Origin of the sequence: Mycobacterium tuberculosis complex sp. N0072, from assembly GCF_030323725.1 — a bacterium.
In the GTDB taxonomy this organism is placed as follows: Bacteria; Actinomycetota; Actinomycetes; order Mycobacteriales; family Mycobacteriaceae; genus Mycobacterium; species Mycobacterium tuberculosis.
Genome location: NZ_CP040689.1, coordinates 288358 through 749730, shown reverse-complemented (window position 1 = coordinate 749730; position 461373 = coordinate 288358). Strand labels below are relative to the sequence as shown.

Genomic DNA, 461373 nt, shown 5'->3' with positions numbered 1-461373 from the left:
CCGCAAGTCCGCGCCGGGCAGCCAGGCCCGCGCCAACGGGTTCGCGGCCGGCACCCACACCCTGGCCGTGCCGGTCTTCGCCAGCTGCCGCTGCAGTTCGGCGGTGTAGGCCGGGGCGGCCTCGGCCAGCACGGCCTTGGTGAACGTGTTGCGGTCCGGCCCACCGAGCGCGATCCTGGCGTCCGGCAGATTGGAATCGACATCGAGGTGGCCGTAGCGCGGCTTGTCGGCGCCGCTGCAGGTCGCGGTGACGCCCGCGCGGACCAGCGCGACCATCAGGTCGCGCGCCATCGGGCCGGACACCGTCTCCGTCGGCGACACCACCTCGGCCACCGACACCGCGCGCACCCCATCGCCGGCGCGTACCCGCACCGCCGAGGACAACCCGAACCAGCCGTAGGCCGGGTTGTCCAGGGTCCACGGATGCTGGGCGGTGTCCACCGATTCGGGCCCCTCGTGCAGCAACGCGAAACCCCGCCCGACGACGGCGTCCCCCACTTCGCTGATCGGCATGGCGCCGGGTACCGGACACGGCCAGCGCAGCCGCAGCAAGCGGTCTTCCCCGGTGAACTCGTCGATGCTGGTGCGGCAGTCCACCCGGTCGACGCCGTCCCACAAGGTGAGTGTCTGCGTGTAGCGCAGCAGGGTGCCGATCCGCCCCCGCACGACCAACCGCTGACCGAGCGGGCCGCGGTATGCCTGCACCTGCGCCGGGCATGCCGAGGAGCACACCACCGGCCCCGTGGGCAGTAGATGCCACGGACCCTCCCCCTGAGTCGGGTGCGACGGGTATTCCTCGTAGAGGGCCAGCTCGTTGGCTACCCGGCCGGCGGCGATCAGCTGGCGGCCGTCCTGCACCAGCGACGACAACGCCCCGCCACGCTCGGGGTCGACGGCCAGCCGATAGTGCTCGTTGGCGATGTCGGTGCCGGGTACCAATTCCCAGCCTGGCGCCTCGTCGGCGGGCACCAACCGGTAAACCCGCCAGCCCAGCGAGGGCACGTCGCACGCCAGCCAGGTGACCGACCGTCCGTCGTGCTCGACGAGCGCGGCCACCTCAGCCCCGTCGGGATCGAACACCCGCACGCCGGCCTGCAGCGGCGGGTCGACCCTGGCAGTGACGATGTCGGTGCGCCGCTGGGTCAGCGGGTTCCACACGACGACGCGATCGTGCGACGCGGCGACCGCGCCGGACAGCAACCGCAGCGAGTTGTCCCGGGCCGCGCGGCCCAGCTCCCACGCGTCACGCCACCCGGTCAGCAGGTCGAGGTAGACCTGGTCGGACTCCGAGCCGGTGATGGCGTCGTGGTGCGCACCGTAGGCCAGTTGCACCCACGCCTTGGCCAACGCCGCCTGCGGATACTCGGCGCCGGTCAGCAGCGCGGCGAACACCGCGAACCGCTCGGCTTCCAGGACGGCGTTCTCGGCGGCCCGGTTGGCTTGTTTGGTGTCGATGTAGGAGACGTCCTTGCCGGTGTAGATCGGGTTCATGTCGCGGGTCTGCGGCGACGGCACCCAACCACGCTTGGCCAGTTCGGCGCGCACCGCGGCGAAGAACTCCTTGGGCAGCGCGCACACGAAGCGCGGCCAGGTGTAGCGCGCACCCCAGTCGCGGTGGATGGCGGTGACCCACTTGTTCGGCGGGGTGTAGTCGGTGCCCACCGGCAGGAGCACGTTGCGGGTCAGCGCGACCTTTTTGAGCTGGTCGAACAGCGCGTAGGTGGCGGCCTCAGCGTCGGCCAGCGAGGTGGACGAGTCCATCGACCAGCCCGCCGAATAATGCGCCGGCATGTAATGGGTCAACAGGCCGCGACCCGACGGCGCGATCCACTCGAACTCGCTGCAAAACTGCATGCGGTCTACCCCGCCTTGGGCCGGACCCCACTGGTGGTGTGGCCCGCGGGCCCAGGAACTCGACGTCAGCCCGGCATCGGCGGCCAGCCCAGGAAATTGCGGGTCATGGCCGAACACGTCGAGCTGCCACGCGGTGGCCGGCTCGGCGCCCAGCACGTCACGCTGAAAACCGATGCCGTGCACCAGGTTTCGGATGGTGGTCTCCGGGCTGGTGAGGTTGGTGTTGGGTTCGTTGTAGGTTCCGCCCATCACTTCGATACGGCCATCGGCGAGGAACCGGCGCAGGTCGGCGCGGTCCTGCGGGTGGGTATCCCAGTACGGCTTGAGGTAGTCCACCTCGGCTAGCACGAACTTGTACTCGGGCTCGCGGCGCGCCATCTCCAGATGCGCGCGCACCAGCTCGAAGCCGTTGGCCTGGCGGGCTCGCCCGGGCGGGTCTTCGCGCCACTGGCTGGTATAGGCGCCCTGGGTGTTCCACCAGACCGGGTCGTAGTGGAAGTGGCTGATCATGAACATCGTCCAGCCGGGCTCGGCCACGGTGAACTCGAACGCCAGGCTCGGACCATCGGGGGTGTGTACCCGCGCGGTCCGCCGCTCACCGACGACCGGGGACTCAACCGCGACCGCAACCTCGATGACGTCGTCGCCGGGGCGGGCGGCCGCCTCGCCGGCCAAGCCGTCACCATGGATGCGGATCGGCGCCGGTTCGGTGCACCCGGTGACCGCGACGCGGACCAGCTGCAGCGGCGCATCCGACGGGCCGACGAAAAGCTCGGTCGATTCCGCCGAAACCACCCGCATGACCGCACCTTACGGCGACCAATCGTTGCGATAAAGGAACGCCTCCGGCCCAGCAGCGGGCCAACCGAGCGTCGCCGAATGTGTAATGAGGGCGGAAATCGGGCCGGATTTCCGCCCTCATTACACATTCGGCGACGCTTACCCAGCAAGTGAACGGGCTCACGTCAATTGGGAGCTGTCTGCCCCGGTTTGGCACACTGCTCAGATGGGTTCCACCACACACCGCGAGGTGGCCAAGCTTGACCGGGTACCGCTGCCGGTCGAAGCTGCCCGGGTGGCGGCCACCGGTTGGCAGGTCACCCGCACCGCCGTCCGGTTCATCGGCAGGCTCCCCCGAAAAGGGCCCTGGCAACAGAAGGTGATCAAGGAGCTCCCGCAGACCTTCGCCGATCTGGGACCGACATACGTGAAGTTCGGCCAGATCATCGCGTCCAGCCCGGGAGCATTCGGTGAGTCGCTGTCGCGGGAATTCCGCGGCCTGCTCGACCGGGTGCCGCCCGCAAAAACCGACGAGGTGCACAAGCTCTTCGTCGAGGAACTCGGCGACGAGCCGGCCCGGCTGTTCGCCTCCTTCGAGGAAGAGCCGTTCGCGTCGGCGTCCATCGCCCAGGTGCACTACGCGACCCTGCGCAGCGGCGAGGAGGTGGTGGTCAAGATCCAGCGGCCGGGCATCCGCCGCCGCGTTGCCGCCGACCTGCAGATCCTCAAGCGCTTCGCGCAGACCGTCGAACTGGCCAAGCTGGGCCGGCGGCTCTCGGCACAAGACGTGGTCGCCGACTTCGCCGACAACCTGGCCGAGGAGCTGGACTTTCGCCTCGAGGCGCAGTCCATGGAGGCCTGGGTCTCCCACCTACACGCCTCGCCGCTGGGCAAAAACATCCGGGTGCCGCAGGTGCACTGGGACTTCACCACCGAGCGGGTGTTGACGATGGAACGGGTGCACGGCATCCGCATCGACAACGCCGCCGCGATCCGCAAGGCCGGGTTCGACGGTGTCGAGCTGGTCAAGGCACTGCTGTTTTCGGTGTTCGAGGGCGGCCTGCGGCACGGGCTGTTCCACGGCGACCTGCACGCGGGCAACCTCTACGTCGACGAGGCGGGCCGCATCGTGTTCTTCGACTTCGGGATCATGGGCCGCATCGATCCACGCACCCGCTGGCTACTCCGCGAGCTGGTGTATGCGCTGCTGGTGAAGAAGGACCACGCAGCCGCCGGCAAGATCGTCGTGCTCATGGGCGCCGTCGGCACCATGAAGCCCGAGACCCAGGCCGCCAAAGACCTGGAGCGCTTCGCCACCCCGCTGACCATGCAATCGCTGGGCGACATGTCATATGCCGACATCGGCCGCCAGCTCTCGGCGCTGGCCGACGCCTACGACGTCAAGCTGCCCCGCGAGCTGGTGCTGATCGGCAAGCAGTTCCTGTACGTGGAGCGCTACATGAAGCTGCTGGCGCCGAGGTGGCAGATGATGTCGGACCCGCAGCTGACCGGATATTTCGCCAACTTCATGGTCGAGGTCAGCCGCGAACATCAATCCGACATCGAGGTTTAGGCGAGGTCTCGGTGGACATCCGTAGCGGCACCGCGGTCTCCGGTGATGTGAAGCTGTACTACGAGGACATGGGTGACCTCGACCACCCGCCGGTGTTGCTGATCATGGGCCTGGGCGCCCAGATGCTGCTGTGGCGGACCGACTTCTGCGCGCGGCTCGTCGCGAAGGGCCTGCGCGTCATCCGCTACGACAACCGCGATGTCGGCCTGTCCACCAAGACCGAGCGCCACCGCCCGGGACAGCCACTGGCCACGCGGTTGGTCCGGTCCTGGCTCGGTCTGCCCAGCCAGGCTGCCTACACGTTGGAAGACATGGCCGCCGACGCCGCGGCGTTGCTCGATCACCTCGACGTCAAGCACGCGCACGTCGTCGGGGCGTCGATGGGCGGCATGATCGCCCAGATTTTCGCCGCGCGATTCGCGCAGCGGACGAAAACCCTGGCGGTCATCTTCTCCAGCAACAATCACCGGTTTCTGCCACCGCCGGCGCCACGCGCGCTGCTGGCGCTGCTCACGGGTCCGCCGCCGGATTCGCCACGCGACGTCATTGTCGACAACGCCGTCCGGGTCAGCAAGATCATCGGCAGCCCGGCCTACCCGATTCCCGAAGACCAGGTACGAGCCGAGGCCGCCGAAAGCTACGACCGCAACTTCCATCCCTGGGGAATCGCCCAGCAGTTCAGCGCGATACTGGGCAGCGGCAGCCTGCTGCGCTACGACCGGCGCATCGTCGCACCGACCGTCGTCATCCACGGGCGCGCGGACAAGCTGATGCGGCCGTTCGGCGGCCGCGCGGTCGCGCGAGCAATCAACGGCGCGCGCCTGGTGCTCATCGACGGCATGGGCCATGACCTGCCCAGACAGCTGTGGGATCGGGTGATCGGCGAGTTGACGCGCAACTTCTCTGAGGCCGGCTGAGCCGGTCGGCGAGGCGTTGTACGGTTGGCGCGGGAGGTTGTCGCCTATGGCCAAGCTGAGACCATATTACGAAGAGTCACAGTCGGCTTACGACATTTCGGATGACTTCTTCGCGTTGTTCCTCGATCCCACCTGGGTCTACACCTGCGCCTATTTCGAGCGTGACGATATGACGCTGGAAGAGGCGCAACTGGCCAAGGTGGATCTGGCGTTGGACAAGCTGAACCTCGAACCGGGGATGACGCTACTCGACGTGGGTTGCGGGTGGGGCGGGGCGCTCGTTCGGGCCGTGGAGAAGTACGACGTCAATGTCATCGGCCTCACGCTCAGCCGGAATCACTATGAACGCAGCAAAGACCGCCTGGCCGCAATCGGAACGCAACGGCGCGCCGAGGCCCGGCTGCAGGGCTGGGAAGAGTTTGAAGAGAACGTCGACCGGATCGTCAGCTTTGAGGCATTCGACGCGTTCAAAAAGGAGCGGTATCTGACGTTCTTCGAACGCTCCTACGACATCCTGCCCGATGACGGGCGGATGCTACTGCACAGCCTGTTCACCTACGACCGCAGGTGGCTGCACGAACAGGGCATTGCGCTGACGATGAGCGACCTTCGATTCCTCAAATTCCTGCGGGAGTCGATCTTCCCGGGCGGCGAGCTGCCATCGGAGCCCGACATTGTCGACAATGCGCAGGCCGCGGGCTTCACCATCGAGCATGTCCAGCTGCTGCAGCAGCACTACGCACGGACTCTCGATGCATGGGCCGCCAACCTACAGGCTGCCCGCGAACGCGCCATCGCCGTACAGTCCGAAGAGGTCTACAACAACTTCATGCACTATCTGACCGGATGCGCGGAGCGCTTCCGCAGAGGCCTAATCAACGTCGCCCAGTTCACCATGACCAAGTAGCTCGTCCGCTCATATCCGTTCCCTGACCTGGGCAAATTCGATCGCGGTTTAGTGCGGCGGCCCTGTATCGGATAGCATGCCTCGAGCATGCGGGGAGGGGGAAGCATCGGTGCGTTCCGTGCAAGCACCGAAAGGCCACCTAGGGTCCGGAAAGGCATTACACCTCATGGTCAACGACCTAACGCCGCACTTCGAGGACGTGCAGGCACACTACGACCTGTCCGACGACTTCTTCCGGCTGTTCCTGGATCCGACCCAGACCTACAGCTGCGCGCATTTCGAACGCGAGGACATGACGCTGGAAGAGGCCCAGATCGCCAAGATCGACCTGGCGCTGGGCAAGCTAGGTCTGCAGCCCGGCATGACGCTGCTCGATATCGGTTGCGGCTGGGGCGCCACCATGCGGCGCGCGATCGCGCAGTATGACGTCAACGTCGTCGGCCTGACATTGTCGAAGAACCAGGCCGCCCATGTGCAGAAGTCGTTCGACGAGATGGACACCCCGCGCGACAGGCGAGTGTTGCTGGCGGGATGGGAGCAGTTCAACGAGCCCGTCGACCGCATCGTGTCGATCGGCGCGTTCGAGCACTTCGGCCACGATCGTCACGCCGACTTCTTCGCCCGGGCCCACAAAATCCTGCCGCCCGATGGCGTGTTGCTGCTGCACACGATCACCGGCCTGACCAGGCAGCAGATGGTCGACCACGGCTTGCCGCTCACGTTGTGGCTGGCCCGCTTTCTCAAGTTCATCGCGACCGAAATCTTCCCGGGGGGCCAACCTCCGACGATTGAAATGGTTGAGGAACAGTCGGCGAAGACGGGTTTCACGCTGACTCGCCGCCAGTCGCTGCAGCCGCATTACGCCAGGACCCTCGACCTGTGGGCCGAGGCGCTGCAGGAACACAAAAGCGAGGCCATCGCGATCCAGTCCGAAGAGGTCTACGAGCGGTACATGAAATACCTGACCGGCTGCGCCAAGCTGTTCCGGGTCGGCTACATCGACGTCAACCAGTTCACGCTGGCGAAGTAGTGATTGCGCCGGCCAGGGTGATATCTGGCAAATCCCGATCGAGAAAGACCGGCGCATGCGAGCGCGAATGCGGGCGATGTGCCATGCACCGTGTAGGGTGCCGGGGATGGCCACCTGCTGAAGGTGCCCCTCACAGTGGGAGGACACATGTCTGATAACTCAACGGGCACCACAAAGTCTCGGTCCAATGTCGACGACGTCCAAGCCCATTACGACCTTTCAGATGCGTTCTTCGCGCTGTTCCAGGATCCGACTCGGACCTACAGCTGCGCCTACTTCGAGCGCGACGACATGACCTTGCACGAAGCACAGGTCGCCAAGCTGGACCTAACCCTGGGCAAGCTGGGGCTAGAACCGGGAATGACACTGCTCGACGTGGGCTGCGGCTGGGGTTCGGTCATGAAGCGTGCCGTCGAGCGCTACGACGTCAACGTCGTCGGCTTGACCCTGTCGAAAAATCAGCACGCCTACTGCCAGCAAGTGCTCGACAAGGTCGACACCAACCGCTCGCACCGGGTACTGCTGAGCGACTGGGCCAACTTCAGCGAGCCGGTGGACCGCATCGTAACCATCGAAGCGATAGAGCACTTCGGTTTCGAGCGCTACGATGACTTCTTCAAGTTCGCCTACAACGCGATGCCCGCGGACGGCGTGATGCTGCTGCACTCGATCACCGGCTTGCACGTAAAGCAGGTCATCGAGCGCGGCATACCGTTGACCATGGAGATGGCCAAATTCATCCGGTTCATCGTGACCGACATCTTCCCGGGCGGCCGGTTGCCGACGATCGAGACGATCGAGGAGCATGTGACGAAGGCCGGTTTCACCATTACCGATATCCAGTCCCTGCAACCGCACTTCGCCAGGACTCTTGACCTGTGGGCCGAGGCGCTTCAAGCGCACAAGGACGAGGCCATCGAGATCCAGTCCGCAGAGGTATACGAGCGGTACATGAAATACCTGACCGGCTGCGCCAAGGCGTTCCGAATGGGCTACATCGACTGCAACCAGTTCACGCTGGCCAAGTAGACTTTCGTGCCACCGACGGGCTATGGGTGCACAGCCACCGGTAACTGACACCATCCAGGAGAACATGACGAGAATGGCCGAGAAACCGATTAGCCCAACCAAGACACGGACACGCTTCGAAGACATCCAAGCGCACTACGACGTCTCCGATGATTTCTTCGCCCTGTTCCAGGACCCGACCCGAACTTACAGCTGTGCCTACTTCGAGCCACCGGAGCTCACGCTCGAAGAAGCCCAATACGCCAAGGTCGACCTCAACCTGGACAAGCTGGACCTCAAGCCGGGCATGACGCTGCTGGACATTGGGTGCGGTTGGGGCACCACCATGAGGCGCGCCGTCGAGCGGTTCGACGTTAACGTCATCGGCCTGACGTTGTCCAAGAACCAGCACGCCCGCTGCGAGCAAGTGCTGGCTTCGATCGACACCAACCGCTCACGTCAAGTGCTGCTGCAAGGCTGGGAGGATTTCGCCGAACCCGTCGACCGGATTGTGTCGATCGAAGCCTTCGAGCACTTCGGGCACGAGAACTACGACGACTTCTTCAAGCGGTGTTTCAACATCATGCCCGCCGACGGCCGGATGACCGTCCAGAGCAGCGTCAGCTACCACCCCTACGAGATGGCGGCCCGCGGTAAGAAGCTGAGCTTCGAGACGGCGCGTTTCATCAAGTTCATCGTCACCGAGATATTTCCCGGCGGCCGCCTGCCGTCCACCGAGATGATGGTCGAACACGGCGAGAAGGCCGGTTTCACCGTCCCGGAGCCGCTCTCGTTGCGCCCGCATTACATCAAGACGCTGCGGATCTGGGGGGACACGCTGCAGTCCAATAAGGACAAGGCCATCGAGGTCACCTCCGAAGAGGTCTACAACCGCTACATGAAGTATTTGCGTGGCTGCGAGCACTACTTCACCGACGAGATGCTCGACTGCAGCCTGGTGACCTACCTCAAGCCGGGTGCCGCGGCCTAAGCCCGGCGAGCAGACGCATAAGCCCCCGACACGCCGTGCGTGCGGGGGCTTATGCGTCTGCTCGCCGGGGAAACTACTCCCCCGCGAAGTTGCGGGTGATGGATGGGTCGACCGGAATGCCCGGGCCCGTCGTCGTCGACACGGTGATCTTCTTCAGGTAGCGGCCCTTCGACGAGGACGGCTTGAGCCGCAGCACCTCGTCGATCGCCGCGCCGTAGTTCTCCGCCAACAACTTCTCGTCGAACGACGCTTTCCCGATGACGAAGTGCAGGTTGGCCTGCTTGTCAACCCGGAAGTTGATCTTGCCGCCCTTGATGTCCGCGACGGCCTTGGCGACGTCGGCGGTGACGGTGCCGGTTTTCGGGTTGGGCATCAGGCCGCGCGGACCCAGCACCCGAGCGATGCGACCGACTTTGGCCATCTGATCCGGTGTCGCGATCGCGGCATCGAATTCCAGCCAGCCGCCCTGAATCCTCTCGATCAGATCGTCACTCCCGACAACATCCGCCCCCGCGGCAACGGCAGCATCGGCCTTTTCACCAACCGCGAATACCGCGACGCGGGCAGTCTTACCAGTGCCGTGTGGCAGGTTGACCGTGCCGCGAACCATCTGGTCTGCCTTACGCGGGTCGACGCCAAGCCGGATCGCCACCTCGACGGTCGCGTCCTGCTTGTTCGACGAGGTCTCTTTGGCAAGCTTGGCCGCCTGCAGCGGGGTGTAGAGGTTGGTGCGGTCCACCTTCGCGGCGGCGGCGCGATATGCCTTGCTGGTCTTGCTCATTTGATATCCAATCTATGGGTCGTGGTTACTCAGCGGGCCGAAGCTGGCCCTCCCACGGGTAGGGCCCTATTCGACGGTGATGCCCATCGACCGAGCGGTACCGGCGATGATCTTGGCCGCAGCGTCGACGTCGTTGGCGTTGAGGTCCGTCTTCTTGGTCTCGGCGATTTCGCGGACTTGATCCCAGGTGACTTTGGCGACCTTGGTCTTGTGCGGCTCCGCCGAACCCTTCGCCACACCAGCGGCCTTAAGCAGCAGCTTGGCGGCGGGCGGCGTCTTCAGCGTGAAAGTGAAGCTACGGTCTTCATAAACGGTGATCTCCACCGGGATGACGTTGCCGCGCTGGTTCTCCGTCGCGGCGTTGTACGCCTTGCAGAACTCCATGATGTTGACGCCGTGCTGACCGAGCGCGGGGCCCACTGGCGGGGCAGGGTTGGCCTGGCCCGCCACGATCTGCAGCTTGATCAACCCGGCGACCTTCTTCTTCGGGGCCATGACGTGTCGATGTCCTTCCTTGTTTCAGCCTGTGTGGCCTGCCCTGCTGGGCTAGATCTTGGAGACTTGGCCAAAGGTCAGCTCCACCGGTGTTTCGCGGCCGAAGATGGAGACCAGCACCTTGAGTTTCTGCTGTTCGGCGTTGACCTCGCTGATCGTGGCCGGCAATGTGGCAAACGGCCCGTCCATGACGGTTACCGATTCGCCCACCTCGTAGTCGACCTCGACGACCGGACGCTCTAGCCCGCCCGCCTCGGCGGCGGCAGCCGTGCTGGCCGCACCCTTGGCAGCCTTCCTCGTCGACCCCCGCGGAAGCAGAAACTTCACCACGTCGTCGAGGGCGAGCGCTGACGGGCGAGATGTTGCCCCAACGAACCCCGTGACCCCCGGCGTGTTACGCACCGCGGCCCAGGAGTCGTCGGTCAAGTCCATCCGCACCAGAATGTAGCCGGGCAGCACCTTACGGTTGACCTGCTTGCGTTGGCCGTTTTTGATCTCGGTGACCTCTTCGGTGGGCACCTCCACCTGGAAGATGTAGTCGCCGACATCAAGGTTCTGCACCCGGGTTTCCAGGTTGGCCTTGACCTTGTTCTCGTACCCTGCGTAGGAGTGAACGACGTACCAGTCGCCGGGCTTGCTGCGCAGCTCCGCTTTGAGCGCGGCGGCCGGATCGACCTCTTCAGCCGGGGCCGCTGCATCCTGGAAGGCGTTGGCCTCTGTTAGATCGACCGCCTCACCCGCGGACGTGTCACCGTCGAAGGTAGTCACGGTTTTCAGTCCTCTCTGTCACTCTCGAGCCTCAGCCGAACACCAACATCACCAGCTTGGTCAGGCCCAAGTCAGCACCGGCGACCAGCGCCACCATGAAGGCCAGAAACGCCAGCACCACCGACGTGTAGGTAAGCGTTTGTTTGCGGTTCGGCCAGATTACCTTCCGCATCTCGGCAACGACCTGCTTGAGGTAGTTGTAGACGAATGCGATCGGGTTAACCGACCGGGCCTTCGGTTTACTGGCCTTTTTTGCCCTGGCAGCCTTCGACACGGCCTTGGTGGTCGAATCGTCCTTGGCGACCCCGGTAGCTTCCGAAGCCGCGGTCGACGGCTCTTCGACGTCGACGTCTGCGTCGGCTCCTGCCGCACGCGACCGCGACCGCTTGCCGGTGGGACGTTGCGGCCGCACCACCGGCTTTGTCACCAGGGCCGTCCGGCCACCGCTCCCGCGGCTGTCCGCATTCTCGGCGCCGTCGGCTACGGCCTCGTCGGCAACGTCGCCTTCGTCGCTCACCGCATGCTCCTTCGTTTACTAGCTACCCCGCGAGCCTTTCCGCTCTGGTGGGGCACCTTCCAGTGTCCACCATGGCACATACCTATGGTCCGTCTCCTCTTCAGGCCGTGCCTGCATCGTCGTCGAACGTTCGCCTTCAGCAGGGGCGACAGGACTTGAACCTGCAACCTGCGGTTTTGGAGACCGCTGCTCTGCCAGTTGAGCTACGCCCCTTCGCGGTTGGCAGGCAAGACCAGACCAGGCCCTGGCCAACCCACTACGCCGGGGCTCACATGACACGCGCGCCCTCCGTTCGGTGATCGCGAACCGAAAGTGGAGACGACACTCCGCTCGTTGAACTCACGGAAAGCGCGCCGATGTTGGGAAAACCCCGAGGTCCGAGTGTACATGGCCGCAGCGGCCAGTTGCTAATTACGCGGTCCTGATGACCTGCCCGGATTCCTTGTCCCATTTGAGTCTGGCGGAACCATCACCCTGCTGGCCCATCAGCGTGGTGTAGGCCTCCATGACCAGCTCACCGTCGTCGTTGGTGCAGAGGTTTCTGGTAACGACGATGTCTGCGCCGAACCGCTCGTCCACCGAATGGATGTCCATCCGAGCCCACAACTTGTCCCCGGCGAGCACGGGTTTGTGGAACACGAACCGCTGGTCGACCTGAACGATCTGCATCGTCTCCATGCCCACGTCGACGTGGCGGAAGAAGTCCAGTTGCACATATTTGGCGAGGATCGTCACGAAGGTCAGCGGAGCAACCAGCGCGTCGTAACCGAGGTCGGCGGCCGCTTCCTCGCTGAAAAAGGCCGGGTGGTCGCACTTGACAGCTCGGGCAAACTCGCGGCATTGCTCACGGCCCACGATGAAGTAGTCCGGGTACCGCCAAATCATCCCGCGGATATCGGTCTTGAGCGCCATAAACTACGCTAACTTCGCCGAGGCGATGGCCCGCCCGAAAATCTTCTTGCCGCCGGTAGTAGCGGTGAGTGCGATGGTCACCGACTTGCTCTCAGGATCAACCGATTTCACCCGACCGTTGAACACCAGCTCGGCGCCCTTGCCGTCATTGGGCACCGGAACCACCGCAGTGAACCGCACGTTGTACTCGGTGACCGCGCCCGGGTCGCCAACCCAGGATGTGACGTAGCCACCGCCGATCCCCATCGTCAACATGCCGTGAGCGATCGCGGTGTCCAGCCCGACGACCTTGGCGATCTCGTCGTCCCAGTGAATCGGGTTCAAGTCACCCGAAACTCCGGCGTAGTTCACCAGATCCTGGCGGGTCAGCGGGTAGGTCTTCTCCGGAAGCTGGTCTCCGACCTTCACCGAGCTGAACTCACGCAGCGCCATCAGAAAATCCCTCTCCATCCTCGCCGGCACGGCCCGCCAGGGTCGTATAGGTCTCCTGCACGAGGTCACCTTCCTCGTTGGTGACGATGTTCTTGGTCACGATGATCTGGGTGCCGTGCGCCTCACGCACCGAATCCACATAGACGTCGCAGTACAGCTTGTCGCCCGCCACGATCGGTTTCTCGAATTTCAGCACTTGGTCTACCTGGACGATCTGCGCCTCCGCGGTCGCGATGTTCGCATGCTTGAAGAACGCCGCCTGGGCCTTGTAGCCGAACACACAGATAAACGTCAACGGAGCCAGCAAGCCCTTATACCCGAGTTCGGCGGCGCCGTCCTCCTCGAAATACCACGCGTCGTCGTTTTGAACGGCGACGGCGTACTCGCGAATCTTCTCCCGCTCCACCTCGTAGTGGTCGGGATACCGGTAATGCATCCCAACGATGTCTGCGCTCAACGCCACGGCTGTAGAACCTACCTAGTCAGTCTCAGCAACTGCTCGCGGGTCGGCGGTTACCGCGTCTCGCGGTGCGCCTGGTGTTTGCCGCAATTCGGGCAGAACTTCTTCAGCTCCAGCCGGTCCGGGTCGTTGCGGCGGTTCTTTTTGGTGATGTAGTTACGGTGCTTGCACACCTCGCATGCCAAAGTGATCTTCGGCCGCACGTCGGTACTGGAAGCCATATCCGTTCTCTCTAACGAGTCTTGCTGTTGTGTTGTAGCGATGGCCGGACTCGAACCGGCGACCTAACGATTATGAGTCGTTCGCTCTAACCGACTGAGCTACATCGCCTCTGGTACGCACCGCCAGCCTGCCCGGCGTCCGCCGAGCCCCCTAACGGAATCGAACCGTTGACCTTTTCCTTACCATGGAAACGCTCTGCCGACTGAGCTAAGGGGGCCGCTCACCCGTAGCGACCAGTCGGGTCGTGCCGCGGGCCTAAAAGAGGGTACAGCCTGGCGCGCAACGCCACCAAACCACCGGTGCCACCCATGCAGCTACGGACCAAGTCGTCCAAGATTGGACGGGATCACCCTGTGTCGCGGCTCCGCCGCGGAACCCAGGCATTGGGATCGCTGAACTCGTCGTACTCGTCATCGTGCCCATGCTCCGCGGTATCCGCCTCGCCGAGCAACGTTCGCAGCGCAAGGTTGACAGCCTCGCGCGCACCCTTCACACGGTACCGCCGGATGACCTTTTGGATAAGGTCGTCATCAACCTCTATCTCGACCCTCTTCAGCATGGACCAAAGATACCCACCGCACCCACAGTCAGACCCCAAGACTCCGCATTAACGTGTCCCGGGCTGCAAACGCCAAGACGCGGTCTGGGCGGCGATGGACAAGACATAGGCTGGTTGCGTGTCCAAGGACCGGCTGTACTTCCGTCAACTGCTCTCCGGTCGCGATTTCGCCGTCGGCGACATGTTCGCGACGCAAATGCGCAACTTTGCCTACCTGATCGGAGATCGCACAACCGGGGACTGCGTGGTGGTCGACCCGGCCTACGCTGCCGGGGATCTGCTCGACGCGCTCGAATCCGACGATATGCAGCTATCGGGTGTGCTGGTGACCCACCATCATCCAGACCATGTGGGCGGCTCGATGATGGGTTTTCAGCTGCCGGGACTGGCTGAGCTGCTGGAGCGGGCATCTGTACCCGTGCACGTGAACACCCATGAAGCGCTGTGGGTTTCGCGAGTCACTGGGATTCCTGTCGGCGACCTGATCACCCATGAGCATGGGGACAAGGTCAGCGTCGGCGACATCGACATCGAGCTGCTGCACACACCCGGGCATACCCCAGGCAGTCAGTGCTTTCTACTCGACGGCCGGCTGGTCGCCGGTGACACGCTATTCCTGGAAGGCTGTGGACGCACAGACTTTCCCGGCGGTGATTCCGACGAGATGTACCGCAGCCTGCGACAGCTCGCCGAGCTTCCGGGTGACCCAACCGTCTTTCCCGGGCACTGGTATTCGGCCGAGCCAAGTGCGTCGCTGTCGGAGGTCAAGCGTTCCAATTACGTTTATCGCCCCGCAAGTCTCGATCAATGGCGAATGTTGATGGGCGGCTGAAGGACTGGGCAAGCCTCTCCCGTTCCGGCCCGGGTCCAGCGACGTGTCCAGCGGCGCTTCCGCCAACGATTCGGCAGCCAGCGACCAGTGCCCAGGCGCCTCTGGGATCCTGTCAGCTAACTTCTCGGTCCGATGTCACTGTGGTATAAGCGGATGGTGGATTCCATGGGGTGGGTCCTGAGCAGCTGGCATGAGGTCACCGGCGTCGACTCCGGCACCTGGTTGGCGTGGGTCGCGTGGGCGGCGCTTGGGCTCGGTGTGGTCGCCCTGGTGGTGACCAAGCGGCAAATCCAACGCAATCGTCGACTGGCTGCGGAGCAGACTCGGCCCTACGTGGCCATGTTTATGGAGCCCCACGTCGCGGACTGGCACGTGATCGAGCTGGTAGTCCGCAACTTCGGTCGCACAGCCGCCTACGACGTCCGGTTCTCGTTCCCCAACCCACCAACCGTGGCCCAATACGAGAATGCCGCCAACGGCTACGCCGATGTCGTGGAACTTCGGCTGCCCCAAGAGTTGCCGATGCTGGCTCCCGGTCAGGAGTGGCGGATGGTGTGGGATTCAGCGCTCGATCGCGCCGAGATCGGGCGGGGCATCGAGTCTCGCTTCCCGGGCACGGTGACCTACTACGACCGACCCGAGCAGCCGCGCCGATGGCGGTTCTGGCGGCGCGGACGGCGTCCGTTGGAGACCAAAGTGGTGCTGGACTGGGATGCCCTGCCGCCCGTTGCGCGCATCGAGCTGATGACCACCCACGACCTGGCGAAGCGGGAAAAGCAGAAGCTGGAGCTGTTACGTAGTCTGTTGACGTATTTTCACTACGCGAGCAAGGAGACGCGTCCCGACGTGTTCCGCAGCGAGATCGACCGGATCAACCGCGCCGCGGCCGAAACCCAGGACAGGTGGCGCGCTCGGCAGGTCGAGGTGCCCACCGAGGTCAGCCAGCGCTCGGAGGGGCAAGGGCCACAGCCCACGCGGATACCGGCAGGCTAACTGCGGGCGCACAAGATCCCCCAATGCTGATCTGATTCAATCGAGAGCATGAGCGACCCGGTCAGCTATACCCGCAAGGATTCCATCGCCGTCATCAGTATGGACGACGGCAAGGTCAACGCACTGGGCCCGGCGATGCAACAAGCCCTCAATGCAGCGATCGACAACGCGGACCGTGATGATGTTGGGGCGCTGGTGATCACCGGTAATGGCCGGGTATTCAGCGGAGGCTTCGACCTGAAGATCCTCACCTCCGGTGAAGTGCAGCCCGCGATCGACATGCTCAGGGGCGGCTTCGAGCTGGCGTATCGCCTCTTGTCCTACCCCAAACCGGTGGTGATGGCGTGCACCGGTCACGCCATCGCCATGGGCGCGTTTCTGTTGTCCTGCGGCGATCATCGGGTGGCGGCCCACGCATACAACATCCAGGCCAATGAGGTCGCGATCGGCATGACCATTCCGTACGCGGCGTTAGAGATCATGAAGCTGCGACTGACCCGGTCGGCATACCAGCAGGCAACCGGGCTGGCCAAGACGTTCTTCGGGGAAACCGCGCTGGCCGCCGGGTTTATCGACGAGATCGCCCTGCCGGAGGTGGTGGTCAGCCGCGCCGAGGAAGCCGCACGAGAGTTCGCCGGTCTCAACCAACACGCCCATGCCGCGACCAAGTTGCGCTCCCGCGCCGACGCGCTCACTGCGATTCGGGCCGGGATCGACGGGATAGCAGCCGAGTTCGGGCTGTAAGTGGTGGGTGACGCGGTTGCTTTGGGCAACCGCCTCACACCTACACCGCCTCCTCCATCTCGAAGTGTGTCACGTCCGAGGCGGCTCGTCATGCCGACATCGCGGCACGCCCCAGCGCGTTGATGAAATCCCGGAACGGTTCGATATCTGACCCAGTTCCAGGTCGACAAGAAGGCCCGTACCGACTGGTAGCCCTTGTCGTTCGGTGATCTCGCGTCTGTTTATGCACGCCAGCATGCATGTCGGCGGCCGGCCGCTCGACTAGGGTGACGCCCGATGGCGCTTCACCTGCACCGTGCCGAGCGCACCGATCTGCTTGCCGACGGGCTCGGCGCGCTGCTGGCCGATCCCCAGCCCGACCCTTTCGCGCAGGAACTGGTGCTGGTCGCTGCCCGCGGCGTGGAACGCTGGCTGAGCCAACGGCTTTCGCTCGTGTTGGGCTGCGGGCCGGGCCGCGCCGACGGGGTGTGCGCCGGCATCGCGTTCCGCAATCCGCAGTCCCTGATCGCCGAGATCACCGGCACCCTCGACGACGACCCGTGGTCGCCGGAAGCCCTGGCGTGGCCGCTGCTGGCGGTGATCGACGCCAGCCTCGACGAACCGTGGTGCCGCACGCTGGCATCCCACTTGGGGCACTTCGCGACGACCGATGCCGAGGCGGAGCTGCGCCGCGGCCGGCGCTATTCGGTGGCGCGCCGGCTAGCCGGGCTGTTCGCGTCCTATGCACGCCAGCGTCCCGGGTTGCTGGCCGCTTGGCTGGACGGCGACCTCGGCGAGCTGCCCGGCGACTTGGCCTGGCAACCGCCACTGTGGCGCGCCCTGGTGACCACGGTCGGGGCCGATCCCCCGCATGTCCGCCACGACAAGACCATCGCCCGGCTGCGCGACGGCCCCGCCGACCTGCCGGCTCGGCTTTCGCTGTTCGGCCACACCCGCCTGGCCTGCACCGACGTGCAGCTGCTGGATGCGCTGGCCGTCCACCACGACCTGCACCTGTGGCTGCCGCACCCCAGCGACGAGTTGTGGCGGGCGCTGGCCGGCTTCCAGGGCGCTGATGGCCTGCTGCCGCGGCGGCAGGACACCAGCCGGCGGGCCGCCCAGCACCCGCTGCTGGAAACGCTGGGCCGCGACGTGCGCGAACTGCAGCGCGCGCTGCCCGCCGCCCGGGCCACCGACGAATTCCTTGGTGCCACAACCAAACCCGACACGTTGCTGGGATGGCTGCAAGCCGACATCGCCGGCAACGCGCCGCGACCCGCCGGGCGTAGCTTGTCGGATGCCGACCGATCGGTGCAGGTCCATGCCTGTCACGGCCCGGCGCGGCAAATCGATGTGCTGCGCGAGGTGCTGCTCGGCCTCCTCGAGGACGACCCGACGCTGCAACCGCGCGACATCGTGGTGATGTGCCCCGACATCGACACCTACGCACCGTTGATCGTCGCCGGCTTCGGCCTCGGTGAGGTGGCCGGCGACTGCCACCCCGCACACCGGCTGCGGGTGCGTCTGGCCGACCGCGCCCTGACCCAGACCAATCCGCTGCTCTCGGTGGCCGCCGAACTGCTCACCATCGCCGAAACCCGGGCCACCGCCAGCCAACTGCTCAACCTCGCGCAGGCCGCTCCGGTGCGCGCCAAATTCGGGTTCGCCGACGACGACCTGGACACCATCACCACGTGGGTGCGCGAATCGAACATCCGCTGGGGCTTCGACCCGACGCACCGGCGACGCTATGGCCTCGACACCGTCGTGCACAACACGTGGCGGTTCGGACTCGACCGCATCCTCACCGGGGTGGCCATGTCCGAGGATTCCCAAGCGTGGCTGGATACCGCGCTGCCCCTTGATGACGTCGGCAGCAATCGGGTCGAGCTGGCCGGGAGGCTGGCCGAGTTCGTCGAACGGTTGCATCATGTCGTCGGCGGACTCAGCGGTGCACGGCCGTTGGTCGCATGGCTGGATGCGCTGGCCACGGGGATCGATCTGCTGACCGCCTGTAACGACGGCTGGCAACGCGCGCAGGTGCAGCGGGAGTTCGCCGACGTGCTGGCGCGCGCCGGTTCGCGCGCGGCGCCGCTGTTGCGGCTTCCCGACGTGCGAGCGCTTTTGGACGCGCAGCTGGCCGGGCGCCCGACCCGGGCCAACTTTCGCACCGGCACGCTGACCGTCTGCACGATGGTCCCGATGCGCTCGGTGCCGCACCGGGTGGTGTGCCTGGTGGGTCTGGACGACGGCGTGTTTCCGCGGCTGAGCCATCCCGACGGGGACGACGTGCTGGCCCGAGAACCGATGACGGGTGAACGTGACATCCGTTCGGAGGACCGGCAATTGCTGCTGGACGCGATAGGTGCGGCCACCCAGACCCTGGTGATCACTTACACCGGCGCCGACGAGCGCACCGGGCAACCGCGCCCACCCGCGGTGCCGCTGGCCGAGTTGCTCGACGCGCTCGACCAGACGACGTCAGCGCCGGTGCGTGAGCGGATCCTGGTCACACACCCACTGCAGCCGTTCGACCGGAAGAACGTCACCCCCGGCGCACTGCTGGGCGCCAAGCCGTTCACGTTCGACCCCGCCGCGCTCGCCGCCGCCCAGGCCGCCGCCGGGAAGCGCTGTCCACCAACGGCTTTCATCTCCGGTCGGCTGCCCGCACCACCCGCGGCCGACGTGACGCTGGCGGACCTGCTCGACTTCTTCAAGGATCCGGTCAAGGGGTTCTTCCGGGCGCTGGACTACACGCTGCCCTGGGACGTCGACACCGTCGAGGACTCGATACCGGTCCAGGTCGACGCCTTGGCCGAGTGGACGGTGGGCGAGCGGATGTTGCGCGACATGCTCCGCGGCCTGCACCCCGACGACGCCGCTCACTCCGAATGGCGTCGCGGCACGTTGCCGCCCGGGCGCCTCGGCGTGCGACGGGCGAAGGAAATCCGGAACCGCGCGCGCGATCTGGCGGCCGCCGCGCTGGCGCACCGCGACGGCCACGGCCAGGCGCACGACGTCGACGTCGACCTCGGCGACGGGCGGCGACTGAGCGGCACGGTGACACCCGTGTTCGGCGGGCGCACGGTGTCGGTGACCTACTCAAAGCTGGCGCCCAAGCATGTGTTGCCGGCGTGGATCGGCCTGGTTACGCTGGCCGCCCAAGAGCCTGGCCGCGAGTGGTCGGCGCTGTGCATCGGCCGCAGCAAGACCAGGAACCACATCGCCAGAAGGCTTTTCGTGCCGCCGCCGGACCCGGTGGCGGTATTGCGGGAGCTGGTGTTGCTGTACGACGCCGGCCGGCGCGAACCACTGCCGCTGCCGCTGAAGACGTCCTGCGCGTGGGCCCAGGCACGCCGAGACGGCCAAGACCCCTACCCGCCCGCCCGCGAATGCTGGCAGACCAACAGGTTCCGGCCGGGCGACGACGACGCGCCCGCCCACGTGCGAGCCTGGGGCCCGCGCGCACCCTTCGAGGTGTTGCTCGGCAAGCCCCGCGCGGGCGAAGAGGTCGCCGGGGAAGAGACCCGGCTAGGGGCGCTGGCCGCCCGGCTATGGCTGCCGCTGTTGGCCGCCGAAGGGTCGGTCTGATGGACCGCTTCGAGCTGCTGGGCCCGTTGCCGAGGGAGGGCACCACCACCGTGCTGGAAGCCAGCGCCGGCACCGGTAAGACGTTCGCGCTGGCCGGTCTGGTCACCCGCTATCTGGCCGAAACCGCCGCGACGCTCGACGAGATGTTGTTGATCACGTTCAACCGTGCGGCCAGCCGGGAGTTACGCGAGCGAGTGCGCGGGCAGATCGTCGAGGCCGTGGGCGCGCTACAAGGCGACGCGCCGCCGAGCGGCGAGCTCGTCGAGCACCTGCTGCGCGGCAGCGACGCCGAGCGCGCCCAGAAGCGGTCGCGGCTGCGTGACGCGCTGGCCAACTTCGACGCGGCAACCATCGCCACCACCCACGAGTTCTGCGGCTCGGTGTTGAAATCCCTCGGTGTGGCCGGTGACAACGCCGCCGACGTGGAGCTCAAGGAGAGCCTTACCGACCTGGTCACTGAGATCGTGGACGATCGCTATCTGGCGAACTTCGGTCGTCAGGAGACCGATCCGGAGCTGACCTACGCCGAGGCGCTGGCCCTGGCCCTTGCCGTCGTCGACGACCCGTGCGCCCAACTGCGCCCGCCTGATCCCGAGCCCGGCAGCAAGGCAGCGGTGCGGCTGCGCTTTGCCGCCGAGGTGCTCGAGGAACTCGAGCGCCGCAAGGGCCGGCTGCGTGCGCAAGGATTCAACGATCTGCTGATCCGTTTGGCGACAGCCCTCGAGGCGGCCGACTCGCCAGCTCGCGATCGGATGCGGGAACGCTGGCGGATCGTGCTGGTGGACGAGTTTCAAGATACCGACCCCATGCAGTGGCGGGTGCTCGAGCGCGCGTTTAGCCGGCATTCGGCGCTGATCCTGATCGGCGATCCCAAGCAGGCGATCTACGGCTTTCGCGGCGGCGACATCCACACCTACCTCAAGGCGGCCGGCACCGCCGATGCCCGCTACACGTTGGGCGTCAACTGGCGCAGCGACCGGGCGCTGGTCGAGAGCCTGCAGACGGTGCTGCGCGATGCGACCCTGGGTCACGCCGACATCGTCGTCCGCGGCACCGACGCCCACCACGCCGGGCACCGCCTGGCCTCGGCGCCGCGCCCGGCGCCGTTTCGGTTGCGCGTGGTCAAACGGCACACGCTCGGGTATGACGGGACCGCCCACGTCCCGATCGAGGCGCTGCGCCGGCACATCCCCGACGACCTGGCCGCCGACGTCGCGGCGCTACTGGCCAGCGGGGCCACCTTCGCCGGGCGGCCCGTGGTGGCCGCAGACATCGCGGTGATCGTCGAGCATCACAAAGACGCGCGGGCGTGCCGGAATGCGTTGGCGGAGGCGGGCATCCCGGCGATCTACACCGGTGACACCGACGTGTTCGCCTCGCAGGCCGCCAAGGACTGGCTGTGCCTGCTGGAGGCGTTCGACGCGCCGCAGCGCAGCGGGCTGGTCCGCGCCGCCGCGTGCACGATGTTCTTCGGTGAGACCGCGGAATCGCTTGCCGCCGAGGGCGATGCGCTGACCGATCGGGTGGCCGGCACGTTGCGCGAGTGGGCCGACCACGCACGCCATCGCGGTGTGGCCGCGGTGTTTCAGGCCGCTCAGCTGGCCGGGATGGGCCGGCGCGTGCTGAGCCAGCGCGGCGGCGAACGGGACCTGACAGACCTGGCGCACATTGCGCAGCTGCTGCACGAGGCCGCTCATCGCGAGCGGCTCGGCCTGCCCGGGCTGCGCGATTGGCTGCGCCGCCAGGCCAAGGCGGGTGCCGGCCCGCCGGAACACAATCGCCGGTTGGACAGCGACGCCGCGGCGGTGCAGATCATGACCGTCTTCGTGGCCAAGGGACTGCAGTTTCCCATCGTGTATCTGCCGTTCGCCTTCAACCGCAACGTCCGCAGCGACGACATCCTGCTGTATCACGACGACGGCACCCGCTGCCTGTACATCGGCGGCAAGGACGGCGGTGCTCAGCGGCGCACCGTTGAGGGGCTGAACCGCGTCGAGGCGGCCCACGACAACCTCCGGCTCACCTATGTCGCGCTTACCCGCGCGCAATCGCAGGTCGTCGCGTGGTGGGCACCGACGTTCGACGAGGTCAACGGCGGGTTGTCGCGGTTGCTGCGCGGGCGCCGGCCCGGCCAGTCGCAGGTACCGGACCGGTGTACACTACGCGTCACCGACGAGCAGGCCTGGGCGGTGTTCGCGCAGTGGGAGGCCGCGGGCGGGCCGTCGGTCGAGGAATCGGTCATCGGTGCTCGCAGTTCCCTCGAAAAGCCGGTGCCCGTACCCGGTTTCGAGGTTCGGCACTTTCACCGCCGGATCGACACCACGTGGCGGCGGACCTCGTACTCGGATCTGGTGCGGGGCTCGGAAGCCGTCACCGTCACCAGCGAGCCGGCGGCCGGCGGCCGTGCGGACGAGGTGGAGATCGCCGTCGTCGCCGCGCCCGGTTCCGGCGCCGATCTGACATCACCGCTGGCCGCGCTGCCGTCGGGGGCGTCGTTCGGCTCGCTGGTGCACGCGGTGCTCGAGACCGCGGACCCAGCCGCTCCCGATCTGGCTGCCGAACTGGAAGCCCAGGTGCGCCGGCACGCGCCGTGGTGGACCGTGGACGTCGACCACGCGCAGCTGGCTCCCGAACTGGCCCGAGCGTTGCTGCCGATGCACGACACGCCGCTGGGACCCGCCGCCGCCGCACTGACATTGCGGCAGATCGGTGTGCGTGATCGTCTGCGGGAGTTGGACTTCGAGATGCCGCTGGCCGGGGGCGATCTGCGCGGCCGGTCCCCGGACGTGTCGCTGGCCGACGTGGGTGAGCTGCTGGCGTCGCACCTGCCCGGCGACGACCCGTTGTCGCCCTACGCCGATCGGCTTGGTTCGGCCGGGTTGGGTGATCAACCGCTGCGTGGCTACCTGGCGGGGTCGATCGACGTGGTGCTGCGGCTACCCGGGCAGCGATATCTGGTGGTCGATTACAAGACCAATCACCTTGGTGACACCGCCGCCGATTACGGCTTCGAGCGGTTGACCGAGGCCATGCTGCATTCGGACTACCCACTGCAGGCGCTGCTGTATGTTGTTGTGCTGCACCGCTTTCTGCGGTGGCGGCAGCGGGATTACGCTCCGGCGCGCCATCTCGGCGGGGTGCTGTACCTGTTTGTGCGGGGCATGTGCGGTGCGGCGACGCCGGTGACGGCCGGGCATCCGGCCGGTGTGTTCACCTGGAACCCGCCCACGGCGTTGGTGGTGGCGCTCTCGGATCTGCTCGACCGGGGAAGGCTGCAGTCGTGAAGCTCACCGACGTCGATTTTGCCGTCGAGGCCTCCGGGATGGTGCGGGCCTTCAACCAGGCCGGTGTGCTGGACGTGTCGGATGTGCATGTGGCGCAACGTCTCTGTGCACTGGCCGGGGAGAGCGACGAGCGGGTGGCGTTGGCGGTAGCGGTGGCGGTCCGCGCGCTACGGGCCGGTTCGGTGTGTGTGGATCTGTTGTCGATCGCGCGGGTTGCTGGACACGACGACCTGCCGTGGCCGGATCCGGCGGACTGGTTGGCGGCGGTGCGGGCCAGTCCGTTGCTCGCCGATCCACCCGTGCTGCACCTGTATGACGATCGGCTGCTCTATCTGGACCGCTACTGGCGCGAAGAAGAGCAGGTGTGCGCGGACCTGCTCGCGTTGCTGACATCCAGGCGACCGGCCGGGGTACCCGACTTGCGGCGACTGTTCCCGACCGGCTTTGACGAGCAGCGGCGCGCGGCGGAAATCGCGCTCTCGCAAGGTGTTACGGTGTTGACTGGCGGGCCTGGCACCGGGAAGACGACGACGGTCGCGCGGCTGCTGGCGTTGGTTGCCGAGCAGGCGGAGCTGGCCGGTGAGCCGCGGCCGCGGATCGCGCTGGCCGCACCCACCGGCAAGGCGGCGGCCCGGCTGGCCGAGGCGGTACGGCGCGAGATGGCCAAGCTCGACGCCACCGACCGGGCACGGCTCGGCGACCTGCACGCGGTCACGCTGCATCGTCTGCTGGGTGCCAAACCGGGAGCGCGGTTTCGCCAGGATCGCCAGAACCGGTTCAACGTGATCGTGGTCGACGAGACCTCGATGGTGTCGCTGACGCTGATGGCCCGGCTGGCCGAGGCGGGGCGCCCGGGCGCACGGTTGATCCTCGTCGGCGATGCCGACCAGTTGGCGTCGGTGGAAGCCGGAGCGGTGCTGGCGGATTTGGTCGATGGCTTCTCGGTACGCGACGACGCGCTGGTGGCGCAGCTGCGAACGTCGCATCGGTTCGGCAAGGTGATCGGTACCTTGGCCGAAGCGATCCGGGCCGGCGATGGCGATGCCGTACTGGGCCTGCTGCGCTCGGGTGAGGAGCGGATCGAGTTCGTCGACGACGAGGATCCGGCGCCGCGGTTGCGCGCGGTGCTGGTGCCACACGCGTTGCGGCTGCGCGAGGCGGCGCTGTTGGGTGCCTCCGACGTCGCGTTGGCCACCCTGGACGAGCACCGGCTGCTGTGTGCGCATCGGGACGGGCCCACCGGCGTGCTGCACTGGAACCGCCGGGTTCAAGCCTGGCTCGCCGAGGAGACCGGCCAGCCGCCCTGGACGCCGTGGTACGCCGGGCGTCCGCTGCTGGTGACGGCCAACGACTACGGCCTTCGCGTCTACAACGGCGACACCGGTGTCGTGCTGGCCGGCCCCACCGGTCTGCGGGCCGTCATTTCTGGTGCATCCGGGCCACTTGACGTTGCCACCGGCCGCCTCGGCGACGTCGAGACCATGCACGCGATGACCATCCACAAGAGTCAGGGCAGCCAGGTCGACGAGGTGACGGTGCTGATGCCGCAAGAGGATTCGCGGTTGCTGACCCGGGAGTTGCTGTACACCGCGGTGACCCGGGCCAAACGCAAGGTCCGGGTGGTCGGGTCCGAAGCTTCGGTGCGGGCCGCGATCGCACGCCGGGCGGTGCGGGCCAGCGGGTTGCGGATGCGGTTACAGTCGACGGGGTGTGGCTGACTCGTCGGGGATGTGCTCGGCTCGTCGGGTAACCGCGCCCGGACTTTGACATCGCATACACGAACAGCACGGCGACGGCGCATCATGGATGTGTGCGGATCGGAGTCGGGGTTTCCACCGCGCCGGACGTGCGCCGGGCCGCGGCGGCGGCTGCCGCGCACGCGCGCGAGGAGCTCGCGGGTGGGACGCCGGCGCTGGCCGTGCTCCTCGGATCGCGGTCACACACCGACCAGGCCGTGGACCTGCTGGCTGCGGTGCAGGCGTCGGTCGAGCCGGCCGCGCTGATCGGTTGCGTGGCCCAAGGCATCGTCGCCGGTCGCCACGAGCTGGAGAACGAGCCCGCGGTGGCGGTGTGGCTGGCGTCCGGCCCACCCGCGGAGACATTCCACCTGGACTTCGTTCGCACCGGCTCGGGCGCTCTGATCACCGGTTACCGCTTCGACCGGACCGCGCACGACTTGCACCTGCTGCTGCCGGACCCGTACTCGTTCCCGTCGAATCTGCTCATCGAGCACCTCAACACCGACCTGCCGGGAACGACCGTCGTCGGCGGGGTGGTGAGCGGTGGGCGTCGGCGGGGCGACACCCGGCTGTTTCGTGACCGCGACGTGCTCACCTCCGGGCTGGTCGGCGTGCGCCTGCCCGGCGCGCACAGCGTTTCCGTGGTGTCGCAGGGCTGCCGGCCGATCGGGGAACCGTACATTGTCACCGGCGCGGACGGTGCCGTGATCACCGAGCTGGGCGGCCGACCGCCGCTGCACCGCCTGCGGGAGATCGTCTTGGGGATGGCGCCCGACGAGCAGGAACTGGTCAGCCGCGGCCTGCAGATCGGAATCGTCGTCGACGAGCACCTGGCGGTGCCGGGTCAGGGCGACTTTTTGATCCGCGGGCTGCTCGGCGCCGACCCAACGACGGGGGCGATCGGGATCGGCGAGGTTGTCGAGGTCGGCGCGACCGTGCAATTCCAGGTCCGGGACGCGGCGGCGGCCGACAAGGACCTGCGCCTGGCCGTCGAGCGGGCGGCGGCGGAGCTGCCCGGGCCCCCGGTCGGTGGGCTGCTGTTCACCTGCAACGGGCGCGGACGACGAATGTTCGGGGTCACCGACCACGACGCGTCGACGATCGAGGACCTGCTGGGCGGGATTCCGCTGGCCGGTTTCTTCGCCGCCGGGGAGATCGGCCCGGTCGCGGGCCACAACGCGTTGCACGGGTTTACCGCGTCGATGGCGCTGTTCGTCGACTGAGGCCGCCGCGTTGACCCACCGGGACGCCCTGCGGGTGCGGACAACAGCGCGAGAGACGCGTGGCCACCGAGTCAGACCCGAATGATCTCCACACTGGCCGCACCGTCGAGGGCGGCGAAGTCGTCGTCCTGGGTGATGACCGGCAGCGCTCGCGATGCCGCGACGGCCGCGATCCACAGGTCGTTGATCCGCACCCGGCGACCGGACTCGGCAAGATGGATCCGCAATCGGGCCCACATTCGGGCGGCATCGTCGTCGACGGGCAACGTTTCCATATCGGCAACGGATTCCAGGGTCGCCAGGCGTTGAGCCCGGATGTCGGTCGTCGCCGCGGCCAGCACGCCGACGCGCAGTTCGGCGAGGGTGACGACGGTGGTGGCGACCCGGTCGGGGATCAGCGCCTCGTCGAGTTGCCGGCCGCTTTCGGTCGCGATGAACACCGACGTGTCGAGCACTCCGGCGGCCGGCGTCGTGCTCACCGGATCGGCCCGAGATCCTCGGTCGTGTCGCCGGCAAGGACCGCGAGGTCGTTACGGAGCCCGGGATCGGCTTGAGCGCCGCGCAACCGCGACAGGAACTCCGTTTTGCTCAGCCAACGCCGGCGCCGCGGACGAACCGGGGTAAGCACCGCGACCGGACGGCCGCTGACGGTGATGGTGACGTCCTCCCCTGCCCGCACGCGGCGCAGCACGCCGGCCGTATCGTTACGCAGCTCACGCGAGGCCACCTCAGACATGCCTACGATCGTAGCTCAATCGTAGGACAAACGGGTTGCTCGCCGGACGGCGCCCGCGCAGCCGAGGTTCCCCAGCCAACGCCGGGGACGACGGGCGCGGCCAGCGTCGGTGCGGAACAATCACGGTCAGCATGAGCACTCACAACGATTCCGCACCGACATCCCGGCGACGCCACATCGTGCGGCTTGTCGTGTTCGCCGGCTTCCTTGTAGGAATGTTCTACCTGGTAGCCGCCACGGACGTCATCGATGTGGCCGCGGTGCGGGGCGCGGTCTCGGCGACCGGGCCGGCGGCGCCGCTGACCTATGTCGTAGTGTCGGCCGTGCTCGGCGCGTTGTTCGTCCCGGGCCCGATCCTGGCCGCAAGCAGCGGGCTGCTGTTCGGTCCGCTAGTGGGGGTCTTCGTGACGCTGGGTGCCACGGTGGGCACCGCCGTCGTCGCGAGCCTGGTCGGCCGTCGAGCCGGCCGGGCCAGCGCGCGAGCCCTGCTGGGCGGGGAACGTGCCGATCGCACCGACGCGCTGATCGAACGATGCGGCCTGTGGGCCGTCGTCGGCCAACGCTTTGTCCCCGGCATATCGGATGCGTTCGCCTCCTATGCGTTCGGGACGTTCGGAGTTCCGTTGTGGCAGATGGCCGTCGGTGCATTCATCGGTTCCGCGCCGCGGGCATTCGCCTACACCGCATTGGGTGCGGCGATCGGCGATCGCTCACCGCTGCTGGCGTCCTGCGCGATCGCGGTGTGGTGCGTCACCGCCATCATCGGTGCGTTCGCGGCGCGACACGGGTACCGCCAGTGGCGTGCACACGCCCGTGGCGACGGCGCGGACGGCGGCGTCGAGGATCCGGATCGCGAAGTCGGAGCACGCTGAGCGGTCGACATGCCTTGTGAACCTTCTGCCGCACTTAACAACACCGTTGACGCTGCCGAAAGCCGGTGCGGCGAACACCTGGCTGACTAAGAATTAGGGCAGCGCGACCGTGGCGATGTCGGTGTGTTGGAAATCTTCGCCCTTGAACAGGAGTGGCTGGCCGCTGATCTTGGCGAGGCCGTATGAGAAGCAGTCGCCGTAGTTGAGCCCCGCACGATGCCTTCCCTTGCCGTACGTGCGGTAGGCGGCGCGCGCGGCATCCGCTTGGTCGGCATGCACGGCAACAAGGTCGACCGCGGCGCGATGAAGCCACAGATCCAGCTCACGTCCGCCCGGTTCACCGAAGCGGGCTTCTATCACGAGTGCCGTTTCCAGGTAAGACGCCGTCGACATCAGCCGGATGTGGTCGGCTTCGACGGCGGCCTCGAACCGCTCTGCGTCTGGCTCGTCGCTGAGCATCGCAACGAGCGCGGACGTGTCGATCACCATCAGGCCGGCAATCCGCGCTCGTCATAGCCGAGAATCGCCTCAGCGGACCGGTTGTCGACCACCGGCAACGCTGCGCACCGGTGCCGAATCGCGGCAAGCTCGTCGCGCAACGGGACAACACGGGCACGCCCAGTCTCACGAGCGAGCCGCTCGCGCAACGCGGTAACCACTGCCTCGGTCAACGTCTCGCCGGTGCGCGCCGCAAGCGCTCGCGCGAGCCGGTCGGCTTCCGGGTGCTTGATACTCAGCGCCATGTCTCGATTCTATACTAGTAGCTAGATTCTAGATCACACGGTCAGCGCTAGCTGGTTGCGCAGCGGTGCGCCGTGCCGAATACCGCGGTGACTCAGCCCAAGACGAGCGATAGCCCATTGGCCTTCAGATCGGCGAACGAGTAACTCATTTCGCCTCGACGACTGACCGACACGACGTAGCGGTCTTCGCCCTCGGTGATTTCAAACGAGAAAGGGAAGGTGCACAAGAATCGGCCGCCCTGACCCGCCTGCAGGAAGGCCGTGGCCAGGATGTCCCCCTGACCGTTTTTCACCGTCACCTGCGTTCCCCGGTCGATGTCGGCGTAGCCGGCTGACCCTGAGCACCCGGAGCCCGACACGGTGATCGCCGGTGCGTACACGTTTGGCGATTCATCCTTGAGGGTGAAACTTCCAGTGACAGTTATGGTTTCCAGGATATGGAAGCCATCGCTGAACTGCGGGCAGTAGTATTGCACGGCGACCTGATCGACCGGCATCCCCTGCTGTTCGCCACCGTCTTGCAACTGGCGGCACACCTGCTTGCCGCGGGCGATGGCGTTCGCGTCGGAGTTGAACTCACCGGTGAGTCCGGACCGCCTCAAGGCGGCGAGGTACTTGTCGTCGATGGACTCCCGGTCTCGATTCAGGAACAGCGTCCCGACGACACCGGCTCCCACCAGCCCGAGAAACGCCACCACGCCCGCAAGCGCCCACCACAGTCGACGGTGCCCAGAACGCACCCACCCCGACACCGCTGACGGCGAAACACCAACGGCACCTGACTGATCCAGCTGCTGCTGACCAAGTGGGTCAACGGCTTCGGCGTCGCCCTCGCGAACGAGGTCGGTCGGCTGCCCGGCGACGAAGTAGCGTCCCTCGTGGCGACCGGTGGGATCGGGTCGCCATCCCGTTGCCGTCGTCGCGGCGCCGACCGTCGGCGTCGTGGTCCGATGCCAGGTTGAACCAATCTTGTATGCGCCGCACGCCCCGCACCTGGTCGGGTCGGCAAGCTCGGCACCGCAATACACGCAGAAACTCATGGCAGCGTCGTCACTTCCGGTACACCGTCGTGCCCTTCGCGCCAACGAGGGTGCTGATGAACTTCGCGAAACAGTCATCGGCGCCGAACCCGTTCGAGTCGCACCAGCGATTGGCCTCAGCTGCGGTGGGCTGCGCCGGCCCAACCACCGTCACCCAGAAATCGGGTCCGCTGAAGGTGGTCCAGTGCCCCGACCACACCAGGCGGGCGCCCCCGAACCGCTGCCGCAGGGCCAGGTGATCGCGAAGAATATCGGCGCTCGTCCACGTTTTCCCCGCGGCGACCAGGCCGACGCGCTTCGAACTCACCTGCGGCACCCAGCGATTGGCGATACCGACTCGCACGTAGGGGAAGTCCGAGTCACGTAGCTCCACCAGCACCGCCCCGGCAACGGCGTTGATGCTGCCGTAAGCCGGTGCCGCGGACGCGGCCGCGACCATGGTCGTCCGTGCCGATCCGCCTCGTGCGGCCGAACGATCGGACCTGCCCTTCCGTGTGGCCGCCAATGCCGGTGCGCCGGACAACATGTCGGGCGTTCGCCAATACATTCCGGGCGGAAAGACCAGGGTTCGACGGGCGGGCACGCCGGGCTCGATCCTCAGCGGATCTGCCGAGAAGTCGAAGCTTCCGGCCGCCACGTCGCGCCGTCCGTCGGCGACGGTGACCTCGAGCGCCGAGTTCGACTCGACATCGCCGCCGGCGCATGCCGACATGAACGCGGCACTCACCGCAAGCCCGTCGGACGTCAGGTCGATCGACTCCGCTTCAAGCACCGGATCGTCCGGGCAACTCGCGGCCTCGGCCTGTGCGAACGGCACACCCGTCGTGGCGGCGCCCCGCGCGGAACTGGGCTCCTCACGGTCGTTGCGAGCCGGTCGCGTCACCGCGTAGCCGACGGCCGTCACGACGACGGCGACCACGAGCAGCGTCGCCGCGAGGACGACGAGGGGGACGAAGGATCGCGCGGGCGCCGTCTGGCGTGTGCCTGATTCCTCCGACGGCCAGGGCACCACGCCGATCGGCGAGCCGCACCGCTCACAGAACCTGTAGTCCCATGCGTTCACGTGACCCTGGGGACATAGCACCGTCGGCGACGCATGCTGTGCATGGTCATCCGCACCCGGAGTCACATTCGCCGGACCGGGGTCAGCGCCTCGATCGCCTGCCATCGGCTGCACCTCGAGGCAAAGGCTACGCCCGCGGTCGGACAAACCCAAGAGCGATCGAGTTGGGGCGGCATCGGGAGTCGAGCGAAGCCAAGATCGAAGGCTGCGTCTTCATGGCCCCGGGATACCGCGGCGACAACCAATACTCGCGCGCAGGACCAGTCGGCGATCCTCGTCACCCGCCTGCTCGAACGATTGGGAGCCCTGGCACCTGGCAGGATGCGCCAGACCGACCACGCGCTCGCACTGGTTCTGGGTATCAGCGAAGCGGGCTAAGCCCCAGACACCAGATCCACCGCGGCAGCGGTCTCGTAGCCGGTGTTCGGCTTCGAGGTCAAGGGCAGTGGCGGACCCGCACCGATCTGCTCACTGTGGACATGACGCTTCGCCAACCCGCTCAACGGCACTCGGCCGCGCCGGGCGCGGCATAGGTCCGGCTCACCGCCGGCTCGTCGTAGCCGGCGGTGACCGCCGCCCGTCGCACCGTGTCGGCCACGTCGCGCGCCCTATCGGCAGGCACCAGTGCGATCACGGCGCCCCCGAAGCCGCCCCCGGTCATCCGGGCGCCCAGCGCACCGGCCCGTACGGCGCTCTCGGCGATCAGATCGATCCGCTCGGTGGTGATGGCGAAGTCCTCGCGCATGGACTCATGCGACGCGGTCAGCAGCTGCCCGGCGGCGGTGAAATCCGAATCAGCCAGTGCGGCCGCGAAATCCAGCACCCGCTGATTCTCGGTCAGCACGTGCCGGGCGCGGCGCGCGTCGATCGGATCGGCGATCGCGCCCAGCGCCGCCAGCCCGCGATCCTGCACAGCGCGCAACGAGGACACCCCCAGATCGGCGGCCGCCCGTTCACACGACGCCCGGCGCAGCGCATACTCCCCGCCGGCGTGACGGTGTCGGGCTCGAGAATCCATCAACAGCAGCACCACATCGCAGGCGTCCGGGTCGAAGGCCACCGGGCGCACGGTGATGTCGCGAAAGTCGATCAGCAGCGCGGTCTTCGGCGCTCCGAACAGCGCGGCCAGGTGGTCGAGCAAACCCGTTGGGGCACCGACGTAGTCGTTCTCGGCTCGCTGTGCGAGCCGGGCCCGCTCGAGACGGTCGATGCGGGTGCCGGTGGCGGCGCCGACCGCGCCCAGCACCGCGCCGATCAGCGCCGCCGACGACGAAAGCCCCGACCCGATCTCGACGTCGCTGGTGATCGACATCGCCCCGCCGGGCACCGGGTGGCCGGCGCCCCGCAGCGCCCAGATCGCCCCGGCCGCATAGGCTGCCCAGCCGGTCACCTGCCCCGGCGTGGTGTCGAGCGGGATCCGCGCCGAGCCGTCGGCGCGGTCGCTGCGCGCGGTGATCGCGCCGGTGTGCTCGGGGGTGAACGTGACAACGGTGCGCCGCGGCAACGCAATCGGCAGCGCGAAACCCAGGTTGTAATCGGTGTGTTCGCCGATCAGGTTGACCCGCCCGGGTGCGCCGTAGCTGACCGTCATGGGCCCAGCTCGCGCAGCCGGGCGGCCACGCTCTCCGGGATAACGTCGGCGATGAACGCGTCCATCGCCGACTCGGCGGCCGCCAGATATTTCAGTTTGGTGGCGCTGCGCCGGATCGACATGAGCTCGACGTGAAAGTAGCCATCGCGCTGGACCTCGCTGAACTGGTGCAGCGCCGACATGTACGGCAGCGGTGAAGAATACATCCGATCAAACCTCTGCAGCACGTCCAGATAGATCCGGGCGAACTCATCCAACTCCCCGTCATTGAGCTCGGTGAGGTTGCGCACCAACCGGTTTGGGTAAATGTGCACCTCCACCGGCCAGCGTGCGGCGAACGGTACGAATGCGGTGAACAGCTCGCCGCGTACCACGATGCGGCTGCCGTCGGCGACCTCGCGTGCCAGCAGGCTGGCAAACAGGTTGTCACCGTGACGCTTTCGGTGCCGACGAGCCTGGCGCAGCATCGCCGCGGTGCGCGGCGTCAGATACGGATAGGCGTAAATCTGACCGTGCGGGTGGGTCAGGGTCACCCCGATCTCCTCACCACGGTTCTCGAAGCAGAACACCTGCGCTACCCCGGGCAGCGCCGTCAATTCGGCGGTGCGGTGCCGCCACGCGTGCACGACCAGCCGGGCATGCGCCGGGTCCAGGCCCGCGAACGAACCGGTGTGATCGGCCGAAAAGCAGATCACCTCGCAGCGTCCGTGCCCCGGAGCGGATACGAACCCGTCACCGTCGGGCGCGCCGATTGGGGCGATGCCGGCCCCGGCCAGGCTGGGAAACCGGTTCTCGAAGACGACAACGTCGTAGTCGGGGGCGGGCACCTCGCTACTCAGACCGGTCGGCCCCGGACACAGCGGGCAGCGCGCGGCCGGCGGCTTGTAGGTGCGATCCTGGCGCTGTGCGGCGACGATCACCCACTGGCCGGTGGCCCGGTCGAACCGCAGCCGCGAGGGAGCCGGGTCACGTTCGGGCAGCGGCCGACGATCCGACACCGGCGCCGGGACGTGTCCGGGCAGCGAAAAGAACAGCAGGTCACGGCCATCGGCCAGGGTCCACCGCGTCGGCGCCGTCACAACGCAGAACCCTACTGGGAGCGCCTCGTCGAGTTGCCGACCGCGTTCGTTCGCGATGAACACCGACGCGTCGAGTCCTCCGGGCGGTGGCGTGGCGCTCATCGGATCGGCCCGAGATCCTCTGTGGTGTCGCCGGTGAGGGCCGCGACGCCACCTCAGCTATGCCTACGCATCGTGGCCCAATCGTTGGTTTTGGGGCGGCTCGCCGCGCCGCCGGGAGACGATGCACATCAGGTGGTCGTTGGAATGAGTACCGCGACGTCGCCGTGCAGGTGTGCTAAGCCGCTGTCGAGCGTCGCCAACTGCCCGTCGTGGCTTCGCGCGAGCTGGGCAAGGTAGGCATCGGTCACCTGCCGGTGCCCAACCACACCAGCGACCTCGACACCGGCGAAAGAGAGTGCATCGGGCCAGAATTCGTGGCGGCTCGTGCACTGGACCGCACTGACGACATCCCGAGCCGCCGCCGCGGACTGTCCCGAGCGTACCAGGAATCGAACCAGGCTTCCTTGTGTCATCGGGCAGGTCGCAAATCCGGTGTCGGACGCCATGAGCCAGTCCGCTGCGGCATCATGATGCACATGCTCGGCGACCACCAATGCGATCAGCACGTTGGCGTCGAGCAGCACCGTCACTGCTCGTCCTCTAATGAACGCACGTCCTCGGAGGTCACGACGGTCCCGACGCTCACCAAAGGCAATCCCGTTCTGGGGTCTGAGGACAACGCGGTAGGGCGGTTGGCGGCCAGGCCTCGTCGCATGAGGTCGGCGACCGTTTCACTCAACGTGCGGTGCGTATCCCGGGCAATCGCCAGTGCCTGCTTGTGCAGGTCTTGCGGCAGGTCGATGGTAGTGCGCACCGCCTCATCCTAACATCGCTGCATCGTGATGCGCGCGCCGACGCTCACCGGTATTCCAACGGGACTGATCATGCTGGCCGTGCGGCAGACGAGCCGGCCGAGACAGCGCACGAGCCGTGTTGGGTGGCGGCCCGAGGGCTGGCCTCACAGGCTAGCCGCGCGATGAGTGCGACCTACAGGCCCTCTTCGTTCATCTAACCTCGGCTGCGTTCAGCTCTGCGGTGGTTGACCACCACCAACGGACCGCCCAGCGCCACAAGGAAGGCCACCGAGATGGCCATCAATGTTTGCCCGGTCACCACCAGCAGCCCGATCAGTGCCAGCTCTACGGCACCGGCCACGAGGTAGGACGCCGCCCGGTAGTGCGGGCGCCAGGCGCCCCACGCCGCCAGCGTGAGCGCGCCAGCCGCGATCCCAGCAGCCAATACGTCCATCACTTGCTCCCCACCAGGCATTGTAGAAGACTCACGCCCGCCGTGGCCGCGCCGACACCACCGGCCGCGGCAGCCACGACCCCCGCCCCGGTCTCTGCGGTCAACACGCCGATGCTGAAGACTATGGCGCCCGAGGCGAACTGGGCGGTCCGGTCGATCCAGTCGTTGGTGCTGCAATGGGTGCGGGCGTACTCAATATCGGCGACGTGCGCCTGCAGATCCGCAACCTGACCGCGCAACCACGCTGTGTTGGGGTCGTTTGCGGGCAGCGACTGTACGAACCGTTGCACGTTGTCCGCAAGACCCTGGCCGGTCAGATTAGCTGGATCACCGCCGAGGATCATCTGCTGCAGCGTAGGGCTTAGGCCAGTGCCCGGCGGCGGTGTTCCATCAGGGGTGTCCCACGGCGCAAATGGGGGCGGGGGACTAGTGCCGCCATCTTGTTTGACGTCGACCAACCGGACCCCAGTGTCGCGGTTGTCGTTGCCGATGATGGTGTCGTCGATGCTGGGTGTTTCCGGGAAGGTGGTGGTGGCGATTCCGGCGGTAGCGGCGGTGATTTTGCTTGCCACTTCTTGTTCGGACACGACCAGCTGTATGGCGCGCTGGCGGATATCGCCGGCGAACGTTTGCGCTTGAGCGTGGCGAGCCACCCGTTCTGCGGCGGTGCCGCTGGTGCGGGGCCCGGGCAGCGAAAAGAACAGCAGCTCACGTCCGTCGGCCAGGGTCCACCGCGTCGGCGCCGTCACAACGCCGAACCCTAGGCGAGGCCAGCCCCATCGGCTGGTGCCCGACGTCAAGCCTCGGCTGGCCGCGGCATAAGGTGGCCACCGTGGCCGAAGCGTTCGATGCGACCCAAGCCGTGGCGAGAATCCTGGCCGAACATGGCCCATTGAGCGAGGACGACATCGCACGACGCCTGCTGGACAGCGGCGTGGCCGACCCGGACGCCGTCCTGCGCGCGCTTCGCCTTGAAACGGAATGGCCGGCAAGGCAGTTGGTCGACGATCGGTGGGTGTGGCTGCCGACGCTGCTAGCCGGGCGGGTATTCACCCATCGGCTCGGCGCGGACGAGGCGGTCCACGACATGCTCGGCGTGACCCCGGACCTGGACCCGATCACCACGCTCTGCGAGCACGAGGAGTATGGCCGGCTGGCCGACGGTTCGGCGGCGCGGATCGTGCTGGCCGGATACGACGAGGAGCTGCTCGAACGACGGGGCATCCCGGACGAGGCCATCGACCCCGGCGGGGCACTGCTGCTGGAGCCGGGCACGCTGGCGACGTTGGGGGCCGCCGCGGGGGATCTGTTCGGTGTGCGGCTGACCGCCGCAGGGCTGGTGCTCGAGCGGATCGGCACAGCCGGTGCGGACACCTCCGTCGGCGCCCGGCTGGCCGAGCTGGTCGACCCCGACGAGCCCGCGTTCTTCCCCGCGGCGGTCTGGACGGCGTGCGTCGACGACCCGGCGGCATTTACCGAGCCAGTGGCACCGCTGCGCGAGATCCTCGACCAGCACGGCCTCACGCACGAAGACGACTGGCTAGCACCTGGCGGATTCAATTTCGACGCTTGGCGTTTCGAGAACCGATGCGAACTGCTGGCCTTTCGCCACGACCTCGACCCCAACGACGCGGTCGCGCTGTACACGCTGATCAAACTGCACGAGACGATGTCGCTGCTGCTCGAAGCAACCGACCCGGACGAGTTGCCGCGGGATGTGCTCGCCACAGCCGCCGAGACCGCGACGGAAACCGGCTCCGACTCGTTGGTCGATCTGCTCGGCGACATTGGGGCGGCGCTGGCCGACCCGCTGCTGGCCGAGCTGCTGGTGGCAGAGACGGTGGGCACCGACTCCGGCGGGGCGGCCGCGCTGGGCCTGCTCACCGAGATGCTGGAGCCCAAGGTGCCGCGCGCGGCGCGGGTGGCGGTGCGCTGGCTGCGCGCGGTCGCGCTGGACCGGATCGGTGATGTCGAGGCGGCCGAACGTGAGCTGCTGGCGGCCGAGTCGATGGACACCGAGTGGCCGCTGCCGTTGCTCGACCTGGCCCGCATCGCCTCCGATCGCGGCGACGCCGAGCGCGGGTTGGCACTGCTGCGCCGCGCCGGCACCGAACCCGACCACCCGCTGGTGCGGCTCCTGGAGCGGCACCGAGCCCAGCCGCGCCGCGACCTGGGCCGCAACGAGGCGTGCTGGTGCGGGTCGGGCCGCAAGTACAAGAAATGCCATCTCGGCCGTGAGGCGCTGCCGCTGGCCGAGCGGGTGGACTGGCTGTATGCCAAGGCATCCCAGCACGCACTGTCGGGCGACTGGACCGGCCTGCTGGCCGAAGTCAGCTATGAGCGCTTCCGGTATGCCGACTCTGACGATGAGGACGCGCTGGCCGCGGCGCTGGCCGATCCGCTGGTGCTGGACGCGGTGTTGTTCGAGGGCGGCGCGTTCGCGGAGTTCCTCGAAGTGCGCGGTTCGCTGCTACCCGACGACGAGCGGCTGCTTGCCGAGCAATGGCTGCTCGTGGAGCGGTCGGTGTTCGAGGTCGAGCACGTGCAACCTGGCGAGGGCGTGATCGTGCGCGACGTACGCACCGGCGACACCCATGAGGTGCATGAGCGGGCGGCCAGCCGCCAGCTGCGAGCCGGGCAGCTGATCTGCGCGCGCCCGGTGCCCGCCGGGGACACCATGGTGTTCTTCGGCGGGATCGAGCCGGTCGCGCTGCACGAGCGTGCCGTGCTGATCGAGCTGCTCGATGACGAGCCCGACCCGGTGACACTGGTGGCCCAGCTGAGCCGCCGGTTCGCGCCGCCGACACTGGTCAACACCGAGGGCGACTCGCTGGCAATCTGCGAGGCCAGCGTGCGAGTCGACGATCCGGCCGGGATCCAGGGCGCGCTCGACGGGGTCTACGACCGGGTTGACGGCGAGGAGCCGCCGCGGTGGATCGAACACGTCACCAACGACGGCATGCTGCGGGTCCGGGCCACGCTGGTCCTCGACGGTGACACGCTGCGGGTGGAAACCAACAGCGAACCGCGGATGGATCGCGTGCTGGCCACGCTGACCCGCCTCGACCCGGCGATGACGGTGCTCGACGACGACCGCCGTCCGCTGCGCAACACCCGCGAGGCCGCCGCGCTGGCCGAGCAGATGCCAGTTACCGGCGCGGGCGCGCCCGACCCCGACAGCCCCGAGCTGGCCGCCGCGCTCGAGGAATTCATCCGCGACTACGAGACCAGCTGGCTCGATCAACCCATCCCCGCGCTGGACGGGCACACGCCGCGGCAGGCCGCCGACGACCCCACCCGCCGCGCCGACCTGATCAAGCTCCTGGACACGTTTCCCGCCGGCGCGGGCGCCCGTGGCGGGATGGACGCCGACCGGCTGCGCACCGCTTTGGGCTTGTAGTAGCCGGGCGGGCGGTACTCACGGCGGGATCGCCGCACCGATCTCGGCGGCGAACTCACGGAAGTGTGGGTGGCCCGCCGCCGCCACATCGGACACGACGAAACCCGCCGCTGCCACCGGATCGTCGGAGCGGAAGTAGTCGTACCCGTCGGCCTCGCGCGCCAGGTCGATCAGTTGCTCCAGTGCGGATGCCGCGGGCTCGGCGTCCTCGGCTCGCAGGGCGTCCTGGGCTTCCGCGGCGAGCCGCTTGAAGGTGAAACGCCAGCGCGATCGTTCCCGCGGCGACACCCGCCGGTCCCCGCCCAGGTAGGCACCCGACCGCGCCAGTGACACGAACTCGTCGACCTCCCAACCCACGATGTCCGGATCGGCCGGCGGCTTTATTTTGCGCGCCGGGCGAGCGCGCCCGGCGCTGGCCAGCTCGGCCTCGATGCGCTCCCGCATGTTTGCGGTGCCGCGCCAGTAGAGGTTCCACAGCGCCTTCCGTAGGCGATCCTCATCGAGCCCCGACGCCGCGCGGAAGAACTGTTCGCGGTTCATTCGTTTCGCCGCCACGCCGGCGATCATCCCCGGCAGCCGCCCTGGCCGCACCGTCAGGCGCGGTTGCCGGATCGGCCCCAACACCCTACGGCGTCACGGCAATCGTCGATGGTGTCGTGGAATCACGGTGCGGCCGGATGGTTGCATTGCGTACAGTGTGGATCAGCGACGAACCCGACGGCGTGCCTCGATTGGTTACCGCCTATCCACGCTAGGAGCGGACCGATGTACGCAGAACACGATGTTGTGGTGCTAACACGGGATGTTCCCGACAAATCCCTCATCGCCGGAGACGTCGGTGCCGTCGTCGGGCGCTACGCCGCGGGTGGCTACGAAGTCGACTTTACCGCCGCGAACGGCTGCACGGTAGCGGTCGTCACGTTGGCCGGCGACGATATCCGACCACGACGGCGGCGGGAGATTCCGCATGTCCGCGAGGTGGCGTAGTCGTCCGCTTTGTTCTGTGGCGGATGCTGCAACCCGACCGGGTGATGGCCGATGGACGACGAGCTACGGGGCTTACTGGCCCGATATGCGCGCGGAGAACTCTCCGCCGACGACGCGCGGCGCGCGATACTGCGCTACCCGAAGTGGCGGGTCGCCGAGATAGACGGCGAACTCGAGACCGTGGCGCTCGATGACGGCACACCGATGCTCATCGCCGAGAGTTCGGCGTCGGACGGCCGCGAATATTCCGGCCTGGAACTGGTTCGCGACATCGCTCCGCTCGTCGGTGGCCTGTCATTCGATCCCGACGAACCGTGGGGTTCGGCGTTCCGGCCGGGTGCGCTGCCCGAGCTGCAGAGCTGGGCGCGCACGGTCGAGCTCGAGGATGCCATTGCCAAACCGGGCCCCGGCCAGCGGGATTTGCTGTACGAAGGGCCGTGGTGGGTTGCCGTCTCCCCGGGCACCGGCCGGCCCGCCGTTCACCGCGCCGACGGGTTGGACGTCATCACGATCATGACCGCGCCGGACGCGGCGGCGACATTCCGGCGAACCGAGCGACACCGCGGACTCGACGTCGTGCGGTTGGGTCCCGCACTCTGGGGCGACCTCGCCAAACGCAGCGACTTCGACGGCGTTCGGCTCAATCCGCTGCGTCCACTCGCCCAGCTGTGGCCGCCGCACGTCCCCGCGATGCTGGTCGCCGGATGCGATCCGCGCCCGAACGCCGAGCCACTGCCCGCCCGCACGGTTGCCGAAATCCATCTGTGGCTGGATCAGCATGGGGCGCGTCAAGAAAAGCGCGAACTGTCCAACCGTGCGACCCCGGTCGGCGAGGTCACCGTCGCGCGCGCCTGGTGGAACTACGACCGCCGGGAGATCGCGTTCACCCGCGTCGCTCCGGCGTCCGACACCGAAGGTCTGGGCTCGGTTCCGTCCCGGATCCTCTGCGCCGGCAAACTCCGCTAAAGCATCCAGAGCAAACTCGCCGGCTTGCCCCGGCTGACGTGGCGCGCTGACGCCTGGCACCGGCAGCGTGCCGCCCTGGCCGTAGGCTGGGCACTCGAGCTGGAGAAGCTCGTGTGTGGTGAGCGGGTTCCTTTCGCGGCGTTGCGCACACCTGAAGGCGCGCACCTGTGGCATCTGGAGCCGCAAGCGTTTACCGCACGGGCGATCCGAAAGCTTCGTGATCGCGCGGCGTCGTTCAGGTGAAACTAGCGGCGGCGCCGTGGATTTCCTGGGCATCAAGCGCTGGGCGTAGCCTGGCCAGCCGCAGAGAAGGGGAGGCGTCGTGACCGACGAGAAGTGCGTGAGATGCGGGGGCGACCAGCTCGTCGAAGGGGCCGTCGTCTGGAACGCGCCGCTGCGTTTCAAGCGCGAAGGTGCCGGCCACTTCAATCGCGGCACCCAGGTCAACGCCGTTGCCTGCGAGACTTGTGGGCATATCGACCTCTATCTCGAAAGCCGTGCCCGCGGCTCGACGAAGTGAGATTGCCACCGAGGAAACCGCGGCGGTGAGGAATAGCGGGCGTCGACGCACTGCATTTCGCGCCCTCGAAACACCGTCGCCTGCTGCAAGCTGCCGACCTTGTGTCCTACCTCCACTTTCGGAGGCGTCGGTCAGACGTCAAAGACGCCCGGTCGGTGAAGACCACCAACGATTATGGGACATCGTCGCAAACAAGATGAAGGTCTGCCAGATCTGGCCCCCTTGGACGCACGTCAGCCCCACCCGTGGGTGGGGCTGCGGCCTACAGGATCCTTCTCAGGAGTCCCGATGCCCAATGTACAACACGCCGACGACACGCCGCATTGAGGTAACCGCGCGGAGCGTCGAAGATCGATTTGACCTGCGCCACAGATCCGTCGCCGTATCGGGTCCAGCCGGGTCTGTACTCCCGCCAAATCAACTGTGGCGCAGCGGTTTCGGCAAACGCCCGGAACCCGTGGCGTTCCCAGGTCCACGCCCACAACTCCACACAGCGGACACCACAAAGCCCGCCGCTGCCACCGGATCGTCGGAACGAAAATAGTCGTACCCGTGAGCCTCGCACCGCCGCGCCAGGCTGACGTCGATCACCGCCGATCCAGTGCCCTTTGGACGCCGGTGTGCCCAAAGTCGTTGCCCTTCCACAGCAGCGGCTCACGTCGATCGATCGCCAGTGCATAGGACAGGCAGTCGCCGAAATTCAAGCCCGCGGGGTGGCCGCTGCCTCTGCCGAAATCCGCGTAGGCCGCTCGGGCCAGGCGGGCCTGGCGCTCGGTTACCGGCTCGACGACGAACTCGGCTTCTTCGATAAGTTCATCCAGTGCTCTGCTGATGACCGGATCACGCTGGGAGTCAAGGACTATCCCGCATTCCAGGTAGCTGGCCGCAGACAGTCTGCGGACATCGGCGTTGGCGAGCGCGTCGGCGTAGGCCGCGGCGTCGTCCTCGTCGCGCAGAATCGCGATGATCGCCGACGTGTCGACGATCACGCCGGCAGCCCTCGCTCGTCATACAGCAGAGCATCGTGGTCGAGGCGCTTTGCTTCCGGGCTCATCCTGCTCGCGGTCTTGTGGCCGATAGCCAAGAGCCGGGCGGCGAGATCGTCGCTGCGCAGTCTGGCCAGACGCTCGTTCACCGCGGTCGCCACCGCCCGAGCCTGAGATTCGCCGGTGATTTTCGCGATCTGCTTGACCGCCTGGTGAACCGACGGATCTTTGATGTTCAACGCCATGTTAGTACCCTTCTACCAAAGTGATGGTACCACTATCCCCGAAGTCAGGCCGATTCGGCGTGAGCCCCACGCACCAGATCGCACGCCGCAACGAAACGCGCCCACTCTTCGTTGTTTGGGCGAGCCCCGCCATTCGTCACGGCATCGTCGCTGACGACCAGACCGGGTCCGACATCGGCCAGCAGCTCGGAGAGTTTCAGAATTTGGCCTGCCGGGCTGTCCGAGAAGCGCTGAAATATCCTGTCACGGAGCCACTCCCGGGCGCTGTCCATGCCCGCGGCCAAATCCAGCTCGGGAAGCCGCAGCGCCCCGTTGCATCGAATCAGCTGCTCTTCGAAGCGGTCTTCCCAGCATTCGGTCCGCCACCCGCCCCAGACGTCGGGAAGGGCCTGGAAGATGCCCATGGTGTCGGCTGTTTGCCAGGCGCCCACGGTCTTTCGGGGCACGTCGATATGGGCGCCGCCCTCGGGGATAATGCCCAGCGTTAGCCGTCTGGCACCAGGACCGGGCAGCATGCGCCGTCCGCGGTGGCGACCGTGGCCAGACGACGAACACCCACGTCGACACCGATTCGCGACTCAGGCAGTTCCACGTTGGGTTGCTGGGGGCGCTGCACCAGTACCCGCACACTCGCATCCAGCCGGGTGCCGTTGCGGCGCACCGTGATCGCCAGCACCCGCGCCCGGTCTTTGGCGATGAGGCGCTCGATGCGGCGGGTGTTCTCATGCGTACGCACGCAGCCGATCACCGGCAAAGTGAGGTGTCTACGGTCGGGCTCAACGCGCATCGCACCCGTGGTGAACGACACGCGATCGGCGTCGCGGCCCTTCTTCTTGAATCGAGGGAAGCCCATTCTCTTGCCGTCGCGCTTGCCAGCACGCCTCTGCTGCCAGTTCCAGTACGCGTCGACCGCGCCCGCGATCCCGTCGGCGTAGGCCTCTTTCGAGCATTCCGGCCACCACACGGTGCCAGTCTCGGCGTTGACACACACCTCGTCTTTCACCGTGTTCCAGCGTTTCCGCAGTACCCGAAGCGACGGCTTCGCCGTCTGGGCGCCGGTCGCGCGCCACGCTTGGATATCGGCTTTCAGCTGCGCGACGGTCCAGTTGTAGGCCTTGCGGCGGGCGCCGAAATGCCGCGCCAACGCGTGTGCCTGCTCGGCGGTCGGATCGAGTGTGAACCGGAACGCTTGCACACACCAGCCGTTGGGGATCTCCAAACGCGGCATCTCAGGCCGCCTCATGATCATCGACAGCGGCAGCCGCGACGGCCCGCTTGGCCCGGTTCTGAGCAGCACGTTTGCCATACAACCTTGCGCACATCGAGGTCAGAATCTCGGTCATATCCCATACCAGGTCATCGTCAACCTCGGCCGAGTCCACCACGACCAACTCCCGACCCTGAGCGGCCAGCGCAGCGTGGACATACTCCGAACCGAACCGGCAGAACCGATCCCGATGCTCAACCACAATCCGCGTGACCGACAGATCGCGCAGCACCGCAGGGAACTTACGTCGGTGCCCGTTGAGCACCGACCCGACCTCGGTGACAACCTTGTCGACCGGGATCTGTTCGGCTGTGGCCCACGAAGTCACCCGCGCCACCTGCCGATCCAAATCAGACTTCTGATCAGCCGACGACACCCGCGCGTACACCGCAGTCTTTGGCTGCGCGCCAGCCTCGCTAGCCAGCTCGTCGACCAGAATGAGTCGACCAACCTTCCGGGCCGGGACCGGCAAGAGCCCAGCGTGGAACCAGCGATACGCGGTCACCCGCGCGACGCCATTGCGCTCGGCCCACGCCGCGAGATTCATACCTCTGTTCCTACAGCACGCCACCGACAACTACCGACCACTCACCGCGCAACAGTTGGCAGCCCCGGCTCGACGCGGCATAGGGTGGCCACCGTGGCCGAAGCGTTCCATGCGACCGTGCCGTGGCGAGGATCCCGGCCGAACATGGCCCATTGAACGAGGACGTCATCGCACGACGCCTGCATGACCACGTCCGCCACCGGTGGTTCGCGGCGGGTCGGTATGCGCCGGGGCGCGGGGTCACCGGGCCGCGGTGGCGTCCACCGCGGCGCGTAGCGTGCGGGCGAGTGCGACGGCGTCGTTCTCGGCCCAGAAGTGCATGTAGAACAGGCGTGGTTGTTCGTCGAACCCGTGGTTGTGTATGGCGACGATGTCGATTCCGCCGCCGCGCAGTGCTTGGACGACGTCTTGGACCTCGGCGGCGGTCATGACGAAATCGCCGTTGATCGCCGCGCGGCCGTTGCCGGTGGGCTGGAAGTTGAGGGCGGTAGCCAGACCCATGGACGGGGGGATGAGCATGCCGGACATGGTGACCGGATCGCGGCGGGCGATGAAGAATTTGTACACCCCGCCCGCGATGGTGCCGGAGCGGCCCAGCGCCTCATCGATGGCCGCGGTGTCCAGGTCCAAGCTGGTCTGGCCGGAAGTTGCCGGGGCGGGCGGTGGTGTGTCGGTGGCATCCAGCGCCGACCGGACCGCACGGGCCAGGTCGGCGGCGTCGCCGTGGCCGGCGATGTGGGTCCACCAGATCGGCGGCGACTGCTCGAGCAGGTGCTTGTGCAGCGCGGTCTGCTGCAGGCCGCCGGCCTGCACGGCGTCGGTCACCGAGGCCAGCTCGTCTTCGGTGACCACCAGATCTCCCATCAGCATGGTCTGCCCGTCGGGGGTGCGGGCGAACGCGACCCACGACCCGAGTGACAGCGCGGGGGCGACGGTCACCCCCTTGGTCTGCACGCTCAGATCCGAGCGCGCAAACCCGATTTTGTAGACGCTGCCATCGTTCAGCTTGCCGGTTCGGCCGAGAATGTCGGCCACCGGCTTCCAGTCCGCATCGCTGGTGGTGGCCAAGGATGCGCCCCGGTCCCCGCCGTCGTCGGGTTCGCCCTTGTCGTCGCTGCCCGCGCATGCGGTCAGTGCCAGCGCGGCCGCCGCCAGCAGCGCGGCCATACGGGCGCCTCGTCGCCTGATCATGGTCTCCTCGCTAGATCTCATCGGTGCGCACCCGGAGGCTATCGGTGGCCCGGTGCGGGCATGCGCCGATGCTAACCGCCGTCCCCGTCGGCCGGTTCGGTGTCCAGAACCCGGAAATCCCGGTCCAGGTGGACCTCGACACGGGTGCCGTCGGGCCGGGTGACCAGCACGCCGTAGGCGGCGGCGCCTTCGCCGGTCTCGGTCTCGACTTCTCCGGCGGTGCCGCCCGGGACCGCCTGCACCGCGGCGGCGCGCGCGCGGTCGGCGTCGGGGCCGGTCACCTCGTCCTCGCCGTCGAACGCCGCCGCGATCCCCGACCCGGCTCCGATGCCGATCGCCGCCGCGGCCACGGCGGAAACTCCGAACTGCACGATGCGATTCATCGCTTTCTCCTGATCTGTCTACCTCGCTGTGACGGTGTGCGGCTCCGACGGTAGGGGTGGCAGATGAAACGACGATGAGAGCTGGTCGCGGCCCGGGCCGGGCATGCGGCAGGGTGTCGGGTGTGCGCATCCTGGTGGTCGAGGACGAGCCCAAGATGACGGTGCTGCTGGCGCGGGCGCTGACCGAGGAGGGCCACACGGTCGACACCGTTGCCGACGGCCGCCATGCGGTGGCGGCCGTCGACGGCGGTGACTACGACGCGGTGGTGCTGGATGTGATGCTGCCCGGTATCGACGGGTTCGAGGTATGCGCGCGGCTGCGACGGCAGCGGGTGTGGACACCGGTGCTGATGCTTACCGCCCGCGGCGCGGTCACCGACCGCATCGCGGGCCTAGACGGCGGCGCCGACGATTACCTCACCAAACCGTTCAACCTCGACGAACTGTTCGCCCGGTTGCGCGCGCTGTCACGGCGCGGGCCCATCCCACGCCCACCGACGCTGGAGGCCGGCGATCTACGCCTGGACCCGAGCGAACACCGAGTCTGGCGTGCCGACACCGAAATCCGGCTCAGTCACAAGGAATTCACCCTGCTGGAAGCCCTGATCCGCCGTCCCGGCATCGTCCACACCCGCGCCCAGCTGCTGGAACGCTGCTGGGACGCCGCCTACGAGGCCCGCTCCAACATCGTCGACGTCTACATCCGCTACCTGCGCGACAAGATCGACCGGCCCTTCGGCGTCACCTCGCTGGAAACCATTCGCGGTGCCGGATACCGGCTGCGCAAGGACGGAGGACGGCATGCGCTCCCCCGCTGAGTGGCCCATCCGATGGCGACTCACCCTCGTCTTCAGCGCCGCCATGGCGCTCGTTCTGGCAGCAGCCGGTGCCGTCACCGTCGTCCAGTTCCGCGACGCCGCTCACGAAGCCGACCCCGATGGCGCGCTGCGCGGGCTCACCGACGACATCACCGCCGATCTGGTCCGGGAATTGGTGACCATCCTGCCGATCGTGCTCGTCATCGCCGCGGTGGCCGCCTACCTGCTCAGCCGCGCCGCGCTGCGGCCCGTCGACCGGATCCGCGCGGCGGCGCAAACACTGACCACCACGCCGCACCCCGACACCGACGCGCCGCTGCCGGTACCTCCCACCGACGACGAGATCGCTTGGCTAGCAACGACTCTCAACACCATGCTCACCCGACTGCAACGGGCCCTCGCCCACGAACAACAGTTCGTCGCCGACGCCAGCCACGAATTACGCACCCCGTTGGCACTGCTGACCACCGAACTCGAACTGCGCTGCGCCGGCCCAGACCCGCCGACCAGCTGAGCGCCGCCCTGCGCTCCGCGCTCGAAGAAACCCGCCGGCTCAGCGGACTGGCCGACCAACTGCTCACCCTGGCCCGCGCCGACCGCCCCGAATCCCACCCCTCCGCCAAAGCGGTGCCGATCACTCCCCTGCTGCACGAGAGCGTGGCCCGCTTCGCCGCTACTGGAGCGGACATCACCACACGCGCGGAACCGGACCTGTTCGTCTCGATCGATCCGGACCACCTGCGCCGAATCCTCACCGCCGTGCTCGACAACGCCATCACCCACGGGGACGGTGAAATCGCTGTCACCGCGCACGCCCGCGACGGTGCAGTCGACATCGGCGTCCGCGACCACGGCCCCGGATTCGCCGACCACTTTCTTCCCGTCGCCTTCGACCGATTCACCCGCGCCGACACCGCCCGCGGCGGTCGCGGCAGCGGCCTCGGCCTGGCCATCGTCGCCGCCCTCACCACCACCCACGGCGGACATGCCAACGCCACCAACCACCCCGACGGCGGGGCCGAACTCCGCATCACCCTCCCCACACCGCGGCCGCCCTTCCACGAGGAGCTTCCGCGGATCACGTCATCAGATACAAAGGACCCGAATCGGGAGCACGACACTAGCGACCAATAGTCGCCACGCCGCGCCGCAGCTGACGGTGTGGTCGTCGGGGTCGTGGTAACGGCGGTGAGTCGACTTCCGCACCTGAGTGGGAAGCCATTGGTATCGTATTCCCATGAAGGCTGTTGTGGATGCGGCTGGCCGCATCGTCGTACCCAAACCGCTGCGCGAAGCCTTGGGGCTGCAACCGGGGTCCACCGTGGAAATATCCCGCTATGGCGCTGGTCTCCACCTGATTCCCACCGGACGAACAGCGCGTCTCGAAGAGGAGAATGGCGTACTGGTGGCCACCGGTGAGACCACGATCGACGATGAGGTCGTGTTCGGCCTTATCGATAGCGGCCGGAAGTGAAACCGCCGCTGGCAGTGGACACCAGCGTCGCGATTCCGTTGCTGGTACGGACCCATACCGCGCATGCGGCGGTTGTCGCCTGGTGGGCACATCGGGAGGCCGCGCTGTGCGGGCACGCCCTGGCCGAAACCTACTCCGTGCTGACCCGCCTGCCGCGTGACCTACGACTGGCACCGATGGACGCCGCGCGGCTTCTTACCGAACGCTTTGCGGCACCGCTGTTGTTGAGTTCCCGCACCACTGAACATCTCCCACGCGTGCTGGCCCAATTCGAGATCACTGGTGGCGCGGTCTATGACGCTCTCGTGGCCCTTGCCGCCGCCGAGCACCGGGCTGAACTCGCCACACGCGATGCTCGAGCCAAGGACACTTACGAAAAGATCGGCGTCCACGTCGTTGTCGCCGCGTGAATCTTCAGCTGACTCAACAACTCCGACCGCTGTCCGCTCCAGGTCACCACCAACATGTCCCCCGCCCGGCTACTGGCCACGTAGTGCAGCGAGCGCTCCCGCAGCAGCGCCTCCGAGCGTTCTTCGTCGGCCACGTGGCTCAGGGCCGCCGTCGGACGGATCCGCAGCGATGATGTGGACTAATCCGCACCGCTAATGGGGACGAATCGGCAGCCAATAGGTAGACAAATCGGCAGCGTATTCTGTCCGCATGGGAGTCGTCGAACGCGCGATCGCGCCCTCGGTGCTGGCCGCGCTCGCCGACACCCCGGTCGTCGTTGTCAACGGCGCGCGTCAGGTCGGCAAAACAACACTGGTCGCGCGACTTGACTATCCGGGATCCAGCGAAGTCGTCTCGCTTGACGACGTCGCCAACCGCGACGCCGCCCGCGACGATCCCCGCGCATTCGTATCCCGGCCGGTGGACACGCTCGTCATCGACGAAGCCCAGCTCGAGCCGGGGCTGTTTCGGGCGATCAAGGCAGAGGTCGACCGGGATCGCAGGCCGGGCAGGTTCCTGCTCACGGGTTCAGCGAGGCTGCTCTCGGCTCCTGACATGGCCGACGCGCTCGTCGGGCGGGTCGAAATCATCGAACTCTGGCCGTTCTCGCAAGGTGAGCGGGCCGGAATCGCGGACGGTTTCGTCGATGCGCTGTTCACCGCACCACGCGAGCTGATCCACGGCTCCGATATGCGCCGCGCCGATCTGGTCGACAGGATCGCCACCGGAGGCTTCCCGGACATCGTCGCCCGATCGCCGTCGAGGCGTCGCGCGTGGTTCGACAACTATCTCACGACGGCGACGCAGTCGGTGATCCGCGAGATTTCGCCGATCGAGCGGCTTGCCGAAATGCCGCGTGTGCTTCGGCTCTGCGCCGCGCGTACCGGCGCCGAGCTCAACGTGAGCGCACTGGCGAACGACCTGTCGATCCCGGCTCGCACCACCGCTGGCTATCTGGCCCTGCTGGAAGCGGCGTTCCTTATCCACCGGGTGCCGGCCTGGTCGACCAACCTGAGCCGCAAGGTGATTCGCCGACCGAAACTGGTGGTCTCGGACAGTGGCCTGGCGTGTCACCTGCTCGGCGTTACCGGTGCGACGCTGGATCGCCCCGGCCGTCCACTCGGCCCGCTACTGGAGACTTTCGTGGCGAACGAGATTCGCAAACAGCTCACCTGGTCGACCGAACGGCCGAGTCTGTGGCATTTTCGCGACCGCGGCGGCGCCGAGGTCGATCTGGTGCTCGAACATCCCGATGGTCGGGTCTGCGGCATCGAGGTCAAGGCGACCAGCACGCCGCGAGCCGAGGACCTGCGTGGCCTACGTTATCTGGCCGAGCGGCTCGATGATCGATTTCAGTTCGGCGTGCTGCTCACCGCCGCGCCGGAAGCCACCCCGTTCGGCCCAACGCTCGCGGCGTTACCCGTTAGCACGCTCTGGGCCGGCTAACTCTTCGAACAAATCACGGCACTTCGGCATCGGCGGCCTCCGTCCGGGCGCGCTCGCAATCTACCCCGACGGGCCCACCATCGCGGGCGACTGCGGGCACAGCAGCGGCCGTAACCTGCGGAGATCGTGACCGCAGACATCGAGACGAGGCGGCGCGACAGCAGCTCCGCTACACTCGTAGCATGTCTGCTACGATACCCGCTCGCGATCTTCGCAACCACACCGCCGAGGTACTGCGGCGAGTTGCCGCCGGCGAGGAAATCGAGGTGCTCAAGGACAATCGCCCCGTAGCGCGCATCGTTCCGCTCAAGCGGCGCCGCCAATGGTTGCCAGCTGCCGAGGTGATCGGCGAACTGGTGCGCTTGGGCCCCGATACCACCAATCTGGGCGAGGAGCTGCGAGAGACGCTGACGCAAACCACGGACGATGTGCGGTGGTGAACGTACGGCGCGCCCTCGCCGACACATCCGTTTTCATTGGCATCGAGGCGACACGATTCGACCCGGACCGGTTTGCGGGATACGAATGGGGCGTCTCGGTAGTCACACTCGGCGAGCTGCGGCTCGGGGTGTTGCAAGCCTCCGGCCCCGAGGCCGCCGCACGTCGGCTCTCCACCTACCAGCTTGCGCAACGGTTCGAACCACTAGGCATCGACGAGGCGGTCTCCGAAGCATGGGCATTACTGGTGTCCAAGCTGCGCGCCGCCAAACTGCGCGTGCCGATCAACGACAGCTGGATTGCGGCCACAGCCGTGGCGCACGGCATTGCGATCCTGACCCAAGACAACGACTACGCCGCCATGCCCGACGTCGAGGTCATAACGATCTGACGGTTGCCTTTCTTGACCAGCGCGAATCCGCCGGTACCTGATCGCGCCGGCTCAGCCGGTTGGTGCCAGCATCACCTTCCATCCGTCGGCTCCGGCATGAGTCGAAGCCTCAACGGAATACACCACACCGTCGGGTGCTACGACTTTGCCGCTCTGCACGTCGTAAATGGTTGTAGGAAATGTGCTCGGGGTGTAGACGCACGGGTTGGGTTGTTGCCCATTGCACTGGACGGTGCCTGACCCAGGTCGCTGCAAAGGATCGTTGACCGGTGGAGGTGTGCCTGGCAGCTGATCGGCGGGCAGCGGGTTGATGCCATTGTTAACTGACGGCGCCGGGATCACCTGGCCTGGCTTCACCGGCTGGTCACAACGCGCGGCCGGCGCGGGACAGCTGAGCATCTGGTTGGGGTCCCCATACCAGGGATTGGTGCCCCCGGGCACATAAGCTTCATTGCTGCGGCATTCCCGCGGGGTCGCCGCCCGCTTGCCGGGCACGTCTACACACGGGTTGTTGCGTGCTCCACGAACCACATTGCTCGCGTCCATCGGAATCCTGCAGTAGGTGCCCTTGGGTAGCGGTGCGGTGCTGGTGTCAGCAGGTGACCGCCACTCCGACGCCGGCAGGAAGCCGGTCAGGCACGGCGGTGGTTGGTTGAGCGCCAGGCCGCCGACACCCAGTCCGGCCTGGCCGGGGAACTCTGTAGTAACCGACTGGGCGATCGCGCCGGACTGCGGCAAGAACACCAACGCCTGCTCGACGCCGTTGTGGTAGCGCTTGAGCATATCGATTACGACCTCGAGATTGGCCAGCGTCTGCGGCAACGACTCCCGCACGTCGCTGAACGTGGCGTTGACCTGATCGGCAGTCGGTGCCGCGTTGGCCAGAATGCTTCGCACCGCCGGATCGGTCTGCGCGGTCTGAGCGGCCAGCGTGTTGAGGTTGGCGGCCCAGCGGGCGATCTCGTTGCCGGAATTGACCTGGCTATCGATGATAGGCGCCGAACGCTCGATGATGTCGTCGATGTCCTCGAGGCTGCCCCTGACATCGTGGGCGATTGCCTGGGTGGCTTCGATGAGGCGATTCAGTGAGGATCCCAGCCCGCCCACGGCCTCCGACGCCTCGTGCAGCACCGACGCGACCCGGTCTTTGGGCAGCACTGCCAATCCACGGTTGGCGGCGTCCAGCGCCGGGCCAATCTGGCTGGGGACCGTAGTCGTGGTGATCGTCTGCCCATGCCGCAGATACGGACCGCTGGTGCGGGTCGACACCAGGTCAACGAACTGCTCGCCGACCGCCGACACTGAGTGCACATTGGCCGAGGCGTCGGTGGGGATCTGGTAGCCATTGTCGATGCTCATGGTTGCTCGCGCGCCCCGCTCGGTTGGTTCGACGCCGGTGACCTTCCCTATGGTGATGCCCCGATATGTGACGTTGGCTGTTCGGTATAGACCCCCGGACCGAGGCAATTCGGCATAAAGCGTGTATCGACCGATGCCGACCAGGCTGGGTATCCGCAGGAAATACCAACCAAGGACCACCACCGCGATGACCGCCAACACCGTCAACAACACCAGCTGGGTCTTGATAGCGCGAGTCAGCATCTCCTCACTCAGCCCTTTCCACCAGCGGTCCGCCCGGCGCGTCATTCGGGTTCGGCGTGTAGCGGACATCCGGGATCATGGTGTCCGGATCCCGTCCCCACGCCTGCTCGAGCGCACGCAACATTCCCGAGATGCCCGTTCCGCTCAGCAGTGCGTTGTCGAGTGCAGAAAGCGTCACGTCGAACGTCGCGGACACGTTGACGTAGTCGCCGCGGATAACGTTTGGCACCTCGTCGATGTTGAACGGAGCGGTGAGGCCTAGCTTCAACGCGCCGACCACATACGGCGAAGCCCGTTCCAATTGCCTTAACGGCCGCTGCAACGACTGCAGCGTCTGGTGAAGGTTAGGCCGGGTAGCCGCCAGCGCCCGGTTGGCGACTTCGCTGAACCGCCCCAAGGATTCGGTGGCGTCAGCGAACAGCTGACCGGTGTCGGCGAAATGCTCGATCAGCGGTGGGACGTCAGTGAGCACCCGATCCAGCGTGTCGTTGCGGTTGGCGATGATGGTCAGGAGTTGGTTGGTTGAGTCGATTGCGCGAGTCAGATCGCCGCGTTGGTTGTTCAGCTCGGCGGTGAAAGTGGCTAGCCGCTCGAGGAATTCGCGAATCTGACCGGCATGGCCGTCAAGGATGTTGAGGATCTCGGTTTGAATCACGTCGAGGTTGACGATGCCGCCGCCGGTGAGGATCAACGCGACGCTGGCCAAGGTCCGTTCGACGGTAGGGTAGGCCGAGGAGTTCTTCAGGCCGATGGTGTCGCCGCTTTTCAGCGGCTGCGGTGACGGGATTGGCGGTGCGGCCAGCTCGACATGTTGTGTGCCTAACAGGCTGGTCTGGCCGATCTTCGCGGTCGCATTTGCCGGTAGCCGCACGGTCGGCTCGAGCTCCAGCGTCAGGGTCGCGATCCAGTTCCTCAGGCTGATGTCACGCACCGTACCGACCCAGACGTCGGCAACCCTGACCCGGCTGTTAGTGTTCAGCGCCAGCGTGTCAGGCATCTGCACGTAGATCGTCATGCGATCCGGACCCATACCCCGGCCGACCGGCAGCGGCACATTGGCGATGCCACGCCAGGTACACGAAGTCAAAACCACCGGGGCCAGCAAGACCGCCAGCAAGAACACCGATCCACGGTGACCCGCGCTCACGCCGCACCTCAGGGTCCAACGGTTCGGCTTGCCGTTCGCGCTACCCGCGCTCACGCCGCACCTCACTGGCCCGGGCCTGGCTGTCCTGTGGCGCCCGCAGCCGGGAGGGACGCGGGCTGCGGGTACCACGGCGGCGGCAACGGATTGGACTCGTCATACGCATTCGGCGGTCCGGGCAAGTTGGTTCCCGGCGGCGGGGGGGCAATATCCGGACCACCCAGCAGCTCTGCCAGCGATTCCGGGGTGAGCATGTTCGCGGTAAACGGCTGAACCTGCATACCCTGCATCCCGGGCGCAACGACCCAGCCCGGTTCATGGTTGCCGTGTGAAAACGGTGTGTCCCGCGAGAAGATCCCTGGGACAGTGGTGTCCTTGTACCCGGGCGGCGGGCGGAGCCGCTCCTCGGAGTAAGCCACCTCCTTGGGCAAAGTGGCCGCCGAACTGAACGGGTTTGAGCCGAACGGCAAGTAATTGAACTTGAGAGCGTCCAGAACCGGTGCCAAGTACTGCGCGCACAGCTCGGCGGATTCCTGATAGCCGAGTCGGCTGCCGGCCTGAATAGCGCTGCAAATGAGCTGAATTGGGTTCGCGAAGTTGGGGAACACGAACTGGCCCACCAGAGAGCTGTGCAGTGGATAGTAAAGGTTGTTGAAGTTGCTGGCGTAGGTCGGCAACACGTGCAACGCGGTTTCCAGACCGTCCCGCGGCTCGGGTTGCACTAGTGTAGTGGTCGCGTCGGCGAGGTTGTTGACATCGGCAGCCAGCACGGATCTGTTGTCGCTCACGAACTTTCGGACGGTGCCGAGAACGTCGTCGATCCGTTCCACCGTGTCGGCCAAGTCATGGTCGGATTTGGTGAACCAGTCGGTGAACTCGGCAAGGTTTTCGTTGAGCGCAACGAACTGTTGATCATTCTGGTAGAGCGCGCTGACAAATAGCGCCAGGCTTCGCGTGATCGCAACGAAGTCTCCCCGGCCCTCGTTCAGCGCGGTCAACGCCTGCGACAAACTGTTCAGCGTTTCGTTGAGCTGCCTGCCCTTGCCGGCCAGGTTGTCCGCGGCCGATTCGATGAGGTCGCCGAACGGCCCCTTCGGCTGCCGCTCCGTCGGGCCGAGCTGGCGGAGGATCCCATTGATGGAATCGCGCAACTGATCCCACTCGACGGGCACCTGGGTGCGCTCGATTGGGATCACCGCGCCGTCTTGCAAGACCGGGCCGCCGGTGTACGGCGGTGACAGCTGGATGGTGCGCGAGGCCACCAGGCTGGGGTTGAGGATCGACGCGGTAGCCGTGGCCGGCACCTGGTATTTGTTGCTGTAGTGCAACGTGACTCGCATCTTGTCGCCGGCCGGCTCGATCTTGTCGATAGAACCGACCCGCACACCCATGATCTGGACTTTGTCTCCTGGGTACAGCGCGAGCGCCTCAGAGAAATACGCGACCACGGTAGTGGTAGTCAGTTTCCGGTAGAGCCGCGCGCCGGCCGCAGCGGCCACGACCGCCAAGACCACCACCAACCCGCCGACGACCACTACCTTTGCAGACAGTTTCGGCAGTCGCAGGCTGCGGATGTCGAAGATGGTGCTCATTGGTTGCTACCTCCCGTCCCGTCAGGAAACGGCTCCAGCGGTTGGGTGCGGGCACCCGGCGGCGCGTTCGGCGGCAGCGGCATCGGTATGCCCGGAACAGCCGGAGCCGGCTCGCCCGGCCGCCCAGCACTTAGGATGCCCGGCGTCGGCGGCGGCCCATCGGGATTAGGCGGCGACGGCTGGACATCGAGCGGTGCCGGGAAGTCGGGTCCACCGAACGGGCCAACGGTGGCGCCCGCGCAGGGTAGTGGGTTGTCGGGCCGTGGCAACGCGCCCGCCGCCGGTGTGTAGGAGCACGGCGTTCCCGGCGGGACGGCCGGTCCCGGATGCTTGGGTGTACCCTCCCGCACCGGTGGCGCCGCCGGCGGCGCGCCGTTGGGGAACCGGGTGCCGTTGGGGTCGGGCCAGCGGAATTCCGGCAGACCCGCACTGCGCCAGAAGTTCTCCGGGTCGATGCCCCGCTTTTTGAACGCCGCGTCAACCCAGGGCTGAAGAATCTGGTAGGGCAGCAGATTGACCACCATCGCCTTGAAGAACGGTCCGGAACCGACGGCCTCTGTCAGGGCCGCGGTGTATCTGCCGAGCAAGACGGCTACATCGGCCAATTCGTTCTTGCGCTTCACCAGCTCCTCGCTGACCGTGCGCAACTGGGCCAGCACATGGTTGAGGTTGGGGTTGTCTGTGATCAGGCCAGATACCTGGGCTGATGCCTCCGACACGTTGGTTAGCAGAATGCGCAGTGCCTGGCTGCGTTGCTTGAACGCGGCCAGCAGCGTCTTGGCATTCACCAGCAGCCCGTTGACCTGCTCGCTGCGGTCGCCGAGCACGCGCGCGATCCTGTTGGCGTTCGCCAGCAGTTGCTCGATCTGCTCGCCGCGCCGGCCGACGGTGTCGGAGAATGCCTTGACACCCTCGAGGGCGGCACTTAGATGCGGGGCGGTCTGATCGAATGTCTCCGACAACACGTTTAGCGAGCGTTTGACGGCATCGATGTCCCAGCCCGTCGCCGCCTTCGTGACATCGACGAACGCGTCATAGATTTGGTATGGCGTAGTGGTCTGCGCCAACGGCAGGAAACCGTTGGGTTTCAACGGCTCCGAACCGCGGGGTTCGATCTCCAGGTTCTTACGGCCAAGAATGGTGTCGGTGCGAATTGCTGCCCGGCTTTGCATCCCGATTGTCTTGCCGGGCAACGAGAATCCGATCAACACGCGGTTGCCGCGGATTGCCAGCGAGCGCACCAGCCCGACGTTCACCCCAGCGATTTCCACCTTATCGCCCGTGTTGATGCCACCCGTGTCGGCGAATTGCGCATAGTAGGTAGGTGTGGCGAACAGCATCGGCACGCTGGTGAAGCTTTGCGCAACACCAACGACGAGCACCGTGACCACCGCACCCATCATCCCGACACGGCCGCGGTTGAACTCGGTCAGCGTTCTCATTGCGGTGTGCACCTGCCGGTCGGCTGGCCGAACAACTTGACGGTGCGTACCGGACCTCCAGGCTGTAATCCGTTGACTTTCAGTGAGATGTCACACAGATAGAAGTTGAAGAAGTCACCGTATATGCCGCCGGCGCGGCCGATGATCCGGTAGGCGTCCGGCAGCTTGCCCAACACGTGGTCGAGTTCTGCCAGCTCGTCTATGAGCGGCTGCTGGATGCCCTCGAGGTGCCCGAAGCTGCTGTGCAGCAATGGACGATCCGCCCCCAGCAGGTCGGCTAGGGTTCCCGCGGCGCTGCTGATGTGTGCCGCCGCCGCGGCCAGCGGGTCCGCCCTGTTCTTCAGTCCAGTGATCAGCACCTCTAGCTTGTCGACCGTGCGGTCGAATTCCGTTTGATGCTTGACGGTGGTGGCCAGCACGGTGTTCAAGTTGTTGACGACCTCACCTATCGCATGGTCCCGGTCGGCCAGCGTTGCCGTCAGCGAGGCGGTCTGGTCGAGGATGTCGTTGATGGTGGCGCCTTGCCCTTGGAACACGGTGATGATCGAGGAGGCGATGCTGTTGACCTTGTCTGGGTCCAACGTTTGGAAGAGTGGGCGAAACCCGCCGAGCAGAGCGTCGAGATCCAAGGCCGGATGGGTGTGCTCGAGCGGGATCGTGGCACCCGGCGCCAGCCGCTGACCGCTGTGACCGCGGCCGAGCTCAAGGTACCGGTCGCCGATCAGGTTGAGGTAGCGGATCGAGGCGGTCGTCGCCTGATCCAGTGACAGCGAGCGATCCACGGTGAAGTCCACCAATACTTGCTTGTCCCCGTCGATCAGCGTTACCTTGGCGACCTTGCCGACCTCTACGCCCGCAGCGCGGACAAATTGCCCGGCCCGCAGCCCGCTGACATGGGTGAACACCGCGGAGTACCCGGTGGTGTGATGGAACCGCACCTGCCCGAACACCACGATGATCATCACGGTGAACACCGACAGCACCAACCAGACGATGCCGAGTTTGATAGTTGTGCCTGTGGTTTTCATGGGTTGATCGTGTTCTCTCCGTATTGGCGTCCCCATACGTATTCAGTGAACATCGGTTGGCCGAGCTCGACGTGGTTGTACGGTGCGAGGCTGGCACCGGTGTCCATCACCAGATAGGGTGCCGGCCACAGCTCCCGGGTGATCGTCTGCCAGCAGCCCGGTCGGCCCCCGGGTCCACCGTGGGCATTCACCCGCGGCAGATTGTCCGGATAGACATAGGGATTGGGTGCTCCCAAAATCGTTCCGGCGGCCGCTAGCGAATAGCCGTTGCCGCCCACCGCGTCCGCGACTTTGGGCGCAGCGTCGTGAAAGTTGCGGATCATGCAGAACAGTTCGGGACTGTAGGTGTCCAGCAGCGTAGCGGTGGGCACCAGATCGGCGGCTGCGCGCGCAAGATACGGCCCGCCTCGAGCAAAAACGTCTTCACCGGTGTTGCCCGCACCCGTAGCCGCCAACAACGCGGCATCCAGATCGCGCTGTTGGCTGGTCAATGTGCGCGCAGTGGTCAGTGCGTTCTGCAGAAAGGACCACAGATCCGGCGAAGCATCGACATAGACCTCACCGAGATCCGCCAACCGCCGAACATCATAGCCGAGCTGCGGCAGCCGCGGATTTAATTGCGCCAGAATCTGATTGCCATTAACGATCGACTCACCGAACTTGCCGCCCAGCCCATCCAGCGCCTGTGCTACCGCGGACAGCGTCGCGTTCAGCTCGATCGGATCCACCTTCTCGGCGATCGAGGTGATCGTCTCGAACAACGTGTTGAATTCGGTGGTCACCGACCCCACATCAATCACGTCATGTGAGGAAATCCGCTGCTGTTGAGGAATTTTCGGCGCGGACAGCGCAACATACTTGTTGCCGAACAGGGTGGCCGCCTCGATATCGGCCACCACATTGACCGGAATCAGGCTGATGTAGCGAGGATTCACGTCCAAAACCAGCTTCGCCGCCGGCCGGCCGTCACGCTCAATCTCCGAAATGCTGCCCACCCGGCCGATCTCCACCCCGTTGTAGGTGACTTTGGATCCAGCTTCCATAACCAGCCCAGCCCGGGAGGCGACCATAGTCAGCTCGGTCTTCGGCGTGAATTCCCCACGAAACTGCTTGTACACCAATACGAGCACCAACGCGCCCACCAACAGCAGGACAACACCCTCCACATACAGCCACGCACGTCGGTTCTTCCTCGTCACCAGCGTTGGCACCGCGGCTACACCGTGAGATTGAAGTTCGGGTCGACGCCGTAGAGCGCCAACTCGGCCAGCAGGACAACGACCACCACCGAGACCAGCGAGAAACGCATCGATCGACCAACCGCCTGGCCGACCCCAACCGGGCCACCGCTGGCGGTGTACCCGTAGTAGCAATGGGTGATCATCACCACCACCGCGATGATCACCACCTCCACGACCGACCAACCCACATCCTCTGGGCGCAGGAAGGTGCGGAAGTAGTGCTCATAGGTGCCGTTGGACTGGCCGTAGAACACGGTTGTGACCACCTGACCAGAGGTGAAAGCCATGTCGAGAGCGAGCGCGTACAGCGGCATGATCACCACCAGCCCTCCTAGAATCCGAGTGGAGACCAGAAACGAAATCGACTTGATGCCCATCACTTCCAGCGCGTCGATCTCCTCACTGATCCGCATGGCACCTAACTGTGCGGTGGCGCCGGCGCCCACCGTCGCGGCCAGCGCGACACCGGAGACAATGGGCGCAGCGACGCGTGTGTTGGCCAGTGCGGCAAAGAATCCGGTAAACGCCTCGACACCGATGTTGCCCAGCGACGCGAAGCCCTGGATGGCGATCAGCGAGCCGCCGGACAGCGTCACAAAACCGATGATCGCGACCGTGCCGCCGACGACGGCCATCGCGCCGGTGCCCATCCCGATCTCGGCGACCAGGCGCAGCGTCTCCCGGCGATAGCGACGCAGTGCCCAGCCGATCTGCACGACGCTGATCCGGGTGAATCTCGCGAAAGTCCCTGTCCGCTCAAGTCTTCGGGCCGTGCCGCCGCCGTAGCGGTCAAGGCTGGCGGCTGTGCGTGGGTAGCGGGCCCGCAATACGGCTGTCGCTGATGCCGTTGAAGACTCCACCATGCTAGTGTCCCGTCCCGAACCGCACGCCGATCGTGGTCAACACCACATTGGTCGCGAACAGCGCGATCACGCACAGCACCAGGGTTTCGTTGACGGCGGTTCCAACTCCCTTGGGGCCGCCTTTCGTGGTCAGCCCGCGGTAACAGCCGACTAGGCCAGCGATCAGGCCGAACGTCGCCGACTTGACCACCGAGATGATCACCTCGGGTAGACCGGTGACCAAGGTGAGCGTGCCCACGTAGGCGCCGGCCGAGACGTGTTGGATGAAGACACTGAAGACGAAACCACCAACCAGGCCAATGGTTATCACCGCGCCGTTGAGCAGTGCGGCGACGATGGTCGCGGCAACGACCCGAGGCACCACCAGCCGGTGGATGGGGTCGATGCCCAGCACCTCCATCGCATCGATCTCTTCCCGGATGGTGCGGGCACCCAGGTCGGCGCAGATCGCTGTGGCTCCAGCGCCCGCAATCACCAACACGGTGGTCAGCGGGCCCAGCTGGGTGACCGCGCCTAGCGCCGCGCCGGCGCCGGAGATGTCGGCGGCGCCGAACTCGGCCAGCAGGATATTGAGCGTGAAGATGATCAACACGGTCAACGGAATCGACACCGCCAGGGTTGGCAGCAACGAGACGCTGGTAATGAACCAGCCCTGCTCGATCGCCTCACGCCAATGGAAGGGCCGCCGAACCAGCGCCTTGCCAGTCAGTACGCATGTCCGGTAGAACCCGCCGATCGCATCGACGGCGGGCTGCGTCTGGTCGCGGAGATAGGCGATGATCACGGCGTGGGTGGTCATTGCCGACTCGCCTGGCTAACGAGTACGGCCATCAACGATGTGTTCGCAAGTTCGAGTAGGTCTTGGGCGGCTTTCTTCGCTCCGGTGGGATCACCTGAGCAGATCGCATCCGCGAGTTTCCGGTAGTCCGACGGACGCTTAGCCGCAGCGGTCATCGTGGTGGTCAGAGCAGCTAGCGTCGGCTCGTAAGCAGCACGAAATGCGTTGTACATCAATCGATCTACGATCGAACCGGCGCTGTCGACCACATGATCCCAAAAGTCGAGCGTGTGGCGTTGCCACACGATCGGATCTTCCTCAGTGTCCAGCGCACGCAGCGAATCCTGCAGCAATTCCGCCAACTCGGGCTCGTTCCGTTCGGCCGCTAGTTCCGCGACCTTCGGAAAATTGCGCAGCCGGGCCTCGAGGATGCTGCGGACGACGGAGATATCCAGCTCACCGTTGCGAAACAACAATCGGGGCAACAGATCCAGGCCGGCGTGCCGCCGGAAGTCACGCACGGTGGTGACGTCGCCCTGACGCACCTCGACCAGACCTGCGGCCGACAGCCGTTTGAGCGCCTCGCGGACCGCGGGTCGCGACACTCCGAGCAACTCAGCCAACCGACGCTCGCTGGGCAACGCCTCGCCGGGCGGCATCTCGCCGGTGAGCACATCGGTAGCGATCTGCTCGAAGACCTCTTCGGGCACCGATCGGCGAGTCACCGGCTGCAGCGCCATGCGCCCAGTGTGAATGAAGATTGGTAAGACGTCAAGTGGTCAGACCGACACCCCACGCAGTTATCGGGCTAAGTTGTCCGCGGAGCCGCGAAACGGCACCAGACACCGCGGGCCCTGATCCGGAAGATCGTTAGAACATGCGAGTTGACGGACGCGACATCGGCGTTTCCGGTAACTTGCTGCAACCACTGACCCGGCGCACCAACGACATCATCCGGGCGGTGCTGGCGGCGATCTACCTCGTGGCGGTGATCACGAGTTCGCTGATCACCCGCCCGCAGTGGGTGGCGCTGGAGAAATCCATCTCGGAGATCGTCGGGGTGCTGTCCCCGTCGCAATCCGATCTGGTGTACCTGGGGTACGGCCTGGCGATTTTGGCGTTGCCGTTCGTGATCCTGATTGGCCTGATCGTTTCCCGGCAGTGGAAGCTGCTGGGCGCGTATGCGGCCGCCGGACTTATGGCCGTTCTCCCGTTGTCGATCAGCAGTAGCCGCATCGCAGCACCCCGATGGCACTTTGACCTTTCCGACCGGCTCGCCACATTGCTGGCCCAGTTTCTCGATGACCCGCGATGGATCGCGATGCTCGCGGCGGTGCTCACCGTGTCGGGTCCCTGGCTGCCCGCGCGCTGGCGGCACTGGTGGTGGGCGCTGCTGTTGGCATTCGTGCCGATCCATCTGGTTGTCAGCGCGATTGTGCCGGCCCGCTCATTGTTGGGGCTGGCGGTGGGGTGGTTGGTCGGCGCGTTGGTGGTCCTGGTCGTCGGCACACCAGCGCTTGAAGTGCCACTGGATGGTGCCATTCGCGCGTTGGCAAAACGCGGATTCGCGGTGTCCGGGCTCGCGGTTGTGCGGCCGGCCGGGCCCGGGCCACTGGTACTGTCGGCCGCTTGCGAGCAGCCCAACGCCGGGGCGTGCAGCGAGGCATTGATCGAGTTGTACGGCCCGCACCAAAGTGGCTGCGGCGCGCTGCGCCAACTCTGGCTGAAGCTGACGTTGCGCGGCACCGAGACCGCACCCCTGCAAGCCTCCATGCGCCGTGCGGTCGAGCATCGCGCGCTGATGGCCATTGCCTTCGGCGATCTAGGCATGGCCAACACGACGGTGATCGCGGTGTCCCCGCTCGACCGGGGATGGACGTTGTATGCACACCGGCCCGCTCGCGGAATCGGCATCAGCGAATGCACCAAAACCACGCCGACTGCCCATGTCTGGGAGGCGCTACGGACCCTGCACGACCAGCAGATCTCCCACGGGGACCTGTGTAGTGCCGAGATCACCGTCGACAACGGCGCGGTGCTGTTCGGCGGGTTCGGTGAGGCCGAGTACGGCGCCACCGACGCCCAACTCCAATCCGACCTGGCCCAACTCTTGGTGACGACGTCGGCGCTGTATGACGCCGAGGCCGCCGTGACCGCAGCCATTGACACGTTCGGCAAGCAAGCCATCCTGGCGGCATCGCGAAGACTTACCAAATCCGCTGTGCCAAAACGAATCCGAGAGTCGATAACCGACCCAAATGCGGTCATCGCCAGCACACGCGCCGAGGTGATGCGGCAAACGGGCGCGGATCAGATCAAAGCCGAAACGATCACCCGGTTCAGCCGCGGCCAGCTCATTCAACTGGTGTTAATCGGTGCTCTGGTCTATGTCGCTTACCCTTTCATCAGTACCGTGCCCACGTTCTTTTCCCAGCTGCGAACCGCGAACTGGTGGTGGGCGCTACTGGGCCTAGCGGTGTCGGCGCTGACGTATGTCGGTGCGGCAGCGGCGTTGTGGGCCTGCGCTGATGGGCTGGTGGGCTTCTGGAAGCTGTCAATCATGCAGGTAGCCAACACTTTTGCTGCAACGACTACCCCGGCCGGCGTCGGCGGGCTAGCGTTGAGTACCCGGTTCTTGCAGAAGGGAGGGCTGACCGCAGTGCGGGCCACCGCGGCGGTGGCACTGCAGCAGTCGGTACAGGTGATCGTCCACCTCGTGCTGCTGATCCTGTTCAGCGCCCTGGCCGGCACCTCGACCGACCTATCTCATTTCGTCCCGAATGCCACGGTGCTCTACCTCATTGCCGGTGTGGCCCTAGGCATTGTCGGGACATTCCTCTTCGTGCCGAAGCTGCGACGCTGGCTAGCGACGGCGGTGCGGCCGAAGCTCAGGGAGGTAACGAATGACCTCATTGCGTTGGCCCGGGAGCCGAAGCGACTGGCGTTGATCGTACTCGGTTGTGCCGGAACGACGCTCGGAGCTGCGTTGGCACTGTGGGCCAGTATCGAAGCCTTTGGCGGCGGAACGACGTTCGTCACGGTGACCGTGGTGACGATGGTCGGCGGCACCCTCGCCTCGGCCGCCCCCACCCCGGGCGGGGTTGGCGCGGTGGAGGCGGCGCTGATCGGTGGGCTCGCCGCCTTCGGTGTACCTGCAGCATTGGGTGTGCCGTCGGTGCTGCTGTATCGACTATTGACCTGTTGGCTACCGGTATTCGCCGGCTGGCAGGTGATGCACTGGCTGACCAGACACGAAATGATCTAACTCCTCTGCGCTTGCGCAATGATCATTCCACCGCCTCGGCGACCACGACCAGCACGATCAATGTCCGGGCACTATCCCCGGCGCTGGTGGTGACATAGATCGGGTAATACCCCGACGGCACCGATCGAGCTACGGTGATCGCGACCGACGCGCTCACGGCTCCGTCATCGTCGAATTGCCCGGATAACGGTTCCGCCGCAATCCCAACAACGTAGGACGTTGGGGTGACAGTGTAGTCGTCGACGCCGTCGATCATCCGTTGCGCGTCGACGGTCACGGTCCCGGTCGCTCCCGGCACGATCCCGATGATGGGCCGGGCGATATTTACCGTCACCGCCGAGCTGCCCGCACCGAATGACGGCGGCGCGGCAGACGCCGCGGTTCCCCAGACCTTGTTGGGTGTGCCGGCGAGCGAGAAGGTCAGGTCGCCTCCGGTGCGCACGATCGACTCCGGAAGAAACGTCTGGTTGCTCGGTTGGCGGTCGATGGTCAGGCCGTCGATGTACTTCAGGCGGTTCCGCCCGGATGCGCCCGGCGCGGTGATCTGAATGGACTTTCCGGTGGGGAGCGCGATCACGGCGCGATCGAAAAGCGGTGTGTTCACGGTCAGGATGGTGGTTCCCGGGGTGCTCGGATACAGGCCAAGGGCAGCCCAGACATACCAGCTGGACAGGGCGCCGAGGTCGTCGTTGCCCGGCGCACCGCCAGGTGTCGGGCCGAACAGCCCGCGGACCCGGTCGACCGTCCGCTGGGTTTTCCACGGTTGGCCGATGTAGTTGTACAGCCAGGGCACCCCGAAACCGGGCTCGTTACCGGCCCACAGATAGGGTTCGTTGGGGCCGACGTTGAGCTTTTTGGTAAAGCGGTCGAGCCGCTTGACGACGGCCGTGCGGCCACCAAGCGCGGTCACCAAACCGGCTACGTTATGCGGCACCCACCACAGGTATTGTTCGGCGTTGCCCTCGTCGTATCCGTCCTGCCCAAAGCCCGAGGGGTATGCCACGAACCCGGGACCGTCGGGGAAGAAACCGGCCGCGCTCCGGGGCGAGATATAGCCGGTGGTGGGATTGAACAGGTTCTGCCAATACTGCGACCGGTTCTGGAAGACGGCGGCAGTTGCGGTATCGCCCAACGAATCAGCGAATCGGGAGATGGCAAAGTCATCGACCGACCACTCCAGCGTGACCGAGGCGCCGGCGATACGACCGTTGGCGCGGAATTCCGCCGTTTGTGGTCCATAGCCGAGCCTCAGATAGGCGGCGATTCCCGGCCGCTCCAGGAAACCGTCAAGTCCGACACCGCCCTGGGTCGCTGCATTCACCATGTAGTGCAGCGCGGATTTGAGGTCGAAATCCCTGGCGCCGAAGGCGTAGAGGTTTACGATGAGCGGTACCACACTGTCTCCGCTCATCATGCCGGTTGCGGAATTCGCCAGCGCCCAACGCGGATACGCACCACTCTGCTCCGCGTCGGTCACCAACGACTGGATCATGTCGCTGGCCCGTTGCGGGAACAACAGTCCCTGCAGTGGGGCGAGGCTGCGGTAGGTGTCCCAGTCGGAGAAATTGGCGTAGTGGGTGTGCCCACTGGCAACGCTGTGGATGACACCGTCGAATCCGATGTAACGTCCGTCCACGTCGTTAAAGGTGTTGGGGTGCAACAGTGACCGGTAAAGACAAGTGTAGAAGGTGTCCACGTCGCCAGGCCCCCTGCCGGCCACCGCGATTCGCGATAGCGCGGCGTTCCATTCGCTCGATGTCGCCGCACGGATGTCGTCGAAGCTTGCTCCGCCTTCGGCGTCCAGGTTGGCTCGCGCCCCGTCCACGCTCACATAGGACAGGGCGGTCCGCACCTCGAGCACCGAGCCGGCCGGAAACCCGACATACCCCCCGCTGTAACTCGAATTCATGCTGTGTGAACCGGGATAGACCGCGTAGCCGTCCCAGGTGCCATACGAGCTGAACGGCTGGCTGAACTTCATGGCGAAGTACACCGTGTACAGGTTCTTCTTGCCGCAGAACCCGCCGCTGGTCGCCGAGCCGGTGATTGTGGTGTTGTCCTCGATCTGCAGTGTCGCGGCGTAGTTGCCCGCCAACGATGCGCCGGAGCGCACGTGAAACAGCGCCGGCCACCCATTGCGGGGGTAGCGAAACCGGCCGACGCCCGTGCGGGTGGTGGCGGTGAGCTCGGCGATCACCCCGGTACCGGGGAACCGTACGGTGTAGTAGCCGGGCACGCCGACCTCGGTGTCGTCGTGGGCGATCTCCTCCCAGGCGCTCCACGGCTGCGAGCCGAGCGGGGTGGTCGTGGGCAACATCGAGATGTCGCCGAACGCCGGGCAGCCCACCGACGCGTGCGTCATGCTGAATCCGGTGGAATGCGGGTTGTCGTAGTCGTAGCCGGCGTAGTTGTCGACGGTGTCCGGCGAGTACTGCACCATGCCGAACGGCACCGAGGCGCCGGGAAAGTTGTTGATCTCCCCCACTATCGCGGCTCCCGTGCCGGTGCCGATGAGCGTATTGACATGCTCGACCGGAATGGCGACGAACACCGGCTCACCGTCGTAGGCCGTGGGCACGCCAACAATGAACGGAACAAACAGACCCGCCACCGCCAAGAGCGCGGCCAGGGCTCTGCGCAACCTGCGTGCCCGCATAGCTGTCTCTTACTGCATAGACGCCTGTTCCCGCGGTGTTTTGCGGTCAATCGAGATGGGATTGCAGTGATAGGGTCGCGCGCACACCAGTTGGACTAGTCTCAATCCGACCTCACCGGCCGGAAGTGCCGGTCCAATCTTCGGGAGCGCGCAATGAAGCACTTCACGGCGGCCGTCGCGACGGTGGCGCTGAGCCTGGCACTGGCTGGCTGCAGTTTCAACATCAAGACCGACAGCGCGCCAACCACGTCGCCAACCACGACGTCCCCGACGACGTCGACAACGACTACGTCGGCAACCACCTCGGCTCAGGCAGCGGGGCCCAACTACACCATCGCCGACTATATCCGGGACAACCACATCCAGGAGACCCCAGTGCACCACGGCGACCCCGGCTCCCCGACCATCGACCTGCCGGTGCCCGACGATTGGCGGCTGCTTCCGGAAAGCTCCCGCGCACCCTATGGCGGCATCGTCTACACCCAGCCCGCCGATCCCAACGATCCCCCCACCATCGTTGCGATCCTCTCCAAACTCACCGGTGACATCGACCCCGCGAAGGTCCTCCAATTCGCACCCGGCGAGTTGAAAAACCTGCCCGGCTTCCAAGGCAGCGGCGACGGAAGTGCAGCCACGCTCGGCGGCTTTTCAGCATGGCAGCTCGGTGGTTCATACAGCAAGAACGGCAAGTTGCGGACCGTCGCGCAGAAGACGGTGGTGATTCCCAGCCAAGGTGCGGTGTTCGTGCTTCAACTCAACGCCGACGCGCTCGACGACGAGACGATGACATTGATGGACGCCGCCAACGTCATCGACGAGCAGACGACCATCACGCCCTAAGGGACGGATCGCACGCGGAAGACGAACACGCCGCGGTGCAGCACCGAATCGGTTGCGGTTTACGGAATGACGGTGAAGCGCCCACCGCCGATCGGCCGCAGCGCCGAGAAGTGCCGACGGTCCAGGGTGAGGATCGTGCGCGTGCGGTATCGGTCGGCCAGCACGACGTTGGCCGCATCCGCGATCCCGATCCGCTGATCCTGGTATTTCGTGACGATGCGGGCGGCCTGCTCGATTTCGGCGGCACCGCAGTTGGCGAGCTCCCAGGCCCCGCCGGCGAGTTCACGCAGGACGGCGAGCTCGGCATCGACACCTACCCGGGTGGCGACGAGATAGTCGAGTTCCGCTACCACATAAGGGGATACGACGAGCGCGTCTGCGGAGCTATCGATGCACTCAGACACTGCGGCGTGGTCTGGCTCGGCGGCGTCGAAATAGGCAAGCAGCGCACTCGTGTCGATGATCACCGCTCACCGAAGCCAGCCAGCAGCTCGTCGACTCGCCGCGCGATGGGCTCCGAACCCGCATATAGACCCCCGCGCGGCGGCGGCTTGGCGCCGCCGACCGCCGCCCGGATGGACTCCCGGATTACCTGCGCTTCGGAGACTCCGCGCTGCCGAGCGGCGCGCTTCACGGCCGCCTTGAGTTCATCCGGCAGGTAGACCGTCGTCTTGTCCACATACGTATGGTACTACCGGTGGCGCCATATATCTTGTTGCGTCACCAACTTGTCGGCGTAGCCGCGAACCCCGATCGGATCTACGGTGAAGGCATGACAGATCAGTCGTATGCGGTAGACATCGCACACCCACCGGCGGCCCTCCTTCGCCTCGTCAACCCGATCCTGCGCTCCCTGCTGCACACCCCGCTTGCCGGCCCGCTACGCACACAGCTGATGGTGGTGAGCTTCACCGGGCGAAAGACTGGGCGGCACTTCTCGATTCCCTTGAGCGCGCACGTCATCGACAACGACCTCTACGCGCTGACCGAGGCCGGATGGAAGCACAACTTCTCCGACGGTGCCGCCGCCCAAGTCGTCTACGACGGCAAGACGACCGCTATGCGTGGCGAGCTCATCCGGGACCGTGCGGTCGTTTCTGAACTTTTCCTGCGCGCCGCACAGGCCTATGGCGTCAAGCGTGGCCAACGCATGCTGGGGTTGAGCTTCCGCGACCGGCGCATACCCACGCTCGAGGAGTTCGCCGAGGCGGTGGACCGGCTCAAGCTGGTAGCCATTCGGTTGACTCCGGCCGACAATTCGTAGCTCCGCGCCGAGCGTGCGCCGGCCGCGCCGAACGTGCATTGGTGGCGGGGACACGCCGCTCGATGCCGCCGTGGTTGCACCTTCGGCGTGTCAGCTGGCGACGATCGACGCGCGCACCACCGTGCGGGTCAGGTCGAAGTAGTTAGCTGGTCCCGCAGTCGTTCGACGAGGCGAACCAACCGTGCGTGGTGTGATCCCGGCCAGTAGATCCGCCCGCAACCGAAGCAGCGGCTGAATGACTCGTAGTACCGGCGGGTCAACGGCTCCAGCTGGCCAATCACCTCGTCTTTGGAAACCGCGGCCAGCTCACCATTGCATCGCAGACACCGGGATAGCGGTGCCAGCCGCCCGTTGAGGTCTAGCCGCCGCAGCACCTCGAGCGCCTGCTCCTCCGGGTGCTGGGAGTGGACGAACAGACCATGGGTGATTGCCCGGCGCTTCAACAGGCCGCGGTCGCGGGTCAGCAGAATTCGCTGCTCGCCCAGGCTGATATCGGCCAGCGTCGGATCATCGGCGGCACTCGACCACCGTGTGTCGAAGCCCAACAGCCGAAGCAGCCGCGCCAGCTGGCCGAGGTTGACGTCGACGACGAAGCGCGGGTTACGCAACGGCGCTGGGCGCAACCTGGCGGTCGACCCGATGTCGAGGGCCTCGAACATAGGGTAGGCGGCAATGCGGTCGCCGGCGACCGGCCGGTAGGAAAAGTCCGCGGGATCGCCGTTCACCAGGATGAGATCCACCTCGGTATGCGGAATGCCCATCGCCTCCAGCACATCTTTGACCGTCTGATGGCTGCGGAACGGCCGGCGCACCGTCAGACCGCGCGCCTGCAGCTCCACGAACTCGTTGAGCTCGGCGTATGCCCGGACATCCACATAGCCGACCATTCCTTATCCTCTCCCGCAGGGTCGCGGGAGGGCAACGGAGTTCGCGCCCCGGGGCGCGACCGGCTCGAAGACCTGCAATATCGCCGCGGGGCTAGCACCGTCGAGGTCTGGCCGTTTGCACGTGTCGACGGAAATCGAGGGTGCACTGTGGATAGTTCGTTCGCGTAAAGTTTGGGGTTTTGCCCTTTTGACGATAGCGTCAACAAGGGATCGTTGGAGTTGGGATCCCGAAGATTCGCTCCACATGGTAGATCGCCGGGATAGCCACACAATTCCTTGCCACGCCGGGCAACACCGGGCTGACCTGACCTGGGGAGCGAGATGTCGTTCGTAATCGCGACGCCGGAGATGCTGACCACGGCGGCAACGGATTTGGCGAAAATTGGTTCGACGATCACTGCGGCCAACACCGCAGCGGCCGCGGTGGCGAAAGTGCTGCCCGCGTCAGCCGACGAGGTGTCGGTGGCCGTTGCGGCGTTGTTCGGCACGCACGCCCAGGAATATCAGACCGTCAGCGCCCAAGTGGCGACGTTTCATGACCGGTTCGTGCAGACCCTGTCCGCGGCCGCGAGCTCGTACGTGGCCGCCGAGGCGGTCAACGTTGAACAGAGTTTGCTAGCCGCGGTCAATGCGCCCACCCAGGCGCTGTTCGGACGCCCGCTGATCGGCAACGGCGCCGACGGCTCCCCCGGGACCGGGCAGGCCGGCGGGCCAGGCGGCATCTTGTACGGCAACGGCGGCAACGGCGGGTCTGGGGCGCCAGGACAACGAGGCGGGGCCGGCGGGGCGGCGGGCCTAATCGGTAACGGCGGCAACGGTGGAGCCGGCGGCGTGGGTACCACCGGCGGGGCCGGTGGTCACGGCGGCGCGGGCGGGTGGCTGTATGGCAACGGAGGCGCCGGGGGTTTTGGCGGGGCCGGGGCGGTCGGCGGCAACGGCGGGGCCGGCGGTACCGCCGGGTTGTTCGGTGTCGGCGGGGCCGGTGGGGCCGGAGGCAACGGCATCGCCGGTGTCACGGGTACGTCGGCCAGCACACCGGGTGGATCCGGCACCGCTGGCGGGGCCGGCGGGATCGGCGGCAACGGCGGGGCCGGCGGGGCCGGCGGGGTGCTGATGGGCAACGGCGGCAACGGCGGGGCCGGCGGCGAGGGCGGGCCCGGCGGCGCCGGCGGTGCGGGCGCCAGCGGCGCCCACGCCACCAACTTGGGCGCTGACGGTCAAGCCGGCGGAAACGGCGGGAATGGTGGGGCTGGCGGGACCGGCGGGGTCGGCGGGCCCGGCGGCGGCCACGGTCTGCTCGGCCTCGGCGGCAGCCACGGCGCCGGCGGGGCTGGCGGTAGCGGCGGTGACGGCGGAGCTCCCGGTGACGGCGGCAACGGCGCTACCGGGACGTGGGGTCACAACCTTGGTGCCGGCGGGACCGGTGGCAATGGCGGCAACCCGGGCGCCGGTGGGGCCGGTGGCGCCGGTGGCGCCAGCGTCGGCGGCAGCGCGCATGGCGCGAACGGCGCGCCCGGCACCACCTCCACCAGCGGTGGTAACGGCGGCGACGGCGGCAAAGGCGCCGACGCTATCAGCAGCGGACAGACCGGCGCGAACGGTGGCAGGGGTGGCGACGGCGGTCAGGTGGGTAATGGCGGTGCCGGTGGGGCCGGTGGCCGCGGCGGGGCCGGCGGTCTCGGATTTGGATCCGAAGCGCCCGGTCGCCCCGGCGGGGCCGGCGGCACCGGCGGGGCCGGCGGCAACGGCGGAACTCAGGCCGGTGACGGCGGCACCGGAGGTGCTGGCGGGGCCGGCGGCGATGGCGGATCCGGAGGTGCTGGCAGCATCGGCTTCAATGCGTCCGCTCCCGGGGCCGCAGGCTCACCCGGCGGGAATGGCGGTAACGGTGGGCCTGGCGGAGCCGGCGGCGAGGGCGGGGCCGGCGGTCTCGCGTTGGCCGCCTCGGGCCAGAACGGCAGCCAGGGCGCTGGCGGTGACGGCGGAGCCGGCGGGAACGGCGGGACTCCTGGCAACGGCGGTCACGGCGCCGCCGGCGCGCTCGGTGTCAACGGTGGTGTAGGTGGCGCCGGTGGCCACGGCGGTGATCCCGGTGTCGGCGGTGCCGGCGGCCAGGGCGGAAGCGGCTCCACCCCCGGTGCCAACGGCGCACCCGGCAACACCCCCACCAGCGGCGGCAACGGCGGCAACGGCGGCAGAGGCGCCGATGCCACCGGCTTTGGCCAGACCGGCGCGTCCGGCGGCAGGGGCGGTGATGGCGGTTTGGTCGGCAACGGCGGCGCCGGCGGCGCCGGCGGCAACGGCAGCAAAGGCCTGCCCGGTCTGGGCAGGCTCGGCAACCCCGGCCTGGATGGCGGCACCGGCGGAAACGGTGGGGCCGGTGGATCCGGCGGCGCCTGGGCGGGCAACGGTGGCACCGGCGGGGCCGGCGGCACCGGCGGCGTCGGCGGGGCCGGCGGCACCGGCGGCGTCGGCGGGACTGGAGGGTCCGGCAGCGACGGTGTCAACGGTTCCAGCGCGGGCGCGGACGGGCACCCCGGCGGCACCGGCGGAGTTGGCGGTACCGGCGGAAAAGGTGGGGACGGCGGGGACGGCGGGGCCGCACCCAACGGCGTCGCCGGCAGCCAAGGCCCCGGCGGTGCCGGCGGCGACGGTGGGACCGGCGGAGTTGGCGGTAACGGCGGCCGCGGCATTGACGGCGCCGACGGCGCCACCGCGGGTGCCCGCGGCCAGGATGGCGGCGCCGGCGGGGCCGGCGGAAAGGGCGGCCGAGGCGGGACCGGCGGGCCGGGCGGGGCCGGGCCGGCGGGCACAACCGGCAGCCAAGGCGCCGGCGGCAACGGCGGCAGCGGCGGCACCGGCGGGGACCCCGGTGACGGCGGCAACGGCGCTAACGGCAGCGTGTTCACCAACAACGGCAACGGCGGCAACGGCGGCAACGGCGGCAACGCCGGCCCCAGCGGGGCCGGCGGGAGTGGCGGCGCCGGCTCCACTTTCGGTGCGACCGGCTCAAGCAGCAGCATTCACGTCAACGGCGGCAACGGCGGCAACGGCGGCAACGGCGACCATGCCCTCAGCGGCAACGGCGCGGCCGGCGGCAACGGCGGCAACGGCGGCAACGGCAGCCTGCGCGGCAGCGGTGGGGCCGGCGGCCACGGCGGCAACGGCGGCAATGCCAGCAGGGGCATGGGCGGTGACCGCGGAACCGGTGGCGCCGGCGGAAACGCCGGGCAGATTGGCAACGGCGGAGCGGGCGGCAATGGCGGAGACGGCGGCACCGGTAGTGACGGCAATCCCGGAGCCATTACCGGCAGCGGCGGCCGCGGCGGCGACGGCGGCGTAGGCGGGCAAGGTGGGAGCGTCGCCGGCGACGGCGCTGACGGCGGCCGGGGCGGGGCCGGCGGCACGGGCGGGACGGGCCTGCGGGGCACCACCGGCGCCACCGGTGCGACCGGCACATTCGACGCTGGCGCGGACGGTCACGGCGGTAACGGTGGCACCGGCGGGGTTGGCGGGACCGGCGGCGCCGGCGGCGGCGGCGGCAACGGCGGGGCCGGCGGCAAAGCGCTGTCGCCAACGGGCAACAACGGCAGCCAAGGCGCCGGCGGAGATGGTGGGGCCGGTGGCGCCGGCGGCACCGGCGGCACCGGCGGCGACGGCGGCAGAGGTGCCCACGGCACTCTCTTCAGCAGCCTCGCTGGCACTGGCGGGACTGGCGGAAATGGCGGCACCGGCGGCACCGGCGGCACCGGTGGTGCCGGCGGTGCCGGCGGCACCGGTTCCACCCTGGGCGCGACCGGTGCGACAGGGGCGGCCGGCCGCGCCGGAAACGGTGGCGTCGGCGGCAGTGGCGGCCTTGGCTCCGCCTTTGGCCCCGGCGGCACCGGCGGCATGGGCGGCGCCGGCGGCACCAGCACCGTCAGCGCCGGCGGTGACGGCGGAAGGGGCGGCTTCGGCGGCGACGGCCTTGATGCCAGTTCCGGTGGGAATGGCGGGGACGGCGGGCACGGTGGCGACGGCTTCAGGACCGCTGGGGCGGGCGGGCGAGGTGGGGACGGCGGCAAAGGGGCCGACCCCGGCGGTTTATTCCCGATCCCTGGGGCTGGCGGTAAGGGTGGCACCGGTGGCACCGGCGGCACCGCACACCTCGGGCCCCTGGCCATCATCGGCCAATCCGGCCAGCCCGGCCAGTTCGGCAGCCCCGGCGCCGACGGCCGCGGCGGGGCCGGGGGCGCAGGCGGGGGCGGCGGCGCCGGCGGCAGCTTCTAGCATTCTCCGAATCTGCCGGCCGGCGGGCCTGCCCGGGATGCTCCCTATTGCTGCGGTGCGGGCTTCAACACACTGAAGATCGCGCCCTGCGGATCGGACAACACGGCGAACCGGCCCACCGACGGAATGTCAGCCGGTTCCGCAATGACCTGGCCGCCCGCTGCGGCGGCTTTGGCCGCCGTGGCGTCGGCGTCATCCACCGCAAAGTAGACGTGCCAATGATTCGGCACGCCGGGCATCGGCGGTTCCATACAGCCGCCGACTTCCGCGTCGCCGGCCTTGAGCACCCGATAGTTCTGGCCCGCAGCTATCTCCATGCTCGAGTGGGTGAGGCCAACCACAGCCTCGTAGAACGCTAGCGCCAAATCCGGCTTGTCCGTGAGCAGTTCGTTCCAGATGAGCGTGCCCGTCTCGTTGACCAACGTCGCTCCGATGTGCCGATTGGCCTGCCATAGGCCCACGGCAGCGCCGGTCGGATCGGTGATGAACGACATCCGGCCGGCATCGCCGATGTCGAAGGCCGGCATCATCACCTGCCCGCCCCCGGGCACCACCTTGTCCACCACCGCATCGACGTCGTCCACCGCGATATAGGTGTTCCAGATCGGCGGCATCCCCTCCGGTGCACCCGGGGGCATCGGTGCGATGGCGGCCACGGCTTCGCCGTTCAGCGTGGCCATGGAATAGACCCCACCGCCTCCGGGGACCGGGTTGTCGTCGTAACCCCAGCCGAACAACGATGTGTAGAACTTTTTGGCGGCGGACTGATCGGTGGTCTGAAGGTCGACCCAGTTCGGCGTGCCTTGCCTGTATTCGCTTCTCTTGGGCATGATCATCCTTTCGTTAGGTGGCGGACACGTGGCCTGCGGTCGGCTGGCGGCCGGTGAAGGCGATGAGGCGATCGAGGACTGGGGCAAAGGAACCGACCGCCGCCGGCGCGGCGAAGCCCGCGGAGTTACGGGTTGCCGGGGTGATGACCTTGCCGGCCACCGCCAGTACGTACTCCGACACCGGCTCGGACGCGATCACCTGAGAACCGGTGGCAATCGCGAAATCCCAAGCGTGGACCAGAAATTCTAGGCACAGGATGCCGACCGGCACCGTCGCAGGCACCTGGTTCGAGTTCAGCTCCACCGTGCCCGCCAAGCCACGCCGCCGCCAGGCTTCCATCACGGCCTGCGCCGCGTCGGCCACCTGGGTTTCCAGTGGCGCGTCCACATCGCGGGGCGCCAGCTGCGCGCCCGCCGCAGCGCCGATGATCGCCAGCGAGCGCAGCAAATGATCCGCCAGTTGCGAAACGTCATATTCCGTACACGGTGTCTGCCTGGTCAGGTCAGAGGCGCCTATCCCGCGCAGTACGTGCTGAAGAACGGCCAATGTTGCTTCGGCACAAGATAATTCGTCGAGCGGATCGGGCGCTGCGGCCCATTCGTCGGGACCGGCGTCACCGTGTTGGCCGGCGACGACCAGCCGGTCCAGGAAGTGGTTCCACCCTTTGGCGTGCCGGGCGGCCTGCTGCGCGGTCAGCCCGTCGTGGACCAGCCGGACCTCGGTGCCGCCGTCGACCGGGGTCAGCGTGATGGTCACCGTCGACCCGCCCGGCGGGGGGTCGCCGTGGTCCTCCCAACCCCAGGTGAAGACCACCCGCTTGCCGGGGTCGACGTCGATGACGGTGCCGGCCGCGCTATGCCCCGGAGTCACCGTCCAGCGATAAGCGCCACCGGTGCGCAGCTCGATACGCGCGGCGACGGCCATCCAGCGCCGAAGCCTGTCGGGCTGGGTGATGAGCGCGAAGGTGCTGGTCGGATCCAAGGGCACGACGACCGCTTTCTCGAACGGCATGGCACAGTCTCCTTGTGACGGCGGGTAGTGGGCGGCATCGGCGACAAGACGGTCCAGCTCGTCGCTCCAGAAGGACTCCATGAGCGCACGAAGCCGCAGCACCCCGCGCTCATCGAGCCGGTAGTACCGTTCCCGGCCCTGTTTGCGGACGGTAACCAATCCCGCTTCGGCGAGCATGCCGAGGTGCTGCGATATCGCCGAACGGGTGACCGTGAACTGCGACGCAAGCTGGGTAACGGTGCGTTCACCCGGTGCCAGGAGCTGTAGCAGCCGGCGCCGGGTTGGCTCTGCCGCGACTTCCAGCATGTCGGGCACACGCCAATACGTTAGCGCTCACTAACGTATTGATCAAGGGGCAACGAGCGACCGGTCTTGTTCTAAACTATTGCCGAAGAGCACAATTGCAGTGTGAAAGTAGCGATTAGCGGTGCCGGCGTGGCAGGAGCGGCGCTCGCCCACTGGCTGCAGCGCACCGGCCACACCCCGACAGTGATCGAGCGGGCGCCGAAGTTCCGCACCGGCGGCTACATGATCGACTTCTGGGGCGTCGGCTACCAGGTGGCCAAACGAATGGGCATCACGGACCAGATCGCAGCGGCGGGTTACCACATGGAACACGTCCGCTCCGTCGGTCCCACCGGCAAGGTCAAAGCCGACCTGGGCGTCGACGTCTTTCGCCGCATGGTCGGCGACGACTTCACCAGCTTGCCGCGCGGCGATCTCGCCGCCGCGATCTACACGACGATCGAAGACCAGGTGGAAACGATCTTCGACGACAGCATCGCCACCATCGACGAGCACCGCGACGGCGTCCGGCTCACCTTCGAAAGGACCGCCCCGCGCGATTTCGACCTGGTCATCGGTGCCGACGGACTGCACTCCAACGTGCGCCGGCTGGTCTTCGGGCCGGAGCGGGATTTCGAGCACTACCTGGGCTGCAAGGTCGCGGCCTGCGTGGTCGACGGCTACCGGCCCCGCGACGAGCGCAGCTATGTCCTCTACAACACCGTCGACCGACAGCTGGCGCGGTTCGCGCTGCGCGGCGACCGCACCATGTTCTTGTTCGTCTTCCGCGCCGAACACGACAACCCCGGCGTGGCACCCAAAGATGAGCTGCGCGACCAATTCGGCGACGTGGGCTGGGAAAGCCGGGACATTCTGGCCGCCCTCGACGACGTCGAGGACCTGTACTTCGACGTGGTCAGCCAAATCCGGATGGACCGCTGGTCACGCGGTCGGGTGCTGCTGATCGGCGACGCGGCCGGGTGCATCTCGCTGCTCGGCGGCGAGGGCACCGGCCTGGCGATCACCGAGGCCTACGTGCTGGCCGGGGAGCTCGCCCGCGCCGGGGGCGACCACCGTCGCGCCTTCGACGCCTACGAGAAGCGCCTGCGTCCCTTCATCGAGGGCAAGCAAGCCAGTGCGGCGAAGTTCATCTGGTTTTTCGCCACCCGAACCCGATTCGGCCTGTGGTTTCGCAACGTTGCGATGCGCACGATGAACTTCGGCCCGCTGGCGACGCTGTTCGCCGGCAGCGTGCGTGACGACTTCGAGCTGCCCGACTACACCTGGTGACCACCGCCGACGGGCACCTCTCCGCCAGGTAGGCACGGTTTGTCGCCGGCAATGTGACCTTTGGGCGCGGTCTTGAGGACCTTCGGCCCCACCCACGAGGCCGCCGCCGGCCGATCGTATGACGTGCAATGTACGCCATAGGGTGCGTGTTACGGCGATTACCTGAAGGCGGCGGTGGTCCGGAGTGGCTGGCAATCCTGATGTGGTGACGGTGCTGCTGGGCGGTGACGTCATGCTCGGCCGTGGCGTCGATCAGATCCTGCCTCATCCCGGCAAACCGCAATTGCGCGAACGGTATATGCGGGATGCGACCGGCTATGTTCGCCTGGCCGAGCGGGTGAACGGGCGCATTCCGCTCCCCGTGGATTGGCGCTGGCCCTGGGGCGAGGCGTTGGCGGTCCTTGAGAACACCGCGACCGACGTCTGTTTGATCAATCTGGAGACGACGATCACCGCCGACGGTGAATTCGCCGACCGCAAACCGGTCTGCTACCGGATGCACCCGGATAACGTGCCGGCGCTGACGGCATTGCGGCCGCACGTGTGCGCGCTGGCCAACAACCACATTCTCGATTTCGGCTACCAGGGGCTGACCGATACGGTCGCGGCTCTCGCCGGTGCGGGGATCCAGAGTGTCGGGGCGGGAGCCGATTTGCTCGCCGCTCGCCGCTCGGCGCTAGTCACGGTTGGCCATGAACGCCGGGTGATCGTCGGCTCGGTAGCGGCGGAATCCAGCGGCGTCCCCGAATCCTGGGCCGCCCGCCGCGACCGGCCCGGAGTGTGGTTGATCCGGGATCCGGCGCAACGCGACGTCGCCGACGATGTGGCGGCACAGGTGCTGGCGGACAAACGCCCCGGCGATATCGCCATAGTCTCGATGCATTGGGGATCCAATTGGGGCTATGCGACCGCACCCGGCGACGTCGCGTTCGCGCACCGACTGATCGACGCCGGCATCGACATGGTCCACGGACATTCCTCGCACCATCCGCGGCCAATCGAGATATATCGCGGTAAACCGATCCTGTACGGATGCGGTGACGTCGTTGACGACTACGAAGGCATCGGCGGGCACGAGTCGTTCCGCAGTGAACTGCGACTGCTGTATCTGACCGTCACCGATCCCGCCAGCGGGAACCTGATCTCGCTGCAGATGCTTCCACTGCGAGTGTCGCGGATGCGCCTACAGCGTGCCTCCCAGACCGACACCGAATGGCTCCGCAACACCATTGAGCGCATCAGCCGCCGGTTCGGGATTCGAGTCGTGACTCGACCCGACAACCTGCTGGAGGTCGTTCCCGCTGCCAACCTAACGAGCAAGGAGTAACCGGCAACCATGGCGATCCGCCAACACGTCGGCGCGCTGTTCACCGACCTGTACGAGGTGACGATGGCCCAGGCCTACTGGGCCGAAAGAATGTCGGGCACAGCGGTTTTCGAGATATTCTTCCGCAAGCTTCCGCCTGGCAGGTCCTACATCATGGCCGCCGGGCTGGCCGATGTGGTCGAGTTCCTCGAAGCGTTTCGATTCGACGAGCAGGATCTGCGTTACCTGCGTGGCCTGGGCCAGTTTTCCGACGAGTTCCTGAGGTGGCTGGCCGGAGTGCGTTTCACCGGAGATGTCTGGGCCGCGCCGGAAGGAACCGTGATTTTTCCGAACGAACCCGCGGTCCAGCTGATCGCGCCAATCATCGAGGCCCAGCTTGTCGAGACGTTTGTGCTGAACCAGATTCATCTGCAAAGCGTGCTCGCGAGCAAGGCCGCGCGGGTGGTCGCCGCCGCGCGCGGACGACCGGTGGTGGATTTCGGCGCGCGGCGCGCTCACGGCACCGACGCGGCCTGCAAGGTCGCGCGCACCAGTTATCTCGCGGGCGCTGCGGGCACGTCGAATCTGCTCGCGGCCCGCCAATATGGGATCCCGACGTTCGGCACCATGGCGCACAGCTTTGTTCAAGCCTTCGACAGTGAGGTGGCCGCGTTCGAGGCGTTCGCCCGGCTCTACCCAGCCACCATGCTGCTCGTGGACACCTACGACACGCTACGCGGCGTCGATCACGTCATCGAGTTGGCCAAGCGGCTGGGCAATCGCTTCGATGTGCGCGCGGTCCGGCTGGATTCCGGCGACCTCGATGAGCTGTCCAAGGCGACCCGTGCACGGCTCGACACCGCCGGTCTCGAGCAGGTCGAGATCTTCGCGTCGTCGGGCCTCGACGAAAACCGCATCGCCGCGCTTTTGGCTGCCCGCTGTCCGATCGACGGCTTCGGCGTGGGCACCCAGCTCGTCGTGGCTCAAGACGCGCCCGCGCTGGACATGGCCTACAAGCTGGTGGCATACGACGGCAGCGGGCGCACCAAGTTCTCCAGCGGCAAGGTGATCTACCCGGGACGCAAGCAGGTGTTCCGTAAGCTCGAGCACGGAGTCTTTTGCGGCGACACGCTCGGCGAGCACGGTGAAAACCTTCCCGGGGACCCGTTGCTGGTGCCCATCATGACCAACGGCCGACGCATCCGGCAGCATGCACCCACATTGGACGGCGCGCGGGACTGGGCCCGCCAGCAGATCGACGCGCTCCCGCCGGAGCTGCGCTCGCTCGAGGACACCGGCTACTCGTATCCGGTGGCGGTCAGCGACAGGATCGTGGGCGAACTCGCCCGGCTGCGGCACGCCGACACGGCCGAAGCCCACCCCGGGTCCAACGTCGTCGGGGCGAAGGCCAAACGACCCTAGAACAACAAGTTCGTCGTCTCTAGATTTCGGACTGCCGACGCATCGAAAGCTTGCCGTTACCCCGAGTTCCGGAGGGACACCATGAGCACCGCCAGCCGAGCACGAGGCCAAACTCCGCCGACGCAGGCCGGTTGGACTTGTCGTGCTGGACAAGGGGTTTAGCCGCCGAAGCAGTGACGTACATCGGCGAAGAGCAGTTCGCCTGTCGACCGACGGCGCAAACCGTGAGGCTAGGGAAGCGAGGAGCACATGGCCGCCGACCCGCAATGTACACGCTGCAAGCAAACCATCGAACCCGGATGGCTATACATCACCGCCCATCGCCGCGGTCAAGCCGGGATCGTCGATGACGGCGCAGTACTGATTCACGTGCCCGGTGAATGCCCGCACCCCGGGGAGCACGTTCCGCGAAGCTAGCCGGTTGGCATGCTAGGCAACGCAGCGTCAAGTGAGAGGGCAAAACCAAAATGGGTGAGCACGCCATCAAGCGGCACATGCGGCAACGGAAGCCTACGAAGCATCCCCTAGCCCAGAAACGGGGCGCGCGGATTCTGGTCCTCACCGACGATCCCCGCAGGAGCGTCCTCATAGTGCCCGGTTGCCACCTGGATTCCATGCGCCGAGAAAAGAACGCGTACTACTTCCAGGACGGCAATGCGTTGGTTGGGATGGTTGTCTCGGGCGGCACGGTTGAGTACGACGCCGACGACCGCACATATGTCGTGCAGCTCACCGACGGAAGGCACACCACTGAGTCATCTTTCGAACACTCATCGCCGAGTCGATCACCTCAATCCGATGACCTATGAAGCGCGCGGGCCCGGCCGCCATCGGCCCGTCGATCCGAGTGCGCACGGCCGAAGTGAGCCACCACCGTAGCGCCGCCGAGTTCGCTTCCGCGGACGCAAGCCCGGGATTTGCGGAGTAGCGTACAAGGCGGGATGCGCAATCCGGTCGCTGAGGGACTGTCGTCAGTCGGCCCAGGGACCTAATTCCATATTTGGAGCCATGAGATGGCGACACACTCGGCAGATGAAGCTCTTTGACGATCGTGGCGACGCTGGACGCCAGTTGGCGCAACGCCTGGCGCAGCTATCCGGCAAGGCCGTCGTCGTCCTTGGCTTGCCGCGCGGCGGGGTACCGGTGGCCTTTGAGGTCGCCAAGTCACTGCAAGCGCCACTCGACGTCCTGGTCGTGCGCAAGCTTGGCGTGCCGTTCCAACCCGAATTGGCTTTCGGCGCCATCGGTGAGGACGGCGTGCGGGTGCTCAACGACGACGTCGTCCGCGGGACACACCTCGATGCTGCCGCCATGGACGCGGTCGAACGCAAGCAGCTGATCGAGCTACAACGCCGCGCGGAACGCTTCCGCCGCGGGCGTGACCGCATCCCGTTGACCGGGCGGATCGCGGTGATCGTCGATGACGGCATCGCCACCGGAGCGACGGCCAAGGCGGCGTGCCAGGTCGCCCGGGCGCACGGTGCGGACAAGGTGGTGCTGGCGGTCCCGATCGGCCCAGACGACATCGTGGCGAGATTCGCCGGGTACGCCGATGAGGTGGTGTGTTTGGCGACGCCGGCGTTGTTCTTCGCCGTCGGGCAGGGTTACCGCAACTTCACCCAGACCTCCGACGACGAGGTGGTGGCGTTTCTGGATCGTGCTCACCGCGACTTCGCCGAGGCAGGTGCGATCGATGCCGCCGCTGACCCACCGCTTCGCGATGAGGAGGTCCAGGTCGTTGCCGGTCCAGTACCGGTGGCAGGGCACCTGACTGTCCCCGAAAAACCCAGGGGAATTGTGGTTTTCGCACATGGCAGTGGCAGCAGCCGGCACAGTATCCGCAATCGGTACGTTGCAGAGGTCTTGACCGGGGCCGGGTTTGCGACGCTGTTATTCGACTTGCTCACGCCCGAAGAAGAACGCAACCGCGCCAACGTCTTCGACATTGAGCTGCTCGCTTCCCGACTCATCGACGTGACCGGTTGGTTGGCCACCCAGCCCGACACCGCATCGCTGCCGGTCGGCTACTTCGGCGCCAGCACGGGAGCGGGTGCGGCGCTGGTCGCGGCCGCCGATCCGCGCGTGAACGTGCGGGCGGTGGTGTCCCGCGGCGGCCGGCCCGATCTCGCGGGTGATTCGCTGGGGAGCGTGGTGGCACCGACGCTGCTGATCGTGGGTGGACGCGACCAGGTGGTCCTCGAGCTGAACCAACGAGCGCAAGCGGTAATACCCGGGAAATGCCAACTCACCGTGGTCCCCGGCGCCACACACCTATTCGAAGAACCAGGCACGCTGGAACAGGTTGCCAAGCTGGCGTGCGATTGGTTCATCGACCACTTGTGCGGCCCAGGCCCAAGCGGCTAAACCGCTAGCCGGCCGGGGTGATCCCTGCGATCCCTGCGCGAGCAGACGCAGAATCGCATCAAAATCGCTGATTTTGTGCGATTCTGCGTCTGCTCGCGCCATGGGAGCCGCCGTCAGAACTCGCAGGAGCGGCCCGCACAGCCGCCGCTGAACTCCGTGTCAGCCTGCGCCAGTAGCGGTTTCGGCGCGGCGTAGGACAGTACCTGTCCTTCCCGGCTGCCGTAGCGATACACCGTGATGCCCTTGACCTTTGCCTTCCAGGCGGCCACATAGATGGCGCGGACGTCATCGACCGTCGCCGTGGCGGGCAAGTTGACCGTCTTGGACACGGCGGCCTCGACGTGGCGCTGCACCGCGGCCTGCATGCGCAGATGCCACTGCGGCGCGATCTCCGCCGCGGTCGGGAACGCGGCCCGCACCTCAGCAGGCAGCCGCGGATAGCCACGGACTCCGCCACGCTGAGCGATCTCGGCGATCAGCTCGTCACGATAAAAGCCCCGATCGCGGGCCAGTCGGTCGAAGCACGGATTGACCTCCAGCAGATGCCGGCCGACGATGGCGCGGGTGAACGCGATGGCGAACATCGGCTCGATGCCCGCGGTGGTTCCGGCGATCAGTGAGATGGTGCCCGTCGGAGCGACGGAGGTGACCTGTGCGTTGCGCCTCGGGCCCGACCGCGCGAACCGGCTATCGGTGAACGCCGGGAATGCGCCCCGCTCTTCGGCCAGCCTCCGCGATGCCGTGTGCGCCGCCTGCTGTATGCGACGCATGAGCCGGGTGGCTAACCGCACGGCTTCTTCACTGTCGTACGGAATACCCAGTGCGGCAAGCAGTTCCGCCAAACCCATGACTCCCAGCCCGATCTTGCGGGTGGCGCGGGCCGCCTCACCCAGTTCGGGGAAGGGGTAGCGGCTGACATCGATGACGTCATCAAGGAACCGCACCGCCACACCGGCGACCTCCTCGAGCCGGTCCCAGTCGACGCGACCGTCGGCGAGCATCCGGGCGAGGTTGATCGAGCCGAGATTACATGACTCGTAAGGCAGCAGTGGGACCTCCCCGCACGGGTTGGTCGCCTCGATGCGGCCTCTCCCCGGCACCGGGTTTGCCCTATTGATCGTGTCGAGAAACACCAGCCCGGGATCGCCACCGGCGTGCGCGGCTTTGCAGATGGCGTCGAACAGCTCGGCGGCGGGCATCCGCGCGACGATCTTGCCGGTTCGCGGATTGACCAGCCGGTGTAGGCCGTTGCGTTCGACGGCCCGCAGGAACGCGTCGGTCACACCAACCGATAGGTTGAAATGCGGGAGCTCGCTGGGGGATTCGGCCTTGGCGGTGACGAAATCACAGATATCCGGGTGCGACACATCAAGCACAGCCATACAGGCGCCACGCCGGCGACCGCCCATGGAGACCACACCCGCGGCACTGTCATACAGCCGTAGAAACGACACCGGTCCGCTGGCCGTGCCGCCCGTGGAGGCCACCCGATCCCCGGCGGGTCGCAGGTGGCTGAACGCATATCCGGTGCCGCCTCCAGCCCGCTGCAGCTCGGCGGCCTGTCCCAGCGTCGCAAAGATCGATTGCAGCGAATCCTCAATCGGCAGAACAAAACAGCCGGCGAGCAGTCCCAGGTCGGTGCCAGAGTTCATCAACGTGGGCGAATTCGGCAGGAATTCCAGGTTGCGTAATAGCGTGGCGAACCGCTCGGCCCACCGCCTCGACGAGCCCGGCTCATACTGGTCCTCGGCCGCCGCGACACAGCGCGCCGATCGGTCCATCAGCTCGCCGGTCGACTCGGCCGGCCGGCCCTGCTCGTCGTGCAGCAGATAGCGCTCGCGCAGTACCGTCACGGCCGCCAAGCTCAGCTTTAACTCGTCCCGCACGCCGAGCAAGGCCTTAGCCGTCCGCAGCTCGGCGCGCCGCTGCCGGTAGATGATGTAAACACGGGCCACGTCATCCAGACCGGCTTCCCCCAGCCGGGCCTCCACGCAGTCCTGAATGTCCTCAACGGGAGCGATACCGCGCCCGAGTGCGTCGGCGACGGCTTTCGCTACGGTGCCCGGCATATCGGGGTCGTCGCAAGCCACCTCGCGCGCTGCCCGCGTCACCGCTGCTTCGATCCGCGCGATGTCGAACGGCACCAGCGTTCCATCCCGGCGCCGGACTTTCGCCGGCCAGCTGACACCCACCGACTTCGTCGCTTGAGCGAATCGCCTACGTTCCCCTGGCATGGAGGATCGCCGACTGAACCGCGCCGAACCGATGCTGCGCCCGCTCGTCGGCCGCATTCTGCTCCTCCGCAGTGACCACGACCGCATCCGGACCCGGAATCACCGTCGCCACATGGTCGGTCTCGAGCCAGCGCACCACATACGGCGGCGAACCATCGGATGAGCGCACCTCAATAATCAACCCTCGGTGGTCCGGTTGATCTATCGTCGCGCCTTTGATCACCAGCCAGTCCCCGACCTTTGCCTTCATGAGCGTCCCTTCCTTGGGGACTTCAATCGTGCACGCACCCGGCGCAACGGCGGGAGGGCAGTAGGCCACCAGCGCCGGTGGCCAAAAGTCCCCTCGGGACCCGCTGGGCGACCCCATGCGGATACCCCAGCTGGTCACTGGCTGCCGACGGCTCTGGACGGCCCGCCACCGCGAGCGGCTGGGCATCCGGCACCCTGGGCTGTCGCTTGCGACGTGGCCGAAACGTCCCTGGTTGCCCGGACGCGGATGCGCGCGCCGCGGTGCGGCACCATGATGACGTGCTTTAGCTTCGGCCGTTCGCCGGAGGTCGTGGTGGTGCTCAACTCGACGCGGCGCAGGATCTCCCGAAGGACGACCCGCATCTCGACCATGGCAAAGGTGGCGCCGAGGCAGCGGCGGTTGCCGCCGCCGAACGGCAACCAGGTGGTCGGGCTCAAAGTGGCGCCAACCATCCGATCAGGGTCGAACCGTTCCGGATCCGGATACAGTTGCGCGCTCGCGTGCACCAGCCCGATCGCTGGGACCACCATGACCCCGGCCGGCAGCCGGTAACCGGCCACCTCCACCGCCTCGGTGAGGACCCGGCCCACGTCGTACACCACCGGGCGGATCCGCAGTGTCTCTTTGGCCACCGCGTCCAGGTACTCGTCGCCGGCTGGATCGCCGGCCGCGCTGGCGTCGGCCGCTTGCACGGCCTTGGCCAGGGTGACCGGGTGGCGGGTCAACCGCTCCAGTGCCCACGACAGTCCCGTCGCGGTGGTGTCGTGACCTGCGACCAGCAACGTTATCAGCTGGTCGCGCAGCTCGCGCTCGGTCATCGTCCGTCCGTCTTCGTCGGCGGCCCGAACCAGCATGGCCAGCGTGTCGGTGCGTGCGGCCAGATCGGGATCGGCTCGGCGGTCGGCGATCTCGGCGTACAGCAGGGCGTCGGCTTCTTCGATCCGCCGTCGCAGCCTGCTCCAGAGCCGATTGTTCAGCAGGCTCGGGTTGGCCAGTGCGAGCGTCGCCCACGGGCCCACGTTGAGCAGCCGCGGCATGACCTTGCGCAGCGCGGCGAGCCGGACCGGATCGCTGGCGCCTATGACGGTCCGCAGGATCACCTCAAGGGTGATCTCAGACATCTTGGGCGCCACCGCGAACGCCTTAGCCATCGGCCACCCGGCGATGTTGGCGGCGGCAATCTCGGCTATCGGCCCGGCCTGGCGCGCGACCGCGTCGCGATGGAACGGCGGCGACATCAGGCGACGCCGGTCGCGGTGCACGTCGTCGTCGATCAACAGCAGTGAGCTGTCGCCGAGCAGTCCGGCCAACATCGAGTTGGCTTCGCCGGCGTGAAAGACACTCGGGTTGCCGGCAAACACTGTCTTGATGGCGGCCGGATCGGACAGATACACCATGTGGCCGAACCCCGCGACATGCAGCGTGAAAACACTGCCGTAACGGCGTTGACAGGCCGTCAAAAAACGCAGCCCATGGCGCAACATCAACACGGCCTGCACCGAGCCGGAAAGTCGAGGTCCCGGCGGCAATCCCATCGACGATGTGCCGCTCATCGACACGATTCTATGTGTTCAATTTGTTGCTCAAAGCGCCGAGCGTGAACTGAGGCCGATTTGCCGTCCTCAGTTCACGTTGGTCGGCCACCCACCATGTCATTGCCCGCTATTTATAGGCCACCGCCGCGCTGGAGCCGCCGGCAAGCGGGATCACCTCGAACGAACGGAATCCCGCCTCGCCACACCACCCCCGGAAGTCGGCGGCGGAGTAGTCGAACGCGTCACCGAACTCGATAAGCATGTTCAGTGACATCATCAGGCCGGTTGTGTTTTCGCGTCGCGCGTCGTCGATCAATGTCTCGATCACAATGAAAGCCCCCTCCTTGGACAGGGCCTCGTAGGCCTTAGCGACCAACTGCTGTTTACGGTCGAGGTTCCAGTCGTGCAGAATCTGGCCCATCGTGATGACATCGGCCGCCGGCAGAGGGTCGGCCAAAAAGTCACCGGCGCACGCCTGCACCCGCTCACCCAAACCCTCGGCTGTCAGCTTGCGTCGAGCGATCTCGGTCACCGCGGGCAAGTCGAAGCTGACGCACTGCAAGTGCGGGTGAGCCGCCGCGACGATTCGTGACAACAGACCGTCCGCGCAGCCCACGTCACAGAGACGCCGGTAGCGCTCGAACGGAAAGCGTTTCGCGAGGAGCTCGATGTTGCGTCGCGACGCCGCGTCCATAGCCGCCATGAACGCCTCGAGCCGCCGAGGATCTGCATAGAGCGCCTCGAAGAAGGGCCGCCCGGTTTGCTTGACCTCGCTTTGTGCCTTCCCGGTCTTGAGCGCCTCGGTCAAATCCGCCCAGAAGCGGTAGTTGCGTTCGTTCCAGATCTTCAGCAGGCCGCCCGCGTAGGTGGGACGGGCCTCGTCCAGAAAGTGCGCTGTCTCCGGTGTATTGCGGTAGTGGGACCCGGGTCCGTCGCCGTCTCGCGCCAGCAAGTCCAGCGAGACCAAGGCGTCGAGGAAGTCAATCGCCGGTCGCTTTAGCAACCCGAGGCGGTCGGCAATGGCCTCGGCGGTCATGGCCTCATCGCCAAGTTCGGTGAACAGCCCAAGCCCGACCGCGGTAAGCAGTACCTTAGACGGGCCGTACCCGCCGCCGATCGCCATGATCCGATCCGGGCTCAACTCCACCACTTGACCTCCCGAAATTGTTGGAGTGCGGGTGTCGCGCCGCTGTCTACCGACCGTAGGCGACGTTGGGGCACCAACGCGCGGGCGTGGCCATGCCCGGCGCCCATGCCCGGATACCAGCTTGACCGTGGTGGCAGGTGCAGGATTCGAACCTGCGTAGCTTTCGCGACGGATTTACAGTCCGCTCCCATTGGCCGCTCGGGCAACCTGCCGCCTAGCAGGGTACAACGACCGGGTAGACAGAGCACACACGGCTATCTCGCGAAGGAGGGACGAACCGAATGGCGGACTCATCGTTCGACATCGTCAGCAAGGTCGACCGGCAGGAGGTCGACAACGCACTCAACCAGGCCGCCAAGGAGCTGGCCACGCGCTTCGACTTCCGCGGCACCGACACCAAGATCGCGTGGAAGGGCGACGAGGCCGTCGAGCTCACCTCGTCCACCGAGGAGCGTGTCAAGGCCGCCGTCGACGTCTTCAAGGAGAAGCTGATCCGCCGCGACATCTCGCTGAAGGCCTTCGAGGCCGGAGAACCGCAGGCCTCGGGTAAGACGTACAAAGTTACCGGCGCCCTCAAACAGGGCATTAGCAGCGAGAACGCCAAGAAGATCACCAAGCTCATCCGCGACGCAGGCCCCAAGAACGTCAAAACCCAGATCCAGGGCGACGAGGTCCGGGTCACCAGCAAGAAGCGCGACGACCTGCAGGCCGTCATCGCCATGCTGAAGAAGGCCGACCTGGACGTGGCATTGCAGTTTGTGAACTACCGCTAGTCGCGGCGATCTGGAGGGGCTGGCTGGATGTCCTGGCTACCCTGGTCGCTGATCCAGGATTTCAAGCGAGGTTCACGATGAGCGTGACTCCAAACGCCGGCTGTGTCGACGTCGTCATCGTCGGCGCCGGCATCTCCGGACTGGGCGCGGCCTACCGGATCATCGAACGCAACCCGCAGCTGACCTACACCATCCTGGAAAGGCGTGCGCGGATCGGCGGCACCTGGGATCTGTTCCGCTACCCCGGCGTGCGCTCCGACAGCAGCATCTTCACGCTGTCGTTTCCCTACGAGCCGTGGACCCGCGAAGAAGGCATCGCCGACGGCGCCCACATCCGCGAGTACCTCACCGACATGGCCCACAAGTACGGCATCGATCGCCACATCGAGTTCAACAGCTACGTTCGCGCAGCGGACTGGGACTCATCCACCGATACCTGGACCGTCACCTTCGAGCAGAACGGCGTGCACAAGCACTACCGCAGCCGGTTCGTGTTCTTCGGCAGCGGCTACTACAACTATGACGAGGGCTACACCCCCGACTTCGGAGGCATCGAGAAGTTTGGCGGCGCGGTAGTGCATCCCCAGCACTGGCCAGAGGATCTGGACTACACCGGCAAGAAGATCGTGGTGATCGGCAGCGGGGCCACCGCGGTCACACTGATCCCCTCGCTGACCGACCGGGCCGAAAAGGTAACCATGCTGCAGCGATCCCCGACCTACCTGATCTCGGCATCCAAATACAGCACGTTCGCCGCCGTTGTTCGTAAAGCGTTGCCTCCCAAAACTTCTCACTTGATTGTCCGAATGTACAACGCGTTATTGGAAGCGGTGTTCTGGTTCTTGTCCCGCAAGACACCGGTGTTCGTGAAATGGCTGCTGCGCCGTACCGCGATCAAAAATCTGCCCGAGGGCTACGACATCGAAACCCACTTCACGCCGCGGTACAACCCGTGGGATCAGCGACTGTGCCTGATCCCGGACGCCGACCTGTACAACGCCATCACCAGCGGCCGCGCCGAGGTGGTCACCGACCATATCGACCACTTCGACGCCACCGGTATTGCACTCAAATCCGGTGGGCACCTCGATGCGGACATTATCGTCACCGCCACCGGCCTGCAGTTGCAAGCGCTTGGCGGGGCCGCGATCAGCCTCGACGGCGTCGAGATCGACCCTCGGGATCGCTTTGTCTACAAGGCGCACATGCTCGAAGACGTGCCCAACCTGTTCTGGTGTGTGGGTTACACGAACGCGTCCTGGACGCTGCGCGCCGACATGACGGCCCGGGCGACGGCAAAACTACTGGCACACATGGCCGCCCATGGACACACGCGCGCCGCCCCGCACCTGGGCGACGAGCCGATGGACGAGAAACCGTCCTGGGACATTCAGGCCGGCTATGTGAAGCGGGCGCCGTACGCGCTGCCCAAGTCCGGCACCAAGCGGCCGTGGAATGTACGACAGAACTACTTGGCCGACGCCATCGACTACCGATTCGACCGCATCGAGGAGGCAATGGTGTTCGGCGCGGCATGATTGCTCCTGCGGTTCGTCGACGGCTATCAAATGTCCGGTTGCCGCAATACGCTGAACGCCATGGCAGCCAACAAGCGCGAACCCAAAGTCGTTGTCCTCGGCGGCGGTTCCTGGGGCACCACCGTCGCCTCCATCTGTGCGCGCCGCGGACCAACCTTGCAGTGGGTGCGCTCGGCGGTCACCGCGCAGGACATCAACGACAACCACCGCAATAGCCGATACCTCGGCAACGACGTGGTGCTCAGCGACACCCTGCGCGCCACCACAGACTTCACCGAGGCCGCCAACTGCGCCGACGTCGTTGTCATGGGGGTGCCCTCGCACGGTTTCCGCGGAGTGCTTGTCGAGCTGAGCAAAGAGCTGCGACCCTGGGTGCCAGTGGTGTCCCTGGTCAAGGGGCTCGAACAGGGCACCAATATGCGGATGTCGCAGATCATCGAGGAGGTACTGCCCGGTCATCCGGCAGGCATCCTGGCCGGCCCGAACATCGCCCGCGAGGTGGCCGAGGGCTACGCGGCCGCGGCGGTGCTGGCCATGCCCGACCAGCACCTGGCGACCCGGCTATCAGCAATGTTTCGCACCCGGCGCTTCCGCGTGTACACAACTGACGACGTCGTCGGTGTCGAGACGGCGGGCGCCCTCAAGAACGTCTTCGCCATCGCGGTCGGGATGGGCTATTCGCTGGGTATCGGCGAAAACACCCGCGCCCTGGTGATCGCCCGCGCGCTGCGCGAGATGACGAAGCTGGGTGTGGCAATGGGTGGGAAAAGCGAAACGTTCCCCGGACTGGCCGGTCTCGGCGACCTGATCGTCACCTGCACCAGCCAACGCAGCCGCAACCGGCATGTGGGCGAACAACTCGGCGCAGGCAAGCCGATCGACGAAATCATCGCATCGATGAGCCAGGTCGCCGAGGGCGTCAAAGCTGCCGGTGTGGTGATGGAGTTCGCCAACGAGTTCGGGCTGAACATGCCGATCGCCCGCGAGGTCGACGCCGTCATCAACCATGGTTCGACGGTGGAGCAGGCGTATAGAGGCTTGATCGCCGAGGTCCCCGGACACGAGGTGCACGGCTCGGGGTTTTAGGCTTGCCACCGCTGCCGGCACGCATGCCGGTGATGTCCGCACAACGATAGTTCGGCTGTTGCGTTCGGTCAGTGGGACGGGCGCGTCCTCGCCGCACGCCGGCATGCCAGCCACGAACTGATCGACCGCCTCCTCGATAGCGGCGCCTGACTCATCACCGATGGCATCTCGATACCCACAGTTATCAGCCGCGCGCCATCGCCTCCAGCCGGCGAATGCGGTCCTCGATCGGTGGGTGAGTCGAAAACAGCGATCCGATCCGCTCACCCGCCCGGAACGGGTTGGCGATCATCAGGTGCGCCTGGCTGGCCAGCTGCGGCTCCGGCGGCAGCGGCGCCGCCTGGACGCCGCCGGAGATCTTGCGCAATGCCGACGCCAACGCCAGCGGGTCCCCGGTCAGGACGGCACCCGACTCGTCGGCCTGGTACTCCCGCGATCGCGACACGGCCATCCGTATCACGGTTGCCGCGATCGGGCCCAGCAGCGCAACCAGAAGCAGTGCAAAGGGATTGGCGTTGTCTCGGTTGCCGCCGAACATGCCGGCCCACATGGCCATGTTGGCCAGCGCGGTAATCACCGCTGCCAGCGCACCTGCCACACAAGAGATCAGGATGTCGCGGTTGTAGACGTGAGACAGCTCGTGGCCCAGCACGGCACGCAGCTCACGCTCATTGAGGATACGCAGGATGCCAGTCGTGCAACACACCGCGGCATTGCGCGGGTTGCGGCCGGTGGCGAACGCGTTGGGTGCGGCGGTGTCGCTGATGTACAGCCGGGGCATCGGCTGGTGAGCGCTGGTCGCCAGCTCTCGAACGATCCGGTACATCGCCGGCGCCTGCAGTTCGGAAACCGGTTGCGCATGCATCGCCCGCAGCGCCAGCTTGTCGCTATTGAAGTAGACGTAGACGTTCATTCCGACGGCGAACAGCGCCGCCAGCATCAGCGCCGTCCTGCCAAACAACGCGCCGACGGCCACGATCAACGCGGACATACCGACCAACAGCAGGAACGTCTTCAGCCGGTTGGCATGCGGATGCCAAGTCATCAGTGCGTGTCCTCCTAGAACACCTCAACTTGGGAGATTACTGCTGGTTCAACGCCTGAGGGGTATCCGCTGGTTCCGCAATCGAGCCTGGCCGGGCAACCTAGCCGTGCCGGCTCACGGTGTAGTCGACCAGCGCCGCCAGGGCACGCCGTCCCGGGACGTCGGGCAGTAAGGCCAGCTCGTGACGTGCCTGAGCCGCGTACTGCGCCAGGACGTCTTTGGCCCGGGCCATGCCCGGCGACGCCCGCAACAATGTCAGCGCCTCGCGCACCTCGGCGTCGTCGTCGACCGGTCCGTTCAGCAGTGCGCGCAACCGAGCGCAATCGGGCCCTGATTCCCGTAACGCGTAGAGCATCGGCAGGGTGTGTACTCCTTCGCGCACATCGGTACCGGGCAGCTTGCCCGACTCGTCAGACTCGCTGTCGATGTCGATAATGTCGTCGGCGATCTGAAACGCGGTGCCCACCACGCCGCCGAGGCGGCTCAGCCGTTCGACCTGTTCGTCGGTGGCACCGGAGAACATCCCACCCAGCCGGCCGGCCGCCCCGATTAGACTGCCGGTCTTCTCCTGGACCACCTTCAGGTACTGCTTGATGGAGTCCACGTTCTCCGACGTGCCGCGCGTCTCACGCATCTGCCCGGTCACCAACTGGGCGAAGGTGTCGGCGATGATCCGCACCGCCTCCGGTCCCAACCTCGCCACCAGCCGCGATGCGGTGGCCAGTAGGTAGTCGCCAGCCAGGATCGCGACGTTGTTACCCCATTGCGCGTTGGCGCTGGGCGCGCCGCGGCGGACCTGGGCCTCGTCCATCACGTCATCGTGGTAGAGGGTCGCCAGGTGGATCATCTCGATCACCGCCCCGGCGACTGTCACCGCTGCGGCATCCGGCTGCGGCCCGATCTGCGCCGACAGCACGGTGAACAGTGGACGGAACCGCTTGCCGCCGGCATTGAACAAGTGCAGCAGCGAATCGCTCATCACCTCGTCGGCCTGGCGCAGCTCGGTGTCCATGAGTTGCTCGACTCGCGCGACACCAGCACGCACGGCCGCGGCAAAGACAGCGTCGCCCAGGTCAACGCCTGCCACCACCGTCGCCGGAGTCCTCACTCGACCAACATACTGGTGAGCGTGGATGACAGTGCCGACGTGGTGGTCGTGGGCGCCGGACCGGCCGGGTCAGCTGCGGCCGCCTGGGCTGCCCGCGCGGGCCGCGACGTCCTCGTCATCGACACCGCCACCTTCCCCCGCGACAAGCCTTGCGGCGACGGGCTGACACCACGCGCGGTCGCCGAACTGCACCAGCTGGGACTAGGTAAGTGGCTGGCGGACCACATCCGGCATCGTGGGTTGCGGATGAGCGGCTTCGGAGGCGAGGTGGAAGTGGACTGGCCCGGTCCGAGCTTCCCGTCGTACGGCAGCGCGGTGGCCCGTCTCGAGCTGGACGACCGGATCCGAAAGGTCGCCGAGGACACCGGTGCGCGCATGCTACTTGGCGCTAAAGCCGTTGCTGTTCACCATGATTCATCGAGGCGGGTGGTATCGCTGACCCTGGCCGACGGCACTGAGGTGGGCTGCCGCCAGCTGATCGTTGCCGACGGGGCCCGATCCCCGCTGGGACGCAAGCTGGGCCGGCGATGGCATCGGGAGACGGTCTATGGCGTCGCGGTCCGGGGGTACCTGAGCACGGCGTACAGCGATGACCCGTGGCTGACGTCGCATCTGGAACTGCGCTCCCCCGACGGCGCCGTGCTACCCGGCTACGGCTGGATCTTTCCGCTGGGCAACGGCGAAGTGAACATCGGCGTGGGAGCGTTGTAGACCTCAAGACGGCCAGCCGATCTGGCCCTGCGCCCGCTGATCTCCTACTACACCGACCTGCGCCGTGACGAGTGGGGCTTCACCGGCCAGCCGCGCGCGGTGTCGTCGGCGCTGTTGCCGATGGGCGGCGCGGTTTCTGGAGTGGCCGGGTCCAACTGGATGCTCATCGGCGACGCCGCGGCCTGCGTCAACCCGCTCAATGGCGAGGGCATCGACTACGGGCTGGAAACCGGGCGGCTGGCCGCCGAACTGCTGGATTCGCGTGACCTGGCACGGCTGTGGCCGTCGCTGCTGGCCGACCGCTACGGTCGCGGCTTCTCGGTTGCGCGCCGGCTAGCGTTGTTACTGACCTTCCCACGGTTCCTACCCACGACTGGGCCCATCACGATGCGCTCCACCGCATTGATGAACATCGCCGTGCGGGTGATGTCCAATCTGGTCACCGACGACGACCGCGACTGGGTGGCGCGGGTGTGGCGCGGTGGCGGTCAATTGTCCCGGCTCGTCGATCGACGACCGCCGTTCAGCTGACGGCCGGCAACCAAGGGTGCGCGAATGTCAACTGTGTTGACATATATCAGGGCCGTTGATATATATGAACACATGACTGAATCGCTGGATCTTGAGTTCGAATCCGCCTACCGCGGTGAATCCGTCGCCTTCGGGGAGGGAGTCCGACCGCCATGGAGCATCGGCGAACCCCAGCCCGAGCTGGCCGCCCTGATCGTGCAGGGCAAGTTCCGCGGCGACGTCCTCGACGTGGGCTGCGGGGAGGCCGCGATTTCGCTGGCACTGGCCGAACGGGGACACACCACGGTCGGACTGGACCTCTCCCCCGCCGCCGTAGAACTGGCTCGGCATGAAGCAGCGAAGCGCGGCCTGGCCAATGCCAGCTTCGAGGTGGCCGACGCCAGTTCGTTTACCGGCTATGACGGCAGGTTCGACACCATCGTCGACAGCACGCTGTTCCACTCCATGCCGGTCGAGTCCCGGGAGGGCTATCTGCAATCGATCGTGCGTGCGGCGGCACCGGGCGCCTCCTACTTCGTGTTGGTATTCGACCGGGCGGCGATACCCGAGGGGCCGATCAATGCGGTCACCGAGGACGAGCTGCGCGCGGCGGTGTCGAAGTACTGGATCATCGATGAGATCAAGCCCGCGCGGCTGTACGCGAGGTTCCCGGCCGGCTTCGCCGGCATGCCCGCACTCCTGGACATCCGCGAAGAGCCCAACGGGCTGCAGTCGATCGGTGGCTGGCTGCTCTCGGCCCACCTGGGCTGACGGCGCACCCAAACGACGCGTATAGTCCGGCTAATGAAGGGAACAAAGCTGGCTGTTGTCGTCGGCATGACGGTGGCTGCCGTTAGTTTGGCAGCGCCGGCGCAGGCCGACGACTACGACGCCCCCTTCAACAACACGATCCATCGCTTCGGGATCTACGGCCCGCAGGACTACAACGCTTGGCTTGCCAAGATCAGCTGCGAACGGCTGAGCAGAGGCGTTGACGGCGATGCGTACAAGTCGGCCACTTTCCTGCAACGCAACCTGCCGCGCGGAACCACCCAGGGCCAAGCGTTTCAGTTCCTGGGCGCCGCGATCGATCACTACTGCCCTGAGCATGTGGGCGTCCTGCAACGGGCTGGCACCCGCTAAGTCTTCCTACCGGTCACTGCGGGGTTTGTTTGCCGGGTTTGTATCCGGCATGCAGAGCTACGATGCCGCCGGTCAGGTTGCGCCACCGCACCCCCGACCACCCGGCCCGCGAAATCTGGTGCGCCAGCACCGCCTGGTCGGGCCAGGCCCTGATCGACTCCGCGAGGTACTCGTAGGCCTCGGGGTTGCTAGACACCGCCCGCGCCACCCGGGGCAGCGCCCGCATCAAGTATTCCTTGTAGGCGGTGGCGAACAACGCATTGGTGGGCGTGGAGAATTCGCACACTAGTAGCCGCCCGCCCGGCCGGGTGACACGAGCCATTTCCCGCAGCGCCGCTTGCTGGTTTGCGACGTTACGCAGCCCGAAACTGATGGTGACCGCATCGAACACGTCGTCACCAAACGGCAGCCGGGTGGCGTCACCGGCGACCTTGGGAACCTTGCGCGCAGCGCCCGCCGCAAGCATGCCGACCGAAAAATCGGCAGCCACACACCACGCGCCCGATTTGGTGAGCTCTACGGTGGACACGGCGGTGCCCGCGGCCAGGTCCAGGACCTTTTGGCCGGGCCCGATCCGCAGCGCCGACCGAGTGGCTCGCCGCCAATACCGGTCCTGGCCCAGGGACAACACGGTATTGGTCAGGTCATACTTGCGGGCGACGCCATCGAACATCGACGCCACGTCGCGGGGATCCTTGTCCAAGGCGGCGCGACTCATAGCCTCGACGCTACCGTTACGCGGCCTGGGTCGTGCGCCGACCTCGCACCGCCTCGTAGTGGCCGAGCAGCTCATCGCAGACCACCGGCCAACTGCGGCCCAGCACACTGCGCCGGGCGGCCAGCGCGTAGCGCTGGCGTTCGTGCACCAGGTGGGCGACGGCGTCAGGAAGCCGGTGCTCGAACTCGCCGACCGGCAACAGCAGCCCGGTGCGGTGCGGGGTTATCAGATCACGCGGTCCGCCGGCGTCCGGAGCGATCACCGGTAGCCCCGACGCCAGCGCTTCCTGCACGACTTGGCAGAACGTCTCGTGCTCACCGGAATGTACGAAGACGTCCATGCTAGCATACGCCTCGGCGAGCTCTTTGCCATACCGTGCTCCGGTGAAAACCGCTGTGGGCATTGCTGATTGCAATCTTGCCCGGTCGATGCCGTCGCCGACGATCACCAGCCGCACGGCGCCGGAGGCCGCCAGACCCGTGAGCCGGTCGACATGCTTCTCCGGAGCAAGCCGACCCACAAAGCCGACGATGGGTTTGCCGTCCGGTGACCACCGTCGCCTCAACACCTCGTTTCGCGCCGACGGCGCGAAACGTTGCACGTCCACCCCGCGTGCCCACCGGTGTACTCGCGGAATGCCCTGGGCAATAAGGGATTCCATTGTCGCTGTGGACGGCGCCAGAGTGCGGTCAGCCAGGCGATGCAAGTGGCGGAACCATGCCCACGCCGCCCGTGCTGTCATCGGAATGCCGTAGCTGGACGCGAAACCCGGAACATCGGTTTGGTAGACCGCGACCGTGGGCACCCCTAGCCGCCGAGCGGCATGGAGTCCGCCGTAGCCAAGCAGCGCCGGCGACGCCAGATGCACGACATCCGGATCGAATCCGCGCAGCGCTCTCAGCATTCGGAAGGTGGGCACGCCGAGCGGCAACGTGGTCACCTTTGGGAACATCCGCGACGGCACCCGGTGCACCCGGACACCGTCGTGAAGTCGCTCGGCGCGGTCTTCACCTGGCGGCGTGTCGGGCGCGATCACCAGGGCTTCATGACCGGTTCGACGCAGATGTTCGAGTACCTTGACCACCGAGTTGCTGACGCCGTTCACCTGCGGGAGGAACGACTCGGCGACGATCGCAACGCGCACGCCACACACACTGTCAGCGCCGGCTGTCGAAATGGTTGCGTAGCGGCATACGGCGTGCGAACTCTGCTGCTCAGCCCGTTGCAGACGCCGAATTTTCACGACGTTCCAACCGCTTGTCCAGCACCGCTAGCACGACCAGCGCGGCGGCGGCGATCAGCCAGGCCACCACCGCGATGGACCCGGCCGGGATGATCGCCAGTCCGGCGTTACGGTGCTGCACTCTGACCAGGTTGGGATCCCTCTTGTTGTACTCAACGTAAATTCGCATGCCCGTGGATAATTCGGACGGATACAGCACACCGAGTTGCGGCCGATAGGTGATCCGATCCGGTGTGACAAACTCGATCGTCGAACGCCGCGGCCCGGCGCTGAGCACCTCAGCCTGCGCGACCCCCATATTACGTTGGATCGCAATGTCATTGCGCCACGCACCAGCCACCAGAAGCACCGACTGCAGCGTGACCAAACCGGTCACTATCAGGACGGCGATTCGTAACCAGCGCAGCACGATCCTGCCTCGAGTATCGGGCAGTTCATCACTGCGCCCATGAATCAGGATGTGCAGCAGGGGTTTCGGTGATATCACAGAGCCGCCTTGATGGCGGCGTGCAATTGTCGCAACGACGACCGGTCGGCCTTGACCTCGAGCACGCGCATGCCGGCACCGGGTTGATCGAGGGTCGGTCCGAGTTCGTCGACCTCGATCTGGCGAGATTCCACGTGGTAGGCGCGGCACAATGCGCCCACATCGACGTCGTGTGGGGTGCCGAAGATTCGCGATGACACGTCGGAGAACCTGGGATCACCCTGCTCGAGCAATTCGAAGATGCCGCCGCCGTTGTCATTAGACACCACGATGGTCAATGACCGCGGTATCGGTTCGGTCGGCCCGATCAACAGCCCGGAGCTGTCGTGCACGAACGTCAGGTCGCCGATCAGTGCGATGGTGCGGGGCGGGGAGTCCGGGCTGCCGGTGCGCTCGTGAGCCCCCTCATAAGCTAGGGCCGCCCCGATCGCGGTGGACACGGTGCCGTCGATGCCGGCGACCCCACGGTTGGACCGTACCCGGATGCCGCGGGTGTCCAAACCGGCCAACGCCACATCCCGCACCGGATTGGATGCCCCGAGCACCAGCTGGTCACCGGGCCGCAGCGCATGCGACACCGCCGCCGCGACATGCAGCCCGGTGGTCAACGGGTGCGCCGCGAGCTGTTCCCGAACCGCCGCGATCGCGTGCCGGTTCATCGCCGCACACCGGTCCAGCCACGCGGGCCGCGGCGCGCCGGTGGTGACCGCCCGCGTGCCGGTGGCCTGCGAGTTACCCGAGACATCCGGCCAGCGTGGACCGGTTGTCAATGCGAATACCGGCACTTCTGCGTCGGCCAGCAGCACCGATACCGGACGATGCAGTGTCGGCCGGCCCAGCATGATCACCTGTTGAGGGCGCAGCAGCGGCAGCGCCAGCGGGTGCAACGGGTTGTCCCCGGACCGCGGCGCCGTCGGTTCTGCGACGGTCGGCAACGCCGCGAGGTTGGGGTGCACGCCAGCGCCATGCCCGGAGATGACCACGGTGTCGACCGACAGGTCGATGTCCAGTGGCTGGTCGAAGGTGACCGGCGGCGTGTAGGTCCACGGCTTGCCAGCAGGCCGGCCCGGCGGGGTGACCGCGCCGAGGGGCTCGGGATCGGGCACCAGCGGTTCGCGCAGCGGGATGTCGAAGTGCACGGGGCCCGCGTTGGCGGTGCGAGCACCCGTGGCGGCCGCCAACACTCGGCACGTAGCCGATCGCCAGGTCGCGTTGAGCGCCGAGGTCCGCTCGGGTGCGTCCTCGGCCAGCCCCAGGCTGATGCTGGCGCGCACCTGGGTGCCGAAATAGCCCAGCTGTTCCATGGTCTGGTTGGCGCCGGTGCCCAGCAGCTCGTAGGGCCGATTGGCTGACAGCACGATCAGCGGCACCCGAGCGTAGTTTGCCTCCACCACCGCCGGACCGAGGTTGGCCACGGCGGTGCCGGAAGTCATCGCGACACACACCGGCGCGCCCGCCCCGATTGCCAGCCCGATGGCCAGGTAGCCGGCGGTGCGTTCATCGATGCGAACGTGCAACCGGATCCGGCCGGACCGGTCGGCGTCCTGCAGCGCGAAGGCCAGCGGCGCATTGCGCGAGCCCGGACACAGCACCACGTCGCGAACGCCGCCGCGGATCAGTTCGTCGACGACGACGCGCGCCTGTGTCGTCGAGGGGTTCACCAGTACAGAGTGTCACAGCCGGACCGTATGGCCGGGCCGCGCTCAGGCCTTGACACTGGCGAAGAACTTCAGCATCGCGGTGTTGACGGCTTCCGGCCGCTCGAAGAACCCGAGATGACCGGCGTCAGGTATCTGCAGGTAACGGCCGTTCGGCAGGGCGTCGGCGACCTCCCGACCCAGGTAGGGCGGCGTCACCACGTCGTCGGCGAAACCAATCACCAGCACCGGCGCGGCGATGTTGCGGTAGGCGGGCAGCCGGTTGGTCTGCGGAGCGCAATCTAGCTGACAGCGCAGTCCGGGGGTGGACTTAATCGGCCACATGGAAAACATCGCGATCCAGTCGCCAACGGCCACGTCATCGTTGAGCGTCTTTCGGGAGAAGTTCTCCAGTAAGCGAGCCCTCGCGTCGTATGTGGGTGGCAGCTGGACACCCGAGTCATAGAGTTCGGCCTCGGCTTTGTTAAAGAACTGGCGGGCGCGGTCCAGGCGGCCGCGAGTGGCCATCAGCACCGCCGAGCTGACCAGCTCGGGTGCGACCACCATGAGTTCCTGCGCGATGAATGCCCCCATCGACACCCCGACAACGCGCGCCGGGGCGATGTCTAGGGTTTCGATCAGCGCCGCGGTGTCGGCGACCATGGTTTGCGTGGTGAAGCCTTCGGCGTTTTCGGTGGCGCCGATGCCCCGATTGTCGAACGTGATGCACCGATATCCAGCCGCCAGAAAGGCCGGGACTTGATGTGGGTGCCAGGTGCGTCCGGCGCCGCCGCGGCCGGCGATAAAGACCACCGGGTCACCGGTCCCGTTGTCGTCGTAGGCCAGGTTGATCACCCGAAAGACGGTACAAGCAACGAGTAGCAGGCCTTGACCCGGTCGATCCACCACTGTCGCCGCTGCGGCGGTGCACCCAGGGCTTGCAACCGCGCCGGGTCGGGCGTTGTCCGCGCAACTGCCAGAAAGCCGTCGACGGGTGCTGCGGGCTCGGCCACGTCCTCTTCAAACAGCCCGCCGGTGCCCAGCCCGCACGCGTGGTCGAGCTCCGGCAGGGCCGCGGCGGCGGTCAGGCCGGCGGCGATTCCGACGGCGGAATCGAGCGCGCTGGAGACCACCACCGGAACGGCGATCCGCGCCGCGATATCAAGCAGCGCCGAAATACCGCCCAGCGGGGCGACCTTCAGCACCGCGATATCGGCGGCCTGAGCGCGGACAACGGCCAACGGATCCTCGGCCTTGCGGATGCTTTCGTCGGCGGCGATCGGCACATCCACCCGCCGGCGCAACTCGGCGAGTTCGGCGACGGTGGCACAGGGTTGTTCAAGGTATTCCAGCGGGCCGTCGGCGGTCAGGGCGGCCGCCGCGGCCACCGCCTCGGCGACACCCCAGCCACCGTTGGCGTCCACCCGCACCATGGGAACCAGCTCCCGAACCGCGTTGACACGCTCGATGTCGTCGGCCAAGCTCTGCCCAGGCTCGGCGACCTTCACCTTGGCCGTCCGGGCCCCAGGAAACCGGGCCAGCACCTCGCCCACCTGGGCGGCGGCAACGGCCGGCACAGTGGCGTTAATCGGAACGCGGTCACGTCGCACCGGCGGCGGCGCACAGTAGGCGGTCTCGATCGCCGACGCCAACCACGCGCACGCCTGCGCGGACTGGTACTCCACGAACGCACCGAATTCGCCCCAACCGGCCGGACCCTCGATCAAGGCCACTTCACGGGTGGTGATGCCGCGGAAACGCACTCGCATCGGCAGGGCCACCACATACAGGCGGTCCAGCAGGGCTTCTAGGGGGGGCAGCACGGGTATCACCGCCGATAAACCTGGCGACCGGCCAGAAACGTCGCCCGCACCGCCAGGTCGGCGATCTGCTCTGGCGGCACCGTCCGGGGATCCGCCGACAGCACCACCATATCCGCGTACTTGCCGACCTGAAGCGAGCCGATCGCGTCCTCAGCGAACAGTTGCCAGGCGGCATCGATGGTCTGCGCGCGAATCGCCTGCTCGACCGTCAGGCGCTCCTCCGGTGCCAGCACCCGGCCACTGGGCGCCACCCGGGTTGCGGCCACGCTGATGTTGCGCAGTGGCTCCTCCGGTGTGACGGGCGGGTCGTTGTGCAGCGAGATACGCATGCCGGCGGCCACCGCGGATCCAGCCGGCATCCACCGGGACCCGCGCTGTGCCCCGAACAGGTCATCGACGATCACATCGCCCCAGTAATGGATCTGGTCGACGAAGATGCTGCAGGTGACACCGAGTTCGGCGGCGCGCCGCAGTTGGTCGGGCCGGATGGCCCCGACGTGTTCGAGCCGCAGCCGGTGATCGTCTCGAGGATTGCGGCGCAGTGCCTCTTCGTAGACGTCGAGGATGGTGTCCACACCGCCGTCGCCGTGCACGTGACAGGCGATCTGCCAGCCCCGCGGAAAGTAGGCCCCGACGATTTCGGCCAACTGTTCACGGGTGTAATTGGCGCACCCGCGGGAACCGGGCGGTACACCGATGGCACGGGTGGCGGGGGTGTCCAGGTAGGGAAAGGTCAGATCGATATTGCCGACCCACGGCGAGCCGTCCACCCAGATCTTGATGCCCACCTGGCGCAGCATGTCGTCACCTTGCCCAGGCGTCGCATCGGTGCACATCCGCGCATTGGAGATCTCGTAGGTGCACAGCCGGACCGTCAGTTCGGCGCGCACCGCCTCGACCATCGGCCGATACCCTGGGTCAAAAGCCATCTCCGAGCATGTGGTCAGGCCGGCACGGTTGAGCCGAGCACACTCGGCGCGCAGCATGGCACCGAAGTTGCTGGGGTCGGCTACACTGGCCAAAAGCGGAAGAATCGCGCCGATTTCCTCGGCGGTGCCGTCGAGTTCGCCATTGCCGTCGCGGCCATACTTCGCGCCCTTGGGATCCGCGGTGTCTCGGGTGAGCCCATTGAGCCAGGCGGCGTGCGAGTTGAAGTAAGCCTTGTGTCCGGAGTTGTGGATGATCACCAGCGGCCCGTTCGGCGCGAGGCTGTCGAGCCAGGTCAGCGTCGGCTCGCCAAGACCGGACTGCAGCAGCGGATCCCAGCCGACCAGATAGGCGCCGGCCGGGCCGCGCCGTGCAACCTCGCCGCGGATCGCGGCAACGACGTCGTCCGCGTCCCGCATCGTCACCGGACGGATATCGACGAACCGGTCCGACAGCACGACCGCCTCCAGTAGCGGATGGCCGTGTGCCTCAACAAATCCTGGCATGACGCACCCGGCACCCAGATCGATGACCCGGGTGTTGGCGCCAACCAGGCCGGCAACCTCGGACCGGTCACCGACGGCAATGACCCGGCCGTCGGCGACCGCGATCGCCTCGGCCGTTGGCCGCGCATCGTCGACGGTGAGCACGGTTCCGGTCATGACGAGGTCTGCATCGGCCATGGGCTCCAAGCGTAGTGATCCTTCGAGATTACGAGGGCACGGCAGATCCAAATTGCAACACGTTCTAGTCTTGCCAGATGAGCACCGCCGGCGACGATGCAGTGGGGGTACCACCCGCTTGCGGGGGACGAAGCGATGCGGTGGGGGTACCCCAGCTAGCGAGGGAGAGCGGCGCCATGCGTGACCAGGATTGTTCGGGCGAGCTGTTGCGCAGCCCGACCCACAACGGCCATCTGCTAGTGGGAGCGCTCAAGCGCCACCAGAACAAGCCGGTGCTGTTCCTCGGCGACACCAGGCTGACCGGTGGCCAGCTGGCGGACCGTATCAGCCAGTACATCCAGGCATTCGAGGCGCTAGGTGCCGGCACCGGGGTGGCGGTCGGTCTGCTGTCGCTCAACCGTCCTGAAGTTTTGATGATCATCGGCGCCGGGCAGGCCCGCGGTTATCGGCGCACCGCGCTGCACCCGTTGGGCTCGCTGGCCGATCACGCCTACGTGCTGAACGACGCCGGCATCAGCTCACTGATCATCGACCCCAACCCGATGTTCGTCGAGCGCGCACTGGCTCTGCTGGAGCAGGTGGACTCGCTGCAGCAAATCCTCACCATTGGGCCGGTGCCCGATGCGCTCAAGCATGTGGCAGTCGACCTATCCGCCGAGGCCGCCAAATACCAGCCGCAGCCGCTGGTCGCCGCCGACCTGCCACCCGACCAAGTTATCGGCCTGACTTACACCGGCGGCACCACCGGCAAGCCTAAGGGCGTGATAGGCACCGCGCAGTCGATCGCCACCATGACCTCGATCCAGCTCGCCGAATGGGAGTGGCCGGCCAACCCGCGGTTCTTAATGTGCACCCCGCTGTCGCACGCCGGCGCGGCGTTTTTCACGCCGACGGTGATCAAGGGCGGCGAGATGATAGTGCTGGCGAAGTTCGACCCGGCCGAGGTACTCAGAATCATTGAGGAGCAACGCATTACAGCGACCATGTTGGTGCCATCGATGCTGTACGCGCTGCTGGACCACCCGGATTCGCACACCCGGGACCTGTCGTCGCTGGAAACCGTCTACTACGGCGCCTCGGCGATCAACCCGGTGCGACTAGCCGAGGCGATCCGGCGGTTCGGCCCAATCTTCGCCCAGTACTACGGGCAATCCGAGGCGCCCATGGTGATCACCTATCTGGCCAAGGGCGATCACGACGAGAAGCGGCTGACCTCATGTGGGCGGCCGACGCTGTTCGCCCGCGTCGCGCTGTTAGACGAGCATGGCAAGCCGGTGAAGCAGGGCGAAGTCGGCGAAATCTGTGTCAGCGGACCGCTGTTGGCGGGCGGTTACTGGAATCTGCCAGACGAGACGTCGCGGACTTTTAAAGACGGCTGGCTGCACACCGGCGACCTGGCCCGCGAGGACTCCGATGGCTTCTACTACATCGTCGACCGCGTCAAGGACATGATCGTCACCGGCGGCTTCAACGTGTTCCCCCGGGAGGTCGAGGACGTGGTGGCCGAGCATCCGGCGGTTGCTCAGGTGTGCGTGGTTGGCGCGCCGGATGAGAAGTGGGGCGAGGCCGTCACCGCGGTGGTGGTGTTGCGCTCCAACGCGGCCCGCGATGAGCCCGCGATCGAGGCCATGACCGCCGAGATCCAGGCAGCGGTCAAACAACGCAAGGGATCGGTGCAGGCACCCAAGCGGGTGGTGGTCGTCGACTCTTTGCCGTTGACCGGTCTAGGAAAGCCGGACAAGAAGGCCGTGCGCGCACGGTTCTGGGAAGGCGCTGGGCGCGCGGTCGGCTAGGGCTTGGCCGTTGCATGAAGTCTGGTCCCTCGCATCTGATCTGGATTAGTCTTCACCCCGGCCTTCGGCCTGGCGATGCCGGCGCACTTGACGCCGCCGATGCCGTGCAGATATGCCGGCGATGCTCGGGATAACCCACCTTCACAGCGGGTTTCGCGGTCTGCGGCGGGCGAAAGAACCCGCCGAAGGCCTTGTTGAGCCGGCGCACGAAAACGATCGTTGTGTGTACATTGGTGTGTATGGCTCGGTTGAACGTGTATGTGCCCGACGAATTGGCGGAGCGCGCCAGGGCGCGGGGCTTGAACGTCTCGGCGCTGACTCAGGCCGCGATCAGTGCCGAGTTGGAGAACTCCGCAACCGATGCGTGGCTTGAGGGGTTGGAACCCAGAAGCACCGGCGCTCGGCATGATGACGTGCTGGGTGCGATCGATGCCGCTCGCGATGAGTTCGAAGCGTGAGAGCATCGCCCACTTCGCCGCCGGAGCAGGTGGTCGTCGACGCGAGTGCCATGGTGGATCTACTGGCTCGCACTAGCGATCGGTGCTCTGCGGTGCGCGCGCGGCTGGCTCGGACCGCGATGCACGCGCCGGCGCACTTCGATGCAGAGGTGTTGTCGGCGCTGGGGCGCATGCAGCGCGCCGGCGCACTCACCGTTGCCTATGTCGATGCGGCACTGGAGGAGTTGCGACAGGTGCCGGTGACTCGACACGGTCTTTCGTCGCTGCTTGCTGGAGCGTGGTCGCGCCGCGACACCCTCCGCCTGACCGATGCCCTCTACGTCGAGCTGGCCGAAACGGCAGGTCTGGTGTTGTTGACCACCGACGAAAGATTGGCACGCGCCTGGCCCTCGGCTCACGCCATCGGCTGAGTCCAGCGGGGCTTGGAGAAAGGTGGGCGCGCCGCCCTGTTGAGCGCTTAACATGCCCCACGAGTAGACCGCATTGCCGAGCGACACTGTGCCGGTTCGGTGATGAACTGCGAGCAGCGCCATGATCGAGTACGCGGTGACCCTCCACAGAAAGCCGCCCGGGCGCCAACTCACGACCACATGTGACCAAGGCCCCGGGCACCATACCGTCCGGCTGACGCCCAGCGGCCATGATTACTGTGGCAGGCATGGGTGAACGGATCAGATCGCCGTGGTGGCTCCAGCCGGCGAACAAGGACGGAGTTCAACAGCCTTGAGTGACAACCCTTTTGATGCCAAGGCGTGGCGGCTCGTGGACGGGTTCGACGATCTGACCGACATCACCTACCACCGCCACGTCGACGATGCCACGGTGCGGGTGGCGTTCAACCGCCCTGAAGTGCGCAACGCATTTCGCCCGCACACCGTCGACGAGCTGTACCGGGTGCTCGACCATGCACGAATGTCGCCCGACGTCGGAGTGGTGCTGCTGACCGGCAACGGGCCGTCCCCGAAGGACGGCGGCTGGGCGTTCTGCTCCGGCGGCGACCAACGAATTCGTGGGCGCAGCGGTTACCAGTACGCCAGCGGAGACACCGCGGACACGGTTGATGTCGCCCGCGCCGGCCGGTTGCACATCCTGGAGGTGCAGCGGCTGATCCGGTTCATGCCCAAGGTGGTCATTTGTCTGGTCAATGGCTGGGCGGCCGGCGGGGGACACAGCCTGCACGTGGTCTGCGATCTCACCCTGGCCAGCCGCGAGTACGCCCGCTTCAAGCAGACCGACGCCGACGTCGGCAGCTTCGATGGCGGTTACGGCAGCGCATATCTGGCCCGTCAGGTCGGCCAGAAGTTTGCCCGCGAGATCTTCTTCCTAGGCCGCACCTACACCGCCGAGCAGATGCACCAGATGGGCGCGGTCAACGCGGTGGCCGAACACGCCGAGCTGGAGACAGTGGGGCTGCAGTGGGCGGCCGAGATCAACGCGAAATCGCCTCAGGCGCAACGGATGCTGAAGTTCGCGTTCAACCTGCTCGACGACGGGCTGGTGGGTCAGCAACTGTTTGCCGGTGAGGCCACCCGCCTGGCCTACATGACCGACGAGGCCGTCGAAGGCCGCGACGCCTTCCTACAGAAGCGTCCCCCCGACTGGAGCCCGTTTCCGCGCTATTTCTAACGCGGCCGTTCGCCGAGGCTGTAGTTGCCGAGCAGAAGCCCGACGAGTGGGACACCACAGTAACTACAGGCTCGGCAAAACTAGACTCCCCAGCTGTGAGCAAAAGACCGCTGCGCTGGTTGACTGAACAAATCACATTGGCCGGCATGCGGCCACCAATTTCGCCGCAACTGCTGATCAACCGGCCCGCGATGCAACCCGTCGACCTCACCGGCAAGCGCATCCTGCTCACCGGCGCGTCGTCAGGCATCGGTGCGGCCGCGACCAAACAGTTCGGACTGCACCGCGCCGTCGTGGTTGCCGTCGCGCGCCGTAAGGATCTGCTGGATGCGGTGGCGGACCGGATCACCGGCGACGGCGGCACGGCGATGTCGCTCCCCTGCGACCTCTCGGACATGGAAGCGATCGACGCGCTGGTCGAAGACGTCGAAAAGCGCATCGGCGGGATCGACATCCTGATCAACAATGCCGGCCGGTCGATCCGGCGGCCGCTGGCCGAGTCGCTGGAACGCTGGCACGACGTCGAGCGCACCATGGTGCTCAACTACTATGCCCCGCTGCGGCTTATCCGCGGGCTTGCACCCGGGATGCTCGAGCGTGGCGACGGCCATATCATCAATGTCGCCACCTGGGGCGTGTTGTCGGAGGCTTCGCCGCTGTTCTCGGTGTACAACGCATCGAAGGCCGCACTGTCGGCGGTGAGCCGGATCATCGAAACCGAGTGGGGTAGTCAGGGCGTGCATTCGACGACGCTGTACTACCCGCTGGTGGCAACTCCGATGATTGCGCCGACGAAGGCCTACGACGGGCTGCCGGCGCTGACCGCCGCGGAAGCCGCCGAGTGGATGGTCACCGCCGCCCGCACCCGACCGGTGCGGATCGCGCCTCGGGTTGCCGTCGCCGTCAACGCGCTGGACAGCATCGGTCCCCGCTGGGTCAATGCACTCATGCAGCGCCGCAACGAACAGCTCAACCCTTGAACCGGGTCCCGGCCTGCCGACCCTCGGCCGCCGGCGTGCCGCTACGTGATAGACACAGGGCCATGGAAATCCTGGCCAGCCGGATGCTACTTCGGCCGGCGGACTATCAGCGGTCGCTGAGCTTCTACCGTGACCAGATCGGGCTGGCGATTGCCCGTGAATACGGGGCCGGCACAGTGTTTTTCGCCGGTCAGTCACTGCTCGAACTGGCCGGTTACGGCGAGCCGGACCATTCGCGGGGACCTTTTCCCGGCGCGCTGTGGCTGCAGGTGCGCGACCTCGAGGCTACCCAGACCGAGCTGGTCAGCCGAGGCGTGTCGATCGCTCGCGAGCCCCGCCGCGAACCGTGGGGCCTGCACGAGATGCATGTGACCGACCCAGACGGGATCACACTGATATTCGTCGAGGTTCCCGAGGGTCACCCGCTGCGTACAGACACCCGGGCGTGAACTCCGCAAAACGCTGGGTTACGTGATTGGTAACATCTGACGACGAGTCGAGATACACCCGCATTTCGCGTACTCGTTTGATCGACAACGCAATATCCCGACCAGCAGAATCAGGCCCTGTGAACCTTCAGTTGTTCCTTTTGCTCATTGTCGTCGTGACGGCATTGGCGTTCGACTTCACCAACGGGTTCCACGACACCGGAAACGCCATGGCGACCTCGATTGCCAGCGGCGCCCTGGCACCGCGGGTAGCGATAGCACTTTCTGCCGTGCTGAACCTGATCGGTGCGTTTTTGTCCACCGCCGTGGCGGCCACAATCGCCAAGGGTCTGATCGACGCGAATCTGGTGACGCTGGAGTTGGTGTTCGCCGGCCTGGTCGGCGGGATCGTCTGGAACCTGTTGACCTGGTTGCTGGGCATTCCGTCGAGTTCCTCACATGCGCTGATCGGCGGCATCGTCGGCGCCACAATTGCCGCCGTCGGCCTGCGTGGGGTGATCTGGAGCGGAGTGGTGTCCAAGGTGATCGTGCCGGCCGTGGTAGCCGCGCTGCTGGCCACGCTGGTCGGAGCAGTCGGCACCTGGCTGGTCTACCGGACGACGCGCGGGGTTGCCGAAAAGCGTACGGAACGCGGTTTCCGGCGCGGCCAGATCGGCTCGGCGTCGCTGGTCTCGCTGGCGCACGGCACCAACGACGCGCAGAAGACGATGGGCGTGATCTTCCTGGCGTTGATGTCCTACGGCGCGGTCAGCACGACGGCATCGGTGCCGCCGCTGTGGGTGATCGTGAGTTGCGCCGTGGCCATGGCCGCCGGTACCTACCTGGGTGGCTGGCGCATCATCCGCACCCTAGGCAAAGGGCTGGTCGAGATCAAACCACCGCAGGGTATGGCCGCCGAGTCGTCATCGGCCGCCGTCATTCTGTTGTCCGCGCACTTCGGCTATGCGCTGTCCACAACGCAGGTCGCGACCGGGTCCGTGCTGGGCAGCGGCGTCGGCAAGCCCGGCGCCGAGGTGCGCTGGGGGGTAGCCGGCCGCATGGTGGTCGCGTGGCTGGTGACGCTCCCGTTGGCCGGGCTGGTCGGGGCCTTCACCTACGGGCTGGTGCATTTCATCGGTGGCTACCCCGGTGCGATCCTCGGTTTCGCACTGTTGTGGCTGACCGCCACCGCCATCTGGCTGCGGTCGCGCAGGGCGCCGATCGACCACACCAACGTCAACGCCGACTGGGAAGGCAACCTGACGGCCGGCCTGGAAGCGGGTGCGCAGCCGCTTGCGGATCAGAGGCCGCCGGTGCCTGCACCGCCGGCTCCGACTCCCCCACCGAACCACCGAGCACCACAGTTCGGCGTCACCACGAGGAACGCCCCGTGAGTGCCTGGTTCAACTACACGGCCACCCTGAAGATCCTGATCTTCAGTCTGCTAGCCGGCGCGCTGCTACCGGGCCTGTTCGCGGTGGGCGTGCGGCTGCAGGCCGCCGGCGACGGTGCCGACGCCACCGCGCGCCGGCGCCCGCTGCTGGTTGCCGTCAGTTGGGCGATCTTCGCGCTGGTGCTTGCGGTAGTCATCATTGGAGTGCTGTATATCGCCCGTGACTTCATCGCGCATCACACCGGCTGGGCCTTCCTGGGCGCCACACCCAAGTAGAGTCGCAGATGGCCGCGACATAGGGTTTGGCGACGGCCCCGACGGGAAGATATAACAGCGTGAACCGGTTTCTCACCTCGATCGTCGCGTGGTTGCGCGCGGGATATCCCGAGGGCATTCCGCCGACCGACTCCTTTGCGGTGCTCGCCCTGCTTTGCCGCCGGCTGAGCCACGATGAGGTCAAGGCGGTGGCTAACGAACTGATGCGACTCGGTGACTTCGACCAGATCGACATCGGCGTGGTGATCACCCATTTCACCGACGAGTTGCCGTCACCGGAGGATGTTGAGCGCGTCCGGGCGCGGTTGGCCGCCCAGGGATGGCCACTCGATGACGTCCGCGACCGCGAGGAGCACGCATAGCCATCCTGCGTGCGCTGCACGTCCCGGCCGGTTCTGCTACCGCGCTGCTGCTGCCTGCCCTGCAACGAGTGCTGGGTGGCAGCGACCCGGCATTGGTCGCGGTGCCCACCCAGCATGAGTCCTTGCTGGGCGCTTTGCGAGTGGGCGAGCAGATTGACGACGACGTCGCCCTGGTAGTGACGACGTCAGGAACCACGGGACCGCCCAAGGGCGCCATGTTGACCGCGGCGGCCTTGACCGCCAGCGCCTCGGCCGCCCACGACCGGCTCGGCGGACCGGGCAGCTGGCTGTTGGCTGTGCCGCCGTATCACATCGCCGGGCTGGCGGTGCTGGTGCGCAGCGTGATCGCCGGATCAGTTCCTGTCGAACTGAACGTCTCCGCGGGATTCGATGTCACCGAATTACCCAACGCGATAAAGAGATTGGGTTCTGGCCGGCGATACACGTCGCTGGTCGCCGCACAGTTGGCCAAGGCACTTACCGACCCGGCGGCCACGGCCGCGCTGGCCGAATTGGACGCGGTGCTGATCGGCGGCGGGCCGGCCCCCCGGCCCATCCTGGACGCCGCGGCCGCCGCCGGCATCACGGTGGTGCGCACCTACGGCATGAGCGAGACCTCGGGCGGCTGTGTCTACGACGGCGTTCCGCTCGACGGGGTCCGGCTGAGGGTGCTGGCCGGCGGCCGCATAGCTATCGGCGGTGCGACCCTGGCCAAGGGCTATCGCAACCCGGTCTCGCCCGATCCGTTCGCCGAGCCAGGCTGGTTTCACACCGACGACCTTGGCGCCCTTGAATCGGGTGATTCGGGTGTGCTGACCGTGCTGGGCCGAGCCGACGAAGCGATCAGCACGGGCGGATTCACCGTGCTGCCGCAGCCAGTGGAGGCCGCACTGGGCACCCACCCTGCGGTGCGTGACTGCGCGGTTTTTGGACTTGCCGACGACCGACTCGGTCAGCGAGTGGTCGCCGCGATTGTGGTCGGCGACGGATGCCCACCACCAACGCTAGAAGCGCTGCGGGCGCATGTCGCGCGCACCCTGGACGTCACCGCCGCGCCCCGAGAGCTACATGTCGTGAACGTGCTACCGCGACGCGGCATCGGCAAGGTGGACCGGGCAGCGTTGGTGCGCCGGTTCGCCGGTGAAGCCGATCAATAGGCTGATCGGTCGTGAGGATCGGTCGCCGCGAGGGATTGGCCGTCGCGATCGGGTTTGTCCTGGTCGGCGCCGCGTTCGTACTGCCGCGGTTGAACCTGGGAATCAAACCGCGATCCGATATCGGCTTGGAGCGGTTTGCCACGCGCGCCGGCGCCGCGCCGATCTTCGGCTACTGGGACGCCCATGTTGGCTGGGGCACGGCCCCGGCGGTTCTTACCGCAGTGGCCGTTGTGGCGTGGGGGCCGGTAGTGGCGCACCGGCTCCCCTGGCGGGTGCTGACGCTGAGCACCTGGGCCACCGCCGCCGCCTGGGCGTTCTCACTGGCGATGATCGACGGCTGGCAGCGCGGCTTTGCCGGCCGATTGACCACCCGTGACGAGTACCTGTGGCAGGTGCCCGGCATTGCCGACATCCCGGCGACGTTGCGGACGTTCACCAGCCGGATTCTCGACTTCCAGCCCAATTCCTGGGTGACTCACGTCTCCGGGCACCCGCCGGGTGCGCTGCTGACGTTTGTCTGGCTGGATCGGATCGGGCTGCGCGGTGGCGGTTGGGCGGGGCTGGTGTGCCTGCTGGTGGGATCCAGCGCGGCGGCGGCGGTGCTGATCGCCGTGCGGGTGCTGGCCAGTGAGCAGATGGCGCGGCGGACGGCACCATTCGTCGCGGTGGCGCCGACGGCGATCTGGATCGCGGTTTCGGCCGACGGGTATTTCGCCGGTGTGGCGGCGTGGGGTATCGCCCTGTTGGCGGTGGCGGTGCATGGTGCCACTCGCTTCCCGGCGCTGGTGGCGGCCGGAGCGGGGCTACTGCTCGGCTGGGGTGTCTTTCTCAACTACGGGCTCGTGCTGATCGTGCTGCCGGGGATGGCGGTGTTGGCCGCCGCAGATTGGCGGCCCGTCCTGCGGGCACTGGGGCCGGCCGTGCTGGCGGCGCTGGTGGTCGCGGTGAGCTTCGCGGTTGCCGGATTCTCCTGGTTCGACGGTTATACCCTTGTCCAGCAACGCTATTGGCAGGGGATCGCCAAAGATCGGCCGTTCGGCTATTGGTCCTGGGCAAACTTGGCGTGCGTGGTCTGCGCTATCGGGTTAGGCAGCGTCGCAGGTCTCAGCCGGGTATTCGACCGGGCCGCGATCAGTCGTCGATCCGGCTGCCATCTGCTGCTGCTGGCGGTGCTGGCCGCCATCGCCTTGGCCGACCTGAGCATGCTGAGCAAAGCCGAGACCGAACGAATCTGGCTGCCCTTCACCATTTGGCTGACCGCGGCGCCCGCACTGCTGCCGCCCCGCTCGCACCGACTCTGGCTGGCGGTCAACGCCGCCGGGGCCCTACTGCTGAACAGCATCATCTTCACCAACTGGTAAGCAAATGCGCCGGCGCGGCCTCAGAGTCCAGCCGCGCGGGTAGCCTGCGCGAACCGACTCCCCGGAGCGCAGCAATCGCGTACCAGCGCGATGTCGTCCACGATGTCGAAGTCGCCCAGACGCTGCACTAGCGTCACATCAATGCCGTTGTCGCGCAACGCCTTCAAGGTGAGCTCGCCGGTGTCTGGCTGTGACATCGGGACGGCGCGCAGGCACTCGGCCGCAGTAGGCGTGCGTATCCCCAGCACCCACCAACCGCCGTCGAACGCCAGGCCGAGCACCGCGGGGATTTGAAGCAGCAGGCGTGCACAATCGGCCAACAGCTCGGCGGTCACCTGGGGCGTGTCCATCCCGATCTGCAGCACCGGATAGCCGTCGGCCGCGTCGACGTGTGCGTTGGCGAGCCGGTCGGCGAAGGCGTCACCGCGCTGCCGAAATACCGTGAAGGACTTAAGCCGTCGGCGGATCTCCGCGGAATCGGCCGCGGAGTCCAGGTCGCCGGTAAGCGCCACCGCCCGGGCGGTGACCGGCGCAGCGGCCACCGCATCCAGGGTGTCCAGCAGTGCGGCCGCGGCGATGTCGGCGGCGACCTTATCGCCAATCGCCGCGGCCAGCCGGGTCTTGACCCGGCCCGGCTCCGGCGCTTTAGCGACCACCAGCACGCTGACCGGCAGGCAGCTCACGAGATCACCTTCCAGAAGTCCAGGATCGCGATGATGCTGCCCCGCAGCGAACCGCTGACCTTGGATTTGCCGCCGGTCCGGGGACCGTAACTGACGTCGAGTTCGACGACACGCCAGCCCGCCGCAGCGGCCCGGACCAGCAGCTCCAGCGGGTAACCCGAGCGTCGATCGACAACGCCCAGATCCAGCAGGGCCTCTCGCCGGGCGACCCGCATGGGCGCGATGTCGTGCACCGGCAGGCGGTGGCGGGTGCGCAGCCGCCAGCTCATCACCACGGTGCCCACCCGGGCGACCCATGGCCAGTGCAGGCCCGCCACCGGCCGCCGCCGACCGGTCACCAGGTCGGCGCCCTTGTCGAGTTCGGCGACCAGCTTGGGCAAGTCGCCGGCATCCATCGAGCCGTCGGCGTCGATGACCGCTACGATGGGGGTGGTCGCGGCGAGCACACCGGCATGCACCGCCGAGCCGTATCCGGGCCGCGGCTCGACAACCACCTGGGCACCGTGGCGGGCGGCCACCGTCGCGGTGTCATCGGTGCTGTTGTTGTCCACCACTAGCGCCCGATAGCCGGCCGGGATCGCGGCCAGCACCGCCGGGAGTGACTCCTCCTCGTTGAGACAGGGCAGCACCACCGTCACCGCATCACCGGCCATGTCCTCCGACCGTAGTGAAGCCGCGACCGTGATCAGAACCCGCCGAATAAGTCGCCCCCGCCGCTGCCGTTGCGGCCACCGGACGGCGGCTGCGGAGCCGGCGCCACCGTCTGCGGGGCCACGGTCTGCTGCTGGGTTGGCATCTGTTGGGTTGGTTGTTGCGTGGGCTGCTGCGTCGGCTGCGGAGCGACGGTCGTCGGCGTGGCGGTGGCTGGAGCGACCGTGGTCGGGGCGACGGTGGTCGGAGCGACCGTCGTCGGGGCGACGGTCGTCGGGGCGACGGTCGTTGGTGGCGTGGTCACCGGCGTGGTCGGCGGCGTCGTTGGCGGCGTGGTCACCGGCGTGGTCGGCGGCGTCGTTGGCGGCGTGGTCACCGGCGTGGTCGGCGGCGTGGTCGGCGGCGTCGTCGCCGACGTGGTCACCGGCGTCGTCGGCGGTGCGGTGGGGATGGTCGGCATTCCAGGCTGCCAACCCGGGAACGGGGGAATGATGATCGGGACCGGGATTGGCACCGGGGCAGGCACAACACCGGGCACGGCCGGCGCTTCCGGCGCAGGCGAAGCCGGCGTCCCACCCACCCCGGGTGAGGTACCCGGCCGCGGCACCACGTTCTGTACAGCCGGAATGGTGCCGCCCTGGAATCCAGCGGTGGGATCATCGGGCGGAGGCGGCGGGACCGGCGCCTGCTGTTGCGTCGGCAACAACGGCATGAACTTCCCTGGCTGGGCGTTTTGGTGTCCCTCTACCGGTTTTGAGGCCGCGGTCGGTCGGATGGTGACCGCCACCGCCACCGCCAGCGAGGCGAAACCGATCACCGCAAAGGCCACGACAGCGTTGCCGATCAGCAGCGACCGTCGGCTCAACGGCGCCGAGCGATCCGCGGCTGCCCCGTATTCGTCGTGTTCCTCATATTCGTCGACCGGAAGCAGCTCGTAATCGCTGGCCTGCGAGTACGCCAGCTGCTCGCCTTCAGAACCCGATTGCCCCGCCTCGGCCGGGGGGAGCGAAGTGGTCGCATCCGCGACCAGGGCCGGGTGCGCCATCGTAGCGGCGCCGGCCGCCATCGCCGCGCCACGGGCCAGCGCGAACGTGGGGTCGTCGGGAGTCTGCACGCGCATCGTCGACGCCGCGCGCAGCTGGTCGGCAAGAACCGTGGTGTGCTCGGCGGACCTACCCACCAGGAAGACATCCCCCGGGGCGAGGGCCTGGTCGCCGAGCCGGGCCATCAGGGTATCGACGGTCGATGTGGCGTCGGCGCCCGCCACCGGCGCGACGGCCACCATCGTCGGCGGCGCGTCCGGGTCACCAACCACCGATAAGGTTGCCGTCTCATCACCCACCAACAGCACGGCAGAGCCGGCATGTGCCGCCCCGACCAGCGCCGTGGCGGCCTGCGCCTCGGATATCACGGCAACGTCGTGGACCCCGGAGTCCTGCAGTGCGTGCTGCAGCTCGTCAGCTTTGGCCTGATCCGGCCAACACAGCCGGGTAGCGACCAGCCGGTGGTTTTCGCCGGCCAATGACCGATCCGTGCCCACCACGGTCTCGGTTAACACCTCGACCGGGTGCTCGGCCACATCGAGCACGAACTGGTCGATCACGGTGCCGGGCGCAGCCGAGTCGACCAGCGCCAGACGCGCGACCCGATCCGTGACCGCAACCCCCAAAGCGACGTCCATCGCGGCTCTCCTTCGGCTGGCTACCCCACAACCAGCAATGTCCCGGCATCGTTACACTGCGATACCGTCGGCAGTATCGGTAATTCGGCGACAGCGTTCGCCTATGACCGCAGCGTAACCGGGTTCGCAAACAGCGGGACGGTCACCGGGCAAACGAGATCCGCCCAACCGCGTGTTCTGCGCCACTGCCGCGTCGTCGGAACGGAGACTATGTTCGCAAGCGAGCAACGCAGTCGGCCCGGCCGGGTGCACCCACGCCACCACAGGACCGACTCGGCGCCAACCGTTCTTGATTCCCGGGGGGCATCGTGGGCCTGAGCAGCGACGACACCCGACGACGCGAGGTCGTCCGCGACTTGGCCGCTGGTGCCCTGCTCATCGGTGCGCTGTTTTTCCCATGGAACCTGTATTTCGGTTTCCGAATCCCGGACAGCAGCAAGACCGTGTTCGGGTTGCTGCTGGCGGTGACATCGCTCTCTTTGGCATCGCTTGCCGTGACCTTCGCCGGGAGGCGCTCACAGCTTCGCCTGGGCCTCAACGTCCCCTATCTGCTGCTGGTGCTGGCCTTCGTGGTGTTCGACGCGATCCAGACGATTCGACTCGGCGGCACCGTCCACGTGCCCGGTGGTGTCGGGCCGGGGGGATGGCTGGGGATCACCGGCGCGCTGTTGAGCGCGCAACCGGCGCTAACCGGCGCTACCACCGATGAGGGCAGCCACAGCAGGTGGCTGCGGGCCACCCAGTTCCTCGGCTACGCGTCTATGTTGGGTGCGGCCCTCAGCACCGGTTTCAACCTGAGCTGGCGGGTCAGGTACGCGTTGGAGCCCGCGGCCGGCGCGTCCGGTTTTGGCAAACAGAACCTCGCGGTCATCGACACGGCGGTGGTGTACGGCGTGGTAGCCCTGGCCGCCGTGCTGGTCGCGTCCCGGTGGCTGCTTCGGCCTACAGCGGCCGAAGCGCTCTCAACCGTGGCGCTGGGTGGCTCCACCCTGATCGCCGGGTCCATCGTGTGGAGCCTTCCCATCGGCCGCGAGATCGACGCGTTCCACGGCATTGCCCAAAACACGTCGACGGCCGGCGTGGGATACGAGGGTTATCTGGTGTGGGCCGCGGCCGCGGCAATGTGTGCGCCGCTGACCCTGTTCAGGTCCCCGAACGCGCCACCGATCGACAAAACCGTGTGGCGGGCAGCGTCCCGAAACGGCTTGCTGCTCATCGCCGTGTGGTGCCTGGGCTCGGTAGCGATGCGGTTGACCGACCTCGTCGTCGCGGTGCTGTTGAATTATCCGTTCTCGCGCTACGACAGCATGGCGCTGGCTGCGTTCGATCTGGCCACCGCGGTCCTAGCGATCTGGCTTCGCTTCAACATGGCGACCGAGGCCCTGCCCGCGAGGCTGATCTCGTCGCTGTGCGGATTGCTATGCACATTCACCGTTTCGCGCGTCATCGTCGGCGTCGTCCTGGCTCCGCGATTCCAGGCATCTTCGGGCGGGTCGGCTCACCCCGTCTACGGAAACGATCTTGCCCAGCAGATCACCAGCACCTTCGATGTGGTGCTGTGCGGCCTGGCGCTCAGCATCCTCGCGGCGGCCATCGTCATCGGCAGGCTGCGCCAGCTGCCGCAACCCCCGCACACCCCGGCGCTGTCCCGGCCTGCTGGATCCCCCCGGATTTTCAGGTCAGCTGGGTCGACGCACCCAGTGCGGCCGAAGATCTACCGGCCGCCGGACCACTCGTCGTAGCTCGAGCGGTCAGCGAAGCGGCGCGAACGCGAACTCACGCAGTCCTTCGCCTGGATCGACGGCCGCGCGGAACCCGAGCACGCGGGCGGCCCGCGCGGGATCGGCGACAATGTGGCGCACGTCGCCGCTGCGGTAGTGCCCGGTGATGGCCGGGGACATCGAGCCACCGCGGGCGTCGCATATCGCGGTTGCCACCTGAAGGATCGAGATGGGGCGCCCGGAACAGACGTTGACCGCGGTAAACCCGTCGCGGTCCGCTTCACCCAGATGCACCGCGGCGAGGTTCGCCGCGGCCACGTCGTCCACGTGCACGAAGTCCCGCATCTGGCCGCCGTCTTCGAAAACCTTTGGTGGCTTGCCTTTTTCAACCGCCGAGCGGAAGATCGCGGCCACTCCGGAGTAGGGGGTGTCGCGCGGCATGCCGGGGCCGTAGACGTTGTGGTAGCGCAACGCCACCACCGAACCGCCACTCGCTTCCGACCACGCCAGCGCGTAGTGCTCCTGCGCGGTCTTGCTGGCCGCGTACAGGCTGCGCGGGCGCAACGGGGCATCCTCGTCGACCAATTGCCAGATGACTGGCTCGCCGCACCCCGGGCAACGGTGCTCGAAGACCCCATTGTCCAGGTCGGCTCGCCGCCGCGGCAGCGGGTCGACCGGTCCATGCTGGGGACAGTCATAGCGCCCCTGCCCGTAAACCACCATCGACGACGCCAGCACCAAACGGCGGACCCCGGCGGCGAACATCTGCGCCAGCAGCACCGTGGTGGCGAAATCGTTGTGGCCGCCATAGGCGGGTGCGTCGGCGGCGTTGACGCCGGCACCCACCATGGCGGCCTGGTGACACACCAGATCGACACCGGCCAACAACGGGGCCAGCGCGCTGGCGTCGCGCACGTCGACCCGCTGGCAGCCCGGTGGCAGCACCGGGTTTGGCCCGTGCGCGGCGGCCAGCAGCGCGTCGACGCCCACCACGTCGTGACCCGCAGCCCGTAACGCCGCATCCACGCGCGACCCGATGAAGCCGGCCGCGCCGGTCAGCAGCACCCTCATGGCAGCTCGAACGGCAACGGAACACCGGCGTGGTGTTGACAGTGCGTGCACGTGCGCTCGTCGGCGACCCGATCGATGGCGGCCCGCACCAGCCTTTTGAGCAGTTCGATGTTCTCCCCGAATGCGGCGAACACGTCGGCGGCTTTCACGCCATCGCCAGCAGCGACGCCGGCATCCACATCTGTCACCAAAGCGATTGCTGCGTAGCATAATTCGAGTTCGCGAGCCAGCACCGCCTCGGGATAGCCGGTCATGTTGACCAGATTGCACCCGGCAGCGGCGAACCACTGGCTTTCCGCGCGGGTGGAAAACCGCGGACCCTGGATCACCACCATGGTGCCGCCGTCGACAACACCGGGCAGGCCGGTCACCGCGGCCCGCAGCGTGGGGCAGTACGGATCGGCGAAGGCGGCATGGACACCGCCGAAGTCGAAATAGGTGTCGGCGCGGCCGCTGGTGCGGTCGACCAGCTGATCGGGCACCACGACCGCGCCGGGCTCGAGTTCAGGGTCCAGGCTGCCGACCGCACACGGCCCGAAGACCCGCCGCACACCAAGCGCGCGCAGCGCCCACATGTTGGCCCGATACGGCACGGCGTGCGCCGAGTACTGGTGATGGGCGCCGTGGCGGGGCAAGAACGCGACGTCGTGCACCCCGATGGTGCCGATCGTGATCGGGGCGCTGGGTTGACCGTAGGGGGTGTCCGAATTGACTGTGCGGGTGTCCGACCCAAAGAAGGTGTAGAAGCCGCTGCCGCCGATCACTCCGAGCATGCGCCCATTGTTGTGCATAGGGCAGGATGCCCTGGTGGCCAGTTTCGCACAGTGGGTCTCCGGCGCGCGGCCCCGAACGCTGCCGAACGCGATCGCGCCAGTGGTTGCCGGCACCGGCGCCGCGGCCTGGCTGCACGCGGCCGTGTGGTGGAAAGCGCTGTTGGCACTGGCTGTTGCGGTGGCGCTGGTCATTGGGGTCAATTACGCCAATGACTACTCCGACGGCATCCGCGGCACCGATGACGACAGGGTGGGTCCGGTGCGGTTGGTGGGCTCGCGGCTGGCGACCCCGCGCTCGGTGCTGACCGCTGCCATGACGAGCCTGGCGCTCGGTGCGCTGGCCGGGCTGGTTTTGGCGCTGCTCAGCGCGCCGTGGCTGATTGCGGTGGGTGCGATCTGCATCGCCGGGGCCTGGCTCTACACCGGCGGGTCAAAACCCTACGGCTATGCGGGCTTCGGCGAACTGGCGGTGTTTGTGTTCTTCGGGCCGGTCGCCGTGCTCGGTACCCAGTACACGCAGGCATTGCGGGTGGACTGGGTGGGGCTGGCACAGGCGGTAGCAACGGGTGCGTTGTCGTGCTCGGTGCTGGTGGCCAACAACCTGCGCGACATCCCCACCGACGCGCGGGCCGACAAGATCACGCTGGCGGTGCGGCTGGGAGACGCCCGGACCCGGATGCTTTACCAGGGCCTGCTGGCGGTCGCCGGGGTGCTGACGTTCGTGCTAATGCTGGCCACGCCGTGGTGTGTGGTGGGCTTGGTGGCCGCGCCTTTGGCGCTGCGCGCTGCCGGACCGGTGCGATCCGGGCGCGGCGGGCGCGAGCTGATCCCGGTACTGCGTGACACTGGGCTGGCCATGCTGGTGTGGGCGTTGGCGGTGGCGGGGGCATTGGCGTTTGGTCAGTTGAGCTAACTTCGAACGTGCACTCAGGGCGGGCTCCGTCGGCGTGTCGTCGCCGTAGGTGCACACTCGACGAGAACAGATAGGACGGGTATGACGGAGATCGCCACGACCAGCGGCGCCAGGAGCGTCGGGCTGCTCAGTGTCGGGGCGTACCGGCCCGAACGCGTGGTCACCAACGACGAGATATGCCAGCACATCGACTCGTCCGACGAGTGGATCTACACCCGAACCGGCATCAAGACCCGCCGATTCGCCGCCGACGACGAGTCGGCGGCTTCCATGGCGACTGAGGCCTGTCGACGGGCACTGTCGAACGCCGGCCTGTCGGCGGCCGACATCGATGGCGTGATCGTCACCACCAACACCCATTTCCTGCAAACCCCGCCGGCCGCCCCAATGGTCGCGGCGTCGCTGGGCGCCAAGGGCATACTCGGGTTCGATCTTTCGGCGGGGTGCGCCGGATTCGGATATGCGCTTGGCGCAGCGGCCGACATGATCCGGGGCGGAGGTGCGGCCACGATGCTGGTGGTCGGCACGGAAAAACTGTCCCCCACGATAGACATGTACGACCGCGGCAACTGCTTCATCTTCGCCGACGGCGCGGCCGCAGTGGTGGTGGGCGAGACACCGTTTCAAGGCATTGGACCAACCGTGGCGGGTAGCGACGGCGAACAGGCCGATGCCATACGGCAGGACATCGACTGGATCACTTTCGCCCAGAATCCCAGCGGCCCACGCCCGTTTGTGCGGCTCGAAGGTCCCGCGGTCTTCCGTTGGGCAGCGTTCAAAATGGGCGACGTCGGTCGGCGCGCGATGGACGCCGCCGGGGTGCGACCCGACCAGATAGACGTGTTCGTCCCTCATCAGGCCAATAGCCGCATCAACGAGCTGCTGGTCAAGAACCTGCAGTTGCGGCCCGACGCGGTGGTCGCCAACGATATCGAGCACACCGGAAACACCTCGGCGGCCTCCATTCCGCTCGCGATGGCCGAATTACTGACGACCGGCGCGGCCAAGCCCGGCGATCTGGCCCTGTTGATCGGCTACGGCGCCGGTCTGAGCTATGCCGCCCAGGTGGTGCGAATGCCGAAGGGTTGAGCGCGCGAAGATCGGCGCTAGCCAGGGATCAGCCGTGCGGGCCGGTCGTGCCGGGGCTGCCGAACAGCGAACCGCCGGCACCGCCGCCCCCGCCGGCCGCGCCGGCCCCGGGGGAAGCGCCAAACCCGGCGGGCCCGCCGGCCCCGCCGGCCCCGCCGTCACCGCCGTTGCCAAGCAGCTGGGCATCACCGCCGCGGCCGCCGTCCCCGCCGTCGCCACCATCGTTGCCGGTGCCGCCGCGGCCACCACCGCCGCCGGCACCGCCGGCGCCGCCGTCGCCGTACAACCACCCACCCGCACCACCGGCCCCACCGGCACCCCCGTCGCCACCGATGGCGGTGGTGCCGCGGCCACCGCCGCCGCCGACGCCGCCGGCGCCACCGTTGCCGAACCACGCGCCCGCACCACCGGCCCCACCGACAGCCCCATCACCACCGGCACCGCTGCCGCTGCCGAAGCGGCCACCGCCGCCGCCACCGGCGCCGCCGTCGCCGCCGTTACCGAACAACCACCCACCACCGCCACCGGCCCCGCCGGCCCCGCCGTCACCGGAGGAAAGGCTGAAGACAGCACCGCCGACACCGCCGACGCCGCCGGCGCCGCCATCGCCGTACAACCACCCGCCCGCACCGCCGGCCCCAGCGGCACCCCCAGCCGCACCGAATCGAGCATCCACTCCGCGTCCGCCCCAGCCGCCGTCCCCACCAAACCCGAACAGCCCGGCATCGCCACCATCACCACCCAGCCCACCAGTGGCAACCTTGATTGAGGCGGCCCCGCCGGCCCCGCCGGCCCCCCCATTACCAAGCAACCACCCACCAGCACCACCGGCCCCACCCGCACCCCCATCACCACCGGAATCCTGGGTGCTGCTGCCGTCGCCGCCGTCGCCGCCGACGCCGCCGTCGCCGCCGTTACCGAACAACAACCCACCAGCACCACCGGCCCCACCCACACCCCCAACGCCACTGACGCCGGTGCCGGACTCGTTACCGCCGTTGCCGCCTGCGCCGCCGTCGCCGCCGTCGCCGTACAACCACCCACCGGCCCCACCGGCCCCGCCGGCCCCGCCGGCCGCCCCGCTCTGGCCGAACCCACCCGCGCCACCGGCCCCGCCAAACCCGTACAGGCCGGCGTCACCGCCGTGACCGCCCGGCCCGCCGGTGGTGCTGACCCCGGTGACGGCCCCGCCGGTCCCGCCGGCCCCGCCGTTGCCGAACAGCCACCCGCCGGTCCCGCCGGCCCCGCCGGCCGCACCGGTACCCCCGACCCCGCCGGTCCCGCCGTGGCCGATCAGCCCGGCGGCGCCGCCGGCCCCGCCGGCCTGCCCGGCCGCACCCGACCCGCCGTTACCGCCGTTGCCGTACAACAGCCCGCCTGCCCCGCCGGCCTGACCGGTCCCGGCCGCCCCGTCGGCGCCGTTGCCGATCAGCGGCCGCCCCAACAACGCGAGGGTGGGCGCATTGATCGCGTTCAGCAACTGCTGCTCCACGTTGGCGGCCTCGGCGCCCGCATACGCACCCGCACCCGCGGCCAACGCCCGCACGAACTGGTCGTGAAACGCCGCCGCCGCAGCGCTCAGCGCCTGATATTGCTGGGCGTAGGAGGAAAACACGGCCGCCACCGCCGCCGACACCTCATCGGCACCGGCGGCCAACAGCGCCATCGTCGGGGCCCCGGCCGCCGCATTGGCCGCACCGATAGCCGACCCAATACCCGCCAAATCCGCCGCCGCAGCCGCCACCAGCTCCGGGGTTACCAGCAAATTAGACATCGCACACCTTCCCGCAACCCACACCCGGTGCAGCCAACGTTAGGAGCCGCCAATCGCGGCCGAGGCGAATCGCCACGATCAGCGCAAACACTGTGCTGAATGCCCAACCCACTTGTGCACAATGCCGACTACCAGGCGCCCCGCGCTCACTGTTCTTCGGGTAGCGACTCGCCACGCAGCCGGGCCCGCAGCCGTTCCCGCTCGGCGCGCCGACGCTCACCGGCCACCGCGAGCGCGGCCGTGGCGCGCCGCCGCAGCGGGCTGAACACCCAAATGCCCAACGGCATCGCGATGATCAGCCCGAACAGCGTGGCCACGACAACGGGGAATTCGGTCAACCCGATCAGTCGCGCGACCCCGAAAATCGCTGCGCTGACCGCCACCACCAGCAGCAGCCGCGCCGTCGCATAGACCAGTATGTCGACAACACCCCGAGTGGTCTTGTCGTTAGGCGCTTCTGACACAGCCTGAGCCTACGGCGCGGGTATATTCGGTCCAAGGAGGTGTCGAGTGCTCTACCTGCTCCTCGTGCTGATTTTGGCGACGCTGATCTACCTTGGCTGGCGCGCTGCACGGGCACAGATGAACCGGCCCAAGACTCGCGTCATCGGGCCCGACGACGATCCAGAGTTCCTGCGGCGGTTGGGGCACGGGGACAATAACCGTTCCTAGGTGAAGCTCGGTTTGCAGCGCCGCGGGTCGCCGGGGAATCCAGCGGCCACCACCGCTGCCAGTTCGGTGAGCGCTTCGCGGGTCTCCCGCCGCAACCGATCCAGCGCGATTTCGGCGCCTTCTTCGAGGTGTGGGTCGAACGGCACCACGCGCACCGCACGGCAACGCCTGGAGAAGTGCTCGACGACCTTGCCCACGTCGACCTTGCCCGCGCGCGGCCGCACCGCGTTGACGACGGCGATCGAGTTGCGCACCTGGTCGTCGTGGCCGTGGGCCTGCAGCCAGTCCAGCGTCGCCGCGGCGCTGCGGGCGCCGTCGATGGACCCCGAGCTGACCACGACCAGTACGTCGGACCTAGGCAGAACCGCCGACATCGCCGAGTGCAGCAACCCGGTACCGCAGTCGGTGAGCACCAGGCCGTAGAACCGCTCCAGAATGTCCAGGGTGCGGGTGTAGTCGTCGGCGCTGAATGCGTCCGAGGAGGCCGGATCACTGTCCGATGCCAGCACTTCCAGCCCGCTGGGTCCCTTCGATGTGTAGCCGCGAACGTCGCTGTAGCGCTCGATGCCGTCGGCGTCGCGCAGCAGGTGCCGCACCGTGGCCGGCGTCTCGAGCGGGACCTTTTGGCTCAGTGTGCCGCGGTCGGGATTGGCGTCGACCGCGACAACCCGGTCACCGCGCAGGTCGGCAAAGGTGGCCCCCAGGGTCGCGGTGATCGTGGTCTTGCCGATACCCCCTTTCAACGACAACACCGCGATCCGGTAGCAGCCGCGCAGCGGGCGGTTGACCTGAGCGACCAGGTCGTTGAGGTGCGCGGCCCGAGGGCCTTCCCCGGCGTTGATCAGCCGACCCGACAGCAGATAGAGCAACCGACGCCAGCCTTCCGACGGTGGCGGCTTGACCGGCCTCAGCAGCGTGGTGGTGGCCAGTTCCGGATACGGCGTATGGGGCACCGGCTCGAGACGATACGGCGGCCTTTCAGCCGGGCTGGCCGGGCCCTCATCGGGGCCGCTGTAGTAGGCGCCGTAGGCCGTCGGGTCGAGCCGCTGGGTGCGGAATCCCGCAACTGACCTAGTCGGTGTTTCACCACCGGCCGCAGCCGGTGGTGCCCCCACGGATGGCACGGGCGGCAACTGCACGGTCGGATGATCCGTGCCGCCGTTGCCGCTATCGGGGGCTCCCACGCCCGTCCTCGGATGCTCGGTCACCAGCACTCCCCCTTGCTGCGGTCCTCGGGTCGGTTGCAGACGAACGGTCAGCCCACGCCCGCATACGAGTGCAGGCCGACGGTCACCAGGTTAACGAAGAACAGATTGAAGACCATGGCCACGAAGCCGGCGACATTGATCCAGGCGGCCTTGCGGTCCCGCCAACCCGCCGTTGACCGCGCGTGCAGGTACGCCGCGTACACCACCCACGCGACGAAGGACACCGTCTCCTTGGGGTCCCAGCCCCAGTAGCGGCCCCAGGCTTCCTCGGCCCAGATGGCACCGAATATCACCCCGAAGCCGAAAACGGGGAAGGCGAAGATCGTGGTCCGGTAGGCGATTCCGTCCAGGGTTTGGGCATCGGGGAGCCGCCGCACCATACCCGCCAGCGCGCCTTCACCGGTTGGCTCACCCAGCCGCGATGTGCGCACAAGGAACAGGATGCTGGCGACACCGGCGACCAGGAATACCCCAGAACCGAGGCTGACCACCGACACATGAATGGGCAGCCAGTAGGACTGCAGTGCCGGCATCACCGGGGCGGCATTGGCGTAGAGCCAGCGTCCGGACACGGTGAGCAGGATCAGCACCGGGACCAGCAGGAAGACCCACAGCGGCCGGTATCGCGCACGGCGCAGCACGACCGCGCCGGCGATGAGCCCGGACAAGCAGGTCAGGTTGATGAACTCGTACATGTTGCCCCACGGCACCCGCTGGGTGGCCAGGCCGCGCAGCACGACGCACGCCAGCAGTAGCCCGATGCCCAGATAGGCGACGGCCAGCCCGCCCCGCCCGACGCGTTCGTCGAACGGCCGGTGCCGTTGGTCCGCCACGATCCCAGGGGTAGCGCTATCGGTGGCCACCGATCCGGCCGGCACGGCCAGCGGCGCGAGTCCGCGACCGCGAACCTGGGCGAACTCGAACGCCAGCAGCAGCAGCGCGACCACCAGCGCCACCACGGCCGAGGTGAACGCCCAGTCGGAGTAGCGGGCCAGGCCGACGTTGACGTGCAGCGTGTTCAATCGACGTCCCTTCCGGTCCCTGCGGCCGCTTCGGCCATGTCCGGGGACCGCGCCTCAAAACCCGCCAGCAACCGCCCGGTCAGCCGCTCGAACTCGGCGCCCCACCCGGAGTTGTCGGTGCGCGTCAGGCCGCCCAGCTCGACGTTTACCGTACCCGCGGTCGTCGGCGTGATCCGCGCCCACACCCGGCGCCTGCGCACCAGCAGCGACACCAGCAGTCCCGCCATCATCGTGATTGCGAAGACCAGCACCCAGGACTGGCCGGGGTCGTGGGAGACCTGCAGGTTGACGAACGGCACCGCGCCGTCGAACCGGACCACCGTGCCGGCCGCCGGGCCTTGGTCGATGCGGACTTGCTGACCGGCGCGCAGGTTGACCCGCTTTTCCTTGACCAGCCGGCCCTGCTCGATCAGCCGGTGGTCCAGGGTGAACAACGACTGGGGCCGCCCGCTGTCCAGGCCGGTGTCGCCGCGGTAGATGTCGATGGCCACCGCCGGGGCATTGAGCGCGGGGAAACGCGACGACAGCAGGGTGCCGTCGAGCTGCTCGGTGGGAGCCAGCAGGCCCTGGATGGCGATCTGGTGTTTGCGACGCTCGTCGGGGTTGGGGTAGCTGCCGGCCGGCGGGTCGATGCGCACGACGCCCGCCGACAGCAGGGTCTGCGGGTTGTCGGGTCGCCACTGCACGGTCGACGTGCGGGTCTGCCCGTCCGGGAACGTCACGGTGAAGGTGGGCGCATAGCCGTGGCCCTGCAGGTACACCCGGTCGCCGCCGACCCGCAGCGGGTGATTGACCTGCAGCCGGTAGGGCCGCCAGCTGTTGGCGATCAGGTCAGCAGTGGCCGGGTCGGCCTGATAGTCGATGTCGGCGGCGAACGAGGTGGCCTGCCCGGACGGCAGGTAGTGCGCTTGGAAGTTGTTGACCCGCACACAGATCGGGTGCAACGACGTGCCGTCGACGGTGTTGCCGGCGCGAAACGAGTCGAACGCGGCCGGCGACGCCGAACAAAAACCGGGTCCGCCGTCGGCTATCACGATCACGTTGCCCTCGTAGCCGAACAGCTTGCCGACGGCCACCGCCACCAGCAGACCCAGCAGCGCGAAGTGGAACACCAGGTTGCCGAACTCGCGCAGGTAGCCCTTCTCGGCGGAGACTTCCACGCTGTCGCCTTGTTGCCGGGTGATGCTGCGCCAGCCGCGCAGCCGGCCCGTGATGGTGGCGGCCAGGGCGGCGGGCTCGCCGGCCAGCCGGGCGTGGGCGTGCTTGGGCAGCCGGGCCAGGTTGCGCGGGGCGGCGACCGGTGTAGCCCGCAGGCTGCGGGCGTGCTCGATCGTCCGCGGGGCCAGACAGCCGACGAGGGACACGAACAGCAGCACGTAGATGGCGGTGAACCAGAAGCTGGAGAACACGTCGAAGGCCTGCAGCTCGTCCAGCCACGGACCGATGAGTGGGTGCGCGGCCAGGTAGTCGTCCACCTTGGCGGCGTTGAGGCCACGCTGCGGCAGCAGGGCCCCGGGTATGGCAGCCAGCGCGAGCAAAAACAGCAGCACCAGCGCGGTGCCCATCGACGTCAACGACCGCCACATGTTGCGCGCCTTTTGCGCGGCACCCTGCCCACTCAAATCGGCAACCTCACGTCGGAAACGAAGGCGTCGCGCAGCCACGACACGACGTCGTTCCACACCCCGGTGACCAGCGCGGCACCGACCGCGATCAGCAGCGCCCCGCCGAAGATCTGGATGGCCCTGGTGTGCCGGCGCAGCCAGCCCAGGCCCGCCACCGCCCACGCCGAACCGAACGCCAAAAGCACGAACGGAATCCCCAGCCCCAGGCAATAGGCAATCACCAGCACGATCCCACGCGCCACGCTGGCACCCTCGGTGGCCGAGGCAACGGTGATCACCCCGGTCAGCGTCGGCCCCAGGCACGGTGTCCAGCCGAGCGCGAACACCGCGCCAAGCACCGGCGCCCCCGCTACGCTCGTCAACTGGCGCGGCGTGAACCTCGCCTGGCGCTGCAGGGCTCCGATGAACCCCACGAACACCAGGCCCATGACGACGATCAGCACGCCTCCGACCCGCTGCAGCAGCAGCTGATTCGTGATCAGCGTGGTGGTCATGCCCAAGACGGCGACGGTGCCCAGCACGAACACCGTCGTGAACCCCGCCACGAACAGCGCCGCCGATCCGGCGACCCGCCAGCGGGCAGCCACCGGGGGTTTGACGACGCCGGCCGGCAGCTGCTCGTCCACCCCAACGACGGCCGCCAGATACGACAGGTAGCCGGGCACCAGCGGCACCACACATGGTGAGGCGAACGACACCAGACCAGCCAGCAGACATACCCCCACCGCCACCAGCAGTGGCCCCACCGCGGCAATCTCGGTGAACCCGGTCATTGCGCCCCCACCGGAGCCCGACCCGACGGCTCCTCCTCGGCCACCCGCTCGACCACCGGCTGCAGGTCCGCAGCCAGCAATTCGCGCAGAAACACCGCCGCGACCCGGTGCTGACGGTCCAGCACCAGCGTGGACGGAATGACGCTGGTGGGGTATTTGCCACCGAATGCGATCAAGGTGCGCATCGCCGGGTCATAGATCGACGGGTACGTCACATGCCGGTCGTTGATGAAGTCCTGGGGCGCCTGGCGGTTGTTGTCGCGCACGTCGATCCCGAGGAACGACACACCCGCACCTCGGGTGGCGTCATACACCCGCTGTAGTTGGCTGACCTCGGCCCGGCACGGCCCACACCATTGCCCCCACACGTTGACGACGACGACCTGCCCAGGGAAGTCGTCCAGCGACACACTGCGCGCCGGATCCGCCAGCTCCGGCCCAGACAGTGGGCCCGGGCGGCCGCGGCTGGCAGGCGGATCGTAGAAGATGTCGGTCTTTCCGCCGGGCGAGACGAATTCGAACGTGCCGCCTTGGGCGACGGCGTCGCGCCCGGAACAGCCGGTGAGCAGCAATGCCGATACCGCTGCGGCGATCACCAGCCGGCGCATGGTCAAAGCGCCGCTCCTTCTGGTCGCTCTGCTCTGCATCGTCGCCGGCGCGGTCAAAGCGCCGCCGGCTGCGAATACACCACGTCAACCAGGCGGTCGCCGTCGTAGATCAACGACGTCACCGAGGCCAGTGCGCAGTCCCGACGGCGCGGATCGTGCCAGAGGCGCTTACCGGTCAGATACAGCCGCAGCGTCCACACCGGCAGCTGATGGCTGACGCACACCACCTCATGGCCGGCGCCGCGGACACGTGCCTTGTCCACCGCGGTCGTCATTCGGGCAGCGATATCCACGTAAGGCTCACCCCACGACGGGGTGAACGGGTTACGCAGCTGCCACCACACCCGCGGGTCGCGCCATGCCCCGTCACCGGGGCCGACGCGGCGGCCCTCGAAGAAGTTGGCCGATTCGATCAGATCCGGGTCTGTCTCCACCGCAAGGTCATGCCGGGCGGCGATGGGCGCGGCGGTCTCCTGGGCACGCTGCAAGGGCGATGCGATTACCGCGACGATGTCGCGGTCGGCCAGCGCGTCGGCGACGGCGGCGGCCTGCGCCGCGCCGGTTGCGGACAGGTGGAATCCGGGCAGCCGCCCGTACAGGATGCCGGTAGGGTTGTGCACCTCACCGTGGCGCACCACGTGGACTTGGGTTTCCTCGGGCATCAGGCGGGCCTTTCCTGGGCCGCCGCTCGGGCCGCGGCGGGCAGCGCGTTGGCGATCCGGCCGAACGCCGCGTCGTCCAAAGCGGCCGAGACGAACCATGCCTCGAAGGCACTGCACGGCGGGTAGACACCGGCGTCCAGCATGGCATGAAAGAACGCTGGATAACGCCAGGTCTGGCTGGCCCGCGCGGACGCGAAGTCGGTCACCGGTGTTTCGCCGAAGAACACACTGAGCATATTGCCTGCCCGCGAAATCTGGTGTGGCACAACGGCATCCGTCAGTGCTTCGGAGAGCAGGCCGGCCAGGCGGTCAGCGTTGGCGTCCAATGCGGTGTAGACCGCGTCGTCGGCGGCCCGCAGCGTTGCCAGCCCGGCGGCAACCGCCACCGGGTTACCCGACAACGTGCCGGCCTGATACACCGGCCCCAGCGGCGCCAGCCGCTGCATCACCTCGGCGCGCCCGCCGAACGCGGCGGCGGGCATCCCGCCGCTCATCACCTTGCCGAAGGCGAACAGGTCAGCGGGCACCGGATCGATTCCGTACCAACCACTTCGGCTGACCCGGAACCCGGTCATCACCTCGTCGAGGATGAGCAGGGCGCCGTGCTCGGCGGTGATCGCGCGCAGCGCCGCGTTGAAGCCGGGCCCGGGCGGGACGACTCCCATGTTGCCGGGGCTGGCCTCGGTGATTACGGCGGCGATCTGCTCGCCGAACCGGGCGAAGGTCTGCTGTACGGCATCGATGTCGTTGTAGGGCAACACGATCGTGTCGGCTGCCGCGGCGCCAGTGACCCCGGGGGAGGACGGCAGGCCCCGTGACGATTGCGAGCGCGGCGAAGCCGGGCGCTGGGGGTCGTCACATAAGCCCAGGGTGGCCACTCCCGAACCCGCGTCGGCGAGCAATGCGTCGACGTGTCCGTGGTAGCAGCCGGAGAACTTGACGATCTTGGCCCGGCCGGTGAATCCGCGGGCCAGCCGCACGGCGCTCATAGTGGCCTCGGTGCCGGAGTTCACCAGCCGTATCCGCTCGACGGGAGCTACCCGGCCGATGATCTCGCCGGCTAGTTGGGTTTCGGCGGGAGTCGGGGCCCCGAAGGACAGGCCGCGGGCTGCGGCCTTGGCCACTGCCTCGACGACGGCCGGATGCGCGTGACCGAGGATCATCGGGCCCCATGAGCAGACCAGGTCTACGTAGCGGTTGCCGTCGGCGTCAATCAACCAGCAGCCGTGGGCTTCGGTAATGAAGCGCGGGGTGCCGCCCACCGCCGTGAACGCCCGCACCGGGGAGTTCACTCCGCCGGGTATGACGCTGCATGCGGCCTCGAACAGCTGCGCCGATGTGCGCGCGGCTCCCCTTACCCGCGAGGTGGCCTGTTCCGTGCTGCCCATGACGACTAGTGTTCCAGCCTGCCCAGGTCGCTCAACTACAGGGTGTAAGAGTTTGCCGCAGCCACCAGAGGTTTGCTTGATGCCGCGGCCGGTCCACGAGTTGGATGGTGGGCATGCAACTACCGCAGTGGCTGGCTCGGTTCAATCGATATGTCACCAACCCCATTCAGCGGCTATGGGCCGGCTGGCTCCCGGCGTTCGCGATTCTTGAGCACGTGGGCCGCCGCTCGGGCAAGCCGTACCGTACCCCGTTGAACGTGTTCAGCGCGGACGTCGACGGCCGGGCGGGCGTGGCGATTTTGCTCACCTACGGTCCGAACCGCGACTGGCTGAAGAACATCACCGCGGCCGGCGGTGGCCGGATGCGCCGCTACGGCAAAACCTTTGGTGTCGCCAACCCGCGGCGGCTCACCAAGGCCGAGGCGGCGCCGTATGTCAGCAGCCGATGGCGGCCGGTCTTTGCCAGACTGCCGTTCGACGAGGCCGTACTGCTCACCAAGGCCGATTAAGGGGACGTCGCACCAATGTGGTGACCAAATAACACCCAACGACCACTGCCCAGGACAGCAGGCTGAGCCAGAGCTGGCTGCGCGCGGCGTAGTCGAACGCCATCCGCGCCAGCACGGCGACAATTCCGGTCACCGTGACGATCGACAGCCCCGGGAAAAGCCACATCCGTACCCCCAGATTTTGGCCAGATGTCTGGCGACGCAACACGATCTGCGACAGCGCGATAAGCAGGTAGACGAACAAAATCACAGCGCCCGACGAGTTGAGCAGGAAAACGAATACCGTTGCGGGTGAGACCCATGCCATGATCACGCACAGGAATCCCACCACGGACGATCCCATGATCGCGAAGGTGGGGACTCCACGCCGGTTGACTTTGACCAGCTGGGCCGGCGCCTCCTGCCGGGCGGCGAGCACGAACAGCATCCGCGACGCGGTATACAGGCCCGAGTTCAAGCAGGACAGCACCGCGGTAAGCACGACGGCATTCATGATCTGATCAGCACCCCCAATACCCATGTGCCGCAGCGCGGCAACGTACGGGGAGGCGCCAAGCTCCAACGAGTTCCACGGCAGGATCACCGTGAGCAGGAAGACCGAGCCGACGAAGAAGATCACGATGCGTGCCACCACCGTGCTCATCGCGCGTTGGACCGCTCGTTGAGGGTCCGGCGCTTCAGCCGCGGCGATGGTGACTACTTCCGTGCCAGTCATGGAGAAGATCGCGACCACGATGGCAGCGAAGACGGCACCTACCCCGTCGGGAAAGAAGCCACCGTGCGCGCTGAGGTTGCTGAAATCCATGCCATGGCCCGGCAGCAGCCCGAAGGCGAAAGCGGTGCCAAGGACCAGGAAGCCGACGATGGTGGCAACCTTGACTCCGGCGAACCAGAACTCGAACTCACCGAAGGATGACACCGAGACCAAGTTCGTCGCGGTCATCATCATCATCAGACACAGCGACGCCAACCACAGCGGCGCATCGATCCAGTAGGTTAGAACCTTCCCGCCGGCAACCGCCTCGAACCCCACGACGATTACCCAGAAGTACCAGTACAGCCAGCCAACCGAGAATCCCGCCCAGCCGCCCAGGGCTTTTGCCGCGTAGTCGGCGAACGCTCCAGTCGACGGATTGGCGGCGGCCATCTCGCCCAGCATGCGCATCACCAGAACGATCAGTGCGCCGCACAGCGCATAGGTCAGGAATGCCGCCGGACCGGTCGCACGGATAACCACACCAGACCCGACGAACAAGCCAGCACCGATGACGCCGCCGATAGCGATCATGTTGAGCTGACGCTGCGACAGTCCTGGGCGCAGTCCTGAAGTGGTAGCTATGGCACCTGCCTTCCGGTCCGTCGGGGGCAGTACTGGCGCCGCCGGGCAACTCCGTGCCCCCGGCTGTCACGCAGTCCGTGGGGTCAACGATACCGGCGACGACCAGCCGTCGAGTCGATCGCGGCCGTGGGCAGCTGGCATATCGGAGTCAGGCGGGTTCTCGGAAATGTTGGATGCCCCACGCGAGAGTGACCGTTGTCGGCGGCCTCGACCCAGTTCTTCAGGCCTACCCGCATCTTGTCGAGGTACTCCTGGGAGGACTTCCCCTCGAGTTCGAGACGCCGGGCTTCGAGTTCCTCGAACACTCGGCTGTAGTGCGTCCGCAGATTGCGAACCAGGTCTCTTTGGTCGAGCACCTCGAAACCGAGTGCCTGTGCGGCTTCACGCATAGAAGCGCATCGAGCCAAGGTCACGCAGGTTGAGCCGGTCGTAGACCGGCTGCAGCACACCGTCGGGAACATCGTCGGCCTGCATCGGATCGGTGAAGATCAGTTCGCCGCCGGGCCGCAACACCCGGAATGCCTCCTCGAGCACCTTTCGGCGGTCGGGCGCGTGCAGGATCGCATCTTGTGACCAGACGACGTCATAGCCGCTGTCCGGCTCGGGAATGTCGTCGAAGCTGCCATGAATCACCCGGATACTGCGGTCGAGTCCGGCCTGACGGTTCTTCTTACGGTTGGTCTCGTTCGGCACTTCGGAGATGTTGAGGCAGGTGATCGAACACCCTCCCATACACCAGGGACGACCGGGCTACCGCTCGGTCATCATTGACACGCAGCTGCCGCGCAAAGAATACCGACTTCCGGTACCAGCCGTTTCCAGTTTTGCGAAAGTTCTTCATGCCGTCACTGCTGCGCAGCCGGGCCCCCACTACGGCGACTCGCCAGCCGTTACCGGTGTCACGATTGGCCGGTGCTACGGCGTGGCTGTGCGGGCAACACCGATCGGCGCGGCATCATGACGCCCATGGCAGACCTGACCCGCCGTGCCCTGCTCCGTTGGGGTGCCGGCGCCGGCGCGGGAGCCGCCGGCGTGTGGGCCTTCGGCGCCCTGGTGGACCCACTTGAGCCGCAGGCGGCCCCGGCGCCGTTCGAGCCCCCGACGGCGGGCAGCAGCTTGCCGACCAGGATCTCCGGCTCGTTCATCTCGGCGGCTCGCGGAGGCATCAAGACCAACTGGGTGATCTCCATGCCGCCCGGCCAGAGCGGGCAGCTGCGGCCAGTGATCGCACTGCATGGCAAGGACGGCAACGCCGGCATGATGCTGGATCTCGGCGTCGAGCAGGGGTTGGCCCGCCTGGTCAAGGAGGGCAAGCCAGCGTTCGCGGTGGTCGGCGTCGACGGCGGCAACACCTACTGGCACCGTCGCTCTTCCGGCGGGGACTCGGGTGCGATGGTGCTCGACGAGCTGCTGCCGATGCTGACCTCGATGGGTATGGACACCTCCCGGGTGGGATTCCTGGGGTGGTCGATGGGGGGATACGGCGCGCTGCTCCTGGGTGCCCGGTTGGGTCCGGCCAGAACCGCGGGGATCTGTGCCATCAGCCCGGCATTGTTCACGTCGTTCACCGGCAGCACACCCGGGGCGTTCGACAGCTACGACGACTATGTGCAACACAGCGTGTTGGGCCTGCCCGCGCTGAACTCAATCCCGCTACGGGTGGATTGCGGCACCAGCGACCGCTTCTACTTCGCCACTCGCCAATTCGTCAACCAACTGCACCAACCGCCTGCCGGCAGCTTCTCGCCCGGAGGACACGACGCGTCGTACTGGCGCGAACAGTTGCCCGGCGAACTGGCTTGGATGGCGTCCTAGCTGACGTGGCGCAGCGTGGCGGTGGCTGAGGACAGCTGAATTCGGACGGACATGTTTCGCGAAAGAACCACCCCTCGACGACGAACGTGGTACGAATGAAATGGTTTTGGAGGTTCTGAGATGAGTCCGATGCTGCTGGCCTTCCTCACCGCCGCGGCGCCACTCGCCGGACTTGGTCTCCTGCAGTTGCAGGCGCGCCTTGAGCGTTGGGATTACGAACGGCACGCAGAGGACTAGCACGTCGACCGTCGTCACGCTAAACCCTTTGCGTGGCTCGTGACTCCCAACTCATCCAACCAACTCCATGCTGATCAGCGGCGCGATCTTGTCCGCCAGATACTCATGTCCCGCATCGTTGGGATGCACGCCATCCGCGCCGATCAGCTCGGGCCTGTCGACAAACCAGTGGTCGGCGATCGGGTCGACAAACACTGCTCCTGCGGCCCGCGCCTGAGCGCCCAGCACGTCGCGAATCCGCAGCATTGGGCCAGGTACGTCGGCGGTAGGCCACGGCGGTGCGATCACCAGCAAGCTCGCGGATGGTGCGCGGTGGCGCGCTAGATCGAAAGTGTCGCGGACCTTTTCGGCCAGCATCTCGGGATCCTCAGGATCCATGCCTTGGTCGTTGCGGGAGCCAAAGAACACCACCAGTGCATCGTCGGGCTGGACGGCCCTGGCGGTCAGATCCTCAAACACGTTGCCGTGGTCGCCGGGCACCCCGTAGCCGGCCCGGCCCTCGGCGGCCACGTCGGCTGCGATCCGCACGCCACGTGCAGCGAGCATCTGCCAGGTGCGAGCGGTCCATGATTTCGAGCCCAGACCGCCCTCATCGGTGCCGGTGGTATAGGAGTCGCCAATCACCGCGACCGGGTTAAGCCGGTAATCCAGGGTCAGTGGGCGGTAGGACCGCGGGCACCCTGGATTGCCGACGACCAGGCCGACCAGGAGAGTGAGACCAATGACGTATGTACCCGGGCGACTCACACTGACTCCACTGATGGCTCCACTGGACTCGGCTCAAAGTTGAACGGGTCGTGCGCCGCGTCCAAATCAAGGGAATCGTACGAGGAAACCGATGTGAACTCGCGTCGACCCGCTGCAGCCCCACTCAACCGTCACACCGCGCGGGCCGAAACCCCTTCCAGCGCATCGTCGATTTGATAACGCGTGCTGCCTACCGGCTCCCCGGGCTCGCTTCTCGCACTCGCGGCTTTGACGTCGACCATCCGGCGCATCCATCGGCGGCCCGGTTCTTCGACGAAGTGATACAGCAAGATCGCAGCCCCCAGGGCGATCGCGAGCAGACCGACGACGTTCCATTTCCACGGCTGATCCTGCAGCGCAAGCTCGTATTGTTGCACGGCCCATCCCCAGGCGGTATGCACCAGCTCGTGCACCATGTAGAGGCAAAACGAGATCTGCCCGCCAAAAACCATCAACCGCGTCGACAGCAACGCCGGCAGGCTGCCGACGCCAATCGCCAGGCTGATCACCAGCGGAACGAACAGCACGTCGACCACCCCGCCGCTGTCCTCGACCCCGGCGAGCGGATGCGCGTGCAACAGGTAGAGGATGCCGACAATCGCGACGCCGACCAGCACGGAAAGGTACCCGGCGATGCGGCGAGCGCGATCGGTCGGCCGCAACCTGCGGACGGCGGCACACGCCAGCGCTCCCGCGGCGAATTGCGTCACGATTCGGGGCAGCCAGCTCCATGGCGTATAGAACTGGCCGCTGGCCAACAGCAGCACCACGGGCGGCAACGACGCCGCGAAGGCCAGCCACATCAGGCCCCGCGCCCTGGTGGCGTGCTTCATCCGGAAGATGACCAGAATGAGCAGACCGAACAGCAAGTAGGCCAACCATTCCGCACTGATCGACCAGGCCGGTCCATCCCAACTGGATCCATCGAAATACGGCTGAAACCACAGCTGCACCAGCAGGATCTGGCGCACATAGCTGATCGCGGTCAGCTGGCCTGCCTCCGGAGACGGCACGTGACCGACGTGCAGCGTAAAGATGACCCACACGGCGGCCAGGTGCAAGGTGACCAGGTACACCGGCCACACCCTGGCCAGCCGCAGCCACAAGAAGTGCAGGTTGGCACGGACCGACCACGACCGGCCCATGCGGTCGAGGTAGTTCCAGGTCAGCACGAACCCACTGAGGATGAAGAAGAGGTCTACACCCTGCGCGCCGCAGTCGAGCACCGGCGCGAGGGCGTCGCGGAAGCCCGGTGACGCATCACCCAACATCGGTCGGAAGTGAAACAGCACTACCCACACCGCCGCGACGATGCGCAATCCTGTCAGGGCCCTAATTTCTCCGGTGATCTCTGCAGCGCGCACGCCGTTCTTTCCGTCTGAACTCTGCTGTCTGGTCCGCCTTCTAGGCTGACCGGGCGGCTGATCCATACCACCGGCCATATCATCAGCCCCCGACTAGCAACCGGCAGCCATCGCAGCCTAACAGCGCCATGGCCGCGACGGCGTGGGTCGCCGGGAGCACCCCGAAAATCGCTTCTTAGCAAAGAGTTAGAGGCGGCTTTCGCTCCCCTTAGATTTTGCGGGTTTGGTTAAAGGCAGCTTTAGCCGGCGATCGGTCGGCCCGCAACGCGACGGAGAACGAGGCTATTGATGACTACCACGATCCCGACGTCAAAATCGGCTTGCAGCGTCACGACGCGGCCCGGAAATGCCGCCGTTGACTACGGTGGCGCTCAGATTCGGGCCTACCTGCATCACCTGGCGACAGTGGTGACCATCCGAGGCGAGATCGACGCCGCCAATGTCGAGCAGATCAGCGAGCACGTCCGGCGTTTCAGCCTCGGAACAAATCCGATGGTGCTCGACCTGAGCGAGTTGAGTCACTTCAGTGGGGCCGGCATCTCGCTCTTGTGCATCCTCGATGAGGACTGCCGAGCCGCCGGCGTCCAGTGGGCATTAGTCGCGAGCCCCGCAGTAGTCGAACAGCTAGGTGGCCGCTGTGACCAGGGCGAGCATGAATCCATGTTCCCGATGGCGCGCTCGGTGCATAAAGCGCTCCACGACCTGGCTGACGCCATCGACCGCCGCCGTCAGCTGGTGCTACCGCTAATCAGCAGGTCAGCCTAAAACGGCGGTGGGTCGTCGTTGGGATCCGGTGGTGGGCCGTGGGTGTCGGTGGCCGCGGCGGTCTGGGTGAGCACCTGGGCGCGCTGGCGGGCGGCGTGGTTTTGTCGACGTTCGGTGGCGATGCGATAGGCCCGGTCTTGGGCGCGGGTGCGCCGGCGTTTGGGCATCATCGCTGTGCGCTGGTCGCAATGGTCGTAGGGTGGGTCGGCTTCCGGTGCCGGGATGCCGCCGCTGAAGTGGCACAAGCTGGGGAACAGCAGCGCACTGCCCGGGGTGCTGACATAGGTATGCCCGGACGGGGAGGTCAAAATCAGGGTGCCGTCGGGTAGCTGTTGATCACGCCATCCCCAAAACGTTTTCACCAGGTGATGGGTACGGCAGTAACATTTCAGGTTCGACGCATGGGTGGGCCCACCAGCGGCATACGGGATCGTATGATCCAGGTCGCAATTGGTGGCGGGCTCATCACAGCCGGGCCAGCGACACGTCAGATCCCGGCAGCGAACGAAATCGGCGAGCGCTTTCGACGGCGCATACCCCGGCTCGGGCGGCGCATCGCCGGGATGAACCAGCGGCACCAGCGTGGCCGTCTTGGCCAGCTCGGCCACCAGTTCGGCGGTGATCAGCCCGTCGGCGTTCATCTGCGATGCCGGCGCCGAGCCCGTGCCATTGATCGTGGCCGCCTCGGCGATCAGGTGAATCACCACCGGCGGGGCCGCAGGCCGCTTCCCGGCCGCACAATCAGCGCGCCCACAGCCACAGCCCAGCCGATCGGCCCCGCCCGCCAACGCCCCCAACGCGTCCGCGCGGCGCTGCTCACGGCTGCGCGGATCGTGCTCACACACGGTGCCCGCCAACGCGCTCAACCGCGCATCGAGGGCGTGTGCGTCGACGGCCAACAGGCTGCCACCGATCTGGCACACACCGTCTTGGCTTTCCCCGACCCAGAACTGGCGCTGGGCCCGATACTCCTTGCGCCGCCGCACCGCATCGGCATCGGCACGCGCCACGATCTTATCGACCTGCCCAGCCAGGCGGGCCTTGGTCATCGAGGGCCAACGCGCCACATTGGCGGCCAACTGCGCATCCACCGCCGCCAAAACATCAGGGTCAACGATCAAGTCGGTGCGATACACAATCGTGGCAAACATCAGATAGCCGATGTCGCCGGCGCTAAACACCTCAGCCGTCTTAGGCAGCCGCTCACGCATCGCCCGCGCATACCGCAACCGGCTGGCCGCCAGACCCTGACTGATCCGCAACGCCGCCGCCACCTCGGCGGCCACCGCCGCCATGGTGTCCATCACCCACTCCTCGCGGCCCCCGCAACGCGACCACCGATAGGCGAACAACTCCCCCAACGCCACCAACTGCGCCGCAGCGGCCCGGTTTTCGGCCCGAGTCGCCGAGCAGATCCGATCGATGAACGCCGCCGACACCCTCGTGGTCCGCGGAGCATGGCATTCAAACCGCTCATCAAAATGAGCGATCGCCTCCGGTGAAGGCATGCGCCCCCGCACCTGATCGAACATACTTTCGATACTACCAGCCGCTGCCGACACAGACCAGGGCCCGATCAAGCAGCAGCGGAAGTGATCCACGCAAACGGCTCAATGACACCAACCGCCGGGCGGACGCTGGTTCAAGCCGTCCGGATGTGCGTTCAAGCCAGCTCGCGCGCGCCGCAACCTGGCCGTCCCCACCACCGACAACACGCCGGCGATCGTCGCCAGCAGCAGGGTCAGCACCAACGGTTGCGGGTGATAGACCACCGACAGGGTGACCGGCTGGCCGTCGATGACGGGCGCGACGGCCACGGTGGAGCGGGTCCGCGACCAGCTCGCCGCAGATCCGGCAAGCGCGGCACAAGCCAGGAACAGTTCGGCCCCGGCCCGGTAGCGGGCGATCACCGCGCTGGCCCGGCGTCGTCACCGTTGACGTCGGCGACATCAGAATCCACGGGCCCGAGCCGCTCCTGAACCAGCGGAGTCAGCGCCGCCCGCAGCTGTTGATGACGACGCGCCCAGGCCTGGGCGGTGCGGCCTCCGGTCAGCTTCAGCCCGATTCCCACCCGGCCGCGCGGTACGCCGACGAGCTCGCCCAGGGTCCGCGCCGACTGCCACTTTGCCGGCTCTTCCCCGGACGTCTCGCGGCCGTCTGCCTCCGGATAGATTTTGACGATTTCGGCCAGCCTGATGGTCTCGGTGCCTTGGCGCAAGGCATCATGCGTCAGCTCGACCGACGTGTGAATCCGCGCCGCCTTCACCTGCAATGCCACGAACGCCGACACCATCACCAGAAAGATCGCCGGCGTTATCAACCCAACCCCGGCGCCGCTGGATATCTCGAGGAGGAGCACCGACACCGCCGCAAGCGGACCAGTCAGCACCCAGTACCAGCTCGCGCCGGGTTCGTAGAACAACAACTTGGGCTTGGTATCCCCGGTTGGTGTCATGTCAGGCCTCCGTCACGTAAGCCAGCCCGCCGCGTCTACCGCCCAGTAGGTGAGCACGATGTCGGCGCCGGCACGCCGGATACCGGTCAGCGACTCTAGCACCGCGGCACGCTCATCGATCCAATTATTGGCCGCCGCCGCACGAATCATCGCGTACTCTCCCGAGACCTGATAGGCGGCCACCGGGACCGGCGAGACGTCCGCCGCGGCCGCCACCACATCGAGGTAGCCCATCGCGGGTTTGACCATCACAATGTCGGCGCCTTCGTCGAGATCGAGCTCGATCTCACGCAGCGCCTCGGCGGCGTTGCCCGGCTCCTGCTGGTAGGTGCGCCGATCCCCGGACAGGCTAGAGCTCACCGCCTCGCGGAACGGGCCGTAGAACGCCGAAGCAAACTTCGCGGCGTAGGCCAAGATCACCACATCGATGTAGCCGGCGGCGTCCAAACCGTCCCGGATCGCGGCTACCTGGCCATCCATCATCCCACTGGGTCCGACCACGTGGGCGCCCGATTCCGCTTGCGCCACAGCCAGTTCCACATAGCGGGCCACGGTGGCGTCGTTATCGACCCGGCCCCGGTCATCGAGCACACCGCAGTGCCCGTGGTCGGTGAACTCGTCCAGACAGGTGTCGGCCATCAACACCGTGGCCTCACCCAGGTCCTTGGCCAGATCGCGAAGGGCGACGTTGAGGATCCCGTCGGGGTCGATGCCCGCCGAACCGACACCGTCCTTGTCCTGGTCGCGCGGCACGCCGAAAAGCATCAGCCCACCCACGCCGGCGGCCACCGCGGCTGCCGCGGCCCTACGTAGCGAATCCCGGGTGTGCTGTACCACGCCCGGCATGGAGGTAATCGGCCGCGGCTCGTCAATGCCGTCGGCAACGAACATCGGCAGCACCAAATGCCTTGGCTCCAACGAGGTTTGCGCAACCAGACGGCGCATCGCGACGGTGGAGCGGAGCCGGCGCGGTCGCTGCCGCGGATAGGAACTCATGCTCATTCGTAGCCGCGAGCGTACGCAAAATGCCAGCTCGGTCGGCGTGTCGGTGTACAGACACGCACGCTCACCTGACGAGGGTGGGCCACTAGCGCCTGCGGCTCTTCTTGCGCGGCGGGGGCAGCGCACCCTCAGCGCGCAACCGGGCGGCATGCTCGGCCAGCGCATCGACCAGCGGGCCGATGGCGGCGGTGTCCGGCTGGACATCGACCCGCAAGCCGAACTCGGCTGCGGTCTCGGCGGTCTTTGGCCCTATGCAGGCGATGATCGTCCGCGCGTGCGGCTTGCCGGCGATGCCGACCAGGTTTCGCACCGTCGAGCTGGAGGTGAAACATACCGCGTCAAACCCGCCCGTCTTGATCATTTCCCGGGTAGTGGCCGGCGGCGGCGCGGCCCGCACGGTCCGGTAGGCGGTGACGTCCTCGATCTCCCAGCCACGCTCTCGCAGTCCCTCGGCCAGCGTTTCGGTGGCGATGTCGGCGCGCGGCAGCAAAACCCGGTTCACCGGGTCGAAAACGCTGTCGTAGGGCGGGAAGTCGTCTAGCAAGCCAAGCGAGGACTGCTCCCCGGAGGGCACCAGCTCGGGACTGATTCCGAAGGCGCGCACCCGGTCGGCCGTCGACTCGCCGACACAGGCGATCTTCACCCCGGAGAACGCGCGGGCATCCAGACCGAACTCGCCGAACTTCTCCCACACCGCACGCACCGCGTTGGTGGAGGTGAACACGATCCACTGGAATCGGCCATCGACCAGGCCCTTGACGGCGCGCTCCATCTGCGCGGGGCTGCGCGGCGGCTCGACGGCGATGGTCGGCACCTCCACCGGCAGCGCGCCGTACGACGTGAGCCGCTCGCTCATCTCGCCGGCCTGGTCCTTGGTGCGCGGCACCAACACCGTCCAGCCGTAGAGGGCGCGGCTCTCCCACCAGTTCAGCTTTGCCCGACTGGTCACCGTCTTGCCGATGGTCACTATCAGCGGTCCGGCCTGGGAGTCCCTCCCGTTTGCGGAGCACGCGGGGTCGGTAGCGCCCAGGACGGCCGGGTCGGTCAATCCCTGAAGTGTGGTCTCGACCGAACGCTGCTGACAGGTGGTGCCGTGTGCGGTCACCACGCACGGAGTGGACTCGGCCAGCTGGTGATCGATCAGGCTGCGGGCCGATTCGGCTAGATGCGATGCGGTGGCCTGCAGGATCAGCGGCCCGGGTGCGGCAGCCAGCGCGTCCCAGTCGGTGTTTTCGGGGTCGATACGCACGTCGGCGACGGTGTGCGACGAACCCAGCGGCAACCCGGCATAGGTCGGGACCGCGCTGCTGGCGGCCAGGCCGGGCACGATTTCGATGTGCAGGTGGGTGCGTGCGACGGCGTTCACCTCGCTGATTACCGCATCCACCGTGAGCGGATCGCCCGCCACCAGCCGCACCACGTCGACACCCGAACGGGCCTCGGCGGTCAGCGTCTTGGCCACATCGGCGGGATCGCCCAGCGCCGGGCGGATGTCAGGACCACCGGAGACTACCGCGGACGCGGCCCGGCCGTGTTCCTGCGCACTTCCTCCGCCGGCCGCATCGCCGTTCCCGGCAACCGGCTCGGCGGGCGCCGGGCCGGACACGGGGGGCAGATCCGTGCCGATCAGCGCCACCACCGGCTCCGGTACGTCGGGATCGGTGAACACCAGCGCGGCGTTGGCCAGCACCGCGGCAGCCCGTGTCGTAAGCAAGCCGGGGTCGCCCGGACCGGAGCCCACGAAAACGATGCGGCCCGGTCTCGGCTTACGCCCTCGCGTCATGATTGTCACTCCCAGTCACTTCTTCATGCGGGCTAATGCCGCACTCCCCACATCAGCTCCCGGGCGCCCAGCTCGAACAGCTCCGCGGCGACCGAGAGCCCCAGCTCCCGTGCCCGACCGCAACTGCCGATGCCGGACGCGCGGATCACGTCGGATCCGTCCAGCGCCGCCACGCACCCGCGCAGCGACAGCTCCTCGAAGACACGGCCGTCCTCATCGATGGACTCGACCACTTCTGCGATCGCTCCCACCGGTGCGGAGCAACCTGCCTCCAGGTCGGCAAGCAGGGCTCGCTCGGCGGTGACCGCCGCACGCGTGTCGGCGTCATCCAACTCCGCCAGCACTGCCACCAACCGGCTGTCGCCGGCGCGGCATTCGACCGCGAGCGCGCCCTGAGCCGGCGCGGGCAACATCTGCACCGGCTCTAACGTCTCGGTCACGTCATCGAGGCGGCCCAGCCGCGCCAGACCAGCCCGGGCCACCACGATGGCGTCAAGATCGCCGCTACTTACCTTGTTCAACCTGGTATCTAGGTTGCCTCGTAGGGGGCGGATTTCCAAACCGAGACCCAATGCTCTAAGCTGTGCGGCCCGCCGCGGCGAGGATGTGCCCACCAACGATCCGACCGGCAATTCCCCCAGCGTCAGCCCGTCACGGGCTACCACCGCGTCGCGGGGGTCATTGCGCGGCGGTATCGCCGCAACCGTGAACCTTGGATCGGCGGCAGTCGGCAAATCCTTGTACGAATGCACCGCCGCATCGACGAGGCCTGCCTCCATCGCCTCGCGCAACGCCGTGGTGAAGACGCCAACCCCGAGACTGGCGATCGGCGCCATGGATCGGTCACCCTCGGTGCTGATGGTCACCAACTCCGCGGAGTGGCCACCAGCGATGAGGGCGTCTCTGACAGTGGCGGCCTGAGTGGTGGCCAGCAAGCTGCCCCGGGTACCTATCCGGATCACGTGCGCCAATCAGTTACTCGGCGATCGCTTCGGGCTGCTTTGCATGTCGCCTCCACCGCGGCGACTTTCAGCGTCGAATCCGCTTGGCACCACCGGTAATTCACCTGCAGTGGCGACGGCATCGACGGCGGTCTGGTCAAGCTCGAAGAGTTCGCGCAGCGCCTCGGCGTAGCTGTCACCGCCGGGCGCACTGGCGAGCTGCTTGATCCGCACGGTAGGCGCGTGCAACAGCTTGTCCACGACTCGCCGTACGGTGCGGGCCACCTCCTCGCGCTGGACACTCTGCAGGCCGGGCAGCCGGTTGTCCAGGCGCAGCAATTCCGCTTCGACCACTTCGGCGGCTCGCTGGCGCAACGCCGTCACGGTTGGGGTGACCTCGGCCATCCGCTGCCCCACCAGATAGCTGGCAACTTCGGCGGCGACGATGTGGCGGGCGGCCTCAACGTCGGCAGCCGCGGCATGTGCCGAGGGTTCATGTTGCACGCTATCCACGTCCACGACCCACACACACGGTAATCTGGCCACCGCAGGATCGACGTCACGCGGCATGCCCAAGTCGCATATCACCAACGGACGGGTGGCCTCGTCACGGCGGGCGGCGGCCAGCGCATGATGCACATCGGCCAGCGACACCACCGGACGCACCGCCCCAGTACAGCTGACCACCACGTCGGCATCGGCCAGGACATTAGCCAGGCGGTCGAGCGCTAGCGCCTCGGCCGGCACGCCAGATTCGCGGATCCTTCGGGCCAACCGCTGCGCCCGGGACAACGACCGGTTGAGCACCTGAATGTGCCCGACGCCGGCACGGGTCAGATGTACCGCCGACAGCGCGCCCATCGCCCCGGCGCCGATCACCACCGCGGTCGTGCCCGCCAACGAGCCCAATTTGCGCTCGGCCATTCCCAGGGCGACCGACACCACGGAGGCACCGGCAGCGTCAATGGCGGTTTCGGAGTGCACTCGCTTGCCCACCGACAGCGCCCGCTGGGCCAATTCGTGCAGCACGCGGCCGACCGTGCGGTTGGATTCGGCGACGGCATAGGCGCGGCGCACCTGACCAAGCACCTGCTGCTCGCCGATCACCGCCGAGTCCAGGCCGCTGGCAACCGCGAACAGGTGCTCAACTGCTGCCTCGCTGTAGCGGACATATGCGTACTTGGTCAGCTCCCCCATCGACATACCGGAGTGTTCGGCAAGCACCTGCCCGATCACCGACAGGCCGCCATGGAACGCGTCCACTACGGCGTAGACCTCGACGCGGTTGCAAGTCGACAGCACCATCGCCTCGGTCACCAGCGGCGAAGCCAGCACTCGGTCGATGATCTTGACTTGATCGGATTCGTCGATACTGAGTTGTTCAAGGACGACGACCGGCGCGCTACGATGCGACACCCCGAAGAGCAGCACGCTCACGGCAGCACCACCTGGCCAGCTCCCTCGACTACCCCAGTAAAACTGGTGTCTACGGTAGACGTTTATCAGGTGGGCTACCAAATGTGCTGCGGGCTATATCCGCACGCAGCCGGTGCTCGTCGACCTCCCAGTAGCTGTGCTCGCGGCCGTCCAGCAGGACCACCGGCAACCGATCGCCAAACTCAGCTCGCAGCCCTGGATTGCCCGTCGACGCCGCGACATCGACGTCGATCGTCATCATGTCGAAGCCCAGTTCGCTGGACAGTTCGGCCAGCTGCTCCGCTACCCGCACGCAGATCGCGCACCCGGCGCGAGTCAAAAGCTCCACCTGGGGCCTACTCATGGGCGCCAGTCGCTGACGGGTGCTGGCCGGACGGCAGCAACAAGGCGCGAACCAATCGGCGCGGCGCGAACGGCCGAAGCATCTGACTGGCCGGGCGCGGGCGCACCCGTAGCGGCCACCAGAACCAGCGTCCCAGCAGCGCAGCAATGGACGGTGTCATGAACGAGCGCACGACGAGGGTGTCGAACAGCAAGCCCAGGCCGATGGTGGTACCGATCTGACCAATAATCCGCAAATCGCTGAACACAAACAACGACATGGTAACGGCGAACACCATGCCGGCAGCCGTCACCACTCCCCCGGTACCAGCCATGGCACGGATAATTCCGGTGTTCAATCCGGCCCCAATTTCCTCTTTCAACCGGGAAATCAGCAGCAGATTGTAGTCGGATCCCACCGCCAGGAGCAGGATCACCGACATCGCCAACACCATCCAGTACAACTCGATACCCAGAATGTCCTGCCAGACCAATACGGAAAGCCCGAAAGAGGCGCCCATGGAAAGCACGACGGTACCCACGATAACCACTGCGGCTACCACACTTCGGGTGATGATCATCATGATGATCAAAATCAAGCTTATCGCCGCCACTCCGGCGATCAACAGATCGTATCTGGCGCCCTCTCGAATATCCTTGAACGTCGCCGCGGTGCCACCCAGATAGATCGCAGCGCCCTGCAATGGAGTTCCCTTTATGGCCTCTCTAGCCTCCCGCTTGATCGGCTCGACCCGAGAGATGCCCTCGGGCGTTGCGGGATCTCCCTCCAGAGCAATGACAAAGCGGGCTGCCTTGCCGTCCGGAGACAAAAACATCTTCAGCCCCCGCTTGAAATCCGGATTCTCAAAAGCCGACTGCGGCAGATAGAACGAATCATCGATCTGGGCGGCGTCAAAAACCCGGCCCATCGCGCCGGGGTCCTTGTTATTCCTCTCCTGTTGCTTATAGAACGCGCCAAGCGTGCCATGCCAGATAAGCATCATGTCCCGCATCGTCGTCATCGCAGATATCATCGGCGGCATCTGCGCGCGCATCTGCGGCAACAGTGTAATCAGAATATCCATATCCTTGACCAGGTACTCGAGCTTTTCGCTCAGCTGGTCCACACTGTCAAACATATCGAATATCGATCTTATCGACCAGCAGAGCGGAACGTCGAAACAATGTTTTTCCCAGTAGAAGTAGCTGCGAATAGGCCGGAAAAAATCCTCGAAATCCGCGAGATGATCTCTTAGCGTAGCCGTTATGTCCGACATATCATGCGTGAGATGATCCATGTCGACGGTGTTGTCAATGACCTCGCCCATGAGTGCATACATGCGATGCATCGTCTCGATGGAGGTATTCATCGCGGCCACCTGCACCAGTATGTCATCAATTCGGTCCTTCATGAATTCCATTTGCTCGCTACTATTCACGCCCTGCATGCTGATGATGAACGGTATCGAAGTGTGCTTGATGGTTGTTCCCAAGGGCCGGGTTATCGCTTTCACTTGTTCAATACCGGGACTGTGGTAGATATTTTTGGCTACCTTGTCCAACACCAGCATGTCCACCGGATTACGCATATCGTGGTCAGTCTCGATCAACAGCACCTCAGGGTTCAGCCGAGCCCGTGAAAAGTGTCGACCAGCCGCCGCATCCCCCACATTGGACGGCATGCTGGCGGGCATGAACTTGCGCAGATCATACGTTGTCCGGTAACTGGGCAAGGCCAGCAAGCCAATGGAGGCGACCAAGCATGTCGCCGCGAGCACCGGCCCCGGCCAACGCACAATTGCCGTTCCCACCCGGCGCCACCGCCGAGTGTTCATCCGCCGCTTGGGATCGAACAGCTTGAAGAAGCTGCCCACGGTCAGTACGGCCGGGCCGAGCGTGAGCGCCGCCAAGACCGCGACCAGCATGCCGATAGCAATGGGCGCGCCGAGCGTTTCAAAATACGGAAGCCGGGCAAAGCTGAGGCAATACATGGCGCCGGCAATGGTCAAACCCGAACCCAAGATCACGTGGGCGGTCCCGTGAAACATCGTGTAGAAGGCCGTTTCCCGATCCTCGCCGGCGTAGCGCGATTCGTGGTAACGGCCGAGCATGAATATCGCGTAGTCCGTGCTCGCCGCAATCGCCATGAGAACGAGCAGGTTGGTCGCAAATGTTGAAAGGCTGAAAATGTTGTGGTCGGCGAGCAAGGCGATGAATCCGCGGATTGCGCCGAGGTCGATGCCGACCATGATCAAGACGAGAACCGCGGTAATTACGGAGCGATAGATCACTAGCAACATTGCCGCGATCACCATGCTCGTGATCGCGGTGACCTTAGCGATACTTTTGTCTCCGGCCTCGGCCTGGTCGGCATTGAGTGCTGCCGGACCGGTGACATAGGCCTTCACCCCGTGCGGTGGCGGTGTGGTGTCCACCATGTGCCGCACCGCGTGGACCGAGTCATACGCTTCGGTTTCGTTGTTACCGACGAGGTACACCACGACGTAGGCGGCCCGATCATCCGCACTTTGGGATCCCGCCGCTGTCAGCGGATCCCCCCAGAAGTCCTGGATGTGCGCGACATGGCGGGTATCGGCGGAAAGCTTCCGCATCAGATCGCTATAGAACCGGTGCGCGTCCCCACCGAGTGGCTGGTCGCCTTCCAGCACGATCGTTACCGCGTTATCGGAATCAAACTCACCGAACACCTGACCAACGCGCTTGATCGCCTGAATCGATGCGGCGTCGCTGGGGCTCATCGATACCGAGTGTGCTTTTCCGACCACTTCCAGTTGCGGTACGGCGAGATTGACAAAGGCGGTGAAGCCCAGCCAGAGCAGGACGATCACCACCGCAAACCGGCGGATCAGCCGCGGCAGAATGGGCGGCAGTGACGTCAGTGCGGCGTGTCTTTCGCTCATCCGGATGACACCTGGCAGGAGGTTAGCGCTCGCGGCGAGGTCTCAGACCTTTCGTCCTTAACGGCGCCGTTGACGATGATCCGGCAGCTGATCACGTCGGCGTTACTCTGCGCCATGAGGTTGACGCTGACCGCGGGCAGCGTCGTCTCGACCGTGACGGACCACGGCAGGGACACGCTATCGAGTCGATGCACCCGGGCATCAGGGTCCAGGTAGGCGATCTTTGCGGTCTTGGCGGGGCCAAAGACTTCGTAGGTCACCCGCTTGGGGTTGAACAGCGGGACGTCGAAATCAGGCTTGACCATGACAGTGGGTTGCTCGTGAACACCGAAGATGCTGTGCAGCCGATAGATACCAAGCCCCCCGACAACGGCCACCACGACGATGGCCAGCAGCAACCACATGCGTTTCACGGCGCCGCTAACCGAAATCATCCTCACCCTCGTGTTCCGCCCATCGCGCGGACCTAGTGACCCTTAGGCCTCCCGATACCTCCTGAAATGTCCTAACGTGCGTAGTAATCGGATGTCTCGTTGCGTTAGCTAGCGTAGACGCTACCGTTGACAGGCTGAAGAATTCAGGATTTCACGTACCCAGCTTTGCGCGTACCGGTATGGGGCTGACATGTTGGCCCCGAACCGCTGCGGGTCGTGTTCACGACGAAAGTCGCTGCGGCCTCGCGAATTTCGATACCGCGCTGGGCTTGCAGATCAATCCGCGCCAGCCAAGAGCTCCGCCGCGCATTTGCCGGATAGGGTTGATAACGGCCGCAGCATCGGCCACCGGGCAGGCACCGCGATTAGGAGTAATGATGGTTTCCTCCCACCTGGGTAGCCCAGACCAGGCCGGTCACGTCGACCTGGCTTCGCCGGCCGACCCGCCGCCACCCGATGCCAGCGCCAGCCACTCGCCGGTGGACATGCCGGCCCCCGTCGCCGCCGCCGGCAGCGATCGGCAGCCGCCGATCGACCTGACCGCAGCCGCCTTCTTCGACGTGGACAACACCTTGGTTCAGGGCTCGTCGGCGGTGCACTTCGGCCGCGGGCTAGCCGCTCGCCACTACTTCACCTACCGCGACGTCCTCGGATTTCTTTACGCTCAGGCCAAGTTCCAGCTACTTGGCAAGGAGAACAGCAACGACGTCGCCGCTGGCCGGCGCAAGGCGCTCGCGTTCATCGAGGGCCGATCCGTCGCGGAGTTGGTGGCCTTGGGAGAGGAGATTTACGACGAGATCATCGCCGACAAGATCTGGGACGGCACCCGCGAACTCACCCAGATGCACCTGGACGCCGGCCAGCAGGTATGGCTGATCACCGCTACCCCATACGAACTCGCGGCCACCATCGCCCGCCGGCTCGGCCTAACCGGCGCCCTGGGCACCGTCGCCGAGTCGGTCGACGGGATATTCACCGGCAGACTGGTCGGCGAGATCCTGCACGGCACCGGCAAGGCACACACGGTGCGGTCGCTGGCCATCCGGGAGGGACTCAATCTCAAACGCTGCACCGCCTACTCCGACAGCTACAACGACGTCCCGATGCTGTCGCTGGTGGGCACCGCGGTCGCCATCAACCCCGACGCCCGCCTGCGCAGCCTGGCCCGGGAACGGGGGTGGGAGATCCGTGATTTCCGAATCGCCCGCAAGGCCGCTCGGATCGGGGTTCCGTCGGCCCTGGCGCTGGGTGCGGCCGGCGGCGTGTTGGCGGCTCTAGCCTCTAGACGCCAATCACGCTGATAAGCTGCGCCGTTAGCCTGGCGACGATGCGGCCCGCGCAGCGGGGCGAGGAGGAGCCGGGCAATAGGGCCCAGCCTGGCGACGATGCGGCCCGCGCAGCGGGGCGAGGAGGAGCCGGGCAATAGGGCCCAGCCTGGCGACGATGCGGCCCGCGCAGCGGGGCGAGGAGGAGCCGGGCAATAGGGCCCAGCCTGGCGACGATGCGACCCGCGCAGCGGGGCGAGGAGGAGCCGGGCAATAGGGCCCAGCCTGGCGACGATGCGACCCGCGCAGCGGGGCGAGGAGGAGCCGGGCAATAGGGCCCAGCCTGGCGACGATGCGACCCGCGCAGCGGGGCGAGGAGGAGCCGGGCAATAGGGCCCAGCCTGGCGACGATGCGGCCCGCGCAGCGGGGCGAGGAGGAGCCGGGCAATAGGGCCCAGCCTGGCGACGATGCGACCCGCGCAGCGGGGCGAGGAGGAGCCGGGCAATAGGGCCCAGCCTGGCGACGATGCGACCCGCGCAGCGGGGCGAGGAGGAGCCGGGCAATAGGGCCCAGCCTGGCGACGATGCGACCCGCGCAGCGGGGCGAGGAGGAGCCGGGCAATAGGGCTTAGCAACTATTCGAGCGGAGGGCGGCAGCGGCATGACAGTTCCCGAAGAAGCCCAGACACTGATCGGCAAGCATTATCGGGCGCCGGACCACTTTCTGGTGGGGCGCGAGAAGATCCGCGAGTTCGCGGTCGCGGTCAAAGACGACCACCCGACCCACTACAGCGAGCCGGATGCCGCAGCGGCCGGTTACCCCGCGCTGGTAGCCCCGCTGACCTTCCTGGCGATCGCCGGCCGGCGCGTGCAGCTGGAGATCTTCACCAAGTTCAATATCCCGATCAACATCGCCCGGGTCTTTCATCGCGACCAGAAGTTCCGCTTCCACCGGCCGATCCTGGCCAACGACAAGCTGTACTTCGACACCTATCTTGACTCCGTCATCGAATCCCACGGCACGGTGCTCGCCGAGATCCGAAGCGAAGTTACCGACGCCGAAGGAAAGCCTGTGGTCACCAGTGTCGTCACCATGTTGGGAGAAGCGGCCCACCACGAAGCCGATGCCGATGCAACGGTGGCGGCGATTGCATCGATCTAGTGGGGAAAGTAGGGTCCGTTCAATGACGTCACAGGGCGACACGACAAGCGGCACGCAGCTCAAGCCGCCGGTCGAAGCAGTTCGATCCCACTACGACAAATCGAACGAGTTCTTCAAGCTCTGGCTTGACCCATCGATGACGTACAGCTGCGCCTACTTCGAACGTCCCGATATGACGCTGGAAGAGGCGCAGTACGCGAAGCGCAAGCTGGCACTGGACAAGCTGAACCTTGAGCCCGGCATGACGCTGCTCGACATCGGCTGCGGCTGGGGTTCCACCATGCGACACGCGGTCGCCGAGTACGACGTCAACGTCATCGGCTTGACCCTGAGCGAAAACCAGTACGCCCACGACAAGGCGATGTTCGATGAGGTCGACAGCCCCCGCCGAAAAGAGGTGCGAATCCAGGGCTGGGAGGAGTTCGACGAGCCGGTCGACCGCATCGTGTCACTCGGTGCGTTTGAGCATTTCGCCGACGGTGCCGGGGACGCCGGGTTCGAGCGCTACGACACCTTCTTCAAGAAGTTCTACAATTTGACGCCCGACGACGGCCGGATGCTGCTGCACACCATCACTATCCCGGACAAAGAGGAAGCCCAGGAGCTGGGCTTGACGTCTCCGATGAGCCTGCTGCGCTTCATCAAGTTCATCCTGACCGAGATCTTCCCGGGCGGGCGGCTGCCCAGGATCTCGCAGGTGGACTATTACTCCTCCAACGCCGGATGGAAGGTCGAGCGCTACCACCGGATCGGGGCCAACTACGTGCCGACCCTGAACGCCTGGGCGGATGCGCTACAGGCGCACAAAGATGAGGCGATCGCCCTCAAGGGCCAGGAGACGTACGACATCTACATGCACTACCTACGTGGCTGCTCAGACCTGTTCCGCGACAAGTACACGGACGTCTGCCAGTTCACTCTGGTCAAATAAGGGTCAGCCGAAAAAGATGTTGCGACGGCCGGCAAGCAGTCGGTATAGCGTCTGCTGGATCGTCTCGCGCACCTGATCGGTCAACTCGAACGTCACCATCGGGTCGTCGGCGTCGGTGGAGGCGTAGTCGGCGGTGCAGATCGGCTCACCGAACGCGATGCGCCATTTCGAGGGCAACGGCACTAGCCCGACCGGTCCAGCCAACGGGAACAACGGCGTAATCGGGAAGTACGGCAGGCCGAACAGCCGAGCCAGCAGCTTGACATCGGTCAGCATGGGGTAGATCTCTTCGGAGCCGATGATCGAACACGGCACAATCGGCGCCTTGGTCCGTAGCGCGGCCGATACGAAGCCGCCGCGACCAAACCGCTGTAACCGGTAACGGTCCTCGAAACGCTTACCCAGCCCCTTGTATCCCTCGGGGAACACCGCGGTGAGTTCGCCGGAGGCAAGCAACCGGTGCGCATCCGTCGTACACGCCATGGTATGACCCGCCTTGCGGGCGGCTTCGCCGATCACGGGGAGGTCGAACACCATGTCGGCGGCAAGCAGCCGCAGATCCCGATGCGCCGGGTGCTCGTCGTGGACGGCCACCGACAACATCAACCCGTCAAACGGCAACACACCTGCGTGATTGGCCACCACCAGCGCCGCACCATCGCGCGGGATGTTCTCGACACCACTGACTTCGACCCGAAACCATGACTTGAAGAAGAATCGCAGCAAGGGTCGTACGATGGCGCTGTTGAAGTGCGGGTCGAACCCGAATTCGTCGACGCTGTAGTCACCGGTCAGGCGCTGTCGGAGAAATCCAGCAACCGCGGCGACGAGTTGCGCAAGGTCGTTGGGCGTGGCCTCGGTGGACGAGGTCGTGGCACCCGCAGCGCGCCGGTGTTCGTCGATTTCCCGGACAACGGCGGCGATCTGCTCGGCCGACGCCCGGTCATTTGGATCGGACAGCAACGACGGATGCTGCCGGGACTCTGCCCGTTGACCGGCACGCCTGCGCGCCGCTACCCGGCTCCGATTTGTGTGCAGTGGAATGACATTCGCTCTGGTTTCGCCCGCCACGTTACCCATCCAAACCTATCTGAGTCCGCTCCATGGAATTGGATTTCGGCTACCCCAGCGCTGCGCTAAACCTACGGCGCGACCCTCCCAGGAGCGTACCCGATGTGGGTCAATAATGGGAGTCAGGCCGCGGCCGCGAAAATAGTCATCGAACGCCTCGACGGTCGTCCACTTCGGCTGGTAACCCAGTTCGACGCGCATTCTGGTGGTGTCCATAACCCGGCCATAACTCAGGTAAGCGAATTGCTCACGATTCAGCTCGGTGTAGTGATTCGCTCGCCTCAGCGAATCCAGAGCCCATACCCCAAACCCTGGCACCGGCACCGGAATTCGCCCGGCCCGCCGGATCGCCTGCGACAGCATGAGGATGCCGTCGGCTCCGATGTTGAACGTTCCGGCCTTGCCGGCCATCGCCGCGCGCTCCAACGCACCCAGCGCATCCTGCTCGTGCAGCAACTGCAGTCGCGCATCACGGCCGAAGATCGTCGGGACCAGCGGCCCGGCCAGATATCGTGAAAGCGTGGTGTCCATCGCCGGGCCGATCATGTTGGCCAGCCGCAGGATAGTCACTGCAATATCGGGGCGGCGTCGGCCCAGCGCGCGCACGTAGCCCTCGATATCGAGACTGTCCTTAGGGAAACCTTGGCTGAAAGGACGTCGACTGCTGCTGTCCTCGGTGAACATCACCGGATCGTGTGGGCTCGATCCGTAAACCTCAGAGGTCGACTTCAGCACGACCCGGCGGACCGAGGGCGCCTTTTGGCAGGCGGCGAACAGTTGCATCGCGCCCATCACGTTAAGTTCCTTCAATGCCGCACTGCCGCCGGACCGCGGTGCATACGAGGCCGCCGCGGCGTGCACCACCGTGTCCACCTCGCCATTGCGAATCACCTTGGCGATGAATGGGTTTCGGATATCAGCGCGAACAAATTCGGCTCGGCCCATCCGGCGCAGCATGTCCTTGCTCGGCGCGATCGCGTCCACCGCGATGACCCGGTTGATCAGCGGGTTCTGGGCAAGCCGTGCGGTCAGGTAGCCGCCTAGGAAACGGCAAGCACCGGTCACCAGCACAACTTTGGGGTACTGCGGGTGCTCACTGCTGCCGCCGACTCCTCCGGCGCCACCGCGCCCGTTCGACGAACTCACTCCGACAGCCTAACGGCCAGGCGAAACGGCGGCGTTACAAGCGCGTGACGGTCGAGCTGGCGGGGTCTGCTCGCAACCTATTTGCCCAGTTTCCTGCGCTGCACCCGGGTGCGACGCAGCAGCTTGCGATGCTTTTTCTTGGACATGCGCTTGCGCCGCTTCTTGATTACTGAACCCATGACCCCGCCATCTATACGGCTATCTGACCCGGACACTCTACCCGGGCGGTCGCACGGAACACCAAACCGGCAGCGCCCGAGCATTGCCAGATCGGTCAGGCGGACTCCGGCCGCGTGCGGCCGGCAACTAGCCCGCGTCGAAGTACGAAGTCTCCAACATGTCGTGGACGGCCTTGGCATGCACCCGGAATGACCGCCCGACCCGAACCGCGGGCAGTTCGCCATTGTGCACCAGCCGGTACACCGTCATCTTGGACACCCGCATCAGGGCCGCCACTTCGGCCACGGTGAGAAGTTGTGTCTTGGCCTGCTGGCCCTCAACAAAACCGGTATCCCGCGCCGATGGCCCGTTCGTAGACGTCATCGCAACCCAATCGTGTCAGGCACGCGCAGTCCCAGCGGCTTCCCCTCCGCTGGCACCCACACGCGCTTACAAAGAGGAGAATAGCGGGACTAGTGGGGTTACTGGTACTGGTGAGGGATAATCAGTTCAAAATTCGTGAATCATTCCGGTGTAATTCTGAGCTGCTCAGAGCGGCTTTTGGCGGCTTGAACCGCCGCGTCGACAGCCATCCGAAACCCGCCGCGTTCGAGTTCCCGCAGCGCAGCGGCGGTCGTACCGCCCGGCGAGGTAACCGCGGCGCGCAGCCGTGATGCGGTAAGGTCCACGCGCAGCCCCATCAGCTCGCCATTGGCGCCACCCTGGTCTTGGTCCATCCGCTCCAGCAGCATCGCCGCTGAGCCAGCCATTGTCTGCGCGGCGAGATCGGTGGCCACCTGACGGCTCAAGCCCACCCCGACTCCGGCATCCACCAGGGCCTCGACCAGCAGAAAGAAATAGGCCGGACCCGAGCCGGACACCGCGGTCACCGCGTCCAACTGCGATTCCGGAACGGTCAGCACGCCGCCGACCGCGTCGAACAAGGCCGAGACCTCCTCAAGCTGTTGCGGGGTGACAAAGCGGCCTTTGGCCAGCGCTGTAACCCCCGCTCCCACCAATGCCGCCGCGTTCGGCATCGCACGCACCACTGGCGTCCCGGCCGGTAGCTTGGATTCGAAATACGCGATCGTGATGCCCGCTACCACGGTGACGAACACCTGCTCAGCACTGTCGTTTTCGGCCGCCGCAGTCGCGTTCGCCAGATCCGCGATCACCGGCTCGACGTCGGCTGGTTTGACCGCGACGACGACGAACGTCGCGTTCTCCACCGCGTCGGCCGCCGACGTCACCAACACCGAATAGGTCTGCGCCAGGTAGTTGGCGCGATCGGGCATCCGCTCGGCCACTACCAGGTCTTTGACCTGCCGGCCCGCCCGCAGCAGACCCGACAGCAATGCCTCACCGATGCTGCCGCCGCCGATAATCGCGATCCTTGCCATGCCGAAAAGCATCGCAGACAGCTCGGCCGATCCGTGCTACTGGGCAGGCACCATCGCCAGTTGGCGCGTCTGCACCACGATGCGGCCCAACCGGTCGACGACGATGTGGTCCTCGTCAAACCAGTCCTGCCCGATTTCGACGCAGGTGCAGAGCACTCGCAGCCAGCCGTCGGCGGGCAGGGCCCGAAGATAGGCGGTGAGCGCAACTGTAGGCGCCCAGCCGGTGCGGTCCACCGCGAAGGTCACCGGGGCCGACAAGTCCCCGCACAACAGAGCGAACAGCGCGTCCGGAGCAACGCCGCGTGGACGCGCCCACAGCTGAATCACCGGTGGCCGCCCATCGGTCGCGGACCGCAACGTCGACAACACCGGCCGGACATCGCAGCCTTCGCCTAAGTGCACCAGCCCGGCCAGCTGATGGCCGGGACCGATCGGCACGACTCCCTCGGGCGGTTCCGGTGCCATCAGCTCCACCACCGGATTCGCCGACAGCAGCGGCGCGGTTCCACTGGCCCCGCCGCTCCCATCAACGCCGGGGAGAAAATGCTCCGGCTCACCCAGGGTGACCACGGCGTGCACCGCTGTGCGGCCACCCTGGGTGAGCTCGACATCGGCCACGCTAATCCGGCGACCACGCTTGCGGATCGACGTCACCAACCGCATCGTCCCCGGATCCGGCGCCCACAGAAAGCTCGCCGACACTGCGACCGGTTGCCGCATGGGCTGCTGTCCGGCCGCGCCGTAAGCGGTGCGGGCGGCATTGGCACACAGCGCCACCATCGCACCGCCGTGCACCTTGGGCCCGATGGTCCAGTGCTCGTTCAGCTCGCCTTCAAAAACCCGGCACGCCGGATTGCCGGGATCGGAGTCAAGCGGGCGCAGCGCCATCGCCGTGGTGAACAACGCGTTCATAGTGTTCCCGGCATATCAACGCAGCAGGTGAGTGCGGGCGAACTGCAACGACTCGGCCAGCATGGATTCGCGTTCATTGGCCGAACGCGCGCTTGAGGTGGACACCTCCAACACGACGTGGCCGACGAAGCCGCTGCCGGCCAGCATCTGGCACACCTCGGCGGTCGGCTGGGTACCGCGGCCGGGCACCAGGTGCTCGTCGGCGGGCAGGCCGCTGCCGTCACACAGGTGCAGGTGCACCAGCCCTGGGCCCATCCGCCGCGCCATATCCAGCGAGTCGGTGCCCGCAGTCGCGGTGTGCGAGAGGTCCAGCGTGTAATGCGCGTGGTTGCCGTCCAGCGGGTCGTAGGACGGCGCGAACGCCGAGATCGCCGGACCTGGGCCACCACCCCGCTTACGCATCCGTTCCCGGGACTGGCCGGCCCCGAAAAACCGGTCCGCTCGGAAGGGAAACATGTTTTCAACGGCCACCATCACGGTGCTGGCCGCTTCTAGGGCGGCAACCTGATCGCTGAACCCTTCGGCGTAGCGTCGTTGCCAGCGGAAAGGCGGATGCACGACGACCGTTTGCGCGCCCAGTTGTTCGGCGGCCCGCACACTGCGGTCCAACTTGAGGATCGGATTGGCGCCCCACACCCGCTGCGAGATGAGTAGGCACGGAGCGTGCACCGACAACACCGGCACGCGGTAGCGGCGCGACAGCTTCCGGACGGCATCGATGTCCTGACTGACCGATTCACCCCAGACCATCAGCTCGACCCCGTCGTAGCCAAGCCTGTCGGCGTACTCGAACGCGGCCTCGGCCCGCAACGGGTACACCGAGGCCGTCGACAAGCCGACTTTGATTGCTGGGCGCACTGTGTGTGGTGGCGGCTAGCCCGATTGCAACAAGGCCAGCGGTCCCAGGGTAATCAGCGCCCCCACCGCAACCGCGATCAACGTACTGGCGATGTCTTCGGTCTTGCGGACTGCCCGCACCGAGACCACTAGGCCAAGGATGACCATCACCGATAGCACTAGCGCCACTATGCTGTTCCAGCGCCACAACTGGTCGAAGGCGATGAACAACCCGGCACCGAAGGCAACGGCCAGGATCGACTGCAGCACGACCAACGCGCCGCGCCACAGCGTCGGGACCACGTCCAGGGCACGACGGGCAACCCGCGCCTCGGCCGCACCATCACCCTCGACGTCGGTGCCGGCCGCCGCCGCTGCGGCGTGGCGCTCGCCGCGCCCAGGTTGCGCTTCGCGCACCTCGGTCTCGGCTTCCGCTTCGCCCACCTCGGTGTCCAGGACATCCACCCAGAGATCGGGGTAGTGCTCGACCGGATCCGGACTCATGTGTTCGGCACCGGACGGCGGCCCCGCGGGTGCTCTGTCGCTATGCGTGTGGCGCAGTGGCCGCGGGTACTCGCTAAGCTCGGGCCCGGACTCGCGCCGGTCCTGCGGGGGGGACTTGGGCCAGCGCGGCTCGGGTTGCGACCAGTACACGGTTCTCGTTGGCTCTTCGGCAACCTGCTCGGCGACTGGTTCCGCCGGCGACTGTGGGGCAGCTTCGCCAACCTGGACTCGCCCGTTAGCCGCCGGAGACTGGCTCGCGTGCGCGTCCGGGCCGGCGTGGTGATGGTCGTCACGAATGATCGGAATCTCACCGGTCAGCTCGGCGACCGTGATGGCGTCACTATCGCCGCGTCGCCGCCGGCGCCGTCGGGCCGGGGCGCCGGTGACCCCTTGCCTGGCCAGCAACTCGGCCACCGAGATCTGCCGGTTACCGGAGCTCTCTGTTTCGGGGTGTGGTCCCGTCATGGTTTGCTGCCTCTCGATCGGTTGGCCGCGTTCCGATCAGCTGGCTGACCTCCGACGGCACGCACCGAAGTGTGCACAGACGAAGACTCGATGAGGGCGGTTCCGTCGGCTTCGCTGTCGAGTTTGCGCAAGATGAGACCTTCCCGCAGCGCCCACGGGCAGATTTCCACCGCTTCTATCGACAGTGCTCGCATGCTCGCCTCTGCCACCAGGGCGCCGGCCACAATCTGCGGCGCTCGGTCGGCGCTTACCCCTTCCAGTTCTGCACGGTCAACCGCCGTCATCCTAGAGATAAACGCGATGAGTTGCCGCAGACCATTTGCCGTTAGGGTCCTCTTCACCCGCGGCCCGGCCATGGATGGGGCCGCACCGGTTAGTCGCGCCAACGAGCGAAACGTCTTCGACGTTGCGACCGCCAGGTCGGGGCTGCCGGCTTCCAGGACGGTCACACTGGGCTCGGCCAGCTCGGCATCCAGCCAGTCTCGCAGCATCGCCACCCGGCGCCGGCCCGGCGGATCGTCGGGCAGCCACTCTCGGGTCAACCGTCCGGCGCCCAGGGGCAGCGATAACGCAATCTCGGGCTCCTCGTCCACGCCACTGGACACTTCCAGCGAGCCGCCGCCGATGTCGAGGTTGAGGATGCGCCCAGCGCTCCACCCGTACCATCGTCGCACGGCCAGGAAGGTCAGCCGTGACTCGTCCTCCCCACGCAGCGCCTGCAACTCGACACCGGTCTCTTTGCGCACCCGGGACAGGACGTCCTCGGAATTCTCGGCGTCGCGGACCGCCGACGTGGCGAAGGCCATCAGCTCGGCACAGCCCGAGCTGATGGCAATCTTGGCGAATTCGTCGATGGTGGAAATCAGCTTGTCGGCTCCGCGCTTGGTGATCTTGCCCGAGCTGTCGGTGGCCTCGGCCAGCCGCAGCGTGGCCTTCGTCGAGCTCATCGGGGTCGGGTGGCCGCCGCGGTGGGCATCGACCACCAGCAGATGGACCGTGTTGCTACCCACGTCCAGCACGCCCAATCGCACGAAAACAAACTAGCCGGGCGAAGATACGGGCGTGTGGCGACCCGCGCAAGGCGCCCGGTGGCATGTGCCGGCCGTGCTGGGCTATGGCGGAATCCCGCGGCGGGCTTCGTGGTCTAACGTTGAATCCGTGGCAAATTCGCGACGGAGACCGGTGCACCCGGGGCAAGAAGTCGAGTTGGACTTCGCCCGTGAGTGGGTGGAGTTCTACGACCCGGACAATCCCGAGCACCTGATCGCGGCCGACCTTACCTGGTTGCTGTCGCGCTGGGCGTGTGTATTCGGCACACCCGCCTGCCAGGGCACCGTCGCGGGCCGGCCAAACGACGGCTGTTGTTCGCACGGTGCGTTCCTGTCCGACGACGACGACCGCACCCGGTTGGCCGACGCGGTGCACAAGCTGACCGACGACGACTGGCAGTTCCGGGCAAAGGGCCTGCGCCGCAAGGGCTACCTGGAACTCGACGAGCACGACGGCCAACCCCAGCACCGCACCCGCAAACACAAGGGCGCGTGTATCTTCTTGAACCGGCCCGGGTTCGCCGGTGGCGCCGGCTGCGCGCTGCACAGCAAAGCCCTCAAGCTGGGCGTGCCGCCGTTGACGATGAAACCCGATGTCTGCTGGCAGTTGCCGATCCGGCGCAGCCAGGAATGGGTGACCCGCCCCGACGGCACCGAAATCCTCAAGACCACCCTCACCGAATATGACCGCCGCGGTTGGGGCTCGGGTGGTGCTGACCTGCACTGGTATTGCACCGGCGATCCGGCCGCCCATGTCGGAACCAAGCAGGTGTGGCAGAGCCTTGCCGACGAACTCACCGAATTACTCGGGGAGAAGGCCTATGGGGAACTCGCAGCAATGTGCAAGCGCCGCAGTCAATTAGGGCTCATCGCCGTACATCCGGCGACGCGTGCGGCCCAGTAGCTAAGCGCGGTCGCGGTAGGACTTGACCATGCGCAGCGCACTGGCGTTCAGATACGCCTCGACGGTCGCGGCAGCGGCCGCCGGGTCACCGGCCAGCACCGCCCCGTTGATCGCCCGCAGGTCGGTCAACACTGGGTCCGCGTCGTCGTAGGCCCCGGTGAGCGCATGCTCGCGGCCGCCGAAGGCGTGCTCCACCCAGCGGTAGAGCAACCCCAATGCGCGGTTGCGAGTGCTGTGGATGAGCACCCGGAAGTAGGCAAGATCGGCTGCCTGCCGCGCCGCGGCCGTGTCCGCCTGTTGCACCACTTCCAGCGCCGCACACAACGCCTCGGCATCCTCGGGCGTGCTCCGGGCGGCCGCCAGGCGGCCAATCAACGGGCCTAACGCCGCGCGGATCTCCAGCAACTCGACGAGGAAGTCGGGGCCCAGTTTGCGCACCAGCGCCTCGACCACCGCGGGATGGGTGAGCCCCTCGGGGTCACGGACCACACTGCCGCTGCCGTGCCGCACCTCGATCAGGCCCATCTGTTGCAGTCGCGCCAGACCCTGGCGTAGCGAGGTGCGGTTGACACCGAGCCGCTCTGCCAGGTCTCGCTCGGGCGGCAGGGTCGAGCCCGGCGGGAAGACGCCGTCGAGGATGGCGTCGGCGATCGTCGTCGCGATCCGCTCATCCACCCGCTGCCGATCCGGCGGCTGAAAGACACTTGACTGGTTCATTGGCTCAACCAATATAGTGGGCGAATCGACAACTCAGCCAGCAGGAGGTGCCGCAGTGGACGATGAAACGCGGTCGGCGGCCTTGCCGCGGTGGCGCGGTGCAGCCGGGCGCCTGGAAGTCTGGTATGCGACTCTGTCGGATCCACTGACGCGTACCGGCCTATGGGTGCACTGTGAGACGGTGGCCCCGACGACAGGCGGGCCCTACGCGCACGGCTGGGTGACCTGGTTTCCACCGGATGCCCCGCCGGGCACCGAGCGCTTCGGCCCCCAGCCCGCCCAACCCGCGGCCGGCCCCGCCTGGTTCGACATCGCCGGTGTACGAATGGCGCCAGCGGAGCTGACCGGACGTACCCGATCACTCGCATGGGAGCTGTCCTGGAAGGACACCGCGGCGCCACTGTGGACGTTTCCTCGCGTGGCCTGGGAGCGCGAGTTGCTGCCCGGCGCCCAAGTGGTGATCGCACCCACCGCCGTCTTCGCTGGCTCCTTGGCCGTCGGCGAAACCACCCACCGCGTCGACAGCTGGCGCGGCGGTGTGGCCCACATCTACGGACATGGCAATGCCAAGCGGTGGGGATGGATCCATGCCGATCTCGGCGACGGCGACGTCCTAGAGGTGGTGACCGCGGTATCACACAAGCCGGGCCTACGCAGGCTCGCGCCGCTAGCGTTCGTTCGCTTCCGCATCGACGGAAAGGATTGGCCCGCAAGTCCTTTACCGTCGCTGCGAATGCGGACAACGCTCGGCGTGCGGCACTGGCAACTGGAAGGACGCATCGGCGGCCGGGAGGCGCTAATCCGGGTAGACCAGCCGCCGGAGCGGTGCGTAAGCCTGGGATACACCGATCCCGACGGGGCCAAGGCGGTGTGCACCAACACCGAGCAGGCCGACATCCACATCGAGCTCGGCGGCCGGCACTGGTCGGTGCTGGGCACCGGACACGCCGAAGTCGGCCTGCGGGGAACCGCGGCACCGGCTATCAAGGAAGGGACGCCAGCATGAGTTTCCTGCTCGACCCGCCGCTGCTGTTTGTCTGCGGAGTGCTCATCGAGCGACGCCTGCCCGTGGACCGCCGCGATGCCGCCGAGGCCGCCGCCCTGGGCGTCTTCTTCGGCGCTTCGTTCGGGCTGTACCACAACGTACCCGGGCTCGGGATGCTGTGGCGGCCATTTCGCGCACAGAACGGCCGCGATTTCATGTGGAACAGCGGGGTTTTCAGCGTGGATGTGGCCCGCGCGGAGTGGCCGCTGCACGCGATGGCCGCTGCCATCTTCGCAACGTATCCGTTCTTCATAAAGCTCGGCCGCCGGCTCGGGCGCCGGATATGAGCCGGCTCGCCGATCGGGCTAAGTCCTATCCGTTGGCCTCGTTCGGCGCCGCGCTGCTGCCGCCGGAGCTCGGCGGCCCGTTGCCGGCTCAATTCGTGCAGCGCGTTGACCGCTACGTCACACGACTGCCGGCGACCTCACGATTCGCGGTGCGCGCCGGGCTGGCTTCACTGGCGGCGGCCAGCTACCTCACCACCGGCCGGTCGCTACCGCGACTGCACCCGGACGAGCGGGCACGGGTGCTGCACCGGATCGCCGCACTGAGCCCGGAAGTCGCTGCGGCCGTGGAGGGGTTGAAGGCGATCGTGCTGTTGGCCAACGGCGCCGACACCTACGCGCACGAATTGCTCGCCCGCGCCCAGGAACATGACGCGGCGCGCCCCGACGCGGAGTTGACCGTCATCTTGTCGGCGGACAGCCCATCCGTCACCAGGGCCGATGCGGTGGTCGTCGGCTCCGGGGCGGGCGGCGCGATGGTCGCGCGCACGCTGGCCCGGGCCGGCCTTGACGTGGTCGTGCTCGAAGAGGGACGGCGCTGGACGGTCGAGGAGTTCCGTAGCACCCACCCGGTCGACCGTTATGCCGGGTTGTACCGTGGCGCCGGGGCCACCGTCGCGCTCGGGCGACCGGCGGTGGTGCTGCCGATGGGCCGGGCGGTGGGCGGCACCACCGTCGTCAACTCCGGCACCTGCTTTCGGCCTTCACTTGCCGTGCAGCGGCGCTGGCGTGACGAGTTCGGTCTCGGCCTGGCCGACCCCGACCAGCTGGGACGTCGTCTTGACGATGCGGAGCAAACACTGCGGGTTGCGCCGGTGCCGCTGGAGATCATGGGCCGCAACGGGCGCCTGTTGCTGCAGGCCGCCAAGTCGCTGGGCTGGCGGGCGGCGCCCATCCCGCGCAATGCGCCGGGGTGCCGTGGCTGTTGCCAGTGCGCGATCGGCTGCCCCAGCAACGCCAAGTTCGGCGTGCACCTCAACGCCCTGCCGCAAGCCTGCGCGGCCGGCGCGCGGATCATCTCCTGGGCGCGGGTCGAACGGATCCTGCACCGCGCCGGGCGGGCCTATGGCGTGCGAGCCCGCCGGCCCGACGGCACCACACTCGACGTGCTGGCCGACGCGGTCGTCGTCGCCGCCGGTGCGACGGAGACGCCAGGACTGTTGCGGCGCAGCGGTCTTGGTGGGCACCCGCGACTGGGCCACAACCTTGCGCTGCACCCGGCAACTATGCTGGCCGGGCTCTTCGACGACGACGTCTTCGCGTGGCGCGGGGTGCTGCAGAGCGCGGCGGTTCACGAGTTTCACGAATCCGACGGCGTGCTGATCGAGGCCACCTCCACACCGCCGGGCATGGGGTCGATGGTCTTCCCCGGCTACGGGGCCGAGCTGCTCCGCTGGCTCGACCGGGCGCCGCAGATCGCAACATTCGGGGCGATGGTGGCCGATCGGGGCGTCGGCACGGTGCGGTCGGTGCGCGGCGAGACGGTGGTGCGCTATGACATAGCTCCAGGTGAGATCGCCAAGCTACGGGTCGCGCTGCAGGCCATTGGCCGGCTGCTCTTTGCCGCCGGCGCGGTGGAGGTGCTGACCGGTATCCCCGGCGCCCCACCGATGCGGTCCCTGCCCGAGCTGCAGGATGTGCTGCGCCGAGCCAACCCCAGAAGCCTGCACCTGGCCGCCTTCCATCCGACGGGCACCGCGGCCGCCGGCGCCGACGAGCAGCTTTGTCCGGTCGACGCGACGGGCCGGCTGCGCGGCGTCGAGGGCGTGTGGGTTGCCGACGCCTCGATCCTGCCCAGCTGCCCGGAAGTGAACCCGCAGCTGTCCATCATGGCGATGGCACTGGCCGTAGCCGACCAGACAGTCGCCAAGGTTGTCGGCGTCCGCTAGCCCTCGAGTTTGTAGCCCAGCCCGCGCACCGTCACCAAGTGAACCGGGTTAGCCGGGTCGGCTTCGATCTTGGAGCGCAGCCGCTTGACATGGACGTCGAGCGTCTTGGTGTCGCCCACGTAGTCCGCACCCCAGACCCGGTCGATCAGTTGTCCGCGAGTCAACACCCGCCCGCTGTTGCGCATCAGGTATTCCAGCAGGTCGAACTCCTTGAGCGGCAGCGTGATGGTGTCACCGTTCACCGAGACGACATGGCGCTCCACATCCATGCGAACCGGCCCGGACTCCAGCACGCCATCGCTCATCTCCGAGTCGTCGTCGCCGCCACGGCGCAGCACCGCGCGGATGCGTGCGATCAACTCGCGTGCCGAATAGGGCTTGGTCACGTAGTCGTCAGCGCCCAGCTCCAGGCCGACCACCTTGTCGATCTCGCTATCCCGGGCGGTCACCATGATCACCGGAACGCTGGACCGAGCGCGCAACTGCTTGCATACATCGGTACCCGACATCCCAGGCAGCATCAGATCGAGCAGGACGATGTCGGCGCCGGCCCGGTCGAACTCGGCGAGAGCTGCCGGACCATCGGTCACCACCGTGGCCTCAAAGCCCTCCTTGCGCAGCAGAAACGCCAGCGGATCGGCCAGCGACTCCTCGTCCTCCACAATCAACACACTGGTCATCAGCGCCACTCCTCCTCATCGCTACGCTCTGCATCGTCGTCGGCGCAGGTCATCAGCGCCACTCTCCCCCGCAAGCGGGTGGTGCCCCCACCTCATCGCTACGCTCTGCATCGTCGTCGGCGCAGGTCATCAGCGCCACTCTCCCCCGCAAGCGGGTGGTGCCCCCACCTCATCGCTACGCTCTGCATCGTCGTCGGCGCAGGTCATCAGCGCCACTCTCCCCCGCAAGCGGGTGGTGCCCCCACCTCATCGCTACGCTCTGCATCGTCGTCGGCGCAGGTCATCAGCGCCACTCTCCCCCGCAAGCGGGTGGTGCCCCCACCTCATCGCTACGCTCTGCATCGTCGTCGGCGCAGGTCATCAGCGCCACTCTCCCCCGCAAGCGGGTGGTGCCCCCACCTCATCGCTACGCTCTGCATCGTCGTCGGCGCAGGTCATCGGCTCAGCTCTTCCTCTCGTTGTGACCTGTTTGACCGCAGTTCGGGCTCTCGCGCCTGCTCGGGTCGCTCGTCGTCGTGATAGGCCTCGATCAACGCCGGAAGAGCCAAGGTGAACGTTGACCCGGTTCCCGGTTTGCTCCACACGCGGATGGTGCCGTCGTGATTAGCCGCGACGTGTTTGACGATGGCCAACCCGAGTCCGCTGCCTCCGGTGGCACGCGAGCGCGCCTTGTCCCCCCTGAAGAACCGTTCGAAGACCCGCTCCTGGTCTTCCGGCGCGATGCCGATGCCCCGGTCGGTGACGGCGATCTCGATGTTGGCACCGCGACAGCGACGGCTGATCGACACCAGCGACCCGCGCGGCGAATAGGCAATCGCATTGGAAACCAGGTTTGCCAGTGCGGTAACCAGCAGAGTTTGGTCGCCCAGCACCCGCAGATTGCTGGGCGCGTCGGTGCGGACTTCGATGTCGGCGTTGTCGGCCGCCACCTTATGGCGTGAAATCGCTTCCGACACAATCGTATCGACGTCGACGTCGGTCATATTGGGTAGCCGCTCGGCGCCCTGTAGCCGGGATAGCTCGATCAACTCGGCGACCATGTCACCGAGCCGGTTGGCCTCAATGAGCACCTTCTCGGCGAACCGCCGAACGGTTTCGGAGTCGTCGGCCGACGCCAGCAGCGCCTCGGCGAGTAGAGCCATGGCACCGACGGGCGTCTTGAGCTCGTGACTGACGTTGGCCACGAAGTCACGCCTAGCCGCCTCCATCCGCGCATAATCCGACTGGTCGTGCACGAACACCACGGCGAACCGGCGGTCTTCCTCGCTCAGCAACCGGGCATGCCCATGCACTGATAGCCCGGATCGACCCGTGGCCGACCGCTTGCGCGGCGACAGGTCGAACTCGACGTCTTCACCACCCAGCGCCTGCCGGGCGGCCCGCCAGGCCTGATCATCGAGCTGGCGGTCGCGCACCAGACCTAGCTCTTTGGCCCGTTCGTTGAGGTAGACAACGTCGCGATGGGTGTCCACCACCGCGGCGCCCAGCGGCATCAGCGTGACAATGCATTGCAACATCTGCGAAACCGTGATTCCCGACCACTCCGTGGCCACCCGTTGGCGCTGTTCGACGACCCGCGACGTCAGCCGCATTCCAACAGCACCACCGACGGCCAGTGCCAGCGCGGACAAAACCCCGGCCAGCAACAGCGCCGAGAACACAGTCACAAGGAAAATCCTACAAATCCGGTGAACGTCGCCCTAGCGCGGCAAGGCCAAAATCGGACAAGTCACACACTACGCCACAGCTGTTCGGTTACCGTTCACATGCTGTTTGGCAAACAGCGCACCAAAGCACACCATCAGCCGCCGAAACCGCCGGCAGGTGGGATCTCAAACAATTACCCGCGGCCCTGGCCGGCCACCGCGGCGGCGCCGGCGGCTGCCGCCTCCGGGTCCAGATACGTACCACCGCGCACCAGCGGCCTCATCGCGGAATCCAGGTCGTAGCGCAGCGGAATTCCGGTCGGGATGTTCAGTCCGACGATTTCGTCGTCAGACATCTGGTCCAGGTGCTTGACCAGCGCGCGCAACGAGTTGCCGTGGGCAACGATCAGCACCGTCTTGCCGACCCGCAAGTCGCCAACGATGACGTCGGTGAAATATGGCAAAAACCGGGCGACCACGTCAGCCAGACATTCGGTGAGCGGGCCACCGCCGATGTCGGCGTAACGAGGGTCGGCGTCCTGGCTGAACTGACTGCCCCGCTCGATCGGCGGCGGCGGCGTGTCATAGCTGCGCCGCCAGGCCATGAACTGCTCTTCGCCATAGCGGGCCTTGGTCTCGGCCTTGTCCAAACCCTGCAGCGCGCCGTAGTGGCGTTCGTTGAGCCGCCAGCTACGCCGCACGGGAATCCAGAGCCGATCGGCGCTGTCCAACGCCAGATGCGCGGTGGTGATCGCGCGCCGCAGCAACGAGGTGTAGAGCACGTCGGGCAATAGGTCGTGTTCCGCGATCAGCTCGCCGCTTCGAACCGCCTCTGCCTGGCCCTTGTCCGTCAGGCCGACATCGACCCAGCCGGTGAACAGGTTGAGGGCATTCCAGTCGCTCTCGCCGTGGCGCAGCAACACCAGGCTGCCAGTGTTTGCCATACCGGCAAGTCTCTCACGCACTCCCGCACTCCTCATCGTGGACCAAAATGCCCGAATTCTCCTCGGTCCGCTGCGCAGCGCGTTCATACCGCCGAGGTGGTCGGCACCGTAACGGCCGGTTCACCAAGGCCGATACATGGGCGGCCTACGAGGTGGTCAAATGATCAGTGCGACATTGGCCGTCGGCACACTTGGTGACGTGACGAGCACAACGACGGCGACCCCAATCATCGTCACGGCAACCAGCGCATCAAGAATGCGCCAAGCAGCTGGAGTTGCGAAGAATGGCTGTAGCCGGCCCGCGCTAAATCCCAACACGGCGAACCATACGACGCTGGCGGCCCAGGCACCGGCTCCGAAAAACCACCGCAGATCTGATTCCTCATTGGCGAGGGCACCGATCAACACCACAGTGTCCAGATAGACGTGTGGGTTGAGAAAGGTCACCACCAGGCACATTTGCACCACGCCGATCAGCGCAGCCGGCCCCGATTCCGACGGCACCAGCCCGCTCGGGCGCCACGCGTTCCGCGCGGCCAATAGCGCGTAGCCAATCAAGAACGCTGCGCCGCCAAATCGGGCAACCAAAGTCATATTGGGATGAGCGTGAATCAGCGCAGCGAAGCCGCCAACGCCCGCGGCAATCAGTGCCCCATCAGCGATCCCGCACAGCGCCACAATGACCAGCACGTATTCTCGCCTAATTCCTTGGCGCAGGACAAATGCGTTTTGCGGGCCGATCGCGACCTTGAGCGTCATCATGGCAACGAAGCCGACAAACACCTGAAGAGGCACAGCGGAACGCTAAACCATCACATGCATGCCAATGACTTGAACGCGCAAATTGTGATCGCGAATTTCTGAGTCCGGAACGGGGTGAGCGCCACCAGCCCATCACCGGCGGGCGTCTTGACCTCCACGAGTGCTATTTCTCATCGCGCTGCGCGCTCTGCATCGTCGTCGGGCTCGACCTAACCGCCCAACTCCTTCTCATCGCGCTGCGCGCTCTGCATCGTCGTCGGGCTCGACCTAACCGCCCAACTCCTTCTCATCGCGCTGCGCGCTCTGCATCGTCGTCGGGCTCGACCTAACCGCCCAACTCCTTCTCATCGCGCTGCGCGCTCTGCATCGTCGTCGGGCGTAAGTGAGCGAAGGCCTGCAGGTTCTGCAGCGACTCACCGCGAGATAACCGCCACTGCCACTCTCGTTGAATCGACGACCGAAATCCCAACTCCAACAACGCATTGAAGTCCGAATCCACCACCTCTAACACCTGCCCCAACACCCGGTCAACCTCGTCGGCGTCCACTGCGGACAGCGCCATCTGGCCCACCAGGTAGATGTCGCCGACATTGTCCAGCGTGTACGCGACCCCATACAGGCGGCGGTTGCGCCGCAGCAGGAACCGGTATACGTCTTCGCGGTTCTCGTCAGGCTTGCGACACACGAACGCCTCGACACGCACCGAATGCTCGCCGACGCTCAGGATGGTGTTGATCTTGAGCTTGCGTTCGCCCGGCAGCTCGACGATCAGCGCGGGCGGCGCCCCGCCCGGGCGGGGGTGTTGGGAGTACTTCAGCTGGCTGACCTCGAGCGCATTCTGGATCACACGTTGCACGGTCGGCAAGGAGGAAGTCACGCGCCCACCCCGCGACGCGGCGTCCAGTGGCGGGGCTTGCCCACCGCTACCAGGTCCGATATCACCTCGCCGCCCCGGCGCTGGCGCTCGGCGTTGTACTCGCCGATCGCACGCCGATAACTGGCCAACAGCGCGTCGGTGGTGTTCTCCCACGAGAACGTGGCGGCGTGCCGTGCCGCCGCCCGGCTCATCACCCGTCCCCGTGGCCCGGCACACAACCGCAGCAGGTGATCGATGGCGTCGGCCCACTGACCGACCTCGTGCCCGGACACCAGGGTGCCGGTGATCCCGTCGCGCACCGCGACGGGCAGCCCGCCCACCGCCGCGGCCACCACCGGTGTGCCGCACGCTTGGGCCTCCACAGCAACCAGGCCGAACGACTCGGAGTAGCTCGGCACCGCAACCAGGTCCGCCGCCCGAAACAAGGTGGCCAGATCCGTGTGGGACTGCGGCGGCAGAAACGTCACCCGTGCAGAGATGCCCAGTTCGTCGGCGAGCCGGACCAGTCCGTCCGGTGAAGCCAGACCGCTGCCCGACGGTCCGCCGGCCACGATGATGCGCACCCCGGGCAACTTGGCGGCCGCACGCAGCACAATGTCGGGTGCCTTCAGCGGCTGGATGCGTCCGACGAAGGCCACCACGCGCTCGTCAACTGGTAGTCCTAGCGCGGCCCGGGCCGCGCGCCGATCACCCGGGCGGAACACGTCCAGATCGACACCGGGATGGACCACGTCGATTCGTGCCGGATCGGCACCATGAAGCGAAATCACTTGCCTGGCTTCATCGGCGGTGTTGACGATCAACCGATCCGCCTCGTCGACGACCTGCTGCTCCCCGACCGTACGCAGCGGCGGCTCGGGTCCGTCGCCGTCGGCCAGTGCCGCGTTCTTCACGGCGGCCAGCGTGTGTGCGGTGTGCACCAACGGCACCGCCCAGCGGTCGCGCGCCAGCCAGCCGACCTGACCCGACAGCCAGTAGTGCGAGTGCACGATGTCGTAGTAACCCGGTTCGTGGACCGCCTCGGCGCGCAGCACCCCGGCGGCGAACGCACAAAGCTGGGTGGGCAGGTCGTACTTGTCCAAACCCTCGAAGGGCCCCGCCACCACGTTGCGCACCAGCACCCCGGGTGCCACCCGCACCACCGGTGGATCTGCCGATGCGGTGGCCCGGGTGAAGATCTCCACCTCGATGCCCCGACGGGCCAGGTGCAGCGCACTTTGCAGCATGTAGACGTTCATGCCGCCGGCGTCACCGGTGCCCGGCTGTGCCAGCGGTGAGGTGTGCACCGCCAGCAGCGCAACCCGGCGCGGGTCGTCTGCTGCCGAAACATTCCGATTGGATGGCCCGGATGGGCCGCGCGAGCGGGTGGCACCCTCGCCGCGGACCGGACGGCGCTGGGCGATCAACCCTGAACCGTCATCGTGCCGCACACCTGCCATCCTTGCAGGAACCGAAGTGACACGCGCGGACGCGGCTCGTCAGCCGATCACGCGAGCGCCTCCGGGGCGGTGTCCTGCAGCCGGGCATCCAGCGCGCCCGATCGCCGCAAGGCACCCAATGGATCGGCATAGAGCCCGCTTAGGGACACGATGCCTGCCCCGGCCTCCTGCACCCGGTTGCCGAAAACGGTCACGCGGATGTCACGCGGCGCCAGCACCGACCCTGCCGTAAACGCCGCCTCCACCTGCTCCATCGCCTCGGGATATTCGGTAAACGCCTGGCCACCCACCACCACTTCGTCGGGATTGAGTAAGTCACGCAGCAGCGCGACCGCCCCACCGAGCACGCGGGCCCGCTCCGCCAGCAGCTCCTTGGCTTGCTGATTACCGGCTCGTGCCACTCGCAGCAAGTCGGTGATGGCGGTAGCGGACCCACCGGTCCGGGTCCTCGAAGCGATGCCGGGGATGATCCGCAGCCGGCGGGCAGCAGCCAAAACCGCCTCGTCGCTGACAGTGGACTCCAGCTGCCCGGTACCGCCGAGCATTTCAGAGTGGACGGGCAGGGGCGCGATGGTGCCGGGACCACTGGCCGGGCAGTGCACCCGCCCACCGATCATCAGCGCATAGCCTACGGTTTCGCGGGCGTAGACGTAGAGGCTCGTCGACGAGCTCGGTGCGAACCGCCGCATGCCGAGCATCAGCTCGGCCCCGGCCATGGCGTCGACGTGGGACGCCACCGACACGGGCAGGCCTAGGGCATCCGCCAGCACGGGTCCGACCGGAGCCTGACGCCAACCGAGCCGCGGATGGTCGACATGACCGGTGGCACTGTCGACTGCACCACCAAGCGTCACCCCGACCCACAGCGCACGGCGCCGGCGCCAGCGCTGCAAGTATCGGTCAGCGCTGTCGGCCAGTGAGGTCAGCGCGGCCCCGGCAGCGTTACGCGGGGTCGGGGTCTCCACCGTGTCGAGCGTGCGGCCGAACAGGTCGGTGGCCACGATGCTGGTGGTCCGGGCACCGATGTGGATGCCCAGGGTGACAAAAGGCTCGTGGTTTACTTCGACAGGCACGCGTGGGCGCCCGATAGCCCCGGAAACCGCCAGGTCCGCCCGCTCACGCAGGAGGCCCGCTTCCAGCAGTGCGATGACCTGGCGGTTCACCGTCGCGATGCTCAGCGACGTAGATCCAGCAATTACGTCCCGACCGACCGGACCACGCAAACGCACGGCCCGGAAGACGGACGCAGCCGCGGAATCGGACAGGTGCAGCGACGGCGGCATGACGTAACGGTGCGATCGCAGCTGGTGCTTGCGGCCGGGCTTGCGGCTGAGTGACTGTGAGGTGCGGTTAGTCGAGTACACGGGCGTTCTTCTCCGAGTTCCAATGGCCGGGTCCTGTTGGCCACACCTGCTGACGTGTATCGGTCAGGCGCGGCAAAGGGGGCGGCAACAACACGCGCCCGCGAAAAGACACGCGGTCGTCGTGCGGAACAAGGCGCTGTGGTACACACCGAGAATTTAGCACGTTTATTAGAGTTGTCCCGATGACGACAATCGGCACCCGCAAGCGAGTCGCCGTGGTCACCGGCGCCAGTTCCGGTATCGGCGAGGCAACCGCGAGAACCCTTGCGGCCCAGGGGTTTCACGTGGTCGCGGTGGCGCGTCGGGCGGACCGGATCACCGCGCTGGCCAACCAGATCGGCGGAACCGCAATTGTGGCCGATGTCACTGACGACGCCGCCGTCGAAGCGTTGGCCCGCGCGCTGAGCCGGGTGGACGTGCTGGTCAACAACGCCGGTGGCGCCAAGGGGCTTCAGTTCGTCGCCGATGCCGATTTGGAGCACTGGCGATGGATGTGGGACACCAACGTACTGGGCACGCTGCGGGTAACCCGCGCGCTGCTGCCCAAGCTGATCGACTCCGGCGACGGCCTGATCGTCACCGTCACCTCGATCGCCGCGCTCGAGGTGTACGACGGCGGCGCCGGCTACACCGCTGCCAAGCACGCGCAGGGCGCGCTGCATCGCACGCTGCGCGGCGAACTGCTGGGGAAGCCGGTCCGGCTCACCGAGATCGCTCCAGGCGCGGTCGAGACCGAATTTTCGCTGGTCCGCTTCGACGGCGACCAGCAACGCGCGGACGCGGTTTATGCCGGCATGACACCGCTAGTAGCCGCCGACGTCGCCGAGGTGATCGGATTCGTGGCCACCCGGCCCTCACACGTCAACCTTGACCAGATCGTCATCCGGCCCCGCGACCAGGCATCAGCTAGCCGTCGCGCTACCCACCCGGTCCGTTAGTAGTCGTGGGTGTGCCGGACGGGGTGGGGGCATCCGACGGCGTGACCGGGGCGGTGACCGGGATTTGCGTCGCCGCCGGTTTGGCCGCCGGTGGCGGTAGCGCCGACATCGACACCCAGGTGTCCCAGTCCACCGCCCAGTCCCAGATGTCACCGTCGGCGTAGGACAGCTGGATCGAACTGCCGGTCACCTCAACCGGGTCACCGTAGACCGCGCTGCGGTAGTACTGTTCGGCGTTCTCCGTCGACAGGTTGATACAGCCGTTGGTGACATTGCTGTTGCCCTGGGCACCGGCGCTCATAGGGTTGGCATGGATGAACTCGCCGTTGTTGGAAATCCGCACCGCCCAACGTTCGTGGATATGGCTGTAACCGGCGGCCGGGTTGGACATGTAGAAGTCCGAGTATTTCTCGGTGACGACGTGGATGCCGTTGCGGGTGACGTTGCGCGCCAAGTCGGCCTCGCCGTAGCTGCACGGGAAGTCCATGATGACGCCGGCATCGGTGACGACTTGGATGCGGTGCGACGAGACTTCGGCCTTGACCACCTGACGACGACCGATCTGGAAGTGCAACGACATATCCTGCGCGCCGTACGCGCCGTCGCCGAACGGCAGCCCATACAGCTTGGCGTCGACGTCGACGGTGGTACCCGCCGGGTAGTACTCCCGAGGACGCCAGTGCACGCGAGCGCCCTGCGCCTCGTCGGGCAGCCAGGCCCAGCCGCCCTCGACAGGCGGGTCGGTGGTCACGGTTAGTGCCCGCTCGACGGCGGCCTTGTCGCTGATCGGTGAATCGAACTGAATAATCACCGGCGCCGCGATCCCGACGGTCTGGCCGTCGGCGAGCTGGAATCCCGCGTTGATCGTCTTGACGGGTGCCACGGTGGTGAACTTGCCCGCCACCGGAACCGCCTTGCCGTCATGGCCGACGGCCGAACCGCTCCAGGTGTAGGTCGTGTCGTAGCCCAGCGGCTCGGTGATCGTGTAGATGGTGCGATCCCGGCTGTATGCCCCGGCGACGACCTTGCCTGCCGAATTGGTCAGCGCGACCCGCTGAAACCAGCCGTCACCGACCTCGACGCTGATCGGCGCGATCGGCACCACGTCGGCGGCAGAGTCGGCAGGCCGGAAAGTCAGACGAGGCGCCGGTGGCGGCCTCTTCTCGGCCAGCTTGGTCACTTTGCCGGCGCACGCGACCAGAACGTTCGGTGCCAACACCCCAAACCCAAGGGCCGTCAACGCCAGACGCCGACTGATCGGCCCCTGACTCTGGGGGGTGCTGGAGTTATTCACGGGTATCAAAGATACCGGGCGAAACAGCACACGAATGACCACAGAACGCCTGGCAACCAGCCCTAAGCAATGCGCGCCACGCCGCCCCGCCGCGAAAACGCAGCTACAACATGCAGCCGATCAGCACGGGTTCGGGTTTTAGTGTGATACCAAACACATCATGGACCCCATCGCGCACGGCGCGCGCCAGCGTCACCACATCTTCGGCGGTGGCCCCGCCACGATTTGTCAGCGCCAGCGCATGTTTGGTGGAAAGCCGGCATGGGGCGGCGCCGGCATCCGGATAGCCCTTGCCGAAGCCGGCCCGTTCCACCAGCCAGCCGGCGGCCAGCTTGACGCCGTCGGGCGCGGGATAGTGCGGGACCGGACCGTCCTTTCTGGTGGCCGCGTCACCGGCCAGCCGTTCGTAAACATCCTGGGTGACCACCGGGTTTGTGAAGAACGATCCCACGCTCCAGGTGTCATGGTCGGTCGGGTCCAGCACCATGCCCTTGCGTGCCCGCAGGGCCAGCACCGCTTCGCGGACCGCTTGCGGGTCGGCGCGCTCGCCGCTGGTCGCATTCAGCGCGGCGATCAGCTCGCCGTAGCGCAGCGGTGCGCTGCGGCCCGACGGATCCAGCGCAAACTCCACCTCCAAGACCACGGTGGGCACCGCAAGCCCATCAGCGTGTTTGAGCACGCTCGTGCGATAGCCGAAGCGCAGGTCGCGCGCGGATACCCAACGCACCTCACCCGTGCACCGATCCAAAAGCCGAACCCGAGTGATGGTGTCAGACACCTCCGCGCCATACGCCCCCACGTTCTGCACGGGTGTCGCCCCGGCCGATCCTGGGATGCCAGACAGGCATTCCAGTCCGCCCAGACCCTGTTCGATGGCCCTAACCACCACGTCATCGAAGACCGCACCGGCCTCGGCCCGCACCAAGTTACCGTCGATGGTGATGCCGCTATTGGCCAACCGCACCACGGTCAGGTCGGTCAGGTTCTCGGCGATCACCAAATTGGAGCCACCAGCAAACACCAGCGGGCGGTCAGCTCCGGTCTTGGCCGCCGAATCCAGGTGCCGCAGCGCAGCCACCACCTGTTCGGCGCTGGTGCAAGTGATGACACGTCGGGCGATCGGGCCCACACGCAAAGTGGTCAGCGGCGCCAACGGGACCGCCTCGGCAATATACGCACCGGCAAAGAGCGAACCGACACCGCTCCGTTTCATGGCCCGTAAGGGTAGCCTGACCTGCTATGCCGCGTTCATTCGACATGTCGGCCGACTACGAGGGCAGCGTCGAGGAGGTTCATCGGGCTTTCTACGAGGCGGACTACTGGAAAGCCAGACTGGCCGAAACGCCGGTCGACGTCGCGACCCTTGAGTCGATACGCGTAGGTGGCGACTCCGGAGACGACGGCACCATCGAAGTCGTCACCCTGCAGATGGTGCGCAGTCACAATCTGCCCGGCCTGGTCACACAGTTGCACCGGGGCGATCTTTCGGTACGGCGCGAGGAGACCTGGGGCCCGGTCAAGGAAGGCATCGCGACCGCGTCCATTGCGGGATCGATCGTGGACGCTCCGGTGAACTTGTGGGGCACCGCCGTGCTCTCGCCCATACCGGAGTCGGGTGGCTCCCGAATGACGCTGCAGGTCACCATCCAGGTGCGTATCCCGTTCATTGGCGGGAAGCTGGAGAGGCTTATCGGCACCCAATTAAGCCAGCTAGTGACCATCGAACAGCGCTTCACCACGCTGTGGATCACGAACAACGTCTGAGGTGCCAGCTTGCCCGGCTCCTGCGCGCGCCGGTACGGCGCGCTCGTCGCCGGGCGCAAGCTGGATTGCCCGGCTCCTGCGCGCGCCGGTGCGGCGCGCTCGTCGCCGGGCGCAAGCTGGATTGCCCGGCTCCTGCGCGCGCCGGTGCGGCGCGCTCGTCGCCGGGCGCAAGCTGGATTGCCCGGCTCCTGCGCGCGCCGGTGCGGCGCGCTCGTCGCCGGGCGCAAGCTGGATTGCCCGGCTCCTGCGCGCGCCGGTGCGGCGCGCTCGTCGCCGGGCCTAGGCTGGCGCGCATGCGAATCGCGTTGGCGCAAATCCGCAGCGGTACCGACCCCGCCGCCAATCTGCAACTGGTCGGCAAGTACGCCGGCGAAGCCGCCACCGCGGGCGCACAGCTGGTGGTGTTTCCTGAGGCGACCATGTGCCGGCTCGGTGTCCCGCTGCGGCAGGTCGCCGAGCCCGTCGACGGACCCTGGGCAAACGGAGTCCGACGGATCGCGACCGAGGCGGGCATCACCGTGATCGCCGGCATGTTCACCCCGACCGGCGACGGGCGGGTAACAAACACGCTGATCGCAGCCGGCCCGGGCACGCCCAATCAGCCGGACGCGCACTACCACAAGATCCACCTCTATGACGCGTTCGGCTTCACCGAGTCACGTACCGTCGCACCCGGGCGCGAACCGGTGGTAGTCGTGGTCGACGGCGTGCGGGTGGGTTTGACCGTTTGCTACGACATTCGCTTTCCCGCCCTTTATACCGAGCTGGCGCGGCGCGGGGCCCAACTGATCGCGGTCTGTGCATCCTGGGGTTCCGGTCCGGGCAAACTCGAACAGTGGACGTTGCTGGCCCGCGCCCGGGCGCTAGACTCCATGAGTTACGTCGCCGCGGCCGGCCAAGCAGACCCAGGTGATGCCCGCACCGGCGTGGGGGCGAGCTCGGCTGCACCGACCGGGGTAGGCGGCAGCCTGGTGGCCTCGCCGCTAGGCGAGGTGGTGGTGTCAGCTGGCACCCAGCCGCAACTGCTGGTCGCCGACATCGATGTCGACAATGTAGCCGCGGCTCGCGACCGCATTGCGGTGCTACGCAACCAGACAGACTTCGTTCAGATCGATAAGGCACAATCGCGTGGGTGACCAACCCGCAAGGTCCACCGAACGACCCGTCGCCCTGGGCGCGCCCTGGGGATCAAGGTCCGCTCGCCCGACCCCCGGCATCGTCCGAAGCATCCACCGGTCGACTGCGCCCCGGCGAGCCCGCGGGTCATATCCAAGAACCGGTGAGTCCGCCCACCCAACCGGAGCAGCAGCCGCAAACTGAGCATCTGGCTGCGTCGCATGCCCACACACGGCGATCCGGCCGCCAAGCTGCGCACCAGGCGTGGGACCCAACGGGCCTGCTGGCTGAGCAAGAGGAAGAGCCAGCGGCGGTGAAGACCAAACGACGTGCCCGCCGCGACCCGCTAACCGTCTTTCTTGTCCTGATCATCGTGTTTTCGCTCGTCCTCGCCGGGCTGATCGGAGGCGAGCTATACGCTCGCCATGTTGCCAATAGCAAGGTCGCCCAAGCGGTCGCATGCGTGGTCAAAGACCAAGCCACCGCATCCTTCGGTGTGGCGCCGCTGCTGCTGTGGCAGGTCGCTACGCGGCACTTCACCAATATCTCGGTGGAAACCGCGGGCAATCAGATCCGCGATGCCAAGGGCATGCAGATAAAGCTCACGATCCAGAACGTCCGGCTCAAGAACACCCCCAACTCTAGGGGCACGATCGGCGCCCTGGACGCCACCATTACCTGGTCGTCGGAAGGCATCAAGGAATCGGTGCAAAACGCGATTCCGATCCTGGGCGCTTTCGTCACCAGCAGCGTGGTCACTCACCCCGCAGACGGCACCGTCGAACTGAAGGGCCTGCTGAACAACATCACAGCCAAGCCGATAGTGGCTGGCAAAGGATTGGAGCTGCAGATCATCAATTTCAACACGCTCGGGTTCTCGCTGCCGAAAGAAACCGTTCAGTCGACGCTGAACGAGTTCACCTCCAGCCTGACCAAGAACTACCCGTTGGGGATTCACGCGGACAGCGTGCAAGTCACCTCGACCGGCGTGGTGAGCCGGTTCTCAACTCGCGACGCGGCTATCCCCACCGGCATCCAGAATCCCTGCTTCTCGCACATTTGACGCCGCCACCCGCGCGCTCAGCTGTCAGCTGAGCCCATCGAGCACCGCCCGGGTGCCGGACAGGCCCAACCTGGTGGCACCGGCGTTGAGCATCGCGACCGCGTCGGCGGCGGTGCGGATCCCACCGCTGGCTTTGACCCCTAGCCGAGGGCCGACCGTCTCGGCCATCAGCTCGACGGCACGCACCGTGGCCCCGCCGGCCGGATGACACCCAGTCGAGGTTTTGACGAAGTCGGCACCGGCATCCTCGGCGGCACGACACGCATCCACCAACGTGTGCGCGTTTGACTGTCCCAACAGCACCGCCGACTCCACGATCACCTTGAGCACAGCCCCGGCCGCAGCGGCACGCACCGCCTCGATGTCGGAGCGCACTGCGTCGATGTCACCGCACAGCGCAGCCCCGATGTCGATGACCATGTCGATCTCACTGGCGCCGGATGCCAGGGCCGCAGCCGCCTCATGCGCCTTGACTGAGGACACGTGCTTGCCCGACGGGAAGCCCGTCACCGCCGCAACCCGCACACCACCGGCTTGGACCGCAACTGGCACCATCGACGGCGACACGCAGACCGCGTAGACGCCGAGTTCGGCGGCTTCGGCGACCAGCGCGGCCACATCGGCACGGGTGGTCTCAGGCTTGAGCAGGGTGTGGTCTACCAGCGCGGCCAACTGCGCCCGAGTCGGTTGGCCGAGCACTAAAACGACTCTTCAGGGCTGCCCGGATTGCAGCCGGAAGCCAACATCTCCGAGTCGTCGACGACCGGCCGCCACGGCTCGAGGTTCCAGCTGGGTTTGCCGGGTTGTCTGATTTCGGCGTACTGCCAGTGGCAGATGAACTGCGCGCGCATGCCGGCAGTGTCGGCCTCCGGTGACAGCGCGAGAACCTCGGCCCAGGCCGCGTCGGCAGCGGCCATCCCGAGGCGGCGGGAGGCTGTACGCCCAACTTGGGACGGGTAGACCCGGAGGCTGGGCAGACTTCCCCACTGCGCCCATTCGGTGTGATCGACAAGACGTGGGGAACTTGGGGGGCCACCATAGTTGGCCTCACCTGCGCCGGGATCCGCCTCGGGATCAGCTTGGGCGGAAGATACACCGAGCAGTGCGACGACGGCCACCGCCGACACGGCCACCAGGGCTTTCATTCCGTTAGCGCGACTTGCCCTGAATCTCGAGAAGCTTGGGCCGCACGTCGACCAGATACACGCCGGACGCACAGGCGGACATCGCCATCCCGAGCACACCCAAAACGGGATACAGGATGGAGGCCAACGCCACGGCCGCGCCCAGGATCACCAACCACACCGGCTTGGTCAGCTTGTCGGCGGCGGTATAGGCATCGGGCCGCTGCAACGCAGCATGCACAAACGCGTACACCGCTGTCACCAAGACGGCGACCAGCAATACCAGCATGACGGTACCCACGAGGTGGCTCACGCATTCAGACTATGCGGTTTGCATCCAACACGTCGACTCCGAGTCGCCCCGTGGGCGACTCGGAGTCGATGGTGATTCGGAGCCCGACTACTTCTGGGTGACCTTCTTGGCCGCCGCCTTCTTCGCGGGCGCCTTCTTGGCCGCCGCCTTCTTGGCCGGAGCGGCCTTCTTGGCCGGAGCGGCCTTCTTGGCCGGAGCAGCCTTCTTAGGCAGCTCGATGCCGACCAGCTTGGCGGCACGCTCACCGACCGCGCGGGTCTGCGATGCGACCGTACCCAACGCCTCCTGGGTCAACTCCACCGCCTGGTCCACGTAGCCTTCGGCGCGCGCCGACACTTCCTCGAAGCTCTGCTGGCTGCGCAGCCGCTCTAGAGCGGCCTCACCGCGCTCGACCAGCTCGTTGTACCGGCTAGTCGCGGCCTCGAGGTAGCCCTCGGCGGCCTTACGCAGCTCCTCGGCGGTGAACTTCTCACGCAGCTCGGTGAGCTGCTCGGGCAGATCTTCCTGCAGCTTGGTCAGGCGAGCACGGCTCTCCTCGACCCGGCTGCGGGTGTCCGTACGAGTCTCCTCCGCACGCTCACGCAGGTTCGTGATCAACTCGTTGACAGTGGCCAAGGCCAGGTCGGCCGCTCCAAGCGCGGCAAGCAACGGAGCCTTGATGTCATCAATGTTCGAGTTTTCAGCCATGGGTATTCCTTTCATTAACTATTTTCTGATATCGGCGTTCTTACATCTTTGGTCTGGACGTTGGGGCAAGCGTCGGCTCCTCCAGGGAGGACTAGTCAAGACCCGCGGATTGACATGGCACGCGACTTGCCGGGGAAACCTCCTGATCGTCGGGTCGGTTGTCGGTCGAGTTCGTAGATGTCAGGCCCAGCTGATCCGGTCACTACATGTCTCCTTTGCTGCACGTCATCGACGGAGTCGCTGTTGGCCAGCGCGGCCGATCGGCTGGATCAGCCTGCGGTCGACCTCACCCAGATGACTGTCCTTCAGGTTTGATTACCCGCCAGCCGGTGCGCAAAACAGCCGGCCAACGGCTAGTCATCGGTCGGTGTCGGATCGCTCAGACACTCCTCACGGGTGGCTTCGTTCTGGTGGGTAAATGACGCGTAGATATCGAGCAGAATCTGCTTCTGACGCTCGGTGATCGCCGTATCGGTGATGATGGCGTCACGCACCTGACTGGTCTCGCTGGGCTCGAGAATCCCGGCGCGCACATAAAGGACTTCGGCCGAGACCCGCAGCGCCTTTGCGATCTGGCTCAACACGTCGGCGGACGGCTTACGCAATCCGCGCTCAACCTGGCTCAGGTACGGATTGCTGACGCCGGACCGCTCGGCGAGCTGCCGCATCGAGACGTGCGCCGTCTCACGTTGCGACCTGATGAAGCTGCCGATGTCGGAAGCCACATCGGAGGCCTTGGTGGACACCTTGGCGGCCAGCTTCTCCTCCGACGACATTGGCTACTCCTAGCTCGGGGTGATCGGTGCAACGGCCACCAGAGTACGTCCAAGTGCTTGCTATTGCAAGCGTTTGTTAGCACCCGTCAGAACAACAGTTGCGCGATCGCATAGATCGCCAACCCTGCCATCGCCCCGACCACTGTTCCGTTGATCCGAATGAACTGCAGGTCTCGGCCGACGTGCAGTTCGATTCGCCGGCTGGCTTCCTCGGCGTCCCAGCGCTCGATCGTCTCGGTGATGATCGCGGTGATCTCCACCCCGTACTCCGAGACCAGATGTTGGGCCGCCCGCACCATCCAACTGTCTACCTTGTCACGCAGGTCGGCATCGTCACGAAGCGATTCGCCGATCCGGATGACCGCATCGGTGATGCGGGTGCGCAACGCACTGGACGGGTCGTCAACACCCTCGAGCACCAACCGCTTCAGTGTCTTCCACGCCGCCGCGGCCGCAGTGGCGATCTCATCGCGCGCCATTAGCTCCTCTTTGATCGCGTCGGCGCGCGCGACAGTGGCCGGATCGTGTTGCAGGTCGTCAGCGAAATCGAACAAGAAGCGGGTAGCCGAACGGCGCAACTCGTGATCGGGGTTGCGGCGCACCTTGTCGGTAAATTCCATCAACTCACGGTGGATACGGTCGCCAACCAGGTGGTCGATGAATCGGGGCGACCAACTCGGCGAGTCACGCTCCACCACCCGCTGGATCACCACCCCGGCGTTGAGCGACCACTGGAACGCCCGATCGGCCAACAATTGGATAAAGGCTTCCTGCCGATTCTCGGCCAGCAACGTCGCCAGCACCCGGCCCGCCGGCGGACCCCACTGCGGTTCGGCGATACGACGCACAATCATCCGGTCGATCACCTGCTGGATGTCCTCGTCACGCAGCAGCTCCACCAGCACCCGCAGCACCGTTGCGGTCTCGGCCGCCACCCGCTGGGCATGCGTGGCCTCTGACAACCACTTGCCAAGCCGACTCGGTATCTGCGCATCACGCAGCTTGGTCTCCACGACCGGCGGCGACAGGAAATTCTCCCGCACGAAGGTGCCCAGGCCCTCGCCCAGCTGATCCTTCTTGCGCTTGATGATCGCCGTATGCGGGATCGGAATGCCTAGCGGATGCTTGAACAGCGCGGTCACCGCGAACCAGTCCGCCAAGGCGCCGACCATACCGGCTTCCGCCGCAGCGCCCAGATAACCCAGCCACGCGTGGTCAGCGCCATCGGCCTGTGCCCAGCGACAAGCGAGGAACACGCCGGTGGCGCCTACCAAAAACCCCACTGCCACCACTTTCATCCGACGCAGCGCCATCCGCCGGGCGGCATCCGCCTCCGGATCGGCTGCGGCGAAGGATTCCGCGAAGGAGGCGCGGACACGCCGCGCCACCGTCGGCTGGGTGCTCAAATTCAGCCGTGGCGGCGGCGAGCCCGACACCTCGGCTCTATGTGCCACCACACCATCATCCGCTATCACCGGCACCAGTTAATGTGACGACACTGTCCTGCGCACCCCGCGCGCGCGTCCAATGTGCCAGCAGGACCCCCAATTGGCCGTAGTATCGGGAGCGTCTAGTGAATGGGAATTGGCAACAGTGGCAGAGCGTATCCCGGCCGTGACCGTGAAGACGGATGGTCGCAAGCGACGCTGGCACCAGCACAAGGTGGAGCGCCGCAATGAGCTGGTGGACGGCACGATTGAGGCGATTCGCCGGCATGGCCGCTTCCTCAGCATGGACGAGATAGCGGCCGAGATCGGGGTCTCCAAGACCGTGCTCTACCGCTACTTCGTCGACAAAAACGACCTGACGACCGCCGTGATGATGCGGTTCACGCAGACCACCTTGATCCCCAACATGATCGCTGCGCTGTCGGCCGATATGGATGGTTTCGAACTGACCCGCGAAATCATCCGGGTCTATGTCGAGACCGTGGCGGCCCAACCGGAGCCGTATCGGTTCGTGATGGCGAATAGCTCGGCCAGCAAAAGCAAAGTGATTGCCGACTCGGAGCGAATCATTGCCCGCATGCTCGCGGTGATGCTGCGCCGCCGCATGCAAGAAGCCGGGATGGACACCGGCGGAGTCGAGCCGTGGGCATATCTGATCGTGGGCGGCGTGCAGCTGGCCACCCACTCCTGGATGTCAGACCCGCGCATGAGCAGTGACGAACTGATCGACTACCTGACGATGCTGAGCTGGAGCGCACTGTGCGGCATCGTCGAGGCCGGCGGATCGTTGGAGAAGTTTCGCGAGCAGCCGCATCCTTCGCCGATCGTGCCTGCCTGGGGGCAGGTCTAGGCTTTAGGGATGCCCGACGCGGGCGCGGGCTCCCGGCTCAGATCGTGGGCCTACGCACTTCGCACCACCAACCCGCCAGCTGACGGGCCGACCGACACGGTCACCCGGTGGCTCGTCGTCACCCGGGCCGCAGTGCTGCCGATGACCCTGGTCTCCGGCCTGGTCGCGGGGCTGTTGGCGATCGGCGAGCCTGGCTTGGATTGGCGCTGGCTCGTCCTGTGGTGGGAATCACATGCGCCGCACATCGCCAACAACCTTATGAACGATCTCTACGACACCGATGTCGGTACTGACAGCGCCACCTACGCGCGCGCCCGCTATGCCCAGCACCCGGCCGCTACCGGGGCCAACCGTGCCGCATATACCACGCCTCGACGAACCACCAGCTGCGGCTCACCCGAGCGTGCGCTGGAACCTACTACGCCGCGGTGGGCGCGGGCGGTTGGGAGGTCGTGCTGGCGTCGCTCCCCTACGGGCTGTTGTGCACCACGGTGCTGATGGGTAAGCACATCGACAAGATCGGTTACGACGAACCGCTGGGTATCCGAACGCTGCCGGTGCTACTCGGCGAAACGTGCGCGCGCACCGTGACACTGGCCATGATGGTCGGCTTCTACCTACTTATCGCCGTAAACGTCATGCTGGCTGCCATGCCCTGGCCGCGTTGCTGGTCGCCGGGGCGCTGCCCCGGCTGGCGAAAGTGTGGCCCTATTTCCTGCGACGGCGGCCCCAGCAGCCGCCACCGGCGTTTCCGGTGTGGCCGCTGTGGTATGCCGCGTTGGCCTGGCTGCACGTGCGTCAGGCCGGTGCGCTGCTGGTTGTGGGCCTGGCGATCGGTGCCTGGCGGCGCGCCTGGTGATTTTCGCTGACGGCTGCGACAGCTGGTCATGGCGCCGATTGCGACTGGGCCGCCTTTCAGCAGCTAGCATGCAAGGGATGCATCGGGGATAGATCAGGGGTGCGTCGAGGCAAGCGGATGCGGGCCTCGGAACACAGAAAGGCTCAATCGGTATGTCCGTGCAGCTCACGCCGCATTTTGGAAACGTGCAAGCTCATTACGACCTCTCCGACGACTTTTTCCGGCTGTTCTTGGACCCCACCCAGACCTACAGCTGTGCCTACTTCGAACGCGACGACATGACGCTGCAGGAGGCCCAGATCGCCAAGATCGACCTGGCCCTGGGCAAGCTGAACCTCGAACCCGGGATGACGTTGCTGGACATCGGCTGCGGCTGGGGCGCGACCATGCGGCGCGCCATCGAGAAATACGACGTCAATGTCGTGGGCCTGACGTTGTCGGAGAACCAGGCCGGTCATGTCCAGAAAATGTTCGACCAAATGGACACCCCCCGCTCCAGACGAGTGTTGCTGGAGGGATGGGAGAAATTTGACGAGCCCGTCGACCGCATCGTCTCGATCGGCGCGTTCGAGCACTTCGGCCACCAGCGCTACCACCATTTCTTCGAGGTGACCCACCGCACGTTGCCGGCCGACGGCAAGATGTTGCTGCACACCATCGTGCGCCCCACCTTCAAAGAAGGCAGGGAAAAGGGCCTGACGTTGACCCACGAACTGGTTCACTTCACCAAATTCATCCTGGCCGAGATCTTCCCCGGTGGCTGGCTGCCGTCCATCCCGACGGTGCACGAGTACGCCGAGAAGGTCGGCTTCCGGGTCACCGCGGTCCAGTCATTGCAGCTGCACTACGCCAGGACGCTGGACATGTGGGCCACAGCGCTCGAGGCCAACAAAGATCAGGCCATCGCGATCCAGTCGCAGACTGTCTACGACCGCTACATGAAGTACCTGACCGGCTGCGCGAAGCTGTTCCGCCAGGGTTACACCGACGTCGACCAGTTCACACTGGAAAAGTAACCGGACAAAGCGCGCTGGCTACCCACCGGCCGGTGCCCGGGCGTCAAGCCACACCCGGCGTGAGCTCCGCAACCCCTGGGGTGCTCGGGCGGCGATGGGCTACTTGGTCAGTGTGAACTGTCCCACGTTGCTGATGCCCTTGCGGAAGAAGTGCTCACATCCGGTCAGATAGTGCATGTATCTATTGTAAATCTCCTCGGACTGAAGAGCAATGGCGCGGTCCTTGTTAGCCTCCAGATTCGCCGCCCAGATGTTTAGCGTCCGAGCATAATGCTGCTGCAGCAATTGCACCTTCTCCACCGAAAAGTCCGCCGCCTGCGCAAATTTGAAGATGTCTTCCTGCGCCGGTAACTGTCCGCCCGGAAAAATTTCTTCGCCGATGAATTTCATAAACCGCACATCGCTCATCGTCACCTTGACGCCCATCTCATGCATCTGCTTCTGCGTATAGGTCAGAATTGTGTGCAGCAGCATCCGGCCGTCATCTGGAAGTATGTCGTAGGAACGCTCAAAGAATGCCGCATAACGCTCCATTTTGAATGCTTCGAAGGCACCGATGCTGACAATACGGTCGACCTTGTCCGTGAACTCATCCCAGCCCTGCAGCCGCACCTGGACGCTGCGTTCGGTGGGAATTTTCGCCAATTTCGCTTTGCTGTACTCGAACTGATTGCGACTGAGCGTGATACCGATGACGTTCACATCGTAGTTCTCGATCGCTCGTTGCAGCCCACCACCCCAGCCGCAGCCAATATCGAGCAGCGTCATCCCGGGCTCAAGATGCAACTTGTCCAGCGCCAAATCGAACTTCGCGTTTTGCGCTTCTTCGAGAGTCATGTCCTCACGCTCGAAGTACGCGCAGGTGTAAGCCATCGTGGGGTCTAGAAACAGTGAGAAAAACTCGTCGGAAACGTCGTAAATCGATTGCGACTCTTCGTAAAAGGGCCTTAACTCAGTCATGCCGGCCGAACCTCTCATCTGTTGATCGCGGAAATACTACCCGATGTACGCAACGGCTGTCACACGATCGTAACCACACCGTCTCGGTCTGTGATCTCGCCTTGCGTCAAGCCTGGGGGCCGTTCATACACTTCAGTACGTGTAGAAACCTCGACCCGATTTCTTTCCCAACTGGCCCGCCTCAACCATACGCAGCAACAGCGGAGGGGGCCCGTAGTGCGGTTCTTTGAATTCTTCGAACATCTTGTCCGCGATCAGCTTGAGGGTGTCTAGGCCGACAAGATCGGAAAGCCGCAGCGGACCCATCGGGTGCGATAACCCCGCAACAACGGCCTTGTCGACATCTTCGACGGTGGCAAACCCGGCCTCGACCATCCGAATCGCCGACAGCAAATACGGCACCAGGAGCGCATTGACCACGAATCCGGAGCGGTCGGAGCAACGCACGACCTGTTTGCCCAGCACAGTACTGGCAAACTCCTCCGTGCGCGCGGCGGCGGCTTCGTCGGTGACCAGCGTGCGCACCAACTCGACCAGTGGCAGCACCGGGACCGGATTGAAGAAATGCAGGCCAAGAACCCGTTGCGGCTGCTTGGTGGCCGCGGCGACCTTCATGATCGGGATGCTGGAGGTATTCGACGCCAGCACCGCGTCCGGATCGGTGACGACCCGGTCGAGCTCGGCGAAGATCTCGGACTTGACGGCCTCGTCCTCGACAACGGCCTCGATCACCAGTTGCCTATCGGATAGGTCGTTGAGGTCGGTGGTGAAGGTCAACAGGCCGAGGGCGCGGTCACGCTCGCGCTCGGTTACCTTGCCGGCGCTGACGGCCCGCTCCAGCGACTTCACGATGCGGTTGCGTCCCGCGGTGATCAACGCCTCGGCCGGCTCGAACACCGTCACTTCGACGCCGGCGCGAGCCGAGACCTCGGCGATGCCGGACCCCATCTGCCCGGCCCCGACAACCCCTACCCGCTGGATCGCATCGCTCACTGTTCCTCCTCAAATGCGCGAGCAGACGCAAAAGCGCCACTTTTGCGCCGCAAAAGGGTGCTTTTGCGTCTGCTCGGCAGACTAGTGGAACTGGCCCTCTTCGGTGGAACCGGTCAACGCGGTGGTCGACGAATTCGGGTCCACGGTGGTGGCAATCCGGTCGAAGTAGCCGGCGCCGACCTCGCGCTGGTGCTTGGTCGCGGTGTAGCCCCGTTCTTCGGCGGCGAACTCGCGTTCCTGCAGTTCGACATACGCGCTCATCTGGTTCTGGGCGTAGCCGTAGGCCAGATCGAACATCGAGTAGTTCAGCGCATGGAAGCCGGCCAGCGTGATGAACTGGAACTTGAAGCCCATGGCTGCCAGCTCCTTCTGGAACTTGGCGATGGTGGCGTCGTCGAGGTGCTTTTTCCAGTTGAACGATGGCGAGCAGTTGTAGGCCAGCATCTGGTCCGGGTACTCCGCCTTGACCGCCTCGGAGAACTGCCGGGCGGCCTCGAGGTCCGGGGTACCGGTCTCCATCCAGATCAAGTCGGCGAACGGGGCGTAGGCCTTCGCCCGAGCGATGCAAGGCTCGATGCCGTTCTTGGTGCGGTAGAAGCCTTCCCGGGTGCGCTCGCCGGTGATGAACGGCTGGTCGCGCTCGTCGACGTCGGAGGTGATCAGCGTGGCCGCCTCGGCGTCGGTACGGGCGATCACCACCGTGGGAACATCAGCCACATCGGCCGCGAGCCGAGCAGACGTCAAAGTGCGGATGTGCTGCTGGGTCGGGATCAACACCTTGCCGCCCAGGTGGCCGCACTTCTTCTCAGAGGCCAACTGGTCCTCCCAGTGCGAACCCGCAACGCCCGCGGCGATCAGGGCTTTCTGCAGCTCGTAGACGTTGAGCGCGCCGCCAAAGCCGGCCTCGCCGTCGGCGACAATCGGCGCCAGCCAGTTCTCCACCGAAGTATCGCCCTCGATCTTGGCGATCTGGTCGGCGCGCTGCAGTGCGTTGTTGATCCGGCGGACCACCTGCGGCACCGAGTTGGCGGGATACAGGCTCTGGTCGGGGTAGGTGTGCCCGGACAGGTTGGCATCGCCGGCGACCTGCCAGCCCGACAGGTAGATGGCCTTCAGGCCGGCGCGCACCTGCTGGACGGCCATGTTGCCGGTCAGCGCGCCCAGCGCGTTGACCCACTCGAGGTCGTGCAGCTGCTCCCACAGCACCTCCGCACCGCGGCGGGCCAGCGTGTGCTCCTCGACCACGCTGCCCTGGAGGGCGACGACGTCCTCGGCGGAGTAGGTGCGGGTGACGTCCTTCCAGCGCGGGTTCGTGTCCCATTCCTGCTGGATCTGCTCCGCGCTCTTCGGGGTGCCGACGACAGACATAGACAACTCCTTAACGGTCTTTCATTGCCGAAAACGCTGACGCCCTACCGTCGTCCAGGCGGTGTCAACGGCGCAGCTTCACTGGTGTGCTAACTCGACCATGGCACAGCGTGTCAACGCTGGTCCACCCATTTCACTTGCGAATTTCGGCAACGGCCTGCGGACTTTTTGCAAATTTTGCGAAGTCGCCCAAAAACTGAACCGTTTCAGAAGCTACCCGCCAGTAACGACAAATCCGCAGGTAAACCCACGGATCGACGTCCTGCGGATCCGGTCACAGATTGAACAGCGAGGCGACTGCCTTGGGCTCGTCGCCAACCACATATGTGAGCGTTGTAACAGCGCGGTCGACCAACCCCGGGCCGAATATCTCGGTCGAACCAGCCGGGTGAACGTGGGAGATGATCTCCAGCTTGTCGCCGAGCGCAACCGGCGCCTCATGCTCGATGGTCACCCGCAAAGGGCCCCGCAGCAGCTCTGCATGCGACGCCAGGTAGTCCTCGATCACACTCCAATAGACAGCGTTGTTCATGTGGTCGAACAAGTCGATATCGGTGACCCGGACCGGGAACTCGTGGATCTCCGACGCATCATCCCGGCTGCCCGGCTTCAGATAGCCCTTCCAGCGCAGCCGATCAACAGACGTGGTCCGGTGCAGACCCGCGAGGAAGTCGTCGGCAATGCGGGCCGGCATCTCGGTTTCCCGGTTGACGTGGATCCAGAACGCCTCGGATTCGATCAGGCCGCCCTTGCGGCCATCGACACGAACTCGCATCTCACACCACCGGTTGGAGGTGCCCGAGCACCAGCGCCGACACCGCAGCATGTCGCCGAACTCGATCGGCCGGATAAGGTCCACCATGGTCCTGCGGACGATCCACAGCGGGTGGGTCTCCTCGAAGCCCATCTCGCGCAGTTGGTCCTGACCGATGTCCTGGATGTGCCGACAAGCCGCGTCCAGCCGCAGCCGGCCCGCGCGGTCGATGTCGCCGACGCGCAGCGGCCATTCTCGGTCGAACACGTCGGGGTGACCGTCGGGCACGGGCATCAATTTTTTGTCGAGGCTCACGGCGTTCTCCCCATTTCCTCCTCGCGTGTACCTCAGGCTCACCCTTGAGTCCCGGTGCGAATCATGCCAACGCCGTGGCGGAAACACCAATCGCAGCACGCTTGCTAACTCTGCGAATGGCGTCTTCACAACACCCGGTACGCTCGGTTGGGTGTCCAAGACCTACGTCGGCTCGCGGGTCCGCCAACTGCGTAACGAGCGCGGGTTCAGCCAGGCCGCGCTGGCCCAGATGCTGGAGATCTCGCCGAGCTATCTGAACCAGATCGAACACGACGTCCGGCCGCTGACCGTGGCCGTGCTGCTGCGCATCACCGAAGTGTTCGGGGTGGACGCGACGTTCTTTGCCTCCCAGGACGACACCCGGCTGGTTGCCGAACTCAGGGAGGTGACCCTGGACCGCGATCTAGACATCGCCATCGACCAGCATGAAGTGGCCGAAATGGTCAGCGCTCATCCCGGGCTGGCCCGCGCGGTGGTCAACCTGCATCGGCGCTACCGGATCACCACCGCGCGGCTGGCCGCCGCGACCGAGGAGCGGTTCTCCGACGGCAGTGGCCGAGGGTCGATCACCATGCCGCACGAAGAGGTGCGCGACTACTTCTACCAACGCCAGAACTATCTACATGCGCTGGACACCGCGGCCGAAGACCTCACGGCCCAGATGCGGATGCACCACGGCGACCTGGCCCGCGAATTGACCCGCCGGCTCACCGAGGTGCACGGAGTACGCATCAACAAGCGCATCGACCTCGGTGACACCGTGCTGCACCGCTACGACCCCGCGACCAACACGCTGGAGATCAGCAGTCACCTCTCCCCGGGCCAGCAGGTGTTCAAGATGGCCGCCGAGTTGGCCTATCTCGAGTTCGGCGACCTCATCGACGCCATGGTCACCGACGGCAAGTTCACCAGCGCCGAGTCGCGGACGTTGGCCCGGCTGGGCCTGGCTAATTACTTCGCCGCGGCCACCGTGCTGCCCTACCGCCAGTTCCACGACGTCGCCGAGAATTTCCGCTACGACGTCGAGCGGCTGTCGGCGTTCTACTCGGTGAGCTACGAGACCATCGCCCACCGGCTGTCGACACTACAACGGCCTTCGATGCGCGGGGTCCCGTTCACCTTCGTCCGGGTGGACCGAGCGGGAAACATGTCAAAACGTCAGTCGGCCACCGGCTTTCACTTCTCCTCCAGCGGCGGCACCTGCCCGCTGTGGAACGTCTACGAAACGTTTGCCAACCCGGGGAAGATCTTGGTGCAAATCGCCCAGATGCCCGACGGCCGCAACTACCTGTGGGTGGCCCGCACCGTTGAGCTCCGGGCCGCCCGGTATGGTCAGCCCGGTAAGACCTTCGCGATCGGGCTGGGCTGCGAACTTCGCCACGCGCACCGGCTCGTCTACTCGGAAGGACTCGACTTGTCGGGTGACCCGAATACTGCGGCCACACCTATCGGCGCCGGTTGCCGCGTCTGCGAACGCGACAACTGTCCGCAACGCGCCTTCCCCGCCTTGGGGCGGGCACTGGATCTCGACGAACACCGCAGCACGGTGTCCCCGTATCTGGTGAAACAACTATGACCGGTCAGAACGGCCAAGTCGCGCGTATCTCCCCGGGGAAGTTCCGCCAGCTGGGGCCGGTCAACTGGCTGGTGGCCAAGCTGGCCGCACGTGCGGTTGGGGCACCGCAGATGCACCTGTTCACCACGCTGGGCTACCGCCAGTACTTGTTCTGGACCTTTGCCATCTACACCGGCCGACTACTGCACGGGCGGCTGCCCGGCGTCGATACCGAGTTGGTGATCCTTCGGGTCGCACACCTACGATCTTGCGAATACGAACTTCAGCATCATCGCCGAATGGCGCGCCGTCGGGGCCTAGACGCCAACACCCAGGCCACGATATTCGCCTGGCCCGACGTTCCAGATGGAGACGGACCGCGAAAAGTGCTCAGCGCCCGCCAACAGGCGCTGCTACAGGCTACCGATGAATTGATCAAGGATCGCACGATCACCGCGGGCACCTGGGAGCGGCTGGCAACTCACCTCGATCCGCGCCTGTTGATCGAATTCTGTTTACTCGCAACCCAATACGACGCGATCGCCGCAACGATCACCGCCCTGGCCATCCCGCCGGACAACCCACAGTAGCCGTCAAAGGTAGATGTCGGCCAGCACCGCCACGGTCAGCACCACGGGAGGAATCGGCAAACTGAAAGCAAACGCCGACCACGCGAGCTTGCCGCGGCTGCGCAGCCGCAAGCCGCCCGCCGCGCCGCACACCGCCACCAGGACCGACAGCAATAACACCACGCGACTCCATTGACTCACCGTCGTCAGACCATCGCCGACGGAGATCGCCGCCAGCCAGAGGATGTAGCCGGTAACCACACCACCGATGGCACCCATGATGATCTGGGGGGTGTCAGTGCTCGCGCGCCTCGTCATGAGCCGCTCAGAAATTGATCATGTGGCCAACCAGGCCGTGGAAGCACTCCTGCAGCGCCTCAGACATCGTTGGGTGGGTGTGGACGTTGCGAGCCAGCTCGCTGGCGGTCAGGTCCCACCTCTGCGCCAGCGTGAGCTCCGGCAGCAGCTCGGCCACGTCGTGGCCGACCAGGTGCCCACCCAGTAGCTCGCCGTGCTTGGCGTCGGCCACCAGCTTGACGAACCCACTGGGGTCACCCACGCCGTGCGCCTTGGCGTTGGCCGTGAACGGGAACTTGGCCACCACCACGTCGTAACCTTCGTTGCGGGCTTGCTGCTCGGTGAGCCCGAAGCTGGCAACGTTTGGCTGACAGAACGTCGCGCGCGGCAACATCCGATGGTCGCCCAGCGTCAAAGTCTCTGCACCGGCAATGGTTTCGGCGGCTACCACGCCTTGTGCCTCGGCGACGTGCGCCAGCTGCAGTAATCCATTGACATCGCCGATAGCGTAGATGTGGCCCACGTTGGTACGCATGTAGTCGTCGACACCGATAGCCTTGCGGTCGGTCAGCGCGACGCCTGCCTTGTCCAGCCCGTACCCTTCGACGTTGGGCGCAAATCCGATGGCCTGCAACACCTTTTCCGCCTTAAGCTCTTGCGCCACGCCGTCCTTGGTGACGGTCACGGTGACCTGCGACCCGCCATCGGCGATGGACTCGACCTTCGTGGCGGTCAGGATCGTGACACCCAGCTTTTTGAACTGCTTCTCGATCTCCTTGGACACATCGGCGTCCTCGTTGGGCAGCGCCCGCGGAAGGAATTCCACGATGGTCACGTCAACGCCGTAGTTCTTCAGCACGTAGCCGAACTCCATGCCAATGGCACCAGCTCCGGCAATAATGATCGATTTCGGCAGCTCTCGGGACAGGATCTGTTCCTCGTAGGTGACTACGTTGGCCGACAGTGAGGTGCCGGGAACCAGCCGGGTGCTACTGCCGGTCGCGATGATGGCGTTGTCGAACGTGACCGATTCTGTACCGCCGTCGTTGAGATCAACCAACAACGTGTTGGCGTCGGCAAATGTGCCGTACCCGTGGATCTCGGTGATCTTGTTCTTCTTCATCAGGAAGTGCACACCGGCCACCCTGCCCTCGGCTACCTTTCGGCTGCGGTCATAGGCGATGCCGTAGTCGAAGGTCACCTCGCCGCTGATGCCAAATGCTTTGGCGTCCTTGGTGAAGATGTGGACCAGTTCGGCGTTGCGCAACAGCGCCTTGGATGGGATACAGCCGACATTGAGGCATACTCCGCCCCAGTACTTGGGTTCGACGATTGCAGTGCTCAGGCCGAGCTGTGCGGCGCGAATCGCCGCGACATACCCGCCGGGACCGGCTCCGAGAACGACGACGTCATAGTGGGTCACGGCCCCTACCCTAATGGTCGAGTGCTCGTCGGCCTGACCCAGTAGGTCAAGTCCGACAACCGACTAGTACGGAATGACGCCGACCAGGCAATGACTCATCCGCTCGCAGTAGTAGTAGCCGTAGAGCGGCGCCGCGGCGGCGACCGAGGCAAACGGCCCCGACATCACTCCGAGGGACAACGCCGTGATCAGTGGCCTGCCCGGCACCAGCGCCAGGATCAAGCCACCGACGGTGCACGCGACGACGTAGACCAGGACGACGAACACGGCGGCCGTCTTGTCGAGTGTGTGATACCACCAGTAGAACAAGCTCAGGCCGACCTCGCCAGCACCGATCCATACGCCGAGGACCACTAGAACGAACTTCCACCACTTCAGGTAGGTATATCGACCGGGTACTGTAACCGAGTGCGCTAGCGTGGCGGCCGGCTCGGACCCCAGCACCTCGACGCTGGCCGAAGGCGCGACACCCACGGGGTCCTCCTGCGGCTTCGGCGTCGAGCCTGGCCAGGATTTCCCCGCCCTGTCCTGCTGGCCGGCCAACGAGAGGAACCGCTGCGAGTGTGCGCCGGTGTCGAAATCGGGCACAAACGGCTCGGTTCCGGGTGCCGACCGGTAATCGTTGTCAGCCACTGGACGCCACCTGGATCGCAACCAGCACACCAAACCAACCCGGCGCCAACGCCAGGATGAACGCGCCCAGCATCGTCACCCATCGACGTCCGGAGAACAGGATGACCAGCAGCCCGATCGCGCTGGGAATCCCGACTACCATTGCGATGACGATGTCCGGACGGATCCGGGCATGCACCAGCACGCTGCACGCCACCCCCGCTAGCAGTCCGATCGCATTACCAACCAGCATCGCGCTGGTCAGCTGCCATGACCGCGGAAGGGGGATCACGGTCTACGACCTTACTGCGGCTACCGCCGACTGGCGCGGCACACTCCCGGCGTGGCATCTGGATCGTCGAGATCGACGACAAGACCCCGCACTAACGGTCGTTCGCCGCACTCGTAGGCTGCGCCGGTGATCACCGGCGCAGCCTCCCGCATCGCCTTTTCGGCGTCGCTGAACACCCGACCTCGGCTGAGAAAGCGCACGCCCTCGGGCGCTTCCAGACTGAACCCGCCACCGCGGCCCGGCACCACGTCGATGATCAGCTGGGTGTGCTTCCAGGCCTGGTACTGCGGGCCCGAAATCCACACCGGCACGCCGTCTTCCCCGACGTCCAACACACCCAGCAAGATGTCGCGGTCACCGACCAGGAAGTCCGCCCGCGGGTAGCACATCGGCGCGGACCCGTCGCAGCAGCCGCCGGATTGGTGGAACATCACCGGACCGTGCCGGTCCTGTAACCCAGCCAGCAGCGCGGCGGCCTCGGCGGTGATGAGCACCCCCGCGGGAGCGTTCATCAGAAGAACCCCAGCGCCTTATCCGAGTAGGACACCAGCAGGTTCTTGGTGTGCTGGTAGTGCTGCAGCATCATCTGGTGGCCCTCCCGGCCGATGCCGGACTGCTTGTAGCCGCCGAACGCCGCGTGCGCGGGGTAGAGGTGGTAGCAGTTGACCCACACCCGGCCGGCCTGGATGTCCCGCCCGGCCCGATAGGCAGTGTTGCCGTCGCGGCTCCACACACCGGCACCCAAGCCGTAGAGGGTGTCGTTGGCGATGCCGATCGCGTCGTCGTAATCGGTGAACGACGTCACCGCGACCACCGGCCCGAAGATCTCCTCCTTGAAAATCCGCATGTTGTTGGTGCCGGTGAAGATCGTCGGCTGCATGTAATAACCGCCGGACAGGTCGCCGCCTAGTTCGGCGCGCTCGCCTCCGGCGATAATCACCGCACCCTCTTGCTTGCCGATTTCGATGTAGGACAACACCTTTTCCAGCTGGTCGTTGGAGGCCTGGGAACCCAGCATGGTTTCGGTGTCCAGCGGGTCGCCCTGCCGGACCGCCTTGGTCCGGATCGCCGCCAGCTCCAGGAACTCGTCGTAGATGTCGGCCTGGATCAGACTGCGCGACGGGCAGGTGCACACCTCGCCCTGGTTGAGGGCGAACATGGTGAAGCCTTCCAGCGCCTTGTCGCAGAAGTCGTCGTGGGCGGCCAGCACGTCGGCGAAGAAGATGTTGGGGCTCTTGCCGCCGAGTTCCAGGGTGACCGGGATCAGGTTGTGCGAGGCGTATTGCATGATCAGCCGCCCCGTGGTGGTTTCCCCGGTGAACGCGACCTTGGCGATGCGGTCGCTGGAGGCCAACGGCTTGCCGGCCTCGGCGCCGAATCCGTTGACCACGTTGACCACCCCGGGCGGCAACAGATCACCGATCAGCGACATCAGGTAGAGCACCGAAGCGGGTGTCTGCTCGGCGGGTTTGAGCACCGCCGTGTTGCCGGCCGCCAACGCCGGCGCCAGCTTCCAGGCCGCCATCAGGATGGGGAAGTTCCACGGAATGATCTGGCCCACCACGCCGAGCGGCTCGTGGAAGTGGTAGGCCACGGTGTCCTCGTCGATCTGGCTCAGCGCGCCCTCCTGGGCGCGAATCGCCGCGGCGAAGTACCGGAAGTGATCGACCGCCAACGGGATATCGGCGGCCAGCGCTTCCCGGACCGGTTTCCCGTTGTCCCAGACCTCGGCCACCGCCAGCGCGGCGGCGTTCTTGTCGATGCGGTCGGCAATCATGTTGAGGATCGCCGCCCGTTCGGCCGGTGCGGTCTTGCCCCACCCCGGCGCCGCCGCGTGCGCGGCGTCGAGCGCCTTGTCGATGTCGGCCGCGTCGGAGCGCGGCACCTCGCAGAACGGCTGGCCGGTCACCGGCGTCGGGTTCTCGAAGTAGCGCCCATGGACCGGCGCGACCCACTGGCCCCCGATGAAGTTTTTCCGGGATTCATAGGACATCAGCGCCCCGGCGGAACCGGGACGGGAAAAGACAGTCATCGTATTCGGCTCCTCGTCAAAATCATGTAATACAGCTCACACTACCGCCGGGGCCACAATGGCTTCCATGACATTTGAGCCTGCCCCAGACGGCGCTGACCCCTACCTATGGCTCGAGGACGTCACCGGTGCGGAAGCGCTGGATTGGGTACGCGCGCGCAACAAGCCGACAACGGCGGCGTTCTGCGACGCAGAGTTCGAGCGGATGCGCGTCGAGGCGCTCGAGGTGCTCGACACCGATGCCCGAATCCCCTATGTGAACAGGCGCGGCAACTATCTCTACAACTTCTGGCGCGATGCCGCCAACCCCCGCGGGTTGTGGCGGCGCACCACGCTGGACAGCTACCGCACCGACTCGCCGGGCTGGGATGTGCTGATCGATGTTGATGAACTGGGCCGCGCCGACGACCAGAAGTGGGTGTGAGGCGGCGCCGGTGTCATCGAACCCGACTACACGCGCGCGCTGATCGGCCTGTCCCCGGGCGGCTCGGATGCATCCATTGTGCGTGAATTCGACATGCTGACACGCGAATTCGTCGAGGATGGGTTCCAGCTGCCACCGGCCAAATCCCAGATTACCTGGGAGGACCCGGACACTGTCTTGCTGGGCACCGACTTCGGCGGCGACTCGCTCACCACTTCCGGCTATCCGCGAGTGATCAAGCGATGGCGCCGGGGCAAACCGCTGGCCGATGCGGAGACAATCTTCGAGGGCGCGGGCACCGACGTCCGCGTCAACGCGTCAGCGGATCGCACGCCCGGATTCGAGCGCACCCTGCTGGGACGGGCCCTCGACTTCTGGAACGAAGAGGTCTACGAATTGCGTGGTTCGGAGCTGATCCGAATCGAAGCCCCCACCGACGCGAGCGTGTCAATTCACCGCGACTGGCTGTTGATCGAGCTGCGCACCGACTGGACCGTGGCCACCACCAGGTACACTGCCGGCTCACTGCTGGCCGCCGAATACGACGAATTCCTTGCCGGCTCAGCGGAATTACAGGTGGTGTTCGAACCCGACGAGCACACCGCGCTGTACCAATACGCCTGGACCCGAGACCGGCTGTTGATCGTCACCCTGGCCGACGTGGCGAGCCGCGTCGAGATCGCAACTCCCGGCAGCTGGCGACGTGAGCCACTCTCAGGTATCCCCGCCGCCACCAACACCGTCATCGTCTCCGCCGACAGCCACGGCGACGAGTTCTTCCTCGACTCCAGTGGATTCGATACGCCGTCGCGGCTGATGCGCGGCACCGATGACGGCCGACTAGCAGAGATCAAATCTGCGCCAGCTTTCTTCGACGCGGAAAACATGGCTGTAACACAGTATTTCGCGACATCAGACGATGGCACATCGATCCCGTATTTCGTCGTGCGACGCACCGACGCGGACAATCCCGGCCCCACATTGTTGAACGGCTACGGTGGATTCGAGACATCCAGAACGCCGACGTATGACGGCGTCCTGGGCCGGCTGTGGCTGGCCCGCGGGGGCACCTATGCGTTGGCCAACATCCGCGGCGGCGGCGAGTACGGGCCTGGCTGGCACACGCAGGCGATGCGCGAGGGCCGGGACAAGGTCGCCCAAGACTTCGCCGCCGTGGCAACCGATTTGGTGACCCGCGGCATCACCACCGCTGAGCAGCTCGGCGCGCGGGGCGGCAGCAACGGTGGGCTGCTGATGGGCATCATGTTGACCGGGTACCCGGAGAAGTTCGGCGCGCTGGTCTGCGACGTGCCGCTGCTGGACATGAAGCGGTACCACCTGCTGCTGGCCGGCGCTTCCTGGATGGCCGAATACGGCGATCCGGATAACCCGGATGACTGGAAGTTCATCTCTGAATATTCGCCATACCAAAACATTTCGGCGAACCGGAAATACCCGCCAGTACTCATGACGACCTCTACCCGCGACGATCGGGTGCACCCCGGCCACGCCCGCAAAATGACGGCGGCCCTGCAGGCTGCGGGCCACCCCGTCTGGTATTACGAAAACATCGAGGGTGGGCACGCCGGCGCAGCCGACAACGCACAGATCGCATTCAAATCGGCGCTGAGTTTCGCGTTCCTATGGCGGATGCTGGCCGGCTAACCGGCATTCACGAACGGTGGACTTAGCCCAAATAACGTGGCTATCGAGTTGTAGCCGATTGATACTGCATTACTACCTATTACTACGTATTACTATCTGTTACTACATGGGTAGGACTGCGGCATGAAGCCAAGCGTGAGCTTGTCTACCGAGGACGTCGCAGCATTGGACGCATGCCAAGAGAGTGGGCCTGCCGTCGCAGTCGGCGGTTTGCAGCGAACGGCGTAGATGCTGCGCGGTGAGATCTGGCAGGTCGACCTGGATCCGGCCCGCGGCAGCGCGGCAAATATGCGGCGGCCAGCGGTAATTGTCAGCAACGACAGGGCCAACGCTGCCGCGATACGTCTCGACCGAGGCGTGGTGCCGGTTGTCCCGGTTACCAGCAACACCGAAAAGGTCCCCATTCCAGGTGTTGTTGCCGGCAGCGAGCGGTGGCCTGGCCGTCGATTCGAAGGCGCAGGCCCAGCAGGTTGGATCCGTCGCTGCGCAACGTCTCCCCTGCCGAGCTGATCGAACTCGACGATGCGCTCAGACTCCATTTGGCGTTGTAACTGCTGCAACATCGATTGCCGCCGCGGCCAACGGCACCGGCCGCGCCTAGCCGCAGGGCCCTGCGGCTAACGTCGGAGCAAAGAGCGCAACCGGACACCGATGCCCGAGGCATGCAAATGCCAGCTAGCGAAACCCTGCGCCCGGGTTGGCCGAAGCTTCGAACCAGCGGCGTTATCACGATCCCCGCTGAGACACTTGACCCTTAGGGCCGAAGTGACTTCGCTGCTGCTATGCCGACACCCGATTTCCAGACGCTGCTGTACACGACGGCCGGGCCGGTGGCCACCATCACGCTCAACCGCCCGGAACAGCTCAACACCATCGTCCCGCCCATGCCCGACGAGATCGAGGCCGCTATCGGGTTGGCCGAGCGCGACCAGGACATCAAGGTCATCGTGCTGCGCGGTGCCGGCCGCGCCTTCTCCGGCGGTTACGACTTCGGCGGCGGCTTCCAGCATTGGGGCGATGCCATGATGACCGACGGCCGATGGGATCCGGGCAAGGATTTCGCCATGGTCACCGCGCGGGAGACCGGACCGACGCAGAAATTCATGGCCATCTGGCGGGCGTCCAAACCGGTGATCGCGCAAGTGCATGGTTGGTGCGTCGGCGGGGCCAGCGACTACGCGCTGTGTGCCGACATTGTGATCGCCAGCGAGGACGCCGTGATCGGGACCCCGTATAGCCGCATGTGGGGAGCCTATTTGACCGGGATGTGGCTGTATCGACTCAGCCTTGCCAAGGTCAAATGGCACTCGCTGACGGGCCGGCCGCTGACCGGTGTGCAGGCCGCCGAAGCCGAGCTGATCAACGAGGCGGTGCCGTTCGAGCGGCTCGAGGCTCGCGTCGCCGAGATCGCCACCGAGCTGGCACGAATCCCGTTGTCACAGTTGCAAGCCCAGAAACTGATCGTCAACCAGGCCTACGAGAACATGGGCCTGGCCTCCACCCAGCTGCTGGGCGGCATTCTCGACGGGCTGATGCGCAACACCCCCGACGCGCTCGAGTTCATCCGGACCGCCCAAACCCAGGGTGTGCGAGCCGCGGTCGAGCGCCGCGACGGCCCGTTCGGCGACTACAGCCAAGCCCCACCGGAACTGCGACCCGACCCCACGCACGTCATCACTCCTGATGGGAGCATGTAGTGAGACAGACTATGAACCTTGTCGTCTGCCCGCCTCGAGGCGCCCCAAAAGTGCTACGGTAACCACTATGTCTCGGCTGAGTTCCATCCTGCGTGCCGGCGCGGCATTTCTGGTTCTCGGCATCGCCGCTGCGACATTTCCACAAAGCGCGGCAGCCGACTCCACGGAAGACTTTCCAATACCTCGCCGGATGATCGCAACCACCTGCGACGCCGAACAATATCTGGCGGCGGTGCGGGATACCAGTCCGGTGTACTACCAGCGGTACATGATCGACTTCAACAACCATGCAAACCTTCAGCAAGCGACGATCAACAAGGCGCACTGGTTCTTCTCGCTGTCACCGGCGGAGCGCCGAGACTACTCCGAACACTTTTACAATGGCGATCCGCTGACGTTTGCCTGGGTCAATCACATGAAAATCTTCTTCAACAACAAGGGCGTCGTCGCTAAAGGGACCGAGGTGTGCAATGGATACCCAGCCGGCGACATGTCGGTGTGGAACTGGGCCTAAGTCCGGCCTAAAGCTAACCGGCGTCAAAGCGCGGTCGTTTGCAACGAACCCGGAAATGTTGTCCACCATTCGGGGGACAGCCCGTTGGGCCCATCAGCCGCCGTTCGGCGGATTGATTCTGGCGACCAGCTACGAAATAGTCATATCCATCACCCACGGAATTCGACGACCTATCGCGTACCACTAGGACTAAGGCCATGCCCGACTTCGCTCTTGGTAGCCCAGCCACCACCGGCCACGCGCCGGGATACCATGCCGTTGCGGGGCAGAGGTAAACATCGTGGGCCGCATGGCCTGGACACTGGAGCGCGGCGCATGAGTCAAGCGCCCGGCAACGAGATCCCACACACGCTGGCGGCCCTGGACTGGGGTGGAATCACCTGCCAGTCCGGAGCCGGGTGCACCAACCGGGCGAGTTACGTGGTGCATCTGCATGCGGTAGACGAATGTAACGACCCCGACCTGGACCCATTCGGGAACACCGTCGAAATTCTGTGCATTGCCTGCTTGTGGCACGTCGAGGCCAAAGTCCTGCTTCAAGTCGGTCGGCTCACCCGTTCCCCGGGCGCGTTCTGCCTGACCTGTGGGGCGCCGGTGCGCGAACCCACCGACATCATGCGCGACGTCGCTGCGTTGTAGGGTAATCAGTCCCCGCGGTCCCAAGTTCCCAAGTCCCAAGCGCCCGGCAGCATCGGCATCCGTGGGCCACACTGGAACTCATCGTCGGCCAGCGTGGTCAATCCGGCCGGCGCTGCCACCGTCTCGTTGCTTGCGGTGCCGGCAAACCCCAGCCCGCCCACGCCCGAATTGGACGCCCAAGCGTCCCGCTCGCCCGACGGCGGAATCGCCGGGCCGGAGTCCATATCGACGAACTCGTCGGCGTTGCCACGTTCCTTCGCCGCCGCTCGTCGGCGCCGACGTGCCTGATGACGGGCCGACACCTGCGCTGCCGCCACGGCCGTGACGTTATCCGCGGCGGGCTGCGCTCTCCTGGAACCGGCGGGCGTCCCCGCGTCGAAGTCGATGCCTGGACCGCTGCCCACGAGGTAAGGGGGAAAGCCGCCGGCGCTCGTTGGCACCGACGCCGATGTGGCAGTGGCGGTACCGGCCGGGGGCCCGGGCGCCGCTCCGGCGGCCGGGGCGCTGGCCGGCGCGGTAGTCGGCGTGGCCGTCCCGGCGAGTGGCAACACGGTGGGCACGACCGCATCGGGTGCCGGCGCGGGCACGACGGGGGGCTGAGGGACTAGGCCGGTCAACCCGGCCAACCCCGATACCGCTCCCAGTCCGGAGATGGCTGGGGTGAGCGCAGCCACCAGCAACTGCGGGTTCTCGGCCAGCCAGGTAGCCAGCTGCAGCATGTGTGTAGGCCAGTCGAACAGGATGAGGTCGACAAGGAACTGAAAAGCCTTCACCGGATTGGTGAACAGCAGCTTGGCGAACTCTTGAAAGTCTTGAAGAAGTTCCAGACTTCTGGCAATCCACCACATGAGTGTGCCGGGGTTGGTATAAGCGTCATAGGGGAGGCCGTTGACAGTGCCGGCTTCGGGGTCCCAGATCACGCGACCGCCGGTGATGATCTTCAAGATCTCTGCAATGAAGTCGTCCACCGGGTCCGCGCCCCCGGAATTATTCGAGCTCGAGTGTTGGGATTGGGCATTGGATTTCAGAATTCGCGGCGGAGGCACGCTGTCCGGGATCGAGCGCACCGCCGAGTCCGCGACCGCTTGATAGGTGGCCATCGTGGTGGCCGCCTGAAGCCACATCCGCACGTAGTCGGCCTCGTTGACCGCGATCGGTATGGTGTTGATCCCGAAGAAATTGGTCGCCACCATGGCCCCGTGGGTCGCGTGGTTAGCCGCCAACTCGGCCAGGGTGGGCATGGCCACCAAAGCCGCGGCGTAGGCGGCGGTCACCGCCTCCAGCCGGGCAGCCGCCGCGGCGCAGTCGGCGCTGGCCTGCGTCAACCAAGACAGATACGGCAGGCACGCGGCAGCAAATGATTCGGCGCTGGGCCCCTGCCACACCCCGGCTTGCACCGCAGCCAGCAATGCCCCGAGTTCCTCAGCAACCGCGGCGTATTCACGGCCCAGTGACGACCACCCTGTGGCGGCGGCCAGTACCGGCCCCGGCCCCGGCCCACTACTCAACAAGGCCGAATGCACCTCCGGCGGAGAGGCCATCCATATCAGTGCGCTCGTCATAGCTCACCGCGTAGGCACGAAGTCGCCCCTGACGCATCACCGGCCACACAATCCATTCCGGACCTAGCGACCGCCACGGCGCGCGCCGTAGTTGCGGTCTCTAGGCCGTCGGCACCGACGTGCAACGTCATGTCGAACACTCCTCTATCGGCGACTCCCGCCAACACCAGCTGTGCGTCTGGCAACAATTGACTATGACTATCGTTTGCAACTAGCAATAGTCGTGGTTCGGCTGCGGCGCACGCCCAAGAAGCGTGAGTTTGGTCACCTACCGCCGCCAAGCGGGCCCAAGTCCGGCGCCCCCTTCGTCCCGCACCCGCTTCAGCGCGTTGGCGACCGGCATTCGCATGGGGATCCGGCGAGCAGGCCGAGAAGCGTAGCGGTGAGCAGGCGAGTAAGCGCGGCAGCAAAGTCGAGGTTCCACTCCGGTGGGAGCAACTCTGGCTCCTCGGCATAGGCGTCGGTGAGCCGCTCCGGCGGATTGGCGATCTGCCACAGGGTGGCCGCCAGCGAGTAAGCGGCCAGCAGGATGTCGAATGCCCCAGAACGCCCGAGTGCCGGCAATGCGCTTTCGATCGCGTCGACGAGCGCTATCACGGCTGCGATGCTGGTCCGCTTGACCTCGATGACCCGGTCGACATCCACCTCCTGCTCGAGATGCAGATGCAGATTGGCAAGCAGATCACAAAACAGCGGATCGGCGGCCAGACCGTTGGCCAGTGCCTCGGCCACCCGCGGTGCCGACATCGGCCCCGGCTCGCCCAGCTGCTCGCATACCGTGCCCGACCACCGCGCCCAACCCTCGGCGGCGAGGTGCAGCAGCACTTCTTTGTGCGAGGTGAAGTAGCGGCGCACCGCAGAGTAGTGAATCCCGGCACGACCTGCGACAGCCGTTAACGTCACCGATGCCACGCCCGTCTCCAGCGCCAGCGACCGCGCGGCTTCCACCAGCGCCGCCGCACGTTGGCGCTTGTTTTCCTCGGTGCGGGCGCGCTGGAAGCCGAGTTGCGCCACCGCCAGAGGATAACGCACACCGTGTGATTTGTAAGAGGGCTGCCGATAACGTAGCGTGCCGTTACGCACGTGATATGCGTTACACTCCAGCGAACGAGGTAAGGAGTCGAGAGCTCGGGCCTAAAACCATGTTTTACTTAGGCTAGGCTTAGTTGCGTTCAAGTAGCGACCAGCTCGAACGGATTTTGAAAGTTGGGTATCGTCCGCCGTACCACTGCCAACCGGTGAAGGGGATCTGAGATTTTCAAGGTGCTAATGCGGACTTGGATTCCACTGGTCATCCTGGTGGTGGTCATCGTCGGGGGCTTCACCGTGCACCGGATCCGCGGCTTCTTCGGCTCCGAAAACCGCCCGTCGTACTCCGACACCAACCTGGAAAACAGCAAACCATTCAACCCTAAACACCTGACTTACGAGATCTTCGGACCCCCCGGAACAGTCGCCGACATTAGTTATTTCGACGTCAATTCCGAGCCGCAACGGGTCGATGGAGCGGTGCTACCGTGGTCATTGCATATCACGACAAACGACGCGGCGGTGATGGGAAATATCGTGGCACAAGGTAATAGCGACAGCATTGGCTGCCGAATCACGGTAGACGGCAAGGTCAGGGCCGAGAGGGTTTCCAACGAAGTCAACGCCTATACTTACTGCTTGGTGAAGTCCGCGTGAGTACTAAATTCGCGAACGACTCCAATACCAACGCTCGCCCCGAAAAGCCATTCATCGCCAGGATGATCCACGCCTTTGCGGTACCGATCATCCTTGGCTGGCTGGCAGTTTGCGTCGTTGTCACCGTATTTGTCCCGTCACTGGAAGCTGTCGGCCAAGAGCGATCGGTGTCGCTGAGTCCCAAGGATGCACCGTCGTTTGAGGCGATGGGACGTATCGGCATGGTGTTCAAGGAAGGCGATTCCGACAGTTTCGCGATGGTCATAATAGAGGGTAACCAACCCCTCGGCGACGCTGCCCATAAGTATTACGACGGCCTGGTTGCTCAATTGAGGGCCGATAAGAAGCACGTGCAAAGTGTCCAAGATTTATGGGGGGACCCACTCACCGCCGCGGGCGTGCAAAGTAACGACGGCAAGGCCGCCTATGTTCAACTGTCACTTGCCGGCAACCAAGGCACGCCGCTGGCCAACGAATCCGTCGAGGCAGTACGCAGCATCGTCGAAAGCACGCCCGCGCCGCCGGGCATAAAGGCCTATGTGACCGGACCATCCGCACTCGCCGCGGATATGCACCACAGTGGCGATAGATCCATGGCCAGGATCACCATGGTTACGGTCGCCGTGATCTTTATTATGTTGTTGCTCGTCTACCGGTCGATAATCACCGTGGTTCTCCTGCTGATCACGGTGGGGGTCGAATTGACGGCTGCGCGCGGAGTCGTAGCGGTTCTGGGGCATAGCGGGGCTATCGGACTTACCACCTTTGCGGTGAGCTTGCTGACTTCGCTGGCAATCGCGGCCGGTACGGACTACGGGATATTCATCATCGGGCGCTACCAGGAAGCCCGCCAAGCCGGCGAGGACAAAGAGGCCGCCTACTACACCATGTACCGCGGGACCGCCCACGTGATTCTGGGCTCTGGATTGACCATCGCCGGAGCTACCTTTTGCCTGAGCTTTGCCCGCATGCCCTACTTTCAAACCCTGGGCATCCCCTGCGCGGTGGGGATGCTAGTCGCAGTGGCGGTCGCGTTGACGCTGGGTCCGGCCGTCCTACACGTCGGCAGCCGGTTCGGCCTGTTCGACCCTAAGCGGCTCCTCAAAGTCCGTGGCTGGCGGCGGGTGGGTACCGTGGTGGTTCGCTGGCCGCTGCCCGTTCTCGTCGCCACCTGCGCGATCGCCCTAGTCGGTCTGCTCGCCCTGCCTGGATACAAAACCAGCTACAACGACCGTGACTACCTACCGGACTTCATACCCGCCAACCAAGGATATGCGGCCGCGGATCGTCATTTCTCTCAGGCCAGGATGAAGCCCGAGATCCTAATGATTGAATCCGATCACGATATGCGGAATCCGGCAGATTTTCTGGTCCTGGACAAGCTGGCTAAAGGCATCTTCCGGGTCCCGGGCATTTCCCGTGTGCAAGCAATTACCCGGCCCGAAGGAACGACGATGGACCACACGTCGATCCCGTTCCAGATCAGCATGCAAAATGCCGGTCAGCTGCAGACCATAAAGTACCAGCGCGACCGGGCGAACGACATGCTGAAGCAGGCCGACGAGATGGCCACGACGATTGCGGTGTTGACGCGGATGCATAGCTTGATGGCGGAGATGGCCAGTACTACCCACCGCATGGTCGGCGACACCGAAGAGATGAAGGAGATCACCGAAGAATTACGCGACCACGTCGCGGATTTTGATGATTTCTGGAGACCAATTCGAAGCTATTTCTACTGGGAAAAGCACTGCTACGGAATTCCGATCTGTTGGTCGTTCAGATCGATATTCGATGCACTGGACGGAATCGACAAGCTCAGCGAGCAAATAGGCGTCCTCTTGGGCGACTTGCGCGAGATGGATCGCCTCATGCCACAAATGGTCGCGCAGATCCCGCCGCAGATTGAGGCCATGGAAAACATGCGGACCATGATTCTTACCATGCACAGCACCATGACCGGAATCTTCGACCAGATGCTCGAAATGAGCGACAATGCCACAGCCATGGGTAAGGCTTTTGACGCCGCCAAGAACGACGACTCGTTCTACCTTCCACCCGAGGTTTTCAAGAACAAAGACTTCCAGCGCGCCATGAAGTCGTTCCTGTCTTCGGACGGACACGCGGCCCGGTTTATCATCCTGCACAGGGGGGATCCGCAATCACCCGAGGGCATCAAAAGTATCGACGCGATTCGTACCGCGGCCGAGGAATCGCTCAAGGGAACTCCACTAGAAGACGCCAAGATCTACCTGGCCGGCACGGCGGCCGTCTTCCACGACATCTCCGAGGGCGCCCAATGGGACCTTCTTATCGCGGCAATTTCGTCCCTCTGTCTCATTTTTATCATCATGCTGATCATCACACGGGCCTTTATTGCCGCCGCCGTCATTGTGGGCACAGTCGCACTTTCACTGGGTGCCTCTTTCGGACTATCGGTGCTGCTCTGGCAGCATATTCTCGCAATCCATCTGCATTGGCTCGTGCTTGCGATGTCGGTCATCGTTCTGTTGGCGGTGGGATCTGACTACAATCTGCTCTTGGTCTCCCGGTTCAAACAGGAAATAGGAGCGGGGCTGAAGACCGGCATCATCCGGTCGATGGGCGGCACCGGCAAGGTCGTGACCAACGCAGGGCTGGTATTCGCCGTCACCATGGCGTCCATGGCCGTCAGCGATCTGCGGGTTATCGGACAGGTGGGCACCACCATCGGTCTGGGTTTGCTGTTCGACACGTTGATCGTGCGATCGTTCATGACGCCATCCATCGCCGCACTACTGGGCCGCTGGTTCTGGTGGCCGCTGCGGGTGCGTTCCCGGCCCGCCCGGACCCCGACCGTACCCAGCGAAACCCAGCCCGCGGGCCGGCCCTTGGCGATGAGCAGCGACCGCCTCGGCTGAACCGCCCGTCCGTCTAGCCGGCCGCTCCGAATACAGGATGTGCAGCAATCACTCCGACGATCGGTGGCTGTTGTCGGAAGTGGGGTCGCCGGCCTCACCGCCGCCTACATCCTGTCTGGACGGGACCGAGTCACCCTGTACGAGGCGGACGGCCGGCTGGGCGGTCATGCCCACACCCACTATCTGGACAACGGTGGCGGCCCCCGGGGCACCGACGTCGTCGGCGTCGACTCGGCGTTCCTGGTGCACAACGACCGAACCTATCCAACGTTGTGCCGATTGTTCGCCGAACTGGGTGTGGCCACCCAGGAGTCGGAAATGTCGATGTCGGTGCGCGCCGACGACATCGGACTCGAATATGCCGGCGCACTGGGAGCGCGCGGGCTGTTCGCTTGCCGGCAATCGCTGCGGCCACGGTATCTGTGCATGCTTGCCGAGATTCTCCGCTTCCACCGCGCCGCGGCTCGCCTGCTGCGTGAGGAGACCGACAACGCGGAAGACAAACCGGAGACGCTGGAAGCCTTCCTGAGCCGGCACCACTTCTCGCAGTATTTCGTCGATTACTTCATCACACCCTTGGTCGCCGCCGTGTGGTCCTGCGGCGGGGCCGACGCCTTGCGCTATCCGGCCCGGTATCTGTTCGTCTTCCTCGACCATCACGGCATGCTGTCGGTGTTCGGGTCGCCAACCTGGCGTACCGTCACCGGAGGTTCCGCCAACTACGTGCAGGCGATCGCAGCTCAGCTGGACGAGGTGTCGACCCGCACGCCAGTGCACTCGCTGCGCCGGCTGCCGGACGGGGTATTGGTGGGCGCGGGTGATGGGCCGTCGCGGCGTTTCGATGCGGCCGTCGTCGCGGTCCATCCCGACCAGGCGCTGCTGTTGCTCGACGAGCCGACACCGGCCGAGCGCGCGGTCCTGGGCGCGATCGCATACTCCACCAACAGCGCCCAGCTGCACACCGACGAGTCGGTCCTGCCCCGCCACCATCGCGCCCGCGCATCCTGGAACTACCTGGTGACACCCGGGCAGCACCAGGTCGTGGTCAGCTACGACATCAGCAGGCTAATGCGCCTCGACGGTGGCCGCCGGTATCTGGTCACCCTCGGCGGCCACGACCGGGTTGATCCCAGCTCGGTGATCGCCGAGATGACCTACAGCCATCCGCTGTACACACCGGAATCGGTTGCAGCCCAACGCTTATTGCCGACGCTGGGTGACAATCGGGTGGTATTCGCCGGCGCCTACCACGGCTGGGGATTCCACGAGGACGGCGCCGCCTCGGGTCTGCGGGCGGCCCGGCGCCTTGGCGCCGACTGGCCGGCAGCGATCCCACAGGAGGCGATGGTCGCGTGCTGACTCAAACCCTGACGCCGGCGATCTACCGCACCACGATCAGCCACTGCAGACAAGTCCCGGTGCACCACTCGTTCGCATACCGCAGCTACAGCTGGTACGTGGATGTCGACAACCTCCCCCAGCTGCCCTGGTGGCTGCGACCGTTCGCACGGTTCCACGCCGACGACCACTTCGCTGACCCGTTCTCGTGTCCGCCGCATAGCTCGCTGCGTGACCGGCTGGACGCCTTCTTTGCCGCTCGCGGCCTTGCCGTCCCCGACGGCCGTATCACCGCGCTGCTGCAAGCACGCGTTCTCGGCTATGTCTTCAACCCGTTGAGCATCTTCTGGTGCCACGACCGCGACGGCCAACTGCGCCATGTCATTGCCGAGGTGCACAACACCTACGGCGGACGCCATGCTTACCTGCTACCGCCGGCCGACCTGCCCGTGGTGACGGCCAAGAACTTCTACGTTTCGCCGTTTCATCAGCTAGCCGGCTACTACCTGATACGGGCACCACGGCCCGACCGCGAACTCGACGTCACGGTGACGCTGCACCGTGACCGCCGGCAGGTGTGCCCGGAATTCACAGCCACCCTGCGTGGGCAGCGGCGACCGGCAACGACAAGACAGATCGCGATGATGCAAATCATTTCACCGCTGGCGCCGATGGTGGTGGCCGCGCGCATCAGGATACAGGGGATCAGACTGTGGCTACGTCGAGTTCCGGTGGTGCCGCGATGACCGTCGAAACCAGCCAGACACCGTCGGCAGCAATCGATTCGGATCGCTGGCCAGCGGTTGCCAAGGTGCCGCGCGGTCCCCTAGCCGCGGCATCGGCGGCAATCGCCAACCGGCTGCTTCGGCGCACGGCCACTCACTTGCCGCTGCGATTGGTCTACTCCGACGGAACGGCAACAGGTGCCGCCGATCCGCGCGCACCCAGCCTGTTCATCCATCGGCCGGACGCACTTGCACGCCGGATCGGGCGCCACGGCTTGATCGGCTTCGGCGAGTCCTACATGGCCGGCGAATGGTCGTCGAAGGAGCTCACGCGGGTGTTGACCGTGCTGGCAGGGTCGGTGGACGAGCTGGTACCGCGCTCGCTGCACTGGCTGCGGCCGATCACGCCGACCTTTCGACCTAGTTGGCCAGACCACAGCCGAGATCAGGCCCGGCGCAATATAGCCGTGCACTATGACCTGTCGAACGACCTGTTCGCCGCGTTTCTCGACGAGACCATGACGTATTCGTGCGCAATGTTCACCGACCTGCTGGCCCAGCCAACTCCCGCCTGGACCGAGTTGGCCGCAGCCCAACGCCGCAAGATCGACCGGCTGCTCGACGTGGCCGGGGTCCAGCAGGGCAGCCACGTTCTCGAGATCGGCACCGGATGGGGCGAGCTGTGCATTCGCGCGGCCGCACGGGGGGCCCACATCCGCTCGGTGACCCTATCGGTGGAGCAGCAACGGCTGGCTCGGCAGCGGGTCGCCGCGGCCGGCTTTGGCCACCGGGTAGAGATCGACTTGTGCGACTACCGCGACGTCGACGGGCAGTATGACTCAGTAGTCTCAGTCGAGATGATCGAGGCGGTGGGATACCGTTCGTGGCCACGGTACTTCGCCGCGCTAGAACAGTTGGTGCGCCCGGGTGGCCCGGTAGCGATTCAAGCGATCACCATGCCGCACCACCGAATGCTGGCCACCCGCCACACCCAGACCTGGATCCAGAAGTACATCTTCCCTGGCGGACTGCTACCGTCCACGCAGGCCATCATCGACATCACCGGGCAACACACCGGGCTGCGCATCGTCGACGCGGCCTCGCTGCGACCGCATTACGCCGAGACGCTGCGGCTCTGGCGGGAACGATTTATGCAGCGGCGAGATGGGCTGGCGCATTTAGGTTTCGACGAGGTGTTTGCACGGATGTGGGAGCTGTACCTGGCGTACTCGGAGGCGGGCTTCCGGTCGGGCTATCTGGACGTCTACCAGTGGACGTTGATCCGCGAGGGCCCCCCGTGAACATCGTCGTGGTAACCAGCGTGTCGGCTTTGGCTGTGGCCGTGGTGCATTCGGTGGCGTTTGCGATCGGCCGCCGCATCGGCCGGTACAACGTCGTCGACGTGGTATGGGGCTTGGGTTTCGTCGCCGTCGCCGTCGCCGCCGCGACGCTCGGCCACGGCGACCCGGTTCGCCGATGGCTGCTACTAGCGTTGGTGTCGACCTGGGGTCTGCGGCTGAGCTGGCACATGTACCGCAAGACAGCCGGTCAGGGGGAGGATCCCCGCTACGCCGACCTGCTGCGCGGTGCCACGCCTGTGCAGGCATTGCGCAAGGTCTTCGGATTACAGGGCCTCCTGACGTTGTTCGTCTCATTCCCGCTGCAGCTTTCCGCAGTCACCGGGCCGACGCCGAAGCCGTTACTGGCTGTTGGGGGCGTGGGCTTAGCCGTGTGGCTGGTCGGTATCACCTTCGAAGCGGTGGGAGATTGGCAACTGTGGGTATTCAAATCCGACCCGGCCAATCGCGGGGTCATCATGGACCGCGGCCTGTGGGCCTGGACGCGTCACCCCAACTACTTCGGCGATGCCTGTGTCTGGTGGGGGTTGTGGTTGATCACGATCAACGACTGGGCGCCGCTGGCCACGGTGGGTTCGCCGCTGCTGATGACCTACCTGCTGGTGGACGTCAGCGGAGCCCGGCTGACTGAGAGATACCTGAAGGGTCGCCCCGGTTTCGCCGAATATCAAAGGCGAACAGCCTATTTCGTGCCCCGGCCACCGCGATCGGCGCGTCGGTGATGACCGGCTTGACCATCTCGGCGCCGGCTGGCGATAGGCTACCCATCGATGACCGGACCGCCACGGCTGAGCAGCGACCTGGACGCCCTGTTGCGCCGGGTCGCTGGTCACGACCAGGCCGCATTCGCCGAATTCTACGACCACACCAAGTCGCGGGTGTATGGACTGGTGATGCGGGTGCTGCGTGATACCGGCTACAGCGAAGAAACCACCCAGGAGATCTATCTTGAGGTGTGGCGGAACGCGTCGGAGTTTGACTCCGCCAAAGGTTCCGCGTTGGCCTGGCTTTTGACCATGGCCCACCGGCGCGCTGTCGACCGAGTCCGTTGCGAGCAAGCCGGCAACCAGCGGGAAGTGCGCTATGGTGCGGCCAACGTCGATCCCGCGAGTGACGTCGTCGCCGACCTGGCGATCGCCGGTGATGAGCGGCGCCGGGTGACCGAGTGCCTCAAGGCGTTGACCGACACGCAGCGGCAGTGCATCGAACTGGCCTACTACGGCGGGCTGACGTATGTCGAAGTTTCGCGGCGGTTAGCGGCCAATCTGTCGACCATCAAATCCCGCATGCGCGACGCCCTGCGCAGCCTGCGCAACTGCCTGGACGTGTCATGACTGCGCCGGCCGAGCGAAGCGATGCGTTGGGAGAGCGGCGCTCATGACTGAACATACCGATTTTGAGCTGCTCGAGCTGGCTACCCCGTATGCCCTGAACGCTGTGTCCGACGATGAACGAGCCGACATCGACCGACGGGTGGCCGCCGCGCCCTCGCCGGTAGCCGCGGCTTTCAACGACGAAGTTCGAGCCGTCCGCGAGACGATGGCCGTCGTCTCGGCGGCCACCACCGCCGAGCCGCCAGCACATCTGCGGACGGCCATCCTGGATGCGACCAAGCCCGAGGTTAGGCGCCAATCACGCTGGCGTACGGCAGCCTTTGCGTCCGCAGCGGCGATCGCTGTGGGGCTGGGGGCGTTCGGCCTGGGGGTGCTGACCCGGCCATCGCCACCCCCCACCGTGGCCGAGCAAGTTCTGACGGCGCCGGACGTACGGACGGTCTCTCGCCCACTGGGCGCCGGGACGGCCACGGTGGTGTTCTCCCGCGACCGCAACACAGGTCTGCTGGTGATGAACAATGTGGCGCCACCATCCCGGGGAACCGTGTATCAGATGTGGCTGCTGGGAGGGGCCAAAGGGCCGAGGTCGGCGGGGACGATGGGCACCGCGGCGGTGACGCCCTCGACGACGGCGACGCTGACCGATCTCGGAGCCTCGACCGCACTGGCATTCACCGTCGAACCCGGCACCGGATCACCACAGCCCACCGGTACCATCTTGGCCGAGCTGCCGCTCGGGTGAGCCGAGGACGCACACCCCGGCCCCTCACCGCAGTCTCGGCGCGACAATGGTGCCCAGCATCGCGACGAACACGCCGGGTACCACTAGGGCGGCGCTGCCGGCTAGCGTCAGGTAACCATCGGTGCAGGCGATCTTCGGCGTAGCTGACCATCGCCTCAGCGATCCGGCGGATGTCGCCGTTATCGGGCTATCCCCCGCAGGTAGGCGGCCTGCCCGAGGTGCTGAGCGCAGTCGTCGACGATGCTCACCAACCGTGCGCTGACGGTAACCGGCGGATTCCAACTGGTATCCACCACACGGGACAACTCATCTGCGGTCATGCCAGCGATGTATTCCAGGGTCAGTTTATGCACCGCGTGGTAGTACCCCGACAGCAGGTCGGCGGGTGCCCGTACCTTCGCCACATCCTCGGGACGGTGTCCATATCCGGTGTCGTGCCGCGGCAGATCTAACCCAAAGCGGTCCACCCAACCGTCGCGGGTCCACACCTCTTCCACGCCGGCCACATGGGCGACCTGTATATCCTGCACCCGGGCGCTGTGCCCAGGCGAGTTGGTCGGTGAGGCCGTCGGTGAGTTCGTCGACATGTTCGATCAACCGGGTGAACGCGTCGCGGAGCAACTCTTGGGCCGCGGCGTCGGTGCTTGCCATACCAGCGACATTACGGGGCAGGTGGCAGACCCTCAGCTGCATCCCGGCCGCCAGTCGGCCCCTACCCGGGACTAGGTAAGCTGGCGGTTCCTAGGGGCGCTCCAAAGATGACCCCAAAGATGAGTGGTATTGAAGTGCCGATACCGCCACGGCAACGGTCGCTGACAGTTAAGTTGGATCAGTGACAAGCCCGCATTTTGCGTGGTTGCCGCCAGAGATCAATTCGGCACTGATGTTTGCCGGTCCCGGGTCGGGACCGCTAATTGCTGCGGCCACCGCCTGGGGCGAGCTGGCCGAAGAATTGCTCGCGTCAATAGCGTCGCTTGGCTCCGTCACATCCGAACTGACTAGTGGCGCCTGGCTGGGTCCGTCCGCGGCGGCGATGATGGCCGTCGCAACCCAGTACCTAGCCTGGCTCAGCACGGCGGCAGCGCAGGCGGAACAAGCGGCCGCACAGGCCATGGCAATAGCGACCGCGTTCGAGGCGGCGCTGGCGGCCACCGTGCAGCCGGCAGTGGTAGCGGCCAATCGTGGCCTGATGCAGCTGCTGGCAGCTACGAACTGGTTTGGGCAGAATGCTCCGGCGCTCATGGACGTCGAGGCGGCATACGAGCAAATGTGGGCATTGGACGTGGCGGCGATGGCTGGTTACCACTTCGATGCGTCTGCGGCCGTCGCACAACTGGCGCCCTGGCAGCAGGTCTTGCGGAACCTCGGCATCGACATCGGCAAGAACGGCCAGATCAATCTGGGCTTCGGCAACACCGGCAGCGGCAACATCGGCAACAACAACATCGGCAACAACAACATCGGCAGCGGCAACACCGGCACCGGCAACATCGGCAGCGGCAACACCGGCAGCGGCAACCTGGGCCTCGGCAACCTCGGCGACGGGAATATCGGCTTCGGCAACACCGGTAGCGGGAATATCGGGTTCGGGATCACCGGTGATCACCAGATGGGTTTCGGCGGCTTCAACTCGGGTAGCGGCAACATCGGCTTCGGGAACTCGGGCACCGGCAACGTCGGCTTATTCAACTCCGGCAGCGGAAACATCGGCATCGGGAATTCGGGCTCCCTGAACAGCGGCATCGGGACCTCGGGGACAATCAACGCGGGCCTCGGCAGCGCAGGCAGCCTCAACACCAGCTTCTGGAACGCGGGGATGCAAAACGCCGCCTTAGGAAGCGCGGCTGGCTCGGAGGCGGCCTTGGTCAGCTCCGCCGGCTACGCCACCGGCGGCATGAGCACGGCGGCTTTGAGTTCGGGCATCCTCGCCTCCGCCCTCGGATCAACGGGCGGTCTCCAACACGGCCTGGCGAACGTCCTCAACTCGGGCCTGACCAACACGCCCGTCGCCGCCCCGGCCAGTGCTCCTGTTGGCGGCCTGGACTCAGGCAACCCGAACCCCGGTAGCGGCAGTGCCGCGGCTGGCTCGGGCGCAAACCCGGGCCTTAGAAGCCCTGGCACCAGCTACCCGAGCTTCGTCAACTCGGGCAGCAACGACTCGGGCTTGCGGAATACCGCCGTGCGTGAGCCGAGTACCCCCGGCTCCGGCATCCCCAAGTCGAACTTCTACCCGAGCCCCGACCGCGAATCCGCCTACGCCAGCCCGCGGATCGGGCAGCCGGTCGGTTCGGAGTAACACATCGGGCGCCTATCCTCGAATCCGTGGGTGCCAAAAAGGTAGACCTCAAACGGCTGGCCGCCGCCTTGCCCGACTACCCGTTCGCTTACCTGATCACCGTCGATGATGGCCATCGCGTGCACACGGTGGCAGTCGAGCCGGTGCTGCGCGAACTCCCCGACGGCCCCGATGGACCCCGGGCAGTGGTCGACGTCGGCCTGATCGGGGGTCGTACGCGGCAAAACCTGGCCCACCGCAGCGAAGTCACCCTGTTGTGGCCGCCATCCGATCCTAGCGGCTACTCGCTGATCGTCGACGGCCGTGCCCAGGCGTCGGACGCAGGCCCCGATGACGACACCGCCCGCTGCGGTGTCGTACCCATCCGCGCGCTGCTGCACCGAGACGCGGCCCCCGACTCGCCCACAGCGGCCAAAGGTTGCCTACACGACTGCGTGGTGTTCTCGGTACCGTAGCTCCCAACCAGAGGAGCCCGGCCCCACAAAGGGACCGGGCTCCTCGCTGCGACTTCTCGCCGGGGTCAGAAATCCATGCCACCCATGTCGCCGCCACCGGGAACGGAAGCCTTCTCCTTTTCCGGCTTGTCGGCAACGACGGCCTCGGTGGTCAGGAACAGCCCCGCGATGGACGCCGCATTCTGCAGCGCCGAACGGGTCACCTTGACCGGGTCAGCAACGCCGGCAGCGAGCAGATCCTCGTAGACACCGGTCTGAGCGTTCAGTCCGTGGCCAGCCGGCAGGTTGCGCACCTTCTCGGCCACCACGCCCGGCTCCAGCCCGGAGTTGAAGGCGATCTGCTTCAGCGGGGCCTCCAGCGCCACCTTCACGATGTTGGCGCCGGTCGCCTCGTCGCCTTCGAGCTTCAGCTCGTCCAGGGTCGGGGCCGCTTGCAACAGCGTCACACCCCCACCGGCGACGATGCCCTCCTCGACGGCGGCCTTGGCATTGCGAACCGCATCCTCGATGCGGTGCTTGCGCTCCTTGAGTTCGACCTCGGTGGCGGCACCGGCCTTGATCACCGCGACACCACCGGCCAGCTTGGCCAGCCGCTCCTGCAGCTTCTCACGGTCGTAGTCGGAGTCGCTGTTCTCGATCTCCTGGCGGATCTGGGCCACTCGTCCGGCGATGGCGTCGGTGTCACCGGCGCCCTCGACGATGGTGGTCTCGTCCTTGGTGACCACGACCTTGCGGGCCTTGCCTAGCAGCGACAGGTCGGCGTTCTCCAGCGTCAGGCCGACCTCTTCGCTGATCACCTGACCACCGGTGAGAATGGCCATATCCTGCAGCATCGCCTTGCGGCGGTCGCCGAAGCCGGGAGCCTTGACCGCCACCGACTTGAAGGTGCCGCGGATCTTGTTGACGACCAGGGTGGACAGCGCCTCGCCCTCGACGTCCTCGGCGATGATCAGCAGCGGCTTACCGGCTCCGATGACCTTCTCGAGCAGCGGCAGCAGATCCTTGACAGTGGACACCTTGGAGCTGACCAGCAGGATGTAGGGGTCCTCCAGGACCGCCTCCTGACGCTCCGGGTCGGTCACGAAGTACCCCGAGATGTAGCCCTTGTCGAACCGCATACCCTCGGTGAGCTCGAGCTGCAGCCCAAAGGTGTTGGACTCCTCGACGGTGATGACGCCCTCGTTGCCCACCTTGTCCATCGCCTCGGCGATCAGGTCACCGATGGACTGGTCACCCGCCGAAATCGCTGCGGTGGCCGCAATCTGCTCCTTGGTCTCGACCTCCTTGGCGCCCTTGAGCAGGGTCTCGGTGACCTTCTCCACGGCCTTTTCGATGCCGCGTTTGAGACCGAGCGGGTTGGCGCCGGCCGCGACGTTGCGCAGGCCCTCGCGAACCAACGCCTGGGCCAGCACGGTGGCCGTCGTGGTGCCGTCACCGGCGACGTCATCGGTCTTCTTGGCTACCTCTTTGACCAGCTCGGCGCCGATCTTCTCGTACGGATCCTCCAGCTCGATCTCCTTGGCGATGGACACACCATCGTTGGTGATCGTGGGGGCACCCCACTTCTTTTCCAGGACGACGTTGCGGCCCTTGGGGCCCAATGTCACCTTTACCGCATCGGCGAGGGCGTTCAAGCCCCGCTCGAGGCCGCGACGGGCCTCTTCGTCGTACGCAATTGTCTTGGCCATTGCGAAGTGATTCCTCCGGATCGGGGATGAAACGGGGGTCACCGGGTGACGGCAACCCCGCTACTTACGCTGGCCGGGCGCAGTGCCCGCGACGGACGGCTCAAGTTGTCCTCGCTGCCACTCGCTGCGACGACGGGCCTGGCCTCACCGTCCCGACCTAGCACTCACCGGTCGCGAGTGCCAACGTTATTCTTAGCACTCGCCTATGCCGAGTGCAAGAAGCCCCGCACCGGGTCATGCCCCTCGTTCGACCTTGTCCTCGGCCCTCCGATCCGGGTGAGTATGTTCGGCCCATGACCGCCAACGACAACAAGACCCGTAAATGGTCGGCCGCAGACGTCCCCGATCAAAGCGGGCGCGTCGTTGTGGTCACCGGCGCCAACACCGGCATCGGCTACCACACCGCCGCCGTGTTTGCCGACCGCGGTGCACACGTAGTGTTGGCCGTCCGCAATCTCGAGAAGGGCAACGCCGCCCGGGCCCGCATCATGGCCGCCCGCCCAGGCGCCCACGTCACGCTGCAGCAACTCGATCTGTGCTCGCTGGACTCGGTGCGCGCAGCCGCCGACGCGTTACGCACGGCCTATCCGCGCATCGACGTGCTAATCAATAACGCCGGCGTGATGTGGACGCCGAAGCAGGTCACCAAGGACGGTTTCGAGCTGCAGTTCGGTACCAACCATCTCGGTCATTTCGCACTAACCGGACTGGTACTCGACCACATGCTGCCGGTACCCGGTTCGCGGGTGGTGACCGTCAGCAGCCAGGGCCACCGGATTCACGCTGCCATCCACTTCGACGACTTGCAGTGGGAACGCCGTTACAACCGCGTCGCCGCCTACGGACAAGCCAAACTGGCTAATCTGCTGTTCACCTACGAGCTGCAACGCCGGCTGGGCGAAGCGGGCAAATCCACCATCGCCGTCGCCGCTCACCCTGGCGGCTCCAACACCGAGCTGACTCGCAACCTGCCGCGACTTATCCGGCCCGTCGCTACCGTGCTCGGGCCGTTGCTTTTCCAAAGCCCAGAGATGGGCGCCCTGCCAACACTGCGTGCCGCCACCGATCCGACCACGCAGGGCGGGCAATACTACGGCCCGGACGGGTTCGGCGAGCAGCGCGGTCACCCGAAGGTGGTCCAATCCAGCGCGCAGTCCCACGACAAAGATCTGCAGCGCCGCCTCTGGACCGTCTCCGAAGAACTCACCGGCGTCAGCTTCGGAGTCTGAACGACCGATAATGGCCGGGTGCGGTCAGTCCAGGAGCATCAACGTGTCGTAGCGGAGATGATCCGCGCCTGTCGCCCGATTACGGTTCCGCTGACCCAGGCTCAAGGTCTGGTCCTGGGCGGCGACGTGGTCGCACCGCTGTCGCTGCCGGTTTTCGACAACTCCGCAATGGATGGCTATGCGGTGCGCGCCGAAGACACCTCAGGTGCCACACCGCAAAATCCGGTGATGTTGCCGGTCGCCGAGGACATTCCCGCCGGGCGCGCCGACATGCTGACGCTGCAGCCTGTGACTGCGCACCGGATCATGACCGGTGCGCCAGTGCCCACCGGTGCGACGGCGATCGTGCCGGTCGAAGCCACCGACGGCGGCGTCGATTCGGTGGCGATCCGCCAACAGGCCACCCCAGGCAAGCACATCCGACGGTCGGGCGAAGACGTCGCCGCCGGTACCACGGTGCTGCACAACGGCCAGATCGTGACCCCGGCGGTGCTCGGCCTGGCCGCCGCGCTGGGTTTGGCCGAGCTGCCGGTGCTCCCCCGTCAGCGGGTGCTGGTGATCTCCACAGGGTCGGAGCTGGCGTCGCCAGGCACGCCCCTACAACCGGGTCAGATCTACGAGTCCAACTCGATCATGCTGGCCGCTGCCGTCCGCGATGCGGGCGCCGCTGTGGTCGCCACCGCAACCGCCGGCGACGACGTCGCGCAGTTCGGCGCGATCCTTGACCGGTACGCGGTGGACGCCGACCTGATCATCACCAGCGGCGGTGTCAGTGCCGGAGCCTACGAGGTGGTCAAAGACGCGTTCGGCAGCGCTGACTACCGGGGAGGCGACCACGGTGTCGAATTCGTCAAGGTGGCGATGCAACCCGGAATGCCCCAGGGCGTCGGGCGGGTGGCAGGTACGCCGATCGTCACCCTTCCCGGCAACCCGGTCAGCGCGCTGGTGTCCTTCGAGGTGTTCATCCGTCCCCCGCTGCGCATGGCCATGGGCCTGCCGGATCCGTACCGGCCGCACCGAAGCGCGGTACTCACCGCGAGCCTGACATCGCCGCGCGGCAAACGTCAGTTCCGACGCGCAATACTCGATCACCAGGCAGGCACGGTCATCAGCTACGGCCCACCGGCGTCGCACCATTTGCGTTGGTTGGCATCGGCCAACGGACTTCTGGACATCCCGGAGGACGTCGTGGAGGTGGCTGCCGGAACGCAGCTGCAAGTCTGGGACTTGACCTAACCGGACCGATCCTAGTGCCGTGCACCCAACCTGCGGCACGAAGCTCCGTAAGATGACCCCGTGGCCAGACGCCCCCGCCCCGACGGCCCGCAACATCTGCTCGCCCTGGTGCGGTCCGCCGTTCCACCGGTTCATCCGGCCGGGCGGCCGTTCATTGCCGCCGGCCTTGCGATTGCGGCCGTCGGACACCGCTACCGGTGGTTGCGCGGCACGGGTCTGCTGGCGGCCGCTGCCTGCGCGGGCTTCTTCCGGCACCCGCAGCGGGTACCGCCCACCAGGCCGGCTGCCATTGTCGCGCCCGCCGACGGCGTGATCTGCGCGATCGACTCAGCGGCCCCACCGGCCGAACTCAGCATGGGTGACACGCCGTTACCGCGAGTCAGCATCTTCCTGTCGATATTGGACGCCCACGTGCAACGTGCCCCGGTGAGCGGGGAAGTGATCGCCGTGCAACACCGGCCGGGCCGGTTCGGGTCGGCCGACCTACCGGAGGCGAGCGACGACAACGAGCGCACCAGTGTGCGGATCCGCATGCCCAACGGCGCCGAGGTGGTCGCGGTGCAGATCGCCGGGCTGGTGGCGCGCCGCATTGTGTGCGACGCACACGTCGGAGACAAGCTGGCCATCGGTGACACCTACGGCCTGATCCGGTTCGGCTCCCGGCTGGATACCTACCTGCCAGCGGGCGCAGAGCCGATCGTCAACGTCGGCCAGCGCGCGGTCGCCGGCGAGACCGTGCTGGCCGAATGTCGATGATCGGAAAGCCCCGCGGCAGGCGAGGGGTAAACCTGCAGATACTGCCCAGCGCGATGACGGTGCTGTCCATTTGCGCGGGACTGACCGCAATCAAGTTTGCGCTCGAGCACCAGCCGAAGGCCGCGATGGCACTGATCGCCGCAGCGGCCATCCTCGACGGGCTCGACGGCCGGGTGGCCCGCATCCTGGATGCCCAGTCGCGGATGGGCGCAGAGATCGACTCACTGGCCGACGCGGTGAACTTCGGAGTGACACCCGCGCTGGTGCTTTACGTGTCGATGTTGTCGAAGTGGCCGGTCGGTTGGGTGGTCGTGCTGCTCTACGCGGTGTGCGTGGTATTACGGCTGGCGCGGTACAACGCACTGCAGGACGACGGAACCCAGCCCGCCTACGCGCATGAATTCTTCGTCGGAATGCCCGCGCCGGCGGGCGCGGTTTCCATGATCGGCCTGCTAGCCCTCAAAATGCAGTTCGGCGAAGGATGGTGGACCTCGGTCTGGTTCCTCAGCTTTTGGGTGACGGGAACGTCGATACTCTTGGTCAGCGGGATCCCGATGAAAAAGATGCACGCCGTGTCGGTACCACCCAACTACGCGGCCGCCCTGCTGGCGGTGCTGGCTATCTGCGCGGCGGCCGCAGTCCTGGCCCCCTACTTGTTGATCTGGGTGATCATCATCGCCTACATGTGCCATATTCCTTTCGCGGTGCGCAGCCAGCGCTGGCTTGCCCAACACCCTGAGGTGTGGGACGACAAGCCCAAGCAACGGCGCGCGGTGCGGCGCGCGAGCCGCCGGGCGCATCCCTACCGGCCGTCGATGGCGCGGCTGGGCCTGCGCAAGCCGGGTCGACGGCTGTGACCCACCCGGACCCGGCCCGCCAACTCACCCTTACCGCCCGGCTGAACACCTCGGCCGTCGACTCACGCCGCGGCGTCGTTCGGTTGCACCCCAATGCCATTGCTGCCCTTGGCATCCGCGAGTGGGACGCGGTGTCGCTGACCGGCTCTCGGACAACCGCCGCGGTCGCCGGCCTGGCCGCGGCAGACACCGCGGTCGGGACGGTGCTGCTCGATGACGTCACACTGTCCAATGCGGGCCTTCGCGAAGGCACCGAGGTGATCGTCAGCCCGGTCACCGTCTACGGAGCGCGATCGGTGACGCTGAGCGGTTCAACGCTGGCCACCCAGTCGGTGCCGCCGGTCACGCTGCGGCAGGCCCTACTCGGCAAGGTGATGACCGTCGGTGACGCGGTCTCGCTGCTGCCCCGCGATCTAGGCCCCGGCACATCCACGTCGGCTGCCAGCCGCGCATTGGCAGCTGCGGTCGGGATCAGTTGGACCTCGGAGCTGCTGACCGTTACCGGCGTCGACCCCGACGGGCCGGTCAGCGTGCAGCCCAACTCGCTGGTCACCTGGGGCGCTGGGGTCCCGGCCGCAATGGGTACGTCCACGGCCGGGCAAGTGAGCATCTCGAGTCCGGAGATCCAGATCGAAGAGCTCAAGGGCGCCCAGCCGCAGGCTGCCAAGCTCACCGAATGGCTCAAGCTTGCCCTCGATGAGCCGCACCTACTACAGACCTTGGGCGCCGGCACCAATTTGGGTGTGCTGGTGTCGGGTCCGGCCGGGGTGGGCAAGGCGACGCTGGTGCGCGCGGTGTGCGACGGCCGAAGGTTGGTGACACTGGATGGTCCGGAGATTGGAGCTCTGGCCGCCGGAGACCGGGTCAAAGCCGTGGCCTCGGCAGTGCAGGCGGTTCGCCATGAGGGCGGTGTGTTGCTGATCACCGATGCCGACGCCCTGCTGCCAGCCGCCGCCGAGCCGGTAGCCTCGCTGATCCTGTCCGAGCTGCGTACCGCGGTGGCCACCGCCGGTGTGGTATTGATCGCCACCTCAGCACGGCCCGATCAACTCGATGCCCGGCTGCGTTCCCCCGAGTTGTGCGACCGGGAGCTTGGCCTGCCGCTGCCCGACGCGGCCACCCGCAAATCGCTGCTGGAGGCGCTGCTGAATCCGGTTCCTACCGGAGACCTCAACCTCGACGAAATCGCCTCCCGCACACCGGGTTTCGTCGTGGCCGACCTGGCTGCGCTGGTTCGCGAGGCGGCGCTGCGGGCAGCGTCTCGAGCCAGTGCCGACGGCCGACCACCGATGCTGCACCAAGACGACCTCCTCGGTGCGTTGACCGTCATCCGGCCGCTGTCCCGCTCGGCCAGCGACGAAGTCACCGTGGGTGACGTGACGCTCGACGATGTCGGTGACATGGCCGCGGCCAAACAAGCACTGACCGAGGCGGTGCTGTGGCCGCTGCAGCACCCCGACACCTTCGCTCGGCTAGGTGTCGAACCGCCGCGCGGGGTGTTGCTGTACGGCCCGCCCGGCTGCGGCAAGACCTTTGTGGTTCGTGCCCTGGCCAGCACCGGACAGTTGAGCGTGCATGCCGTCAAAGGGTCGGAGCTGATGGACAAGTGGGTGGGCTCCTCGGAGAAGGCAGTCCGCGAGCTATTCCGGCGGGCCCGCGACTCCGCGCCGTCACTGGTGTTCCTCGACGAGCTGGACGCTCTGGCGCCACGGCGCGGTCAGAGCTTCGACTCGGGCGTCTCCGACCGGGTGGTGGCCGCGCTGCTGACTGAGCTCGACGGTATTGACCCGCTGCGGGATGTCGTCATGCTAGGCGCGACCAACCGGCCCGATCTGATAGACCCGGCGCTGCTGCGCCCGGGGCGGCTAGAACGGCTGGTGTTCGTTGAACCGCCCGACGCTGCCGCTCGCCGCGAAATCCTGCGCACCGCTGGCAAGTCGATCCCGCTGAGCTCCGACGTCGACCTGGACGAGGTGGCAGCCGGACTCGACGGTTATAGTGCCGCCGACTGTGTGGCGCTGCTGCGCGAAGCCGCGCTTACCGCGATGCGGCGTTCCATCGATGCCGCCAACGTCACCGCCGCCGACCTGGCGACCGCGCGAGAAACCGTGCGCGCGTCGCTGGATCCGCTGCAGGTGGCGTCGCTGCGTAAGTTCGGCACCAAGGGTGACCTTCGGTCCTAGCGACCACTGATGAAGTCGAGCAATTGCGGGTACTGGTCGGCAATGGTGCGAAGGCGTTGACCATTGTCGAGCCGGTTCCGCACCCGGATGCGCTTGCCGGCGGTGACGGGTCCGTATATGGTGCTCGGCGCAGTGAATGTGGTTCAGGCCCAGTGGGTCAGACGCACCGCGTAGGGCAGTTACGTCGACAACTCGAACTCCACCATCGCGGCCACCGAGTCCAGCGCGTCACCCAAGCGGACCAATCGATCGGCCGCCGACGGCGCCGCCAGCACGGCGTACCGATCGGCCGGGCCCATCGGCACTCGACATGCCAGCGCGTACAGACGCTGCCCGGTATCGGCTGGGTCAACCACCGGGTAGCCCAATACCACCTCACGGGCCGGCAGCCGAACTCCCCGGGCGGCAGCGATCCGCTCGAATAGCGCCACAACCCGGTCTTCGACTTCCAGCAGCTGGGCAGCCGTCACTGGGTGCCCCGGCTGGTCGGGCCAGAACCGTACCTTCGCACGCGGGTACGGATCGTCGGGCAGCCAGTCGCACACCCGGATCCGTTCGCCCACCCGGCAGCGCAGCATATAGCGACCCGAACCCGCGTCCGCGCATTCGGTGATCCTGGCCAGCGTCCCGACATCACATCGCGTATCGCCGCCGCCGACCTCGCGGCCACGCGAGATCAGTACAACACCGAAGCGAGGATCCGCGGTGTCCATGCAGTCACGGACCAGCGCCGCGTAGCGGGGCTCAAAGATGTGCAACGGCAGATCTTCGTCGGGCAGCGGCGCCGACTCGAGCGGGAACATCGCCAACTCAACCGGCGCGAAATCGGCCATCACCTAAACCTCAATCTCCTCGCGGCTGGCGGACGTCACACTCAGCCAGCCCGCATCGGCTAAATCACCAGCTCGGCAACCAGCGCGTCAACTACCGCGCGCAAATCGCCGTCATGCTGCTGCGCCACTCGCAGCTGCCGCTGGTAGGAGGCGCCATCGCGGTAGATATCGGAGACCGCGGCAAGCTCGTCGGCACAGTTCAGCGACTTGGCGACCGGCTCCAGCCGGGTCAGCACATCCGCGAGGTCATCGGTAACCAGCCGTTCGTTGCTGTCGGCGTCCAAGATGATCACCGCGTCCAGGCCGTAGCGGGCGGCACGCCACTTGTTCTCCTGGACGTGCCAGGGAGGCATGGTCGGTAGCGTTTCGCCGGCGTCCAAGCGGCGGTCCAGATCGACGATCAGGCAATGCGTCAGCGCGACCAGCGCGCCGAGCTCTCGTAGGTTGGACACGCCATCGCAGATCCGCACCTCCAGGGTGCCCAGATGGGGTGAGGGTCTTATATCCCAACGGATTTCGTCCATATGGTCGATGATGCCGGTCTTCTTCTGGTCGTACACGAAACCTTCGAACTCCGCCCACCTCTGAAAGTGAAACGGCAGCCCGGCGGTGGGCAACTGCTGGAACATCATCGCCCGGTTGCTGGCATACCCGGTGTCTTCGCCACCCCACCAGGGTGATGAGGCCGAGAGCGCCAACAGATGCGGGTAGTAGTTGAGCAGCGACGTCATGATCGGCATCACTTTGTGCGCCGAGCGAATCCCGACATGCACGTGTACACCCCAGATCAGCATCTGCCGGCCCCACCACTGGGTGCGTTTGATCAGCTCCGCGTACCGCGGCGCGTCGGTGAGCTTCTGGGCCGACCACCGCGCGAAGGGGTGGGTACCCGCGCAGAACAGCTCCATCCCGCGGTCGCGCACGATCTGACGGGCGGGGCCCAGGGTATCGCGCAGATCCTGCATTGCCTCGGCGGTACATTCGCAGATACCGCTGACAATCTCTACGGTGTTGCGCAGCAATTCCTTGTGGACCCGCGGGTTTTCGCCGATTTCGGCGATAACCGCGGTGGCTTCATTGCTCAGATCGCGGGTCTGCGAGTCAACGAGCGCGAACTCCCACTCCACACCGAGGGTGGGCCGCGGTGAGCCTGCGAAATCAATTCGGGCGGCCGACCTGCGGGCAGGCAAGCTAGCCGGAACCAATGACACCGCACGCCACCCGCTTGCCGGCGTCGCCGGTGGTCAACGTCGTCTCGTCGGGACCCGGAGTCCCATTGACCTGGACGTAGCGTTCTGGCGGAATGTTGGCAAAGTTGTCGGCGCCGGCGTGAATGATGATCGCGGTTTTCGCGCCGCTCAGCAGGTCGTCCATGGTGAAGGCGTCGGTGGTGGTCACCAGCATCGCCGAACCGTCACCGCGTACCTGCAGCGAGGCCAGGTCGCCGCTGGCGGGGGTGCCGGTATGCCCTGGCACGTGGTAGTGGCCGCCGGCGGACAGAAAGTTGCCGGGCGCACCGCCGGTGGGGGCAACCGAGTTGGGCTCACACTTACCCACCTGGTGGATGTGTAGGCCGTGGAAGCCGGGCGTGAGCTTACCGACGCCGGTCGTCGCGATCGTGACGGTGGCATAGCCGTTGGCGAACTCGAACTTCGCGGTCGCTACCTTCGTGCCGTCGGGCGCCGTCAGGGTACTGGTCAGGCTCTGCGCACCGGGCGACTCCTCGTCGTGACCCGAAAGTCCCGACGGCGCGGGCGATCCGGTCCAAATCGACGGCGTGGTACCCGGAACTGTAGACGCGTGCTGCGGCGACGAGCATGCGCTCAGCAGCGCGGCACCGGCGCCCAGAAACAACGCGGACAGGACCGACGTGCTGACAGCTGCGTGATTGCGGTGATCGGCGGGCTTTGGCATAGCGAGAGCCTAACCTGGCGTTCGAATCAGCGTCAGCCGGTCACCACGACGATGACCCCGGGCGGCTGGTCGGACAGCTCTGGCAGTCGCAGCTCCACCGCTGCTCCTAGCGTCCGGCCTACCGCGTCGGCGGTGGCCCGTTCGCCTTCGACTTCGGTGTAGTACACCGTGGTCGCCGCGACGTCGGGTAACGATAGATTCCCAACGTCGGTGACCGTGAAACCGGCCGCCTTGAGCCGATCGGCCGTCCGCGCGGCGGCGCCTTCTGTGCCTGAGATGTTGTAGACGCGCACCTCGGCCCGGGGCGCCGCGGGCTTAACGCTGGTCGACGTCGGCGCCGCAGTGGTGGTGGTCATGGTGGAAATCGCTGACGAGTCGTCCTCGGAGTTCGGAGACGAACCCAGTGCCTGCCAGCCGAGCAGCAGGAAGACGACGCCGAGAAACAACAGCACCATCACCATGGCCCGCAGGGGAAGCCCGGAAGAGTCGGGTACACGCTCATTCATCGAGCCCACTGTAACCAGCACCGGGACACAACCGGCAAAAGCGGGGAGAGTGTCAGGTCACCTCGAAGCCAAGGCGTCGCGCGGCCCGCGCCTTCTGCCGACTGGCGCGCAGCCGCCGCAACCGCTTTACCAGCATCGGGTCGGCGGCCAGCGCCTCGGGCCGATCCACCAGCGCATTGAGCACTTGGTAGTAGCGCGTCGCCGACATGGAGAACAACTCTTTGATGGCTTCTTCCTTGACACCGGCAAACTTCCACCACTGACGTTCGAACGCCAGGATGTCGTGCTCGCGCCGGGTCAGCCCATCGGCGACCTCGGCGTCGTCCCCCGATCGAATTGCCCGCGCCATGGCGCTGTCCATATCGCTTTCCCCTGGGCCCTTCCGGCGAATTCTCAATGTGTACGAATGACTTGGCCTACGTAGGCGCTTCTTCGGCGAATATTGAACCACGCCAGGAACCGTCGGGCGGTAATCCTGCCCGCGAGTCGGCCGACTTGCTTGCACCCGACTGCCGATCGCGGCGCGCCGGCTCATGCTCCGAGTGTGAATCCTGCGACGCGACATGCCGGCCAGCCGTCGTGTGGTTCACACCCGGCGATGATGCCCGCCGCCCCGCGGCGCGCCTAAGCCGATTGCCCGCCTCCTCAGCCCGCCGCCTCGCGGCGCGTATCGTCGGCGCGCTTAAGCTAGCCCACCATGGCAGTCGTACCCATCCGCATCGTGGGCGATCCCGTCTTACACACTGCGACCACACCGGTGACGGTCGCCGCCGACGGTTCACTCCCGGCGGATCTCGCCCAGTTGATCGCCACCATGTACGACACCATGGACGCCGCCAACGGAGTCGGCCTGGCTGCCAACCAGATCGGCTGCAGCCTGCGGCTCTTCGTCTACGATTGCGCCGCGGACCGCGCAATGACCGCCCGCCGACGCGGTGTGGTCATCAATCCGGTGCTTGAGACCTCCGAAATACCTGAGACCATGCCCGACCCGGACACCGACGACGAAGGCTGTCTGTCGGTTCCCGGCGAGTCATTTCCTACCGGACGCGCGAAGTGGGCACGAGTCACCGGACTCGACGCCGATGGCAGTCCGGTCAGTATCGAGGGCACCGGCCTGTTCGCGCGGATGCTGCAGCACGAAACCGGGCACCTTGATGGATTCCTGTACCTGGACCGCCTCATCGGCCGGTACGCCCGCAACGCCAAACGGGCCGTCAAGTCACATGGCTGGGGCGTTCCCGGACTGTCGTGGCTGCCCGGCGAGGACCCCGACCCGTTCGGTCACTAATGGTCTCGTGGCCGGGGCTTGGGACACGGGTAACGGTGCGCTACCGCCGGCCCGCCGGATCGATGCCACCGCTGACCGATGCGGTGGGTCGGCTGCTAGCCGTCGATCCGACGGTGCGAGTGCAGACCAAGACCGGGACCATCGTCGAGTTCTCGCCCGTCGATGTGGTGGCCCTGCGGGTCCTGACCGATGCGCCGGTGCGCACCGCCGCGATCCGCGCACTTGAACACGCCGCCGCGGCGGCCTGGCCCGGCGTTGAACGAACCTGGCTGGACGGCTGGCTCCTGCGAGCCGGACACGGGGCCGTACTGGCCGCTAATTCAGCAGTACCGCTGGATATCTCGGCACACACGAACACCATCACAGAAATCAGCGCATGGTATGCGAGCCGCGATCTGCAGCCATGGCTGGCCGTCCCGGACCGCTTGCTGCCACTACCGGCCGGCCTGGCAGGTGAGCGCCGAGAGCAAGTGTTGGTGCGTGACGTGTCCACCGGTGAACCCGACCGGTCGGTCACGTTGCTGGACCACCCCGACGACACCTGGCTGCGGCTCTACCACCAACGCCTACCCCTCGACATGGCGACCCCCGTCATCGACGGCGAGTTGGCATTCGGCAGCTACCTGGGTGTGGCGGTCGCACGTGCAGCGGTAACCGACGCACCCGACGGCACCCGGTGGGTGGGTCTGTCGGCAATGCGTGCCGCCGACGAGCAATCCGCGACCGGCTCCGCTGGCCGCCAATTGTGGGAAGCGCTGTTGGGCTGGGGAGCGGGCCGCGGCGCGACCCGCGGCTACGTGCGCGTGCACGACACCGCGACATCCGTCCTCGCCGAGTCCCTGGGCTTCCGGCTGCACCATCACTGCCGCTATCTTCCTGCCCAGTCGGTCGGCTGGGATACCTTCTAGCCATGCCCGACGGCACAATTGACGGCGGCCACCCCCAACGCCCGGCTTCGCCGCGCTTGCGATCGCCGCTGCTGCGGCTGGCCACCTGGAATGTGAATTCGATTCGCACCCGGTTGGATCGTGTCCTCGATTGGCTTGGGCGCGCCGATGTCGACGTGTTGGCCATGCAGGAGACCAAGTGCCCGGACGGCCAATTCCCGGCCTTGCCGCTGTTCGAACTCGGCTATGACGTCGCACACGTCGGCTTCGATCAGTGGAACGGCGTGGCGATCGCATCCCGCGTCGGCCTCGACGACGTGCGGGTTGGGTTCGACGGCCAGCCCAGCTGGAGCGGCAAGCCGGAAGTGGCCGCCACGACGGAGGCCCGTGCCCTGGGCGCCACCTGCGGCGGCATCCGGGTGTGGAGCCTCTACGTGCCCAACGGGCGCGCCCTGGACGATCCGCACTACACCTACAAGTTGGATTGGCTTGCCGCGCTGCGTGATACGGCCGAAGGCTGGCTACGTGACGATCCCGCCGCACCAATCGCACTGATGGGCGACTGGAACATCGCTCCGACCGATGATGATGTCTGGAGCACCGAATTCTTCGCCGGCTGCACGCACGTTTCCGAACCCGAGCGCAAGGCGTTCAACGCCATTGTCGACGCGCAATTCACCGATGTAGTACGGCCTTTCACCCCGGGACCCGGGGTTTACACCTACTGGGATTACACGCAGCTGCGGTTCCCGAAGAAACAGGGCATGCGCATCGACTTCATCCTCGGCTCGCCGGCGTTGGCCGCCCGGGTGATGGACGCCCAGATCGTACGCGAGGAGCGTAAAGGCAAAGCGCCCAGCGACCACGCTCCGGTGCTCGTCGACCTGCACGCCGGGTAGGCGGCGTACGGCGGTAGTCGGCAGTCGCGCCGCACGCGGCAGTTGCGCGTTGTCTCAGTCAGGGCGGCGTGGCAGGCTTGCATTTCGAGAGCGCTGAACAGAAATCTCGTCAGCGGTGCGAATGCAGGGTGCGGGTTAACGAGTGTAGAACTGTAGCTAAACCATTTGTAAACGAATGCAGTTTGGGCCAGGGAGTCATCATGAGTGTGGTCGGCGGGACAGTTCGAACCGTGGGGCGAACGGTGAGTGGTGCAGCAACGGCGACCACAGCGGCCGCGGGTGCGGTGGGTGGCGCCGCCGTGAGCGGCATCGTCGGCGGTGTGACCGGAGCCGCCAAAGGCATTCAGAAGGGGCTTAGCAGCGGCAGCAAGTCGACCGCGGCAGCCGCGTTGGCCATCGGTGCGATCGGTGTCGCTGGACTCGTCGATTGGCCGATCCTGTTGGCCGTGGGCGGCGGAGCGTTGCTATTGCGGAAGCTCAACCGCACCCCCGAGGTGGCCGCACCGCCGGTGAAGGCGAAACTTGCGCCGGTGCCCGACAAGCCGGCTGCCGCAAAGGAAGCGCCAGCCAAAGCGAGCAAGACAACAGCCAGGAAGACGAGCGGTCGCCGAGCGGGCACCGCTGAGCTGCGCAGCACCAACTAGTCTGGCGGCGTTGAGCAACTCTTGAGCATTGCTGCATCCATCGCACGGGCTATGCCGGTGCGTGCTGTCGCCACGGGCTTCCGGGCGACCGCCACCCTTACCGGCGCATCGATCACTGCCGCGACAGCGGTCTCGGCAACCCTGGCCAAGACCGGGGTCGGAACCGGTATGAAGGTCGCCATCATCCCGCTGCGCGCAGGAGCCAAGGCACTTTCCGGCGAGCTGTCCCGCGAGACACTCGGCCGGAACTGTTGGCGTGGCGAGCGTCGCGCCTGGATCGAAGTGCGCGGCTTGCGCAGCGGAGGCGACGACGAACTTGGGCGCGTCGTGCTCAACGCAATCCAAGCCCACCCCGGGGTCGGGTCGGCCAGCCTGAACTACCCGTTGTCCCGTGTCGTCGTCGCTATCGACGATCCCGACACATCACTGCGCGAACTTTGCCGCATTGTCGATGACGCCGAAAAAGCCGAAAGACACCGCCACCCAGATCAAGCCGCCGATCAGCTGGCGCAATCACCGGGGAGCCTGCCGGGCGACGGCGTGCTGCTGGCGGTCAGAGCTGTAACGGTAGCCGCCACCGCGGCCGGGCTGGGCTTAGCGCTCGGCGGCCGGGCGCTGCGCTGGCCCCGATTTCCGCTCGTCATCGAGGCAGCGGTGGCGGCCGTGGACCACCAGCCGTTGCTGCGCCGCCTACTCGAGGATCGAATAGGCACGGCGGCGACCGCCACCGTCCTTGAGCTGGCCATGGCCGCCGCACACACGGTCACGCTGTCGCCGGCGGCGTTGTCGGTGGATCTGACGATCCAGGCGCTGAAAGCCGCGGAATGCCGTGCCGGAGCCAGAGCCTGGCGCCGGCATGAACCACAGCTCGCGCTGCACGCCGACGAACCGGCCGACCAACCCCAATCCCTTTGGCCGCGTCCCGCACGGTCGACGCAACCTGTCCAACGCAGCGTCGCGCGTTTCGCGCTGATCCAAGCGCTGAGCGCGGTGCTCGTGGGCGCCGGGACCCGCGACGCGGACATGGCCGCGACCGCGACGCTGGTGGCCACCCCCAAAGCCAGCCGGACCACGCCGGAGGCGTTCGCCGCGGCGCTCGGCCAAGGTTTGGCTGATCAGCACGCGGTGTTGCCGTTACGGCCGGAGAGTTTGCGCCGATTGGATCGGGTCGATGCGATCGTCATCGACCCCCGCGTGCTGTGCACCGATGACCTGCGCGTGGCGCGCATCCGCGGTTGCGGCGCAGACGAGCTGTCCACAGCGTGGAATCGGGCGCAACTCGTTTTGACGGAGAGTGGCCTGCGCCCAGGCTGGCACCGAGTACCCGGTGTCTCGGCCAGCGGTTCGGATTCGGCAGTCGAGGCACTTTTCCGCCCCATGCACGACCGGCTGGCCTCCGCGGTGGTTGCCGAGGCACATCGCACCGGGGCGGACCTGGTTTCGGTCGATGTCGACGCCCTGGGCGAGTTGCGACCGGTGTTCGACGACATCCGGCCCCTCGACGACGGTGCCAGCGGGTCCCTCGACGAAGCCCTAGCCCGTGCGGTGGCCGAGCTGCGCCAGGCGGGCCGCACCGTCGCGGTGTTGTCATCGGTTGGTAAGCAAGCGCTTTCGGCTGCCGATGTGGCGCTTGGTGTGCTGCCACCACCTGGAGCCGGTGCACCGCCCTGGTACGCAGATGTCCTGCTGCCCGATCTTGGAGCCGCCTGGAGGGTGCTGCACGCGATTCCGGCGGCCAGGGCCGCACGCCAGCGAGGTAACGAAATTTCCGGTGGTGCATCGGCTTTGGGAGCCCTGTTGATGCTGCCAGGGGTCCGCGGACTGGGGCCCGGCCCGGTGACCACCGGCGCGGCGGCCGGACTGCTCTCGGGATACCTGCTGGCACGCAAGGTCGTCGACGCGCAAGCACCGCGACCGGCACCCGCTCATGAATGGCACGCAATGTCGGTCGAGCAAGTCCGCAAAGCTTTGCCGTCGCCGGACGAGCAGGCACCGGCGAAGGCACCGCCTTCGCCGTATCCGGCCCGTGCGCTGGCCGGTGGCCTGCACACGGCGAAGCGCGGCGCACAAATAACCCAGGCACCCTTGAACGCGCTTTGGCAGTTGACCAAGGCCGTGCGCGCGGAGTTGTCGGACCCGTTGACGCCTATGCTGGCGCTTGGTGCAATGGCCAGTGCGGTGTTGGGTTCGCCGGTGGACGCGGTGATGGTCGGTTCGGTGCTCACCGGAAACTCTATTCTCGCGGCCAGCCAGCGGCTGCGTGCCGAAAGTCGGCTGAATCGCTTGTTGGCTCAGCAGATTCCACCCGCCAGGAAGGTGCTGGCCGGCGCGGACGACCAGCCGAGGTACATCGAAGTCCGCGCCGAGGAGCTGCGTCCCGGCGACATCATCGAGGTGCGGACCCACGAGGTGGTTCCCGCCGACGCCCGGGTGATTGAGGAGGTCGACGTGGAGGTCGACGAGTCCGCGCTCACCGGTGAGTCGCTGTCGGTGACCAAACAAGTCGAACCCACGCCGGGTGTCGACCTGATCGAACGTCGCTGCATGCTCTATGCCGGGACGACCGTCGTGTCCGGCACCGCGGTCGCGGTGGTGACCGCGGTGGGTCCTGACACTCAGGAGCGCCGCGCGGCCGAGCTCGTGTCCGGTGATCTGTCCAGCGTCGGCCTGCAGCATCAGCTGAGTCGGCTCACCAACCAGGCCTGGCCGGTCAGCATGACCGGCGGCGCACTGGTCACCGGGCTTGGGCTGTTGCGCCGGCGGGGCCTACGCCAAGCGGTGGCCAGCGGTATCGCAGTCACAGTGGCCGCAGTGCCGGAAGGGATGCCGCTGGTGGCCACACTGGCCCAGCAGGCATCCGCGCGACGGCTAAGTCACTTCGGTGCGCTGGTCCGCATCCCGCGCTCGGTGGAGGCGCTCGGCCGTGTCGACATGGTCTGCTTCGACAAGACCGGAACGCTCAGCGAGAACCGTTTGCGGGTGGCGCAGGTGCGGCCGGTGGCGGGGCACTCGCGCGAGGAAGTGCTGCGCTGCGCGGCGCACGCTGCGCCGGCGTCGAACGGCCCGCAGGTGCACGCCACCGACGTCGCGATCGTGCAAGCTGCGGCAGCGGCTGCCGCCAGTGGCACCGACGGTGCCGAACCCGGCGCCGCAGAACCCGCCGCCCACCTGCCATTTCGCTCCGGTAGGTCGTTTTCCGCCTCGGTGTCCGGCACCGAGCTGACCGTCAAAGGTGCGCCCGAAGTGGTGCTGGCGGCGTGCGAAGGCATCGGCTCGAGCATGGACGACGCGGTCGCTGAACTGGCCGCCAACGGATTGCGGGTGATCGCGGTGGCCCACCGCCAGCTGACCGCGCAACAGGCACAGTCGGTCGTGGACGACCCCGACGAGATCGCGAGATTGTGCCGCGACGAGTTGAGTCTGGTGGGGTTTCTTGGGTTGTCCGACACCCCCCGCGCCCAGGCGGCGGCCCTACTTGCGGACCTGCACGAGCACGATCTGGATATCCGGCTGATCACCGGTGATCACCCGATTACCGCCGCCGCCATCGCCGAGGAGCTCGGCATGCAAGTGAGCCCTGAGCAGGTCATTAGCGGTGCCGAGTGGGATGCCCTGTCACGCAAGGACCAGGAGCGAGCGGTAGCCGAGCGGGTGATCTTCGCCCGGATGACACCGGAGAACAAGGTACAGATCGTGCAGACGCTGGAACACAGCGGCCGGGTGTGCGCAATGGTCGGCGACGGCTCCAATGACGCGGCCGCGATCCGCGCCGCCACCGTCGGCATCGGTGTCGTCGCCCACGGCAGCGACCCGGCCCGAGTCGCCGCCGACCTGGTGTTGGTCGACGGCCGGATCGAGTCATTGCTGCCCGCAATCCTGGAAGGACGCCAGCTTTGGCAGCGGGTGCAAGCGGCAGTGTCTGTGCTGCTCGGCGGCAACGCGGGCGAGGTGGCCTTTGCCATCATCGGCAGCGCTATCACCGGGACCTCGCCGTTGAACACCCGTCAGCTGCTGCTGGTGAACATGCTGACCGACGCACTGCCCGCGGCGGCGCTCGCGGTCAGCAAGCCAAGCGACCCGGTAACGCCGGCAACCCGCGGTCCCGATCAACGCGAGCTATGGCGTGCCGTCGGTATCCGCGGGGCGACCACGGCGGCCGCGGCCACCGTGGCCTGGGTGATGGCGGGGTTCACCGGCTTGCCGCGCCGCGCATCCACGGTGGCGCTGGTGGCGCTGGTGGCCGCTCAGTTGGGTCAAACCTTGGTGGACTCGCATGCCTGGCTGGTTGTGCTCACCGCACTGGGCTCACTGGCCGCGCTGGCAACCTTGATCAGCATCCCCGTCGTCAGCCAGTTGCTCGGCTGCACCCCCCTCGACCCACTCGGCTGGGCGCAGGCGACAGCAGCCGCGACTGCTGCGACCGTCGCCGTCGCCGTGCTGAACCGTGTGCTGACGGGTCGGGACAAATCGGGCCAGCCGAACCCGCAACCACCCGAGACCGATGCGCTTTCCCGCGACGCGTCCCCCGGTGCGCCCCCCGGACCTCGACGACGCCGACGCGCCACAGCACGGCGTAAAGCTCCAGTAAAGGCACCGTCAGCAACAAGGCAAACGACGAAGCCAAAGGGTCCGCCAGCGCATCGGTCCTCGTCGACATACCCCCGACGGTGACCGCACCACCCTGCACAACGGCAAACCCTTCGTTACTGAAAGGCAAATGATGGCCGAAAAGAATACGCGTCGAGCGACATCTCAGCGTGAGGCCGTGGCTAAGATCCGCGAAGCGGAGACTATTGTGATGAACCTCCCGATCTGCGGCCAAGTGAAGATTCCGCGGCCAGAGCACCTGGCCTACTACGGAGGTCTGGCGGCACTCGCTGCCCTCGAACTCATCGACTGGCCGGTCGCCCTGGTTATCGCCACCGGACATATCTTGGCAAATAACCACCACAACCGGGTCCTCGAGGAACTCGGCGAGGCGATGGAAGAGGCCTAACGCGGCATCGGGCCGTCCGTGCACACCGGCGCCGCGCTGCGCTAGCGTGGGGGTACCCACGCGGGAGCGCACGCCGAGTGCGCTGAGAGGACGGCTCGGGGCCGTCGACCGTACGAACCTGACCGGGTAATGCCGGCGTAGGGAGTTGCAAATGACCATCACCGTTGAACCGTCGGTGACCACGGGTCCCATCGCGGGCAGCGCCAAGGCCTACCGTGAAATCGAGGCTCCCGGCAGCGGAGCTACTCTCCAAGTCCCGTTTCGACGGGTGCACTTGTCCACCGGAGACCACTTCGACCTCTACGACACCTCCGGGCCCTACACCGACACGGACACGGTGATCGACCTGACCGCGGGGCTGCCGCATAGGCCCGGAGTGGTTCGCGATCGGGGCACCCAGCTGCAGCGGGCCCGCGCCGGGGAGATCACCGCCGAGATGGCGTTCATCGCCGCCCGCGAAGACATGTCCGCCGAGCTAGTGCGCGACGAGGTCGCCCGCGGCCGCGCGGTGATCCCGGCCAACCACCACCACCCCGAGAGCGAGCCGATGATCATCGGCAAGGCGTTCGCGGTGAAAGTCAACGCCAACATCGGCAACTCGGCGGTGACGAGCTCGATCGCCGAGGAGGTCGACAAGATGGTGTGGGCCACCCGCTGGGGGGCCGACACCATCATGGACCTGTCCACCGGCAAGAACATCCACGAAACCCGCGAGTGGATCCTGCGCAATTCTCCCGTGCCGGTCGGCACCGTGCCGATCTATCAGGCGCTGGAGAAAGTCAAGGGCGATCCGACCGAGCTGACCTGGGAGATCTACCGCGACACCGTGATCGAGCAGTGTGAGCAAGGCGTGGACTACATGACGGTGCACGCCGGGGTGCTGCTGCGGTATGTGCCGCTGACCGCCAAGCGGGTCACCGGCATCGTGTCCCGCGGGGGTTCGATCATGGCCGCGTGGTGTTTGGCACATCATCGGGAGTCGTTCTTGTACACCAACTTTGAGGAGCTCTGCGATATTTTCGCCCGCTACGACGTCACCTTCTCACTCGGTGACGGGCTGCGACCAGGGTCGATCGCTGATGCCAACGACGCCGCGCAGTTCGCCGAGCTGCGCACCCTGGGCGAGCTCACCAAGATCGCCAAAGCCCATGGCGCACAGGTGATGATCGAGGGGCCGGGCCATATCCCAATGCACAAGATCGTCGAGAATGTGCGGCTGGAAGAGGAACTGTGTGAGGAGGCCCCGTTCTACACGCTGGGTCCGCTGGCCACCGACATCGCGCCGGCCTACGACCACATCACCTCGGCGATCGGTGCGGCCATCATCGCCCAAGCCGGTACCGCGATGCTGTGCTACGTCACCCCCAAGGAGCACCTCGGGTTGCCGGACCGCAAGGACGTCAAGGACGGGGTGATCGCCTACAAGATCGCCGCGCATGCGGCCGATTTGGCCAAGGGCCATCCGCGCGCCCAGGAGCGCGACGACGCTTTGAGCACGGCGCGTTTCGAGTTCCGCTGGAACGACCAGTTCGCACTGTCGCTGGATCCCGACACCGCACGGGAATTCCACGACGAAACCCTGCCGGCGGAGCCGGCCAAGACCGCGCACTTCTGCTCGATGTGCGGACCGAAGTTCTGCTCCATGCGCATCACCCAGGACGTCCGTGAGTACGCCGCCGAACACGGGCTTGAGACCGAAGCGGACATCGAAGCCGTGCTCGCCGCCGGAATGGCCGAAAAGTCACGTGAATTCGCAGAGCACGGCAATCGGGTGTATCTCCCGATAACCCAGTGAACTACCTCCCGCTGGCACCGCCGGGAATGACGCCGCCGCGGGTGTTGAGCATCGCCGGATCGGACTCCGGGGGCGGTGCCGGCATCCAAGCCGATATGCGCACGATGGCACTGCTAGGAGTGCACGCGTGCGTCGCAGTCACGGCGGTTACCGTACAGAACACGTTGGGAGTCAAGGATATTCATGAAGTTCCCAACGATGTGGTGGCCGGCCAGATCGAGGCGGTCGTCACCGACATCGGCGTTCAAGCCGCCAAGACCGGGATGCTGGCCTCGTCGCGCATCGTTGCGACCGTGGCCGCGACCTGGCGTCGGCTCGAGCTGTCCGTTCCGCTCGTCGTCGACCCGGTATGCGCATCCATGCACGGAGACCCGCTGTTGGCACCGTCTGCCCTGGATTCGCTTCGCGGTCAGCTGTTCCCGTTGGCGACGCTGCTGACCCCCAACCTTGACGAGGCGCGCCTGCTGGTAGATATCGAGGTAGTCGACGCCGAGTCGCAGCGTGCGGCGGCCAAAGCCCTGCATGCGCTGGGGCCGCAGTGGGTGCTGGTCAAAGGCGGACACCTGCGCTCGTCGGACGGCAGCTGCGACCTGCTCTATGACGGCGTCAGCTGCTACCAGTTCGACGCGCAGCGACTACCCACCGGCGATGACCATGGCGGTGGTGACACGCTGGCGACCGCGATCGCCGCCGCGTTGGCGCACGGCTTCACCGTGCCCGACGCGGTGGACTTCGGGAAGCGATGGGTTACCGAATGCCTGCGCGCGGCCTATCCACTGGGCCGCGGCCACGGGCCCGTTTCGCCGCTGTTTCGGCTGTCATGAACCTTGATCAGATCGCCGGCGTTGCACACCAACCGGCCGGCCCACCACACGGGGTAGTCGTCCTTACCCACGGCGCGGGCGGTAGCCGCGAATCCACACTGTTGCAACAGGTTTGCGCCGAATGGACCCGCCGAGGATGGCTGGCCGTGCGCTACAACCTGCCCTACCGCCGACGCCGACCCACCGGTCCGCCATCCGGCTCGGGGTCAGGCGACCGTGCCGGCATCGTCGAAGCGATCCAGCTGTGCCGCGGCCTTGCCGAGGGTCCGCTGATCGCCGGGGGACATTCCTACGGCGGTCGGCAGACGTCCATGGTGGTGGCGGCCGGGCAGGCACCGGTCGACGTGCTGACGCTGTTCTCCTATCCGGTCCATCCGCCGGGAAAGCCGGAACGCGTCCGTACCGAGCACTTGCCGGGGATCGCAGTGCCGACGGTGTTCACCCACGGAACGGCGGACCCGTTCGGCACGCTGGCCCAGGTGCGTTCCGCCGCGGCGATGGTCTCGGCACCGACCGAGGTCGTCGAGATCACCGGCGCCCGACATGACTTGGGCTCGAAGACCCTCGATGTCGCCAGGCTGGCGGTCGATGCGGCGCTACGTCTGTCGGCGGGCCAAATAGCGTGAGCTCTGTCAGGTTCCGCACGCACGCCCGGGCGTAGTGCCGGTAGGGCACGGCGCGCTGAATGCTTAGGCGGACGCGCGTTAACATGGTTGCGGCCCCGGGGGGCCTCCCTCACAACTTGCCTGGGCGTGGCCACCCGGCCTTTGTTGGCAAAGCCCGCATTTGCGCTTGCATGACGCGAGCGCTGCGGCGCCCGAATCCCGAATGCACATCGCAAGACATGGAGAAGCCGTGAATCGTCGCCAGATGTTCATCGGAATTACTGGCCTGCTGCTGGCGGTCATTGGTCTGATGGCGCTGTGGTTTCCGGTCTACCTGGATCAATACGATGCGTATGGCATCAAGGTCACCTGTGGCAGCGGCTGGCGCTCCAACCTCACCCAGGCGCTGTACGCCGACGGCAACGACAACACTCAGGCCCTGGTCACGCGTTGTGACACCGCACTACTCGTACGTCGCGCCTGGGCGATCCCGTCCGTTGCCCTGGGGTGGTTGCTGGTCACCGGGTTTTTGGTGATGTGGGTGCACAACGATCAACATCAGGGCCAGTCCTATCCCGGATACCGGGCATAGCATGCGTCCATGTCGCCGCCCACGCCGGCACGGAACGCGGCTATCCGAGTGAAACCGGCCGGAACGCTGACACCGTCGGCGTCACTGGCGACCATGCGGTTGGTCAGCAACCCGGAAACCGCTTCGTCGAGATCACCCGCGGTAAGTACGAGTTGCTGGCCGGAGGGCAGGTCGATGGGCACGGCCATCTTGCGGTGCGCAACGCCGGTCAGGCACGCCGTCCGTAAGGCGGTCCACGGGCTCTGCATCGGCAGCCCGCGTTCGTGCTGCACCGCCAACGCGTACCGCGACATCACAATCGACAACGACGTGTCATCGCCCTGCGGCAGGCTGTGTTCCGCTGCCGAGGCCACCTTGCCCATCCTCGCCAGGGCGGGCAGGTCGACCACGATGGTGTTGGTGGCCGGACAGTAGGCGGCCGGTGGGCTGGGCTTGGCGTCTGGGCAACCGGCCGGCTGGTAGGACAGCGTGGGCGGATTCTTCGGCGAGAAGATCTTGCCCATCAACTCCATCAACGTCGAGAGGGTCTCTTCGTTGATTCCGACCTCGCCGGTCTCTGGGTTGCCGCTGGCATCGACCCGCAACGTCGTCGGCAGGTCACCGCGGCGCCGCTCGACTTCGTCCTCGTCGATCGCCGCGCACGCCGGCGTGCCGTTGATGAAGCCCAGCTGGAACGCGCTGACCCGATCCAAGGCCGACCCATGTTCGTCGTCGTTTTCCGCATCGGCTTCCATCACCGGGTCTCGGGTGGTGATGATGCCGGCGAGCACGTGGTCGAGCCCGTCCGCGGTGCTCAGCGTAAAGCGTGTCGACTTACCTTCGGCCACCCACCACAGATAGACCCCGGCGAAGCAATCCGCTTGCTGCTCGCGGACGATGGTGGGATCTTTCCTGGTAACCAAATTCGCCATCACTTGCAGAGCATGCCCGAATTCGTGTGCCAGCACACCATTGACGGACATGTCGCCGAAGTATTCTTGCGCGACCGCCATGAAGACCCCTCGATCCCAGGCAATCAAGTTGCACCGAGAGCTGAAAAAGGCGTTGACGAGCTGATAGGTGTCAATGTGGCAGACGATCGGACTACTTGGGTCGTTGGAATCGTAGGACACCAGCTTGCCGACCGGCCGGAAGGTGCCCTTCAGCGATTCGCTGTAGACCGCCATCCAGTAGTCCTCGATGTCGTTGACCGACAACAACGACAACTTGTCGATCGCTCCGTTGTTGGTGTTGATCACCGTGCCCGACGCAGCCGGTGCGTCGGGGCGGGCGCCGCTCGGACCGTTGGTCGCGGGCAGACCCCCCACCCGGAACGGGTCGTTGAGGATGGACAGCGCCCGCCCGTCGACGACGGTCGTGCAGCCGGCTATCACGACCACCGCCGCTAGACAGGCGATCGGGGTCCGCACCGACGCGGCCACCCGGCGAGGGCGAACACAGCGGACCAGAGGTCGATACCGCCCGCGACCATGCATCTCCTAACCCCGTCCCGCCCGGCATGCACCAAGGAAATCCCATTCTAGATCGGTCGGTGCGGGGTCAGTGGCGAGATCAGGCCCGGATCACGGTTTGGCAATCAGGTGGCGGGTGCGGTCCGCCATGACCGGAACCCCGTTGGGGCCGCCGAGGTCCTGCGCATACAAACCCACCGCGTACGCGACGCCAGCGCCGTTGATACCGAGCGCGGTGCGGTCGATATGGTCCAGGGTGTCTGTCTTCTGGTGATAGTTGGGATCGAAAGGCTCGTCGGCGGTGCCGCCCCAGAGCTCGGCTTGCTCGGCGGACTTCTTGACCTCAGCGCCGGAGAACAGGCCACCCGAAGGGATACCCGCCAGCGTGAAGCCGTCGTAGTCGGACCGACCGTCGAACGAGGTGTCCTGCGCGGTCTTGCCGGCCATCTTCAGATAGGCGACGAACGTGCGCTCGATACCGGCCGAGCCTTCGGGCACCACCGGCTGACCGCGGGCGTCTAGCGGCAGCGACTGGTCACCGTCGTAGGTGAAGTAACCCGGGTTCGGCGACGCCAACATGTCGAAGTTCAGATACAGCGCGATGCCTTTGAGCGCGTCGATGTCCAGCGACTCGACGTAGTTTCGTGACCCAATCAGGCCGAATTCCTCGGCGCCCCAGAAGGCGAACCGTACCGCGTTGGACACATGCGGTGAGTTCCCCAGCTGCACTGCCGTTTCCAGAACCGCAGCCACTCCCGAGCCGTTGTCGTTGATGCCGGGTCCTTCCGGAACGCTGTCCAAATGCGCACCTGCCATCACCACGTTGGCCGACGACCCCGTCTTCGTCTGCGCGATGACGTTGCGGGCCTTGAAACTTTGGGTGCTCGCCGTGAGCTTGACGGTGGTTGGCCCAGACTGTCCGCGTAGCTGGAATCCGACCGACTTGGTGACACTCACCACCGGGATCTTGACGTCGGTATTAGCCCCCAGGGTGCCGCCCATCGCCTGCTCGTCGATGTTGTCAGCAATGATCAGCGCCACCGCACCGCGCTGCGCGGCTGCGTCTTCCTTCTGGGCAAAAGGACAGACGCCGCGATCTACCAGCACCACCGCACCGGACACCGGCAGCCTGTCGTAGTCCGACGGACTGCAGCCCGGACTGTCGTCGGCGGGGGCAGCCACCAGCGGGCCCGTCACCCCGTCCGGCGGTGTGCCGAGGCTGTACTCGAGCGCCCTCGCCTCCACGGTGTTGCCGCCGAGGGTCACCACCCCTTTTTCGGCCTTGAACACGCGAGCGGAGAACTCCGGGGTTTGCACATCAAAACCGCTGTTGCGCAGTGTGTTTACCACATAGTCGACGCTGGCCTGATAGCCAGGGGTGCCCACCGCGCGAGTGCCGTCGTTGGCGTTGGCGATGTCCTGCAGTTTCGATAGGTGCGCCATCATCGCGTCGGTGCTCACCTGGTTGCGCAACGCAACGGCGAACTCTGCGGCAGCGGGGCCGTTAACAACGGGCCGCGACTGCGTAGACCACCGGATACAGCCCGTCGTCAGGAATGCGACGACCACAGCCACGGCCAGCACCGCCGGCATCATCCTGGATTTGTTCACCATCGCGCCCAGATTAGACCGCGCCTGTCGCCGCGCAGCTTTCGCATCCCACCGACCAATCAAACGAACAGAGCGTTGAATGGCCTAAACCGGAGGTTACACAGCACAAACCAAAGCACTACCAGCGACAATGCCGCTACGGAAGACTGGCGATGGTGCTGCCAACTCCGGACTCGTCGTCCCACCAGTCGGCCATAGGTCTACGCCAAGTAGGCCCACACCGATAGCACCGCCGCCGCCAATCCCACAACGTTGTAGTCGGCGGCAGCCAACAGGTCGGCGTGTATAAGGCTGCACTGTATGCGCAAGCTGCCACATCCGGGGCAATCGGACCGGTAGCGGGCCGCCCGCACCCCGTGGCTTCACCGTTTTGGTTATCGTGCCGGGCTGGAAGCCTGAGCCCAGAAGCGTTTCGGGATCCGCCCCGCGCAACGCGCCAGATATCCGGCGGTCACCGCGGCGGCCATCGCCGCGGCCATCGCCGGCGGGTCGGCGGCCCGGGTCACCGCACTGGCCAACAACACGGCATCGCAACCCAACTCCATCGCCAACGCGGCATCGCTGGCGGTACCGATGCCCGCGTCCAGCACCACGGGAACGCGGGCACCGGCGACGATCATCTCGATATTGTGCGGGTTGGCGATACCAAGGCCGGTGCCGATCGGCGAACCCAGCGGCATCACCGCTGCGCAACCGGTATCTTCTAGCCGGCGGGCCAGCACCGGGTCGTCGGTTGTGTACGGTAGGACCACAAATCCGTCGTCCACCAATTGTTCTGCAGCCCGGACTAATTCGACCGCATCAGGCCACAGGGTGCGTTCGTCGGCAATCACCTCGAGCTTGACCCAGTTGGTGTTCAGCGCCTCACGGGCCAACTGCGCTGTCAGGACCGCTTCCGCGGCGCTGCGGCACCCCGCGGTGTTGGGTAGCGGTGTGATGCCGAGCCGGTTGAGCAGGTCGAGCAGGCCGGTTCCCCCGTCGGCGTCGACCCGGCGTATCGCGACGGTGGTCAGCTCGGTACCTGAGGCGATCAGAGCCTGCTCTAGCACCGCCAGATTGGTCGCACCCCCAGTACCCATGATGAGCCGCGAGGCGAAGCTGCGGTCACCGATAACCAACTTGGACTCAGCCACCCTGCACCGCCGTCACCACCTCTAGTCGCACCGGCTTACGCAGCTCACAGATCTTGGTGGCCCAGTCCGATCGTGGTAGCACCGAAAAGTTCAACGCCACAGCGATACCCCGGTCCCCGAAGCCCAGCGAATCCAGCAGCGCGGCGATGGTGGTCTGCTCGTCGACCTCGACCTGTTGCTCGTTGACAACGACGATCATGAGGCGGCCCCAACCGAAACGAGTTCGGACACAATCTGTTCGGCAGTCCACGGCGCCAATAGGAATCCGGATCGGCCGTGACCGGCCGCGACCAGGGTCCGCGAATCCAGGCGTTGGACCAGCGGCAAGTTGTCGGGTGTCATCGGGCGCAGTCCGGCCTCACACTCGGCCAGCTCGTACTCACCCAGCGCCGGCAGCACGGTACACGCATCGTCTAGCAGGTCACGAACTCCCGATACCACCGGCGCGGTGTCGCGCCCGTGCTCGTATTGGGTGGCGCCGACGACCACCCCGTCCGAACGTGGCACCAGATAGACCTGTCGTCCACGCACACGGGCACGAATCACTCTCTGCGGCAAGGGCATACAACCTGGTCGCCATCGCAGCCGCAGCACCTCACCCTTCACCGGGCGTATCGGCAGGCCGGGCCACAAGGCCGGGGCGTCAATGCCGTTGGCGATCACCACCGTGTGCGCATCGACGTCGGACAGGCTGCTCACCTGTGAGCTCCAGCGAACTCCGAGTCGCTCGCAGTCACGGCACAGCGCGTCGAGCAGGGCGCGGTTGTCGACGGCCAGTTCGGTGGGCGCCCGAAACCCGTGCCGGATGCCTTGCGCCAGTAGGGGTTCGACGTCACGGGCAGCCGACTCCCAGATCACCGGGTGCCCCTGTGCGGACAACCAGTCCGCGACAGTGCGCAGGTCGGCGACGTCGGCCCGGTCGACGGCCACCACCAGCGACTCGTGCGCGGTGACCAGTTGCGGGCCCAGCCCGTCGAGAAAGCTGCCCTCACGCCAAAGCCGCAGGGACTGCAGGCCTAGCCGCAACAACCGTTCCTCGCCGGGCCAGCCTTCGCTGTGTGGGGCCAGCATGCCGCCGGCAACCCAGGACGCCCCCCGCTCGTCGCTGCGGTGCACCCGCACCGGCCAGCCGGCTTGGGCGGCACGGCGGGCCACCGACAGCCCGATGACACCGCCGCCGATGACAGCCAGCGACCCGGTGTGTAGGTCGGACGCCATCCTTGACCTCCCTTCGCCGGCATGATCCGGATCAGGTGTGACGGTAAGGGCAGGCGCGCCCACTCTCAGACCCCGCTCCCGGGACTCCCGTGTCTACAGGGTTCCACGCTAGCGCGCTAGCGTCACGATGTGCACGAATCCCGTCTGGCATCGGCAAGGCTGTATCTGTGCACCGACGCCCGTCGGGAACGCGGCGACTTGGCTCAGTTCGCCGAGGCCGCCCTGGCCGGCGGAGTGGACATCATCCAGTTGCGCGACAAGGGCTCACCCGGTGAGCTGCGGTTCGGCCCGCTACAGGCGCGTGACGAACTGGCCGCCTGCGAGATCCTGGCCGACGCAGCGCACCGGTACGGCGCCCTATTCGCGGTCAACGACCGCGCCGATATTGCCCGCGCGGCCGGCGCCGACGTGCTGCATCTGGGTCAACGCGACCTGCCCGTGAACGTCGCACGACAGATCCTGGCACCGGATACCCTCATCGGCCGGTCCACCCACGACCCCGACCAGGTTGCTGCGGCCGCCGCCGGCGACGCCGACTATTTCTGTGTCGGACCATGTTGGCCGACACCGACCAAGCCTGGCCGTGCGGCGCCGGGTCTGGGGCTGGTACGGGTCGCCGCCGAACTCGGCGGCGACGACAAGCCGTGGTTCGCTATCGGCGGCATCAACGCGCAACGGCTGCCGGCCGTGCTCGATGCCGGCGCTCGCCGGATCGTGGTGGTGCGGGCGATCACCTCGGCTGACGACCCACGTGCGGCGGCCGAGCAGCTCCGGTCGGCGCTTACAGCAGCGAACTGATCCGCCTACCCAGCGGCGAGGGCGCCTGATCCGCGTCGCCCGGCGTACACCAGAGGAAAACCCCGGCCTCGATCTGAATGGTGCGCGGCAGCCGCTGCCGCCGTTCGTCGCACCGGGCCAGTGGCACGGTCGCCGGAGCGGTCCGCAGTCGTTGCCAACTGGCGGCGAATCCGGGATGTAACGGCAAGTCGGCCACCTCGTTCTCGGCCACCCAGCGCAGTTCGGCGCTTTCCCGGTTGGGCACGGTGTCCAGCAACTCCCCGGCATCGGCGACAACGGTGGTGTAGGTCCAGTGCGTGTCGTCGACCCCGCACACCTCGGCGGTGACCACCGTGGCCCGCACCTCGAGTCGCTCGGCGGACAGGCCCGCCTCCTCGCTCGATTCGCGGACCGCGGTCTGTTCCGGCGTCTCGTGGCTGTCTCGAGCACCGCCCGGCAAGCCCCAGGTGCCGCCCTGATGGCTCCACAGCGCGCGGTGCTGCAGCAGCACCGCGGGGGTGCCGTCCGGCCGCGGAGCCCGAAGCAACAGACCGGCCGCACCGTAGCGGCCCCAGTACGCAACGCCGCTGTCGGACACCACCCATCCGTCACCGTCGCCCCGCACCTGTTCAGAATATGCAGGCGGGCAACTGGGCAATTGCGTATGCCTAACACCATCTGTCGGAACCTTCTCTTAGAATTCGCTTATAGAGTTTCGTTGCGTTAGCCGAAAGATGAGGTCCTAACAGACGTGACGGTTGAGCTGGCGCACCCGTCGACCGAGCCGCTGGGATCACGCTCGCCCGCCGAACCGGCACATCCCCGGCGGTGGTTCATCTCGACGACACCCGGCCGAATCATGACGATCGGCATCGTGTTGGCGGCTCTCGGCGTGGCCAGCGCCTTCGCTACCTCCACCACCATCGAACACCGGCAGCAGGTGTTGACCGCGGTGCTCGACCACACCGAGCCGCTGTCGTTCGCGGCTGGACGGCTGTACACCACGCTGTCGGTGGCTGATGCCGCGGCCGCCACCGCGTTCATAGCCCAAGCCGAGCCGGGCGGCGTTCGGCTGCGCTACGAGCAGGCCATTACCGATGCCTCGGTAGCGGTAACCCGGGCCTCGAGCGGGCTCACCGACGAATCGTTGGTGCAATTGCTGGGCCGGATCAACACCGAATTGGCCGTCTACACCGGCCTGGTCGAGATCGCCCGCGCCAACAACCGGGCGGGCAACCCGGTCGGGTCGTCATATCTGTCAGAGGCGTCGGGGCTGATGCAATCGACGATCCTGCCCGACGCGCAACGGCTCTACCAGGCGACATCAGCACGGGTAGATCGGGAAACCACCGCGTCGACCCAGATCCCGGCCCCGGTGATCCTGGTGGTCGCCACCACCGTGGTCTTCGGTGCGTTCGCACATCGCTGGCTGGCCCGGCGCACCAGGCGACGGATTAACCCCGGTCTTGTCGTGGGCGCGCTCGGTATTCTCGTCATGGTGGTGTGGGTGGGAACTGCGCTGACCATCTCTACAACGGCCAGCCGTAGCGCGAAAGATACCGCGGCTGAGTCACTCAAGACCATCACCAACCTGGCGATCACCGCCCAACAGGCACGGGCCGACGAGACACTGTCGCTGATCCGGCGCGGCGACGAAGAGGTCCGCAAGCAGGCCTTCTATCAGCGCATCGACGCCATGCAACGCCAGCTCAACGACTACATGGCCCGCCGCCACGCCGTCGACAAACCCGATCTGCAGGGCGCCGACCAGCTGTTGGTGCGCTGGCGGCAGGCCAACGACCGGATCAATTCCTACATCTCCGTCGGCAACTATCGGGCCGCCACTCAGGTGGCACTGGGTAAAGGCGAGGACGATGCTACCCCCGCATTCGACAAGCTCGACGAAGCACTGACCAAAGCCATGGGACAAAGCCGCACCCAACTGCGCCACGACATCCTCAATGCGCATCGCGGGCTGGCAGGCGCGCAGGTGGGCGGCGTGGTGCTCAGCTTAGGTGCCGCCATTGCCGTCGCGCTCGGCCTGTGGCCCCGGCTGAAAGAGTATCGGTGATGACGCGCCGGGCCCTCCTGGCGCGGGCGGCAGCCCCACTCGCGCCGCTGGCCTTGGCGATGGTGCTGGCCAGTTGCGGCCACTCGGAAACGCTGGGGGTGGAGGCGACGCCGACGCTGCCGCTGCCCACACCGGTCGGCATGGAGATCATGCCACCGCAACCCCCGCTGCCGCCGGACAGTTCGAGCCAGGACTGCGATCCCACCGCCAGCCTGCGCCCCTTTGCCACCAAGGCCGAGGCCGACGCCGCGGTGGCCGACATCCGCGCGCGCGGCAGGCTGATCGTCGGGCTCGACATCGGCAGCAACCTGTTCAGCTTCCGCGACCCGATCACCGGCGAGATCACCGGCTTCGACGTTGACATCGCCGGCGAAGTGGCACGCGACATCTTCGGTGTCCCGTCACATGTCGAGTACCGGATCCTGTCGGCCGCGGAGCGGGTCACCGCGCTGCAGAAGTCGCAGGTCGACATCGTCGTCAAGACGATGTCGATCACCTGCGAGCGGCGCAAGCTGGTCAACTTCTCCACCGTCTACCTCGACGCCAACCAACGCATCCTCGCCCCGCGTGACTCGCCGATCACAAAGGTGTCCGACCTGTCGGGCAAGCGGGTCTGTGTGGCCAGGGGCACCACATCGTTGCGCCGTATCCGGGAGATCGCACCGCCTCCCGTCATTGTGTCGGTGGTGAACTGGGCGGACTGCTTGGTGGCCTTGCAGCAGCGCGAGATCGACGCTGTCAGCACCGACGACACCATCCTGGCCGGGCTGGTAGAGGAAGACCCCTACCTGCATATCGTCGGGCCCGACATGGCCGACCAGCCCTACGGCGTCGGGATCAACCTGGACAACACCGGATTGGTCCGGTTCGTCAACGGCACGCTCGAACGCATCCGCAATGACGGCACCTGGAACACGTTGTATCGCAAGTGGCTGACGGTGCTCGGCCCAGCCCCCGCCCCGCCCACGCCGAGGTATGTGGACTGATGGCCAAAGCGTCAGAGACCGAACGTTCGGGCCCCGGCACCCAACCGGCGGACGCCCAGACCGCGACGTCCGCGACGGTTCGACCCCTGAGCACCCAGGCGGTGTTCCGCCCCGATTTCGGCGATGAGGACAACTTCCCCCATCCGACGCTCGGCCCGGACACCGAGCCGCAAGACCGGATGGCCACCACCAGCCGGGTGCGCCCGCCGGTCAGACGGCTGGGCGGCGGCCTGGTGGAAATCCCGCGGGCGCCCGATATCGATCCGCTTGAGGCCCTGATGACCAACCCGGTGGTGCCGGAGTCCAAGCGGTTCTGCTGGAACTGTGGACGTCCCGTCGGCCGGTCCGACTCGGAGACCAAGGGAGCTTCAGAGGGCTGGTGTCCCTATTGCGGCAGCCCGTATTCGTTCCTGCCGCAGCTAAATCCCGGGCACATCGTCGCCGGCCAGTACGAGGTCAAAGGCTGCATCGCGCACGGCGGACTGGGCTGGATCTACCTCGCTCTCGACCGCAATGTCAACGGCCGTCCGGTGGTGCTCAAGGGCCTGGTGCATTCCGGTGATGCCGAAGCGCAGGCAATGGCGATGGCCGAACGCCAGTTCCTGGCCGAGGTGGTGCACCCGTCGATCGTGCAGATCTTCAACTTTGTCGAGCACACCGACAGGCACGGGGATCCGGTCGGCTACATCGTGATGGAATACGTCGGCGGGCAATCGCTCAAACGCAGCAAGGGTCAGAAACTGCCCGTCGCGGAGGCCATCGCCTACCTGCTGGAGATCCTGCCGGCGCTGAGCTACCTGCATTCCATCGGCTTGGTCTACAACGACCTGAAGCCGGAAAACATCATGCTGACCGAGGAACAGCTCAAGCTGATCGACCTGGGCGCGGTATCGCGGATCAACTCGTTCGGCTACCTCTACGGGACCCCAGGCTTCCAGGCGCCCGAGATCGTGCGGACCGGTCCGACGGTGGCCACCGACATCTACACCGTGGGACGCACGCTCGCGGCGCTCACGCTGGACCTGCCCACCCGCAATGGCCGTTATGTGGATGGGCTACCCGAAGACGACCCGGTGCTGAAAACCTACGACTCTTACGGCCGGTTGCTGCGCAGGGCCATCGACCCCGATCCGCGGCAACGGTTCACCACCGCCGAAGAGATGTCCGCGCAATTGACGGGCGTGTTGCGGGAGGTGGTCGCCCAGGACACCGGGGTGCCGCGGCCAGGGCTATCAACGATCTTCAGTCCCAGTCGGTCGACATTTGGAGTGGACCTGCTGGTGGCGCACACCGACGTGTATCTGGACGGGCAGGTGCACGCGGAGAAGCTGACCGCCAACGAGATCGTGACCGCGCTGTCGGTGCCGCTGGTCGATCCGACCGACGTCGCAGCTTCGGTCCTGCAGGCCACGGTGCTCTCCCAGCCGGTGCAGACCCTAGACTCGCTGCGCGCGGCCCGCCACGGTGCGCTGGACGCCGACGGCGTCGACTTCTCCGAGTCAGTGGAGCTGCCGCTAATGGAAGTCCGCGCGCTGCTGGATCTCGGCGATGTGGCCAAGGCCACCCGAAAACTCGACGATCTGGCCGAACGCGTTGGCTGGCGATGGCGATTGGTCTGGTACCGGGCCGTCGCCGAGCTGCTCACCGGCGACTATGACTCGGCCACCAAACATTTCACCGAGGTGCTGGATACCTTTCCCGGCGAGCTGGCGCCCAAGCTCGCCCTGGCCGCCACCGCCGAACTAGCCGGCAACACCGACGAACACAAGTTCTATCAGACGGTGTGGAGCACCAACGACGGCGTGATCTCGGCGGCTTTCGGACTGGCCAGAGCCCGGTCAGCCGAAGGTGATCGGGTCGGCGCCGTGCGCACGCTCGACGAGGTACCGCCCACTTCTCGGCATTTCACCACGGCACGGCTGACCAGCGCGGTGACTCTGTTGTCCGGCCGGTCAACGAGTGAAGTCACCGAGGAACAGATCCGCGACGCCGCCCGAAGAGTGGAGGCGCTGCCCCCGACCGAACCACGCGTGCTGCAGATCCGCGCCCTGGTGCTGGGTGGCGCGCTGGACTGGCTGAAGGACAACAAGGCCAGCACCAACCACATCCTCGGTTTCCCGTTCACCAGTCACGGGCTGCGGCTGGGTGTCGAGGCGTCACTGCGCAGCCTGGCCCGGGTAGCTCCCACTCAACGGCATCGCTACACGCTGGTGGACATGGCCAACAAGGTCCGGCCCACCAGCACGTTCTAAGCCGCCCGAGTGTGAATCGCACGACGCGACACGCCGGCGGGCTGTCGTATGATTCACGCTCGGCGTCCGCCCAGCACCCTCAGGCAATCGCGGGCGATGGCCAGTTCTTCATTCGTGGGAACCACCAGCACGGCGATCGGTGAATCGTCTGACGAAATCCGCCGGGCGCCGTGCCCCGGGCCCAGGTTGCGGTCTTGGTCGAGTGCGATACCTAGCCCCTGAAGGCCAGCCAACGCGTCCCGCCGCACCGCCGCATCGTTTTCGCCGATCCCGGCGGTAAAGCTCACCACATCGGTGTGGCCCAACACCGCCAGATAGGCACCAAGGTACTTGCGCAACCGGTGGATGAACACCTCATACGCCAATTGTGCTGACCTGTCCCCGGTTTCGATCACTAGTCGTAGACGGCGAAAATCCCGCTCCCCCGCCAACCCCAACATCCCGGACCGATGGTTGAGCATCGATTCGATGTCCTCGACACCCATCCTCGCGGTGCGCCACAAGTAGCTGATGACGCCCGGGTCCAGGTCGCCACTGCGGGTGCCCATCACCAAGCCCTCAAGCGGTGTCAGGCCCATCGACGTTTCCACCGGCCGGCCGCGGGCAATCGCCGAGGCGGAGGCACCGTTACCCAGATGCAGCACAATCTGATTCAAACCGTCGAGCGGGCGGCCCAGGAAGGCGGCGGCCCGCTCGCTGACGTATTGGTGTGAAGTGCCATGAAATCCGTAGCGGCGGATATGCCATCTGTCGGCGACGTCGCGGTCGATGGCATAGGTCGCGGCCGCCGGGGGCAAGTCATGGAAAAAGGCCGTATCGAACACCGCGACGTGCGCGACATTGGCCAGCAATCTGCGTGCCACCTTGATGCCCAGTACCGCCGGCGGGTTGTGCAACGGGGCCAGCGCCGACAGCTCCTCAAGCTTGCCGATCACCGTGTCATCCAGCAGCGTCGGCTGGTGAAACTCCGTGCCGCCGTGGACCACCCGGTGTCCGACCGCCACCAGCCCGCAGGTCTGCAGGTCAATTCCGTCCTCGGCCAACATCTTGAATGCGCGATGCAGCGCCTGGGCGTGATCGGCAACCGGGGATGACCGCTCGCCGATCCGCTCGACAATCCCGGCGGCACGTGACATGCCGGCGACCGGCTCGACGAGCTGGAACTTCAGCGACGACGAGCCGGAATTGATCACCAGCACGGTGCTACTCATGGACGCCCTGCGCCTGAATCGCCGTGATGGCCACGGTGTTGACTATGTCGTCGACCAGTGCACCCCGAGATAGGTCGTTCACCGGCTTGCGTAAGCCCTGCAGCACCGGGCCGATCGCGATCGCACCCGCAGAACGCTGCACCGCTTTGTAGGTGTTGTTGCCGGTATTGAGATCGGGGAAGATCAGCACCGTCGCGCGGCCGGCCACCGGCGAATCGCGCAACTTGGTGGCCGCGACCGACGGTTCCACTGCGGCGTCGTATTGAATGGGACCCTCGACCGGCAGCTGCGGCTCCCGAGCGCGCACCAACTCCGTTGCCGCTCTGACCTTGTCGACGTCGGCACCTTTCCCCGAGTCACCGGTGGAGTAGGACAGCATGGCCACCCGGGGCTCGATGCCGAACTGTGCGGCGGTGCGTGCCGAGCAGATGGCGATATCAGCGAGCTGCTCCACCGTCGGGTTCGGGATGATCGCGCAGTCGCCGTACGCCAGTACCCGATCCGGCAGACACATCAGGAAAATGCTGGACACGGTGGATATGCCCGGAACGGTCTTGATGATCTCCAGCGCCGGACGAACGGTGTGCGCCGTGGTGTGAGCAGCACCCGATACCATGCCGTCGGCATGACAGTTGTGCACCAGCATGGTGCCGAAATATGTGGCATCGTTCATGATTTCGCGGGCATGCTCCACGGTGATTCCCTTCGCCTTACGCAACTGCGCATACTGGTCGGCGAATTGATCGTGCAGTTCGCTTGCGCATGGCTCGATTACCGTGGCGCCGTCCAGGTCCACACCGAGTTCCGCTGCCCGCAGACGGACTTTGGCTTCATCGCCCAGGATGGTCAGGTCGACGATGCCGCGCTGAAGCAGGCGGCCCGCCGATTTGAGGATGCGATCGTCGTCCCCTTCGGGAAGGACGATGCGCATGAGGTCCGAACGGGCCTGCTGCAGCAGCCGATAAGTGAACATCTGTGGTGTAGTGACCGTAGGGATGGGAATGGTCAGCTGCGCCAATAGACCGGCGACGTCCACGTGGCGGTCCATCAGCTCCAACGCGGTGTCGATCTTGCGTTGCGACGTCGCCGTTACCAGCCCGCGAGCCGACGCGGCAGCGCTGGCGGTGTCGTAGGTGCCCAACGCGGTGGCGATGACAGGTAACCGCAATCGCAGGCCGGAAACCAGGGCGGCGATTGCCGGATGCAACTGGAACCCGCCATTGAGGACGATGCATGACAATGACGGAAACCCTTCGGCCGCATGGGCGCTAGCGACGGCCAACACCACGTCCGAGCGGTCGCCGGGAGTAATCACCGCCATGCCATCGGTCAGCCGCTCCAACACATGGTCGGCGGTCATACCCGCGGCCAGCACGCCCATCACCTCACGTTCGCGCAGCGCAACATCACCGCTTACCACCGCCCCGTTCACAGCCTGCGTTAACTCGGCAACGGTCGGCGCCGACAGCAGTGGTTCCTCGGGCACTACATAGCTAGGCGGGGTGAACCTGCGCAGCGCGTCGGTCACGGCCGGTATCGCGGACAGCTCGCACCGGTTCGCCACTACCGCCGCGGTATGAGCGCGCTGGGTGTCCAGCTCGGCCAAGCAGACCTCGACGACGCTGGCGACCTGATCGGGGGTGCGGTCCTTCGCCCGAACCGTCAACAACACTGGCGCGCCGAGGTTCACCGCGATCCGGGCGTTGACCGAGAGCTCGGTGGGGCTGGTGACGTCGGTGTAGTCACTGCCGACGACCACCACCGCGTCACACTCGTCGGCCATTGCGTGATACGAATCGACAATTTCGGCGATCGCGTCGTCGCGGTCAGCATGCAGCTGCTGGTAGGTCACGCCAACACACCGCTCATAGGGCAGGCCCGCACTGGTGTGCGCGAGCAGTAGTTCCAGGATGTAGTCCCGCTCCGCAGAGAGCCGCGTAATCGGCCGGAACACACCGACTTTGGCGACCATCGCGGTCAGTCGGTGCAAAAGCCCCAGTGCAATCGTCGACTTACCCGTCTGCGATTCTGGTGCGGCGAGGTAGATCGCCGAGGAGTCAGCCAAGTCGCCGCAACCTGGGTGCCAGGTCCGACTGGAAGAGCTCCAGGAACCGGCGCTGGTCATGTCCTGGTGCGTGAAATACCAGGTGGTTCAGGCCCCATGTCACGTATTGACCTACCTTTTCGACGGCTTCGTCGGGGTCCGACGCCACGATCCAGCGCTTGGCGATCTGTTCGATTGGCAGCGCATCGGCGGCCTTCTCCATCTCGATCGGGTCGTCGATGCTGTGCTTCTGCTCAGCTGTCAACGACAGCGGCGCCCAAAACCGGGTGTTGTTCAATGCCAGCTCCGGGTCGGGGTCGTAGGAGATCTTGATTTCGATCATCTTGTCGATGCCGTCGACGGATCGGTCAGCGGCAGCGGCGCCTTCTCGTACCGCCGGCATCAGCTTCTCGGTGTAGAGCTCCTCGCCCTTGCCGGACGTACAGATGAAGCCGTCACCGGCGCGGCCGGCGTACTTGGCCACCGCCGGGCCGCCGGCGGCGATGTAGACGGGCACGCCCCCGTCGGGCACGTCGTAGATCGAGGCACCCTTGAGCCGGTAATAGTCGCCGTCAAAGTCGACGCGGTCACCGCTCCACAGCTGCCGCATTAGCCCCACCGATTCACGCAGCCGGGCGAACCGCTCCTTGAACTCCGGCCAGGCGCCCTCGTATCCGGTGGCGATTTCGTTCAGCGCCTCACCGGTGCCCACGCCAAGGAAAACACGGTTCGGGTACAGGCATCCCATGGTGGCGAAAGCCTGAGCGATGACGGCGGGGTTGTAGCGGAAGGTGGGGGTCAGCACCGAAGTGCCCAGCAGCAGCCGGTTGGTACGTTCGCCGACAGCGGTCATCCAGGACAGCGAGAACGGGGCATGGCCGCCCTGGTGGCGCCAAGGCTGAAAATGGTCGCTGACGGTCGCGCTGTCCATGCCGTGGGCTTCGGCGGCGACGGCTAGTTCGACGAGCTCGCGCGGTGCGAATTGTTCGGCCGATGCTTTGTAACCTAGCTTCAGTTCAGCCACCAGTTCTTTCTACTCCTATGCCATAAACGCGACCCGCCACGCCCGGCTTCGCCGCGCTCGCGATCGCTCCATATCCCATGGTCGCGACCCGCGGCACCCGGCTTGCCGCGCTCGCGCTCGCTCCTAGACTCGCGGGCATGGCGGAGCTTGTTCAGATCACCGACAAGGTTCACCTCGCTCGCGGCCACGCGGTCAACTGGGTGCTAGTCACCGACGACACCGGCGTGCTGCTGATCGACGCCGGCTATCCCGGCGACCGTGCGGAGGTGCTGGCCTCGCTGAACAAACTGGGCTACACACCGGGTGACGTGCGCGCCATCGTGCTCACCCACGCGCACATCGACCACCTGGGCTCGGCAATCTGGTTTGCTCGTGAGCACAGCACGCCGGTGTACTGCCACGCCGAGGAGGTAGGTCACGCCAAGCGGGAATACCGGGAGAATGCCTCGGTTTTCGATGTTGCGCTGCGCAGCTGGCGGCCCCGTGTGGCGGTCTGGGGTATTCACTTGCTTCGCCGCGGCGGCCTGACCGGCGACGGCATTCCGACCGCCCAGCCGCTGACCGCCGAAGCGGCCGCCGGGCTGCCGGGTCAACCGATGGCGATTTTCACCCCGGGACACACCAGCGGTCACTGCTCGTATGTCGTCGACGGTGTGCTGGCCAGCGGCGATGCGCTGATCACTGGTCATCCGATGTTGCGTCACCGCGGGCCACAGCTACTGCCCGCGGTGTTCAGCCACAGCCAGCAGAACAGTATCCGCAGCCTGGCTGCGCTGGCTTTGCTAGAGACCAACATCCTGGCACCTGGTCACGGCGAGCTGTGGCACGGGCCGATTCGCAAAGCTACGGATGAGGCCCTCGAACGAGCCCAGAAATCCAATCATGTATTTCGGTAGCTATTGCCTCACTCGAGGTGCTCATCATTCCGAAATGATCCCCGGGTACTTCGGCTACAGAATAGGCCGCCTCTGCAGCAGCAGTTCGCCACCGGTTGATTCGTTCTTCGCGTAAATTTTCGACGGTAGCTATTCGGTCCTTCGCCACGATGTTAAGAACCGGAGCCATTGATCTACCTGGTTCCCAGGCCTGAAAGATTGCAGCATAGGTGGCTGCCGCGGTGAGTCGGGTGGCAGTTAACCGATTCAACATTCTGGCCACTCGAATTACTTCACGGGAAAGGCCCTTCCCAGTATCGTTGGGGCTGAACCCTTCATTCATTGAAGGATTGGCGATCTGACTAGGCAGATATGTATCGATGAGTGCGACTCCGAGGGGATTCCGCTGGTGCTTGACCGACAGATGGGAGCAGAGGGCATAGGCCAACACCCCACCCGATGAATAGCCCGACAGCACAAAACGGCAGCTGCCGCCTACCACATCAATAATTGCGTTAGATACGGTTTCAACAATCATATCCGCGTTTTGCGGCAGTGCATCAGACGAATCGAACCCGGGAAGCGTAAGCGAATAAACCGAATGGCGGCCTGTCATCGCATTCGCAATATCTCGATATTCACGCTGATCCGATAGCACAGTTAGAGTTGGGATACAAATTACAACCACATCGGAGATACCATCTGCCAGCAGTGCGACGTTCTTCGATACGTTGTTCCGAACCGGTGAGCTCATGCGCTCGCGCGTATTCGACGCCAGGGCGACCATCTTCCAACCATCGGCATCCCGACCCGCATCGCAAGCTTGTAGAAAAAGATCGGTGAGCGCATCGATTCGCTCCGCCGGGTTTGCCGCTGCGGCGGCGGAGCTGCCGTGACCGTCTATTTGGGTGATCAGATACTGGGCTAGTTCGGTCGGGGTGGGGTGATCGAAGATCGCGGTGGCCGGCAGCGTTACTGCGGTGACGGCTGTTAAGCGGTTACGTAGCTCCACGGCACTCAAGGAATTAAATCCCGAATCGGCAAACGCCTGGCCAGCGTCGAGTCCGGCAGCGCCGTCGCGCCCCAGCACCGCTGCGGCATGCTCACATACCACCTCGATCGCTGCGGCGAGTTGCTCGTCGGCCGACCGACCGGCCAGCCGGGCGGCAAACCCGGAGGACGCCAAGAGTTCAGCACCACCATCGCTAGCCCCGATCTGGCCGGCGGCGGTGGGGTCGCTGACCGATGGGGCTGGTGCGAGCCAGAACTTTTGATGCTGGAAGGCATACGTCGGCAACTCCACCCGCTTGGGCCGGTACCCGGAAAACACCGAGGCCCAATCCAGGCCCATCCCCGAGACGAAGCCCTGGGCCGCCGCCGTCATCACACTGACCGGTTCGGGCCGATCTTTGCGCAGCGTGGGCACCGACACGATCTGCGCGTCGGCCAGCGATGCCTCGATCAACGACGTCAAGCCGCCACCGGGCCCGACTTCGATGAAACGACTGGCACCGGCGCAGTGGGCACTACGAACACTGTCGCCAAACCGCACCACCGCCCGGATATGCCGGGCCCAGTAATCAGCTGAGGCGAAGTCGTCGGCCACCAACTGCCCGGTCACATTGGAAATGACCGGGATCGTGGGCAAGCCCACAGACAGTTCGGCCGCAACGGCTGTGAACTCAGCGATCATCGGCTCCATCAACGCCGAGTGAAAGGCATGCGAGACCGCCAACCGGTGGACCCGACGGCCCTGGCCGCGCAGCCGATCAGCGATCGCGCTCACCGCATCGTGGGCACCAGAGATCACCACCGAAGCCGGACCATTGACCGCCGCGATGCTCACATCGTGCCCCAGCATCGGCGCTACCTCGTCTTCACGGGCCTGCACCGCAAACATGGCGCCGCCGGCGGGCAACGCCTGCATCAACCGTCCACGCGCGGCCACCAGCATCGCCGCATCCGGCAAACACAGCGCCCCGGCGACGTGCGCCGCGGCCAACTCGCCCACCGAATGACCCAGCACCAAACCCGGCCGCACCCCCCACGACATGAGCAGCCGATACAGCGCCCCCTCCACCGCAAACAGCGCCGGCTGGGCGAATTCGGTGGTATTCAACAGATCTTGGTCGTGCCCCCAGATCACATCGCGCAGCGGATACCGCAGGTGCCGGTCCAACTCGTCCACCACAGCATCGAGGGCCTCGGCGAAAACCGGGTAGGCAGCATAAAGCTCGCTACCCATACCCAGCCACTGCGAGCCCTGACCGGCAAACACAAAAGCCGTCTTGCCCGCCGGCTTGCCAACACCGCAGACCACCCCAGCCTCCGGCCGACCAGCAACCACCCCAGCCAACCCAGCCAGCAACTCATCGCGAGTCTGGCCGACCACCACCGCCCGATGATCAAACACCGACCGCGTGCTCACCAACGAATACCCCACATCAACAACATCAAGCGCCGGCCGAGCCCGCACATACCGCCCCAACCGACCCGCCTGAGCAGCCAACGCCGAAGCCGTCTTCCCCGAAATCACCCACGCCACCACCCCACCACCGGAACCGCCAACATCCGCGCGGCCCGAAACCGTGTCCGCCCCAACCGAACCAGCTTCCTCGACAATCACATGCGCATTGGTGCCGCCAAAGCCGAACGATGACACCCCAGCCCGGCGCGGCCGACCCGCCACCACCGGCCACTCCTGAAGTTCGTCTACAACTCTCAGGCCCAATTCCGTGAATGGGATAGCTGGATTTGGCTCCGTAAACCCCCCGCTCGGAAGCAGCGAGCCACGCTCAACCATCAACACCGCCTTGATCAATCCGGCGATGCCAGCCGCACCTTCCAGATGGCCGATATTCGGCTTGATGCTCCCGATCATCAGGGGCCCAGATCCCGGTCTCTTGCGACCAAAGACCATGCCTAAGGCGTGCGCCTCGATCCTATCCCCTAACGACGTTCCGGTCCCGTGGGCCTCGACGTAGCCGATTTCCAGCGGATCGACGCGAGCGCTCTTGCATGCATTTTCAAGAACACCAATTTGCGCACTAGGATTTGGCGCCATAATACCGTTGGACTTACCGTCCTGATTGACCGCTGAACCCGTCAGAATCGCTAATATCCGCCGGCCCTCAAGGCGTGCATCACTGAGGCGCTGCAGCACGATAACTCCGCATCCCTCACCGCGTACCATCCCGTCGGCGGATTTATCGAACGCGTGACAGCAGCCTGTCTGCGACAAGATGCCCGCTTCCCTAAACCCACCCCATGGTTCTGGTGAAATAAGAACATTCGTCCCACCGACAAGTGCGATATCGCAGTCCCAGGTACTGAGACTTCGACAGGCTAGATGCACGGCGACCAGGGATGACGAGCATGCCGTGTCAATGACAATGGACGGACCCTGAATATCGAGAAAGTATGAGATTCTATTGGCAATAATACTCGAAGAACCGCCGGTGTTATCCCAAATAGTAGACTTTTGCTGAGCGCTAGCTGACACAAGCCGGACGTAGTCAGTTGACGACACCCCAACGAATACGCCCGTACGTGAAAGTCTTAATGACTCAGGAATAATTCCTGCATGCTCTAACGCTTCCCAAGAGACCTCCAGTAACAACCGTTGTTGCGGATCCATTCGCAGAGCCTCGTCCGGCGGGATATCAAAAAATCTATTATCGAAACCCGCGACATCCTTTAAAAAGCCTCCGGACTCCGCGAAAGTTCCAGCATTCGTGAACCCACGATCTGGATACGCTGTTATCGCACACTTCTTCTCGGTCAGAAAGTCCCATAGCCGTTCCGGGCCGTCAATATCTCCCGGAAATCGACAGCCCACTCCGATGACCGCAACCGGCTCGTTTATGCTGCCCCGACCCTGCGTGTTCCTGTCGGCGTGTCCATGACTCTCTCTTAACGAGTCAGCACTACGCTGGTTCAACAGACTATCAATCAAATCATTAGCGCTAGGATTATCCCAAACGGCCAAATCGGGAATACAAAACCCAAATCTGTCACCGAGGTCGCCGGGAATCGCTAAGACATCAATCGATTTCAAACCTAAATCTCTAATCGGAACGTCTAGGCTGACCTCATTTGGATGACACTCGATATGCGTGGACACGTACTCTCGAAACCATTTTTGAAGCTTATCCGCAGTGACCGAACCGTCTGTCATGGGAACGTTGCTACTCGTTGCAACTTATTTGCTCCGTACTGCTTTGCGCATGCCGCCCGGCTAATCTTTCCGCTGGTGGTCTTCGGTAGCGCCCCGGGCGGTACCAGAAGAAAATCTGTTACATGCAGGCCATGTAATTTCGACAACGCCGATACGACCAGCCTTTTGATCGTCGAGAAATCCATAATAGTCACTTTATCGGGCCCATGCTCAGTCCTTACCTCGGCCGCAATGACCAAATGCTCCACCCCGTCGTCGGATACTGAAAATGCCGCGACCCGGCCACCGGTAAACTCCTTGACCGTAGTTTCGATATCATCGGGATAATGGTTTACACCGTCTTGGATAATGAGATCTTTCATACGGCCGACGATGTAGAACTCATCTCCTACTATGAATCCCAAGTCTCCCGTGCGAAGCCACGGCGACCTTGGCGTTCCCGCAGAGGCCTCCCGGATGCTGGCCTGGAACTTATCTCGATTGAGCGCGTCGTCTGCATTATGATATCCGGTAGACACATTCTTACCGTGAATCCAAATCTCGCCGATACGTCCCGGTCCGAGCTCGATATTCGAGTCCGGATCGACAATCCGAAGCAACGGTTCCTTGTCGTCGCTGTGGTAGCGTATTAAACGCGTTGCACGCTCAGTTTCGAAAGTACTTAGCTCCGCGTGGCCTCGAGCCAAGCTATCAGCATCGAACTCGGTTGACGTTGGAGGTGATCCCGCCTTCGTCGTCGCCAGGTAAACCACCGCTTCAGCCATCCCGTATGATGGCTTGACCGCTGCGGGCATCAAATTGTAGGGACGGAACCGGCGGAGGAATTTGGTTATTGTATTTGGCTGTACCTGCTCCGCGCCGTTGATTATTGTATTTACGTGGCCTAAATCCAGCCCCGCCATGTCCTCTTCGGAAGTTTTAGCGACGGCCAAATCGAATGCGAAGTTCGGCGCGGCCGAAAATGGCGCCTGGTGTTTAGCAAGCAGTTGCATCCATCTGGCAGGCTTACGGATAAATGCCTCTGGGCTCGTCAGGATAACCGGACATCCGACAAACAACGGAATAAAGAGGCCAACCATTAAACCCATGTCATGGTAAAGCGGCAACCACGAAACGACCGAGCTGGGCAACCTCGGCGCGCCGCCCTCATGGCGAAAATAGTTACGGATAATTTGGTCGACATTTTCCGTAACGTTACGCATGGATAAAACCACACCACGGGGGTTGGCCGTTGAACCCGAAGTATACTGCAAATACGAACTCCAGTCTGATAGTTGAGAATCGAGATCACAGTTATCTCCGGATGGCTCGTCCAATGTATCCAACGCTATGACCGGCGTAGTTACAGACGCCCCATGTGTAGCTATCGTGGCCCTGACCCGCGTTTCGGCTTGCGACGTCGTCAGCACGACGTCGGCGGCACAGTCGAGTACAGCCAGTCCAGTCCGCTTATCGCGTAGGCTGCCCAGCGGTTCTGGTAACGGAACCGGCGTCCATCCGGCGCACAGTGCTCCTAGAAATCCTGCAACATAGTCCAGACCTTGCGGAGCTGATATCGCTGCGGTCCTTCGTCGGTCAGCATGCCGGCCATAACTTATTAGATACGCAGACACGGCGGTGACGCGAGAATATAATTGACTCCACGTCATTCGGTCAATTTGGTCGCCGGTTTTTGTGTCGTAATCCATGAACACAAAGGCTTCGTCGCTTGGAGTCGTGGTCGCACGGTCGCGCAACGTGGATATAACAGACATTGGGAGTGGCGATCCCTTACCCGGTAACGATCCTGGCCACCCGGCCGCCGAGCTGTCTGGGCATCGAATTTCCCGTCGGGCCGCTCATGTTTCCACTCCTCCGGTTCAACTGATCCGCTTCGACCACAGGCTGGTCGAAGCGGCTCTGGATCGATGACTATAGATGACCGAGCGGCAGCCTGTACGATTAACCGAAATTTTTTGACCTCGCCGTAAACGATGTAAACGGAGTGTACAAAACTGCCCCAACGAGTGGCGTCTCCCCGGTAGGGTTCGTCCTCACGCGGCGGCTTGTTGAAGCGATGGAATCAGGAAGGTAAATGTTCGGCGTTGCCAAACGCTTCTGGATCCCGATGGTGATAGTCATCGTTGTGGCTGTCGCGGCCGTGACGGTCTCGCGGCTGCACTCGGTGTTTGGCTCACATCAACATGCGCCCGACACCGGCAACCTCGACCCGATCATCGCGTTTTACCCGAAGCATGTTCTCTACGAGGTCTTCGGCCCGCCAGGGACGGTCGCCAGCATCAATTACCTGGATGCCGATGCCCAGCCGCATGAGGTCGTCAATGCCGCGGTCCCGTGGTCATTTACCATCGTGACCACCTTGACCGCCGTAGTCGCCAACGTGGTTGCCCGCGGTGACGGTGCAAGCCTGGGCTGTCGCATCACTGTCAACGAGGTGATCCGCGAGGAGCGCATTGTGAATGCTTACCACGCGCACACCAGTTGCCTGGTGAAATCCGCGTGAGGAGCCAACGTCTAGCCGGGCACCTGTCGGCCGCCGCCCGGACGATCCATGCGTTGTCGCTACCCATCATTCTGTTCTGGGTGGCGCTGACTATTGTGGTGAACGTCGTTGCGCCGCAGCTACAGTCGGTCGCTAGGACACATTCGGTGGCGTTAGGCCCCCACGATGCTCCGTCACTGATCGCCATGAAGCGCATCGGCAAGGACTTTCAGCAATTCGATTCTGACACCACTGCAATGGTGCTGCTGGAGGGCCAAGAGAAGCTGGGTGATGAGGCGCACCGCTTCTATGACGTGCTAGTGACCAAGCTGTCACAAGACACCACCCACGTCCAACACATTGAGAACTTCTGGGGCGATCCGCTGACCGCGGCGGGATCGCAGAGCGCTGACGGCAAGGCAGCATATGTCCAGCTGAACCTCACTGGTGATCAGGGCGGCTCGCAGGCCAACGAGTCTGTCGCCGCCGTGCAACGCATCGTGGACAGCGTGCCACCGCCGCCGGGGATCAAGGCTTACGTGACAGGCCCGGGTCCACTCGGCGCCGATCGAGTTGTATACGGCGACCGCAGCCTTCACACGATTACCGGCATCAGCATTGCGGTGATCGCGATCATGTTGTTCATCGCCTACCGCTCGCTTTCTGCTGCTCTGATCATGCTGCTGACGGTCGGGCTCGAGCTGCTGGCGGTCCGCGGCATCATCTCCACTTTTGCCGTCAACGACCTCATGGGCCTGTCTACATTCACTGTCAACGTGTTGGTGGCGCTCACGATCGCGGCTTCGACGGACTACATCATCTTTCTCGTCGGACGCTATCAAGAGGCACGTGCGACTGGCCAGAACCGAGAAGCCGCTTACTACACCATGTTTGGTGGGACGGCACACGTGGTCCTGGCATCTGGCCTCACCGTCGCCGGCGCCATGTACTGCCTCGGCTTTACCCGGCTACCCTACTTCAATACCCTCGCATCGCCATGCGCGATCGGTTTGGTCACGGTGATGTTGGCGTCTCTGACGCTGGCGCCCGCGATCATCGCCGTTGCCAGCCGATTCGGGCTATTCGACCCCAAACGAGCGACAACGAAACGGCGTTGGCGCCGGATCGGCACGGTCGTCGTGCGATGGCCCGGCCCCGTCTTGGCCGCCACCCTGCTGATAGCGCTGATCGGACTGCTCGCCTTGCCGAAATACCAGACCAACTACAACGAGCGCTACTACATCCCCAGCGCGGCGCCATCCAACATCGGTTACCTCGCATCAGACCGTCACTTTCCGCAAGCCCGCATGGAACCGGAGGTCCTGATGGTCGAGGCCGATCACGACCTGCGTAACCCGACCGACATGCTCATCCTGGACAGGATCGCCAAAACCGTCTTCCATACGCCGGGGATCGCGCGGGTGCAAAGCATTACCAGACCGTTGGGGGCTCCGATCGACCACTCGTCGATCCCGTTTCAGCTCGGCATGCAAAGCACGATGACCATCGAAAACCTGCAGAACCTCAAGGACCGCGTGGCTGATCTATCCACCCTTACCGATCAACTGCAACGCATGATCGACATCACCCAGCGAACCCAGGAGCTGACGCGACAGCTAACCGATGCCACCCATGATATGAACGCTCATACCAGGCAGATGCGAGACAACGCCAACGAACTACGCGATCGAATCGCCGATTTCGACGACTTCTGGCGCCCCCTCAGAAGTTTCACGTACTGGGAGCGCCACTGCTTCGACATTCCCATCTGCTGGTCGATGCGCTCCTTGTTGAACAGCATGGATAACGTCGACAAGCTCACCGAGGACCTTGCCAACCTCACCGACGACACCGAACGCATGGACACCACACAGCGGCAACTACTCGCCCAACTGGACCCCACGATCGCCACCATGCAAACCGTCAAAGACCTTGCCCAAACACTGACCAGCGCGTTCTCCGGACTGGTCACTCAAATGGAAGACATGACCCGCAACGCCACCGTCATGGGTCGAACATTCGACGCCGCCAACAACGACGACTCGTTCTACCTTCCACCGGAGGCCTTCCAAAACCCCGACTTCCAGCGGGGTCTGAAACTCTTCCTATCCCCCGATGGCACCTGCGCTCGATTCGTCATCACCCATCGGGGTGATCCCGCGAGCGCTGAAGGCATCTCACACATCGACCCCATCATGCAGGCCGCCGACGAAGCCGTGAAAGGAACCCCGCTACAGGCTGCCAGCATCTATCTGGCGGGCACCTCATCCACCTACAAAGACATCCACGAGGGCACCCTGTATGACGTCATGATCGCCGTCGTGGCGTCGCTTTGCCTGATCTTCATCATCATGCTCGGCATCACCAGAAGCGTGGTCGCATCCGCCGTCATCGTCGGCACGGTCGCCCTTTCGCTGGGCTCAGCCTTCGGATTGTCGGTCCTCATCTGGCAGCACATCCTGCATATGCCACTGCACTGGCTCGTGCTGCCCATGGCCATCATTGTCATGTTGGCCGTCGGATCCGACTACAACCTGCTCTTGATAGCCCGATTCCAAGAAGAAATCGGGGCCGGCCTCAAAACCGGCATGATCCGAGCCATGGCCGGCACCGGCCGAGTGGTCACCATCGCCGGACTGGTGTTTGCCTTCACCATGGGCTCGATGGTGGCCAGCGATCTACGCGTCGTCGGCCAAATCGGCACCACGATCATGATCGGATTGCTGTTCGACACCCTCGTTGTCCGGTCTTACATGACGCCTGCGCTGGCAACTCTGCTCGGCCGCTGGTTCTGGTGGCCACGTCGGGTGGATCGGCTAGCCCGACAACCCCAGGTGCTCGGGCCTCGTCGCACCACTGCGCTCAGTGCGGAACGCGCAGCGCTGCTGCAGTAGCGGCACGGCCCGGGTCGTAGCTCGACAGGTCGCGGCCCATACCTGCGCCAACATCACGATCGCGGTGGCACCGCGCTGACCTGTTGGTTGGGGTCTCGACCGTGAAATCTGGCTCGGTACTGAGACTTCGAGGGCACGGAGGCGGACGTCGGAAATCCCGGGGTCGGCGAACACCCCGACGACATTTGGCCTTCTCAGCCGTCCGCGCGGTGCGGTGCCATCAGCGCAACGGCGGCTCTCCAACCCAGCAGCAGCACCGCGGTGACCGCGGACGCGACCACGACGAAACTCGCGGCCACACCCGCCGAACTGACCTTGCGTAACACCATGCCGACCACGATGGTGCACAGCCACACGATCACCCCCGTGGGGGCGAGGGCGGTCGGCCGCCGCCAGCCGCGAGCCAGCACCCAACCGATACCAGTGCCGGTGAGAAATGGCCATGCCGTAGCCGCCAGGCCGGTGACGCTCAGTCCTTCGGCGTGGCTGCGACGTCCCACCGCGCAGAACACCAGCACGGCGACGACGTCGGCGGCCAGCCCCGCCAGCGCGCGCCGTGGTCGCATGCCGCGAGGCTACCGGGCCGGGGCAGTATTGAGTGATGAGCACCCCGACACCACCCGCCCTTGACCGCGACGACCCGCTGGGACTGGACGCGTCGCTATCCAGCGACGAGATCGCCGTCCGCGACACCGTCAGGCGGTTCTGCGCCGAACACGTCACCCCGCACGTCGCGGCGTGGTTCGAGGACGGCGACCTACCGGTCGCGCGCGATTTGGCCAAACAGTTCGGCGAACTCGGACTGCTGGGAATGCAGCTGCACGGCCACGGCTGTGGCGGCGCGTCGGCGGTGCACTATGGCCTGGCCTGCCGGGAGCTGGAGGCCGCCGACTCCGGCATCCGGTCGCTGGTGTCGGTACAGGGTTCGCTGGCGATGTTCGCCATCGCGAGCTTTGGCTCCGACGAGCAAAAGCGGCAGTGGCTGCCCGGCATGGCCACCGGTGACCTGCTCGGCTGCTTCGGGCTCACCGAGCCCGACGTCGGCTCCGACCCGGCCGCGATGAAAACCCGGGCGCGACGCGATGGTCCGGACTGGGTGATCACCGGGGGCAAGATGTGGATCACCAACGGCTCGGTCGCCGACGTGGCGATCGTGTGGGCCGCCACCGACGACGGAATCCGCGGATTCATCGTGCCCACCGACACCCCGGGTTTCACCGCCAACACCATCGGTCACAAGCTGTCGCTGCGGGCGTCGATCACCAGCGAGCTGGTGCTCGACAATGTCCGGCTGCCCGCCGACGCCATGCTGCCCGGCGCGACCGGCCTCAGGGCGCCGCTGGCATGCCTGTCGGAGGCGCGCTACGGGATCGTCTGGGGAGCGATGGGCGCGGCCAGGTCGGCCTGGCAGTGCGCGCTCGACTACGCGAGACAGCGCACCCAGTTCGGACGTCCGATCGCCGGCTTCCAGCTGACCCAGGCCAAGCTCGTCGACATGGCCGTGGAACTGCACAAGGGTCAGCTGCTGTCGTTGCATCTGGGGCGCCTCAAAGACAGGGTGGGCCTGCGCCCCGATCAGGTCAGCTTCGGCAAGCTCAACAACACCCGGGAAGCGCTCAAAATCTGCCGGACCGCTCGAACAATACTGGGCGGCAACGGGATATCGCTGGAGTACCCGGTCATCCGGCACATGGTCAACCTGGAGTCGGTGCTCACCTACGAGGGCACGCCCGAGATGCATCAGCTGGTGCTCGGTCAGGCCTTCACGGGCTTGGCCGCCTTCCGGTAGGACCGTCGCATGCCCGTCTTGCGGCGCCTCGGGTGTTCGGTCCTGGCTCTCGGGCTGCTGGCCGGCTGCGCCCCACCCCGCACCGGGCCGGCTTCGTCGCCGACCAACAACGGGGCCAAGGCCGACGCGGTCATCCGGATTGTGCGTGACTTCATGACGCAAGCGCATCTGAAGGCGGTGCTGGTCCGGGTCACCGTGGCCGGCAAGGAGGTCGTGACGCGGGCCGTCGGCGACTCGATGACCGGCGTGCCGGCCACCACCGCCATGCACTTTCGCAACGGCGCGGTCGCAATCTCCTATGTCGCGACGCTGTTGCTCAAACTGGTCGACGAAAAAAAGCTGCGCCTGGACGACAAGCTGTCCAGGTGGCTTCCCGACTTTCCGCACGCCGACCGGGTCACGCTGGGTCAACTAGCGCAGATGACATCCGGCTACCCCGACTACGTCCTCGGCAACGAGGCGTTTGATGCCGAGCTTTACGCTAATCCGTTCCGGCAGTGGACAACACAAGAGTTACTCGATCAAATCTCTTCACGGCCACTGCTTTACGACCCGGGCACCAACTGGAACTACGCGCACACCAATTACCTCTTGCTGGGGCTGGCGTTGGAGAAGGCCGCCGGCCAAGACATGCCAACCCTGCTGCAGCGCAAGGTCCTTTCCCCCCTGGGCCTCACGGCCACCGCCAACTCCGATACCCCCGCCATCCCCGAGCCCGCCTTGCATGCATTCACCTCCGAGCGCCGAGCGGCCTTGAAAATTCCTGCCGGCGTGCCGTTTTACGAGGAATCGACCTTCTGGAATCCGTCGTGGACCATCACCCACGGCGCCATCCAAACCACCACCATCTACGACATGGAGGCCACCGCGGTGGGGATCGGGTCGGGCAGGCTGCTCTCGGCGGATTCGTACAAGAAGATGGTGTCGACCGAGCTGCGCGGCAAGACCCGCGCCCAGCCGGGCTGCCCCACCTGCTTCGAGCAGAACGACGGCTACAGCTATGGTCTCGGGATCGTCATATCCGGCCATTGGCTGCTGCAAAATCCCATGTTCGCCGGTTACGCCGCGGTGGAGGCCTATCTGCCGTCGCAACGGGTCGCGGTGGCGGTCGCAGTCACCTACGCCCCCGAGGCCTTCGATGACCAGGGCAACTACCGCAACCAGGCCGACATACTATTTCGCAAGATCGGTGCCGAGGTAGCACCGAACGACGCCCCACCCATGCCGCCGGGGAGGTAGGTAGCCATGGGAGTCATTGCCCGCGTTGTCGGTGTCGCCGCGTGCGGTTTGTCCCTGGCCGTGCTGGCCGCCGCGCCCACCGCGGGCGCGGAACCCACCGGCGCGCTGCCCCCGATGACATCCAGCGGCAGCGGACCGGTCATCGGCGACGGTGACGCCGCGCTGCGACAGCGGATCTCACAGCAGCTGTTTAGCTTCGGAGATCCCACCGTCCAGGAGGTTGACGGCTCGGACGCGGCTCAATTCATCACGGCCGCAGCCGCTGTCGCGGACCGCGATGTGGCGTCGGTGTTCTTGCCGCTGCAGCGGGTGTTGGGCTGCCAACAGAACACAGCCGGCTCGGGGGCCGGCTTCGGGGCGCGCGCCTACCGGCGAACCGACGGGCAATGGGGAGGCGCGATGCTGGTCGTCGCCAAGAGCACCGTTTCCGACGTCGACGCCCTCAAGGCCTGCGTCAAGTCCGGTTGGCGCAAGGCCACGGCGGGCACGCCGACTTCGATGTGCAACAACGGTTGGACCTACCCGCCGTTCGCCGACACCCGCCGCGGCGAAGAGGGCTATTTCGTCTTGCTGGCCGGCACGGCCTCGGACTTCTGCAGTGCGCCCAACGCGAACTACCGAACCACCGCGAGCTCATGGCCGGGCTAGCAGGCCGGCGGACCGTGGGGGTCCGCTGGTGGGCCCCTATGGCCCGCCAGGCCGGTCGCAGAACGCCACACACAATGCCCAAGCAGGAATTGATACCCATTGCAGTTGCCCGTCCGCCGTGCGCTCGCAATATATCGGGCCGGGGTTCCCCCAGAGTTTCGCGCCTTCCGGCGAGCACGGTTGACCAATATCGGTATCGGCATGCGCTGGGCTACTTCCGATGAGGACCGCGATTGGAGCGATCGCCGTCAATATCGCCAAGCCGACCAACCTCAGTGCGTGCATGATCGACGCCTTCCTGTCGCAACAGCGCCAAACGACAAACTTGAGGATACAAGGAAACGGGATGGAGCAGGAGGGGCATACACATCACCCCAACCGACCATCCGGACGAGCCATGGGCTCCGGGCCTTAGCTGAATCGCATTGAAATACAACAACATCAGGACCCCGTGCCTTTACCCAATACCCGTGTTTTGGGCAGGCGCCTACCGGTTAGAAGGGCGGCGGGTCGTCGTCGGGATCGGGTGGTGGGCCGTTAGTCTCGGGGGCGGTTGTGGCGGTTTGGGTGACCACGTGGGCAATCCGGCGGGCTTGGTGGTTGCGGTGGCGTTCGGCGGCGATGTAGTGGGCGCGGTTTTGCGCTCGGGTGCTGGCCCGGCGCGGCATCATCGCGGTGCGCTGCCCGCGGCGGTCGGCGCGGGCCGGGTCGGGTCGAGGTGGGTCACCGGTGGGGGTGCACAGCGCCGGGAACAGCAGCGCGCTGCCCGGGGTGGTGACATAGGTCTGGTCACCCGGCAGCGTCCAAATCACGGTGCCGTCGGGCAGTTGCTGGGCGCGCCAGCCCCAGAAGGTGGCCAGCAAATGATGGCACCGATTACACGAAGAACGTTTTGAGCGTGCCCGTGACGACCTTTGGGTTCATCAAGCAGCATCGCTACCAATCCTCCCCGTCATCATCGGGCTCGGCCATCTCCTCCATCGCCTCAGCCATCGCGGCGTCGTCGAACTCCACCTGCACGAGGTTCGGTTCGGGACCGGCACAGGTCGTGTCGATCGGTTCGGAGAACGCGATCACGTCAGCGACAAACGCTGTAGCTTCTTCGACGAGGGTTGGGTCGTCGCATGCAAAGCCAACTTCCAAGTGTGACCCGGCCCGCACGGTCCAATTGGCCGATCCCCACCACACCGTCCGCGGCTCAAAGTCCAACACCTCTTCGCCGTAACCGTTATCGGGGTCGTAGACGTTCAAAGCCAGATGACCGAGCACGAGCAATTTGGCATTCAGCAGCGGCTTGCGGTCCTCTCGTAGCCAGCCGAGCGCCCGCACCGGACCTAGCTCATGCTCAGGCATAGACGACCACGGGCCGAGGAGCAGCGTGAGCCATGCTCGGAGGGCGCCATGTCGCGAAGCCGCAATAGGGCGACGTTGGGAAACCCTTTGTCAGGGTTACGCAGTCGCGACGGGAACGAGGTTCCCTTGTCGATCACCACGCAAAAGGCGCTCAATGCGAGCAGCGTCTCGGCGACCGCCTCGCTACTCAGCCAGGGCACGCAGCCGATCGCGGCTGGAACACCACGACGCCGCACCGCGAGGTGCTCGTCGAGTACCTCGCAGAGCCCATCGACTATCTTCCCGCCGAACCACGCGCGCCACCCCGACTCTTGCGGCCCCCATGCGCGGGGCTTCCCCGACCAATGCCGGAAAGTCTCGTAGTCGCCGAGCGGCATCCAATCCATCGAGCCTCGGTCTGCCTCCTCGTGTCCGGCGACCACCCCGCAACGCCGAAAACACGCCGTCGGCCGTCCTTGCCGCGACGGCCTCTACTGTTCGAGCTATGACTGAGCCCAGACCTGTCTTCGCTGTCGTGATCAGCGCCGGCCTATCCGCCATCCCGATGGTCGGCGGCCCGCTACAAACCGTGTTCGACGCCATCGAGGAACGCACCCGGCACCGCGCCGAGACAACCACGCGCGAGATATGCGAGAGCGTCGGCGGCGCGGACACCGTGTTGAGCCGCATTGACAAAAATCCCGAACTCGAGCCGCTTCTCAGCCAGGCGATCGAGGCCGCCACTCGCACCAGTATGGAGGCCAAGCGCCGGCTCCTCGCGCAAGCTGCCGCCGCCGCGCTCGAGGATGACCAGAAGGTCGAGCCGGCATCACTCATCGTGGCCACGCTTTCCCAACTTGAGCCCGTGCATATCCATGCACTCGTTCGGCTGGCCAAAGCCGCCAAGTCCTCACCGGACCAGGACGAGATCCAGCGACGCGAGGTGATGAGGGCGGCGAGTAAGGTCGAGCCCGTGCCGGTGCTAGCGGCCCTCATTCAAACCGGCGTCGCGATCGCGACAACAACCGTTTGGCACGGCAACGGCACCGGGACTCCGGCAGAAGAAAGCGGCCACATCCTTATCCACGACGTCAGCGACTTCGGCCACCGCCTGCTGGCCTATCTCAGGGCCGCCGACGCAGGTGCCGAGCTCCTCATCCTCCCCTCTGGAGGGTCTGCGCCAACCGGCGACCACCCGACGCCGCACCCGTCCACGTCGAGATGATTCGGACTCACTTCATCAAAAAGGCGGCGGGTCGTCGTCGGGATCGGGTGGTGGGCCGTGGGTCTCGGTGGCGATGACGGCCGCTTGGGCAATCCGGCGGGCTTGGTGGTTGCGGTGGCGTTCGGCGGCGATGCAATGGGCGCGGTTTTGGGTGCGGGTGCTGGCCCGGCGCGGCATCATCGCGGTGCGCTGCCCGCGGCGGTCGGCGCGGGCCGGCTCGGGTGCGGGCGGGTCACCGGTGGGGGTGCACAGCGCCGGGAACAGCAGCGCGCTGCCCGGGGTGGTGACGTAGGTCTGGTTACCCGGCAGCGTCCAAATCACCGTGCCGTCGGGCAGTTGCTGGGCGCGCCAGCCACAGAAGGTGGCCAGCAAATGATGAAGACGGCACAGGCATTTGAGGTTGGCCGCGTGGGTGGCCCCACCGTCGGCGAACGCGATGGTGTGATCCAGGTCGCACTGGGTGGCCGGGCGGTCGCAACCGGGCGCCCGACAGGTCAGATCCCGGGCCCGCACAAACGCCGCCAGCTTCACCGAGGGCCGATAACCCGGCTCGGTCCCGGCCGGGACCGGGATCGGCTGCAGCCCGGCGGTCTTGGCCAACTCGGCCACCAGCTCGGCCGGGATCAGCCCGTCGCCGCCCAGCAACGCTGCCGGCGCCTGGCCGTGGCCCTTGACGCTGGCCTGCTCGGCCACCACATGAATCACCACCGCCGACACCGGGCGCCCCTCGGCGGCACAGTCGGGATTGTCGCAGCGGCAGGCCAGCCGATCCGCCCCGGCCGCCAACGCGCCCAGCGCGTCGGCGCGGCGCTGATCTGTGCTGCGCGGATCACCGGCACACACCGTGGCCACCAAGGCGTTCAGCCGCGCATCCAGGGCTTGGGCGTCGGTGGCATACAACTGGGCGTACACCTCGCCCATGCCGTCCGCGGAATTCCAGATCGACACCTCCCGATCGCGGGCCCGCTCCCGCACCTGGCGCACCGCATCGGGGTCGGCCACCGCCACGATCCGATCTATCGCGGCGGCCAGCTGCCCCGGGTCATCGACGGCCAGCCCCGCACCCGCAGCGCCAGCTCGGCATCCACCCGCGCCAACACCTGCGGGTCGGTGATCAAATCGGTGCGATACACCAACGTCTGAAACATGTGGTAGTCGATTTCCCCGGCAGCAAACACCTGCCCGACCTTCGGCAGCCGCTCCCGCATCGCCCGGCCATGGTGCAGGTAACTGCCGGGCCGGCGATGTCGAGCCGTCGGAGAGGTGTACCTGGCCGCCATTGATGGCACTGCCGGACGCTGCCTGATCGAAGCGCGGGATTGCGCAGCGCCCAACAGCCATCCCGAGCGTCCGATCCGAAGGCGGCCCGACAAAGGCCCACAAGGCCCACAAGGCCCACAAGGCCCACAAAAAGTTACGCCGTTGGCATGACGGGAGTCGTACTGTGTAGCTGCGCCACAGCGACCAGACTGAAGGAGGACCATGACGCTCTCATCTGGTGAACCCTCGGCCGTCGGCGGGCGCCATCGCGTGGTCATCATCGGTAGTGGATTCGGCGGCCTGAATGCGGCCAAGGCGCTTAAACGGGCGGATGTCGACATCACGCTGATCTCCAAGACAACGACCCACCTGTTCCAGCCGCTGCTGTATCAAGTGGCCACCGGGATCTTGTCCGAGGGCGACATTGCCCCGACCACCCGGCTGATCCTGCGCCGGCAAAAGAACGTCCGGGTGTTGCTGGGCGAGGTCAACGCGATCGACCTGAAAGCGCAGACGGTCACGTCGAAATTGATGGACATGACCACGGTGACGCCGTACGACAGCCTCATCGTGGCCGCCGGCGCACAGCAGTCCTACTTCGGCAACGACGAATTCGCCACCTTCGCGCCCGGAATGAAGACCATCGACGACGCGCTGGAGCTGCGCGGCCGCATCCTGGGCGCGTTCGAGGCCGCCGAGGTCAGCACCGACCATGCCGAACGGGAGCGGCGCCTGACGTTCGTCGTCGTCGGCGCTGGGCCGACCGGCGTCGAGGTGGCTGGGCAGATCGTCGAGCTCGCCGAGCGCACCCTGGCAGGCGCGTTTAGGACCATCACGCCCAGTGAGTGCCGGGTGATCCTGCTCGACGCCGCACCCGCGGTGTTGCCGCCGATGGGTCCAAAGCTGGGTCTCAAGGCACAACGGCGGCTGGAAAAGATGGACGTCGAGGTTCAACTCAACGCGATGGTGACCGCGGTCGACTACAAAGGCATCACCATCAAGGAAAAGGACGGCGGCGAACGCCGCATCGAATGCGCGTGCAAGGTTTGGGCGGCCGGCGTGGCGGCCAGCCCGCTGGGCAAGATGATCGCCGAGGGATCCGACGGAACCGAAATCGACCGGGCCGGAAGGGTGATCGTGGAACCCGATCTCACCGTCAAGGGACATCCGAACGTCTTCGTAGTCGGCGATCTGACGTTCGTGCCCGGCGTACCCGGGGTGGCTCAGGGCGCGATCCAGGGGGCCCGATACGCCACCACGGTGATCAAACACATGGTCAAGGGCAATGACGACCCAGCCAATCGCAAGCCGTTCCATTACTTCAACAAGGGCAGCATGGCGACGATCTCCCGCCACAGCGCCGTCGCGCAGGTCGGCAAGCTGGAGTTTGCCGGGTACTTCGCCTGGCTGGCGTGGCTGGTGCTGCACCTGGTCTACCTGGTCGGCTATCGGAACCGCATCGCAGCCCTGTTCGCCTGGGGGATCTCCTTCATGGGCCGCGCCCGCGGCCAGATGGCCATCACCAGCCAGATGATCTACGCCAGGTTAGTGATGACCTTGATGGAACAGCAGGCACAAGGAGCGCTGGCAGCCGCCGAACAGGCCGAGCACGCCGAGCAAGAGGCAGCGGGTTAGCTCAACGCCCGATCGATATCGGCAATCAGGTCGTCGGTGTCTTCCAACCCAACCGAGATGCGGACCACACCGTCACCGAGCCCGATCGCGGCCCGGCCCTCCGGGCCCATCGCCCGGTGCGTCGTGGTGGCGGGGTGGGTGACAAGCGATTTGGCGTCGCCGAGGTTGTTGGAGATGTCGATCAGCCGCATCTTGTCGAGCACCTCGAAGGCCCGCTGTTTGGCAACATCCTCCGGGCAGTCGAGTGCGAAGGTAACGACGGTTCCGCCACCGGACATCTGACGCTTGGCCAGGTCATATTGTGGGTGCGACGGCAGGTACGGGTAACGCACCCACCGAACCGAGGGATGGCCGTTGAGGAACTCCGCGATCCGCTGCGCCGAGGCATTGCTGTGTTGCACCCGAATAGCCAGCGTCTCAAGGCCTTTCAACAGTACCCAGGCGTTGAACGCACTCATCGCCGGACCGGTGTGGCGCATCAGCTTTTGCACCGGACCGTCGATGTACTCCCGGTCACCGAGTATGGCCCCGCCCAGCACCCGACCCTGACCGTCGATGTGCTTGGTGCCCGAGTACACCACCACGTCGACCCCCAGCGGAAAGCCCTGCTGCAGTAGCGGTGTGGCAAATACGTTGTCCAGCACCACTTTTGCACCCGCGGCATGTGCCAGCTCGGTCACCGCAGCGATATCCACCAGCGACTGCATGGGATTGGACGGCGTCTCGAAGAACACGGCCTGCGTGGGTACCGAAAGCGCCCGCTCCCATTGCGAGAGGTCGTCACCGTCGACGAAGACGGTCTGCACCCCCCAGCGCGGCAGGATCTCGCTGCACACCACGAAACACGAGCCAAACAGGCTGCGCGCGGCAACCAGTCGGTCTCCGGCACCCAGCAGCGCGCCCAGCGAGGTGAATACCGCGGCCATGCCACTGGCGGTGGCGAACGCCGCCGGGGCACCCTCGATCAGCCGCAGCCGCTCCTCGAACACCGACACCGTTGGGTTGCCGTAGCGGGAGTACACATAGTGGTCCAGCTCGCCAGCGAACGACTTCTCGGCAACCGCCGCCGAGCCGTAGACATATCCGGACGTCAGGTACATCGCCTCGGCGGTCTCTTCGAACCCCGACCGCAACATCCCGCCGCGCACCCCGACGGTGGCCTGGCTGACGCCGTCGGGCAGCGCCTTCGGGGTGCGGACCGAAGACTCGTCGGTCATCCCTGTCTCCACGGCAGTCCCACCGCCCGCCAGCCCGTTGCGCCTCGATGACCCTCAGCGTCGAGATGCCCTTCGAAGCCGTCCAGCACGTTATAGGCCGGCGTGATGCCCGCCTCGGTCGCGACCTCGGCCGCGCCGATGGAGCGGTTACCGGAGCGACACAAGAAAATAACGGGCCGCTCGTGCTGATCAGCGTCCGCCGGGATGCGGTCCCGCAACTCGGCGAGGAAGTTGTCGTTGTGCGTCCCGTCGGACGTCGCCCATTCGACATAGACCACTTCACGACCAAGGCTCGACAAGTCGGGCACACCGACGAAGCGCCATTCCGCCTCGCAGCGCACGTCGACCAGGACCGCCCGCGGATTATCGCTGAGCATCTCCCAGGCCTGAAGTGGCGTGATATCTCCGGCGTAGCTCACTCGCGTGAGTCTGGCACATTTAGCCGAGATGCAACTTCGCGGGCGCGTTCGCGGGCGATTGCCACCTCGGGTGCGGTGGCCAGCGCCACCCCAAGCCCGCGGCCGAATATCACGACGTCGCTTTCCGGCACACCGAGCGCACCGGTCAGCGCATCGGCAGGTGGTGCGGCGCCGACCGCTGCCCGGCCTGCCGTGTGGTCCGGGTTGATCACCCGCGCGGCACCCGGCGAGATCATCAGGGTGTCCACCGCCAGACCCAGGATCGCCCGGGCCTGCAGTTCGAACACCGAAAGCCGCTGGCTGCGCACGGTGACCCAGGCACTCCCGGCAGGACACACGGTGACATCGGCGAAATACACCTCATCGCCGTTGATCATCAATTCGACGCCGAAAACCCCGCGTCCCCCGAGCGCCTTGACGATGCGCGCGGCGATCGACTTGGCCGCGTCCAGCGCCGCCGTGCTCAGCTTCTGCGGTTGCCAGGATTCCAACTCACCGGCATCGGCGTCGCGATGACCGATAGGTGCACAGAACTCGATGAGCGGCCCATTCGGGCCCTGACTGCACACAACGATCATGGTGACCAAAAACTCGATCTCGACCACCGACTCGGCGCACACCCGAGGGCTCACTCCCCCAGTCTGCGGCTGTACTTGATGGCCTGCCGCGCGCTGCCAGGCGGGCTCGACCTCGTTGGGCCCGGCGACCACCGAGCTACCCTGGCCAGCCACCCCTGCCACCGGGCTCACCAGCAACGGAAACCCAGCATGGACGGCCACCGCTTGAAGTTCGCCAAGGGATCCGACGAACCAGAACGGGGCTGTGGGCAGGCCGAGCTGATCGGCGGCCAGCCGGCGCAGGCCCTCCCGGTCGGCCGTGCACCGGACGGCACGGGCGTTCGGCACCAGCTCAGTGCACTCGCCGTCGGCTTGCTCGACGGCATCGAGAGCATCCACAGACACCGCGGCGGTGACCGTCACCAAGAAATCCGGTTGCAGCCGCCGGATCACCGCCGTCAGCTCTTCAGCATCGGTCATGGTGACCACCACCGACTGGTCGGCTATCCGGTGGGCAGGCGCGCCGACATAGCCGTCGACGGCGATCACCTCCGCGCCCAAGCCCTGCAACGCGATCGCCAGCTCCCGGCTGGGTTCGGCCGAACCCAGCAACATCACCCGCCGAACGTCTTGGGGAGCTGCTGGGCGCTCATGCCTAACGGTGGGTTCGTGCTGTCCTTCCGTCCAGCCGTCGATCACCAGCTCACCCTCTCGCTCGGTCGTTGCTCGGCTCAATTATTTGTCTATTTTCGCAACTCCGCTCACATCTGCCTGTGTACTTTTGCTATGAGGAGGTGGGGGCAACTGAGTGACCTGATAACCCAAGCCATCCGAACTTGATGACCGCTTAGCCATCCATCCGGCTCCGACATGGTTGCCGCCACCCGAATAGGTATGCGCCCAGTCGCCTGGCTCGCGGCAGCGACGAACCCTGCGCGGACCGGACAGCTTCGGCAAAGGAGAATCCGTGTCTTTCGTGACGACCCAGCCACGCAGCGCTGAGGCTGCTGCCGGTGTGAGGAGCGGCTAGTCATGGATTTCGGTGCGCTACCACCGGAAATCAACTCCGCCAGAATCTATTCCGGTCCCGGCTCCAGGCCCCTGATGCAAGCGGCCGCAGCCTGGCAACGGCTGGCCAACGAACTGACCGCGACGGCGGCTTCCTACTCCTCGGTGATTTCCGGGCTCACCGGCGATGACTGGCTGGGCCCGTCGGCACTGTCGATGGCGGCCGCGGCCGTCCCCTATGTCGCGTGGATGAGGGCCACCGCCGCCTCGGCCGAGCAGGCCGCGGCTCAGGCCGTGGCCGCGGCGAACGCCTACGAGTCGGCGTACGCGGCGACCGTGCCCCCGACGGTAATCGCGGCCAACCGCCGCACAATGCTGTCACTGGTCAAGACCAATGTTTTTGGCCAGAACACCCCGGCGATCGCGACTAGTGAAGCGCAGTACGGCGAAATGTGGGCCCAGGACATCGTGGCGATGGAGGGCTATGCGGGCGCCTCGGCGGCCGCGTCGCAGTTGCCGCCGTTCACCCCGCCACCGGCGACCACCAGCGGGGCCGGGTCGCTGAGTGACGCCGCCGCGACAGCGGCTCAGGCGGTAGTACCGGCCGCCGCGGCGACCGACGTGAGCCTGCTACCAACCCTGCAGTCCTTCCTACCGCCGCCCTTCGACGCCATTCCGAACCCCATCGAGGATCTTGACGTTCTCGTAGCCGCAGCTGTAGCCGTCGCGGCTGGCAGTTTGGGGGTATCGGCGGCGCAGCTCGGCGAGATCTACCGCCACGACGTGGTCGACGAGGCCCAAAAGGCGCCGCATTGCCCAGCCGAATCCGACCAGACACCCGCTGGGGCCGCGGGTGACGGGGATCTCCCTGAGGTCGGAGGACGGGTCACCAGCCCGCCACAGCCGCCGGTCGCCGCGCTCACCGGCTACTCCGCTAACATCGGCGGACTCTCCGTGCCGCACAGCTGGAATCTTCCGCCAGCGGTGCGCCAAGTTGCGGCGATGTTCCCCGGCGCGACTCCGATGTATATGACGGGGAGTTCGGACGGCTCCTACGCCGGCCTGGCAGCGGCGGGTTTGGCCGGCACCGGTCTGGCCGGTCTTGCCGCCCGCGGTGGCTCCGCGCCGACCCCGGCTGCAGCCGCCCCGGCCGGAGCCGGCGGAGCCGGCCCGGCTGCCACCAGGCCCGCCGCCCAGCAGACGCCCGCGGTCCCCGCGGCGGCCGCCGGGTCAGCCATACCTGGCCTACCGCCCGGTTTGCCGCCCGGCGTGGTTGCCAACCTTGCGGCGACCCTGGCGGCGATCCCCGGAGCGACCATCATCGTGGTACCGCCGTCCCCGAACGCCAATCAATAGCACTCAGGTACGGCGGGCGGCCGCTTGAGCGAGTTGCAGTCGCGAGGTGAAGCCGAGTTTGGTGTAGACGTGCGTCAGGTGCGTTTGCACTGTTCGCGGTGAGACGAAAAGCCGCGTCGCGATGTCCTTGTTGGCCAGTCCCTCGCCAACCAGTCGCACGACGTCAATCTCGGTCGGAGTAAGCGATTCCCAACCGGTGGCCGGTCGTTTGCGCCAGGAGTGGCCACGTTGCGCATAGGCGATCGTCTCCTTGATCGACAACGCGGCACCTTCGGCCCATGCAGCGTCGAAGTCTTTCTCCCCCATCGCATCTCGCAGAGCCGTCACCGACTGCACATAGTCCGAACGGTAAATCGCGAAGCGGACCGAGCCGATCTGCTGTCGGATAGCCTCGGCGGCGCCGAAGAGTCGTGCCGCCGCATGGTGGGTGCCGGCGTCGCTGGCCAGGCCGGCAAGGCATTCGAGCACGTCGGGGAGATCCAGGTGTGCCCCGCTCTCGGCCGCGCACGCGAGCGCCTTATGCGCGTCGCGTTCGGCTTCTTCCCGCTTGCCCTCGGCGACCGCGATCCTGGCGCGAGTCGCCAGCGCCATCGCCAGATGATGGCCGGTCATTGACTGCACGGCATCGTCACACCAACGACGCGCTGCGCTAAGGTCACCACCAGCCAGTGCAGCCTGGGCATTGAACGCGCGCTGCACCGCTGCCGAGAGGGGCAGCGCCAAACTCAAGTTCCGCCAGGCCGCCTCGCTGGCATGTTGAGCCGTCTGCACGTCGCCGGCGGCCAACGCGGCCGTGGTCAACGCCGAGTAGCCCATACCCGCGAAGTACTCGCCCAGCTCGGCGGCCTCGAGAGCGGCGTCGGCCGCCGCCCTAGCCGCACTCAATTCACCCTGGTAGGCGAGCGCGAAGGCCAGGCCCTGCAGGCTGTTGGCCTTGTGCAGCACTTCCTGAGACGCCTCGGCCTCGTCCACCAGCTCGCCGAATTGGGCGGCGGCCGCGGCCAGCTCCCCCCGCATCAGCTGGGCGTAGCCGAGACACCAGCGGCACCACAGCGCATTGGAGTGGTCACCGATCGCGGCAGCCAGCTCGCGTGCCTCTTGGGCGGCCGGGCGTGCCGCGACCGGGTCACCCGCCACGACCGCATCGACCGCCTGAAAGGTAAGGATCTGGGCCAGCCTCCACCGGTCGTCTACCGCTCGTGCCAGGTCGATCGCCTCGGCGAAATAAGACGCGGCCGCATCGGCGCGAGCTACCGCTACCGCGATCAAGCCGCAGGCCGTGAGCGCCCGGGACAGCAGCGCCGGTTCATCGACCTCGCGCGCGATCACCAAAGCCTGTTGGGCCTGCTCCATACCGGCGGCGGCGTCGACGAAGATGTCGAGCAGGGCCTTGTCGGCCAATGCCCGGGCGCGCACCGCGGCCGCCACCTCGAGATGACGCGCATTCTCGTCGGCAAGAATGCTGTCAAACCAGGCGCGCCCCTCCTGGATGCGCCCCCGCGTCATCCATACCCGCAACAGGGAGGACGCCAGCGCCAAGGCGCCCTCGGTGTCGGAATTTTCCCGGTTCCACACAAAGGCGGCACGTAGGTTGTCGATCTCGGTTTCGGCTTGGTCGAGGCAGTGCGAATAATCGGAGGGTCCGGGATTGTCGACCCTGGCAGCCAGCGCCGTGTAGTAGTCACGGTGCCGCGCAAACACGGCGTCCACCTCGCCAGCCTCGGAGAGTTTTTCCAACGCGTAGTGGCGCATCGTCTCGCATAACCGATAGCACGTCCGGCCGCTGTTGTCGTCGGCCATCACCAGTGACTTGTCGACCAGCAGGGTGATCTCGTCAAGGACCTGGTAGCGCTGCACATCGCCGCTGCAGGCAACCGCCTGTGCGTCGTCGACAAAAAAGCAACCCACAAACACCGCAAGCCGGCGAAACAAGGTACGTTCCGGCTCGGTCAATAGCGTGTACGACCAATCCACCGAGGCCCACAGCGTCTGCTGCCGGTGCGCGGCCGTGCGCGCACCGCCGGTCAACAGCGCGAACCGGTCACGCAAGCCATCGATGATCTCGTCAAGCGTCATCGACCGCAGCCGCGCAGCCGCCAGCTCGATCGCCAGCGGCAAACCGTCCAGCCGTTTGCAGATCTCGGTCACTGCGGCGGAGTTGTCGTCGGTGAGGCGAAAGTCCGGCCGGACTCGCTGAGCCCGGTAGCAAAACATCTCAACGGCTTCATCGCTCAGTGACAGCGACGGCACCCGGTAGCTCACCTCACCCTCGACCCGGAGCGGCTCACGACAAGTTGCCAGCAACCTCACCCCCCGGCACGCTTTCACCAGCGCTAACACCAAGGCCGCCGTCGCATCCAGCAGGTGCTCGCAGTTATCCAGCACCACCAGGGCTGGACGCCCGCCAAGAAAGCGCAGCACGGTGTCCGTCGTGGAGCGGCCCGGCTGGTCGTGCAGTCCCAGCGCGCCCGCCACCGTGACCGGCACCAAGTCGGGGTCCGTGATCGGCGCCAGATCCACGAACCACGCGCGACCGAACTCACCGGCGATCTGCGCCGCGAGCTGCGCCGCCAGCCGTGTCTTGCCCACGCCGCCGGCGCCGGTCAGGGTCACCAACCGGTTATCGGTCACCAACCGGTGCACCTCGGTGATCTGCGCGCCGCGCCCCACAAAACGCGTCAGGTGCACCGGAAGACCATGGGCCACATCGTCATTGGCCACCCGCAGCGGCGGGAAATCGATACGCAATTCGGGATGACACAGCTGCATTACCCGCTCCGGACGCGACAGATCCCGCAGCGCGTGCGTCCCCAGGTCAACCAGCCATGCTTTGTCCGGGAGGCGATCGATGACCAGGCTTTCGGTCACGCCCGAGAGCACCGTCTGGCCCCTATGCGCCAAGTCACGCAGGCGCGCGGTCCGGTTGATGGTCGGACCGGCATAGTTGCCTTCGTCGCGGAGCGCGACCTCCCCGGTGTGCACGCCTATGCGCAACCGGATCGGTGCGAGCCGCGCTCGCTGCAAGTCCAACGCGGCGGCCACGGCATCCGACGCGCAGGCGAACGCGAGGACAAAGCTATCACCCTCACCCTGCTCGACTGGGCGTACGCCGTCATGGGCGGCAATCACACCAGACACGGCTTTGTCGAGGCGCGCCACGGCAGCACCCATGTCGTCTGGATGGGTCTCCCACAGCCAGGTGGATCCCTCGACGTCGGCCAACAGCAATGTCACTGTGCCCCGTGGCAGCAACTTGCTCATCCCCGCTCCACTCAGTCGCACTCATGCTAGCCAGCGGTGACCGGGTAGCAAAGGCCGTATGCCATGTCGAAGCGACGCCACCGGACGGTGGATTTCCGCCCGGCTAGCGCGACAGTGGGTCGTGCTGAATGCGCTCCGGTGGCGCGCCTTTGGCGATCAGGGCGGCCTTGGTGGCGCGGACCATGGCCGGTCCACCGCAGATCAGAATCTGCCGATCGCCCCAGCCGCCGTATCGGGAGACCACATCGGGTAGTCGGCCGGTCTGGCGCACGTGCAGACCGCGCGGCGCCGACACGTCGGGATAGTCGGCGGCCCAAGCCGGATCACCGTTGTACTCCGACACCGGCGAGACCGACAGCCACGGATTGTGCGCCGCGATCTGCCACAGCGTGGGCAGGTCGTAGAGTTCGCAGGCATAGCGTGCTCCGAAGAACAGGTGCACGCGCGGATTCACCGCGAAGCGGCTGAGGTCGATGATCAGCGCCCGCAGCGGCGCCAGCCCGGTGCTACCGGCGACCATGAGCACGTCGCCGCCGTCGCGGTCCACCCGAAAGGCTCCGTGCGGACCGGACAATCGCCACCGGTCACCGGGCCGAGTTTCACCCACGATGGCGTTGCTGACCAGGCCACCGGGAACCACCCGGACGTGAAACTCGATCCGCCCGTTCGGGTCGGCCGGAATGGCTGGGCTGAGATATCGCCACCGGCGGGGGCATTGCGGAACATGCACGTTGACGTATTGGCCAGGGTAATAGTGCAGCGGGCGGTCCAGCTGCAGCCGAGCGACAGCAAGGTCGCGTGACACCCGGATGTGCTCGACGACCGTGCCGTCCCACCAGGCGGGCGCGTCATCGGCGTCCGCGGCACCGCTCATCACCCCGATGATCAGGTTGAGCGACTGGCCGGCGGCCTCGTCGACGGCGTCCGTCCAGGCGCCCCGGCTTGGATGGCCCAGATAGTCACGCAGGGTCGTATACAGCGCGCGGCGCAACGTGTCGTACTGGGTTGGCAGCACACCGTATTTGCGGTGGTCGCGGCCGAGCTGGGCAAGAAAGGCCACCGGTTCCTCGGCGCGCTGCGCCACCAGCTCGCCGTACACCCAGTGCAGCGCCTGCCCGAAAGCGGCTCGCTGGGCGCCCATGTCGGGTGGGAACAGGTCGCGTACCGAGGCGTCGAGGGCAAACCAATGGGCATAGAAGCGGCGGACCAGTTCCGGGTCGTCGAGCTTGAAGGCGTTTTGCAACACCCGCAACGCGTCCCGGTCCTCGAGGCCCACGGACCTCGATTCTAAGCTCGCGGCGAAACGGCGGCGGATGCACAAGTGGGTAAAATTGAGCGGAACAGACTCAACATTGACGGCGTTGAACAACCCGACAAGCATTTCGAACGGACCCCGAATGGAGGTGTCGTGGACTCGTTTAACCCGACGACCAAGACGCAGGCGGCGCTAACCGCGGCGTTACAGGCGGCTTCGACCGCCGGCAATCCCGAGATCCGGCCCGCTCACCTGCTGATGGCGCTGCTGACCCAAAACGACGGTATCGCCGCACCGCTACTGGAGGCTGTCGGTGTCGAGCCCGCCACCGTCCGCGCCGAAACCCAGCGCCTGCTCGACCGTTTGCCGCAGGCGACTGGAGCCAGCACGCAGCCGCAGCTGTCCCGCGAGTCGTTAGCGGCGATCACCACCGCGCAGCAGCTGGCCACCGAGCTGGACGACGAGTACGTCTCCACCGAGCACGTGATGGTCGGGCTGGCCACCGGTGACTCCGACGTCGCCAAGCTGTTGACCGGCCACGGCGCCTCGCCGCAGGCGCTGCGGGAGGCGTTCGTCAAGGTGCGCGGCAGCGCCCGGGTCACCAGCCCCGAACCGGAGGCGACCTATCAGGCGCTGCAGAAGTACTCCACCGACCTGACCGCCCGCGCCCGCGAAGGCAAACTCGACCCGGTCATCGGCCGCGACAACGAGATCCGCCGCGTGGTGCAGGTGCTGTCCCGTCGCACCAAGAACAACCCGGTGCTGATCGGTGAGCCCGGCGTCGGCAAGACCGCGATCGTGGAGGGCCTGGCGCAGCGCATCGTGGCCGGCGACGTGCCGGAGAGCTTGCGCGACAAGACCATCGTCGCGCTCGATCTCGGCTCGATGGTCGCCGGCTCCAAATACCGCGGCGAATTCGAGGAACGGCTCAAGGCCGTCCTCGACGACATCAAGAACTCGGCCGGCCAAATCATCACGTTCATCGACGAGCTGCACACCATCGTCGGCGCCGGCGCCACCGGCGAGGGGGCGATGGACGCCGGCAACATGATCAAGCCGATGCTGGCCCGCGGCGAGTTACGGCTGGTCGGGGCGACCACGCTGGACGAATACCGCAAGCACATCGAGAAGGACGCCGCGCTCGAGCGCCGTTTCCAACAGGTGTACGTCGGCGAGCCGTCGGTGGAGGACACCATCGGCATCCTGCGCGGGCTCAAAGACCGCTACGAGGTGCACCACGGGGTGCGCATCACCGACTCGGCGCTGGTGGCAGCTGCCACTTTGAGCGACCGGTATATCACCGCCCGCTTCCTGCCCGACAAGGCCATCGACCTGGTCGACGAGGCGGCCAGCCGGCTGCGGATGGAGATCGACTCGCGGCCCGTCGAGATCGACGAGGTCGAGCGGCTGGTGCGCCGGCTGGAGATCGAAGAGATGGCGCTGTCCAAAGAAGAAGACGAGGCGTCGGCGGAGCGGTTGGCCAAGCTGCGCTCCGAGCTGGCCGACCAGAAAGAGAAGTTGGCCGAGCTCACCACCCGCTGGCAGAACGAGAAGAACGCGATCGAAATCGTCCGCGACCTCAAGGAGCAGCTGGAAGCCCTGCGCGGGGAATCCGAGCGGGCCGAACGCGACGGCGACCTGGCCAAGGCCGCCGAGCTGCGCTACGGACGCATCCCCGAGGTGGAGAAGAAGCTCGACGCGGCGTTGCCGCAGGCGCAGGCCCGGGAGCAGGTGATGCTCAAGGAGGAGGTCGGTCCCGACGACATCGCCGACGTGGTGTCGGCGTGGACCGGCATCCCGGCCGGTCGGCTGCTGGAAGGCGAGACCGCCAAGCTGCTGCGCATGGAAGACGAGCTGGGCAAGCGGGTCATCGGGCAGAAGGCCGCGGTTACCGCAGTCTCTGATGCGGTGCGGCGCAGCCGGGCCGGGGTGTCCGACCCCAACCGGCCCACCGGGGCGTTCATGTTCCTCGGCCCGACCGGTGTCGGCAAGACCGAGCTGGCCAAGGCGCTGGCCGACTTCCTGTTCGACGACGAGCGGGCGATGGTCCGCATCGACATGAGCGAGTACGGCGAGAAGCACACCGTGGCTCGGTTGATCGGCGCCCCGCCCGGCTATGTGGGATACGAGGCGGGCGGTCAGCTGACCGAGGCGGTGCGCCGGCGTCCCTACACGGTGGTGCTGTTCGACGAGATCGAGAAGGCGCACCCGGACGTGTTCGACGTGCTGCTGCAGGTCCTCGACGAGGGCCGGCTCACCGACGGGCACGGCCGCACGGTCGACTTCCGCAACACCATCTTGATCCTGACGTCCAACCTGGGGTCGGGTGGCAGCGCCGAGCAGGTGCTGGCCGCGGTGCGCGCTACGTTCAAGCCGGAGTTCATCAACCGGCTCGACGACGTGCTCATCTTTGAGGGTCTCAACCCCGAAGAGCTGGTGCGCATCGTCGACATCCAGCTGGCGCAGCTGGGCAAGCGGCTGGCGCAGCGGCGGCTGCAGCTGCAGGTCTCGCTGCCGGCCAAGCGCTGGTTGGCGCAGCGCGGATTCGACCCGGTGTACGGGGCGCGGCCGTTGCGCCGGCTGGTGCAGCAGGCCATCGGTGACCAGCTGGCCAAGATGCTGTTGGCCGGCCAGGTGCACGACGGCGATACCGTGCCGGTCAACGTCAGCCCCGACGCCGACTCGCTGATCCTGGGCTGATTTGTCTGACGAGCAGACGCGGAATCGCACGCGTGAGGTCCGCGCAGTGCGATTCCGCGTCTGCTCGGCGTGGAAGGTGACTGGGTTGTGACCTGGTCGCATTCTCGGTTCCGGGCCGCCAGCGGATAGGCTAAGCACCGATGGTCCCGCTTTGGTTCACGCTCTCGGCACTGTGCTTCGTCGGTGCCGTGGTGTTGCTGTACGTCGACATCGATCGACGCCGCGGGCGCAGCAGACGCCGCAAGTCGTGGGCGCGATCGCACGGGTTCGACTACGAACGGGAATCCACCGAGATACTCAAGCGCTGGACGCGCGGCGTGATGTCCACAGTTGGCGATGTTGCCGCCCATAACGTGGTGCTGGGTCAGATCCGCGGCGAGGCGGTGTACATCTTCGATCTCGAGGAAGTCGCCACCGTGATCGCGCTGCATCGCAAGGTGGGCACCAATGTCGTGGTCGACCTGCGGCTCAAAGGCCTGAAAGAGCCACGAGAAAGCGACATCTGGCTGCTGGGCGCGATCGGGCCACGGATGGTGTACTCCACCAATCTAGACGCGGCCCGGCGCGCCTGCGATCGGCGGATGGTCACCTTCGCGCACACCGCGCCCGACTGCGCCGAAATCATGTGGAACGAGCAGAACTGGACGCTGGTCAGCATGCCGATTGCCAGCACCCGTGCCCAGTGGGACGAGGGCCTGCGCACCGTGCGCCAATTCAACGACTTGCTGCGCGTGTTGCCGCCGCTGCCGCAGGAGATGCCCCAACAAACCGGGGTGGGACCGCGCGGCGCGGCACCTGGCCGACCCGTGGCCCCGGGCGGCCCCGCGGAGTTACCGCCGCGGCGCGCCCAGCCGGATCCGGCAACCACGGTGCTGCCCGATCCGGCTCGTCGGGCCCCCGAGCCGATCCGCCGCGATGAAGGCCGCTCCGAAGGCGTTCGGCGCCCGCCGCCGGCCGGACGCAACGGCCAGCAGGCCACCAACTACCAACACTGAGACCGCGGATGTCACGCCCGAGGCCACCGCGGTGACGCCGCATGTGATCGGCCTCCCGCGTGGCGGCGTGAGGAGAAGCCGTGGCCGGACCTGACCGCGCAGAGTTGGCTGAGTTGGTGCGCCGGCTGTCGGTGGTGCACGGCCGCGTCACGCTGTCGTCTGGCCGGGAGGCCGACTACTACGTCGACCTGCGTCGCGCCACCTTGCACCATCGGGCGTCCGCGCTGATCGGCCGGCTAATGCGCGAACTCACTGCCGACTGGGACTATTCGGTTGTCGGCGGCCTGACACTCGGGGCCGATCCCGTGGCGACCGCCATCATGCATGCCCCGGGCCGTCCGATCGACGCGTTCGTGGTCCGCAAGTCGGCGAAAGCCCATGGCATGCAGCGACTTATCGAAGGGTCGGAGGTTACCGGGCAGCGGGTGCTGGTGGTAGAGGACACCAGTACCACCGGTAACTCCGCGCTGACGGCGGTGCACGCCGTCCAAGACGTGGGTGGTGAGGTTGTCGGCGTGGCTACCGTGGTGGATCGCGCCACCGGGGCCGCAGAGGCTATCGAAGCCGAGGGACTGCGCTACCGCAGCGTGCTGGGCCTGGCCGATCTGGGGCTGGATTAGGCGTCGGCGGCATCGCTGTGCGCATTCTCGTTGCCTGGGCCACCTGCGGGGCCGTCGTCCTGTCCGGTCTGACGGGCTGCTCGGGTTCGAGTCATTCCGGTCGCACCTACGGCGCCCAGAGCGCCCGGACCGGCGAATCGCTGGCGGTGCTGGGCTGGAACATGTCGGTGTCGAATCTGCGCTGGTCCGGCGACTATGTGCTCATCGACGTGGATGCATCCCCGACGGACCCGCATGCGCCGCACGCCAAGCCCGAAGACATTCGCTTCGGGCTGTACGGCGCGTTGGCCCATCCGATGGAATCCGCTGCGCTCGGCAGCTGCGGCGACGCGATGGCCCACGTGCGCGACGTCGTGTCGCCGCTATCGGCGCCTGCCGGCCGGCTCACCGGCACGGTCTGCCTGGGTCCGCTGAAAGAGCGAAGCGCCGTCCGCGGCGTGTACACGTACTCGCCCCGCGATCGGATCCCGGGTACTGCCGCGGCCTATCCGGCCGCGTTTCCGGTGGGGATGCTGCCGACCAATCAAAACGACGCCGGTCTGGTGGTCAAGACCACCAGCGTCTCGGCTTGGCGCGCCGACGGCATGCAGCTGGGTAAGCCCCAGCTCGGAGATCCGGTGGCGTTCACCGGTAATGGCTACATGCTGCTGGGGCTGGAGGTCGACGCCGTCCCGGATCGGTATCGGGACGACTCCGCTGCCCGCGGCGGTCCCATGATGCTGCTCGCCGCACCGACACTGCCCGGCCGCGGACTGAGCCCGGCGTGCGCGACGTATGGATCCTCGGTGCTGATCCTTCCTGACGCGCTACTGGACGCGGTCCACATTAGCGCGTCGCTGTGTACGCAGGGCGAGATCAACGAGGCGTTGCTGTACGCGACGGTCGCGACAGTGGGAACCCACGCCGCGTTGTGGACCTCGCGATGAGTGCGCTTGGGCCCGGGCCTACGGAATGGGGCGCGCCGACCGGCGGCGTGGGGCCCTGGGCAGGCGACCTCCCGGACGACCCCCGATACGACCCGGTGTTGTTGCGCGACGGCGATGCTCGCAACGTCGTCGACGCCTACCGGTACTGGACCCGAGAGGCGATCATCGCCGACATCGATACGCGCCGTCACCCCTTGCACGTGGCGATCGAGAACTTCGGACACGATGCCAATATCGGCTCGGTGGTGCGCACCGCCAATGCATTCGCCGTGCACACCGTGCACATCGTCGGGCGTCGGCGGTGGAATCGGCGCGGCGCCATGGTGACCGACCGCTATCAGCGGTTATGCCACCACGACAGCACCACCGGGCTGCTGGAGTTCGCGGCGGGCGCCGGCTTGACTGTGGTGGCGGTGGACAACGTCCCGGGTGCGGCGCGCCTGGAGCAGACCGCGTTGCCGCGGGAATGCCTGCTGTTATTCGGCCAGGAAGGGCCCGGCATTACCGACGACGCCCGTGCCGGCGCGGCGGTCACGGTGTCGATCGCCCAGTTCGGGTCGACGCGAAGCATTAACGCCGGCGTGGCCGCCGGAATCGCGATGCACGCCTGGATACGGCAGCACGCGGACCTGGGCCGCGCCTGGTAGGCCTCGGCGAGCAGACACAAAATCGCACGAATCAACCGCAAACCGTGCGATTTTGCGTCTGCTCGCCGGCCCGTGCTAGCGCGGTTGCGCCGGCCTCATCTTGAACGACACTTCGAGCTTGATGCGGTAGGTGATCTTGCCGGCGCTGTCCACGGCCATGTCCTGCTCAATGACCCGAGCGACGCGGATGTCATCGACGCTATCCCGCGCCCGCTGGACCGCCTCCGCCGCCGCCTGTTCCCAGGATGTGGGGCTGGTCCCGATGATGTCGATCACCTTGTACACACTCATGGGGGTAAAGCGTATAGCTTCTTCGATCCGAGAAAGTTGGCGCGTCGATTCGTCTAGCCCGCCGAGCCCGCGTCCGCTCTCGGTTGTGAGCGAGCCCGGTGATGCGGTGATTTTCGGGTCAGCCGGGTGCGCCGGGCTTGCCCACTGCGCCGCGTTCTCCGCTGTTGCCGGGGTCGCCGGCGTTGCCGTTTATGGACCCGCTTGCTCCAGCATCGCCACCTTCGCCACCGGCGCCGGTGGCCCCGCCGCTACCGCCGTCGCCGCCGGCCCCGCCGCTGCCGATCAACCCCGCGGAGCCACCGTTACCGTCCGCATTCCCGGCCTCCCAGCGGCCCGACACCACCACACCCTCAGCCGCGCTGGATCACGGTTCAACGGGCAACAGGCACCAAAGGCTCCAGCGCACGATGCACAGTGAACCTTGCACCTGGGCCGCACCCTGTGGTATGGAACGAGCAAGCGCTGATCGCACGCAGTAGGCGTACGGCGATAGCCTCAACGCTCCTGTGCGACAAGGGAACTGGCTAATCCTCGCAGCCGGGCCCCGTCAACGGGCGGACCGGCGCGCCGAGCCTTTCAAGTCGAAGTAGCTAGCTCCACAGGGTGACGTGGACCTTTGGGCGGAACCGCGTCACCCCGACCCCGCTGCCCCGGATCATCGCCTGAATACACCTCGGGGTGCTGATGAAGCCAACAAGCTCGGAGACGGCGGGTTGGCGGGCCGAAGGCGCCAATGTCGCCACACACCACTCGCCGGCGCGATCCAGCCCAGGACCGGTCACGTGCACCAACCGTCCGGCGGCAAGATCCTTGGCGACCGCAAAGCCAATGGCCAGCGTGGCGCCCCCGACGCGCATGACCTCCTCCAGCGCGGCGGCATCGCTCTGGAAGATCCGTTGCTGGGACTCCGGAATCGCCAAGCCGCGCAACATGGTTGCGATCTCACCATCTACGCTGCCGGCGGACGGACCCAACATCCATTGCTGGTGACGCAACAGCGCGGGCATCGGAATGCCTGCGGCCAGTGGGCTATTCGGCGCGACGACGGTGATGATCTGATACTTCAGGAAGGGCCGTAGAAAGATCGAGCCGTCGGAACCGATCGAGCTCTCACTGGCCGGGCCGATCGCGATGTCGACGGCGCGCGAGCAGATCAGTTCGCGGAACCGGCTGGTGGGATGCACGCTCAACTCGACCGAAAGGTCGTCGGCCCGAGACGAGAAGAGCTCGATCAGGCCCGGCGCGGCGTGTTCGGCGAAGGCGCTGGAGGCGGCGATGCGCAGCAACCGACGCCCGTGGGCGGCCTCGGTGACCTCGATCGCGGTTTGTTGTTGCAGGCCCAGGATTTCGACCGCGCGGCTGGCCAGCCGCAGCCCGCCGGGCGTGAACGCCAGCCCGGCACCGGTCCTGGTAAACAGCGGGTCGTCGAGTTCCTTGCGCAGCGCCGCGACGTGCATGGAGACTCCGGCGTCGGAAAGACCGAGTTCCGCGGCGGCCGCCCGTACCGAGCCCAGGCGAACCACCGCCGAATAGGCCCGAAGTTGAGCCGGGGTCATGCACTGAAGCCTACTTTGGGAAGCGTGCGTGAAGTGCTTGCCGAGCTGATGGCGATCTGGGCCGCCGGTGACACCGCGGGGGTCGCGACGGTGGTGCGAACCTTGCGGTCAGCGCCGCGGCCCCCGGGGGCCGCGATGGTGGTAGCCCCGGACGGTTCGGTAAGTGGGTCGGTGTCGGGCGGCTGCGTGGAGGGTGCGGTATATGAGCTGGCCGCCGAGGTGGCCCAAACCGGGATACCGCGGCTGGAACACTACGGAGTCAGCGACGATACCGCATTCGCGGTAGGCCTGACCTGTGGCGGCATCATCGACGTCTTCGTCGAGCCCGTATCGCGGGCCACGTTTCCCGAGCTGGGCGAGCTGGCCGACGACATCGGCGCGCAACGCCCGGTCGCCATCGCGACCGTCATCGCCCATCCGGACGAGCGGCGGGTGGGTCGCCGACTGGTGATCCGGCCCGACACAAAGAGCCCCGTGACGGGTTCGCTGGGTTCGGCGCGTGCCGATGCGGCGGTTATCGACGATGCGCGGGGTCTGCTCGCGGTGGGCCGCAGCGAGATCCTCGAATATGGGCCCGATGGGCAGCGGCGTGGCGAGGGCATGGAGGTCTTCGTGTCCAGCCACGCGCCGCGCCCGCGGATGCTGGTGTTCGGTGCCATCGACTTCGCCGCCGCGCTGGCGCGGCAGGGTTCGTTCCTCGGCTACCGGGTCACCGTCTGCGACGCCCGCGCGGTATTCGCCACGCCAGCGCGCTTTCCGACGGCCGATGACGTCGTCGTCGCATGGCCCCACCGCTATCTGGCTGCCCAGGCGGAGGCGGGTGGTATCGACGAGCGCACGGTGATCTGCGTGCTCACCCACGATCCGAAGTTCGACGTCCCGGTGCTCGAGGTGGCGCTGCGCCTGGGTGTCGGATACGTGGGGGCGATGGGATCACGCAAGACGCACGACGACCGGATGGATCGGCTACGCGCGGCGGGCCTGACCGACGCCGAGCTGAGCCGGTTGTCCAGCCCGATCGGGCTGGATCTCGGTGCCCGAACCCCCGAGGAGACCGCGGTCTCGATCGCGGCCGACATCATCGCCCGACGTTGGGGCGGAGGGGGACGCCCGCTGGCCGATATTGCCGGACGGATCCACCATGATGCGCAGGTAGCGGGCGAGTTCAAGGATTACTTAACTCGACATTGACGCCCTTTTCGCGGGCGGCCGACACTGGGGCGCATGCAAGTACCTGGGCCTTTCGAATACGAACGTGCCACCAGCGTGGACCACGCCATCGGATTGTTGGATCGGTTGGGGGAGGGAGCGCGGGTGGTCGCCGGCGGGCACAGCCTGCTGCCGATGATGAAGCTGCGCATCGCCAACCCCGAGTACCTCGTGGACATCAACGACCTGGCCCCCGAACTCGGCTACGTCGTGGTCGGCGGAATCAACAATCCCAACCTGGTTCGGCTGGGTGCGATGACCCGCCATCGAGAGATTCTGGACTCCGATGCGCTGGCGGCGGTGTGCCCGATCTTCCGCGATGCCGAGCGGGTGATCGCCGACCCGGTGGTCCGCAACCGCGGCACCCTGGGCGGTTCGCTCTGCCAGGCGGATCCGGCCGAGGACCTGTCGACCGTGTGCACCGTTCTGGATGCGGTGTGCCTGGCGAAAGGGCCCTCGGGTGAACGTGAGATAGCGATCGACGACTTCCTGGTCGGGCCGTACGAAACCGCGCTCGCCCACAACGAGGTCCTAATTGAGGTGCGGATTCCGCTGCGGCACAACACCTCCAGCGCGTACGCCAAGGTGGAACGGCGGGTCGGCGACTGGGCCATCACCGCGGCCGGTGCCGCGGTCACGCTCGACGGCCAGACGATCCTCGCCGCTCGGGTGGGTTTGACCGCGGTGAATCCCGACCCGGTCGCGCTGGCGGAGCTGTCCGCGGGACTGGTCGGCCAACCCGCTACCGAAGAGGTGTTCGCTGAGGCGGGCCGGCGCGCCGCGCAAGCTTGCACGCCGGTGACCGACGTCCGCGGCACCGCGGAGTACAAGCGGCACCTCGCCGGTGAACTGACCGTTCGCACGCTGCGCACCGCCGCCGGGCGCGTGCTCGGCGCGCCGGCGGCCCCCGAGGCCTGAGAGGGAAACCAACCATGCAGGTGAACATGACGGTAAACGGCGAGCCCGTCACCGCCGAGGTCGAACCCCGGATGCTGCTGGTCCATTTTCTCCGTGATCAGCTGCGGCTCACCGGAACTCACTGGGGCTGTGATACCAGCAACTGCGGGACATGCGTGGTGGAGGTCGACGGCGTGCCGGTGAAATCCTGCACGATGCTCGCCGTGATGGCCTCCGGGCACAGCATCCGCACGGTAGAGGGCTTGGCTGGGCCCGACGGCCAGCTCGACCCGGTGCAGGAAGGGTTCATGCGCTGCCACGGGCTGCAATGCGGCTTCTGCACCCCGGGAATGCTGATTACCGCGCGCGCCCTGCTGGACCGCAACCCGGATCCCGACGAGCAGACCATCCGGGAAGCGATCTCGGGGCAGATCTGCCGGTGCACCGGATACACCACGATCGTGCGCTCCATTCAGTGGGCGGCAGCGCACCAGACCGTAAAGGCGCAGTCATGACAACGATCGAGTCACGCCCTCCGTCGCCGGAAGACCTAGCCGACAACGCTCAGCAGCCGTGCGGGCACGGCCGGATGATGCGCAAAGAGGACCCGCGATTCATCCGCGGGCGCGGAACCTACGTCGACGACGTCGCGCTGCCGGGCATGTTGCATCTGGCCATCCTGCGTTCGCCGTATGCGCATGCCCGCATCGTGCGCATCGATGTGACTGCCGCGCAGGCACATCCGAAAGTCAAGGCCGTGGTGACCGGCGCCGATCTGGCCGCCAAGGGCCTGGCTTGGATGCCGACACTAGCCAACGACGTACAAGCCGTGCTGGCCACCGACAAGACGCGCTTCCAGGGCCAAGAGGTGGCGTTCGTGGTTGCCGAGGACCGGTATTCGGCCCGCGATGCATGCGAGTTGGTCGACGTCGACTACGAACCGCGGGATCCCGTCGTGGATGCCCGCACGGCGCTGGACCCGTCGGCGCCGGTCATCCGCACCGATCTGGAGGGAAAGAGCGACAATCACATCTTCGACTGGGAGACCGGCGACGCGGCGGCGACCGAGGCGGTGTTCGCCAAGGCCGACGTCGTTGTCCAGCAGGAGATCGTCTACCCGCGGGTGCACCCGGCGCCGATGGAAACCTGTGGCGCGGTGGCCGATCTAGATCCGGTCACCGGAAAGCTGACGCTGTGGACCACCAGCCAGGCGCCGCACGCGCATCGCACGCTATACGCGCTGGTGGCCGGGTTGCCCGAACACAAGATTCGGGTGATCTCGCCCGACATCGGCGGCGGCTTCGGCAACAAGGTGCCGATCTATCCCGGTTATGTCTGTGCCATTGTCGCGTCGCTGCTGCTGGACAAGCCGGTCAAATGGATGGAGGACCGCAGCGAGAACCTGACGTCCACCGGATTCGCCCGCGACTACATCATGGTCGGCGAGATTGCCGCCAACCGTGACGGCAAGATCCTGGCGATCCGGTCCAATGTGCTGGCCGACCATGGTGCGTTTAACGCCCAGGCCGCGCCGGCGAAGTACCCAGCCGGGTTCTTCGGGGTGTTCACCGGCAGCTACGACATCGAGGCCGCCTACTGTCACATGACCGCGGTGTATACCAACAAGGCGCCCGGCGGGGTCGCCTACGCGTGTTCGTTCCGCATCACCGAAGCGGTCTACTTCGTCGAGCGGCTGGTGGACTGCCTGGCCTTCGAGCTGAAGATGGATCCAGCCGAGCTGCGCTTGCGGAATCTATTGCGGCCCAACCAGTTTCCGTATCAGAGCAAGACTGGTTGGGTGTACGACTCGGGCGACTACGAGACCACAATGCGTAAGGCGATGAACATGATCGGCTACGAGGCGTTACGCGCCGAACAAAAGCAGCGGCGAGCGCGCGGCGAGCTGATGGGCATCGGGATGTCATTTTTCACCGAGGCCGTGGGCGCCGGGCCGCGCAAGGACATGGACATCCTCGGCCTGGGCATGGCCGACGGCTGCGAGCTGCGCGTGCACCCGACGGGCAAAGCCGTGCTGCGGCTTTCGGTTCAGACCCAGGGCCAGGGCCACGAGACGACGTTCGCGCAGATCGTCGCCGAGGAGCTGGGGATTGCGCCCGACGACATCGAGGTGGTGCACGGCGACACCGACCAGACACCGTTCGGGTTGGGCACCTACGGCAGCCGGTCCACACCCGTCTCGGGTGGTGCCGCGGCGCTGGTCGCCCGCAAGGTGCGCGACAAGGCCAAGATCATCGCCTCGGGCATGCTCGAGGTTTCGGTCGCCGACTTACAGTGGGAGAAAGGGAAGTTCCACGTCAAGGGTGACCCGTCGGCCGCGGTGACCATCGCCGACATCGCGATGCGCGCGCACGGCGCCGGCGATCTGCCCGAGGGCATCGAGGGCGGGCTGGATGCCGAGGTCTGCTACAACCCGTCGAATCTGACCTACCCGTACGGCGCCTACTTCTGTGTGGTCGACATCGACCCGGGCACCGCGGTGGTGAAGGTGCGGCGCTTTTTGGCCGTCGATGATTGCGGAACCCGGATCAACCCGATGATCATCGAGGGTCAGGTACACGGCGGCATCGTCGACGGCATCGGCATGGCGCTGATGGAGATGATTGCCTTCGACGAGGACGGCAACTGTCTGGGCGGATCGTTGATGGACTACCTGATCCCGACCGCGCTCGAGGTGCCACACCTAGAGACCGGGCACACCGTGACCCCGTCGCCGCATCACCCGATCGGCGCCAAGGGCATCGGTGAGTCGGCCACGGTGGGTTCCCCGCCGGCGGTGGTGAACGCGGTGGTGGATGCGTTGGCGCCGTTCGGGGTTCGGCACGCCGACATGCCGTTGACGCCGTCGCGGGTCTGGGAGGCCATGCAGGGCCGGGCCACACCACCGATCTAGGGGAGCTCGAGGGCGTCGATGTCCATCAGTGACCGGGCCGCACAGCTGGTGGCCGCGCGGACACCGTTCGTGCGCGCGACCGTGGTGCGGGCCCAGCAGCCCACGTCGGCCCGCCCGGGCGATGAGGCAATCCTGTTGGCGGACGGCACCATCGAGGGCTTTGTCGGCGGCCACTGCGCGCAGAACTCGGTCCGCAAGGCGGCGATGGGCGTGTTGCAGGCCGGCGAGAGCGTGCTGCTGCGCGTGCTGCCCGACGGTGACGTGCACTTCCCGGAAGCTCCCGGGGCGTGTGTGGTGGTCAACCCGTGCCTGGCCGGCGGATCCCTGGAGATCTTCCTGACCCCGCAGCTGCCGGCCCCGCTGATCCAGATTTACGGCGAAACCCCGATCGCCGACGCGTTGATCGAACTGTGCGGCCTGTTGGGCTACGACGCGCGCCGCGACACCGATCCGGCCGACACCGACGCCTTGCCAACTGCGATTGTGATCGCCAGCCACGGCGGGCCCGAAGCCGAAATCATCCGCACGGCGCTGGATAACGGCGTTGGGTATGTCGGGCTGGTGGCCAGCACGGTACGCGGCGCGTCCATCCTGGATTCGCTGGACCTGTCCGATGCCGAGCGGGCCCGGGTGCATACCCCGGTCGGATTGGCCATCGGCGCCAAAACTCCGGCGGAGATCGCGGTGTCGATTGCGGCGGAACTGATCGCCACGCTGCGCGGCGGCGGCCCCAGAGGCCGGAAGGCGTTGGCGGACGAGAACGGCGGCGCATGACCGCGACCCAGATCACCGGTGTGGTACTCGCCGCCGGGCGCTCCAACCGGTTGGGCACGCCCAAACAGCTACTGCCATATCGGGATACCACGGTGCTTGGGGCCACCCTCGACGTTGCCCGGCAAGCCGGATTCGACCAGCTGATCCTCACCCTGGGCGGTGCGGCGTCGGCGGTGCGTGCCGCGATGGCGCTGGACGGGACCGACGTGGTGGTCGTCGAGGATGTCGAGCGCGGGTGTGCGGCATCGCTGCGCGTCGCGTTGGCACGGGTGCATCCGCGGGCCACCGGGATCGTGCTGATGCTGGGCGACCAGCCTCAGGTGGCGCCGGCGACACTGCGGCGGATCATCGACGTCGGGCCGGCCACCGAGATCATGGTGTGCCGCTACGCCGACGGCGTCGGGCATCCATTCTGGTTTAGCCGCACCGTGTTCGGCGAACTCGCGCGACTGCACGGCGACAAGGGTGTCTGGAAGCTGGTGCACTCCGGCCGCCACCCAGTGCGCGAACTCGCCGTGGACGGCTGCGTGCCGCTTGACGTGGACACCTGGGACGACTACCGACGGCTGCTGGAATCGGTGCCCTCGTGACCTTCGCAAGTCCCGACGACGTGATCCGCCGGTTCGACGAACAGAACTACCTGCTGGATACCGGCACGGCGTCGGCAATCTATCTGGCGGTTACGCTGGGCAGGCCGCTGTTGTTGGAGGGTGAGCCCGGTGTTGGCAAGACAACAGCCGCGAAAACCCTTGCAGTCGTGTTGGATACCACGCTGATCCGGCTGCAATGCTATGAAGGGCTGACGGCCAACGAGGCGCTCTACGACTGGAACTACCAACGCCAGCTATTGTCCATCAGGCTGGCCGAGGCGCGCGGCAAGGGTATCTCAGACATATCGGAAGCGGATCTGTACACCGAGGCGTATCTGGTGGACCGGCCCATCCTGCGGTGCGTGCGGCACCGCGGACCGACCCCTCCAGTGCTGCTCATCGATGAAATCGACCGGGCCGACGACGAATTCGAGGCGTTACTGCTGGAGTTCCTTGGTGAGTCCGCGGTGACCGTTCCCGAGCTGGGCACTTTCCTCGCGGAGTGCCCGCCGATGGCGGTGCTCACGTCCAACCGCAGCCGTGACCTGCACGACGCACTGCGGCGGCGCTGCCTCTACCACTGGATCGACTACCCGGAGCCGGACCGGGCGGCCGCGATCGTGCGCCGCACGGTGCCCGGGGCTACCGCGCCGTTGATCGAGAACGCCACTCAATTCGTTTGCACTGCACGGGATCTCGATCTGGACAAGCCACCCGGTGTGGCCGAGACTATCGACTGGGTGGCGGCTTTGGTGGCACTCGGGGTCGCAGACCTCACCGCAGCGGATTCGAGTCCCGCTCTGGCCAGCCTTGGGGCCCTGGCCAAAACGCCCGACGACCGTACGCAGATTCGCGATGCGTACCAAGCTTTTACTGAGTGCAGCCACGCATGAGAGGACGCACAGGATGAAGATCGCCAACGAGTTCACCGTCAGCGCTCCGATCGAGCAGGCCTGGAGCAGGCTATGCGACCTGGAGCAGATGATTCCGCTGATGCCTGGAGCCCAGTTGATCGGCCATGAGGGCGACGAGTACCTCGGTAAGGTCAAGGTCAAGGTTGGGCCGGTCACCAGCGAGTTCAGCGGCAAGGTGCACTTTGTCGAGCAGGACCGCAACCAGCACCGCGCCGTTTTCGACGCCAAAGGCAAGGAGGCGCGCGGTACCGGCAACGCGGCCGCCACGGTCGCTGCCCAGCTGCACGAGGTCGGAGAGCGTACCCGCGTCACCGTCGACACCGATCTGAAGATTGTCGGCAAACTGGCGCAATTCGGCAGTGGCATGCTGCAGCAGGTGTCGGAGAAGCTGCTGGGCCAGTTCGTGGATTCGCTAGAAGCCGAGCTCGCGGCCCAGAGTTCAGAAAGCCCGCAAGGCACACCCCCTGCTACCGAAGCGGCGCCCATCGACTTGCTGCAGCTGGCCGACGGCGGCCAGCTCAAAAAGTACGGTTCGGCGCTGCTGGCGGCGCTGACCGTGCTGCTGCTGATCTGGGTGCTGCGCCGGCGGCGATGAATGGGATGGCCACCCCTGCACTGTTGCCGGGCGTCGACCTCGCGGCGTTCGCGGCAGCGCTGGCAGCGCGCCTTCGCGACGCCGGGATACCGGTGTCCGCCAGCGGTCAAGCGAGTTTGGTGCAGGCGTTGCAGCAGTTGGTGCCGCGTACGCCGGCGGCGCTGTATTGGGGCGCGCGGTTGACCCTGGTCAGCCGTGTAGACGAACTGGCCACGTTCGATGCGGTATTCGCTTCGCTGTTCGGGGTATTTGGCAGCGCCGAACCCGACGGTGCCAACCGCCCACCACCGCCCATTGCAGGCCCGCGCACACCGGTGGCCGGCGTCGGGCACCGCGCCAAGCGGCGATCTTGTGCCGCCCAAGCCCAGAATCTGCCCTGGGATACTCGCTCGCTGACGATGGCCAGCGCCGGTCAGGGCGGACCCAGCCGCACACTGCCCGATGTCCTGCCCAGCCGCATTGTCGCCCGGGCCGACGAGCCATTCGACCAGTTCGATCCCGACGATCTGCGTCTGCTCGGCGCCTGGCTGGAGGCCACGATGGCGCGCTGGCCGCGGCGGCGCAGCATGCGATTCGAGTCCAGCCCGCACGGCAAGCGCATCGACCTGCGGGCGACGATGAACGCGTCGCGGTCGACTGGCTGGGAGTCGGTGCTGTTGGCACGGATCCGGCCCCGCCGACGCCCCAGGCGGGTGCTCCTGCTCTGCGATGTGAGCCGCTCGATGCAGCCCTACGCCGCCATCTATCTGCATCTGATGCGGGCGGCGGTGCTGCGCCGGGCAGGGGGCCACCCGGAGGTTTTCGCGTTTTCGACGTCGCTGACTCGACTTACCTCGGTGCTGTCTCATCGCTCGGCCGAGATAGCGCTACATCGGGCCAACGCTAGGGTGACCGACCGCTACGGCGGTACGTTCATCGGCCGTAGTGTCGCCGCCCTGCTGGCCCCGCCGCATGGCAACGCGTTACGCGGCGCGGTGGTGATCATCGCCTCCGACGGCTGGGACAGCGATCCGCCCGACGTGTTGGTGCACGCACTGACCAGGGTGCGTCGCCGCGCCGAGTTGCTGGTCTGGCTGAACCCTCGCGCGGCACATCCGGAGTTCCAGCCGCGTGCCGGTTCGATGGCGGCGGCGCTGCCCTATTGCGACCTGTTCCTGCCGGCGCACTCGCTGGCCGGCCTGCACCAGTTGCTGCTGGCGCTGGCCGGTGCCCGCTAGCCGTGTGCGCCCCTCACCACAGCTCGGTGTAGCACTTTGCTATAAGCTGTAACAGATCGCTACACCCGAGGAGAGATGTCGTGCCCAAAGCCGTCGACCGCGTCACGCGCGTCGCCGCGGATCTGGTGGACAGCGCGGCGGCCGAGGGTGCTCGTCAGAGCCGTTCGGCCAAGCAGCAGCTCGACCACTGGGCCCGCGTCGGTCGGGCGGTGTCGAACCAGCACACGGCGTCGCGGCGCCGCGTGGAAGCTGCGCTCGCGGGGCATCTGCCGATGACGGACCTGACGCTGGAGGAGGGCGTGGTGTTCAACGCCGAGATCTCCGCAGCTATCGAGGAGCGCCTGTCGCGAACCAACTACGGCGACGTGCTCGCCGCGCAGGGCATCACCACGGTCGCCCTGAACGACGCGGGCGACATCGTCGAGCACCGGCCAGACGGCACCTCGGTCGTGCTGGCGGCCACGCCGTGATCGCCAGCTCGAAGACAACGCGCCACGCGTGAAGCGGCTCGATCTGGTCGCCGGGCCCAACGGCGCCGGCAAGTCGACGTTCGTCGCCCTCACGCTGGCGCCCTTGCTGCCCGGCATCGTCTTCGTCAACGCCGACGAAATCGCCAAACAACGCTGGCCCGACGACCCAACATCGCACGCCTACCAGGCGGCGCAGGTCGCCGCCGACACCCGCGCGAGGCTCATCGACTTGGGCCGGCCGTTCATTGCCGAGACGGTGTTCTCGCACCCATCGAAGCTCGAGCTCATCCGCACCGCGCGCACGGCCGGCTACACCGTCGTACTGCACGTGTTGGTTATCCCCGAAGGCCTGGCGGTCGAGCGCGTCAGGCATCGCGTCGCCGCGGGCGGCCACGATGTGCCGGAGACCAAGATCCGCGAGCGTCACCGCCGGCTGGCCGAGCTTGTCGCCCAGGCCATCACGCTGGCCGACGGCGCCACCGTCTATGACAACAGCCGGCTCGCGGGCCCGCGGATCGTCGCTCAGTTCAGCGGGGGTGGCATCATCGGGCGCGCATGCTGGCCTTCGTGGACGCCGCCACCCTTGATGTCACGCTGGAGTAACAGGCCTGAGACGGCGTAAGACAGGCTAGGGCAGGATCGCATTATGAATCTGGCAAACCGGGCAGCCAGCGCCGAAACCGCCGTCACGCAACGGCATCTGAGACGGCTTTGGGCGTTGCCGGGCACCCAGTTGGCGGTGGTGGCTTGGCCGTCAACCCGGCGCGACCGGTTGTTCGGCAGCTGGCACTACTGGTGGCAGGCACACCTGCTGGATTGCCTGGTCGACGCGCAGCTGCGCGACCCGCAGCCGCAGCGGCGCGCCCGGATCAACCGCCAGGTCCGCTCGCACCGGGTCCGCAACAATTTCTCGTGGCTCAACAGCTATTACGACGACATGGCGTGGCTAGCGTTAGCGCTGGAACGTGCCGACCGGGTCGCCGGGGTACGACGCCGGCGCGCACTGCCCAAGCTCACCAACCAGTTCGTCGAAGCCTGGGTGCCCGAGGACGGCGGCGGCATCCCGTGGCGCAAGCAGGACCAGTTCTTCAACGCCCCAGCCAACGGCCCGGCCGGGCTATTCCTGGCCCGCTACCCAGACCAGTACGGGAAAAGGCTCAAGCGCGCAGAACAGATGGCCGACTGGATCGATCGCACGCTGATCGATCCGGAGACACACCTGGTATTCGACGGCATCAAGGCCGGGTCGTTGGTCCGCGCGCAGTACACCTACTGCCAAGGGGTGGTGCTCGGGCTGGAAACCGAGCTGGCGGTGCGCACCGGTCCGGCAGCCAGAGCGCGGCACTGCGCTCGCGTTCATCGCTTGGTCGCGGCCGTCAACGAGCACATGGCTCCATTGGGTGTGTTACGGGGCGCCGGCGGCGGGGACGGTGGCCTGTTCGCGGGGATCACCGCCCGATACCTCGCCTTGGTCGCCACCACGTTGCCGGGCGACTCGGCCGACGACGCCGCCGCCCGCGACACCGCCCGCGCGATAGTGCTGGCTAGCGCGCAATCGGCGTGGGATTACCGGCAAACCGTGGACGGGTTGCCGGTGTTCGGGGCGTTCTGGGATCGCGAAGCCGAGTTGCCCACCGCCGGCGGTGAGCAGGCGCGGTCCGTCCGAGGAGCGGTGCATAGCTCGGCGATTGCCGAGCGAGATCTGTCGGTGCAGCTATCGGGTTGGATGCTGATGGAAGCCGCCCACAGCGCCGCAGCGGTCAGCTCACTCGGGTAACACCAACGGGTCGGGGTCGCTCTGGGGTGCGTTACGCCGCGCCCGGTAGACCCGCGCCGCCGAGACCAGTGCGGGCAACAGTGAGACGAACACGATGGCCAGGATGATGAGCTGAAAGTTCATGTGCACGAACGGGACACTGCCCAAAAAGTAGCCCGCCAACGTCACACCCGCACCCCAGGCGACTCCGCCGACGATGTCGAACCCGAGGAACACCGGATACCGCATGTAGGACACCCCGGCAATGACTGGCACAAAAGTCCGCGCGATCGGCACGAATCGAGCCAGAATTATCGTCCATTTCCCGTACTTCTCAAAAAACGCGTGGGACTCGGTCACATAGTGTTTCTTGAAGAACCGGGAGTCTTCCTTCTTGAACAGCGCCGGCCCGATCCGTCGCCCGATGAAATATGCGGTCTGATCGCCGAGCACCGCGACCAGCGCAACGCACGGGGCGAGCACCCCGATGGTGACCGGTGGTGCCGGGCTAGCGGACAACAGCCCGCCGGTGAACAACAGCGACTCGCCCGGCAGCAGCGGAAACAGCAGACCGGTCTCGATGAAGACGATGATCAAAATCCCGGGCAGCACCGCGGAACCGAATACGCCGTTGGCGCCCAACCAGTACATCGGGTCGAGGATGTCCGGCATGGCCGTCACGGCGGTGCTCATGACGTCCCAACATACCGGCCATCACGCACAGGCCGACAAGCTCGGTTGCGGTGTTGCGATACTGGGTGGATCGGAGTCGTCAGGAGGAACGTTTCATGCCTATCGCAACGCCCGAGGTCTACGCGGAGATGCTCGGTCAGGCCAAACAAAACTCGTACGCTTTCCCGGCTATCAACTGCACCTCCTCGGAAACCGTCAACGCCGCGATCAAAGGTTTCGCCGACGCCGGCAGTGACGGAATCATCCAGTTCTCGACCGGTGGCGCAGAATTCGGCTCCGGCCTCGGGGTCAAAGACATGGTGACCGGTGCGGTCGCCTTGGCGGAGTTCACCCACGTTATCGCGGCCAAGTACCCGGTCAACGTGGCGCTGCACACCGACCACTGCCCCAAGGACAAGTTGGACAGCTATGTCCGGCCCTTGCTGGCGATCTCGGCGCAACGCGTGAGCAAAGGTGGCAATCCTTTGTTCCAGTCGCACATGTGGGACGGCTCGGCAGTGCCAATCGATGAGAACCTGGCCATCGCCCAGGAGCTGCTCAAGGCGGCGGCGGCCGCCAAGATCATTCTGGAGATCGAGATCGGCGTCGTCGGCGGCGAAGAGGACGGCGTGGCGAACGAGATCAACGAGAAGCTGTACACCAGCCCGGAGGACTTCGAGAAAACCATCGAGGCGCTGGGCGCCGGTGAGCACGGCAAATACCTGCTGGCCGCGACGTTCGGCAACGTGCATGGCGTCTACAAGCCCGGCAACGTCAAGCTTCGCCCCGACATCCTTGCGCAAGGGCAACAGGTGGCGGCGGCCAAGCTCGGACTGCCGGCCGACGCCAAGCCGTTCGACTTCGTGTTCCACGGCGGCTCGGGTTCGCTTAAGTCGGAGATCGAGGAGGCGCTGCGCTACGGCGTGGTGAAGATGAACGTCGACACCGACACCCAGTACGCGTTCACCCGCCCGATCGCCGGTCACATGTTCACCAACTACGACGGAGTGCTCAAGGTCGATGGCGAGGTGGGTGTCAAGAAGGTCTACGACCCGCGCAGCTACCTCAAGAAGGCCGAAGCTTCGATGAGCCAGCGGGTCGTTCAGGCGTGCAATGACCTGCACTGCGCCGGAAAGTCCCTAACCCACTAAACCGGGGCCGCTCACAAGCCGTGCAGCTCGGTCAGCGTCAGGTGCGCGACCAGGAAGTAGATGAGCAGACCCGTGCCGTCAACGATGGTGGCGATCATCGGCCCCGAAACGATGGCCGGGTCGATGCGCAACTTCTTCAGCAGCGGCGGAAGGACGGCAGCCACCAGCGACGACCACACCACGATGGCGGCCACCGTCAGCGCGACCGTCAGGGTCACCTGCGGGCCCACGCCCAATGTCCAGGCGCGCACCACCGCGGCGGCGGCCATAGTGAGGCCGACCAGCACACCGGTTGACAGCTCCTTGGCTAACACCGCAGGCACATCGCGAAACCGGACCTGACCGGTGGCCATCGCGCGGACCAGAGTGGTGGCGATCTGGGTGCCGGTGTTGCCGCCGGTGCCGATCAGCAGTGGGATGAAGAACGCGAGCGCTATCACCGCCTCCATTTCGTCGGAGAACGCCCGCAGGACGCTGCCGGTGTAGGCCTCGGCAGCAAAAAGTACCAGGAGCCAGACGACCCGCTTGCGCCATAGCAGCCACGGCGACGCCCGCAGGTAGGGCACCTCGAGCGGGGCCGACCCACCCTGGCGCTCGGCGTCTTCGGTTGCTTCCTCCTCGGCAATGTCGATGGCTTCGTCTTCGGCGATGATGCCCAGTAGCCGGTTGTCGGCATCGACGACGGGAACCGCCATCAGGTTGTGGCCCATGATTGTCTGCGCCGCGAGCTCCTTGTCAGTCAACGGCGACACGACGATGAGGTCGTCACCCATCAGCTCACGGACTCGCTGTTCGGGATTGGCCAGCACCAGGGCGCGAAAGGCGATCACACCCAGCAGGTGGGAGTCGGCGTCTGTCACATAGACGTAGGCGGTGGTTCGTGCATCGCTGCGCAGGCCCGAGGCGCGTTCCCGCACGCTGGCGACGGCCTGCGACACCGTCATGTTCGGGCGTACGGTCAGCGTTTCGGGCACCATGTGGGCCGCGGCGCAGTCCTCCGGCCAGCTCAACAAGCCACGCAGCACCATCGCCCGCTCCAGCGGTAGCAACGTCAGCAGCGCCTCCCGCTTGGGCTCCTTGAATTCGCGCAGGATGTTGGCGGCGTGGTCGGAGTCGAGGGCCTCGAGGAAGGTGGCGGCCAGCGACGGATCCATCGCGTGCAGTGCCTCTGCGGCCAGCTTGTCGTCGATCGACTCGAATAGCTCGACGGCGTTGGTGCCGTCGAGCAGTGGGCCAAGCTTTCCGAGTTCGGCTTTGGATAACGACCCGAGTTCGCGGGCGCGATCCGGCAGCTCGGTGACGACGTCGAGCCACAAATCGACGGCTTTCGGGGTGCCGATACCGATGACGTGGCGGATGTCGAGTGTTGAGTTCTCGGCGGGGCGGATGCTCACCTGGCGATCACCTGCCTCTCGTTGACGATCGAGACGCTATGCCGCCGTCTCTGCGGGAACAGGCCGCCAGTACATTGCCACAGACGGGATCCAGCCGCATTTCGGCTACGGTTGCTCGTTTCGGTGTTCGGACTAGTCGGTCCTGGTGACGTGCCGGTGGTGCGGACCGGTCCTAGCACTGACCAATGGCCAAAATGCGGGCAAACCAGCCAATCCTGGCTTCAGTTGCTGGAGGACTGGCAGATCTTCCACTGATCGTCGCGAAACTGTAGGTCGAGGCTGCGGGTCGAGCGGACCTGGGGATCGAACGCCATGAAAGTGGTGACATTGGCCTCGGCGTGCGCGCCGTTGACGACGACCTGGTCGATGCTGGCGATGACCGGATATTGTTTGGCCGCCGAAACCCGGCGATAGGTTTCGGCCCAATCACGCTCGTCATAATCCACGTAGCCATCGCGGGTGGAGCCACAAGTCAGGGAACGCAGCGCGGTCAGGTCGCCGGTCTGGATGGCGATGTCCAAGCTCTGGATGGCCTGCCGCACCTGATCTTCCTGCGACATCTTCGAATGTTTGCCGCGGGTCAGCAGCACGGTGCCCAGGATCGCGATTGCCGCCAACGCCAGCACGATCACTACCACCGCCAGCGCCCAGCCCCAGGTGCGTTGCCGGACTGACGTCGCCTCCGTCCGTGGCGGGATTGATTGTGGCACAGCAGTTTTCGGGGGCATTCCGGTTGGCATCCGCGGCGGGGTGGTCGGCGCCTGGTTGGTTTGGAAAACCTCGGTGGCTGCCTCGTGGGCCGTGACGATCACCTGGGTCTCCTTGGCGTCGAAGCCGGGCGCGGTGAAACGGCGTTCGCGCTGCGCTTCCGGTTGCGTAACCGCGGCATCGTTGTCGGAGGTGGTGATCACCACGGTCTCGGTTTCGGCGTCGTGAGGCACCAGGGGGTAGCTTTCGGTGCGTTCCTCGCCAGGATCGGCGGACCGCTCGCCGGCCGGTTCGCTCCCGGATTCACCGGCTGAGCGGTCTGGCTCGGGTGCGTTGGACATGGGTGCTGCTGTCCTCCCGGTATCGAGTGGCTCTTTGGAGCTTAGCGACCCAGCCTTCGGTTGGCCCCATCGTCGAGGTGACGTGACCAAGCGCACAATAACTCCCATGACGTCGATGGGTGATCTCTTGGGACCTGAGCCAATCCTGTTGCCTGGCGACAGCGACGCCGAAGCGGAGCTGCTTGCCAACGAAAGTCCGAGCATCGTCGCGGCCGCGCATCCGTCGGCGTCGGTCGCCTGGGCGGTGCTCGCCGAAGGGGCGCTGGCCGACGACAAGACCGTCACGGCCTACGCATACGCGCGTACCGGGTACCACCGCGGCCTGGACCAGCTGCGCCGCCATGGCTGGAAGGGCTTCGGCCCGGTGCCGTATTCCCACCAGCCCAACCGGGGTTTCCTACGGTGTGTGGCGGCGCTGGCGCGCGCCGCAGCCGCTATCGGCGAGACCGACGAGTATGGACGCTGCCTGGATCTGCTTGACGACTGTGACCCCGCGGCCCGTCCGGCGCTTGGGCTCTGAACGGTCAGAACCAGATACTCCAGAAACGGGTCAGCACGCTGCCCGCGGCGGCCAGCCGGTGCGACACGCCAGACAGGTCGAAGAGCCAGTACACCACCCCGAAAAACCACCCGTTCAGCGTCGGCGCCAGGAACAGGACCAGCAGAAACACCAAAGCGAACTGCTTGGCCGGCGCCAGGGCGCGCTGCGTCTCGGGTCTCAGGTGCGGCTCCAGGGCCGCATAGCCGTCCAGACCCGGGATGGGTAGCAGGTTTAACACCAGCGCGGTGAGCTGAAGGAATGCTAGGAACGCCACCCCGGCCCATAACACCGCGTGGATCGGGTCGAACAACAACCGGGTCGCCGCCAGCAGCAACATGGCCAGCGCCAGGTTGACCGTCGGCCCCGCCAAACTGACCAGGGTGCGGCGCGCCGTCGTCATGAACCAGGTGTGCACATACACCGCGGCACCCGGCAGACCGATCCCGCCCAGGGCGATGAACAGCATCGGCAGACCGAGCGAGAGCATGGGATGGCTGTAGCGGCGGGGATCCAGCGTCAGGTAGCCGCGCACTGCGACGTCGTGGTCACCGAAACGCCAAGCGGTGAACGCGTGACCGAACTCGTGCAGGCACAGCGACACCAGCCAGCCGGCGATCACCATGACGAACACCCCGGCGTAGGCCAGCGGCTGCACCGTCTCCCCGGCCAGCCAGGCCAGCGCGCCCCCGACGGCCGTCAATCCGAGCAGGCCCAGAAAGATCGGGCTGGGTCGCACCGACTCGCGCTGGCCCGTCTCGCTCACCGGTCGAAAACTACCGGACCAGCAGCCAACCCTCGACGTTGCGGTAAAACGTCGATCGGCGCACCGGGCGGGGCGCCGCGACACCGTCCCGAAGTACCGCAGCACCGGTGGTGCCTAGCTGCGCGGCGCGCCCGCCGATCCACCGCCGCCACTTTCCGGCGCCGTCTACCGCAGCTCGCAGGCCTGGCAGGGTCAGCGTCGGCTCGATGCACACCCCGGCCACATCGCCATCGAACAGCACGGTGTCGTCAACGACCGCCTCGCCGTGGATCAGGGCCTGCTCTTCGGCCGGCAGCCACTGTGCTCGGCCGACGATTACCGACCCGGTCTCGTCACGGATTAGCGGCACCCGCCGAGCGACGCCACACCGGGCGCGCCGCGCCGCCCGGCGCCCGGCCGGCAAGCGGTAGGCCCGGGTCGCGGGGCTGCGCCGGCGCGGCACATAACCCACCTCGACGTCGAGCCGGTCGGTGCGCAACAGCCGAGTCAGTACCGCCCCCAGGTCCGCGTCGGCGCCGACGACGATGAGCCGCGAATACCGTCCGATGACGGTGTCCAGGTTGTCTTGATGGGTAGGCAAGCCGGTCAACGGGCCGGGCACGTCGGCATCACCGGAGAGCAACACCGCGACGCCGGGTGCGTTCTCGGCCGTATACATGACAGCTCCTCGCAACCTGCTGGGTAGGGTAGGTCACCGGCTGGACCACAATAAGCGGGCATAGCCTGCGAGACCAGGTGGGAGCAACTCATGCCGGCGATCGTCCTCATCGGCGCCCAATGGGGCGACGAGGGCAAGGGTAAGGCCACCGACCTGTTGGGTGGCCGCGTGCAGTGGGTGGTGCGCTATCAGGGGGGCAACAACGCCGGGCACACCGTCGTCTTGCCTACCGGCGAGAATTTCGCATTGCATCTCATCCCGTCGGGTGTGCTGACGCCCGGGGTCACCAACGTTATCGGCAACGGCGTGGTGATCGATCCCGGTGTCCTGCTCAATGAGCTGCGGGGACTGCAAGACCGCGGCGTGGACACCGCCAAGCTGTTGATCTCCGCCGACGCCCATCTGCTGATGCCTTACCACATTGCTATCGACAAGGTCACCGAGCGCTATATGGGCAGCAAGAAGATCGGCACCACCGGCCGTGGTATCGGGCCGTGCTACCAGGACAAGATCGCCCGTATTGGGATCCGGGTCGCCGATGTGCTGGACCCGGAACAATTGACCCACAAGGTCGAGGCCGCGTGCGAGTTCAAGAACCAAGTGCTGGTCAAGATCTACAACCGCAAGGCCCTGGACCCCGCGCAGGTGGTCGACGCGCTGCTGGAGCAGGCCGAGGGTTTCAAGCATCGCATCGCCGACACCCGGCTGCTACTCAATGCTGCCCTGGAGGCCGGCGAAACGGTGCTGCTGGAAGGCTCTCAAGGCACCCTGCTCGATGTCGACCACGGCACCTACCCGTATGTGACATCGTCGAATCCGACGGCGGGTGGCGCGGCCGTGGGCTCTGGTATCGGCCCGACCCGCATCGGCACCGTGCTGGGGATTCTCAAGGCCTACACCACTCGGGTGGGCTCCGGCCCGTTCCCCACCGAGCTGTTCGACGAACACGGCGAATACCTGTCCAAGACTGGCCGCGAGTTCGGTGTGACCACCGGCCGGCGCCGGCGCTGCGGCTGGTTCGACGCCGTCATTGCCCGCTACGCCGCCCGGGTCAACGGCATCACCGACTACTTCCTGACCAAGCTCGACGTGCTGTCCAGCCTGGAATCGGTGCCGGTCTGCGTCGGATATGAGATCGACGGCCGGCGCACCCGCGATATGCCGATGACCCAGCGGGATCTTTGCCGCGCCAAGCCGGTTTACGAGGAGCTGCCGGGCTGGTGGGAAGACATCTCCGGGGCGCGCGAGTTCGACGACCTGCCCGCCAAAGCGCGTGATTATGTGCTGCGACTGGAACAGCTTGCCGGAGCACCGGTTTCGTGCATTGGAGTCGGTCCGGGGCGGGAACAGACCATCGTGCGCCGGGACGTCCTGCAGGATCGCCCGTGACAGATGCGTCAGTGCACCCCGACGAACTCGATCCCGAGTATCACCACCACGGTGGATTTCCGGAGTACGGTCCGGCCAGTCCCGGTGCGGGGTTCGGCCAGTTCGTGGCGACCATGCGCCGGTTGCAGGACCTGGCGGTCGCGGCGGACCCCGGCGACGCCGTGTGGGACGAGGCGGCCGAGCGCGCCGCCGCGCTCGTCGAGTTGCTGAGCCCATTTGAGGCCGACGAAGGCAAGGCGCCGGCCGGGCGGACCCCCGGCCTGCCCGGCATGGGCAGCCTGCTGCTACCGCCATGGACGGTGACCCGGTACGGCACCGACGGTGTTGAGATGCGGGGGTCGTTTAGCCGGTTTCACGTCGGGGGCAACTCCGCGGTGCACGGCGGCGTGTTGCCGCTGTTGTTTGATCACATGTTCGGCATGATCTCGCATGCGGCGGGACGGCCGATCAGCCGGACCGCCTTTCTGCACGTTGATTACCGCCGAATCACCCCGATTGATGTGCCGTTGATCGTACGCGGACGAGTCACCAATACCGAGGGCCGAAAGGCGTTTGTGTGCGCGGAACTGTTTGACAGCGACGAGACGCTGTTGGCCGAAGGCAACGGCCTGATGGTGCGGCTACTGCCCGGCCAGCCCTAGCTGAGATTTTCTGTCTCGACACTCCAAAGCCAAACCTGCGTCAGGCGTCTGTTGAATAATCGTCACTGTCAAGACACCCAAGCGCGGAACGGGACGTTTGGCTCCACCCACCACGCGGTGGTGGTCAGCGGTTCCGGTTAGGGACGCTAGATGAGCTTCGCGGTGCTGCCCCCGGAGATCAATTCGGCGCGCCTGTACGTGGGTGCCGGGTTGGCGCCGATGCTGGACGCGGCGGCCGCTTGGGATGGACTGGCCGACGAATTGGGTTCGGCCGCGGCCTCGTTTTCGGCGGTGACGGCGGGGCTGGCAGGTTCCTCGTGGCTGGGCGCGGCGTCGACGGCGATGACGGGAGCGGCCGCCCCCTATCTGGGCTGGTTGAGCGCGGCGGCGGCGCAGGCCCAGCAGGCGGCCACCCAAACCCGGCTGGCGGCGGCCGCCTTCGAGGCAGCCCTGGCGGCGACGGTACATCCGGCGATCATCTCGGCCAACCGGGCACTGTTCGCGTCGCTGGTGGTCTCGAACCTGCTGGGCCAAAACGCCCCGGCGATCGCGGCCACCGAGGCCGCCTACGAGCAGATGTGGGCCCAGGACGTGGCGGCGATGTTTGGCTACCATGCCGGGGCTTCGGCGGCCGTCTCGGCGTTGACACCGTTCGGCCAGGCGCTGCCGACCGTGGCGGGCGGCGGTGCGCTGGTCAGCGCGGCCGCGGCTCAGGTGACCACGCGGGTCTTCCGCAACCTGGGCTTGGCGAACGTCGGCGAGGGCAACGTCGGCAACGGTAATGTCGGGAACTTCAATCTCGGCTCGGCCAACATCGGCAACGGCAACATCGGCAGCGGCAACATCGGCAGCTCCAACATCGGGTTTGGCAACGTGGGTCCTGGGTTGACCGCAGCGCTGAACAACATCGGTTTCGGCAACACCGGCAGCAACAACATCGGGTTTGGCAACACCGGCAGCAACAACATCGGCTTCGGCAATACCGGAGACGGCAACCGAGGTATCGGGCTCACGGGTAGCGGTTTGTTGGGGTTCGGCGGCCTGAACTCGGGCACCGGCAACATCGGTCTGTTCAACTCGGGCACCGGAAACGTCGGCATCGGCAACTCGGGTACCGGGAACTGGGGCATTGGCAACTCGGGCAACAGCTACAACACCGGTTTTGGCAACTCCGGCGACGCCAACACGGGCTTCTTCAACTCCGGAATAGCCAACACCGGCGTCGGCAACGCCGGCAACTACAACACCGGTAGCTACAACCCGGGCAACAGCAATACCGGCGGCTTCAACATGGGCCAGTACAACACGGGCTACCTGAACAGCGGCAACTACAACACCGGCTTGGCAAACTCCGGCAATGTCAACACCGGCGCCTTCATTACTGGCAACTTCAACAACGGCTTCTTGTGGCGCGGCGACCACCAAGGCCTGATTTTCGGGAGCCCCGGCTTCTTCAACTCGACCAGTGCGCCGTCGTCGGGATTCTTCAACAGCGGTGCCGGTAGCGCGTCCGGCTTCCTGAACTCCGGTGCCAACAATTCTGGCTTCTTCAACTCTTCGTCGGGGGCCATCGGTAACTCCGGCCTGGCAAACGCGGGCGTGCTGGTATCGGGCGTGATCAACTCGGGCAACACCGTATCGGGTTTGTTCAACATGAGCCTGGTGGCCATCACAACGCCGGCCTTGATCTCGGGCTTCTTCAACACCGGAAGCAACATGTCGGGATTTTTCGGTGGCCCACCGGTCTTCAATCTCGGCCTGGCAAACCGGGGCGTCGTGAACATTCTCGGCAACGCCAACATCGGCAATTACAACATTCTCGGCAGCGGAAACGTCGGTGACTTCAACATCCTTGGCAGCGGCAACCTCGGCAGCCAAAACATCTTGGGCAGCGGCAACGTCGGCAGCTTCAATATCGGCAGTGGAAACATCGGAGTATTCAATGTCGGTTCCGGAAGCCTGGGAAACTACAACATCGGATCCGGAAACCTCGGGATCTACAACATCGGTTTTGGAAACGTCGGCGACTACAACGTCGGCTTCGGGAACGCGGGCGACTTCAACCAAGGCTTTGCCAACACCGGCAACAACAACATCGGGTTCGCCAACACCGGCAACAACAACATCGGCATCGGGCTGTCCGGCGACAACCAGCAGGGCTTCAATATTGCTAGCGGCTGGAACTCGGGCACCGGCAACAGCGGCCTGTTCAATTCGGGCACCAATAACGTTGGCATCTTCAACGCGGGCACCGGAAACGTCGGCATCGCAAACTCGGGCACCGGGAACTGGGGTATCGGGAACCCGGGTACCGACAATACCGGCATCCTCAATGCTGGCAGCTACAACACGGGCATCCTCAACGCCGGCGACTTCAACACGGGCTTCTACAACACGGGCAGCTACAACACCGGCGGCTTCAACGTCGGTAACACCAACACCGGCAACTTCAACGTGGGTGACACCAATACCGGCAGCTATAACCCGGGTGACACCAACACCGGCTTCTTCAATCCCGGCAACGTCAATACCGGCGCTTTCGACACGGGCGACTTCAACAATGGCTTCTTGGTGGCGGGCGATAACCAGGGCCAGATTGCCATCGATCTCTCGGTCACCACTCCATTCATCCCCATAAACGAGCAGATGGTCATTGACGTACACAACGTAATGACCTTCGGCGGCAACATGATCACGGTCACCGAGGCCTCGACCGTTTTCCCCCAAACCTTCTATCTGAGCGGTTTGTTCTTCTTCGGCCCGGTCAATCTCAGCGCATCCACGCTGACCGTTCCGACGATCACCCTCACCATCGGCGGACCGACGGTGACCGTCCCCATCAGCATTGTCGGTGCTCTGGAGAGCCGCACGATTACCTTCCTCAAGATCGATCCGGCGCCGGGCATCGGAAATTCGACCACCAACCCCTCGTCCGGCTTCTTCAACTCGGGCACCGGTGGCACATCTGGCTTCCAAAACGTCGGCGGCGGCAGTTCAGGCGTCTGGAACAGTGGTTTGAGCAGCGCGATAGGGAATTCGGGTTTCCAGAACCTCGGCTCGCTGCAGTCAGGCTGGGCGAACCTGGGCAACTCCGTATCGGGCTTTTTCAACACCAGTACGGTGAACCTCTCCACGCCGGCCAATGTCTCGGGCCTGAACAACATCGGCACCAACCTGTCCGGCGTGTTCCGCGGTCCGACCGGGACGATCTTCAACGCGGGCCTTGCCAACCTGGGCCAGTTGAACATCGGCAGCGCAAATCTCGGCGACTTCAACCTGGGCAGCGGAAACGTCGGCAGCTTCAACGTCTTCTCCGGAAACCAGGGCTCATACAATATCGGTCCGGCGAACCTGGGTAACTACAACATCGGTTTCGCGAACCTGGGTAACTACAACATCGGCTTCGGCAACGCCGGCGATTTCAACCAAGGCTTTGCCAACACCGGCAACAACAACATCGGATTTGCCAACACCGGCAACAACAACATCGGCATCGGGCTGTCCGGCGACAACCAGCAGGGCTTCAATTTTGCTGGCGGCTGGAACTCAGGCACCGCGAACATCGGCTTGTTCAACTCCGGCACCAACAACGTCGGCATCGGCAACTCGGGCACCGGCAACTGGGGTATCGGCAACTCCGGCAGCGGCAACACCGGCATCGGCAACACCGGCAGCACTAACACGGGCTTCTTCAACACCGGCATCGTCAACACCGGTGTCGCCAACGGGGGCAGCTACAACACCGGCTGGTACAACACCGGCGACACCAACACCGGCATCGCCAACCTGGGCGACTTCAACACGGGCTTCTACAACACCGGCAATTTCAGTACGGGCTTTGCCAACCAGGGTGATATCGCCACCGGGGCTTTCATCACCGGCGACATGGGCAACGGCGCCTTCTGGCGCGGCGACCAGCAGGGCCTATTCAGCGCGGGCTATCGGGTCCATGTTCCCGAAATACCCGCACACGTCACCGTGGAAGTTCCCGTCAACATCCCCATCACCGCCAGCTTCACCAACACCGTCTACAGCGGCATAACGCTTGAGCAAATCAACTTCGGTTTCACCATCGACATCGCAGGGATCCCCCTGCTGGCCGGTGCAATCAGCAAGGCCGTTCTCCCGCCCATCACCGGGACCGGTCCCGCGATCACGGTCAACATCGGCGACCCTGGCGGTTCGACCGCGATCAGGATCCCGGCCACCGCAAGCGTCGGTCCCTTCGATGTCACGTTCGTCAACATTGCGGCTACCACGGGCTTTTTCAACGCCACCACCGATCCGTCCTCGGGCTTCTTCAACGGCGGCCCCGGAACCGTATCGGGCATCGCCAACATCGGCGCCAACATTTCCGGCTTCCAGAACGTCGCGAACTCCGCGACCTCGGGCTTCAACAACTACGGCTCGCTGCAATCGGGACTGGCGAACCTGGGCGATACCGTCTCGGGCGTATTCAACACCGGCATCGGGGCACCGGCCAACGTCTCGGGCATGTTCAACATCGGCAGCAACCTCGCGGGGTTCTTCCACGACCAGGCGACCGGGATGTCGATGTTCAACCTCGGCCTGGGAAACATCGGCCAATTCAACGTCGGCTTCTCCAACGTAGGCGACAGCAACGCCGGCTTGGCGAACATCGGCAGCTTCAACCTCGGCAGCGGCAACCTCGGCAGCTTCAACGTCTTCGGCGGAAACCAGGGCTCATACAACATCGGCCCGGCGAACCTGGGTAACTACAACATCGGCCTAGGCAACCTGGGCAGCTACAACTTCGGATTCGGCAACGCCGGCGACTTCAACCTGGGCTTCGCCAACACCGGCAACAACAACATCGGGTTTGCCAACACCGGCAACAACAACATCGGTATCGGCCTGTCCGGCGACAACCAGCAGGGCTTCAATTTTGCCGGTGGCTGGAACTCCGGCAGCGGCAACAGCGGCCTGTTCAACTCTGGCACCAACAACATCGGTTTGTTCAACTCGGGCACCGGCAACATCGGCATCGGCAACTCGGGCACCGGAAACTGGGGCATCGCCAACACCGGTGACACCAACACCGGCATCTTCAACACCGGCGACGTCAACACCGGCTTGCTCAACGCCGGCAACGTCAACACCGGCATCTTCAACACCGGCCATTACAACACCGGCAGCTTCAACGCCGGCAGCTTCAACACGGCCGGCTTCAACCCGGGTAGCTACAACACGGGTTATTTGAACACCGGCAGCTACAACACCGGACTGGCCAACTCGGGCGATGTCAACACCGGCGGCTTCATCACCGGCAATTACAGCAACGGGTTCTGGTGGCGGGGCGATTACCAAGGCCTGGCGGGGATCAGCCAAACGATCACCGTGCCCGACACCGCCGTTCCGGTGAAACTGCACGTGCCGATCTTCCTCGATATCCCGGTCACCGGCACACTTGGCACGTTCACCGTTCATGGCTTCAGATTCCCGGAGATCACCGGCGATATCTTCTTGATCGGCATACCGTTCAATGCCGCCACACTCGATGCATTCAGTTTCCCGAACATCTCGATTGTCCTTCCCAATATCGGCATCAACCTGGGTAGCGGGCCGGACCCGCTGATCGATATCGCCGGCACCGGCGGTCTATTGCCGATCAAGATTCCACTCATCGATATACCGGCGGCCCCGGGATTCGGGAACTCGACGACCACCCCGTCGTCGGGATTCTTCAACGCCGGTACCGGTACCGTGTCGGGCGTTGGCAACGTGGGCAGCAATAGTTCCGGCTTCTTCAACCTCACCTCTGGAAGCTCGGGAATCTCGGGCGTCCAGAACTTCGGCGAGCTGATCTCCGGCGGGTTCAACTTCGGTAACACTGTCTCCGGCCTTGTCAATGCGAGCACGCTTGGGCTTTCGATGCCGGCCAATCTCTCCGGCGGAGGGAATGTCGGTGCTACGGTCGCCGGCTTCGTCAACAACACCCAGATCCTCAACCTCGGGTTTGGCAACGTAGGCAGCGGGAATGTCGGCCACGGCAATATCGGCGACTCCAACGTCGGCCTCGGAAACCTCGGCAACGCGAACGTCGGCCATGGCAACATCGGCAGCTTCAACGTCTTCTCCGGAAACCGGGGCTCATACAATATCGGCCCGGCAAACCTGGGTAACTACAACATCGGCCTAGGCAACCTGGGCAGCTACAACTTCGGATTCGGCAACGCCGGCGATTTCAACCTGGGCTTCGCCAACAGCGGCAGCAACAACATCGGGTTTGCCAACACCGGCAACAACAACATCGGTATCGGGCTGTCCGGCCACAATCAACAGGGGTTCGGCTCCTGGAACTCCGGTACCGCCAACACCGGCCTGTTCAACTCGGGCACCAACAACATCGGTTTGTTCAACTCGGGCACCGGAAACATCGGCATTGGCAACTCGGGCATCGGAAACACCGGGATCGGCAACCCGGGTGTCGGCAACACCGGCTTGGGGAACTCGGGCACCGGCAACTGGGGCCTGTGGAACCCAGGCACCGGCAATATGGGCGTCGCCAACGTGGGCACCTACAACACCGGTGGCTACAACGTGGGCAGCACCAACACCGGCATCGCCAACGTGGGCATCGCCAACACGGGCAGCTACAACACCGGCAGCACCAACACCGGCAGCTTCAACGACGGCGACTTCAATACCGGCTTCTACAACACCGGCGACTACAACACCGGCTTCTACAACACCGGCGACGTGAACACCGGCGCCTTCATCGGGGGCAACTTCAGCAACGGCGCCTTCTGGCAGAGCGATCACCAAGGCCAGTGGGGCGCACACTACGCAATCACTGTTCCCCAGATCCCGCTACTGAACTTTAGCCTCAACATTCCGGTCAACATCCCCATCCATCTCGACTTCGGTACCCTTGCCGTCAACGGCTTCCAGATTCCGGCTATCACCCTCCGCGCCCTCGGGGTCACCCACTTCAGCGTCGGACCCATCATCGTTCCGAGGATCGCCGGCACCTTACCGGTGATCGATATCAACATCGGCGACCCCGGCGGTTCATCCTCGATACCCATCACGATCACCAGCGGCGCCGGCCCGGTCGTCATCCCGCTACTGGACATCCCGCCGGCCCCCGGTTTCGGAAACTCGACCACCGGCCCCTCATCGGGCTTCTTCAACTCCGGCACCGGCAGCTCGTCTGGATTCGGAAACGTCGGCGCCAACAATTCGGGCTTCTGGAACACCGCTTTCGCCGGCATAGGAAACTCTGGCTTGCAGAACTTCGGCTCGCTGCAATCCGGCTGGGCGAACTTGGGCAACACCGTCTCGGGCTTCTACAACACCAGTGCGGCGGACTTCGCGACGCCGGCTAACCTCTCGGGACTCTCCAACGTCGGCGCCGACCTGACCGGCGTGCTCCGCGGCCCGAACGGGTCGACCTTCAACGCGGGCCTGGCAAACCTCGGCCAATTCAACGTGGGCAGTGCAAACCTCGGCAGTGCAAACCTCGGCAGTGCAAACCTCGGCAATTCAAACGTCGGCTTCGGCAACATTGGCAACGCGAACATCGGCGGCGCAAACATCGGCGACTTTAACGTCGGGATCGCAAACACCGGTCCGGGGCTAACGGCGGCTGTCAACAACATCGGTATCGGCAACACCGGCAACTACAACATCGGTGTCGGCAACACCGGTAACTACAACATCGGCTTCGGCAACACCGGCAACAACAACATCGGCATCGGCCTGTCCGGCGACAACCAGATCGGGTTCGGCCCGCTGAACGCCGGCATCGCCAACATGGGCCTGTTCAACCTGGGCGACAACAACTTTGGCATGGCCAACGCGGGCAACTTCAACCAGGGCATTGCCAACACCGGCAACAACAACATCGGCTTGTTCAACACCGGCAACAACAACGTCGGCATCGGGCTGACCGGCGACGGCTTGTCCGGCTTCAGCTCCCTGAACTCCGGCGCCGGCAACACCGGTTTCTTCAACTCCGGCACCGCCAACACCGGCTTGTTCAACTCCGGCACCGGCAACACCGGCTTGTTCAACTCGGGCACCAGCAACGTCGGCATCGGCAACATGGGCACCGGCGGCTTCGGCGTCGGCCTATCCGGCGACAGCCAGGTGGGCATCGGCGGCACCAACTCGGGCAGTTTCAACATCGGCTTGTTTAACTCGGGCACCGGCAATGTCGGCATCGGCAACTCGGGCACCGGCAACGTCGGCATCGGCAACACCGGCACCGGCAACACCGGCATCGGAAACAGCGGCAACTACAACACCGGCTTGCTCAACGCGGGCCTGGTCAACACCGGCATCGCCAACCCGGGCAACCACAACACCGGCCTGTTCAACATCGGCACCTTCAACACCGGCATCGCCAACCCGGGCCACTACAACACCGGCTCCTACAACACCGGTAGCTACAACACCGGCATGGCAAACGCCGGAGACTACGGCACCGGCGCGTTCATCACCGGCAGCATGAACAACGGCTTGCTCTGGCGCGCCGACCGGCAGGGCCTGCTGGCGGCCAACTACACCATCACCATCGAGCGACCTGCCGCGTTCCTCAATGTCGACATCCCGGTCAACATCCCCATCACCGGCGACATCACCAATGTCTCCATCCCCGCCATTACGTTCCCCAGAATCGACGCCAGCGGAAGCGTCGACATAGGCATCCTCAGTGGCACCGTCTTGGCCCCGGTCGGTCCGATCACCCTGCATGGCGGGGACGCGTCGGCCCCGCTGGACACACCCATCGAAATTGACTTCGGCCCCTCGCCGGCGATCAACCTCAACATCGGCAAGCCCGACGGCTCCACCGTGATCAACATCGTGGGCGGCGCCGGCGCCGGCCCGATCAGCATTCCGATCATCGACTTGCGGCCAGCGCCCGGCTTCTTCAACGCCACCACCGGCCCGTCGTCGGGCTTCCTCAACTGGGGTGCTGGCAGCGCATCGGGCTTGCTGAACTTCGGCAACAACTCGGGCCTCTACAACTTCGCCACTAGCAGCATGGGAAATTCGGGCTTCCAAAACTATGGGTCGCTGCAGTCGGGCTGGGCGAATTTGGGCAACAGCATCTCGGGCATCTACAACACCGGCTTGGGAGCACCGGCAAATGTCTCGGGCTTGCTCAACATCGGCACCAACCTGGCTGGGTGGTTGCAGAACGGCCCGACCGAGACGACCTTCAGCGTGGGCTTGGCCAACCTCGGGTTCTGGAATCTGGGTAGCGCAAACATCGGCAACTACAACCTGGGCAGCGCCAACATCGGCGTCTACAACCTGGGCAGCGCCAACATCGGCGACTTCAACCTGGGCAGCGCCAACATCGGCGACTTCAACCTGGGCAGCGCCAACATCGGCAGCTCCAACATCGGGTTCGGCAACGTCGGTCCGGGGCTGACGGCGGCCATCGGCAACATCGGCTTCGGCAACACCGGAAACGGAAACATCGGCATCGGGCTGACCGGCGACACCATGACCGGGTTCGGCGGCTGGAACTCGGGCACCGGCAACATCGGGCTATTCAACTCCGGCACCGGCAACATCGGCTTCGGCAACTCCGGCACCGGCAACTGGGGCATCGGAAACTCCGGTGACTACAACACCGGCATCGGCAACACCGGCAGCGCCAACTCCGGCTTCTTCAACACCGGCCTGGTCAACACCGGCATTGGCAACTCCGGTGACTACAACACCGGCCTATTCAACGCCGGGAACACCAACACCGGCAGCTTCAACCCCGGCGACTACAACACCGGCGGCTTCAACCCCGGTAACTACAACACCGGCTACTTCAACCCGGGCAACTCCAACACCGGCTTCGCCAACTCCGGCGATGTCAACACCGGCGCCTTCAATTCGGGCAACTACAGCAACGGCTTCTTCTGGCGGGGCGACTACCAGGGCCTAGGCGGTTTCGCCTACCAGAGCGCCGTTTCCGAAATCCCGTGGAGCTACGACATAGGTTCCAACATTGAAATACCCATCGAGGGCGACATCAACGCCATCACCCAGGACGCGTTCACTATTGACGAATTCGAAATACCCATCAAGTTGCGGGTGTCGGTCTGCGTGATCTACATCCCTTTCAAGGGGTGTGTAAAGCATGTCTCGGTCACCATACCCATCACCACCGAACATCTCGGCCCCTACGAAATCGATGCCAGCACGATCAACCCCGACCAGCCCATCGACACGGCTTTCACCCAAACCCTCGATTTCGCCGGCAGCGGCACCGTGGGCGCGTTCCCCTTCGGCTTCGGCTGGCAGCAGAGCCCGGGATTCTTCAACTCGACCACAACCCCGTCGTCGGGCTTCTTCAACTCCGGCGCCGGTGGCGCATCGGGCTTCCTCAACGACGCCGCAGCCGCCGTGTCGGGCCTGGGAAACGTCTTCACCGAGACTTCGGGCTTCTTCAATGCTGGCGGCGTAGGGAATTCGGGCTTCCAAAACTTCGGCAACCTGCTGTCGGGCTGGGCGAACCTAGGCAATACCGTCTCCGGTTCCTACAACACGAGCATGCTGGACCTCGCGACCCAAGCCCTTATCTCCGGCTTCGGCAACCACGGAGCCCGACTCTCCGGCATCCTCAACAACGGTAGCGGACCCTAACTCCCCCGCTACGCGCGCTCGCTCACCGGCTGGTGCCAACTGCGCCGTTCGCTCCCCCGCTACGCGCGCTCGCTCACCGGCTGGTGCCAACTGCGCCGTTCGCTCCCCCGCTACGCGCGCTCGCTCACCGGCGCGGTTTCCAGACGACCAGGGCGGTGCTCTTCGGCACCACCGCGACCTCGCGGCGCTGGTTGGCACGCAACACCGCCAACTCCTCAGCCATCTCTTGCAACCTGGACTGCAGCGCCTCGACCTGACTGGTCAGTTCAATAATGCGCTTGATGCCGGCCAAGTTGACCCCCTCGTCCTGCGAGAGGTGCTGCACCTGGCGCAGCAACTCGACGTCATGCAGGGAATAGCGGCGCCCGCCACCGGAGGTGCGCCGCGGGCTGACCAACCCAAGACGATCGTAGGTACGCAGGGTCTGTGCATGCATGCCGGCTAGCTCGGCGGCTACCGAGATCAAAAACGTCCGGGATTCCCCGTCCTTTGGGTTCTTCGCCATCAGCGATTACCTGCCCATCCGGCCCGCGGGTTGAAACCACTGGACCGCTCCGCCGCCGCATAGGCTTCCAGAGCTTCCTGAGCGGCGCCTGCCAAATTGGGCGGCACGGCCACCTTCACGGTGACAAGTAGGTCGCCGCTACCCCCACTGCGCTTGGGCACACCGCGTCCGCGCACACGCAGAATGCGGCCGTCAGCGGTGCCTTTGGGCACCCGGACCCCGACCGTGCCGTCCAGGGTAGGCACCGACAGCGTCGAGCCCAAAGCCAATTCGGTGAAGCTGACCGGAACGGTGACGGTGAGGTTGTCGCCGTCGCGGCCGAAGATCTTGTCGGGCCGCACATGCACCGTCACGTAGAGATCCCCCGAGGGAGCGCCGCGCAACCCGGCCTCGCCCTGACCGGCTAGCCGGATGCGCTGCCCATCCTCGACACCGGGCGGGATCCGCACGTTGATGGTTCGGGTGCGGGTGGTCACGCCGGTGCCTTTGCACTCCTCGCAGGGGTGCTCGATGATCGAGCCGCTACCTCGGCAGTCGGTGCACGGCTCGGAGAAGCCGAACGCGCCCTGATTGCGGTTGATCACGCCCGACCCGTTGCAAGTGGGACACACCTTTGGGCTGGTGCCTGGCCGGGCCCCGCTGCCATGGCAGTTGGTGCACGGCGCCGGGCTGGTTAATCGCAGCGGCATCGCCACGCCCTTGGCGGCCTCCACGAAATCCAACTCGGTCTCGGTCTCCAGGTCGTTGCCGCGTCGCGGGCGGCTGGGACGGGCGCTGCCACCGCGTCCGAACAAGCCACCGAACAAGTCACCGATGGTGGTACCGCCGGTTCGGCTGGCGGCGTCGAACAAGTCGTTGAGGTTGAACTCGGCGCCGTCTCCACCGACCCCGAAACCGCCGAACCCGCCCCCAAAGCCGCTGTCGAACCGACGGCCGCCGAACCCGCCGCCGGCGAACAGGCGGCGGGTTTCGTCGTACTCCTTGCGCTTGGCCGGATCCGACAGCACGTTATGCGCCTCCGAAACCGCCTTGAACCGTTCGCCGGCGGCCGGGTTGCCCGGGTTCGCGTCCGGATGCAGGTCGCGCGCCAACTTCCGATAGGCACGTTTGATCTCTTCAGGACTGGCATCAGAGGAGACGCCCAGCTCCTGGTAGAAGTCTTTTTCGACCCATTCCCTTTGGGCCATGTCGCGTCACCCCCTCTCGCCTTCCTCTTTTGTTGTTAACTGCCCGACGGTTCTGATTCTGCCTGTTCGCCCGAGGTGTCGGCGCTATTGCCCTGGTCAGCTTGATCGTTTTCGGCGGTATCTGCGACCGCAGTGCCGTCGTCGACTGACTCCAGTTCGGCCGCGTCGACGACCACCGTGTCGACGACGCCGACCAAGGCGTGCCGCAGCACCTGCTCACCCAGTTGGTAGCCCTGCCGCATGACGGTGCCGATTACCGGCTTGGACCCCTGCCCGCCGTCGCCCTCGTGTTGCACCGCTTCGTGCAGCACGGGGTCGAAATCCTCGCCCTCGGCACCGAACGCCACCAGACCCAGCCCGGTCAACGCGCTGTCTAGCTTGTCGGCGACCGACTTCAGTGGACCCGACTCCAAATCGCCGTGCTTGCGCGCCCGCTCGAGATCGTCCAGTACACCCAGCAATTGGCTGACAACGCTGGCCTTGGCTCGGTCAGCGGCCGCCTGCTGATCGCGCAACGCCCGCTTACGGTAGTTGGCGAAGTCGGCCTGCACGCGTTGCAGATCGGCGGTCAGCTCGGCGACCTTGTCTTCGGTGTGCGCCGCATCGGCCGCAGCCGTCCCTCCCGGCATGTCGCCGGGAGGGACGTGCCGCACTTCACCCGTCTCGGGATCGATCCGCCGCTTGTCAGTGACGGTTACCTGTTCGCCCGAATTGCCATCCGGCTTTTGATTTCCGTCCGTCACTTGGCCTCCCGGCCGTCGTCGACCACCTCCGCGTCCACAACGTCATCAGCCGAGCCGGGGTGGGCACCGCCCGGCTCGCCGCCGGGGTGGGCAGCGCCAGTGGCCTGTGACGCAGCCTGAGCTGCTTCGTAGATCGCTTGCCCCAGAGCCTGCGACTCCTGGCCCAGCTTCTCCATCGCCGACTTGATGGCCGAAATATCCGATCCGCCAAGTGCCGCCTTCGCTTCCGCCACCGCGGCATCAACCTTGTTCAGCGTGTCTTCAGGTACCTTCGAACCACCCTCGGCCTCACGCTGTTCTTTGACGAACTTCTCCGTCTGGTAGACCAATGTCTCGGCTTGATTACGAACATCGGCCTCCTCGCGACGCTTGCGATCCTCCTCGGCGTGCGCTTCGGCGTCCTTGATCATGCGGTCAATGTCTTCCTTGGACAGGCCCGAGCCTTCCTGGATTCGGATCGTGTTCTCCTTGCCGGTGCCCTTGTCCTTGGCGGTGACGTGCACAATGCCGTTGGCGTCGATGTCGAAAGTGACCTCGATCTGCGGAATCCCCCGCGGCGCCGGCGGGATGCCGGTCAGCTCGAAGGACCCGAGCAACTTGTTGTGCGCGGCGATCTCACGCTCCCCCTGATAGACCTGGATCTGCACCGACGGTTGGTTGTCGTCGGCGGTGGTGAAAGTCTCCGACCGCTTGGTGGGGATCGTGGTGTTGCGCTCGATGAGCCTGGTCATCACCCCGCCCTTGGTCTCGATACCCAGGCTCAGCGGGGTAACATCAAGCAGCAGAACGTCTTTCACCTCGCCCTTGAGGACGCCGGCCTGCAGAGCGGCTCCCACCGCGACAACCTCATCGGGGTTGACGCCCTTGTTGGGTTCCTTGCCGCCGGTGAGTTCCTTGACCAGATCGGTCACCGCGGGCATCCGGGTCGAACCACCCACGAGCACAACGTGATCGATCTCCGACACCGAAATGCCGGTGTCAGCGATCACCGACTGGAACGGCTTGCGAGTGCGGTCCAGCAGGTCCTGAGTGATCCGTTGGAACTCCGCGCGGGTCAGCTGCTCGTCTAAGAACAACGGGTTCTTGTCGGCGTCGACGGTGATGTAGGGCAGGTTGATCGAGGTGGACTGACTCGAACTCAGCTCGATCTTTGCCTTCTCGGCGGCTTCCCGCAGCCGCTGCATCGCCATCTTGTCCTTGGTCAGATCGATGCCGCTGGTGCCCTTGAACTTGTCCACCAGCCAATCGACGACCCGCTGGTCCCAGTCGTCGCCGCCGAGGTGGTTGTCACCCGAAGTGGCACAGACCTCAACCACACCCTCGCCGATCTCCAGCAGGGAAACGTCGAAAGTGCCACCACCCAAGTCGAAGACCAGGATTCGCTGCTCCTTCTCGCCCTTGTCGAGGCCGTAGGCCAGCGCGGCCGCGGTCGGCTCGTTGACGATCCGCAGCACGTTGAGGCCGGCGATCTGGCCGGCGTCCTTGGTGGCCTGACGCTGGGCGTCATTGAAGTAGGCGGGCGTCGTGATAACCGCGTCGGTAATGTCCTCACCGAGGTAGGCCTCGGCGTCGCGCTTCAGCTTCATCAGAATGCGGGCGCTGATCTCCGGCGCGGTGTATTTCTTGCCGTCAATCTCTATGGACCAGTCGCTGCCCATGTGTCGCTTGACCGAGCGCACGGTGCGATCGACGTTGGTCACCGCCTGGTTCTTGGCGGGCTGGCCGACCAGCACCTCACCGTTGCGGGCGAACGCGACAATTGACGGGGTGGTCCTGGAGCCCTCGGAGTTGGCGACGACGACCGGGTCGCCACCTTCCAGAACCGAGACGACGGAGTTGGTGGTCCCGAGGTCGATCCCGACCGCACGAGCCATGGTGAATCCTCCTGAATATGTAGAGCTTCTTTCCTGCACTATGATGAGTGCACCCCGCTCAAGCTTGCCTCGACGGCGGTGTGCTGTCAATTCAGAGCTGAGCCTGATGCACTCAACTTACTGAGCATGCTAACGCTGGTCGTGCGGGTCTTGTTCCCGCGTGTCGGCAGGGCACACGCTCGGGGCGTAGCTGGGAGAGGCCCCGGTCAAGCCCGGAGAGCAGTGCTCAGTCCGCCAGCTTGACCGACTTTCGATGAGAACGCGCTTCTCGCCGTATTGAACTGGCGTGCTGACGGTCGCTGAGCAGCGCTCGCCGAGTGCGGCCGCTGATTCTTTCATCGAGCCAGGAGGCGCATTCGTGTTCGGCCGCCTGCGGGTCGGCCCCATCGTCGACGCGATCCGTCACCCACTCCTCGATCAGGTCTGCCTCATCGAACGGGCCAACGGTGCTGTCGGAGTAGGTGTGCGTGGGCACGGCGAGCCGGGTGCTGTGGTACACCCACCGTTGCATGACCAAGTTGACGCCTGACTGGCTGAGCACCGCGATCCGCTCACAGGTCGGAAGCGTTGGTGAATCGATGAGTTCAAGATTGATGAAGTCCGCCGAGTGATCCTGACCGTCGATGAGCTTCGGAAGCGGCATCGTGCCGAACGGGGCTCTAGCCCAGTTGGAACGAAGCGAGTCGGGTCTTACGGGAGCGACCAGCAGTCGCGGATGGAGGTCAACGCCGTGCCGCAGCGCGCATGGGTGCTGGAGGATCATCACCATGCGACCATCGCCGAGTCGGTAGATGTCGCCCGTGAACGTCGGTCTGTGTTCTCCGACATCCTCGAGGCGGGCAAGGTATATCGACTCTGGGTCGTCGGGCGTCTCCAGCTCTGGCACGGTTACCGCTTGGGTCTTATCGAGATCACGCCGTCCTCGGCTGTGTAGGATTCGAAAGCGTTGTCTACAACGGTCTCTCGCCAGTCCTTATCAGTCTCGTTCAGTACGTATTCGACCGTACCGTCCCCAGTGTGGGTACTAGCCAGCGCCAATACGAGGTCATATCGACCTCGCTCCAGGAGGTCCATTCGGGTGATTCCCACTCCGGCTTGGATCGGCATTTCCAGCCAGGAGGCGGGCTCGCCGATGAATCGGTCCGAGAGCATGTCGATGAGGGCGAGTAGACGGGCGATTTTTAGCCGGTTCTCGCCGGTAACTCCAGCGCCCTTGCGCCATTTGGTGATTGCGGGCACGCTCACTCCGACAACGCGTGCGATGTCCCGCCAGGCAAAGCCGTAGTCCGCGAGCTGCTCAAGCGCATGCATGGGTGCGCACCGAGCCCGCTCGCCGGTCTTGGACTCCAGCTCAACCACGTGCGCCTCCCGCCGTGTGTCGCGGGCTTGCCCGTGGAGTTCCGTGAATTGGCGGTAGGTGACATCGGCGCGGTCGAACACCGAGGTCGATGGGGTGGTTTCGGGCAGCTTGTCGAGGCGGTAATCGCCGTTGCCAGAGGTGGCGTCGTCTCGGAGATTCGAGCTAGAGAACGAAATGGTCATGGTCACTCCTGCCCAGGTTGTTGCAGCACCTTTGTACGGAGTTCGGAAGTTATCAGCGATTCGAACAGTGGGCCGATGGGTGTGTGGAGCCTTTCGGCGACCTCGTCCACCAGGTGGGCGTCGAGCGCTGGGATGCCCTTGCAGGGGTCGCTCCACGCGCTGTCGATATCGATGAGGAAGAAATCTCCTTCTGCCGGAGGTTCTTTCAACCGCTGGAGAAACGGGGTTGACTGGATGACCGCGCCGCGCGCACCGGCGTACCTCAGTGTCAAGGAGTCGCCTGGCTCCGGGCCTTCGCACTGAATGACGTGCCGTTGCGCGGTGGTGGTGAGTTTGAGATCGGCAAGCTGTGTCCCAGGCCCGAGGAGACTTTCCGCCACCCAGTACGCCCAGCCGGATGGCTCCGCCAGCGATGCCCGAATCTCGTTGATGTAGCGCAGACCGATCCGGATGCAGCCATCGACTGGGGCCACGTCCTGGCGGGCTGTGACCATCGCGTGAACGATGGACCGAAACTCCTCCCAGCCCGGGTAGTCGGTGACTTCGAGGGTCATGGCGTCGGGTCGAAACGTGATCGCGGTGCGGCGATCACGGGCAACGAGCTTCTTCTGTGAGTGTGCGGTATGTTCGCCCGTTTCTAGGTTGACCTGCCGCACCTCCTCCTGTTCGAGTATGGGAGTCCATCGCGCCAGCTCCTCCTTCAGGATGGAGATAGCAGATGGCACCGGCGGCTCGGTCCGCGGATGGCGCAGTTCAATCAATACCAGCGCAAGAGGGTCATTCGGGTACTTGGGATGGGCCGTCACAACATTCATGATAACCAGAACGATAACCAAAAATGATACCCATCGAGGCCGGGTACCCAGCGCGCAGCGCCGCGGATCACGACGAATTGCTGCGCGAGCTGATGACGCTGCCGATGCTGCCCATCGACGCCGAAATAGAGCCCCGCGCTCGACGCGCAGCGTCAACTCGCGCGCGCCGGGCACCGTCGCCTTCCGTCCGTTGATCTCACATCTCTGCGCTGGCGGATCAGGTGTCGGAGTCTCACACTACGACCGCGGCTACGACACCCTCGCGGCCAGGACGGACCCGCACTTCGCGAGCGTCTGGCTGGCCAGGCGCGTCAGCCTGTGACCGCAATATCGACTGTCAACGCGGCCACCCGCGACGGTCGGCACGACAACAAAGCACCGTTGACCGATCGATTGTTTCCGATTGGTTGCCAAGCGGCACCTCGCAGCCGCGTGGGATAGCCTGACAGCCAGTCCGTTGGGTGTGCCCCATCTCACGCGCGTCCCAAGAAGCCACCATCCCAGGGAGCTCAATGCCACCGCTAGACATCACCGACGAGCGGCTCACGCGCGAAGACACGGGCTATCACAAAGGCCTCCATAGCCGGCAACTGCAAATGATCGCTCTCGGTGGTGCCATCGGTACCGGCCTTTTTCTCGGCGCCGGCGGCCGCCTTGCATCGGCGGGGCCCGGTTTGTTCCTGGTCTATGGGATCTGCGGCATCTTCGTGTTCCTGATCCTGCGCGCGCTCGGCGAACTGGTGCTGCACCGTCCGTCCTCGGGGTCATTCGTGTCCTACGCCCGCGAGTTCTACGGGGAAAAGGTGGCCTTCGTCGCCGGGTGGATGTACTTCCTGAACTGGGCGATGACGGGGATCGTCGATACCACCGCGATCGCGCACTATTGCCATTACTGGCGGGCGTTTCAACCCATCCCCCAGTGGACGCTGGCGTTGATCGCGCTGCTGGTCGTGTTGTCGATGAACCTGATCTCGGTCAGGCTCTTCGGCGAGCTGGAGTTCTGGGCCTCATTGATCAAGGTGATCGCGCTGGTTACGTTTCTGATCGTCGGTACGGTCTTTCTCGCTGGGCGCTACAAGATCGACGGCCAGGAGACCGGGGTCTCCCTGTGGAGCAGCCATGGAGGCATCGTGCCAACCGGTCTGCTGCCCATAGTGCTGGTCACCTCGGGGGTGGTATTCGCCTACGCCGCAATCGAACTGGTGGGCATCGCGGCCGGGGAAACAGCCGAACCGGCAAAGATCATGCCGCGCGCGATCAACTCTGTGGTGTTGCGCATCGCGTGCTTCTACGTCGGGTCGACTGTCCTGCTGGCCCTGCTGCTGCCCTATACCGCCTACAAAGAACATGTCAGCCCGTTCGTGACCTTCTTTTCCAAGATCGGTATCGACGCGGCGGGCAGCGTGATGAACCTCGTCGTGCTCACCGCCGCGCTGTCGAGCCTCAACGCCGGACTGTATTCCACCGGACGGATCCTGCGATCAATGGCGATCAACGGCAGCGGCCCGAGGTTCACCGCACCAATGTCGAAGACCGGCGTGCCGTACGGCGGGATCCTGCTCACCGCCGGTATCGGCCTGTTGGGCATCATTCTCAACGCCATCAAACCGAGCCAAGCCTTCGAGATCGTGCTCCACATCGCCGCGACGGGAGTCATCGCGGCCTGGGCGACGATCGTGGCTTGCCAGCTGCGGCTCCACCGGATGGCGAACGCCGGGCAGCTGCAGCGGCCGAAATTCCGGATGCCGCTTTCACCGTTCAGCGGCTATCTGACGCTGGCTTTCCTGGCCGGCGTGCTGATCCTGATGTACTTCGACGAACAACACGGTCCCTGGATGATCGCCGCAACGGTGATCGGTGTACCGGCCCTCATCGGTGGCTGGTATTTGGTCCGCAATCGTGTGACGGCCGTCGCGCACCACGCCATCGACCACACCAAGAGTGTCGCGGTCGTCCATTCGGCGGATCCAATCTGAGGTCCACGTCGACATCGCGACCACTAGCCAAGTCGCCGCACTCAACAGCCTCGACGTCGGGCACTGTGCGCAGGTATGCGGCCGCGCCCTGCCAGACCGCTGCGGGATACCAAGGCACGGCCAAGGACTCGAGCCACCACCTTGGCATTGACATCGGGCGTGTCGATCACATGCAGGACGGCGTAGTCGGCGTGCTCGCGGTCGGCCTGGGCCAGACCCGCACGCACTGACGCGCTCAGCCCCTGCTGCCAGTCCGGCGCGGTAATCGCGGTGACACCGGCCGGTGCCGACACCTCGACAGCACCCAGCACCAAAATAACGTCGTTACAACCACCGTCGCGCAACGCCCCGACCGCGGTGTCCAGCCACCCGTCAACCAGCACTTTCGGCTTGCCATACCACCGGCCCGCACCCGCGGCCAGCAAGACTCCCACGACCGTTGACGGCAACAACGCCATTCTCCGATTATGCGGGCCGTTGCAGAAGCGCGTCACTGCAGTAAATTGCGGGACCTCGCGCGTAACCTACTCCCGATATCTCAGATTTCCGGGGAGTAGCGCGTGCGGCTATCGCTCATTGCACGGGGTATGGCGGCCCTGCTGGCGGCTACCGCGCTAGTTGCCGGCTGCAACACCACCATCGACGGCAGGCCGGTCGCTTCGCCAGGGTCGGGACCTACCGAGCCGACTTTTCCGACGCCTAGGCCAACTACCGCGCCGCCGGGGACCACCGCCCCGACGCTACCGACGACACCGGTCAGCCCGACCGCGCCGGCCGGCGCCATTCCGCTCCCGCCTGACTCCAACGGTTACGTCTTCATCGAAACCAAGTCCGGAATGACGCGTTGCCAGATCAATAGGGACAGCGTTGGCTGCGAGGCACCGTTCACCAACTCCCCCTTGCGAGATGGTGAGCACGCCAACGGCATCCACATCACCGCCGGCGGCTCCGTGCAGTGGGTGTTGGGCAATCTGGGCGCCATCCCCACCGTCAGCATCGACTACCGAACCTATGAAGCGCAGGGCTGGACCATCGACGCCACCACCGATGGCACCCGCTTCACGAACAACCGCACGGGCCATGGCATGTTCGTCAGCATCGAGAAGGTCGACACATTCTGAGCGCATGCCCTTATGACCCTTGTGCCCCGAGCTGCCGTCGCTGCCCCTTGGGCTCGAAAACATGTTCCACCCGGTGGCTGATCACCGTTGCGTTGGCGCCACCAGTCACGCCCACCACTGTGACACCCGAGGGCCTGACGCGTCAGCGGCGAGCAGAGAACTCCGCCACCATCGCCTCGGCGCTGCGCACCGCCGCGCGACAGGCCCTGGTAGTGAACGGATCGTTGAGTGGATGCGCCGCACGGCGACGCCAGTGTTGCGCTGCGGCCAGCGCGGCGCGCGGGGCCTCGCGAGAATTCGCGGGATCCAGGCCCAGCCGAGCGGCGGCACTGGTGCCCGACCCGCCGATGATGCGGCGCAGCGACGCGATTTCGTCGTCGTTCAATGTCGTTGCCCGCGAAGGCAAAAGGCTTAGCATTCGGAGTTCTTCGAAGGCGTGGGTGTCGGCTAGCAACGGGTCGATGTCGGCAATGACGTACGGGGTCGCCGGCACCGGATGCGTCTGCACGAATCGGCGCAAGGAGACCAAGGCGGTATGCGCCTTAAGCATGTCGGAGCGCTGCGCGAACTGCTGGTCTATCACATTGCGCAGCGCCACCAGCCCGCTGCGCTCCAGCAGTTCGGCGGCCAGCCCGGTCGAATCGGTCACGCCGGCCGCCAGCACGGCAATCGACATCCGGATGCCGAACATGCCGAACCGCTCGAGCAATTGCGCACGGATGCCCGCGTCCACCGGTAGCGGACTGTCCCGGCGCACAAAACGGTCCACGCTCAGCAGGGCCCTATTGAGCTCGGTGCGCTCGGCACCGGCCAGCTTGCGCAGCGCGATGAACTCGGTCTGGCGCAGTGTGCGCGCGGTCAGCGCAAGAAGTCCGGATACCGGCACCACCGCCTGGCAAATGCCCATCTGGTTCAGTTCGCGGGTGAACCGCTTGGCCACGTCGTTGGCCGAGAGCATCGCGTCGATGCGGCCCGCGCCGATCTCATCCGCGCGAGACGCCACCCCGATGATGCCCAGGGCTCCCACCGACCCGCCGACCAGCCCACCGATCTGTTTGAGCAGCGCGACGTCAGCGGCGTTCAGGGTGCGCAACAGGAACACCACCGCATCCACCCGAGGCACCCCGTCGGCGGGGACCAGCAGCCGCAACGTGCGCTCGGAGGCATCGCATGCCAACGACGACGTTCCCGGGGTGTCAACAATGGTGGCGTCGATGAGTTCCTCGGCTGGCCACTCGACTTCCAGGTCGATCAGCTCGGCCGGGTTGATCCTGCGCAGGTCGAAACTCAGCCCGCCCCGACGGGTGATCGGCACGTTGGCGCGTCGACCGCCGCGATGGTTGGCGGTGACCCGCGGTGTCGGACCGTGCCGGAACCAGGTCACAATCCGGGTGGCCTCGGTGGCATCGGTCGGAGCGATGTCGTCGCCGACAAGGGCGTTGACGAGAGTGGATTTTCCGGCCTTGAGTGTGCCAGCCAACGCGATGCGCAGCGGTTCGGCTAGGCGCGCACCGATGCGGTCCAGCTGGCAAAAAACGTCGCCACGCTGACGATAGGCCGGCGCACCCCGGTAGGCCTGGATGGTTGCGTGCAGAATCGCGCGGACCCGGTCGCTGGTGCTCACGCTCGTCCCAAGCTCGCCCGGGGCGTCAAGGTTGGCTCCAAGCCGGCAAGGTTGTCGTTGACCTGGCTCAGGATACCCAATTGCCGCTGAAGTTCCCGAATTCGATTGTCCCGCTCGGTTTCCGCCACCTGCGCCGCCGCGATGGTCGCCTGCAGGGACTCGGTGAGCGACCGGGTGATCTCTTCGGCGATCTCGCGGTAGTGGTCGCGCAGCAGACGCTGGATCATCTTGAGCCGATCCCGTGATTGTTTGCTGACGACGAACGAAATGTCGTCGACGAAGCGCCGCACATTGGCCTTGGCCTCGCTGCGCACCCGCAGCAACCGGTTTTGTTTGTCCTCTTTATATGCCATCCGGCCGAGGATCAACCCGGCCCCCACCGATAGCGGGTTGAACAACCCAAGTCCGACCACCGACGACAGCATGCCAATCATGACCACGCCGCCATAGGAACCCCGCATGCCGATAATCATTTTCTGGCCCCGGCGCAGCGGTTTCGATTCCATCCGGCCCAGCGCTTTGAGCCGGCCGAAGTCGGTGCCCATGACGTGGGGGCTCAGCTCTGCTGACAGGACCGAGTCCAACCCCGCGTCGGCAAAGGAGCGAGCGACGTCGTCGGCCAACGCTTCGGAACGCTGGTATGCCCACACGAAGTTGTCGCCGACCGCTGTGGCGATCGCATTCTCGACGTCGTTGCCAATCTCGGCCCAATGCGCAGTCGGGTCACAGGAGTCGATCTGGCGCTCGGCGTCTTCGGTGACGGTGCGGAAGCGGGTTCGTAGGTCGTGGTCCACGTCAGCAGTCAGGTCGTTGAACCCGTCGCCCAGCACCTGCTGCCACAGCGCTGTCTGTTGCACCGCCTGCTGGGCTTCCCGTTTGCGCCGCTCCAAATCCGAAGCAAGTCGGTCACGGAGGTTCGGGTCGTTGACCACCGATAGTTCGGAACCTAGAGACACCGCCAATTGCTCTGTTGCCGAACGTATTTCGCCGAGTACCCCAGCACGCACTCGCTCCGTCGCGCGGGAAAGCACCTGCTCGCTGAGAAACTTGACGATCGCCGGAAAGTTGGACTCTTCGTTGAGCTCTTTGTCGTTAAGCGTGACCGCGTGGCTGCGCAACAGTGATGAGACTGCGATGATCGGCATCGGAACCCGGGCCCGCTGCAGATGTGCTGCATTGGCATTGACGATCTCCCGCCAGCGCGGATACAGGTCGGTCTTGGTGGCCACGACCGCCCCGACCGGACAGATCTGGTGGGCCTGCCGCACGAACCACATCTCGGGTTCGGTGAATTCCTGGCTGGTGTCGCTGACCACCAAGACGGCATCGGCCTCGGGTAGCAGCCCCAGCGTCGCCGACAGGTGGGGCTGTCCGAGGCCGCCCACACCCGGAGTATCGATAAACGCCAGCCCGCCCCGCAGCAGCGGGCTGGGCGCGCCGACCTCGACCCGCAACACCTCGCGGCCACCGGCGTGCGGAGCCCGACGCACATCGGTGCTGATGTCATCGACGGGAATGTCAACCGCTGCGGTTGTCCCGTCGGGCCCGGCGGCCAGCACAAGCCGGGCCGACGGTTGGGCGCTGTAGCTTACGACGGTGATCACCACGGTGGCCTCGTCATCGCCTACTCGCGCCGCGGGCAGGTTGAGCAACGAATTGAGCAATTGACTCTTGCCCTGTTTGAGCAGCCCGGCGATCACCACACGGACCTGCGGGTCGGTGATCCGCTGGCGAGCCCGCGTCAACCGCTGTACTAGATCACCACGCTCGTTCAGTTTGGCGATGGCGATAGTGTGATCGATCAGTTCGACGATCACACCGACCCGACGTGGGTCATCGGGCTGGGTCACCGTGTCGCCCCACTTTCTCGCTCGTTTACGCCTCAGATCACGGTATGCGCACAAACCGGCGGGGACCATGAACGTCCCCACCGGTTCGTGAAATCGGCTCGCGAATCAGAACCCGGGTAGTCCGAAAAGGCCGTACGACGGCAGTTCGATGGGCGCCGGCGGCGTGTGCGTCACCGGCGGCTCGTGACCGACGTCAAACACCGAATGGCTCGGCGGCTTATCGTGGACCGGCGGCTCGACCGGCGTGTGCTGCGGTTGGGTAACCGCCGGCGTGTGCTCGGCCGCCGTGGTCATCGGCTGGGCCCGCGCCGGAACTTGCGGTGCCGGCGCATCGGTCACTGGCGGGTTCATGCCGCCATAGCCGCCGGTACCGCCGTGGATCAGGGGGCCACTGGGCAGGACCAAGCCATGCTCGACGGGCGTGACACCGGCGTTGACCGTGTCGACACTGCCCAGTGCGGCTCCCTCGTGGCCCAGGATGTCGCCGTGTGCCCCGCCGACCCCGGCCGCGGTTGCCCCGCCGACCCCGCCAACCACTCCAGCAGCCGCCTCGGTCTTGGCCACCACGCCAGCCGCGCCCAGGGCCGCCGGCTGAGGAGTCGGGTGCCCGACCGCTCCGAAGCCCAACCCGGCGCCGCCAGCGGCGCCGGCCTGACCACCCACACCGACACCGGCTAACGGGCCCGACAGATGAGGCATAGCAGCGCCGTTCAAGGCAGCGCCTTCACTGGCGATCAACCCCGCCTGGCCGCTTGCGTTGGAAGCCAACACTGCGTTGCTGCTGACCCCGGTCAGGCCGCTGACATTGCCGACGCCGCCGAGCCCACCACCGGCTGAGACACCGATCTGGCTAGCGATGCCCGCCTGGCCGCCGACACCAGCGCCGACACCAGCGCCAACGGCACCCTGGCCGGCAACTCCGATCTGGCCATTGCCGCCTAGGCGACCGCCGACGCCGGCACCGATAGCCCCGGCCGCGCTCCCACCGATCACACCGCCGGCCTGACCACCCAGACCCAGGCCAACCCCGCCGCCAAAGCCCATACCGGCCTGAGCACCCAGACCCGTCCCAATACCTAACCCAGCACCAACCTGAGCGCCGACCTCGGCCTCAATCACGGCAGTAAAACCCAGACCGACCTGGGCAGCCAAGCCGACCTGACCGCCGAAACCACCGCTTGACGCGGCGAGAGCCAGGCCACCCTGACCCAGGAACCCAGCACCCAGTCCGCTAGCCAGGCCCGCACCGACATCGGTCGTGATGACGCTTGCCACCCCCGCGCCCGCGTCACCGGCGAAGCCGACATTGGCGACGTCCTGCGCAAAGCCATGCCGAGCGGCGACGGCCTGCCGCAATCCGCTCATGGGGTCGCCGGCACCCAGATTCAGACCCGGCACCACATTGGCCGCCACCGATGAGATTTGGTGCGGCGCGATATCGATCAGCCCGGCACTGGTCATGGCCCGTCCCGGAGCGGCAACGAACGACCGGGCGGCGTCTTCGCTGCGGAACAGGCTCAGGATGTAATCGATAAGCGAGGTCATCTTCATTTCCCTTCAATCGAAGAAGCTGTTCGCCGGCGTGACCGGCGCTGTGCCATCGACGCTATGGATTCCGCCTCACCCCGAAATCGGGGTCTGATCCGCAAGCCGGCCAAACACCTATCGGGATCGGCCTGGCCGCCGCGTTAGGGGATTAGGGGAAATGGGGCACCCCTACGCCGGTCCGGAACTTATCCGTGGATGTCGTAGCCGTGATGATCGGGCTCGACGGTATGTGGGTCAACGACCGGGTGGTTCCAGACAGCCGGATGGTCTGTCGGCAATCCCCCGTCCTCGCTGGTCGTGTCGGGTATTTCAGCGCTCGTGAGCAGCGCCGACGTCTCATGTGGACCGGCTCGGAAGGGGCGCGGATCGGTGGGTGTCACGCCCGGTCCGGGTGGGGTCGGCTGGTTGAGAACGCTGCCGACCGCACCGTGCTGTTGGACAACACCCGCATCGGCGTGTGGGGCGAACGCATCAAGCGCAGCCGTGGCCGCGCCGCTCGCCCAAACGTTGCCACGATCGCCAGCGTGTGCCCCGCCAGCGGCTCCGATGGGTTCGGACATCGACAACGAATCCGACACCACCGGGATCAGGCTGTTCACATCCGCTCTGGTCACGTCGGTAAGGTGAGCTTCGGCGATCGACCGCTCGGGGTTCGCGGCGTAACGTGCGGCCGCTTCCGGGTCGCGCACAAGCGAGATGACAAAGTCGAGCAACGAGTTTGCCACTACCCGCCTCCTTGCCCCACCCCCGTTAGTCCCGTGTTAGCACGATGCTATCGGTTGAGGCCGCGTCCGTGTTCGGTGCGGAACCCGCCGGCCCCGGGGCGCCGTTAGGGGATGGCCGCATTAGGGGAAATGCGGGGCTGCGGGACGGGCTGGGGCTATGGTGAGGGAGCCGCCGCCGACCAGCCGTGCAGCACAGGGGGTGCAAGAACCGTGGCCAAGCATACGACGCATCGGTGACCGATTCCCTCACCGAGGTCCCGCCGGCAGCACGCCGTGCCCTCCTGGAACTCGCGAATGCCCCGACGGTACCGGTCAAGGTCCTGATCACCGGGGGCATCGGAACGGGCAAGACCACCGTTCTGGCTGCCGCCCGCGACACACTGCGCCGCTCGGGACTCACCGTGCTGGCATGCCCGCCGCCAGACGGCGAACCGCCGGAGACCGCGCTCGTCATCGACGACGCCCAGTTGCTCACCGATACCGAATTGCTCCGGCTCACCGAGCGCGTGGCCGATTCACGGCTGACGGTGGTGGCGGCCGCGGAAGCCCGCGAGCACCACCGGGCACTACGAGCCCTGACGATGGCGCTCGAACGGGACCGGCCACGAATCTCGCTCGGTCCACTTCCGGTTGCCGAGCACCTGCGAGATTGCACCGCGGGACTGCCGTTCCTCATTCATGCGGTTTCCGCCAGGGCACAGGCTCCCGCGCAAGCGGCCAAGGTGGCCCTCATCGAGCGGCTGCGCCGCCTCGACGAACCCACTCTGGACACCCTGCTCATGATGTCGCTAACCCACGAGCTAGGGGTCAGCGATGTAGCTGCTGCACTTGGGATTTCGGTAACGGATGCCCGCGGATTGGTCGATCGTGCGCACGCCAGCGGACTGATCGAGTCGTCACACACCGCGGCGTTTCTGCAGTCAGTCCATGATGCGATCGCTCAGATCGTCGGCAATGCACACCACCACGAGGTCGAAACCTCGCTGTTACGCTCACAACTCGATATCTCGCCGGTGTCGGCGGAGCTAGCGCTGCGACTGGCCGAACACGGGCTGCGCGACGAGCGGCTGGCGGACATCCTCACGCGGTACGCCGCGGACACCCGCGACGCTTCGGTCCGTTGCGCACGGCTGTACCGCGCCGCGGTCCATGCCGGCGCCAAAGGATTGACGGTCCGCCTGGCCGACGCACTGGCCCGCACCGGCGACTGTACGGCCGCGGCAACACTAGCCGACGATCTGCTCAGCTCCCCGGATGCCACCGAACGCGCTGCCGCGGTGCGGGTTGCGGCCAGCGTCGCGGTCCACGACGGCAACACGGGACACGCAGCCGAGTTGTTCGGCTGGCTGGGCCCACACCCGGACACGATGGTGAGCTCGGCCGCCACGATCGTGTTCGCCGCGAACGGCGACCTGGCGACGGCGCGTGCCACCCTGCGACTCAAGGATGCCGGTCCACCGACGATGGCAGCGCGTTGCGCGCGCAACCTCGCCGAGGGGCTGCTGCTGACCATGGATCAGCCGTATCCGGTCGCGATGGCAAAACTGGGCCAAGCCATTGCCACCGAACAATCGCTCAGCCAAGTCATTCCGGACAGCCCGGCAGCGCTGGTTACCTTGGCCGCGATACACGCCGGCGATCAGGTCCGCGCCCGCAGTGTGATCGGGCGTGCCGTGCGAGCCGGCGCCGACCCGCTGTTCCAGCGTCGGCACCTGCTGCTTTCCGGCTGGATCAAAATGCAAGAGGGGCAATTGCCGTCGGCAAGCGCGGACGTCGCGGCGGCCAGCGCCGGCACGCACCTGCACCGGCGCGACGCGTTGTGGGCCGCGGCACTGCAAACCGCGATCTCGCGTCGCACCGGCGATATCGGTGCGCTGCAACAGCATTGGTATGCGGCGATGGAAGCGCTGGCCGAGTATTCGCTCGATCTGTTCGCCCTGCTGCCACTTGGTGAACTGTGGGTCGCGGCCGCCCGAATGCGCCAGGTTGACCAGCTACAACACACCCTGGATCAGGCGCTCACGCTGCTGGATTCGCTGGGCAACCCCGCCCTGTGGTCGAACTCACTGCATTGGGCTGGAGTGCACGCTGGAATCCTCGCCAATTCGCCGGAATCGGTGGCACCGCACGGACAGGCCCTCGGTGCAATGGTCGCCCACAGCACGCTCGCGCAGGCCCTGTCGGATGCCGGTCGCACCTGGCTGCGGGTCCTGGCCGAAAACGTCGACGCCGACGAGGTCACCGTGGCGGCGCGGTCCCTGTCACACGTCGGCCTGACGTCGGATGCGACCCGACTGGCAGGTCAGGCCGCATTGCAAACATCCGACGCACGGGTGTCCGGTGCCATGCTGCAGTTGGCGCGGGATCTTAAGCTGGGCAACGATTTCGGCGAGCCCCCCAGCGGGGCCGGCGACACGGAACCAGCTTCCGGTACCCCGCCGGCACCGCGCCAGCCACCGGCGGGCTCGCCGCTATCCGATCGCGAACGCGAAGTCGCCGAGCTACTGCTACTGGGCATGCCCTATCGCGACATTGGCGCCCGGCTGTTCATCTCAGCGAAGACGGTCGAGCACCACGTCGCCCGGATACGCCAGCGGCTGGGCGCTGGCTCCCGGTCGGAGATGTTGTCGATGCTGCGGGCCATGCTGGCCCCGGAGAGCTTAACCGCAGATGAGAGGCGTTGACGACCGGTAGGTTAGGACAGCCTTTCTCGCGGCGAAAGTCGCACAGATGTCAGGATGAGCAGGTTATGCAGGGGTTCCATTGAGTGCTACGAATTGGGGTGACCTTCCGTGACCACGCAAACGCTCATCAGGCTGATACTGGGCATGAGCATGACCGCGGTGGTGGGGGTGTTCGCTCTGCGGCGAGTCTGGTGGCTTTACAAGCTGGTCATGTCCGGGCAGCCGGCCAGCGGGCGAACCGACAACCTCGGCACCCGCATCTGGACCCAGATCTCCGAGGTTCTAGGGCAGCGCCGACTGTTGAAATGGTCGATCCCGGGCCTGGCGCACTTTTTCACCATGTGGGGCTTCTTCATCCTGCTCACCGTCTATATCGAGGCTTACGGCCTGCTGTTCGAGGAGAGATTCCACATCCCGGTCATCGGCCGGTGGGACGCGTTGGGCTTCCTGCAGGACTTCTTTGCCACCGCCGTCTTTCTCGGTATCACGACCTTCGCCATCATCCGTATCCTGCGCAACCCCCGCGAGATCGGTCGGAGCTCCCGGTTCTACGGATCGCACAACGGCGGCGCGTGGCTCGTCCTGTTGATGATCTTCAACGTCATCTGGACCTACGTGTTGGTCCGCGGCTCAGCGGTCAACAACGGCACCCTGCCCTACGGCAACGGGGCCTTCCTATCGCAGCTATTCGGCGCGATTCTTCGCCCCCTCGGGCAGCCCGCCAACGAAATCATCGAAACCACAGCGCTGTTGCTGCACATCGGGGTCATGCTTGCGTTCCTGATCCTCGTTTTGCATTCCAAGCACCTGCACATCTTCCTGGCGCCCATTAACGTCACGTTCAAACGGCTGCCGGATGGGCTGGGCCCGCTGTTGCCGCTCGAAGCCGATGGCAAACCAATCGACTTCGAGAATCCCAGCGAGGATGCCGTATTCGGCCGCGGCAAGATCGAAGACTTCACCTGGAAGGGGATGCTCGACTTCGCTACCTGCACCGAGTGCGGACGCTGTCAGTCGCAATGCCCGGCCTGGAACACCGGCAAACCGTTGTCGCCCAAGCTGGTCATCATGGACCTGCGCGACCATTGGATGGCCAAGGCGCCCTACATCCTGGGCCAAAAGGATGCCAGCGCGGGCGGCGAGGCCGGTCACCAAGAGCATCATCACGTGCCGGAATCGGGGTTCGGTCGAGTGCCCGGGCATGGACCGGAGCAGGCGACTCGCCCGCTGGTCGGCACCGAGGAACAGGGTGGCGTTATCGATCCCGACGTCTTGTGGTCATGTGTGACCTGTGGTGCCTGCGTCGAGCAGTGCCCGGTGGATATCGAACATGTCGATCACATCGTCGATATGCGCCGCTACCAGGTGATGATGGAGTCGGAGTTCCCCTCCGAGCTGTCGGTGCTGTTCAAGAACCTGGAGACCAAGGGCAACCCGTGGGGTCAGAACGCCTCAGATCGCACCAACTGGATCGACGAGGTTGACTTCGACGTCCCCGTGTACGGCCAGGACGTCGACAGCTTCGACGGCTACGAGTACCTGTTCTGGGTGGGTTGTGCGGGCGCCTACGACGACAAGGCCAAGAAGACCACCAAGGCCGTCGCCGAGCTGCTCGCCGTCGCCGGGGTGAAATACTTGGTGCTGGGCGCTGGGGAAACCTGCAACGGCGACTCGGCGCGCCGCTCCGGCAACGAGTTCCTCTTCCAGCAGCTGGCACAACAGGCCGTCGAGACCCTGGACGGTTTGTTCGAGGGTGTGGAGACCGTCGACCGCAAGATCGTTGTCACCTGCCCGCACTGCTTCAACACCATCGGCAAGGAATATCGGCAGCTGGGCGCCAACTACACCGTGCTGCACCACACCCAGCTGCTCAATCGGTTGGTGCGCGACAAGAGGCTGGTCCCTGTCACTCCGGTTTCTCAGGACATCACCTACCACGACCCGTGCTACCTGGGTCGGCACAACAAGGTCTACGAGGCACCACGGGAGCTGATCGGTGCCGCGGGGGCCAGCCTGACCGAGATGCCGCGCCATGCCGACCGCAGCTTTTGTTGCGGCGCAGGCGGCGCCCGCATGTGGATGGAAGAACACATCGGCAAGCGGATCAACCATGAACGCGTCGATGAGGCGCTGGCCACCGATGCCACCGCAATCGCCACCGCGTGCCCATTCTGCCGGGTGATGGTCACCGACGGTGTGAACGATCGGCAGGAAGAAGCCGGCCGCAGCGGCGTCGAGGTGCTCGACGTGGCCCAGGTGCTACTCGGATCACTAGACCACGACAAGGCGCAGCTGCCGGCCAAGGGTACGGCCGCCAAACAGGCTCAGGAGCGCGCCCCGAAAGCCGCTCCTAAGGCTGCCGCACCGGTGACGCCCGTGGAGGCACCCGCCGAGGCACCACAGGCGCCAGCGCCGGCCGCTCCCGCAGCACCCGTGAAAGGCCTCGGCATGGCCGCCGGCGCCAAGCGGCCTGGCGCCAAGAAAGCGGCCCCAACGCCCGCGGCCCCGGCTGCGCCCGCCGCGCCCGTTAAAGGGCTGGGTATTGCCGCCGGCGCCAAGCGGCCCGGGGCGAAAAAGACACCTCCCCCGGCTCCTGGGCTCGCCGAGCCAGCAGCCCAGCCGCAACCCGAAGCAAAGCCGCAACCGGAGCCCGCCGCACCGCCAAAGCCGCAAACCGACGGTGATCCGGCTGCACCGGCCGCGCCGGTGAAAGGGCTGGGCATTGCGCGCGGGGCCCGTCCACCGGGCAAACGCTGATCACGATTTGGCACCTGACAGCAAATTCCAGTGGACAACGATGGCACCATTGTGGACGTGACAACCCACCAGCTGCCCTGGCACACCGCCAGCCATCAGCGGCAGCGCGCCTTCGCTCAGTCGGCCAAGCTGCAGGACGTCCTGTACGAGATCCGCGGCCCGGTGCACCAGCACGCCGCGCGGCTCGAAGCCGAAGGTCACCGCATCCTCAAACTCAACATCGGCAACCCGGCGCCGTTCGGCTTCGAAGCACCCGACGTGATCATGCGCGATATCATCCAGGCGCTGCCCTACGCGCAGGGGTACTCCGACTCGCAGGGCATCCTGTCGGCCCGGCGTGCGGTGGTCACGCGCTACGAGCTGGTGCCCGGATTTCCCCGATTCGACGTGGACGACGTCTACCTGGGTAACGGGGTCTCCGAGCTGATCACGATGACGCTGCAAGCCCTGCTGGACAACGGCGATCAGGTGCTGATTCCATCACCGGACTACCCGCTGTGGACGGCGTCGACCTCGCTGGCTGGCGGCACTCCGGTCCACTACCTGTGCGATGAGACCCAAGGCTGGCAGCCCGATATCGCCGACCTGGAATCCAAGATCACCGAGCGCACCAAGGCGCTGGTCGTGATCAACCCCAACAACCCAACCGGCGCGGTGTACAGCTGCGAAATCCTCACCCAGATGGTCGATCTGGCCCGCAAGCATCAACTGCTGCTGTTGGCGGACGAAATCTACGACAAAATCCTCTACGACGACGCCAAGCACATCAGCCTGGCATCGATCGCCCCGGATATGTTGTGCCTGACCTTCAATGGGCTGTCGAAGGCCTACCGCGTCGCCGGATACCGGGCCGGCTGGCTGGCGATCACCGGACCCAAGGAGCACGCCAGCAGCTTCATCGAGGGCATCGGCCTGCTGGCCAATATGCGGTTGTGCCCAAATGTCCCGGCCCAGCATGCCATTCAGGTTGCACTGGGCGGCCATCAGAGCATCGAGGACCTGGTGCTGCCCGGCGGCCGGCTGCTCGAGCAGCGCGACATCGCCTGGACCAAGCTCAACGAGATCCCGGGGGTGTCGTGCGTCAAACCGGCGGGCGCGCTGTATGCGTTTCCCCGGCTAGACCCCGAGGTCTACGACATCGACGACGACGAGCAACTCGTGCTCGATCTGCTGCTGTCGGAGAAGATCCTGGTCACCCAGGGCACCGGGTTCAACTGGCCCGCACCGGATCATCTGCGCCTGGTGACGCTGCCATGGTCCCGCGATCTGGCGGCCGCCATCGAGCGGCTGGGTAACTTCCTGGTCAGTTACCGGCAATAGCAGCCGACGCACGTGATGCCCTGGGGGTGGCAGCGCGGCCGGGCGCCCTTAAGCCGGCGCGGCGGCGTCGAGGGAGCGCCGCAGGGTCCCGTCATCGGATCAAAGCCAGAAACCCCAAACAACCCCGAGGCAACAAGCACTAATCGGCCACTTGACAGGCCGTTCCACATCAAAACGGCGGTGGGTCGTCGTTGGGATCCGGTGGTGGGCCGTGGGTGTCGGTGGCCGCGGCGGTCTGGGTGAGCACCTGGGCGCGCTGGCGGGCGGCGTGGTTTTGTCGACGTTCGGTGGCGATGCGATAGGCCCGGTCTTGGGCGCGGGTGCGCCGGCGTTTGGGCATCATCGCTGTGCGCTGGTCGCAATGGTCGTAGGGTGGGTCGGCTTCCGGTGCCGGGATGCCGCCGCTGAAGTGGCACAAGCTGGGGAACAGCAGCGCACTGCCCGGGGTGCTGACATAGGTATGCCCGGACGGGGAGGTCAAAATCAGGGTGCCGTCGGGTAGCTGTTGATCACGCCATCCCCAAAACGTTTTCACCAGGTGATGGGTACGGCAGTAACATTTCAGGTTCGACGCATGGGTGGGCCCACCAGCGGCATACGGGATCGTATGATCCAGGTCGCAATTGGTGGCGGGCTCATCACAGCCGGGCCAGCGACACGTCAGATCCCGGCAGCGAACGAAATCGGCGAGCGCTTTCGACGGCGCATACCCCGGCTCGGGCGGCGCATCGCCGGGATGAACCAGCGGCACCAGCGTGGCCGTCTTGGCCAGCTCGGCCACCAGTTCGGCGGTGATCAGCCCGTCGGCGTTCATCTGCGATGCCGGCGCCGAGCCCGTGCCATTGATCGTGGCCGCCTCGGCGATCAGGTGAATCACCACCGGCGGGGCCGCAGGCCGCTTCCCGGCCGCACAATCAGCGCGCCCACAGCCACAGCCCAGCCGATCGGCCCCGCCCGCCAACGCCCCCAACGCGTCCGCGCGGCGCTGCTCACGGCTGCGCGGATCGTGCTCACACACGGTGCCCGCCAACGCGCTCAACCGCGCATCGAGGGCGTGTGCGTCGACGGCCAACAGGCTGCCACCGATCTGGCACACACCGTCTTGGCTTTCCCCGACCCAGAACTGGCGCTGGGCCCGATACTCCTTGCGCCGCCGCACCGCATCGGCATCGGCACGCGCCACGATCTTATCGACCTGCCCAGCCAGGCGGGCCTTGGTCATCGAGGGCCAACGCGCCACATTGGCGGCCAACTGCGCATCCACCGCCGCCAAAACATCAGGGTCAACGATCAAGTCGGTGCGATACACAATCGTGGCAAACATCAGATAGCCGATGTCGCCGGCGCTAAACACCTCAGCCGTCTTAGGCAGCCGCTCACGCATCGCCCGTGCATACCGCAACCGGCTGGCCGCCAGACCCTGACTGATCCGCAACGCCGCCGCCACCTCGGCGGCCACCGCCGCCATGGTGTCCATCACCCACTCCTCGCGGCCCCCGCAACGCGACCACCGATAGGCGAACAACTCCCCCAACGCCACCAACTGCGCCGCAGCGGCCCGGTTTTCGGCCCGAGTCGCCGAGCAGATCCGATCGATGAACGCCGCCGACACCCTCGTGGTCCGCGGAGCATGGCATTCAAACCGCTCATCAAAATGAGCGATCGCCTCCGGTGAAGGCATGCGCCCCCGCACCTGATCGAACATACTTTCGATACTACCATCGCTACCCGACCGGCGCCCGGTAACCCAAGGCGCTGTGGATAACGTGGATGACTAGGGAGACACCGGCTCGGTAGCCGCCGAGGGCGAGCACGGCACTCGGTGCGGTCCATGGGGTTCTTGCACCGCGCATGCCGGGCGCCGTCGAGCTTGCCGGCTCCGCTCATGGCCCGGCCAGGGCGCAGCGTTCTTGCCCGGCCGGCCGCGACCCCACCGGGCCCACTGTGCGCCACCACCCGGCCAGGCCACCACAAGGAAACCAGCCGCCAGCATCTCGGATCAGCAACTTCCCGCCGAAGCGCCACAAGACCCGCGTGCTGGCGGCGGCCGAAGACGAGGTGTCGGCGGCCGTCGCGGCACTGATTTCCGCACACGGTCGGCGGCATCACTCCCTCAACAATCAGGCGGCGGCGTTCCATGGCCAGTTTGCACAGAACCTGAACGTGGGTGCGGGCTCGTGTGCCAGCGCCGAGACCACCGCCGATGCGCCGACCCAGGCGCTGTTGGGGCCCGCTGATCGCCAACGGCGCCAACGGCGGGCTGTTCGGCAATGGCTGGTCCGGTGGGCTGCTCATCCAGGACGGGCTACCAGGGGGTTCCATAATCACCGACAATAACCCGCCGAAATCAGTTGCGCTCCAACAACTCCAGCAGGTAGTTACCATATCCGGACTTGACCAGAGCACGGGCTCGCTGCACCAGCTGCTCGTCGTCGATCCAGCCCATGCGCCACGCCACTTCTTCGGGGATGCTGACCTTCAGGCCCTGCCGACGCTCCAGGGTCCGGACGAAATCGGCGGCGTCCAGCAGCGAGTCGAATGTCCCGGTGTCCAGCCACGCTGTCCCGCGGGCCAGCACCTCGACCGCCAACCTACCCTGATTGAGGTAGACCTGGTTGACCTCGGTGATCTCGTACTCCCCGCGCGCTGATTTCTTTAAACCCCTGGCGATTTCGATCACATCGTTGTCATAGAAATACAGGCCCGGCACCGCGTAATTCGACTTCGGGGTCACCGGCTTCTCCTCCAGAGACAGCGCCATGCCCTCGGCGCCGAACTCAACGACACCATAGGCCGACGGGTTGGCTACCCAATAGGCGAAAATTGCTCCACCACTGATGGATTGGAAGCGCTTCAGGCTGGTCCCCAGACCTGGGCCGTAGAAGATGTTGTCCCCCAACACCAATGCCACCGAATCGGCGCCGATGTGGTTGGCGCCAATGACGAACGCCTGCGCCAGACCGTCAGGCTGATCCTGGGTGGCGTAGCTGATGTTCACTCCCAAGTGCGCGCCGTCGCCCAGGAGTCGATGAAAGCCGGGCGCGTCATGCGGGGTGGTGATCAACTGAATGTCTCGGATCCCAGCCATCATCAGCGTGGTGAGCGGGTAGTAGATCATCGGTTTGTCGTAGACCGGCAGCAGCTGCTTGCTGATCCCCATGGTGATCGGGTACAGCCGGGTGCCCGAACCGCCGGCCAAGATGATCCCGCGCATAACTGGCTCCTAACTGCCGTTCGCCGACCTCAATCGACCAAATCGTCCTCGGTGAGTTCGGTGGCCGCCAGCGCCGACGCCAAGTCTTCGTGCCGGAAAACCGATGCGACGTGGTCTTGGACCACACGGAACGCCGCGGCGCCGGTCCTGGCGATGCCCGGATCTTCGCCGCTGGTGATCTTTTGTTCGACGACCACGACTCCGTGGTGCACGTACATGCGGCCAAGTTCTGCGGTTGTGGTGAGCGAGCTGGCCCACCCGCGCAGCGCATCGTGGCCCTGTACAGCCCCGTGCGCGTCACCGATGTCGATGTCGTCAGTAGACAACGCCACGAGGGTCTCAATGTCGGCGGCATTGAGGGCGTCGTGCCAGGCCAGCACGGTAGCGATCTCCGATGTGGTCATGGTCTGAAAGTTACCGTGTGCGGCGGCTACAGCGGCGTGCGATCCAGCCATTTTTGCCATACCCCGGCATCCCCCAACAGCTCGATGCCGGTGTCGGCAACCGAGAGTCGGCGCACCATCGCCAGCAGCAGCTCGGTGGCGCCGCCACGCAGTGCCACGGCACCCTTTCCGTGCCGATGCGACCAGGTGACGCCGCGCTCGTCGCGACGAACCGTCCATTCGCCGGCTTCAAGAAGCCCCGGATCGGTGGCGTGCAGATGTAAGGTGTCGTCGTCTTCGAGCGGTAATGGCGTGCCGCCGCTGCCGGCCTGGACCGCTATGCGCTCCAGGAATTCGCTGATCCCGTCGGCTGCCACGTTCGGTTCCAGTGTGAATTCGCCCCCGACGGTGATCGCCACGTCGGCGCGGTGCACTGCGACCTCGTGTAGCCGCCGCCGAACCCACCAGCCCGCCGGGCGCGGTCCGAGGAAGGTCCACACCGGCGTTTCCACACCCGTTTGTTCCACAGCGTCGACCAGCAGCCGCGCCCCGCCGTACAGCCAGGAGATCGCGTCGTCGGGGTCCGGCGGTGGCTTACCGCCCTCGACGCTGCGTGGATCGAGGAAATGGTCGAGTCGATCGCGGACAATCTGCGCCGCCCAGCGGTCCCCGCGCCCGACGTGGCGGAATAGTTGACCCAGGCTCCAGCCCGGGCAGGTCGGCACCGGGGTGGATTGATCGACGTTGCGGATCAGTTCGCCGAAGGCGTGGGTCTGCTCCAGGTATGCCGACGAGTAGTCCACCTTGGCGAGGCTACTAGCAGGCTTGCGCAACAGCGGTTATCCACAGTCTGGTGTTTCAGGGGCGCCGGTAGGAGCCGTGGTAGGGGGCCGCGCCCACCGGCGTGTCACGTCTTCCAGCGGGTCAGCCAGGCCAGTTCTTGTGCGACCTTCTCCTCGTGAAACTCCCGCGACGGCGGGTACAGCGTCACCGAGGGCGCCGACGGAGCGAAGAAATCGCCGTCGCCCTTGGCTGCCTGGTGATCACCGGTCTCGACGTAGCAGGCGCCCGTGCCGGTGAAGTGGCGCTCAGCTACGTCGTAACCGAGATGGCGGGCGACGCCGTGGGCGACAACTGCGGCCTGGGCTTCGGCGAACACGGCAGCCTTGGGCAGCGGTTTGCCATTCGGCAGCGTCAGCACGGTCGCATCGCCGATGGCCCACACGTTGTCGGCGCTAGTGGACAGGGTGCGCGGGTCCACGGGTATCCACCCGGATTCGCTGAGACCCGCTGACCGCGCCGCGGCGGAGGGCACGTGCGGGGGGACCACGGCAAGCAGATCGAACGGTTCGGACGTGCCGTCACCGAAGTGCATCGTCCTTGCGGCCTCATCGACGCGAGCTAGGGCCTTGCGAGGATGGAAGCCGACACCGTGATCCTTGAGCATCGAGACCAAAGCCTCGCCGACCTCGGGACCTGCAACGGGCATCGGCAGCGGGTCAGGCGTGAACGTGTCGATCTGTATGGTTCCGGTGGCGTAGCGGTCACCGAGTTGGGCGGCGATCAGAAACGCCGCTTCGAACGGTGCGGCTGGGCATTTGAACGGCACCCCGGCGATAGCCACAGCGATCCGGCCATGCTCGAGCGCCTCGACCTTCGCACGCAGCTCAGCCGCGCCGTCCAGGGTGTAGAACTGGCCCGCGACGTCGGCGTCGAGCGCGTCCGACAGTCCGGGAACGGCGTCGGTGTTCAGCGCCGCACCTAATGCGATCACCAACGCGTCATAGCCGATGACGCTGTTGTCGGTGTGCACTACCTGGGCCGCGATGTCAATGTGGGCGACGGTTGCAGTAACCATTTCCACACCGGGCAGCGACGCCGCGGTGGGGCGGACGCGGACGTCGTCAGGCCGCCGCCAGCCCCGCAACACCCATAGCAACGACAAGCCCAGCGTCCCGTCAAAGCTCCTGTCCACCAATATGATTCGATCCTCAGGTGGTAGCAGTTGACGGAGGGTGTCGGCGGTGGTCAGGCCGCCGACACCCGCGCCAAGGATGAGAACCGTCTTGCTCATGAGCCTGATTCCTTCGCATCGAGTTCCATATATCTTTGGAATATTAGATTCCGCCGCAGTCTTGCGCAAGGTCTTGGGGTGACTGACCGAGTCAGTCAAACTATTATCGGCCCATGGCCCGCAGCATTCCCGCGGACCGGTTTTCCGCGATTGTCGCCGCGTCGGCGCGGGTGTTCATCGCCCACGGTTACCAGCGCACCCAGGTGCAGGACGTGGCCGACGCACTCGCCCTGGCCAAAGGCACGCTGTATGGCTACGCCCAGGGCAAGGCTGCGCTGTTCGCGGCGGCGGTGCGCTACGGCGACGCTCAGGAAGCCCTTCCGCTGGCATCCGAACTGCCGGTGGCCGCTCCCGTTGCGGGCGAGATCGCAGCTGTGGTGTCGGCCCGACTGGCTGGCGAGGTCACCGACATGCGGCTCACGCACGCGTTGCGAGCGACTTTGCCGCCGGGTGCGACGACTGGAGACGCGCGAGCAGAACTCGCCGGTATCGTCACCGACCTCTACAGCCGCCTGGCCCGGCACCGGATCGCGCTCAAACTGGTCGACCGCTGTGCCCCCGAGCTACCCGACCTCGCCGAGGTTTGGTTCGGCACCGGCCGGAACGCCCAAGTCGATGCGGTCCAGGCATACCTAGTGCACCGCGAGCGCGCCGGCCTTCTGATCCTGCCCGGGCCGGCACCGATGGTGGCCCGGACCATCGTCGAGTTGTGCGCGTTGTGGGCGGTGCATCTTCACTTCGACCCGTCACCGGAGCCTTGGTCGATCGTGCAACCTGGCGTGATCGATGACGATGCGATCGCTGCGACCCTCGCCGAGTTTGTCGTTCGGGCCACCACAGCTTCTTCGGACTAACCGCTTGCAACCGAAAGGTCGTCCCCATGCGCCTCACACATCCGGCCCGACGGTACCTATCCAGTCAGGCTGCCCGGCCAACAGGCGCGTTCGGCCGCCTACTGGGACGGATCTGGCGAGCCGAGACCGCCGACGTCAATCGCATCGCCGTCGAGCTGCTCGCGCCCGGCCCGGGCGAGCGGGTTTGCGAGATCGGCTTTGGCCCCGGCCGAACCCTTGGGCTGCTCGCCGCCGCCGGCGCGCAAGTGAGCGGCGTCGAGGTGTCGACGACCATGATCGCAATCGCGGCCCATCACAACGCGAAAGCCATTGCAGCCGGCCTGATCTCGCTTTATCACGGCGATGGAGTAACCCTGCCGGTTGCCGACCACAGCCTTGACAAGGTGCTCGGCGTGCACAACTTTTACTTCTGGCCCGATCCCCGCGCCAGCCTTTGCGACATCGCTCGAGCCCTGCGGCCCGGGGGTCGACTCGTCCTTACATCGATATCCGATGACCAACCACTGGCGGCCCGTTTCGATCCCGCGATCTATCGCGTGCCCCCCACCCTCGACACCGCCGCGTGGCTTGGCGCTGCCGGCTTCATCGACGTCGGCATCAAGCGCAGTGCAGACCATCCGGCGACCGTGTGGTTCACCGCAACTGCGACGTGACGACCGCGCCGATGCTGGCAAGCGCTCGGATTACCTCGGTCGATCGCGGGGTGGCGGACGGATCGGCGATCCACTGGATCATGAGGCCATCGATGACCGCCATCAACACCGAGACGATGGTCGACAGGTTCTCCGGCGGTGCTATGTCGGTACCGGCAAGCGCAGCGCCAGCCAGATCGACCGAATGCTGCCGAACGTCGGCATATCCGGCGGCCAGGCGCTCCCGCAAGGCCTCTGAGCGCAACGCCGGAGCGTATGACTCCACACACGCATACACGGCGGGGCGGATCTGCTCGAACGAATCGACGGTGGCTTCGAGTACCGCCAGGATCTGCCCGGCCGGACCGGCGGCGCGGGAGTGATCGAATGCCTCCTGGACACGCTGGTTCCACGTCGAAAAGCACCGGCCGAGCGCATCGTCGAGCAGCGCGTCCTTGCTACCGAAGTGGTAGTTGATCGACGCGATGTTCACCCCTGCCGCACGAGCGATGTCGCGCGAGCTGGTGTTGCCGTAGCCGCGTTCTCGTAAACAAGCCAGAGCGCCGTCGAGCAGTTTGTCGCGGTTTGTGCGTTGCTGTTGCACAGCTGCATCCTATCGTGATAAGCATTCGTTTACATCAAACATTTGATTATCAGAAGGGAGCCGCCATGGCAAGCACGTTGACGACGGGCCTGCCACCCGGGCCGCGGCTACCCCGCTACCTGCAGAGCGTGCTGTACCTGAGGTTTCGGGAATGGTTCCTGCCAGCGATACATCGCAAGTACGGCGACGTGTTCTCCTTGCGGGTGCCCCCATATGCCGACAACCTCGTGGTCTATACCCGCCCCGAACACATCAAAGAGATCTTCGCGGCCGACCCGAGGTCGCTGCACGCGGGCGAAGGCAACCACATCCTTGGTTTTGTCATGGGCGAGCACTCGGTATTGATGACCGACGAAGCCGAACACGCGCGGATGCGATCGCTGCTCATGCCCGCGTTCACCCGCGCCGCGCTGCGCGGATACCGCGACATGATCGCCTCCGTTGCGCGTGAACACATCACGCGCTGGCGGCCCCACGCAACGATCAACAGTCTTGACCACATGAATGCGCTCACCCTCGACATCATCCTGCGGGTCGTTTTCGGGGTCACTGACCCAAAAGTCAAGGCCGAGTTGACTAGTCGGCTGCAACAGATCATAAACATCCATCCCGCGATTCTCGCGGGCGTTCCGTACCCGTCGCTCAAGCGGATGAATCCCTGGAAGCGCTTCTTCCATAACCAAACCAAGATAGACGAGATCCTCTACCGCGAGATCGCCTCCCGCCGTATCGATTCCGATCTCACCGCCCGAACCGACGTGCTATCCAGACTTTTGCAAACCAAGGACACGCCTACTAAGCCGCTGACCGATGCCGAGCTTCGCGACCAGCTCATCACGTTGCTGCTGGCCGGTCATGAGACAACCGCCGCCGCCCTGTCCTGGACGTTGTGGGAACTTGCCCATGCTCCGGAAATCCAAAGCCAAGTAGTCTGGGCTGCCGTCGGCGGTGACGACGGATTCTTGGAGGCCGTCCTCAAGGAAGGAATGCGCCGACACACCGTCATCGCTTCTACCGCTCGCAAGGTCACCGCGCCGGCAGAGATCGGTGGTTGGCGACTGCCAGCGGGGACGGTGGTCAACACGTCGATCCTGTTGGCCCACGCCAGCGAGGTATCGCACCCCAAACCCACAGAGTTTCGTCCTAGCCGGTTCCTTGACGGCAGCGTGGCACCCAACACCTGGCTGCCATTCGGCGGCGGTGTGCGCCGATGCCTCGGCTTCGGGTTCGCCCTCACCGAGGGAGCGGTCATCCTGCAAGAGATTTTCCGCCGCTTCACCATCACCGCCGCCGGCCCGTCCAAAGGCGAGACTCCGTTGGTGCGCAACATCACCACCGTCCCCAAACACGGTGCACACCTGCGGCTGATCCCACAGCGCCGGCTAGGCGGGCTTGGTGACAGTGACCCGCCATAGCCGCCGGGGCAGCTCACCTTCCTCGAAATCGTGTACCTCCTCGAGTACCCAACCGGTAGCCAGGCGCGCTACCAGCTCACGGCGGAAGAAGTGCACTGCGAACCCTGCGCACTCGAAGATGTCGTCACCGTGGGCCTGCCCGGCGCCGTAGTGCGCATCGCCGGTATGCCGAACGGTGTAGATGAACTTTCCACCCGGCCTCAACACCCGGCCGACCTCGGCAACGACTGCATGAATTTCGCTGGTGGACAACGCCATACACAACGCCATGTGTGCAAAGGCGCCGTCAATGGAACCGGTTTTGACGGGCAGAGGCTGGCGCAGATCGTGCACAATCGGTTGCACCCGCGCGGAGACCCCGCGCGCTTGGGCACTTCGGCGAAGTTGCGCGACGGCAACGTCGCTGAAATCGGTGGCCACCACCGTGAAGCCCTGGCCAGCGAAATACAGGGTGTCACGCCCATGACCGGCCGCCAACTCCAGCACCCGCTGCACGCCGTCGGCATTGAACACCTCGGCGGCATATACCCCCGGCTCTGACGGGCGGGTTCCGTACAGCACCGGATGCGCTCGGTAGGTGTCCTGCCAGTGTTCATGCTGGGCAACGAGCAGTTCTGGCTGCCGCTTCACCAAACGTAGACTTCCCTTCGGCCCCACGGGCGATCAATCCCCATGCCCGACCGGTGCACCCTCGTCGACCGGCAGTCCGGCCAATCGCCATTCGAGCATTCCGTCGTCGAGGCGTTTCACCTCCCGCCCCGCGTCGCGCGCGATGCGGACGGCATCGGGGGCCATGACGCAGTAGGCACCACGACAGTAGGCGACAATGTCGCGGTCGCCAGCTAGTTCGGCGAGCCGGTCGGCCAGTTCGGCTATCGGGATATTGATGGCGCCCGGGATATGGCCGGCCTGGTATTCCTCGTGCGGTCGCACGTCGACCAGGGTGACCTCGCCGGCTTCGCGCCGCCGCAGCAGCTCCGCACGGGTGATCGCATCCTCCGGCGAACCGAGCACGTCTGCGGCCGCGACCGCCACGTCGGCCAGATGCTCGTCGGCAACCACTTGCACCAGCGCGAACAGCCTTGCCACGTCTTCCCCAGCAATCCGGTAGTACTGCCGGGTCCCCTCGCGGCGAGCCTCGACCAGCCCGCCGCTCTTCAGCGCCTGCAGATTCGCCGATGCCGTGGTCAGGTTCATCCCGGTCGCCGTCGCGATCGCTTCTACCGCGCGCTCACCTTGGGCGAGCAAGTCCAGGATTTGCAATCGCCGCCCATTGGCCAGCGCCTTGCCCACGCGCGCTACCTGGTCCAACAACGCCGCCTTACGATCGGACTGTCCAGCCATTTCCAGTCATCCTTGGGAATATAATTCCATTGCTCATTGGAACTACATAATATGCGGCGGCTGTCCACCCGCGCGCACGGATCCTCCGGACGGTGAATCGATGAACAGCTGCAACCGTCTCCCCTGCGCACACGAAGTGCTTGCTGTGTTCGCCCATCCGGACGACGAGTCCTTCGGGCTCGGGGCGGTATTGGGTGATTTCACGGCGCAGGGAACGCGGCTGCGAGGATTGTGCTTCACCCACGGCGAGGCCTCCACACTCGGCCGGACCGACCGAAACCTCGGTGAGGTGCGCCGGGAGGAACTCGCCGCTGCGGCACAGGTCCTGGGTGTCGATCATGTGCAACTACTCGCATACCCGGATAACGGTCTAGCGCAGATCCCGCTCAACGAGCTGACGCAACGCGTGGTGGATGCCCTCGCCGGAGCAGACCTGCTACTCGTGTTCGACGACAACGGCGTAACAGGCCACCCCGACCACCGTCGCGCAACCGAAGCTGCGCTCGCGGCGGCTTCGACACCCGGTATCCCCGTATTGGCCTGGGCACTGCCCCAACCGATCGCCGATCGGCTCAACGCCGAGTTCAGCGCCTCCTTCGGGGGGCGCGGTCACGGTCACCTCGACATCATGATCGAGGTTGACCGCAGCCGACAGCTAGCCGCTATCGGCTGCCATTTCACCCAGTCCGCCGACAACCCCGTGCTGTGGCGTCGTCTGGAACTGCTCGGTGACCGAGAGTACTTGCGCTGGCTGCGCCGGTCAGTGCCCTAATCGCGGCACTCCCAGCCGGAACACCCGCCAGCCTGCCCGCCGCCAGCGGGTCACGTCGAGGCAGTTGCGGCCGTCCACGATCACCCGGGCCCGCACCCGGTTGGCTAGATCAGCGGGTTCGAGATCGATGAACTCCCGCCATTCGGTAAGCACCAACACGGCGTCCGCGCGCTCGCAGGCCTCCGCAACCGAAACCGCATAGTTCAAGGTAGGGAACAGTCGGTGGGCGTTGTCCAAGGCCTTTGGATCGTACACGTGGACCGTGGCGCCGTTGAGCTGCAGCTGGCCCGCCACATTGAGGGCGGGCGAATCGCGCACGTCATCGGATTCGGGTTTGAACGCCGCGCCGAGCACCGCAATATTGGCGCCCAGCAACGAGCCACCGCATGCGGTGGTGGCCAGTTCCACCATCTTGGTGCGCCGGCGCATGTTGATGCTGTCCACTTCACGCAGGAACGTCAACGCCTGGTCGGCTCCCAGTTCGCCGGCGCGGGCCATGAAAGCGCGGATGTCCTTGGGCAAGCAGCCGCCGCCGAAACCCAAGCCCGCGTTGAGGCATTGGCGTCCGATCCGCGGGTCGTATCCGAGCGCATCGGCCAGCTGGCTAACGTCGGCACCCGCCGCCTCGCACACTTCGGAGATCGCATTGATAAACGAAATCTTGGTCGCCAGAAAGGCATTGGCGGATACCTTGACCAACTCCGCGGTCTGCAGATCGGTCACCAGAAACGGCACGCCCGCTGCCAGCAGCGGCGCGTACAGCTCGCGGACGGCTACCTCGGCGCGCGTCGAATCATCTTGTACCCCAAGGACGATACGGTCGGGGTTGAGGGTGTCGTGCACCGCGAAGCCCTCGCGCAGGAATTCCGGATTCCAGGCAATTTCCACGTCGACTCCCCGGGGTGCCAGTGCACCGGCCCGATGTCCCAGTTCGGCTGCGGTGCCCACTGGGACTGTCGACTTGCCGACCAGAATCGACGCCCTGACCAGACGCGGCACCAGCGCATCGATGACGGCGTGGACATGCCGCAGGTCGGCGCCATATTCGCCTATCTTTTGCGGCGTGCCGACCCCCAGGAAATGCACGTCGGCGAAATCGGCCGCCATGTCGTAGTCGGTGGTGAACCGCAAGCGGCCGGCAGCCAGGTTATCAGTCAACAGCTTTCGCAGGCCGGGTTCGTAGAACGGAATGTCACCCCCGGCGAGCTTGGCGACCTTACCGGGATCGATATCGACCCCGACGACCTCGTGTCCCAGTTGCGCCATACCGACGGCGTGGGTGGCACCCAGATACCCAGTGCCGAAGACGCTGCATCGCACACCACTGTGTGTAGGTGGCTGCGATGAGCGAACCGCATCGCGGCGCTGAGCACCAGGCAAACGGCAGGTGACAGCTACCCGCGACAGGCCTAGCCGCGCCGGATGCTAAGTAGACCTGATGAAGTTCTGGTAGGAGCGCGACGGCGTGGGCCCGCGCTGACCCTGGTATTTCGACCCCGCCCGGGAACTGCCGTAGGGATGCTCGGACGGGCTGGTCAGGCGCAACATGCACAGCTGACCGATTTTCATGCCGGGCCACAAAGTGATCGGCAGGTTGGCGACGTTGGATAGCTCCAGGGTGATGTGACCGCTGAAGCCAGGATCGATGAAGCCCGCGGTGGAATGCGTCAGCAGGCCCAGCCGGCCCAACGAAGACTTGCCTTCCAGCCGTCCGGCGAGGTTGTCGGGCAGAGTGAAAAGCTCCAGCGTCGAGCCGAGCACGAATTCGCCCGGGTGCAACACGAAGGGTTCCCCGTCGACCGGTTGCACCAGGCTGGTCAGCTCGTCCTGCTGCTTGGCCGGGTCGATGTGGGTGTAGCGAGTGTTGTTGAACACCCGAAACAAGCAATCGAGCCGGACGTCGATGCTGGACGGCTGGACCAGGGTGTCGTCGAACGGGTCGATCCCCAACCGCCCGGAGGAGATCTCGGCCCGAAGATCACGATCGGAGAGCAGCACCCGACGAGCGTATCTGTCGCCGCACGCTGGCTCAGCGGATGTAGAGTTCCTCGCCGGTGGGATACCCGCCGCCCACGGTCGTGATGTGGATGTGGTCGTAGTGGCCGGCCCCGGTTGTCCGCGCGCCGTTGGGCGTGTAGTAGGCGCCACGCCAAATCACATCTTGCATCCCAAATCGGGTCGCGTTCTTCAGTACGAAAGCGACGATCTCGTTGCCCAGCGCTATGCCCTCGGCGGTGCCGGGGTTGGGAACCATCACGTCGAGCGCCAAACCATTGGGATGCCATCTCAGCGCATCCGGCCGAACGCCGCCGATTTCGCGAATTTCGGGGAAAGCCGCACTGATACTGCGGGCTGTCAAGACGGTCTTGACCTGTAGACCCTGCTCGGGTGCCACCCCTACCGGCAAATACCGAGATACGATGCGCCATCTCGATGCCGAAGCGAACTGGCTGGCAGCAAGGCCCGTCCCGATTTCACCGCCGGATATCTGTGAGGAGAAAGCCAGCGGTGCAACCGGCACGATCTGCACACAACAGGGCGCGTCGTCGCCGAGAACCGGGTTGGCATCGGCGCGGGCGGCAAGCGTACTGACATCTCCGCCCGTGGCGAAGAACACGGCGGCCGGGGCGAGGACCGCAGCCAGGACCGCTGACGACTTTCGCCGGTCCCTAGCTAATTCATGTCGGCCCACGCTGAGCAGATTACGACAAGATAACGGAAGAATAAATATCTAATCTCTAGAAGACCGCCGTCAGCTGCGCCCTAGATCTGCAATCGCGACGGGATCGGTTCGCGGATATCTGCGGACTGCCGAATGGCTGCCTCGATGCCAGCCGTGACCCCGGCGACCGCCGTCTGGACCGACATGCTCGGAACACCGAGGTTGTGATCCAGTGCGGCGACGCTGGGCAGGCACGGCAGATGAATCCAACCGGCGCGGACGGGCAGACCCTTCTGGGCGAGGTGGTGCAGCACGCCGTACATGAGGTGATTGCACACGAACGTGCCCGCCGCGTCCGAGACGTCAGCTGGCACGCCGGCCTTTCGCATGGCCAGCACCATCGCGCGAACCGGTACGGTCGCGTGGTAGGCGACCGGGCCGGCGGGGTCGGTTGGCTCACCGACCAAAACCCTGCCGGCGCAGTCGGCGAGGCCGTACCGCCCGCAGTCGTTGACGTTTTGCGCGAGTCGCTCGACGGTGATCATGCTGCGTCCCGGGTATTCGCCCAGCATGATCACCAATGCTGGCTCGATCTCTGCGATGGCCTGCTGAGCTGCCGCGATCGACTCGAAGAACGTGTTGGGCACGATCCGCGAGATGACCGTTGCGCCGGCGATGGTGCGACCATCCAGCTCTTCGGCGGTGAGCTGTGCCGGATTTACCGGCGTCACGCCGTAGGGTCCGAATCCGGTGACCAGCACCTTCGACATGCTGTTCCTTCCTTATTTCAATGCCCGTTTCCCCGAAAGTCGCTGCATTTGTCACTAGCCGTCACAATGTTCAAGCGTGCCCGAGCCGAGATCTTCGACCGAAACCGGGAGGTTGGCATCAGCAACGTCACAACGGCCGCCTCGTTGGTCACCTTCCCGGTTCTCGCCGGGATTCTCGGCGGCGTGGTCCCGTCGGTGCGCACGCCGTCGGCGGCGATGGTCAGCGGCGTCCAACATTTCGCCGCGGGAATTGTCATGGCCGCCGTGGCCGGGGAAGTGCTACCAGACCTGCGCAGCAGAGGTCCGCTCTGGCTGATCGTTGTGGGCTTCAGTGCAGGCGTCGCGGTACTCGTTGCACTGCGCCGATTTGACGGCCACGGGGAACATCAAGACGGCGACGACGTGGGCGAACTGCCCGTCGGGTTCCTCACCGTAGTCGCGGTTGACCTCTTCATCGACGGGTTGCTGGTCGCAACGGGCGCGACGGTGTCCAGTCGCACCGCGATCATCATCACCATCGCCCTGACGGTCGAGGTGCTGTTCCTGGGTCTGGCGGTGGCCCTGCGCCTGGCCGGCTCCGGAATGCCTAGGATCCGGGCCGCGGCGACCACAAGCGCCCTGAGCCTAGTGATCGCGGTGGGCGGTGTGTCAGGTGCCGTGGCGCTGGGCCGGGCGGGAAATACCGTCCTGACCCTCGTGTTGGCGTTCGCGGCGGCGGCGCTGCTCTGGCTGGTCGTGGAGGAACTGCTTGTCGAGGCGCACGAAACGCCGGAGCGGCCATGGATGGCCGTGATGTTCTTTGCCGGATTTCTGATCTTGTACGGCCTGGGGGTGATGGAATGATTCTGGATGCTAGCCTTTCGAGGCAACCGTGCCGATGTAGTTCAATGGCAGAACATCAGCTTCCCAAGCTGAATACGCGGGTTCGATTCCCGTCATCGGCTCCGATGTGACACGTCGACGCTGATGGTGATGCTGAACGTCGGTGGCCCGGCGGCAAGGCGGGGAAGGCCCAAAACGATGGCCGGCCCATGCACCGTCGTCGCCGACCGCGCCGTATGGGAGCGCCCATTACCACTGCGATGCGAAAGCGGCTGGTGCACAGGAACCGTCGCCGACAGAGCGGTGCTGCCCCCGGCGTGGACGCCCCCGGCGGCCGAGGCTATGTGATACTGACCTGATGAGCGACGGTGGCGCACCTACCGTGGAATTTCTTCGCCATGGGGGGCGGATTGCCATGGCGCACAGAGGATTTACGTCGTTCAGATTGCCCATGAACAGCATGGGGGCGTTCCAGGAGGCGGCCAAGCTCGGATTCCGCTACATCGAGACCGACGTTCGCGCCACCCGGGACGGCGTAGCCGTGATCCTGCATGACCGTAGGCTGGCGCCCGGGGTGGGGTTATCCGGCGCGGTCGACCGGTTGGATTGGCGTGATGTCCGCAAGGCGCAGCTGGGTGCGGGGCAGTCGATCCCAACCCTGGAAGACCTGCTTACCGCGCTGCCAGACATGCGGGTCAACATCGACATTAAAGCCGCATCGGCGATCGAGCCGACCGTCAACGTCATCGAGCGGTGCAACGCGCACAACCGGGTGCTGATCGGTTCGTTTTCCGAGCGCCGTCGCCGGCGCGCATTGCGCCTGCTGACCAAGCGGGTCGCTAGTTCGGCAGGAACGGGCGCGCTGCTGGCGTGGCTGACCGCGCGTCCGCTGGGCAGCCGGGCATATGCCTGGCGGATGATGCGCGACATCGACTGCGTGCAACTACCGTCACGGCTTGGCGGTGTACCGGTCATTACGCCGGCACGGGTCCGCGGCTTTCATGCTGCGGGACGCCAAGTGCATGCCTGGACCGTCGACGAACCCGATGTGATGCACACCCTTCTCGACATGGACGTGGACGGCATCATCACCGATCGCGCGGACCTACTTCGTGATGTTCTCATCGCCCGCGGCGAGTGGGACGGCGCCTAAGAGCCCGGCGACACCGGAAACGGTCAGGGCATGCGGATCGGATCATCGGGATGCGGACTCAGCGGCGTGGTCTCGATGGTCATCCAGCCAGCAAGCGGTAGCGATTCCAGGATGGCCATCAGCTCGCCAGGGTCGCGAGCCCGCCACAGCCCCAGGGTGCGCTGGCCGTCCGGTCCGTCGGGTAGTGCCCACAACCGCACCAGGTGTCCCCGCCCGGCCAGCTCGGGCGCGCGGCGAGCCTCGCGCGCCACGGTGTCGTCGACCACCTGAGCCGGGGTACCCGGTGGCACCATAATGGTCGTCGCGATCAGAAACTCCGGACCCTTACCCGGCGCGATGGTTATCCCCTGGCCAACCGGGTCGTTCGGGTGAGCACCCAGCGGCGTGACGTCGTCGGTGCGCCACGACCGCGGCGGCATCGAGGCCAGCAGCTGCTCCAGTTCGCCGTTGTCGTCGGCGGCGAACAGCCCCAGGGTGCGCCATTCGCCCGGCCGCAGCGGCGGGCGCCACAGGCGGAGTAGCTTTCCCTGTGCCGCGAGCTCGCGCGAGCGGGCAGCCTCGCGGGCACGGACCCGCTCGACTGCGTCCGCGGGCATGCTATCGGGAACGCGGGTGGTCATGGTGACCAAAAACTCCATGCTTTCTCCGAGCAAGCCGGGTAGCACCCCGGGCAAGAGCGCGAGGCGTTAAAAGACGCGCACCCAGTCGACGAGCATCTCCTGTGGATAGGAACCCGTCGCGGGATCGCCGCCACCAGAACCGCCAACCGCAAGGTTCAACACCGGAAACACCGTGTAGCCGGGGTCGTTGAACGGCCACTCGCGGATGGGCTCGTTGAGGTCTTCGATTCCGGTCGCCGGAACCGAGAAGTAGGGCTCAATGCCGTCGGCGTAATCCAGCCAGAAGTACATGCCGCTCGGATTCCACGTGACGCGCCAGTTGTGCCAACCACCGTCCACACCGATCGGGCAGGTCTCGAATGCGGTGCCGTCCGGGTTGGCGTGCACGGTGGTTCCCGACGGCCAAGTCCCGTTGCCATACCACTCGATCAGGTCGATTTCGCCGCTGCGACCAGGATCGTCATTGGACAACCACCAGGCGGGCCACATGCCCGGAGCCAGGCAGTTGAACTTGATCCGGGCCTCCCAGGTGGTCCCGATGCCACCCCGCCACAGGCCGTGGACCAGGCCACCGAAATACCTGTTGCCCTCTCGGGTAGCGCGCAGCACGAGATTGGAGTTGCCGTCGAGGAACACGTTCTGTCGACTGTCGCGGTACTGCCCAAAAAACTGGGGCCGGTCAAAGCCCACCGGGTTCTTGATGGGCGTCCGGTGGTTCGACACCTGCCACTTGGACGGGTCCGGGACCGAACCGGCCGGCCCGTCGAACTCGTCGTGGAACAAAAGCCCACCGGTTGCCGCAGCCGGCGCGGCGGGCGCCGGTGTCGGACCAGCCGGCGCGGCCGGCCGGGACGGGTCGGCCCAGGCTGTCGGGGCGGGAAGCGCGGCAGCCAGGGCGCCGAACCCCGCCATCATCATCATTCGGCGACGATCCATCTCAGGCATAAGCATGGGACGATAGCAGGCCAAGCCGAATCGTGTGGTGCCGCCGGGCGCAACTACCTATGCGGCATGATCGTCGTGTGGGAGCATCTGTGCATGAACCCAGAGGATGACCCGGAGGCGCGAATCCGGGAACTGGAGCGGCCGCTAGCCGACGTGGCACGCGCCTCCGAACTCGGCGGCTCGCAGTCGGGCGGCTACACCTATCCACCCGGCCCGCCACCGCCGCCGTATAGCTATGGCGGCCCGTTCGGCGGCCCATCGCCGCGATCGTCCTCCGGCAACAGGGCGTGGTGGATCCTGGCCGCGGTCGTCGTTGTCGGCGTGCTGGTTCTGGTGGGTGGCATCGCCGCATTCAGCGCACAGCGGCTTTCCCAAGGCAACTTCGTCGTTCTCTCGCCCACCCCGTCTGTCTCCCGGGCTGTTCCAACCCCGACTGCGCAACCGGCCACCACTCTTCCGCCGGCCGGCGCCAGCCTGAGCGTCTCCGGCGTCAACGTGAACCGGACAATCGCCTGCAACGACAGCATTGTCAGCGTCAGCGGCATGTCCAACACGGTGGTGATCACCGGCCACTGCACCAGCCTCACCGTGTCCGGCATGAGGAACTCGGTCACCGTCGACTCCGTCGACACCATCGAAGCCGCCGGCTTCAACAACGAGGTCACGTATCACTCGGGCTCGCCGAAGATCAGCAATGCCGGCGGTTCCAACAGCGTCCAGCAGGGCTGACGTTACTGGGCCTCGTCCACCGGATCGTCGAGGACGCTGACCGCGATGCCGTATGGCAGGAAGCGGACTTTGCGTTTCGGGTCGGTGTTGTCCTTGTTCGCGCGCAGGGCGTCAAGCTCGGTCGCATACACCTGTTCAACGCGGGCACCACCGTCGGCGTCCACCGTATAGATGGCCCACACACCGTCACCGGCCTCGCCGGCGGTCTCCGGCGCCGGACGCGAGCGCCGGGACAAGTCCTCGAAGATTGCCGACCAGCCCGTTCCCGCGCCGGATGAGCTGAGGAACCTGCCGATCCGCTCGAACGCGTCGCGCAGTCCCTCGCTCCCCTCCCGGATCACCCGATCGAATTCGTCGGGATCGAATCCAAACGGACCATAGTCGCCCACGCGACCTCCTCAGCAACCCATACCGATACTACGGACCTGACACCGACGGGGCCAGCTCCGGGGAACGCGGCTCACCCAGAGCCAAGGCTTCCGAACGGGTTCTGCGGTTCGCCGGCACCCGGATTTTGCGGAATCGGGACCGGGATCGGAACGGGCAAAAACGGGACGTGCAACCACTCCGTGGTCATCTTCACCGTCGTCGTAGTCGTCGGAATCGTTGGAATCGTCGAAGTGGTCGTCACCGGCGGCTCGGTTGTCGTCGTTGTCGACGGTGGCGCGGTGGTCGTTGTGGTGGTCGGCGACGGCCTCGGCGTCGTGGTGACGGGTGGCGCTGTCGTGGTCGTCACCACCTGTGTGGGCGGCGGCGGTGCCGGCGCGACCGTCGTCGGGGCCGGTGCCGCACTGGGAAGCGGCGCAACGGTCGACGGCGGTGGCGGCGGGGTCGGTGCGCGCGAGCTAGGCACGACGGATCCGGGCGGCATCGGGGCCAGGCCGGGCACAATTGGGGTTGGTAGCGGGCTTGGGCGTCTCTCGATGGCTGTCAACGTCAATGCCACGCCCCCGATCGCGGTCATGGCCACTACCGCCGACACCCCGATGAGCAACTGCGACACCCGGATTCGCCGCCACGCTGGTCCTTTGGGGGGCTCGACCGCGTTCAGACGCATCGACCAGCAGGGGCCGCCTTCGTTATACGAGTCGCCCTCGAAACGCGCCGGAGCTTCGCTTGGGAAGTCGGTCTGCGACCAGGCCAACTCGCGATCGGTCAAGGCCTCATGGTCGATGACCATGACGTCGCCGGCCGGCAGCTCGATGACACTGGTGCCGGCGGCTGCGGCCGTGGCGAGGCCGATGGACGTCCGCGTTCGCGAATCGCGCTCTCCCCCACGGTTGGCGAGCAGCAACGCACCCATCGCCGCCGCGCACCCGGGTTGCGACGCGGTCAGCACAGGTCGACGAGTGTGGAACGAAAGACGTTGAGTCACAAGGGGAATATTGGCACCACCGCCGACGGTGACCACCGCCGCGAGATCCGCCCAGCTCGCGTTGTGGCGCGCCAGCATGTCGTCGAACGCGTAGATGAAGCCGGTCAATGGATCCTGGATCAGGTCTTCGAGCTGTTCCCGAGTCATCTCGATGCTCGAGCTGCACCCGGCAAGCTCAGCGAACAATTCCGTGGCAACGTCGGTGGACAGTCGTTCCTTTGCCGCACGGCACTGCTCCCTGAGTTGGCCGAGTTGCCCGACCGCGGCGGTACTGGCCGGATCGACGTCATCGCCGTACCCGAATTGGTCGATGACCCGAAGCAGCAAAGCCTGGTCGATCTGACTACCGGAAAAGTCCTGGTACCGTGCCGTGGCACTAACGGGCTGGAAATCCGACGTCCTGGAATCCGACTTGGTCTCCACCAAGGTGACGTAAGTCGCGGAGCCACCGAAATCAAGCAACCCCACCACACCGCCGTGGGGCAGGCCCAATTCCGAGTTCACCGCGGTCAACGCCGCGATCGCATCGGAAACCAGGCGCGGCGCCATGCCGCTGCGGACGAAGCCGACGTGCGTCCGCAAACCGTTACGCAGTGCGTGTACAGCTCCGGGCTTCCAATGCGCGGGAACGGCAATGGCGATCTCCGAGGAACTCGCGTCCGCACCGGCGGTCAGCACCATCGCATCCAGCGCCTCGACCAGCAAGAGGTCTGGATCGTGCACGGATCCGTTGGGAGACACCAGCGCCACCGCATCTCCAATGCGCTCAACAAAGCCGCTCATTAGGGCGCCCGGCTCGATCAAGTTCGGGTTCTGGCTAGGCACACCGATTTTCGGTGCGCAATGCGGGTACAGGGTCAGCACGGCGCGACGAGTAACCGGCGGACCTCCGTTACCCGCCGCGACCAGGTTTGTGGTCCCGATCGACAACCCCAGCGGGTCGTACATAGCGGAAGGCTTTCGTCAATAGGGGTCGGTGGCCAGCGTTAACCATAGCGGCGGGTGGGCCGTATACGGTTCGGTGACAACCTCATTGGTATGCGGTCGATGCGGTGGTGTCACCGAAGCGGTACCGCCACCGACTTGACAGATCGCATCGAGCTCATTTCACGGTCAACGGCAGTGAGCGCCTCGGCTCGAACTGGAAGACCGATCCGCGACTGACCTTGGCTACCAACACCTCCGGCAGTTCGCTCGCTGGGGCATCGGCCTCGATGAGTTCCGCGGTCCAGTCGGTGTCCGTCCCGCTGATCCGAACCTTCAGATGCGGGTCTACAGCGGTGGCGATGGCCTGCAACGGCTGCACGGATGCCGGTGTGCACAACGAAATCCAGGCGCCGTCGGCGTGGGCTGGCGAGTTGTGCACCACCAGACGGTCCGGCGACGTTTCGGCCAGCACGTAACCGGCCGGGTTGAGCAGCGGGTGTAGCTCCAGCACACCTAACGCGCCTTCGATTCCGCCGGGTAAAGCCATCGCACGGTGAATGCGTTCTGCGCCCAGCCCGGCCACTCCGATCAACTGGCGGGTGTTCACCGAAATGGCCAGTTGAGCATCGGCTTTGGCCCGTTTCCGCACGGCAATGGCGAACGACAGATTCAGCAGGTGCATTTGCAGGCAGACCTCATCGGCCATCCGCACCAGTGCGGAATGCGAGAACGCCCCGAAGTCCAGGTCGGACACCAGCGGACCCGAATAGTCCACCAGCCCGTCGTCAGACGCATCGACGTTGTCTAATTCCCAGGTGGCAGCTTTGGTTTCACGGACCGCGTCCAGCGCCGGAATACCCTCAGCCTCGGGATAGGACTCGTCGATGATGACGGTCCACGCACAGTGCGGATGCCGGTCGGCCGGCTTGCGGGGCGGCCGGTGGATGGGGCGCACCTGCGCGCGCGGGTTGGTCGCGATCGCGGTGGCGTCGAACGTCGGATCTTCGATGGTGTGGCACATGCCGACGACGTAGTCGTCGCCCATCGGCTCCACGTCGAGCAGCGCACCGCAGTGGTCGAGGTGAAACTCGCCGTGCCAGCGGTCGTGCAGGGTGAAACGGAAGTCCATGAATTGCGGCGGCGCGCCGATGTCGAGCTGTAGCCCCTTGAAGATGGTGGGCACGTCGTCGCCCTCGAAGTTCAGCGCCTTTTGCATGCGCTTGGTGTAGATCGGGCTGGCGCCCGCCCACTCCTCGATGGCGATCTGCAGCATCTCCTGGCGGCCGAATGCCTGTATACACCAGGCCATGCCCGATCGGTCGATCAGCTGGCCGATCAACAACAGCTCGGGTAACAGAACTGCCAGCTCGCTGCGGGACAACCCCGCGTACCGGGATTGGCTCATACCCCAAAGCTACCCGTGAGCCGGTGTGCTGCAATGGCGTGGTGACTCCGGGTGATCCAGCCGACATTGCAGCGATCAAACAGCTCAAATACCGGTATCTGCGGGCATTGGACACCAAGCATTGGGACGACTTCACCGACACCCTGGCCGAGGATGTCACCGGCGATTACGGGTCATCGGTCGGTACGGAGCTGCACTTCACCAACCGCGCCGACCTGGTCGACTACCTGCGGCAGGCACTCGGCCCGGGTGTCATCACCGAACACCGGGTCACCCATCCGGAAATCACCGTGACCGGCGATACCGCAACCGGCATCTGGTACCTGCAAGACCGGGTCATCGTCGCCGAGTTCAATTTCATGCTCATCGGCGCCGCGTTCTACCACGACCAGTACCGACGAACCACCGACGGCTGGCGGATCAGCGCCACCGGCTACGACCGAACCTACGAGGCGACCATGTCGTTGGCGGGCCTTAACTTCAACATCAGGCCGGGCCGCGCGCTGGCCGATTGACGCCGAACGTGAATCTCACGACGCAACACGCCGAAAACCCGTCGCACAGTTCACAATCGAGGTCCGGGGTTACTTGGCGATCGCGATCACCGCACCAGGCCGCAGCCAACGGATGATCTGCACCAGCGTGGCATCGTCGATCGCCACACAACCCGCGGTGGGCCCGCCGTCGGTGGTGTGAAAGAAGAACGCGGAGCCTTTGCCTGGGACCTTGGCCTTGTTGACGCCCATCACGACCGAATGCTTGTACTGCGGGATTTGCAGGTTCTCGCTGTCGGCCGTGCTGAACGGGCACTGGGCCTTCTGACAGACCTGCATGGAGTTAAAGGTGGGGCTATTGTCGTCGCCACTCCACCAGTGATTGGGTCCGACTTGGGTATACGGCAACCCGCCACCGGGATTCGGCGCGGTGCCAAAAGCGGAGTCCAGGCTGTAAACCCCCATCGGAGTGGCCGGATATCCGCTCTTGGCTTCCGGCGCCATGCCCGCCGAACCGATATGGGTGGTGATACCGGTCTTGAGCGGCTGCCAGCCGGCGGCGGTGCGTTGGTAGACATCCATCTTGGCCGTCGAACCGCCGGTTCCCACCACCGAAACCACCTGAGTGGCATTGCCGACCGAGTTCGCGAACCACGGGTTGACGACGGCCAGGCTCACTGGCGCGAGAACCACAGCAACGCAGCCCGTGCATACCGCAGCGCACAGCAAAGCTAGGAGTCGGCTCATCGCTCAATCGTCAGACAATCACCTCGTGTGGTCAAGTCAAGGTTAGAATCCGGCTGGGTCACTGTGCGGTGACAAAGCGAAATGCACAGCGCACCATGGCTTTAGCGGGCCGTGTCGACTTCCGGTTCGGGTTGTCTCGACACCTCCACTGGCGGCGACAAAGCATGAGACGCGCGTTGGGCACCGAATATCGACGGCGGTCGAAATACGCACAGGCACACGAGGAAATACAGGTACCCCAGCGCCCAGCCGGCAACAACGTCGGTCGGATGATGCACGTTCAACGCCACCCTGGCAACACCGACCGTCAACACGCACAGCGCGCCCACCGTGATGGCGATGTGCCGAGTAAACCTGCTGTGCAGCATGGGCAACAGGACGGTTAGCAGCGCGAGTACGCTTGCGGTCGCCTCCAACGCATGCCCTGACGGAAACGAAGTCGAATGGGCAGATACCAGCGCAGTCGCCGGTCGCGGGCGGTGGGCCACGGATTTGGCCGCGATCGTCATGATCGCGTTGAGCGGTAAACAGGCCAACAGCAACAACGCTATCCGTATCTTGCGCTTCGCCAGTGCGACCATCGCGGCCAGCAAACCCAGCGGCCGCAGCACGACTGGGCCCAAGATCAGGGATACACCATCCCAGAAGCGCACCCACGCAGGGTTCTTTATCCCGATGTCGTGCGCTGCGTTCAACAACGACCAATCGAAACTATGCAGCCAACCCCAATCCTGGGAGTGCCCCACCCACATGACGGCATACACCGCGGTTGCGACAAAAGCGAGCGAAACAGCGAGAAGCGCTTGCGGGCGAGTCATGCTCTAACTCCTACCAGCATCGGTGCGGCACCGACAAAACGACTCCATACTGGCCTCATGGCTGTCATTGTTCGCAAGTGGTTTGGTCTCGGCAGGCTGCCTGCTGACCTACGCTGTCAGGTTGAGGCTGAGGGACTCATCTACCTTGCCGAATACGTGGCCGTCACCAGGCGGTTCACCGGCGTTATCCCGGGGCTGCGGGCATCGCACAGCATCGCCAGCTACGTGGGTGCGCTGGCGTTCACCGAACAGCGGGTGCTGGGAACCCTGTCGATGGTGCCGAAGCTAGCCGGCCGGGTCGTCGACGCGCGCTGGGACGGGCCGCAGGCCGGTGCCGCGACCGCCGAAATCTCGCCGACGGGTCTGCAACTCGATCTCGATGTCGCCGATGTCGACCCGAAGTTCAGCGGCCAGCTCGCGCTGCACTTCAAGGCCACTATCGGTGAAGATGTGTTGAGCCGCTTGCCGCGGCGATCGCTGGCCTTTGACGTGCCGGCCGAATACGTCAACCTCGCGGTCGGCGTGACCTATTCGCCGTGATGGTGATCTGTGGCCAGCGCCGACGGATAACTCCATCGGTTTTCGGAGACGAATTCCGCGAGTGGCCGCGCGTAGGCCCAGCCATCCAGTTCCAGCGCGGGCCGGTCCGGAAACTCGGGCACCGGCCCCAGGCACAAGATGGCCACCGGTTCGGCGTCGGCGGGCATCGCCAGCAGGGCCGCTAAACGTTGTGGGTCGAACAGCGACACCCATCCCATGCCCAGGCCTTCGGACCGCGCTGCCAGCCACAGGTTTTGGATGGCGCACGACACCGACGCCAGATCCATCTGGGGCAGGGTGCGCCGGCCGAAGATGTAGGACCCTCTGCGGTCGCACAGCGCCACCACCAGCAGCTCGGCGCAGTCGAGAATGCCCTCGACCTTCAGCGCCAGGAATTCTTCTTCCCGTGCTCCCAGGGCTTCGGCGGTGAGTAGGCGTTCGTCGTCGACGAGCGCGTGGATGCGTCGCTTGAGTGTCTCGTCGGTGATGCGGATAAAGCGCCATGGCTGCATCAGACCGACGCTGGGCGCGGCGTGTGCGGCGTGCAACAGCCGCGCCAGCACATCCTCGGACACCACACCGCCGGGCACGAACCGGCGCATGTCTCGGCGTTCGGCGATCACCCGATACACGGCCCGTCGTTCTGGTGCACTAAACATGTGCTCGGTTGGATCGCCCCGATACGACGAACCACAAACTTGACTTTGCCCCATAAAGCTTCCCCTGATACTCGACCAGCCCCACTCGGGCCAATACGTGAATGTCCTAGCATTTTTCACCCGTTCACGGGCTAGTCGAGTAGTAGACGATTGATTAGCCTGAACGTACCTCCGACGGCCAGCTGACGAACGGGTATGACGGATGGATTTCGTGGTGTCGGCGCCCGAGGTCAATTCGTTACGGATGTATCTCGGGGCCGGATCGGGGCCGATGTTGGCGGCCGCGGCGGCCTGGGACGGACTAGCCGACGAACTGGCGGTGGCGGCGTCGTGGTTTGGGTCGGTGACCTCGGGCCTGGCGGATGCGGCGTGGCGCGGCCCCGCGGCGGTTGCGATGGCGCGCGCGGTAGCCCCCTACCTGGGCTGGTTGATTTCGGCAACGGCCCAGGCTGAGCAGGCCGCCGCTCAGGCACGGGTAGCCGTGGCCACGTTCGAGGCGGCGCGGGCAGCGACGGTGCATCCGGCGATCGTCGCGGCCAACCGCGCCGTGCTGGTGTCGCTGGTGAGCTCGAATCTGCTGGGATTCAACGCTCCGGCGATCGCGGCCACCGAGGCCGCCTATGAGCGGATGTGGGCCCAGGATGTGGCCGCGATGGTTGGCTATCACGCTGGAGCGTCGGCGGCCGTCTCCGCGTTGATGCCGTTCACCCAGCAGCTGAAGAAGCTGGCGGGCCTATCGGAGCGGCTGACCAGCGCCGCGGCAGCCGCTGCCGGCCCCCCGAGCGCGGCGGGCTTCAATCTCGGCTTGGCAAACGTCGGCGCCAACAACGTGGGCAACGGAAACGTCGGCGTGTTCAACGTCGGCTTCGGCAATTTGGGCAGCTACAACCTCGGCTTTGCAAACCTGGGCAGCGACAACCTGGGTTTGGCCAACCTGGGCGGCCACAACATCGGCTTTGCGAACACCGGCAGCAACAATGTCGGCTTTGGGAATACGGGCAGCAACAATGTCGGCATCGGGCTCACCGGCAACGGACAGATCGGGTTCGGCAGCTTCAACTCGGGCAGCCACAACATCGGCCTGTTCAACTCCGGCAGCGGAAACGTCGGGTTGTTCAACTCGGGCACCGGCAATTTCGGCATCGGAAACAGCGGCACCGGAAACTTCGGCCTCGGCAACACGGGCAGCACCAACACCGGCTGGTTCAACACCGGCGACGTCAACACCGGCGGCTTCAACCCGGGCAGCTACAACACCGGGAACTTCAACACCGGCAACTACAACACCGGCAGCTTCAACGCAGGTAACTACAACACCGGCTACTTCAACACCGGCGACTACAACACTGGAGTGGCCAACACCGGCAACGTCAACACCGGCGCCTTCATCGCCGGCAACTACAGCAACGGCGTCTTGTGGCGGGGCGACTACCAAGGCCTGATCGGTGCCGATATCGCCCTCGAGATTCCCGCCATTCCGATAAACGCGCAGCTATTCAGCATGCCGATACATCAGGTGATGGTCATGCCCGGAAGCGTGATGACGATTCCGGGCATGCGTTTGCCCTTCACATCCATTGTTCCCTTCGTTGTTTACTACGGCCCGGTCGAGCTCCCGCAATCCACGCTCACCCTTCCCACGGTGACGATCACCGTGGGCGGACCAACCACCACGATCGACGGCAACCTCACCGGCATGGTGGGGGGCGTCAGCATCCCGCTCATCAAGATTCCGGCGGCCCCGGGCTTCGGGAACTCGACCACCAGCCCGTCGTCGGGCTTCTTCAACGCTGGCGCCGGCACCGCCTCGGGCTTCGGCAACTTCGGCGGCGGCGCTTCGGGCTTTTGGAACCTGGCCTCGGCAACCTCGGGACTTTCGGGCTTCGGGAACGTCGGCGCGCTGGGATCGGGTGTAGCTAACGTTGGCAACACCATCTCGGGTCTCTACAACACGAGCACGTCGAATCTGGCGACGCCAGCCTTTAACTCCGGCCTGCTGCACCACAGCGTGGGCACCATGACCCTTAACTTCGGGTTGGCAAACGTCGGCGGCAACAATGTCGGCGGTGCAAACGCCGGAATCTTCAATGTGGGCTTGGCAAACCTGGGCGACTACAATATTGGCTTCGGCAATCTAGGCGGCGACAACCTGGGCTTCGCCCACGCGGGCAGCTACAACATCGGCTTTGCGAACACCGGCAGCAATAATCTTGGCTTCGCGAACACGGGTGACAACAATATCGGTTTTGCGAATATCGGCAGCAACAATATCGGGATCGGGCTCACCGGCAGCGGCCAGATCGGGTTCGGCAGCCTGAACTCGGGCAGCCACAATATCGGCTTGTTCAACTCGGGTGACGGAAACATCGGATTGTTCAACTCGGGCAGCGGAAACTTCGGGATAGGAAACGCGGGCACCGGAAACTGGGGCATCGGAAACTCGGGCGCCGGAAACTTCGGCATCGGGAACGCGGGCAGCACCAACACGGGCTTGTTCAACTCCGGAGACCTCAACACGGGTAGCTTGAACCCGGGCAGCTATAACACCGGCAGCGTCAACACCGGCAGCGTCAACACCGGTGGCTTCAATGCAGGTAACTACAACACCGGCTACTTCAACACCGGCGACTACAACACCGGCATGGCGAACACCGGCAATATCAACACCGGCGCTTTCATCTCCGGCAACCACAGCAACGGCCTTCTGTGGCGGGGCGACAACCAGGGTCTGATCGACCTCGCCATCGGCGTCGACATTCCCGAAATCCCGATTGTGAGCGTCGACGTGAATATCCCGATTCACATACCGATCACCGCCAGCTTCACGGACATCGTATACAGCGGGCTCGATCTTCCACCGAACACAGCCGTCACTGTTATTTTTTTCGGACCCGTCGATATCGACCCCTTCACCGTCCCAGTGATACGGATAACCGGTCCCACACCTGTGGTCATGGTGGGTGGACCCACTACCGCGATCAATATCGGCGCCACTGTGGGCGTCGACGCCATCAACATCCCGATTATCCATATTCCAGCGACTCCAGGCTTCGGCAACTCGACCGGCGGACTGTCGTCGGGCTTCTTCAATAGCGGCGCTGGCAGCGCCTCGGGCTTCGGCAACTTCGGGGGCGCCGCGTCGGGCTTTATGAACCTGGTCTCCACAACGTCGGGAATGTCGGGCTTCCTCAACGTCGGCGCGCTGGGATCGGGTGTGGCGAATGTGGGCAACACCATCTCGGGTATCTACAACGTGGGCACGTCGGACCTCTCGACGCCCGCCGTTAACTCCGGGTTGGCAAATATCGGAACCAATATTGCCGGCCTGCTGCGCGACGGCGCGGGTACTGCGGCTATTAACTTGGGCTTGGCCAACCACGGCAACCTCAACGTGGGCTTCGCAAGTCTCGGCGGCTTTAACTTCGGCGGCGCCACCATCGGCCACAACAACGTCGGCATCGGGAACACCGGAATCTTCGATGTCGGCCTGGCGAACCTGGGCAGCTACAACATCGGCTTCGGAAACCTTGGCGACGACAACCTGGGCTTCGGCAACTTCGGCAGCTACAACATCGGCTTCGGCAACGTCGGCAACGACAATCTGGGTTTCGCTAACGCGGGCGGCGGCAACATCGGCTTTGCGAACACCGGCAGCAACAATGTCGGCTTTGGGAACACGGGCAGCAACAATGTCGGCATCGGGCTCACGGGCAACGGACAGATCGGGTTCGGCAGCTTCAACTCGGGCAGCGGAAACATCGGCTTGTTCAACTCGGGCAGCAACAACATCGGATTCTTCAATTCCGGCAGCGGCAACTTCGGCATCGCAAACTCGGGCAGCTTCAACACTGGCATCGGAAACACCGGCAACACCAATACCGGCCTATTCAACTCCGGCGACGTCAACACGGGCGCCTTCAACCCGGGCAGCTTCAACACCGGTAGCTTCAACACCGGCAGCTTCAACACCGGTGGCTTCAATCCGGGCAATACCAACACCGGCTACCTCAACATTGGCAACTACAACACCGGCATCGCCAACACCGGCGACGTTGACACCGGGGCTTTCATCACCGGAAACTACAGCAACGGGTTGTTCTTAAGCGGCGATTACCAGGGCCTGGTCGGCCTCAACCTGGTGATCGATATGCCTCTCCCCATAAGCCTCGGCGTGAATATTCCCATCGATATCCCGATCACCGCCTCGGCCGGCAACATCACCCTTATGGGCGTCACGATTCCGCCCACCGGCGATATCGTCCTTTCGTCAATAGCGGGCCAGCGAGCCCACTTTGGCCCCATTACCATTCCGAACATCACGGTTGTCGGCCCCACGACGACAGTCGCCATAGGAGGGCCGAATACCGCGATCACCATAACTGGCGGTGGCGCCATTAGGATCCCGCTCATCAGTATCCCGGCGGCGCCAGGTTTCGGAAACTCGACCACCAACCCGTCGTCAGGTTTCTTCAATACCGGCGCCGGCGGCGCCTCGGGCTTCGGCAACTTCGGCGGCGCCAATTCGGGCTTTTGGAACCTGGCCTCCGCGACCTCGGGGGCGTCGGGGCTCCTCAACGTCGGCGCCCTGGGATCAGGTCTGGCGAACGTGGGCACCACCGTCTCGGGGTTCTACAACACCAGCACGTCGGACCTCGCGACGCCGGCCTTCAATTCAGGCCTGGCCAACATCAGCACCAGTATCGCCGGCCTGCTGCGCGACAGCACGGGCACCATGGTCCTCAACCTGGGCTTGGCAAACCACGGCACCCTCAACGTCGGCATTGCAAACCTCGGCGACTACAACATCGGCTTTGCAAACCTCGGCAGCGCCAACTTCGGCAGCGCCAATATCGGTGGCAACAACATCGGCGGCGCAAACACCGGAATATTCGACATCGGTTTGGCAAATCTGGGCAGTTACAACATCGGCTTCGGAAACTTCGGCGATGACAACCTGGGCTTCGGAAACCTCGGCAGCTACAACGTCGGCTTCGGAAACTTGGGCAACGACAACCTGGGCTTCGCCAACACCGGCAGCAACAATATCGGGTTCGCGAACACCGGCAGCAACAATATCGGCATTGGGCTCACGGGCGACGGCCAGATCGGGTTCGGCTCCCTGAATTCTGGCAGCGGAAACATCGGCTTGTTCAACTCGGGCAGCGGAAACATCGGCTTTTTCAACTCGGGCAACGGAAACGTTGGCATCGGCAACACCGGCACCGCAAACTTCGGGCTTGGAAACACCGGCAGCACCAACACCGGCTTCTTCAACTCCGGCGACGTCAATACCGGTATCGGCAACACCGGCAGCTTCAACACCGGCAGCTTCAATCCGGGCGATTCCAACACCGGGGATTTCAACCCAGGCAGCTACAACACGGGACTCGGAAACACCGGCGATGTTGACACCGGCGCCTTCATCTCCGGCAGCTACAGCAACGGGTTCTTGTGGAGTGGAAATTATCAGGGCCTCATTGGCTTGCACGCGGCGCTAGCGATTCCCGAAATCGCCCTAACCTTTGGCGTCGACATCCCGATACATATACCCATCAACATCGACGCCGGGGTCGTCACCCTCCAGGGCTTCAGCATCGTAGCTGCCGAAAATAATATCGACTTCACCCCCATCATCATCCCGACCATCAATATCACCTTGCCCACGGCGGCGATCACCGTGGGCGGACCCACCACCTCGATCGGTATCACCGCCAGCGCCGGTATCGGCTCCATCACCATCCCGATCATCGACATTCCCGCGACATCGGGCTTCGGCAACTCGACCACTAGTCCGTCGTCGGGCTTCTTCAACTCCGGAGCGGGCAGCGCGTCGGGCTTTTTGAACGTGGTCGCCGGTGCCTCAGGGATTTCGGGTTATCTCAATGTCGGTGCGCTGGGGTCGGGTGTGACTAACGTGGGTCACACCGTCTCGGGTTTCTACAACGCGAGCGCGTTGGACCTCGTGACGCCGGCCTTTGCCTCCGGTCTCATGCGCGACGGTATGGGCACGATGACTCTGAACCTTGGGCTGGCAAACCTGGGCAGCAATAACGCCGGCTTCGGCAACACCGGGATCTTTGACGTCGGCGTGGCGAATCTGGGCAACTACAACATCGGCTTCGGAAACTTCGGCGACGACAACCTGGGCTTTGCCAACCTAGGCAGCTACAACATCGGCGTTGCCAACACCGGCAGCAACAATATCGGCTTTGCCAACACCGGCAGCAACAATATCGGCATCGGGCTCACCGGTACCGGCCAAATCGGGATCGGCGCTCTGAACTCGGGCAGCGGAAACATCGGCTTGTTCAACTCGGGCGACGGAAACATCGGCTTCTTTAACTCGGGCACCGGGAACTTCGGCATCGGCAACACCGGCACCGGAAACTTCGGCATCGGCAACTCGGGCAGCACCAGCACGGGCTTGTTCAACTCGGGCGACGGCAACACCGGCGGCTTCAACCCCGGTAACTTCAACACCGGCAATTTCAATACCGGCAGCTTCAACACCGGCGGCTTCAACGCGGGTAACACCAACACCGGCCACTTCAACACCGGGAACTACAACACCGGCATCGCGAATACGGGCGACGTCAGCACCGGCGCTTTCATCTCCGGCAACTACAGCAACGGCATCTTGTGGCGGGGCGACTACCAGGGCCTGATCGGTTACTCCTACGCGCTGACTATTCCGGAGATTCCGGCGCACTTGGACGTCAATATCCCAATCGACATACCGATCACCGGCAGTTTCACCGACCTCGTGGTGGACAATTTCACTATCCCCATCATCGGCTTCGAATCCTTCGCGTTTAGCTTTCACATCCATACCGAGCCGGACATCGGTCCCATCATTGTCCCGAGCTTCGTGCTCAGCGTTCCCACGTTCGCGATCGCCGTGGGCGGACCCACGACCGCGATCAACATCAGCGCCACCGCCGGCCTCGGCCCCATCACCATCCCGGTCATCGACATTCCGGCAGCGCCGGGCATCGGAAACTCGACCACCAGCCCGTCGTCAGGCTTCTTCAACACCGGCGCCGGCACCGCATCCGGGTTCGGCAACGTCGGCGGCAACACATCGGGCCTGTGGAACCTTGCGTCGGCAGCCTCAGGAGTCTCGGGCTTGCTCAACGTCGGCGCGTTGGGATCGGGTGTGGCGAATGTGGGCAACACCATCTCGGGTATCTACAACACGAGCCCGCTGGACCTCGGGACGCCGGCCTTCGGCTCCGGCCTCGCAAACATCGCCGGCCTGCTGCAGGGCGGCGCCGGCACGACGATCCTCGACTTGGCCGGCCTCGGCAACCTCAATGTCGGCTTGGCAAACCTCGGGGGCTCTAACTTCGGGATCGGGAACACCGGAATCTTCAATGTCGGTTTCGCAAACGTGGGCAACCACAACATTGGCTTGGCAAACCTGGGCAACTACAGCGTCGGCTTCGCCAACTCGGGCAACTACCATATCGGCATTGCTAACACCGGCAGTGCCAATATCGGCTTCGCCAACACCGGTAGCGGCAATATCGGCATCGGGCTCACCGGCACCGGTCAGATCGGGTTCGGCAGCTTCAACTCGGGCAGCCACAACATCGGCTTGTTCAACTCCGGTGACGGAAACGTAGGATTCTTCAACTCGGGCACCGGCAACGTGGGCATCGGAAACACCGGCACCGCAAACTTCGGCATCGCAAACTCGGGCAGCTTCAACACCGGCCTCGGGAACACGGGCAGCACCAACACGGGCCTGTTCAACCCGGGCAACGTCAACACCGGCGTCGGCAACACCGGCAGCATCAACACCGGCAGCTTCAACACTGGCAGCACCAATACCGGCAGCTTCAACCTCGGCGATCACAACACCGGCAGCTTCAACTCCGGTGACTACAACACGGGCTACTTCAACGCGGGTGACTACAACACGGGTGTGGCCAACACGGGCAACGTCAACACCGGCGCGTTCATCTCCGGCAATTACAGCAACGGGTTCTTCTGGCGAGGTGACTACCAGGGGTTGATTGGCCTTTCCACAACGATCACCATTCCCGAAATCCCCTACCGCTACGACTTGAGTGTTCCAATCGACATACCCATCACCGGCACCGTCGTCGCCACCACGCCAAACAGTTTCACCATTCCCGGTTTCCAGATACGAGTCTTGCTTGGTCCTGCGGCGGTGCTTGTCAACGAGATGATCGGCCCCATCACGATCGATGTCAATCAAGTCATCGCCATCGATTCGCCCATTCAGCAAACCATCAGCATGGTTGGCACCGGCGGCTTCGGCCCGATCCCCATCGGCATCAGCATCGGTGGTACCCCGGGTTTCGGCAACTCGACCACCGGCCCGTCGTCGGGTTTCTTCCACACCGGCGCCGGCCATGTATCGGGCTTCGGGAACTTCGGCGCCGGCAACATGTCGGGCTTCGGGAACTTCGGCGCTGGCAATTCGGGCTTCTTTAACGCCGGCGGCTTGGGCAATTCGGGCCTACTGAATTTCGGCGCGCTGCAGTCGGGTCTGGCGAACCTGGGCAACACCATCTCGGGCGTCTACAACACGAGCACGCTGGACCTCGCGACGCCCGCCTTCGGCTCGGGCATCGCAAACATCGGCGCCAACCTGGCCGGCCTGTTCCTCGACAACACCGGCAACCTGACGCTGAACTTCGGCGTCGCAAACCAGGGCGGCCTCAACGCGGGCATCGGGAACCTGGGCAGCGTCAACATCGGCTTCGTTAATACCGGCGACTCCAACCTGGGCATCGGCAACCTCGGCGACCTCAACTTCGGCGGGGTCAACATCGGCGGTAACAACATCGGCATCGCCAACACCGGGATCTTCGATATCGGCTTGGCGAACCTGGGCAGCTACAACATCGGGTTGGCAAATCTGGGCGACGACAACCTGGGCTTTGGCAACGCCGGCAGCTACAACATCGGCTTCGCGAACTTCGGCAGCGACAACCTGGGCTTTGCCAACACCGGCAGCTACAACATCGGCTTCGCGAATACCGGTAACAACAACATCGGCGTCGGGCTCACCGGCAACGGCCAGATCGGGATCGGCAGCCTCAACTCGGGCAGCAACAACATCGGGCTGTTCAACTCCGGCAGCGGAAACATCGGGTTCTTCAACTCGGGCACCGGCAACGTCGGCATCTTTAACACCGGCACCGGCAACTTCGGTCTCGCGAACTCGGGCGGCTTCAACACCGGCATCGGCAACGCGGGCAGCACCAACACGGGCGTGTTCAACCCCGGGGACCTCAACACCGGCAGCTTCAACCCGGGCAGCTTCAACACCGGCGGCTTCAACCCGGGCAGTGGCAACACGGGCTACCTCAACACCGGTGACTACAACACGGGCGTGGCGAACACGGGCGATGTGGACACCGGTGCGTTCATTACCGGCAGCTACAGCAACGGCTTCTTGGTGAGTGGCGACTATCAGGGCCTGATCGGCCTGCCGCTGTTGGGCATTCCGGTGACCCCCGGCTACTTCAACCTCACTGGCGGCCCGTCGTCGGGCTTCTTCAACAGCGGCGCCGGAAGCGTATCGGGATTCGTGAACTCCGGTGCCGGCCTGTCGGGCTACCTCAATACCGGCGCGCTGGGATCGGGTGTCGCCAACGTGGGCAACACCATCTCGGGCTGGTTGAACGCCAGCGCGCTGGATCTCGCGACGCCGGGGTTCCTTTCCGGCATCGGTAACTTTGGCACCAACCTGGCGGGTTTCTTTAGGGGATAACGCGCAGCTATGTCACCTGGGCCAGCAGCCGTTCACTGGTCTCCCAGAGGTCGAGCGCCTTTGCCCGATCGTAGGACTCGGCGGAAGACCGGATCGCCTTGGCGCCCGCGAAATATTGGCCCGTCACGCCCGCGAACCGCGGATCGACCGCCAGCGCCGCCAGGTGTTCGCCGGAGACCCGGGTGCTGTGAACGAAGGGAAGGACGCGCAGCATCGGCGACAGGAGACGGTACGCCAGTCGCAGGATCGGCGGATAGTCGCGGGCCAAGCCGGAGCCCGGCATTAGGCCGGGGTCGAACGCGTTGACCATCACGCCCTGTTCTCCGTGATCGAGGCGGCGGTCGAGCTCGTAGGTGAAGAGCACGTTGCACAGCTTGGACGTGGTGTATCGACGGCGGCCTTCGGCCGGCGTGTTCTGATCGGTGGGCGGGTGCGCGAGGTCGGCGGCGCAGGTATACCGAGGGTCGGGCATTCCGGTGTGCTTGCTCGGGTCGTGCGTGCCGCTGCTGACGACAACGATGCGCGCCGGACGGGCCAACCAGTCGAGAATCCCGGTCACTAAAGCAAAGTGACCCAAGTGGTTTACCCCGAACGTCATCTCGACACCGTCGTCGGTGAACGCGATGCCCGACACCACCTGCAGGCCGGCATTGCACACCAGGGCACGAATCGGCGGCAGCGGCGTGGTCCGCACGGTTTCCACGAAACTGCGCACGGACCGCACCGACGCGAGGTCCACCTCGAGAACCGAACACCGGTTTGGCTCCCCCAATTCCTCCATGGCCGCACGGCCGCGCGCCGGGTCGCGCACCGCCAACACCACATGCCACGATGCGTCGCGACGTAGCAGGGCGCGGGCGCACTGCAACCCGAGGCCGGAGCTGGCCCCGGTGATGACGGCGGTTCCGGTGTTCATGTCTCCTCCAGGAGGACGGGAATCAGGGCCTCGAGCGCTTGCCGCAGCCGCCGGTACATGCGCTCGACGTCGGTCGTGTCCGGTTCAAGGTGGCCGGCGAAATAGACGCCGTCCGACAGCGCAACCGCGAACGCGGTCAGCTCCGCGACGACGAGATCGGCTTTGCCCGGCGGGATGTCCGATGGCAGCAGGTGCGTGATGCTGTCACGAAATCGGGCGATCGCGGTGTTGCGGACCCGGCGCACCACCGCGGCAACCGCCGGATCCTGACTTCGTTCCATCGACAGCAGGTAGAACAGGCGCAGGAAGTCCGGATGCTGCGACTGCAGGCTCACCAGCTCGGTCAGCTGGCGCTCGGATCGCTGCTCGACGGGCCCATGGGCCTCATCCCAGGTGGGTATCGCGGCAAAGAAGCGCTGCGCGCCGCGCTCCATCATGGCGGCCAGCACGCCCTCTTTGGAGCCGAAGTGCCAGTAAATAGAGCTGGGTGCTAGCCCGCACGCGTCGCGGATGTCGCTGATCGAGGTCGCCGCGTAGCCCTTGGTCGCCATCAGGCGTTCGGTCGCGTCGAGAATCGATTCTCGTGACCTCTCCCCCTGCTGCTGTTTTTTCTTGGCGGGAACGCCCACTGGTGCGCCATCCTTGCGCCGGCTTGTCTCGGCTCGTAGAGTCGCGGCCGCACCCCGGCGCCAGTTCTGTATCGAACGTTACAGACAGTTACGTTAGCGCCCCCCCACGCCAATCACAAGGGTTGGTCGGGCTCCTTAAGCGGAAGGCGGGCGATGCGTGAGCCGTTCTGTTTTCTGACCGGTAAGCGCGGCGATGGCGTCAAAGTCCTTGTCGACGTGCAGTACCGTCAAGCCCGACAGTTCGGCTGTCGCGGCGATGAGCAGATCCGGGATCGACGGGCCACGGTGGTGTCCGCGGTCGGCAAGCAAGGTCTGCACCTCGAGCGCACGGTCTTCAATTCTCGGGGTTAGGTATTCCACGGGCATCGCAGACAGCGGCGGTTCACGAAACTCCCGTCGCGCTATCTCCCCGCATTCGGCCGAGAACCCTACTTCCAAGCGTGTCACGCCCGTGATGTGTACCAGGCCGCGTTCGATCCGGTTCGACCAGATTTCCATGTCAGGGCTGTCCGTGAGCCGCACCAGCGCCGACTTGTCGATCAGCCAGCGCTGGTCAGTCACCTCCACGCCTGACGCATAAGCTCGGGATCGCCCAGACCGGCAACCGCACCCCTGAGGCGTCGAAGATCCGCGGCTGTCACGGTGACGCGAGCCGTCTGCGCATCCTGGGCTAAACGCCGACGGATGTATTCGGTCCGCGACAAGCCCAAGCGTGCCGCGATCGCGTCAAGGCTTGCTAACACGTCGTCGGGGATGTCCCGAATCAGTACATCACTCATCTTCCGATGATATCTGGCGATATCAGGTATCTTCGCCGGTGACAGGGCTAACAGAGCAGAGCTGTCACGACCGAGGCAGCCTCGCGTAGGGCGGCCACGCCCGCGTTGCCGAGTGGCGCACCGAGCGCGGCAACATGAAGCCACTGCACGAGTTCCGGCAGCAGCGTGCCGTTGGGTTGCTCGACCGCCACCACCATCGCCAAGAGATCCTCGGGGACCCGGCCCGGAATGAATGGGCAGGTGATCACCCGTCCGGTGTCCGCGGCCCGATGGAGCGCGTTGGACAAGACGGCGACGTAGAGCTCGTGTTCACTGTCGCGGCGCGGCGCGATGTCGCCGGGAGCGATCAACTTCCGGCCGCCCGGTTCGCCTGGTACACCCGCTGTGCGTAGGCATCGATGTCCAACGCCGGTACGGTTTTAGCCGTGTAATCGCGCAGAGCGACACGCAGGTGCTCGTTGCGCAGTGCCTGCTCAATCATTTCCGACCGATTCAAACCCGCCGCCCTGGCGTCCGCGTCGATCGCCGCGAGGACGGCCGCGTCCACCGTCACGGAGATCTTCTCTTTCGTCATACCAGAGATCCTACTAATCGTAGGACGCGGTGTCGCCGCACCCGGGAAACGGGATTCGCCGCGGTCGTGTCATCGAGGCTGTAGTTGGCGCACAAAACTGCGAATGCGGACCACGGTATCTACAGACTCGGTGAATCCGGACTCAGCCGGGGTTGCCGTTGTTGCCTTTGCCGCCGGTGGCACCGTCGAGGCCCTTGGCGCCGTCGGCGCCGGTGGCGCCGTTGACGCCGCCGCTACCGCCGGCCCCGCCTTTCCCGCCGGCCGCACCGGTCCCGCCAACACCGCCGTCACCGCCCGTGCCGGCGGCGCCGGGGGTACCGGCATTGAAAATGGCCCCACCGTTGCCGCCGCCGCCGCCGGTCCCGCCAGCCCCGCCGGCGCCGCCGACGCCTCCGGCACCACCGGCCCCGCCGGCCCCAAACTGGCCGAATATCCCGCGCCCACCGCCGTCCCCGCCCAGGCCGCCCTTACCGCCGTCACCGGCCTCGCTGCCGCCAATAGGGGTATTTACGGAGCCGCCATCGCCGCCGTGGCCGCCGATCGCGCCAGCCGCACCGGCCCCGCCGACACCGCCGACACCGCCCGCACCACCGTCGCCGCCGTTGCCGATCCACAGCCCGCCATGACCACCGTTGCCGCCGCGCCCGCCGGTGCCGGCGATATCGGTGGCGCTAACCCCGCCCCCGCCGTCCCCGCCGGCACCACCGTTGCCACTGTCGCCAACCGGGCCGGATAGAACGCTGCCGCCGTGGCCGCCCGGGCCGCCGGCGCCGCCGGTGCCGCCGTTGCCGCCTTTGCCACCGGCGCCGGCTGTGTTGACCGATCCGCCGCTGACGTGGCCGCCGTTGCCGCCGGCACCGCCGGGCGCACCGACCCCGCCGTTCCCGCCGGTGGCACCATTGCCGCCGCTCGCAGAGGAGCCGGTAGCGCCAGTGTGCTCGACGCTGCCACCATTGCCGCCGTTGCCACCGGGTGCGCCGTCGCCGCCGGCACCGCCAGCGCCCCCGGTTTGCGCGATCCCGATGCCCCCACTCGTGGAGGCGTTGCCGCCGTCACCGCCAGCGCCGCCCGCCTGGCCAATGGCACTGCCGTTGGCGCCATCGGCGCCGCCACCGGCGGTGCCGGGAACGCCGACGAGGTTGAGGCCGTTGCCGCCGTTGGCCGCCGGGGTGACCGGGGTGGCCAGGCCGGGATTGACGGCGTTCACGCCGGCCGCCCCGGCCCCGCCCATGCCGTCGTTGCCGCCGTTGCCGAAGAACCCGGCGTTGCCGCCGTCGCCGCCGGCGCCGCCGAGACCGCCGTTGATGCCGGCAACACCGATCCCGCCGGCCCCGCCGTTGCCGCCGAAGCCGAAGAACCAGCCGGCGGTGCCGCCGGCGCCGCCGTTCGCTCCGGCCCCGCCGTCCCCGCCGTTGCCACCGTTGCCGAAGAACCCGGCCGCCCCGCCGGCCCCGCCGGCCTGTCCGGGTGCGCCGGACCCGCCGTTGCCGCCGTTGCCGAACAACAGCCCACCGTCGCCGCCGGCCTGCCCGGTGCCCGGCGCCCCGTTGGCACCGTTGCCGATCAGTGGGCGCCCCAACAGCGCCTGGGCGGGGGCGTTGACCGCGGCCAGCATGTTCGGCCCGGCGTTGGCGGCCTCGGCGCTGGCATACGCTCCCGCGTCCACGGTCAGGGTCCGCACCACCTGGGCGTGAAAGGCGGCCGCTTGCGCGCTGGCGGCCTGATAGGCCTGGGCATGCGAGGAAAACAGCGCGGCAACCGCCGTAGACACCTCGTCGGCGGCCGCCGACATGACTCCGGTGGTCTGGGCCGCGGCCGCCGCATTGGCCGCGTTGATCGCCGATCTGATGCTGGCCAACTCACCGGCCGCCGCCGCGATCATCTCCGGTTGTGCGATCACAAAGGACACGGGAACCTCCCGTCGACTCGTGACTCCTGGACGCCAAGACACAACACGCCTACGCCGTCGCCGCGATTCAATCAGCGAGCCTACCGCCATCATCGGTGGCGTATCTAGTGCCTCGCGACGTATAGGCTCTATTGTCCGGCTTCGGCGCCGGGTGCGGTTCGCTGGAGAGGTGACAAAGGTGACGAGTGAGCGTGCCACAGGGCAGCGCGAGAACCTGCTGATCGTGCACTGGCACGACCTGGGGCGCTATCTCGGCGTCTACCACCATCCGGACGTCTACAGCCCGCGGCTGGACCGGCTTGCCGCCGAGGGCATCCTGTTCACCAGGGCACATGCCACCGCGCCGCTGTGCACACCATCGCGGGGCTCGCTGTTCACCGGCCGCTACCCGCAAAGCAACGGGTTGGTCGGCCTGGCCCATCACGGCTGGGAATACCGCACCGGGGTCCAAACCCTACCGCAATTGCTATCCGAATCGGGTTGGTACTCAGCTCTTTTCGGTATGCAGCATGAGACGTCCTACCCAAAGCGGCTGGGCTTCGACGAATTCGACGTGTCGAACTCCTACTGCGAATACGTGGTCGCCAAAGCCCAGGACTGGCTGCATAATCGCGTGCCCGCGTTAGACGGACAACGGTTCCTGTTGACCGCCGGCTTCTTCGAAACCCACCGGCCCTATCCGCATGAGCGCTACCGGCCGGCCGACAGCGCGGCCGTCGAGCTGCCCGACTATCTGCCCGATACCCCCGAGGTGCGCCAAGACGTCGCCGAGTTCTACGGTTCTATCGCCACAGCCGACGAGGCGGTTGGCCGGCTACTTGACACACTGGCCGATACCGGCCTAGACGCCAGCACCTGGGTGGTGTTCGTCACCGATCACGGTCCGGCATTTCCGCGGGCGAAGTCCACACTGTATGACGCCGGAACCGGTATCGCGCTGATCATCCGCCCGCCCACTCGCCGGGCGATGGCGCCTCGCGTCTATGACGAGCTTTTCAGCGGCGTCGATCTGGTTCCGACGCTATTGGACCTGCTGAGACTCGAGGTACCCGCCGATGTCGAGGGTGTGTCACACGCACCGGCCCTCCTCGCGCCGGACACTGAAAACGCTGCGGTGCGTGACCACGTATACACCGCCAAGACCTATCACGACTCGTTCGATCCGATTCGGGCAATCCGCACCAAGGAATACAGCTACATCGAGAATTACGCGCCCCGGCCGCTGCTGGACCTACCGTGGGATATCCAGGAAAGCCCGGCCGGCATGGCCGTCGCACCGTTGGTCAAGGCGCCCCGCCCGCAGCGGGAACTCTACGATCTACGCGCCGATCCCACCGAGACCAATAACCTGTTAGCCGGCGACGACAGCACCCAGGGCGTGGCCGCGATCGCGGCCGATCTGGCCGTGCGACTGCATGATTGGCGACAGCGCACGGCCGACGTCATTCCGTCGGACTTCGCCGGTTCCCGCATCGCCGAGCGCTACACCGAAACGTATCTGCGGATCCACCGCAAGACGCCAACGGGCCGGTCAGCGATCGCCGCCGACCGCGGCATCGACGAACACTGCAGCTAGGCTCATCGGATGTCCCGCGCTGTGAGACCGTATCTGGTGCTCGCCACCCAACGCAGCGGCAGCACGCTGCTGGTGGAATCGCTGCGCGCGACGGGCTGTGCCGGGGAACCACAGGAGTTCTTCCAATACCTGCCTAGCACCGGGATGGCCCCCCAGCCCCGGGAGTGGTTCGCTGGGGTCGACGATGACACGATCCTGCAATTGCTCGATCCGCTGGACCCCGGTACACCGGACACCGCGACGCCGGTTGCCTGGCGTGAGCACGTCCGCACCTCCGGTCGCACGCCCAACGGCGTCTGGGGCGGCAAGTTGATGTGGAATCAGACTGCGCTGCTGCAGCAACGCGCAGCACAATTGCCGGATCGCTCCGGGGATGGCTTGCGCGCGGCAATCCGCGACGTCATTGGCAACGAACCGGTTTTCGTGCACGTCCACCGGCCCGATGTGGTGTCACAAGCGGTGTCGTTCTGGCGCGCCGTGCAAACCCAGGTTTGGCGGGGCCATCCGGACCCCAAGCGCGACTCGCAGGCCGTCTACCACGCCGGTGCCATCGCCCACATCATCAGGAATCTGCGCGATCAGGAAAACGGCTGGCGCGCTTGGTTTGCCGAGGAAGGCATCGATCCGATCGATATCGCCTACCCGGTGTTATGGCGCAACCTGACCGCGATTGTGGCCAGTGTGCTTGACGCCATCGGCCAGGATCCCAAACTGGCGCCCGCACCGATGCTGGAACGGCAGGCCAACCAGCGCTCTGATGAGTGGGTCGACCGGTACCGAGCGGAGGCGCCGCGGCTGGGGCTACCCACCTGAGCGGCGCGCGCCACCAACGTCGGCGACCATGAACAGCCGCCGGAAGGGAAAGATGGTGCTACCGTCGGCCCGTGGCGGGTAGGCGTCGTTCAGCAGCGGAATGAGCTCCTGCCGAAACTGCTGCCAGCTCTCATCGCTGAGCCGCTCACGCACTGGGACCAGCGCGCTTCCGGTAATCCAGTCCAACACCGGGTGCTCGCCGGTCAGCTGGTGTAGGTACGTGGTCTCCCACACGTCGACCTTGCAGCCGGTGTCCATCAGCAGCTCCGCGTAATACGCCGGAGATTGGACCACCGCGCCCACACGAAAAGGTATGTCGCGCATTAGCTTTGCATACGGCTCGCGGCGGGCCAACGCCCGTACCGCGGCGTGCGACGGCGTCTCGAAGTTGCCGGGGATCTGAACAGCGATCCATGATCCCGGCGCCAGCTCGTCGACCCACCGGACCAACAGGTCGGAATGCTCAGGCACCCAATGCAACGCAGCGTTGCTCACCACCACATCGGTGTCGGGCTTTGGTTTCCAGTCCCGCAGGTCACCGGTGGTGGCGTCGATCCCGCGTTCGGCCGCGGCAGCGACCATCTCCGGTGAGCTGTCCAGAGCCTCGATCACCGCGCCGGGCCATCGTCGTGCCAGGTAGCGTGTCAGGTGGCCGGGCCCGCACCCCAGGTGGACCACGCGGCGCGCCCGCTCGAGACCCACCCGTGACACCAACTCGTAGAACGGGCGGTTGCGATGACCCGAAAAAGCCAGGTAGACGTCGGGATCCCACATGTACGTGCTCCTGGACAAGCGCTCGACCGAGTGAGAAATTGACGATACAGTCGAAACCTTCAGCGGTCAGCCACATTGGCGATTACCATCGACATTGATGTCCGAGATGTCAGGGACGTTCACTGCCGACGCGATCGGTCCGCCCGTCCCCATTCCCGACGTCCCCGGCGCGGATGCCGGCGCCGAGGGCCTGCCCTCGCGCTCGGTGCTGTCGGCCCGCCAGCGGATACTCGTCGAGTCTTCGGCGATCGCCGATGTCGCGCTGCGCACCGCGGTCGCGTCGGTGCTGTCCGCGACGGTGACTCCGGCCGTTGTCGCCAACGCACTACGTCACGTCAACGAAGGCAGCGAGCGCAGCAACCTGAACTTCTACGCCGAACTTGCGGCAGCGCATGATCCGGCGAAGTCCTTTCCGGCGCCGACGGAGTTGCCCAAGGTCACCTCGCGGCCGGCCAGCCCGCTCACCGAATGGGTTGCGCGCGGCACCGTGGACAACATCGCATTTGCCAGCGGCTTCCGGGCGATCAACCCCACGATGCGCCAGCGGTGGAGTGCATTGACCGCCAACAACATTGTGCACGCGCAGCATTGGCGCCACCGCGACGGCCCGCGTCCTACGCTGTGCGTCATCCACGGCTTCATGGGATCGTCATACTTGCTCAACGGGCTGTTCTTTTCGCTGCCTTGGTATTACCGGTCCGGCTACGACGTTTTGCTGTACACGTTGCCGTTTCACGGCCAGCGGGCCGAAAAGTTCTCGCCGTTTAGCGGTTTCGGCTATTTCACTAGCGGATTGAGCGGCTTCGCCGAGGCGATGGCGCAGGCAGTGTATGACTTTCGTTCCATCGTGGACTACCTGCGCCACATCGGCGTCGACCGTATCGCCCTGACGGGTATATCCCTGGGGGGCTACACGTCTGCGCTGCTGGCTTCGGTCGAAAGTCGGCTTGAGGCTGTCATCCCCAACTGCCCCGTCGTCATGCCCGCCAAGCTGTTCGACGAATGGTTTCCGGCCAATAAGCTCGTCAAGCTAGGACTGCGGCTAACCAACATCAGCCGTGATGAGCTGATCGCCGGGCTGGCCTACCACGGCCCACTGAACTATCGGCCGCTGCTACCTAAGGACCGGCGGATGATCATCACCGGCCTTGGCGATCGAATGGCTCCACCCGAGCACGCGGTAACGCTGTGGAAGCAGTGGGATCGCTGTGCGCTGCACTGGTTCCCCGGCAGCCACCTGCTGCATGTGAGCCAGTTGGACTATCTGCGGCGGATGACCGTGTTCCTGCAGGGCCTCATGTTCGACTGACGGCGTTGGTCAGCGGTGCCCGGTGGGCGCCGGCGGTAGGAGTAGGCCAGTGCAGCCGGGTCAGCAGGTCGGCAGGAGCATCGGTGTGCCCGTCGAGTCGGCGGGTGGATCGCGGATCCAAGGCTGTCAGGGCTGGCACGTGGTTTCCGTGTTGCGGGAGCAGGCCGGCCACCGGTGCGGTGCCGCCAGGCCGCCAATCGGTCCGCAATGCGCAGGCAGCGGCCACCGTGTAGCGGGTTGATGACCCGGCGGCATATGCGATCTCCAGCGCGATCCAGGTCTCCTGCGCCGGACGCGACCGGATCGCGGGCAACGTATCGGGCAACTCGGCATCGGCGCTGACCCGATATGCCGCAACGTAATCCGAGTCGGTGTGCCGCATTCCGCGCCACGTCTCGCGAGAATCCGCAGCCACCAACGCTGGGATCTCGTCGGGTGCGGCCGTACCAGCCTCCCAACCGATTTCGCGCAGATGGTCGGCGAGCCGGCGCGCCGCGACCTGCGCGGTCTCTTGCAAGGGGATGCGCGCTGACCGGGCCTGCAGCGCCGCCAGGTTATCGTCGGCGACCACCGTCAACCCGACCCAGGTCCGGCAGTCGCCGGATGCGGTGACGCGGCTGGTGATGCGAATCGTGTCGGCGCGGATGCCGTATCGGTCCAAATACCGGGCGATCAGCGTCAGCGGCAGCACGTTCGTATCCGATGCCGGCGGCCCAACCCACACCAGCACCGTTGTGCGCGTGCACGTTGCGGGCTCGGCAATCCGGCGTCGGCGGCGCAGGATTGCCAACCCGCGGCGCGCGATCGTGGTGAAATACAGCCCGCGCCAGAAGCCGAATAGCCCAATCACGACGGCGGCGGCCACGCCCAGCAGCACGTAATCGCGTGTCGATTGCCAGGGGTAGGCCAGCGCTACAGGCACCACCGCCAGCAGCACCAACGTGACCCGGCCCCTGCCGGGCCAAGAAGGGATCGGGTTCATTCGGTGGGCTCCCTTCGTCGGCGCGCTATCGCGACAGTCGCGGCTGTGAGCCCGACCAGCACGCTCAGCGCGGCTGCTCCGGCGAATGCGACGTTGCGCGGTGTGGTGTCTTTGGGCGCCGGGACCGGCGGATCGGCGACCGGCTTGGCCGGTGCGGCACCGCCCCCGGGTTCGGCGGGCAGTTGCCAGGTCAGGGCCGCCAACGCGTCCAGGTTGCCGGCGCCGACGATGTTGGAGGACTCTCGGGCGCCGCGGTGCGCGGTGGCGGTCAGCCGGCGCACCACCTCGGTGGCGTTCAGCCCGGGATAGCGGCTGCGGACCAGCGCGGCCACCCCGGAGACATAGCCGGCCGCGTAGCTGGTGCCGCTGAGAGCCACCAGTTTCTGGTGGGCGTCGGGCAGTCCGTTAGCCAGGGCGCCGTCGCCTGAGTTACTCACCGACGCAATGTTTTCCCCGGGTGCGGCGATGCCCACCCACGGCCCGGGCATGCTGAATTTCGATGGCTGCCCGGCGGATGTGAGCGACGCCACCGACAACACGTAGGGCTGCCACCACGACGGGATGGACACCGAGGTGACGCCCGCCCAGTTCCGCGGATCGTCTGGGCGGCTCAGATCGGTCAACGGGTTGGAATCACACGACGCGCTGACCGATCCGCTCGCTCCGGTGTTTCCCGCGGCCGCCACGATCACCGCGTCCTTGTCCACCGCCGCATACCGGATCGCCGCGCCCAGCGCGGCCTGGTCGACCATCCGATCGGCGGGTAGGCAGGTGATCGTGGAGACGTTGATCACCTTGGCACCAAGGTCGGCCGCATGAACGATGGCACCGGCCAGCACCGCGACGTCAAGTGTGGCCTGCGCCAGCTGCGGATCGCCCCCCGATGTGCGCGGTGAGAACTTCGTAGACATCGCCCTGATGGACAGCAGCCGCGCCGCCGGCGCCACACCAGAGAAGCCGTCATTACCGGGCTGGCCGGCGACGATTCCGGCGACCAGGGTGCCATGCCCGTCACAATCGGTCAGCCCGTCGGTCGACTCCACGAAGTCACCACCGGCATCGACGTTGGGCAGTCGCGGGCCCGGCTGCACCCCGGTGTCGATGATCGCCACCAGCTGGCCCTCACCCCGGGAAAACTGCCAAGCCGCAGGCAGATTCAGCATCGTTTGGCTGGGCGTCGGTACGCCTGGATCGGTGCCCGGGATAACACCGGAGACGCTGCACGCACCGCGTTGTTCCATCGGCGCCACCGGTCCCGGGTCTCCGCTGGGCGGTTGCGCGGCGGCGTCCACCACCGGCGGCCCGATCGCCCACGCCGGCGGCGTCCACCACCCCGCAACGACCACGGTCGCCGCCAGACACGCAAATGCGGCACGGATCATCTGTTGAGCACCCAAGCGAACAATCCGACCAGGTAGGCCATGACGGGGATCAGCGAAACATCCAGCCCGGCGGCGACCAAACCCAGCAGCCGGCGCAGCGGCAGCGAGTAGCTCTCCGGCGAAGCGATGCCCGGGTTCAGTGCCACCACAACCCAGGCCAGCATGAGCACGGCTAGCACCAGCACCGCGCCGAACGCGGCGACATAGCGTCCGGTCGCGGTGTAGAACACCAACAGGACCCCGGCTACCAGATAGGGCTGAGCCAGCAGCCACGCCTTGCATGCGGCCGAATCCCACACCCGCGCGCGCAGGGTGGCCGCGGCCGCAGTCGCCGCCACCAGATACCAGCCCACAACGCTGAGCGCCTCTGGGCGCACCGCGATGGCCACCGACCCCAACACGCTGAGCAGCACGGCCGCGGCGATGAAGCCGCTTTGATGGGCGTCACTGACCCGCACCCGCCGAGGCAAATCCTCCAGCAGGCGCAACGGCGGGGCCGACGGGGTGGGATCCCCCGGCGCCGGGATCACCGGCAACGGGAACCGCGCCCACAGTGCGGAAAGCTGAGCCGCCTGGATGGTGACCAACAGCGCCGCCACAATCAGCCCGCAGCCGATGCTCAACAACGGCAGCTGCCACAGCAATTGCGCACCGGCCGCCAGCGCCACCGACGCCCCGACCACCGCCGCTGCGGTGAAGAAGGCGACGACGCGTTCCCGTTCGGCGCTGGGAATCATCAGCGCGATCAGCGACCATGCGGCTACCCCAGCTGCACCCAGCAATACCTGCGCCGGCCCGAACTTTCCTGGCACCGCCAACGCCAGGGCCGCGCCGATGGGGACCAGCGCGGCGATCGACAGCGCGATACCCGAACGTGGCGAACGGATGGTGATCAACAATCCGGCCAGCGCGCTAGCCACCGCGATCCCGGCCACCGCCAGCAGCCCGGCCAGCACACCGGTGGCAACCCGATAGGTCACCGTCAAACCGGTAGCCAGCAGAGCCACGGCAATCACCGCGGCCAGCGCTCCTCGTTGGATATGCGCTATGCCCCAGGGCTTTAACCGCGACGTCGAAAAGATCATCGCGGCGTCGGCGATGTCTTCGACGATGCCCGGCGCGGCCGGACCGGCGGGCACCGGCTGCAACACCAACAGATCACCGTCGACGACACCGACGGTGTCCAGGCTGGCATCCAAGCTAAACGGCTGCCCGCCGACGGGCGCCAAACTCAGTTGCACGGCAGCGCCGGAGTCGGCTTGGCCACCATCGCCGTTTTGCGCCGAGGGAACCACCAAGCGTTGTACCGCGGGCAGGATTTCGCGCAGTGGCAACTCCGCGGGCAGGGCCATCTCGGTCAACCTGCTGTCCGCAAGAATGGCGACGCGGACGATCTGCATGACGGTGCCGGACATCAGCGGGACCGTTCCTGGGACATCGTGCTCACTTTCTGGTTTCTGATTACGAGGATTGGGTGGAGAAGTCCCGCGACACCCGCTGTCCCGGGAACCATTGCCCGTCTGGCAAGCACGCGGTCAGTGTTTGGATCGCGACGGCGATCGCAAACGGTGTCCCAGGGCTGAAGGTGGAGACCCACTCGCCGTCGAATGCCCGCGACGGACTCACCAACACCCGGCCCGCCGAGGTGTCGACGATGCTTAGGCCGACCTCGGTGGTGGTGTGCCGGCCGTCACGGTTGCACCCGGCGACGATCTCGACGTAGCTGCGCGGCCCCGAGAAGACGGACTCCACCACCGGCCGTGCGGACGCCGGAATACCCAGATAGTCAACGACTTCCCCGAGTGGCACGCCGGACCGCAGCCGTTCGTCGGCCCGCGCGCCCACCCGCGTCGGCAAGCTGAACTCGTCGAACCGCGCCGGCGGCCGGTGCGCCAAACCGACACCAAGAATCGGAACCAGCGCCCGGGGGTCGTCGATATCCATCGCGGTGAACGTGACCAGCTGCGCATTACGCAGCGCAACAACACCGTTTCCGGTCTTGTTGGAGGTCTTACCGGTGCCGGTGCGCAGCGCGACGATGCCACGTAGCAGCTCGCAGGCGCCGTCGGCCGAGGCCGGCCCCACATAACGCAGGTCAAGCCAGCGGTCCGGGAAGCACACCACTTTGATCCAGTCGGCGACCGCAGGGTTGATAACACCCTGCGGCGATAACAGCCCCATCCGGGTCAGCTCGTCGCGCTGACGGTCGACGAACGCACCCCGCTGGGCGGCATCACTATAGGGCATCGTGATCGCCAGCACCCACGGAAAGGTCCCCGCCCCAATGGTTTCAGCGATGAACCAAGCGTTGTCGACCGTCAGCTCGACGGCGTTGGGTGTTGCATCCATGTAGCGCGAGCTAGCCGCCCCATTTGGCGGCTTCGGCCGTGTCGCGGGCCATCATCGCCATGGTGTTGGCTTCATGGGTGCTGGACATCGCATGATAGGCCCGCACCAAATCTTCCATGGCCTGGTTCCACTGTGCCTGCCACGCCTGATACGTGATCCCGGTATCGCCCTGCCACGCACTCTGCAACGCGGCCTGCTCCACGGCGATCTCGGCACCCAAGCTCTGCAGCGTGCCGGCATATCCGGCCATATCCCCGGCGTGACCCAACATCGCGGGGTAGTTGTACATGATTTGCGACATCACAAGTCCTCTCGGTCAGCAGGGTTCGATCAGAACCCGGTATAGGTCGACGCGGCCGCAGCATCGGCGGCCACATAGGTACCGGCGGCCTCACCCAGATTCGCCTGCGCGACATCCAACAAGGTGTTGACTTTGGCGGCCGCCGCCACAAACCGGGCATGGGCGGCCTGAAACGCCGCCGACGACTCCCCCTGGTGAAACGCCTGAGCCGACATCGCCGCCTGCTCGGCCTGACCGATCGTGTGCCGCATCAGCCCCGCCTTGGCGGCAAACGCCGACTGGGAGGCCACCAACTGTGGGATATGAGCATCCAAAAGGCTCATAACATCTCTCCTTTCGACCCGTACGGGTCCACGTGATTCGGAATTCGGTTACTTGCTGTCGTGCGGTAAGCCGTCGCCTCCCCCTCTCCCCGATCCGTCGGGCGCCTCGGGCTCGTTGCTGCCCTGCTCCCAGGTCCCCGGCACCATCGGCATCCGGGGGCCGTTGCCGAACTCATCACCGGCCAGTGCGGTCAGCCCGACCGCCCGGACCCGGCGTTCTTTGGTTGCGGTCCCGGCGAATCCCAGCGTCCCGGCCCCCCGTTCGGAGGCCTGCGCGCCGTGGTCGCCCGTCGAGGGGCCGAAACCGCTATCGGAATCCATGTCCAAGAACTCGTCGCCGTAGTCCCGCAATTCAGACCGCCGGCGCCGCCGCGCGCGCGACTGCCCACGAGTTGCCGCCGCCGCGGCCGCCGCCGGAACCGTAGCGGCCGGCGCCTTGATACCACCGCGACCACCTACCGTCGGCCCCAAGCTCGGCCCCCAATCACCGCTGCCACCCACCGCATAGGCGAAACTGGCGGTCGCGGGAGCTGCCGGGGCCGGCGCTGCGCCCGCAGACGGAGCCGCGCCCGCCGCGGGCGTCGCAGCCCCAGCGGTGCCCGCCCCCGTTACGGCCATGCTGACCGCCGGCCACACCGACCCGGCGGCGACGGCGGCAGCAGCCAGCGGAGTACTCGCCGGCGGAATCACCGCGGGCGCAAGCACAATAGGTAGAAAGGCTATTGCTGCCAAGCCCAGCCCGAGCCCGGCCGGCAACAAGAACGGCGAGCTCAAGATCATGCCCCAGGTCGGCCAGCCGACCAGGTTGAAGAAAATCTGGTAGCCCAGCGCGAACAACAGCGGCCCGTAAGTGATCAGTGCCTGAATGGGATTCGTGAGGAAGGCGATGATGATCTTGATCGAGTTACCAATGGGATCCTGCAGGAACTGCCAGATGAGCTGCAACATCCACCCGTAGAAACCCGTGTAGGCGTTCCAGAGCTGTTGAAGCAACGCTAAGAGCCACTGCCAGGGGTTGACCGCCCCGACAGTGCTGGCCGCACCGCCACCTGGATTCATAACCGTCGGCGCCGGGACGGTGCGCGGCGCCGAAGCCAGTGCCGCACCCGAAGCCGCCTGATAAAGACCCATGACGGCGGCCGCCTGCAACCACATGCGCACGTAATCGGCCTCATTGAGCGTGATGGGAATCGTGTTGATCCCAAAGAAATTCGTCGCCACCAACACGGTGTGAATCACGTGGTTGGCGGCCAACTCCGCTAATGTCGGCATGGCTGCCAAGGCAGTGGTGTAGGCCGCCGCGGCGGCCTCGTGCTGGGCCGCTGCTCCTGCGGCATCCGCACTGGCCTGCGTCAGCCACGCCACATATGGCAAATGCGCGGCCACGTACCACTCCGCGCTGGGCCCCTGCCATGCCCAACCAGGTACCGCCCCCAGTAGCCCGCTGAGTTCTGCTGCCGTCGAGGCATACTCGGCACTCAGCTGGCTCCAGGCCGTGGCAGCCGCCACTAGCGAACCCGGGCCCGGACCATTGCTAAGCAACGCCGAATGTACCTCCGGCGGCGAAGCCATCCAGATGGGCGCGGCCATGCTCAGCCGCCCACGACCCCGTACGTAGCGGCGGCGGCCGCATCACCGGCCAGGTAGCTGGCGCCGGATTCGCCCACACCAACGCCGGCGCGTCCCAGCTCTTCGACACCTTCGGCGGTGACGACCGCGTGCTCGACGCCCTGTGCACTGAACCCGGCCGCGGTCTGCAGCGACACCGGATCCGCCGCCGGCGGCACTACCGCGGTAATCACCGGCGCTGCGCTCGCATGCGCGGCGGCCAACCGCGCCGTCAGCGCTTCCACCGCAGCGCTGGCTGCGGCCAGCCCCTCCGGAACCACTCGCAACGTCATGACTGACTCCCCTTCTGTTGGGTTTCACCAGAAACCGCGGCCGCATCGACCAGCGGGTTGATCAACTGCACGTAGGTTGGACTATCACTGTCGGTCAACAGAATTGCTCGTCCAGCAGGCAATCGGGCAAACCGCTCACCGCGAATCTTGCCGCTGTCGGCCGGATTGCCTGCCAACATCAGCGTGGTCGCCTGCAGGTCGTTGAACCGGCGCAGCAACGGACTTGTCATCAGCAGGTGCGCCGATCCAGTGGCACGCCCGGTGACAATCACCCGTAGCCCCAAGTCGCCGGCCTGGGCCAGGAGACCGATCAGCGGGGTCCACGGCCGCTGTCCGATGTAGGGACCGGTCATCGCCGGCGAATCCGGTACCTGGTCGACGTCGTCGATGATCAGGTAGTGGGTGTGCCCGGCAAAGGTCCAGCGGGACAGCTCGGCCGCAGACATCCCGGCCGGCGGCCGGCGCGCCTCGATGAGGTTGGCCAGCCCGAGCATCGCCGGGATGATCCGATCGATGTTGGCGGTGTACTCGTTGTCGGGGAACAGTGGTTCGTCGACCAGGTGTAGCCGGCGGTCCAGCACGGTGAACGCGACCCGGTCGGCGGTGGAGTGCTCGCGGACGGTGCGGATGATGTGGCGCAGCAGCGTCGTCTTTCCTGACCTGGCATCGCCGAACACCATCAGCAGCGGGTTGGCGGCGAGGTCGAGTATCACCGGCGCCAGGTCTTCTTCGCGCTGGCCAATCACCAGTTGGTCGGGACCCCGATACAGTTCGCCGACGGCGTGCGGCGCAAGGTTGGTGGGCAACAACCGAACCGGGGGAGCCGCCATGCCGGGGTAGCGGGCGTTGATCGCGGCCACCGGGTTTGTTTGCGCGTCCAGTTCTGGAGCCGCGAACAGGAAGTGCTCGGCGGCCATGGTCAGTCCGCGGCCGGGCTGGTCGTGCGGGACGGCGTCGGCCGGGCGGCGCAGGGCGCCGACCACCCGCACGTTGCTGTCGCGCGCGTCGTGCAGTCGCAGCTCGAGACGCAGCCCGAGCCCGTCGCGCATCGCCAACGGCACTTCCAGCCAGCTCGGCGTGGTAATGATCACGTGGATCCCGTAGGCAAGGCCCACGTTGACCAGTTCGGTTACCCTGGCCAGCAACGGATTACGGGTGTTGAACTGATCGGTGTTATCGCGGCCGAAGCCATAGAGATTGTCGATGACCAGGAACACCTCACCGAACCCGTCGTCGGGGGTCGAGCCATTAGCACCCCGGTCACGGAATACTTCCCGCTGCTGCCGGGACAACAGCAGTTGCTCGAGCTCGCCGAAGGTGCGGCGGATGCGTTCGGGTTCCAGCGCTGAGGCGACACTGCCGACGTGCGCTAGATCCTGTAGCGCCCGCAGCTGCCCACCGCCGTAGTCCAGGCAATAGAAGCTAACCTCGTGCGGCGAGTGCAGGCTAGCAGCTGAGAGGATGAATGTCTGCAGCGCAGTGGATTTGCCGGACTTGGGGCCGCCGTGGATCACCATATTTCCGGCCGACGACCTAGCGTCAAACACCAACGGGTCGCGCCGCATCTCGAAGGGCCTGTCGATCTCCCCCAGCGGCCAGCGCCACTGCCGGGGGCCCACCCCGGCGCGGGCCAACGCCGCGCTCAGTGGGATCGTTTCGTCGAGTGGCGGCAGCCACAACTGCGGCGCCCGCGGACCGTAGCGGGCCAGTTGTTCGCCGATGGTCGCGATCAGTTTGCGTGGTGGGTCGGCGGGTTCTTGTTCGTCAGTATCGGCGATCACCGTGCCCGGATCCGGTTCCACCGCGGCGGCGGTGAACAGCTTGGGCTCCGGAACGGATTGCACGACAACGGCTTTAGCCGTCTGCGGCGGTTCATAGATCCCGTCGACATAGGTGCTGCGGAACCTTATCGGGGTGGCACCGGGCGCGGGCACCAAAAAGCCCACGCCTTTGTGTTCTTTGCCCGACTCGATGTGGTAGGCGTCCTCCACGCCGATGATCTGGCGAGAAACGCTGGGGCTGGCCACTTTCAGCCCAATCCGATAGGCGGTGTTCTTGTCGATGTCTTTGATCTTGCCCACGTCCAGTGTCTGGGACGCGAATAGGATGTGGATGCGAAACGAGCGACCCTTGCGGGCCACATAGTCGAACAGCTCCGCGTATTCCGGGTGATCGGCCAGCATCAAGGTGAACTCGTCGGCGACCACGAACAGTGTCGGGATGGGCGGCAGGCTATGCCCTGCGGCGATGGCGTTTTCATACTCGAGCACCGAGTTGAACGCGCTGCCCTGGACCTTGCGGCCGGCCTCACGCAGCAGCATCTCGCGACGAGCCACCTCGCCGCGCAGCGTGTCGGCGAACCGATCAGCCAACGACTTCTTCTCGGCCATATTCGAGATCACCGCAACCACCTGCGGGAAATCTCGGAAACTGTCGGCGCCGGCCTCACCCTTGAAGTCGGCGTAGATGACGATGAGCCGCTCCGCGGAGTGTGTGGTCAACAGCGACAACAGAATCGACATCAAAGTCTGCGACTTGCCCGAACCGGTCATGCCGATCATCAGCCCGTGCGGGCCCATCCCGCCCTCGGCTTCGTCTTTGAGGTCGAACATCAGCGGCTCGCCGGTGCCAGTGACACCGATCGGCACGCGTAACTCCTCGTCGCGTCGTCGCGGCGCCCACAGCGCGGGCACATCCAGTCGGGATGCGTCCTCGATGCCCAGCAGTGTGGTGAAACTCGCGCCGCGAGTGGCCGCCGAGCGCAGCCCGGCATGGGTGGGGTTGGAGTCCCACCGCGACAGTCGGCGCGCCAGGTGGGCGGCCTCATCAGCGCTGAATTGGTCGGCGGCGTCGATGTAGGGCTGCCAGCCGCCTGTCTGCCAGCGTTCGATAGCGCCGTGAGCCACCCGCAGGATCGGCTTTTCCGGATCCGAATACTGTTCCCGGTGCGGCGCACTGGCCGAGCAGTGCACGACGGTGACACCCGCGCGGCCCACCGCCAGCGGCGATGCGCCCAGGTCGTAGTCCGGGTCATCGACGACGATCAGCAAGTGCCGCAACGCATCTGTTGGCTGCCCGGTAAACGCCGGGCGGTCTGCCAGGACGGGCCCCAGCAGCGCGATGAGCTCGTCGGGATCGGTCGACAGATTGCGGGCCGGGCCCAGCGCATCGAGGCGGCCGGGAATGTCCACGTGCGGTAACCACTTCAGCCAGTTCCAATCGCGACCCTCCAGATCACGCGCGGCCAGCGCCACCCCGAGCACCGTCGGGTCGTGCCAGGTCACCGCCTGAGCGATCCAGGCGCGTAACACCGCGCGCACCTGTGCGCGCTCCCCCAGCACGGTGATCCGCGAAACCTTGGTCAGGTCGATCCCGGTCGGCACGTCGCCAATGCTGCGCTGGGTGTCGAGCAGGCTGCGTAATGCACTGTGCGACACCGGTTCCAGGTCGATCTCGTCGGCGGTGTCGTTGACTCGCAGCGTAGTAGCCAGCGGTACCGTGTGCCGGCCGGCCCGCAACACCAAAAAGTCGGGGTCGTGCGGGTCACGCTCCCATTGGCGACGTGACCCCGGCACCGACGCCAACGCCGTCGGGTCAGGATGAGACCACAACGCGCTGGCCCGCTGCTCGGCGGCCTGGGCCCGAATGTTGTCCCGCACCACCGATAGGTAACGTAGGTAGTCGGCCCGTTCGGCGTCGACCTCCTCGGTGCGCATCTTCTTGTCGTTGCCGCGGTAGAGCGCGGTGGCCGCCAACAGCAGCACAAATGGGAAGAACAACGTCTGCGGAGAAATCACCCGCATCCCGGTGGCGACCAGCGCCACGATCATCCCCACGATGAGGATCCCGATCAGATAAGGCAGCGCTCGTCGTAGCAGTGACGGTGGGATCACCCGAGGCAGCTCGGGAGGCGCCTCGATGATGATGGTGCCCTGGTGGCTGCTCGGCGGCGCCAGTCGGCGACGAGCCTCAAAGATCAGTCTGCTCACCGGTACCCTCCCTCGGCCGATACCGGACGAGCGGGCCTGCTGTCGGGCACCAAGGTGTCGTGTGCCAGCAGCGCGTCGGCACGCGACAGCGTCGGGCCGGGCACAAACAGCGACAGCACCGACCACGGGATGGGGACCGGGGGCGGGTTCAGGCCAAGGGCCTCAACCGCTTTGCCGCCTCCAGCCACTCCCTGAGGCTCATTGTCGATACCGTAACGCACCCCGGTATCCGACACCCAGAACAACGACCCGGCGCCCGGCGCATCTGGGCCGCCGCCCACCGTCTGGGTGAAGTAGCCAGTACCGGCCGCTAACGCCACTCGGGTTGCCACACCACCGTTGCCGGCGCCGACCAGCTCGACGGTGTGCACCGCATCTGGCACCGGCAGCGCCGAGCCTGCCAACAGAGTCAACGAGCTGGTGGCCGCACCCACCGGCTTGCTCCAGTACGCGCAGGTGACGGGGTCACGGGTAACGTCGACGAGACTTACCGGCTCGCTGGGATAGCGCCTGGTGTCCAACACCCGCGACACCGGCAGCTTGGCGACCTCGTCGGCCCCCAGCCGAGGCGGCTGCTGCAGACCATAGGAGTTGTTGTTGCGCAGGATTGCCGCCAATACCGGCGAAATCTGCTGCAAACCGTCCGGCAGCACCGCGTAGTACTGCACGGTGTCCGATATGGTCTTGCCCGAGTCTTTCAGGGCGTAGGAACTCACCACCGCGCCGATCGGCGCCGGCACACCGAAGCTCGCCGGGTTGCCGGCATCCGGGATGATCGGCGCCGTCAGTGGCGGTGCTTCGGGTATCGCGTTGAACAGCCCCGAGGCGATGATCCGCGGCGCGGGCACGTCGGCGCCCAGGCCGAGGCCGCTGGTGACCGCATGATCGGCCAGATCAATCGGGCTGCGCTTGCCGTCCCACAACAGCCAGGTGCCGGCGCCGCTGTCGACCAGCACCGCCTGCCCGGGCCCGAGCGCGGCCGCGCGTGCGCCGGTGTCCTCCAGCGGGCCGGCAATCACCGTCACACCCACGCCATCCGCACCGCCCCGCGACGGTGCGTTGAGGCCGTCACACACCGTCCAGTTCGCGTCGGTGGAGGTGTTCTGCACCATCCGCTCCGGCGCACCCGGGATGCCGATCAGGTTTCCGCGCGGAAACTGGTCCAACTCAGTACTTTTCACCGTCGTCGGGCTCACCGGCCGGCCGACGATCAGCCGGGCCGAGGTCAGGTTGAGCACCGGGTGCAGCTGCTCGCCCACCCGCACATACAGCGCCGCGGTGGACCGGTCGGCAAGCACCGCGTTGCTACCCGCCTGCCCATTGGGCCGAATCAACGAGAATACGAACGAGCCGATCAACCCCGTGATCACAATCAGCACACCCATCAGCACCGCGCGTGACTGAGTGCGCAACGGGTCGACCAGCATGCGGGTGTCGTGCAATGCGATTCCGGCGGCGATTCGGCGCATCACGAACCGCCAGCCCGTCACCTGATGGCGGGTGACGAAGCCGCGGCGGTAGACAACCTTGTCGGGGTTGTTGTTGACCGGGGTTCGGGAGGCGAACGAGCGACGGTCGTGGTCGAAGTCGTGGTCGTGCTGCTGGTTCGTCATGCCCGCACCGAGAGCCCGAGGCCACGCAATAGCGGCTCTACCGATCTACCCACGTCGTCGGCCGTGATGGTCATCAGCTCCTCGTCGCTGAACTCACCGGATCCGGCATGTTCGGAATGGTCCAGCCGGAATTCACGCTCTTCTTCGGAGCGTTCGACGATGTTGCGCACAAACCGACCATTGCCCGCGATGTCGAGGCTACGTCGCGAGATTCCGTTGGTATCTGGTGTCGACTCCGCCGCCAACTTGGCGAACAACGCCTCCAAATCGTGCAGCGCGGACTGTTCGAAGACGCTGTCTCGCTGTTCGGCCATCTTGTGCGCGATCTCCACCAGCTCATGGGACGTGTAGGAGGGAAAGTCGATGTTGCGGGTGAAACGCGACCGAAGTCCCTCGTTGGTGTCCAGGAATTTGTCCAGGTCGGCGCGATAGCCGGCGATGATGACCACCAGCCGGTCGCGGTCGTTTTCCATCCTGGCCAACAAGGTGTCAATGGCCACCAACCCGAAGTCGTTCTTGGCGCCGGTGGCCACCAGGGCGTAGGCCTCGTCGAGGAACAGCACCCCGTCCAGCGCGCTGTCGATGATCGCGTTGGTTTTCGCCTCGGTCTCGCCGATGTGTTGGCCGATGAGGTCGGCGCGATGGACCTCGCGGATGTTCTCCCGCTTCAACAAGCCAAGGCCGCAATAGATCTTGGCGACCACCCGGGCAATGGTGGTCTTGCCGGTCCCGGGCGGTCCGGCAAACACCAAGTGGTGCGTGCGTTGGGCGACCGTGAGCCCACGCTGCTTGCGGACCAGTTCCATGGCCACTGAGCTCTTCAGCCGCGACACCTGGCGTTTGACCTCGTCGAGGCCGATGAACTCGGCGAGTTGGAGTTCGGCCTCGTGCAGCAGCGCGGCCTTGCGTTCGTGGGCCGCGGGATCGACGAAATCCTCCGCGCCGGGCTCGGTCGCCGGATCCCACGGATCGGTGCGGGCCTCGATCCGCCCGGCTGTGGTGGTGACGATCCCGAAGCTGGTATCCGACAGCGCCTGCTCGACCTGTTCGTTTTCGGGGTGAGCCGCATACAAGTCCTGCAGCACTTCGCTGGCCGACTCCTCATCCACATGCGCGCGCAGCACCAGCGCTTTGGCCAGTGCACCGTCGACAGCAGCGACCGCGACAGGACCGTCGGGTTCCTCCAGATAAGACAGCGCCGGGGCAAACATGCCCAGTCGGGCCAGTGCGGTGCCCAGGGTGATCTTGGCCGCGTGCGAAAAGGCCTCGTCGAGGTCGGGATCATTAACCATCGGAGTGAGCAGCTTCACGACATCCGACCAGCGCTCGGCGCGGTAGTTGATGACCACGGCGAGCCAACGGGCGGCACGCCAGCCGGCGCGGCGCTCGGTGATACCGGACACCACGTGATTGGCCTTGGCAAACTCCTCCGGCCCGCCCGTCGAAGCCAACGCAGCGGCATACGCGAGGTGGAAATCGTCAGGTCCGGTGGCACGAAAACGCAGGTACAGCCCGGTGTCGTACAGGAAGCCCAAGGCGTTATCGGCCAGTTCCACCTGCCGCTGCAACACACCAGCCGTGGTCGCCGTGCGCGAGGCGGCTTCCAGCACCCCGATGGACTGGTCGCCGGCAGCGGCCAGCCCGGTCCAGGCGTCGCACTGGTCATGGGCGACGCGGGTCAGCGCGGCGAAACCAGACCGGGCGGCAGCCAGGTCCGGCGGACGTTTACGCTGGTAAACCGCGATGCCCAGGGCACGGCAGCAGGTGGCAAATCGACCGACGACGTCAGCGTCTACCTTGCCATTTACCCGAGACGCGACGGGGGAAGCGGCCACCATGCCAATGTCATCACGCTCCACGCCTCCGCTGTCTCCTGCACCTACGCCCGCCATCGGCCGATCCGCCTGAACTTTGCCCCGAAGTTAGCATTGCATAAGCTAACTGTCGAGGCGACCGCGACCAATCGACTCGGCCCTGCGGCCAAGCTTTTAGGCACGGCTGGCAAGATCATGACCGATACTCCATTTCGTTGGTAGCCCGATATGCAGAGTGTAGCTTACTGAACATGATTTTCATTATGGAGCCCGGGGTGCCGGCAGCGCGAACGGTGCGCCGTCAGACGCGGGCGGCACTGACCAGGGTGTTGCGGGCGAACATCGGCCCGGCTTCGGATTCCGGTCCGGGTACCGGGCGACCCACCGCTTCGAGGTAGTCGTTCAACAGCGTAGCGACCGCGGTCCAACCTCGCTCGCCGAACCACTCGGCGGCCGGCGCGCATCGCTCGTTGTAGACCAGTTGAAAAAACGGGTGCTCCTCGGCTCCCTCGGCGATCGCGGCGCGCTCCTCTTCGACCTTAGCCGCATATTCGTCTGGCCCCATTGGGGCACCATCCTCGACGGCGACGTGGCTTCGGCGCCCGGCCAGGGCATCGATGCCGGTGAATAGCCGCTCCTGGGCGGTGGCCGGGAGATAGATCAGCAGCCCTTCGGCAATCCATGCCGACGGTGCAGCCGCATCGAAACCACTGTCCCGCAAGGCTTGTGGCCAATCGTCACGCAGGTCGACGGCGATCTCGCGGCGCAGGGCGCGCGGTTGGGCACCGTGGCTGGCGAGCACCTCGCGCTTGAAATCAAGGACCTGCGGGCGGTCCAGCTCAAAAACCGTGGTCCCGTCGGGCCAAGGCAGCCGGTACGCGCGCGAGTCCAGCCCCGCCGCCAGGATGACCACCTGCCGCGCGCCGGCGGCGGCGGCCCGACGGAAATACTCGTCGAAATACTTGGTGCGGGCACCCTGGAAGTTGACGAAGTGCTCGCCGAAATCGGTGCTCTTCAACTTGTGGTCGGGAAGCTTGCCGTCGAGCACATCGGCCCACGAACCGCCGACGGCACGGCAGAACGCCTCCGCATATGGGTCGACGACCAGCGGGTCGGACTTCTGGGCTTCCAGCGCTCGCGCCGTCGCGACAAACAGCGCGGTCGAACCGACACTCGTTGTGATGTCCCAGCTATCACCTTCGGTACGCACCCAATCGACCCTACGCGGCTAGCTCAGCCCCGATCTCCAGGCTCCGCCGAGCCAGGCGCATCCCGGTCCGGATCCCACGAACCCGGCACCATTGGCGTCGTTGGCCCGTCGCCGAAATCATCGCCAGCCAGCGTGGTCATCCCGGCCGCGTCGGCAACCGCCTCCCTGCGGGCCGTCCCGGCAAAGCCCAGATGTCCGGCACCCCGATCCGAGGCCACCGTGGATGTGACTGGGTCTTCGCCGGGCGGAGGGCCCCAGTCCGGATCGACGTCGATGTTCATATCCATAAACTCGTCGCCGTATCCGCGCCGCGTGACACGGCGCCGCCGCCGCGCCCGCGCTTGGTCACGTACGGCCGCCGCGGCCGCCGCCGCCGCCGCACTATCGGGCTGTGGTGCCTTGCGTTGAGCGCTGGCGCTGGCGCTCATCCCCGAGCCGAACCCGATGCCGGGCGGAGCGATGGCGTAGGGATAGCCGAACCCGGCGGCGCCGGGTGCCGGCGGCGGTGCCGGCGTGGCGCTGGCCACCGTGCTGGCCGCCGGCGCGGACGCCGGCGCGGCTGCCGACGCAACCGCCGCACCCGGCGCGGCCATGGTCGGGGCCATCGCGACCGCCGGCAATGTCGGCGGGGCCGCCGCGACGGGTGCTAGCGCCGGGATAGCCGCCGGCTGCATGCCGGCCAAGCCGGATAGCCCGGCGAACCCGGTCACCGCACCCAAGTTGGAGATGACGGAACCGAGTGCGACCGCCAGCAACTGCGGGGACTGGCTCAACGCCTCAACAATCTGCACAATGTGGGTCGGGTAGTCGAACAATAGAAGCTCAAAGTAGAACTGAAATGCCTCCACCGGATTGACAAACAGTTTCTGAACAAACGTTTCAAAGTCCTTACTGAATTCGATGGCACGAACAACCCACCAGATTGGTTGGGCTGCGTCCGTATAATCTTCGAACGGGATTCCGTTCATGGTGCCCTCGGCGGGATCCCAGATCAGGCGCCCACCGCTGATGATGCGCAATATCTCCGCGACCAGATAGTCCAGCGGGGTCGGTTCGCCCCCGTGATCGTGGTCATGATCGTGGTCATCGTCGGCCGCTTCGGCTGCCAAGATCGGCGGCGCCGGGGTGGTCTGCGGTGCCGACGCCACCGCGGCCTCGGCGACCGCTTGATAGGTCGCCATCGTGCTGGCGGCCTGCGTCCACATCCGCGCGTAGTCGGCCTCGTTGAGCGCGATCGGGATGGTGTTGATGCCGAAGAAGTTCGTCGCCACCAAGACCCCGTGAAGCGTGTGGTTGGCGGCCAGCTCGACCAACGTCGGCATGGCCGCCACCGCGGTCGTGTAGGCCGCGGCCACGGTCTCGTGCCGGGCGGCCGCTTCCGCGCTGGTTTCGCTGGCCCGCATTAACCACGCGAGGTACGGCGCGTGGGCGGCCACATAAGCCGCGGCGCTGGGCCCCTGCCAAGCGCCGGTCTGCACGGCGCCCAGCAACCCTATGAGCTCGTCGGCGACCGCGGCGTATTCGGCGCTCAGCGACGACCACACCCCGGCCGCCGACAACACCGAGCCCGGCCCCGGCCCGCTGCTGAGCAACGCCGAATGCACCTCGGGCGGCGAGGCCATCCACAGCGTCATAGCCGTAAACACCACAGAGGACTGATGAACATGATTTTCATTACCACTATTCCACACCACGGCGCGCCGCAATGCAAGTCCCAGCCGGACACCAGCGAACGCTCGGCGCCGGCCCACGGGTGCTGCCAGCTCCCGTCGGCCGACGCGCCGACCGCATAAATGTGGGAGATATTTTGGGAAATACCAAATCCCTTTCCCGGGCCGGAGTTATTCTGTAGCCCGCCGATTTTTGCTGGTGACGTTCCCCGGGTCGGCATGACAGAGCGGTCATGCGTATTGGGAGGTGTCAGATGTCGTTTGTGATTGCGGCGCCAGAGGTTATCGCGGCAGCGGCAACGGATTTAGCCAGTCTCGAGTCGAGCATCGCCGCGGCCAACGCGGCCGCGGCGGCCAACACCACAGCACTGCTGGCCGCGGGTGCCGATGAAGTCTCGACGGCGGTTGCGGCGCTGTTCGGCGCCCACGGCCAGGCCTATCAGGCGCTCAGCGCCCAAGCGCAGGCGTTTCATGCCCAGTTCGTGCAGGCGTTGACCTCCGGTGGCGGCGCGTACGCCGCCGCCGAGGCCGCCGCCACCTCGCCGCTGCTCGCCCCGATCAACGAGTTCTTCCTGGCGAATACCGGGCGCCCGCTGATCGGCAACGGCACCAACGGCGCCCCCGGCACCGGGGCCAATGGCGGGGACGGCGGCTGGTTAATCGGCAACGGCGGCGCCGGAGGATCCGGCGCGGCCGGCGTCAACGGCGGGGCCGGCGGCAACGGCGGCGCCGGCGGGCTCATCGGCAACGGCGGCGCCGGCGGCGCCGGCGGGAGGGCCAGCACGGGGACCGGCGGCGCCGGCGGCGCCGGCGGGGCCGCCGGCATGCTGTTCGGGGCCGCCGGGGTCGGCGGTCCCGGCGGATTCGCAGCCGCCTTCGGCGCCACCGGCGGCGCCGGCGGGGCCGGCGGAAACGGCGGGCTGTTCGCCGACGGCGGGGTCGGTGGCGCCGGCGGGGCAACCGACGCCGGCACCGGCGGGGCCGGCGGATCCGGCGGAAACGGCGGGCTGTTCGGCGCCGGCGGCACCGGTGGGCCCGGCGGATTCGGCATCTTTGGCGGCGGCGCCGGCGGGGATGGCGGCTCTGGCGGGCTGTTCGGCGCCGGCGGCACCGGCGGTAGTGGCGGGACGAGCATAATCAACGTCGGCGGGAACGGTGGGGCCGGCGGCGACGCCGGCATGCTCAGCCTCGGTGCCGCCGGCGGCGCCGGCGGCAGCGGCGGATCCAGCCCGGACGGTGGCGGCGGTGCCGGTGGGATCGGAGGCGACGGCGGCACGTTGTTCGGCTCCGGCGGCGCCGGCGGCGTCGGCGGGCTGGGCTTCGACGCCGGCGGGGCGGGCGGCGCCGGCGGAAAGGCGGGTCTGCTCAGCGGGGCGGGCGGTGCCGGCGGCGCCGGCGGCGGGTCCTTCGCGGGCGCCGGCGGAACCGGTGGGGCCGGCGGCGACGCCGGCATGCTCAGCCTCGGTGCCGCCGGCGGCGCCGGCGGCAGCGGCGGATCCAGCCCGGACGGTGGCGGCGGTGCCGGTGGGATCGGAGGCGACGGCGGCACGTTGTTCGGCTCCGGCGGCGCCGGCGGCGTCGGCGGGCTGGGCTTCGACGCCGGCGGGGCGGGCGGCGCCGGCGGAAAGGCGGGTCTGCTCAGCGGGGCGGGCGGTGCCGGCGGCGCCGGCGGCGGGTCCTTCGCGGGCGCCGGCGGAACCGGTGGGGCCGGCGGCGCGCCCGGGCTCGTCGGCAACGCCGGCAACGGCGGCAACGGCGGCGCCAGCGCGAACGGCGCCGGTGCCGCCGGCGGCGCCGGCGGAAGCGGCGTGCTGATCGGCAATGGCGGTAACGGTGGTAGTGGCGGCACTGGCGCACCCGCCGGCACGGCCGGCGCCGGCGGCTTAGGCGGGCAGCTACTAGGTCGAGACGGATTCAACGCCCCCGCCAGCACGCCACTGCACACCCTGCAGCAACAAATCCTCAACGCGATCAACGAGCCCACCCAAGCCCTCACCGGGCGACCGCTGATCGGCAACGGCGCCAACGGCACTCCGGGGACCGGGGCCGACGGTGGGGCCGGCGGGTGGTTGTTCGGCAACGGCGGCAACGGCGGCCACGGAGCGACCGGCGCCGACGGCGGAGACGGCGGATCCGGCGGGGCCGGCGGAATCCTGTCAGGTATTGGCGGCACCGGCGGGTCCGGCGGCATCGGAACGACGGGCCAAGGCGGGACCGGCGGGACCGGCGGAGCCGCCTTGCTGATCGGCTCCGGCGGCACCGGCGGCAGCGGCGGGTTTGGCCTGGACACCGGCGGGGCCGGCGGGCGCGGCGGTGACGCCGGCTTGTTCCTCGGTGCCGCAGGGACCGGCGGCCAGGCCGCCCTCTCCCAAAACTTTATCGGTGCCGGCGGCACCGCCGGAGCCGGTGGTACCGGTGGGCTGTTCGCCAACGGCGGGGCCGGCGGGGCCGGCGGGTTTGGCGCGAATGGCGGGACCGGGGGGAACGGATTGCTCTTCGGCGCCGGCGGCACCGGCGGGGCGGGCACGCTCGGCGCCGACGGCGGCGCCGGGGGGCACGGCGGGCTGTTCGGCGCCGGCGGCACTGGCGGTGCTGGCGGCAGCAGCGGCGGCACCTTCGGCGGCAACGGCGGCAGCGGCGGCAACGCCGGCCTACTCGCCCTCGGCGCCTCCGGCGGCGCCGGCGGCAGCGGCGGCAGCGCCTTAAATGTCGGCGGGACCGGCGGGGTCGGCGGGAACGGCGGCAGTGGCGGCTCGCTCTTCGGCTTCGGCGGTGCCGGCGGCACCGGTGGCTCCAGCGGCATCGGCAGCAGCGGCGGCACCGGCGGTGACGGCGGTACGGCCGGGGTGTTCGGCAACGGCGGCGACGGCGGCGCCGGCGGGTTTGGCACCGGTGCCGGCGGCACCGGCGGCACCGGCGGCAACGCCGTGCTGATCGGCAACGGCGGCAACGGCGGGAAAGCCGGCGGCACACCCGGCGCCGGCGGCACCAGCGGGCTGATCATCGGCGAGAACGGGCTCAACGGCCTGTAACCGCGAACCGGCCATCAGACCAACAGCCGGCCAGCCATGGTCGGCCGGCCCAGATCCCCCAGCATCAGCCTGCGGGCTGTCCTTCAAGACACACCGGGTTCACCCGGTACACGAAGTCGCTTACCAGAGTTTGACCAAAACCCCCCAGGTGTTGTCGCTGGAAATGGGATGCTTCTTACTGCCGATTTTTGCTGGTGACGTTCCCCGGGTCGGCATGACAGAGCGGTCATGCGTATTGGGAGGTGTCAGATGTCGTTTGTGATTGCGGCGCCAGAGGTTATCGCGGCAGCGGCAACGGATTTGGCCAGTCTCGGATCGAGCATCAGCGCGGCAAACGCAGCCGCGGCGGCCAACACCACGGCACTGATGGCCGCGGGCGCCGACGAGGTGTCGACAGCCATCGCCGCGCTGTTCGGCGCCCACGGCCAGGCCTATCAGGCGCTCAGCGCCCAAGCGCAGGCGTTTCATGCCCAGTTCGTGCAGGCATTGACCTCCGGTGGCGGCGCCTATGCGGCCGCCGAGGCCGCCGCGGTGTCGCCGCTGCTGGATCCGATCAACGAGTTCTTCCTGGCGAATACCGGGCGCCCGTTGATCGGCAACGGCGCCAACGGCGCCCCCGGCACCGGGGCCAATGGCGGGGACGGCGGCTGGTTAATCGGCAACGGCGGCGCCGGAGGATCCGGCGCGGCCGGCGTCAACGGCGGCGCCGGCGGCAACGGCGGCGCCGGCGGGCTCATCGGCAACGGCGGCGCCGGCGGCGCTGGCGGGGTCGCCAGCAGTGGGATCGGCGGGTCCGGCGGAGCCGGCGGCAACGCCATGCTGTTCGGCGCCGGCGGCGGCGTAGTAGCCCTCACGGGCGGGGCCGGCGGCAACGCCGGCCTGCTCTTCGGCGCCGCCGGAGTCGGCGGGGCCGGCGGATTCACGAACGGCAGTGCACTCGGCGGGGCGGGCGGCGCCGGCGGGGCCGGCGGGCTGTTCGCCACCGGCGGGGTCGGCGGATCCGGTGGGGCCGGCAGCTCCGGCGGGGCCGGTGGGGCCGGTGGCGCTGGCGGGCTGTTCGGCGCCGGCGGCACCGGCGGGCATGGCGGGTTCGCCGACAGCAGCTTCGGCGGAGTCGGCGGGGCCGGCGGGGCCGGCGGGCTGTTCGGCGCAGGCGGGGAAGGCGGCAGCGGCGGACACAGCCTGGTCGCCGGCGGGGACGGCGGGGCCGGCGGCAATGCCGGCATGCTCGCCCTCGGCGCCGCGGGCGGCGCCGGCGGAATCGGTGGGGACGGCGGTACTCTCACGGCCGGCGGCATAGGCGGCGCCGGCGGCGCCGGCGGCAACGCTGGGCTGCTCTTCGGCTCCGGCGGCTCCGGCGGCGCCGGCGGATTCGGCTTCGCCGACGGCGGGCAAGGCGGCCCCGGGGGCAACGCCGGCACGGTCTTCGGCTCCGGCGGCGCCGGCGGCAACGGCGGAGTTGGCCAGGGCTTCGCCGGCGGGATCGGTGGGGCTGGCGGCACCCCCGGGCTGATCGGTAACGGCGGCAACGGCGGTAACGGTGGCGCCAGCGCGGTGACCGGCGGCAACGGCGGGATCGGCGGCACCGGCGTGTTGATCGGCAATGGCGGTAACGGCGGTAGCGGTGGGATTGGCGCGGGCAAGGCCGGAGTGGGCGGCGTCAGCGGGCTGCTGCTCGGTCTAGACGGATTCAATGCTCCCGCGAGCACCTCGCCACTGCACACCCTGCAGCAAAATGTGCTCAATGTGGTGAACGAGCCCTTCCAGACGCTCACCGGCCGCCCGCTGATCGGCAACGGCGCCAACGGGACTCCTGGAACCGGGGCTGACGGCGGGGCCGGCGGGTGGCTGTTCGGCAACGGCGGCAACGGCGGGTCCGGGGCGACCGGAACCAACGGCGGGGACGGTGGGGACGGCGGCGCCGGCGGGATCTTCTTCGGCACCGGCGGCACCGGCGGGGCCGGCGGCGTCGGCACGACGGGCACCGGCGGGGACGGCGGCGCCGGTGGGGCGGCCTTCTTGATGGGCTCCGGCGGTAACGGCGGCAGCGGCGGCGCCGGCCTCACCGCCGGTGGGGACGGCGGGGACGGCGGTAACGCCGGATCGTTCTTCGGCGCCGCCGGAACCGGCGGGGCCGGCGCCAGCACTAAAGCCGGCGGCACCGGCGGCACCAGCGGGAACGGCGGGCTGTTTGCCAACGGCGGGGCCGGCGGGAGCGGCGGGTTGGGCGGAGATGCGGGGACAGGCGGGGCCGGCGGGAACGGCGGGCTGTTCGGCGCCGGCGGCACCGGCGGCTCCGGCGGCTCCCTCGGCCCGGGGGCCGGTGGTGCCGGCGGGAACGGTGGGCTGTTCGGCGCCGGCGGCACCGGCGGCTCCGGCGGCCACGGTACCCCCGCCGCGGTCCCCGGCGGCGCCGGCGGGGCCGGCGGCAACGCGGGCTTGTTCTCCCTGGGCGCTTCGGGTGGCGCCGGCGGTAGCGGCGGCTCCAGCTTGACCGACGGCGGCGGGATCGGTGGGGTCGGCGGAGCCGGCGGCTTGCTCTTCGGCTACGGCGGCGCCGGCGGCGCCGGCGGGTACAGCAACATCGGCGCTGGTGGGGCCGGCGGGGCCGGCGGCAACGCCGGCATGCTCTCCGGCTCCGGCGGCTCCGGCGGGACCGGCGGCGCCAGCGGTGCCGCCAAGGGCGGGGTCGGCGGCAACGGCGGTACGGCCGGGGTGTTCGGCAACGGCGGCGACGGCGGTGCCGGCGGGTTTGGCGCCGGTACCGGCGGCAATGGCGGTGTCGGCGGCAACGCCGTGCTGATCGGCAACGGCGGCAACGGCGGCAACGGCGGGAAAGCCGGCGGCACGCCGGGCGCGGGCGGCACCAGCGGGCTGCTGATCGGCGAGAACGGGCTCAACGGCCTGCCATAGCCAGCGAACCGGCCCTCAGAACACCCGCCGGCCAGCCATGGTCGGCCGGCCCAGATACCCCAGCATCAGCCTGCGGGCTGCCCTCGACTCACCTGACAGGACGCACCGGGTTTACCCGGCCCGCGAAGTTACCTACCAGAATTCGACAAACCCCCCAGGTGTTGCCCCTCGAAATGGGATGCTTCTTACAGCCGATTTTCACTGGTGACCGGGGAGGCCCAGGTCGGCGCGACAGAGCGGTGATGCCCGTCGGGAGGTGTCAGATGTCGTTTGTGATTGCGGCGCCAGAGGTTATCGCGGCAGCGGCAACGGATTTAGCCAGTCTCGAGTCGAGCATCGCCGCGGCCAACGCGGCCGCGGCGGCCAACACCACGGCGCTGCTGGCCGCGGGTGCCGATGAAGTCTCGACGGCGGTTGCGGCGCTGTTCGGCGCGCACGGCCAGGCCTATCAGGCGCTCAGTGCCCAAGCGCAGGCGTTTCATGCCCAGTTCACGCAGGCGTTGACCTCCGGTGGCGGCGCGTACGCGGCCGCCGAGGCCGCCGCGGTGTCGCCGCTGCTGGATCCGATTAACGAGTTCTTCCTGGCGAATACCGGGCGCCCGCTGATCGGCAACGGCGCCAACGGCGCCCCCGGCACCGGGGCCGACGGCGCGCCCGGCGGCTGGTTGATCGGCAACGGCGGCGCCGGCGGATCCGGCGCGGCGAACAACGCCGTTGGGGGCACCGGCGGGACTGGCGGGGCCGGCGGGGCCAGTGGGCTGCTCGGCAGCGGCGGGGCGGGCGGCGCCGGCGGGGTCGCCACCAACACCGGCGGGATCGGCGGGGCCGGCGGTACCGGCGGGAACGCCGTGTTGTTCGGCGCCGGCGGAGCCGGCGGAGCCGGCGGAGCCTCAACGAACACCACCGGCGGGGCCGGTGGTGCGGGCGGGGACGGCGGCAACGCCGGCCTGCTCTTCGGCGCCGCCGGGGTCGGCGGCGCCGGCGGGTTCGCATTGGCCACCACCGCCTCCGGCGGGGCCGGCGGTGCGGGCGGGGCCGGCGGGATGTTCACCGACGGCGGGGTCGGTGGGGTGGGCGGAAAAGGCGGGTTCGGCGGGGCCGGCGGGGCCGGCGGAAACGGCGGACTGTTCGGCGCCGGCGGCACCGGCGGGGCCGGCGGCACCATCGGCGCCGGTGTCGCCGGGATGGGCGGGGCCGGCGGGGCCGGCGGACTGTTCGGCGCCGGCGGCACCGGCGGCAGTGGTGGGGGCGGCGCTACCACCGGCGGGGACGGCGGGGCCGGCGGCAACGCCGGCACGCTCTCCCTCGGCGCCGCCGGCGGCGCCGGCGGTGCCGGCAGGGAAGGCCTTGCCAGCGCCGGCGGGGACGGCGGGGCCGGCGGGGACGGCGGCAACGCGGGCATGTTCTTCGGCTCCGGCGGCGCCGGCGGCGCCGGCGGGTTCGGCCGCACCACCGGCGGGATAGGAGGCACCGGCGGCAACGCCGGCCTGCTCAACGGCTCCGGCGGCGCCGGCGGCGCCGGCGGCGCTGCTATCACCGGTCCAGGCGGCACCGGCGGGGCCGGTGGCATACCCGGTTTGATCGGCAACGGCGGCAACGGCGGTGACGGCGGCGCCAGCGTGACCGGCACCGGCGGCAACGGCGGAGCGGGCGGTAACGGCGTGCAGATCGGCAACGGCGGCAACGGCGGCAGCGGCGGGACCGGCGCAGCCGCGGGCAAGGCCGGCCTCGGCGGCCTCGGCGGGCAGCTAATAGGACTAGACGGATCCAATGCTCCAGTCAGCACCTCAGTCCATACCCTGCAGCAGGCAGCGCTCAATGTGGTGAATGAGCCCTTCCAGACATTGACTGGGCGTCCGCTGATCGGCAACGGCGCCAACGGGACCCCGGGGACCGGGGCTGCCGGCGGGGCCGGCGGGTGGTTGTTCGGCAACGGCGGTAACGGCGGGCACGGTGCGACCAACACCGCCGCCACGGCTACGGGCGGGGCCGGCGGGGCCGGCGGGATCTTGTTCGGTACCGGTGGCAATGGCGGGACCGGCGGGATAGCCACCGGTGCTGGAGGGATCGGCGGGGCCGGCGGCGCCGGTGGGGTCTCCTTGCTGATCGGCTCCGGCGGCACCGGCGGCAACGGTGGGAACTCCATAGGCGTCGCTGGCATCGGCGGGGCCGGCGGGCGCGGCGGCGACGCCGGTTTGCTCTTCGGCGCGGCCGGCACCGGCGGCCACGGCGCCGCTGGCGGTGTCCCGGCCGGCGTCGGCGGCGCCGGCGGCAACGGCGGACTGTTCGCCAACGGCGGAGCCGGAGGGGCCGGCGGGTTCAACGCAGCCGGCGGGAACGGCGGGAACGGCGGACTGTTCGGAACTGGCGGCACCGGCGGGGCCGGCACGAACTTCGGGGCCGGTGGGAACGGCGGGAACGGCGGACTGTTCGGAGCCGGCGGCACCGGCGGCGCCGCCGGCTCGGGAGGGTCCGGGATCACCACCGGCGGCGGCGGGCACGGCGGCAACGCCGGCCTACTCTCCCTCGGCGCCTCCGGTGGCGCCGGCGGCAGCGGTGGCGCCAGCTCCCTTGCCGGCGGGGCCGGCGGAACCGGCGGGAACGGCGCCTTACTCTTCGGCTTCGGCGGCGCCGGCGGCGCCGGCGGGCACGGCGGGGCAGCACTTACCAGCATCCAGCAAGGCGGCGCCGGCGGCGCCGGCGGGAACGGCGGCTTGCTCTTCGGCTCCGCCGGCGCCGGCGGCGCCGGCGGCAGCGGTGCCAACGCTCTAGGCGCCGGTACCGGCGGCACCGGCGGTGACGGTGGCCACGCCGGGGTGTTCGGCAACGGCGGTGACGGGGGTTGCCGGCGGGTTTGGCGCCGGTACCGGCGGCAGCGGTGGTGTCGGCGGCAACGCCGTGCTGATCGGCAACGGCGGCAACGGCGGCAACGCCGGCAAAGCCGGGGCCACGCCCGGTGCCGGCGGCACCGGCGGGCTGCTGCTCGGCGAGAACGGACTCAACGGCTTGCCATAGCAGGCAGACCTGCGACCACACGCGGCGTTGAGGGCATCAGTTGCTCACCGCAGATGATGCCGTAGATGCGCTATCCTGAGCATCATGCGCACCACCGTGTCAATCTCGGATGAACTACTGGCTACCGCCAAACGCCGGGCCCGCGAGCGTGGTTAATCGCTGGGCGCTGTGATCGAAGACGCCCTTCGGCGGGAGCTCGCCGCCGCCCGCACCGGCGGCGCCCGGCCAACCGTCCCCGTTTTTGACGCCGGCACCGGTCCGCGGCCAGGTATCGACCTAACCTCGAATAGGGTGTTGTCCGAAGTGCTCGACGAGGGTCTGGAACTGAACTCGCGGAAGTGAGCCTGGACAGGCACAAATAGGCGATGTTCCTCATCGACGTCAACGTGCTGCTGGCTGCACACCGCGGTGACCATCCGAATCACCGAACCGTCCGCCCCTGGTTCGATCGACTGCTTGCGGCCGACGACCCCTTCACAGTGCCGAACCTAGTGTGGGCGTCGTTCCTCCGGCTAACAACGAATCGACGCATCTTCGAGATTCCGTCACCACGAGCGGATGCATTCGCATTCGTCGAAGCCGTCAACGCCCAGCCCCATCACCTTCCGACAAGCCCCGGCCCCAGACACCTGGTGCTGCTGCGAAAACTCTGCGACGAGGCCGACGCATCGGGCGACTTGATACCTGACGCGGTACTCGGGGCCATCGCCGTGGAGCATCACTGCGCCGTGGTGAGCCTGGATAGGGATTTCGCCCGGTTTGCCTCTGTGCGCCATATTCGCCCGCCAATCTAGCGAGCGGTCTACCGGCAACGGTCCACGCGAAGCCGGCGATTACACCAGCGGGCGCCCGCGCCTCATCCGCCGGTCCAGGTCCCAGAGCATCAGGTTGAACGGGAACTCCCGGACAAACCGCGGCATCAGGCGATTCACCGTGCGCAGCACGGCCATGAGCGCGTCAAAGCGCCGCTGCTTGGTCGCGTCCCACGGCAACCGCATCTCGTCGCGAAACCGCTGCGGCAGGAAACCGGTGGTGATCAGCAGCGCGATACCCTCCGACAGCCGCCGCAGCGGACCCGGCAGTGCGATCCCGCGAATTCGGAGCGCCACGATCGGATACAGGTAGTCGCGAACGACGTCATCGATGTGCACCCTGTCCAGTGATTGCCGCCAGTAGCGGTCGAAGGCCGCCCGATCCGGTGGCCACATCTGCGGCGGCACCTGCAACGTGGTGCCCATCGCCATGCCCGCGCGGTAATGATGGTCGGCCTCTTCGTCGTCCATCTCGCCGACGAAGGTGCGGTAGACGTCGACGCCGCCCTTATAGAGGCATGCCGCCACCCACAGCTGTAGTTCGGGATCGAACGCGTGGTAGGACACCGGGCTCTCCGGAGTCGAATACACCTGCGCGTGAACCTTATTCACCGCGCGACGAAAGGCCGCCTTCTGGTCGTCGCTGCCGGCAACGGCCACCGCAACGTAGGTAAAGGTGGTGCGCGCCCGCTTGATCGGATGGCGGTCCAGCCGGCCGCTTTCGACACGGCTCTCCAACACGCCGTAGCCGACACCCGGCATCGCCAACTCCATGATCACGTTGGCCGGGCCGGCTAGCAGCGCCACTCCCATCAAGCTGTCCTCGTTACCGCCGGGGCCGGCCGCCGATCGCCGGCGCCTGGCCAGCTGGAGACGGGGTGGGTCGGCCATGGGACGCTCGACGTGGGGGATGGGCTGGTGAGCCACCAGCGAAATCGCCATCCGAAGGCCTCCCGGCGCTGCCGCTAATTATGGAAACACCTGTATCCTGATATTGGCCGGTATCGTGCCCGAGTGTCAAGATGATCCGTATGACGCGCAGTGATCGACCCTACCGCGGCGTCGAGGCCGCCGAGCGACTGGCGACGCGCCGTCGCCAGTTGCTCTCTGCCGGCCTGGACCTGTTGGGGTCCGACCAGCACGACATCGCCGAGCTAACCATCCGCACCATTTGCCGGCGGGCCGGCCTGTCGGTGCGCTACTTCTACGAAAGCTTCACCGACAAGGACGAATTCGTCGGCCGCGTGTTCGACTGGGTGGTGGCCGAGCTGGTCGCCACCACTCAGGCCGCGGTCACGGCGGTACCGGCGCGGGAGCAGACTCGCGCGGGCATGGCCAACATCGTGCGGACCATCACCGCAGACGCCCGCGTCGGACGCCTGCTGTTCAGCACACAGCTGGCCAACGCAGTGATCACCCGCAAGCGTGCGGAATCCAGCGCCCTGTTCGCCATGCTGTCCGGCCAACATGCCGTCGACACCCTGCACGCACCGGCAAATGACCACGTCAAGGCGGTCGCACACTTCGCCGTCGGCGGCGTCGGGCAGACCATCAGCGCCTGGCTGGCCGGTGACGTGCGACTCGATCCCGACCAGCTGGTCGATCAGCTAGCTGCGCTGCTCGATGAACTCACCGACCCAAACTTGTCCCGTCCCCGGGTAGCGGCAACAGCTGCCAAATCCGGGGCTAACGATCCGCAGCCACCGGAGGTCGCCGGTCAGCCGCCGTCTTCGGCACGGCCTGCGCGTCGCTCGTAGTGAATTCCTTTGTCCAGCAAGCGAATTCCAGAGTTATCCCATCGGGGTCCTGGAAGTAGAACGAGCGTACGTACACACCGGGATGCACCACCGCGGACACCTGCGTCTCGCTGTCGTCATGGTTGAGCACCGGGCCGACCCGCACGCCTTTGTCCTTGAGCCGCTGCCGGTAGGCGTCGAACCTTTCGGCGGGTACATGAAACGCCAGATGGTTCATGGTGCTCACCGCGCTGGTGATGTCGCCGATGCCGGGGATGGCAACCGGCGACGAAAGACCGGGCACCCGATCAGGTGCATCGGCGAACCAGAAGAAGGCGACACAATCGCCGTTGCCGGCGTCAAAGAAGAAGTGCTGCCCTTGGCCGCCGGGCAGATCGAGCGCCTTGATCAGCGGCATCCCCAGGATGTTGCTGTAGAAGTCCACGGTGCGCGCCATGTCCGAACACACCAGCGCGACGTGGTTGATCCCACCAAGCTCGAATTCGGTGTTGGTGTTGTGCGGCTTGATCATCGTGCGGCTCCCATTGGCTCCCCGGGACGGCGGCCTGGCCAAGCTCTGAATCTGAATCTAACATCAGGTTCAGTTTTGTTCCAGGGAGGTGCCCAGGTGCCGGACTTCCCGACGCAACGCGGTCGGCGGACCCAGGCCGCAATCGACGCCGCCGCGCGGACGGTCGTGGTGCGCAACGGAATCCTGGCGACCACCGTCGCCGACATCACCGCCGAAGCCGGCCGCTCGGCGGCATCCTTTTACAACTACTACGACTCCAAAGAGGCGATGGTCCGGCAGTGGGCGCTGCGCTTCCGCGACGACGCCAACCAGCGGGCATTGTCGGTGATCCGGCACGGCCTATCCGACCGCGAGCGCGCGTATGAAGCCGCTGCCGCCCATTGGTACACCTACCGCAACCGCCTCGCAGAAGCGATCAGCGTGTCACAGTTGGCGATGGTCAGTGACGACTTCGCGCAATACTGGTCCGAAATATGCCAGATTCCAATATCGTTCATCACCGAGACGGTCAAACGCGCTCAGGCGCACGGCTATTGCGTCGGCGATGACCCCCAGTTGATGGCCGAGGCGATTGTGGCAATGTTCAACCAGTTTTGCTACCTGCAGCTCAGCGGTAAGCGTTCACGCCGTGGACAACCTGACGATCAGGCGTGCATCCAGACCTTGGCCAACATTTACTACCGCGCCATCTACAGTAAGGAGGACAGCTCAAATTGACTGGTCGTGCTGCCACGCCCGGGGTCATCCGAGAGTTCGTCGGGCTGCCGTCGCGAACCGCGGGGCGTGCGGCTGCCGGTGGGCACCCATGCCAGGGGCTGTACCACCACAGCGTGGGACGCAAACCGAAGGTGGCGCTCATCGCCGCGCACTACCAGATCGATTTCTCCGAGCACTATCTCGCCGAGTACATGGCGATCCGCGGCATCGGGTTTCTGGGCTGGAACACCCGATTCCGTGGTTTCGAAAGCAGCTTTCTGCTCGATCACGCACTGGTCGACATCGGCGTCGGGGTGCGCTGGCTCCGCGAAGTTCAGGGCGTGGAAACAGTGGTGTTGCTTGGCAATTCAGGTGGTGGCTCATTGATGGCCGCCTACCAATCACAAGCGGTCGATCCGAACGTGACTCCCCTGGACGGTATGCGACCCGCAGCCGGGGTAACCGAATTGCCGGCCGCCGACGCATACGTTGCCGCCGCAGCTCATCCCGGCCGTCCGGATGTGCTCACCGCTTGGATGGACGCCGCCGTCATTGACGAAAATGATCCGGTTGCAACCGATCCCGAACTTGACCTGTTCGACGAACGCAACGGGCCGCCGTACTCACCGGAGTTTATCAGCCGGTATCGCTCCGCGCAGGTCAAACGCAACCACACCATCACCGACTGGGCCGAATCCGAACTCAAACGTGTTCGCGCAGCTGGCTTTTCTGATCGGCCGTTCAGCGTGATGCGTACCTGGGCCGACCCGCGCATGGTCGATCCCAGCATCGAACCGACCAAGCGTCGGCCCAACCAGTGCTACGCGGGCACGCCGGTGAAGGCGAACCGCTCCGCACACGGCATCGCCGCGGCCTGCACGCTGCGCGGCTGGCTGGGCATGTGGAGCCTGCGGGTGGCCCAAACCCGTGCCGCACCCCACCTGGCCCAGATCACCTGCCCGGCCCTGGTGCTCAACGCCGAGGCCGACACCGGAATCTTCCCGTCGGATGCCCAGCAGATCTACGACGGGCTCGCCAGCAGCGACAAGACTCAGGTCTCGATCGACACCGACCATTACTTCACCACCCCGGGCGCCCGCAGCGAGCAGGCCGACACCATCGCCAAGTGGATAGCCAAGCGGTGGCGCTGAGTGTTCTCACCCATTTCGCCGGCCATCCGCTAGCCAACGTTAATAACCGACCCACCGGTTGTTAGCTTGGAAGGTGCTTGGCCGAAACGTCCAACAGCATGGGAAGGCGAGCAATGTCGATCGCTATTACTCCTGAGCATTATGAGCTGGCCGATTCGGTGCGTTCCCTGGTGGCGCGGGTAGCGCCGTCCGAGGTGCTGCACGCGGCGCTAGAATCACCGGTCGAAAACCCGCCGCCTTACTGGCAGGCCGCGGCCGAACAAGGCTTGCAGGGTGTGCATCTGGCCGAGTCGGTCGGCGGCCAGGGTTTCGGCATCCTCGAGCTAGCGGTGGTGCTTGCCGAGTTCGGCTACGGCGCCGTGCCCGGGCCGTTCGTGCCGTCGGCGATCGCCAGCGCGCTGATCGCAGCCCATGATCCGCAAGCCAAAGTCCTCGCCGAACTGGCAACCGGTGCGGCCATCGCCGCCTACGCGCTAGATTCCGGGCTGACCGCCACCCGCCATGGCGACGTGCTGGTGATCCGGGGCGAAGTCCGCGCGGTTCCGGCCGCGGCGCAAGCCTCCGTTCTGGTGCTACCGGTGGCCATCGAAAGCCGTGACGAGTGGGTTGTACTGCGCAACGATCAGCTCGAGATCGAAGCGGTCAAGAGCCTGGATCCGTTGCGGCCCATCGCGCATGTTCGGGCCAACGCGGTCGACGTCAGCGACGACGCCCTGCTGAGCAACCTCACGATGACGACCGCTCACGCGCTGATGTCCACCCTGCTGTCCGCTGAAGCCGTTGGCGTCGCGCGGTGGGCGACCGACACCGCGTCGGCATATGCCAAGATCCGCGAACAATTCGGCCGGCCGATCGGGCAATTCCAGGCGATCAAGCACAAGTGCGCCGAGATGATCGCTGACACCGAGCGGGCCACCGCCGCGGTGTGGGACGCGGCGCGAGCCTTAGACGACGCGGGCGAATCTAGCTCCGACGTCGAATTCGCGGCGGCGGTGGCGGCGACGCTGGCACCGGCGACCGCTCAGCGCTGCACGCAGGACTGCATTCAGGTGCACGGCGGCATCGGCTTCACCTGGGAGCATGACACGAACGTCTACTACCGCCGGGCGTTGATGCTGGCCGCGTGCTTTGGCCGCGGCTCGGAGTATCCGCAGCGGGTGGTGGACACCGCGACGACTGCCGGTATGCGTCCGGTAGACATCGACCTGGACCCCTCTACCGAGAAGCTGCGGGCCCAGATCCGGGCCGAAGTCGCCGCGCTGAAGGCGATGCCGCGAGAGCCGCGCACTGTCGCGATCGCCGAAGGTGGGTGGGTGCTGCCATATCTGCCCAAGCCGTGGGGTCGGGCCGCCAGCCCGGTCGAGCAGATCATCATCGCCCAGGAGTTCACCGCCGGGCGGGTCAAGCGGCCGCAGATTGCCATCGCGACGTGGATCGTGCCGTCGATCGTCGCGTTCGGAACCGACAATCAGAAGCAGCGCCTCCTGCCGCCAACGTTCCGAGGCGACATTTTCTGGTGCCAGCTGTTCTCCGAGCCGGGCGCGGGATCGGACCTGGCTAGCCTGGCAACCAAGGCCACCCGGGTCGACGGTGGCTGGCGCATCACTGGTCAGAAGATCTGGACCACCGGCGCGCAGTACTCCCAATGGGGTGCGCTGCTGGCGCGGACGGACCCGTCGGCGCCCAAGCACAACGGCATCACCTACTTCCTGCTGGACATGAAAAGCGAAGGCGTACAAGTGAAGCCGCTGCGCGAGCTCACGGGTAAGGAGTTTTTCAACACCGTCTACCTCGACGACGTGTTCGTCCCCGACGAGTTGGTGCTCGGGGAGGTGAACCGGGGGTGGGAGGTCAGCCGCAACACCCTGACGGCCGAGCGGGTGTCGATCGGCGGCAGCGATTCGACCTTCCTCCCCACCCTGGGCGAGTTCGTCGACTTCGTTCGCGATTACCGTTTCGAAGGACAGTTCGACCAGGTCGCGCGACACCGTGCCGGGCAATTGATCGCCGAGGGCCACGCCACCAAGCTGCTCAACTTGCGCTCCACGCTGTTGACGCTGGCCGGGGGTGACCCGATGGCGCCGGCGGCGATCTCCAAGCTGTTGTCCATGCGCACCGGCCAGGGTTATGCCGAATTCGCGGTGTCGTCCTTTGGCACCGATGCGGTGATCGGCGACACAGAGCGATTGCCCGGCAAGTGGGGCGAGTACCTGCTAGCCAGCCGGGCCACCACCATCTACGGGGGCACGTCGGAGGTCCAGCTCAACATCATCGCCGAGCGGTTGCTGGGCCTACCCCGCGACCCGTAAGTACCCGCGCGAGCAGCTACAGCTTGCGTAGCTCACGTTTGAGGACCTTGCCGGTGGGGTTGCGCGGTAGCTCGTCGAGGAAGATCACCTCCCGCGGCACCTTGTAGCGGGCAAGATGATCGCGTACGTACTGCTTGATGGTGTCCTCGTCGAGGTCAGCTCCCGGCTTCTTGACCACGAACGCGCGCAGCCGGGCACCGAACTCCTTATCGTCGACGCCGATCGCGGCGGCCTCCACCACGTCGGGATGCCCGCTGATCAGACCCTCGACTTCGGCGGGAAACACGTTCTCACCACCAGAGACGATCATCTCGTCGTCGCGGCCGCTCACATACAGCAGGCCGCGCTCGTCGAAGTAGCCGACGTCGCCGGACGACAACAGGCCGTCGATGATCTGCTTGCCACCGCCGCCGGTGTAACCCTCGAACGGGAAGGCATTGCCCACAAAGATCCGGCCAACGGCACCCTGCGGCACCTCATTGCCGTTCTCGTCGAGGATCTTAACCGTCACCCCCTTGACGACGGGCCCCACCGTGCTGGGGTTGAACTGCAGATCCTTGGGGCCGGCGATGGTGGCGAACGCGACCTCGGTCGAGCCGTACATGTTGTAGATGACCGGGCCGAGGTCCCCCAGCGCGCGGGTGGCCAGCTCGGCACCCAATTGCGATCCGGATACGAACACGATCTTCAAGCTCGACAAGTCGGGCTTGGGTTCGGTTTTCTCCAGCTGGTCGAGGATCCGCGACAGCATCACTGGTACGACGACCATGGATGTCGCCTTGTGCTTTTCGATGTCTTCCAGCACCAACGCGGGCTTGAACCGCCGCCGCAGCACCAGCGTCGAGCCCAGGAACATGGCGAGCGCGGCGTGCATGTAACCCAGCGCATGGAACATCGGCGACGGCAACAGCGTCACCTCGCCGGCCTTGAACGGCACGTGCGACAAAATGCCGCCGATCGGAGCCAGCGTCGGCGGTGTGTTACGGTTCGCCCCCTTCGGGGTGCCGGTGGTGCCGCTGGTCAAAATGATGATCGACGCACGGCGGCTCGCCTTCGGGGCGGGCGCGGTGCTGCTGTGCGCAATCAGCTCGGCCAACGTTTCGTCGGAGCTGCCCGACGGCTTGTCGTCGTCGGGATTGACACCAAGCGCCCGCAGCTTGCCCAACGGTGGCTGGGCCAAGCTGACGGCCTTGGTGTACTCGTCGTCGTAGATGATCACCTTGGCGCCCTCACGGTCCGACACCTCTTTGATCTGCGGGCCGGAGAACTCGCTGTTGAGCAAGATGATGCGGGCCCCCACTCGGGCCGCCCCGTAGTTGGCGATGACAAACCAGCGGTGGTTGCGCGCCAAGATGGCGACGCCGTCCCCGGCGCGGACACCCTTGGCCAGTAGGCCATTGGCCACCGCGTGTGCGGCCTCGTCGAGTTCGGAAAACGTGAGCGTGCCTTCTTCGTCGATGACGGCCGCCCGGTTGGGGGCGCGCCTGGCATTGTGCGACGGCAGCATGCCGACTTCCCCCCACTTGCGGATATCGGCTGCGAGCGCGGCGTAGTTCAGCGGCGGCTCCAGCCCGATCGCGCCCGATTCGATGATCTTCCGCAGGTAATGCAACTCGGCAGTGCCGCGCGCGACGTACTGTCCGATGGACTTCTGGAGCTTGGAGACGGCCTGCCCGGGCAGATCAGTGAGGTTAGGCATGACCTCACCCTATGTGAGGCGGGTCGCAAATTACCATGAGCCGCATGGCCGCCCCGGTGTCGCTGGACGTGCACGGACGCCAGGTCATCGTCACGCATCCGGGCAGGGTCGTCTTCCCCGCTCACAACGATCGAAAGGGCTACACCAAGTTCGATCTGGTCCGCTATTACCTCGCCGTGGCCGAGGGGGCGATGCGCGGGGTGGCCGGCCGGCCGATGATTCTCAAGCGTTTCGTCAAGGGCATCTCCGCCGAGGCGGTGTTTCAGAAGCGCGCACCGGCAAACCGGCCAGACTGGGTGGACGTGGCCGAGCTGCACTATGCGTCGGGCCGCTCCGCCGCGGAGGCGGTCATTCACGACGCCGCCGGGCTGGCGTGGGTGATCAACCTGGGGTGTGTGGATCTCAATCCGCATCCGGTGCTCGCCGGCGACCTCGATCATCCCGACGAGCTGCGGGTGGACTTGGACCCGATGCCCGGGGTCGCGTGGCAGCGGGTCGTCGAGGTCGCGTTGGTGGTCCGGGAGGTGCTGGAGGATTACGGGTTGACCGCATGGCCGAAGACGTCCGGGTCGCGGGGCTTTCACGTCTATGCCCGGATCGCGCCTTGCTGGTCGTTTCCCCAGGTGCGCCTGGCCGCCCAGACCGTTGCGCGTGAGGTCGAACGGCGCCTACCCGACGCGGCAACCAGTCGTTGGTGGAAGGAAGAACGCGAGGGCGTGTTCGTCGACTTCAACCAGAACGCCAAGGACCGCACGGTCGCGTCGGCCTACTCGGTGCGGGCCACCCCGGATGCCCGGGTGTCCACGCCGCTGCACTGGGAGGAGGTGCCCGGCTGCGACCCGGCGGTGTTCACCATGGCCACCGTGCCCAGCCGGTTGGCCGACATCGGTGACCCCTGGGCCGGGATGGATGACGCGGTTGGCCGGCTCGACCGGCTGTTGATGCTGGCCGAGGAACTGGGTCCGCCGCAGAAGGCGCAATCCGCCAAGCCGCTGATCGAGATCGCCCGCGCCAAGACGCGGGCCGAGGCGATGGCGGCGTTGGACATCTGGCGCGACCGGTATCCCGGCGCCGCGGCTTTGCTGCGGCCCGCCGATGTGCTGGTCGACGGCATGCGCGGGCCGAGTTCGATCTGGTATCGGATCCGGATCAACCTGCAGCACGTCCCGGCCGACCAGCGCCCGCCGCAGGAGGAGCTGATCGCCGACTACAGCCCGTGGCCGCGGTGAGAGCGCGTCGGCAAAATTAGCGCTTATATTATGCATCTGAAGTCTGTACATTTTTGTATGGCAAGTGGGTACGCGGTCGAAATCGAGAACTCGGCAGCTAAAGCAATCCAACGGCTGCACCGCCACGACCAGCGGCGCATCTGACCGCCGTCGCCGCGCTCGCCGACGAACCGCGCCCGCGTGGCTGCGAGAAGATGAGTGGCTTCGACACCACTTACCGCATCCGCCTCGGCAACTATCGCGTTGTTTACATCGTCGACGACGCAGCGCGTGTCATCACCGTTACTCGCGTCGGACACCGAAGGGGGGTCTACCGATGACCAGCAGTCTAGTGCCTATTAGTGAAGCCCGCGCTCACCTATCGAGGCTTGTGCGTGAATCCGCCGACGATGACGTCGTGTTGATGAATCATGGCCGACCCGCAGCCATCCTCATCTCAGCTGAGCGCTACGAGAGCCTAATGGAAGAGCTTGAAGACCTGCGCGACCGGCTCAGCGTGCACGAGCGAGAGCACGTCACCATGCCGCTGGACAAGCTCGGTGCCGAGCTGGGCGTTGACATCGGCAGAGTCTGAGTTTGCGCGTGGCTCACAACGTGAGACCGCCGCCGGGCTAACTACACCCCCACCTGGCCCATGGGGGTGGTTCTACGCAGGTAGCAGTACCAGGTGACGACGAGCAGGGCAAGGAAGAACGCCACGTAGAAGTGCAGGGCGGGTTCGATATTGCCGAAGTGCACCTTCGACCAGGCGTAGGCCAGCGGCACCACAAACCCGCCGAACGCGCCGATCGAGGAGATGATGCCCAGCGCTCCGGCGGCCTGTCGGCGCATGTTCACCATCGTTTCCGGATCCCCGCCGGCGACTTCGCCTTTGACCTGGAAGATCCTCGAGATCATCCGGTAGCTCGAACCATTGCCGATGCCGGTGGCAACGAACAAGAACATGAAGCTGACGAAGAACACCGGCAGATTGACCGACTGCACCGACCACAACGCCGCAGCCGCCCCGGCCGCCAGCATGACGAAACTGGCCGCGGTGATCCGCGCACCGCCGATCCGGTCGGCGAGCTTGCCGCCCAGCGGACGGACCAGGGAACCGATGCCCGCGCCGAGGAAGGCCCAACCCAACGCGATGTCACCACGGCCAAACACGGTCTTGAGCAACGTCGGGAAGGCCGCCGAATACCCGATGAACGACCCAAAGGTGCCGATGTACAGCAGCGACATGATCCAGGTGTCGGCATGCCGCAGCGACTGCCACACCGGCTTCACATCGGCCTTGGCCTCCGTGAGGTTGTTCATAAACAGGAATGCGCACACCGCGGCGGCGACGGCCAAGGGCACGAAGAACAGTCCGGCACGCGACAGTGCCACCCCACTGCCGGCGACCACGATGGGCGGAATGATCTTCTGCACCACCGCCACCCCGATGTTGCCTCCGGCCGCGTTCAGGCCCAGCGCCCAACCCTTGTCCTTCTCCGGGTAGAAGAACGAGATGTTGGCCATCGATGAGGCAAAGTTGCCGCCACCGAAACCGGCGGTGGCCGCGATCACCACCAACACCGCGAACGGCAGGGAAGGGTGGCTCACCGCCCAAGCCAGCAGCAGGCACGGGATCACCAGCAGCGCCGCCGAGACGGTCGTCCAGTTGCGGCCACCAAAGATCGGGATCGCGAAGGTGTACGGCAGCCGGAGGAACGCCCCGACACCGCTGGGGACGGCGACCAAACATAGGGCCTGGCTGGCGGACAGCGCCCAGCCGGACGCGGCGGGGTGCCCGGGAGCGGCGGCGGTCATCTGGACAACCACGATGCTCCACAGCATCCACACGCTGAAGCCGACGTGCTCGGCGAAGATGGAGAAGATCAGGTTACGGCGGGCGATCGGCCTGCCGATCGTCTCCCAGAACACCGGGTCTTCCGGGCGCCAGTCGTCGATCCAGTGATCGCCCTCATCCTGCTGGCGTGGCAGCGCATAATCGATTGCCGGGGCGGTGGTGAGTGCCATCGGTTAGGTCTCCTGTCGACAAGCGGGCGACATCAGCGGTAATGACGGCTCGACGCTAAAGAGACCCTGTTACCGGCCCGGATGCGCGCTGTTACAGCGGAGATACCTTTAGGTGGCTTCGGCCCGTCTGCCGTTGTGAGGACGGGACCGGCTGCGAGCGTGAAGGGGGAGTCCGGGTGGTTGGCGCGGGGTGGCACTTCTGGGTCGACCGGGGTGGCACGTTCACCGACGTTGTGGCGCGCCGGCCGGACGGACGGCTGCTGACCCACAAGCTGCTGTCGGACAACCCGGCACGCTATCGCGACGCCGCGGTGGCCGGCATCCGTGCGCTGCTAGCGAACGGCGAGGCGGGCACGCGCGTCGACGCGGTGCGGATGGGCACCACGGTGGCGACCAATGCGTTGCTCGAGCGCACGGGTGAGCGCACACTGCTGGTGATCACCCGCGGTTTCGGCGACGCCCTGCGCATCGCCTACCAGAATCGTCCGCGCATCTTCGACCGGCGGATCGTGTTGCCCGAGATGCTTTATGAGCGGGTCGTCGAGGTCGATGAACGAGTCACAGCCGACGGCCGGGTGCTGCGGGCACCCGACCTGGAGGCATTGGGCGAGAAGATGCGGCAGGCCCATGCGGACGGAATCCGCGCGGTCGCGGTGGTGTGCCTGCACAGTTACCTCTACCCGGGACACGAGCGAGAAATCGGTACGCTGGCGCAGCGCATCGGCTTCGCCCAGATCTCGTTGTCATCTGAGGTCAGCCCGCTGATGAAACTGGTCCCGCGCGGGGATACCACCGTGGTCGACGCCTACTTGTCCCCGGTGCTGCGCCGATACATCAACCAGGTGGCCGACCAGATGCGGGGTGTGCGACTGATGTTCATGCAGTCCAACGGGGGGCTGGCGCAGGCCGGGCACTTCCGCGGCAAGGACGCGATTCTGTCTGGTCCGGCCGGCGGCATCGTCGGCATGGTGCGGATGTCGGCGCTGGCCGGCTTCGATCATGTTATTGGCTTCGACATGGGCGGCACCTCGACCGACGTGTCGCACTACGCCGGCGAGTACGAACGCGTCTTCACGACCCAGGTTGCCGGGGTCCGGCTGCGCGCGCCGATGCTGGACATCCACACGGTGGCCGCCGGCGGCGGGTCGATCCTGCATTTCGACGGGAGCCGCTACCGAGTCGGCCCGGACTCGGCCGGAGCCGACCCCGGCCCGGCCTGCTACCGCGGCGGCGGACCGCTGTGCGTCACCGACGCCAACGTGATGCTCGGCCGCATCCAGCCCACCCACTTCCCGTCCGTATTCGGTCCTTCCGGCGACCAGCCGCTGGACGCCGGGACCGTGCGGCGTGGCTTCACCGACCTGGCCGCCGACATCGCCGCGCGGACCGGCGACGACCGGTCACCCGAGCAGGTCGCCGAGGGATATCTGCGGATCGCGGTGGCGAACATGGCCAACGCGGTCAAAAAGATCTCCGTGCAAAAGGGACACGACGTGACGCGGTACGCGCTGACGACGTTCGGCGGCGCCGGCGGTCAGCACGCATGTGCGGTGGCCGACGCCCTCGGCATCCGCACGGTGCTGATCCCACCAATGGCCGGCGTGCTTTCCGCGCTGGGGATCGGCCTGGCCGACACCACCGCAATGCGCGAACAATCGGTGGAGATCCCGCTCGGACCCGCCGCGCCACAGCGTTTGGCCAGCGTTGCGGAATCCCTCGAACGAGCCGCCCGCGCCGAGTTGCTGGACGAGGGCGTCCCGGGTGAGCGCATCCGGGTGGTTCGCCGGGTGCACCTGCGCTATGAGGGAACCGATACCGCGATCCCCGTGCAACTGGCCGAGATCGAGACCATGGCCACGGCGTTTGAAAGCAGCCACCGCGCGCTGTACACGTTCCTGCTGGATCGTCCGCTGATCGCCGAAGCGATCTCGGTCGAGGCGACCGGGCTCACCGACCAGCCCGACCTGTCCCAGCTGGGCGATCAGGCCAACGACACCACCGGCTCGTCGGAAACCGTGCGGATCTATTCGAACGGATTGTGGCGCGACGCACCGCTGCGGCGTAGGGAGGCGATGCGGCCGGGCGACGTGCTGACCGGTCCGGCGATCATCGCCGAGGCCAACGCCACCACCGTCGTCGACGACGGCTGGCAGGCGACGATGACGGAGACCGGGCACCTGCTCGCGCAACGAGTGGTCACCCCGCCGCGGCCCGATGCGGCCACTCGGGCCGGTTTCGAGGCCGGTTTCGAGGCCGACCCGGTGCTGTTGGAGATCTTCAACAACCTGTTCATGTCGATCGCCGAGCAGATGGGCTTCCGGCTGGAAGCCACCGCCCAGTCGGTGAACATCCGGGAGCGGCTGGACTTCTCCTGCGCGCTGTTCGATCCGGACGGCAACCTGGTCGCCAACGCCCCGCACATTCCGGTGCACCTCGGCTCGATGGGCACCACCGTCAAGGAAGTGATCCGCCGGCGCTTGAGCGGCATGAAGCCCGGTGACGTATACGCCGTCAACGACCCGTACCACGGCGGCACCCACCTGCCGGACATCACAGTGATCACCCCGGTGTTCAACACCGGCGGCGAGGACGTCCTATTCTTTGTCGCCTCTCGCGGGCACCACGCCGAAATCGGCGGCATCACCCCCGGCTCCATGCCCGCCGACAGCCGCGAGATCCACGAAGAGGGCGTGCTGTTCGACAACTGGCTGCTCGCCGAGAACGGACGGTTCCGCGAGGCCGAAACCCGGCGCCTGCTTACCGAGGCGCCGTTCGGTTCCCGCAATCCCGACACCAACCTCGCCGATCTGCGCGCGCAGATCGCCGCCAACCAAAAGGGCGTCGACGAGGTCGGAAAAATGATCGACCACTTCGGCCGCGACGTGGTGGCGGCCTACATGCGCCACGTCCAGGACAACGCCGAGGAAGCGGTCCGCCGGGTCATCGACCGGCTCGACAACGGCGCCTACCGCTACCGCATGGATTCGGGCGCGACGATCGCCGTGCGCATCACCGTCGACCGCGCCGCCCGCAGCGCGACCATCGACTTCACCGGAACCTCGGCTCAGCTGGACACCAACTTCAACGCACCGACCTCGGTGGTGAATGCGGCGGTGCTCTACGTGTTCCGGACCCTGGTCGCCGACGACATCCCGCTCAACGACGGTTGCCTGCGCCCGTTGCGTATCGTCGTCCCCGAAGGCTCGATGCTCGCACCAACCCATCCCGCCGCGGTGGTCGCTGGCAACGTCGAAACCTCGCAGGCGATCACCGGCGCGCTGTTCGCCGCGTTGGGTGTGCAGGCCGAGGGATCCGGGACGATGAACAACGTCACGTTCGGCAACGAGCGGCACCAGTACTACGAAACCGTAGGATCGGGCTCCGGGGCCGGTGACGGGTACCACGGGGCCTCGGTGGTGCAGACGCACATGACCAACTCCCGGCTCACCGATCCCGAGGTGCTGGAGTGGCGCTACCCGGTGTTGCTGCGCGAGTTCGCCGTACGTCAGGGCAGCGGGGGCGCCGGTCGCTGGCGGGGCGGCGACGGCGCCGTCCGACGCCTCGAGTTCACCGAGCCGATGACGGTCAGCACGCTCTCCGGTCATCGGCGGGTTCGGCCCTACGGCATGGCCGGCGGCTCCCCCGGAGAGCTGGGACGCAACCGAGTGGAACGCGCCGACGGCAGCACCGTCGAGTTGGCCGGATGCGGCTCAACGCACGTCGAGCCGGGCGACACGCTGGTGATCGAAACCCCCGGCGGCGGCGGATACGGGCCAGCAAGTACCAGCGCCCGACGCCGGCGGTAACGCGCGCGATACCCTCACGCTGTGCGACAGGGATGCAGCCGCCGGGGATTCTTGCAGGTCGCCGAGGCTGCAGCAGCCACCGGGCTGTTCGCGGGCTGTTCATCGCCCAAACCCCCGCCGGGCACTCCTGGCGGCGCGGCGGTAACTATCACCCACCTGTTCGGTCAGACCGTCATCAAAGAGCCACCCAAGCGCGTGGTCAGCGCCGGCTACACCGAGCAGGACGACTTGCTCGCGGTCGATGTGGTGCCCATCGCGGTGACCGACTGGTTCGGTGACCAGCCGTTTGCGGTGTGGCCGTGGGCGGCGCCCAAGCTCGGCGGGGCGCGGCCGGCGGTATTGAACCTGGACAACGGGATTCAGATCGACCGAATCGCCGCCTTAAAACCCGACCTGATCGTGGCGATCAACGCCGGGGTGGACGCCGATACCTATCAGCAGCTGTCGGCGATCGCCCCGACCGTCGCCCAGTCCGGCGGCGACGCATTCTTCGAGCCGTGGAAGGACCAGGCCAGGTCGATCGGCCAGGCGGTGTTTGCGGCCGACCGGATGAGGTCGCTGATCGAGGCCGTCGACCAGAAGTTCGCCGCGGTGGCGCAGCGGCATCCGCGCTGGCGGGGCAAGAAGGCGCTGTTGCTGCAGGGTCGCCTCTGGCAGGGCAACGTGGTCGCAACCCTGGCGGGCTGGCGAACTGACTTCCTCAACGACATGGGTCTGGTGATCGCCGACAGCATCAAACCCTTCGCCGTCGATCAGCGCGGCGTCATTCCGCGCGATCACATTAAAGCGGTGCTTGATGCCGCCGATGTGCTGATCTGGATGACCGAGAGCCCCGAGGACGAGAAGGCGTTGTTGGCCGACCCGGAGATTGCGGCGTCGCAGGCAACCGCCCAGCGGCGCCACATCTTCACTTCCAAGGAACAGGCCGGAGCCATCGCCTTCTCGTCGGTGCTGAGTTATCCCGTGGTGGCCGAGCAACTGCCGCCACAGATCAGCCAGATCTTGGGCGCATGAGCATTTGCTAAGGCACCTCTGGCAGTCTCGAAAATCCCTGGCCGAGCCGAAGATTGCAGCGCTACCGTCGACGCATGAGTGTGATGGACGTCTTTATGGACGCGGCATTGGCCTGCACCGTGCTCGACTACGGCGACCATGCGCTGATGCTGCAATGTGACAGCACCGCTGACGCAATGGCATGGACCGATGCATTGCGAGCCGCGGCGCTACCCGGTGTGGTCGACATCGTTGCGGCCTCGCGCACCGTATTGGTGAAGCTGGACGCGCCCCGCTACCAAGGGGTCACCCGTCAGCGGCTGCGCAGGTTGCGGGTCACCCCCGAGGCGGTGGCTGCGGCCGATCACCGATGCGACCTGGTAATCGACGTCGTCTACGACGGCCCAGACCTCGCCGAGGTCGCCCGCTGCACCGGCCTGACCACCGCAGCGGTCATCAACGCCCACACCGCCACCGGATGGCGGGCGGGATTCAGTGGGTCCGCCCCGGGGTTCGCCTACCTGATCGACGGCGACCCGAGCCTGCGGGTGCCGCGCCGGCCCGAACGGCGCACCTCGATGCCGCCCGGATCGGTCGCCCTCGCCGACGGATTCAGCGCGATATATCCATCTCAAGCGCCCAGCGATTGGCAGATCATCGGCCACACCGACGCGGTCCTGTGGGATGTCGACCGACCCCAGCCGGCGCTGCTCACACCGGGCATGTGGGTTCAGTTCCGGGCCGCCTGAGCTGGAGGAAGCAGCCATGACAACACTGGAAATCCTGCGCAGCGGACCGCTGGCCCTCGTCGAAGACCTCGGCCGTGCCGGACTGGCCCATCTCGGTGTCGGTCGATCCGGTGCCGCCGACCGCCGCTCCCACACGCTGGCCAACCGGCTAGTCGCCAACCCCGACGATTGGGCCACGGTCGAAGTGACCTTCGGCGGCTTCTCGGCGCGGGTTCGCGGCGGCGACGTCGACATCGCGGTGACGGGCGCCGACACCGATCCGACCGTGAACGGAATCATGGTCGGCACCAACAGCATTCACCACGTCCGGGACGGCCAGGTGATCTCACTGGGCACCCCACGGGCCGGGCTGCGGACCTATCTGGCGGTGCGCGGCGGCGTCTGTGTGGAGCCCGTGCTGGGGTCACGCAGCTACGACGTGATGTCGGCGATCGGCCCGTCGCCGCTACGGGCCGGAGACGTGCTGCCGGTCGGCGAACACACCGACGACTATCCCGAACTCGACCAGGCACCGGTGGCCGCTATCGAGGAGCATCTGGTGGAGCTGCGGGTGGTGCCCGGGCCGCGCGACGACTGGCTGGTGGACCCGGACGCGTTGGTGCATACCATCTGGATGGCGTCCAACCGCAGTGACCGCGTAGGAATGCGGCTACAGGGCCGCCCGCTACAGCACCGCTGGCCGGATCGGCAACTGCCCGGCGAAGGCGTTACCCGCGGCGCAATCCAGGTGCCGCCCAACGGATTACCGGTGATCCTGGGGCCGGATCACCCGATCACCGGAAGCTATCCGGTCGTCGGCGTCATCACCGACGAGGACATCGACAAGGTCGCGCAGATACGGCCCGGCCAATATGTGCGACTGCACTGGGCACGACCCCGGTCTCGGTTGCCTGGCCAGGGTGTAACACAAGCCTGGTAGACAGGGACTGTGCACACCCAGGTACACACGGCCCGCCTGGTCCACACCGCCGATCTTGACAGCGAGACCCGCCAGGACATCCGTCAGATGGTCACCGGCGCGTTTGCCGGTGACTTCACCGAGACCGACTGGGAGCACACGCTGGGTGGGATGCACGCCCTGATCTGGCATCACGGGGCGATCATCGCGCATGCCGCGGTGATCCAGCGGCGACTGATCTACCGCGGCAACGCGCTGCGCTGCGGGTACGTCGAAGGCGTTGCGGTGCGGGCGGACTGGCGGGGCCAACGCCTGGTGAGCGCGCTGTTGGACGCCGTCGAGCAGGTGATGCGCGGCGCTTACCAGCTCGGAGCGCTCAGTTCCTCGGCGCGGGCCCGCAGACTGTACGCCTCACGCGGCTGGCTGCCCTGGCACGGCCCGACATCGGTACTGGCACCAACCGGTCCAGTCCGTACACCCGATGACGACGGAACGGTGTTCGTCCTGCCCATCGACATCAGCCTGGACACCTCGGCGGAGCTGATGTGCGATTGGCGCGCGGGCGACGTCTGGTAATCCGCTCCGCTGCACGGCCGCCCTCACACGCTGGCGGTAACCGTGTGAGCGAAAGTTCACGCCGGGGTCACTACCGGAAGCGCCCGGGCAACAAAGGATTTCTAGCGTGATCGAGAACGTCGATCACGATAGGGGTCAGTATGGGCCGTTCCCACCAGATCTCCGACTGGGATCCCGAAGACTCGGTGGCGTGGGAGGCCGGCAACAAATTCATCGCCCGACGCAATCTGATCTGGTCGGTGGCCGCCGAGCACGTCGGATTTTCCGTCTGGTCCCTCTGGTCGGTGATGGTGCTGTTCATGCCCACATCGGTGTACGGCTTTTCCGCCGGCGACAAGTTCCTGCTCGGCGCCACCGCGACCTTGGTCGGGGCATGCCTGCGCTTCCCTTACACATTTGCCACCGCAAAGTTCGGGGGGCGCAACTGGACCATCTTTTCCGCACTGGTGCTGTTGATTCCGACCGTTGGCAGCATTCTGTTGCTGGCCAACCCTGGTTTGCCACTGTGGCCGTATCTGGTGTGCGGTGCGCTAGCCGGCCTCGGCGGCGGCAACTTCGCCGCCTCCATGACGAACATCAACGCTTTCTTTCCGCAACGACTCAAGGGCGCCGCGCTTGCGCTCAACGCGGGTGGCGGCAACCTCGGGGTGCCGATGGTGCAGTTGGTCGGCCTGCTGGTGATCGCAACGGCCGGTGACCGCGAGCCCTACTGGGTGTGCGCGATATATCTGGTGCTGCTGGCGGTCGCCGGCCTCGGCGCCGCACTGTACATGGACAACCTGACGGAGTATCGCATCGAGCTGAACACCATGCGTGCGGTAGTGTCCGAGCCGCACACCTGGGTGATCTCGCTGCTGTACATCGGCACTTTCGGCTCGTTCATCGGGTTCTCTTTCGCATTCGGTCAGGTGCTGCAGATCAACTTCATCGCCAGCGGTCAGAGCACGGCGCAGGCCTCGCTGCATGCGGCCCAGATCGCCTTCCTGGGGCCGCTATTGGGATCGCTGTCCCGAATATATGGCGGCAAGCTCGCCGACCGTATCGGTGGCGGCCGAGTCACCCTAGCTGCCTTCTGCGCCATGCTGCTGGCCACCGGAATACTCATCAGCGCAAGCACTTTCGGTGACCACCTGGCCGGGCCGATGCCGACTGCGACGATGGTCGGCTACGTCATCGGCTTCACGGCTCTGTTCATTTTGTCCGGCATCGGCAATGGCTCTGTGTACAAGATGATTCCGTCGATCTTCGAGGCGCGCAGCCATTCGCTGCAGATCAGTGAAGCCGAGCGCAGGCAGTGGTCGCGGTCGATGTCAGGCGCGCTGATCGGCCTGGCCGGGGCGGTCGGCGCGCTCGGCGGAGTGGGCGTCAACCTGGCTCTGCGAGAGTCCTACCTGACCAGTGGCACGGCCACCTCGGCATTTTGGGCCTTCGGGGTGTTCTACCTGGTCGCCTCGGTGCTGACCTGGGCGATTTATGTGCGTCGGGGCCTAAAGAGCGCCGGCGAGCTCGTGCCGGCGACCACCGCACCCGCGGGCTTGGCCTACGTCTAGCGCCACGCCCGAAGCCACAGAGGTGGGTATCGGCAATGGGCAATCCGGCAGCAATTGCCTGGTAACGCGACTGAAACCTCACAGGCCTAGACACGTCATATGGCCCAGGCACACTCGGCGCCACTGACCGGCTACCGGATCGCGGTGACATCCGCTCGCCGCGCCGAAGAGCTGTGCGCATTGCTTCGCCGCCAGGGCGCCGAGGTCTGTAGTGCCCCAGCGATCAAGATGATCGCGCTTCCCGACGACGATGAACTGCAGAACAACACCGAGGCGTTGATCGCCGACCCGCCTGACATTCTGGTCGCCCACACCGGCATCGGATTTCGCGGCTGGTTGGCCGCGGCCGAGGGGTGGGGGCTGGCCAACGAGCTCCTGGAATCGTTGTCGTCGGCCCGGATCATCTCCCGCGGACCAAAGGCAACTGGTGCGCTGCGTGCCGCCGGCCTGCGTGAAGAGTGGTCCCCCGACTCTGAATCGTCGCATGAAGTGCTGGAATATCTGCTCGAATCGGGGGTGTCCCGTACGCGTATTGCCGTCCAGCTGCACGGTGCCGCCGACAGCTGGGACCCGTTTCCGGAATTTCTGGGCGGGTTACGTTTCGCCGGCGCGCAAGTGGTGCCGATCCGGGTTTACCGGTGGAAGCCGGCGCCACTAGGCGGCGTGTTCGACCATTTAGTCACCGGGATCGCGCGACGACAATTCGACGCGGTCACCTTCACGTCGGCACCTGCCGCAGCCGCGGTGCTAGAACGCAGCCGTGAATTGGATATCGAGGACCAACTGTTGGCTGCGCTGCGTACCGACGTGCACGCGATGTGTGTCGGCCCGGTAACTTCGCGGCCGTTGATCCGAAAGGGCGTCCCGACGTCGGCTCCCGAGCGAATGCGGTTGGGAGCCTTAGCCCGCCACATTGCCGAGGAGCTGCCGCTGCTGGGTTCGTGCACGTTCAAAGCAGCCGGCCACGTGATCGAGATCCGTGGAACCTCTGTGCTGGTGGATGATTCGGTGAAGCCACTATCGCCGTCCGGAATGGCGATTTTGCGCGCGTTGGTACATCGCCCCGGCGGCGTCGTCTCTCGTGGCGACTTGCTACGCGTCCTACCCGGCGACGGCAGCGACACCCACGCCGTGGACACCGCCGTACTGCGGCTACGAACGGCTCTGGGCGACAAGAACATCGTGGCAACAGTGGTGAAACGTGGCTACCGTCTCGCCGTTGACAGCCGGCACGATGACGTATGAACCTGATCTTGACGGCCCACGGAACCCGCAGACCGTCCGGTGTCGCGATGATAGCGGACATCGCCGCGCAAGTGAGCGCGCTCGTCGACCGCACTGTGCAGGTCGCCTTCGTTGATGTGCTCGGACCCTCACCCAGCGAAGTGCTTTCCGCCCTTTCCTGCCGTCCCGCAATCGTGGTGCCCGCGTTCTTGTCCCGCGGATATCATGTTCGCACCGACCTGCCCGCTCATGTCGCAGCCAGTGCGCACCCGCATGTCACGGTCACCCCCGCGTTGGGGCCATGCCGTGAGATCGCGCAGATAGTCACCCAGCAGCTGGTGGAATCCGGTTGGCGTCCTGGCGATTCAGTGATCCTCGCAGCGGCCGGCGCGTCGGATAGGCGGGCACGTGCCGACCTGCACACCACTCGGACGCTAGTGTCCGAACTGACCGGATCATGGGTGGACATGGGATTTGCGGGCACCGGCGGTCCGGATGTGCGCACGGCTGTGCAGCGGGCCCGAGACCGGGCCGAAGCCAACCGAGGTGCGCGCCGCGTCGTGGTCGCCTCCTTCCTGTTGGCAGAAGGCCTTTTTCAAGAGCGGCTGCGGGCATCCGGTGCCGATGTGGTAACCCGACCGCTCGGCACCCATCCGGGCTTGGCACAGCTGGTCGCGAACCGATTTCGCAGCGCGGTAGCACGTCAGCAACGGCTGCACCGCTGGCATGGCACGCCGACACCGGTGACGCTTGATCTTTGATCACAGCGGGGTGATCCTGACACCATGGCCCGTAGCCAAGAGCCATCACGCGGACTCCTCGACCCGGTAGCGAAGATGCTGCGGTTGCCCTTCGGCACACCGGATTTCATCGAAAAAATCGTCACCGGAAGCGTCAACCAGGTAGGCCGCCGAACCCTCTACGTGCTGATCACCACCTGGGATGCGGCCGGCGGCGGTCCCTTTGCGGCGAGCGCCATCGCAACCACCGGGCTAGCCAAGACCGCCGAGATCGTGCAGTCCATGTTCATCGGACCGGTCTTCAACCCGTTGCTCAAGATGCTCGGGGCCGACAAGATTGCCATCCGAGCGTCGCTGTGCGCCGCTCAACTCGTCGGTTTGGGCATCATGCGCTACGGGGTGCGTTCTGAGCCGCTGCACTCCATGTCGGTGGAGATGCTGGTCGACGCCATTGGCCCGACAATGCAGCGCTACCTGGTCGGCGATATCGGTCGCGGATAGCCAAATGAGTAAGTCCTAAACTCCGTGCCGTGTGTGCACTGGCTGCGCCGAACGTGTACTGGTGGCGGGGACACGTCGCCGGGCGCTGCCGCCGTGGTTGCACGTTCGGCGCGTCAGCTGGTCGACGACCACGTGGTCGAACCCGAATCGCGCCGCCCCGGCCGACCGAAGCGACTCACCGACGCCGAGCTCCGCCGTCGGCGATGGTCGCTGTGCCCAGCTAAGCGCGACAACTCGGTTTCTGCAGGTCAACGCCGCCTCCAATCCCGCACAGCCACGACCAACTTGGGAACAAAACCGCCGGCCAGGCGCCTGTCGCTGAGAGCTGGGCAGATCGGATGTCGCCTAGTGCAGTGACACATGTGACTGTTGCGACCGTGCGATGTGACCGACCCCTGCTTGGCAAATGCCGCTCAACGTGCAAATCCACGCTCTGCATGCCAATATTCTTCCCGTCAGGCGATGACGATGCAGGAAGCCGGTGAGAATCCGGCGCGGTCCCGCCACTGTCACCGGGGAGCGACCCTCATAAGCCACGGCCACAGGCTGGAAGGCGAGGCAAGCAACGATCCGGGAGCCAGGAGACTCGCGTCATCGCGTCCTGCCACCCGGGGCGGTGTACCCCGAGAAAGCTAACCGGTCATGACGCTCCAAACCTTGTCTAGCGGTCGGGCCACCACCACGCTGCTGGGCCTTAACGTGGCTGCTCGCGACGCGACGACACCTCCGCCGGCGGTCAGCCGCCGATGACCGCCCCGATCTGGATGGCTTCGCCCCCAGAGGTGCACTCGGCGCTGCTAAGCAGCGGGCCTGGGCCCGGTCCGCTGCTGGTGTCGGCCGAGGGGTGGCACTCGTTGAGCATCGCCTACGCGGAGACGGCCGACGAGCTGGCCGCGCTGTTGGCCGCCGTACAGGCCGGCACCTGGGACGGCCCGACCGCCGCGGTTTACGTGGCCGCCCATACCCCTTATCTGGCGTGGCTGGTGCAGGCCAGCGCTAACAGCGCGGCCATGGCCACCCGGCAAGAAACCGCGGCCACCGCCTACGGCACCGCCTTGGCCGCGATGCCAACGTTGGCCGAGCTGGGCGCCAACCACGCCCTCCACGGCGTGCTGATGGCGACGAACTTCTTCGGCATCAACACCATCCCGATCGCGCTCAACGAGTCCGACTACGCGCGGATGTGGATCCAGGCCGCCACCACGATGGCCAGCTATCAAGCGGTCTCGACCGCGGCGGTGGCCGCCGCACCGCAGACCACCCCAGCCCCCCAGATCGTGAAAGCCAACGCGCCGACAGCGGCTTCCGACGAGCCGAACCAAGTCCAGGAATGGCTGCAATGGTTGCAGAAGATCGGGTATACCGACTTCTACAACAACGTTATACAACCGTTCATCAACTGGCTGACCAACCTCCCCTTTTTGCAAGCGATGTTTTCCGGATTTGATCCGTGGCTGCCCTCGCTGGGTAATCCGCTAACCTTCCTAAGCCCGGCCAACATTGCGTTCGCCCTTGGCTACCCCATGGACATCGGATCTTATGTCGCCTTCCTGTCGCAAACCTTCGCATTCATCGGGGCGGATCTGGCGGCGGCGTTCGCGTCGGGCAATCCCGCAACTATCGCTTTTACCCTGATGTTCACCACGGTCGAAGCCATTGGCACGATCATCACCGATACCATCGCGCTGGTTAAAACGCTGCTCGAGCAAACTCTTGCGTTGCTCCCGGCGGCGCTGCCCCTGCTAGCCGCCCCGCTGGCGCCGTTGACCCTTGCCCCTGCGAGTGCAGCAGGCGGCTTCGCGGGCTTGTCTGGGCTGGCGGGCCTGGTTGGCATCCCGCCATCCGCGCCGCCCGTCATCCCGCCGGTCGCGGCGATTGCCCCGAGTATCCCGACCCCCACCCCAACTCCAGCCCCAGCCCCGGCCCCCACGGCCGTGACCGCGCCGACGCCCCCGCCCGGGCCGCCACCGCCGCCGGTGACTGCCCCGCCGCCGGTGACCGGAGCCGGCATACAAAGCTTCGGGTACCTGGTGGGTGACCTGAACTCGGCGGCGCAGGCCAGGAAGGCCGTCGGCACCGGCGTTCGAAAGAAGACGCCGGAACCCGACAGCGCCGAGGCCCCAGCGGCCGCGGCGGCGCCCGAGGAACAGGTTCAACCGCAGCGGCGTCGGCGGCCAAAGATCAAACAGCTCGGCCGCGGTTACGAATACCTGGATTTAGACCCCGAAACCGGCCACGACCCGACGGGTTCGCCTCAAGGAGCGGGAACCCTGGGTTTCGCCGGAACAACCCACAAGGCCAGTCCCGGACAAGTCGCAGGACTGATCACGTTACCCAACGACGCGTTCGGCGGCAGCCCACGCACGCCAATGATGCCCGGAACCTGGGACACCGACTCAGCGACCCGGGTGGAGTGAGAAACCTTCGGGAGACGGATGTCGGGTCTGCTGGTCGCGGGTACGACAAGCGACGCCGGTAAGAGCGCCGTGACCGCGGGGCTGTGCCGCGCGTTGGCCCGACGCGGTGTGCGGGTGGCGCCGTTTAAGGCGCAGAACATGTCCAACAACTCGATGGTCTGCCGAGGCCCCGACGGCACGGGCGTGGAGATCGGTCGGGCGCAATGGGTGCAGGCACTCGCGGCTAGGACCACGCCCGAGGCGGCGATGAACCCGGTCTTGCTCAAGCCGGCCAGTGATCACCGCAGCCACGTGGTGTTGATGGGCAAGCCCTGGGGCGAGGTGGCGTCGTCAAGCTGGTGTGCGGGGCGGCGAGCGCTCGCCGAGGCCGCATGCCGCGCCTTCGACGCCCTCGCCGCCCGCTACGACGTCGTTGTCGCGGAGGGCGCCGGCAGCCCGGCCGAAATCAACCTGCGCGCAGGTGACTACGTCAACATGGGGCTTGCCCGTCATGCGGGACTGCCGACCATCGTCGTCGGTGACATCGACCGCGGCGGGGTGTTCGCTGCGTTCCTGGGCACCGTCGCGTTGCTGGCTGCCGAGGACCAGGCGCTGGTCGCGGGGTTTGTGGTCAATAAGTTTCGGGGCGACTCCGACCTGCTGGCGCCAGGTCTGCGCGACCTGGAACGGGTCACCGGGCGCAGGGTGTACGGCACCCTGCCGTGGCACCCCGACCTCTGGCTGGACTCCGAAGATGCCCTCGACCTACAGGGCCGGCGCGCGGCGGGCACCGGGGCCCGCCGGGTAGCCGTCGTGCGCCTGCCACGAATCAGCAACTTCACCGATGTCGACGCATTGGGTCTTGAGCCCGACTTGGATGTCGTGTTCGCTTCCGACCCCCGCGCGCTGGACGATGCCGATCTGATCGTGTTGCCGGGCACCCGGGCAACGATCGCCGATCTAGCCTGGCTGAGGGCGCGAGACCTAGATCGTGCGCTGCTGGTGCATGTTGCGGCGGGCAAGCCGCTGCTCGGCATTTGTGGCGGGTTCCAGATGCTGGGCCGGGTGATTCGCGACCCGTACGGCATCGAAGGTCCGGGAGGGCAGGTGACCGAGGTCGAGGGCTTGGGTTTGCTCGACGTGGAGACCGCATTTTCCCCCCACAAGGTGCTGCGGCTACCGCGCGGCGAAGGACTCGGTGTGCCCGCGTCGGGGTACGAGATTCACCACGGCCGGATCACCCGCGGTGACACCGCCGAGGAGTTCCTCGGCGGCGCGCGCGACGGACCGGTGTTCGGCACCATGTGGCACGGCTCGTTGGAAGGCGACGCCCTGCGCGAGGCCTTCCTGCGAGAGACGCTCGGCCTCGCCCCGTCGGGCTCATGCTTCCTGGCCGCACGCGAGCGCCGCCTCGACCTGCTCGGCGATCTCGTCGAACGACACCTCGACGTCGATGCGCTGCTCAACCTGGCCCGCCATGGTTGCCCGCCGACCTTGCCCTTTCTCGCTCCGGGCGCGCCATGAGGCCGCCCCACCTACGATGACCCGGTGCGGATACTGGTCACTGGCGGCGTCCGCTCGGGAAAGTCCACGCACGCCGAAGCGTTGTTGGGCGATGCGGCCGACGTCGTCTACGTCGCGCCTGGCCGCCCGGCCGCTGGCAGCGATCCCGATTGGGACGCCCGGGTCGCACTGCATCGCGCTCGCCGCCCACCGACCTGGCTAACGGTGGAAACGGCCGACGTCGCGACGGCTTTGTCCGAGGCACGAAGTCCCGTGCTCGTGGACTGCTTGGGCACCTGGCTGACGGCCATCATGGATGGCGAGGCGTTGTGGTCTGCTGCGACCGCGGACGTCTACGCCGTCCTCGAGGCACGGCTCGACGGGTTGTGCGCCGCGCTGACCGGATTGCCCACTGCGATCGTGGTGACGAACGAGGTCGGCCTCGGGGTGGTGCCATCCCATTCTTCGGGCGTGCTGTTTCGCGATCTACTGGGCACAATCAACCGACGCGTGGCAGCCGTCTGCGATGAGGTACATCTGGTCATCGCCGGACGTGTGCTCAAGCTGTGAGGTTCGCGGGGTGAGCTAGACCGCTACCCGCGCGACCTGAATGCGGCCTTCGGGTGTGACGCGCGCCGGATACACCGGCACCGAAACGCGCGGATCGTCGAGGCACGAGCCATCGTCGAGCGCGAAAGCCTGCTTCAGGATCGGCGATTGCACCATGGCGCGACCTCCGCGATCACCGACGATGCCGCGGGACATCACCGCAGCACCGGAGAACGGGTCGACGTTACCGACCGCGTGCACCGAGCCGTCGTCGAGCCGGAACAGTGCCACCTGACTACCGTCATCGAGTAACACCCCGACACCACGTCCCGGAATGAGATGGTCGTATGCGCAGGCGGTGGTCCATACCTGAATGTCGTTGAGAAGCGTCACAGTCCCTCCTTTGTCCTCCCGGACTTCATGATCGGACCCGCGGGATACCAATGGACACAGGTACTTTGCGCCCGGCACGCTCGGTGAAGGTCACCGTCGAGTCGACGGCATCGGGGGCGTTGACGAAGGAAACGAACCGGGACAGCTTGTCCGGGTCCTCCAGCACGCCCTTCCACTCGCACTTGTAGTTGGCGACATGGCGTTGCATCGCGGCCTCGAATTCCTCGGCCAGACCCAGCGAGTCCTCGCAGACCACCTCGCGCACATGGTCCAGCCCAAGCGATTCCACCCATGGCGCGGTTCGCTGCAGCCGGTCGGCCGTGCGGATGTAGTAAATGAGAAAGCGGTCGATGTAGCGGATGAGCGTCTCTTTGTCGAGGTCGCTGGCCAGTAGTTGAGCGTGCTTGGGCGTCATGCCGCCGTTGCCGGCGACGTAAAGGTTCCAGCCTTTCTCGGTGGCGATCACGCCCACATCCTTGCCGCGCGCCTCGGCGCATTCCCGCGCGCAACCCGAGACGCCCAGCTTTATCTTGTGCGGTGCCCGTAGCCCGCGATAACGCAGTTCCAGGTCGATGGCCAGCTGCACCGAATCCTGCTGACCGTAGCGGCACCAGTCGCTGCCCACGCAGCTCTTCACGGTCCGCACCGCCTTGCCGTAGGCGTGCCCAGATTCCATGCCGCCATCAACCAGTCGCTGCCAGATCAAGGGCAGCTGATCCACCCGGGCGCCGAACAAGTCGATCCGCTGACCGCCGGTGATCTTGGTGTAGAGGCCGAAGTCCTGTGCGATCTGGCCGATCAAAATCAGGTGTTCTGGCTTGATGTCACCGCCAGGCACCCTCGGCACCACCGAGTAACTGCCGTTCTTCTGGATGTTGGCCAGGAAGTGGTCGTTGGAATCTTGTAGCGAGGCCTGCTCGCCGTCCAAAATGTGGTCGGAGCCGGTGGATGCCAGGATAGAGGCGACCACGGGTTTGCAGATGTCGCAACCCTTTCCGCGTCCAAAGCGGTCAAGCAACCCGGAGAAAGTCCGGACTTCGGTGGCGGTGATGATTTCAAAAAGCTCCGCGCGCGACTGGCTGAAGTGCTCGCACAGCGCCTTGGACTGCTCCACACCCTCGGCTTCTAGCAGCTGCTTGAGCAGCGGCACGCACGACCCACACGACGTGCCGGCCGCGGTGCATGACTTCAGCGCGGGAACGTCCCCACAACCGTCGGCAATCGCGCACTTCAGCTCGCCCTTGGTGACGTTGTTGCACGAGCAGATCTGGGCCGAATCCGGCAGCGCCCCAACACCTAAAGCGCCAGCGCCGGCCCCAGATCCGGCCGGCGCGATCAGCGCCAGGGGATCCCCGGGCAGTTCGGCGCCGACCATCGGCCGCAGCACCCCGTACGACGAGGCATCGCCCACCAGCACGCCACCGAGCAGCGTGGTGGCGTCGTCGGAGAGCACCAACTTGGCATATGTGCGCTTCACCGCGTCATTGATGACAACCTCGAGGCAGTTCTCGGTTGCCCCCATCGCGTCGCCGAAGCTGGCGACGTCGACACCCAACAGCTTGAGTTTGGTCGACAGGTCCGCTTCGGGGAACTCGGCCGACCCGTCCAGCAGTCGGTCGGCCACCACCTCGGCGCTGGTGTATCCGGGCCCGACCAGGCCGTAACACCGCCCGTCTATCGCGGCGACTTCGCCGACCGCGTAGATATCGGGATCGCTTGTCCGGCAGGACAAGTCGGTGAGCACACCGCCCCGGTCGCCGATCGCCAGCCCCGCCGCCCTGGCCAACTCGTCGCGCGGCCGGATGCCGGCGGCAAAGATCACCACCCCAGCATCGATCACCTCGCCGTCGCTCAGGCGAACCCGCGCCCACACCGAGCCATCCGAATGCTTCACCGACTCGATCGACTCGGTACCGGTCCCGACGTGCACCGCGATCCCGAGATCGGCGATCATCCTGGCCAGTAGTGCACCCCCGGCCTCGTCGATCTGTTGGGCCATCAATCGTGGCATCATCTCGACGACGTGTGTCTGCAACCCGAACTGGCGCAGCGCATTGGCGGCTTCCAGGCCCAGCAGGCCGCCACCGATAACCACCCCGCCATCGGTGTGACCGCCGTCCAGGGTGCGCTGGGCGCCGGCGCGGATAGCGTCGAGATCGTCAAAGGTGCGGTAGACGTGGCACGCGGGCAGGTCGTGGCCGGGCACCGGCGGGACGAATGCGTAGGAGCCGGTGGCCAGCACCAGGGTGTCGTAGCGATGCCGTTGCCCTGCCGCGGTGACCACCGACTTGGTTGCCCGGTCAATCTGGGTGACTCGGGTGTTTAGTAGCAACCGAACCCGCTGGTCACCGGCGTAATCGTTACCCGGCAAGGCCAACAGGGCGCGGTCCCAGCTTTCGGTATAGGACGTCAGGCCGACCCGGTCATAGGCCGCATCGCCCTCCTCGGCCAGCACCGTGATCCGCAGCGACCCGTCCGCGTCACGGGCACGCACCGCTTCGACCAGCCGATGGCCCACCATGCCGTGGCCGACCACGACGATCTCGCGAGCCGCGGCAGGCGCGCGCGAACTCCCAGCCGTAGGCATGGTCTGAGGGTATGAGGGGCAAATTACCGAAAAATCGCCGAATGTGACGCACATATGACGCTGTGATCACACCTGGCGACCGGCTGTGTGACAGTGTTCGCTTCCGGTGAACGCCGAGGTGGAACTTAAGCGTGGTCGACTCAGGTTCTTGGTATAGCGGGCCGGCAACGCGCCGGACACAGCTAACTCACAACGAAGCATGAGGAGATAACCATGAACAATCTCGCATTGTGGTCGCGTCCGGTGTGGGACGTTGAGCCCTGGGACCGCTGGCTACGTGACTTCTTCGGCCCTGCCGCGACGACGGACTGGTACCGCCCGGTCGCCGGAGACTTCACGCCGGCCGCCGAGATCGTCAAGGATGGCGACGACGCGGTGGTCCGTTTGGAACTGCCCGGCATTGACGTCGACAAGGACGTCAACGTCGAGCTTGACCCTGGCCAGCCGGTGAGCCGCCTGGTGATCCGCGGCGAACACCGCGACGAGCACACGCAAGACGCCGGAGACAAAGACGGCCGCACCCTGCGTGAGATCCGCTACGGATCATTCCGCCGCTCGTTCCGGCTGCCCGCGCACGTCACCAGCGAGGCCATCGCGGCTTCCTATGACGCCGGTGTGCTGACCGTCCGGGTTGCCGGCGCCTACAAGGCCCCAGCCGAAACTCAGGCGCAGCGCATCGCCATCACGAAGTAGTTCGCGATACGGCATGATCCGGCCGGGCCGATGGGTCCGCCGGATCATGCCATTGGGCCGAGTAGACCCAACGACTCCGTCCGTCGATAGCTAGTATCGGGAGCGTACTGTGATCTGTAACACCGCCAGCCCAGGGAGCACCCATTGTCCACGACTGCCGAACTCGCCGAACTGCACGACCTCGTCGGCGGACTGCGGCGGTGCGTGACCGCACTGAAGGCGCGATTCGGCGACAACCCGGCAACGCGTCGCATCGTGATCGATGCCGACCGGATCCTCACCGACATCGAATTGCTCGACACCGACGTCTCTGAATTAGACCTGGAACGGGCCGCCGTACCGCAACCCAGCGAGAAAATCGCCATCCCCGACACCGAGTACGATCGCGAATTTTGGCGCGATGTCGACGATGAGGGTGTCGGAGGTCACAGGTACTGAACAACCGAGCCCCCCAGAAAAAGGGGGCCGTTCTCTGTGTACCCTTCGACGAGATAACACGCGAAGAGGATCACATTAGATGAGCGCACCCACGGCGAACCGTCCTGCGATCGGCGTTTTCACACCCACCCGCGCACAAATCCCAGAACGGACGCTTCGCACCGACCTCTGGTGGTTGCCACCGCTGCTGACCAACCTCGGTCTTTTGGCGTTCATCTGCTATGCGACCACTCGGGCGTTCTGGGGCAGCCAATACTGGGTGGAAAAATATCATTACCTGACGCCGTTCTACTCGCCGTGCGTCAGCGCGTCCTGCCAGCCCGGCGCCAGTCATCTCGGCGTCTGGTTCGGGCATTTTCCAGGGTGGATTCCGTTGGGAGCGATGGTATTACCGTTCCTGCTTGGATTCCGGCTCACCTGCTATTATTACCGCAAGGCCTACTACCGGTCGGTATGGCAGTCGCCGACAAGCTGCGCAGTGCCCGAGCCGCGGGCTCATTACACCGGTGAAACCCGGCTTCCGCTGATCGTCCAGAACACCCACCGGTATTTCTTCTATATCGCGGTGGTGGTGTCGCTGATCAACACCTATGACGCGATCGCGGCATTTCACTCGCCGTCCGGATTCGGCTTCGGTTTGGGCAATGTCATTTTGACGATCAATGTGGTTCTGCTGTGGGCATACACCATCTCGTGCCATTCGTGCCGGCACGCCACCGGCGGTCGGCTCAAGCATTTCTCCAAGCACCCAGTGCGATACTGGATCTGGACACAGGTCAGCAAGCTCAATACCCGACACATGCAATTCGCGTGGATCACGCTGGGGACCCTGGCGCTCACCGATTTCTACATCATGCTGGTGGCCAGTGGCAGCATCACAGATCTCAGATTTATTGGCTGAAGGATCGTTTCAGAAGCTGAGCGAGGTTTTATGGTTGAGGTCGAGCGGCACTCCTACGACGTAGTCGTGATCGGTGCCGGCGGCGCGGGGTTACGCGCGGTCATCGAGGCGCGGGAACGCGGCTTGAAAGTAGCCGTCGTGTGCAAATCCCTATTCGGCAAGGCCCACACGGTCATGGCCGAAGGCGGCTGCGCGGCCGCGATGGGCAACGCCAACCCGAAGGACAATTGGAAGACTCACTTCGGCGACACGATGCGCGGTGGAAAGTTCCTGAACAACTGGCGTATGGCCGAGCTGCACGCCAAGGAGGCGCCGGACCGGGTCTGGGAGTTGGAGACCTACGGCGCGCTGTTCGACCGCACCGACGATGGCCGAATCAGTCAGCGCAACTTCGGCGGACACACCTATCCGCGACTGGCGCACGTCGGCGACCGCACCGGCCTGGAGTTGATCCGCACCCTGCAGCAAAAGGTTGTCTCGCTGCAGCAGGAGGACCACGCCGAGCTCGGCGACTACGAAGCGCGGATCAAAGTGTTCGCCGAATGCACCATCACCGAACTGCTCAAGGACCAAGGCGCGATCGCCGGAGCCTTCGGCTACTGGCGGGAAAGCGGCCGGTTCATCGTGTTCGAGGCGCCAGCGGTGGTGCTTGCCACTGGCGGGATCGGCAAGTCGTTCAAGGTGACATCCAACTCCTGGGAGTACACCGGAGACGGGCACGCGTTGGCACTGCGGGCCGGGGCGACGCTGATCAACATGGAGTTCGTCCAGTTCCACCCGACGGGCATGGTGTGGCCGCCCAGTGTCAAGGGAATTCTGGTCACTGAGGGTGTTCGCGGCGACGGCGGAGTGCTCAAAAACTCGGAGAACTCTCGCTTCATGTTCGACTACATTCCGCCGGTGTTCAAGGGCCAGTACGCCGAGACGGAGGAAGAGGCCGACCAGTGGCTTAAGGACAACGACTCGGCCCGACGCACCCCGGACTTGCTGCCCCGCGACGAGGTCGCGCGCGCGATCAACTCAGAGGTCAAGGCCGGCCGCGGTACCCCGCACGGCGGCGTCTACCTCGACATCGCATCCCGGCTGACACCCGCCGAGATCAAACGGCGATTGCCGTCGATGTATCACCAGTTCAAAGAGCTCGCTGAAGTCGATATCACAACGCAGGCAATGGAAGTCGGGCCGACGTGTCACTACGTGATGGGCGGTGTCGAAGTAGACGCGGACACCGGCGCCGCCACGGTGCCAGGCCTGTTCGCTGCCGGTGAGTGTGCCGGCGGTATGCACGGCTCCAACCGGCTGGGCGGCAATTCGCTGTCCGATCTGCTGGTATTCGGCCGGCGGGCCGGCCTGGGCGCAGCGGATTACGTACGGGCACTGAGCAGCCGGCCAGCGGTTTCAGCGGAGGCTATCGATGCGGCGGCCCAGCAGGCGCTGAGCCCCTTCGAAGGACCGAAAGACGGCTCGGCGCCGGAGAATCCGTACGCGCTGCATATGGACTTGCAGTACGTGATGAACGATCTGGTCGGTATCATCCGCAACGCCGACGAAATATCCAGGGCGCTGACTCTTTTGGCCGAGCTGTGGTCGCGCTACCACAACGTACTCGTCGAAGGTCACCGTCAATACAATCCGGGCTGGAACCTGTCCATCGACCTGCGCAACATGTTGCTGGTCAGCGAGTGCGTGGCCAGAGCTGCGCTACAGCGCACCGAAAGCCGAGGCGGCCACACCCGAGACGACCATCCCGGTATGGACCCCAACTGGCGCAGGATCTTGCTGGTATGCCGGGCCACCGAAACCATGGGCACCGGTGGCAGCGGGTCCGGCGACTCCAACTGCCACATCAACGTCACCCAGCAGCTGCAAACGCCCATGCGACCCGACTTGCTGGAGCTCTTCGAGATCTCGGAGTTGGAGAAATACTACACCGACGAAGAGCTGGCCGAGCATCCAGGACGGAGAGGCTAAATGACGTACAGCGCGAGTATGCGGGTGTGGCGCGGAGACGAAAGCTGTGGCGAACTCCGCGAATTCACCGTGGAGGTCAACGAGGGCGAGGTCGTGCTGGACGTCATCCTCCGTCTACAACAGACGCAGACACCGGATCTCGCAGTGCGCTGGAATTGCAAAGCTGGCAAGTGCGGATCCTGCTCGGCCGAGATCAACGGCAAACCGCGACTGATGTGCATGACGCGGATGTCGACATTCGACGAGGACGAGATCGTCACGGTCACCCCAATGCGGACGTTTCCGGTGATTCGCGATCTTGTTACCGACGTCTCGTTCAACTACCAAAAAGCGCGCGAGATCCCGTCTTTCGCGCCACCCAAGGAGCTACAGCCCAGCGAGTACCGAATGGCGCAAGTCGACGTTGCACGCTCGCAGGAGTTCCGCAAGTGCATTGAATGCTTCCTGTGCCAAAACGTCTGCCACGTAGTTCGCGATCACGAGGAAAACAAGGATGCGTTCGCCGGCCCCCGCTTCCTGATGCGAATCGCCGAACTCGAAATGCATCCGCTGGACACCCGGGACCGACGCAGCCAAGCACAGGAAGAGCACGGCCTGGGCTACTGCAATATCACCAAGTGCTGCACCGAAGTGTGCCCAGAAAACATCAAGATCACCGACAATGCCCTGATCCCGATGAAAGAACGGGTCGCCGACCGCAAGTATGATCCGGTGGTATGGCTGGGCAGCAAGCTGTTTCGCCGCTAACCCCCGGTTTTAGGTCGGGAAGTGCGCGAAACCTGAGGCAAGCCACGAACATCCACGGACTTGGCTGGAGCGAACCGCGTCGCTGAGTAGGCAGCCGTCAGGTTCAACAGCAGAACGATCATCACCGGCCACACCGCATCGTGATCCTGGGCAATCAACCCCAGCGCCAAACCCATACCGACTAAGCCTGCGTTGATGACGAGCTGGCCGAAGGAGATGAGGGATGTTCGCAGGCCGGGTTCGGCGTCACGGGCAATCCACAGTTGGCCTGCGGTGAATACGCTTTGATTGGCGATGGATACCAGTGCAATCACCAGACCGATGGCGACGACGTTGGGCCACGCTCCGGCCAAATCGAATGCGATGGATAGCACTGCCGCGGCGATGCTAACGAGTGCACTGCCGACAAACAAACCGACCAGGCCAAATCTCTCCCGGACGCGGTTCCACAACGCGATCCCACCCAAGAGTCCGACGCAGACGAAAAGGACGACGGCAACGACCTCGTCGGGCTGGTCCCCGGGTACGGCGGCGACGCGAATGCTGTGGAACGAGGACCCGAGCACGACCGAGCCAAAGAGTACCTGCACAAGCAGGTACCGACGATACCAACCATTGGTTCGGATAGCCGTCCAACCGACGTACACGAGTTTGTGCAGACCGGGCGCCGCATGGACCCTGGGGACGATCCGGTGAGGCAATGCCCGGCATATGGCCGCCGAGATAGCCATTGCCACGGCTGCCGTCCACAGTAGGTGAATGTTCCTGCTTAATGGGTGTTGGTCGGGTACGAATGACAGCGTCGCCGCCACCACGGCCGTCAAAGCCGCCCCTACTCCGACCTCGGTAAGAAGAATGCGGGCTCGGGCGGTTCCTGATGGCATAGCCGCCACCAGATCCGCGAAGGCGACGAAGGAGATCGCCGAAACGACCCCGATCAGCGTCACATTGACCACCAATAGGATTCCAGCGACGCTTCCTTTGCCGATGGTTGCGCACAAGGCATTGACGCCAGCCAGGACGGCCAAACAGGACACAATAATGAACAATCGGTGACGGCGTGGAACGGCGGCCACCGCCGGCGGCGCGACCACATTCCCGATCGCCCCACCGGCCGTGAATGCAGGAAAAATAAGAGCCGCTATCCACAATTCGGCGTCGAGCTCGGCTACCACAAACGGTAGAACGATCGAGACATTCCCGAGCTGAAGTGCGGCGCTATAGAAGCCGCTCTGCGCGATTATCAAACGCAAAATACGCTTACTCATGCCATCGGCGCTGCTCACCCGATGCGACGTTTTTGCCACGCTCCACCGCCTGCCGCGAGACCTCAAGTGGGCATGCATCCCACCCGTTCCCGGAAACCGGTTCCGGCGGGTCGGCTCATCGCTTCATCCTGCGTCCTGCCATTCTGCTTTTGGCGGCAGATAGAACTTCCCATCATCGTCATACAAAGACCGGTCTGCGCGCAACGAATGAAAGCGACCAATAGTTGTGCCTCTCAAACATGGGCACGACTACTGGAAGCAAAATGACGTGATCTACCATCATTTATCGCAACCAGAATGGGCCGCTGACCGCTATGTTGTCCGGACAGACCAAGTGGGCGTCCGTATAGACGTTTAGACGCCGAGTCGGCGGAGCACGCTGCGATGGAACACAATGGGCGCTACGTTGGGATCCACCTTGACCTGGTTGACCCGTAAGACCACGATGGTGTGATCTCCCGCCGGGACCAGCTGCTCGATCGCGCTCTCGAGCCACACGCTGGTGCCCTTGATGAAGACGGCGCCGGCGTCGTTGGATACCGTCTCCAAACCGGCGAACCTGTCCCCAGTTTTTGCGGCCAGTGTGCGCACTGCGGCGTCATGGGCCTCGCCGAGCACGCTGATGCCCAGCATCGGCACGCCGGTGAGTTTCGGCCATGTCGTCGAGGTGTTCTGCACACAGAACGACACCAGCGGCGGTTCCAGCGAGACCGGGACAAAGGTACTGGCTGCCAAGCCTTGCCGCACTCCGTCGACCTCCGCAGCGATGGCCACCACCCCGGTCGGGAAATGGCCGAAGGCCTCCCGCAGTGAGGACGGCGTCAGGTTGTTCGTTGAGTTCACCGAACTTCATTCGCCCCTAGAGCCGAGGACGTAGTTTTCGCATCCGACCCTACTCGCCGGACATCCGCGCGCATGTCCGTACCAAGAGGCCGCATCCGCGTGAGCCGATGATCTACGCTGCCAGGCGCTGCCGCCCTAGACTCCGCATATTCTTCATTTGATCGCTATCGCCGCAGGTGAGAGGACCGACACGGCCAGGATCACCGCTAACCCAACCGGTTGGTTAGTTAGTTGGTGCAATGTAGCTCACATCAACTTGCATTGACCTATGCAACGGATATATTTTGACGGTGTTACTGGTGGGTAACTTGGTTTCGAGTACCCAACCCTACCCAACCCTGAGGTGGCACTCTCAACGAGGAGGATCGGCAGTGAGCCACTACCGGAGCAACGTCCGTGACCAGGTTTTTAACCTGTTCGAAGTGCTGGGCGTCGACAAAGCTTTGGGCCATGGCGAATTCAGCGACGTCGACGTCGACACCGCCCGCGACATGCTGGCCGAGGTCAGCCGGCTGGCCGAGGGGCCGGTGGCCGAGTCGTTCGTCGAAGGGGACCGCAACCCGCCCGTTTTCGACCCGAAAACCCACTCGGTGATGCTGCCGGAATCGTTCAAAAAGTCAGTCAACGCGATGCTGGAAGCCGGTTGGGACAAGGTCGGCATCGACGAGGCACTCGGGGGCATGCCGATGCCCAAGGCAGTGGTCTGGGCGCTGCATGAGCACATCTTGGGCGCCAATCCGGCGGTATGGATGTACGCCGGCGGCGCGGGCTTCGCCCAGATCCTCTACCACCTCGGCACCGAGGAGCAGAAGAAGTGGGCGGTCCTAGCCGCCGAACGCGGCTGGGGATCGACCATGGTGCTCACCGAGCCGGATGCCGGCTCCGATGTGGGCGCTGCCCGAACCAAAGCTGTCCAACAGGCCGACGGGTCCTGGCACATCGACGGCGTCAAGCGGTTCATTACCTCGGGTGACTCCGGCGACCTGTTCGAGAACATCTTCCACCTGGTGCTGGCTCGCCCGGAGGGCGCCGGTCCCGGCACCAAGGGCCTGTCGCTGTACTTCGTGCCCAAGTTCCTGTTCGACGTCGAAACCGGCGAACCCGGCGAGCGCAATGGCGTGTTCGTCACCAACGTCGAACACAAGATGGGCCTAAAGGTCTCGGCGACCTGTGAACTGGCGTTCGGCCAACACGGCGTCCCCGCCAAGGGCTGGCTGGTCGGCGAGGTACACAACGGCATCGCGCAGATGTTCGAGGTCATTGAGCAGGCCCGCATGATGGTCGGCACGAAGGCCATCGCGACGCTGTCCACCGGCTACCTCAACGCGCTTCAGTACGCCAAGTCCCGCGTGCAGGGTGCCGACCTGACCCAGATGACCGACAAGACCGCGCCCCGGGTGACGATCACACATCACCCCGACGTGCGCCGCTCGCTGATGACCCAGAAGGCTTACGCCGAGGGCCTGCGTGCGCTCTACCTCTACACCGCCACTTTCCAGGACGCGGCTGTCGCCGAGGTGGTGCACGGTGTGGACGCCAAGTTGGCCGTCAAGGTCAACGACCTGATGTTGCCGGTAGTCAAGGGTGTGGGCTCCGAACAGGCTTACGCCAAGCTCACTGAAAGCCTGCAAACCCTGGGTGGATCCGGCTTCTTGCAGGACTATCCGATCGAGCAGTACATCCGGGACGCCAAGATCGACTCCCTGTACGAAGGCACCACCGCCATCCAGGCACAAGACTTCTTCTTCCGCAAAATCGTCCGTGACAAGGGCGTGGCGTTGGCGCACGTGTCAGGCCAGATCCAGGAGTTCGTCGACAGCGGTGCTGGCAACGGCCGGCTGAAGACCGAACGCGCGCTGCTGGCCAAGGCGCTCACCGACGTCCAGGGCATGGCGGCCGCACTGACCGGCTACCTGATGGCCGCGCAGCAGGACGTCACCAGCCTCTACAAGGTGGGCTTGGGTTCGGTGCGCTTCTTGATGAGCGTCGGTGACCTCATCATCGGCTGGTTGCTGCAGCGTCAGGCCGCGGTGGCGGTGGCGGCACTCGACGCGGGTGCCACCGGCGACGAGCGGTCCTTCTACGAAGGCAAAGTCGCGGTGGCGTCGTTCTTCGCGAAGAACTTCTTGCCGCTGTTGACCAGCACCCGCGAGGTGATCGAGACGCTGGACAACGACATCATGGAACTCGACGAGGCCGCGTTCTGATCCTTATCTGTTGACTCTGCGTCCACCGGACGGGTTACTCGCACTTTTGCGTGGTGGACGCAGAGTCAACGAACGATGGGGCAAGCCCAAAAAGACCGCCGCTGGGTCCCCTCCCACCAGCGGCGGCCCTTTCCAGGGGATTGCCCCGCATTGCCGTCGGGGTCGGGGAGTCAGACAACAACACGGGGCTATCCGAGTGATCGGGTACCCATCTGCTCAGGGCGCAAACCACCCGCAACACATTTCTTTGGGCGGCCCACCGGCCACTCGGGACTTCCCGCGAGGCACTTACCGAGCCGTCAGCGTCAGGCCTCCAAAATCGCGGCCACACCTTGGCCGCCGGCCGCGCAGATCGAAATCAGCCCGCGCAGCGGTCCGCCGCCTTTTTTCGCCGCCTTCTTCTCGGCGAGCTGCTTGGCGGTCTGCGCCAAAATCCGCCCACCGGTCGCCGCGAAGGGGTGCCCGGCGGCCAACGACGACCCGTTGACGTTGAGCTTGGACCGATCGATCGACCCCAGCGCGGCGTCCAGGCCCAGCCGCCGCTTGCAGTACTCCTCGGACTCCCACGCCGCCAGATGCGCGAGCACCACGGAGGCAAACGCCTCGTGGATTTCGTAGAAGTCGAAGTCCTGCAGGCTCAACCCGTTACGGGCCAGCAGCCGGGGTACCGCGTAGGTCGGCGCCATCAACAGGCCGTCGTTGCCGTTGACATAGTCGACCGCGGCGGTCTCGGCATCCACGAGATAGGCCAGCGGAGCCAGCGAGTGTGCCTCCGCCCACTGTTCGCTGGCCAGCAATGCCACCGAGGCGCCGTCGGTCAGCGGAGTCGAATTGCCGGCCGTCATCGTCGCGTCACCGGCCTTCACTCCGAAGACCGGACGCAGCGTGGCCAGTTTCTCGACGCTGGAGTTAGGCCGCAGATTGTCGTCTCGGTACAGCCCTAAAAACGGACTGACCAGGTCGTCGAAGAAACCCCGGTCGTAGGCGTCGGCCATATTGCGATGGCTGGCGGCGGCCAGCTCGTCCTGGTCTACGCGTTTGATGCCCATCTGCTTGGCGGTGACGGCGGCGTGCTCGCCCATCGACAGCCCGGTGCGCGGCTCGCTGTTGGCGGGGATCTCCACGCCCAGGCTGGCCGGCAGCGTGCCCACCAGCTTGAGGCGTTGCACGTTGGACCTAGATCGGCGCAGCTTGAGCAGGGTGCGGCGCAGGTCGTCGCCCAGGCCGATCGGCGGGTCCGAGGTGGTGTCCACCCCGCCAGCGGCGGCCACCTCATACCGCCCGGCGGCAATGCCGTCGGCGGCCGCGATCGCGGCCTGCAGGCCCGTCCCGCAGGCCTGCTGCAGGTCGAACGCCGGCGTGTACGGCGAGAGTTCGGAGCCCAGCACGCATTCGCGCATTAGATTGAAGTCGCGGCTGTGTTTGAGCACCGCACCGCCCACCACCATGTCCAGCCGCTCGCCGGCGAGTCCGAATCGGTCCACCAAGCCGCTCAGCGCCGCGGTGAACATGTCCTGGTTGGACGCATCCGCGTAGGCACCGTCCGATCTGGCGAACGGGATGCGGTTGCCGCCCAGTACGGCGACTCGCCGCCTGGTCTGTGAAGTGTTCTTAGCAGCAGGGGCCACTGTTTTCTCCGTTGATCAGTTCGGGGGATCGGCCGTTGAGGGCCATACTACCCACTGTTCTTACTCTGAAGTAAGTTAGTCCTCGATACGGTTACGTGTATTGGCGCGCCCGACCCCCACACGATACGGAAGGCAGCTGAAGTGGCTCCCAAGCGTTCGTCCGATCTGTTCTCGCAGGTTGTCAACTCCGGTCCAGGATCGTTTTTGGCCAGGCAATTGGGTGTTCCGCAACCCGAGACGCTTCGCCGCTATCGAGCAGGCGAACCGCCACTGACCGGGTCGCTGCTGATCGGCGGGGCCGGCAGGGTCGTCGAACCACTGCGCGCGGCACTCGAAAAGGACTACGACCTGGTAGGAAACAACCTGGGCGGGCGCTGGGCGGACTCGTTCGGCGGGCTGGTCTTCGACGCCACCGGCATCACAGAGCCGGCCGGGCTCAAGGGGCTGCACGAGTTCTTTACTCCGGTACTGCGCAATCTCGGCCGTTGCGGGCGCGTGGTGGTTGTTGGCGGCACACCCGAAGCGGCCGCCAGCACGAACGAGCGGATCGCGCAGCGCGCGCTGGAGGGCTTCACCCGCTCGCTGGGCAAGGAACTGCGCCGCGGTGCGACAACGGCGTTGGTCTACCTGTCGCCGGACGCCAAGCCCGCAGCTACCGGCCTCGAGTCGACCATGCGATTCCTGCTGTCGGCCAAGTCGGCCTACGTCGACGGCCAAGTCTTCTCTGTCGGGGCGGACGATTCCACACCGCCGGCCGACTGGGAGAAGCCGCTGGACGGCAAGGTCGCCATTGTGACCGGCGCGGCCCGCGGCATCGGCGCAACCATCGCCGAGGTGTTCGCTCGCGACGGCGCCCACGTGGTCGCCATCGATGTGGAGTCCGCCGCCGAGAACCTGGCCGAAACCGCCAGCAAGGTGGGCGGCACCGCGCTGTGGCTCGACGTCACCGCCGACGATGCCGTCGACAAGATCAGCGAGCACCTGCGCGACCACCACGGTGGCAAGGCCGACATCCTGGTCAACAACGCCGGCATCACCCGTGACAAGCTGCTGGCCAACATGGACGATGCGCGTTGGGACGCCGTCCTGGCTGTCAATCTGCTTGCCCCGTTGCGGCTCACCGAGGGTCTGGTGGGCAACGGCAGCATCGGAGAGGGTGGTCGGGTGATCGGGCTGTCGTCGATCGCCGGCATCGCCGGCAACCGCGGCCAGACCAACTACGCCACCACCAAGGCCGGGATGATCGGCATCACCCAGGCGCTGGCACCCGGCCTGGCCGCGAAAGGCATCACGATCAACGCCGTGGCACCGGGATTCATCGAAACCCAGATGACGGCCGCCATCCCGCTGGCCACCCGTGAGGTAGGCCGCCGGCTGAACTCGCTGCTGCAGGGCGGGCAGCCCGTCGACGTCGCCGAGGCCATCGCCTACTTCGCCAGCCCGGCGTCAAACGCGGTGACCGGCAACGTCATTCGTGTCTGCGGCCAGGCCATGATCGGCGCGTGAGGGGACAGTAGTGACTCAACCCAGCGGCCTGAAGAACCTGCTGCGCGCGGCGGCCGGGGCGCTACCCGTGGTGCCCCGGACAGACCAGCTGCCCAACCGGACGGTGACCGTCGAGGAGCTGCCGATCGACCCCGCCAACGTCGCGGCCTACGCGGCGGTCACCGGTCTGCGCTACGGCAACCAGGTGCCGTTGACCTATCCGTTCGCGTTGACTTTTCCATCGGTGATGTCGTTGGTGACCGGCTTCGACTTCCCGTTCGCCGCAATGGGAGCGATACACACCGAGAACCGCATCACGCAATACCGGCCGATCGCGGTCACCGACGCGGTGGGCGTGCGGGTGCGCGCGGAGAATCTGCGCGAACACCGCAGGGGCCTGCTGGTCGATCTGGTGACCAACGTCAGCGTCGGCAACGATGTCGCCTGGCACCAGGTGACGACGTTCCTGCATCAACAACGCACCAGCTTGTCCGGCGAACACAAACCGCCGCCGCAAAAAAAGCCCAAGCTACCCCCGCCCGCCGCGGTCCTGCGGATCACCCCGGCGAAGATCCGCCGCTATGCCGCCGTCGGCGGCGATCACAACCCGATCCACACCAACCCGATCGCGGCGAAACTGTTCGGCTTCCCCACCGTCATCGCGCACGGGATGTTCACTGCCGCGGCGGTATTGGCGAATATCGAAGCCCGTTTTCCGGACGCGGTGCGCTATTCGGTTCGGTTCGCCAAGCCGGTGCTGCTGCCGGCCACCGCGGGACTCTACGTCGCCGAAGGCGATGGCGGCTGGGATCTCACGCTGCGCAATATGGCCAAGGGATACCCCCACCTGACCGCTACCGTGCGGGGTCTATAGCCGGGGCCACGCGGATCGGCCCGGCGTGGTCAGCCATCCGACGTTATCGGGTCCCACACGCGTGAGAAGCCGAAGTCGGTGAAGCCGTTGATGTTTCGAGTGGCGAATTCGTCGACACCATGATGGCGCAAGGTCAGTGCCAGCCGGGCATCGAATAGGCGCCGGCGAGCAATTCTAGGCGTGGCCGCCAACACCCACACCTCGTTCATGACCGGAGCGTTCTCGAGGAGCGCCCACCGCCGGTTGCGACGGAACGTCTGACAGACTTCCGCCGCCTCGGGGCCCTCGAGCGGTCGCGTCACCACCGTAGGATTCCGCAGCAATTGATACAGCTCCATAAGCACGAGTTCGCAGACTGCGACGTCGGCTCGACCAGCGCACTCGACGAGGAAGGCGGCGGCGGCGTCATGCTCGGGGCAATCCCGGTTCTGCGCGTACAGCAGGATATTCGTATCGATCGAGAGCACGGGCTACTCACGCCTCGTTGGCGAGCTCGCGCCACGTTTCTTCGGACGCACGAAACGGACCGAGTCGACGCGGCGTGGGCGGCTGCCAGGTGTCGGACGCCGCATCGCGCCTCGGATAGATCCGCACCATGTGCTCCAGCCCGCGACGAACGACCTCGGCAAGGGTCATTTCGTGCTCGTGCGCGACCCGCTTGGCGTCCCGGTAAAGCTCATCTGGGAGCTGGACTTGCGTTCGAATCATACATCGAATTTACATCTGCATCTAAAATACACCCACATCTCAGTGGCCGATACCGCGCAGGTCAGTGCCCGGTCTCGAGCCGATCCACCGGCGCGCCCTTGAGGCCGAGCCAGAACAGGTTGATCATCATCTCGGCCGCCTCGTCAACGTCGGTGTCACCGATACCGAGCCGGGTGGCCACTGCCTCGCCGGCGCCCACCAGCGCGACGGCCATCATCTCGATTTCGGCGTCCGTAAGCGGGCCGCGGGTGCCGGCCCGCACCAACTCGGCCACCAGTTGGACGATCTGTTCGCGCCCCTCACGCACCGTGTGCGCGAACGCTTGGGAGCTGGTGGCCTGGGTGTACATCACGATCCACGACGCCCGGTTGGCATCGATATAGCGTAGGAACGACACGATGGTGTTGCGCAGCAAGTCTTTCGGGCTCTGGTCGAAGTTGATGCTGGAACGCAACGCGTCGATGAACCGGCTCATCTCACGGTTCAGGCAGGCGCCGAACAGGTCTTCCTTGGAGCCGTAGTACAGGTACAGCATCGGCTTGGAGATCTGCGCCTCGGCAGCGATCGCGTCCATCGAGGTCTCGTGGTAGCCGTTAACCGAGAACATCTGCACGGCGGCATCGAGCATCTGCTGCTCTCGGACAGCACGCGGTAGTCGCTTGGTACCACCTGCCATCGCCAGCCCCTTTTGGGCCCCTGTAGCCCGTCTATCTAACCCTACGGTAAGCAGTGGGGCGCCAGCCGCACATCGCTAACGGCCACACCCCGGGTTGGGCCCCTTCATGGTCGCCACCCGCACCACCGACCGGTCGACCGCCGACATCGGCAATTCACCGGCGCGCAGCGCCTGTTCCAGGCGGTCCAGCACCGCGGGCACCTCTTTGGTGGTAACCCACAGTGCGATATCGGCACCGGCTTGCAAGGTGCGCAACACCGCCTCGCTGACGCCAAACCGGTCTGAGATCGCGGCCATACCAGAGAGGTCGTCGCTGAACACTGGACCATCGAACGGCGGTGCGCCGTATCCCGTGCCGGTGCGCAGCAGGTTCACCGCGGCCTTGCTCAGACTGGCCGGCTCGGAGCCGGTCAACCCAGGAACCTGCAGATGACCCACCATCACACCGACCGGCGCCTGGGTCACCAGCGTTCGGTAGGGCACCAGGTCATCGCCCACCAGGTCATCAAGCGGTGGTGTCGTGACACCCCCGTTGTGCGAATCACCCGAGC

General features: G+C 66.0%; 411 protein-coding genes, 5 tRNA genes, 19 pseudogenes and 3 riboswitches (2 of these 438 cut by a window edge). Of the genes and pseudogenes, 197 read left to right on the top strand and 238 right to left on the bottom strand.

Features of this window, described 5'->3' with window-relative positions:
- On the bottom strand, window positions 1–2655 hold the 5' portion of the coding sequence (locus FF952_RS03430) for a glycoside hydrolase family 38 N-terminal domain-containing protein (RefSeq protein WP_031653720.1). 1542 nt of this gene lie to the left of the window's left edge; 2655 of the gene's 4197 nt are visible here — the first part of the coding sequence; the start codon lies at window positions 2653–2655; its stop codon lies beyond the left edge, outside the window.
- Window positions 2656–2860: 205 nt separating this feature from the next.
- Between FF952_RS03430 and FF952_RS03425 the strand changes: the two genes are divergently transcribed.
- The 6 genes from FF952_RS03425 to mmaA4 all read left to right on the top strand — a co-directional run bounded on the left by FF952_RS03425 (window position 2861) and on the right by mmaA4 (window position 9060).
- On the top strand, window positions 2861–4207 hold the full coding sequence (locus FF952_RS03425; RefSeq protein WP_003904450.1) for an ABC1 kinase family protein: 1347 nt from the start codon (window positions 2861–2863) through the stop codon (window positions 4205–4207).
- Window positions 4208–4218: 11 nt separating this feature from the next.
- Window positions 4219–5124: a lipase/esterase LipG gene (lipG, locus tag FF952_RS03420; RefSeq protein ID WP_003403314.1), complete on the top strand. Its 906-nt coding sequence runs from the start codon at window positions 4219–4221 to the stop codon at window positions 5122–5124.
- Window positions 5125–5170: 46 nt separating this feature from the next.
- Window positions 5171–6031 (top strand): mycolic acid methyltransferase MmaA1, encoded by an 861-nt coding sequence (gene mmaA1, locus FF952_RS03415; protein ID WP_003403310.1) that lies wholly within the window; start codon window positions 5171–5173, stop codon window positions 6029–6031.
- A 166-nt stretch (window positions 6032–6197) separates the two neighbouring features.
- Window positions 6198–7061, top strand: coding sequence for a cyclopropane mycolic acid synthase MmaA2 (mmaA2, locus tag FF952_RS03410; protein WP_003900985.1), 864 nt, complete (start codon window positions 6198–6200; stop codon window positions 7059–7061).
- 147 nt (window positions 7062–7208) lie between these two features.
- The gene (mmaA3, locus tag FF952_RS03405; RefSeq protein ID WP_003403302.1) at window positions 7209–8090 is read left to right on the top strand and encodes a methoxy mycolic acid synthase MmaA3; all 882 of its coding nucleotides are present in this window, start codon (window positions 7209–7211) and stop codon (window positions 8088–8090) included.
- A 64-nt stretch (window positions 8091–8154) separates the two neighbouring features.
- Entirely contained in the window at window positions 8155–9060 is a 906-nt protein-coding gene (gene mmaA4 / locus FF952_RS03400; RefSeq protein WP_003900195.1) for a hydroxymycolate synthase MmaA4, read from the top strand.
- Between the two features lie 73 nt (window positions 9061–9133).
- On the opposite strand, the gene rplA is transcribed toward mmaA4, so the two are convergent.
- The 12 genes from rplA to FF952_RS03340 form a co-directional block, all read right to left on the bottom strand.
- On the bottom strand, window positions 9134–9841 hold the full coding sequence (rplA, locus tag FF952_RS03395; protein WP_003904448.1) for a 50S ribosomal protein L1: 708 nt from the start codon (window positions 9839–9841) through the stop codon (window positions 9134–9136).
- Between the two features lie 66 nt (window positions 9842–9907).
- Window positions 9908–10336 (bottom strand): 50S ribosomal protein L11, encoded by a 429-nt coding sequence (gene rplK, locus FF952_RS03390; RefSeq protein WP_003403291.1) that lies wholly within the window; start codon window positions 10334–10336, stop codon window positions 9908–9910.
- 51 nt (window positions 10337–10387) lie between these two features.
- Window positions 10388–11104, bottom strand: coding sequence for a transcription termination/antitermination protein NusG (gene nusG, locus FF952_RS03385; protein ID WP_003403288.1), 717 nt, complete (start codon window positions 11102–11104; stop codon window positions 10388–10390).
- A gap of 31 nt (window positions 11105–11135) precedes the next feature.
- Window positions 11136–11621, bottom strand: coding sequence for a preprotein translocase subunit SecE (gene secE / locus FF952_RS03380; protein ID WP_003903108.1), 486 nt, complete (start codon window positions 11619–11621; stop codon window positions 11136–11138).
- 140 nt (window positions 11622–11761) lie between these two features.
- Window positions 11762–11834, bottom strand: a tRNA-Trp gene (locus tag FF952_RS03375).
- 198 nt (window positions 11835–12032) lie between these two features.
- Window positions 12033–12533, bottom strand: a complete 501-nt coding sequence (gene hadC / locus FF952_RS03370; RefSeq protein ID WP_003403282.1) for a (3R)-hydroxyacyl-ACP dehydratase subunit HadC — start codon at window positions 12531–12533, stop codon at window positions 12033–12035.
- 3 nt (window positions 12534–12536) lie between these two features.
- Window positions 12537–12965, bottom strand: coding sequence for a (3R)-hydroxyacyl-ACP dehydratase subunit HadB (hadB, locus tag FF952_RS03365; RefSeq protein WP_003903106.1), 429 nt, complete (start codon window positions 12963–12965; stop codon window positions 12537–12539).
- Window positions 12952–13428, bottom strand: coding sequence for a (3R)-hydroxyacyl-ACP dehydratase subunit HadA (hadA, locus tag FF952_RS03360; protein ID WP_003403277.1), 477 nt, complete (start codon window positions 13426–13428; stop codon window positions 12952–12954). Before hadA ends, hadB begins: the two co-directional genes overlap by 14 nt.
- A 50-nt stretch (window positions 13429–13478) precedes the next feature.
- Window positions 13479–13646 carry a 50S ribosomal protein L33 gene (rpmG, locus tag FF952_RS03355; RefSeq protein ID WP_003898538.1) on the bottom strand — a complete coding sequence of 56 codons (168 nt, stop codon included), beginning with the start codon at window positions 13644–13646 and terminating at the stop codon, window positions 13479–13481.
- A gap of 35 nt (window positions 13647–13681) precedes the next feature.
- Window positions 13682–13755 (bottom strand) — tRNA-Met (locus FF952_RS03350).
- 36 nt (window positions 13756–13791) lie between these two features.
- Window positions 13792–13864, bottom strand: a tRNA-Thr gene (locus FF952_RS03345).
- A gap of 129 nt (window positions 13865–13993) precedes the next feature.
- Window positions 13994–14206 carry a type II toxin-antitoxin system VapB family antitoxin gene (locus FF952_RS03340; RefSeq protein WP_003898537.1) on the bottom strand — a complete coding sequence of 71 codons (213 nt, stop codon included), beginning with the start codon at window positions 14204–14206 and terminating at the stop codon, window positions 13994–13996.
- A 118-nt stretch (window positions 14207–14324) separates the two neighbouring features.
- Here FF952_RS03340 and FF952_RS03335 point away from each other — a divergent pair, with 118 nt between their 5' ends.
- From FF952_RS03335 to FF952_RS03305, 7 genes are all read left to right on the top strand, one after another.
- Window positions 14325–15038, top strand: a complete 714-nt coding sequence (locus FF952_RS03335) for an MBL fold metallo-hydrolase (RefSeq protein ID WP_003403266.1) — start codon at window positions 14325–14327, stop codon at window positions 15036–15038.
- A 153-nt stretch (window positions 15039–15191) separates the two neighbouring features.
- Window positions 15192–16031: a DUF8453 domain-containing protein gene (locus FF952_RS03330; protein ID WP_003904447.1), complete on the top strand. Its 840-nt coding sequence runs from the start codon at window positions 15192–15194 to the stop codon at window positions 16029–16031.
- Between the two features lie 48 nt (window positions 16032–16079).
- A complete protein-coding gene (locus FF952_RS03325; RefSeq protein WP_003403259.1) occupies window positions 16080–16775 on the top strand; it encodes a crotonase/enoyl-CoA hydratase family protein in 696 nt (231 codons plus the stop codon).
- A 276-nt stretch (window positions 16776–17051) separates the two neighbouring features.
- Window positions 17052–20345 carry an exodeoxyribonuclease V subunit gamma gene (gene recC / locus FF952_RS03320; protein ID WP_003900193.1) on the top strand — a complete coding sequence of 1098 codons (3294 nt, stop codon included), beginning with the start codon at window positions 17052–17054 and terminating at the stop codon, window positions 20343–20345.
- Window positions 20345–23629 carry an exodeoxyribonuclease V subunit beta gene (gene recB / locus FF952_RS03315; protein WP_003904446.1) on the top strand — a complete coding sequence of 1095 codons (3285 nt, stop codon included), beginning with the start codon at window positions 20345–20347 and terminating at the stop codon, window positions 23627–23629. Before recC ends, recB begins: the two co-directional genes overlap by 1 nt.
- Entirely contained in the window at window positions 23626–25347 is a 1722-nt protein-coding gene (recD, locus tag FF952_RS03310; RefSeq protein ID WP_286450986.1) for an exodeoxyribonuclease V subunit alpha, read from the top strand. Before recB ends, recD begins: the two co-directional genes overlap by 4 nt.
- Window positions 25348–25439: 92 nt before the next feature.
- Window positions 25440–26591, top strand: a complete 1152-nt coding sequence (locus FF952_RS03305) for an FIST signal transduction protein (protein WP_244736125.1) — start codon at window positions 25440–25442, stop codon at window positions 26589–26591.
- 71 nt (window positions 26592–26662) lie between these two features.
- Here the strand turns inward: FF952_RS03305 and FF952_RS03300 are convergent, their stop codons facing one another.
- Entirely contained in the window at window positions 26663–27070 is a 408-nt protein-coding gene (locus tag FF952_RS03300) for a type II toxin-antitoxin system VapC family toxin (protein ID WP_003403246.1), read from the bottom strand.
- Window positions 27067–27327: a type II toxin-antitoxin system Phd/YefM family antitoxin gene (locus FF952_RS03295; protein ID WP_003403244.1), complete on the bottom strand. Its 261-nt coding sequence runs from the start codon at window positions 27325–27327 to the stop codon at window positions 27067–27069. Before FF952_RS03295 ends, FF952_RS03300 begins: the two co-directional genes overlap by 4 nt.
- A gap of 131 nt (window positions 27328–27458) precedes the next feature.
- On the opposite strand from FF952_RS03295, the gene FF952_RS03290 reads away from it, so the two are divergent.
- Window positions 27459–28199, top strand: a complete 741-nt coding sequence (locus tag FF952_RS03290) for a TVP38/TMEM64 family protein (RefSeq protein ID WP_003403239.1) — start codon at window positions 27459–27461, stop codon at window positions 28197–28199.
- 93 nt (window positions 28200–28292) lie between these two features.
- On the opposite strand, the gene vapC30 is transcribed toward FF952_RS03290, so the two are convergent.
- From vapC30 to FF952_RS03245, 9 genes and pseudogenes are all read right to left on the bottom strand, one after another.
- Window positions 28293–28688, bottom strand: coding sequence for a type II toxin-antitoxin system toxin ribonuclease C30 (gene vapC30, locus FF952_RS03285; RefSeq protein ID WP_003403236.1), 396 nt, complete (start codon window positions 28686–28688; stop codon window positions 28293–28295).
- Window positions 28688–28942, bottom strand: coding sequence for a type II toxin-antitoxin system antitoxin VapB30 (vapB30, locus tag FF952_RS03280; RefSeq protein ID WP_003403235.1), 255 nt, complete (start codon window positions 28940–28942; stop codon window positions 28688–28690). The genes vapC30 and vapB30 overlap by 1 nt, the downstream gene beginning before the upstream one ends.
- 92 nt (window positions 28943–29034) lie before the next feature.
- Entirely contained in the window at window positions 29035–29982 is a 948-nt protein-coding gene (locus FF952_RS03275; RefSeq protein WP_003403232.1) for a DUF732 domain-containing protein, read from the bottom strand.
- Between the two features lie 10 nt (window positions 29983–29992).
- Complete coding sequence (locus tag FF952_RS03270; RefSeq protein WP_003903091.1) at window positions 29993–31150, bottom strand: hypothetical protein; 1158 nt, start codon at window positions 31148–31150, stop codon at window positions 29993–29995.
- A 394-nt stretch (window positions 31151–31544) separates the two neighbouring features.
- A complete protein-coding gene (locus tag FF952_RS03265) occupies window positions 31545–32636 on the bottom strand; it encodes a galactokinase (protein WP_003900977.1) in 1092 nt (363 codons plus the stop codon).
- Window positions 32633–33658, bottom strand: coding sequence for a galactose-1-phosphate uridylyltransferase (galT, locus tag FF952_RS03260; protein ID WP_235681841.1), 1026 nt, complete (start codon window positions 33656–33658; stop codon window positions 32633–32635). Before galT ends, FF952_RS03265 begins: the two co-directional genes overlap by 4 nt.
- Window positions 33650–33715: pseudogene (locus tag FF952_RS20890) on the bottom strand (galactose-1-phosphate uridylyltransferase); the annotation flags it as partial. The pseudogene FF952_RS20890 and the gene galT, both read right to left, overlap by 9 nt.
- A gap of 230 nt (window positions 33716–33945) precedes the next feature.
- Window positions 33946–34347: a type II toxin-antitoxin system ribonuclease VapC29 gene (gene vapC29, locus FF952_RS03250; RefSeq protein ID WP_003403218.1), complete on the bottom strand. Its 402-nt coding sequence runs from the start codon at window positions 34345–34347 to the stop codon at window positions 33946–33948.
- Window positions 34344–34571, bottom strand: a complete 228-nt coding sequence (locus tag FF952_RS03245; protein ID WP_003403213.1) for an antitoxin VapB29 — start codon at window positions 34569–34571, stop codon at window positions 34344–34346. The genes vapC29 and FF952_RS03245 overlap by 4 nt, the downstream gene beginning before the upstream one ends.
- Between FF952_RS03245 and FF952_RS20685 the strand changes: the two genes are divergently transcribed.
- Window positions 34503–34769, top strand: coding sequence for a hypothetical protein (locus FF952_RS20685; protein WP_003898530.1), 267 nt, complete (start codon window positions 34503–34505; stop codon window positions 34767–34769). The genes FF952_RS03245 and FF952_RS20685 overlap by 69 nt on opposite strands.
- Here FF952_RS20685 and FF952_RS03240 read toward each other — a convergent pair.
- Complete coding sequence (locus tag FF952_RS03240; protein ID WP_003403210.1) at window positions 34766–35008, bottom strand: hypothetical protein; 243 nt, start codon at window positions 35006–35008, stop codon at window positions 34766–34768. The two genes, FF952_RS20685 and FF952_RS03240, sit on opposite strands and share 4 nt — an antisense overlap.
- Window positions 35005–35754 (bottom strand): hypothetical protein, encoded by a 750-nt coding sequence (locus FF952_RS03235; RefSeq protein WP_003898528.1) that lies wholly within the window; start codon window positions 35752–35754, stop codon window positions 35005–35007. Before FF952_RS03235 ends, FF952_RS03240 begins: the two co-directional genes overlap by 4 nt.
- Before the next feature lie 83 nt (window positions 35755–35837).
- Between FF952_RS03235 and FF952_RS03230 the strand changes: the two genes are divergently transcribed.
- Window positions 35838–38405: an SEC-C metal-binding domain-containing protein gene (locus tag FF952_RS03230; RefSeq protein ID WP_031656768.1), complete on the top strand. Its 2568-nt coding sequence runs from the start codon at window positions 35838–35840 to the stop codon at window positions 38403–38405.
- An 18-nt stretch (window positions 38406–38423) separates the two neighbouring features.
- Here the strand turns inward: FF952_RS03230 and FF952_RS03225 are convergent, their stop codons facing one another.
- Window positions 38424–39029 carry a hypothetical protein gene (locus FF952_RS03225; RefSeq protein ID WP_003898526.1) on the bottom strand — a complete coding sequence of 202 codons (606 nt, stop codon included), beginning with the start codon at window positions 39027–39029 and terminating at the stop codon, window positions 38424–38426.
- Between the two features lie 141 nt (window positions 39030–39170).
- Between FF952_RS03225 and FF952_RS03220 the strand changes: the two genes are divergently transcribed.
- Both FF952_RS03220 and FF952_RS03215 read left to right on the top strand, forming a co-directional pair.
- The gene (locus FF952_RS03220) at window positions 39171–39392 is read left to right on the top strand and encodes a DUF4926 domain-containing protein (RefSeq protein ID WP_003898525.1); all 222 of its coding nucleotides are present in this window, start codon (window positions 39171–39173) and stop codon (window positions 39390–39392) included.
- 51 nt (window positions 39393–39443) lie between these two features.
- Window positions 39444–40601, top strand: a pseudogene (locus FF952_RS03215) (hypothetical protein).
- Here the strand turns inward: FF952_RS03215 and FF952_RS20680 are convergent.
- A complete protein-coding gene (locus FF952_RS20680; RefSeq protein WP_016719609.1) occupies window positions 40594–40887 on the bottom strand; it encodes a hypothetical protein in 294 nt (97 codons plus the stop codon). The pseudogene FF952_RS03215 and the gene FF952_RS20680 sit on opposite strands and share 8 nt — an antisense overlap.
- 23 nt (window positions 40888–40910) lie before the next feature.
- Between FF952_RS20680 and FF952_RS20675 the strand changes: the two genes are divergently transcribed.
- Window positions 40911–41078 (top strand): DUF3800 domain-containing protein, encoded by a 168-nt coding sequence (locus FF952_RS20675; RefSeq protein WP_077385191.1) that lies wholly within the window; start codon window positions 40911–40913, stop codon window positions 41076–41078.
- A gap of 217 nt (window positions 41079–41295) precedes the next feature.
- Here the strand turns inward: FF952_RS20675 and FF952_RS03205 are convergent.
- The 6 genes and pseudogenes from FF952_RS03205 to FF952_RS03180 form a co-directional block, all read right to left on the bottom strand.
- Window positions 41296–41460, bottom strand: a pseudogene (locus FF952_RS03205) (hypothetical protein); the annotation flags it as partial.
- Window positions 41461–41465: 5 nt separating this feature from the next.
- Window positions 41466–41867 carry a type II toxin-antitoxin system VapC family toxin gene (locus FF952_RS03200; protein ID WP_003403187.1) on the bottom strand — a complete coding sequence of 134 codons (402 nt, stop codon included), beginning with the start codon at window positions 41865–41867 and terminating at the stop codon, window positions 41466–41468.
- Window positions 41864–42109: a type II toxin-antitoxin system VapB family antitoxin gene (locus tag FF952_RS03195; RefSeq protein ID WP_003403184.1), complete on the bottom strand. Its 246-nt coding sequence runs from the start codon at window positions 42107–42109 to the stop codon at window positions 41864–41866. Before FF952_RS03195 ends, FF952_RS03200 begins: the two co-directional genes overlap by 4 nt.
- A 44-nt stretch (window positions 42110–42153) precedes the next feature.
- Window positions 42154–42624: a hypothetical protein gene (locus FF952_RS03190; RefSeq protein ID WP_003898523.1), complete on the bottom strand. Its 471-nt coding sequence runs from the start codon at window positions 42622–42624 to the stop codon at window positions 42154–42156.
- A gap of 2 nt (window positions 42625–42626) precedes the next feature.
- Window positions 42627–43337: pseudogene (gene tnpB, locus FF952_RS03185) on the bottom strand (IS607 family element RNA-guided endonuclease TnpB); the annotation flags it as partial.
- 1 nt (window position 43338) lies between these two features.
- Window positions 43339–43923, bottom strand: coding sequence for an IS607-like element IS1536 family transposase (locus tag FF952_RS03180; protein ID WP_003403171.1), 585 nt, complete (start codon window positions 43921–43923; stop codon window positions 43339–43341).
- Window positions 43924–44016: 93 nt separating this feature from the next.
- Here FF952_RS03180 and FF952_RS20885 point away from each other — a divergent pair.
- A pseudogene (locus FF952_RS20885) lies at window positions 44017–44111 on the top strand (hypothetical protein); the annotation flags it as partial.
- A 52-nt stretch (window positions 44112–44163) separates the two neighbouring features.
- Here the strand turns inward: FF952_RS20885 and FF952_RS03175 are convergent.
- Together FF952_RS03175 and FF952_RS03170 are read right to left on the bottom strand one after the other, a co-directional pair.
- Window positions 44164–45114 carry a DUF1259 domain-containing protein gene (locus FF952_RS03175; protein WP_003907436.1) on the bottom strand — a complete coding sequence of 317 codons (951 nt, stop codon included), beginning with the start codon at window positions 45112–45114 and terminating at the stop codon, window positions 44164–44166.
- A gap of 71 nt (window positions 45115–45185) precedes the next feature.
- On the bottom strand, window positions 45186–45497 hold the full coding sequence (locus tag FF952_RS03170; RefSeq protein WP_003403164.1) for a PepSY domain-containing protein: 312 nt from the start codon (window positions 45495–45497) through the stop codon (window positions 45186–45188).
- 122 nt (window positions 45498–45619) lie between these two features.
- Here FF952_RS03170 and tcrA point away from each other — a divergent pair, with 122 nt between their 5' ends.
- The 5 genes from tcrA (at window position 45620) to FF952_RS03145 (ending at window position 48199) form a co-directional block, all read left to right on the top strand.
- Complete coding sequence (gene tcrA / locus FF952_RS03165; protein WP_200861092.1) at window positions 45620–46315, top strand: two-component system response regulator TcrA; 696 nt, start codon at window positions 45620–45622, stop codon at window positions 46313–46315.
- Window positions 46299–46829 carry a two component system sensor kinase HK2 gene (locus FF952_RS03160; RefSeq protein ID WP_003917320.1) on the top strand — a complete coding sequence of 177 codons (531 nt, stop codon included), beginning with the start codon at window positions 46299–46301 and terminating at the stop codon, window positions 46827–46829. The genes tcrA and FF952_RS03160 overlap by 17 nt, the downstream gene beginning before the upstream one ends.
- Window positions 46830–46942: 113 nt before the next feature.
- On the top strand, window positions 46943–47449 hold the full coding sequence (locus tag FF952_RS03155) for a two component system sensor kinase HK1 (RefSeq protein WP_003900973.1): 507 nt from the start codon (window positions 46943–46945) through the stop codon (window positions 47447–47449).
- Window positions 47450–47552: 103 nt separating this feature from the next.
- Window positions 47553–47789 (top strand): type II toxin-antitoxin system antitoxin VapB27, encoded by a 237-nt coding sequence (vapB27, locus tag FF952_RS03150; protein ID WP_003403139.1) that lies wholly within the window; start codon window positions 47553–47555, stop codon window positions 47787–47789.
- The gene (locus FF952_RS03145) at window positions 47786–48199 is read left to right on the top strand and encodes a type II toxin-antitoxin system VapC family toxin (protein ID WP_003403137.1); all 414 of its coding nucleotides are present in this window, start codon (window positions 47786–47788) and stop codon (window positions 48197–48199) included. Before vapB27 ends, FF952_RS03145 begins: the two co-directional genes overlap by 4 nt.
- On the opposite strand, the pseudogene FF952_RS20670 reads toward FF952_RS03145, so the two are convergent.
- Window positions 48160–48348, bottom strand: a pseudogene (locus FF952_RS20670) (hypothetical protein); the annotation flags it as partial. The gene FF952_RS03145 and the pseudogene FF952_RS20670 overlap by 40 nt on opposite strands.
- 101 nt (window positions 48349–48449) lie before the next feature.
- Between FF952_RS20670 and FF952_RS03140 the strand changes: the two are divergent.
- From FF952_RS03140 to vapC4, 3 genes are all read left to right on the top strand, one after another.
- Entirely contained in the window at window positions 48450–49685 is a 1236-nt protein-coding gene (locus tag FF952_RS03140) for an ATP-binding protein (RefSeq protein ID WP_003403128.1), read from the top strand.
- Window positions 49686–49867: 182 nt separating this feature from the next.
- Window positions 49868–50125: a type II toxin-antitoxin system antitoxin VapB4 gene (gene vapB4 / locus FF952_RS03135; RefSeq protein WP_003403125.1), complete on the top strand. Its 258-nt coding sequence runs from the start codon at window positions 49868–49870 to the stop codon at window positions 50123–50125.
- Window positions 50122–50514 (top strand): type II toxin-antitoxin system toxin ribonuclease C4, encoded by a 393-nt coding sequence (vapC4, locus tag FF952_RS03130; protein ID WP_003403122.1) that lies wholly within the window; start codon window positions 50122–50124, stop codon window positions 50512–50514. Before vapB4 ends, vapC4 begins: the two co-directional genes overlap by 4 nt.
- Before the next feature lie 51 nt (window positions 50515–50565).
- Here the strand turns inward: vapC4 and FF952_RS03125 are convergent, their stop codons facing one another.
- The 9 genes from FF952_RS03125 to mce2R all read right to left on the bottom strand — a co-directional run bounded on the left by FF952_RS03125 (window position 50566) and on the right by mce2R (window position 60944).
- Complete coding sequence (locus FF952_RS03125) at window positions 50566–52116, bottom strand: MCE family protein (RefSeq protein WP_003403119.1); 1551 nt, start codon at window positions 52114–52116, stop codon at window positions 50566–50568.
- Between the two features lie 4 nt (window positions 52117–52120).
- A complete protein-coding gene (locus FF952_RS03120; protein WP_003911253.1) occupies window positions 52121–53263 on the bottom strand; it encodes a virulence factor Mce family protein in 1143 nt (380 codons plus the stop codon).
- Between the two features lie 62 nt (window positions 53264–53325).
- Window positions 53326–54852, bottom strand: coding sequence for a virulence factor Mce family protein (locus FF952_RS03115; RefSeq protein WP_003403112.1), 1527 nt, complete (start codon window positions 54850–54852; stop codon window positions 53326–53328).
- Window positions 54849–56294: a virulence factor Mce family protein gene (locus tag FF952_RS03110; protein WP_003903076.1), complete on the bottom strand. Its 1446-nt coding sequence runs from the start codon at window positions 56292–56294 to the stop codon at window positions 54849–54851. Before FF952_RS03110 ends, FF952_RS03115 begins: the two co-directional genes overlap by 4 nt.
- Window positions 56291–57322, bottom strand: coding sequence for an MCE family protein (locus FF952_RS03105; protein ID WP_003403107.1), 1032 nt, complete (start codon window positions 57320–57322; stop codon window positions 56291–56293). The genes FF952_RS03110 and FF952_RS03105 overlap by 4 nt, the downstream gene beginning before the upstream one ends.
- The gene (locus FF952_RS03100; RefSeq protein WP_003403104.1) at window positions 57319–58533 is read right to left on the bottom strand and encodes an MCE family protein; all 1215 of its coding nucleotides are present in this window, start codon (window positions 58531–58533) and stop codon (window positions 57319–57321) included. Before FF952_RS03100 ends, FF952_RS03105 begins: the two co-directional genes overlap by 4 nt.
- A 5-nt stretch (window positions 58534–58538) precedes the next feature.
- Window positions 58539–59426: an ABC transporter permease gene (locus FF952_RS03095; protein WP_003904436.1), complete on the bottom strand. Its 888-nt coding sequence runs from the start codon at window positions 59424–59426 to the stop codon at window positions 58539–58541.
- A gap of 1 nt (window position 59427) precedes the next feature.
- The gene (locus tag FF952_RS03090; RefSeq protein WP_003904435.1) at window positions 59428–60225 is read right to left on the bottom strand and encodes an MlaE family ABC transporter permease; all 798 of its coding nucleotides are present in this window, start codon (window positions 60223–60225) and stop codon (window positions 59428–59430) included.
- Window positions 60222–60944: a FadR family transcriptional regulator Mce2R gene (mce2R, locus tag FF952_RS03085; protein ID WP_003403065.1), complete on the bottom strand. Its 723-nt coding sequence runs from the start codon at window positions 60942–60944 to the stop codon at window positions 60222–60224. The genes FF952_RS03090 and mce2R overlap by 4 nt, the downstream gene beginning before the upstream one ends.
- A 137-nt stretch (window positions 60945–61081) precedes the next feature.
- On the opposite strand from mce2R, the gene FF952_RS03080 reads away from it, so the two are divergent.
- On the top strand, window positions 61082–63469 hold the full coding sequence (locus FF952_RS03080) for a lysylphosphatidylglycerol synthase transmembrane domain-containing protein (RefSeq protein ID WP_003904434.1): 2388 nt from the start codon (window positions 61082–61084) through the stop codon (window positions 63467–63469).
- Window positions 63470–63491: 22 nt separating this feature from the next.
- Here the strand turns inward: FF952_RS03080 and FF952_RS03075 are convergent, their stop codons facing one another.
- Window positions 63492–66125: a GH92 family glycosyl hydrolase gene (locus FF952_RS03075; RefSeq protein WP_003403055.1), complete on the bottom strand. Its 2634-nt coding sequence runs from the start codon at window positions 66123–66125 to the stop codon at window positions 63492–63494.
- 153 nt (window positions 66126–66278) lie between these two features.
- Here FF952_RS03075 and lpqN point away from each other — a divergent pair, with 153 nt between their 5' ends.
- The gene (lpqN, locus tag FF952_RS03070; RefSeq protein WP_003403052.1) at window positions 66279–66965 is read left to right on the top strand and encodes an envelope biogenesis lipoprotein LpqN; all 687 of its coding nucleotides are present in this window, start codon (window positions 66279–66281) and stop codon (window positions 66963–66965) included.
- Window positions 66966–67024: 59 nt separating this feature from the next.
- Here lpqN and vapC26 read toward each other — a convergent pair whose 3' ends face one another.
- Together vapC26 and vapB26 are read right to left on the bottom strand one after the other, a co-directional pair.
- Window positions 67025–67432: a type II toxin-antitoxin system toxin ribonuclease C26 gene (vapC26, locus tag FF952_RS03065; protein ID WP_003403047.1), complete on the bottom strand. Its 408-nt coding sequence runs from the start codon at window positions 67430–67432 to the stop codon at window positions 67025–67027.
- Window positions 67429–67644 (bottom strand): type II toxin-antitoxin system antitoxin VapB26, encoded by a 216-nt coding sequence (vapB26, locus tag FF952_RS03060; protein ID WP_003403039.1) that lies wholly within the window; start codon window positions 67642–67644, stop codon window positions 67429–67431. Before vapB26 ends, vapC26 begins: the two co-directional genes overlap by 4 nt.
- Before the next feature lie 93 nt (window positions 67645–67737).
- Here vapB26 and FF952_RS03055 point away from each other — a divergent pair, with 93 nt between their 5' ends.
- Window positions 67738–68229 carry a mycobacterial cell wall protein Rv0580c gene (locus tag FF952_RS03055; RefSeq protein WP_003403017.1) on the top strand — a complete coding sequence of 164 codons (492 nt, stop codon included), beginning with the start codon at window positions 67738–67740 and terminating at the stop codon, window positions 68227–68229.
- Window positions 68230–68357: 128 nt separating this feature from the next.
- Here FF952_RS03055 and FF952_RS03050 read toward each other — a convergent pair whose 3' ends face one another.
- Complete coding sequence (locus tag FF952_RS03050) at window positions 68358–69116, bottom strand: Mut7-C RNAse domain-containing protein (protein ID WP_003898511.1); 759 nt, start codon at window positions 69114–69116, stop codon at window positions 68358–68360.
- A 321-nt stretch (window positions 69117–69437) separates the two neighbouring features.
- Here FF952_RS03050 and FF952_RS03045 point away from each other — a divergent pair, with 321 nt between their 5' ends.
- The gene (locus tag FF952_RS03045; protein ID WP_031653715.1) at window positions 69438–73385 is read left to right on the top strand and encodes a PE family protein; all 3948 of its coding nucleotides are present in this window, start codon (window positions 69438–69440) and stop codon (window positions 73383–73385) included.
- 44 nt (window positions 73386–73429) lie between these two features.
- Here the strand turns inward: FF952_RS03045 and FF952_RS03040 are convergent, their stop codons facing one another.
- Together FF952_RS03040 and FF952_RS03035 are read right to left on the bottom strand one after the other, a co-directional pair.
- A complete protein-coding gene (locus tag FF952_RS03040; RefSeq protein ID WP_003403012.1) occupies window positions 73430–74215 on the bottom strand; it encodes a VOC family protein in 786 nt (261 codons plus the stop codon).
- Between the two features lie 13 nt (window positions 74216–74228).
- A complete protein-coding gene (locus FF952_RS03035) occupies window positions 74229–75533 on the bottom strand; it encodes a TIGR03086 family metal-binding protein (RefSeq protein WP_078443649.1) in 1305 nt (434 codons plus the stop codon).
- Between the two features lie 102 nt (window positions 75534–75635).
- Here FF952_RS03035 and FF952_RS03030 point away from each other — a divergent pair, with 102 nt between their 5' ends.
- The 5 genes from FF952_RS03030 (at window position 75636) to FF952_RS03010 (ending at window position 81894) form a co-directional block, all read left to right on the top strand.
- A complete protein-coding gene (locus FF952_RS03030; protein WP_003898508.1) occupies window positions 75636–76802 on the top strand; it encodes an FAD-binding domain in 1167 nt (388 codons plus the stop codon).
- A 184-nt stretch (window positions 76803–76986) separates the two neighbouring features.
- Entirely contained in the window at window positions 76987–78129 is a 1143-nt protein-coding gene (locus FF952_RS03025; RefSeq protein WP_003403008.1) for a CapA family protein, read from the top strand.
- Window positions 78130–78138: 9 nt separating this feature from the next.
- Window positions 78139–79530: a nicotinate phosphoribosyltransferase gene (locus FF952_RS03020; protein ID WP_003403007.1), complete on the top strand. Its 1392-nt coding sequence runs from the start codon at window positions 78139–78141 to the stop codon at window positions 79528–79530.
- A gap of 467 nt (window positions 79531–79997) precedes the next feature.
- A complete protein-coding gene (locus FF952_RS03015) occupies window positions 79998–80339 on the top strand; it encodes a hypothetical protein (protein WP_003898507.1) in 342 nt (113 codons plus the stop codon).
- Window positions 80340–80562: 223 nt separating this feature from the next.
- Complete coding sequence (locus tag FF952_RS03010; protein ID WP_003403001.1) at window positions 80563–81894, top strand: phosphoribosyltransferase family protein; 1332 nt, start codon at window positions 80563–80565, stop codon at window positions 81892–81894.
- 113 nt (window positions 81895–82007) lie between these two features.
- On the opposite strand, the gene FF952_RS03005 is transcribed toward FF952_RS03010, so the two are convergent.
- The 5 genes from FF952_RS03005 to FF952_RS02985 form a co-directional block, all read right to left on the bottom strand.
- The gene (locus FF952_RS03005; RefSeq protein ID WP_003402998.1) at window positions 82008–84086 is read right to left on the bottom strand and encodes an adenosylcobalamin-dependent ribonucleoside-diphosphate reductase; all 2079 of its coding nucleotides are present in this window, start codon (window positions 84084–84086) and stop codon (window positions 82008–82010) included.
- Between the two features lie 25 nt (window positions 84087–84111).
- Window positions 84112–84378: a DUF1918 domain-containing protein gene (locus FF952_RS03000; protein WP_003402995.1), complete on the bottom strand. Its 267-nt coding sequence runs from the start codon at window positions 84376–84378 to the stop codon at window positions 84112–84114.
- Between the two features lie 134 nt (window positions 84379–84512).
- Window positions 84513–85931, bottom strand: coding sequence for a cytochrome P450 (locus FF952_RS02995; RefSeq protein ID WP_003402992.1), 1419 nt, complete (start codon window positions 85929–85931; stop codon window positions 84513–84515).
- 109 nt (window positions 85932–86040) lie between these two features.
- Window positions 86041–87060, bottom strand: coding sequence for a methyltransferase (locus FF952_RS02990; RefSeq protein WP_003900173.1), 1020 nt, complete (start codon window positions 87058–87060; stop codon window positions 86041–86043).
- A gap of 128 nt (window positions 87061–87188) precedes the next feature.
- Window positions 87189–87272: transfer RNA gene (locus FF952_RS02985), tRNA-Tyr, on the bottom strand.
- A 69-nt stretch (window positions 87273–87341) separates the two neighbouring features.
- Here FF952_RS02985 and FF952_RS02980 point away from each other — a divergent pair.
- The 3 genes from FF952_RS02980 (at window position 87342) to FF952_RS02970 (ending at window position 90457) form a co-directional block, all read left to right on the top strand.
- Window positions 87342–87833: a YajQ family cyclic di-GMP-binding protein gene (locus FF952_RS02980; protein ID WP_003402987.1), complete on the top strand. Its 492-nt coding sequence runs from the start codon at window positions 87342–87344 to the stop codon at window positions 87831–87833.
- Between the two features lie 77 nt (window positions 87834–87910).
- Complete coding sequence (locus FF952_RS02975; RefSeq protein WP_003402981.1) at window positions 87911–89371, top strand: flavin-containing monooxygenase; 1461 nt, start codon at window positions 87911–87913, stop codon at window positions 89369–89371.
- A gap of 60 nt (window positions 89372–89431) precedes the next feature.
- On the top strand, window positions 89432–90457 hold the full coding sequence (locus FF952_RS02970) for an NAD(P)H-dependent glycerol-3-phosphate dehydrogenase (protein WP_003900965.1): 1026 nt from the start codon (window positions 89432–89434) through the stop codon (window positions 90455–90457).
- 184 nt (window positions 90458–90641) lie between these two features.
- Here the strand turns inward: FF952_RS02970 and htpX are convergent, their stop codons facing one another.
- Window positions 90642–91502 carry a zinc metalloprotease HtpX gene (htpX, locus tag FF952_RS02965; protein ID WP_003402959.1) on the bottom strand — a complete coding sequence of 287 codons (861 nt, stop codon included), beginning with the start codon at window positions 91500–91502 and terminating at the stop codon, window positions 90642–90644.
- A 100-nt stretch (window positions 91503–91602) separates the two neighbouring features.
- Window positions 91603–92610, bottom strand: coding sequence for a polyprenyl-diphosphate synthase GrcC (gene grcC, locus FF952_RS02960; RefSeq protein ID WP_003904430.1), 1008 nt, complete (start codon window positions 92608–92610; stop codon window positions 91603–91605).
- Between the two features lie 15 nt (window positions 92611–92625).
- On the opposite strand from grcC, the pseudogene menJ reads away from it, so the two are divergent.
- The 3 genes and pseudogenes from menJ (at window position 92626) to FF952_RS02945 (ending at window position 94974) form a co-directional block, all read left to right on the top strand.
- Window positions 92626–93852 (top strand): annotated as a pseudogene (menJ, locus tag FF952_RS02955) (menaquinone reductase MenJ).
- Between the two features lie 72 nt (window positions 93853–93924).
- Window positions 93925–94602 (top strand): benzoquinone methyltransferase, encoded by a 678-nt coding sequence (locus FF952_RS02950; protein ID WP_003911240.1) that lies wholly within the window; start codon window positions 93925–93927, stop codon window positions 94600–94602.
- A gap of 33 nt (window positions 94603–94635) precedes the next feature.
- Window positions 94636–94974 carry a DUF732 domain-containing protein gene (locus FF952_RS02945; RefSeq protein WP_003402937.1) on the top strand — a complete coding sequence of 113 codons (339 nt, stop codon included), beginning with the start codon at window positions 94636–94638 and terminating at the stop codon, window positions 94972–94974.
- A 13-nt stretch (window positions 94975–94987) separates the two neighbouring features.
- Here the strand turns inward: FF952_RS02945 and FF952_RS02940 are convergent, their stop codons facing one another.
- The 7 genes from FF952_RS02940 to FF952_RS02910 form a co-directional block, all read right to left on the bottom strand.
- On the bottom strand, window positions 94988–95692 hold the full coding sequence (locus FF952_RS02940) for a demethylmenaquinone methyltransferase (protein WP_003402936.1): 705 nt from the start codon (window positions 95690–95692) through the stop codon (window positions 94988–94990).
- Between the two features lie 16 nt (window positions 95693–95708).
- Window positions 95709–96836, bottom strand: a complete 1128-nt coding sequence (mgtA, locus tag FF952_RS02935) for a GDP-mannose-dependent alpha-mannosyltransferase (RefSeq protein WP_003898502.1) — start codon at window positions 96834–96836, stop codon at window positions 95709–95711.
- 70 nt (window positions 96837–96906) lie between these two features.
- Window positions 96907–97422, bottom strand: coding sequence for a DUF3592 domain-containing protein (locus FF952_RS02930; RefSeq protein WP_003402929.1), 516 nt, complete (start codon window positions 97420–97422; stop codon window positions 96907–96909).
- Complete coding sequence (gene menD, locus FF952_RS02925; protein WP_003402927.1) at window positions 97419–99083, bottom strand: 2-succinyl-5-enolpyruvyl-6-hydroxy-3-cyclohexene-1-carboxylic-acid synthase; 1665 nt, start codon at window positions 99081–99083, stop codon at window positions 97419–97421. The genes FF952_RS02930 and menD overlap by 4 nt, the downstream gene beginning before the upstream one ends.
- Before the next feature lie 42 nt (window positions 99084–99125).
- Window positions 99126–99914, bottom strand: a complete 789-nt coding sequence (locus FF952_RS02920; protein WP_003402925.1) for an alpha/beta fold hydrolase — start codon at window positions 99912–99914, stop codon at window positions 99126–99128.
- The gene (locus tag FF952_RS02915; RefSeq protein WP_003402923.1) at window positions 99911–100891 is read right to left on the bottom strand and encodes an o-succinylbenzoate synthase; all 981 of its coding nucleotides are present in this window, start codon (window positions 100889–100891) and stop codon (window positions 99911–99913) included. Before FF952_RS02915 ends, FF952_RS02920 begins: the two co-directional genes overlap by 4 nt.
- The gene (locus FF952_RS02910; RefSeq protein WP_003903056.1) at window positions 100888–102492 is read right to left on the bottom strand and encodes an amidohydrolase; all 1605 of its coding nucleotides are present in this window, start codon (window positions 102490–102492) and stop codon (window positions 100888–100890) included. Before FF952_RS02910 ends, FF952_RS02915 begins: the two co-directional genes overlap by 4 nt.
- Before the next feature lie 77 nt (window positions 102493–102569).
- On the opposite strand from FF952_RS02910, the gene fadD8 reads away from it, so the two are divergent.
- From fadD8 to FF952_RS02855, 11 genes are all read left to right on the top strand, one after another.
- Window positions 102570–104285 carry a fatty-acid--CoA ligase FadD8 gene (gene fadD8 / locus FF952_RS02905; protein ID WP_003402917.1) on the top strand — a complete coding sequence of 572 codons (1716 nt, stop codon included), beginning with the start codon at window positions 102570–102572 and terminating at the stop codon, window positions 104283–104285.
- A gap of 191 nt (window positions 104286–104476) precedes the next feature.
- Window positions 104477–104743 carry a type II toxin-antitoxin system CcdA family antitoxin gene (locus FF952_RS02900; protein ID WP_003402915.1) on the top strand — a complete coding sequence of 89 codons (267 nt, stop codon included), beginning with the start codon at window positions 104477–104479 and terminating at the stop codon, window positions 104741–104743.
- A complete protein-coding gene (locus tag FF952_RS02895; protein WP_003898500.1) occupies window positions 104740–105153 on the top strand; it encodes a type II toxin-antitoxin system VapC family toxin in 414 nt (137 codons plus the stop codon). The genes FF952_RS02900 and FF952_RS02895 overlap by 4 nt, the downstream gene beginning before the upstream one ends.
- A gap of 313 nt (window positions 105154–105466) precedes the next feature.
- Window positions 105467–106369: a 1,4-dihydroxy-2-naphthoyl-CoA synthase gene (locus FF952_RS02890; RefSeq protein ID WP_003915439.1), complete on the top strand. Its 903-nt coding sequence runs from the start codon at window positions 105467–105469 to the stop codon at window positions 106367–106369.
- A gap of 95 nt (window positions 106370–106464) precedes the next feature.
- Entirely contained in the window at window positions 106465–107349 is an 885-nt protein-coding gene (locus FF952_RS02885) for an SDR family oxidoreductase (protein WP_003402909.1), read from the top strand.
- Between the two features lie 62 nt (window positions 107350–107411).
- Window positions 107412–107798: a VOC family protein gene (locus FF952_RS02880; protein ID WP_003402907.1), complete on the top strand. Its 387-nt coding sequence runs from the start codon at window positions 107412–107414 to the stop codon at window positions 107796–107798.
- 119 nt (window positions 107799–107917) lie between these two features.
- Complete coding sequence (locus tag FF952_RS02875; protein ID WP_244736122.1) at window positions 107918–109171, top strand: inorganic phosphate transporter; 1254 nt, start codon at window positions 107918–107920, stop codon at window positions 109169–109171.
- Complete coding sequence (locus tag FF952_RS02870; RefSeq protein WP_003402901.1) at window positions 109168–109446, top strand: hypothetical protein; 279 nt, start codon at window positions 109168–109170, stop codon at window positions 109444–109446. Before FF952_RS02875 ends, FF952_RS02870 begins: the two co-directional genes overlap by 4 nt.
- Before the next feature lie 59 nt (window positions 109447–109505).
- Complete coding sequence (locus tag FF952_RS02865; RefSeq protein ID WP_003402896.1) at window positions 109506–109808, top strand: DUF3349 domain-containing protein; 303 nt, start codon at window positions 109506–109508, stop codon at window positions 109806–109808.
- A 68-nt stretch (window positions 109809–109876) separates the two neighbouring features.
- Entirely contained in the window at window positions 109877–110965 is a 1089-nt protein-coding gene (gene menE, locus FF952_RS02860; protein ID WP_003402892.1) for an o-succinylbenzoate--CoA ligase, read from the top strand.
- Between the two features lie 11 nt (window positions 110966–110976).
- Window positions 110977–112326, top strand: coding sequence for an integral membrane protein (locus FF952_RS02855; RefSeq protein WP_003402890.1), 1350 nt, complete (start codon window positions 110977–110979; stop codon window positions 112324–112326).
- Between the two features lie 20 nt (window positions 112327–112346).
- On the opposite strand, the gene FF952_RS02850 is transcribed toward FF952_RS02855, so the two are convergent.
- The 3 genes from FF952_RS02850 to FF952_RS02840 are packed head-to-tail and all read right to left on the bottom strand — an operon-like array spanning window position 112347 to window position 115341.
- Complete coding sequence (locus FF952_RS02850) at window positions 112347–113009, bottom strand: TIGR04282 family arsenosugar biosynthesis glycosyltransferase (RefSeq protein ID WP_003402886.1); 663 nt, start codon at window positions 113007–113009, stop codon at window positions 112347–112349.
- Window positions 113006–113662, bottom strand: coding sequence for a glycosyltransferase family 2 protein (locus FF952_RS02845; RefSeq protein ID WP_003898499.1), 657 nt, complete (start codon window positions 113660–113662; stop codon window positions 113006–113008). The genes FF952_RS02850 and FF952_RS02845 overlap by 4 nt, the downstream gene beginning before the upstream one ends.
- 32 nt (window positions 113663–113694) lie before the next feature.
- Window positions 113695–115341 carry a DUF7159 family protein gene (locus tag FF952_RS02840; protein ID WP_003900169.1) on the bottom strand — a complete coding sequence of 549 codons (1647 nt, stop codon included), beginning with the start codon at window positions 115339–115341 and terminating at the stop codon, window positions 113695–113697.
- Between the two features lie 308 nt (window positions 115342–115649).
- On the opposite strand from FF952_RS02840, the gene FF952_RS02835 reads away from it, so the two are divergent.
- Window positions 115650–117083 (top strand): DUF7937 domain-containing protein, encoded by a 1434-nt coding sequence (locus FF952_RS02835; RefSeq protein WP_003402870.1) that lies wholly within the window; start codon window positions 115650–115652, stop codon window positions 117081–117083.
- A 9-nt stretch (window positions 117084–117092) separates the two neighbouring features.
- Here the strand turns inward: FF952_RS02835 and FF952_RS02830 are convergent, their stop codons facing one another.
- Complete coding sequence (locus FF952_RS02830; RefSeq protein ID WP_003908541.1) at window positions 117093–118133, bottom strand: NAD-dependent epimerase/dehydratase family protein; 1041 nt, start codon at window positions 118131–118133, stop codon at window positions 117093–117095.
- The gene (locus tag FF952_RS02825) at window positions 118130–118906 is read right to left on the bottom strand and encodes an S-methyl-5'-thioadenosine phosphorylase (RefSeq protein WP_003911222.1); all 777 of its coding nucleotides are present in this window, start codon (window positions 118904–118906) and stop codon (window positions 118130–118132) included. Before FF952_RS02825 ends, FF952_RS02830 begins: the two co-directional genes overlap by 4 nt.
- 34 nt (window positions 118907–118940) lie before the next feature.
- On the opposite strand from FF952_RS02825, the gene FF952_RS02820 reads away from it, so the two are divergent.
- Both FF952_RS02820 and fabH read left to right on the top strand, forming a co-directional pair.
- A complete protein-coding gene (locus tag FF952_RS02820; protein ID WP_003402865.1) occupies window positions 118941–119819 on the top strand; it encodes a 1,4-dihydroxy-2-naphthoate polyprenyltransferase in 879 nt (292 codons plus the stop codon).
- An 81-nt stretch (window positions 119820–119900) separates the two neighbouring features.
- Window positions 119901–120908, top strand: coding sequence for a beta-ketoacyl-ACP synthase III (fabH, locus tag FF952_RS02815; RefSeq protein ID WP_003402861.1), 1008 nt, complete (start codon window positions 119901–119903; stop codon window positions 120906–120908).
- Here fabH and FF952_RS02810 read toward each other — a convergent pair.
- Together FF952_RS02810 and FF952_RS02805 are read right to left on the bottom strand one after the other, a co-directional pair.
- Window positions 120804–122682 (bottom strand): annotated as a pseudogene (locus FF952_RS02810) (PE family protein). The gene fabH and the pseudogene FF952_RS02810 overlap by 105 nt on opposite strands.
- Window positions 122683–122828: 146 nt before the next feature.
- Window positions 122829–123146, bottom strand: a complete 318-nt coding sequence (locus FF952_RS02805) for a DUF4229 domain-containing protein (protein ID WP_003402853.1) — start codon at window positions 123144–123146, stop codon at window positions 122829–122831.
- Between the two features lie 46 nt (window positions 123147–123192).
- Between FF952_RS02805 and FF952_RS02800 the strand changes: the two genes are divergently transcribed.
- Complete coding sequence (locus FF952_RS02800) at window positions 123193–123354, top strand: hypothetical protein (RefSeq protein WP_003402851.1); 162 nt, start codon at window positions 123193–123195, stop codon at window positions 123352–123354.
- Here the strand turns inward: FF952_RS02800 and FF952_RS02795 are convergent.
- Genes FF952_RS02795 through hemL form a run of 7 tightly spaced genes read right to left on the bottom strand, consistent with a single transcriptional unit; the run spans window position 123351 to window position 130640 of the window.
- A complete protein-coding gene (locus FF952_RS02795; RefSeq protein WP_003904423.1) occupies window positions 123351–124568 on the bottom strand; it encodes a MinD/ParA family ATP-binding protein in 1218 nt (405 codons plus the stop codon). The genes FF952_RS02800 and FF952_RS02795 overlap by 4 nt on opposite strands.
- 41 nt (window positions 124569–124609) lie before the next feature.
- Window positions 124610–125584, bottom strand: a complete 975-nt coding sequence (gene ccsB, locus FF952_RS02790) for a c-type cytochrome biogenesis protein CcsB (RefSeq protein WP_003402849.1) — start codon at window positions 125582–125584, stop codon at window positions 124610–124612.
- Window positions 125581–127170, bottom strand: a complete 1590-nt coding sequence (gene resB / locus FF952_RS02785) for a cytochrome c biogenesis protein ResB (protein WP_003402848.1) — start codon at window positions 127168–127170, stop codon at window positions 125581–125583. The genes ccsB and resB overlap by 4 nt, the downstream gene beginning before the upstream one ends.
- A gap of 32 nt (window positions 127171–127202) precedes the next feature.
- Window positions 127203–127982: a cytochrome c biogenesis CcdA family protein gene (locus FF952_RS02780; protein ID WP_003402847.1), complete on the bottom strand. Its 780-nt coding sequence runs from the start codon at window positions 127980–127982 to the stop codon at window positions 127203–127205.
- Window positions 127979–128590 carry a TlpA disulfide reductase family protein gene (locus FF952_RS02775; RefSeq protein ID WP_003911234.1) on the bottom strand — a complete coding sequence of 204 codons (612 nt, stop codon included), beginning with the start codon at window positions 128588–128590 and terminating at the stop codon, window positions 127979–127981. Before FF952_RS02775 ends, FF952_RS02780 begins: the two co-directional genes overlap by 4 nt.
- Window positions 128591–128643: 53 nt before the next feature.
- The gene (locus FF952_RS02770) at window positions 128644–129252 is read right to left on the bottom strand and encodes a histidine phosphatase family protein (protein ID WP_003402845.1); all 609 of its coding nucleotides are present in this window, start codon (window positions 129250–129252) and stop codon (window positions 128644–128646) included.
- Window positions 129252–130640, bottom strand: a complete 1389-nt coding sequence (hemL, locus tag FF952_RS02765) for a glutamate-1-semialdehyde 2,1-aminomutase (protein WP_003402844.1) — start codon at window positions 130638–130640, stop codon at window positions 129252–129254. The genes FF952_RS02770 and hemL overlap by 1 nt, the downstream gene beginning before the upstream one ends.
- Window positions 130641–130753: 113 nt before the next feature.
- Between hemL and FF952_RS02760 the strand changes: the two genes are divergently transcribed.
- Window positions 130754–131149: a nitroreductase family deazaflavin-dependent oxidoreductase gene (locus FF952_RS02760; protein ID WP_003402842.1), complete on the top strand. Its 396-nt coding sequence runs from the start codon at window positions 130754–130756 to the stop codon at window positions 131147–131149.
- Here FF952_RS02760 and FF952_RS02755 read toward each other — a convergent pair.
- The 3 genes from FF952_RS02755 to FF952_RS02745 are packed head-to-tail and all read right to left on the bottom strand — an operon-like array spanning window position 131133 to window position 133181.
- Entirely contained in the window at window positions 131133–132518 is a 1386-nt protein-coding gene (locus FF952_RS02755) for an amino acid permease (RefSeq protein WP_003911231.1), read from the bottom strand. The two genes, FF952_RS02760 and FF952_RS02755, sit on opposite strands and share 17 nt — an antisense overlap.
- A gap of 53 nt (window positions 132519–132571) precedes the next feature.
- Window positions 132572–132877: a hypothetical protein gene (locus FF952_RS02750; protein ID WP_003898493.1), complete on the bottom strand. Its 306-nt coding sequence runs from the start codon at window positions 132875–132877 to the stop codon at window positions 132572–132574.
- Window positions 132870–133181 (bottom strand): class I SAM-dependent methyltransferase, encoded by a 312-nt coding sequence (locus FF952_RS02745; protein WP_014585060.1) that lies wholly within the window; start codon window positions 133179–133181, stop codon window positions 132870–132872. The genes FF952_RS02750 and FF952_RS02745 overlap by 8 nt, the downstream gene beginning before the upstream one ends.
- A 264-nt stretch (window positions 133182–133445) precedes the next feature.
- Here FF952_RS02745 and FF952_RS02740 point away from each other — a divergent pair, with 264 nt between their 5' ends.
- Complete coding sequence (locus FF952_RS02740; RefSeq protein ID WP_003912593.1) at window positions 133446–134303, top strand: alpha/beta hydrolase; 858 nt, start codon at window positions 133446–133448, stop codon at window positions 134301–134303.
- A 288-nt stretch (window positions 134304–134591) separates the two neighbouring features.
- Here FF952_RS02740 and FF952_RS02735 read toward each other — a convergent pair whose 3' ends face one another.
- Together FF952_RS02735 and FF952_RS02730 are read right to left on the bottom strand one after the other, a co-directional pair.
- On the bottom strand, window positions 134592–135287 hold the full coding sequence (locus FF952_RS02735) for an Rv0518 family GDSL lipase (RefSeq protein WP_003402818.1): 696 nt from the start codon (window positions 135285–135287) through the stop codon (window positions 134592–134594).
- 131 nt (window positions 135288–135418) lie between these two features.
- Entirely contained in the window at window positions 135419–136651 is a 1233-nt protein-coding gene (locus FF952_RS02730) for an acyltransferase family protein (protein WP_003916685.1), read from the bottom strand.
- 288 nt (window positions 136652–136939) lie between these two features.
- Here FF952_RS02730 and oprA point away from each other — a divergent pair, with 288 nt between their 5' ends.
- Window positions 136940–137416, top strand: coding sequence for an osmosensory protein OprA (oprA, locus tag FF952_RS02725; protein WP_003402807.1), 477 nt, complete (start codon window positions 136940–136942; stop codon window positions 137414–137416).
- Here oprA and FF952_RS02720 read toward each other — a convergent pair.
- The 10 genes from FF952_RS02720 to FF952_RS02675 form a co-directional block, all read right to left on the bottom strand.
- Complete coding sequence (locus tag FF952_RS02720; RefSeq protein ID WP_096362006.1) at window positions 137413–138948, bottom strand: HNH endonuclease signature motif containing protein; 1536 nt, start codon at window positions 138946–138948, stop codon at window positions 137413–137415. The genes oprA and FF952_RS02720 overlap by 4 nt on opposite strands.
- Window positions 138949–139026: 78 nt before the next feature.
- Window positions 139027–139326 carry a hypothetical protein gene (locus tag FF952_RS02715; RefSeq protein WP_003402715.1) on the bottom strand — a complete coding sequence of 100 codons (300 nt, stop codon included), beginning with the start codon at window positions 139324–139326 and terminating at the stop codon, window positions 139027–139029.
- Window positions 139323–139871, bottom strand: a complete 549-nt coding sequence (gene mce1N / locus FF952_RS02710; RefSeq protein ID WP_003402713.1) for a transport-regulating membrane protein Mce1N — start codon at window positions 139869–139871, stop codon at window positions 139323–139325. The genes FF952_RS02715 and mce1N overlap by 4 nt, the downstream gene beginning before the upstream one ends.
- Before the next feature lie 12 nt (window positions 139872–139883).
- The gene (gene hemB / locus FF952_RS02705; protein WP_003898491.1) at window positions 139884–140873 is read right to left on the bottom strand and encodes a porphobilinogen synthase; all 990 of its coding nucleotides are present in this window, start codon (window positions 140871–140873) and stop codon (window positions 139884–139886) included.
- Between the two features lie 85 nt (window positions 140874–140958).
- Window positions 140959–142656 carry a bifunctional uroporphyrinogen-III C-methyltransferase/uroporphyrinogen-III synthase gene (locus tag FF952_RS02700; protein ID WP_003900163.1) on the bottom strand — a complete coding sequence of 566 codons (1698 nt, stop codon included), beginning with the start codon at window positions 142654–142656 and terminating at the stop codon, window positions 140959–140961.
- A gap of 32 nt (window positions 142657–142688) precedes the next feature.
- The gene (gene hemC / locus FF952_RS02695; protein ID WP_003402702.1) at window positions 142689–143618 is read right to left on the bottom strand and encodes a hydroxymethylbilane synthase; all 930 of its coding nucleotides are present in this window, start codon (window positions 143616–143618) and stop codon (window positions 142689–142691) included.
- A gap of 9 nt (window positions 143619–143627) precedes the next feature.
- Window positions 143628–145034: a glutamyl-tRNA reductase gene (locus FF952_RS02690; protein ID WP_003402699.1), complete on the bottom strand. Its 1407-nt coding sequence runs from the start codon at window positions 145032–145034 to the stop codon at window positions 143628–143630.
- Window positions 145035–145083: 49 nt separating this feature from the next.
- Entirely contained in the window at window positions 145084–145377 is a 294-nt protein-coding gene (locus FF952_RS02685; RefSeq protein ID WP_003402695.1) for a glutaredoxin family protein, read from the bottom strand.
- Window positions 145370–148276, bottom strand: a complete 2907-nt coding sequence (gene mmpL2, locus FF952_RS02680; protein ID WP_003900161.1) for an RND transporter MmpL2 — start codon at window positions 148274–148276, stop codon at window positions 145370–145372. Before mmpL2 ends, FF952_RS02685 begins: the two co-directional genes overlap by 8 nt.
- The gene (locus tag FF952_RS02675) at window positions 148273–148716 is read right to left on the bottom strand and encodes an MmpS family transport accessory protein (RefSeq protein ID WP_003402688.1); all 444 of its coding nucleotides are present in this window, start codon (window positions 148714–148716) and stop codon (window positions 148273–148275) included. Before FF952_RS02675 ends, mmpL2 begins: the two co-directional genes overlap by 4 nt.
- A gap of 386 nt (window positions 148717–149102) precedes the next feature.
- Here FF952_RS02675 and FF952_RS02670 point away from each other — a divergent pair, with 386 nt between their 5' ends.
- The 3 genes from FF952_RS02670 (at window position 149103) to cmaA2 (ending at window position 152068) form a co-directional block, all read left to right on the top strand.
- Complete coding sequence (locus FF952_RS02670; protein WP_374111066.1) at window positions 149103–150011, top strand: HAD family hydrolase; 909 nt, start codon at window positions 149103–149105, stop codon at window positions 150009–150011.
- A 625-nt stretch (window positions 150012–150636) separates the two neighbouring features.
- Complete coding sequence (locus FF952_RS02665) at window positions 150637–151137, top strand: FAS1-like dehydratase domain-containing protein (protein ID WP_003402626.1); 501 nt, start codon at window positions 150637–150639, stop codon at window positions 151135–151137.
- Window positions 151138–151159: 22 nt separating this feature from the next.
- Window positions 151160–152068 (top strand): cyclopropane mycolic acid synthase CmaA2, encoded by a 909-nt coding sequence (gene cmaA2 / locus FF952_RS02660; protein WP_003402621.1) that lies wholly within the window; start codon window positions 151160–151162, stop codon window positions 152066–152068.
- 3 nt (window positions 152069–152071) lie between these two features.
- Here the strand turns inward: cmaA2 and FF952_RS02655 are convergent, their stop codons facing one another.
- The 9 genes from FF952_RS02655 to ppx1 all read right to left on the bottom strand — a co-directional run bounded on the left by FF952_RS02655 (window position 152072) and on the right by ppx1 (window position 159593).
- Complete coding sequence (locus FF952_RS02655; protein ID WP_003898486.1) at window positions 152072–153148, bottom strand: lysophospholipid acyltransferase family protein; 1077 nt, start codon at window positions 153146–153148, stop codon at window positions 152072–152074.
- A 6-nt stretch (window positions 153149–153154) separates the two neighbouring features.
- Complete coding sequence (locus tag FF952_RS02650) at window positions 153155–154285, bottom strand: SDR family oxidoreductase (protein WP_003402607.1); 1131 nt, start codon at window positions 154283–154285, stop codon at window positions 153155–153157.
- A 77-nt stretch (window positions 154286–154362) separates the two neighbouring features.
- Window positions 154363–154464 (bottom strand): 30S ribosomal protein bS22, encoded by a 102-nt coding sequence (locus FF952_RS02645; protein WP_003402602.1) that lies wholly within the window; start codon window positions 154462–154464, stop codon window positions 154363–154365.
- A 127-nt stretch (window positions 154465–154591) separates the two neighbouring features.
- Window positions 154592–154828: a cell division/environmental response transcriptional regulator gene (locus FF952_RS02640; RefSeq protein ID WP_003402437.1), complete on the bottom strand. Its 237-nt coding sequence runs from the start codon at window positions 154826–154828 to the stop codon at window positions 154592–154594.
- Between the two features lie 140 nt (window positions 154829–154968).
- Window positions 154969–155844, bottom strand: coding sequence for a pyrroline-5-carboxylate reductase (gene proC, locus FF952_RS02635; protein WP_171355219.1), 876 nt, complete (start codon window positions 155842–155844; stop codon window positions 154969–154971).
- A 36-nt stretch (window positions 155845–155880) separates the two neighbouring features.
- Window positions 155881–156756, bottom strand: coding sequence for a thioesterase family protein (locus tag FF952_RS02630; RefSeq protein ID WP_003402433.1), 876 nt, complete (start codon window positions 156754–156756; stop codon window positions 155881–155883).
- A gap of 15 nt (window positions 156757–156771) precedes the next feature.
- The gene (locus tag FF952_RS02625; protein WP_003402432.1) at window positions 156772–157614 is read right to left on the bottom strand and encodes a sugar phosphate isomerase/epimerase family protein; all 843 of its coding nucleotides are present in this window, start codon (window positions 157612–157614) and stop codon (window positions 156772–156774) included.
- A gap of 15 nt (window positions 157615–157629) precedes the next feature.
- Window positions 157630–158562, bottom strand: coding sequence for an Rv0497 family membrane protein (locus FF952_RS02620; RefSeq protein ID WP_003402426.1), 933 nt, complete (start codon window positions 158560–158562; stop codon window positions 157630–157632).
- Entirely contained in the window at window positions 158559–159593 is a 1035-nt protein-coding gene (gene ppx1 / locus FF952_RS02615; protein WP_003402419.1) for an exopolyphosphatase Ppx1, read from the bottom strand. Before ppx1 ends, FF952_RS02620 begins: the two co-directional genes overlap by 4 nt.
- A gap of 127 nt (window positions 159594–159720) precedes the next feature.
- Between ppx1 and FF952_RS02610 the strand changes: the two genes are divergently transcribed.
- A complete protein-coding gene (locus tag FF952_RS02610) occupies window positions 159721–160515 on the top strand; it encodes a DUF3109 family protein (RefSeq protein ID WP_023637344.1) in 795 nt (264 codons plus the stop codon).
- Here the strand turns inward: FF952_RS02610 and FF952_RS02605 are convergent, their stop codons facing one another.
- Window positions 160516–161232, bottom strand: coding sequence for a FadR/GntR family transcriptional regulator (locus tag FF952_RS02605; RefSeq protein WP_003898483.1), 717 nt, complete (start codon window positions 161230–161232; stop codon window positions 160516–160518).
- 55 nt (window positions 161233–161287) lie between these two features.
- Between FF952_RS02605 and FF952_RS02600 the strand changes: the two genes are divergently transcribed.
- Genes FF952_RS02600 through FF952_RS02590 form a run of 3 tightly spaced genes read left to right on the top strand, consistent with a single transcriptional unit; the run spans window position 161288 to window position 164450 of the window.
- Window positions 161288–162238, top strand: a complete 951-nt coding sequence (locus tag FF952_RS02600) for a tocopherol cyclase family protein (protein WP_003918084.1) — start codon at window positions 161288–161290, stop codon at window positions 162236–162238.
- Complete coding sequence (locus FF952_RS02595) at window positions 162235–162564, top strand: hypothetical protein (protein WP_003402400.1); 330 nt, start codon at window positions 162235–162237, stop codon at window positions 162562–162564. Before FF952_RS02600 ends, FF952_RS02595 begins: the two co-directional genes overlap by 4 nt.
- Window positions 162561–164450 carry a GMC family oxidoreductase gene (locus FF952_RS02590; RefSeq protein ID WP_003908534.1) on the top strand — a complete coding sequence of 630 codons (1890 nt, stop codon included), beginning with the start codon at window positions 162561–162563 and terminating at the stop codon, window positions 164448–164450. The genes FF952_RS02595 and FF952_RS02590 overlap by 4 nt, the downstream gene beginning before the upstream one ends.
- On the opposite strand, the gene regX is transcribed toward FF952_RS02590, so the two are convergent.
- From regX to FF952_RS02555, 7 genes are all read right to left on the bottom strand, one after another.
- A complete protein-coding gene (gene regX / locus FF952_RS02585; RefSeq protein ID WP_003402393.1) occupies window positions 164447–165130 on the bottom strand; it encodes a two-component sensory transduction protein RegX in 684 nt (227 codons plus the stop codon). The two genes, FF952_RS02590 and regX, sit on opposite strands and share 4 nt — an antisense overlap.
- Before the next feature lie 434 nt (window positions 165131–165564).
- Window positions 165565–166797, bottom strand: a complete 1233-nt coding sequence (senX3, locus tag FF952_RS02580) for a two-component system sensor histidine kinase SenX3 (RefSeq protein WP_003904413.1) — start codon at window positions 166795–166797, stop codon at window positions 165565–165567.
- Window positions 166798–166970: 173 nt separating this feature from the next.
- Window positions 166971–167720, bottom strand: a complete 750-nt coding sequence (locus FF952_RS02575; protein WP_003402379.1) for a phosphoglyceromutase — start codon at window positions 167718–167720, stop codon at window positions 166971–166973.
- A gap of 156 nt (window positions 167721–167876) precedes the next feature.
- Entirely contained in the window at window positions 167877–168482 is a 606-nt protein-coding gene (gene lysE / locus FF952_RS02570) for an L-lysine exporter (protein ID WP_003402377.1), read from the bottom strand.
- A gap of 325 nt (window positions 168483–168807) precedes the next feature.
- Window positions 168808–169359, bottom strand: coding sequence for a type III secretion system chaperone family protein (locus FF952_RS02565; RefSeq protein WP_003402370.1), 552 nt, complete (start codon window positions 169357–169359; stop codon window positions 168808–168810).
- The gene (mshA, locus tag FF952_RS02560) at window positions 169356–170798 is read right to left on the bottom strand and encodes a D-inositol-3-phosphate glycosyltransferase (RefSeq protein ID WP_003904412.1); all 1443 of its coding nucleotides are present in this window, start codon (window positions 170796–170798) and stop codon (window positions 169356–169358) included. Before mshA ends, FF952_RS02565 begins: the two co-directional genes overlap by 4 nt.
- A 47-nt stretch (window positions 170799–170845) precedes the next feature.
- A complete protein-coding gene (locus FF952_RS02555) occupies window positions 170846–172162 on the bottom strand; it encodes a transcriptional regulator (protein WP_003402361.1) in 1317 nt (438 codons plus the stop codon).
- 182 nt (window positions 172163–172344) lie between these two features.
- Between FF952_RS02555 and FF952_RS02550 the strand changes: the two genes are divergently transcribed.
- Window positions 172345–173100, top strand: coding sequence for an SDR family NAD(P)-dependent oxidoreductase (locus FF952_RS02550; RefSeq protein WP_003402359.1), 756 nt, complete (start codon window positions 172345–172347; stop codon window positions 173098–173100).
- On the opposite strand, the gene ldtMt5 is transcribed toward FF952_RS02550, so the two are convergent.
- Together ldtMt5 and FF952_RS02540 are read right to left on the bottom strand one after the other, a co-directional pair.
- Complete coding sequence (gene ldtMt5, locus FF952_RS02545; RefSeq protein WP_003402357.1) at window positions 173081–174436, bottom strand: L,D-transpeptidase LdtMt5; 1356 nt, start codon at window positions 174434–174436, stop codon at window positions 173081–173083. The two genes, FF952_RS02550 and ldtMt5, sit on opposite strands and share 20 nt — an antisense overlap.
- 61 nt (window positions 174437–174497) lie before the next feature.
- The gene (locus FF952_RS02540; RefSeq protein ID WP_031680767.1) at window positions 174498–175607 is read right to left on the bottom strand and encodes a UDP-N-acetylmuramate dehydrogenase; all 1110 of its coding nucleotides are present in this window, start codon (window positions 175605–175607) and stop codon (window positions 174498–174500) included.
- 26 nt (window positions 175608–175633) lie between these two features.
- Between FF952_RS02540 and FF952_RS02535 the strand changes: the two genes are divergently transcribed.
- From FF952_RS02535 to FF952_RS02525, 3 genes are all read left to right on the top strand, one after another.
- Window positions 175634–176158: a DUF2505 domain-containing protein gene (locus FF952_RS02535; RefSeq protein ID WP_003402351.1), complete on the top strand. Its 525-nt coding sequence runs from the start codon at window positions 175634–175636 to the stop codon at window positions 176156–176158.
- A 293-nt stretch (window positions 176159–176451) separates the two neighbouring features.
- Entirely contained in the window at window positions 176452–177294 is an 843-nt protein-coding gene (locus FF952_RS02530) for a carbon-nitrogen hydrolase family protein (RefSeq protein ID WP_003402350.1), read from the top strand.
- On the top strand, window positions 177291–178337 hold the full coding sequence (locus FF952_RS02525) for an LmeA family phospholipid-binding protein (RefSeq protein WP_003903022.1): 1047 nt from the start codon (window positions 177291–177293) through the stop codon (window positions 178335–178337). The genes FF952_RS02530 and FF952_RS02525 overlap by 4 nt, the downstream gene beginning before the upstream one ends.
- Window positions 178338–178361: 24 nt before the next feature.
- Here FF952_RS02525 and deoC read toward each other — a convergent pair whose 3' ends face one another.
- The 6 genes from deoC to FF952_RS02495 form a co-directional block, all read right to left on the bottom strand.
- Window positions 178362–179036, bottom strand: coding sequence for a deoxyribose-phosphate aldolase (gene deoC, locus FF952_RS02520; protein WP_003402347.1), 675 nt, complete (start codon window positions 179034–179036; stop codon window positions 178362–178364).
- Window positions 179036–179482 (bottom strand): DUF2599 domain-containing protein, encoded by a 447-nt coding sequence (locus tag FF952_RS02515; protein ID WP_003402344.1) that lies wholly within the window; start codon window positions 179480–179482, stop codon window positions 179036–179038. Before FF952_RS02515 ends, deoC begins: the two co-directional genes overlap by 1 nt.
- A gap of 4 nt (window positions 179483–179486) precedes the next feature.
- Complete coding sequence (locus FF952_RS02510) at window positions 179487–179774, bottom strand: DUF2516 family protein (protein ID WP_003898474.1); 288 nt, start codon at window positions 179772–179774, stop codon at window positions 179487–179489.
- An 87-nt stretch (window positions 179775–179861) separates the two neighbouring features.
- Window positions 179862–180461: a heparin-binding hemagglutinin HbhA gene (hbhA, locus tag FF952_RS02505; RefSeq protein ID WP_003402339.1), complete on the bottom strand. Its 600-nt coding sequence runs from the start codon at window positions 180459–180461 to the stop codon at window positions 179862–179864.
- A 353-nt stretch (window positions 180462–180814) separates the two neighbouring features.
- Entirely contained in the window at window positions 180815–181237 is a 423-nt protein-coding gene (locus FF952_RS02500; protein ID WP_003904411.1) for a helix-turn-helix domain-containing protein, read from the bottom strand.
- Window positions 181238–181323: 86 nt separating this feature from the next.
- Entirely contained in the window at window positions 181324–182694 is a 1371-nt protein-coding gene (locus FF952_RS02495; RefSeq protein WP_003903020.1) for a DUF445 domain-containing protein, read from the bottom strand.
- Window positions 182695–182830: 136 nt separating this feature from the next.
- Between FF952_RS02495 and FF952_RS02490 the strand changes: the two genes are divergently transcribed.
- The 4 genes from FF952_RS02490 to pcaA all read left to right on the top strand — a co-directional run bounded on the left by FF952_RS02490 (window position 182831) and on the right by pcaA (window position 185410).
- The gene (locus FF952_RS02490) at window positions 182831–183535 is read left to right on the top strand and encodes a TetR/AcrR family transcriptional regulator (protein ID WP_003402330.1); all 705 of its coding nucleotides are present in this window, start codon (window positions 182831–182833) and stop codon (window positions 183533–183535) included.
- Between the two features lie 9 nt (window positions 183536–183544).
- On the top strand, window positions 183545–184033 hold the full coding sequence (locus FF952_RS02485) for a UbiA prenyltransferase family protein (protein ID WP_003402327.1): 489 nt from the start codon (window positions 183545–183547) through the stop codon (window positions 184031–184033).
- A complete protein-coding gene (locus FF952_RS02480) occupies window positions 183964–184404 on the top strand; it encodes a UbiA prenyltransferase family protein (RefSeq protein ID WP_003898470.1) in 441 nt (146 codons plus the stop codon). Before FF952_RS02485 ends, FF952_RS02480 begins: the two co-directional genes overlap by 70 nt.
- A 142-nt stretch (window positions 184405–184546) precedes the next feature.
- Window positions 184547–185410, top strand: a complete 864-nt coding sequence (pcaA, locus tag FF952_RS02475; protein ID WP_003402323.1) for a cyclopropane mycolic acid synthase PcaA — start codon at window positions 184547–184549, stop codon at window positions 185408–185410.
- A 99-nt stretch (window positions 185411–185509) separates the two neighbouring features.
- Here pcaA and umaA read toward each other — a convergent pair whose 3' ends face one another.
- The 4 genes from umaA to FF952_RS02455 all read right to left on the bottom strand — a co-directional run bounded on the left by umaA (window position 185510) and on the right by FF952_RS02455 (window position 189800).
- The gene (gene umaA / locus FF952_RS02470) at window positions 185510–186370 is read right to left on the bottom strand and encodes an SAM-dependent methyltransferase UmaA (protein ID WP_003903018.1); all 861 of its coding nucleotides are present in this window, start codon (window positions 186368–186370) and stop codon (window positions 185510–185512) included.
- Between the two features lie 132 nt (window positions 186371–186502).
- Window positions 186503–187363 carry a 3-hydroxybutyryl-CoA dehydrogenase FadB2 gene (fadB2, locus tag FF952_RS02465; protein WP_003402318.1) on the bottom strand — a complete coding sequence of 287 codons (861 nt, stop codon included), beginning with the start codon at window positions 187361–187363 and terminating at the stop codon, window positions 186503–186505.
- A gap of 81 nt (window positions 187364–187444) precedes the next feature.
- Complete coding sequence (aceA, locus tag FF952_RS02460) at window positions 187445–188731, bottom strand: isocitrate lyase (protein WP_003402316.1); 1287 nt, start codon at window positions 188729–188731, stop codon at window positions 187445–187447.
- Between the two features lie 274 nt (window positions 188732–189005).
- Window positions 189006–189800: an acyl-[acyl-carrier-protein] thioesterase gene (locus FF952_RS02455; protein ID WP_003402311.1), complete on the bottom strand. Its 795-nt coding sequence runs from the start codon at window positions 189798–189800 to the stop codon at window positions 189006–189008.
- 151 nt (window positions 189801–189951) lie between these two features.
- Between FF952_RS02455 and ramB the strand changes: the two genes are divergently transcribed.
- Complete coding sequence (gene ramB / locus FF952_RS02450) at window positions 189952–191376, top strand: acetate metabolism transcriptional regulator RamB (RefSeq protein ID WP_003904410.1); 1425 nt, start codon at window positions 189952–189954, stop codon at window positions 191374–191376.
- Window positions 191373–191945 carry a carboxymuconolactone decarboxylase family protein gene (locus FF952_RS02445; RefSeq protein WP_003402306.1) on the top strand — a complete coding sequence of 191 codons (573 nt, stop codon included), beginning with the start codon at window positions 191373–191375 and terminating at the stop codon, window positions 191943–191945. Before ramB ends, FF952_RS02445 begins: the two co-directional genes overlap by 4 nt.
- A gap of 3 nt (window positions 191946–191948) precedes the next feature.
- Here FF952_RS02445 and FF952_RS02440 read toward each other — a convergent pair whose 3' ends face one another.
- The 6 genes from FF952_RS02440 to exaC form a co-directional block, all read right to left on the bottom strand.
- Window positions 191949–192242, bottom strand: coding sequence for a hypothetical protein (locus FF952_RS02440; protein ID WP_003402304.1), 294 nt, complete (start codon window positions 192240–192242; stop codon window positions 191949–191951).
- A gap of 7 nt (window positions 192243–192249) precedes the next feature.
- Window positions 192250–193644, bottom strand: a complete 1395-nt coding sequence (lpdA, locus tag FF952_RS02435; protein WP_003402301.1) for a dihydrolipoyl dehydrogenase — start codon at window positions 193642–193644, stop codon at window positions 192250–192252.
- Between the two features lie 63 nt (window positions 193645–193707).
- The gene (locus FF952_RS02430; RefSeq protein WP_003898466.1) at window positions 193708–194277 is read right to left on the bottom strand and encodes a hypothetical protein; all 570 of its coding nucleotides are present in this window, start codon (window positions 194275–194277) and stop codon (window positions 193708–193710) included.
- Window positions 194270–194548, bottom strand: a complete 279-nt coding sequence (locus FF952_RS02425; protein WP_003898465.1) for a putative holin — start codon at window positions 194546–194548, stop codon at window positions 194270–194272. The genes FF952_RS02430 and FF952_RS02425 overlap by 8 nt, the downstream gene beginning before the upstream one ends.
- A gap of 20 nt (window positions 194549–194568) precedes the next feature.
- The gene (locus tag FF952_RS02420; RefSeq protein WP_003898464.1) at window positions 194569–195060 is read right to left on the bottom strand and encodes a DUF779 domain-containing protein; all 492 of its coding nucleotides are present in this window, start codon (window positions 195058–195060) and stop codon (window positions 194569–194571) included.
- Window positions 195060–196580 (bottom strand): acetaldehyde dehydrogenase ExaC, encoded by a 1521-nt coding sequence (gene exaC / locus FF952_RS02415; RefSeq protein WP_020824442.1) that lies wholly within the window; start codon window positions 196578–196580, stop codon window positions 195060–195062. Before exaC ends, FF952_RS02420 begins: the two co-directional genes overlap by 1 nt.
- A 67-nt stretch (window positions 196581–196647) precedes the next feature.
- Between exaC and FF952_RS02410 the strand changes: the two are divergent.
- From FF952_RS02410 to FF952_RS02385, 6 genes and pseudogenes are all read left to right on the top strand, one after another.
- Window positions 196648–198669: pseudogene (locus FF952_RS02410) on the top strand (prolyl oligopeptidase family serine peptidase).
- Window positions 198670–198737: 68 nt separating this feature from the next.
- Window positions 198738–198911 carry an antitoxin MazE gene (locus tag FF952_RS02405; RefSeq protein WP_003903009.1) on the top strand — a complete coding sequence of 58 codons (174 nt, stop codon included), beginning with the start codon at window positions 198738–198740 and terminating at the stop codon, window positions 198909–198911.
- Window positions 198898–199220: pseudogene (locus FF952_RS02400) on the top strand (type II toxin-antitoxin system PemK/MazF family toxin). Before FF952_RS02405 ends, FF952_RS02400 begins: the two are co-directional and overlap by 14 nt.
- 231 nt (window positions 199221–199451) lie before the next feature.
- Entirely contained in the window at window positions 199452–200366 is a 915-nt protein-coding gene (locus tag FF952_RS02395) for a crotonase/enoyl-CoA hydratase family protein (RefSeq protein ID WP_003898463.1), read from the top strand.
- A 67-nt stretch (window positions 200367–200433) separates the two neighbouring features.
- The gene (locus FF952_RS02390) at window positions 200434–200880 is read left to right on the top strand and encodes a DUF5078 domain-containing protein (protein WP_003402286.1); all 447 of its coding nucleotides are present in this window, start codon (window positions 200434–200436) and stop codon (window positions 200878–200880) included.
- A 315-nt stretch (window positions 200881–201195) separates the two neighbouring features.
- Entirely contained in the window at window positions 201196–201519 is a 324-nt protein-coding gene (locus tag FF952_RS02385) for a hypothetical protein (RefSeq protein ID WP_003898461.1), read from the top strand.
- A gap of 5 nt (window positions 201520–201524) precedes the next feature.
- Here FF952_RS02385 and FF952_RS02380 read toward each other — a convergent pair whose 3' ends face one another.
- Window positions 201525–203081 (bottom strand): PPE family protein, encoded by a 1557-nt coding sequence (locus tag FF952_RS02380; protein WP_003402284.1) that lies wholly within the window; start codon window positions 203079–203081, stop codon window positions 201525–201527.
- Between the two features lie 321 nt (window positions 203082–203402).
- On the bottom strand, window positions 203403–204113 hold the full coding sequence (locus tag FF952_RS02375; RefSeq protein WP_003402282.1) for a TetR/AcrR family transcriptional regulator: 711 nt from the start codon (window positions 204111–204113) through the stop codon (window positions 203403–203405).
- Between the two features lie 231 nt (window positions 204114–204344).
- On the opposite strand from FF952_RS02375, the gene mmpS4 reads away from it, so the two are divergent.
- Genes mmpS4 through rskA form a run of 8 tightly spaced genes read left to right on the top strand, consistent with a single transcriptional unit; the run spans window position 204345 to window position 213164 of the window.
- Window positions 204345–204767, top strand: coding sequence for a siderophore RND transporter accessory protein MmpS4 (gene mmpS4, locus FF952_RS02370; protein WP_003402272.1), 423 nt, complete (start codon window positions 204345–204347; stop codon window positions 204765–204767).
- Window positions 204764–207667: a siderophore RND transporter MmpL4 gene (gene mmpL4, locus FF952_RS02365; RefSeq protein ID WP_003898458.1), complete on the top strand. Its 2904-nt coding sequence runs from the start codon at window positions 204764–204766 to the stop codon at window positions 207665–207667. The genes mmpS4 and mmpL4 overlap by 4 nt, the downstream gene beginning before the upstream one ends.
- A 39-nt stretch (window positions 207668–207706) precedes the next feature.
- Window positions 207707–209026: an NAD(P)/FAD-dependent oxidoreductase gene (locus FF952_RS02360; RefSeq protein WP_003402268.1), complete on the top strand. Its 1320-nt coding sequence runs from the start codon at window positions 207707–207709 to the stop codon at window positions 209024–209026.
- Window positions 209020–209751: a DUF1365 domain-containing protein gene (locus tag FF952_RS02355; RefSeq protein WP_003900930.1), complete on the top strand. Its 732-nt coding sequence runs from the start codon at window positions 209020–209022 to the stop codon at window positions 209749–209751. Before FF952_RS02360 ends, FF952_RS02355 begins: the two co-directional genes overlap by 7 nt.
- Entirely contained in the window at window positions 209748–211031 is a 1284-nt protein-coding gene (locus tag FF952_RS02350) for a cyclopropane-fatty-acyl-phospholipid synthase family protein (protein WP_003402250.1), read from the top strand. The genes FF952_RS02355 and FF952_RS02350 overlap by 4 nt, the downstream gene beginning before the upstream one ends.
- 8 nt (window positions 211032–211039) lie before the next feature.
- Entirely contained in the window at window positions 211040–211810 is a 771-nt protein-coding gene (locus FF952_RS02345; protein ID WP_003402248.1) for a DUF1295 domain-containing protein, read from the top strand.
- 48 nt (window positions 211811–211858) lie between these two features.
- Window positions 211859–212422 (top strand): sigma-70 family RNA polymerase sigma factor SigK, encoded by a 564-nt coding sequence (sigK, locus tag FF952_RS02340; protein WP_003402246.1) that lies wholly within the window; start codon window positions 211859–211861, stop codon window positions 212420–212422.
- Between the two features lie 43 nt (window positions 212423–212465).
- Window positions 212466–213164, top strand: coding sequence for an anti-sigma-K factor RskA (gene rskA / locus FF952_RS02335; RefSeq protein ID WP_003898455.1), 699 nt, complete (start codon window positions 212466–212468; stop codon window positions 213162–213164).
- A 179-nt stretch (window positions 213165–213343) separates the two neighbouring features.
- Here rskA and FF952_RS02330 read toward each other — a convergent pair.
- A pseudogene (locus tag FF952_RS02330) lies at window positions 213344–213815 on the bottom strand (mycothiol transferase).
- Window positions 213816–213996: 181 nt separating this feature from the next.
- On the opposite strand from FF952_RS02330, the gene FF952_RS02325 reads away from it, so the two are divergent.
- Together FF952_RS02325 and FF952_RS02320 are read left to right on the top strand one after the other, a co-directional pair.
- Window positions 213997–215460 carry a PPE family protein gene (locus FF952_RS02325; protein WP_003402239.1) on the top strand — a complete coding sequence of 488 codons (1464 nt, stop codon included), beginning with the start codon at window positions 213997–213999 and terminating at the stop codon, window positions 215458–215460.
- 26 nt (window positions 215461–215486) lie between these two features.
- Window positions 215487–215915, top strand: coding sequence for a hypothetical protein (locus FF952_RS02320; protein WP_003402238.1), 429 nt, complete (start codon window positions 215487–215489; stop codon window positions 215913–215915).
- Window positions 215916–215980: 65 nt separating this feature from the next.
- Here FF952_RS02320 and groL read toward each other — a convergent pair whose 3' ends face one another.
- Window positions 215981–217603 (bottom strand): chaperonin GroEL, encoded by a 1623-nt coding sequence (gene groL / locus FF952_RS02315; protein ID WP_003402236.1) that lies wholly within the window; start codon window positions 217601–217603, stop codon window positions 215981–215983.
- A 293-nt stretch (window positions 217604–217896) separates the two neighbouring features.
- Between groL and FF952_RS02310 the strand changes: the two genes are divergently transcribed.
- From FF952_RS02310 to FF952_RS02290, 5 genes are read left to right on the top strand one after another with little or no spacing between them, the layout of a single operon-like run.
- Window positions 217897–218832, top strand: a complete 936-nt coding sequence (locus tag FF952_RS02310; protein ID WP_003402219.1) for an SDR family NAD(P)-dependent oxidoreductase — start codon at window positions 217897–217899, stop codon at window positions 218830–218832.
- Window positions 218833–218850: 18 nt separating this feature from the next.
- Window positions 218851–220068, top strand: a complete 1218-nt coding sequence (moeA, locus tag FF952_RS02305) for a molybdopterin molybdotransferase MoeA (RefSeq protein ID WP_003402217.1) — start codon at window positions 218851–218853, stop codon at window positions 220066–220068.
- Window positions 220069–220128: 60 nt separating this feature from the next.
- Complete coding sequence (locus FF952_RS02300; RefSeq protein ID WP_003402216.1) at window positions 220129–220824, top strand: phosphatidylserine decarboxylase; 696 nt, start codon at window positions 220129–220131, stop codon at window positions 220822–220824.
- Window positions 220821–221681, top strand: a complete 861-nt coding sequence (pssA, locus tag FF952_RS02295; RefSeq protein ID WP_003402213.1) for a CDP-diacylglycerol--serine O-phosphatidyltransferase — start codon at window positions 220821–220823, stop codon at window positions 221679–221681. The genes FF952_RS02300 and pssA overlap by 4 nt, the downstream gene beginning before the upstream one ends.
- Complete coding sequence (locus FF952_RS02290; RefSeq protein ID WP_003402206.1) at window positions 221678–223864, top strand: AAA family ATPase; 2187 nt, start codon at window positions 221678–221680, stop codon at window positions 223862–223864. Before pssA ends, FF952_RS02290 begins: the two co-directional genes overlap by 4 nt.
- Window positions 223865–224043: 179 nt before the next feature.
- On the opposite strand, the gene FF952_RS02285 is transcribed toward FF952_RS02290, so the two are convergent.
- From FF952_RS02285 to napA, 5 genes are read right to left on the bottom strand one after another with little or no spacing between them, the layout of a single operon-like run.
- Window positions 224044–224697 (bottom strand): LON peptidase substrate-binding domain-containing protein, encoded by a 654-nt coding sequence (locus tag FF952_RS02285; RefSeq protein ID WP_003402203.1) that lies wholly within the window; start codon window positions 224695–224697, stop codon window positions 224044–224046.
- Between the two features lie 59 nt (window positions 224698–224756).
- Window positions 224757–225887, bottom strand: a complete 1131-nt coding sequence (locus FF952_RS02280; RefSeq protein ID WP_003900145.1) for a glutamate--cysteine ligase — start codon at window positions 225885–225887, stop codon at window positions 224757–224759.
- Between the two features lies 1 nt (window position 225888).
- Entirely contained in the window at window positions 225889–226611 is a 723-nt protein-coding gene (gene sodC / locus FF952_RS02275; protein WP_003402198.1) for a superoxide dismutase[Cu-Zn], read from the bottom strand.
- 32 nt (window positions 226612–226643) lie between these two features.
- Entirely contained in the window at window positions 226644–227138 is a 495-nt protein-coding gene (gene virR / locus FF952_RS02270; protein ID WP_003903003.1) for a vesiculogenesis/immune response regulator VirR, read from the bottom strand.
- Between the two features lie 31 nt (window positions 227139–227169).
- Window positions 227170–227478: a nucleoid-associated protein NapA gene (napA, locus tag FF952_RS02265; protein WP_003402188.1), complete on the bottom strand. Its 309-nt coding sequence runs from the start codon at window positions 227476–227478 to the stop codon at window positions 227170–227172.
- A 336-nt stretch (window positions 227479–227814) separates the two neighbouring features.
- On the opposite strand from napA, the gene FF952_RS02260 reads away from it, so the two are divergent.
- The 5 genes from FF952_RS02260 to FF952_RS20665 all read left to right on the top strand — a co-directional run bounded on the left by FF952_RS02260 (window position 227815) and on the right by FF952_RS20665 (window position 235509).
- Entirely contained in the window at window positions 227815–228408 is a 594-nt protein-coding gene (locus FF952_RS02260; protein ID WP_003402185.1) for a peptide deformylase, read from the top strand.
- Window positions 228408–229316: an N-acetylglutamate synthase, CG3035 family gene (locus FF952_RS02255; RefSeq protein WP_003402179.1), complete on the top strand. Its 909-nt coding sequence runs from the start codon at window positions 228408–228410 to the stop codon at window positions 229314–229316. The genes FF952_RS02260 and FF952_RS02255 overlap by 1 nt, the downstream gene beginning before the upstream one ends.
- A gap of 71 nt (window positions 229317–229387) precedes the next feature.
- Window positions 229388–230194, top strand: coding sequence for an exodeoxyribonuclease III (locus FF952_RS02250; RefSeq protein WP_031351974.1), 807 nt, complete (start codon window positions 229388–229390; stop codon window positions 230192–230194).
- A 200-nt stretch (window positions 230195–230394) separates the two neighbouring features.
- Window positions 230395–230838, top strand: coding sequence for a hypothetical protein (locus FF952_RS02245; protein ID WP_003402171.1), 444 nt, complete (start codon window positions 230395–230397; stop codon window positions 230836–230838).
- Between the two features lie 51 nt (window positions 230839–230889).
- A complete protein-coding gene (locus FF952_RS20665) occupies window positions 230890–235509 on the top strand; it encodes a cation-translocating P-type ATPase (protein ID WP_003904400.1) in 4620 nt (1539 codons plus the stop codon).
- Here the strand turns inward: FF952_RS20665 and FF952_RS20660 are convergent.
- Window positions 235418–235768, bottom strand: a pseudogene (locus tag FF952_RS20660) (hypothetical protein); the annotation flags it as partial. The gene FF952_RS20665 and the pseudogene FF952_RS20660 overlap by 92 nt on opposite strands.
- A 116-nt stretch (window positions 235769–235884) precedes the next feature.
- A riboswitch (TPP riboswitch) is annotated at window positions 235885–235995 on the top strand.
- On the opposite strand from FF952_RS20660, the gene thiC reads away from it, so the two are divergent.
- The 4 genes from thiC to FF952_RS02210 all read left to right on the top strand — a co-directional run bounded on the left by thiC (window position 235986) and on the right by FF952_RS02210 (window position 239650).
- Complete coding sequence (thiC, locus tag FF952_RS02225) at window positions 235986–237629, top strand: phosphomethylpyrimidine synthase ThiC (protein ID WP_003900143.1); 1644 nt, start codon at window positions 235986–235988, stop codon at window positions 237627–237629. It overlaps the preceding riboswitch by 10 nt.
- Window positions 237626–238453 (top strand): bifunctional hydroxymethylpyrimidine kinase/phosphomethylpyrimidine kinase, encoded by an 828-nt coding sequence (gene thiD / locus FF952_RS02220; RefSeq protein ID WP_003898443.1) that lies wholly within the window; start codon window positions 237626–237628, stop codon window positions 238451–238453. Before thiC ends, thiD begins: the two co-directional genes overlap by 4 nt.
- Window positions 238450–239079 carry an alpha/beta hydrolase family protein gene (locus FF952_RS02215; RefSeq protein WP_003402145.1) on the top strand — a complete coding sequence of 210 codons (630 nt, stop codon included), beginning with the start codon at window positions 238450–238452 and terminating at the stop codon, window positions 239077–239079. Before thiD ends, FF952_RS02215 begins: the two co-directional genes overlap by 4 nt.
- Window positions 239080–239308: 229 nt before the next feature.
- Window positions 239309–239650 carry a hypothetical protein gene (locus FF952_RS02210; protein ID WP_003911201.1) on the top strand — a complete coding sequence of 114 codons (342 nt, stop codon included), beginning with the start codon at window positions 239309–239311 and terminating at the stop codon, window positions 239648–239650.
- Here the strand turns inward: FF952_RS02210 and FF952_RS02205 are convergent.
- The 6 genes from FF952_RS02205 to thiO all read right to left on the bottom strand — a co-directional run bounded on the left by FF952_RS02205 (window position 239629) and on the right by thiO (window position 245063).
- Window positions 239629–241125, bottom strand: a complete 1497-nt coding sequence (locus FF952_RS02205) for a neutral zinc metallopeptidase (RefSeq protein ID WP_003402135.1) — start codon at window positions 241123–241125, stop codon at window positions 239629–239631. The genes FF952_RS02210 and FF952_RS02205 overlap by 22 nt on opposite strands.
- Window positions 241126–241212: 87 nt before the next feature.
- Window positions 241213–242715 carry a M28 family metallopeptidase gene (locus FF952_RS02200; protein WP_003904398.1) on the bottom strand — a complete coding sequence of 501 codons (1503 nt, stop codon included), beginning with the start codon at window positions 242713–242715 and terminating at the stop codon, window positions 241213–241215.
- 197 nt (window positions 242716–242912) lie between these two features.
- Window positions 242913–243065, bottom strand: coding sequence for a DUF2752 domain-containing protein (locus FF952_RS02195; protein ID WP_003402129.1), 153 nt, complete (start codon window positions 243063–243065; stop codon window positions 242913–242915).
- A 21-nt stretch (window positions 243066–243086) separates the two neighbouring features.
- Window positions 243087–243845 (bottom strand): thiazole synthase, encoded by a 759-nt coding sequence (gene thiG / locus FF952_RS02190; protein WP_003402126.1) that lies wholly within the window; start codon window positions 243843–243845, stop codon window positions 243087–243089.
- Window positions 243838–244044 carry a sulfur carrier protein ThiS gene (gene thiS, locus FF952_RS02185; RefSeq protein ID WP_003402121.1) on the bottom strand — a complete coding sequence of 69 codons (207 nt, stop codon included), beginning with the start codon at window positions 244042–244044 and terminating at the stop codon, window positions 243838–243840. Before thiS ends, thiG begins: the two co-directional genes overlap by 8 nt.
- The gene (thiO, locus tag FF952_RS02180) at window positions 244041–245063 is read right to left on the bottom strand and encodes a glycine oxidase ThiO (protein WP_003402118.1); all 1023 of its coding nucleotides are present in this window, start codon (window positions 245061–245063) and stop codon (window positions 244041–244043) included. Before thiO ends, thiS begins: the two co-directional genes overlap by 4 nt.
- Window positions 245054–245164: riboswitch (TPP riboswitch) on the bottom strand. (Overlaps the previous gene by 10 nt.)
- Window positions 245165–245192: 28 nt before the next feature.
- Here thiO and thiE point away from each other — a divergent pair.
- Window positions 245193–245861, top strand: a complete 669-nt coding sequence (thiE, locus tag FF952_RS02175) for a thiamine phosphate synthase (RefSeq protein WP_003402115.1) — start codon at window positions 245193–245195, stop codon at window positions 245859–245861.
- Here the strand turns inward: thiE and FF952_RS02170 are convergent.
- Complete coding sequence (locus FF952_RS02170; protein WP_003898441.1) at window positions 245845–246465, bottom strand: NUDIX hydrolase; 621 nt, start codon at window positions 246463–246465, stop codon at window positions 245845–245847. The genes thiE and FF952_RS02170 overlap by 17 nt on opposite strands.
- A gap of 126 nt (window positions 246466–246591) precedes the next feature.
- Between FF952_RS02170 and glnX the strand changes: the two genes are divergently transcribed.
- Genes glnX through pknG form a run of 3 tightly spaced genes read left to right on the top strand, consistent with a single transcriptional unit; the run spans window position 246592 to window position 251149 of the window.
- On the top strand, window positions 246592–247911 hold the full coding sequence (glnX, locus tag FF952_RS02165) for a protein kinase G-activating protein GlnX (protein ID WP_003904397.1): 1320 nt from the start codon (window positions 246592–246594) through the stop codon (window positions 247909–247911).
- Complete coding sequence (locus tag FF952_RS02160; protein ID WP_003900142.1) at window positions 247911–248897, top strand: glutamate ABC transporter substrate-binding protein; 987 nt, start codon at window positions 247911–247913, stop codon at window positions 248895–248897. The genes glnX and FF952_RS02160 overlap by 1 nt, the downstream gene beginning before the upstream one ends.
- Window positions 248897–251149, top strand: a complete 2253-nt coding sequence (gene pknG, locus FF952_RS02155) for a serine/threonine protein kinase PknG (RefSeq protein ID WP_003904396.1) — start codon at window positions 248897–248899, stop codon at window positions 251147–251149. Before FF952_RS02160 ends, pknG begins: the two co-directional genes overlap by 1 nt.
- Before the next feature lie 53 nt (window positions 251150–251202).
- On the opposite strand, the gene FF952_RS02150 is transcribed toward pknG, so the two are convergent.
- From FF952_RS02150 to fgd, 3 genes are read right to left on the bottom strand one after another with little or no spacing between them, the layout of a single operon-like run.
- Window positions 251203–252360, bottom strand: a complete 1158-nt coding sequence (locus FF952_RS02150; RefSeq protein ID WP_003402097.1) for an acetate kinase — start codon at window positions 252358–252360, stop codon at window positions 251203–251205.
- Complete coding sequence (pta, locus tag FF952_RS02145; RefSeq protein ID WP_003402089.1) at window positions 252353–254425, bottom strand: phosphate acetyltransferase; 2073 nt, start codon at window positions 254423–254425, stop codon at window positions 252353–252355. The genes FF952_RS02150 and pta overlap by 8 nt, the downstream gene beginning before the upstream one ends.
- Window positions 254418–255428, bottom strand: a complete 1011-nt coding sequence (gene fgd, locus FF952_RS02140; protein WP_003898438.1) for a glucose-6-phosphate dehydrogenase (coenzyme-F420) — start codon at window positions 255426–255428, stop codon at window positions 254418–254420. Before fgd ends, pta begins: the two co-directional genes overlap by 8 nt.
- A 137-nt stretch (window positions 255429–255565) precedes the next feature.
- Between fgd and FF952_RS02135 the strand changes: the two genes are divergently transcribed.
- Window positions 255566–256324, top strand: a complete 759-nt coding sequence (locus tag FF952_RS02135) for an MBL fold metallo-hydrolase (RefSeq protein ID WP_003911199.1) — start codon at window positions 255566–255568, stop codon at window positions 256322–256324.
- Here the strand turns inward: FF952_RS02135 and FF952_RS02130 are convergent.
- The gene (locus FF952_RS02130) at window positions 256272–260480 is read right to left on the bottom strand and encodes a type I polyketide synthase (protein ID WP_015631179.1); all 4209 of its coding nucleotides are present in this window, start codon (window positions 260478–260480) and stop codon (window positions 256272–256274) included. The genes FF952_RS02135 and FF952_RS02130 overlap by 53 nt on opposite strands.
- Window positions 260477–262234, bottom strand: a complete 1758-nt coding sequence (gene fadD30, locus FF952_RS02125; RefSeq protein ID WP_003900139.1) for a fatty-acid--AMP ligase FAAL30/FadD30 — start codon at window positions 262232–262234, stop codon at window positions 260477–260479. Before fadD30 ends, FF952_RS02130 begins: the two co-directional genes overlap by 4 nt.
- Before the next feature lie 320 nt (window positions 262235–262554).
- On the opposite strand from fadD30, the gene FF952_RS02120 reads away from it, so the two are divergent.
- Window positions 262555–262983, top strand: a complete 429-nt coding sequence (locus tag FF952_RS02120; RefSeq protein ID WP_003402074.1) for an MmpS family transport accessory protein — start codon at window positions 262555–262557, stop codon at window positions 262981–262983.
- Window positions 262980–265856 (top strand): RND transporter MmpL1, encoded by a 2877-nt coding sequence (gene mmpL1, locus FF952_RS02115; RefSeq protein ID WP_003898435.1) that lies wholly within the window; start codon window positions 262980–262982, stop codon window positions 265854–265856. The genes FF952_RS02120 and mmpL1 overlap by 4 nt, the downstream gene beginning before the upstream one ends.
- Before the next feature lie 194 nt (window positions 265857–266050).
- Here mmpL1 and FF952_RS02110 read toward each other — a convergent pair whose 3' ends face one another.
- Entirely contained in the window at window positions 266051–266422 is a 372-nt protein-coding gene (locus FF952_RS02110; protein WP_003401978.1) for a DUF3054 domain-containing protein, read from the bottom strand.
- A 35-nt stretch (window positions 266423–266457) separates the two neighbouring features.
- Between FF952_RS02110 and FF952_RS02105 the strand changes: the two genes are divergently transcribed.
- Genes FF952_RS02105 through FF952_RS02095 form a run of 3 tightly spaced genes read left to right on the top strand, consistent with a single transcriptional unit; the run spans window position 266458 to window position 269532 of the window.
- Complete coding sequence (locus FF952_RS02105) at window positions 266458–267645, top strand: acyl-CoA dehydrogenase (RefSeq protein WP_003401972.1); 1188 nt, start codon at window positions 266458–266460, stop codon at window positions 267643–267645.
- A 9-nt stretch (window positions 267646–267654) separates the two neighbouring features.
- The gene (locus FF952_RS02100; RefSeq protein ID WP_003898432.1) at window positions 267655–268884 is read left to right on the top strand and encodes a serine hydrolase domain-containing protein; all 1230 of its coding nucleotides are present in this window, start codon (window positions 267655–267657) and stop codon (window positions 268882–268884) included.
- 6 nt (window positions 268885–268890) lie between these two features.
- The gene (locus tag FF952_RS02095) at window positions 268891–269532 is read left to right on the top strand and encodes a hypothetical protein (protein WP_003401963.1); all 642 of its coding nucleotides are present in this window, start codon (window positions 268891–268893) and stop codon (window positions 269530–269532) included.
- Window positions 269533–269568: 36 nt separating this feature from the next.
- Here FF952_RS02095 and FF952_RS02090 read toward each other — a convergent pair whose 3' ends face one another.
- The 4 genes from FF952_RS02090 to FF952_RS02075 all read right to left on the bottom strand — a co-directional run bounded on the left by FF952_RS02090 (window position 269569) and on the right by FF952_RS02075 (window position 271271).
- Entirely contained in the window at window positions 269569–269817 is a 249-nt protein-coding gene (locus FF952_RS02090; RefSeq protein ID WP_003898430.1) for a hypothetical protein, read from the bottom strand.
- Between the two features lie 209 nt (window positions 269818–270026).
- Entirely contained in the window at window positions 270027–270395 is a 369-nt protein-coding gene (locus FF952_RS02085; protein ID WP_003401960.1) for a hypothetical protein, read from the bottom strand.
- 73 nt (window positions 270396–270468) lie between these two features.
- Complete coding sequence (locus FF952_RS02080; RefSeq protein WP_003401950.1) at window positions 270469–270861, bottom strand: hypothetical protein; 393 nt, start codon at window positions 270859–270861, stop codon at window positions 270469–270471.
- A gap of 5 nt (window positions 270862–270866) precedes the next feature.
- Window positions 270867–271271, bottom strand: a complete 405-nt coding sequence (locus tag FF952_RS02075) for a hypothetical protein (RefSeq protein ID WP_003401944.1) — start codon at window positions 271269–271271, stop codon at window positions 270867–270869.
- 98 nt (window positions 271272–271369) lie between these two features.
- On the opposite strand from FF952_RS02075, the gene FF952_RS02070 reads away from it, so the two are divergent.
- Complete coding sequence (locus FF952_RS02070) at window positions 271370–272089, top strand: hyaluronidase/chondrosulfatase (RefSeq protein ID WP_003401942.1); 720 nt, start codon at window positions 271370–271372, stop codon at window positions 272087–272089.
- Window positions 272090–272104: 15 nt separating this feature from the next.
- Here FF952_RS02070 and FF952_RS02065 read toward each other — a convergent pair.
- Window positions 272105–273297 (bottom strand): annotated as a pseudogene (locus FF952_RS02065) (HNH endonuclease signature motif containing protein).
- Window positions 273298–273571: 274 nt separating this feature from the next.
- Here FF952_RS02065 and FF952_RS02060 point away from each other — a divergent pair.
- Window positions 273572–274984, top strand: a complete 1413-nt coding sequence (locus tag FF952_RS02060) for an NAD(P)/FAD-dependent oxidoreductase (protein ID WP_003902989.1) — start codon at window positions 273572–273574, stop codon at window positions 274982–274984.
- Here FF952_RS02060 and FF952_RS02055 read toward each other — a convergent pair.
- The 3 genes from FF952_RS02055 to purT are packed head-to-tail and all read right to left on the bottom strand — an operon-like array spanning window position 274981 to window position 277876.
- Complete coding sequence (locus FF952_RS02055) at window positions 274981–276201, bottom strand: O-succinylhomoserine sulfhydrylase (RefSeq protein WP_003401927.1); 1221 nt, start codon at window positions 276199–276201, stop codon at window positions 274981–274983. The two genes, FF952_RS02060 and FF952_RS02055, sit on opposite strands and share 4 nt — an antisense overlap.
- Window positions 276198–276620 (bottom strand): rhodanese-like domain-containing protein, encoded by a 423-nt coding sequence (locus FF952_RS02050; RefSeq protein WP_003401921.1) that lies wholly within the window; start codon window positions 276618–276620, stop codon window positions 276198–276200. Before FF952_RS02050 ends, FF952_RS02055 begins: the two co-directional genes overlap by 4 nt.
- Window positions 276617–277876 carry a phosphoribosylglycinamide formyltransferase 2 gene (gene purT, locus FF952_RS02045; protein ID WP_003401915.1) on the bottom strand — a complete coding sequence of 420 codons (1260 nt, stop codon included), beginning with the start codon at window positions 277874–277876 and terminating at the stop codon, window positions 276617–276619. Before purT ends, FF952_RS02050 begins: the two co-directional genes overlap by 4 nt.
- A gap of 333 nt (window positions 277877–278209) precedes the next feature.
- Here purT and FF952_RS02040 point away from each other — a divergent pair, with 333 nt between their 5' ends.
- Entirely contained in the window at window positions 278210–279541 is a 1332-nt protein-coding gene (locus tag FF952_RS02040; protein WP_003401914.1) for a PPE family protein, read from the top strand.
- A 3-nt stretch (window positions 279542–279544) separates the two neighbouring features.
- On the opposite strand, the gene FF952_RS02035 is transcribed toward FF952_RS02040, so the two are convergent.
- Window positions 279545–282802, bottom strand: a complete 3258-nt coding sequence (locus tag FF952_RS02035; RefSeq protein WP_031680762.1) for a helix-turn-helix transcriptional regulator — start codon at window positions 282800–282802, stop codon at window positions 279545–279547.
- A 103-nt stretch (window positions 282803–282905) separates the two neighbouring features.
- Window positions 282906–284078, bottom strand: coding sequence for an FAD-binding oxidoreductase (locus FF952_RS02030; protein ID WP_003401910.1), 1173 nt, complete (start codon window positions 284076–284078; stop codon window positions 282906–282908).
- A 132-nt stretch (window positions 284079–284210) separates the two neighbouring features.
- Between FF952_RS02030 and clpB the strand changes: the two genes are divergently transcribed.
- From clpB to FF952_RS02005, 5 genes are all read left to right on the top strand, one after another.
- Window positions 284211–286757 (top strand): ATP-dependent chaperone ClpB, encoded by a 2547-nt coding sequence (gene clpB, locus FF952_RS02025; protein ID WP_003401905.1) that lies wholly within the window; start codon window positions 284211–284213, stop codon window positions 286755–286757.
- A gap of 140 nt (window positions 286758–286897) precedes the next feature.
- Entirely contained in the window at window positions 286898–287752 is an 855-nt protein-coding gene (ttfA, locus tag FF952_RS02020) for a trehalose monomycolate transport factor TtfA (RefSeq protein WP_003401897.1), read from the top strand.
- 80 nt (window positions 287753–287832) lie between these two features.
- Window positions 287833–288372 (top strand): orotate phosphoribosyltransferase, encoded by a 540-nt coding sequence (pyrE, locus tag FF952_RS02015; RefSeq protein WP_003401894.1) that lies wholly within the window; start codon window positions 287833–287835, stop codon window positions 288370–288372.
- Between the two features lie 17 nt (window positions 288373–288389).
- Window positions 288390–289298 (top strand): hypothetical protein, encoded by a 909-nt coding sequence (locus tag FF952_RS02010; RefSeq protein ID WP_003401890.1) that lies wholly within the window; start codon window positions 288390–288392, stop codon window positions 289296–289298.
- The gene (locus FF952_RS02005; protein WP_003900914.1) at window positions 289295–289945 is read left to right on the top strand and encodes a TrmH family RNA methyltransferase; all 651 of its coding nucleotides are present in this window, start codon (window positions 289295–289297) and stop codon (window positions 289943–289945) included. Before FF952_RS02010 ends, FF952_RS02005 begins: the two co-directional genes overlap by 4 nt.
- 75 nt (window positions 289946–290020) lie before the next feature.
- Here FF952_RS02005 and secE2 read toward each other — a convergent pair whose 3' ends face one another.
- The 3 genes from secE2 to FF952_RS01990 all read right to left on the bottom strand — a co-directional run bounded on the left by secE2 (window position 290021) and on the right by FF952_RS01990 (window position 291792).
- Window positions 290021–290236, bottom strand: a complete 216-nt coding sequence (gene secE2 / locus FF952_RS02000; RefSeq protein ID WP_003401885.1) for a calcium dodecin — start codon at window positions 290234–290236, stop codon at window positions 290021–290023.
- Window positions 290237–290354: 118 nt separating this feature from the next.
- On the bottom strand, window positions 290355–290576 hold the full coding sequence (locus FF952_RS01995) for a hypothetical protein (protein WP_003401880.1): 222 nt from the start codon (window positions 290574–290576) through the stop codon (window positions 290355–290357).
- A gap of 250 nt (window positions 290577–290826) precedes the next feature.
- On the bottom strand, window positions 290827–291792 hold the full coding sequence (locus FF952_RS01990; RefSeq protein WP_003401875.1) for a LysR family transcriptional regulator: 966 nt from the start codon (window positions 291790–291792) through the stop codon (window positions 290827–290829).
- A gap of 24 nt (window positions 291793–291816) precedes the next feature.
- Between FF952_RS01990 and FF952_RS01985 the strand changes: the two genes are divergently transcribed.
- From FF952_RS01985 to FF952_RS01930, 12 genes are all read left to right on the top strand, one after another.
- Complete coding sequence (locus FF952_RS01985) at window positions 291817–292983, top strand: XdhC family protein (RefSeq protein ID WP_003898420.1); 1167 nt, start codon at window positions 291817–291819, stop codon at window positions 292981–292983.
- 33 nt (window positions 292984–293016) lie between these two features.
- Window positions 293017–293919 (top strand): FAD binding domain-containing protein, encoded by a 903-nt coding sequence (locus tag FF952_RS01980; RefSeq protein ID WP_003898419.1) that lies wholly within the window; start codon window positions 293017–293019, stop codon window positions 293917–293919.
- A 14-nt stretch (window positions 293920–293933) separates the two neighbouring features.
- Entirely contained in the window at window positions 293934–294413 is a 480-nt protein-coding gene (locus FF952_RS01975; RefSeq protein ID WP_003401867.1) for a (2Fe-2S)-binding protein, read from the top strand.
- Window positions 294410–296809, top strand: a complete 2400-nt coding sequence (locus FF952_RS01970) for an aerobic carbon-monoxide dehydrogenase large subunit (protein ID WP_003900133.1) — start codon at window positions 294410–294412, stop codon at window positions 296807–296809. Before FF952_RS01975 ends, FF952_RS01970 begins: the two co-directional genes overlap by 4 nt.
- Before the next feature lie 18 nt (window positions 296810–296827).
- Window positions 296828–297583: an XdhC family protein gene (locus tag FF952_RS01965; RefSeq protein ID WP_003401865.1), complete on the top strand. Its 756-nt coding sequence runs from the start codon at window positions 296828–296830 to the stop codon at window positions 297581–297583.
- Window positions 297580–298173, top strand: a complete 594-nt coding sequence (locus FF952_RS01960) for a nucleotidyltransferase family protein (protein ID WP_003401864.1) — start codon at window positions 297580–297582, stop codon at window positions 298171–298173. The genes FF952_RS01965 and FF952_RS01960 overlap by 4 nt, the downstream gene beginning before the upstream one ends.
- Complete coding sequence (locus FF952_RS01955) at window positions 298170–299066, top strand: AAA family ATPase (RefSeq protein ID WP_003902972.1); 897 nt, start codon at window positions 298170–298172, stop codon at window positions 299064–299066. The genes FF952_RS01960 and FF952_RS01955 overlap by 4 nt, the downstream gene beginning before the upstream one ends.
- A gap of 13 nt (window positions 299067–299079) precedes the next feature.
- A complete protein-coding gene (locus FF952_RS01950) occupies window positions 299080–299682 on the top strand; it encodes an SRPBCC family protein (RefSeq protein WP_003898417.1) in 603 nt (200 codons plus the stop codon).
- Between the two features lie 5 nt (window positions 299683–299687).
- Complete coding sequence (locus tag FF952_RS01945) at window positions 299688–300899, top strand: vWA domain-containing protein (RefSeq protein WP_003904390.1); 1212 nt, start codon at window positions 299688–299690, stop codon at window positions 300897–300899.
- Between the two features lie 80 nt (window positions 300900–300979).
- Window positions 300980–301369, top strand: a complete 390-nt coding sequence (locus FF952_RS01940) for a TA system antitoxin ParD family protein (RefSeq protein WP_003401860.1) — start codon at window positions 300980–300982, stop codon at window positions 301367–301369.
- Between the two features lie 28 nt (window positions 301370–301397).
- The gene (locus FF952_RS01935; protein ID WP_003401859.1) at window positions 301398–301991 is read left to right on the top strand and encodes an ATPase; all 594 of its coding nucleotides are present in this window, start codon (window positions 301398–301400) and stop codon (window positions 301989–301991) included.
- Window positions 301992–302015: 24 nt separating this feature from the next.
- Entirely contained in the window at window positions 302016–303146 is a 1131-nt protein-coding gene (locus tag FF952_RS01930; protein WP_003401858.1) for a glycoside hydrolase family 76 protein, read from the top strand.
- Here FF952_RS01930 and FF952_RS01925 read toward each other — a convergent pair.
- Window positions 303135–303818: a VTT domain-containing protein gene (locus FF952_RS01925; RefSeq protein ID WP_003401857.1), complete on the bottom strand. Its 684-nt coding sequence runs from the start codon at window positions 303816–303818 to the stop codon at window positions 303135–303137. The two genes, FF952_RS01930 and FF952_RS01925, sit on opposite strands and share 12 nt — an antisense overlap.
- A 95-nt stretch (window positions 303819–303913) precedes the next feature.
- Here FF952_RS01925 and fbaA point away from each other — a divergent pair, with 95 nt between their 5' ends.
- Window positions 303914–304948, top strand: coding sequence for a class II fructose-bisphosphate aldolase (gene fbaA / locus FF952_RS01920; protein WP_003401856.1), 1035 nt, complete (start codon window positions 303914–303916; stop codon window positions 304946–304948).
- 11 nt (window positions 304949–304959) lie between these two features.
- Here fbaA and mgtE read toward each other — a convergent pair whose 3' ends face one another.
- Both mgtE and FF952_RS01910 read right to left on the bottom strand, forming a co-directional pair.
- Window positions 304960–306342, bottom strand: coding sequence for a magnesium transporter (gene mgtE, locus FF952_RS01915; RefSeq protein ID WP_003898415.1), 1383 nt, complete (start codon window positions 306340–306342; stop codon window positions 304960–304962).
- 221 nt (window positions 306343–306563) lie between these two features.
- Window positions 306564–307391 (bottom strand): Rv0361 family membrane protein, encoded by an 828-nt coding sequence (locus FF952_RS01910; protein WP_003401853.1) that lies wholly within the window; start codon window positions 307389–307391, stop codon window positions 306564–306566.
- Window positions 307392–307497: 106 nt separating this feature from the next.
- Here FF952_RS01910 and FF952_RS01905 point away from each other — a divergent pair, with 106 nt between their 5' ends.
- The gene (locus FF952_RS01905; RefSeq protein WP_003401852.1) at window positions 307498–307911 is read left to right on the top strand and encodes a DUF3151 domain-containing protein; all 414 of its coding nucleotides are present in this window, start codon (window positions 307498–307500) and stop codon (window positions 307909–307911) included.
- A 4-nt stretch (window positions 307912–307915) separates the two neighbouring features.
- Here the strand turns inward: FF952_RS01905 and FF952_RS01900 are convergent, their stop codons facing one another.
- Together FF952_RS01900 and FF952_RS01895 are read right to left on the bottom strand one after the other, a co-directional pair.
- Complete coding sequence (locus FF952_RS01900; protein WP_003401851.1) at window positions 307916–308695, bottom strand: site-2 protease family protein; 780 nt, start codon at window positions 308693–308695, stop codon at window positions 307916–307918.
- A 10-nt stretch (window positions 308696–308705) separates the two neighbouring features.
- Entirely contained in the window at window positions 308706–309353 is a 648-nt protein-coding gene (locus FF952_RS01895) for a hypothetical protein (RefSeq protein WP_003401831.1), read from the bottom strand.
- Window positions 309354–309443: 90 nt separating this feature from the next.
- Here FF952_RS01895 and FF952_RS01890 point away from each other — a divergent pair, with 90 nt between their 5' ends.
- The 4 genes and pseudogenes from FF952_RS01890 (at window position 309444) to FF952_RS20880 (ending at window position 321997) form a co-directional block, all read left to right on the top strand.
- On the top strand, window positions 309444–310742 hold the full coding sequence (locus FF952_RS01890; protein WP_003401829.1) for an adenylosuccinate synthase: 1299 nt from the start codon (window positions 309444–309446) through the stop codon (window positions 310740–310742).
- Entirely contained in the window at window positions 310739–311383 is a 645-nt protein-coding gene (locus FF952_RS01885; RefSeq protein WP_003401827.1) for a PaaI family thioesterase, read from the top strand. The genes FF952_RS01890 and FF952_RS01885 overlap by 4 nt, the downstream gene beginning before the upstream one ends.
- Before the next feature lie 150 nt (window positions 311384–311533).
- Window positions 311534–321363: pseudogene (locus FF952_RS01880) on the top strand (PPE family protein).
- A gap of 82 nt (window positions 321364–321445) precedes the next feature.
- The gene (locus FF952_RS20880) at window positions 321446–321997 is read left to right on the top strand and encodes a hypothetical protein (protein ID WP_031748451.1); all 552 of its coding nucleotides are present in this window, start codon (window positions 321446–321448) and stop codon (window positions 321995–321997) included.
- A gap of 124 nt (window positions 321998–322121) precedes the next feature.
- Here FF952_RS20880 and FF952_RS01875 read toward each other — a convergent pair whose 3' ends face one another.
- The 5 genes from FF952_RS01875 to FF952_RS01855 form a co-directional block, all read right to left on the bottom strand.
- Complete coding sequence (locus FF952_RS01875) at window positions 322122–322502, bottom strand: heat shock protein transcriptional repressor HspR (protein ID WP_003401823.1); 381 nt, start codon at window positions 322500–322502, stop codon at window positions 322122–322124.
- Window positions 322502–323689 (bottom strand): molecular chaperone DnaJ, encoded by a 1188-nt coding sequence (gene dnaJ, locus FF952_RS01870; RefSeq protein WP_003904388.1) that lies wholly within the window; start codon window positions 323687–323689, stop codon window positions 322502–322504. The genes FF952_RS01875 and dnaJ overlap by 1 nt, the downstream gene beginning before the upstream one ends.
- Window positions 323690–323724: 35 nt before the next feature.
- A complete protein-coding gene (gene grpE / locus FF952_RS01865) occupies window positions 323725–324432 on the bottom strand; it encodes a nucleotide exchange factor GrpE (protein WP_003401817.1) in 708 nt (235 codons plus the stop codon).
- A complete protein-coding gene (gene dnaK, locus FF952_RS01860; protein ID WP_003902963.1) occupies window positions 324429–326306 on the bottom strand; it encodes a molecular chaperone DnaK in 1878 nt (625 codons plus the stop codon). The genes grpE and dnaK overlap by 4 nt, the downstream gene beginning before the upstream one ends.
- Window positions 326307–326532: 226 nt before the next feature.
- Window positions 326533–327075 (bottom strand): hypothetical protein, encoded by a 543-nt coding sequence (locus FF952_RS01855; protein WP_003401808.1) that lies wholly within the window; start codon window positions 327073–327075, stop codon window positions 326533–326535.
- On the opposite strand from FF952_RS01855, the gene FF952_RS01850 reads away from it, so the two are divergent.
- Window positions 327022–327240 (top strand): hypothetical protein, encoded by a 219-nt coding sequence (locus FF952_RS01850; RefSeq protein WP_003918061.1) that lies wholly within the window; start codon window positions 327022–327024, stop codon window positions 327238–327240. The two genes, FF952_RS01855 and FF952_RS01850, sit on opposite strands and share 54 nt — an antisense overlap.
- Here FF952_RS01850 and mosR read toward each other — a convergent pair.
- Together mosR and FF952_RS01840 are read right to left on the bottom strand one after the other, a co-directional pair.
- Complete coding sequence (mosR, locus tag FF952_RS01845) at window positions 327195–327848, bottom strand: hypoxia/intracellular survival transcriptional regulator MosR (RefSeq protein ID WP_003401756.1); 654 nt, start codon at window positions 327846–327848, stop codon at window positions 327195–327197. The two genes, FF952_RS01850 and mosR, sit on opposite strands and share 46 nt — an antisense overlap.
- A 2-nt stretch (window positions 327849–327850) precedes the next feature.
- A complete protein-coding gene (locus FF952_RS01840) occupies window positions 327851–328663 on the bottom strand; it encodes a TIGR04255 family protein (RefSeq protein ID WP_003911187.1) in 813 nt (270 codons plus the stop codon).
- A 512-nt stretch (window positions 328664–329175) separates the two neighbouring features.
- Here FF952_RS01840 and FF952_RS01835 point away from each other — a divergent pair.
- Window positions 329176–330639 (top strand): amino acid permease, encoded by a 1464-nt coding sequence (locus FF952_RS01835; protein WP_003898409.1) that lies wholly within the window; start codon window positions 329176–329178, stop codon window positions 330637–330639.
- Here the strand turns inward: FF952_RS01835 and FF952_RS01830 are convergent.
- Window positions 330533–331097 (bottom strand): annotated as a pseudogene (locus tag FF952_RS01830) (nucleotidyltransferase family protein). The gene FF952_RS01835 and the pseudogene FF952_RS01830 sit on opposite strands and share 107 nt — an antisense overlap.
- A 102-nt stretch (window positions 331098–331199) precedes the next feature.
- On the opposite strand from FF952_RS01830, the gene FF952_RS01825 reads away from it, so the two are divergent.
- Window positions 331200–331760 (top strand): hypothetical protein, encoded by a 561-nt coding sequence (locus FF952_RS01825; protein WP_003401751.1) that lies wholly within the window; start codon window positions 331200–331202, stop codon window positions 331758–331760.
- Window positions 331761–331902: 142 nt separating this feature from the next.
- On the opposite strand, the gene iniC is transcribed toward FF952_RS01825, so the two are convergent.
- The 4 genes from iniC to FF952_RS01805 all read right to left on the bottom strand — a co-directional run bounded on the left by iniC (window position 331903) and on the right by FF952_RS01805 (window position 337507).
- A complete protein-coding gene (iniC, locus tag FF952_RS01820; protein WP_003401747.1) occupies window positions 331903–333384 on the bottom strand; it encodes an isoniazid-induced dynamin-like GTPase IniC in 1482 nt (493 codons plus the stop codon).
- Window positions 333381–335234 carry an isoniazid-induced dynamin-like GTPase IniA gene (iniA, locus tag FF952_RS01815; RefSeq protein ID WP_031652133.1) on the bottom strand — a complete coding sequence of 618 codons (1854 nt, stop codon included), beginning with the start codon at window positions 335232–335234 and terminating at the stop codon, window positions 333381–333383. The genes iniC and iniA overlap by 4 nt, the downstream gene beginning before the upstream one ends.
- A 105-nt stretch (window positions 335235–335339) precedes the next feature.
- Window positions 335340–336779 carry an isoniazid-induced protein IniB gene (iniB, locus tag FF952_RS01810; protein WP_003901837.1) on the bottom strand — a complete coding sequence of 480 codons (1440 nt, stop codon included), beginning with the start codon at window positions 336777–336779 and terminating at the stop codon, window positions 335340–335342.
- 188 nt (window positions 336780–336967) lie between these two features.
- Window positions 336968–337507, bottom strand: coding sequence for an Rv0340 family IniB-related protein (locus tag FF952_RS01805; RefSeq protein WP_003401737.1), 540 nt, complete (start codon window positions 337505–337507; stop codon window positions 336968–336970).
- A gap of 185 nt (window positions 337508–337692) precedes the next feature.
- Here FF952_RS01805 and iniR point away from each other — a divergent pair, with 185 nt between their 5' ends.
- From iniR to FF952_RS01790, 3 genes are all read left to right on the top strand, one after another.
- Window positions 337693–340191 (top strand): isoniazid response ATPase/transcriptional regulator IniR, encoded by a 2499-nt coding sequence (gene iniR, locus FF952_RS01800; RefSeq protein ID WP_003904387.1) that lies wholly within the window; start codon window positions 337693–337695, stop codon window positions 340189–340191.
- A 108-nt stretch (window positions 340192–340299) separates the two neighbouring features.
- Window positions 340300–342948 (top strand): (Fe-S)-binding protein, encoded by a 2649-nt coding sequence (locus FF952_RS01795; protein WP_003401734.1) that lies wholly within the window; start codon window positions 340300–340302, stop codon window positions 342946–342948.
- Window positions 342949–342978: 30 nt separating this feature from the next.
- A complete protein-coding gene (locus tag FF952_RS01790; protein WP_003401733.1) occupies window positions 342979–344268 on the top strand; it encodes a pyridoxal phosphate-dependent aminotransferase in 1290 nt (429 codons plus the stop codon).
- A 169-nt stretch (window positions 344269–344437) separates the two neighbouring features.
- On the opposite strand, the gene FF952_RS01785 is transcribed toward FF952_RS01790, so the two are convergent.
- Window positions 344438–345973: an HNH endonuclease signature motif containing protein gene (locus FF952_RS01785; protein WP_096362006.1), complete on the bottom strand. Its 1536-nt coding sequence runs from the start codon at window positions 345971–345973 to the stop codon at window positions 344438–344440.
- 113 nt (window positions 345974–346086) lie between these two features.
- A pseudogene (locus tag FF952_RS20875) lies at window positions 346087–346204 on the bottom strand (hypothetical protein); the annotation flags it as partial.
- Here FF952_RS20875 and FF952_RS01780 point away from each other — a divergent pair.
- Window positions 346154–346605: pseudogene (locus FF952_RS01780) on the top strand (PE family protein). The pseudogenes FF952_RS20875 and FF952_RS01780 sit on opposite strands and share 51 nt — an antisense overlap.
- 10 nt (window positions 346606–346615) lie before the next feature.
- On the opposite strand, the gene rfbA reads toward FF952_RS01780, so the two are convergent.
- From rfbA to FF952_RS01760, 4 genes are all read right to left on the bottom strand, one after another.
- Complete coding sequence (rfbA, locus tag FF952_RS01775; protein WP_003401670.1) at window positions 346616–347482, bottom strand: glucose-1-phosphate thymidylyltransferase RfbA; 867 nt, start codon at window positions 347480–347482, stop codon at window positions 346616–346618.
- Window positions 347483–347511: 29 nt separating this feature from the next.
- Entirely contained in the window at window positions 347512–347886 is a 375-nt protein-coding gene (locus tag FF952_RS01770) for a nuclear transport factor 2 family protein (protein ID WP_003401666.1), read from the bottom strand.
- A 26-nt stretch (window positions 347887–347912) separates the two neighbouring features.
- Window positions 347913–348668 carry a maleylpyruvate isomerase family mycothiol-dependent enzyme gene (locus FF952_RS01765; protein ID WP_003911158.1) on the bottom strand — a complete coding sequence of 252 codons (756 nt, stop codon included), beginning with the start codon at window positions 348666–348668 and terminating at the stop codon, window positions 347913–347915.
- A 104-nt stretch (window positions 348669–348772) separates the two neighbouring features.
- Window positions 348773–349939 carry an NAD(P)/FAD-dependent oxidoreductase gene (locus FF952_RS01760; protein WP_003904384.1) on the bottom strand — a complete coding sequence of 389 codons (1167 nt, stop codon included), beginning with the start codon at window positions 349937–349939 and terminating at the stop codon, window positions 348773–348775.
- Between the two features lie 113 nt (window positions 349940–350052).
- On the opposite strand from FF952_RS01760, the gene FF952_RS01755 reads away from it, so the two are divergent.
- Together FF952_RS01755 and FF952_RS01750 are read left to right on the top strand one after the other, a co-directional pair.
- Window positions 350053–350793, top strand: coding sequence for a TetR/AcrR family transcriptional regulator (locus tag FF952_RS01755; protein ID WP_003401656.1), 741 nt, complete (start codon window positions 350053–350055; stop codon window positions 350791–350793).
- Between the two features lie 26 nt (window positions 350794–350819).
- Entirely contained in the window at window positions 350820–351446 is a 627-nt protein-coding gene (locus tag FF952_RS01750) for a class I SAM-dependent methyltransferase (protein ID WP_003401654.1), read from the top strand.
- Here the strand turns inward: FF952_RS01750 and FF952_RS01745 are convergent.
- Window positions 351427–352029 (bottom strand): TetR/AcrR family transcriptional regulator, encoded by a 603-nt coding sequence (locus tag FF952_RS01745; RefSeq protein WP_003401651.1) that lies wholly within the window; start codon window positions 352027–352029, stop codon window positions 351427–351429. The genes FF952_RS01750 and FF952_RS01745 overlap by 20 nt on opposite strands.
- 65 nt (window positions 352030–352094) lie before the next feature.
- On the opposite strand from FF952_RS01745, the gene FF952_RS01740 reads away from it, so the two are divergent.
- Window positions 352095–353444, top strand: a complete 1350-nt coding sequence (locus tag FF952_RS01740) for a cytochrome P450 (RefSeq protein WP_003902952.1) — start codon at window positions 352095–352097, stop codon at window positions 353442–353444.
- Here the strand turns inward: FF952_RS01740 and FF952_RS01735 are convergent.
- On the bottom strand, window positions 353412–354074 hold the full coding sequence (locus tag FF952_RS01735) for a class I SAM-dependent methyltransferase (protein ID WP_003900903.1): 663 nt from the start codon (window positions 354072–354074) through the stop codon (window positions 353412–353414). The genes FF952_RS01740 and FF952_RS01735 overlap by 33 nt on opposite strands.
- Before the next feature lie 33 nt (window positions 354075–354107).
- Complete coding sequence (locus FF952_RS01730) at window positions 354108–354788, bottom strand: Rv0324 family HTH-type transcriptional regulator (protein ID WP_003401648.1); 681 nt, start codon at window positions 354786–354788, stop codon at window positions 354108–354110.
- A gap of 100 nt (window positions 354789–354888) precedes the next feature.
- Here FF952_RS01730 and FF952_RS01725 point away from each other — a divergent pair, with 100 nt between their 5' ends.
- Window positions 354889–355560 carry a PIG-L family deacetylase gene (locus tag FF952_RS01725; RefSeq protein ID WP_003401643.1) on the top strand — a complete coding sequence of 224 codons (672 nt, stop codon included), beginning with the start codon at window positions 354889–354891 and terminating at the stop codon, window positions 355558–355560.
- On the opposite strand, the gene FF952_RS01720 is transcribed toward FF952_RS01725, so the two are convergent.
- From FF952_RS01720 to pcp, 4 genes are all read right to left on the bottom strand, one after another.
- Complete coding sequence (locus tag FF952_RS01720) at window positions 355549–356880, bottom strand: UDP-glucose dehydrogenase family protein (protein WP_003898400.1); 1332 nt, start codon at window positions 356878–356880, stop codon at window positions 355549–355551. The genes FF952_RS01725 and FF952_RS01720 overlap by 12 nt on opposite strands.
- A gap of 105 nt (window positions 356881–356985) precedes the next feature.
- Complete coding sequence (dcd, locus tag FF952_RS01715) at window positions 356986–357558, bottom strand: dCTP deaminase (protein WP_003898399.1); 573 nt, start codon at window positions 357556–357558, stop codon at window positions 356986–356988.
- Window positions 357559–357589: 31 nt separating this feature from the next.
- Window positions 357590–358252 (bottom strand): VldE C-terminal domain-containing protein, encoded by a 663-nt coding sequence (locus FF952_RS01710; protein ID WP_003401636.1) that lies wholly within the window; start codon window positions 358250–358252, stop codon window positions 357590–357592.
- Between the two features lie 71 nt (window positions 358253–358323).
- Complete coding sequence (gene pcp / locus FF952_RS01705; protein WP_003401632.1) at window positions 358324–358992, bottom strand: pyroglutamyl-peptidase I; 669 nt, start codon at window positions 358990–358992, stop codon at window positions 358324–358326.
- 48 nt (window positions 358993–359040) lie between these two features.
- Between pcp and FF952_RS01700 the strand changes: the two genes are divergently transcribed.
- The 3 genes from FF952_RS01700 to FF952_RS01690 all read left to right on the top strand — a co-directional run bounded on the left by FF952_RS01700 (window position 359041) and on the right by FF952_RS01690 (window position 360967).
- Entirely contained in the window at window positions 359041–359835 is a 795-nt protein-coding gene (locus FF952_RS01700) for a ZIP family metal transporter (protein WP_003401627.1), read from the top strand.
- A gap of 30 nt (window positions 359836–359865) precedes the next feature.
- Window positions 359866–359936 (top strand) — tRNA-Gly (locus tag FF952_RS01695).
- A gap of 260 nt (window positions 359937–360196) precedes the next feature.
- Window positions 360197–360967 (top strand): glycerophosphodiester phosphodiesterase family protein, encoded by a 771-nt coding sequence (locus FF952_RS01690; protein WP_003401625.1) that lies wholly within the window; start codon window positions 360197–360199, stop codon window positions 360965–360967.
- A 23-nt stretch (window positions 360968–360990) separates the two neighbouring features.
- On the opposite strand, the gene FF952_RS01685 is transcribed toward FF952_RS01690, so the two are convergent.
- Together FF952_RS01685 and FF952_RS01680 are read right to left on the bottom strand one after the other, a co-directional pair.
- Window positions 360991–361605 (bottom strand): muconolactone Delta-isomerase family protein, encoded by a 615-nt coding sequence (locus tag FF952_RS01685; protein WP_003401623.1) that lies wholly within the window; start codon window positions 361603–361605, stop codon window positions 360991–360993.
- A gap of 48 nt (window positions 361606–361653) precedes the next feature.
- On the bottom strand, window positions 361654–362538 hold the full coding sequence (locus FF952_RS01680; RefSeq protein ID WP_003401621.1) for a glycoside hydrolase family 16 protein: 885 nt from the start codon (window positions 362536–362538) through the stop codon (window positions 361654–361656).
- Between the two features lie 87 nt (window positions 362539–362625).
- Between FF952_RS01680 and FF952_RS01675 the strand changes: the two genes are divergently transcribed.
- The gene (locus tag FF952_RS01675; protein WP_003902950.1) at window positions 362626–363261 is read left to right on the top strand and encodes a DUF3060 domain-containing protein; all 636 of its coding nucleotides are present in this window, start codon (window positions 362626–362628) and stop codon (window positions 363259–363261) included.
- Window positions 363262–363263: 2 nt separating this feature from the next.
- Here the strand turns inward: FF952_RS01675 and FF952_RS01670 are convergent, their stop codons facing one another.
- The 3 genes from FF952_RS01670 to FF952_RS01660 all read right to left on the bottom strand — a co-directional run bounded on the left by FF952_RS01670 (window position 363264) and on the right by FF952_RS01660 (window position 366968).
- Window positions 363264–363650, bottom strand: a complete 387-nt coding sequence (locus tag FF952_RS01670; protein ID WP_003401613.1) for an Rv0313 family protein — start codon at window positions 363648–363650, stop codon at window positions 363264–363266.
- Between the two features lie 71 nt (window positions 363651–363721).
- Window positions 363722–365584, bottom strand: a complete 1863-nt coding sequence (locus tag FF952_RS01665; protein ID WP_003904383.1) for an Hsp70 family protein — start codon at window positions 365582–365584, stop codon at window positions 363722–363724.
- A 154-nt stretch (window positions 365585–365738) separates the two neighbouring features.
- A complete protein-coding gene (locus FF952_RS01660; RefSeq protein ID WP_003898398.1) occupies window positions 365739–366968 on the bottom strand; it encodes a hypothetical protein in 1230 nt (409 codons plus the stop codon).
- Window positions 366969–366991: 23 nt separating this feature from the next.
- On the opposite strand from FF952_RS01660, the gene FF952_RS01655 reads away from it, so the two are divergent.
- The gene (locus tag FF952_RS01655) at window positions 366992–367483 is read left to right on the top strand and encodes a nuclear transport factor 2 family protein (protein ID WP_003401601.1); all 492 of its coding nucleotides are present in this window, start codon (window positions 366992–366994) and stop codon (window positions 367481–367483) included.
- A gap of 69 nt (window positions 367484–367552) precedes the next feature.
- On the opposite strand, the gene FF952_RS01650 is transcribed toward FF952_RS01655, so the two are convergent.
- On the bottom strand, window positions 367553–368209 hold the full coding sequence (locus FF952_RS01650; RefSeq protein ID WP_003902947.1) for a L,D-transpeptidase family protein: 657 nt from the start codon (window positions 368207–368209) through the stop codon (window positions 367553–367555).
- 101 nt (window positions 368210–368310) lie between these two features.
- Window positions 368311–369027 carry a phosphatase PAP2 family protein gene (locus FF952_RS01645; RefSeq protein WP_003401594.1) on the bottom strand — a complete coding sequence of 239 codons (717 nt, stop codon included), beginning with the start codon at window positions 369025–369027 and terminating at the stop codon, window positions 368311–368313.
- Window positions 369028–369084: 57 nt separating this feature from the next.
- Here FF952_RS01645 and FF952_RS01640 point away from each other — a divergent pair, with 57 nt between their 5' ends.
- Window positions 369085–369567: a hypothetical protein gene (locus FF952_RS01640; protein WP_003401589.1), complete on the top strand. Its 483-nt coding sequence runs from the start codon at window positions 369085–369087 to the stop codon at window positions 369565–369567.
- Here the strand turns inward: FF952_RS01640 and bluB are convergent.
- A complete protein-coding gene (gene bluB, locus FF952_RS01635; protein ID WP_003401584.1) occupies window positions 369555–370226 on the bottom strand; it encodes a 5,6-dimethylbenzimidazole synthase in 672 nt (223 codons plus the stop codon). The two genes, FF952_RS01640 and bluB, sit on opposite strands and share 13 nt — an antisense overlap.
- Before the next feature lie 202 nt (window positions 370227–370428).
- Here bluB and FF952_RS01630 point away from each other — a divergent pair, with 202 nt between their 5' ends.
- Window positions 370429–379974, top strand: coding sequence for a PPE domain-containing protein (locus FF952_RS01630; protein ID WP_003904382.1), 9546 nt, complete (start codon window positions 370429–370431; stop codon window positions 379972–379974).
- 7 nt (window positions 379975–379981) lie between these two features.
- On the opposite strand, the gene FF952_RS01615 is transcribed toward FF952_RS01630, so the two are convergent.
- The 7 genes from FF952_RS01615 to FF952_RS01585 form a co-directional block, all read right to left on the bottom strand.
- Window positions 379982–380890, bottom strand: coding sequence for a protochlorophyllide reductase (locus FF952_RS01615; RefSeq protein ID WP_003900117.1), 909 nt, complete (start codon window positions 380888–380890; stop codon window positions 379982–379984).
- Window positions 380887–381519, bottom strand: coding sequence for a TetR/AcrR family transcriptional regulator (locus FF952_RS01610; RefSeq protein ID WP_003401571.1), 633 nt, complete (start codon window positions 381517–381519; stop codon window positions 380887–380889). The genes FF952_RS01615 and FF952_RS01610 overlap by 4 nt, the downstream gene beginning before the upstream one ends.
- Before the next feature lie 135 nt (window positions 381520–381654).
- Window positions 381655–382080, bottom strand: a complete 426-nt coding sequence (locus tag FF952_RS01605; RefSeq protein WP_003401566.1) for a PIN domain nuclease — start codon at window positions 382078–382080, stop codon at window positions 381655–381657.
- Entirely contained in the window at window positions 382077–382298 is a 222-nt protein-coding gene (vapB2, locus tag FF952_RS01600) for a type II toxin-antitoxin system antitoxin VapB2 (RefSeq protein ID WP_003401563.1), read from the bottom strand. Before vapB2 ends, FF952_RS01605 begins: the two co-directional genes overlap by 4 nt.
- 47 nt (window positions 382299–382345) lie before the next feature.
- On the bottom strand, window positions 382346–382648 hold the full coding sequence (locus tag FF952_RS01595) for a toxin-antitoxin system toxin (protein WP_003401560.1): 303 nt from the start codon (window positions 382646–382648) through the stop codon (window positions 382346–382348).
- Window positions 382645–382872, bottom strand: a complete 228-nt coding sequence (locus FF952_RS01590) for a ribbon-helix-helix protein, CopG family (RefSeq protein WP_003401555.1) — start codon at window positions 382870–382872, stop codon at window positions 382645–382647. Before FF952_RS01590 ends, FF952_RS01595 begins: the two co-directional genes overlap by 4 nt.
- 142 nt (window positions 382873–383014) lie before the next feature.
- Window positions 383015–384781 carry a PE family protein gene (locus tag FF952_RS01585; RefSeq protein WP_286450958.1) on the bottom strand — a complete coding sequence of 589 codons (1767 nt, stop codon included), beginning with the start codon at window positions 384779–384781 and terminating at the stop codon, window positions 383015–383017.
- A gap of 178 nt (window positions 384782–384959) precedes the next feature.
- Here FF952_RS01585 and FF952_RS01580 point away from each other — a divergent pair, with 178 nt between their 5' ends.
- The gene (locus FF952_RS01580; protein ID WP_003401544.1) at window positions 384960–386357 is read left to right on the top strand and encodes a sulfatase family protein; all 1398 of its coding nucleotides are present in this window, start codon (window positions 384960–384962) and stop codon (window positions 386355–386357) included.
- Between the two features lie 9 nt (window positions 386358–386366).
- On the top strand, window positions 386367–387170 hold the full coding sequence (gene stf0, locus FF952_RS01575; RefSeq protein WP_003401540.1) for a trehalose 2-sulfotransferase: 804 nt from the start codon (window positions 386367–386369) through the stop codon (window positions 387168–387170).
- On the opposite strand, the gene FF952_RS01570 is transcribed toward stf0, so the two are convergent.
- Complete coding sequence (locus tag FF952_RS01570; protein ID WP_031653698.1) at window positions 387159–387944, bottom strand: trans-aconitate 2-methyltransferase; 786 nt, start codon at window positions 387942–387944, stop codon at window positions 387159–387161. The two genes, stf0 and FF952_RS01570, sit on opposite strands and share 12 nt — an antisense overlap.
- 106 nt (window positions 387945–388050) lie before the next feature.
- Between FF952_RS01570 and FF952_RS01565 the strand changes: the two genes are divergently transcribed.
- Window positions 388051–389253: an alpha/beta fold hydrolase gene (locus FF952_RS01565; protein ID WP_003898396.1), complete on the top strand. Its 1203-nt coding sequence runs from the start codon at window positions 388051–388053 to the stop codon at window positions 389251–389253.
- Here FF952_RS01565 and eccE3 read toward each other — a convergent pair.
- The 13 genes from eccE3 to FF952_RS01500 all read right to left on the bottom strand — a co-directional run bounded on the left by eccE3 (window position 389240) and on the right by FF952_RS01500 (window position 406751).
- Window positions 389240–390235 (bottom strand): type VII secretion system ESX-3 subunit EccE3, encoded by a 996-nt coding sequence (eccE3, locus tag FF952_RS01560; RefSeq protein WP_003401533.1) that lies wholly within the window; start codon window positions 390233–390235, stop codon window positions 389240–389242. The genes FF952_RS01565 and eccE3 overlap by 14 nt on opposite strands.
- Entirely contained in the window at window positions 390232–391617 is a 1386-nt protein-coding gene (gene mycP3, locus FF952_RS01555; protein ID WP_031653697.1) for a type VII secretion system ESX-3 serine protease mycosin MycP3, read from the bottom strand. The genes eccE3 and mycP3 overlap by 4 nt, the downstream gene beginning before the upstream one ends.
- Complete coding sequence (gene eccD3, locus FF952_RS01550; protein ID WP_003401524.1) at window positions 391614–393032, bottom strand: type VII secretion system ESX-3 subunit EccD3; 1419 nt, start codon at window positions 393030–393032, stop codon at window positions 391614–391616. The genes mycP3 and eccD3 overlap by 4 nt, the downstream gene beginning before the upstream one ends.
- Before the next feature lie 46 nt (window positions 393033–393078).
- Window positions 393079–393966, bottom strand: a complete 888-nt coding sequence (gene espG3, locus FF952_RS01545; protein ID WP_003401521.1) for a type VII secretion system ESX-3 associated protein EspG3 — start codon at window positions 393964–393966, stop codon at window positions 393079–393081.
- 10 nt (window positions 393967–393976) lie between these two features.
- Complete coding sequence (gene esxH / locus FF952_RS01540) at window positions 393977–394267, bottom strand: type VII secretion system effector EsxH (RefSeq protein WP_003401514.1); 291 nt, start codon at window positions 394265–394267, stop codon at window positions 393977–393979.
- Between the two features lie 29 nt (window positions 394268–394296).
- The gene (esxG, locus tag FF952_RS01535) at window positions 394297–394590 is read right to left on the bottom strand and encodes a type VII secretion system protein EsxG (protein ID WP_003401503.1); all 294 of its coding nucleotides are present in this window, start codon (window positions 394588–394590) and stop codon (window positions 394297–394299) included.
- Between the two features lie 48 nt (window positions 394591–394638).
- The gene (locus FF952_RS01530; RefSeq protein ID WP_003401488.1) at window positions 394639–396180 is read right to left on the bottom strand and encodes a type VII secretion system ESX-3 target PPE4; all 1542 of its coding nucleotides are present in this window, start codon (window positions 396178–396180) and stop codon (window positions 394639–394641) included.
- Window positions 396181–396182: 2 nt separating this feature from the next.
- Window positions 396183–396491: a type VII secretion system ESX-3 target PE5 gene (locus FF952_RS01525; protein ID WP_003401485.1), complete on the bottom strand. Its 309-nt coding sequence runs from the start codon at window positions 396489–396491 to the stop codon at window positions 396183–396185.
- Entirely contained in the window at window positions 396488–400480 is a 3993-nt protein-coding gene (gene eccC3 / locus FF952_RS01520) for a type VII secretion system ESX-3 FtsK/SpoIIIE family ATPase EccC3 (protein ID WP_003401478.1), read from the bottom strand. Before eccC3 ends, FF952_RS01525 begins: the two co-directional genes overlap by 4 nt.
- Window positions 400477–402093, bottom strand: coding sequence for a type VII secretion system ESX-3 subunit EccB3 (gene eccB3, locus FF952_RS01515; protein WP_003401472.1), 1617 nt, complete (start codon window positions 402091–402093; stop codon window positions 400477–400479). Before eccB3 ends, eccC3 begins: the two co-directional genes overlap by 4 nt.
- Entirely contained in the window at window positions 402090–403952 is a 1863-nt protein-coding gene (gene eccA3 / locus FF952_RS01510; RefSeq protein ID WP_003911145.1) for a type VII secretion system ESX-3 AAA family ATPase EccA3, read from the bottom strand. The genes eccB3 and eccA3 overlap by 4 nt, the downstream gene beginning before the upstream one ends.
- Before the next feature lie 256 nt (window positions 403953–404208).
- On the bottom strand, window positions 404209–405117 hold the full coding sequence (locus tag FF952_RS01505) for a class I SAM-dependent methyltransferase (protein WP_003401448.1): 909 nt from the start codon (window positions 405115–405117) through the stop codon (window positions 404209–404211).
- Window positions 405118–405140: 23 nt separating this feature from the next.
- Window positions 405141–406751 (bottom strand): PPE family protein, encoded by a 1611-nt coding sequence (locus FF952_RS01500; protein ID WP_003902643.1) that lies wholly within the window; start codon window positions 406749–406751, stop codon window positions 405141–405143.
- Window positions 406752–407041: 290 nt separating this feature from the next.
- Between FF952_RS01500 and FF952_RS01495 the strand changes: the two genes are divergently transcribed.
- The 5 genes and pseudogenes from FF952_RS01495 (at window position 407042) to FF952_RS01475 (ending at window position 416541) form a co-directional block, all read left to right on the top strand.
- Complete coding sequence (locus FF952_RS01495) at window positions 407042–409819, top strand: PE family protein (RefSeq protein WP_129430383.1); 2778 nt, start codon at window positions 407042–407044, stop codon at window positions 409817–409819.
- A gap of 249 nt (window positions 409820–410068) precedes the next feature.
- Window positions 410069–412746, top strand: a pseudogene (locus tag FF952_RS01490) (PE family protein); the annotation flags it as partial.
- 249 nt (window positions 412747–412995) lie between these two features.
- Window positions 412996–415812 carry a PE family protein gene (locus tag FF952_RS01485; RefSeq protein ID WP_031656371.1) on the top strand — a complete coding sequence of 939 codons (2817 nt, stop codon included), beginning with the start codon at window positions 412996–412998 and terminating at the stop codon, window positions 415810–415812.
- Window positions 415813–415831: 19 nt separating this feature from the next.
- Window positions 415832–416089, top strand: a pseudogene (gene vapB25, locus FF952_RS01480) (type II toxin-antitoxin system antitoxin vapB25).
- A gap of 23 nt (window positions 416090–416112) precedes the next feature.
- Window positions 416113–416541, top strand: coding sequence for a type II toxin-antitoxin system VapC family toxin (locus FF952_RS01475; protein WP_003401406.1), 429 nt, complete (start codon window positions 416113–416115; stop codon window positions 416539–416541).
- A gap of 39 nt (window positions 416542–416580) precedes the next feature.
- On the opposite strand, the gene FF952_RS01470 is transcribed toward FF952_RS01475, so the two are convergent.
- The gene (locus FF952_RS01470) at window positions 416581–417501 is read right to left on the bottom strand and encodes an oxygenase MpaB family protein (protein ID WP_003401404.1); all 921 of its coding nucleotides are present in this window, start codon (window positions 417499–417501) and stop codon (window positions 416581–416583) included.
- 89 nt (window positions 417502–417590) lie between these two features.
- Here FF952_RS01470 and FF952_RS01465 point away from each other — a divergent pair, with 89 nt between their 5' ends.
- The gene (locus FF952_RS01465; protein WP_003902925.1) at window positions 417591–418316 is read left to right on the top strand and encodes a TetR/AcrR family transcriptional regulator; all 726 of its coding nucleotides are present in this window, start codon (window positions 417591–417593) and stop codon (window positions 418314–418316) included.
- On the opposite strand, the gene FF952_RS01460 is transcribed toward FF952_RS01465, so the two are convergent.
- Window positions 418246–418827: a VOC family protein gene (locus FF952_RS01460; protein ID WP_003401399.1), complete on the bottom strand. Its 582-nt coding sequence runs from the start codon at window positions 418825–418827 to the stop codon at window positions 418246–418248. The two genes, FF952_RS01465 and FF952_RS01460, sit on opposite strands and share 71 nt — an antisense overlap.
- A 96-nt stretch (window positions 418828–418923) precedes the next feature.
- Here FF952_RS01460 and FF952_RS01455 point away from each other — a divergent pair, with 96 nt between their 5' ends.
- The 3 genes from FF952_RS01455 to FF952_RS01445 all read left to right on the top strand — a co-directional run bounded on the left by FF952_RS01455 (window position 418924) and on the right by FF952_RS01445 (window position 422983).
- Window positions 418924–419544 (top strand): TetR/AcrR family transcriptional regulator, encoded by a 621-nt coding sequence (locus FF952_RS01455; protein WP_003401397.1) that lies wholly within the window; start codon window positions 418924–418926, stop codon window positions 419542–419544.
- Complete coding sequence (locus tag FF952_RS01450; protein ID WP_003905265.1) at window positions 419541–420674, top strand: alpha/beta fold hydrolase domain-containing protein; 1134 nt, start codon at window positions 419541–419543, stop codon at window positions 420672–420674. Before FF952_RS01455 ends, FF952_RS01450 begins: the two co-directional genes overlap by 4 nt.
- A 113-nt stretch (window positions 420675–420787) precedes the next feature.
- Window positions 420788–422983, top strand: coding sequence for an acyl-CoA dehydrogenase family protein (locus FF952_RS01445; protein WP_003401392.1), 2196 nt, complete (start codon window positions 420788–420790; stop codon window positions 422981–422983).
- A gap of 16 nt (window positions 422984–422999) precedes the next feature.
- On the opposite strand, the gene fadD2 is transcribed toward FF952_RS01445, so the two are convergent.
- Window positions 423000–424682 (bottom strand): long-chain-fatty-acid--CoA ligase FadD2, encoded by a 1683-nt coding sequence (gene fadD2 / locus FF952_RS01440; protein WP_003902924.1) that lies wholly within the window; start codon window positions 424680–424682, stop codon window positions 423000–423002.
- A gap of 35 nt (window positions 424683–424717) precedes the next feature.
- On the opposite strand from fadD2, the gene FF952_RS01435 reads away from it, so the two are divergent.
- The 3 genes from FF952_RS01435 to FF952_RS01425 all read left to right on the top strand — a co-directional run bounded on the left by FF952_RS01435 (window position 424718) and on the right by FF952_RS01425 (window position 426485).
- Window positions 424718–425911: a DNA polymerase domain-containing protein gene (locus FF952_RS01435; RefSeq protein ID WP_003401386.1), complete on the top strand. Its 1194-nt coding sequence runs from the start codon at window positions 424718–424720 to the stop codon at window positions 425909–425911.
- A gap of 194 nt (window positions 425912–426105) precedes the next feature.
- Window positions 426106–426231: a type II toxin-antitoxin system RelE family toxin gene (locus tag FF952_RS01430; protein WP_003918044.1), complete on the top strand. Its 126-nt coding sequence runs from the start codon at window positions 426106–426108 to the stop codon at window positions 426229–426231.
- Window positions 426228–426485, top strand: a complete 258-nt coding sequence (locus FF952_RS01425) for a type II toxin-antitoxin system Phd/YefM family antitoxin (RefSeq protein WP_003911137.1) — start codon at window positions 426228–426230, stop codon at window positions 426483–426485. The genes FF952_RS01430 and FF952_RS01425 overlap by 4 nt, the downstream gene beginning before the upstream one ends.
- A gap of 41 nt (window positions 426486–426526) precedes the next feature.
- Here the strand turns inward: FF952_RS01425 and FF952_RS01420 are convergent, their stop codons facing one another.
- On the bottom strand, window positions 426527–427918 hold the full coding sequence (locus FF952_RS01420; protein ID WP_003401380.1) for a NarK family nitrate/nitrite MFS transporter: 1392 nt from the start codon (window positions 427916–427918) through the stop codon (window positions 426527–426529).
- 176 nt (window positions 427919–428094) lie between these two features.
- Here FF952_RS01420 and FF952_RS01415 point away from each other — a divergent pair, with 176 nt between their 5' ends.
- The 12 genes from FF952_RS01415 (at window position 428095) to FF952_RS01355 (ending at window position 443424) form a co-directional block, all read left to right on the top strand.
- A complete protein-coding gene (locus FF952_RS01415; protein WP_003899883.1) occupies window positions 428095–431724 on the top strand; it encodes a hydantoinase B/oxoprolinase family protein in 3630 nt (1209 codons plus the stop codon).
- A gap of 21 nt (window positions 431725–431745) precedes the next feature.
- Window positions 431746–432738: an ABC transporter substrate-binding protein gene (locus tag FF952_RS01410; RefSeq protein WP_003401373.1), complete on the top strand. Its 993-nt coding sequence runs from the start codon at window positions 431746–431748 to the stop codon at window positions 432736–432738.
- A 95-nt stretch (window positions 432739–432833) separates the two neighbouring features.
- Window positions 432834–433466, top strand: coding sequence for a 5-oxoprolinase subunit B family protein (locus FF952_RS01405; RefSeq protein ID WP_003401370.1), 633 nt, complete (start codon window positions 432834–432836; stop codon window positions 433464–433466).
- Window positions 433467–433482: 16 nt separating this feature from the next.
- Window positions 433483–434385: a 5-oxoprolinase/urea amidolyase family protein gene (locus tag FF952_RS01400; RefSeq protein ID WP_003401367.1), complete on the top strand. Its 903-nt coding sequence runs from the start codon at window positions 433483–433485 to the stop codon at window positions 434383–434385.
- A 9-nt stretch (window positions 434386–434394) separates the two neighbouring features.
- Window positions 434395–434940, top strand: coding sequence for an aminoglycoside N-acetyltransferase AAC(2')-Ic (gene aac(2')-Ic, locus FF952_RS01395; protein WP_003899880.1), 546 nt, complete (start codon window positions 434395–434397; stop codon window positions 434938–434940).
- 140 nt (window positions 434941–435080) lie between these two features.
- Entirely contained in the window at window positions 435081–436490 is a 1410-nt protein-coding gene (locus FF952_RS01390; RefSeq protein WP_003401360.1) for an MFS transporter, read from the top strand.
- 99 nt (window positions 436491–436589) lie between these two features.
- Window positions 436590–437735, top strand: coding sequence for a uroporphyrinogen-III synthase (locus FF952_RS01385; RefSeq protein ID WP_003401357.1), 1146 nt, complete (start codon window positions 436590–436592; stop codon window positions 437733–437735).
- Window positions 437732–438475, top strand: a complete 744-nt coding sequence (locus tag FF952_RS01380; protein ID WP_003401354.1) for a sirohydrochlorin chelatase — start codon at window positions 437732–437734, stop codon at window positions 438473–438475. The genes FF952_RS01385 and FF952_RS01380 overlap by 4 nt, the downstream gene beginning before the upstream one ends.
- Window positions 438476–438499: 24 nt before the next feature.
- Window positions 438500–438955 carry a TetR/AcrR family transcriptional regulator gene (locus FF952_RS01375; RefSeq protein WP_003401352.1) on the top strand — a complete coding sequence of 152 codons (456 nt, stop codon included), beginning with the start codon at window positions 438500–438502 and terminating at the stop codon, window positions 438953–438955.
- A 426-nt stretch (window positions 438956–439381) separates the two neighbouring features.
- A riboswitch (cobalamin riboswitch) is annotated at window positions 439382–439563 on the top strand.
- 138 nt (window positions 439564–439701) lie between these two features.
- Window positions 439702–441372: a PPE family protein gene (locus FF952_RS01365; RefSeq protein ID WP_003401347.1), complete on the top strand. Its 1671-nt coding sequence runs from the start codon at window positions 439702–439704 to the stop codon at window positions 441370–441372.
- 18 nt (window positions 441373–441390) lie between these two features.
- Window positions 441391–442875, top strand: a complete 1485-nt coding sequence (locus FF952_RS01360; RefSeq protein ID WP_003899877.1) for a cobyric acid synthase — start codon at window positions 441391–441393, stop codon at window positions 442873–442875.
- 24 nt (window positions 442876–442899) lie between these two features.
- Window positions 442900–443424 (top strand): bifunctional adenosylcobinamide kinase/adenosylcobinamide-phosphate guanylyltransferase, encoded by a 525-nt coding sequence (locus FF952_RS01355; RefSeq protein WP_003899876.1) that lies wholly within the window; start codon window positions 442900–442902, stop codon window positions 443422–443424.
- 15 nt (window positions 443425–443439) lie between these two features.
- Here FF952_RS01355 and nirD read toward each other — a convergent pair whose 3' ends face one another.
- Window positions 443440–443796 carry a nitrite reductase small subunit NirD gene (gene nirD, locus FF952_RS01350; RefSeq protein WP_003401341.1) on the bottom strand — a complete coding sequence of 119 codons (357 nt, stop codon included), beginning with the start codon at window positions 443794–443796 and terminating at the stop codon, window positions 443440–443442.
- Between the two features lie 25 nt (window positions 443797–443821).
- A complete protein-coding gene (gene nirB / locus FF952_RS01345; RefSeq protein ID WP_003401336.1) occupies window positions 443822–446383 on the bottom strand; it encodes a nitrite reductase large subunit NirB in 2562 nt (853 codons plus the stop codon).
- A 213-nt stretch (window positions 446384–446596) separates the two neighbouring features.
- Between nirB and acr2 the strand changes: the two genes are divergently transcribed.
- The 5 genes from acr2 (at window position 446597) to FF952_RS01320 (ending at window position 451133) form a co-directional block, all read left to right on the top strand.
- The gene (acr2, locus tag FF952_RS01340; RefSeq protein WP_003900838.1) at window positions 446597–447076 is read left to right on the top strand and encodes a stress-responsive chaperone Acr2; all 480 of its coding nucleotides are present in this window, start codon (window positions 446597–446599) and stop codon (window positions 447074–447076) included.
- A gap of 144 nt (window positions 447077–447220) precedes the next feature.
- Window positions 447221–447514, top strand: a complete 294-nt coding sequence (locus FF952_RS01335; RefSeq protein WP_003401329.1) for an Rv0250c family protein — start codon at window positions 447221–447223, stop codon at window positions 447512–447514.
- 79 nt (window positions 447515–447593) lie between these two features.
- Window positions 447594–448415 carry a succinate dehydrogenase subunit SdhC gene (gene sdhC, locus FF952_RS01330; RefSeq protein WP_003401324.1) on the top strand — a complete coding sequence of 274 codons (822 nt, stop codon included), beginning with the start codon at window positions 447594–447596 and terminating at the stop codon, window positions 448413–448415.
- A 30-nt stretch (window positions 448416–448445) separates the two neighbouring features.
- Entirely contained in the window at window positions 448446–450386 is a 1941-nt protein-coding gene (locus FF952_RS01325; RefSeq protein ID WP_003401322.1) for a fumarate reductase/succinate dehydrogenase flavoprotein subunit, read from the top strand.
- Window positions 450387–451133 carry a succinate dehydrogenase/fumarate reductase iron-sulfur subunit gene (locus FF952_RS01320; RefSeq protein ID WP_003401319.1) on the top strand — a complete coding sequence of 249 codons (747 nt, stop codon included), beginning with the start codon at window positions 450387–450389 and terminating at the stop codon, window positions 451131–451133. It begins immediately after the preceding gene.
- On the opposite strand, the gene FF952_RS01315 is transcribed toward FF952_RS01320, so the two are convergent.
- Together FF952_RS01315 and FF952_RS01310 are read right to left on the bottom strand one after the other, a co-directional pair.
- A complete protein-coding gene (locus tag FF952_RS01315; RefSeq protein WP_003401317.1) occupies window positions 451130–452440 on the bottom strand; it encodes an integral membrane protein in 1311 nt (436 codons plus the stop codon). The two genes, FF952_RS01320 and FF952_RS01315, sit on opposite strands and share 4 nt — an antisense overlap.
- A 315-nt stretch (window positions 452441–452755) precedes the next feature.
- On the bottom strand, window positions 452756–453244 hold the full coding sequence (locus tag FF952_RS01310; RefSeq protein WP_003401313.1) for a flavin reductase family protein: 489 nt from the start codon (window positions 453242–453244) through the stop codon (window positions 452756–452758).
- Window positions 453245–453615: 371 nt separating this feature from the next.
- Between FF952_RS01310 and FF952_RS01305 the strand changes: the two genes are divergently transcribed.
- Window positions 453616–455451, top strand: a complete 1836-nt coding sequence (locus FF952_RS01305; RefSeq protein WP_003401312.1) for an acyl-CoA dehydrogenase — start codon at window positions 453616–453618, stop codon at window positions 455449–455451.
- Between the two features lie 305 nt (window positions 455452–455756).
- Here FF952_RS01305 and FF952_RS01300 read toward each other — a convergent pair whose 3' ends face one another.
- Window positions 455757–457079, bottom strand: a complete 1323-nt coding sequence (locus tag FF952_RS01300; protein ID WP_003401309.1) for an acetyl-CoA C-acetyltransferase — start codon at window positions 457077–457079, stop codon at window positions 455757–455759.
- Between the two features lie 141 nt (window positions 457080–457220).
- On the opposite strand from FF952_RS01300, the gene FF952_RS01295 reads away from it, so the two are divergent.
- Together FF952_RS01295 and htdX are read left to right on the top strand one after the other, a co-directional pair.
- On the top strand, window positions 457221–458585 hold the full coding sequence (locus FF952_RS01295) for a 3-oxoacyl-ACP reductase (RefSeq protein ID WP_003899869.1): 1365 nt from the start codon (window positions 457221–457223) through the stop codon (window positions 458583–458585).
- 10 nt (window positions 458586–458595) lie between these two features.
- Window positions 458596–459438: a MaoC/PaaZ C-terminal domain-containing protein gene (gene htdX / locus FF952_RS01290; RefSeq protein WP_244736107.1), complete on the top strand. Its 843-nt coding sequence runs from the start codon at window positions 458596–458598 to the stop codon at window positions 459436–459438.
- Between the two features lie 29 nt (window positions 459439–459467).
- Here htdX and FF952_RS01285 read toward each other — a convergent pair whose 3' ends face one another.
- The 4 genes from FF952_RS01285 to lpqI form a co-directional block, all read right to left on the bottom strand.
- Complete coding sequence (locus FF952_RS01285; RefSeq protein WP_003900837.1) at window positions 459468–459905, bottom strand: type II toxin-antitoxin system VapC family toxin; 438 nt, start codon at window positions 459903–459905, stop codon at window positions 459468–459470.
- 7 nt (window positions 459906–459912) lie between these two features.
- Entirely contained in the window at window positions 459913–460146 is a 234-nt protein-coding gene (locus FF952_RS01280; protein WP_003401300.1) for an antitoxin, read from the bottom strand.
- A gap of 61 nt (window positions 460147–460207) precedes the next feature.
- Window positions 460208–460822 (bottom strand): TetR/AcrR family transcriptional regulator, encoded by a 615-nt coding sequence (locus FF952_RS01275; protein ID WP_003401297.1) that lies wholly within the window; start codon window positions 460820–460822, stop codon window positions 460208–460210.
- Window positions 460823–460897: 75 nt separating this feature from the next.
- Window positions 460898–461373 carry the final stretch of a beta-N-acetylhexosaminidase gene (lpqI, locus tag FF952_RS01270; protein WP_003401295.1) on the bottom strand. 691 nt of this gene lie beyond the right edge of the window, so only the last 476 of its 1167 coding nucleotides appear in the window; its start codon lies beyond the right edge, outside the window; its stop codon occupies window positions 460898–460900.

Bases quoted from the DNA above. Each gene is read 5' to 3' on its own strand.
- FF952_RS02285 (WP_003402203.1), bottom strand. From the start codon at position 224,697: ATGGCCGATTTCGCGCCGGTTGAGTTGGCGATGTTCCCGCTCGAGTCG.
- recB (WP_003904446.1), top strand. From the start codon at position 20,345: ATGGACCGCTTCGAGCTGCTGGGCCCGTTGCCGAGGGAGGGCACCACC.
- FF952_RS01945 (WP_003904390.1), top strand. From the start codon at position 299,688: ATGGCCACCCCTGCACTGTTGCCGGGCGTCGACCTCGCGGCGTTCGCG.
- mmaA4 (WP_003900195.1), top strand. From the start codon at position 8,155: ATGACGAGAATGGCCGAGAAACCGATTAGCCCAACCAAGACACGGACA.
- eccD3 (WP_003401524.1), bottom strand. From the start codon at position 393,032: ATGTCCGGCACCGTCATGCAGATCGTCCGCGTCGCCATTCTTGCGGAC.
- FF952_RS03095 (WP_003904436.1), bottom strand. From the start codon at position 59,426: ATGGTGGAGTCTTCAACGGCATCAGCGACAGCCGTATTGCGGGCCCGC.
- FF952_RS03035 (WP_078443649.1), bottom strand. From the start codon at position 75,533: ATGCTGGAAGTCGCGGCAGAGCCAACCCGGCGCCGGCTGCTACAGCTC.
- FF952_RS01730 (WP_003401648.1), bottom strand. From the start codon at position 354,788: ATGGCTGGACAGTCCGATCGTAAGGCGGCGTTGTTGGACCAGGTAGCG.
- FF952_RS01910 (WP_003401853.1), bottom strand. From the start codon at position 307,391: ATGTCCAACGCACCCGAGCCAGACCGCTCAGCCGGTGAATCCGGGAGC.
- FF952_RS01445 (WP_003401392.1), top strand. From the start codon at position 420,788: ATGTCGATCGCTATTACTCCTGAGCATTATGAGCTGGCCGATTCGGTG.
- mmaA1 (WP_003403310.1), top strand. From the start codon at position 5,171: ATGGCCAAGCTGAGACCATATTACGAAGAGTCACAGTCGGCTTACGAC.
- rskA (WP_003898455.1), top strand. From the start codon at position 212,466: ATGACTGAACATACCGATTTTGAGCTGCTCGAGCTGGCTACCCCGTAT.
- FF952_RS03220 (WP_003898525.1), top strand. From the start codon at position 39,171: ATGTACGCAGAACACGATGTTGTGGTGCTAACACGGGATGTTCCCGAC.
- FF952_RS02655 (WP_003898486.1), bottom strand. From the start codon at position 153,148: ATGGGTAACGTGGCGGGCGAAACCAGAGCGAATGTCATTCCACTGCAC.
- rplK (WP_003403291.1), bottom strand. From the start codon at position 10,336: ATGGCCCCGAAGAAGAAGGTCGCCGGGTTGATCAAGCTGCAGATCGTG.
- FF952_RS01470 (WP_003401404.1), bottom strand. From the start codon at position 417,501: ATGGCGATTTCGCTGGTGGCTCACCAGCCCATCCCCCACGTCGAGCGT.
- FF952_RS03075 (WP_003403055.1), bottom strand. From the start codon at position 66,125: ATGCGGGCACGCAGGTTGCGCAGAGCCCTGGCCGCGCTCTTGGCGGTG.
- umaA (WP_003903018.1), bottom strand. From the start codon at position 186,370: ATGACTGAGTTAAGGCCCTTTTACGAAGAGTCGCAATCGATTTACGAC.
- mycP3 (WP_031653697.1), bottom strand. From the start codon at position 391,617: ATGATCCGTGCCGCATTTGCGTGTCTGGCGGCGACCGTGGTCGTTGCG.
- thiS (WP_003402121.1), bottom strand. From the start codon at position 244,044: ATGATCGTCGTTGTCAACGAGCAACAGGTCGAGGTCGACGAGCAGACC.
- FF952_RS03330 (WP_003904447.1), top strand. From the start codon at position 15,192: ATGGTGGATTCCATGGGGTGGGTCCTGAGCAGCTGGCATGAGGTCACC.
- FF952_RS01855 (WP_003401808.1), bottom strand. From the start codon at position 327,075: ATGGTGATGATCCTCCAGCACCCATGCGCGCTGCGGCACGGCGTTGAC.
- FF952_RS02645 (WP_003402602.1), bottom strand. From the start codon at position 154,464: ATGGGTTCAGTAATCAAGAAGCGGCGCAAGCGCATGTCCAAGAAAAAG.
- FF952_RS01360 (WP_003899877.1), top strand. From the start codon at position 441,391: ATGTCGGGTCTGCTGGTCGCGGGTACGACAAGCGACGCCGGTAAGAGC.
- FF952_RS03000 (WP_003402995.1), bottom strand. From the start codon at position 84,378: ATGAAGGCAAAGGTCGGGGACTGGCTGGTGATCAAAGGCGCGACGATA.
- FF952_RS02205 (WP_003402135.1), bottom strand. From the start codon at position 241,125: ATGCATGGTCGCGGGCGGTATCGACCTCTGGTCCGCTGTGTTCGCCCT.
- FF952_RS02830 (WP_003908541.1), bottom strand. From the start codon at position 118,133: ATGAGGGTGCTGCTGACCGGCGCGGCCGGCTTCATCGGGTCGCGCGTG.
- FF952_RS02605 (WP_003898483.1), bottom strand. From the start codon at position 161,232: ATGAACCAGTCAAGTGTCTTTCAGCCGCCGGATCGGCAGCGGGTGGAT.
- FF952_RS02390 (WP_003402286.1), top strand. From the start codon at position 200,434: ATGTCTCGGCTGAGTTCCATCCTGCGTGCCGGCGCGGCATTTCTGGTT.
- FF952_RS02640 (WP_003402437.1), bottom strand. From the start codon at position 154,828: ATGACGTCTACGAACGGGCCATCGGCGCGGGATACCGGTTTTGTTGAG.
- FF952_RS03340 (WP_003898537.1), bottom strand. From the start codon at position 14,206: ATGCTGAAGAGGGTCGAGATAGAGGTTGATGACGACCTTATCCAAAAG.
- FF952_RS01840 (WP_003911187.1), bottom strand. From the start codon at position 328,663: ATGAATGTTGTGACGGCCCATCCCAAGTACCCGAATGACCCTCTTGCG.
- FF952_RS01980 (WP_003898419.1), top strand. From the start codon at position 293,017: ATGCAAGTACCTGGGCCTTTCGAATACGAACGTGCCACCAGCGTGGAC.
- FF952_RS01590 (WP_003401555.1), bottom strand. From the start codon at position 382,872: ATGACGAAAGAGAAGATCTCCGTGACGGTGGACGCGGCCGTCCTCGCG.
- FF952_RS03325 (WP_003403259.1), top strand. From the start codon at position 16,080: ATGAGCGACCCGGTCAGCTATACCCGCAAGGATTCCATCGCCGTCATC.
- mmpL2 (WP_003900161.1), bottom strand. From the start codon at position 148,276: ATGAGCGAAAGACACGCCGCACTGACGTCACTGCCGCCCATTCTGCCG.
- FF952_RS02420 (WP_003898464.1), bottom strand. From the start codon at position 195,060: ATGAACGCTCCCGCGGGGGTGCTCATCACCGCCGAGGCCGCCGCGCTG.
- fabH (WP_003402861.1), top strand. From the start codon at position 119,901: ATGACGGAGATCGCCACGACCAGCGGCGCCAGGAGCGTCGGGCTGCTC.
- FF952_RS01875 (WP_003401823.1), bottom strand. From the start codon at position 322,502: ATGGCGAAGAACCCAAAGGACGGGGAATCCCGGACGTTTTTGATCTCG.
- FF952_RS01405 (WP_003401370.1), top strand. From the start codon at position 432,834: ATGGACGCGGCATTGGCCTGCACCGTGCTCGACTACGGCGACCATGCG.
- FF952_RS02700 (WP_003900163.1), bottom strand. From the start codon at position 142,656: ATGACGCGAGGGCGTAAGCCGAGACCGGGCCGCATCGTTTTCGTGGGC.
- espG3 (WP_003401521.1), bottom strand. From the start codon at position 393,966: ATGGATGCAACACCCAACGCCGTCGAGCTGACGGTCGACAACGCTTGG.
- FF952_RS02160 (WP_003900142.1), top strand. From the start codon at position 247,911: ATGACGCGCCGGGCCCTCCTGGCGCGGGCGGCAGCCCCACTCGCGCCG.
- vapB30 (WP_003403235.1), bottom strand. From the start codon at position 28,942: ATGGCGCTGAGTATCAAGCACCCGGAAGCCGACCGGCTCGCGCGAGCG.
- FF952_RS03040 (WP_003403012.1), bottom strand. From the start codon at position 74,215: ATGCCCAAGAGAAGCGAATACAGGCAAGGCACGCCGAACTGGGTCGAC.
- FF952_RS01320 (WP_003401319.1), top strand. From the start codon at position 450,387: ATGACGTACAGCGCGAGTATGCGGGTGTGGCGCGGAGACGAAAGCTGT.
- FF952_RS02975 (WP_003402981.1), top strand. From the start codon at position 87,911: ATGAGCGTGACTCCAAACGCCGGCTGTGTCGACGTCGTCATCGTCGGC.
- pcaA (WP_003402323.1), top strand. From the start codon at position 184,547: ATGTCCGTGCAGCTCACGCCGCATTTTGGAAACGTGCAAGCTCATTAC.
- regX (WP_003402393.1), bottom strand. From the start codon at position 165,130: ATGACCAGTGTGTTGATTGTGGAGGACGAGGAGTCGCTGGCCGATCCG.
- FF952_RS02840 (WP_003900169.1), bottom strand. From the start codon at position 115,341: ATGGACGTCGCTTTGGGGGTTGCGGTCACGGATCGGGTCGCGCGTCTG.
- FF952_RS01365 (WP_003401347.1), top strand. From the start codon at position 439,702: ATGACCGCCCCGATCTGGATGGCTTCGCCCCCAGAGGTGCACTCGGCG.
- FF952_RS01660 (WP_003898398.1), bottom strand. From the start codon at position 366,968: ATGAGCCAATCCCGGTACGCGGGGTTGTCCCGCAGCGAGCTGGCAGTT.
- FF952_RS03180 (WP_003403171.1), bottom strand. From the start codon at position 43,923: ATGAATCTCGCGGCGTGGGCCGAGCGCAATGGCGTCGCGCGGGTGACC.
- FF952_RS02550 (WP_003402359.1), top strand. From the start codon at position 172,345: ATGACGACAATCGGCACCCGCAAGCGAGTCGCCGTGGTCACCGGCGCC.
- FF952_RS01485 (WP_031656371.1), top strand. From the start codon at position 412,996: ATGTCGTTTGTGATTGCGGCGCCAGAGGTTATCGCGGCAGCGGCAACG.
- cmaA2 (WP_003402621.1), top strand. From the start codon at position 151,160: ATGACGTCACAGGGCGACACGACAAGCGGCACGCAGCTCAAGCCGCCG.
- htpX (WP_003402959.1), bottom strand. From the start codon at position 91,502: ATGACTTGGCATCCGCATGCCAACCGGCTGAAGACGTTCCTGCTGTTG.
- FF952_RS03425 (WP_003904450.1), top strand. From the start codon at position 2,861: ATGGGTTCCACCACACACCGCGAGGTGGCCAAGCTTGACCGGGTACCG.
- FF952_RS01850 (WP_003918061.1), top strand. From the start codon at position 327,022: ATGGAGGTCAACGCCGTGCCGCAGCGCGCATGGGTGCTGGAGGATCAT.
- FF952_RS01990 (WP_003401875.1), bottom strand. From the start codon at position 291,792: ATGACCCCGGCTCAACTTCGGGCCTATTCGGCGGTGGTTCGCCTGGGC.
- FF952_RS03110 (WP_003903076.1), bottom strand. From the start codon at position 56,294: ATGAGAACGCTGACCGAGTTCAACCGCGGCCGTGTCGGGATGATGGGT.
- secE2 (WP_003401885.1), bottom strand. From the start codon at position 290,236: ATGAGTGTGTACAAGGTGATCGACATCATCGGGACCAGCCCCACATCC.
- lpqN (WP_003403052.1), top strand. From the start codon at position 66,279: ATGAAGCACTTCACGGCGGCCGTCGCGACGGTGGCGCTGAGCCTGGCA.
- FF952_RS01475 (WP_003401406.1), top strand. From the start codon at position 416,113: ATGTTCCTCATCGACGTCAACGTGCTGCTGGCTGCACACCGCGGTGAC.
- FF952_RS02350 (WP_003402250.1), top strand. From the start codon at position 209,748: ATGACCGTCGAAACCAGCCAGACACCGTCGGCAGCAATCGATTCGGAT.
- groL (WP_003402236.1), bottom strand. From the start codon at position 217,603: ATGGCCAAGACAATTGCGTACGACGAAGAGGCCCGTCGCGGCCTCGAG.
- eccE3 (WP_003401533.1), bottom strand. From the start codon at position 390,235: ATGAACCCGATCCCTTCTTGGCCCGGCAGGGGCCGGGTCACGTTGGTG.
- FF952_RS02035 (WP_031680762.1), bottom strand. From the start codon at position 282,802: ATGAGCAAGTTGCTGCCACGGGGCACAGTGACATTGCTGTTGGCCGAC.
- fadD8 (WP_003402917.1), top strand. From the start codon at position 102,570: ATGAGCACCGCCGGCGACGATGCAGTGGGGGTACCACCCGCTTGCGGG.
- FF952_RS01640 (WP_003401589.1), top strand. From the start codon at position 369,085: ATGGCTGTCATTGTTCGCAAGTGGTTTGGTCTCGGCAGGCTGCCTGCT.
- sdhC (WP_003401324.1), top strand. From the start codon at position 447,594: ATGAGCGCACCCACGGCGAACCGTCCTGCGATCGGCGTTTTCACACCC.
- FF952_RS01785 (WP_096362006.1), bottom strand. From the start codon at position 345,973: ATGTTCGATCAGGTGCGGGGGCGCATGCCTTCACCGGAGGCGATCGCT.
- FF952_RS02090 (WP_003898430.1), bottom strand. From the start codon at position 269,817: ATGCACGCACTGAGGTTGGTCGGCTTGGCGATATTGACGGCGATCGCT.
- FF952_RS01675 (WP_003902950.1), top strand. From the start codon at position 362,626: ATGAACCCAGAGGATGACCCGGAGGCGCGAATCCGGGAACTGGAGCGG.
- FF952_RS02620 (WP_003402426.1), bottom strand. From the start codon at position 158,562: ATGACGGGACCACACCCCGAAACAGAGAGCTCCGGTAACCGGCAGATC.
- FF952_RS03175 (WP_003907436.1), bottom strand. From the start codon at position 45,114: ATGATCAGGCGACGAGGCGCCCGTATGGCCGCGCTGCTGGCGGCGGCC.
- FF952_RS01960 (WP_003401864.1), top strand. From the start codon at position 297,580: ATGACCGCGACCCAGATCACCGGTGTGGTACTCGCCGCCGGGCGCTCC.
- FF952_RS02260 (WP_003402185.1), top strand. From the start codon at position 227,815: ATGGCAGTCGTACCCATCCGCATCGTGGGCGATCCCGTCTTACACACT.
- FF952_RS02380 (WP_003402284.1), bottom strand. From the start codon at position 203,081: ATGACGAGCGCACTGATATGGATGGCCTCTCCGCCGGAGGTGCATTCG.
- FF952_RS01950 (WP_003898417.1), top strand. From the start codon at position 299,080: ATGAAGATCGCCAACGAGTTCACCGTCAGCGCTCCGATCGAGCAGGCC.
- FF952_RS01750 (WP_003401654.1), top strand. From the start codon at position 350,820: ATGCGCCTCACACATCCGGCCCGACGGTACCTATCCAGTCAGGCTGCC.
- fadD2 (WP_003902924.1), bottom strand. From the start codon at position 424,682: ATGCCTAACCTCACTGATCTGCCCGGGCAGGCCGTCTCCAAGCTCCAG.
- vapB27 (WP_003403139.1), top strand. From the start codon at position 47,553: ATGAAGGCTGTTGTGGATGCGGCTGGCCGCATCGTCGTACCCAAACCG.
- FF952_RS01565 (WP_003898396.1), top strand. From the start codon at position 388,051: ATGTCAGGGACGTTCACTGCCGACGCGATCGGTCCGCCCGTCCCCATT.
- FF952_RS01465 (WP_003902925.1), top strand. From the start codon at position 417,591: ATGACGCGCAGTGATCGACCCTACCGCGGCGTCGAGGCCGCCGAGCGA.
- FF952_RS03045 (WP_031653715.1), top strand. From the start codon at position 69,438: ATGTCGTTCGTAATCGCGACGCCGGAGATGCTGACCACGGCGGCAACG.
- mshA (WP_003904412.1), bottom strand. From the start codon at position 170,798: ATGGCAGGTGTGCGGCACGATGACGGTTCAGGGTTGATCGCCCAGCGC.
- FF952_RS03190 (WP_003898523.1), bottom strand. From the start codon at position 42,624: ATGCTGCCCGGTCCTGGTGCCAGACGGCTAACGCTGGGCATTATCCCC.
- fadD30 (WP_003900139.1), bottom strand. From the start codon at position 262,234: ATGTCTGTTATATCCACGTTGCGCGACCGTGCGACCACGACTCCAAGC.
- sodC (WP_003402198.1), bottom strand. From the start codon at position 226,611: ATGCCAAAGCCCGCCGATCACCGCAATCACGCAGCTGTCAGCACGTCG.
- FF952_RS03020 (WP_003403007.1), top strand. From the start codon at position 78,139: ATGGCGATCCGCCAACACGTCGGCGCGCTGTTCACCGACCTGTACGAG.
- vapB2 (WP_003401563.1), bottom strand. From the start codon at position 382,298: ATGAGTGATGTACTGATTCGGGACATCCCCGACGACGTGTTAGCAAGC.
- ttfA (WP_003401897.1), top strand. From the start codon at position 286,898: ATGGTCCCGCTTTGGTTCACGCTCTCGGCACTGTGCTTCGTCGGTGCC.
- FF952_RS02215 (WP_003402145.1), top strand. From the start codon at position 238,450: ATGAACCTTGATCAGATCGCCGGCGTTGCACACCAACCGGCCGGCCCA.
- FF952_RS02950 (WP_003911240.1), top strand. From the start codon at position 93,925: ATGACTGAATCGCTGGATCTTGAGTTCGAATCCGCCTACCGCGGTGAA.
- FF952_RS01325 (WP_003401322.1), top strand. From the start codon at position 448,446: ATGGTTGAGGTCGAGCGGCACTCCTACGACGTAGTCGTGATCGGTGCC.
- rpmG (WP_003898538.1), bottom strand. From the start codon at position 13,646: ATGGCTTCCAGTACCGACGTGCGGCCGAAGATCACTTTGGCATGCGAG.
- FF952_RS02845 (WP_003898499.1), bottom strand. From the start codon at position 113,662: ATGGCCGGTGATGCGGTGACGGTGGTGCTGCCCTGTCTCAACGAGGAG.
- FF952_RS01275 (WP_003401297.1), bottom strand. From the start codon at position 460,822: ATGGCAGGTGGTACCAAGCGACTACCGCGTGCTGTCCGAGAGCAGCAG.
- FF952_RS01420 (WP_003401380.1), bottom strand. From the start codon at position 427,918: ATGGCACTCACCACCGCCCCGGCAATCGATTATGCGCTGCCACGCCAG.
- FF952_RS02880 (WP_003402907.1), top strand. From the start codon at position 107,412: ATGGAAATCCTGGCCAGCCGGATGCTACTTCGGCCGGCGGACTATCAG.
- FF952_RS03125 (WP_003403119.1), bottom strand. From the start codon at position 52,116: ATGCTGACTCGCGCTATCAAGACCCAGCTGGTGTTGTTGACGGTGTTG.
- dnaJ (WP_003904388.1), bottom strand. From the start codon at position 323,689: ATGGCCCAAAGGGAATGGGTCGAAAAAGACTTCTACCAGGAGCTGGGC.
- pssA (WP_003402213.1), top strand. From the start codon at position 220,821: ATGATCGGAAAGCCCCGCGGCAGGCGAGGGGTAAACCTGCAGATACTG.
- mosR (WP_003401756.1), bottom strand. From the start codon at position 327,848: ATGACCATTTCGTTCTCTAGCTCGAATCTCCGAGACGACGCCACCTCT.
- FF952_RS03115 (WP_003403112.1), bottom strand. From the start codon at position 54,852: ATGAGCACCATCTTCGACATCCGCAGCCTGCGACTGCCGAAACTGTCT.
- FF952_RS02110 (WP_003401978.1), bottom strand. From the start codon at position 266,422: ATGCGACCACGGCGCGCGCTGGCGGGGCTGGCCGCCGACGTCGTCGCC.
- FF952_RS01740 (WP_003902952.1), top strand. From the start codon at position 352,095: ATGGCAAGCACGTTGACGACGGGCCTGCCACCCGGGCCGCGGCTACCC.
- exaC (WP_020824442.1), bottom strand. From the start codon at position 196,580: ATGACTGTCTTTTCCCGTCCCGGTTCCGCCGGGGCGCTGATGTCCTAT.
- FF952_RS01530 (WP_003401488.1), bottom strand. From the start codon at position 396,180: ATGGCCGCGCCCATCTGGATGGCTTCGCCGCCGGAGGTACATTCGGCG.
- FF952_RS02385 (WP_003898461.1), top strand. From the start codon at position 201,196: ATGAGTCAAGCGCCCGGCAACGAGATCCCACACACGCTGGCGGCCCTG.
- FF952_RS02685 (WP_003402695.1), bottom strand. From the start codon at position 145,377: ATGAGTAGGCCCCAGGTGGAGCTTTTGACTCGCGCCGGGTGCGCGATC.
- proC (WP_171355219.1), bottom strand. From the start codon at position 155,844: ATGGCAAGGATCGCGATTATCGGCGGCGGCAGCATCGGTGAGGCATTG.
- FF952_RS02630 (WP_003402433.1), bottom strand. From the start codon at position 156,756: ATGAACGCGTTGTTCACCACGGCGATGGCGCTGCGCCCGCTTGACTCC.
- FF952_RS02150 (WP_003402097.1), bottom strand. From the start codon at position 252,360: ATGAGTAGCACCGTGCTGGTGATCAATTCCGGCTCGTCGTCGCTGAAG.
- FF952_RS03090 (WP_003904435.1), bottom strand. From the start codon at position 60,225: ATGACCACCCACGCCGTGATCATCGCCTATCTCCGCGACCAGACGCAG.
- FF952_RS01770 (WP_003401666.1), bottom strand. From the start codon at position 347,886: ATGACCACATCGGAGATCGCTACCGTGCTGGCCTGGCACGACGCCCTC.
- FF952_RS02245 (WP_003402171.1), top strand. From the start codon at position 230,395: ATGAGTGTGGTCGGCGGGACAGTTCGAACCGTGGGGCGAACGGTGAGT.
- FF952_RS01835 (WP_003898409.1), top strand. From the start codon at position 329,176: ATGCCACCGCTAGACATCACCGACGAGCGGCTCACGCGCGAAGACACG.
- FF952_RS03195 (WP_003403184.1), bottom strand. From the start codon at position 42,109: ATGGCGTTGAACATCAAAGATCCGTCGGTTCACCAGGCGGTCAAGCAG.
- FF952_RS02515 (WP_003402344.1), bottom strand. From the start codon at position 179,482: ATGAAAGCCCTGGTGGCCGTGTCGGCGGTGGCCGTCGTCGCACTGCTC.
- FF952_RS03105 (WP_003403107.1), bottom strand. From the start codon at position 57,322: ATGAAAACCACAGGCACAACTATCAAACTCGGCATCGTCTGGTTGGTG.
- mce1N (WP_003402713.1), bottom strand. From the start codon at position 139,871: ATGACACCAACCGGGGATACCAAGCCCAAGTTGTTGTTCTACGAACCC.
- FF952_RS02440 (WP_003402304.1), bottom strand. From the start codon at position 192,242: ATGACGAGGCGCGCGAGCACTGACACCCCCCAGATCATCATGGGTGCC.
- FF952_RS02825 (WP_003911222.1), bottom strand. From the start codon at position 118,906: ATGCTCGGAGTGATCGGCGGCAGCGGCTTCTACACCTTCTTTGGGTCG.
- FF952_RS02055 (WP_003401927.1), bottom strand. From the start codon at position 276,201: ATGACCGACGAGTCTTCGGTCCGCACCCCGAAGGCGCTGCCCGACGGC.
- FF952_RS02105 (WP_003401972.1), top strand. From the start codon at position 266,458: ATGAGCACCCCGACACCACCCGCCCTTGACCGCGACGACCCGCTGGGA.
- FF952_RS02980 (WP_003402987.1), top strand. From the start codon at position 87,342: ATGGCGGACTCATCGTTCGACATCGTCAGCAAGGTCGACCGGCAGGAG.
- hadB (WP_003903106.1), bottom strand. From the start codon at position 12,965: ATGGCGCTGCGTGAGTTCAGCTCGGTGAAGGTCGGAGACCAGCTTCCG.
- FF952_RS01280 (WP_003401300.1), bottom strand. From the start codon at position 460,146: ATGATTCGAACGCAAGTCCAGCTCCCAGATGAGCTTTACCGGGACGCC.
- FF952_RS02530 (WP_003402350.1), top strand. From the start codon at position 176,452: ATGCGAATCGCGTTGGCGCAAATCCGCAGCGGTACCGACCCCGCCGCC.
- FF952_RS03080 (WP_003904434.1), top strand. From the start codon at position 61,082: ATGCGAGTTGACGGACGCGACATCGGCGTTTCCGGTAACTTGCTGCAA.
- FF952_RS03265 (WP_003900977.1), bottom strand. From the start codon at position 32,636: ATGACGGTCAGCTACGGCGCACCCGGGCGGGTCAACCTGATCGGCGAA.
- FF952_RS02485 (WP_003402327.1), top strand. From the start codon at position 183,545: ATGCCCGACGCGGGCGCGGGCTCCCGGCTCAGATCGTGGGCCTACGCA.
- FF952_RS01890 (WP_003401829.1), top strand. From the start codon at position 309,444: ATGCCGGCGATCGTCCTCATCGGCGCCCAATGGGGCGACGAGGGCAAG.
- rplA (WP_003904448.1), bottom strand. From the start codon at position 9,841: ATGAGCAAGACCAGCAAGGCATATCGCGCCGCCGCCGCGAAGGTGGAC.
- FF952_RS01650 (WP_003902947.1), bottom strand. From the start codon at position 368,209: ATGAGCCGACTCCTAGCTTTGCTGTGCGCTGCGGTATGCACGGGCTGC.
- recC (WP_003900193.1), top strand. From the start codon at position 17,052: ATGGCGCTTCACCTGCACCGTGCCGAGCGCACCGATCTGCTTGCCGAC.
- FF952_RS02070 (WP_003401942.1), top strand. From the start codon at position 271,370: ATGACTGAGCCCAGACCTGTCTTCGCTGTCGTGATCAGCGCCGGCCTA.
- FF952_RS02200 (WP_003904398.1), bottom strand. From the start codon at position 242,715: ATGGTGAACAAATCCAGGATGATGCCGGCGGTGCTGGCCGTGGCTGTG.
- FF952_RS01760 (WP_003904384.1), bottom strand. From the start codon at position 349,939: ATGAGCAAGACGGTTCTCATCCTTGGCGCGGGTGTCGGCGGCCTGACC.
- FF952_RS01905 (WP_003401852.1), top strand. From the start codon at position 307,498: ATGACGTCGATGGGTGATCTCTTGGGACCTGAGCCAATCCTGTTGCCT.
- FF952_RS01685 (WP_003401623.1), bottom strand. From the start codon at position 361,605: ATGGAGTTTTTGGTCACCATGACCACCCGCGTTCCCGATAGCATGCCC.
- vapC30 (WP_003403236.1), bottom strand. From the start codon at position 28,688: ATGGTGATCGACACGTCCGCGCTCGTTGCGATGCTCAGCGACGAGCCA.
- aceA (WP_003402316.1), bottom strand. From the start codon at position 188,731: ATGTCTGTCGTCGGCACCCCGAAGAGCGCGGAGCAGATCCAGCAGGAA.
- FF952_RS01930 (WP_003401858.1), top strand. From the start codon at position 302,016: ATGAATCTGGCAAACCGGGCAGCCAGCGCCGAAACCGCCGTCACGCAA.
- sigK (WP_003402246.1), top strand. From the start codon at position 211,859: ATGACCGGACCGCCACGGCTGAGCAGCGACCTGGACGCCCTGTTGCGC.
- FF952_RS01400 (WP_003401367.1), top strand. From the start codon at position 433,483: ATGACAACACTGGAAATCCTGCGCAGCGGACCGCTGGCCCTCGTCGAA.
- acr2 (WP_003900838.1), top strand. From the start codon at position 446,597: ATGAACAATCTCGCATTGTGGTCGCGTCCGGTGTGGGACGTTGAGCCC.
- FF952_RS02135 (WP_003911199.1), top strand. From the start codon at position 255,566: ATGGCGGAGCTTGTTCAGATCACCGACAAGGTTCACCTCGCTCGCGGC.
- FF952_RS02595 (WP_003402400.1), top strand. From the start codon at position 162,235: ATGAGTTTCCTGCTCGACCCGCCGCTGCTGTTTGTCTGCGGAGTGCTC.
- FF952_RS01375 (WP_003401352.1), top strand. From the start codon at position 438,500: ATGGCCCGTAGCCAAGAGCCATCACGCGGACTCCTCGACCCGGTAGCG.
- FF952_RS02590 (WP_003908534.1), top strand. From the start codon at position 162,561: ATGAGCCGGCTCGCCGATCGGGCTAAGTCCTATCCGTTGGCCTCGTTC.
- mmaA3 (WP_003403302.1), top strand. From the start codon at position 7,209: ATGTCTGATAACTCAACGGGCACCACAAAGTCTCGGTCCAATGTCGAC.
- FF952_RS01755 (WP_003401656.1), top strand. From the start codon at position 350,053: ATGGCCCGCAGCATTCCCGCGGACCGGTTTTCCGCGATTGTCGCCGCG.
- dnaK (WP_003902963.1), bottom strand. From the start codon at position 326,306: ATGGCTCGTGCGGTCGGGATCGACCTCGGGACCACCAACTCCGTCGTC.
- FF952_RS02945 (WP_003402937.1), top strand. From the start codon at position 94,636: ATGAAGGGAACAAAGCTGGCTGTTGTCGTCGGCATGACGGTGGCTGCC.
- FF952_RS02130 (WP_015631179.1), bottom strand. From the start codon at position 260,480: ATGACAGACGGTTCGGTCACTGCGGATAAGCTTCAAAAATGGTTTCGA.
- FF952_RS01425 (WP_003911137.1), top strand. From the start codon at position 426,228: ATGACCAGCAGTCTAGTGCCTATTAGTGAAGCCCGCGCTCACCTATCG.
- FF952_RS02760 (WP_003402842.1), top strand. From the start codon at position 130,754: ATGCAACTACCGCAGTGGCTGGCTCGGTTCAATCGATATGTCACCAAC.
- FF952_RS03055 (WP_003403017.1), top strand. From the start codon at position 67,738: ATGACAGATCAGTCGTATGCGGTAGACATCGCACACCCACCGGCGGCC.
- pknG (WP_003904396.1), top strand. From the start codon at position 248,897: ATGGCCAAAGCGTCAGAGACCGAACGTTCGGGCCCCGGCACCCAACCG.
- hbhA (WP_003402339.1), bottom strand. From the start codon at position 180,461: ATGGCTGAAAACTCGAACATTGATGACATCAAGGCTCCGTTGCTTGCC.
- nirB (WP_003401336.1), bottom strand. From the start codon at position 446,383: ATGCCTACGGCTGGGAGTTCGCGCGCGCCTGCCGCGGCTCGCGAGATC.
- iniB (WP_003901837.1), bottom strand. From the start codon at position 336,779: ATGACCTCGCTTATCGATTACATCCTGAGCCTGTTCCGCAGCGAAGAC.
- FF952_RS02740 (WP_003912593.1), top strand. From the start codon at position 133,446: ATGACGCCCATGGCAGACCTGACCCGCCGTGCCCTGCTCCGTTGGGGT.
- FF952_RS02775 (WP_003911234.1), bottom strand. From the start codon at position 128,590: ATGCGCCGGCTGGTGATCGCCGCAGCGGTATCGGCATTGCTGCTCACC.
- FF952_RS02310 (WP_003402219.1), top strand. From the start codon at position 217,897: ATGACCGCCAACGACAACAAGACCCGTAAATGGTCGGCCGCAGACGTC.
- FF952_RS02575 (WP_003402379.1), bottom strand. From the start codon at position 167,720: ATGGCAAACACTGGCAGCCTGGTGTTGCTGCGCCACGGCGAGAGCGAC.
- FF952_RS02075 (WP_003401944.1), bottom strand. From the start codon at position 271,271: ATGGATTGGATGCCGCTCGGCGACTACGAGACTTTCCGGCATTGGTCG.
- FF952_RS01630 (WP_003904382.1), top strand. From the start codon at position 370,429: ATGGATTTCGTGGTGTCGGCGCCCGAGGTCAATTCGTTACGGATGTAT.
- FF952_RS02540 (WP_031680767.1), bottom strand. From the start codon at position 175,607: ATGAAACGGAGCGGTGTCGGTTCGCTCTTTGCCGGTGCGTATATTGCC.
- thiC (WP_003900143.1), top strand. From the start codon at position 235,986: ATGACCATCACCGTTGAACCGTCGGTGACCACGGGTCCCATCGCGGGC.
- FF952_RS02780 (WP_003402847.1), bottom strand. From the start codon at position 127,982: ATGACCGGGTTCACCGAGATTGCCGCGGTGGGGCCACTGCTGGTGGCG.
- FF952_RS03270 (WP_003903091.1), bottom strand. From the start codon at position 31,150: ATGGCAGGCGATCGAGGCGCTGACCCCGGTCCGGCGAATGTGACTCCG.
- FF952_RS01665 (WP_003904383.1), bottom strand. From the start codon at position 365,584: ATGTACGACCCGCTGGGGTTGTCGATCGGGACCACAAACCTGGTCGCG.
- FF952_RS03295 (WP_003403244.1), bottom strand. From the start codon at position 27,327: ATGTCTGAGGTGGCCTCGCGTGAGCTGCGTAACGATACGGCCGGCGTG.
- FF952_RS01680 (WP_003401621.1), bottom strand. From the start codon at position 362,538: ATGCTTATGCCTGAGATGGATCGTCGCCGAATGATGATGATGGCGGGG.
- hemL (WP_003402844.1), bottom strand. From the start codon at position 130,640: ATGGGCAGCACGGAACAGGCCACCTCGCGGGTAAGGGGAGCCGCGCGC.
- hadC (WP_003403282.1), bottom strand. From the start codon at position 12,533: ATGGCGCTCAAGACCGATATCCGCGGGATGATTTGGCGGTACCCGGAC.
- FF952_RS01460 (WP_003401399.1), bottom strand. From the start codon at position 418,827: ATGATCAAGCCGCACAACACCAACACCGAATTCGAGCTTGGTGGGATC.
- FF952_RS01725 (WP_003401643.1), top strand. From the start codon at position 354,889: ATGAACAGCTGCAACCGTCTCCCCTGCGCACACGAAGTGCTTGCTGTG.
- FF952_RS03015 (WP_003898507.1), top strand. From the start codon at position 79,998: ATGGGTGAGCACGCCATCAAGCGGCACATGCGGCAACGGAAGCCTACG.
- FF952_RS01645 (WP_003401594.1), bottom strand. From the start codon at position 369,027: ATGACTCGCCCGCAAGCGCTTCTCGCTGTTTCGCTCGCTTTTGTCGCA.
- FF952_RS02500 (WP_003904411.1), bottom strand. From the start codon at position 181,237: ATGTCGTCGGAGGAGAAGCTGGCCGCCAAGGTGTCCACCAAGGCCTCC.
- vapB4 (WP_003403125.1), top strand. From the start codon at position 49,868: ATGTCTGCTACGATACCCGCTCGCGATCTTCGCAACCACACCGCCGAG.
- esxG (WP_003401503.1), bottom strand. From the start codon at position 394,590: ATGAGCCTTTTGGATGCTCATATCCCACAGTTGGTGGCCTCCCAGTCG.
- FF952_RS02095 (WP_003401963.1), top strand. From the start codon at position 268,891: ATGGGAGTCATTGCCCGCGTTGTCGGTGTCGCCGCGTGCGGTTTGTCC.
- FF952_RS01615 (WP_003900117.1), bottom strand. From the start codon at position 380,890: ATGAACACCGGAACCGCCGTCATCACCGGGGCCAGCTCCGGCCTCGGG.
- FF952_RS03275 (WP_003403232.1), bottom strand. From the start codon at position 29,982: ATGAGTTTCTGCGTGTATTGCGGTGCCGAGCTTGCCGACCCGACCAGG.
- eccB3 (WP_003401472.1), bottom strand. From the start codon at position 402,093: ATGACGAACCAGCAGCACGACCACGACTTCGACCACGACCGTCGCTCG.
- FF952_RS02255 (WP_003402179.1), top strand. From the start codon at position 228,408: ATGGTCTCGTGGCCGGGGCTTGGGACACGGGTAACGGTGCGCTACCGC.
- FF952_RS01390 (WP_003401360.1), top strand. From the start codon at position 435,081: ATGGGCCGTTCCCACCAGATCTCCGACTGGGATCCCGAAGACTCGGTG.
- FF952_RS01895 (WP_003401831.1), bottom strand. From the start codon at position 309,353: ATGTATACGGCCGAGAACGCACCCGGCGTCGCGGTGTTGCTCTCCGGT.
- FF952_RS02720 (WP_096362006.1), bottom strand. From the start codon at position 138,948: ATGTTCGATCAGGTGCGGGGGCGCATGCCTTCACCGGAGGCGATCGCT.
- FF952_RS01965 (WP_003401865.1), top strand. From the start codon at position 296,828: ATGTCCATCAGTGACCGGGCCGCACAGCTGGTGGCCGCGCGGACACCG.
- pcp (WP_003401632.1), bottom strand. From the start codon at position 358,992: ATGTCGAAGGTGCTGGTCACCGGATTCGGACCCTACGGCGTGACGCCG.
- FF952_RS01385 (WP_003401357.1), top strand. From the start codon at position 436,590: ATGGCCCAGGCACACTCGGCGCCACTGACCGGCTACCGGATCGCGGTG.
- esxH (WP_003401514.1), bottom strand. From the start codon at position 394,267: ATGTCGCAAATCATGTACAACTACCCCGCGATGTTGGGTCACGCCGGG.
- FF952_RS03050 (WP_003898511.1), bottom strand. From the start codon at position 69,116: ATGGTCGGCTATGTGGATGTCCGGGCATACGCCGAGCTCAACGAGTTC.
- FF952_RS02665 (WP_003402626.1), top strand. From the start codon at position 150,637: ATGACAGTTCCCGAAGAAGCCCAGACACTGATCGGCAAGCATTATCGG.
- FF952_RS03170 (WP_003403164.1), bottom strand. From the start codon at position 45,497: ATGAATCGCATCGTGCAGTTCGGAGTTTCCGCCGTGGCCGCGGCGGCG.
- lysE (WP_003402377.1), bottom strand. From the start codon at position 168,482: ATGATGACGCTCAAGGTCGCGATCGGCCCGCAAAACGCATTTGTCCTG.
- FF952_RS01570 (WP_031653698.1), bottom strand. From the start codon at position 387,944: ATGTGGGATCCCGACGTCTACCTGGCTTTTTCGGGTCATCGCAACCGC.
- FF952_RS02005 (WP_003900914.1), top strand. From the start codon at position 289,295: ATGAGTGCGCTTGGGCCCGGGCCTACGGAATGGGGCGCGCCGACCGGC.
- oprA (WP_003402807.1), top strand. From the start codon at position 136,940: ATGACTACCACGATCCCGACGTCAAAATCGGCTTGCAGCGTCACGACG.
- rfbA (WP_003401670.1), bottom strand. From the start codon at position 347,482: ATGCGCGGGATCATCTTGGCCGGCGGTTCGGGCACCCGGCTGTACCCG.
- mmaA2 (WP_003900985.1), top strand. From the start codon at position 6,198: ATGGTCAACGACCTAACGCCGCACTTCGAGGACGTGCAGGCACACTAC.
- stf0 (WP_003401540.1), top strand. From the start codon at position 386,367: ATGTCCCGCGCTGTGAGACCGTATCTGGTGCTCGCCACCCAACGCAGC.
- FF952_RS02100 (WP_003898432.1), top strand. From the start codon at position 267,655: ATGCCCGTCTTGCGGCGCCTCGGGTGTTCGGTCCTGGCTCTCGGGCTG.
- FF952_RS02750 (WP_003898493.1), bottom strand. From the start codon at position 132,877: ATGCGTGAAGCCGCACAGGCACTCGGTTTCGAGGTGCTCGACCAAAGA.
- bluB (WP_003401584.1), bottom strand. From the start codon at position 370,226: ATGTTTAGTGCACCAGAACGACGGGCCGTGTATCGGGTGATCGCCGAA.
- FF952_RS01430 (WP_003918044.1), top strand. From the start codon at position 426,106: ATGAGTGGCTTCGACACCACTTACCGCATCCGCCTCGGCAACTATCGC.
- FF952_RS02770 (WP_003402845.1), bottom strand. From the start codon at position 129,252: ATGCCCGAGGAAACCCAAGTCCACGTGGTGCGCCACGGTGAGGTGCAC.
- FF952_RS02445 (WP_003402306.1), top strand. From the start codon at position 191,373: ATGACCGGTCAGAACGGCCAAGTCGCGCGTATCTCCCCGGGGAAGTTC.
- FF952_RS02535 (WP_003402351.1), top strand. From the start codon at position 175,634: ATGCCGCGTTCATTCGACATGTCGGCCGACTACGAGGGCAGCGTCGAG.
- FF952_RS03290 (WP_003403239.1), top strand. From the start codon at position 27,459: ATGAGCACTCACAACGATTCCGCACCGACATCCCGGCGACGCCACATC.
- FF952_RS02120 (WP_003402074.1), top strand. From the start codon at position 262,555: ATGTTCGGCGTTGCCAAACGCTTCTGGATCCCGATGGTGATAGTCATC.
- FF952_RS01525 (WP_003401485.1), bottom strand. From the start codon at position 396,491: ATGACGTTGCGAGTGGTTCCGGAGGGGCTGGCCGCAGCCAGCGCTGCG.
- FF952_RS03140 (WP_003403128.1), top strand. From the start codon at position 48,450: ATGGGAGTCGTCGAACGCGCGATCGCGCCCTCGGTGCTGGCCGCGCTC.
- FF952_RS02940 (WP_003402936.1), bottom strand. From the start codon at position 95,692: ATGAGTCGCGCCGCCTTGGACAAGGATCCCCGCGACGTGGCGTCGATG.
- napA (WP_003402188.1), bottom strand. From the start codon at position 227,478: ATGGACAGCGCCATGGCGCGGGCAATTCGATCGGGGGACGACGCCGAG.
- FF952_RS03160 (WP_003917320.1), top strand. From the start codon at position 46,299: ATGCGCTCCCCCGCTGAGTGGCCCATCCGATGGCGACTCACCCTCGTC.
- FF952_RS01970 (WP_003900133.1), top strand. From the start codon at position 294,410: ATGACAACGATCGAGTCACGCCCTCCGTCGCCGGAAGACCTAGCCGAC.
- FF952_RS02060 (WP_003902989.1), top strand. From the start codon at position 273,572: ATGACGCTCTCATCTGGTGAACCCTCGGCCGTCGGCGGGCGCCATCGC.
- FF952_RS01495 (WP_129430383.1), top strand. From the start codon at position 407,042: ATGTCGTTTGTGATTGCGGCGCCAGAGGTTATCGCGGCAGCGGCAACG.
- FF952_RS20665 (WP_003904400.1), top strand. From the start codon at position 230,890: ATGCCGGTGCGTGCTGTCGCCACGGGCTTCCGGGCGACCGCCACCCTT.
- FF952_RS01975 (WP_003401867.1), top strand. From the start codon at position 293,934: ATGCAGGTGAACATGACGGTAAACGGCGAGCCCGTCACCGCCGAGGTC.
- FF952_RS01925 (WP_003401857.1), bottom strand. From the start codon at position 303,818: ATGAGCACCGCCGTGACGGCCATGCCGGACATCCTCGACCCGATGTAC.
- FF952_RS02040 (WP_003401914.1), top strand. From the start codon at position 278,210: ATGGATTTCGGTGCGCTACCACCGGAAATCAACTCCGCCAGAATCTAT.
- FF952_RS03010 (WP_003403001.1), top strand. From the start codon at position 80,563: ATGAAGCTCTTTGACGATCGTGGCGACGCTGGACGCCAGTTGGCGCAA.
- FF952_RS02910 (WP_003903056.1), bottom strand. From the start codon at position 102,492: ATGGCCGATGCAGACCTCGTCATGACCGGAACCGTGCTCACCGTCGAC.
- FF952_RS01500 (WP_003902643.1), bottom strand. From the start codon at position 406,751: ATGACGCTGTGGATGGCCTCGCCGCCCGAGGTGCATTCGGCGTTGCTC.
- FF952_RS02995 (WP_003402992.1), bottom strand. From the start codon at position 85,931: ATGAGCGGCACATCGTCGATGGGATTGCCGCCGGGACCTCGACTTTCC.
- resB (WP_003402848.1), bottom strand. From the start codon at position 127,170: ATGTGGCGGTCGTTGACGTCGATGGGCACCGCGCTGGTGCTGCTGTTT.
- FF952_RS02970 (WP_003900965.1), top strand. From the start codon at position 89,432: ATGGCAGCCAACAAGCGCGAACCCAAAGTCGTTGTCCTCGGCGGCGGT.
- hemB (WP_003898491.1), bottom strand. From the start codon at position 140,873: ATGAGCATGAGTTCCTATCCGCGGCAGCGACCGCGCCGGCTCCGCTCC.
- fbaA (WP_003401856.1), top strand. From the start codon at position 303,914: ATGCCTATCGCAACGCCCGAGGTCTACGCGGAGATGCTCGGTCAGGCC.
- FF952_RS01435 (WP_003401386.1), top strand. From the start codon at position 424,718: ATGAGCCGCATGGCCGCCCCGGTGTCGCTGGACGTGCACGGACGCCAG.
- mce2R (WP_003403065.1), bottom strand. From the start codon at position 60,944: ATGGCGCTGCAGCCGGTGACTCGCCGATCGGTGCCCGAAGAGGTCTTC.
- FF952_RS01380 (WP_003401354.1), top strand. From the start codon at position 437,732: ATGAACCTGATCTTGACGGCCCACGGAACCCGCAGACCGTCCGGTGTC.
- thiO (WP_003402118.1), bottom strand. From the start codon at position 245,063: ATGGCGTCCGACCTACACACCGGGTCGCTGGCTGTCATCGGCGGCGGT.
- FF952_RS02395 (WP_003898463.1), top strand. From the start codon at position 199,452: ATGCCGACACCCGATTTCCAGACGCTGCTGTACACGACGGCCGGGCCG.